The organism is Agrobacterium sp. 22-214-1, assembly GCF_053522465.1.
Window position 1 is genome coordinate 703,707 of the sequence record NZ_JBNWCK010000001.1, and the last position, 449,038, is coordinate 1,152,744.

Below are 449,038 nucleotides of genomic sequence, written 5' to 3' on the forward strand. Positions count from 1 at the left end.
GGCTTGCCGTCGCGTACCTGGACGATGTGCTCCACTGCCCCCTCGCCCACGCCCTTGATGGCGGCGAGCGAATAATAGATGCGGTTCTCGCCCGTCTCGAATTGCCGGAACGAAGTCTGCACCGAAGGTGCGACGACCTCGATACCAAGGCGGCCGGCGTCCTGGCGGAAATCATTGAGCTTTTCCGTGTTCGCCATATCGAGCGTCATGGAGGCCGCCAGGAACTCCACCGGATAATGCGCCTTCATATAGGCAGTCTGGTAGGACACGATGGCGTAGGCCGCAGCGTGGCTCTTGTTGAAGCCGTAATTGGCGAATTTCGCGAGAAGGTCGAAGATGGTGTTGGCCTGCGGCTTCGAGACGCCGTTCTCGATGGCGCCATCCACGAAACGTTCGCGCTGCTTGTCCATCTCCTCCTTGATCTTCTTGCCCATGGCGCGGCGCAGAAGATCGGCTTCGCCGAGCGAATAACCGGAGAGAACCTGGGCGATCTGCATCACCTGTTCCTGATAGACGATAACGCCCTGCGTTTCCTTGAGCAGATGGTCGATGGTCGGATGGATCGATTCCAGCTCCTCCTCGCCATGTTTGCGGGCATTATAGACCGGAATGTTTTCCATCGGGCCGGGGCGATAAAGCGCCACCAGCGCGATGATGTCCTCGATGCAGTCCGGCCGCATGCCGATCAGCGCCTTGCGCATGCCGGCACTTTCCACCTGGAACACGCCGATGGTTTCGCCGCGCGAGAGCATCTCGTAGGTTTTGGCGTCATCCAGCGGGATCGCCGCAAGATCGACCTTGATGCCGCGCTTGGCAACGAAATCGACGGCGACCTTCAGCACCGTCAGCGTCTTCAGGCCGAGGAAATCGAATTTGACGAGGCCGGCGCTTTCCACCCATTTCATGTTGAACTGGGTGACCGGCATATCCGAGCGCGGATCGCGATACATCGGCACCAGCTTCGACAGCGGGCGGTCACCGATGACGATACCGGCGGCGTGGGTGGAGGCGTGGCGATAAAGTCCCTCGATCTTCTGGGCGATATCCAGGAGGCGGGCGACAACCGGCTCCTTGTCCGCCTCTTCCTGCAGGCGCGGCTCTTCTTCGATCGCTTTCGACAGGGGTGTCGGGTTGGCCGGGTTGTTGGGCACCAGCTTGCAGATCTTGTCCACCTGCCCATAGGGCATTTCCAGCACGCGGCCGACGTCGCGCAGGGCCGCGCGCGCCTGCAGCGAACCGAAGGTGATGATCTGCGCCACCTGCTCGCGGCCATATTTGGCCTGCACGTAACGGATCACCTCTTCGCGACGATCCTGACAGAAGTCGATATCGAAGTCGGGCATCGAAACGCGTTCGGGATTGAGGAAGCGTTCGAACAGCAGCGAGAAGCGCAGAGGATCTACATCGGTAATGGTGAGCGCATAAGCGACAAGCGAGCCTGCACCCGAACCGCGGCCCGGCCCGACCGGAATATCGTGCTGCTTGGCCCATTTGATGAAGTCGGCAACGATCAGGAAGTAACCGGGGAACTTCATGCGCGAGATGACGCCGAGTTCGAAATCCAGCCGGTCGCGATAGTCCTGCTCCGTATAACCGGGCGCCATACCGAGCGCGGCGAGCCGCTGGTCCAGCCCCTCCACCGCCTGGCGGCGCAGTTCCTCCGTTTCGGCGCGCTCGGCTGCTTCCGGATCGTCGCTGGCGCCGGTGAAACGCGGCAGGATCGGCCCGCGCTTCTTCAGCACATAGGAGCAGCGCAACGCGATCTCGACGGTGTTTTCCAGCGCCTCGGGAAGATCGGCAAACAGCGCCGTCATTTCCTGTCGACTTTTGAGGTAATGATCGGGCGTGAGCCGGAACCGGCTGTCATCGGAGACGATGGCGTTATGCGCGACCGCCATCAGCGCATCATGCGCCTCGTAATCGGCCTTGGAAGGGAAAAACGCTTCGTTGGTGGCAACCAGCGGAATATCATGGTCGTAAGCGAGGCCAATCATGCGGCGCTCATGGGAACGGTCATAACCGGACTGGCGCTGCAATTCGATATAAAGCCGGTCACCGAAGAGTGACTTCAGTGTCAGCAGCCGTTCCTTCGCCTGGGCGGTGTGGCCGTCCTTCAAGGCCATATCCACCGGACCGCCGGAAGCGCCTGTCAGCGCGATCAGGCCGGCATTGGAAGCTTCCTCCAGCCATGCACGGGTAATATGCACCGAATGGCCGCTGCCCTCGCCTTCCAGATAGGCGCGGCTGACGATATCCACCAGTCGCTCGTAACCTTCGGCATTGGCCGCCAGCAGAACGATGGCGGGAAGTTTCTGAAGGTGGCTGTTATGGTTGCGGCGGTCCTCCGCCGCATCCTGCATGTCGATCGACAGCTGGCAGCCGATGATGGGCTGCAAACCTTCATCGCGCGCCTTTTCGGAAAATTCCAGCGCGACAAAGAGGTTGTTGGTATCGGTAATGGCAATGGCCGGCTGACCGTCGGCGACGGCCTTGGACATGATTTTCTTGAGGGGCAAGGCCCCCTCAAGCAGGGAATAGGCGGAATGAACCCGCAAATGGACGAAACCGGGAGTTTTCAGCGTCTCGCCAGAGGTCTCTCCACGCACAACCGCATCGCCCATATCATCATCCTGTCATTCTGAATCGAGGGGGCGATTTTCCGATTTCCGGCGCTCAAAGTCCACCGCTTTGCGGCGTCCATACAGGTTTCTGCGCCGGCGTGCCCTTCACAGGGCGGTGAGGATCACCGAAAAGCTGGCTACGAAGACAGCGATGGAGGCGAAAGCGGCAACGTCACGGATGAAATCAGTCATTGGTCTCTCCTTACTCGTTATGTTCCAACTTTGTTCTCATTTTGTTCGATTGTCAACAGGGTTTTGCTGATATTCCCCTTGCTAATGCCGCAGAATCGCCTTCGGTTCCCGCATGGGGAACAGCAAGCCACTGACTCCAAAACGAAAAAACCCGGAGGTAAAAACACCCCCGGGGTTCGGAAAAAACTCAAATTTGGAGAACAGGCGTTCTCTGAAGAGCACCGGACGGACCGCCTTGCCAGCTTGGCGCAATCCGTCCCGGGGCCGTCATTCACCTCAATTTGGATCATTTCGAGTGCTATGGAAAGATTGACGCACGAGAGACGCGCCTCGCGCATCAGCTCAGAAATCGACGATCTTGCCGTCGGCCAGCGTCACGCGCCGGTCCATGCGGGCGGCGAGTTCATGGTTGTGGGTGGCGATCAGCGCCGCGAGGCCGGATTGGCGTACCAACGCCTCCAGCGCGTCGAATACATAATGCGCTGTTTCCGGATCGAGATTACCGGTCGGCTCATCGGCGAGCAGCAGTAGCGGCGCGTTGGCAACGGCGCGGGCGATGGCGACACGCTGCTGTTCACCGCCGGAGAGTTCCGCCGGGCGGTGCTCACCGCGATGCCCCACCCGCATATAGTCGAGCAGCGCACTGGCGCGCTTGTGGGCTTCGGCCTGTGTCAGACCGGCGATGAGCTGCGGCATCATCACATTTTCCACCGCCGAGAATTCCGGCAGGAGGTGATGGAACTGGTAGACAAAACCGATATCGCTGCGGCGGATCGCGGTTCGCGTTTCATCCGGCAGGTCATTGCAGGGTGCACCGTTGATATAGACCTCGCCGGCATCTGGATGTTCGAGAAGTCCCGCCAGATGCAGCAGCGTGGATTTGCCGGTTCCCGAAGGGGCGACCAGCGCCACCATCTCGCCGCTCTTCAATTCGAAATCAGCCTTGCGCAGAATGGAAAGCGACGTCTCGCCCTGACCATAGGTTCTCTCGACGCCAGTAAGCCGCAGCACTGTTTTTTTTGCCATATTGCGAAGCGGTCCTTATTCGTAACGCAGGGCCTGCACCGGATCGAGCTTGGAAGCCCGCCATGCTGGAAAGATCGTTGCCAGGAAAGAGAGCGTCAGTGCCATGATGACAACGGAAATGGTCTCGCTGATATCCATTTCGGCCGGAAGCTGGCTCAGGAAATAAAGCTGCGGGTCAAACAGCACCGTGCCGGATATCCACGAGAAGAACTGCCGGATGGATTCCACATTGAGGCAGACGATGACGCCGAGCGCCACACCGGCAAAGGTGCCGACCATGCCAATGGCTGCCCCGGTCATGAAGAAGATGCGCATCACGGAGCCGGAGCTTGCGCCCATGGTGCGCAGAATGGCGATGTCGCTGCCCTTGTCCTTCACCAGCATGATGAGGCCGGAAATGATGTTCAGCGCCGCCACCAGAACGATGAGGGTGAGGATCATGAACATCACGTTTCTTTCCACCTGCAGGGCGGAGAAGAAGGTCTGGTTCCGCTGTCTCCAGTCGGTGATATAGATCTGCCGTTCGGCGGCCTGTTCTACCAGCGGGCGGATACCATCGACATCGTCGGGGCGGCTGACATAAAGCTCGATGGATTGCACGAGGCCTTCGGCATTGAAATAAAGCTGGGCTTCGGACAGGGGCATATAGATCATCGAGGCGTCATATTCCGACATGCCGATCTCGAAGACGCCGGATATCTTGTAGGATTTGACGCGCGGATTGACGCCCATCGGCGTCACGTCGCCTTCCGGGGAAATGAGGGTAATGTCGTCACCGGCCGTTACGCCGAGCTGGGCGGCGAGCCTTGAGCCGACAAGAACGCCATCTCCGGCCATGAAGCCAACCAGATCGCCGGTCTTGATGTTGGTGGCGACTTCCTTGACCTTGTCGATATCCTCCTGGCGCACGCCGCGCACCAGCGCACCGGAACCCGCGCCGCCGCGGCCGGAGGCGAGCGTCTGGCCTTCCACCAGCGGAAGGGCCATGGTGACGCCGGGAACGGCAGCGAACTTCTTCGCCAGCTCATCATAATTATTGAAGGGCTGGTCGATCGGCTGCACGATCATATGGCCGTTGATGCCGAGAATGCGCGAAATGAGCTCGGTGCGGAACCCGTTCATCACCGCCATGACGATGATGAGCGTCGCCACGCCCAGCATGATGCCGACGAAGGAAAAACCGGCTATGACGGAAATGAACGCTTCCTTGCGCCGCGACCGCAGATAACGCCAGGCCACCATGCGTTCAAAAGCGGAAAACGGCCGGGCGGTTTTTGCCCCGGCGGAAGCAGCCGCACCCTTGTCAGCCTCGGCTTGTGCCATGTCGTCTCCCTGATCTCAAACTGCAAGGCCGGTCTTTTCCGAAAACCGGCCCATATTTCTGCGGCATCTGCGTTACGAAACCGGAGCGGACTTCGGGTGAAGCCGCTCCGTCTTCCACTCGTGCTTAGCCGAGCACCCTGTTCATCGCCGCCTCGATCGTCACGGTCTCCCGCTCGCCGGTCTTGCGATCCTTCACTTCGACTTCGCCATTCGCGACCGAACGCGGGCCGACGATGATCTGCAGCGGCACGCCGATCAGGTCGGCGGTGGCGAATTTCTGGCCTGCACGGTCGTCCGTGTCGTCGTAAAGAACATCCTTGCCGGCGTTGGAGAGCGAGTAATACAGCTTTTCGCAAGCCGCATCGCAGGCAGCATCGCCAGCCTTCATGTTGATGATCACGACATCGAAGGGAGCGACCGAGGCCGGCCAGATGATTCCGTTCTCATCATGCGATGCTTCAATGATGGCGGGAACAAGGCGTGTCGGCCCGATACCATAGGAACCCATGTGGACAGGGTGTTCCTTGCCATCCTTACCCTGCACTTTCGCGCCCATCGGCTCGGAATATTTGGTGCCGAAATAGAAGATGTGGCCGACTTCAATGCCGCGCGCGGAAAGGCGCTCGCCATCGGGAATGGCATTGTAAGCGGCTTCGTCATGCATTTCGGACGTGGCGGCATAATCGGCCGTCCACTCGTCGAACACGCCCTGCAGGGCTGCGACATCGTCGAAATCGGTGTTTTCGGCGGGAATGGCGCGGTCGAGGAAGCTCTTGTGGCAGAAGACTTCGGATTCGCCTGTATCGGCCAGAATGATGAATTCATGGCTGTGATTGCCGCCGATCGGGCCGGTATCGGCGCGCATCGGAATGGCGCGCAGGCCAAGGCGCTCGAAGGTGCGCAGGTAAGCCACGAACATCTTGTTATAGGAATGGATCGCGTCTTCCTTGGTCAAATCGAAGGAATAGGCATCCTTCATCAGGAACTCGCGCGAGCGCATGGTGCCGAAACGCGGACGCACCTCGTCGCGGAACTTGAGCTGAATATGGTAGAGGTTCAGCGGCAGGTTCTTGTAGGACTTCACATAGGAACGGAAGATGTCGGTGATCATCTCCTCATTGGTGGGGCCGTAGAGCATCTGACGGTCCTGACGGTCCTTGATGCGCAGCATTTCCTTGCCGTAGTCATCGTAACGACCGCTTTCCTGCCAGAGCTCGGCCGATTGCAGCGTCGGCATCAGAAGCTCTATGGCGCCGGAGCGATCCTGCTCCTGGCGGATGATCCGGTTGACCTTGTCCAGCACGCGCTTGCCGAGCGGCAGCCAGGAATAGATGCCAGCCGACTGCTGCCGGATCATGCCGGCGCGCAGCATGAGGCGGTGGGAGACGATCTCCGCTTCCTTGGGGTTTTCCTTCAGGATGGGCATGAAATAACGGCTGAGACGCATGACGGCTTCCATTGATGCGGACGACAGCGCGCAAAGGCGCGGGAATCGCCCCGAATAGAGGGATATTGGCGCCGGATATAGCCGTTTCCGGCCGAGATGAAAACCCGCCATGAAAAGAGCGTTAAAGGCGATTTTGCGGTATTTTCGCGATAGCTAATTCGCGTCAAAACGCTTTGATCGGAATATTATTCTTGATCCGGTGCGACAAATTGCACCACGGAGAATTTTTTGCCGACTGTAACAAATATGCAAAAAATGAGATGACAAGCATGGGGGTTTGAGCTAGCTTTAGCTTACAAAAGAGGCAGGAAGTTTAAATTCTTGTCATTTTCGCGGTCAGTCTTGGGAGGATCAGATCTTAGGCGCGCTCGTTCGCAGCCCCGGCAACGGTTACAGATCACGCGAAACCTGGAAAACAAGGCTGAAAGGCCTTGTTTTTTTTTGCTTCTACACAAAAAACCCCGCCCCCCGCGATATTCCGGTAAAATTATGGCGGTGAATCAGGCACTGAGCACGTTCTTGCTGTGTGCACGACAGATATGACATCCATATGACAGAATCCCGGCCATATCAGCCGGAAACTGCCGCGACCATGGGCTCACCGCCAGTCTGAGTGAACAGATGCGCGCGAAACGCGATCACCTGCGCAGCTTTCAATCGAAAACGGGAATAATTCTCGGCAGGTCATCGAGGCTGACGCCGAACCACCAGGTTCCGCCGTACCACAGCCCACAGATCAGGGCCGAGATTACGGTCGTCCACAAAACGATCCGCCCACCCTTGAACCTTGATGGCGCACTGGCGACAGTGCCCAGCGCCACATCGCCCTCCTCATCCTGAGTGCGCAGGCCAATCGGCAGCACGATGAAAAGCACCGTCCACCAGACGATGAAATAAACGGCGAAGGTCGAAAGAAGCGGCATGTGATCCTCCTGCACAATTGGCTTCTTGTAACGCATTCATCCGCAGATCGGAATCACTTCTCCGCAAGAAACCCTAAAAGAAAAACAGAAGGGCCGCGCTTTGCGGCACGGCCCTGGAATCATCGGGAAAAAGGCAGACGCCCCGGCCGATTGCCGGGAAGCTCCCGGCTCAGACCTTGGTTACAAAAACCGTCACGATCGGCTTCTTGCCCCAGCTCTGGTTCGCGGCGGCGCGCACGGCGCGGCGCACCGCTTCACGCAGCAGATCCAGATCCTTGCGGCGGGCACGCGGAATGCTTTCGACGGCGCCGAGCACGGCGTCATAAAGCGTGTCTTCCATCGCCTCATCCTCGTCGTCGAATTCCGGCAGACCGAAGGGCACTACATCGGGATCGCCGAGGAAATCGTAACGGCTATCCAGCACGACATTGACGGCCACATGGCCGGCGAAGGACAGCTTGCGGCGGTTACTGATGCCCATCTCGTCCATGTCACCGACGAGGTTGCCATCCTTGAAGACGCGGCCATGTGGCACGTCGTCGATGACTTCCGCCGGACCCGGCGCAAGGCGCAGAACATTGCCGTTGCGCACCTTCGGCACCTGCGAGATGCCGGCCTGTTCGGCCAGTTCCTTCTGCGCCACCAGATGCGCCGCCTCGCCATGGACGGGCACGACGATCTGCGGCTTCGTCCATTCGTACATCTTCAGAAGTTCGTTGCGGCGCGGATGGCCCGAGACATGCACCAGCGCCTCATTGTCGGTGACGATATGGACGCCCTGCTCGATGAGGCCGTTCTTGATATCGATGATCGCCTTCTCATTGCCGGGAATGGCGCGCGAGGAAAACACAACGGTATCGCCGGAAGCCAGCGCCACATTGCGCATCTCGTCACGCGAAAGCTTGGCGAGTGCGGCGCGCGGCTCGCCCTGCGAACCGGTCAGGATCAGCACCACCCGGTCGCGCGGAATATAGCCATATTCGTCTTCGGCGAGGAACGGCTTGATGCCTTCCATGATGCCGAGATCCTGCGAGACGTTGACGACGCGCTTCAGCGACGAGCCAAGCAGCAGCACCTCGCGACCGGCGGCTTCCGCGGCCTGCGCAATCGAGCGGATGCGACCGACATTGGAGGAGAAGGTGGTGACGGCCACACGACCCTCGGCATTTTCGATGATCTGCCGCAGGCCTTCGGAAACCTCGTGTTCGGAGGGCGATACGCCATCGCGCACCGAATTGGTGCTGTCGCACATCAGCGCCAGTACGCCCTCTTCGCCGATGGCGCGGAAGCGGGCCTCATCCGTCAACGGACCGAGCGACGGGGCTTCATCGATTTTCCAGTCACCGGTGTGGATGACATTGCCGAGCGGCGTGCGGATGACCAGCGACATCGGCTCCGGAATGGAGTGGTTGACGCCGACAGCCTCGATTTCGAACGGACCGACATTGATGCGGTCGCCCGCCTTGAAGATCGTCACCGGAATTTCGGCACGCGTGCCCTCATAGGCGCGCTTGGCTTCCAGCATGCCGGCGGTGAAGGGCGAGGCATAGACCGGCACGTTGAGGCCGGGCCAGAGATCGTTCAGCGCGCCGTAATGATCCTCATGGGCGTGGGTGATGATGATGCCCTTGAGGTTCTTTTTCTGCTCGGCGATATAGCTGATGTCAGGCAGCACCAGATCGACGCCCGGCAGGTCCGGGCCGGCGAAGGTCACGCCGCAATCCACCATGATCCATTGGCGCTTGCTTTCCGGCCCATAGCCGTAAAGCGCCAGATTCATGCCGATTTCACCCACGCCGCCAAGCGGCACAAAGACCAGTTCGTCCTGTTTAGCCATTGTTTTTCTTATCCATTCACGAAAGCACGCAGGCGACGGCAATTGGCCGTGCCCGCCGCGCTCTTAAGCATCGGACCTGTTGAACCATCTGATCGACCGGGCCGATGCGGAACCGGTTTGTCACCCTGCTTTTCATGAGCCGCAGGAAAGCTCCAACCCGTCGAAAGCGGTTCGGCGCGGGCCTTCGGGTCGCGCCGTTCACCTCATCCAAAAAACACGTCGCCGGCGGCAATCGAGCGCCTTGCGCCCTCATCCTCATCCAGCAGCAGATAACCATTATCATCAATCCCGACGAAACGCCCGCCAATCGAACGGTCCGGGAAGTTGACGGTGATATGTTCGCCGATACCGCAGGCGGCGGCACGCCAGCCAGCCATGATGCCGGCGACGCCCCTGCCCTCGTCCCAATCCCCCAGCACCTCCGCCGTCTCACGGAAAAGATGGGCGAACAATTCGTCGGGCGAGCAGGACGCACCATGTTCGGAGAGCATGGTGACGGGGTAAAGCGGATTTTCCGGCTTATGGGCGATATTGATGCCGATGCCGATGACGATGGCGCGTCGGCCATCCGGCAGAAGCTCCGCCTCCATCAGAATGCCGCAGGTCTTGCGGCGGCCGATCAGAACGTCGTTCGGCCATTTGATTTCGAGCGGCTCACCGCCCGTCGGCAGCACCGCGCGGATGGCGCGATAAACAGCCAGCGCGAAGGCAAGCGGCAGGGACCCTATGCGGTCCATCGGAGCTGGATCGATCAGAAGAAGCGAGGCGTAGAGATTGCCGGGTTCGGAGACCCATGGACGGCCGCGACGGCCGCGTCCGCCAGTCTGGCGGATGGCGGTGATCCACAGATTGCCGCCATCGCCCGCCCTTGCCTGGGCGAAACATTCCAGATTGGTCGATGGCGTTTCCGCCATCGCCTCGTGCCGGAAGTCATCGATGGACATCCGGCCCGTATGCTTGTGCGTGCTGCTCAAAAGAAGGTCTTCGCCGCAACTGTCACCGCGTTGCCGAGTGCACCGCCGAAGACGATGAAGGCGACAACGAAGAGGCCGGAAAGCGCGTAAACGACCTTGAGTTCGCCGGCTGGACGCTCGAATTTGTCCTTGGCTTCATCGAACCACATGACCTTGACGACGCGGATATAATAATAGGCGCCGACAACCGAGCCGATCACACCGATGATGGCGAGCGGATAGAGCTTCGCCTCGATGGCTGCGAGGAAGACATAATACTTGCCGAAGAAGCCGGCGAGCGGCGGAATGCCGGCAAGCGAGAACATCAGGATCGTCAGCACAACCGCCATGAAGGGGTTGGAGGACGAAAGACCGGCCAGATCCTCGACAGTCTCGACATTGCCGATTTCCTTGCGGCGCATGGAGAGAATGCAGGCGAAGGTGCCGAGCGTCATGACCATGTAAACGGTCATGTAGAGAATGACGCCAGCCACACCGGCTTCGGTGCCCGCAGCGAGACCGACCAGCGCATAACCCATGTGACCGATGGAGGAATAAGCCATCAGGCGCTTGATGTTCTTCTGGCCGATTGCGGCAAAGGAGCCGAGCAGCATGGAGGCGATGGAGATGAACACGACGATCTGCTGCCAGTCGGCGAAGACCGGCTGGAACGCCTCGATGACGATGCGAACGAGGATCGCCATGGCGCCGATCTTCGGCGCAGCCGACAGGAACGCCGTTACCGGGGTCGGCGCGCCTTCATAAACGTCCGGCGTCCACATGTGGAACGGCACGGCCGAAATCTTGAAGGCGAGACCGGCGAGAACGAAGACCAGGCCGAAGACCAGACCGAGCGAACGGGTTTCCGAGGCCAGAACCTGGGCGATTTCGGTAAAGCCGGTATTGCCGGTGAAACCGTAGACCAGCGACATGCCGTAAAGCAGCATGCCGGAAGACAGCGCGCCGAGCACGAAATACTTCAGGCCCGCTTCCGTGGAGCGCAGGCTTTCACGGTTGATGGCGCAGACGACGTAGAGCGCCAGCGACTGCAGTTCCAGCGCCATGTAGAGCGAGATCAGGTTGTTGGCCGAGATCATCAGCAGGATGCCGAGGGTCGCAAGAACCAGCAGCACCGGATATTCGAAACGGCCGATGGGTTCGAAACGGCCCTGACCGACGGCGAGGATCATGGCGGTGATGGAGCCGATAAGCGCCAGCACCTTCATGAAGTTACCGAAGGCATCGGCGATGTAGACACCGCCGAAAGCCACGCCCGATGCAGGGGCAAAGATGATCCAGAGACCGACGACGAGCAGGAGGGCAACGGCAAGGCCGGTGACCGTCGTTGTCGACTTGTCGCCCGAGAAGACGCCAATCATGAGCAGCGCCAGCGCGCCGACCGCAAGGATCAGCTCGGGCGTCGCAATGTGCAGACTGGCAAAAAGGATTTCAGCGGTCATGTCCAACGGGTCCTGTCGTCAATTCATAGAGAGCGCAACATTTTGCGCCGCCTGCAATGCAGCCGTATAGTTGTTTACCAGAAGATCGACCGATGCGGCTGTCGCATCGAACACCGGCGCCGGATAGACGCCGAAGAAGATCGTCAGCACGACCAGCGGATAAAGGATGACCTTTTCGCGGGTCGACAGATCGAGCATCGACTTCAGGCTTTCCTTCTCCAGCGCACCGAAGATCACGCGGCGGTAAAGCCACAGCGCGTAAGCGGCCGAGAGGATGACGCCGGTTGCCGCAAACAGCGCGACCAGCGTGTTGGCGCGGAAGACGCCGATCAGCGTCAGGAATTCACCGACAAAGCCTGACGTGCCGGGCAGACCGACATTGGCCATGGTGAAGATCATGAAGGCCACGGCATATTTCGGCATGTTGTTCACGAGGCCGCCATAGGCCGCGATTTCGCGGGTATGGAGACGGTCGTAGACAACGCCGACGCAGAGGAAGAGCGCGCCCGAGACGATACCATGCGACAGCATCTGGAAGATTGCGCCCTGCACGCCCTGAACGTTGGCGGCGAAGATACCCATGGTCACGTAACCCATGTGGGCGACGGAGGAATAGGCGATCAGCTTCTTGATGTCGTCCTGCATCATCGCGACCAGCGAGGTGTAGATGATGGCGAGAACCGACAGCGTGAAGACGAAGGGGGCGAAATAGTCAGACGCCAAGGGGAACATCGACAGCGAGAAGCGGATGAAACCGTAACCGCCAAGCTTCAGCATCACGCCGGCAAGGATGACGGAACCTGCGGTCGGCGCCTGAACGTGGGCATCCGGCAGCCAGGTGTGCACCGGCCACATCGGCATCTTGACCGAGAAGGCGGCGAAACAGGCAAGCCACAGCCAAGTCTGCATGCCAGCCGGGAAGCCGTATTTCAAGAGTTCCGTCATATCCGTCGTGCCGGCCTGCCAGTACATCGCCATGATGGCGAGCATGGTCAGAACCGAGCCGAGCAGCGTGTAGAGGAAGAACTTGTAGGAGGCGTAAACGCGATCCTTGCCGCCCCACACACCGATGATGATGAACATCGGGATCAGCGTCGCTTCGAAGAAGACGTAGAAGAGAACCGTATCCAGCGCCACGAAGACGCCGATCATGACGACTTCCAGCAGCAGGAAGGCGATCATGTATTCCTTTATGCGCTTCTCGACCGAATCCCAGCTTGCCAGCACGCAGAAAGGCATGAGGAAAGTGGTGAGGATGACGAACAGCATGGAAATGCCGTCGACGCCGAGATGATAGGCGGCGATGTTGCCGAACCACTGATGCTTCTCGACCATCTGGAAGCCGGGGTTCGAATTGTCGAAACCGATCCAGATGAACAGCGACACGATGAAGGTGAAGACCGTCGTCAGCAGCGAGACATTGAGAATGTTGCGGCGACCATAGGGGCCGTTCTCATTCGTCAGAAGCAGGAGCACCACGCCGACGAGCGGCAGAAAGGTGACCGTTGAAAGAATGGGCCAATCGGTCATCAGAGGGCACTCCCGAGCATCATCCAGGTGACAAGCGCCGCGATGCCGATCAGCATCGCAAAGGCATAATGATAGAGGTAACCGGATTGCAGGCGGACCATGCGGTTGGTCACGTCAACCACACGCGCTGCAATGCCGTTCGGTCCATAGTGGTCGATGACGGCAACGTCGCCCTTCTTCCACAGGAAGCGACCGAGCGCCTTGGCGGAACGAACGAAGAGGAAGTCATAGAGTTCGTCGAAATACCACTTGTTGAGAAGGAACTGGTAGAGCCCACGATGGGTCTCGGCCAGACGCTTCGGCGTCTCCGGTGACTTGATGTACATGTACCATGCGGTCACGAAACCAAGGGCCATCGCGAAGAACGGGCTCCACTTCACCCACAGCGGAACGTGGTGGAACTCTTCGAGGATTTCATTTTCCGGGAGCGTAAAGAGAGCGCCCTTCCAGAACTCGGCATATTCGTGGCCGAAGAAATAACCTTCGAAGGCAACACCGGCGAAGATCGCGCCGACGGTGAGGATGAAGAGCGGGATCAGCATGACCATCGGCGATTCATGCACATGGTGCATGACGTCGGCAGATGCGCGCGGCTTGCCGAAGAAGGTCATGAAGGCCAGACGCCAGGAGTAGAAGCTGGTGAACAGCGCGGCGATGACCAGCAGCGTGAAGGCGAAACCGGATAGAACCGAATGCGAGGCATAAGCGGATTCGATGATGACGTCCTTGGAGAAGAAGCCGGCAAAACCGATCATCGTTCCCGGGATACCAACGCCGGTCAGCGCCAACGTGCCGACAGTCATGGTCCAGAAGGTGATGGGGATATGCTTGCGCAGACCGCCCATATACCGCATGTCCTGCTCGCCATCCACGGCATGGATAACCGAGCCGGCGCACAGGAACAGCAGGGCCTTGAAGAAGGCGTGCGTGAAGAGGTGGAACACGGCAGCGCCATAAGCGCCGACGCCGAGCGCCACAAACATGTAACCGAGCTGCGAGCAGGTCGAATAGGCAATAACGCGCTTGATGTCATTCTGTACAAGGCCAACGGTTGCCGCAAAGAAGGCGGTGATCGCGCCGATCAGCGTTACGACGGTCAAGGCATCATGCGACAGTTCGAACAGCGGCGACATGCGGGCGACGAGGAACACGCCGGCGGTGACCATGGTTGCGGCATGAATGAGGGCAGACACCGGGGTCGGGCCTTCCATCGCGTCAGGCAGCCAGGTGTGCAGCAGGAACTGCGCCGACTTACCCATGGCGCCCATGAAGAGCAGCAGGCAGACGCCCGTCATCGCATTCGCCTTGTCCAGGTGCATGCCGAACAGGTTGATGACCGTATCCGTCGAAGCAGCACCCTCAGCCGGCAGATAGGTCGCAGCCGCAGCAAAGATCGTTTCGAAATTGATCGAGCCGAACAGCACGAACACGCCGCCAATGCCGAGAATGAAGCCGAAGTCACCGACGCGGTTGACGATGAAGGCCTTCATCGCAGCGGCAGAAGCGGACGGCTTCTTGAACCAGAAACCGATCAGCAGATAGGACGCCAGACCCACGCCTTCCCAGCCGAAGAACATCTGCAGCAGGTTGTCGGAGGTCACCAGCATCAGCATGGCGAAGGTGAAGAGCGACAGATAGGCGAAGAAACGCGGACGATGCGGATCGTGGTGCATGTATCCGATCGAATAGAGATGCACCAGCGTCGAAACCGTGTTGACCACAACGAACATGACGGCCGTCAACGTATCGATGCGGAAGGCCCATTCGACGTCGATGCCGCCGGACTGGATCCAGCGCAGCACGGTGACCTTGATCACCTCGCCCGGCTCGCCATGGGCGAGCGCGACGGTGAAGAACACGATCCAGGACAGGAGGGCGACCACGATCATCAGACCGGTGGTGACATATTCCGAAGCCTTGGCGCCGATGGAGCGGCCGAACAGGCCGGCGATCAGGAAGCCGATCAGGGGAAGAAAGACGATAGCCTTGTAGATCATAGCCTTATCAGCCCTTCATCATATTGACGTCTTCGACGGCGATCGATCCGCGGTTGCGGTAGAAGACAACGAGTATTGCAAGACCGATGGCCGCTTCGGCGGCTGCGACAGTCAGAATGAACAATGCGAAGACCTGGCCGACGATATCGTTCAGGAACGACGAAAACGCCACCATGTTGAGGTTGACCGCCAGCAGGATAAGCTCGATCGACATCAGGATGACGATGACGTTCTTCCGGTTGAGGAAGATGCCGAACACGCCGATCGTAAAGAGGATGGCGCTGACCGTCAGGTAGTGGGAAAGACCGATTTCCATATTCTGTTTCCTTGGATCCGTTCGCCTTCAGATGCCCTGGCCCGGCTTGACCTTGACCGTGGTAACGGCGGTCTTCGGGTTGCGGCCGACCTGCGTGGAGATATCCTGCCGCTTGATGTCGGTGCGATGACGCAGGGTCAGCACGATGGCGCCGATCATGGCCACCAGCAGCACGAGACCGGCCAGCTGGAAGAAGTAGATGTAATTGGTATAGAGCACATCGCCGAGTGCGGCCGTGTTGGTGCGTTCGGTCGCCGGCGGGATCGGCATGGTGATGGACTTTGCCGCAATCGGGTTCAGCATGCTGCCGCCGACCACGACGATCAGTTCCGCCGCCAGAATGACGCCGATCAGCGCGCCAACAGGGGCATATTGCAGCACACCGGAGCGCAGCTCGGCGAAATCCACATCCAGCATCATGACGACGAAAAGGAACAGCACCGCCACTGCGCCGACATAAACCACCAGCAGGATCATGGCGAGGAACTCGGCCCCCGTCAGCAGGAACAGCGCGGCTGCGTTGAAGAAGGTCAAAATCAGGAAGAGCACCGAATGAACAGGGTTCTTCGATGCAATGACCATGAACGCAGACGCCACGGCGACGAAAGCGAATATATAAAAGAATACAGCGTGCAGACCCATCTTGGTGCCTTCTTGTCCTCATCGGGAGAAGATGGCTCGAAAGCCCCTCACCCGTTTCGTCCCCGCCGGCGAAAACCGCGCAGGCATTTTACTTTTTCATCACTTTCCGGGGTCTCCCCCGGAAAGACGGTTGCACCTTAACGGTAAGGTGCATCCAGTGCGAGGTTGCGCGCGATTTCACGCTCCCAGCGGTCGCCATTGTCGAGAAGCTTCTGCTTGTCGAAATAAAGCTCCTCGCGGGTTTCCGTCGCGAATTCGAAGTTCGGGCCCTCGACGATGGCATCGACCGGGCAGGCTTCCTGGCAGAAACCGCAATAAATGCACTTCACCATGTCGATGTCGTAACGCACCGTGCGGCGGGTGCCATCATTGCGGCGCGGGCCGGCCTCGATGGTGATCGCCTGAGCGGGACAGATCGCCTCGCACAGCTTGCAGGCGATGCAGCGTTCTTCACCGTTCGGATAACGGCGCAGCGCGTGCTCGCCACGGAAGCGCGGAGAGACCGGACCCTTTTCGAAAGGATAGTTCACCGTTGCCTTCTGTTTGAAGAAGTGGCGCATCGTGAGCAGGATCGCGCCCACGAACTCCTTGAGGAACAGTGAATTGACGGCTTGGGAAAGGCTTGCCATCTCAGTCTCCAGATTTCTGAGCGAGGAGTACGGACATCAACCGGCCCACCCCGTCAGCTTCAATACAAATGCAACAATAACGACCATGGCGAGCGACAGCGGCAGGAACACCTTCCAGCCGAGACGCATGAGCTGGTCATAACGGTAACGCGGAACGAAAGCCTTGGTCAGCGCGATCATGAAGAAGACCATGCAGCCCTTCAACGCGAACCAGACAATGCCCGGAACCCAGTTGAGGAACCACACATCCACGATCGGCAGCCAGCCGCCCATGAACAGGATCGTCGTCAGGCAGCAGATCAGGACGATCGCAGCATATTCGCCGAGCATGAACATCATGTAAGGCGTGGAGCCATATTCGACCATGTGACCGGCGACCAGTTCCGATTCCGCTTCCGGAAGATCGAAGGGGGGACGGTTGGTTTCGGCAAGGCCCGAAATGAAGAACACGATGAACATCGGGAACAGCGACAGCCAGTGCCAGTCAAGGAACGAGGCCGGCAGGCCGAGCATGGTGCCGAGGCCGGTCTTCTGGGCCAGAACGATGTCCGTCAGGTTCAACGAACCGACGCAGAGCAGAACGGTGACGATGACGAGACCGATCGACACTTCGTAGGACACCATCTGCGCGGCAGAACGCAGCGCGCCGAGGAACGGGTACTTCGAGTTCGAAGCCCAGCCGCCCATGATGATGCCGTACACTTCAAGCGAGGAAATCGCGAAGATGTAGAGAATTCCGACATTGATATTGGCGACAACCCAGCCTTCGTTGAAGGGAATGACGGCATAGGTGGCGAGCGCCAGCGTCACCGCAACCAGCGGCGCCAGAAGGAAAACGGCCTTGTTAGCGCCGGCCGGAATGACAGGCTCCTTCAGAATGAACTTCAAAAGGTCGGCGAAGGACTGGAAGAGACCGAAGGGACCAACGACGTTCGGACCACGGCGCAGCTGCACAGCCGCCCAGACCTTGCGGTCGGCAAGCAGCAGGAACGCGATGGACACCAGAAGGCAAACGAGAAGCAGCAGGGACTGGCCGACCATGATCAGCGCGGGCCAGACGTAGCTCCAGAAAAACTGTTCCATAAATCCCCTACCCTTACTCTGCCGCAGCCTGGAAATTGTTGCGGGCCAATGCGGAGCACTCGGCCATGACGGCGGATGCGCGCGCAATCGGGTTCGTCAAATAAAAGTCTTTTACCGGCGAGGCAAACGCCGACTTATTGAGCGAGCCGGTCTTGCCAGCCAGCGCTTCGATATCTTTGCCGTTGCCGGCGACGATCTCGTCGGTTTCCGCCAGATGCGGATGCGCGACATAGAGCTGGCCGCGGAGCGCCGACAGCGAATCGAACGGCAGCTTCTTGCCGAGCACGTCGGACAGCGCACGCAGGATCGCCCAATCTTCGCGGGCTTCGCCCGGTGCGAAACCGGCGCGGTTGCCCACCTGCACGCGGCCTTCGGTGTTGACCCAGATACCGGATTTTTCGGTATAGGCCGCACCCGGAAGGATGACGTCGGCGTTCATCGCACCCTGATCGCCATGGCTGCCGATATAGACGGTGAACTTGGCGCCCTTGTTCGACAGATCGAGTTCATCGGCGCCGAGCAGGAAGAGAACATCCATGGAGGCGACCATGTCGGCTGCGGCAACACCGCCCTCACCCGGCACGAAGCCGATATCGAGACCGCCAACGCGGGCAGCTGCAGTGTGCAGAACGGAGAAACCGTTCCACTCTTCGGTGACAGCGCCGACCGAGGTGGCGAGCTTGGCAGCAGCCGCAAGAACAGCAGCGCCATCAGCGCGGGACAAAGCGCCCTGACCGATGATGATCAGCGGGTTCTTGGCGGACTTCAGCTTCTCAATGAAGCTGTGCGAGCCGTTGGCCAGATCGGACAGCGTTTCAGCGCCGGAACCGAGATATTCGTAATTGTAGCGAAGCTCGCCGGCTTCACCGATCACACCGATCGGGAAACCGCCGCGACGCCAGCGCTTGCGGATGCGGGCGTTGAGCACGGCCGCTTCGTAACGCGGGTTCGCGCCGACGATCAGCAGCGCGTCCGCCTGTTCGATGCCTTCAATGGTGGAGTTGAACAGGTAGCTGGCGCGACCCAAAGACGGATCAAGCGCTGCGCCATCCTGACGGCAATCGACATTGGCCGAGCCGAGCGAAGCGAGAAGCGACTTCAGCGCGAACATTTCTTCGACGGACGACAGATCGCCAGCGATTGCACCGATCTTGTTGCCAGACGTCGCGGCAACAGCCTGCTTGATCGCGCCGAAGGCTTCGCCCCAGGTTGCGGGCTGAAGGCGACCATCCTTGCGGACGTAAGGCCGGTCGAGGCGCTGCGTCTTCAGGCCGTCCCAGATGAAGCGGCTCTTATCAGAAATCCATTCTTCGTTGATGGCCTCGTTGACACGCGGCATGACGCGCATCACTTCGCGGCCGCGAGTATCGACGCGGATGGCCGAACCGAGCGCGTCCATCACGTCGATGGTTTCGGTCTTGTTCAGTTCCCACGGACGGGCGGTGAAGGCGAAGGGCTTGGAGGTGAGCGCACCGACTGGGCAAAGGTCAACAACGTTGCCCTGAAGCTCCGAGGTCATGGCCTGCTCGAGATAGGTGGTGATTTCGGCATCTTCACCGCGGCCGATGAGGCCCAGTTCGGCAATGCCGGCCACTTCCGTGGTGAAACGGACGCAGCGCGTGCAGTGGATGCAACGGTTCATGACCGTCTTGACGAGCGGTCCGATATATTTGTCTTCAACCGCGCGCTTGTTCTCCGCGTAACGCGAACCGGCGATACCGAAGGCCATGGCCTGGTCCTGCAGGTCGCATTCACCGCCCTGGTCGCAGATCGGGCAATCGAGCGGGTGGTTGATGAGCAGGAACTCCATCACACCTTCGCGGGCCTTCTTGACCATCGGCGTGTTGGTGAAAACTTCAGGCAATTCGCCGTTCGGGCCGCCGCGAACGTCGCGCACGCCCATGGCACAGGAAGCGGCCGGCTTTGGCGGTCCGCCCTTTACCTCGATGAGACACATGCGGCAGTTACCCGCGACCGACAAGCGCTCATGAAAACAAAAGCGCGGAACTTCGGCGCCAGCCTCCTCGCACGCCTGCAACAGCGTGAAATGATCTGGAACCTCGATCTCTTTACCGTCAACCTTGAGCTTTGCCATGGTTCTACTTACGTCCTGTTGCCTGTTCGTCCCATGTCTCACACGGTCCGCAACAAATCCTTAATCACGCCCGGCACTCTTAATCGTCTGCCAGGCGCTTCATGGTGTCGCGAGGCCGGAAATTCCGGCTCCGCTCGAAGCCTCAACGCTTATTCAGCGGCTTCCAGAACAGCGCCATCATCCATGGCCCTGTAGGTATATTGGTCGATGCGCTTTTCGATTTCCGGACGGAAATTGCGGATCAGCGCCTGTACCGGCCATGCGGCGGCGTCGCCGAGTGCGCAGATAGTGTGGCCTTCGATCTGCTTCGTCACTTCGAAGAGCATGTCGATTTCGCGCTTCTGGGCGTTACCCTTGACCATGCGTTCCAGCACGCGCCACATCCAGCCCGTGCCTTCGCGGCACGGCGTGCACTGGCCGCAGCTTTCGTGCTTGAAGAAGGCCGCGATGCGGGCAATCGCCTTGATGACGTCGGTGGACTTGTCCATGACGATCATGCCGCCGGTGCCGAAGGAAGACTTCACTTCGCGCATGCCGTCGAAATCCATGATGGCGTCCTTCATGTCCTCACCGCGCACGATGGGGCAGGATGCGCCGCCGGGAATGACGCCGAGCAGATTGTCCCAGCCGCCGCGAATGCCACCGCAATGGTGTTCGATCAGCTCGCGGAAGGACAGACCCAGCGCGTCTTCGAAGGTGCACGGACGCTCGACATGGCCGGAGACCATGAACAGCTTGGTGCCGACATTGTTCGGACGGCCGATGGACGAGAACCAGGCCGCACCGCGACGCAGGATGGTCGGCGCAACGGCGATGGATTCGACGTTGTTGACAGTCGTCGGGCAACCATAAAGACCCATATTGGCCGGGAACGGGGGCTTAAGGCGCGGCTGGCCCTTCTTGCCTTCAAGGCTTTCGAGCAGAGCCGTCTCTTCGCCGCAGATATAGGCACCCGCGCCGTGATGGACGTAGATGTCGAAATCCCAGCCGTTCTTGTTGTTCTTGCCGAGCAGGCCGGCATCGTAGCACTCGTCGATGGCCGCCTGAAGCGCTTCACGCTCGCGCATATATTCGCCGCGCACGTAGATATAGGCGGTATGCGCGCCCATGGCGAAACCGGCGATCACGCAGCCTTCAATCAGCGTATGCGGATCGTTGCGCAGGATTTCGCGGTCCTTGCAGGTGCCGGGTTCGGATTCGTCGGCGTTAACGACGAGATAATGCGGACGGCCGTCATTTTCCTTCGGCATGAAGGACCATTTGAGACCTGTCGGGAAGCCAGCGCCGCCGCGACCGCGAAGGCCGGAAGCCTTCATCTCGTTGATGATCCAGTCACGGCCCTTTTCGATGATCTGTTTGGTGCCATCCCAGTGGCCGCGCGCTCTCACGCCCTTCAGGGACTTGTCCTTGAGGCCGTAGAGATTGGTAAAGATGCGATCCTGATCTTTTAACATGCTTCACCTCTTACCGCGGCTTCTTGCCGAAGACCCTGATATACTCGGCTTCGCCACCCTTGGCGAGCGCCTCGGCCTGCTTGATCCACTCGTCACGTTCGATGCGGCCCTTGAAATTCAGATAACCGTCGACCCAGTCGCATTCGGCCTTTTTCCAGCCGGCGATCTGCGCATAGGTGAAGATGCCGAGCTCGTGCAGGGTGCCTTCGATCTTCGGACCAACGCCGGAAATGAGCTTCAGGTCGTCGGGCGTTGCGGGCTTTTCGATACCGGCCGGACGATCCTTCGAATCAAGCGACGGCTTCGCGGAGCCCGAAGCTTCCTTTTCAGCGGTCTTCACATTGGCTTCGGCAGCCTTCGGCGCGGTCGCCGGCGTCTTCAGCTTCGGATCGGTTTCCGGCGCGTCCGTCTTCGGCTTGGCGGCGTTGGAAGGCGGAACCGGTGCGGCGTCCGCAGCCACTTCAGCCGGCTTGTCGAGGTTGGAACGATCCGGCTTGATCTCTTCCGTCAGCGTCGTCAATCCACCGACTGGAACCGACTGGTGACGGTCGATCTGCGGGCCGGTCTTGACGGTGTCGCCCTTGCCTGCCTCGAACGTATCGATGATCTCTTCCAGACGCTCGGGCGTCAGGTCCTCATAGGCATCCTTGAAGATGATGACCATCGGCGCGTTGACGCAGGCGCCCTGACATTCCACCTCTTCCCAGGAGAGCGTGCCGCTCTCATTGGTGTGCAGCGGATCGTGGTGGATCTTCTTGCGGCAGACATCCATCAGCGCTTCCGAGCCGCGCAGCATGCAGGGCGTGGTGCCGCAGACCTGAACGTGGGCGCGCGTGCCGACCGGCTTCAGCTGGAACTGGGTATAGAAGGTCGCCACTTCCATGACGCGGATATAGGCCATATCCAGCATGTCGGCGATCTTTTCGATGGCGGCGCGGGTAACCCAGCCGTCCTGCTCCTGCGCACGCATGAGCAGCGGGATGACCGCCGATTGCTGGCGTCCCTCGGGATATTTCTTGATCGTCTTTTCAGCCCATGCGGTATTCTCCGCATTGAAGGCAAATGCCACGGGCTGGAACTGATCTTCGGCTAGTCGACGAACGGACATACTTCCTCACGCCTTTTCAGTTTAACGTCTCACACCGCGATCTCGCCACCGTGACGAATTCGCAGGCATAAGCCGCCTTGTCTTTCTGCATGAACACGATGAACTTGCTGCCATTGGGAACCGAGGCCTTGATCTCGTATCCCGACGACAGAAGCTGCTTGATGGTCGAAGAGCCGCCGCTCGACAGCGATATGCCGCCCTCGTCCGTCGCCGTCTGGGCGAGAGCGGGGGCAGACATCGCAGCGAGAAAAGCCGGTATGGCCAGCGGCAGACGCATCAGCGGTCGACCTCCCCGAACACGATGTCGAGGGAGCCGAGCACGGCTGTAACGTCAGCAAGCTGATGGCCCTTGCACAGGAAATCCATGGCCTGCAGGTGTGCGTAGCCCGGCGCGCGGATCTTGCAGCGATAGGGCTTGTTCGAACCGTCCGCGACCACATAGACGCCGAATTCGCCCTTCGGCGCTTCGACGGCGGCGTAAACTTCGCCGGCCGGAACGTGGTAACCTTCGGTGTAAAGCTTGAAGTGGTGGATCAAAGCTTCCATCGACCGCTTCATCTCGCCGCGCTTGGGCGGAACCACCTTGCCGTCCAGCGAGGAGACCGGGCCGATGCGGTGCTTGCCGGACAGAAGATCGACGCACTGCTTCATGATCTTCACGGATTCGCGCATTTCCTGCATGCGGATCAGGTAACGATCGTAGCAGTCGCCGTTCTTGCCGACGGGAATGTCGAATTCGAGATCGGAATAGCACTCATAGGGCTGCGCGCGGCGCAAATCCCAGGCAGCGCCCGAGCCGCGCACCATTACGCCGGTGAAACCCCAGGCGAAGGCGTCTTCAAGCGAGACGACGCCGATATCGACGTTACGCTGCTTGTAGATGCGGTTGTCGGTCAGCAGGCCCTCGATATTGTCGAGAACGGTCAGGAACGGGTCGCACCACTTGCCGATATCGTCCACCAGCTCAGGCGGCAGGTCCTGATGCACGCCGCCCGGACGAACGTAAGCCGAGTGCATACGGGCGCCGCAGGCGCGCTCATAGAACACCATCAGCTTTTCGCGCTCTTCGAAGCCCCAGACCGGCGGCGTCATCGCGCCGACGTCCATGGCCTGTGTCGTCACGTTCATGATGTGCGACAGGATGCGGCCGATTTCCGAATAGAGAACGCGGATCAGCTGGCCGCGCATCGGGATTTCGAGACCGAGCAGCTTTTCGACGGCGAGCGCGAAAGCGTGTTCCTGGTTCATCGGCGCGACGTAGTCGAGACGGTCGAAATAGGGAACGGCCTGCAGGTAGGTCTTGGTCTCGATCAGCTTTTCGGTGCCGCGATGCAGAAGACCGATATGCGGATCGACGCGCTCGACGATTTCGCCGTCCAGTTCCAGAACCAGACGCAGCACACCGTGCGCGGACGGGTGTTCCGGACCGAAGTTGATCGTGAAATTGCGGACGTTATGCTCAGTCATTCTAGTGCTCCGCCGAGGTGATCATGGCGATGAATTCGGGGCCGGTCATGTTCTGCGTGGTTTCCGCGAAGGAATAGCTCGAAGGCTTCTCATCCGTGAAGATTTGCGACGCAAACCTGAAGCTGGAAGGGTTGTCGAAAGCCTGCAGCGAAACGGCGACATGCTTGCCGTCCTTCGAGCGCCACATCAGCGTGCTGCCGCAATTCTTGCAGAAGCAGCGCTCACCCCATTCCGACGAGGAATAGACGCCGAGACTATCTTCGTTTTCGACGGAGATATCAGCGCATTCGACAGCCATAAACGCACCGCCGGACCAGCGGCGGCACATGGAGCAATGGCAAACGCCGAATTCGCGGGCACCGATGACGGCATTGAGGCCGACGGCGCCGCAAAGACATTGCGCATGCTCTGTCGCGGGGGCTTGGCTCATTGCTTGGCCTTTTCGTCACCCGGGAGAACATATTCGGTTCCTTCCCAGGGGGAAAGGAAGTCGAAATTACGGAATTCCTGCTTCAGTTCGACTGGTTCATAAAGAACCCGTTTCAGCACGTCATCGTAACGCACTTCCACAAAGCCGGTAACCGGAAAATCCTTGCGCAGCGGATGGCCTTCAAAACCGTAATCCGTGAGGATGCGGCGGAGATCCTTATGGCCTTCGAACGGAATGCCATACATGTCCCAGGCTTCGCGCTCGAACCATTCCGCGCCCATGTAAACGGAGGTCGAAGACGGCACGCCCTCGTCTTCCGCCACCTGCAGCTTGACGCGCACGCGCAGGTTCTGGCGCGGCGACAGCAGGTGATAGACAACATCGAAACGCTTTTCGCGCTGCGGCCAGTCGACACCGCAAATATCGATGATGTTGACGAAACCGCACTGCACGTCGTCACGCAGGAAGGTCAAAAGCGCGATCACGCTTTCAGGCGTCGTGTTCAGCGTCAGCTCGCCATAGGCGATATCAGCCGACACCACGAGGGAACCGCGCGCTTCCTTAACGTAAGCAGCAAGATCGTTGAGAGCTTCGCTCATTCTTAATCCGTCCTTTGCCCTTAGCGCTCGATCGTACCGGTACGACGAATCTTCTTCTGCAGCAGAAGCACGCCGTAAAGCAGCGCCTCCGCCGTGGGGGGACAGCCCGGGACGTAGATATCCACCGGCACGACGCGGTCGCAGCCGCGCACCACGGCGTAGGAATAGTGGTAATAACCACCGCCATTGGCGCAGGAGCCCATGGAGATGACGTAACGCGGCTCAGGCATCTGGTCATAGACCTTGCGCAGAGCGGGCGCCATCTTGTTGGTCAGCGTCCCGGCGACGATCATCACGTCCGACTGGCGCGGCGAGGCGCGCGGGGCGACACCGAAGCGCTCCATGTCATAACGCGGACCGGAAGCCTGCATCAGGCCTTCGACGGCGCAGCAGGCGAGACCGAACTGCATCCACATCAGGGAGCCGGTGCGCGCCCAGGTGATCAGCTCGTCGGTCGAGGTGACGAGAAAACCCTTGTCGGCCAGCTCGTCATTGATTTCCGTGAAGTAGGCGTCGTTGCTGCCAACCGGCTTGCCGGTCGAGGGATCGATGATCCCCTTCGGCTGCGGCGCAACGAGCGTGGTGTTGTTCTGGCTCATGCCCATTCCAGCGCTCCCTTCTTCCACTCATAGATAAAGCCGATGGTGAGAACGATGAGGAACACCATCATCGACCAGAAACCGAACCAGCCCATCTCGCCGAAAGACACCGCCCATGGGAACAGGAAGGCGACTTCCAGGTCGAAGATGATGAACAGGATCGACACGAGATAAAAGCGGATATCGAATTTCATGCGGGCATCGTCGAAGGCATTGAAACCGCACTCGAAAGCAGAAAGCTTTTCCGGGTCCGGCGCCTTGTAGGCGACAGCAAACGGCGCAATGAGAAGCGCCAGGCCGATGACGAGAGCGATACCGATGAAGATTGCGATCGGAATGTAGGAACTGAGGAGTTCAGTCATGGTCTCTTCCCTGCCCGGCCGGGTGCCGGACCTGCCTTTGTGACCCGAAGTCTCAAAGAGCGCACAAATATGTTGCAACGCCAAAGTCGTTAGCGCAGCCGCGCTCTCTCTGCAAGAGTTTAGGCACCATTTCAAGACACCTGCCGCATTGATTGGCAACAATATTGCCGGAATTGACGCAAATTTGGGCCACAATTCCGGCCTAAGCCCCTCAAATACAATAATAATCGATTGAACGACGCAACCGCAAAAAAGTCACACGAATTTTACGTCCGGATGGCGGTGAAGTGACGATATTCGGGAATCGAAACTTGACTAAAAAATGCAGGAAAAATCGCGTTTAAAAAGCCCGGAATCAGGCGCTGGAATCGTCAATAGACGAGCGCGCAAATCGCGCGTCGATCTGTTGTTTGAGGAGACATTTCAGGAGAAAGAAATGGCGCGAGTGACGGGGCTCGAACCCGCGACCTCCGGCGTGACAGGCCGGCACTCTAACCGACTGAGCTACACCCGCGCACCACAGACATTCATCTGCGTTTTCCGAGGGACAGGATGGCGCGAGTGACGGGGCTCGAACCCGCGACCTCCGGCGTGACAGGCCGGCACTCTAACCGACTGAGCTACACCCGCATCTCCTGACGACAGGAGCCAGTCCCGTCGCTCGAACCAGCCTCGGCTGTTCGATGAGCGGCTAACTACGGCGTTCGTGCGGGGGTGTCAAGCAGGTTTCACGACAAAAGAATAAGCTTCTTCATTTTGATCGGGAAAAACCGGAAGGCCTCGGAACGCGATTGCGGCAAACGCCCTGTTTTGCGGGCTTTTCCCAACGAAAACAAAAAACTTGTCCACAGCCGCAGGCTTCCCTAACGGGATTTCCACACGGCCATCAAGGCGTCTTCGGGTCCTGTTTCCGGCAAAAAGCCCGCAGTTCCCGGCTTTTTGCCCCCGCACCCCGGCGACGGAAAATTCTCTCGGCAAAAAAAACAAAAAAACTTCACAAAAGCCCTTGCGGTTTTTTTCCGATCCGAATACATCACGGCCACCGACGCGGCGGACACGATCCGAGACACGCGAAGGGCGATTAGCTCAGTTGGTAGAGCGCCTCGTTTACACCGAGGATGTCGGGAGTTCGAGTCTCTCATCGCCCACCATTTTCCCAGAAGATTTAAATATCACCCTTAAAACCGAGATCCGTCGTGTTTGCTTTCGCCATGCGATAAGCCCTCGAGTATTTGGATTATAGCCCCCTGCCCTTACTGCGGTCGGTGAAGCGTCGTCATGATTCCCAACCGCTGGAATCGCTTTTCTCCAGTTGCGCCATGCCAAATCGGCACTGCTGTTCCATATTCCGACAGCTTCACCGCCCCCTGTGTCACCCCGCAACATACCGGAAAATAAGGAAGATTCAGACTTTCTAAAGAGATTTCAGGCATTGTTTGCGCACCGTTTCATGATGAACGGTTGAACTGATGGATGAAACCATGTCGATCGACGCGTTTGTAACACTCGCGCTTATTGCGCTGCCTGTTTATATTTTTTTCCGCTGGGTCCAGCAGGACTCGGAAAAACAAGATACTCCCAAAAGCAAGAATTCCCTGGGGCGGTGATCCGTTACGATCGATCCGCAGCATTTTCCCGGATGGCCTCCGGACGAAACCCTCCACAATCCGATATCGAAGCGGCAATGCCGATTTTAACGGCTTGCATCGTCAGGCATCGTGTAAGCTCGGAGAACCCGGCCCAAGAAGCCCTCGCCGTACAAAAAAGCCGGGCATAGCCCGGCTTTTCTCATTTGCGGCGCCAATCGGCCCGATCAGTTGATCGCCTTCATATTGACGGTGAAGAACAGCGTTTCGCCGGAAGAATCGTCCACGCCGTCATTGTCGGTCACGGCATAGGCCGTTCCCGCCTTGTCGAAGGTGAAGCCTTCCAGCTTGTCGACGACATACCCGTTGGTCTGGGCCTTGAGATCGGGCAGGAAGTCATGGGCTTCCTGCTTGGCCACCAGCGGCAGTTCGCCGCCGATCTTGCCAGGCTTCAGGTCCGCGATCGCAACACGGTAGAGCTTCTTGATCTTGGCCTTGTCGCCGATCTGGTTGTCGCGCTCGACGATATAGACATAGTCGCCCTGCGCAGCGATTTCGGAGAGGCCGACCCAGCCTGCCTCGGTCTTGTCGAGCGGGTAACGGACGGCGCCCCATTCCCTGGACTTCGGATTGTAGGAGACGAGCTTGACGAAGCCCTTCTCGTCCGTGCCCCATTCACGCTGCACGGCCATCCACAGCGTCGCGTCGTCGCCCTTGCCGATCATCGTCACGCCTTCGAAACCGAAGCGGGTGTCGCCGGCGAGAAGTTCCTTCGGCAATGCGATCTCCGCCTTGATCTCGCCCTTGGCGTTGACGTTATAGAGCGCGTGCGGAACGAGCTTGGCGCTGTCGCCTTCAGAGGCCAGCCAGAAACCGCCCTTGCCGTCCAGCGTGATGCCTTCGATGTCGAGCTTCTGGGCGGCGATGCCGTCACGCTTGACGCGCAGGACGCTGGTGATGGTGGCGGGCTTTTTCGTCGCATCGATGGTGAAGATCGACGGCTGGTTGCCATAGACCGAGTCGGAGACGGCATAGAGAATGCCGGGCTTTTCGGCATCGCCGACCAGACCCGAGAGAGCACCCCAGCCGATCGGTGCGCCATCGACGGTGGCGGAAACGAGCTGCGGATAGGCTGCTTCACCTTCACCACGTTCATAGAGCATGACATGCGAACGCACGCCGCCGTCTTCGATCAGATCGACCTCATTGGCCGTGGCAAGGAGGTTGCGCGACGGGATAGCGACAGCGCCTTCCGGCGAAACGCCCGAAGGCAGGAGCTGCGTCAGTTCCGGCTCCTTGCCGGTGTCCTTGTAGACAGCGACGACAGAGGCGCGCTCGGACAGCACGAAGAAATATTTCTGGTCGCCGAAGGTCGCCGCTTCCAGGCCTTCCGGCTCGATGCCCTTGGCCTTGGAGCGCTTTTCCGGATAGTGGCCGATGGCCGCAACCGCGTGTTCGAGCGAGGAGCCGGATTCATAGACGAGCTTGCCGGTCTTGTCGAAGATGGTGAAGCCGCGCGAACCGCCCTGCCAGTCGCCTTCATTGGCGATGACGATGCGGTCATTGTCCAGCCACTTCACGGCGTCCGGCTCGCGCTTGCGGCCTTCCTGCTTGTCGGTGAACTTCAGCTGGCCGTCGGTCTTCGTATCGATGCCTTCAAGATCGACCTTGCCGGCGGAGAAATGCGTCTTCACCGTGCCGGTCTTGCCGTCGAGAATGACGATATGATTGTTTTCCTGAAGCGTCAGCGCGATCTCGCCATTGGCGTTGATCGACACGAATTCCGGCTCCGGATCCTCGGGGGAAATTTCGGCAAGGCCGGTGAGTTCGATCTTCTTCAGCGTCGCGCAATCGGCAACGCCGTCTTTCAGGTCGACAGTCACCAGATAACCGGCTGGCATCTGCGGCAGCGCGCCTTCGTTCACCTCTTCATCGCGCTCGTTTTCGATGGCGATGGCGGCGAAAGTCCTGTCCGGGGAAACGGCGACGGAATCGGGCTGGCCGCCGAGATCGCAGCTTGCTTCGATCTTTTTGGTAGCAATATCGACCGTCACCAGCTTGCCGGATGGCTTGGCGCGATTTTCCGACGTATTGACGCCGGCCAGCACCTTGAGACCGGCAACGGCAACGGAGGTCGGCTCGCCTTCGAGCAGCAGCGCGCCGCCGGCCTTGGGAGCCTTGGCGTCGGTGATGTCGATGAAACCGATGCCGCCAAGCGGGCTGTCCGAATAGATCAGCGTCTTGCCGTCTTCGCTGGCGGTAATGATTTCAGCCGAGGTGACGGACTTGGCGTCCTTGTCCGCGGGAAGGTTTTTCGCCACCGGGAAAGATGCGATGCGGTTGAAAACCGGCTCGGCAGCGGCCGGGATGGCTGCGGACGTAAGCAGCGCAGCGGTCAAAGCCATTTGAGAAAATCGGAACGCCATTTTAATCCCCCTTGGGTCCAGAAATACCCCAAGGCTTCTGCGTTACAGACATGACAGTGGCATGACACTTCCTGACCGCTGAATCAAAAAGCCCGGCCTAGAAGGCCGGGCTTTCGTGTTTATGCCCACATTCCGCGTAGAAAAACGCCGTGTGTCCGGATGGAAGCTACACAGGCGCTTCCCTGCTTTCATTCACATCTTGACCGGGAGAACCCGGCCTGTCCGAAAAGAGCTTTTCGAAACACCGCCCACTTTTGGCGGCGATGTGACGGCGTCAGGGCGTCAAAACATGTTTCCTCGTGAACCTGAAAAGCCGCCCGCCCGCCGCCGGGCGTTGCGGCTTTCCGGAAACCTTACGAGTTGACGGCGTCCTTCAGGCCCTTGCCTGCGGAAAACTTCGGTACGTTGCGAGCCGGGATATCGACTTCAGCACCCGTGGAAGGGTTACGGCCCTTGGAGGCTTCACGACGGCTGACGGAGAAGCTGCCGAAGCCGGCCAGGCGAATGTCGCCACCGTTCTTCAGTTCGCCCTGTACAGTTTCGAATACAGCATCAACAGCGGAAGCAGCATCTGCCTTCGTGAGACCAGCCTTTTCGGCAACAGCAGAGACGAGCTCGTTCTTGTTCATGTTTCCACCCCTTTCAATGGTTTGAAACGACTCAAATTAAGCCGGCGCAGAATACGTTCGCATCCGCGCGCAGCAACCCAAAAGCGCTGGAATCGCCTGAAAAACAAGGGGTCTGCGTTTTTTTTCACAAAAAAGGCCGACATTTCTGCCGGCCTTCCACATATTCGTGCCAAATTCGCATCACTTGTGCGCAGCTTTACGCCACATGCGCCTTCAGACACCTAACACATTGAATTTATGCAGCACCCGTCGCGAAAGGCGATTCCCGCCCCTCGCGGCGATGCATTATCAATGCGCGATGGTCTGGCTGCCGTCGTCGACACCTTCGACGGTTGCGATCACCGGCGTCTCGATGCTGCCGTCCCACTCGATGGGTTCCGGCTGGCGGATGAGGGCGTGCTTGATAACCTCGCCCATGCGCGACACCGGAATGATTTCCATCTCGTTCTTCACGTTATCAGGAATTTCCGCCAGATCCTTGGCGTTTTCTTCCGGGATCAGCACCTTCTTGATGCCGCCGCGCAGAGCCGCAAGCAGCTTTTCCTTCAGGCCGCCGATCGGCAGCACGCGACCGCGAAGCGTGATCTCGCCGGTCATCGCCACATCCTTCGAGACCGGAATGCCGGTCATGATGGAGACGATGGCGGTCGCCATAGCAACGCCGGCGGACGGTCCGTCCTTCGGGGTCGCCCCTTCCGGAACGTGAACGTGGATATCGCTCTTGTCGAAGCGCGGCGGTTCGATGCCGAAGTCCACGGCGCGCGAACGGACATAGGATGCCGCCGCCGAAATGGATTCCTTCATCACTTCCTTGAGGTTGCCGGTGACCGTCATGCGGCCCTTGCCCGGCATCATCACGCCTTCGATGGTGAGCAGCTCACCGCCGACCTCCGTCCAGGCCAGACCGGTGACGACACCGACCTGATCCTCGCGCTCGGCCTCGCCATGGCGGAACCGCGGAACGCCCAGATAATCCGGAACATTGGCACCGGTGACTTCCACGGACTTGACCTTGCCCTTGATGATCTCGGTGACAGCCTTGCGCGCCAGCTTCATCAGCTCGCGTTCGAAGCTGCGCACGCCCGCCTCGCGGGTGTACTGCTGGATGACGACCATCAGGGCATCATCGGTGACCGAGAACTCTTCCGGACGCAAGGCATGTTCCTTGATCGCCTTGGGCAGCAGGTGACGCTTTGCGATTTCGCGCTTTTCGTCTTCCGTGTAACCGGCGATGCGGATCACTTCCATACGGTCCATCAGCGGGCCGGGAATGTTCAGCGTGTTGGCCGTGGTCACGAACATCACGTCGGACAGGTCGTATTCCACTTCCAGGTAGTGGTCCATGAAGGTGGAGTTCTGTTCCGGATCGAGAACCTCCAGCAGTGCCGACGACGGATCGCCACGGAAGTCCATGCCCATCTTGTCGATTTCGTCGAGCAGGAAGAGCGGGTTCGCCTTCTTGGCCTTCTTCATCGACTGAACGATCTTACCGGGCATGGAACCAATATAGGTGCGGCGGTGACCGCGGATTTCCGCTTCGTCACGAACGCCACCCAGCGCCATGCGCACATATTCACGTCCGGTCGCCTTGGCGATCGACTTGGCAAGCGAGGTCTTGCCGACGCCGGGAGGACCGACGAGGCACAGGATAGGACCGCGGATTTTCGAAGCGCGGGCCTGTACGGCCAGATATTCGACAATACGTTCCTTGACCTTGTCCAAACCGAAGTGATCCTGATCGAGGATCGTCTCGGCCGCATTGAGGTCGGTCTTGATCTTCGACTTCTTGCCCCAGGGCAGACCCAGCAGCCAGTCCAGATAGTTGCGCACGACGGTCGCTTCCGCGGACATCGGGCTCATCTGGCGCAGCTTCTTCATTTCCGCTTCGGCCTTTTCCTTGGCCTCCTTGGAAAGCTTGGTCTTGGCGATGCGCTCTTCCAGCTCGGCCATCTCGTCACGGCCATCCTCGCCGTCGCCGAGTTCCTTCTGGATCGCCTTCATCTGTTCGTTCAGGTAATATTCGCGCTGGGTCTTCTCCATCTGGCGCTTGACGCGCGAGCGGATGCGCTTTTCGACCTGAAGCACGGAAATTTCGCCTTCCATGAAGCCAAGCGCCTTTTCAAGCCGCTGCTTCACGCTGACGGTTTCGAGCATTTCCTGCTTTTCGGTGATCTTGATCGACAGGTGCGAAGCGACCGTATCGGCGAGCTTCGAATAATCGTCGATCTGGCCGGCTGCGCCGACAACCTCGGGCGAAATCTTCTTGTTGAGCTTCACATAGCTCTCGAATTCAGACACGACCGAACGCGACAGCGCCTCGATCTCGACCGGATCTTCAGCAGGCTCCTGCAACGGCGTCGCGGTGGCTTCATAGAAGTCTTCACGGCCGGTGTAGCTGTCGATCTGGGCGCGGCCCTTGCCCTCTACCAGCACCTTCACGGTGCCGTCGGGAAGCTTCAGGAGCTGCAGGACATTGGCGACCGTGCCGACCTTGTGGATGGCCTCCGGGGCCGGATCGTCATCGCTGGCGTTGATCTGGGTGACAAGCATGATCTGCTTGTCCGAACCCATGACTTCCTCGAGCGCACGGATGGATTTTTCCCGCCCGACGAACAGGGGAACGATCATATGCGGGAAAACGACAATGTCGCGCAGGGGAAGTACCGGATAGGTACCGCCAGATGCCGCAGACGTGATGTTCGTCATATCATTTCCTTTCCATGGTCCCTTTCGGGACACCTTGCCGGACAGCTTGGGGCATCCGGCACATTCATTTCTCGAGACTGAAAGTGGAGTTTCGAAACACCGATTTCAAGTCGTCGGAGCAGACGGCCTTACGCAACGGCAGGACCGTGAAATTCAACAAAACTCAGCGCTGGCTCATACTACCGACATTTCCGGTTATCCTCGAGGGCTCAGGAACCGGGTCGCCGACGAAATTCACATTTCCGTCATATCGCGCTGCAAATCAGTTGTAAGACTTTATCAGCAAAGCGCAATCCGCTCCAAACGCAAAATCGGGCTTCCCCAAGTTAGGCGCAAGTTTCGCAAGGCCCATCTAATAGAAAAGGCCCGCACGGATGCGAGCCTCTGATTTCATCAAACATCGCGGCAGCCAATTACGCCGAGACGTTGGTCTTTTCTTCCTGACGGTCCGCATAGATGTAGAGCGGACGCGCGACACCGCTGACGACGTCGTTGGAAATGACCACTTCGCGTACCCCTTCCAGCGTCGGCAGTTCGAACATGGTATCCAGCAGGATCTTTTCCATGATCGAGCGCAGGCCGCGGGCACCGGTCTTGCGGGTGATCGCCTTGCGGGCGATTTCGCGCAGCGCGTCCTCGTGGAAGGTCAGCTCCACGTCTTCCATCTCGAACAGGCGCTGGTACTGCTTGACCAGGGCGTTCTTCGGCTCGGACAGGATCTGGATCAGGGCATCTTCATCCAGGTCTTCCAGCGTTGCGAGAACGGGCAGACGGCCGATGAACTCCGGAATGAGGCCGAACTTCACCAGATCTTCCGGCTCCAGTTCGCGCAGCACTTCGCCCACACGGCGATCGTCTTCCGCCTTGACGGTCGCACCGAAGCCGATCGAGGTCTTTTCGCCGCGGGCCGAGATGATCTTGTCGAGGCCGGCAAATGCGCCGCCGCAGATGAACAGGATGTTGGTCGTATCCACCTGCAGGAACTCCTGCTGCGGATGCTTGCGGCCGCCCTGCGGCGGAACGGAAGCGACCGTGCCTTCCATGATCTTCAGAAGCGCCTGCTGGACGCCCTCGCCCGACACGTCGCGCGTGATGGACGGGTTGTCCGACTTGCGGGAAATCTTGTCGACTTCGTCGATATAGACGATGCCGCGCTGAGCGCGCTCGACATTGTAATCCGCAGCCTGCAACAGCTTCAGGATGATGTTTTCCACGTCCTCGCCGACATAACCGGCTTCGGTCAGCGTCGTTGCATCCGCCATGGTGAAGGGCACGTCGATGATACGGGCGAGCGTCTGGGCAAGATAGGTCTTGCCGCAACCCGTCGGACCGACGAGCATGATGTTCGACTTCGCCAGCTCGACATCGCCATTCTTGGAGGCGTGCGCGAGGCGCTTGTAATGGTTGTGAACGGCCACGGACAGGATTTTCTTCGCCTGCTTCTGGCCGATGACATATTCGTCGAGGATTTTGATGATGTCCTGCGGGGTGGGCACACCCTCGCGCGACTTCACCATCGACGTCTTGTTCTCCTCGCGGATGATGTCCATGCACAATTCGACGCATTCATCGCAGATGAATACCGTCGGTCCGGCAATGAGTTTCCGGACTTCGTGCTGGCTCTTGCCGCAGAATGAACAATAGAGTGTATTCTTAGAGTCGCCGCCGTTGCTGCCGCTGACTTTGCTCATATCTCTTTCCTTCCAGCACGCCGCAGGTCCGCCAAACGGATCGCGGTCAACTTACCGCCCGCCGATACGGCCAGCCCTTGGGTGCATTGCCGTATCCGCCTCGTTTCCCGGGGTACTAGCCGTATCAGATACAGGAGCTGACACCCGGCTGCAACGAATTCCCCATCAAACCAAAGGCCACGTCATAAAAATTCAACATAGCCTTTATATATACTAATATCGCTTTCTGTTGCGGTTGAAAGCCCCGAAATTACTTTTGCGGGTTCAAACAAACGTCAAAAAGCGGCGCGCCTCAATTCGCGGCGGCGCCTTCGATTTCCTGGCGCGAGGTCAGGATCTTGTCGATCACGCCCCAGTCCTTCGCCTCGTCTGCATCCATGAAGTGGTCGCGATCGAGGGTTTTTTCAACCTCTTCGAGCGTGCGGCCAGTATGCTTCACGTAGACTTCATTGAGGCGGCGCTTCATCTTGATGATGTCGCGGGCATGGCGCTCGATATCCGATGCCTGGCCCTGGAAACCGCCGGACGGCTGGTGAACCATGATGCGGGCGTTCGGGGTGGCGAAACGCATTCCCTTTTCACCGGCAGCCAGAAGCAGCGAGCCCATGGACGCGGCCTGGCCGACGCAGAGCGTGGAAACCGCAGGGCGGATGAACTGCATCGTATCGTAGATCGCCATGCCGGCGGTCACGACGCCACCTGGCGAATTGATGTAGAGCGCGATTTCCTTCTTCGGGTTTTCAGCCTCGAGGAAAAGCAGCTGCGCGCAGACGAGCGAAGCCATCTGGTCTTCCACCGGGCCGGTGAGGAAAATGATGCGTTCCTTGAGAAGACGGGAAAATATGTCGTAGGAGCGTTCGCCGCGATTGGTCTGCTCAACGACCATCGGCACCAGAGCCATGGCGGTATCAACTGGATTTTTCATGTCCGTCCTTTGTCAAACTCTGCCCTTCGCGGAAAGCCGCTCCGGAATCACTTCTAACCTTCATACTCCCTACATAGAGTGTCCCTGCCCCGTACTTCAAGACACGAAGCCGCATATCCTTAACGGCTCAACAGCGTTTGCAGGCCTTTCGGGCCGAGGTTGACAGGGCTTTCGGACCGGGCGGCGTCAGCCGGGCCTCTTTCCCCCGCTGCCACCATTTTTTTACTATGGCAGGCGACGAAGGCAAAAATCGCCCGCCATGCACAGATATAACTTCTCACCGGCAAGAACTCGTTAGTATTTGCTGCCGATACTGGCCAGCGAATTTCCGGTTCCCGTTGGGGAATGGGCCCATCCGGGCGAAATGGCAGCTCAACAATTCCAGCGGGCATAACGCACCTCGTGCGAGAGAGCCCGCTTTTACCGCATTATGGCGCAGATAGGATTTTGCAATGCTGGATGCAAAGACGAGCACGCTACTGTGGGCGGCGGAGACGCTCACCCTTGCCGTGCTTTTGGGAACGCTGTGGCTGCACCGCCCTTCCCGCCGGCATAATCTCTATTTCGCGGCCGGTTTCCTCACAACGGGCATCGGCACGGTAATGGTGGCGCTTCGCGGGGATATTTCCAGTTTTCTGTCCATTCAGGTCGGCAATACGCTCGCACTTTCCGCCTTCGGCTTCTGGCTTGCAGGCCTGCTGTGCTTCGAACAGCGGAAAATCGGCGGCTGGGTCGCCATTCCGGCTCTGCTGTGGATCGCCGGAATGTTCCTGCCGCCCGTGCGTGAAAACATGGTGGCCCGCATCCTGCTTTATCATGCCAGTGCGGCCACCGGTTACTTCATGCTCGCCGGCGTCCTTCTGGCCAGCAAGGCGCGCGCCTCACGCAGCCGCCGGGTTCTGGCCGCGATCCTGGTCCTGCAGGCTTTTGCGGGAGCGTTCGTCGCATCCATCGTTATTCCGGCCAATGCCGCGGCCCCCAACGCCATTCCGCTGACATCGGCGCTTGCCTTTTCCGGCATGCTCGGCTTCACGGCCATTATCATGATCAGCGCCAAGATCATCATGGAAGACACAGAGATCCGTCTCCACCGGCTGGCCATGACCGATCATCTGACCGGCGTTCTCAACCGTCGCGGTCTGCTGGAGGAGTTCGAGCGTATCAAGAAAAGGTCGCCGGCCTCCAGCCGTTACGTGGCGCTGGTGCTGTTCGATATCGATCATTTCAAGAAGATCAACGACAGATACGGCCACCAGTCCGGCGATGCGGTGCTCGTTCATTTCTGTAATATCGCGCAGCGCGCAATCGGCGATCGCGGCCTTTTCGTCAGAATGGGAGGCGAGGAATTCGCGCTGGTTGCCGAAGTGGAAAGCCCTTCCAGCACGGCGACGCTTGCGGAAGCGATCCGCAGCAATCTGCGCCTTTCGAAGATCAGTTCGCGCGGTGAAGCCATCGAGGTGACCACCAGCGTCGGCATATCGGAAGCCATGATCAAGGATGCCGACCTCAACACGATGATGACGGAAGCCGACCGTGCGCTCTATGCCGCCAAGAAGGCCGGGCGCAACCGGACCGTCATCCATGTCAATTCAGCCAATGTCGTCGTGCCCGCCTCGGACCGCGACGAAAATCCGATGGACAACAATGCCGACCGCCAGGTCGCGGCGCTGAACCGGATATCCGCCATCGCCAGCCGATGACGATGTAACCACCCAGTGACAGGCATAGAGATATCCGGAAGGGATTTCCCTCCCTTCCCAAAGCGCCGCGCGCGGAATAGACCATGGGCATGACAGCGACATTTCCGTTTCTCAAAATCGATCCCGCCACCCGCCGCGTTTCCCTTGATGCCCGCGACCCGGCTTTCTACAACGATCCGAACCCGGTCTATGCGGCCCTTCACGCTGAATGTCCTACCTTCTACTGGGAAGAGCAGCGGCAGTGGTTTTTCACCGGATACGACCATGTGAGCGCGCTTTTGCGCGACCGCCGCTTCGGACGGCAGATCCTGCATGTGGCAAGCCGCGAAGAGATCGGCCTGGCGGAGCCGCTCGAACATGTGAAGCATTTCGACGCCGCCGAGCAGCATTCGCTGCTGGAACTGGAACCGCCGGAGCACACGCGCCTGCGCACGCTCATCAACCGCGCCTTCGTGTCGCGGCATGTCGACAAGATGAAGCCGGAAATCGAGGAACTCGCCAACCGTCTGATCGACGCTTTCGAAAGCAAGGGCGAAACGGAACTGCTCTCCTCCTATGCCGATGTAATTCCGGTGACGATGATCGCCCGCATGATCGGCATTCCCGAGGAGATGGGGCCGCAGCTTCTGAAATGGTCGCATGCCTATGTCGGCATGTATATGTTCAAGCGCACGCCGGAAGACGAGCTGCTGGCCGACAGGGCCGCGCATGAGTTTTCAGACTATGTGCGCAGCGTGATCGCCGAGCGGCGGGCGGAACCGAAGGACGATCTGCTGAGCCACATGATCCACACGGAACACAAGGGCCAGTACCTCACCGACGACGAGCTGGTCTCCACCACCATCGTGCTGCTGAATGCCGGGCACGAGGCGACCGTGCACCAGATCGGCAATTCCGTGCGCATCATTCTGGAAAGCGGCATCTCCCCCGAGACGCTGTTTAACGACGAGGCGACCACAGAACGGACGGTGGAAGAAACCCTGCGCATCTGCGCACCGGTTCATATTTTCCAGCGCTGGGTTCTGGAGCCGGTCGAAATCGACGGCGTCGCGTTCAAGCGCGGCGACAAGGTCAGCCTCATCCTGGCAGCCGCCAATCTCGATCCGGCAAAATTTTCCGATCCGCTGACCTTCCAGCCCGACCGCAACGAGGGCGCCAACGTCTCCTTCGGCGCCGGCATTCATTTCTGCATCGGCGCGCCGCTTGCACGGCTGGAGCTCAATCTTGCCCTGCCCCTGCTTTTCAAACGCCTGCCGGGTCTGAAGATCGCCGAGCCGCCCAGGGTCAAGGATGTCTATCATTTTCATGGTCTGGAGCGGCTCGATCTGGCATGGTGAAGTAGTTTTTTTATCATCCCCGATGCGCTATGGTATTTTCGTCCAATAGTGATGAGGCAAATGCCTTGGCAACCAAGTCGAAGAAAAAAACGGATATGACGCCACCCCCCTCGGTCGTTTTTACCGAACTGGAGGCGCATCTTGAGAGACTATCGCGTCAATTGGATGCGGTGGGTATTTCGGAGAGTAAATCGGGCTCTGTTCCACACGAAAAACGCCGACGCGTTCCGGGCCGTTTTAAGGGCGTGCTCGTGGTCGGACCTGAGTTCTTCGAACCGCTGACGGAAGACGAACTTAAAGAGTTCACGACCGAATGAAATATCTACTGGATACCCATGCACTGCTTTGGTGGCTGAATGACCATGACCGGCTTTCGCCGGATGCGCGCGAAATCATCAGCGACCCCAATAATGACCTCTATGTGAGCGCGGCTTCAGCATGGGAAATTGCCACGAAATTCGCACGAGGCCGTTTGCCCGGTGCGTCGCTCATACTTCCCGATTTTGCGGGTGTAATTGAACAGGAAGGCTTTCTCGAACTTCCCATCAACAGCGCTCATATGGTTCGAAGCGCCATGCTGCCGGGCGAACACCGCGATCCGTTCGATCGAATTCTTGCGGCTCAATCTATTTTGGAAAACATGGCATTGATATCTATCGACGAGAAAATTCCGTCGCTTGGCGTCATGACACGCTGGTAACGCGCCATCAGAGCCGGATGACATAATCCTTCCGCGTTGTCTCCACGACTTCCCACGTGCCCGTAAAGCCCGGACGCAGGATAACGCGGTCGCCCGGTCTCAGATCGCGCGGAGCACCGCCATCTTCGGTCAGGATGGAATGGCCTTCGAGAATGTTGAAATATTCCCACTCGTCATAGACCACCCGCCATTTGCCGGGCGTGGACTGCCAGATACCGGCATAGATGCCGCCGGGCGCTTCCTCGAGATTCCATGTAGTGAATTTGGGATCGCCGGAAATCAGTCTTTCCGGCGCTGGCGCACCGTATTCCAGCTCGGCGACATCATCGAAGGACAGAAAATTCGTCATGACGTCCCCTGTCCGTCAAATATGGTTGGCCATATAGCTTTGCTCAATTGTGAGCGCTTCGTCAAATAGTCTTGGGTGTGCCGGTTGGGCGCTGCCGCCGGGGAAACGAGGCGCCTACTCCATCTTCGTCCAGCCGAAAACCAGCCAAGTGTATTTCGACTTCTTGTCGGGTTCGGCGGTGTACGTCATCTGTATATCGCCGTCCTTCGCGTAAATATCGAGCCGGGGCGCGGTATCCAGCTTCAGCCACAGCGAACTCTTGTCAAAGGACCAGGTGCCGCACCAGACGCATGAACCTGAGGGATCGCCGGGTTGATGGAAATTGTAACGACCGTCCGCCGTGATCTCCAGATAATCAAACGCGGAATAAAATGTCGTCACCGTCTCCTGGAACAGTGTCGCATCCGCTTCCTGCTGGGCGGTGGGCTCAGTCTTCATGTCGCGCGGCGGGCGGCTGGTCGCGCCGGTGAGCTTCCATTTTCCGACAAAATCCTGCTGCGTCGGGAAATATTCCGCCTCGGCCTTTGCCGGCGAAACCGAAGCTACGACCGGTATATCAGCCGTACCCGCGACCCCGATTGCAAGGAGAAGGGTGACAATACGGAGCATTTTCATATGGCGTATCTTTCGCGATGGGACTGCAGGGGCCTGTTCTAGGCGGATTCGGCGCTTTGAGTAAGATGGTCGCGGATGAAGGGAAGCAGCGCACCATTCAACCTGGCACCGAAGTTCAACCTGGCACCGAGGTTTTCTCCACAGACCGGTGGAAACTGGCAGCGTACGGGCTCAGTTTCCCGCTGATTTCGCGAGCGCGATGAACAGCAGGATCACCGCAACAAACTCGATGGGAAGTCGCCAGCGGCTCAATCGGACCCATCTGGCCGCAGCATTGGAAGTAGCCGTTGCGTCACCGGCCAATCCCGTCTCAAACCGAAGCGCCATTGGGATGAAATATGCAAAGGACCAGATCCGCGCTACAAGATGCGCGGCGAGTGCGGACCATATCCAGACGCGAATTGCCGGGTGAGCCCATGTCAGCCAGACTGCGAGGAGCAAGGCCACCTCAAACAGCCCGTGAGCGGGACCCCAGAAAAGCTTTCGGTCGATCCCGCCCCGTTCCGGTTGGATCAGCATCGGCTGCGAAGGCCACACCTTATCGACAAGAAGCGTCTCGTAGATGCCCCCACCCAGCCCGACGCTCCCAAGAACACCGGCGACGACAATCGCGTAGAAAACCAGCGGCTCGAACATCTTTCACCTCTTCCAGAAAACGCCGTGACGTCTGCGAGAGCATGTTCGGCCAGCACGCATTTTCCACTTTTCGGCCCTCACAGGCGTAAGCGGCACATTTAACGCTAGCGAAATCACATCCGGCCGATTATCTTGATGACTATTATTTCTTAATTATTGAGATATTCAAATGTCAAGAGATATCCTGGATCGCCGGTTGACCGACGTACTTCGCCAGGCCAGCGCGCAATCATTGCTCATCAGCCAGTCCATCGCGGCAAAGGCTCGGATGAACACCACCGATCTGGAGTGCCTGGACATCCTTCAGATGCAGGGCCAGGCAAGCGCGGGTGAACTTGCAAGATCGACCGGCCTGACGACCGGAGCGGTGACGGCGCTACTCGACCGGCTGGAGAAGGCCGGCTTCATAAGACGTTTGCCCGACCCTGCGGATCGCCGGCGCGTGCTGGCAGCCCCTCACCCTGAAAAAATGCGGGAATTGTTTCAGATGTATGCGCCCCTTCAGGCAAAAATGGAGACGCTCTATGGGGAATATGATGAAGAGCAATTGCAGCTCATCATTGGCTTCATGGAAAAATCATGTGCCATTTCGAAGGACTTCATTGGCACTTTGCAGAAGAAATAAGCTGAATGCAGCCGAGCGAGTGGACCTCGCCGCAACACGCAAATCCGCTGCCGCCGAAAACACATTGTTCCATGGTTTTCCGGCGGCCGCTCAATCACACTTAAATATCACTGGGGGTCACGCGGGCACCAAACTCGCGTGAGCCACGACATCAGACCTTGGCGAACGATTGCTCGAGATCGGCGATGATGTCCTTGACGTCCTCGATGCCGACCGACAGGCGAACCACATCCGGCCCGGCGCCGGCGGCCGTCTGCTGTTCCGGCGTCAGCTGCGCATGGGTGGTGGAGGCCGGGTGGATGACGAGAGAGCGCGTGTCGCCGATATTGGCGAGATGGGAGAAGAGCTGCAGCCCTTCCACCAGCGCCTTGCCGGCCGCATAACCGCCCCTAACGCCGAAGGTGAAGACGGAGCCCGCCCCCTTTGGCGAATAATGCTGCTGGATAGCGTGGTTATCGCTGTCTTCCAGCCCCGCATAATGCACCCAGCCAACCTTGGGATGCGCCTTCAGCCATTTCGCGACGGCGAGCGCATTGTCGGAATGGCGCTGAACGCGCAGCGGCAGCGTCTCGATGCCGGTCAGGATGAGGAATGCGTTGAAGGGTGAGATCGCCGGGCCGAGGTCACGCAAGCCCAGCACACGGCAGGCGATGGCGAAGGCGAAATTGCCGAAGGTCTGGTGCAGCACGACGCCGGAATATTCCGGCCGGGGCTGTGACAGCGCCGGATATCGGTCCGTCGCGGACCAGTCGAAGGTTCCGCCGTCCACGATGATGCCGCCCATGGAGTTGCCGTGGCCTCCGAGGAATTTCGTCAGCGAATGCAGCACGATATCCGCGCCATGTTCCAGCGGCCGCAACAGATAGGGGCTCGCCATGGTATTGTCGACGATCAGCGGCAGGCCATGCCGGTGGGCGACATCGGCGATTGCGGCGATATCCACGAAAGTACCGCCCGGATTGGCAAGGCTTTCGATGAAGACGGCGCGCGTGCGCTCATCGATCTGCGCCTCGAAGCTGGCCGGATCGGTGGCGTCGGCCCAGCGGACCTGCCAGTCGAAGCCCTTGAAGGCATGGCCGAACTGGTTGATCGAGCCGCCATAGAGCTGGCGGGCGGCGACGAAATTGTCGCCGGATTGCAGTAGCGTATGGAAGACCAGCAATTGCGCGGCATGGCCGGACGCGACGGCAAGTGCGGCCGTGCCGCCCTCAAGTGCTGCCACGCGCTCTTCCAGAACCGCCTGGGTGGGGTTCATGATGCGCGTATAGATATTGCCGAACTCTTTCAATCCGAACAGGGCGGCGGCGTGATCGGCGTCGCGGAAAGCATAGGCCGTGGTCTGATAGATGGGTGTGGCACGCGCGCCGGTGGTCGGATCGGGTTGCGCGCCCGCATGAACGGCCAGCGTCGAAAACCCGGGATTGCTGCTCGGCATGATATTTCCTCCAATTGGAATTTCGGAGGGATCATAATGCCTTGCCGCCAAATGGTAAGTCCGATCCGTACCAACTATCGCACAATATTGAGACGCGGATACTCAATTGCAGGACAACGGTCCATTACGACTTCCATACCGTAGGCTTCCGCCTTGGCGGCGGCATTGTCATCGCGAACGGAAAGCTGGCCCCAGATTACCGATGGCCGCTCCGGCAGCAATATCGCCTCCTCGACGATTGCCGACAAATATTCCGGCGCCCGGAAAACGTCGATCATGTCCACCGGCTCGGGAATATCGGCGAGTTTGGCATAGACCTTCTGCCCCAATATCTCCTTGCCTGCCTGACCGGGATTGACCGGAAACACACGATACCCCCTGGACAGCAGGAAGCGCATCACGCCGTGGCTCGGCCTGTCCGGGTTGGGCGAAGCACCGAGCAGGGCGATGGTTTTGACATCGGTCAGAATTTTTCTGAGGTAGTCGGGCTCGTAACTATCATGCTGCATGTCAACTTATCCCTTCTGGAGCGTCGCATGGTTTGAAGAATACCAATGCAGGTGCGCCATTCGAAAGCGCCGCGAGCATAGCGTCTCCTGCATAATTCCACCGACACATTCCTGACGCTACCGGTTGCGTCCGCCCTTCCATCTAGGAAGGTTCTTCGCTCTCTTGAACCCCTGCCCGGCTGAAAATTGCAGCTACGGCAGACACCTCGCCGCGCAGTGGCACGTTTTCGCCGGCGCAAAATGATTTCACCAAACGCCGGAATGCCGGTTGTACTGACTATTTTTGTCCAGTTTTCAAAATGACGCGAATTGCCGCAAATAAGGGCTCAAACAACATTAGCGTGCAATTCATGCGCTCTTCGTCTCCTGTTTGTTTTCATTCCGTTCACAGGAAAATTAGAGGAATCTAATTTTCAGAAAGTTATTCTGTAAATCAATCTACATACAAATCTGCAACGTTACAGTCGCCAATTCGTGAAAGGTATGAAATTTCTTTTCACGCACGCCCTCGCCGGATTGATACACCTTGCGCCCGAAGCGCCATGGCGCACTGGACGCTAATATTTGACAAATTTGGTAGTATTTTTAGCGAAAATTCGTCGCGAGGCGAAACCATAAGCTGTGCGCCGGACGCTCATGCGTCCATCTGACGGATGAAATCATGAGCAGAACGCCATATCGCCCCGGCGCAAAATCATTCCCCGGCGCCATGACATGCACAAAGCATAAATTTTACGCGCGTTGCAGTATCCGCTGCGATCACAGGCCGTTTGCGGGCGGTTCCACGGGCGCAAAACGCGTGCTTGAACAATCGGGAAAGGCTTACCGCCCTCGCCGAAAATCGATTCCGGTTTTCAAGCCGATGCTGTAGGTTGCCCAAAGTAGCCCGCGAGCGAGTCTCTATTGTGACATTTGACATTCTTCTTCTGGTGCTCCTGGGGGCGATGCTGCATGCCGGATGGAATGCGCTGGTCAAGGCCGGATCCGACAAATCGCTGGATGCCTCGCTGATCGCGGCGGGCGCGGCGGCCTGTTCGCTGCCGTTTCTGCCTTTCCTGCCATTTCCAGCTCCGGTCGCCATTCCTTTCCTGATCGCTTCGGCCGTTCTGCAATTCGCCTATTTCCGGCTTGTCGCCGCCGCCTATACGATCGGCGACATCGGCCTTGTCTACCCCGTCATGCGCGGCGTGGCGCCCCTGATCGTCGCGGCGACGAGCAGCCTGTTCCTGAGCGAGATTTTAAGCCTGCTGGCCCTTGCCGGCATCGCCGTCATCTCCGGCGGCATCCTGACGCTCGCTTTCGAGGCGCGGCGCGGTGGCGGAAAGGCGATCATGGTCGCCCTGCTCAACGCCTTCGTGATCGCATCCTACACCTTCGTCGATGGTGTCGGCGCAAGGCTTTCCGGCAACGCCATCTCCTATACGCTGTGGATGTCGCTTCTGCCGCCCGTGCTGCTTTTCGGCTTCGCCTTCTACCAGCGCGGCGTGGGCCCGGTCGCGGACCATGTCCGGCGCAACTGGTGGCGCGGCCTGATCGGCGGCGGCGGCTCCATTCTCTCCTACGGGCTGGCGCTCTACGCCATGACCAAGGCGCCCGTCGCCGTCGTCGCGGCGCTTCGGGAAACCTCCATTCTCTTTGCGCTGGTGATCTCCGTGGTGATTCTGAAGGAACGCGCCAGCATCTGGCGTTATCTTGCCGGAGGCATCATTGCAGCGGGCGTTCTGGTGATGCGACTGGGGTAAAACGGGACTGTTCGATGAGGTAAAATAATACCCCATTATCAAGCCATTGTTTTTGCTATCTTATTTTTACGAACTCCAGAATCTGTCATATTGACGCTTTCGCCCGCGCACCGTATAAGCGCGCCAGATCACATTCCAAATGGAATAAGGTCATTTGCGGTTGCCTTTGACGGCAACCAAACCAAGCAACAAGAAACGCCCGTATGCTCTTATTTAAAAGAGGATGGCGGGTCCACGTTAGAAAGTGAAATCCATGTCTACTTTCGTTCAGAAGCCTGCTGAGGTGGAGAAGAAGTGGGTCATCATCGACGCCGAAGGCCTCGTTGTTGGTCGCCTCGCCACCATCGTTGCAACCCGCCTGCGCGGCAAGCACAAGGCTACCTACACCCCCCACGTTGATGATGGCGACAACGTCATCGTTATCAACGCGGAAAAGGTTGCCTTCACCGGCAACAAGTACTCCGACAAGAAGTACTACTGGCACACCGGTCACCCGGGTGGCATCAAGGAGCGTACGGCTCGCCAGATCATCGAAGGCCGCTTCCCGGAGCGCGTCGTTGAAAAGGCCATCGAGCGCATGATCCCGCGCGGCCCGCTCGGCCGTCGCCAGATGAAGAACCTGCGCGTTTACGCCGGCTCGAACCATCCGCACGAAGCACAGCAGCCCACCGTTCTCGACGTGGCCGCGCTTAACAAGAAGAACGTAAGGAGCGCCTGATAATGGCCGATCTTTCCTCTCTGAAAGACCTCGCCCCGGCATCGGAAGCTTCGGCTCCCGTGCATGTCCGCAAGGTTGACACTCTCGGCCGCTCCTACGCGACCGGCAAGCGCAAGAACGCCGTAGCCCGCGTATGGGTGAAGGCCGGTTCTGGCAAGATCATCATCAACGGCCGCGATTTCACCACGTATTTCGCACGTCCGGTTCTGCAGATGATCCTTCAGCAGCCGATCGTCGCCGCTGCCCGCACGGGTCAGTTCGACATCATCGCCACCGTTGCCGGTGGTGGTCTGTCCGGTCAGGCCGGCGCCGTTCGTCACGGTCTGTCCAAGGCCCTCACCTACTTCGAACCGGGCCTGCGCTCCGTTCTGAAGAAGGGTGGCTTCCTGACCCGCGACAGCCGCGTTGTCGAGCGTAAGAAGTACGGTAAGGCCAAGGCCCGCCGTTCGTTCCAGTTCTCGAAGCGCTAATCGCTTCCACGAACGGTTCGTTCAGAACTTCGAAAGGCGGGGCTTCGGCTCCGCCTTTTTTCATGGTTTCCTCCCTTGTTTTTTCAGCAGGAAGACAGCAACCTCGGCGCAAATCGCAATGGGGTGATCAATGCCGTCCAAAACCATCGACCATGCCTTCACCGCAACGACCCTGACATCGGCCGCCACCGACCCGACCCATGCGGGCGTCCTCTCCTTCATGCGGCGCAAATATACCAAGAACCTCAAGGGTGTATCCACGGCCATCTGGGGCATTCCCTTCGACGCGGCCACCTCCAACCGGCCGGGCGCCCGTTTCGGGCCGCAGGCGATCCGCCGCGCCTCGGCGATCTTCGACAACGATCCGCAATATCCCTTCGCGCGCGATCTCTTCGCCCATATGCCGACCATCGACTATGGTGACTGTCTGCTCGACTACGGCAATCACTGGAAAACGCCTGATACGATCGAAAAGGAAGCGCGACGGATCATTTCCAAGACCGATTACCTGCTGACGCTTGGCGGCGATCACTTCATTACCTGGCCGCTCCTAAAGGCGCATGTGGCCAAGCATGGGCCTCTGGCGCTGGTGCAGTTCGATGCGCATCAGGACACCTGGTTCGATGATGGCAAGCGCATCGACCACGGCTCCTTCGTGGCCCGCGCCGTGCGCGATGGCCTGATCGACCCCGACCGGTCCATCCAGATCGGCATCCGCACCCATGCGCCTGACGATTTCGGCATCCGCATTCTCCACGGTTACGAGGTGGAGGAAATGCGGGCGAGCGATATCGCCTCGCTGATCGTCAAGCACACGGCCGGCATGCCCACCTATCTGACCTTCGATATCGATTGCCTCGATCCCGCCTTTGCGCCGGGAACCGGAACGCCGGTGGCCGGCGGGCCGACCAGCGCTAAAATTCTCTCCGTTCTGCGCGGGCTTGGCCAACTCGATATTCGCGGCTCGGACGTGGTGGAGGTGGCACCCGCATACGACCATGCTGACATTACCGCCATTGCCGGAGCCACCGTTGCAATGTATATGCTTGGCCTGCGCGCCGAACGGCTGGCCAAGGCCGGCTGATAAAGAAACCGGCGCTTGCCAAACTGATTCCGATTACCCTCGCAACCCTTTGAAAAGTCAGGACAAGGACATGACAGCGAAGATCTTCATCGATGGCGAACACGGCACCACGGGTCTGCAGATCCGCACGCGCCTTGCCGGTCGCCGCGATATTGAGCTGCTGTCCATACCCGAAGCCGAGCGCCGCAATGCGGCGATGCGCGAGGATATGCTCAACAATGCCGACATTTCGATCCTCTGCCTGCCTGATGATGCTTCTCGGGAAGCGGTCTCGATGGTGGCCGGCAATAACAATGTCCGCATCATCGATACCTCGACCGCCTATCGCGTCCATCAGGACTGGGCCTATGGCTTTGCCGAAATGGATAAGGAACAGGGCGAGAAGGTTCGTTCCGCCCGTCTCGTCGCCAATCCGGGCTGCTACCCGACGGGCGCGATCGCCCTTCTGCGCCCGCTGCGCGCCGCAGGCCTCCTGCCCGACGGTTATCCGGTCAGCGTCAATGCGGTTTCCGGTTATACCGGCGGCGGCAAGCAGATGATCGCTCAGATGGAAGACCAGAGCCGCGATGACGCGATCAGCGCCAATAATTTCCTGTATGGCCTGACGCTCAAGCACAAGCACGTGCCGGAAATGACCATTCATGGCCAGCTCGACCGCGCACCGCTGTTTTCACCCTCCGTCGGGCGTTTCCCGCAGGGCATGATCGTGCAGGTTCCGCTTTTTGCCGCCGACCTGAAGGAAGGCGCGACCGTCGAAACGATCCATGCGGCGCTGACCGCCCACTATGCGGGACAGGACATCGTCAATGTGGTGCCGCTTGCCGAAAGCAAGGGGCTCGCGCGCATCGACGCCGAGGAACTGGCAGGCAAGGACACGATGAAACTGTTCGTCTTCGGTACACCGGGCGGCGAACACATCAACCTCGTCGCGCTGCTCGACAATCTCGGTAAGGGCGCATCCGGTGCTGCCGTGCAGAACATGGAGCTGATGCTCTCCGCATGAGAGTTATCTCATGACCACCACCCCATCTTTTCCGGCCTCGTGGAATATCGAGGCCGCGAAACAGATTGCCGATACGCCGGCCGGGGTGGTTTACGAGCTTACGCGCGGCGACGGTTCCCTCGCCATCGCCAAGGTTCTGAAACAGAAAGTGCTGGAAGACAGTCTTCGCGGCGCGGATTTCATCGCATGGCGCGCCGGCATCGGCTGCGTGGAGCTGCTCGACCGCTCCGACGATATTCTGCTGATGGAACATGCCGGTACGGAGACCCTGCGCGACGTGCTGTTTCGCGACGGCAACGACGATGCCACCACGGAAATCGCCGCCGATGTCCTGCTCAAATATCATCAGCCATCGCAGCAACCGCCGCCTTCAAGCCTGCTGACGCTGCCGCTCTATTTCGAGAGCCTGTTCCGCAAGGCCGAACAGGACCGTACCGACGGCGTGGACAGCCCCTATATCGAGGCGGCCACGCTGGCGCTGGCACTGATCGACCGGCAGCGGGATGTGAAGCCGCTGCACGGCGATCTGCATCATGAGAACATCATGCGCAGTGAACGCGGCTGGATCATCATCGATCCGGCCGGCCTGATCGGCGATGCGGCGCTCGATGTCGCCAACATGTTCTCCAATCCGCTCGACCGTTTCGACCTTACCCGCAGCGAGGCGCGCATCGCCTCCATGGCGGCGATCTTTGCGAAGGCGCTGCAACGGGACGAACGGCTATTGCTGCAATATGCCTTTGCCTATGGCTGCCTTTCTGCCGCGTGGCACGAAGAGGACGGCAATGCGGAGGAACGCGACAACGAAGTTGCCGTCGCGGCCACCATCAAAACGGTGCTCGGGCAGTTCTAAACCGCCTCAGTCCCTGACTTCGACCGCAACGGGCGCCGGATATTCGCCGATGAAACCGCGCCAGTGGGCGACGGCGAAACCGAGCACGATCAGCGCCATGCCCTGATGGGCGAGCGCGACATGAATATCCACATGCATGAGCAGTGTTGTGATGCCGAGCGCCGCCTGAATGGAGACGAGCACGAAGAACAGCACCGCGCGGCGGGCGTGTGGCGTATTGGGCAAGGCGCGGGCCATAGACACCATATGCCACAGCGTGGCGGCAAACAGCGTGTAGGCGCCGAGACGGTGGACGAATTGCACCGTCTTGGGGTTCTCGAAGAGGTTGATCCACCAGGGCTGTTGCAGGAAGAGATCGCCAGGCACCAGCGAGCCATCCATCAGCGGCCAGGTATTATAGGAAAGGCCGGCATTCAGCCCCGCCACCAATGCGCCGAGATAGATCTGGAAGAGACAGAGCACCGTCAGCAGCGCGGCAAAGCCCCTGCCCGTCTTTTCGTCGGCGGCCTCAGGCGAATGATGCGACAGCCCGCGCAAAATCCACATGCAGCCCGCAAAGATGAGGCAGGCGATGGTCAGATGCGTGGCAAGGCGATATTGCGAGACATCCGTGCGGTTGACGAGGCCGGAAGAGACCATCCACCAGCCGATGAAGCCCTGAAAGCCACCAAGCGCCAGAAGGCCGACTAGCGGCAAGCGCAGGCGCTTTTCGACGCGGCCGGTGAGCCAGAAGAAGGCGAGCGGCAAAGCGAAGATCAGGCCAATGGCGCGGGCAAGCAGGCGATGCGCCCATTCCCACCAGAAAATCGTCTTGAACTCGTCGAGCGACATGCCCTTGTTGATTTCCTGATATTGGGGAATGCGCTTGTAAAGCTGGAACTCCTCTTCCCATTCGGCAACGGAAAGCGGCGGAATGGCGCCGTGGATCGGCTTCCATTCGGTAATCGACAGGCCGGATTCGGTAAGCCGCGTGGCGCCGCCGACGAGGACCAGACAGAAGAGCGTGAAGAGCACGACGCGCAGCCAGATGCGCAGCAGGCGGCGGTCTTTCTCCTGTTTCTGCAGGGCAGCCTCCACCACCATTTCCGCAGAACCATTTGCCATCGTCATGCCGCTCGAACGCATCTTTCAGGTCTCCCTCATACAGTCATGTTGATTAGCCCCAACCCGCACCACAAAACAAGGCCTCAGGGTTTGCGGCATGCGGTCGCGGCGCTATAGTCCCGCGCAGATACTCAATGACGGAAGACTTCATGCACCCTCGCCTCAGATCGCTTATCGGCACCATCGTCATCATCTGCCTCGTCGTCGTTTACGCCGTGGTGGCGACGGCCATCGCATCGGCGGCGCTGGCGCAATCGCCCTGGTGGGTGCATCTCGCTTATTTCGTCCTGACCGGAATCCTGTGGGTTCTGCCGGCGATGCTGATCATCAAATGGATGGCCGGACCCAAAAAGCAGGGTTAAGCGCCGACCATTGCATGACACCCTGAGGTCGCAATTTTATAAACCGATTGTTTGCCGCTCAGCGATATAGTCCGACCGAAACAACCGGAGAGAGTGGATGGCGGCTGAGGGGCCGGTCTTTATCAGTGATGAGCAAGCGCCGACCGCCGTGCAAAACGAGCGGCGGGGTGCTGATCGTCTGTTGATCGATCTGGTCGATGACGCCTCCACCATCCGTGCCGACTGGGAGCGGCTGGAAAACGACCCGCTCAACTCACTGCATCAGGGTTTCGGCTGGTGCTCCATCTGGGCGCAGACGCAGGATAGCGCGCTCCTGACGCTTCGTGGCCGGCAGGGCGGCAAGACGATCTTTCTGCTGCCGCTCGAAATCGTACTGGAAGGCGGCATCCGCAAAGCGCGTTTTCCCGGCGGCCGTTTCAACAATATCAATACGGGGCTTTTCGACCCCTCCTTTGCCGAACAGGCCGGACAGGAAATCGCAGCGGCGATTGCCCGCGAAGCGCGGAAACTGCTGCATGGTCGAGCCGATATTCTGGCGTTGCAGAACATACCGCTGACGTGGCGCGACAGGACCAATCCCCTCTCGCATCTGGCTTCCGTCGAAAACCAGAATCCGGCCTTTCAGCTTCCCCTGTTCGAAAGTTTCGAGGCCACGCTTCGGCAGGTCAATGCCAAGAGGCGACGGAAGAAATTCCGCATCCAGAGTCGAAGGGCCGAGGAAATGGGCGGTTACAGCCATGTGATCGCACGGTCGCCACAGGAAAAATGCGAATTGTTGCAGGCATTTTTCCGCCAGAAAGCAGCCCGTTTCGCCTCGCAGGGCATTCCGGATGTGTTTCGGGATCAATCGGTGCGGGATTTCTTCTACGATCTAGCCAATTTTCCCGAGACGGGCACGGATAGTCTGCTGGAACTGCATGCCATTCGCCTGCATGGCGAAAGCGAGGGCGTCATCGCCGCGATAGCCGGCCTTTCGCGCAAGCAGGATCACATCATCTGCCAGTTCGGTTCGATCGATGAATCCGTTTCGGAACTCAGCCCCGGTGAATTGCTGTTCTGGCTGATGATCGAAAGGGCATGTCGCGAAAAGGCGGCGATCTTCGATTTCGGCGTCGGCGACCAGCTCTATAAACGCAGTTGGTGCCCGCTTTTCACCGTGCAGCACGATATATTCCTGCCGGTGACGTTGAAGGGTCGTGTTGCGGCCTCGGCCTATGTCGCCATCGCCCGGACGAAAAGCCTGATCAAATCCAATCCGGCGCTTTATGCGCTGATTCAGCGTTTTCGCGCCGGACGCTCGAAGATGGACACCGCCACCGACTGAGCAGGGTTTTGCCTCGCCTCAGGCCGCGCTCAGATGGTCCGGCTTGCGCATGCCGGTCATCGGCAATGCCTGTTCATAGCCCTCAGCAACCAGTTCACCGAGCGTCTTTTCCAACAATTCGCTATCCTTGCCGGGAACCGAGACAATGATTTCCGCCGCCAGGTTGCGCAGCATTTTCCCGAGGCTCGAAATCTGCACCGCGCCGCATTCGACGAGGACGGTATCATAAGCGTCGGAGAGCGCGCCGAGGATCATCGTCAGACGGTCTATCGCGCGCATGGCCTCGCGCGGCTGCGCATTGCCGCGCGGCACGATATGGGCGTCGGACAGGCGGTCGCCGTGAATGGTTTCACCGAAGGCGGCCGCGCCCGCCAGAAGATCCATGACACCGGGAAGCCCGGCTTCCGGCGCCATCAACCGCGTCGGACAGGCTGACGCCGTCATGTCGACGAGAACGACCGAACGGCCCATTTCGGACAAAGCGCGCGCCAGCATGACGGACGTGGTCGAGCCGCTATCACCAGCCGGAGACACGATTGCGGCGACCGGTTTGGCAAGGCGGGTGGCCAGGAAACCTGCGACCGCGTCGATGGAGAAATCGTCATCGGTGTCGACTTCCTCCTCCATTGCCTCCTCTTTCGCAGCCGCGACATCCTCCACCGGCAAGGCCGGCATGGCAGCAGCAGCGGCGACGGCCGGTAGATGCCGTTCTTCCTCTTCGGCAACGGGCTGGTATGCCGCAACCGGCATGGCCCGCGCAGCAGGCTGCATGGTTTCATGGCGCGCGGCTACAGGCTGTTCCGGCGCATCCGTGGTCTTGTCCGGATCGGCTGGAGCACGCGAAGGAGAAGGCGGATCGGAGAGCGGCGGAACCTGATTCCTGCCCATCGGCTTCAAAGCCCGGCCGGTGAAAAGCTCCACCAGCATGACGACGATGCAGGACAGCAGAAACGCCGCCAGCGTCACGACGATGGTGATGGCGCCCGTCTTCGGGAAATAGGGTTCGCGCGGCTCCACCGCCGTCGAGATGACGCGTGCATCGGCTGGCGTGGAATCCACCGAGCCGGCGCGCGACGTCGCTTCGCGATAGCGGGCAAGATAGGTTTCCAGAAGCTGCCTTTGCGCTGAGGCTTCCCGCTCCAGATCGTTGAGGCCGACCTGCTGTTCGCCCGCACGCACGCTTTCCGATTTCAGCATGTTCAGCTGCTGGACCAGCTGCCGTTCCCGCAGGCGCGAAACATTGGCCTCGTTTTCGAGACTTGCCAGCACCTTGCGGGTCTCTTCCTGAATCTGCCGCTGGATACCGTCGAGCTGGTTGCGCAGCGCGCGGATGCGTGGATGGCCTTCCAGCAGCGAGGACGAGAGATCGGAAATCTGGCTGCGGATCGTCGTTTCGTTTTCCTTCAGCCTCTGGATCGTCGGGGAACCGACGACATCGGGAAAAGTATCGAGCGGACGCCCGCTTGCAAGCGCGCTGCGCACGCCTTCCGCCCTCGCCTCCGCATTGGCGCGCTCTCCGCGGATACGGCCGAGTTCGGTGGAGATATCGCTGAGCTGGCGGGTGGCGAGCGTTTCGCCCTGCCCCGCCGAGAGAAGATCGGAGGAGGCGCGGTAATCCGCGACCTTTCTGTCGGCCTCGCGCACCTTCTCGCGCAGATTGGCGATTTCCGGCTCCAGCCAGCGCGCCGCTTCCGTGCTTGTATCCAGCTTCGCGCCGCTTTGCAGTGCGATATAGGCCTTCATCATCTCATTGGGGATGGCGGCGGCAAGCTTGGGGTCCTGCGAGGAAAATTCGACCGTGATGACGCGCGAGCTTTCGACCTGATAGACCTGCAGCTTTTCCCGGAAGGCCTTCAGCACCCGCTCTTCGGGCAGCACCTGAAGCGGGTCCTTCTTGACACCGACGGCGACCAGGAGCTGCGAGATGAGCGAAGGGTGGGCCTCCGGATCGAACTCATCCAGCTCGTAAAGCTTCATGTCTTTGGCGACCTGCTTGATGAGGTCGACCGATTGCAGGATCTGCACCTGGCTGGAAACGGTCAATTCATCGAGAACGGGTTCGGCCGGCGCATTGGACTGCTGCGAGGCGCCGAAGGAGGCCGCACGGGATTCGATCAGCACGCGCGCCTCGCCCTTGTAGGCGGGCGACATCATGCTTGAGATCACGAAGGCGGCGCCCCCGGCCAGAAGCGTGATCGCCGCAATCCGGCCCTTGCGCTGCCATATGGCCGCGACAAGCTGCGCAAGATCGATATCCACATCCCTGTCGTCAATGCGATCGCCGTTCATGCGGGCTCCGTAACCGAGACAAACCTCGGGCGCTCAAATATAGATGGTCAATTTTCGCGAAGTTTAAGTCTTGCCGGTAACACAACAGTTAATCCCGGCGAATCCGACGAAATAAAGCCGATATTACCACCGCTCGCGCCGGTCGTTTACCGCACATTAACCCTAACAGAACGATAAGAATGATCAAAGTTCGACTCGGAGCCAGATGAGATGCCGCTCGCCGGATCACGACATGTCACCGCACTGACGCTCGCCGTTCTGACGGCCCTTTCCGGCTGCGCGGCATATCAACCCGCTCCGAGGTCCTTCAACGAGGCCGCCCTGCAGCCCTATCATGTCGATAGCGGCGACAGGCTGCGCATCAACGTGTTCGAGCAGACCGGGCTGACCAATACCTATACGGTCGATCAGGCCGGTTATGTCGCCTTCCCGCTCGTCGGCCAGGTTCCGGCACGCGGCAAGACCCTGCCGCAGCTCGAAGCCGCCATCGCCGCCAAACTGCGCCAGGGTTATCTTCGCGATCCGGACGTGACGATCGAGATCGACCGTTATCGCCCGGTCTTCATCATGGGCGAAGTCGGCCGTCCCGGCCAATATTCCTATGTGCCGGGCATGACCGTGCAAAACGCCATCGCTATTGCCGGCGGCTTCACCCCGCGCGCCAATCAGGCCGATGTCGACATTACCCGCAAGATCAATGCCGAGGTGATGACCGGCCGGATCGGTATCACCGCGCCCATTCTGGCCGGCGATACCGTCTATGTGCGTGAACGCTTCTTCTGAAAACGGAGTGGCGAACGTGTCGGATGACGGCCCTCCCCTGCGCATCATTCACTGCTTCCGCTCCCCGGTGGGCGGTGTTTTCCGCCATGTGCGCGACCTCATTGAGGAACATGTCAAGCAGGGCCACAAGGTCGGCATCGTCTGCGACAGCTCCACCGGCGGCGCGCATGAAGAGCGGCTTTTCGCGCAGATCACCCCGATGCTGGAGCTTGGCCTCACCCGCCTGCCCATCCGGCGGTCCATCAGCCCCGGCGACCTCATGGCGCTGTGGAAATCCTACAAACACATCAAAAGTTTGCGGCCGGACATTCTGCACGGACACAGCGCCAAGGGTGGCGCTCTTGCCCGGCTGATCGGCTCACTCCTGCGGGCGAACAGGTATCGCGTAGCCCGCCTCTATTCACCGCATGGCGGCAGCCTGCATTACGCCAGAAGCAGCCTCAAAGGGCAGCTTTTCCTGCGGCTGGAGCGGTTTCAGGAGCATTTCACCGATGCGCTTTGTTTCGTCTGCAATTTCGAGCAGGCGACTTATGAAGCCAAGGTCGGCAAACCGCGCACCCGAACCGCGATGATCTATAACGGCGTGCAGGAAAGCGAGTTCGAAACCGTACCCGCCCGCGAAGATGCGGCCCGTTTTCTCTATATCGGCATGTTGCGCGACCTCAAGGGACCGGATGTCTTCATCAGGGCATTTGCAAAAATGGAACGCAGCATCGGCCAACCGATGACCGGCGTGATCGTCGGCGACGGACCGGACAGGGACAAATATGCGGCGATGATCGACAAGGCCGGGCTTTCCCGACGGATTTCCATGCATGCGGCCATGCCCGCCAGGCAGGCGTTCGAACTGGCAACGACAGTGGTGGTGCCGTCGCGCGCCGAAGCCATGCCCTATATCGTGCTCGAAGCGCTTGCGGCGGGAAAAACGGTCATTGCCTCGCATGTCGGCGGCATTCCCGAAGTCCTTGGAGAAGACAGCGAGGCGCTCGTAGCGGCTGGCGACGCCGATGCGCTGGCACGGATCATGGTCAAGGATGCCGAGGATGCCGGCTGGGCGCAGCGGATCATGCCTCGCCCGGACAGCTTCAAGGCGAAATTTTCAACCCCGGTCATGGCGGATGAGATGATGAAACTCTATCGCGACCTGTTATCGACCCAATAGCCATTTCAAAAACACGATTTTTAATTGTATATTCCGACCGTCCTGTAGAAACTCATCATAAACGTTTCTTAGCATGTTTCGGCTAGTTTCCTGCTCGTAGAGCGCGCGTGTCCGTTCGGATGCACGAAGGGCGCTCTACCACTTTGAGGTTGCGCATCGTTCCGGTCGAAAATCCAATGCGATTTTAAGGCCGATGCGCTGGAGGGTGCGGACCAAGGCAATGACCAAGACTGACAAGGACAGGCTGCAATTCGATCTGGCGTCATTGCGCAAGAAACTCTCCGACCATGAACCCGGCGGGGCTTCGGCATCCGAAACCGTCGTTCTCAATCCGCTCGCACGGCAGATCGCCAACCAGCTTCGCGCCGGCAACCATTCGCCCAACATGGTGATCGGGCAATTGCGGCTTCTCGAATTCACGATGCTCGTCGTCATCGCCGCCATCGTCAACGGCATTGCAGCCGATCGCGGTCTCGAAACCTTTCTGTCGGTTTTCGGCGGCGGCGTATTGGGGGCGGCGCTCTGCGTTTTTCTGTTACAGGCCGGTGACTGCTATCAGCTTCCGACACTGCGCACGCCGCTGAAGATGTTCGCGCGCATTCAGGGTGCCGTCTGTCTCTCCTTCGTGGGAATTGCCTGTTTCCTTCTCCTCTTCTTTCCCGATGCGCTGCATTCCTGGCAGGCCTTCGGCATCTGGTATGCAACGGGTGCGGTGGCGATCTTCGCCGGGCGGCTGATCCTCGGCTTCGCCATTCGCCACTGGGGCCGCAACGGCGTCATGGAACGCCGTGCCGTCATCGTCGGCGGCGGCGATACCGCCAAGGACCTTATCCGTTCGCTGGAGCAGCAGTCCGATAACGATATCCGCATCTGCGGTATCTTCGATGACCGGAAAAGCGCCCGTTCTCCCGAGGTTGTCGCCGGCTATCCCAAGCTCGGCACCTTCGCGGAGCTGGTGGAATTTGCCCGGCTGACGAAGCTGGACATGCTGATCATCGCCCTGCCGCTCAGCGCAGAGGCGCGCATTCTCCAGCTTCTGCGCAAGCTGTGGGTGCTGCCGGTCGATATCCGCATTGCGGCGCATGCCAATAAATTGCGTTTCCGCCCCCGCGCCTATTCCCATGTCGGCAAGGTGCCGATGCTCGATGTGTTCGACAAGCCGATCCGCGACTGGGATTCGGTGGCGAAACGGGTGTTCGACATCACCTTCAGCCTCATCGGTATCGCCCTTTTATGGCCGGTGATGATGGGCGCGGGAATTGCCGTGAAAACAACCTCGAAAGGCCCGGTCCTTTTCAAGCAGAAGCGCCACGGCTTCAACAATGAGACGATCAACGTCTGGAAGTTCCGGTCCATGTATACGGAACTCAGCGATCCGACCGCGAAAAAGGCCGTGACGAAGAACGACCCGCGCGTCACGCCCGTCGGCCGCTTCCTGCGCAAATCCTCGATGGACGAGCTGCCGCAGCTTTTCAACGTTCTTTACGGCGATCTTTCGCTCGTCGGGCCGCGCCCGCATGCCGTTCATGCCCAGACGGGCGACCTGAAATATACCGAGGTGGTGGAGCACTATTTCGCGCGCCACAAGGTCAAGCCCGGTGTTACCGGCTGGGCGCAGATCAACGGCTGGCGCGGCGAGATCGACCATGGCGACAAGATCAAGTTCCGCACCGAATACGATCTCTATTACATCGAGAACTGGTCGCTGTTCCTCGATCTGAAGATCCTGTTCCTCACGCCGATACGGCTGCTGAAATCGGAAAACGCCTATTGACCCACACCGGCTACCAGCACGCACCGGATTTCGACGCGCCGCTGGCCGCCATGCGGCTCGTCGGTTCGTTCTTCATCGCATTCGGCGTGTTCCTTTCCGGTTTCGTCATTTCCGAGCCGGCGCCCTATGAGCTGATGATGGTGGGACAGGTGGCCCTGTGGTTCCTGCTCGGCCTTCGCCTTTCGCGCACCGTCGTCCTGCTTCTGTGCCTGCTACTTGCCTTCAATGTCGGCGGTTATCTTTCGCTCACCACCATGGCCGATCTGGACGAGGGGCCGCTTTATCTCGCCGTCTCGACCTTTCTGGCGCTGACCTCGGTTTTTTATGCGGCGATCATAGAGGACAAATACCAGCGGCTGCTTTTGATTTTCCGGGCCTGGCTTGCGGCGGCGCTCATCACAGCCCTGCTCGGTATCATCGGATATTTCCACGCCATTCCGGGTTTCGAGGTCTTCACCCTTTACGACCGCGCCAAGGGCGCCTTTCAGGACCCGAACGTTTTCGGTCCCTTTCTGGTGACCCCCTCGCTTTACCTCATTTACGGCCTTCTCACCGGCAAGGCAATGCATGCGCCCTGGCGGATCGCCGGGCTGCTCATCCTGTCGCTTGCTGTGTTCCTGTCGTTCTCGCGCGCGGCCTGGGGCCTGTTTCTGTTCGCCACCATCCTCCTCGTCTTCGTGATGCTGCTGAAGGAGCGCACGGCCGCGTTTCGCCTGAAGATCCTCGTGCTGTTTCTCATCGCCGCCGGGCTGATGGTCGCGGCGGTCATCATCGCGTTGCAGTTCAAGCAGGTGGCGGATCTGTTCTCCAGCCGCGCTTCGGCGGTACAATCTTATGACGGCGGCCATCTCGGGCGTTTTGCCCGCCACTATCTCGGTTTTCTGCTCGCCATGGAACACCCGCTCGGCATTGGCCCCATGGTGTTCGACAATATCTTTCCCGCCGCCGAACATAATATCTGGCTGAAGAGCCTGACGACGCATGGCTGGTTCGGTTTCGTGATCTATCTGGTGTTGATCTGCTGGACCATCGCCGCGGGTTTCAGGCATCTGCTGCGGCCACGGCCCTGGCAGCCGTTCCTCATCATTTCCTGGGTAACTTTCGTCGGGCATGTGATGATCGGCGCCGTCATCGATACCGACCACTGGCGACACTTCTTCCTGCTGCTCGGCATATTGTGGGGATGCATGGCGCTTGAAAAACGCGAAAGCCTGCGCCGCCGCACGCGTGCCGCCTAAAACACTTGCCCTTACGGAACCTTGCGCCATTTCATGCGTTTAGCCCCGGATTCTGATTGTCAAACGGGGAGACATCTTAATGACGCAGACCAATAATCTCTATCTCATCATCGGCGCGCTCATCGTGGTCATCGCAGGCCTCGGCATCTATGTCTGGCACGAGGAAAGCAAGCCGAAGGGGATCGAGATGAATATCGGCCCGAACGGCGTCTCCGTTCAGGAGAACTGATCCGCAAGCGTCGCGCAAAGTCCGGCCATTAAGACCGGGTGCATCCCAAGCCGAATACGGCCGGGATTCGCCCGGTCTTCTTATGAGAGGAGACGAAAGGCGGGATCGATGCCCGCGGAGCCGGTTCGGTACGAATGATGCGTATCGCCCGATCAAGGAAACAGCTAGCGCAATGGTCTCCTCCATCGACCTGTCCACACGCCTCACCGCCACCAGACTGGCCCTCAAGGCCATCAAGGAGCAGGAAGACAGTTCCGCCGCCACATCCTCCTCCTCGACGCGGACATCTCTCCTCGATTCCTACGGGCTAGACACCTCCTCCTCGTCGTCTTCCACCAACACGCGGCTCACGCAGCTTCTGGCGCAATATGCCCAGACCTCGAACGAGGATACGCAGACCGACGACACGGACACCCAGCTTTCTTCCGGCGATATTACCAGGGCCGATTTCATGAAGGAGCTGAAGGAGACGCTGGAAGAACTGGCCGCGGATCCGGACAAGGCTTCGCAGGCCAAGGCCATGCTCGAGGCTTTGACGGCCGGCACGCTGACCGTCTCCGATCCCGCCGAGGGTGCGCAAATCAAGGCCTGGGATGTGGCCTCCGATACAGAAACCACCTCCAGACCGGCCTCGGACATCGCCATGACGGGATGGAGCGACTTTCTGAAAGACCATCTCAAGCGCGACGGCTCGGCCTATGCGAGAAGCGAGACCGGCGCCTATGTCGATACCGTTTCCGGCGACAACGCGTTTTTCGGCAGTGTCGGCAGCCGCTATTATTATCTCACCTGGCCGCAGGCGAAAAACGGCACTTTGACCGTATAAGCCGAATTCCCCGATGCCTGAACGGATGGCTGCGACATGGAACCTGCCGCAGCCTCGCTTTCATCGTCTGCTCAGACGGCAGGCGCTGCAGCCGGTTCGGCTCCGCCGGAAAGCGCCTTCTGCAACTGCGCTTCCTGCGCCGGCGACAGCGACGTCTTGATGACCCGCCCGCGCAGGCCTTCGAATTCCGCCAGCACCTTTTCCGGCTGTACCTTGCGGATCAGCACGAACAGCGCAGAAGAACCGTTGGGAATGGTTTCGCCGAGTGATTTGATGAAATCGTCATCGATACCGAAATCCGTCAGCGAACCCGCAAGAGCGCCCGTACCGGCACCGATGGCGCCGCCGATGGCAAATCCCGCCAGTGGATTGAGGAACAGCAGGCCGACGAGGCCGCCCCAGAGACCGCCGGACAGGAAACCGGAGCTTGCGCCGATCGCCGTCAGATTGACGCTCTGTTTCAGATGCACCTTGCCATCTTCATCGCGAACGACAACCACGGCATCTTCCAGATCGACCAGATATTCCTTTTTCAGGCCTGCAAGCTTCAGAAGCACCCTGTCGGCCACTTCCGTTCCGTCAAAACCAACAACGACGAGTTCGGACATAGTTCGTCTCCCTGAGTTTCAATTCCGCTGCGATTGAACGCCGAAGCGGGCGGCTTGTTCCGGCAATGATGGAAAGAGGATGTGTCATGCGTTTGACGGCCGCCCATCCGGGCTGCTTAGTCCCCTTCTGCACCATCCACACCCTTTGCTCCTTTTTTTATGAAAAGACCATTTTCCGCTTGCGCCCTAACAGGCTTATATATAAACGGCTTTCAGGTTCGGAGCGTAGCGCAGCCCGGTAGCGCACTTGACTGGGGGTCAAGGGGTCGTGGGTTCGAATCCCGCCGCTCCGACCATTAAAATCAGATAGATAGCCAGTTCCCCCAGAGCTGGCTATATTTGTTTCAGCTATCTGGTAACCCGCGCCATGCGCGAATTTAAAAGCCCGGATTGGGCTATACGTTTGTCCAGGCCTGAGAATGAGGTGTGCCGAGATGGCCAAAAAAACGAAAATAGAACACTCAGAATTCTCGGGCGAGTTTGAAGACGACGGTATCACGGTTCTGGTTGATATCTACCGGCCCGCTGGCACACAGCAGGATTGGACGCTCGAGGTCATCAGCGAGCATGACGATGTCACCACCTGGGACGAACCCTTCGCGACCGACAAAGACGCCTGGGAAGAATTCCTGGCCACGTGTGAGAAAGACGGGATTCGCAGCTTTCTGGATGGCGAAGATCCGTCGGTCCACTAACGTTCAATTCCGCAGTGCCGGACTGTAAAGGGCGACGCCCATTGCGTTGTTGACTCTCTGCTAAAATTAGAACATTTAGTGAACAAAAGAGAGGTCATCCACTATGTCCGACGCTGAAAAAATCACCCCCATACGGCCCGACGACATAGCCGGATATATCATCCAGTGTCATGACGGCGATGCGAAGGCGGCTGTCGAAGCCCTTCTCGGCGAAATCGAGCATCTGCAGGAACAGCTTTCCCTGGCGGTCGCCATTATGGGAAAGGGATATACGCGCGGATGGACGCCGCTGGACGGGATTGGGCGCTGATAAGCCCTGTCATTGCACCGGACCGGAGAAGCCGATAACTTCCCGCAGATAGCGAACCTTCACTGCCAATCGTCGCGAGGTGTTGAATGGATATCGATGAAGAAAAAATCGATGACACGGTGCTTGCACTGCTATGGCTGACCCTTCACAACGACTACTACGCTTGGAAGGGGCATGACTGGGATGTGCTGGAGCGTTTGCACCAGAAGGGCATGATCGATAACCCTGTCAATAAATCGAAGTCGCTGGGGCTGACGCATGAAGGGCGTCAGCGTTCGGAAGCGTTGTTTCGGCAACTCTTTACGCGACAGTGATCGGGTTAAGCCGCCGTCACGCAGTATCGCCTGACAGATTGGAATGGCCGCAACTTTTCTGAGGCGATGCCGAGTTCACCCGGCATCGTGGTACGTGATTTACCCGATCATGAATCGCATACTATTGAGAGTTGGGACTGGCACAGCAATCAGCCCTTGTCCGCCAGCTGACCGATTTCGCGGTCGATCAGGTAAAGCGCATTGGGGCCGTCGCCGATCAACTCGATCTTGCCGAGTATGGTGCGGCAAAGGCTGTCTTCCTCATGCTGCTCATCCACGAACCATTGCAGGAATGAGGTGGTGGCGTGGTCTTTTTCCGCGCGGGCAAGATCGACTGCCGCGTTGATGGCGGCGGTGACGCGGGATTCGTGCTCCGTCACGATGGTGAACAGGCCCTTGATGTCGTTTGCCGTGACCTGCGGCGCCGGCAATTCGGAAAAGGTGACGCGTGCGCCGAGATCGTTCAGAAAGCCGAAGATGCGGTGCATGTGCTCCAGCTCTTCCGCTGCGTGGCCGAGCAGGAATTTATAGCAACCGTCGAGATTGCGTTCCGCCGCCCATGCGGCCGCCTGAAGATAGGCGTGGTGGGCGCGCAGCTCGCCATTGAGGAGATCGTTCAACGTCGTTTCGATCACTTTGTTTGCCATGGTTTCATCCTTGGTTTCGGGTTGAAGAAGCGGGTTTGCGGTGCAGATTGGTGCGGCGTGAAAGGCGGGGCGTTATTGTGCGGGCGTCACCTGCCCCAGCGCCGCCTCCAGCCTTTCGCTCTTCATGACGAGCTTGGGCCGCAGCTTCTCGGCCTTTTGTCTGACGGCTTCGAGATTGACGGGCTTGCCGACCTGAATGATGCCGATCATCGCCATCATCAGATGCGGCGGGCAATAATAGAGATAGACACCCTCCTTCTCGACAGTGACGGTGAAGGCCTCATCGAGCTTGCTTTTCCAGGGGCTAACGCCTTCCGGAACCGCATAGGACTGCACATAGTGGCTGGAATTTTGCGGCACGAAGGTAATGGTGTCGCCCGGCTCCGCCTTCACATAGGAAGGCTCGAACACCATGCCGCCATCCTTGCCGTAATTAAGCATCAGGATCTTGTGTTCTGCGGAAAGGGATGGCGTGGCGGGAAGGATTACAGCAAAAGCGGTGGCGAACGTCATCAAAAATCGTTTCATGCAATTATTCCTTCAAGGGTTTTGAAATGTTCGAGCGGCGGGTCGCCCGCCGGCTGGATGACGGGATTGCCGCGCCGGTCGCGCAACACCTCCACGGCAACGCCATAGGTGTCGGAAATGAGCTTCGGCGTGACGATATCGCCCGGTGCGCCGGTCGCCTTCAACGCGCCATCCGAAATCACCAGCAGGTTGTCGGCATATTGGCAGGCGAGGTTGAGATCATGCAGCACAACAAGCGTCACCCGGCCATTGGTGCGGGTTTCCTGCCGCACCAGATCGAGAAGCGCCACCTGATGCTTGAGGTCCAGCGCGCTGACCGGCTCATCGAGCAGCATCGCCTGCGGCTCACGCATCAGAACCTGCGCGAAAAGCGCCATCTGCCGTTGCCCGCCGCTGAGCGAGGCGATCTCCCTGCCCGCCAGATGGGCTATTCCGGCCTGATGCAGGCGTGTCATGGCCAGATCGAGCGTTTCGTCGTCAATATGAAGCGAAAGCCGGCAGAAGCGGCCGAGCGCCACCACCTCCAGCACGCTGAGCGCTATATCGGCGGCCGTATCCTGCGGCATATAGGCGAAACGATCCCGCCAGTCCATGCTGTGCCGCCCTGCCCTTTCCCCGGCCCGAAGGCGACGCTCGCCGAGGCTGATCGCGCCGGCGGCGAGCGGCAGGTCACCGAAGATCGCTCTGAGAAGCGTCGTCTTGCCTGTGCCGTTGGGGCCGATGACGGCATGGATGCGCCCGGGCTCCAGACGTGCCGAGAGGTCTCTCACAATAGCCTGCCCACCACGTTCGACGGAAATATTATCCAGAACCATCATCGGCCACGCCTCTTCGGAGCGAAAATCAGCCACAGGAGAAACGGCACGCCGACAATGGCGGTGACGATGCCGACCGGGAACAGAGCGCCGGGAATGATCGATTTGGAGAGGATCGAGGCTGCCGAAAGCATCAGCGCGCCGCTCAGCACCGACATCGGCAAAAAGAAGCGCTGATCCTCGCCCACCGTCATACGGGCGATATGCGGTGCGACCAGCCCGATGAAACCGATGACCCCGACAAAACTCGTGGCCGTCGCTGTCATGATGGCGACGATGATGAGAACCTTCATGCGCAGCCGGCGGACATTGATGCCGAGGCTGGCTGCCCGCATTTCTCCCATCCTCAGCGCCGTCAGTTTCCAGCAATCCGCCATCAGCAGGGCGCAGCAGAAGGCGGTGACCGCGGCCGTCAAACCAAGTGTTGGCCAGGTCGCCTTGGTCAGGCTGCCGAACAACCAGAAAAGAATCTGCTGCGACAGTTCCGGCGAGGACAGGAACTGGATGAGCGACAGCAGCGACTGAAACAGGAAAAGAAGCGCGATGCCGCCGAGAATGATGGTTTCGGCCGTCATCTGCCGCATGGAGGCCAGCATGAAAAGGAAAAGCGCAGCGAGCATGGAAAAGACGAAAGCGCCGAGTGGAACGGCAATCATGGCATCCAGCCCGAGACCGCCGAGCGCAAGCACCAGCGCGGCGCCAAAGCCCGCCGCAGCCGCCATGCCGAGCGTATAGGGGCTTGCCATGGGATTATTAAGCAAGGTCTGCATCTGCGCGCCGCCGGCGCCGAGCGCCGCTCCGACGGCGAGCGCCATCAGCGCCATGGGCAGGCGAAGGCCGCGCACGATGGAATCGGTCATCGCCGCCCGTTCGCCAAGGCCAGTCAGCGACTTCACCACTTCGGCGGGCGACAGCAGCGAGGGACCGGTGGCGATATCGAGAACGAGGCTTACCGCCATCAGCACGAAAAAGACCAAGACGACGCGCCAGCGACGACGTTCACGCAGCCGGTGCGCACCGATGGCTTCGGCATTGCGGGCGGCAATTGTCATGGAAAACCTGTTTGAAAAAGACGCTGAAAAGCGGACGCCGTGCAGTGGCGTCCGCAGAATTTAACCTTCAGCGGCAAGCAAATGTGCTTTTCCGCCGCCGGCCACAGAACCATCAATCCTTGACGGCGATGGCAAAGGTGCCTTCAGGCGTGACCGGCAGGTACTTCCTGTAATAGCCGAGATAGTTCGCGATCGGATCGACATCCTTGAACTGCTCGGGATAAAGCTGCTTGGCGATATATTGCACCATGGCGAAATCGGAGAGCGTGCGCGACGCGCCCTGATAGACACCGAACAGCTGCCCGTTCTTGATGGCCGGCAATTCACTCCAGCCCTGACGTGTTTCAAAGGCCTTGAGCTTTTCGCGGGCATCCGCGGCCTTCACCGCCTGCCCCATCGGCAGCGCCGCGGGGTTCTTGTTGTTTTCACGGCCGGAAATGAAGATGGCGTCGGGCTTCGAAGCCAGAACCTGCTCGGGATTGATCGGTCCCCACCACTCGACGAAAGGTGCTGCGATATTGTCGCCGCCAGCGGCGGTGGACATGGCGCCCCACATGTTCTTGCCATAGGTGAAGGAATATTCGGCCGGTCCCTTATTGCCGAATTCGACATAGACCTTCGGTTTCGGCTGACCGGATTTCGCTACCCGTTCGCCGACGTCCTTCAGCGAACCGGCGTAGAATTCCGCAATTTCCTTGCCGCGCTGCTGCTGGCCGGTGAGTTCGCCAAAAAGCCGGGTGGAGGCGACGTGGCGCTCGACTGTCTGGGCGTTATAGTCGACGACAACGACGGGAATGCCCTCTTCTTCCAGACGGTCGGCATCGAGACCGAGCGCCTTGTATTGCCAATCCGCCAGGATCACCAGATCGGGATTGAGGCTCAGAACTTTTTCGACCGAGAAGGTCTGGGCTTCGACTTCGCCGACATCGGCAATATCCGCAAGCGAGGCGCGGTGAGCGAGATGCATTTTCCAGTTGGCGGGAACCCAGCCTTCCCACGCTTCGCGGGAAATGCCGACGACGGAATCATAGGCCTTTTCGCCACCCACCGCCATGTAGTCCTCGAAATAGAAACCGAGAACGACGCGTTTTGCAGGAAGATCAACCTTCACCTCGCGTCCGATGACGTCGGTGATGGTCTTCTCTGCGGCGGTAGCGGAAGGTGCGATAAAGAAAACGGATAAGAACGATGCGGCAAGGCCGCCGATAAATGTTTTGCGGGTCATGATGCGATCCAGAAGTTGAAACAATGCCGCTGTATAAAAGGTGACACTGCGAGTCAACTTAAATTACAAAATCACATAAGTTGCTAATATAAAAATGAAAATTGTCATTTCCGGTAAAATTCACACCGGGAAATATCCCGCTGGACGGCGGCGATAGATGATGCGCCGCCGCGCCCTCAACCGGCCAAGATCTCTGGGTTGCGCCCGTCCCGATAACCTCCGTCATCGAGACAGGACGCAAGATCCCATTCAGCTTATGAAAGTGCTGTCCTGCGGGAAATGCGCTCGAGCCGACTTCAGAACTCGTTGGAGGCGATGGCGAAATCGTCGACGACGGGCATCTTTTCCGCGTTCTCCCAGGTTCGGTCCATGGCGTAGGTTTCCGAGAGATAGGGAATGCCGATATGGCCGAAGCGGAAGGAAAGCTGGCTTTCCGCCTGTTCCTCATCAAGCTTTGCCACGCGGCTGAGATAGAGCGCGGTGGCGAGGCCTGTCCTGTCCGCACCGGCCTTGCAATGAATGAGAATGGGCTTCGGCGCATCGCGCATGATGGCGACCAGCTCGTTGACCCTGTTCATGTCGAGCTCCTGACTTGCCGACATGCCGAAATCGATGTGATTAAGTCCCAGCTCGCGGGCGGTTTCGACCTCATCGCGATACCAAGCCTTGGATTCGTTCGCGCCGCGCAGATTGATGACCGTCCTGATACCGTGGTCTTTGGTATAGCGGACGAGCTGCTCATTGCTCGGCTGGTTGGAGCGATAAAGCTGCCCCGCGACAACCTCGTGAAAATTGCCCAGGAGCTGAATGGCGTAGAGATAACCGCCTGCGGCAAGCACAGCAATACCCATGCCCCAAAAGGAGCACTTCCAGAATCTTCGCATAATAAAACGGTTCCCTCATTCGACGAGAGAACCGATACAGGCGGATTCTGACAGTAAGCTGAAAGTTATGCGACAGTATTGTAAGAGTAGAAAATTTGCGCTTGATCAACGCACGAAAACGTAAACCGCATAGACCGCGATGAGCGCGGCGGCGGCGGCCGCGGTGATGGCGCCGAGGCGTTTTTCGATGAAATGACGCACCGATTCCCCGTATTTCTGCAGCAATCCGGCAAGGATGAAAAAGCGTGCGCCGCGCGTGACGACCGCCGAAAGAATGAACAGGCCAAGGCTGATATTGGCCGCGCCGGAAAGGATCGTCACGACCTTGATCGGCGGCAGATGCGCGAGCCCCGATGTTACCAGCAGGAGAACGATGGTTTCGTAATCCACGGAGTTCTTCAGATGCTCGAAGCTGTCGAGCTTGCCGTAAAATTCGAGAATGGGTCGGGCGATGCTTTCAAAGGCATAATGACCGAGGAACCAGCCGGCGATGCCGCCGAGAACAGAGGCGACAGTTGCCACGAGCGCATAAAACATCGCCTTTTTCGGCCTGGCCAGCACCATGGGCAAGAAAAGCACATCGGCAGGCACGACGAAGATGGAGCTTTCCACGAAAGCCACGATTGCCAGCCACCACACGGCGGTTTTGCGCGCGGCAAGCGCCATCGTCCAGGCATAGATGTTTTTCAGCATGTCGTGTCCCCGGGGAAGAGTGTTGCGGAGTGAAGGCAGGCGGGAGCCAAGGCATATCGGCGGTGATTCATGCGGTTGCCGGCGAGCCGGAGAGACCGGCCCCGAATGAGGATTAGAGACAACGCAAGAGAATGGCAAATGTTGGAAAATTTATTTTTGCATCGCAAAAAATCATAAAGACGAGCATTTCCCGCCCATACCGAGAGCTGGTTGCTGCGATGCGAAATTTCACCCTGTGGTAGATGAGCTCGCCTTTTTGCTGTAGAATGAAGGTGGACGGAAGAGGAGGAAGTTATCATGGAATATGTAAGCTTCGTTACATCGATCAATCCGGTCATACTTGTCATTCTGCTGGTGGTTCTTCTTGCAGGGGCTTACAGCAGCTGGGTTTCGCACTGAGCAGGAAGGAACCACTCGACCAAATGTGAAAGGCTCCGTTTCTATCAATGATAGGCATTGGGCCGGATGAATGTTATCAAGCCCGGAGTTAAAACAACTCCCGGGAAGCCGCATGACGAACGAATTCGCATTCACTGATACGTCTGAAAAGCTCAGCACGACGCTTGAGAAGCTGATAGGAAAGCTGCAGGGTCAGACGATCACGTTGCGCGAGTTGATGGAAGCGATCGGCGAACAGGGCCTGTTGCTTATCTGCGCAATCGCCTCCCTGCCCTTTCTCATCCCAGTTTCCATTCCCGGCGTCAGCACGGTCTTTGGTGCGGCGATCATCCTTGTCAGCCTGGCAATCACCCTCAACCGCCTGCCATGGCTGCCGGCAAAAATCCTCGACCGGCAGATGGAGACGGAAAAGCTCGTTCCAGCCCTTCAAAAAGGCGTCGCCATCGTCTCCAAGCTCGACGGTTTCATTCGCCCGCGCATTCCCGCGCTGACGACCGGCATCATTGCCAACCGCATAAACGGGCTTGCGCTGATGACGGCGGGCGTATTGCTGATGATGCCGCTCGGCTTCATTCCCTTCTCCAACACCCTTCCGGGTGTCGCGATCCTGCTTTTTTCGGCCGGGATGATTCAGCGAGATGGTGTCACCGTGCTCGGGGGCTACCTGTTTCTGGGGCTGACGGCGATTTATTTCGCAGCGCTCGCCTATGCGGCCTTCTGGGCTGGCCAGGGCATCAGCAGTTCCATCGGCGCATAAGACCTATTGCCGGTCGCCATTGCGGGTCTCGCGGCGGTTCTGCCGCGATGCCCACCAGACCGCCAGCCTTCGCCGCTGGCGGCGAACCGCCGGCAGATCGTGGGAAAGCACGACGAGACCGAGCGGAATCATCCAGAAGCCGAGAACGGGCAGGAAACCCAGCGTTCCGCCCACCACCAGCGCCGAGCCCGTCGCAATCCTGCCGACGCGCGAACGCGGCATGGCAAGGCTCCATTTTCCGACATGGAGGCGGTGCGTTCTGTGGTCGATACCGAATTTCATTTCCATCCTGCCCTTTTGCATTTGGCCTGTGGATAATTTTTTCACCGGCGATAAGCCCGGAAAATCGGGACTCTGGAGGGATAAAACAAGAGGAATGCGTTTTTTTTGAAAAAACCGCTTGGCAAATCGGAAAAGCATTTGTATTACCCCGCTCACACCGCGCCAAGCAGCGCACGTTCCCTGGTAGCTCAGCGGTAGAGCATTCGACTGTTAATCGACAGGTCGCCGGTTCGAATCCGGCCCGGGGAGCCATTTCTCTCAAAAACATGTTTTGAAGAGCGAAGTGCAGCTGCAATTCGCCCCATTCTTCTCGGGGGTTGTCGTGACTTCCCCATCATCCGGCCGTCACACGATCAGCTCTTCTTGACCGCCCGCTTCGTCGCCTTCGTGGCGTTGGTCAGCGCCGGAGGATCGCTTGCCGGAAAACTCTCCTCAAGGCTCTCGGTGAGATCGTCTTCCTTGTTCTTGTCCGTAGATTTCCGCTCTTTCTCAAGCGATTTTACCGCGGGCGATTTGGCCTTTGCCGGAGTTGCCTTTTTCGCGGGCGTCTTCTTCGCAGGCGCCTTTTCGGCAGCAGACTTCTTCACGCCATTTCCGCTTTTGGACTTTGCCGCTTCCGCATCTGCGGAAAGCTCCCGTTCCGCCTCGATCCAGTGTCTTTCATGATGCCCGTCGGGTCTTCCTTCCCTCTCCCATATTGCGCGCGCTTTTTCACGGATTGCGGCTTCGCGGTCATGGCTCATAACGGACCTCCCTGTTTACGTTGCACCGGTTTTGATTGTGCCATTGAAAAAACAAAAAAAGCCAGAGTTAGTTCCGCCTCGACCTGCGACGAATGAGCATTTCCGCGAGAAAGGGAACCGTCATCGTCCGCCGATCGTTTGGCCTGCAGAAACCAGCAGGAGATCGCTTCATGACCACCCCGCAGAAGCCGAAAACCAAACCGCTTGATATTGAGGACGATGATGTCGCGCGTTTCGAAACAGACAGCGAGCTGAAAGCCAAAGATGGCGAGATTTACCCGGACGAGAGCATGAGCCTGCGTGCGCGCCGGCAGGCTGCAAGGCAGCACGAGGACGCTTTCATCGTCGCAACAGACCTTGAGGACGACGACCAGCGTGACGCAGCACCTGGCACTAGAGAGCAACCCTAGGCCCAAAAATGGAAAAGGCGGGTCAAAGCCCGCCTTTATCAAAAAATGCCGTCAAAAATGTCAGAGGATTTATCGGCGGACCGAAACGATGGCCTTGCGGTTGAAGTTCGACACCTGCACCCGGCCGGACTGATTGCCGCCGAGGATCTGGGCGGTCTTGCCGCTCATGCTCTTCAAAATGCCGGCGTGGTAACCGCGGCCGTTGCGAATGACGACGACATCGCCGGGCTTTGCCTGACTGACGGGCACGGCATAACCGAAGGATGTCCAGGACTTCGCAAATCCATAGGATTTGGGAGATTGCCGGCCGGCCTTGCTGGCGACCGCATGCAGGAAAAGGCCGCACCATGGGGTGCTGCGGGGATTTGCGCCAAGAATGTTCTTGAGGCTCTTGTTGTTCTTGGACTCATGCAGTCCGGTGTATTTTTCTGCCTGGTTCAGCATGCCGGCAGAGGCCGATGCAGCAACTGTAAAAGACAAGGCAACCGATAGAATTAACGCGGATACTCTCAAACGTCTCGCCCTTATGTTAGAGGGCGTCCGTGTATTGTGACAATTTAGCGACAATTTGACGAGAAATGGGCAGAAATCAGACGCCTATTCATGCGCGCTGATCTGTCATTGCTTCAAAACAGGCTGCCCTGCGCCTCATCGGCGCGGCTGCGGCCGGCATTTTCAAGATCCAGCATACGCAATTTGGTGGTGGTTCCGCCCGGTGCGGAGAAGCCGCCAAGCCTGCCGCCGGCAGCAAGAACCCGGTGACAGGGAATGATCAGCGGCACCGGATTTTTCGCCATGGCCTGGCCGACATCGCGGGCCTTTTCCATGCCAAGACCAAGCGTTTTTACGATGCCACCATAGGTCGTCGTGTCGCCCCAGCCGATCTGCCGCGCAACGGCGTAAACATCGAGGAAAAAACGCTCCTGCCCGGCGAGATCGAGTTCGACGGCGGTAAAATCAATCTCCTCGCCGCCGAAATAACGGGTGATCATTGCAATCACCTCACGCGTGCGTGTTTCGGGAACGGCGATTGAGGCGGATAGCAGGCGCTTCTGGAGAAGTTTTTCGGTCTCGCCGGCATCAGAACCGGGCAATTGCAGACGCACAATGCCCCGCCCCGCCCATGCAAGGCCGCAATGGCCAAGGGCTGTGGGAAAAACAATATAGCCGTAATGGTTGCTCATTGCCGTCGCTCATCCGCTTTTTCGCATGCACGATGCCATATCCCGCATTCGAAACAACCCGTTTCCTGCTACTCAACAAACAAGGCCACCCGTTTTTGGCGGGTGGCCTTATACGCATCAGTTCCGAAAATCCGTTCAGGACGCGATTTTGCCCGGCTCTTCCACAAGGCACTGCGCCTGCCGGCTGGCAGCAACGAAGGCCGTGCGGGCAATTTCCCCCGCCACGTCGCCCATCAGCGAGGCGCGGCACAGGCGCAGCGCCTGTTCATGCACCTTGTCGCCACGCTCAGGCCATTCGTGCTGGAGAAAATCGAAGGCTTCGTAAACGCCATTGAAAATCCTGGGAGCACCGTTTTCGAGGGAGATGGTAACGGGCTTTTCCCACTTAACGTCATTCAGCAACATTGATTGCACTTCCATGCTCTATTAACCCGCGACAAACGCCGGCTCCTCCAGTTGGTTCCCTTTATCAGCGGTTTCAAGGGCGAAAAAATAACCCTCGAAAAACCATGTGCCTCCATCTTTCCATTCTAGCCGATTTGCGGAACAAAGCGTTTCAACACTCGTTCAAGCGGAAGTGAACCGGGTCTTTTCATGCCGACAACAGCCTCCCCCGCCATCGTCTGGTTCCGCAAGGACCTGCGCCTTTCGGACAATCTCGCCCTGCTTGCCGCCGTGGAACATGGCGGCCCCGTCATCCCCGTCTATATCAGGGAAAAATCCTGCGGCCCGCTCGGCGGCGCACAGGAATGGTGGCTTCATCATTCCCTCACGTCCCTCGCCGCCGCACTGGAGAAAATCGGCAGTCGCCTCGTGCTTCTCAGCGGCGACGCCGGCGAGACATTGCGCCATCTGATGTCCGAAACGGGTGCCGAGACGGTGTTCTGGAACCGCCGATACGATCCCGCCGGCATGGCGACGGACAAGGCGCTGAAACAGACGCTTCGGGATGACGGCCTGACGGTCCGCAGCTTTTCCGGCCATCTGCTGCATGAGCCATCGAGGCTGCAGACGAAATCCGGCGGTCCCTACCGGGTCTATACGCCCTTCTGGCGGGCGCTGGAGGGCGGCGAGGAGCCGCATGCGCCGGCGGATGCGCCGAAGCGTCTGAAGGCGCCGAAGACGTGGCCGAAATCGGAAAAGCCTGGCGAGTGGAAACTGTTACCCACGAAGCCCGACTGGGCGAAACACTTCAGCGACATCTGGTCTCCCGGCGAAGGCGGGGCGCGGGAGAAACTCGACGATTTCATCGATGGCGCTTTGAAGGGTTATGAAGAAGGCCGCGATTTTCCGGCAAAGCACGCAACCTCTTTGCTTTCGCCGCATCTGGCGTCCGGCGAAATATCGCCTTCTACCGTCTGGCACGCGACGAAGGGGCTTTCCCGCCACATCGCCTCCAACGATATCAGCCGTTTTCGCAAGGAAATCGCCTGGCGGGAATTCTGCTATCACCTGCTGTTTCATTTTCCCGAACTCGATGAAAAGAACTGGAACGACAGTTTCGACGCCTTCCGCTGGCGAGACGATGAAAAATCCTTCACGGCGTGGACCCGCGGGATGACGGGATATCCGATCGTCGATGCCGGCATGCGGCAATTGTGGAAACACGGCACCATGCACAATCGGGTGCGCATGATCGTGGCCTCCTTCCTCATCAAACATCTGCTGATCGACTGGCGGACGGGCGAGAAATGGTTCCGCGACACGCTTGTCGATGCGGACCCGGCCTCCAACGCCGCCAACTGGCAATGGGTGGCGGGTTCGGGCGCGGACGCCTCGCCGTTTTTCCGCATCTTCAACCCCATCCTGCAGGGCGAGAAATTCGACGGCGATGGCGATTATGTGCGCCGTTTCGTACCGGAGCTTGAAAAGCTCGACCGGAAATACATCCACAAGCCGTTCGAAGCGCCGAAAGAGGTTCTTAAAAAGGCGGACATCGAGCTTGGAAAAACCTATCCCCAGCCGATTGTCGACCACGCCAAAGCGCGCGAAAGAGCGCTTGCGGCCTATGCCGAGGTGAAGAAGAACACATAAAATTGGGTATCGGCAAAATTTTGCGTGGCTAAGCCAAAGCCGGGAAGATAATTTCTTGCGTTGAAGCGGTTGTAACGGGACATAACGGCACCTAATTTCCGCTCAGACAAGAAGGCTCAATCATGACCATTCATCCCTCTGCGCTCAGTGCTATCGGCAACACGCCGCTCATCCGTCTGAAAGCCGCCTCTGAAGCGACGGGGTGTGAAATCCTCGGCAAGGCGGAATTCCTCAATCCCGGTCAGTCGGTGAAGGATCGCGCCGCGCTCTACATTATCCGCGATGCCGAGCGGCGCGGTCAGCTGCGGCCGGGCGGCACCATCGTGGAAGGTACTGCGGGCAATACCGGCATTGGTCTGTCGCTGGTCGCCAATGCGCTGGGCTATAAGACGGTCATCGTCATTCCCGAGACGCAGAGCCAGGAAAAGAAGGACGCGCTGAAGCTTCTCGGCGCCAAGCTGGTCGAAGTTCCGGCCGCCCCCTACTCCAACCCGAACAATTACGTGAAGGTTTCCGGCCGGCTGGCAAAACAGCTTGCCGCGACCGATGAAAACGGTGCGATCTGGGCCAACCAGTTCGACAACATCGCCAACCGTCAGGCCCATATCGAAACGACTGCCCCCGAAATCTGGGACCAGACGGACGGCAAGGTGGACGGCTTCATATGTTCGGTCGGTTCCGGCGGAACGCTTGCGGGCGTCGCCGATGGCCTGCGCGATTTCAACCCCGACATCAAGATCGGCCTTGCCGATCCCGAGGGTGCGGCTCTCTATGAATTTTACAAGCACGGTGTCCTGAAGTCGGAAGGTTCCTCCATTACCGAGGGCATCGGACAGGGGCGCATCACCGCCAATCTGGAAGGTTTTACGCCTGACTTCTCCTACCGCATTTCGGATGCGGAAGCGCTGCCGGTTCTGTTCGATCTGGTGACGAAGGAAGGGCTTTGCCTCGGCGGCTCCTCCGGCATCAACATCGCCGGCGCAATCCGCCTTGCCCGCGAGCTTGGTCCGGGGCATACAATCGTGACGATACTGTGCGACTACGGCAATCGTTATCAGTCGAAGCTTTTCAATCCGGATTTCCTGCGTTCCAAGGGACTGCCGATTCCGCAGTGGCTGGCGACGAAAAGCGAGATTGCGGTTCCGTACGAAACCGTTTGAGGACATGCCGAAATGCCTGTGAATGCCCTGTTCCGTGACGATTTTTATCTTTCCACCGCAGAAGCGATCGTCACGGCGGTGCATGAGGATGGCGGCATAGAGCTGGACCAGACATGCTTTTACGCCACCTCCGGCGGACAGCCGGGCGATAGCGGTTTTCTCGAGCGGGCCGATGGTTCGCGCATCGAACTCGGCATCACCAAAAACGGTGCCGACAAGAGCGTGATCGTCCATATGCCGCTCGGAGGCCAGCCTTCCCCTGATATCGGCGAAAAACTGACCCTGCATGTGGACTGGCCGCGCCGTTACAAGCTGATGCGGATGCACACCGCCTGCCATCTGCTCTCCGTCGTCTGCCAGTGGCCGATCACCGGAGCCGCCGTCGGCGAGGATGAATCGCGTGTCGATTTCGACATGTCGGAAACCATCGACAAGGACGAGGTGACGGCAAAGCTGATGGAACTGGTGAAAGCCAACCATCCCGTCTTCCTGCAATGGATCACCGACGAGGAATTGCAGGCCAATCCGGGCATCGTCAAATCCAAGAATGTGCGGCCACCGATGGGCCTCGGCCGCGTCAGCCTCGTCTGCATCGGCGAAAATTCCAGCATCGACAGCCAGCCCTGCGGCGGCACCCATGTTTCCGAAACGCAGGAAGTGGGCGATATTCACATTGCGAAGATAGAAAAGAAGGGCAAGGAGAACAGGCGGTTCCGCATTCGTTTCGGCGCGCCTGAAGCTGTTGCCTGAGATTGGGAGAAACATCGTGAGCACGGATAAGAGCCGTTTCGTCGTTTCGGCGGACTGGGTGGAAAAGCAGCTCGGCACGGCCGGGTTTCGTCTCGTTGATGCCTCCTGGTATCTGCCGGCGCACAAGCGCAACGGTGCGGAAGAATATGCGGCCGGCCATCTGCCCGGCGCCGTGTTCTTCGATCAGGACAAGATCGCCGATCATACCACCGGCCTGCCGCATTCCCTGCCCTCGCCGGAATTCTTTGCGGAACAGGCTGGCGCGCTTGGCCTCAGCGACACCGATACGATCGTGGTCTATGACGGCCCCGGTTTCTTTTCCGCGCCGCGCGTGTGGTGGATGCTGCGGGTTATGGGCGTGCGCAAGGCCTATGTGCTGGATGGCGGCCTCGATGGCTGGAAACGCGAAGGCCGGCCGCTCGAAACCGGCACGCCGGAAATCGAACCCGCAACCTTTACGCCTGATTTCAACGAGAAACGCGTGACCTCGCTTGGCGCCATGCGCGGCATCGTCGACAGCGGCGAAAAACAGATTGCCGATGCCCGTGGCGCCGGACGCTTTACCGGCGACGAGGCCGAGCCGCGTGCCGGCATGCGCTCCGGCCATATGCCCGGCGCGCGCAGCCTGCCTGCGACAGCCTTTTCCGAAAACGGCCACTTCAAGGACCTCACCGCCATCCGCAAAATGGTGACCGATGCCGGTATCGACCTTTCGAAGCCCGTCGTCACCAGTTGCGGCTCGGGCGTCACCGCCGCCGTCATTACGCTGGCGCTGGAATCGCTCGGTCACAAGGATAATTCGCTTTACGACGGCTCATGGTCGGAATGGGGCGGATTGCAGGATACGCCGGTGGTTACCGGTCCGGCGGATGCAATCCCAACATTGTCGCACGGACCGCTGAAGGCGCATGTGACGCAGCTGGAAATGACGGCTCCGCCGAAGGTCAGCCTGCCGATCCCCGTGAACATCCAGACGGCGCTGATGCGGGTCAACAATATTCCCCTGCATTTCTACCGCTATCTTTACTGGCGGGTGGGGAAACGCTGGCACTGGCAGAAGCGCATGCGCATGAGCGATGCGGAGCTTTCCGCCATTCTGCGCGATCTGAAAAACAGCGTTACGGTTCTTTATATGAATGGTGCGCCCGCCGGTTTCTTCGAACTGAACAAGGCGAGCGACGAGGTAACCGAGCTGTCCTATTTCGGGCTGCTCGAAGAAGCGATCGGCGCAGGCGTCGGCAAGTGGTTCCTGTTACAGGCGCTTTACGCCGCCTGGCAGGACAATCCGCAACGGGTGACGGTGACCACTAACACGCTCGACCATCCGCGCGCGCTGCAGCTTTACCAGATGATGGGCTTTTCGCCCGTCGGTACCTATGAGGCCTGGGTGGAGCCGCTTGCCGATACCGAGCTTCTGGAGATATCGCTGCGCAACTGAGTAGCGCCATTGAGAGCAACGCGTGCCATTCTCCGATAAGGAGTGTCTGGTCCCCACTCCCTCATTCCTGTGCTCGTCACAGGAATCCAGTCAGCCCAAGTCCTTGGGCTGAAAAGGACTCTCGCCGATATTTTCGAAGCTCTTTTCGGAAAAATCCTCGTCCGTCCCGGTCGAGCCGCCTTGCTTGCCGAACATGCGATGAAAGGTGCGGGTCTTGAAGGCCCATTGGTGCAGCTCTTCGCCGTTCACACCCAGCGGGTTCTGCAGGCTCTGGTCTGGGCCCGCGCCGTATCCGTCAAGCGAGATGGCGAAATTGCGAACGACAACCTTTGGCACGGCACTCTCCTCCCATATCGGAAAGCCAGATTGCCAGCGTTCTGCAATCCGGCCTCAGATTTCCCGTTCCAGATTTGCGGCGGCCGTCGGGATTTGCCCGCCGGCAGCACCCTTGTCTTCCGTGACGGTGTTCAGCAGATGATCGGCAATCAGTTCCGCCTGGAACTTGCCGAGTTCATAGCAATAGGTGATCTCGCGCTTTTCCGCCGACCAGTAGACGTCGGGACGGCCGCAGGACTTGGCCGTCAGCTTGACGTCCTCCTTCAAGCCATAGCCGCTAAAACTGCGGCTGATGAGATCGAGAACCTTCGATTCCTTGATCATGATGGCGTAGGGCTCAAGCTCCGGGTCGCGCGGCGGCACGTAGCTGACGGAAAATCTGGAAGGCGTCTGGCTGCGGTGGGGGCTCAGAAAATTCTCCCAGGCCGAAGCGACGCCCGGATAGGCGGCGGCGCATTTGTCGAATTCGGCATTGTTGAGCCCCATCATGGCGGCCAGATCGCCATAACCGTCCTTGTCACGGCCGACCATCAGGCAGGCCATGTTGCGATCGCGGCTTCTGTCGGGCACCAGCGCGGAGAAGACCGGGGCTTCATGCTCAGGCAAGGTCTCCGCCTCACGCGCCAGATACCAGCTGTCGGTGGCATTGACGAGCGCGGTGTCGAGCCATTCCTCGTTGGCCTGGAGGATGAGCGTGCCAGCCAGTTGATCGGCCGGCGCCTGCACACTTGCCGTTTCCGCCGTTCCGAAATCCGAGATCAGCATGCGCGCGCCCTCGTGATAAAGCGAGAAGATCGCATTGCCGATGACGAAATTGACCGCCTGCTGAAGCTGCTCGTCGGACAGGCCATCGAGACCGGAGGCGACCTGCGCCTCGGCCTCAAGCGGAGCCGTCAACGAAACGAAAGCCAGCGGAACGGCGGCCAGAAAACGACGGAACATAAAATCAGACCTTCCGGGAACGAGGAGCGCCACTGATTCCCGAAGCTAACGAGTCACGCAATGGGCTGGTTGCATCGCCTGTCAAGAATCGGGTGGATAGTGATCCGTTTCGGGACCATAGCTGCAAAGAAGCAACGCCGATCCCAACCAAGGAGGTCTCCGCCATGACCGATCTCGTTTTCACTGCAATGCCGGCTAAGGAGGCCGAAGCCTACCGGTCTGGAGCCGCTGATGCCTATGGCAATCCGCCGGAGAAAGCCGTTTCTCCCGGCGGCATGCCCTGCCGCCACTGCCTTTCCCAGATCGGGGAAGGCGAAGGGATGCTGATCCTCGCCTACCGACCCTTTCCCTCGCTCCAGCCCTATGCGGAAACGGGCCCGGTGTTTCTGCATGCCGACGCCTGTGAGCGCTACCCGCAGACGCGGGCCATTCCGCCGATGCTGGACAGCCCCGATTATATCGTGCGCGGTTATGGAGCCGATGACCGCATCGTTTACGGCACCGGCGCGGTGACGGCGACAGGCGAGATCGTTTCGCGCGCGCGGCACCTTCTGGAGCGCGCGGATGTCGCTTATGTGCATGTGCGCTCCGCCCGCAACAATTGCTATCAGTGCCGTATCGACACAGCATAATCGGCAATTACATGCAATTTTAAGAGAAGAACTAAACGGCTCTCAAGTTTTCCGCGCCATGATGCAGGTATCGGAAACAATTGATTTGAGCAGCGAAATGACAAACAACCTCAATATGGCGACACGGACCGCGCCCCGCAGCAAGACCAGAATTTTTGCGACCGTGCATTATTTCAGCCAGTCGACCAGAGGGCGTGTGGTCGATCTTTCCGCCACCGGAATGGCGCTCGAGCTGGACGGGCCTTTCGCCGCGGCCAAGGGCAGCCGGGTCAAGGTGCAGAGTGAGGATCTCGGCTTCATCGAAGGCGTCGTGCAATGGCAGCACATGAACCGCCTCGGCCTGCAGCTCAAGCTTTCCACCAACACGCTGGCGCAGCTCTCCTCCTATTTCCGCTTCTTCCACGAAGAAGTGAAACCGACCCTCGCCCGCTGATCCTGAGCACGGCAATGCACAGAACGGAGGATGCGCATTCTCCGGTGCGGCGACACCTGCGCCGCACTCTCGCGATAAAAAATTTATCAAACGGTTGAAAACCGGCCCATCTGTCACGGGCCTGTCATTTTGGTGATGGACTCCTCTGCGATTGCTTCTACCCTGTCATTTTTCAAGACAGAGCAAGCTTCATCCGAAGGAGTTCCCATGTCGTCGCTTCTCGCTCTCCACCCCATTACCCGGCGTTCGCTTCTGGGCGGCATAGCAGCCTCCTCGGCGCTGGTGATGCTGCACCCTTTTGCTGCGCGTGCGGCGGCCAACCAGGCGCATCTGCGCATCATGGAAACGACCGATATCCATGTTCACGTCTTTCCCTATGATTATTACGCCGACAAGCCGAATGACACGATGGGACTGGCGCGCACCGCCTCGATCATAGACACCATCCGCGCCGAAGCCGGAAACTCGATGCTGGTGGACAATGGCGACTTCCTGCAGGGCAACCCGCTCGGCGACTATATCGCCTATGAGCGCGGCATGAAGGCCGGCGACAAACACCCCGTGATCAATGCCATGAATGTGCTGGGTTACGATTGCGGCACGCTCGGCAACCACGAATTCAATTACGGTCTCGACTATATGTCGAACACGCTGGCAGGCGCCGGTTTCCCTTACGTCTGCGCCAACCTCACGAAGGGCCAGCTTGCTTCCGATCCTAAGAACGACGAGCTGTTCTTCAAGCCCTATGTCATTCTGGAAAAGCAGATCCGCGACGGCGGCGGCGTGACGAGCCCGGTCAAGGTCGGCATCATCGGCTTCGTGCCGCCGCAGATCATGATGTGGGATTCCAAGAACCTCGAGGGCAAGGCGCAGACGCGTGATATCGTCGAGGCGGCAAAAGCCTGGGTTCCGGTCATGAAGGAGGAAGGTGCGGATATCGTCATCGCCCTTTCCCATTCCGGTATCGACGGCAAGGGCCAGACCGAGCGCATGGAAAACGCCTCGCTTTATCTGGCAGGTGTCGAAGGCATCGACGCGATCTTCACCGGGCACCAGCATCTGGTCTTCCCCGGTCCGAAGACCTGGGACGGCATCGAGGGTGCGGATGCCGTCAAGGGCACGCTGATGGGCAAGCCGGCGGTAATGGCCGGTTTCTGGGGCTCGCATATGGGCCTCATCGACCTGCTGCTCGAAAAGGACGGCAAGAGCTGGAAGATCGTCGACTTCACCTCCGAAGCCCGGCCGATCTACCACCGCGACGAAAACCGCAAGGTCGTCGCCGATTTCACGGACAAGGCGGAAGTCCTCGCCGCCGCCAAGGCCGATCACGAGGCGGCCCTTGCCTATGTGCGCCGTCCCGTCGGCAAGACCTCCGCACCGCTCTATTCCTATTTCGCGCTGGTGGCCGACGACCCTTCCGTGCAGATCGTCTCCAATGCCCAGACCTGGTACATCAAGGACATGCTGAAGGAAGGGCAATATAAGGATCTGCCCGTGCTTTCGGCGGCAGCCCCCTTCAAGTCCGGCGGTCGCGGCGGTGCGGATTATTATACCGATGTTCCCGCCGGTGACATCGCCATCAAGAACGTCGCCGATCTTTACCTCTACCCCAACACGGTGCAGGCGGTGCTGATCAACGGTGCGCAGGTGAAGAACTGGCTGGAAATGTCGGCCGGCATGTTCAATACGGTCGAGGCCGGCGCAAAGGATGCGCCGCTGCTGAATGCGGACTTCCCGTCCTATAATTTCGATGTCATCGACGGCGTGACCTATCAGATCGACATTTCCAAACCGGCGAAATTCGACAAGGACGGCAAGGCGGTCAACCCGGACAGCAACCGCATCGTCAACCTGCAATTTGAAGGCAAGCCGATCGATCCCGAGCAGAAATTCGTGGTGGCGACCAATAATTATCGGGCCAGCGGCGGCGGCAAATTCCCCGATATCGCCGGCGACAAGGTGATCTTCGTGGCCCCCGATACCAACCGTGACGTGATCGTGCGCTATATCATCGATCAGGGCACCATCAACCCGTCTGCGGATGCCAACTGGTCCTTCGCGCCGGTGGCCGATACCACGGCGATCTTCGAGACCGGCCCCAAGGGCCGCCACTATGCGGCCGATATAAAGGGCGCAAAGATCGAGGATGCCGGCGACGGCGCGGAAGGTTTCGCGAAGTTCCGTCTGGTTCTTTAACGGTAGAGGCCCTCCCGGCGACTTGTCGTCGGGAGGGCATTTCCCTATTCGCGCCCACTGAGCGTTCGCAGCAGAAGCGGCAGTTCCAATGGCGGTTTCTGCTCGATGCGCCGATAATCGCTGCCGTCACGGTTACGGCGGATAAGCCTTAGGCCGACCATGTCGCGCCTCAGCATGGCCGCATCCCCGAACAGGTGCAGACTATCCAGAAAGCTGCTGAATTCGCGCTCGGAAAAGCTCCGCCCGGCGGGAATTTTCGCCCATAGGTACCAGAGGCACAGTTCCTGCTGCGAGCGGCGCGCCGGCCATTGCATCAGCCGGCCGGCGGCGTCGAAGACGCGAACGGTCTTCAGCACCCTGCCCTCATTGATGGCCGGCAGCATCTCTGGCCGGGATGGTCCGCTGTCATCGGATGGCTCGCGCGAGGCTCGCAAATGCTGGAAATTTCGGAACCCGGCAGCCCGGCTCAGAAGATTGAGCATCTCCACGTGGCTTGGCTTTCGGTCCAGCCTGCCGATCTGTTCGCGGACAGATTTGGCGAAAGTCGAGAGGTCGGCGATATCAATGGAAAGGATCGAACGTGGCATGACTTACCCTCAAGTGCCATTCCGAAAAGGTGTCGCTGATCGCCGGCTTCCGACATGGCACGGGATAAGTGCTGTCAAACTTTAAAAATGCAGGTTTAGCTTCCCTTGCGGGACGGCGATGCCTCGGTGAACTGCTGACCGTGGTTTAGGTATAGGCAGGCGACCCGCCCACGTCAATTGGCCTTGCTGGCGTAGCGCCGAGGTTGCCGCGCGTTTCTTCTCCCCACCGGGGAGAAGGTGGCCCGCTCGGTCCAGATATAATTAGACAATGTCACTCAGCGGCGACAGAAATGCTCCTCTGCTTGTGCGCCGCAAGCATCCCGTTGAAATCCTTATGGTTCGGGCAGGCAGAGAGGCGTTGCTGAAATGCTTCGGCAAGCCATTGGCCGGCCGGACCGGCGGGCGAATCGATCCGCCGCAGCGCAAAGAGCGGATATTCGCCCTGTTCATAGGCCTCGAGTTCAAGCGCCTTGAGGCTGCCATTGGTGATGTCGTTACGAACGATCGATGCGGGCAGACCGCCCCAACCCAGACCGCCCTTGATGAGCTGGTATTTTGTGGCGATATCGCTGACCCGCCATGTCTTGTAGGAAAGGACATTGAAATCGCGGCCCTTGGTCAGGCCGGATGCATCGGTGACGACAAGCTGAACCTCCTCGCGCACATCGGCAAGCCCCAGCGGCCGCTCGATCTGCGCCAGCGGGTGATCCGACGCGACGACCGGCAACATGAAGGAATGGCCAACCTTTTCGACGACGAGTTCATCGTCCTGGCGCAGCATCGCCCCGCCAATGCCGATACCTGCCTTGCGGGAGAGCACCATCTCCATGACCATGCCCAGCTCGCCGACATTGAGGCTTAGGGTGACGGTTGGGAATTGCTGGCGAAAATCCCGCAACACGGCCACCATGGCCTCCGCCGGCACCATGGTGCTGATGGCGACCGAGAGTTCCGCCTCAAGCCCCTGCTTCAGCCCCTTGGCGCGGGCGCGCATCTCCTGCAGGCCGGCGACGATGCGCCTTGCATCCTCCAGCATGGCGCGGCCTTCATCCGTCAGCTTCGGCTGGCGCACGCCGCTGCGCTCGAACAGCGTCACTTCAAGCTGCGCCTCGAGATTGGCGATGGTGTAGCTGACCACCGACTGGGCACGATTGAGCGCCCGTGACGCGGCGGAAAAACTGCCGGTCTCGGCAACCGTCAAAAACACCTGCAATTGATCGAGTGTTGGGTTCGCGTCCATGTCCCATCCATTTCATCGATAGATTGCTTCCACATTATCACAGTTTTCTTGATGGCAGTAATTTTTCATATAGAGCGCAAAGGAAGGGCATCGTGCTCTCCCGCCCTCCCAAGGCGCCCGTCAATTCATCGCATATACAAGGAAAGACCATGTCCAACATTCTTCTCATCACCTCCAGCCCGCGTGGCGACGAATCGGTTTCGAACAAGTTTGCCGGTGAACTCGCAAGCAAGCTGAAGGCCAAGTCGGCTTCCAACACCCTTGTCCACCGCGATCTCGCTGCTGACCCGATCCCGCATCTCGACACCGTCAAGACCGCCGCCATCCGCAAGGCGCCCGACCAGCGCACCGCCGAAGAAGCGGTTGCCGCCGATTATTCCGACAAGCTGGTGACCGAGCTTCTGGCCGCCGACACCGTCGTCATCGGCACCGGCCTCATCAATTTCAACATTTATTCCGGCCTGAAGTCGTGGATCGACAATGTCGCCCGCGCCGGCCAGACCTTCAAATACACCGAAACCGGCCCGGTCGGCCTCGCCACCGGCAAGAAGGTCTATATCGTTCTGGCCGCTGCCGGCGTTTACTCCGAAGGCCCGGCCGTATCGATGAACCATGCCGTTCCTTACCTGAAGACCGTTCTCGGCTTCATGGGCATGACGGATGTGGAAGTCATCTATGTCGAAGGCCTGGCATTCGGTCCGGAAGCCGTCGAAAAGGCTGTGGCCGCCGCTGAAGCCAAGGTTGCCGAGCTGGCGCGGGCCGCCTGAGGCACATCGAATGTCGGGCTGATGCCGGCCAGGATTGCCGGTATCAGCCGACCCACATTCCGTAACGGCCGTGGACCTAGTCCCGGCCGTTATTTTTTGCCGCATAGAGCCGCGCATCGGCCTCCGACAAGAGCGCACGGAAAAGCTGTCCATCCTCGAAAGCGGTGGCGACGCCGATACTGACGGTCAGCGGCGAACCGTCCGGCCGCTGCAGGTCCGCAAGGATCGCGGCCCGGAGACTGTCCGAAAATGCCAGCGCCGTTTCATGCGTCATCGCCGGCAGGAGCGCCACGAATTCCTCACCGCCGAAGCGGTAGAGATGTCCCAGCGGCTGCACGGCGCGTTTCAGGACGGCGGCGAATTCCCGCAAGATATCATCGCCCTGCAGGTGCCCGAACGTATCGTTGACGGTCTTGAAATGATCGATATCGACAATCAGCACGCTGACCGGCCGCTTTTTCTCCAGGCACTCCACGACAACGGAGGGCGCATCGAGTTCCATGCGGGCGCGGTCCGATACGCCGGTCAGCATATCGCGTCCGGAACGGGACAGAAGCTCCTCGTAACGTTCCCTGAAAGTGAGATCGTTGAAGACATCGGCAACGCTGCGGCGTGTCAGAAAGCGGCCCTTGGCCGATGTCAGCCAGAGATAGGTGGCAAACAACAGCGAATAGATGCCGACTGCCACCATCTTCGCCTTCCAGCCATCGTAAAAGACATCGAGAGGTGCGTTGAACAACAATCGCAGCGCCCCATAAAAACCCGCCTGATCGAAACTCAGGATAACGACGCCGCAGATCGCGAAGCGTAGCACGATATGGCGCTGCAGATAACGCCCCAGCTTTTCGTAAAACAGGATGATGGCGATGGCGTCGATATAAAGCAGGCTGGTTCCCCATACCATCAGCACGCCCATCTCATCCAGAAATGCGGTGCTGATCGATTGCCCGGGAACGATCGCCACCGTCTGATGGAAACGGATGATCTGCGCCATGGCGACGGTCACTATATTGCCGAGAAACAGGCCGTAGATCGGCTGTCGAACGACCGCCGCGTCCTCCCGCATATAGAGCATGAGGATCATCATCAGCTTGCCGGCAAAAAGAATCGATGAGCCGGGCGACGCCACACCGAAAGGCAGCTGCACGTAAAAGACGGCCGCCAGATAGGTCTCCAGGAAATGCATGACGCCCAGCGCGGTGAGAAAAACACCGATGCCGAGAATATGCCGGTAATGAAGGAATGCCGTCATTACCGAAAAATAGACGATGGCCTCCGTCAGAAAGAGGGCCAGATTTGCCCATTGCATCGGCACATGCCCTATCGATCCACATCGCGCGGGTTGATTGGCGCGACTCCATGCCCTCTAGAGACGATAGGCCGAAGCAAACAACGGAATCTTAATATCCGCGGCAAGAATGCGTCATCATTTTCCTGGGAAAAGCGAAGCGCCGTTCTGGTCGATGATGAGCTTTGCCTTGCGGATCGTGAACTCAACCGCATCGTCCATGCTGGTGAAGACGTCGGCGCGCACGAATTCATGCACCAGCACTTCATCGCCGGCCTTTTTCTCAATGCGCCCCGCCAGGCGGAACTGGCCGCCTTCCTTGATCGGCGTCGCATAGATCAGATAGTCGCCATGCGCATGCGGCTCCGCCTGGGCCGTCTTCTGCGGCGCGTCGGAGGACGGCTGGCCGGAGCCGAAGGCCGAGAGGATTTTGGAAAAAAACGATGCCATGGCTTTCACTCCCTCAATCTGTGTCAGTTTTGAAGGGCGGAGGCGATCCGCCCTTCCCTGCCTTTCGCTCCCCGATCAGATGATCAGGTTCGACAGGATGTCGTTTTCGGTGATGTCCTCATAACCGAGACCGGCCGCTTCGAAGCGCTCCAGCAGGCCGGCGAAATTCTCCTTCGCGCTGGTTTCGATGCCGATCAGGATCGAACCGAAATTGCGGGCCGATTTCTTCAGATATTCGAAACGGGCGATATCGTCGTCCGGACCGAGCAGGTTGAGGAAATCGCGCAAGGCGCCGGGGCGCTGCGGCAGGCGCAGAATGAAGTATTTCTTCACGCCCGTATAACGCATGGCGCGTTCCTTCACATCCGGAAGGCGCTCGAAATCGAAATTGCCGCCGGAAACCACGGCGATGACCGTCTTGCCTTCCAGCCTCTCGCGGCCGAGCTTCTCCAGCGCGGCAATCGCCAGCGCGCCAGCCGGCTCCAGCACCACGCCTTCGAGGTTCAGCATCTCGATGATCGTCACGCAGATGGCGTTTTCCGGGATGAGCATGACCTGCTCGGCCGGGAAATCCTTCAGGGCCTTGAAATTCAGGTCGCCAATGCGGGCGACGGCGGCGCCGTCGACGAAATTGTCGACCTTGGTGAGCGTCACCGGTTCGCCGCGTTCAAGGCTTTTCTTCAGGCTCGGCGCCCCTTCCGGCTCGCAGAACACGAAGTTCTCCTTGCGGACCGTGCCGGCGAGAAAACCCGAAAGACCGGCAGAAAGACCGCCGCCGCCGACGGGCATGACGACGATATCCGGCTTCGTGCCTTCCGGAAGCTGATCCATGATCTCGGCGGCGACCGTCGCCTGGCCTTCGATGATGTCCTCATGGTCGAAGGGCGGCACCATGTAGCCGTCATTGTCCTCAACATATTTGCGGGCGGCGGCGTAACACTGGTCGAATATATCGCCCACCAGACGGATGCTGATGAATTCGCCGCCGAAGATGCGAGTCTTTTCGATCTTCTGCTGCGGTGTCGTCACCGGCATGAAAACAACGCCGTGAACACCGAAATGACGGCAGGCGAAAGCAAAGCCCTGCGCATGGTTGCCGGCCGAAGCGCAGACGAAAACCTTGTTCTTGCCGGCCTTGGCGACCGCCTTGCGCAGGAAGTTGAATGCGCCTCTAATCTTGTAGGAACGAACCGGGGACAGATCCTCACGCTTCAGCCAAATCGACGCGCCATACCGACGGCTGAGATGTTCATTCAACTGCAACGGCGTTTCCGGGAATATTTCCCGCACTTCTCGCCGCGCTGCTTCCACAAGCTGCTTGTCCACGATAGTCAATCCATTGAAATTCATAATGGCACCCGCTATGCCATAGGAAGACGTCCGAGACAAAGACTCATTTCAGCGCGGCAACAAACTCCGGGTTTCATTTCTTGAACAGCAACCTTCTGCGCTCGGTCATATATGTGGCGTCCATCTTCGGGCTTTACATGGCGACGGCCATGTTCCTGCCGGCGCTCACCGATCTTTATTACGGCAATGACGACTGGATGGTGTTTGCGCTGTCAGGTTTCATGTGCGGGGGCTTTGCGCTTGCCTGCGCGCTGGCGACGCGCGGCCCGATTGCTGCCTTCAACAAACGTTTCGGCTTTCTGCTCGTCAACCTGCTCTGGCTGGTGTTTTCCATTGTCGGCGCGGTTCCGCTTTACCTGTCCGAACTCAACCTGACGCTCGGCCAAGCCCTGTTCGAATCCGTTTCCGCGATTACGACGACGGGGTCTACAGCCATTGCCGGTCTCGACAACGCGCCGCAGGGCATCCTTCTGTGGCGTTCGCTGCTGTGCTGGCTTGGCGGTATCGGTATCGTGGCGCTCGGCCTCTTCATCCTGCCGCTGCTGCGCGTCGGCGGCATGACCTTCTTCCGCATGGAATCTTCCGATACCGGCAACGACCGGCCTTTCGCGCGGCTGGCGAGCTTCACCCGGGCTTTCGTGGCCATTTACATCATCATGACGCTTGCCTGTACGATCGCTTACGATTTTGCCGGCATGTCGCATTTCGATGCGCTGAACCATGCCATGTCGACGGTCGCGACCGGCGGTTTTTCCACCCATGACGCGTCTTTCGCCTATTTCGACAATACGGCGCTCTTGTGGATCGCCACCATCTTCCTGATCTTCGGCAGCCTGCCCTTCTCGGTCATGATCCTGCTGGCCGTACGGCGGCGGCTGGAGACGCTGCGCGACCCGCAGATCGCCGTCTTCCTCGGTTATCTCTGTGCGATCTCGATTGCGGTCGGCGTCTACCATCATTTCAGGAACGGCGTGCCGCTGGATGACGCGCTCAGCCATTCCTTCTTCAATATGACCTCGATCCTTTCGACCGGCGGCTTTGCCAGCGACGATTATACGCTCTGGGGGCCTTTCGTCGTCGTCGTCGCCTTTTTCGCAACCTTCATGGGCGGCTGTTCCGGCTCGACGGCGGGCGGTATCAAGGCCTATCGTTTTCTCATCATGTTCAACGTGGTGCGCGCCGGGCTGAAGAAGCTGATCTATCCGAACGCGGTCTATTCGGTGCGTTACGGCCAGCAGGTGGTCGATCCCGATACGATCCGGACGATCTTCCTGTTCGTCAGCTGCTTCATCGCGCTGTGGATCGCCGGCAGCCTTGCCATGAGCCTGATGGGTTACGATTTCCTGACCGCCACCTCGGCCGTTGCAACCTCGCTCGCCAATGTCGGACCCGGCATCGGCCCGATCATCGGCCCGGCGGGCAATTTCTCCACCATCAGCGATCCCGCGCTTTATCTCCTCTCGGTCCTGATGCTGCTCGGACGTCTGGAAATCCTGACGGTTCTGGTGCTGCTGATGCCGATCTTCTGGCGCAGCTGATGTCGTGGCAGACTTGTTGAGCGCCAGCGAATAAAGCGCTTGACCTTCCCACGTTGGAATAGTCCAGGCTCCTCCTGTTAGAATTCCAAACCATGGAGAACCGCCTATGTGCACCGCTCACCAGCATCACGCCGAAACCACCACGGCACCGGTCGATGCAGACCTTTCTTTTCACGTTGAAGACATGACCTGCGGTCACTGCGCCGGAGTGATCAAGGGCGCGATCGAAAAGACCGTTCCCGGCGCTGCCGTGCATGCCGATCCGGCAAGCCGCACGGTTGTGGTTGGCGGCGTCTCCGATGCAGCACGTATTGCCGAAATCATCACCGCTGCAGGCTATACGCCGGAAGCGCGCGCCTGATCCGAAGAGATACCGGCGGCGCTTCATCCCTGCAGCCGCCGGATCGCCCCATCTGCCCCGCTTCACGCTGAATTATGTGACGGTTATGGACGGCATCCGTCCCTCTTTCCTCCCCGATGGCGAACGCCCTATCCCTTTCAATCAGGGATGACGGAGGAGATTTTTCCAATTTAATGAAGCGAATCATCCACATGCCGTCACACCGGCCTTGTGAACCTGTCTGTTCCCCTCCTCCGTCATTTCGACCTTGAGCCGGAACCAGCCGACGTGCGTATGTACGGCGGGAAGATTCCTTTCAGCCCAAGGACTTGGGCTGGCTGGATTCCGGCTCAGGGCCGGAATGACGGAGGAGAGGTTTAAAGGCCTCATCACAAAAAAGACCCGGCTCTTGCGAACCGGGTCCCTCTCAATCAGCACCATCGCACCAACTTACTTCGTCGCCAGATCCTTGGTCATGACAAAATAGTTCAGCGGATGCGGCTTGTAGTTTTCGAGCTTTGCCGAATAGGCATCGAACACGGTCTCATGGATGAGGAAGACGGAGACGGCTTCGTCATAAATCTTCTTCGCCGCTTCGCCGTAAATGGCGTAACGCTTGGTGGGTTCGCCCGCCGAATAGGCGGATTTGATCAGCTTGTCCGTCTCCGCATTGCAATAATGCGAGATATTGTAGCTGCCGCCGCAGGTGTAGTCGGCATTCAGGAAACCGGCCGGTTCGGCGACATCGGTGGCGTAACCGCGAGACAGCAGCGCCATGTCGAAGTTGCCGGCCAGCATATCGGGCTCGATGGCGCTGTAATCGGCAACGCGGACATCGACCTTGATGCCGATTTCCTGCAACTGCGCCTGGATGATCGCTGCGACGTCCTTGAGTTCGGTCTTTGCGGTATAGGCAAGGAGCGTCACCTTCAGGCTGCCGGGTGCAACGCCGGCCTCTTTCAGAAGGTCCTTGGCTTTTTCCACGTCATAAGCGGGTTTGGTTTCCTTTGCAGCCCATGGCTCGCCGGCCGCAAAAGGCATGGTCGCGCCCTTGACCACGCCTTCATAGATACTCTCGGCGATACCACCCGTATCGATGGCGGCCTGGATCGCCTGGCGCACCTTGATATTGTTGAAAGGCGGCTTTGAATTGTTCAGCAGCAACTCGGTGATACGCGGCGACGGGATTGGCGCGACCTTGACGCCATCGGTGGATTCGATGGTCTTGACCGTCCATGGCGGCACGAGCCGCGAAACCTGCGCTTCCCCGGTTCGAACCTGGGTGGCGCGTGTGTCGGCATCGGGCACGAAATTGACACGGCCGCCGGAAAGTTTCGGCATGCCGCCCCAATAGTCGTGATTGGCCGTCAGAACCATATGCTGGCTGGGATCGACCTCGGTGATCTTGAAAGGCCCGGTGCAGGTTCCGATCGGATCGACCTTGCCGTCCTTATAGGCGGATGGAGCGAGAATGGAGGTGGCGGGGCTTGCCATCTGCGCCGGCAGCAGCACAGAGGGTTCGATCGTCGTGATCTTCACCACATCATCGCCGCCGGCTTCGACGGCGGCAATCAGCTTCGGAGAGAAGGCACGGGCGGGCACGGGTGCTTTTAAGAGATTGCTCAGTGCATTGACCGCGGCCTTGGCATCGAGCGGTTCGCCGTTCTGGAACTTGACGCCCTTGCGCAGCTTGAATTCCCACACCTTGGGATCAGTCTGCTGCCAGGACTCGGCGAGGCTTGGCTCCAGCTTCATGTCATAACCGACACGCACCAGGCTTTCGAAACAACCCGCACGCGAACCGAGATAGGCATCGTCGGAAGCCATCTGCCAGCCGGTCTTCACACCGAAATTATCGTCATAGGTAATCGTGGCGGCCTTTGCCGCATGCGTTCCAAACGAAACCACAATGGCGCATGACGCCAAAAGTGCGTGCTTCATCATAGAATATTCCCCTTTTATTTTTGATGACAACGCTCACAATTCGTATATTTTCACGAAATTTCACTCAATCACTACAAAGGCAATAAGAATACCCTATGGATATCTCTCGATTATCCATTCGAATATTATTTATTTTACGTTTTGTACTCGGAATTTTATTCCGATATTAATCCACAAACACACAATTCATCTGTTTTTACGGCAACAGAAAACTGTAACTGCGTTGTCCGTCAGCCCCATTCCCGCCAGCGATGGCAGCGCGCGAAATGCTCGCCGGAAACGCCTTCCAGAACGGGTTCCACCTCGCCGCATATCTCGGTCGCATATTTGCAGCGGGTGTGGAATTTGCAGCCGTTCGGAGGATTGAGAGGGCTCGGCAGATCGCCGTCCAGAAGCATCTCCGGTGCATATAACCCCGTCTCGTCCAGCATCGACGATGCTATGAGAGCCTTGGTATAGGGGTGCTTCGGCGCCCGGAAAAGTTCCTCCCGGTCGGCGATTTCAACGACGCGTCCGAGATACATCACGGCGATGCGATCACAGAGATAACGCACCACGCGCAGATCGTGGGAAATCATCAGAACCGTCAAACCGTGACGGCGCTTCATGTCCATCAGAAGGTTCAGGATTTGCGTGCGCATCGAGGCGTCGAGCGCCGATGTCGGTTCGTCGCAGACAAGGAAGCTCGGATTGAGAAGCAGCGCGCGGCCGATGACGACGCGCTGCAACTGGCCGCCGGAACACTGGCTCGGATACCGATCGTAAAAAGAGCCGTCGAGGCCGACCTCTTCCAGCATCCGGAAAACCCGGGCCGTGCGCTCCTCGCGCGTGCCGATGCCATGCTGGGCAAGCGGCGCTTCCATGCTCTGGCCGATACGCATGCGCGGATCGAGCGCGGAATAAGGGTCCTGAAACACCAGTTGCACGACCCGGCGCATGCGCCGAAGCGCCTCGCCCTGCATGTGCAGCATATCGTTCTGCCCGATGCTGACCTCGCCTTTCGTTGCATGGGTCAGCCGCGTAATCAGCCCGGCAACCGTGCTTTTGCCGCATCCGGATTCACCGACGAGACCAAGCACTTCCCCCTCGCCGATCGTGAGGGAAACATCGTCGACGGATTTCACCACACGGTGACCGAAGCCCGATATGGGATAATATTTGCAAAGGTTCTTCGCGACCACGAAGGGCCGCTTGCCGTTTTCCGCCGATGGCGGGGTCTGTGTCGTCGCTGTCGCTAGCATCGTCGCCCTCCCTCAGCAGACCGTGTGACCGGCATGATCGTGACCGGCATGATCGTGGTTGGCATCGTCGTGGCCGACCGCCCAGCACCGCGCCTTGCGCCCTTCGGGCAAGGCATTCAGATCCGGTTCCGAGGCCATGCAGCGGCCGCTCATGCCTGCCGAATTGGCAAGCGCGCAGCGCGGATGAAACCGGCAGCCGCAGGACATGTCATGGGCCTGCGCACTGGAGCCGGGGATCGTCAGCAACTGCCCCTCGCTGTCGGTGGTCAACAGCGAACAGCTGATGAGCGCCTTGGTATAGGGGTGCTGCGGCGCCTTGAGGATCGCCTGGGTCGGCCCCTCTTCGACGATGCGGCCGGCATACATGACCGCGATCCGGTCCGCAAAAGCGGCAACGACCGAGAGATCGTGGGTGATGAGAAGCGTGGCAAGCCGGCGCTTGCGGCGTTCGTCGTCGAGCAGGCGCAGGATTTGTGCCTGAACCGTGACATCAAGCGCCGTCGTTGGTTCATCGGCGATCAGAAGCTGCGGATTGCCGGAGAGTGCGGCCGCAATCATCACACGTTGCGCCATGCCGCCGGAAAGCTCGTGGGCGAAGCACTGCGCCCGCGCCGACGGATCGGGAATGCCGACATCCGACAAGAGACCGACGACCCGGTTAAGTGCGGCGTGCCGGCTCATTTTACGGTGAATCCAGAGCGGCTCCGCCACCTGCGTCCTCACCCGGCTGGTCGGGTCGAGCATGGCCTGCGGCTGCTGGAACAGCATGCTGATATCGGCGCCGCGCAGCGCATCGAGTTCGGAAGATGAAAGAGCGAGAATGTCGCGCCCGGCAAAGGAAATACGGCCGGAATTGATTTCCGCGCCCTGCGGCAAAAGCCGCATCAGCGACAGCGCCGTCATGCTCTTGCCCGACCCGGATTCGCCGACGAGAGCGACGACTTCTCCGGCGTTGACGGAAAGCGTCAGGCCCGAAATAACAAACTTGCGGCCATTTTGCGCCGGCACGGAAACGTGCAGGTCCTCTATCTCCAGAAGCGGTGCGCATTCAGGGGACATGGCCGTATTGGCAAGCGTTTGTCCTTCGATATTCATAAGAGTTCCCCTTATTTTTATTGAATCGGAGGCATTGCGTATTCTTCATGCGGCTTCAGACGATATTACTCTCCTTCCGGTTCCGTTGCGTCATCTATGTTTGACAATCGTCAAATCGACCATTGCCCGTTGGCAGGCGTCAATGACCGTTGGTTTTTTTCGTTTCCAGGTTCAGGCCATGGCCGATCCACGTCACACTTAGCGCCGCCAGGAAAATCGCCAGGCCCGGTGCGATGACGAGAACGGGCATCCGTTCCGCGTAAGCCTGCGCATCGGCCAGCATCAGCGCCCAGTCGGCGGCCGGCGGCTGTACGCCGAGGCCCAGAAACGACAATCCGCCCACCGTGATCAGCTTGTGGCCAAAGCGCAGGAACGCCACGGCCGCAATGGGCCAGATCGTGTTGGGAATGATATGCCGAAAGATGATGAAGCGCCGTGTGCAGCCGAGCACCTCTGCCGCGCGGATATATTCGCGGGAATTGATCGAGAGCGTCAGTCCCCGCGCCAGCCGCGCAAAAGGTGTCCAGCCGACGATGGTCAGCGACGCGATCAGCGTTCCGTATCCCGGACCGAAAATGGCGACGAGGAAAATCGCGATCACCACATCCGGTATGGCGATGAGCAGGTCCACGATGCGCATCAGCACTTCGTCGAGGATGCCCCGGCTGCGGCCGCTGATGATGCCGATGAAGGTTCCGATCACGACCGACAGAATGACGGTGATGGCGGCAATCGTGACCGTGAAGCGGCCGCCGATCAACAGCCGGCTCAAGACATCGCGCCCGAGATGGTCCGTCCCAAGCCAATAGGCGGCGCTCGGCGCATTCAGCCTGAGCCGAAGGCTCTGCTTTGCCGGATCATAGGGCGAAATCCACGGCGCGATCACCAGCAGCAGGATGATGACGAGAAAAATCGCCGATCCCGCATAGAAGGTCCAGTGCCGGCGGCGGATGAAATCCGTGAACCGGGCGAGGTTCGAAGGGCGCTTGGGCGTGGTCATCGGCATGGCGGCGGCAGACGCGCTCGGGAAGTGGCTAATGGTCATGGTGAGCTCGCATTGCTGGATTGATCAGGACATAAAAGCTGTCGGCCAGGGTATTGATCAGGATGGAGAGCGCCACGATGCAGATGAAACCGCCCTGCAGCATCGGAATGTCGCGATTGACCACGGCGTCGTAGAGAAGCCGGCCCATGCCGGGAATGGCGAAGATCACTTCCACGACCACCGATCCGCCAAGCAGACCGGCAAGCCACAGGGCGAAGAAGGTGACCACCGGCAGCGAGCCGTTGCGGATGCCGTGGCGCATGACCGTACCATGCATGCCGAGACCGCGGCTGCGGGCCGCCGTGATATAGGGCGCGCGCAGAACCTCGGCCATTGCGGCGCGCGTCACCTGGGTGAAATAGGCAAGCGGCCGCAGCGTCAGGGTCAGTGCGGGAAGCACCAGCGAACGCCAGCTATCCCATCCGGCCGAGGGCAACCAGCCGAGATAGAGCGCAAAGACCAGCGCCGACATCGGCGCAAACCAGTATTCGGGCGTTGCAACGAAGGTCTGGATCATCAGCGTCGCGAAATTGTCCAGCCGACCGCCGGGACGCATCGCCGCCAGGGTGCCGAGCGGCAGGGCGACGGCCACCGCGACCGCCAGCGCCGTCAGCGCCAGCGTCACCGACACCCAGAGCGACCGCAAAAGCTCGGCGGCGACCGGCTGACTGCTGGTGAAGGAAAATCCGAGGTCGCCCCGCAGCGCGCCCGACAACCAAGCGAAATATTGCACATAGAGCGGGCGGTCCAGCCCGAGGCTGACCCTGAGCGCCTCGACCGCGTGAGGATCGAGCGCCGTATCGCGCATGCGCGACATGAGAATGGTGCGGGCCGGATCGCCGCCCGCCATATAGGGCAAAAGAAACGCGATGACGGACACGATCGCCAGCATCAGGCACAGAATAAGGAAGCGCTGTATTATCTGTATCCACATGGCTTGGTCTCCTTCACCACAATTGGCGTCTGCACTGCAATCCGCGCCCGTTTCCCAAAGGAAAACGGCCGCTTATTTCACCGGGCGCTGTAGATCCATCACCGGACCGGAGGTGCCCTTCAACATTCCGGTGCGCTTGGGCACGATGGCCACGGTCGTAAAATCGATATCCTCGGCATGGGCGAGATCATGGATGATCGGGCAATCCGGCTCACCGTTGTCAGGGCAATAGGTTGCGAGGTTTCGCAGCGTATCGGCCATCTCGCGAAGCGTATGCATCTTCGCTTCCAGATCGACGACATGTTCCATGACGATGCGTTTGACATCGCAGGAGGCGCCGCCCGGATCGCGCCAGAGCGTCATGAGCTGCCTGATCTTTTCGATGGAAAAGCCGAGATCGCGTCCGCGCCGGATGAAACGCAGCGTTTCCAGATCATTGGCCGTATAGACCCTGTATCCGGACTCCGTGCGGTTTGCCGATTTGATCAGGCCGATTGTCTCGTAATGCCTGATCATCTTCGCAGAAACACCGGATGCGGTGGCGGCTGTGCCAATATTCATCGATCCTGCTCCTATCTTTCCGGGGTGAAAAACACGTCTGCATGAATGTCGGCGGTGCGCATGCCGCGCGCCAGAAGCTGCGGCACCGTCGCCTCGATCATGGCCGGCGGGCCTGCAATATAGGCTTTCCAGCCATCGAGATCGTCGAAATCATCCGCCACGGCCGCACCGACATAACCGCACCGGATATCGGCATGTTCCTCATGCGAGAGAACCGGAACGAAACTCAGATTGCCATGCCGCGCGGCAAGGTCTCCGAAGCGGTCGAGCATATAGAGATCACGCTCGGCGCGCGCGCCGAAATAGACATGAACCGGTCGTTCGCGGCCCGTTGCGAGCGCCGCCTCGACAACCGCCTTGACGGGAGCGAGCCCCGAACCGCCGGCAATGCCGAGGATCGGCCCGCAATGTTTTTCCCGCAGGAACGAAGAGCCGAAAGGCCCGACTATCGTGACGGGGTCACCCGCGCTAGCGAGCGAGAAGATGCGGCTGCTCGTCATGCCGCCGGGAACATGCCGGATGTGGAATTCAATCAGCTCCTCATCCACCCTGCTGGCAATGGAATAATCACGCGGCGAACAGTCGGGATAAAGCAGACGCACATATTGTCCGGGCTTGAAGGTAAACTGCCTGCGATCGTCGAGCCGGATGCGGATGAGCTTGATATCGTGCGTCACATCCAGCGCCTCCGCAACCACGCCCTCAAAGCGGCCGGTCGGAATATCGGCGATCTCATCCTCCCCGTCGAGCCAGCTGATCGTCATTTCGCTCAACGGCACGGCCCGGCAGGCGAGCGTCAGGCCCTCGGCTTTCTCCTCTTCGGTCAAGGAGAAGGGCGTATGCTTGAGAAGATCGATTTCGCCGGAAATGAGATGCGACTTGCAGGCGCCGCAGCGGCCCATGCGACAGCCATGCGGATAGGTGACCCCTGCCGCCAGTGCGGCCTGGAGCACGGTCTCACCCTGCGCCGCCATGATGCTGCGTCCGATCTGCGGCAGATAGATTGTGTTGCCAGGCGTCATCATGTCCGCCTCCTATTCGGCCGCTGCGAGCTGCATGCCGGACGATCTGTCCACCAGCGGCGCGCGGAAGCTTTTCAGGCGCAGCGCATTCGTCAAGACGAAGACGCTGGAAAGCGCCATGGCTCCGGCGGCAAGGACAGGCGACAGCAGAACGCCGTTGACAGGATACAATATTCCGGCCGCCACGGGAACGAGAGCGGCATTGTAAGCGAAGGCCCAGAACAGGTTCTGGCCGATATTGCGGATCGTGGCCTTGGAGAGCGCGATGGCATTGGCAACGCCGCGCAAATCACCGGACATCAACACCACATCGGCGCTTTCAATGGCGACATCCGTGCCCGTGCCGATGGCAAGGCCGACATCGGCGGCGGCCAGCGCCGGCGCATCGTTGATGCCATCGCCGACAAAGGCGACACGTCGCCCGCCGGCGGCAAGCCTCTTGACGGCCTCCACCTTGCCGTCGGGCAGCACTTCCGCCACCACTTCATCGATACCGAGCCGACGGGCGATGGCTTCAGCGGTGCGGCGATTGTCACCCGTGATCATCGTGACTTTCAGACCCAGTGCATGCAGCGCCGCAATCGCCTCCGGGGTCGTCTGCTTGACCGGATCGGCAACCGCGATGATCACGGCCAGCCTGCCATCGACGGCGGCATAGAGCGGCGACTGCCCTTCCCTGCCCAGCCGCTCGGCATCGTCTGCGAACATCGCGACATCGTAACCGAGTTTGGTCATGAACCGGTCCGCGCCCGCTTCCACCCGGCGACCGTCGACCATGGCTGCAACACCAAAACCGGGGGTCGCCTCGAAGCCTTCCGCATCGGCAAGCGTCAGGCCGCCATGTTTCGCAGCCTCGACGATCGCTTCGGCAATCGGATGTTCGGAATGGTTCTCCAGCGAGGCGACGAGGCGCAACACCTCATCCGCATCGAATCCCTCTGTTGTGGTAAAATGCACCAGTTTCGGTTTGCCGAGCGTCAGGGTGCCGGTCTTGTCGACGGCGATCACATCGGCATCGCGGAGCGTCTGGAGCGCATCGCCACGGCGGAACAGCACGCCCATTTCGGCGGCGCGGCCGGTGCCGACCATGATCGAGGTCGGCGTGGCAAGGCCCATGGCGCAGGGACAGGCGATGATGAGCACCGCAACCGCATTGACCAGCGCAAAGGTCAGAGCCGGATCAGGCCCGAAAACGAACCAGACGATGAAGGTGACGAGCGCCGCCAGCATCACCGCCGGCACGAACCAGTTGGTCACCTTGTCCACCAGCGCCTGAATGGGCAGCTTGTCGGCCTGCGCCTCCTCGACCATGCGGATGATCTGGGCGATCAGCGTATCGGCGCCGACCTTGGTGGCGCGGAACGTGAAAGAACCGTTGCGGTTGACCGTGCCGCCGACGACTTCGGAACCCGCCGCCTTGGTGACCGGCACCGGTTCGCCTGTGATCATCGATTCATCGACATAGGAAGAGCCACTGAGGACCAGCCCGTCGACCGGTACTTTCTCGCCGGGGCGAACGACGATCACATCGCCGGTGCGCACATCCTGCAACGGCACATCGATGGTTTCGCCATCGCGCAGCACGCGGGCGGACTTGGCCTGCAGGCCGACCAGCCTCTTTATCGCCTCGCTGGTGCGGCCTTTGGCGCGCGCTTCCAGAAAACGTCCGAGAAGGATGAGCGTGACGATGACCGCCGCCGCCTCGTAATAGACATTGGCCGTGCCGCTCGGCAGGATTTTGGGCATGAAGGTTGCGACAACCGAAAATCCCCAGGCGGCGGCGGTGCCCAGCACGACGAGCGAATTCATGTCCGGCGCCAACCGCAGAAGTGCGGGTATGCCCTTTTTGAAGAAACGCAGGCCAGGCCCGAACAGAACCAGCGTCGTCAGCGCAAATTGCAGATACCAGCTTTCCTGCATGCCGACCGTTTCCATCACGAAATCATGGATGGCGGGCACCAGATGCGACCCCATTTCCAGCACGAAAACCGGTAGCGTCAGAACAACGGCGACGGCGAGGCTGATTTTGAGGCTGCGCAGTTCCGCCTCGCGCTTGTCCTGCTCTCCATCTCTGGCTTTGTCGGCGACAACCTCGTTCGCCTTATAGCCCGCCCGCTGGATGGCGTCCGCCAGATTGGCCGCAGAGGCGGCGTTGCCGGCGACGCGGACGGTGGCGCGCTCCGTCGCCAGATTGACGCTTGCACCGGAAACACCGGAAACGGCCTTCAACGCCTTTTCGACACGTCCGACGCAGGAGGCGCAGGTCATGCCCTCAATATCAAGTTCGATGGTTTTCTCTTCGACGCTGTAACCGGCCTGCCGCACTGCCTCGATAACGGCCGGCACATCCGGCGGCCCGGAAAAGGAAATGTCGGCACGTTCCGTTGCCAGATTGACCGAAGCTTTCAGAACGCCCGGCACCTTGGCAATCGCCTTTTCAACGCGGCCGACACAGGAGGCGCATGTCATGCCATCGATCGCAATCTGATGGCTCGCCCGGATCTCCATTTGTGACATGCGTATGACCCCTCTTTTCTTGTGTTAAAAAAAAGATAGGGCTTCCCATCGTGGCAAGGTCAATAGGTTCTTTTTGATGATTTTCAAGTGACCATGCCGTGCACGTGAACGGGTGTTTTACGCCAGCTCACACACGATTAAGTAAGGGGAAAAAAGTGGTGCGGACGGCGGGACTTGAACCCGCAAGACCAATGGTCGGCAGATTTTAAGTCTGCTGCGTCTACCGATTTCGCCACGTCCGCATTGCCGCGCCGCGTACCGTTTCGGCAGGGGCGCTGCAAAAAATCGTCATGCTTCTGGCGCCCGGCCTGGGGCCGGTCCCAAACACGACTGAGCCTCATCTACACAGGCCGAACCGTTTCGGTCAACGGGGCCTCGGAGCATTTCCAGGAAAAGTGGAACCCGGTTTTCCGTCCGGAAATGCGGCAAACAAAGAGCTGGAACGTTTTTCCGATTCGAAGAAAAGCGAGAACGCTTTAGCCACACCAGGACTGATTTTTTGCCGATGCCGGATGCGCGAGCCCTTCCCGCACGAGTTGATCGGCGAAGGATACGCCCGAACGCGAAAGCCGTTTGCGGTCCGTGGCTTGCCCGCCCGCAGCAGCGGAGGACGCCACATCGAAGGCGCCGGCATTCAGCATATCGCGAAGCCTGACCTTCGCAACGAAGCCGCGCTGGCGCTCTTCCATGCAGCGCGCCCGGTCGATCTGCGGCACTTCTATGCCGGCAAGCTGCATTTTCACGCCCTTCATCCAGAAGGTGTTGCCATCGGCCACGCAATTGTTGAGGCCGGAACGACCGCAAAAGGCAAATGTACCGCTTTTTTCACCGAGCGAGATTTTTTCGACCGAAGGGCGCGTTTCCGGCAGGATAGCGGCAACCTGGCTCGGCTGCGAGACGGACGGCATGGCGATCGGGCGCGGCGGCACCGGGCCGTTGCCGGGCAGAGCCGGCGATGCGGGGCGAATGGATGCCACTTTTTCCGGCGTGACGGAATCGCGTTTGGCCGCCGTCGCGACTTTCGAAGAACTCGTGGCCGGAGATGTCGCCTTTGCAACATGCCGCTGCGGCAAAAGACTGTCGCGATGTTCGTAAGCCTGAATGCCGCCGGCAACGACGCCCAGCATCAGCACCCAGGGCCAAACGCTGCCGCCACCCGATTTCTTCGCCGTGCGGCGTCGTGCTGTCGATTTTCGATTGCTCACGATCGGACTCCTTTTTACGGAGCCGCATTATCGGCCAAAGGAGTTTCCGAAAGGTTGGCATTGCCGGGCGTTTTCGTTTTTCAGAGAATCGGGAAAACGCCTAACCCCTTGTTTTCTCGATTTCCCGAATGGAAAGCACGCAAATGAGCTGTGGATAAACCCTCAGCGAACCTGATCGAGAAGGCGCTTGCATTCGAGAAGATCGAACAGGGCTTCCTGCAAAAGCGCCTGATCATCCTTGCCGATGCTCGACTTGCCGACCGATATTTCCGCATCGCCGCCGCCACCGCCGAAGCCGAAAAAACGGCCGCTTGGCTTGGCCTTCGGTCGACCGACGACCTCGTCCCCATCGGTATCGACGACACGCGGTTCGGCGACTTCCTTTTCACCGCTCGCCGCCATGATGGCTTCCATGGTCGCAAGATCACCGGAGGCGATTGCCGCCACAAAGCGGTTGCCATTGGCTTTCAGTAGCTTCTGTACGCCCTTGATGGTGTAGCCATGGTCATAAAGAAGGTGACGAATGCCCTTCAGGAGATCGATATCGTCAGGACGGTAATAACGGCGGCCCCCGCCCCGTTTCATCGGCTTGATCTGCGGAAAGCGTGTTTCCCAGAAACGCAGCACATGCTGCGGCAGGTTCAACTCATCCGCCACTTCACTGATCGTCCGAAACGCGTCGGGGCTTTTATCCAAATTTCCACTCCCATCCGAACCGGAGCGCCATGCATCCGGCCGGACACTGAACGAGAACGCTTTTCACCCGCCGGTCAAACACCACGCAAAGTCGGTTACGACCCCGCGCCGACGCCGTCGCGGCGAGATACAAATCACTAAAATGATTATGATGTGAGTCGACTGGATTTCAACGGCTTGCACGTTGAAATTCAAGTATGTTCACAAGAAGAATGGGGAAAAAGGCTTGCGATACGGCAAAAAAGGCGTGTCGCTCCGACCTTGAGTGAGGGATTATGCCCCCGCCTTCTGGCCCTTCTGCTTGGCCTTGCGGGCCGTATGGGCCTTCAGAATGCGCTGCTTCAGCACGTTCGAGGCCTTGAAGGTCATGACGCGGCGCGGCGAAATCGGAACTTCCTCACCCGTCTTCGGGTTGCGGCCGATGCGCTCGTTCTTTTCCCTGATCTGGAAAGTTGCGAAGGAAGAGAGCTTGACGACTTCGCCGCGGGTGATCGCGTTGCATATTTCGTCGATGATCGTTTCGACCAGCTCGGCGGATTCGGTGCGGGACAGCCCGACTTTACGAAACACAGATTCTGCAAGATCTGCGCGTGTCACTGTCTTCCCGGCCATTTTTCCCCACAAACCGTGTCTGAACTCTTCTCTAGGAGCCGCCGAGATTATTTCCCTTGTGGCGACCGGTCAAGGGATTGTTCCAGATTCATTTGAGGCTTTCGGCAATCAGTGCAAGGGCTTAGAGCGACTGATACGGTTTTGACACAGCCTCGGGCCGCTCCGGCGCTTCCAATCGGGGCGAGAGCGCGAAAATCACAACCGATTTCGCGCCATCGCCCCGGCAAACGCGGAAATCAGGCCTTTACCAGCGCAGCAGCACCGCGCCCCAGGTGAAGCCGCCGCCCATGGCCTCCAGCATGACCAGATCGCCCTTCTTGATGCGTCCGTCACCGGCGGCAACGGCGAGCGCCAGCGGAATGGAGGCGGCCGAGGTATTGCCGTGCTGATCGACGGTGATCACGACCTTTTCCGGGTCGATGTTGAGCTTCTTTGCCGAACCGTCGATGATGCGCTTGTTGGCCTGGTGCGGAACCAGCCAGTCGAGATCGTCGGACGTCGTGCCAGTCGCCTCGAAGGCCTGTTCGATGACGTCGGTGATCATGCCGACGGCGTGTTTGAACACTTCCCGGCCTTCCATGCGCAGATGGCCGACCGTGCCTGTGGTGGAAGGTCCGCCATCGACATAGAGCTTTTCCTTGTGCGAGCCGTCGGAGCGAAGCTGCGCCGTCAGGATGCCGCGATCGGCGGAGGTGCCCTCGCCTTCGCCGGCCTCCAGAACAAGCGCGCCGGCGCCGTCGCCGAAGAGAACGCAGGTGGTGCGGTCCTTCCAGTCGAGGATGCGCGAGAAGGTCTCGGAACCGATCACCAGAACGCGCTTGGCCATGCCGCCGCGAATATAGAGATCGGCGGTCGATACGGCATAAACGAAACCGGAGCAGACGGCCTGCATATCGAAGGCGAAACCATGGGTCATGCCAAGACGGTTCTGGATATTCACCGCCGTTGCCGGAAAGGTGTTATCCGGGGTCGAAGTGGCCAGAATGATGAGGTCGATATCGTCGGGCGTCAGGCCGGCATTATCGAGCGCGGCGCGCGCCGCCGCTTCGCCGAGAGACGCGGTGGTTTCACCTTCGCCGGCGATATAGCGCTGCTTGATGCCCGTGCGCTGCACGATCCATTCGTCGGAAGTCTCGACGACCCCTTCGATTTCGCTGTTGGTCATGACACGCTTCGGAAGCGCTGCCCCGAAACCACGGACTATAGAGCGGATCATTCCCTTATTCCTCGTCAGCCACGAGAGCTTCGGGCGCCGGGGGCGGAAGCCGTCTTGCGTGGTAAATCTTCAGATCATTTTCAATCTTGGCCGTCAGGCCGTTGTGGACCATGTCGTAGCCGACATCGACGGCGGAGGCAAAACCGATGGCATCCGTGCCGCCATGGCTCTTGATGACAATGCCGTTCAGGCCGAGAAACACGCCGCCATTGACCTTGCGCGGGTCCATCTTTTCCCTGAGTACGTCGAAGGCGCTTTTCGCCAGAATATAACCGATCTTGGCGAAGAAGCTGCGGGAGATCGCCTCACGCAGCAGCGTGGTGATCTGGCGGGCGGTGCCTTCGGCGGCTTTGAGTGCGATGTTGCCGGTGAAACCTTCGGTCACCACCACATCCACCGTGCCCTTGCCGATATCGTCGCCTTCGACGAAACCGCGATAATCGATGGTGGCGAGATCGGCTTCGCGGATCAGACGTCCGGCCTCACGCACCTCTTCCTGACCCTTGACCTCCTCGACGCCGACATTGAGCAGTCCGACGGTCGGACGGTCGATATCGAAGAGCGCGCGCGCCATGGCGCCGCCCATCAGGGCGAAATCCAGAAGCTGCTGGGAATCGGCGCCGATGGTCGCGCCGATGTCGAGCACGATGCTTTCGCCCTTCAGCGTCGGCCAGATGCCGGCGATTGCCGGGCGTTCCACCCGCGCCATGGTGCGCAAACAGAATTTCGCCATGGCCATCAGCGCGCCGGTATTGCCGGCGGAAACGGCGACATCCGCCTCCCCGAGTTTCACGGCCTCGATGGCGCGCCACATGCTGGAGACGTAGCGGCCACGACGCAGCGCCTGGCTCGGCTTCTCGTCCATGCTGACCGAGACTTCACAATCGTGAAAGACCGACTTTTCCCGAAGTGCGGGATATTGTGCCAGAATGGGGTCGCATTTGCTCTTCTGCCCGTAGAGCAGAAAAGTTACATCGTTGTGCCGTTCAAGCGCCTTGGCGGCACCGGGTATGGCAACATCTGGGCCGAAATCGCCACCCATGACGTCAATTGCAATTCTGATCACTCGTCCCTTATCCTTCTTCCCGCCAATCAGCGGTTTTGCGCGAAAATACCTTTTCCGGCCTTCGTTACAATAAAATTATTTCAGCCCAACGGGGCCATTCAGTCTTTTTTCCAATCTTTGAGCACGGCAAAGGGCGACGGGCGCTTTTCTTCTTCAGGCTCTTTTTCGGCCGCTTCGGCAAATTCCGCATCCGCTTTGCGCGGATAGGGATCGATCGCGAGTGCCGCAAATTCGGCAACCACCGCGCCGACGTCGATGCTGTCGCCGGTGAACTGGTCGGGAATATCCGGACCGTCGGGGTCGAGCACGATCTCGCCTTCCTCATTGGTCACCATCCGCGCCAGTTTCGAACCTTCCGGAACGAAAATCTGCTCGACGGTCTCATCGATCTTGCTCGAGACCGGCTCCAGCGTGACGACGCAGGATTGCGTTACCGCCGCATGCACTTCGCCCTTGATCTTGACGCCATCCTTCTTCCAGCGGGAAACTTGCAGCTCCGCCTTCAGATATTCGACGGAAACCACATTCCAGAATTTCGCCAGCGCCTTAAGTTCCTCAGCACTGGCTTCGAGACCAATCCTGACCGGATTGGCGGAAATATGGCCTACCTTTACGGGATAGGAAAAAGGCAGGTCGTCATTTGCAGGGTGTCGCGCGTTCATCGTGAACCTCATCGTCCAGGCAAGGGCAGCGTCAGGCTTCCGGTTGCTATTGTGTCTTCGGACTGGGCGGCAAGTTGCGTGGATGTGTCCATCATCCAGCCTGCCAGCCCCTCCATATCGGGCGCCTTCTCATCTACCTGCGGATATATATTGCGCCGGAGCGCCGCGGCAAGGGCGACGCGGTCGGAAGCATCCAGCGCCGCCGCATAGGATTCCAGCCGCCCATAGAACATGCCGGCGAATTTCTTCATGCGCTTCGGCACGCCCTGATCGCCGATTCCCAGTTCGCGAATGGAATGATCGAGGTCCTGAAAAAAGGCGTCGACGATCTCCTGGGCGATCTCCTGACCGCTGACATCGGAGGATTTGGTGCGGCGGAAATAGAGAATCATGATGATCGACAGCATCTCGAAGCGGCCCATGACCGTATCGGGAACACCGAGATCGAGATAGAAAGCGGGCGTGCGGGCAGCGGCCGTCAAAGTCGCATATTGCCGGTCGACAATGGCGCGATTGTTGTTTTTCTTCTTGAACAGCCCGAATATCATCGTTTTTTTTCCGAACGGGACGGGTGAATTCGCTTACCGCCCATCGCACTTGTTGCATGATCGTCAAAGCTGGTTTACCGAAGCATCCACGAATTGCAATGCTGTCGCGGTCACGTTCGTCTTTCGCCTGAAACAGTCGAAGAGAACCGGAGGAGTTCCAAAAGACCGGGAAAGCATTGAATTTGGGGAGTGACCGGGATTTTCCGTCCCCGGATTGACACAATCATGTGCACAGACACTGTGCACCACGCAATGCCGGAAGGTGCCATTCATGATCGCAGTCGGGGAAAAGCAGTTGAGCAAGCAGAAATCCGCAAGTCACGGCAATGTTCTGAGCAAGACCGCCATCGCAATCGTGCTCGCATCCGGCCTGCTTTCCGCCTGCAGCAGCACGACCGATGTGTTCCATAACGGCTACGTCATGGACGAGCAGTCGCTCCAGCTGATCCCGGAAGGTTCGAGCCGCGAGCAGGTTCTGCTGACCATGGGCACGCCCTCCACCACCGCGACCTTCGGCAACGAGGTTTTCTATTACATCTCGCAGAAGCGCGTGCGCCGCGCGGCCTTCATGAAGCCGGCGCTGGTCGAGCAGAACATTCTCGCGATCTATTTCAACAAGGACGGCGTGATCGAGCGCAAGGCCAACTATACGCTGCAGGACGGCAAGGTCTTCGACACGATTTCGCGCACCACGCCGACGGGCGGCAAGGACCTCACCTTCCTGCAGCAGCTGCTTTCCGGCGGCACCTCGGGCGCCAATATCGCCAAGAGCATTCTCGGTCAGGGCAACAACACCCCCTGATCGGAAGAAGAAACGGAAAATTCAAAGGCCCGGGGATCGCTCCCCGGGCCTTTTTCATTTGTCGGAACCTAAGCCCTCAGTGGGCGAGAACCGCAAGCAGTAGCAGCGCCACGATATTGGTGATCTTGATCGCCGGGTTGACGGCGGGACCGGCGGTATCCTTGTAGGGATCGCCGACCGTATCGCCCGTCACCGACGCTTTGTGGGCGTCCGAACCCTTGACGTGGCGCACGCCGTCCTTGTCGATGAAACCGTCTTCGAAGCTCTTCTTGGCATTGTCCCATGCGCCGCCACCGGAGGTCATGGAAATCGCCACGAAGAGGCCGTTGATGATGACGCCAAGCAGCGATGCGCCAAGTGCCGCGAAGGCCGACGCCTTGGAGCCGGAAATGGCCAGCACGCCGAAATAAACGACGAGCGGCGCCAGAACCGGCAGGAGCGACGGGATGACCATTTCCTTGATCGCCGCCCGTGTCAGCAGGTCCACGGCCTTGCCATAATCAGGCTTTTCCGTTCCGGCCATGATGCCGGGCTTTTCGCGGAACTGGCGGCGCACTTCCTCGACGATCGAGCTTGCCGCCTTGCCCACCGCCGTCATGGCGATACCACCGAAGAGATAGGGGATAAGGCCGCCGAACAGCAGGCCGGCAACCACGTAAGGATTGGCGAGGCTGAAGGAAATCTCGCCCATATCCTTGAAGTAGGGATAGGTATCGCCATTGGCGGCGAAATAGGAGAGATCATTGGCATAGGCGGCGAATAGCACCAGTGCGCCGAGACCGGCAGAGCCGATGGCATAACCCTTGGTGACGGCCTTGGTGGTGTTGCCGACGGCATCCAGCGCGTCGGTCGCCTTGCGCACGTCAGGATCGAGACCGGCCATTTCGGCGATACCGCCGGCATTGTCCGTGACCGGGCCGAAGGCGTCGAGCGCCACGATCATGCCCGCCAGACCCAGCATGGCGGTAACCGCGATGCCAGTGCCGAACAGCCCGCCGAGCTGGTAGGTGCCGATGATGCCGCCGACGATGACGATGGCCGGCAGCGCCGTCGATTCGAGCGAGACCGCAAGGCCCTGGATGACGTTGGTGCCATGACCCGTGACCGAGGCCTGGGCGATGGAGTTGACCGGCCGCTTGTTGGTGCCGGTATAATATTCGGTGATGACGACGATCAGCGCCGTCACGACAAGACCGACCAATCCGCAGAAGAAGAGGTTGGTGCCGGTGATTTCCATGCCGGCTACCGTGCCTACCGTGCCCCAGCCGACCGTCGCATGAGTGGCGACTGCAAGACCGGCAACCGAGAAGACACCGGTGGCGATGAGGCCCTTGTAGAGCGCCCCCATGATGGAATTGTTGGTGCCGAGCTTCACGAAGAAGGTGCCGGCAATCGAGGTCAGAATGCAGGCGCCGCAGATCGCCAGCGGATAGACCATGGCGCTTTCCAGTATCGGCGTTCCGGCAAAGAATATCGCGGCGAGAACCATGGTCGCGACGACAGAGACGGCATAGGTCTCGAAGAGGTCAGCCGCCATGCCGGCGCAGTCGCCGACATTGTCGCCGACATTGTCGGCAATGGTTGCGGGGTTGCGCGGGTCGTCCTCGGGAATGCCGGCCTCGACCTTGCCCACGAGATCGCCGCCGACATCCGCACCCTTGGTGAAGATGCCGCCGCCTAGACGGGCGAAGATGGAAATCAGCGATGCGCCGAAGCCGAGCGACACCAGCGCATCGATCACCTCACGCGAGCCGGCCGGATGGCCCATCACCGAGGTGAGGATGAAATAATAGATGGAGACGCCGAGCAGCGCGAGACCCGCCACCAGCATGCCGGTGATGGCGCCCGACTTGAAGGCGATATCGAGACCGGCGGAAAGGCTGTGCGAGGCGGCCTGCGCGGTGCGCAGATTGGCGCGCACGGAGACATGCATGCCGACAAAGCCGGCGACGCCGGACAGCACCGCGCCGACGAGGAAGCCGATGGCTGCCATGGATGACAGAAGATACCAGGCCAGAATGGCGACGATCAGTCCGACGATGGCGATGGTGAGATATTGACGGGTGAGATAAGCCTGCGCACCTTCACGGATAAAACCTGCTATTTCACGCATACGCTCGTTGCCCTGATCGGCATCGAGAACGCTCTTGGTGGCCCATACCGCGTAAACGACGGACAGGACACCGCATAAAATTACTATGGGTATTACGGTCATGCGCACTTACCTCCCAAAAGGCCGGGTCTCACTCCCTCCCCGGCGTGGCGAAACCTTGTGCAGGGAGATGCGGACGGCCTGTCCCAAATCCCGTCTTGGGCATTTGTTCCCCTCCCAAGGAAAAATGTCCTCGGAGCGGAGATTGCGTTGGCGCGAGGTGCCGCGTCAAGCCCACAAATTTGCCTGAAACTTGAAAGGAGTAGAGTGCGGCGCGCGACTCAGGCTGCTTTTTTGCGGCTTGTCAGGACGAGCGACAGGACAAGCAGGAGGCAAAGCCCGGCAACCGGCCAGATGACGAGGTTCATCACCGACCAGCCCCAGGCCGTAAATACCTTGCCGGAAGAGAAGGATGACAGCGCCACGGTGCCAAACAGCACGATATCGTGGAAACCCTGCACCTTGTCCGCCTCATGCGGGCGGTAACTGGAGGTGATGATGGCGGTTGCGCCGATGAAGCCGAAATTCCAGCCGAGGCCGAGCAGGATGAGCGCCGCCCAGAAATTCCACAGCTCTATGCCCATATGGGCAACGATGGCACAAGCCATCAGCACAATAAGGCCCGCCGCAACGATTTTTTCCGCACCGAATCGGGAAATCAGCATGCCGGTGAAGAAGCTCGGGCCGAACATGGCGAGCACGTGCCACTGGATGCCGAGCGTGGCGAGTTCGGTGGGGAAACCGCAGCCGACGACCATGGCGAGCGGTGCGCCGGTCATCATGAAGGTCATCAGGGCATAGGAACCGATGCCGCAGATCATGCCGGCGACGAAACGCTGCGTGCGGACGATTTCCGACAGCGGCCTTACCGATTCGACATGGGCGGCGGCCGCCTTGGGATCGGGCAATTTCAGAAACGCCAGAATGGCGATGGAAACGAGGCCGAGCGGAACGAGCGCCAGAAAAGCGCCGGCAAAGGTGACCGGCGCAAGCAAGTCCTTGCCGAAGATGGCGAGTTGCGGCCCGACGATGGCGGAAATGATGCCGCCCGCCAGAATCCAGGAGATCGCCTTCGGCTTGTAAAAGGATGGAGAGGCGTCGGCCGCGGCAAAACGGATTTTTTGCGTAAAGCCGCCGGAAATGCCGATCAGCAGCAGGCCGACGGCAAATAGCCAAAAATCCGAACGGAAGAGCGCCACGGCGGCAATGCCGCCGCCAATGGAGCACATCAGCGCGCCGACCATGAAGCCTGCCTTGCGGCCGAGGAAGCGGGATGCGGCCGCCACGCAGATCGCGCCGAGCGCAACGCCGATATTGAAGCCGGTGAGAGGCGCGGTCGCCAGCGACTTATCCGCGCCGAGCAGCTGATAGCCGGCAAGCGCGCCGACCGAAAAGCTTAAGGGCGCAGCCGATCCCATGATCGCCTGCGCGATGGTGAGGAGGAAGACGTTGCGCTTCGCCTCGTCCAGTTGAACTTCAAGTCCGGGGACGGAAACCGCGCTCATCTCTTCCTCATCTTTTTATTTCAGCGTTTCGCCTCGCCGCGCACCTGCTTGGCAATGCGGTCAAGCACCGCATTCACCAGCTTCGGCTCATCGTGCTCAAAGAAAGCACGGGCGATTTCAACATATTCCGTGACGATGACGGCGACCGGCACGTCCTTGCGCTCGAGAATCTCGAAAGTGCCGGCACGCAGGATGGCGCGCACGGTGGCATCGAGACGCGACAGCGGCCAGTCTTCCAGAAGGGCGGAGCGCACCAGCGGGTCGATCTTCGTCTGATCGCGGACGACGCCGGAGACGATGGAACGGAACCATGAAGGATCGGCCTTCAGATAGGTATCGCCGTCGACTTCCTGCCCGAGACGGTGCGCCTCGTATTCGGCCACGACTTCCATGACGCCGGTTCCGCCGACATCCATCTGGTAAAGCGCCTGCACGGCCGCAAGGCGGGCCGCGCCGCGTTGGTTGGCGGGCTTTACCGAAGGCTGGCGCGGTTCGCCGCCATTTTCAACATTCGACATGCGTTCAGCCACCCAGTTTTTTCTTCAGCTCGATCATCGTCAGCGCCGCACGCGCCGCGAAACCGCCCTTGTCCTTGTCGGAACGACGCACGCGCGCCCATGCCTGCTCGTCATTCTCGACGGTGAGGATGCCGTTGCCGATCGGCAGCGATTCGCTGACGGCGAGATCCATCAGGGCGCGGGAAGATTCATTGGAGACGATGTCGAAGTGGTAGGTCTCACCGCGAATGACCATGCCGAGCGCAACGAAACCGTCATATTCCGTGCCGTCATTGTCAGCACCGTCAAGCGCCATGGCGATGGCGGCGGGGATTTCCAGCGCGCCGGGAACGGTGATGACGTCATAGGTGGCGCCGGCTTCATCGAGCGCGAATTTCGCGCCTTCGAGAAGGGCATCCGCCATATCGTCGTAAAAACGTGCTTCCACGATAAGAAGATGGGGTTTGGACATGATATTTTCCTGAAAAGCTTGATGCCGGATCATACCGGCTTTTGCGGCGGTCAAACCACGGCTGGCCGTTTTTGGCAAGTAATTTCATGTATCAGCGGCGCAAGGGGCCGCGTCGGCAAGGCATTTGGCCGGGTTTCACGCCTTCCGGCGAGGCTCCGCGACAATCAGGTTTTCTGGAAGGCTAGATGGACGCCAAGCCCCATCAACACCGTCCCGGCAGCGCGCCGGGCGAGCACCTGCACCGCGCCGGAACGCTTCAAACGCCCAACCATGGCGCCCGCGAGAAGCACCCCGACAAGATCGGCCGAGGAAAAAATGAAATTGACGGCAATGCCGAGGATCAGCAATTGCAGCCAGACCGGAAAGGCTGCCGCCGGATCGACGAATTGCGGCAGGAAGGCCAGAAAGAACAGCGCCGTCTTCGGATTGAGCACATCGACGATGATGCTGTCGACAAAGGCGCGGCGGGCCGATTTCGGCTCGATGGCCAGATTGACCGCCTCGCCTTCAAGCTTGCTGCGCAGCATCGAGAAACCGAGCCAGACGAGATAAAGCGCGCCGCAGAGCTTCACGGCGAGATAAAGCCACGGAACGGCCTGAAACAGCACCGAAAGCCCTGCCGCAGAGGCAAAAATGTGGAAATAGCAGCCGACATGGATTCCAAGCACCGCCATCAGCCCGGCAAACCGTCCGCGCGCCATGGTCTGCGCCGCCGCGTAAAGCATGGCCGGACCGGGGATATAGGCGAATAAGGCGGTGGTTATGAAAAAGGCTGTCAGTAGTTCGAAAGACGGCATGATGTATTTCCCCTACCCCGTTTGGGCCTAAAGACGTCTTTATAACGTTCGCGCGTCAATCGGAAGCAGAGTCTCGGACAAGAATTGATCTGTCACAATGTCGGACAACCAGAAAGCCCTTCCGTCATTCCGGCCTTGAGCCGGAATCCAGTCGACGTGCGTCTGCGCGGCGGAAAAACTCTTTTCAGCCCAAAGACTTGGGCTGGCTGGATTCCGGCTCAAGGCCGGAATGACGAGAGGGAGAGGTATCAGCGATAATAAACCACCGAGCCAGCACTCCAGCTCATGCCGAGGGAAATTCCGCAAGCCTTGCGGCATAACGCGCCATGGTATCGACTTCGAAATTCACGAAATCGCCCGGCTGGCGTTCGCCCCAGGTGGTGACGGTCAGCGTATGGCGGATCAACAGCACGTCGAAATCCGTGCCTTCGACGGCGTTGACGGTCAGCGAGGTGCCGTCGAGCGCCACGGAACCCTTGGGCGCCACGAATTTCGCCAGATGCTCCGGCGCGCGCAGACGGATGCGCATCGCCTCGCCTTCCGATTCCACCGAAAGGATTTCCGCCCTGCCATCGACATGGCCAGAGACGATGTGGCCGCCAAGCTCATCGCCGATCTTGAGCGCCCGCTCCAGATTGACGTGGGTACCCTTTTGCCAGCCGGCAATCGTCGTCAGGCGCAGCGCCTCTTCCCATGCCTCGACCTCGTACCAGCGCTCATTGCTGCCGTCTTCCGGCAGTCTCGTCACCGTCAGGCAGACGCCGCCATGGGAGATGGACGCGCCCATATCGATGGTCTTGGGATCGTAATTGGTCGCCACCCGCAGACGCACGCCTTCGGCCAGAGCTTCCAGCTCGGAAACGGTTCCGACGTCGGTGACAATTCCGGTAAACATCAAATCGGCCTTTCATAATCGAAGCAGCGATCCGGCCCATAAGCGGTTTCGCTGAGCAGAGCGTAGTCGCCCGGAATATCGGCACGTTTGAGCGGCGTTTCAATGCCGCCCTCACCGATCACCACCGGGCTTTCGAACAGCATGATACGGTCCACCAGCCCCGCTTCAAGGAATGATTTTGCGGCAAAGGCGCCGCCTTCGACCAGAAGTTCCGACATGCCGCTTTCGGCGAGGATGTGGAGGAGGTTTTCAAGCGTTGGGGCTTCGAGGATCTGGACGCCGGCGTCGGTGAGAAGTTGACGCTTTGACTCGCGGCCACCCCCCTCTGCGCTGCCGGGCATCTCCCCCTCAAGGGGGGAGATCGATGGGGCGCTGCCTTGCCCGACCTTGAAGGTTGACGAATGAGAGGTGGAGTCGAAATTTGAGCGAGCGGCCAGCCCCTTGCCGATCTCCCCCCGTGAGGGGGAGATGCCCGGCAGGGCAGAGGGGGGTAACGCCGCAACGACCACCGGCACCTCCCGCGCAGTCCTCACCAGCTTAGACGTCAAAGGCAATTCTAACTGCCGGTCCAGCACGATCCGCACCGGGGAACGCTGCTCCATGCCGGCAATACGCACCGTCAGTTCCGGATCGTCGGCAATCGCCGTGCCAATTCCCACAAGGATACAATCGCAACGCGCCCGGAGTTCATGCACGGCATGGCGCGCCTCGGGACCGGTAATCGCCACCTGCCCCTCGCCTTTCCTGCCGATCATGCCATCGGCGGAAACGGCAAGCTTCAGAATCACATGCGGGCGTTTTTTCACCTGACGCGTGAGGTAACCGGCCAGCGCTCTCTTACCCTCATCCCGCAACAGGCCGGTTTCCACGACAATGCCCGCGTCCCGTAAAATCGCATAACCACGGCCGGAAACACGCTCGTCCGGATCATCCACCGCCACCACGACGCGGGCGACGCCGTATTCCACCAGGGCATTGGCGCAGGGCGGGGTCTTGCCCCAATGGGAACAGGGTTCGAGCGTCACATAGGCGGTCGCGCCGCGTGCCGCCTCGCCGGCGATTTCCAGCGCCTGACGTTCGGCATGGGGGCGACCGCCGATGGCAGTCACCGCTTCGGCGATGATTTTCCCGTCCTTGACGAGAACACAGCCGACGGAGGGATTGGTAAGCGTCTGACCTTGATGGCGGAGAGAAACCTCGATTGCCCGGGCCATGAATCTTTCGTCATCGGCGCGGGTGGTCACGGCTAGACTCCGGCGTCCGTATCGCGGGCGATCTTGGCGTTGATTTCGGCAATCACGTTCTCGAAATCCTCGGCATGGCTGAAATCGCGATAGACCGAGGCGTAACGCACGAAGGCCACGTCATCGAGGCTCTTCAGCGCCTCTAGAACCTGCAGGCCGATTTCTTCCGAGGGAATTTCCGTCTCGCCGGAACTTTCCAGGCGGCGAACGATGCCGGAGACGGCACGCTCGATCCGGTCGCGATCGACCGGGCGCTTGCGCAGCGCGATCTCGAAGGACCGCACCAGCTTTTCCCGGTCGAAGGGCAGCTTGCGGCCGCTTTTCTTGATGACCATCAGCTCGCGCAGTTGCACGCGCTCATAGGTCGTGAAGCGGCCGCCGCAATCGGGGCAGATGCGCCGCCGGCGGATGGAGGTATTGTCCTCCGCCGGACGCGAGTCCTTGACCTGCGTGTCTTCAGAACCGCAAAAAGGGCAGCGCATCTTCGTCCTTTCTCTTACATGTACGGATACATGGGGAAACGGTCCGTCAGGCCGACGACCTTTTCACGCACCGCAGCCTCGACGGCGGCGTTGCCCTCATCCGAATTGGCAACCTTCAGACCATCGAGAACCTCGACGATCAGCTTGCCGATTTCGCGGAATTCCGCTTCCTTGAAACCGCGCGTCGTGCCGGCCGGCGTGCCGAGACGGACACCGGAGGTGACGAAGGGCTTTTCCGGATCGAAAGGAATGCCGTTCTTGTTGCAGGTGATGTAGGCGCGGCCAAGTGCGGCTTCCGCGCGCTTGCCGGTGGCGTTCTTCTTGCGAAGATCGACCAGCATCAGGTGGTTATCGGTGCCGCCGGAGACGACATCCAGACCGCCTTCGACCAGCGTTTCGGCCAGCGCCTTGGCGTTCTTGACGACCTGTGCGGCATAGTCCTTGAACTCGGGCTTCAGCGCTTCACCGAAGGCAACGGCCTTGGCGGCGATGACGTGCATCAGCGGGCCGCCCTGCAGACCGGGGAAGACGGCCGAGTTGAACTTCTTGGCCAGATCCTCGTCATTGGTGAGGATCATGCCCCCGCGCGGACCGCGCAGCGATTTGTGCGTGGTGGTGGTGGCGACATGGCAGTGCGGGAACGGCGACGGATGCTGGCCACCGGCAACGAGACCGGCGATGTGGGCCATGTCAACCATCAGATAGGCGCCGACTTCATCGGCGATCTCGCGGAAGCGCTTCCAGTCCCAGACACGCGAATAGGCGGTGCCGCCGGCGAGAATGAGCTTCGGCTTGTGTTCCTTGGCCTTGCGCTCCACCTCGTCCATGTCGAGCAGGTTGTCGCCTTCACGCACGCCGTAGGAAACGACGTTGAACCACTTGCCGGACATGTTGACCGGCGAACCGTGCGTCAGATGGCCTCCCGAGTTCAAGTCGAGACCCATGAAGGTATCGCCCGGCTGGAGCAGCGCGAGGAACACGGCCTGATTCATCTGCGAACCGGAGTTCGGCTGAACGTTGGCGAAGTTGACGCCGAACAGCTTCTTGGCGCGTTCGATGGCGAGTTCTTCAGCGATGTCGACGAACTGGCAGCCGCCGTAATAACGCTTGCCCGGATAACCTTCCGCATATTTGTTGGTCATGATCGAACCCTGCGCTTCGAGCACGGCGCGGGAAACGATGTTTTCCGAGGCGATCAGTTCGATCTCGTGGCGCTGGCGACCCAGTTCCTTCTCGATCGCGCCGAAAATTTCCGGATCGACATCGGCAAGCGGACGGGAGAAGAAAGCATCTGTGTTCGACATGGTGAAGGCTCCTGAAACAGTAATGCGATGGCGTCTTAGCGCCCTGCCCCGACAAGAGCAATACGGGCAGCGAGATTTGCCCGTCAAACTGCGACGTTGCGACAAAAAACGACAGAGGTTTTCAGAAAATCGCCAAAAAAAAAGCCGCACCCGAAGGTGCGGCTCATGGTGATTGAATGAAATGGATGCCGGATCAGTTGCGCGGCAACAGATCGTCATCCACCGGGCCGGCGGGCTGTTCCATGCCGCTCGTGGTGTTGAGCGCCAGTTCGGCATTGCCGTCCTTTTCATAGATGTCGTCGCGGAACTGCACCACGCCGTCCTTCGCCGACCACGCGGTGATGTAGACGAAATAGACCGGGATTTCCTGCGCCAGCTTGATCGGCGTGTTGACGCGGGTGGCGATGACGCGCTCCATTTCCTGACGCGACCAGCCGGGCGTGTCGCGCAACAGCCAGCTCGTCAGGTCGCGCACGTTCTGCACGCGCACGCAGCCGGAGGATTCGAAACGCATCAGCTTGTTGAACAGGCCCTGCTGCGGCGTGTCGTGCATATATTCGTTGTTCGGATTGTGGAAGTTGATCTTCGTGGACGACATGGCATTGATCTTGCCCGGGTCCTGACGGAACATCAGGTTCGGAGCCTTCGGCGCGAACCAGTCGACTGCGGTTGGCGAAACTTCCTGCCCCTTGCCGTCGATGAGGCGGATATTGTTCCGCTCCAGATAGGTCGGATCCTTCTGCATCAGCGGCACGATGTCCTTTTCGACGATCGAACGCGGCGCGGTCCAGTAAGGGTTGAGGATGACCTCGTAGATCTTGGAGTTGATGACGTGGGTCGGGCGGCTGGCGCGGCCGACGACAGCCGTGTTGCGCAGCACGACGCGTTCATTTTCAACGGCTTCGATGGCGGCGGCAGGGATATTCACCATCAGGTGACGCTGGCCGAGATCGCCGGACATGGACTGGATGCGAACGAGGTTGGTCTGCAGCTGCGCCAGACGGATCTGAGCCGAAACATTGAGCGCCTTCGTGGTGTATTCGCCGCTGACGCCATCTGCCGGAAGGCCATGACGGGCCTGGAAACGCTTCAGCGCGCCATCGACGTAACTATCGAAGGCGCTGGAAATGCCGGCTTCGCGCGGCAGGTCGCCGGATACCATCAGTCGCTGGCGCAGCGCCTGTACGGAAGGATCGGAGACGCCGATCTGGAGACGCTGCTGGGACGCGGGCACTTCCGGCCAGCCGCCATTCTGCACGATCTGCTGATATTGCATGATCGCCTGCTGCATGTAGACCGGCGCTTCGCGTCCGAGAACCGGATTGTTGGAAACGACGCCCACGGCCGAACGCGACGTATTGGCGTCGAACTGGTCATCCCAGTTACCGCGGCGCGAAGAGCCCATGAGATCGTTGAGCGCGTTCTGCGCAAAGGCCGGCGCGGCAAGCGCGGCAGCGCCAACGGAAACGGCCGAACGCAGAAGCGCGCGGCGCGATACGGAATCGGAAACGGATTTCTTTGTCATTCTACCTACCAGCCACTCTCTTCGGCATTCTCAACAATGCCTAAATCAATATGATTAACAAACACGTACAACGTGTCTGCCGGCTGGTAATACTCAATACCCATCCATTAGGCGCCATTGTCTGGCAGAACGGTCGGGACTTGCCGCGACAGCAGGAGAAACAGCCGGCTCCTTCACCCTTGCCGGTCCCATATCAATATGGCCGATTCGTGTCACGGGCCTCACCTCACGAAGCTTTGTTCGCCTGAGAAACAGGGCGAAGGCTCGAAGAAGGGCTGGGCTTGACACGCAAAAACGCCCAACGCGGAATCCGCAAGCCGGGAGCAAAAGGATGCTCCCGGCTTAAACAGTGAAACCGTCGCGATATTACAGGCGGTAAGCGATCGAGTCGTTCCAGAAGCGATCGAGGCGCTGCAGCAGCTTGTTCATTTCGGAGAACTCGCCGGTGCCGATGCCGCCGACCTTTTCGATCGAGCCGACGTGGCGTTCATAAAGGCGGGCAACCGTTTCGGCGATTTCCTGGCCCTTTTCCGTCAGGCTGATGCGGACCGAGCGACGGTCGACACGCGAGCGCTGGTGGTTGATGAGACCGAGATCGACCAGCTTCTTGACGTTATAAGAGACGTTCGAGCCGAGGTAATAACCGCGGGAACGAAGCTCGCCGGCCGTCAGTTCGGAATTGCCGATGTTGAACAGCAGCAGGGCCTGAACGGCGTTGACGTCATCACGACCCTGACGGTCGAACTCATCCTTGATGACATCGAGGAGGCGGCGGTGGAGACGTTCCACCAGGTGCAGCGACTCCATGTAGAGCGAGCGGATGGTATCTTCATGTGCATCGGCAACAACGGCCTGGGGCTTAACTTTGCTATTGATCATGACTGCCTCACTGTTTTGTTTGGCGGTGTGTTTGTTTGTCTCCCGCCTTGAGTGAGAACCTAATCAATGCGCATAAAATTCTACTTAAAAGCTACGATTAACAAATGGTTACCTGCATTTTCCCCGGAGGGCCCAACTTGTGGCGAAGCGGAAATGGTCCAAGGTCATGCATTATAAATCAATGACTTAGCCATTAAATGCGGCCCAAAATCAGGCCGAATTGCTTTATTCTTATGGTAAATCAATTCTTGCGCGTTCTTCATTCTGGCGCTGATCCAGCCAGAAAGCGACCAGGAATAGTATATAAATGGTTGCCACAAGGCCGTGCATGACGGGTACGAGCGTGTTGGCGCCGAAGATATGCGGCCACACCTTATACATGGCGATCTGCGCACCCGCGCCCATGACCCACATGACCGCGCCCCAGGAGGCCCCGAGCCAGAGACCGAGTGCCGCGACAGGGAAAATAACGGCCAGCGCGCTGCCGGCCACGCGCCAGGGCAGGTTCAGCATATCGAACCTTCCGTGACCTCCAAGCGAATAGCCCGTCAGCATCGCCCAATATTGCAAGCCGAACCAGAAACAGGAAACCGCGACCAGCCTCATGAAGACCAGAAAGAGGATTTCCGTAAGCGGGCGTTTCGGCAGAGGTTGAGAATCAGGTTCCATGGCCGGAAGATACGGTCTCGACGAACGGGCGACCAGCCCATATTGAATCCCGCCGCCTGCCTTGTCAAAGCATCATCGTCATCGCAGGACGCCGATGAGGGAAGATTGTCGCATTCGCATGGGCCAAGCTTCATGCTATGCAGCTTTCCAAATTTGATCGAAGGACATTCTTACATGCAGGACAAAACGCATCTGGTCGACGAGATCACCGGCCATCGCCGCATGCGGCGCAATCGCAAGGCGGATTGGACGCGCCGTCTGGTGCAGGAAAGCCGCCTCACCGTCGACGATCTCATCTGGCCGGTCTTCATCGTGCCGGGCAGCAATATTCTCGATCCCATTCCGGCGATGCCCGGCGTCAACCGGATGAGCGTCGACAAACTGGTCGAAGCCGCAAAAGAAGCTGCCGATCTCGGCATTCCGGCAATCGCGACCTTCCCGAACATCGAAATGGAACTGCGCGACGAGACCGGTTCCAACGCGCTCGAGGCGAATAATCTCATCAATCAGGCAACCATCGCCGTCAAAAAAGCCGTTCCCAATATCGGCATGATCACCGATGTCGCGCTCGATCCCTTCACCAGCCACGGCCATGACGGCATTCTGCGCGGCGACGAGATCGTCAATGACGAGACGGTGGAACAGGTCGTCAAGGCGGCGATCCTTCAGGCGGAAGCCGGATCGGACATTATTTCTCCATCGGAGATGATGGATGGCCGTATCGGCGCCATCCGTCGCGGTCTCGATGCCGCCGGGCACCAGAATGTCGGCATCATGTCCTATGCGACGAAATTCGCTTCGGGATACTACGGTCCCTATCGCGAGGCCATCTCCACGGCCGGCCTGCTGAAGGGCGACAAGAACAGCTATTACATCAGCCCTGCCAACGGCATGGAGGCGATCCGCGATGCCGCCCTCGACGTGGAGGAAGGTGCCGATATGCTGATGGTCAAGCCCGGCCTGCCCTATCTCGACATCTGCTGGCGGCTGAAGGAAAATTTCGGCCTGCCGACCTTCGCCTATCAGGTCTCCGGCGAATATACCCAGATCAAGGCTGCCGCCATGAATGGCTGGATCGACGGCGAGCGCGTGATGATGGAAACGCTTCTCTGTTTCAAGCGTGCCGGTTGCGATGGCGTTCTGACCTATTTCGCCATCGAGGCCGCACGCAAACTCGCAAAGGGCTGAAGCCCGCACTTATTGTATTCGGTCGTTTTCTTCCCATATTGTCAGCTGACACGGCACTCATGCCGCGCTGTCATACCCTCTCAGGAGAAAACGACCGATGAGCCTCGACCAGAACCCCACTTATGCCGCACCGGATGACTGGCGCGCCTATAGCGGCGTCCTGAGCCGGCGGGTCTTCGCATTCCTGATCGATTATGCGATCGTTCTCCTGCTGTGCATCCCGGCCGCGGTCATCGTCTTCTTCCTTGGCGTGATTACCCTCGGCCTTGGCTTCTTCCTCTATCCGGCGCTGTTCGTCATCGTTGCGGTGCTTTATTTCGGCATGACGCTCGGCGGCCCCTCGCAGGCCACCCCCGGCATGCGGGCGATGGGGATAGCCATGGCGCGGATGGACGGACGGCGAATCGATTTCCTGCTGTCGACCGTTCACATCGTGCTTTTCTGGGTCATCAACTCGGTTTTGACGCCGCTTATCCTGCTTGCAGGCCTGTTTACCGAGCGCTCGCGCCTCGTTCACGACTTCCTGCTCGGCACCGTCATCGTCAGAACGCGCTGATATTGCGGAAAGCCACGCAAACGTGGCTTTCAAACCCCGCAAATGCCGCATCTCGCAGTTGACGTTTTCCGGCATTTTGCCATTCTGTGACATTATGCATGTCGCTTGAAGCGCCGCCGCCGACCCCGTGAAATCGCGGCGCGCTTTCATAACAGACGCAGGAGGCGATCACGGTTCGATGAACACGCAGGCGACGCCCTCTCCCCAATTCTATCTTACGGCGCCGGCCACCTGCCCCTATCTGCCGAACCAGATGGAGCGGAAGGTCTTCACCCATCTGGTCGGCCCGCGCGCTTCGGAAATGAACGATCTTCTGACCCAGGGCGGTTTCAGGCGCTCGCAGAACATCGCCTATCGCCCAGCCTGCGAAAACTGCCGCGCCTGCGTCTCCGTGCGTATCCTGACCGAACAGTTCCAGCCGACGAAATCGATGCGGCGTGTTCTGGCCGCCAACAGGGATGTCGTCGCCACCGTTCACGCCGCGGAGCCCTCCACCGAACAATTCGCCCTGTTTCGCCGCTATCTCGACCACCGCCACCAGTCGGGCGGCATGTCCGACATGTCGGCGCTGGACTATGCGATCATGGTGGAAGACACGCATGTGAACACCCGCATCATCGAATATCGCGTGCGCGAACCCGGCTCCGGCATCGATTCCAGCAAGCGCGGCGAACTTCTGGCCGTGGCGCTCAGCGACGTGATGAGCGACGGTCTCTCGATGGTCTATTCCTTCTTCAATCCCGATCTCGAAAAACGCTCGCTCGGCACCTTCATGATCATCGATCACATTACCCGCACCCGCGCGCTTGGCCTGCCGCATGTCTATCTCGGCTACTGGGTCGATGGTTCGGAAAAGATGGGTTACAAGACCCGCTACCATCCGCAGGAACATCTGACGTCGCGCGGGTGGGAGGTTTATACGCCGGAAGAAAAGTAACGGTTGGGCCAACCGTCAAAATCGCATGCTAAACTCCAATCAAACTTGGAGTATTTCAGATGAAATCAACCATTTGCGAGATCGGTGAAGAGGCAGGCGTTGTAATCCCGAAGGATATGCTTGAACGGCTTGGCTGGAAGATTGGCGACGTTCTCAGCTTAGGAACTGACGGCACCGTACTTGAATTGCGAACTGCTGAGAGCCCGAACGAAGAAGCAACAGGTGACTTTGATCGTCAGCTGGAACATGCACGGCAAGCGATGCGCAAGTACCACGTTGCTTTAAAAGCGCTCGCGAAGTCATAAGCACTCGATGGTTTGATTGCCCAACACATGAGATTGAAAACGTCCCGGGACAGCCCCGGGACGACATTCAAATATCAGCCGCCAAATTTCCCGCTACGCGGAAAGCCCTTCGGCACGGTGCGGCCCGCCGTTGCGCGGTCGGCCAGCCATTCGCGCAGTTCTTCACCCACCTTGTTGAAGAGACGCCCGGCCGTGTCGGACCATGATAAGCCTTCGGCAAGCGCGAAACATTTCACGTCGACGACGCCGCCATCCTTGTAGCGCTGCAGGCGCACGCCCTTGCCGCGCGACATTTCCGGCACCTGCGCCAGCGGGAAGGCGAGCAGCTTGCGGTTCTCGCCCACGACAGCGATATGATCGCCCGTGACCGGCACGGCGAGCTTTGCTTCATCCGGCATCGAGACATTCATGATCTGCTTGCCCTTGCGGGTATTCGCGACCATTTCGCTCTCGGGCACGATGAAACCGTTGCCGGCGGTGGAGACGAGCAGCAGCTTGCGCGACGGATCGTGCACGAAGGCGGTCAGGATGTCCTGATCGTTCTCCATATCGACCATGATGCGGATCGGCTCGCCATGGCCACGACCGCCCGGCAGCTTGTCAGCGCCGAGCGTATAGGCCTTGCCGCCCGTCGTCAGCAGCAGCAGCTTGTCGGTCGTCTGCGCCGGGAAAGCGAGTTTCGGGCCGTCGCCTTCCTTGAAGGTGAGCGACGAGGTATCGGACATGTGCCCCTTCAGCGCCCGGATCCAGCCCTTCTGCGAGATGACGATGGTGACCGGTTCCTTTTCGATCATCGCCTGCTGGATGGCCTCGATATCGGCGTCCGGCGCATCCGCGAACTGCGTGCGGCGGCGGCCGATCTCGGTTGCCTTGGCGTATTTCTTTTTGACCTCGCCGATTTCCCAGGCGACGGTCTGCCATTGCTTGTCATCGGAAGCGAGCAGCCCCTCGATTTCAGCCTTCTCGTTGCTGAGTTCGTCGAATTCCTTGCGGATTTCGAATTCTTCGAGCTTGCGCAGGTTGCGCAGCCGCATGTTAAGGATGGCTTCGGCCTGATTGTCGGTGAGCGACCACTTGGCCATCATCACCTGTTTCGGCTCATCCTCTTCGCGGATGATGCGGATGACCTCATCGAGATTGAGATAGGCAACGAGCAGGCCGCCCAGAATTTCCAGCCTGCGGTCGATGGCCGCCAGACGGTGGCGGGAACGGCGGACCAGCACGTCCTTGCGGTGCGCCAGCCACTCGCTCAGCACCTCGTTCAGAGCCATCACCTTCGGCACCTTGCCGAGCGACAGCACGTTCATGTTGAGCGGCAGGCGGCTTTCGAGGTCGGACAGGCGGAACAGCGATTCCATCAGCAGCGTCGCATCGACGGTACGGCTCTTCGGCACCAGCACGATGCGCACATCTTCGGCCGATTCGTCGCGAATATCCTCGAGAAGCGGCAGCTTGCGGGCAATCAGCAGCTCGGCGATCTTCTCGATCAGGCGCGATTTCTGCACCTGGAAAGGAATTTCGGTGATGACGATCTGGTAACCGCCGCGGCCGAGATCTTCCGTTTCCCATTTGGCGCGCACGCGGAAACCGCCGCGGCCGGTCTTATAGGCATCGAGAATATTCTCGCGGCTTTCGACGATCACGCCACCGGTCGGCAGGTCGGGGCCGGGAATGAATTCCACCAGCTTTTCAACCGTCGCATCGGGATGTTTGATGAGATGAAGCGCCGCGTCGCAAAGTTCATGGGCGTTGTGCGGCGGGATCGAGGTCGCCATGCCCACCGCGATGCCGGAGGCCCCGTTGGCGAGCAGATTGGGGAATGCGCCCGGCAGGACGACGGGTTCCTCGTCTTCCTCGTTATAGGTGGCGCGGAAATCCACCGCATCCTCGCCGATGCCCTCGAGCAGCAGCGCCGCAACCTCGGTCATGCGCGCTTCGGTGTAACGATAGGCGGCGGCGCCGTCGCCATCGATATTGCCGAAATTGCCCTGCCCGTCCACGATCGGATAACGCTGCGAGAAATCCTGTGCGAGACGCACCAGCGCGTCATAGACAGACTGGTCGCCATGCGGGTGGAATTTACCGATCACGTCACCGACGATACGGGCGCATTTCTTGAAGGCCGAGTTGGGGCGAATGCCCATTTCACTCATGGCGTGAATGATGCGGCGGTGAACCGGCTTCAGGCCGTCGCGCACATCCGGCAGCGCACGATGCATGATCGTGGACAAGGCGTAAGCGAGGTAGCGCTCTTCAAGCGCCGCCTTCAAATCGACCGGATGAATGTTATCGTCTCCGCCGGACGGAGGTACAAGATTTTTTCCCATGGTGCTTGACTAGCGGAAATGCCGATTCCCGGCAAGAAATTCGGGGGTCGCGCCTGTGGATGAACGCAACCCTTTCATGCGATTTTTTGTTAACCGCGTTGCAAATGCCGCAATGCCGCCGTCATGGGAATCGATCTAAATCCTATAGACCTTTGAATAATCGCGAATATAAGTATCAGCATTCGAATTCGAACACGGTACACAGCCGTACGTTGAGGGAAGAAACATCATGAGACTGAAATCCACCCGGCAGGTTCTTTTCGCGAGCGCCGCGCTTCTTACGCTTTCGGCGCCGGCTTTCGCGCTGGATGGCGGGGATGTGCTGAAGAAGATCAATGCGGCCTATGCCGCGCAGGGCGGCGAGATCGTCGCCGGTTCCGTCGCCGTCAACGGCTCGACGGTGACCCTCAACAGCGTGACCTTCAACGCGGTCGCCGATCCGGCCAAGAAGATCCCGGTCGGCAATGTGACGCTCGAAGGCGTCGAGGAAAACAACGGCGGCTACAAGATCAAGAACGCCCGCTTCGACAATATCGACTACAAGCAGGAAAATGTAGAGATCAAGGCAAGCGACATTTACATGTCCGGTCTCGTCATTCCCGCAGACTCCACCACCGGCACCGTCGATGCGCTGATGTTCTACGACGAAGCACATAGCGGTCCGGTTTCCGTTTCCATCGACGGCAAGCCGGCTTTCTCGCTTGAGGAAACCAGCGCGACGATGTCGGTCAGCGATGACAAGAACTCTATCGGCTTCGAACTCGACGCTTCCGGTTTCAAGGCCGATCTCAGCGAAGTGACCGATCCTGCGACCAAGGACGCGATTGAAAAGCTGAAACTGCAGGCGCTCTCCGGCGACATGACCATGAGCGGCAGCTGGGAAGTGGCCTCCGGTACTATCGATGTTGAAGAATACGCCATCGACCTCGATGATGTCGGCCGCCTGAACATGTCGTTCGGTTTCTCCGGCTACACGCTCGCCTTCATCAAGTCGATGCAGGAGACGGTGAAGGCGCAGGCCGCCAATCCGAACAAGGAACAGGCGGACCAGGCAGCAAGTCTCGCCATGCTCGGCCTGATGCAGCAGCTCTCCTTCATCAACGCTGAAATCAGCTTCGAAGACGCCAGCATCACCAAGCGCGCCATCGACTATGCGGCAAGCCAGCAGGGCATGACGGGCGATCAGCTTGCCCAGACCATCAAGGGCATGGCCCCGATCATGATGGCCTCGCTCAACGTTCCGGAATTGCAGAACATGGTGTCGGCGGCCGTCAACGCCTATGTCGACAATCCGAAGAACTTCTCGATCACGGCGGAGCCGGAAAAGCCGGTTCCGTTCCCGATGATCATGGGCGCTGCCATGGGCGCGCCGAACACCCTGCCGAAAATGCTCGGCGTAACGGTGACGGCAAACGAATAGAACCAAAAAGCCCCGGTCATGCCGGGGCTTTTCTTTTGCACTCAGTGCAGCGACGCGGCAGCGCCATCCTGTTTATCGTGCAGGGCGAAGCGGTCGATCATGTGAGCGCTCGCCTCGTTGACGCCGATCACCTCGACCCGCCTGCCGGCCTTGCGGAATTTCAGCACCACCTTGTCCAGCGCACCGACCGCGGAAATGTCCCACAGATGCGCCTGCGTGACATCGATTGTCACCGCCTCAACCTCCTCGGCGAAATCGAAGGCGGCAATGAAGCTTTCCGTCGAGGCAAAGAAAATCTGGCCATCGACACGATAGATCCGCTCCCGGCCATCGGCCGAAAGCTCCGGCCGGACATGGAAAAGCTTTGAAACCTTGCCTGCGAAAAACACGCCGGAGAGAAGGACGCCGGCCAACACGCCCTTTGCAAGATCATGGGTCGCAAGCACCGTGCCGACCGTCACCAGCATGACGATGCTGGAGGATGGCGGGTTGCGGCGCAGATCGAGGATGGAGCGCCACGAGAATGTGCCGATGGAGACCATAATCATCACCGCGACCAGCGCGGCCATGGGAATGATGCGTACGAGATCATCCAGCACCAGTATGAGGAACAGCAGGAAGGCGCCCGCGACGAAAGTGGACAAGCGGCCGCGACCGCCGGAGCTGACATTGATGACGGACTGGCCGATCATGGCGCAGCCGCCCATGCCGCCGATGAGGGCGGAGGCGATGTTGCTCGTCCCCTGCCCGATGCATTCCCGGCTCTTGTTGCTGCCCGTATCCGTCATGTCGTCGACGATCTGCGCGGTCAGCAGCGATTCCAAAAGACCGACGGCGGCGAGCGCCACGGAATAGGGAAAGATGATCTGCAGCGTCTCGAAGGTCAGCGGCACCTGCGGCAGGGCGAATATCGGCAGCGTCGAGGGCAACTCACCGAGATCGCCGACCGTGCGGATATCCATGCCGGAGAAGACGGCGACACAGGTGAGAGTGATGATGGCGACCAGCGGCGACGGCACTATTTTGGTGACCAGCGGGAAGAGATAGATGATCGCAAGACCGGCCACGATCATGACGTAGGTTTCGACCGGCACGCCGATCAGTTCGGGCAATTGCGCCATGAAAATCAGGATCGCCAGCGCATTGACGAAGCCGGTCATGACCGAACGCGAGACGAAGCGCATCACCCGGCCGAGTTTTACAAGGCCCGCCAGAATTTGCAGCACGCCCATGAGAATGGTGGCGGCGAAGAGATATTGCAGCCCGTGTTCCTTGACGAGCGTGACCATCAGGACGGCGGTGGCGGCGGTTGCCGCCGAGATCATGCCCGGTCTGCCACCGGTGAAGGCGGAGACGCAGGCAATCGCAAAGGAGGCGAACAATCCCACCTTCGGATCGACCCCGGCGATGACGGAAAAGCCGATGGCTTCGGGAATGAGGGCGAGTGCCACGACGATGCCGGAAAGGAGATCGCCGCGAATATTGGAAAACCACTGACGTCTGTAAGTCTGAAATCTGTTCATTTGATTTTTTCGCAAAGAATGACGCACCGGCCGGAGCCATGTCCGGTAGATTGAAATGAAATGTCGGTGCTTTGCGTTGTCTGGCGGATCGGCGGCCAGAAGAGCCACCCGGAATTTCACCGGGTCCGTGGTGAGTAATTCACCTATAAACAGCAAAAAAGCGGGCGGCAAGTTGCGCACCCGCTTTCGATGTCTGCGATCGTACGCTTCAGGCCGCTTCGCGCCCGCCATACTCCCGCATTTCTGCATCGCCCAGACGGAACTGATGGACCAGTTGCTTGAGACGCGCCGTCTCGCCCGCCAGCATGGCGCTGGCGGCATTGTTCTCCTCAACCATGGCGGCGTTCTGCTGCGTGCCCTGATCGAGATGATTGATTGCGGTGTTGATCTCGGAGAGCCCCAGCGATTGCTCTTTCGTCGCGGCGGCGATGGCTTCGATATGGTCGTTGATCGTCTTCACAGAGCCACCAATGCGCGACAGGGCCGCGCCGGTTTCCCGCACGAAGCGCGCGCCGTCCTTCACCTCTGTACCGGAGGCATGGATAAGCACCTTGATTTCGGCGGCGGCCTTCGCGGAGCGCTGCGCCAGTTCCCTGACCTCCTGCGCGACGACGGCGAAACCGCGCCCCGCCTCGCCTGCGCGCGCCGCCTCCACGCCGGCATTGAGTGCAAGAAGGTTGGTCTGGAAGGCAATCTCGTCGATGACGCCGATGATATTGCCGATCCGGCCTGACGATTGCTCGATCTTCTCCATCGCCATGATCGTATCGACAACGAGGTCGGCCGTGCGGCTGGCGTCCTCGTCGGTCGAATGGGCGACCGCGCGGGCTTCCACCGCACGTTCCGCCGAAATGCGGATATTCGCCGTCAATTCATCCAGCGCGGCGGCGGTTTCCTCCAGCGAGGCGGCCTGCTGCTCGGTGCGGCGGGCGAGATCGGCGGCACTCTGGCTGATTTCCTGACTGCCGCCATCGATGGCCACGCTCGACTGCACGACGCCGGACATGGCGGCATCGAGCTGGCGGATCGTCCGGTTGAGATCGTGACGCAGGGCTTCGAAATCCGGGGCGAAAGGCTCATGGAGTTCAAAGGAGAGGTCGCCGGCGGCAAGGCGATGCAGCGCCGCCGCAAGTCCGGTCGTCGCCTGCATCAGCCGCGTCTTCGCCTCGGCCTCCGCCTCGCGCTGGAATCGCGCTTTTTCCTCTTCGGCCTGCCGGCGGGCGACAAGGGCTTCGGTCTCCAGCTCTATCTTGGCGATAGCCGCCTGCCGGAAAACCTCAAGCGCCTGCGCCATGGCGCCAAACTCGTCACTGCGGCGAAGGCCGGGGACGTCGAACTCCGTCTCACCTCCAGCCAGACGACGCATCGCACCGGTAATGGCGGTGGCTGGGCGGGTTATCGAACGGCCGATGAGATAAACTCCGGCAAAAAGGCTGATAACGGCGAGCGCGATAAGCGCGACGACGATGGAAACGGTTGTTTCCGCCGCAGTCTGATTTTTCAGCGCGCTGGTTTCCCGCTCCTGGCGATAGGCCGTGGAAATATCCGCGACGACGGGCAGCAGCGCATTATAGGCAGTGGCGACGGTTTCGCGCGCCTTCTCCTCCTCCAGCACGGCCTGAGCATAAAAGCGGAAGGAGGCGGTATATATTTCCAGTGCATCCATGATGCGCTGGCGCTCCGCGCCCGGCCGGTATTCCAGCTTCACCAGCGCCTTGAAGGTTTCCACCTCGTCGGCATGTTTGCCCGTATAGGCTTCATCGCGCCGCAAAATGAAATCCTTTTCATGCCGGCGCATCATCAGCATGCTGGCACGGATTTCGGCATTGGCGACGGCATCGATGAGCTTTTCGATGGAATGCACGCCGTTGCGCATGGCGCCCTCAAGGCCCTCGGCAGGCGTGAGGCCCAGTTCCGCGTTCTTGGCGACCAGCGCCTTCATGCGGTCGGAATAGGTCGAAGCACCCTGCGCGAGCGTTTCGAGCCGCATCCGGGTCTGCGGTGTAGCCTCGTCTGCAAGATGGTTCAAAGATTGCCGAACCTGGCCCATCGTCTGGTCAAACCGCGCAACGGATTTCATATCGCGGGTCAGCAGAAAATCTCTCTGGTGAAGACGGCTTTCATGCAAGCCGTCCTCTAGCGCCGCCAGCACCCCGTCCCGCTCGATCAGCGTCTCTTCGGCGACGCGATAACGCGCCTCCATCTGTCTTTGCCAGAGCAGCATGCCCGCGATGACGGCGATCCCGCACAGCGCAGCCAGTGCGAGCATGGATACGCGATGCGCAATTTTAAACGTCGAGATCAGCGAAAACATTCAACCCTCGTTTGCAGATTTCACGATGGGATGAATGATTGAGAAGGTTTAAGAACTCCTCTACCGGATTTGTCAGTTTAATTAAGGTTTTATGACAAGACCGCTAGAGCTTCAGCCGCTCGCGAAAGAAGACGAGCGCTACGGCTACACCGGTCGCCACACCCACGATCACATCGACAAAACGGACAAAACCGGCAGCCTGCGGCCCCATCAAGAGCACCAGCATGGCTGAAGCGCCAGCCTGTATCGGCACGACCGGCGGCAGGCCGAACATGGACGCAAGAATCATGGCGATGAAGGTCGCCGAGGCCAACCGGATTTCAGCGAAGTCATGCGGGACAAGGAGCGCAATCTCTCCGACGAGAATGCCGACGGTGACACCAACCATCAGGCCTAGGCCCTGACGAACGTGGCTTGGAATTCCCGGAGCAAGGCAGATAAGCGCGCTGATTGCGGCAAAGACGGGTTGCGGGTGACCCAGCCACCGGTGCGCGACCCAGAACGCAAAAGCGGCCGCAAGTGCGGCCGCCAATGCACGGGTGAAGGCTGCGCGAACCCGGTCGAGCAGCGTCTTCACCATATCAGTCCTTCTTGGACGGAACGACGCGCAGCGCCAGCTCACGAAGCTGGGTCGGCGTTGCCGGCGACGGCGCGTTCATCAGGAGGTCCTGCGCCTGCTGGTTCATCGGGAACAGCGTGATTTCGCGCAGGTTCTTCGCGCCGACCAGCAGCATGACGACGCGGTCGATGCCGAATGCGCAGCCGCCATGCGGCGGCGCACCATACTGGAAGGCGCGGTAGAGACCGCCGAAGCGCTCTTCCACATCGCTCTGCGACAGGCCAACCTTTTCGAAGGCCTTGACCATCAGCTCAGGCGACTGGTTACGGATCGAGCCGGAGGCGATTTCGAAGCCGTTGCAGACCGCGTCATACTGGAACGCCTTGATGGAGAGCGGATCCTGCCCTTCCAGCGCTTCCAGACCGCCCTGCGGCATGGAGAAGGGGTTGTGGGCGAAATCGATCTTCTTTTCTTCCTCGTTGTATTCGAAGAAGGGGAAATCGACGATCCAGCACATTTCGAAGCGGTCACGATCGATCAGGTTCAGTTCGTCGGCAGCGCGGGTGCGCGCTTCACCGGCAAACTTGTAGAACTTGGCCGGATCGCCGGCGACGAAGAAGCAGGCATCACCCGCCTCAAGGCCGAGCTGCGTGCGCAGCGCCTCAGTGCGTTCTTCGCCGATGTTCTTGGCGAGCGGACCGGAACCGCCGACCTTGCCGTCCTCTTCCTTCCAGAAGATGTAGCCGAGGCCGGGCTGGCCCTGAGACTGTGCCCATGCGTTCATGCGGTCGCAGAAAGCGCGCGAGCCGCCGGTCTTGGCCGGAATGGCCCAGACCTGCACCTTCGGGTTGGAGGCGATCATGTTGGCGAAGACCTTAAAGCCCGAACCGTCGAAATGTTCGGTCACGGCTTCCATGACGATCGGGTTGCGCAGGTCCGGCTTGTCGGAACCATATTTGCGGATCGCCTCGTCATAGGGAATGCGCGGCCACTCTTTGGTAACCGGCTTGCCTTCGGCGAATTTCTCGAACACGGCCGTCATCATCGGCTCCATCGTGGTCCAGACATCTTCCTGGGTCACGAAGCTCATTTCGACGTCGAGCTGGTAGAATTCGCCCGGCAGGCGGTCGGCGCGCGGGTCTTCATCGCGGAAGCACGGCGCGATCTGGAAATAACGGTCGAAACCGGCGACCATCAGAAGCTGCTTGTACTGCTGCGGCGCCTGCGGCAGGGCGAAGAACTTGCCTTCATGGATACGCGAAGGCACCAGGAAGTCGCGCGCGCCTTCCGGCGAGGAAGCGGTGAGGATCGGCGTCGTATATTCGGCAAAACCGGCATCGGCCATGCCGGTGCGCATGGCGGAGATGATCTGCGTACGCTTGACGATGTTCTTGTGCAGCGTCTCGCGGCGAAGATCGAGGAAGCGGTATTTCAGGCGAACGTCTTCAGGATAATCAGGCTCGCCGAAGACCGGCAGCGGCAATTCCTTGGCAACACCGAGAACCTCGATTTCCTGCGCATAAAGCTCGATCTCGCCGGTGGCCATGCCCTTGTTGACGGTGTCTTCCGAGCGGGCCTTGACGAGGCCGTCGATGCGGATGACCCATTCGCCGCGCACGGTTTCGGCAACCTTGAAGGCCGGGCTGTCCGGATCGGCCACCACCTGGGTGATGCCGTAATGGTCGCGAAGGTCGATGAAGAGAACGCCGCCATGATCTCGCACGCGATGAACCCAACCGGAAAGGCGAACGGTTTCGCCGACGTCGGACTTGCGGAGAGCGGCACAGGTGTGGCTGCGGTAACGATGCATTTTTTTATCCTGGAACGTGTCGTGGGCCCGATGGAGGCCAGATGGGCGGCACTGTCGAAATTTGCCGGAAAAGCGCATGGCCAGCCTGATTTGTCAAGGCAAAGCACAACAATGTCGCCTTCAGCCTGTCCTTTCCCCTGCCTTCGCTTTAGATAGGGCTAATCCAGCCCGCCAAACCGAGTCGGCCCGCAATGAGCCAGATCAGACCTCTTATCCCGCTTCTCGTCACCGCCGGTATCCTGATCGGCGGCAACGGCCTGCAGGGAACCTATATAGCGCTGCGCGGTCTCTCCGAAGGGTTTTCCGCCAGCACCATCGGCCTTATCAGCGCCGCCTACAGCTTCGGTTTCGCGCTTGGCTGCATTTCGGTGACGCGACTTCTGCGCAAGATCGGCCATATCCGCACCTTCGCCACCATGGCGGCCGTCGCATCCGCCGCAGCGATCGCCATGCCGCTCCTCATCCATCCCCTGTTCTGGATGCTGATGCGCTTCGTCACCGGCATTGCCGTCGCCTGTCTTTTCGCGGCCATCGAAAGCTGGATCAACGCGCAGGTCACCAATTCCAATCGGGCGCGCACGCTCTCCATCTATCGTTTCGTCGATCTCGGCTCCGTCACGCTTGCGCAATATATCATTCCCGTTGCCGGCATCGACGGACCGGTGGTGTTTTCGCTGATCGCCATGGCGCTGACGCTGTCACTGGTGCCGATCTCGCTTGCCGACAAATCCAACCCTGCGCCGCCGAAACAGATACCCTTCAATCTCTTCGCCGTCTGGCGCATCTCGCCGCTTGCCGTGGTCGGCTGCGTGGCCGTCGGTCTCAGCATGGCGGCATTTCGCAATATCGGCCCGATCTATGCCGAACAGATCGGCCTTTCCGTCACCGCCATCGCCACCTTCATGAGCGCCGGCATCATCGGCGGCGTGGTGCTGCAATATCCGCTCGGCGTCTATTCAGACCGTTATGACCGGCGCATCATCATTCTCGCCACCACGGCGGGCTCGGTCGTCGTCGGCCTGTTTCTCGCCTTCTTCGCCGGCACCGATGAGTGGAGCAACATCATCGGCGTCTTCATCTTCGGTGCCTTCGCCCTGCCGCTCTATTCGCTGAGTTCCGCCCATGGCAACGACCACGCCAGGGAAGGCGAACACGCGATGATGTCGGCCGGACTGCTGTTCTTCTGGTCGGTGGGCGCAACCGTCGGGCCGCTGCTCGCCTCCGTGCTGATCGACCAATTCGGCCCGAAGGCACTGTTCAGCTATACGGCCGCGATCCAGATCGTTTTCATCGCCTATACCATCTACCGGCTGCAGGTGCGCGAAGGTGTGCCCGTGGAGGAGCGGAACTGGCGGTTCAGCTCGCTTTTGCGCACCTCAGCCTATTTCCAGAAGCTCGCCGCGGCTCCGCCACCCAAAAAGGATGAAGCGGAGCCCCATCCGCCCGAGAAAAACGATCCTTGAGCCTTCAAAAGCGGGCTTTGTATTGACATGCGCCCGGCAAAGGGAAAGTAAGACGGATAATTTTCACGATTGGCCAATAACAATGATTGAAACGACTGCCGCCCTCGCCGAAGCCTGCACGGAACTGGCGAAATCGGAATTCATCACCATCGACACCGAATTTCTGCGGGAAACGACCTTCTGGCCGGAACTCTGCCTCGTGCAGATGGCAAGCCCGACGCTCGAAGTGCTGGTCGATCCGCTGGCGAAGGGTCTCGATCTGACCCCTCTTTTCGAACTGATGGCCAATCCCGATGTCGTGAAGGTTTTCCACGCGGCGCGACAGGATATCGAGATCATCTACCATCTCGGCGGGCTTATTCCGCACCCGATCTTCGACACGCAGGTCGCCGCCATGGTCTGCGGTTTCGGCGATTCGATCTCCTACGACCAGCTGGTGCAGAAGATCAAAAACGTCCAGATCGACAAATCCTCGCGTTTCACCGACTGGAGCCGCCGTCCGCTGACCGAAAAGCAGCTGGATTACGCGCTGGCTGACGTGACCCATCTGCGCGATGTCTATCTCTCGCTGAAAGCCCAGCTCGAGCGCGAAGGCCGCTCGCTGTGGCTGACCGAAGAGATGGATATTCTCGAGTCTCGCGACACCTATGACATGCATCCCGACGATGCCTGGCTGCGGCTGAAGTCGCGCCTGCGCAAACCGACGGAACTTGCGATCCTCAAATTCATCGCCGCCTGGCGCGAGCGTGAGGCGCGCTCCCGCAACGTGCCGCGCTCGCGCGTCCTGAAGGACGATGCGATCTTCGAAATCGCCCAGCAGCAGCCGAAGGACGCCGAGGCGCTGTCGCGGCTTCGTACCATTCCCAAGGGCTGGGAGCGCTCCGCCTCCGGCACCGCCATCGTCGAAACGGTGAATGCGGCGCTGGCGCTGCCGAAAGAGGAAATGCCGAAGGCGCCGCGTCACAGCCACGCACCGGAAGGCTCCGGCGCTGCCGTGGAACTTCTGAAAGTTCTGCTGAAGTTGACGGCGGACAAGCACGGCGTCGCCGCCAAGGTCATCGCCAATAGCGACGATCTGGACAAGATCGCCGCCGAGGGCGAAAAGGCAACCGTGGCGGCGCTGACCGGCTGGCGGCGGGAGCTCTTCGGCGATGTGGCGCTGAAACTCATCAATGGCGAAGTCGCTCTGCGTTTCGCCGGCAAGAAGGTCGAGGCGGTGGAGGTTGCCGCAAGCGAGCCGTAACGGCTCGCCGCTCTCCACCCCAACGGTGACGTCGTCGACCGCTATAATCGCGACCCGAAAGGCATGGGCTGCGGCTTGAGCGGCTGAGGGAGAACATTCCCTTCGACGTTGACGGCCGCACCTGCGCCGCCATCACCTTCGCCCGCAAGGGAGACACCCTGTGCGACCGGGCCTGGATCGACGGCAATTGGCTGCGTTTTTCCGCCTTCCCCGTCAAATGGTCGAACCGCTCGCCGGAAGACCGGCCGCAATCCCCGCTTGAAACCGTCTATTACAGAACATCCTATCAGGCGTATAACGGCGGCAACGCCGATTTTGCGGCAACGGCGCAACAGCCTTACCAATCCTTCATGCAACCTTACCGATTGCTCACTTTTTGCGGCGCTTTTTCCACATTAATGTCGCATATGACCTGAACAGAAGCTTCGCCCGAAGGGAGCGGCCTGCCCTTCTTTCCCGAGACCAAAGCCTTCCCTTCCCGAGACCCAAGAACCGACATGAGAAAATTGCTGCCCATTCTGGATTACGTGGTGCTCTTCGTTGCCGTGGCCGGCAGCGGCGTGGCCTACGCCTTTCTGGAATATGGCGGCGGTGCATTGATCGGCGCGACCTATGCGCTGTTTGCCTGCGCACCCATCCTCGCCTTCGAGCGCGGTTACATCATGCCCGGCCTGTCGCGGCAGGTGAGCGCCCTGCCGACACCGGCCTATATCGCCGTCGGCCTCGTCATCTACGCCATCCTCGTCTTTTGCGGCTTCGGGCTTGGCGGCACGATCCTGTGGTTGAGCGGGATATTTCCCGGCACCTGGAAACGCGCCGTCCATGCCGAGGTGCAAACGCTGATCTTCACGCTGATCGTCTGCGGCATCATCGTCTTCATCATGCGGGTGCGCGAGCTTCTCGGCCGCGATATCTTCATCGACCTCATCCTGGGGCGTTATCGCCGGCCGGTCAGCGAAGACCGCGTCTTCATCTTTATCGATCTCGTCGGCTCCACCTCCTTCGCCGAAACCCATGGCGACCTGAAGGCCCAGGAATTTCTCGGCGAAATTTTTGCAAGTTATGCCGCACCGGTCAGAAAACACGGCGGCGTCATCGACGACTATATCGGCGACGCCGCCATCATCACCTGGCCCTATCACATGGCGATAAGGCGGGCGGCCTGCGTGCGCTGCGTTTTCGATATTCAGGCGGCCATCGAAACCACCCGCGACATGTGGCTTTCCCGCTTCGGCGAGGTGCCGCGCCTGCGCTTCGCCATTCATGGCGGGCCGGTCATCACCGCGGAAATCGGCGTCGACCATCACAAGATCACCTATTTCGGCGATACGGTGAACACAACCTCGCGGCTCGAATCGTTGAGCAAGATGCTCGGCCACCCGGTGCTGATTTCCGCTGACCTTGCCCATCAGCTGGTGCTTCCGAAGGGCGTGCGCAGCGAATATCTGGGCGAACATGCCGTCAAAGGCCGTGGCCAGACGCTGGGCGTCTGCACGCTCAGCCAATATCAGGCGCCCGCCGCATAAGGGCCATCGACGGCAAAAAGCCGTGCGGCCCATCTGCCGGCGATGGCCGTCATCAAAATTCATCAAAGCTTCAAACGGCAATCACCTGCCTGTCATGCGACGACCCTATCGCGTCAATCCTGTCTTCAACAGGTATTGAGAGGGGTCTCCATCATGAAGCACATTCTTTTCGCACCTTTCGCGGTTCTCGCGCTCGCCGCGGCGGCGCATGCAGCGGAAAAGGAATTTCCGGCAAAGCTCGTTTCGCACGCCATTCTGCCTGCCAACACCATGATCGCCGCACCTGCCGACGCGCCGGAGCACCTCAAGACCTCCGCCAAATTCACCACGGCCGACCGCAAGCGCGCCGAGGGCCTCGGCACCGTGCCCGGCAAGGACGGCGTGCGCCTGACCGGCCTTTCCATGCCGTTCAACGGCCAGCCGATGCAGGGCTTTTCCGGCATCCGGGCGATGCCGGACGGCAGCTTCTGGAGCCTTTCCGACAACGGTTTCGGTTCCAAGCTCAATTCCAGCGACGCCATGCTGATGCTTCACCATCTGAAGTTCGACTGGGACGCCGGCAAGGTCAACGCGCTTGAAACCGTGTTCCTCTCCGATCCCGACATGAAGGCGCCCTTCCCCATCGTTCTGGAAGGCTCGAGCAAGCGTTACCTGACGGGCGCGGATTTCGACGTCGAATCCATTCAGCCGGTCGCTGACGGTTTCTGGGTCGGCGAGGAATTCGGCCCCTACATCCTGAAATTCACCCGCGACGGCAAGCTGACCGACGTGATCTCGACCAAGGCCGGCGACATCGAAGTGAAATCTGCCGACCATCCGGCTCTTGCCCTGCCCGGCAACCCGACACAGAAAATGCCGGCTTTCAACCTGAAGCGTTCCGGCGGTTATGAGGGCATGGCGCTCTCCAAGGACGGCTCGAAGCTCTACGGCCTGCTGGAAGGCCCGCTCTACATGGCCGACGGTCAGGTGGAAAAAACCGAAGACGGCGCGACCGCGCTGCGCATCATCGAACTCGACACCGCAAAGAAGGCGTGGACCGGCCGCAGTTGGCTTTATCCGCTGGCGGAAGGCGGCGAGGCAATCGGCGACTTCAACATGCTGGATGACACCACCGCCCTCGTCATCGAGCGCGACAACGGTGCCGGGACGGCCGACAAGGCCTGCGCCGACCCCAAGGCTCCGGCTGCGGACTGCTTCGCCCGCGCTGCCAAGCTGAAGCGCATCTACAAGATCGAATTCAACGACGCCAATGTCGGCAAGGCCGCCCGCAAGATCGGCTATATCGACCTGATGAAGATTTCCGACCCGGATAACAAGAAGCGTCAGGGCGGCGGCAACGGCTATTACGACATGCCTTTCGTCACCATCGAGAATGTCGACCGCGTCGATGCCACCCATATCGTCGTCGGCAACGACAACAACCTGCCCTTTTCGGCCGGCCGTGCGCTGGACAAGGCTGACGACAACGAATTCGTTCTGCTGGACGTCAAGGACCTGCTCGAGGCGAAGTAAGACCACGGCTGCTGTCACTTGCTTTGACGGCCGCGAATGATCCGGACGGAGCGCCCGGCAGACACAGATGTCTGCATGGCGCTCCGTTCCGGTTTTCCAGAGCTAGAGCAATTCCGGTAAGCACCGGTTCACCTTCATTGCTCTAACTCTTTGTTTTTACGCATTTCCGGACACAAAACCGAGCGCACTTTCGCTGGAAATGCTTTAACCGAAACATGCTTGCGGAAAAGAAGACGTTTCATGCAGGACCATGCAGAAAGACTTTATTACGCCCTGAAGAAAAGCTGGTCGGGCGAGACGAGCGGCCTCTGGTCGCGCGAAAACCCCGCCAAGGGCCAAGGCAGCGTCACCGCGCTGGTGGTGCAGGATATTTTCGGCGGAGAGCTTGCCAAAACCGCTGTCAGCGGTACCGACCATTTTTACAATATCGTCGAAGGCACCCGCTGGGATTTCACCTTCAGCCAATTCGATATTCCGGTCGGCTATCAGGACAGGCTTGCCAGCCGCACCGAAGCCATGGCGACGATAACGCCGCTGCAATATGCCTATCTCAGCGCCTGCATCCGCAAGGCGCTCGGGCACGGCTGAGCCATTTGCAAAGCAGTGCCAGCCCATTGCCGTTTCGATCCGCGCATCGCGGCACGGTGGCCAGCCAGGGTGTTGCGTTTCAAGACCACGATGTCAATCTTTCCCGCAAAGCGGACACAATCCTTGCGATAATATCGCCCGATGGAATGGTTGCACCGACAGGAGAGATATTCGATGAGTGAGAGTTGCCCGGTCCTGACACCGGCGGAACGGCAGGTACAGGCCATAGTGGAGCGTAGGGAAGCAGCGATGATGGCTACCATTCACGCAGCGCTCGAAGGTGCCAGCAAAGAGGTCACTGAGGCATTCCGGGCCGTCGATTCAGACATGCAGCCGCCGCCCCACGACTATTTTGCCGCTGTCGCCCATCAGCAGCTCTTCCTGATGTTATGCGGAGCCGACCCGAAAACCTTCGAGGGCGGAGACCCCGAAATTGCCGGCCACATCATTCGGAACGCGCAAAACATATCCGATCACTACTGGAAGAAAACGCCTGCCGCGGCGGATGTCCCCGGCAAGTGACACATTCCGAGTGACGACAGGATTTCGCGTCACGCGGTATCGCGCGTGATCTGCGTTTTAGAAAGGAGGCCCGGCCCGGCCCCTATGGCCATTCCACGTCACAGCACCTTCATCATCGCCGGTTAAGCAGGCGCAAATCCGGAGGCTGGAATGGATTCGACCGTACAGATCAAGCGCCCGAAAATCGCAGAGACCGTCATCCATGCGACGGCGAGCATAAGAGATTCCAATATCGGCGAATGCTGCGAAATTCTGGCTGACACCTCCCTGCACAATGCCGACCTCGGCAATTACTCCTATCTTGGACCCCGTTGCATGGTGGGCGATGCAACGATCGGAAAATTCTGCGCCATCGCCGCAGAGGTCAGGATAGGCGCTCCGAACCATCCGATGGACAGGCCATCCATGCACCGTTTCAGCTATTGCCCTGAATATTATTCTGCGGATGCCGCGCGCGATGACGCCTTTTTCGACCGGCGCAGGGAGGACCGCGCCGTCATCGGTCACGATGTCTGGATCGGTCACGGGGTTATCGTCTTGCCGGGTGTCACGGTTGGAGACGGGGCAGTGCTCGCCGCCGGCGCGGTCGTCACCAAAGATGTGCCGCCCTACACCATCGTCGGCGGCGTTCCCGCGAAGATCATTCGCGAACGATTTTCGCGATCCGTCGCGGAAAAGCTCGCGTCAATCGCATGGTGGGACTGGCCATTCGAAACGATCATGGCGCGGCTTTCCGACTTTCAGTCGAGCGACATAGAAGCCTTTTGCGAGCGCTGGTCCTAGCGGACGCAAGAACCGTCCTGTCGCGAAACAGAAACGCGCCGTTCGTTACTCGAACACGAATGCCAGCCGCTTGCCCGTCAGCTTCGCCAATTGCTGCAGGCGGCCATCCAGTCGCTCGCCGGCGAAATCGCAATAATCGTGCGGCACGACAAATTCCAGATCGAGATCGGGATTGCCGGATTTGCGGAATTTGAGGTGGTCGACGACGCCCGGCATCGAAGCCGAGAAGAGATAGACGACGCGCAGCAGGCCGCCGAGCAATTTGCCAAGCTCCTGCAACCGGTCGCCCGCCATGGCGGCGAGCGGCTGTGTGGTGCCGTTATCGTTTAGACCTTCGAAGCGATAATAATTGGCGAGCGCAATATAGGCGCGGCCGGGATGGGTGATCGCCACGAAAGAAGAGTGGGCGATGATGTTGAGCGCCTGCAATCCGCGATAATCGGGATGGGCGCGCCAGCTGATATCGGCGAGAAGGCAGGCCGCCTGCCGGTAACGGCTCTCCTCTTCGGTCTCGTCAACGCCGAAGACCGGGAAGGTGCGGCCGCTCCAGTCCGCCAGTTCGCGCGCATGTTCCGGCGAGCGGGCGCGCAGAATGGCAAGTTCATCGGCGGCAACCAGCAGCGGATCGGAATCCCGCTCTTGTTCCGTCAACAGCGAATAGAGATAACCTTCGCGCACGCCCTGCGCCGAAAAGGCGATCCTGGCCGGCTTCATCATTTTCAGAACTTCGCGCATGGCGATGGCGCCGAAGGGCAGAAGCGAGCGGCGGTTCTTGGAGACCGCCTGCCAGGCCGGGTCCTTGCTATCCCGGGAGACGATGACCTCCTCGAGAAAATTCAGCATTTCCTCCAGCGGCAATTCATAGCCCTGCATCATATGCAGCGGATAGCCCGATATCTCCATATGCAGCTTGGCGATGTTTCGCCAGGTGCCACCCACCGCGTAAAAGGTGCGCCCCTCACCCGCCGCCAGAAGCTTCGCGAAGGATTTGACGTGTTTTCTGGCAATCGTCGCCGCTTTTTCCAGCGAGCCGTCCGACTGCTCCGACAGCCGCAGGCCGCCGAGCGGCAGGGTGATGCCCTCGCCGCAGCTCTTGCCCTTGATGTCGATGAGTTCGAGCGAACCGCCGCCGAGGTCACCGGCGATGCCGTCTGGATCATGGAAACCGCTGATCACGCCATAGGCGGAATAAAGCGCTTCCTTTTCGCCTGACAGCACCTCGATCTCGCAGCCGAGAATGGCTTCGGCCTCGCGGATGAAATCCGGGCCGTTTTCCGCCTCACGCGCCGCAGCCGTCGCCAGCACATAGAGCTTCTGCGCCTGTGCCTGCTCGGAAAGGACATGAAAACGCCGAAGCGCCATCAGCGCCCGGCTCACGCCTTCCTCATGCATGCGGCCCGTCAGCGCCAGTCCCTTGCCAAGGCCGCACAGGACCTTTTCATTGAACAGCACCGCAGGCGCGCGGGAAAGACCTTCATATACGACGAGACGAACGGAGTTCGAACCAATATCTATGACGGAAACGGGGGCAAGGCCGGTCAGCCGCCCCTGTGCTTCTGATCGAGTCATTCAGCCTGTTTCTTGCGGGACGAAATCAACCCGGCAATCAATTTGGGCGCACTGGATTTCAAGGCTTCACCACGTCCGGAAAGGCTGGGATTGGTCATGAAATAGTGCTGCGCGTTGAACGGTTCTTCGCCTTTACGCACCTCGATGCGCCTCGACGTTCCGTCCGCAAGTATCTCGTAGCTCTGCTGGTTGTCAATGAGATTGCCCAGCATAATCTGTGAAAGAACCTGCTCATGCACGGTGGGATTGGTGAGCGGAACCAGCGTTTCCACGCGCCGATCAAGGTTGCGCGGCATCATGTCGGCCGAGCCGATATAGACCAGCGCCTTGTCCGACGGCAGGCCGAAACCATTGCCGAAGCAGAAGATGCGGCTGTGTTCGAGGAAGCGTCCGACAATGGATTTGACGCGGATATTGTCGGACAGGCCCGGGACCTGCGGGCGCAGGCAGCAGATGCCGCGCACGACGAGATCGACCTCCACGCCCGCCGCACTGGCGCGGTAGAGCGTATCGATGATTTCAGGATCGACCAGCGAATTCATCTTCATCCAGATCGCCGCCGGCGCACCGCGCTTGGCGTGCTCGATCTCTTCATTGATGTGCTTTACGATGCGTGCGCGCAGCGTATAGGGCGAAATGGCGAGCTTCATGCCCTCTTCCGGCTCGCCGTAACCCGTGATGAAGTTAAAGATATTCGCCATGTCGTGGGCGATCTTCGGGTTGCAGGTAAAGAAGGACAGGTCGGTGTAAATCTTGGCGGTGATCGGGTGATAGTTGCCGGTGCCGAGGTGGCAATAGGTTCTGAGCTTGCCGTCCTCGCGGCGCACCACCATCGACATCTTGGCGTGGGTCTTGAGTTCGATGAAGCCGAAGACGACCTGCACGCCGGCCCGCTCCAGATCGCGCGCCCAGCGGATGTTCGCCTCTTCATCGAAACGCGCTTTAAGTTCCACCAGCGCGGTGACGGATTTACCGGCTTCCGCCGCATCGATCAGCGCGCGAACGATCGGGCTGTCATTGGAGGTGCGGTAAAGCGTCTGCTTGATGGCGAGCACTTCGGGATCGCGCGCCGCCTGCAGCAGGAACTGCACGACCACGTCGAAGCTTTCATAGGGGTGGTGAACCACCATGTCCTTTTCGCGGATGGCGGCGAGGCAATCGCCGGCATGTTCGCGCACACGCTCGGGGAAACGGGCGTTATAGGGCTCAAATTTCAGGTCGTCGCGCGGCGCGCGGACGATTTCCGAGATGGTGTTGAGCGCGAGAAGGCCGGGCAGAACGGCGACGCGATTATCCGGCACGCCAAGCTCGTGCACCACGAATTGCCTGAGCGACTGCGGCATTTCGCTGTCGGTCTCGATGCGGATGACGGAACCGCGGCGGCGGCGCTTCAGCGCGCTTTCGAAGAAACGGACCAGATCTTCCGCCTCTTCCTCCACCTCGATATCGCTGTCGCGGATGATGCGGAACGTGCCGGAACCGCGCACGGTGTAACCGGGATAGAGCCGGTGGATGAACAGGCCGACCACATCTTCAAGCGTGATGTAGCGGATGGCGTTCTTTTCGTCAGGCAGGCGCACGAAACGGTCGAGCGCGGGCGGCAGGCGCAAGAGCGCCGTCATCGGCTCGCGGCCGTTGACGCTGTCGAGCTGCAGGCCCATGGAAAAGCCCAGATTGGGAATGAAGGGGAACGGATGCGCCGGGTCGATGGAGAGCGGCGTCAGAACGGGGAACATGCGTTCCTCGAACTCCGTTTCCAGCCAGGTGCGGTCCGCATCCGAAAGTGCGGCGGGGCGCACGATGAAGATTTCTTCCTTGGCGAGATATTGTTGCAGAACGGCGAGCGAGGCCTGCTGCTCCATCTGCAGATTGTCGATTTCCTTCAGAATATCTTCGAGCTGCTCGGCCGGCGTCTTGCCGTCCGGCGTCTTGACGGTGATCTTCTGGCGCACCTGCCCTTCGAGGCCGGCAACGCGGACCATGAAGAATTCATCGAGGTTGGCGGCCGAAATGGAGAGGAAGCGCAGCCGCTCCAGCAGCGGATGATCCGTGTTCAGCGTTTCTTCGAGAACGCGGCGGTTGAACTGGAGCCAGGAGAATTCGCGGTTGATGAAACGCGCCGGGCTGTCCCACAGGCTCTCGCCTTCGGTCACCGGCTGAACCTTATTGAAGTCTTCCTGCGCGATAGCGTCCATTCCCTGTTCCATCCCCTGACCGATTTCCGTCCCGTGATCCTGCTGCATCGCGCGATCGTCCTTCTTGCCCGTATAACAGTTTGACGACGGAACTGTGACAGTCAATCGACATCCAGTCCGCTGCCCGCCGCTGCGTTGTCCATCGCATTGAGGACCTCCGCCACCAGAGGACGTGTAATTCTCGTTCCACGCGAAAGCGCCAGCCGGTCGATACGGTCCACGATCGTCTGCGCCGTATCGAGTGAACGCTCCATTCTATTGACGATGTAACCTATGAGTTTGTCATCCATGTAAAGCTGCCGGTCGGCGAAGAGTTTCACCAGCACCTGCGCCAGCAGCCCCTCGTCCGGCTCGCCGGTTTCCACCACCGTTACGGCTTTGAGGCGCGAGCGCAGATCGGGCAGCGTCACCGGCCATGCGGCCGGCCATTGGCGGCTCGTCATCAAAAGCGTGGTGCCGTGCTGGCGTACGCTGTTGATGACATGGAAGAGTTCGGTCTCGTCAAAACCGCGCCGGTCGGCGTCCTCGAAAAGAACAGGTCCCGTTTCGGCCGCACGCGCGGCATCGGAGCCCGTCTCGGGGTGAATGTCGCGCGCGTCGCTGATATTTTTCCAGATATTGGCGAGATGCGATTTTCCCGAACCCGGCGGCCCGGCCAGCACGACGATGGGCGAGCGCCAGTTCGGCCATTCATCGATGAGGCTGACGGCAGCCGCAAGCGAGGCGGAGACGAGGAGATCATCCCTGCCGGAAGCGGACTGGTGCGAAAATGCGAGCGGCAGCTGCTCGGCCTTCGACCGGGCGTTGTCGGTTTTGATTTGGTCAGTCATCGTCAGCTCTGAGAGTCAACCTTGCCGGAGGACGTTTCCCCTTCTTCCAGGGCAGGGTTTGTGTCCCAGGGAAGGTTGGCGGCATGCCCGTGGTAAAGATCGCTTTCAAGATACCGCGACAAGGCGAAGCGGACAAGCACGCCGACCGCCGCCGCCGCCGGCACCGCGACGAGAAGCCCGACGAAACCGAAAAGCGCACCGAAGGCGAAAAGGGCGAACATCAGCCAGACCGGATGCAGGCCGACGCTTTTGCCGACAAGCTTCGGCTGCAGGATGTTGCCTTCGATGAACTGGCCGGAAAAGAACACAACGAGCGTCAGAAACACATAGATGTAATCCGGCCAGAACTGCACGATGGCGACGCCGACGGCGAGGATGAGGCCGACCATGGAGCCGATATAGGGAATGAAGCTGATGAGCCCTGAGAAAAGGCCGATCAGCAGGCCGAAATTCAAACCCACCAGCGACAGGCCGACGGCGTAATAAACGCCGAGAATGATGCAGAGCGACCCCTGCCCGCGCACGAAACCGGCAATGGTCTTATCCATGTCGCGGGCGATCTGGCGGACGGTATGGACATAATCGCGCGGTATCCAGCTGTCGACCTTGTCGATCATCCGGTCCCAGTCGAGCAGCAGATAGAAGGCGACCACCGGCGTGACGACCAGCAGCGACATGACATCGACCAGCGATTTGCCGGAATTCCATATCTGCGTCAAAAGCGTGCCGATGAAACCGGCGCCTTCGGTCAAAAGCTTCGAAAAATTCTCCTTCACGGCGTCGATCTGGCTGCTGACCCAGTCCGGCAGGAGATTGGTGTCGGCGCCGGCAATCAGCTGCTGCAATGACGAGATATATTGCGGGATGCGCGTGATGAATTCCGAGGCCTGGGCGACGATCAGCGGGATGATGATGATGAGCGACAGCGCGAAGAGCAGCACGAAGGAGACGAGGATGACGACGGTGGCCATCAACCGGCTCAAGCCGCGCCGTTCCAGCCAGTCGGCAACCGGGTCGAGAAAATAGGCAAGCGCCATGCCCGCCACGAAAGGCAGGAGAATGGAGCTGAAGACCATCAGGAAAAGGACAAAGACGGCAAGCACGCCGATCCAGAAAAAAACCTGCCGGCGCAGGCTCGTACCGCTTACATGGGGTTGCATCCGTTCATCCTTTATCGCCGCACCGTCACCGCCCATGATGGAGATAGGATGCGCATATGCACATGGTCAAGACCGGCGCTTTCGCGCGTGGGCAGAAGGAGACTGCCCGCACAGCGGCAAAATCCCTCATTTCCGGCCAACCACTCGCAACGGCAGGTTGACCGACGGTAAATATTAGACAACTATCAAATATTGCCGGGCGAGCCAGCGGCGCTCCTTCATGTCCGGCGGCCGGGGGGCACGATGCAGAGCACCAGTGAAAATGGCATCGCGGAATATAATGCCGGTCTCTTCGATAATCCCGAAGTTGCCGAATGGTATGACAACCAGCAGCTTTACCCGGCCGAACGCATCATTCTCGACCAGTTCCGCCATGCCTATGCGGGCAAGCGGCTGCTTGACCTTGGCGTCGGCACCGGCCGAACGACGAAGCCGCTTCTGCCGCTGGTGGGAGACTATATCGGCATCGACCGTTCGCAGCCGATGCTTGCGCTGGCGCGGCGCAATTTTCCAGCCGCCACGTTTCTCGACATGGATGTGCGGGCAATCGGCCAGTTCGGCGCGGAGCGTTTCGATTGCGTGCTCGGCGCGCTCGCGATTCTAAGCGCCTTCGACCATGAGGACCGGCTTGCCATCATCCATGCCGTGCGAAGCATTCTCGCACCCGGCGGATATTTCATATTTTCGTTTCACAATCGCCAATGGAAACGGGCCGGCGGTATGCCGCTGCACCGCCGCTCCTGGCACCCGCGCGAGGTGGTGAATTCGCTGCATCCGCAAAGCTGGATCAACTATCTGCGACTGCAGCCTTCGACGCGGCGGACGCCGGAATATGCCATTCTCGCGGATCAGGCGCATCGCTGGAGCGGCCTGTTTTATTTCATCGACCTTGCTGCCCAGACCCGCCAGCTGGAAGCGGCGGGCTTCGAGATCGCCGCACGTTATGGCGAGAACGGACGGCCGATAGAGGAAAATTCCGATACGTCCAATGACGGCCTGCTCAATCTCGTCTGTCGCGCCGCGCCGCAGCCATCGTGAGCACCCAATCCGGCTAGCCCCGCCAAAGCCGTTAAAAACCGGAGCTTTTGCCACTCAAACCCTTGCATCAGGCCCCGTCCCGTGCGAATGGCGACGCCAAAGGAACCAGCGGAGACGAGAGCCATGAGCCAGTCGGGCAAGAACGGTCTTACCTATAGTGATGCAGGTGTGGATATCGACGCCGGCAACCTGATGGTCGAAAAGATCAAACCGGCGGTGCGTTCGACGCGGCGTCCCGGCGCGGATGGCGAAATCGGCGGCTTCGGCGGCCTGTTCGATCTGAAAGCCGCGGGCTTCACCGATCCGGTTCTGGTGGCCGCCAATGACGGCGTCGGCACCAAGCTGAAGATCGCCATCGATGCTGACTATCACGACACCGTCGGCATCGATCTGGTCGCCATGTGCGTCAACGATCTCGTCGTCCAGGGCGCAGAACCGCTGTTCTTCCTCGATTATTTCGCTACCGGCAAACTCGACCCCGACCAGGGTGCGGCGATCGTTTCCGGCATTGCCGCCGGCTGCCGCGAATCCGGCTGTGCGCTGATCGGCGGCGAAACCGCTGAAATGCCCGGCATGTATTCCGATGGCGATTACGATCTCGCGGGCTTTGCCGTGGGCGCGGCCGAACGCGGCCAGCTTCTGCCGGCCGGCGATATTGCCGAAGGCGACGTCATTCTCGGCCTCTCCTCTTCCGGCGTTCACTCCAACGGCTTTTCGCTGGTGCGCAAGATCGTGTCGATCTCCGGTCTCGACTGGAGCGCGCCTGCCCCCTTCGCGGATGGCAAGAAGCTCGGCGAAGCGCTGCTGACGCCGACCCGCATCTATGTGAAGCCGCTTTTGAAGGCGATCCGCGAGACCGGCGCGCTGAAGGCGCTGGCGCATATTACCGGCGGCGGTTTCCCGGAGAATATTCCGCGCGTTCTGCCCAAGCATCTCGCTGCCGAAATCGATCTCGACGCGATCAAGGTTCCCGCCGTCTTCTCGTGGCTGGCGAAAACCGGCGGCGTCGAAGCGAAGGAAATGCTGCGCACCTTCAATTGCGGCGTCGGCATGATCGTCGTCGTTTCGGCTGAAAATGCCGAAAAGGTCACCGAGGTTCTGACCGCCGAAGGCGAGACCGTCTTCCCGCTCGGCCGCATGGTCGCCCGCGAAGAAGGCGCGCATGGCACCATCTATAAGGGCGCTCTCGGCCTATGATGAGCGCCGCCTTCCCGTCCGGCCGCAAACGCGTCGTCGTTTTCATTTCCGGCAGCGGCTCCAACATGGTGTCGCTGGCCAAGGCCTGTCAGGCGGCGGATTTTCCGGCGGAAATCGTCTGCGTCATCTCGGACAGGGCGTCTGCGGGCGGGCTGGAAAAGGCACGGGGCATGGGCATTCCCACGCTGGTGTTCGAGCGCAAGACCTATGCCAGCAAGGCCGAGCATGAGGGCGCCATTCTGGCCGCACTTGGTGAAATCGCGCCCGATATCATTTGTCTCGCCGGTTACATGCGGCTGATATCGGGGGATTTCATTGCTCCCTATGAAGGGCGCATCATCAATATCCACCCTTCCCTGCTGCCGCTTTTCCCCGGCCTCAACACCCATCAGCGCGCCATCGACAGCGGCATGAAGATTTCCGGCTGCACTGTCCATTTCGTGACCGAAGGCATGGATGAAGGTCCGACCATCGCGCAGGGTGCGGTGCCGGTCATTTCCGGCGATACGGCCGAAACTCTGGCGGCGCGGATCCTGACAGTCGAGCACCAGCTCTACCCGCTCACCCTGAAGCGGCTTGCCGAAGGCAAGGTTCGAATGGAAGACGGCAAGGCGGTCTCCACGGATGACGAAAGTAAAACTGAGTATTCCAACCTCATCTCCGCCTCCTGATAAAGCTATAAATAAAGTACAAAAACACTCATAATGGTATTTTTCGGAAAATAAACCGATCGTTTACCATAATCATCTTTAATGCCCGCAACGGCCCTTATTTCGGGCCCTCCGGTCATTCAGGAGCGATTATGCCATTGTCGAGATTTTCCCTGCCGCTTTCGGCTGTTCTGCTGGCGGGCGCCAGCCTGCCCGTCGCGGCTGAGCAAAGCGGCATTACAGCCTCAGTGGATGCTGGCGTTCTCAATCTCCGCGCGACGGAAACCGTCCATATCGGTGGGCGCAAGCTGAGCGAACTCGAATGGGAAACCAAAAACGCCGTGGCATTGCGCGGCTCGCTCGGGCTTGAACTTGCGCCCGGCTGGCGCGTGAAGGCGGAAGGCCGCGTCGGCTTCGAGGGCGACGGCTACATGACCGACTATGACTGGGTTTGGCCTTTTTCCAGAGATAGCTCGAAGGACAATTGGAGCCACCGTTCCCAGCATGACGACACGCGGCTCGACCATTATTTTTCGGGAAGCCTCGAACTCAATCGCATGTTGCTGGACGATCCGCAGCAATATCTCAGCGCCGGTGTGGGTTTTCGTTATACGGATGTTCAATGGTCGGCTTATGGCGGCAACGCCGTTTACAGCGTTTTCTCCCCCCGCGATTTCTCCGGCAAATTCAAGGATGGCCTCAAGGGGATCACCTATCGCCAGCAAATCCCGGTTTTCTACGGCAACCTGACGGGCGGCCAGAGGTTCGGCAACTGGTCGCTCAATCTGGGGCTCGAAGGCGGCGCCATGGTCTACGGCAAGGCGACGGACGATCACTGGCTGCGCGACATGCGCTTTACCGACAAATTCGACGTCGCCGGCATGTTCGGGGTGAAGGCTGGCGTCGCCTATGACCTGACCGAGAGTGCCTCGATCTATCTCGACGGCGCATATGACTATACCAGCCTCGGGCGCGGAGACACCCACTACAGCGGCGCAGGCGCCGGAAACCTGTCTTCGGAAAAGAATGCCGGCGGCGGTGACTTGCAGTCGATTTTCGTGGGGATGGGTGTGAGAGGCAGGTTTTGATTCGGCAGTGCCATTCGTGGTAATAAGCCCAGTGACCAAGCCAACTCCTCTCCTATTCTCGTAAAAATATAGGCGAGGCTGAGCTGCAATTATATCATACTTGGAAAGGAGGTCGCCGTGCGTGTTGTGAAGACAATTCATTCCCAAGCCCGGCGAAGTCTCATCGCCCAGATAAGGAAAGAGCGGGCACAACGAAAACAAGCAACCGCGGATCAGGTCACTAAATGGAAAAATGTAGAGCGCAAGTAACCGCGTCCACTACGAAGGCCTTGACCGTCACCTTGCGAGTCCGGCGCGATTTAACATCGCCCATTGCAGCAGAATGATCGTCTTGGAATCGGTGATTTCACCCGATGCGATCATCGCGAAGGCTTCGTCCAGCCGGTAGGTCAGAACCTCCAGATCCTCGCCTTCGTCCTCCAGTCCGCCACCGCTGCCGGCCTGCACGTCAAGATCGATGCGGGCAACGAAGAGGCTGACCTTTTCCGTCAGCGTGCCGGGGCTGGCATACATATCGAAGAGATAGTCGACCTTTTCGACGGCGTAGCCGGATTCTTCCATCGCCTCACGGCGAATGGCGACGGCCGCGTCGTCGTCGTCGAGAAGCCCCGCCGGCACCTCGATCATGAAGCTTTGATCGCCGTTCACGAAGGCGGCGGGGCGGAACTGGCGCACCATCACCACGCTGTCGCGCTTCGGGTCATAAAGAAGAATGGCGGCGGCGCTGCCATGGTCGTGGACTTCCCGGACGATGCGGATGGTTTTGCCATCCGGCATGCGCTGGTCGAAAACGAGCTTCTGCATATGCACGAAGCCCTTCCAGACGGTTTCTTTTTCCACCAGCCGGATTCTGCCCGCATCCGTGTCGGCCGGAATGTTTTTCGCCTGCGTCTGTGTCACCGGATATATCCTTGCCTGTCGTGGGATTTCAGCCTGCCCGTGTTGCGGCGCAATATCAAGCCTCGCGGGTCCCGTCATCGCGGCGGAGCCACACCTTGTTGTCGTGAAAAGCCGCACCGCCATAGGGGGCGACCGCATCGGCGCCGGTCAGCACATTGATGCCTTCGCCATCCAGATGCGCCCTGTTTGGCCACAGCCCTTCGGCGATCAGCACACCCGGTCTTGCACCCTCCACGATTTTCGCATGGAGGCGCACTTCGCCGCGCGCATTGCCGATGCGGACGATGTCGCCATCGGCAATGCCGTTGCCGCTCGCATCCTCGGGACAGATCATCAATTCCGGACGGCCTTCCTTCTGCACGGAGGTCTTGGTTTCCGCGAAGGTGGAGTTCAGGAAGTTGCGCGCTGGCGATGTCGCCAGCCGGAAGGGATGGTCACCGTCCGCGGTCTCGATGACGTCGACCTGATCCGGGAATTTCGGAAATTGTGCAACAGGCCCCATCACACCGATATTTTTCGGCGGCTTGTTCGGAGACGGTCCAGTCGCCCATTCGGGGCTGAAGCGGAATTTACCATCGCCGTAACCGAATCCTTCGAGATAATGCGCCACCTCGAAGGACGGCTGCGCATCGATCCACTTCTCTTCAGCCAGCGTGTCGAAATCGCCCCAGCCGCTGACTTTGAGCATACGGTCGACATGATCGCGGGCCGAAAGGCCGAAGCCCGGCATATGGTCGACGCCGAGGCGTTTTGCCAGTTCCTCGATGACGAAGAGATTGGTACGCACCGTTTCCGGCGGCTCCACCAGTTTGGGCCCAAGCAGAATGTGGTTCTGGCCGCCGGCGCGGTAGATGTCGTCATGTTCGAGGAACATGGTGGCAGGCAGCACGATATCGGCCACATCGGCCGTCTCGGTCATGAACTGCTCATGCACGGCGACAAAAAGATCGTCGCGCAGGAAGCCCTGTTTCACCAGCCGCTGTTCGGGCGCGACATTGACGGGATTGGTGTTCTGGATGAGCAGCGCCGTCACCGGGCCGCCGTGGCGCAGCGCCTCGGCGTCCCCCGTCAGCACACGGCCGATCTGCGACTGGTCGAGCTGGCGCACCTCGGGGTCGGCGTAAGAACTGCCCATCAACTCCGCCTTGTTGAGCCGGAAGATGTCGCCATTATTGTGGAACGCGCCGCCGCCCTCATATTGCCAGGAACCGAGAACCGTGGCGATGGAAAGCGCCGCATGCATGGCGACCGCGCCGTTGCGCTGGCGGGCAAAACCATATCCGAGCCGGAAGAAGGTCTTCTTGGTGGCACCGACCAGCCTTGCGAAATCCTCGATTTCGTCGACGGAAAGGCCGGTGATTTCGGATGCCCATTGCGGCGTCTTCGTCTTCAGATGCGCCTCGAGCCCCGCCGGATCGTCGGCAAAGCGCGCCATATAATCACGGTCGGCGTAACCGTCGCGGAAGGCGATGTGCATGACGGCGCAGGCAAGTGCGGCATCCGTGCCGGGGCGGACGATGAGGCGCATATCCGCCTGCTTCATGGTCGGATTGTCGTAGATATCGACGACGACGATCTTCGCGCCGCGTTCCTTGCGGGCTTTCACCGCATGGGTCATGACATTGACCTGGGTGGCGACCGCATTGGTGCCCCAGATGACGACGACATCGGCCTTGGCGATCTCGCGCGGATCCGGGCCGCGCAGTGCGCCGGTGCCCATCACATAACCGGTCCAGGCCATGTTGGTGCAGATCGAACCGAAGAAGCCGGAATATTTCTTGGCGTGGCGCAGCCGCTCGATGGAATCCCGCTGCACCTGCCCCATGGTGCCGGCATAGAAATAGGGCCAGATGGCTTCGGCACCATGCCGCGCCTCGGCCTTGACGAAAGCGTCCGCCACCTCGTCCAGAGCCGCTTCCCAGGAAATCTCCTGCCAGTCGCCGGCGCCCTTCGCACCCCTGCGGCGCTTCGGGGTCAGAAGACGGCCGGGATGATAAATGCGTTCGGAGTAACGCGCCACCTTGGCGCAGATCACGCCGGCGGTGTAAGTATTGGCATTCGCACCGCGGACGCGGCCGATGCGGCCATCGGCATTGATGTCGACCTCGAGCGCGCAGGCGCTCGGACAGTCATGCGGGCAGACCGTGTGTCCGATACGGACTTCGGACTTCGGGGCGGCTTTTTCAGCGGAAATCGGGGTCGCAACGTTCATGTCTTTTGTATATTGCATCAACGATGCGGCAAAAAGGCCGAAGTGACGTCCATCAAGAATATTCATCCTGACCATTCATCCGGATAAACGGCAAGCGAGACACATCCATGAACTACCGCCACATCTATCACGCCGGCAATTTCGCGGATGTCCTCAAACATACCGTTCTCGCCCGCCTCGTGCGTTACCTGCAGAACAAGGACAAGGCCTTTCGCGTACTGGACACCCATGCCGGCATCGGGCTTTACGACCTGACCTCGGAAGAGGCGCAGAAGACCGGCGAATGGCAGACCGGTATCGGCAAGCTGATGGAGGCCGATCTGCCCGCCCCCATCGCCGAACTGCTTGAGCCTTATCTTGATGCCGTGAAGGAACTCAATCCGGAAGGTGGCGTGAAATTCTATCCCGGCTCACCGAAACTAGCGCGCATGCTGTTTCGCCCGCAGGACCGGCTTTCGGCCATGGAACTGCACCCGGATGACAGCCGGGCGCTTGCACGCCTGTTCGAGGGGGATTACCAGGTACGTGTCACCGAGCTGGATGGCTGGCTGTCGCTCGGCGCGCATCTGCCGCCGAAGGAAAAGCGTGGCCTGATCCTCGTCGATCCGCCTTTCGAGCTTGAGAATGAATATCAGCGTCTGGCCGATGGCTTGAACAAGGCCTATCGGCGTTTTTCCACCGGCACCTATTGCCTGTGGTATCCCTTGAAGAAAGGCGCACCGATCAAGGATTTCCACGAGCGGCTGCAATCCTTCGACATTTCGAAGATGCTGTGCGCGGAGCTTTCCGTCAGAAGCGACCGGCTGGATGGCCTGAGCGGCTCCGGCCTCATCATCGTCAATCCGCCCTATACGCTGAAGGACGAGTTGCACACGCTGCTGCCCTACCTGAAGACAGCGCTGGCCCAGGACAGGTTCGCCTCGCAGCGCGCCTTCTGGCTGCGCGGCGAGGAAAAATCGGAAGAGATTTGAGGGGCTATCTCAGCCCTTCCCGCCTCTGCGCCTGCGCAAGCTGTGACCGTTCGAAGAACAGGATCACGAACAGGGCCATGATGAAGGGAATGATGAGGTAGAACAGCCTGAAGACCAGAAGCGCCGCGATGACATCCGCCGGGTTCATGTCCGGCAGGCCGGTGACGAAAACCAGCTCCAGCACCCCCAGGCCGCCCGGCGCATGCGAGATGAGCGCCGCCGAGAAGGAAACCAGAAATATGCCGAGAATGACCATATAACCGGGATTTCCGGCTTCCGGCAGCGCGAAATAGATGATGCCCGCCGCGCCGATCAGCTCGATCGGGCCGATGACGAGTTGCTGCGCAACAAGCTTCGGCGCGGGGTACGGCAGCACGAAGGAACCGATTTTCAGGGGTTTCAGCCTGAGCAGGCTGCCAAGAATATAAAGGCCGACGAAAAGGAGCAGCAGCACGCCTGTGGTGGTGGAGGCTTCGACGGGCAGAATGCCGGTAAACCGTTCGGTGATGTCAGGCTCGTAAAGCAGCACCAGCCCGATGAGCATGATCGTGCCGATGAGGAAGGTGAAGGAGCAGAGGCCGACGAGGACGCCCACTTCCGCCACACTCAGCCCCTTGGACGTATAGGCACGATATCGCACAACGGCGCCAGAGAATACCGAGGCCCCGACATTGTGGGACAGCGCATAGGTGGTGAAAGAGGTGAGCGTGATGAAGAACCAGTTCACTTTGCGGCCAAGATGCTGCAACGCGATGCGGTCGTAACCGGCGAGCGCGGCATAGGCCAGCAATGTTGCAAGGCCCGAACACAGCCAGTCCCGCACGCGAATGGCTTTCAGACTGTCCCAGAGATCATCGAGCGACAGGCCGCGCAGTTCGTGAAAGAGCAACCATGCGGAAAAACCGATCGTCGCGAAGCCAACGACGGGCCAGATATATTTCTTGAATTTCATGCGGTCATGCCCGCCTATTTCCTCCAGCCCACCCCAGCCCTGTTCCGTCTTTGCGGAAGATTCGTTCGACTTTATTCGTTATGCGGCAAAGCTTTCAACCTTTTCGTCAAAGATTGGCGGTTTGCCCCGTTCACAAGTTGATGTAAGACCGGATCGTCGCCCGCCAGCGATGTGAGGTCGTCCATTTTCCGGAGAACGTACACGGAATGAAGCGTTATGCCGGTTTCATCGCCCTGGGCCTTCTGTCGCTCGGCGCATTGTGGTTCGCGCGGGAAAATCCGGCTCCGACCAGCCCCGCCGGCAACCGGCAGACGCAATCCCAATCGCAGGCCGCCGGCAACTCCCGGCCGGCCGCCCCAGGGCGCGACGTTTCCCGACAGGAGACGGGCAAGAACCCTGCGCCCCTCGGAAACGGGTTCGATTTTTACGTGCTGTCGCTCTCCTGGTCACCGGCATTCTGCGCGAGTTCCGAAGGCTCGGGCAACCGCCAGCAATGCGGCAGCGACAGGCGTTACGGTTTCGTGGTGCATGGGCTGTGGCCGCAGAACGAAAACGGCTATCCGGAATTCTGCCAGAGCGCCGAGCCCGACCGTGTTCCGGACGCGATCGGCCGCACCATGTTCGACATCATGCCGTCCATGGGCCTGATCGGCCACCAGTGGCGCAAGCACGGCTCCTGCTCCGGCCTGTCGCAGAGGGATTATTTCTCGGCGACACGGGCCGCCTTCGAAGCCATCCGGCTGCCGGGAAAGATCGCCTCGGGCGCCGAAGCCGCCACTCTCTCAGCCGACGCCATAGAAACCGCCTTCACCGACGCCAATCCCGGCCTGTCGAAACGCGGCATCTCCATCAGCTGCGACGGCAGGCGCCTTGAGGAAGTGCGCATCTGCCTCAACAGGGACATGACATTCCGCGACTGCCCCGAGCTTGACCGCAAGGGCTGCCGCGCCAACGCCACGGAAATCATCCCCATTCGCTAGAGCGCATCGAATGTTCCCTTTTGCGCTCTTCTACACATTTTCCAGACATAAAACCGCTATGCAGTTTTATTGACTAATCCAGTCCCCAGACGACAACCCACAGGACACGACCATGGAACTGCTCTACTCGCCCGCCTCCCCCTACTCCGCCAAGGTCCGTATGGCCGCGCGCCATCTCGGGATCGACATTACCTCCGTGCGTGTCGATACCAGTGCCGAGCCCGCAACGCTGATGGACAACAATCCGCTCGGCAAGATTCCGGTCCTGCTTCTGGATGAAGGCGGCTCGGTCTATGACAGCGTGGCGATCATGCATTATCTCGACCGTCTTTCGGGCGGCAAGCTCTACCCGAAAAAGAACGGCAAGCGCACGGATGTGGAAATTCTGGAGGCGCTGTGCGACGGCATCATGGATTGCCTGCTCGCCATCGTTTACGAGCGCCGTTTCCGCCCGGAAGACAAGATTCACCAGCCATGGATCGACAAGCAGTGGAGCAAGGTGGTCCGCGGGCTTGATTATCTCAACACCAACCTGCCGAAAACCGGCAAGAAGCTGCATGGCGGCCATTTTGCCCTTGCCGCGATGATCGGTTATCTCGACCTGCGCTTCGCCGGCGAATGGGCCGAAGGGCGCGATGCGCTGGCCGGCTGGCCGGAAACCTTCGGCAAGCGTTTCGAAGCCTATGCGGAGATGAAGGCCGCCGCCTGAGGTTAGCGAAAGAACAATGCCCGGCCTGATCGCCGGGCATTTATTTCGGCGGTATGCCGCAAAACAAAAAAGCCGGGGCGTAAACCCCGGCTTTTCTTTAACCGATCCGAAAAGGATCAGAACTTGACGCCGATACCGGCCTTGACCGAGTGATCGTCGAAACCACGCGAGAACGCGCCGGAGTCGAGACCGTAGTCCTTCTTCTGGTAGTCGCTGTAGCGATATTCCAGACGTGCGGTGATGTTATCGGTCACCATGGCTTCTACACCGGCACCGACGGTGTAACCGAGAGCGGTGGCGCTGTCCTTGGAGGTCGCATCACGTACCTTGTTGTCGGAGACAGCAAGACCAGCCGTACCGTAAAGCAGGAACGGGTTCATGTCGTAACCAACGCGGCCGCGCAGCGAGCCGTTGACGCCCTGCTTGCCTTCGATGGCGTTGCCGGCAACCGTACCGGCAGAACCGCGCTCGTCACCGAGGTTGACGTCGGCTTCCGCACCGTAAACAAGCTGGCCGTTCTGCCAGTTGTAACCGCCGTAGAGACCGCCGCCAGCGCCCTTGGCGTCACGACCGTCGTTGCTGGAGCTGAAACGGCCCCAGTCATAGTTGACCGTACCACCGAGGTAGGCGCCGGACCAATCCTTGACCGGCGCGGGCTGGTCGTAGGAAACCGGTGCCTGCGGCACTTCATTTACGGCGTCAGCGGCGTGAGCAGCCGAAAAGCCGGCGGCTGCCATGGTCGAAGCCATAAGGGTTGCTACGAAAATACGCATGCTATTCTCCTTTCAGGACCGCTCTGTACTCAAAACTATTGTTCTCAGACGCGGTGTAAACTCGTCGGGTTAATCGCCCCTCTGGAAACTGAATTTGATAGGAGAATGCGGAGATCAAAGAGCCAAAATGTGAATTGTTTGGGGCAGCGACGTGACTAGAATTAGACGTTGCCTAATTGCCACAAGGGGTTTATTAACCCTAACAGAAGCCTAACCAGCAATAGATCGCCTTTAAACTTAGTTATATTCAAATTAAACCGAAATTGCATTGCGAATAAAAAATCGCCCAATTCTTTTGGGGCCGATGGACAGCTTGCGATTTGCATTTATATCCAGCAAATAGGACGGATATGAGCAAATGCAGGTCAGCCGTGAAAGAAAATATACAAAAGACAGTCTTGATAACGGGAGCCGCCCGCCGGCTCGGGCGGGCAATCGCCACCGATCTGGCCGCCCATGGCTTCGCCATCGCCGTCCATGCCAATGCATCCATGGCCAGCGCCGAGGAATTCGCTAACGAAATGAGGCAGAAAGGTGGCAAGGCCGTTGCCGTTCAGGCGGATCTGACACAATCCGGGCCTGCTTCGGGGCTCATCGAACAGGCTGCGTCAGTGCTGGGGCCTATCGGCGTCGTTATCAATAACGCGTCGGTTTTTCTCGACGACTCGGCGGACAAGCCCGATCCGGCGATCTTCGACGCGCATTTCGCCGTGCATGTGCGGGCGCCCTCCCTCATCGCCGCCGCCTTTGTCGAGCAGCTGCCCGCCGATAAATCCGGGCTGATCGTCAATATCATCGACCAGCGCGTGCTTGCGCTCACGCCACGGTTTTATTCCTATACGCTTTCGAAATCGGCGCTCTGGACGGCCACGCGGACGATGGCGCAGAGCTTTGCGCCGCGTGTGCGGGTCAACGCCATCGGGCCGGGTCCCACCTTCAAAAGCGAAAGACAGGCGCCCGAGGACTTTCAGGCGCAGATCGACGGCCTTATATTAAAGCGTGGTCCCGCACCGGACGAGTTCGGGCGGACGATTCGCTTTCTTTTCGACACGCCGTCGGTCACCGGACAAATGATCGCGCTCGACGGCGGCCAGCATCTTGGCTGGGAAACCCCTGACGTGGCGGAGATAAATGAATGAACGGAAAGAAGCTGCCTGATGGCGGTATTCTCTTCGATGAAACCGACGACGAAGACGACGATGCAAACCTTGCCGCGACCGATGCGGCCGAGGCATCGAGCGACGTTGCCGGCATGGACTGGAATGCGGGCTGGAAGAACGAATCCGGCCTGAAGGGCATGGATCTGATCGGCGAATTCGTCAAACACCTGCCGAATGCGCCGGGCGTCTATCGCATGTTCAACGAGGCGAACGACGTTCTTTATGTCGGCAAGGCGCGCTCGCTGAAGAAGCGTGTCGGCAATTACGCGCAGGGCCGCGTGCATTCCAACCGCATTGCCCAGATGGTGCGGCTGACCGCCCATATGGAATTCGTCACCACCCGCACGGAAACCGAGGCGCTTCTTCTGGAAGCGAATCTCATCAAGCGCTTGCGGCCGCGCTTTAATGTGCTTTTGCGCGACGACAAGTCCTTTCCCTATATTCTCATTACCGCAGACAACCGCGCGCCGGCGATTTTCAAACACCGTGGAGCGCGGGCGCGCAAGGGCGATTATTTCGGCCCCTTTGCGTCGGCCGGCGCGGTCGGGCGCACGATCAATTCACTGCAACGCGCCTTTTTGATCCGCACCTGCACCGACAGCGTCTTCGAAACCCGCACGCGCCCCTGTCTTCTTTACCAGATCAAGCGCTGTTCCGGCCCCTGTACGCATGAGATCAGCGATCAGGGGTATGAAGAGCTCGTCAAGGAAGCCAAGGATTTCCTGTCCGGCAAGAGCCAGAGCGTCAAGACCGCGATTGCGCGGCAGATGAACGAGGCGGCCGAGGACCTCGATTTCGAGCGCGCCGCCGTCTATCGCGACCGGCTGGCCGCACTTTCGCATGTCCAGAGCCATCAGGGCATCAATCCCGCCGGCATCGAGGAAGCGGATGTCTTCGCCATCCACCATGAAGGCGGCATCTCCTGCATTCAGGTGTTCTTTTTCCGCACCGGCCAGAACTGGGGCAACCGCGCCTATTTCCCCAAGGCCGACCCTTCCCTGCCCGGCTCGGAAATCCTCAACGCGTTCCTGGCGCAATTTTACGACGACAAGCCGGTGCCGAAGCAAATCCTGCTTTCCGAAACGGTGGAGGAGCAGGAACTGCTGGCCGCAGCACTCGGCGAAAAGGCCGGGCACAAGGTTACCATCAGCGTGCCGCAGCGCGGCGAGAAGAAGGACATCACCGACCATGTGCTCGCCAATGCCCGCGAGGCGCATGGCCGCAAGCTGGCGGAAACCTCGTCTCAGGCGCGGCTGCTGAAAGGTTTTGCGGAAACCTTCGGTCTTTCCTATGTGCCGCGCCGGATCGAGATTTACGATAACTCCCATATCATGGGCACCAATGCAGTGGGCGGCATGGTGGTGGCGGGGCCGGAAGGTTTCGTGAAGAACCAGTACCGCAAGTTCAACATCAAATCGACCGACATCACCCCCGGTGACGACTTCGGCATGATGCGCGAGGTGATGACCCGTCGCTTCTCGCGTCTGTTGAAGGAAGAGGGAAAGCCCGACCGTGGGCCGACGCAGACACCGACGCCGGAGGAAGCCGCCGATATGCCCTTCCCCGCCTGGCCCGATGTGATCCTGATCGATGGCGGTCAGGGGCAGATGACGGCGGTACGGGCCATTCTCGACGAACTCGGCATTCGCGACTGTGTGACCGCCATCGGCGTCGCCAAGGGTGTGGACCGCGAGGCGGGCCGCGAACGCTTCTTTGCGGATGGGCGCAGCGATTTTTCGCTGCCGCCGCGCGATCCCGTGCTCTATTTCATTCAGCGTATGCGCGATGAAGCGCACCGCTTCGCCATCGGCTCGCACCGGGCGCGGCGCAAGAAGGAAATGGTGCGCAATCCGCTCGACGAAATCTCGGGAATCGGTCCGGGCCGCAAGCGCTCCCTGCTGCAGCATTTCGGCACGGCCAAGGCGGTTTCCCGCGCCGGCCTCAACGATCTGATGGCTGTCAGCGGTATTTCCGAGACGGTAGCGCGACAAATCTACAATCACTTCCACGAGAGCGGCAGCGATTGATGCCGCGCCGTCGTGGCGAACTGCTAAAAAAACATAATCACATGTTGACGCTATGCCCTGGCGGCGGCATCAAGGCAGCTAATCTTAGACTGACAGGTTTCCCATGGCTTCGCGCGCATACAGCATTCCCAACCTACTCACCTATGGCCGCATCCTCGCGGTTCCTGTCATCGTTTTGTGCTTTTACATCGAAGGGAAACTGGAAAGCTCGGATTTCGCGCGCTGGACGGCATTGTGGCTGTTCATCATCGCCTCGCTGACCGATTTCCTCGATGGTTATCTCGCGCGCATCTGGAACCAGACGTCGAATATCGGCCGCATGCTGGACCCGATCGCCGACAAGCTGCTGGTCGCCTCCGTCCTGCTTCTGATGGCTGCGGATGGCACCATTGCCGGCTGGTCGCTCTGGGCGGCCATCACCATTCTCTGCCGCGAAATTCTGGTCTCGGGCCTGCGCGAATATCTGGCGGCGCTGAAGGTCAGCGTTCCCGTCACCCGCATCGCCAAATGGAAGACCACCATCCAGATGGTCGCCATCGCCTTCCTGCTCGCGGGTCCTGCGGGCGACAAGGTGCTGCCCTACACGACCGAAATGGGCATTACCCTGCTGTGGATCGCGGCGGCGCTGACCATGTATACCGGCTATGATTACTTCAAGGCCGGCCTGAAGCACATCGTGGACGAAGACTGATGACAAGGATCGTTTATTTCGCCTGGGTTCGCGAGAAGATCGGCACGGACGAAGAAGAGCTGGACATCCCCTCCTCCGTCACCACCGCCGGCGAGCTGATCGCCTGGCTTGCGACGCGCGGTGAAAATTACGAAGCTGCCTTCGAGTTTCCCAATGTGATCCGCGTCGCCGTCAATCAGGAGCATGTCGAGCATGATGAAAGCATCGTCGGCGCGCGCGAGATCGGCATCTTCCCGCCGATGACAGGGGGATGAGCGGATGCAGCCGACGGTCCGCGTGCAGGCAGAGGATTTCGACGCTGCGGAAGAAACCCGCCGGCTGACGGAAGGTGACAGGAGCATCGGCGCGGTCGTGGCCTTCACCGGGCTCTGTCGGGATGATGGCGGCACGCTTGCGGCGCTGGAGCTTGAACACTATCCCGGCATGGCGGAGGCGGAAATAACCCGCATCGCCAAACTTGCCATGGAGCGTTTCGGCCTGCTTGGCCTCACCGCCATCCACCGCCACGGCAAGATCGCCACCGGCGAAAACATCGTCCTCGTCATCGCAGCGTCATCGCATCGACAGGCCGCCTTCGATGGCGCCAATTTCGTGATGGATTATCTCAAGACATCCGCCCCGTTCTGGAAAAAGGAACATGGCAAGGATGGCTCGGCGGGCGACTGGGTTGCGGCAAAGACAACCGATGACACGGCGAAGGACAAGTGGCGATAGAGCATTTCCAGGAAAAGTGGAGCCCGGTTTTCCGTCCGGAAATGCGACGAGACAAAGAGTTAGAGCGCTTTCGCGATTCGAAGAAACGCGAAAGCGCTCTAGGGGCCAGACTCAGGGTGCTTCCACCCTGCTGCGCATGACAATCAGCCAGCCGACCAGCATCGCCAGAACCACCGCATCGCGCCAGGCGGCCGGTCCGTAACCGACCCAGAAAGTTTCCGCAAAGCCGACGGCGGCGGCCCCAAGGCCGCAGATGAGCGGGCTGGCATAACCGCCTGCCGCCGAAATCAGCACCACCTTCAGCCCAAAGACCAGACCGGCGCCGAAATCCATGGTGCCGTAATAGAATGTGGCCAGCACGCCGGCGATGGCGGCAACGAGGCCCGCCGCACAATAGGAAACGAGAAATATCCGGCCCGCATTCACCCCGCATAAGGCGGCGGCGAAAGCATCGTCCGAGACCGCCTTCCAGCGCCTGCCGAAAGCGGAACGGCCAAGATAAAACGACCCTGCGAGAATGAGCAGGCAGAAGGCCCCCGTGTTCAGCATCTGCATCGGCGTCAGGGTCACGGCAAAGCCGCCATCGGCCCAGAAGCGCACCGGCTGAGATAGAAGCGGCGGCAGCCATAATTGCCTTGTGTCGGCGGCCAGCCTCGCGCTTTCGGTCAGCGCGATCAGCACGCCGACGGAGGCGACGGTCACGGCATTGGGAGAGGCTTTCGCCAGCGGCCGCATCACCGCCCTGCCGACAAAACCCGCCGCCCACAGCCCGCCGAACAGGCCTGCCCCTGCCCCGAGCGCCAATGTTGCAGGCAGAACCAGCCACAGCCGGTTCCAGCCGAAATCCGCAAATAACAGGCAGGTCTGGCCGGCAAAGGCGAATATGGCGCCATAGGTGACATCGGCGCGTTTGGTGACCGAAAAGGCGATGGCATAACCAAAGGCCAGAACCGCATAAAGCGAGGCGACCGGCACAGCATTCAGCAATTGTTGCAGGAAATAGGCCAAGCGCGTCCTCCCGCCATGATTATAACTGTTAAAACTCATTTTGACAGTTATAATGTGCGGTATGACCTTTCGCTGGACGCAACATCGTTTCGCAGGCGGCGCATTGGCGCTGGATGTCGCCAATAGCGTGATCCTGCGCGCGGATGCGGCAAAATCAGTCGACCGTTTCGCCGTGTCGGCGCAGATCGCAGCCTTTGCCGAAGCGGCCACAAGGCTCGGTGCGGAACGTGACAGGTTTCCCACGCTCATTGCGCCCGAGGCGGAAAAGCAGGCGGTTTTTCTCGATCTTCGCGAGGCTGTCGACGATTATTTCCGCGCCGCCATTGCCGGCGACGACGATGACGACGACAGGCTGGCCGGACTTCTCTTCGCCTGCGGCACGGCGCTGCGGACGTTTCCGCTTGCCGAAAATCTCGGCAACGCCACCGCCCATTCCGCCCTCTCGCTGCTTGCCGGTGAGACAAAGGAGCGGCTGCGGATCTGCGGCAATTGCGGCTGGCTTTTCATCGACCGCAGCAAGAACAGAAGCCGTATCTGGTGCGATATGGCGGTGTGCGGCAACCGGCAGAAAGCCAGCCGGCACTATCACCGGAAGAAGGACGTGCGATCATGAGAAGAATTGCCCTTCCCTTGCTGGCGATTGCGGGAATGCTCGCTCTTTCAGGCTGCCAGCGGGACGAACCGCGCGAAGTGGCGAAGGTTTCCGGCCGGATGTTCGTTTTCAACTATCGCGTCGCCGTCGCCACCTATCTGGTGACCCTCCAGCGCATCGCGCCCGTTCGCGATGGCAGCACGGTGGAAGCGACGTTCGAAAACCCGCGCGGCGGTCCAGACCTCACCAGTCGCGAGAAGATTTTCCCGAAAGACGAAAAGATCACGGTTCAGAGCCCACCGGTGGAATGCGTGAGGCAGGACAGGCCCTACAAGGTCACCATCCGCATAAAGGGGCCGGAAGGCGACATTCGCCAGACGATCGAAACCACGATCCGCTCCGACACCGACCAGTCGCTTCTTCCCGCCAAGCCGTTGGTGGTCGGCCCGCTTTATACGCCCAATCCGGAGGTGTTCAAACCGGATGGCACGACGGATATGCGGCCGGTTCAGGGGTGTCCGGCGTCATGAAACAAAAAAAACGGAGCCTTTCGGCTCCGTTTCTTCGAGTCTTTTCAGCAGCTTCATGCAATCGCCTGCAACAGCGATTCAAGCCGTTGAGATTTTGAATCAGCCGACGATTTCGGTTTCGGCGAACCAGTAGGCGATTTCCTGTGCGGCGGTTTCCGGAGCGTCGGAACCGTGAACGGAGTTTTCGCCGATGGAGAGCGCGAAGGTCTTGCGGATGGTGCCTTCAGCGGCCTGGGCCGGGTTGGTGGCGCCCATGATTTCGCGGTTCTTGAGGATGGCGTTTTCGCCTTCCAGAACCTGAACGATGGTCGGGCCGGAGGTCATGCCTTCAACGAGTTCGCCGAAGAAGGGGCGCTCTTTGTGAACGGCGTAGAAGCCTTCGGCTTCGCGCTTGCTCATCCAGACGCGCTTGGAGGCGACGACGCGCAGGCCGTTGTCTTCAAATACCTTGGTGATCGCGCCCGTCAGGTTACGCTTGGTTGCGTCCGGCTTGATCATCGAAAATGTGCGTTCAATCGCCATATGTCCGTTTCCTTTTCCTTCAGAGAAAGTGGGCGGTCTTTACCCGCCCAAAGGCCCGAAAACAAGGGGGATCGACGAGATTGCGACGATGATGCCAGACATTTCACGCCGCTGTCACACTGCGGCCTCTCGCATCGTAGAGATCGAGGCAGCCTTCGAACCAGTCCCGCACGGGGTCGTTATCGGCGAACAAATCCGCTCCGGTGGTGATCCGCGCCCATTGCAGCGCGCCGAACACGATGTAATCCGCAAAGAGCGGCGATGTGCCGCCGATGAAAGGCTGGAAGCTCAGCATACGCCGGATCGGCGCAAGCAATGCCGGAAAGGCTGCGATTTCCGCCTCGCGGTTCGCCACCACATCCTCGAGCGGGCGGCCGAGCGCTTTCGTGCGGCTATCGCGGAAATAACGGCGATCCGGCTCGTCCAGCATATTGTGGATATCGAGCACGGCGATGCGCACGATGGCCGGGTGAAGCACCGTCTGCGACCAGCTTTCGACGAAACGGGCCATGGCCTTGCCGCCCTCGCCGTTGAACAGCGACGGGCGCTCCGGATAAGCCTCGTCCAGGTAAAGCGCGATTTCGAAACTGTCGCTCACCAGCTCGTCGCCGTCGCGCAGGATCGGCACGGTCTTCGAAAAACCGTCCTCCACCGTCGGGATCACCGTGAAGGGTAAAGGCCGCTCCTCGAAATCCAGCCCCTTATGCGCCAGCGAAAGCACGGTTTTCCAGCAATGGGGAGAAAATGGCCGGGAAGTATCGCTTCCGCATAGCGAATAGAGCGTTCTGGAAGTCGTCATGGGCTGCCCCTCTTCTGCAACATCGATGGAGCGATATAAAAACGGTCGCCGCCCGAAATCAAATCAGGATTTGTCATATTATCGATCAAGGAACGCTTGGGGCACAACCGCCTTCCACAACGCGGAATTCATGCTTCGTGACGGCAAAATTCTTTGTGGATTTATTCTATTTTAAACCGTCGCTTGTAAGAATAACGCCGTTCAACAATCGGTTATCGCCGGTCCATTCATAATAATCCATTGCTATTGGGGCTGTCAGTGACGACATCGGCGGGCGATAAGAAACGCGAACAGGCAAGAAGCGCTCTTGTCATTACCAAGATCACGCAGTTCATCGCCAAGATGAACATTGCACCTTTGCCGCGCAATTATGAATTGATCTATGAAATATTGTCCGGACACAATCCGGCCATGGGCCGTGACATGCTCGCGCTTGGCAATGCGCCGCAGCAGCATGAAATCGACCTCATCGGCCAGCGGCACAATCTGCCCGGCTTTTCGCGCATCGAAGCCGAACAGATGGCAAGCGCGGCCTTCGATACACTGACGCAGATTTCCGCGCGGCTGGATGCAAGCCTTCAGCGCACCGAAACTTTTCTGGCCAGCCTTGAGCAGGATGAGGATGGCGAGCCGCCCGCAACGGAGCGCTTCGTGGAGTTGCTTGGCGATATCCACGAAGAACAGACGAGCCTTCGGCATTTCATCGCCATGGGACTGGTGAAAATCCGCGAGGTTGAAAGAAACCGTGGGGAGCTTCAGGCCGCCTCGCTGCGCGATGCGCTGACGGCACTGCCAAACCGGGCGGCCTTTCTCGAAAAGCTTGGCGCTCTTTTTTCAAAGGACCGGGCCGCATCCGCCACCTCGCTGGTGCTGCTGGATATCGACCATTTCCGGGAAATCAACGGCAAATATGGCTCCGCCGCCGGCAACAAGGCGCTCAGAAGGCTTGCCGCCCTGTTTCGCAAAACCATCAAGAAGGACGATTTCGTCGCCCGTATCGGTGGCGATGAGTTTGCCTTTCTGTTTGCAGGCGTGCCGCAAAACACGGCCGAGGCCATTGCTGAGCGGTTGCGGCAAAGCGTGGAGGCATTGCGCTTTGCGACCACTGGCGGCGATGGCGAACATCTGACGGTTTCTATCGGCGTCGCCGCGGTGGATGGAACCGCAACGCCCGCCGAATTTTTCAGCCATGCCGAACTCGCTCTGCTTTCGGCCCGCTGCGGCACGCGCAACTGCGTCGTCGGTTATTCGCGGGACGTGGCGCAGCATAGCCGCAGCAGCTATCTGGCGCAGCTCGGCGATTGACAGTTTAATCTCGCCCGATGTGGCGCGGGCGCTCTTGCCTTGGCCTGACAGTTCGGCCAAAACGGCGCCATGATTACGATTACCGATCTTTCCGCCCGTATCGCCGGGCGTCTGCTTCTCGACCATGCCAGCGTGACGCTTCCCGCCGGTGTGAAGGCGGGCCTTGTTGGCCGCAATGGCGCCGGCAAATCCACCCTGTTCCGGGTCATCACCGGCGATTTCTCGGCGGAAAGCGGTTCGGTGACAATCCCGAAACAGGCGCGCATCGGCCAAGTGGCGCAGGAAGCCCCAGGCACCGAAGAATCGCTGATTTCCATCGTGCTTTCGGCCGACAAGGAGCGCAGCGCGCTTCTGGCCGAGGCGGAAACCGCAACCGATCCGCACCGTATCGCGGAAATCCAGATGCGGCTTGTCGATATCGACGCCCATTCGGCGGAAGCGCGCGCCTCCAGCATTCTTGCCGGCCTCGGTTTCGATCACGAAGCGCAGCTTCGCCCGGCCTCCTCCTTCTCCGGCGGCTGGCGCATGCGCGTGGCGCTCGCCTCCGTGCTGTTTGCCGAACCCGACCTGCTTCTGCTCGATGAGCCGACCAACTATCTCGACCTCGAAGGCACGCTCTGGCTGGAGGATTATATCCGGCGTTATCCGCACACCGTCATCATCATCAGCCACGACCGCGACCTTCTCAACAATGCCGTCAACTCCATCGTGCATCTCGACCAGAAGAAGCTGACCTTTTATCGCGGCGGTTACGACCAGTTCGAGCGGCAGAAGGCCGAGGCCGACGAATTGCAGATGAAGGCGAAGGCGAAGAACGATGCAGCACGCAAGCACCTGCAAAGCTTCATCGACCGTTTCCGCGCCAAGGCCACCAAGGCGCGGCAGGCGCAGAGCCGCATCAAGGCGCTGGAGCGCATGGGCACCGTCGCCGCCGTGATCGAGGATCACGTCCAGCCGATCACCTTCCCGGAGCCGGAAAAGCAGCCCGCCTCGCCCATCGTCGCCATCAATGGCGGGGCTGTGGGTTATGAGCCGGGGAAATCGATCCTGAAGCAGCTCAATCTCAGGATCGACAATGACGACCGCATTGCGCTGCTCGGCTCCAACGGCAACGGCAAATCCACCTTCGCGAAATTCATTTCCGGCCGGCTTGCGCCGCAGGCGGGCGATCTTCGCGTCGCTCCTGGCCTGAAGATCGGTTTCTTCGCGCAGCATCAGCTCGATGACCTCGTGCCGGATGAAACGCCGGTCGAACATGTGCGCAAGCTGATGCCGCTGGCCCCGGAGGCGCAGGTGCGCTCCCGCGTGGCGCAGATGGGTCTCGCAACCGAAAAGATGGCGACGGCGGCAAAGGACCTTTCCGGTGGTGAAAAGGCCCGGCTTCTGATGGGACTTGCGGCCTTCCATGCGCCGAACCTGCTCATCCTCGACGAACCGACCAACCATCTCGATATCGACAGCCGCCGTGCGCTGATCGAGGCGCTGAACGATTACAGCGGCGCGGTCATCCTCATCTCGCACGACCGCCATCTCATCGAGGCGACAGTGGACCGGCTGTGGCTGGTGGCTGACGGCACGGTCAAGACCTTCGAAGGCGATATGGAGGAATATCGCGATCTCGTCGTTTCCTCCGGTAAGAAGAAGGAAGACAAGACCGACGCTGTGGCCGATCAGGCTTCCAAAGCCGATCAACGCAAGGCAAGCGCGGAAAGGCGCGCCCAGCTTGCGCCGCTCAAGAAAAAGATCAACGAAATCGAATCCCTGACGGCGAAGCTTGAGAAAATGATTCAGTCGCTCGACGCCGAGCTGGCGGATCCCGTCCTATACGAAAAAGCGCCCGCCAAGGCCGCACAGAAAGTGAAGGAGCGCGGCGAGGCCGCCGCGAAGCTTTCGGATGCGGAGGAGCAATGGCTGCTGCTTTCGAGCGAATATGAGGAAGCAATGGCGGGGTGATGCGCGACTGCGCTTTCGGTTAAACCGGAGATGTCCTAGGCGCATGCCCTGCGCGGTTGCAGGCGGTCGAGCGGTACGGCGGGGGAATAAAGATAACCCTGCCCGAAGCGAATGCCCATCTGCATGAGGAGCCGGCTCTGTTCCTCGGTTTCTATGCCTTCCGTCACCAGTTTTGCGCCGTAACGCTCCGCACTCTCGAAGGCGAGCGCGATGGCCTCCCTGAACCGTGACTGGTCGAGCCTTGATGTCATCCAGTGATCGATCTTGACCTCTTCGAACGGGAACCGCGCCAGCAAAGTGAGGGCGGCATAACCGGTACCGAAATCATCGAGCGCCAGCCGGACGCCTGCGGCGATCAGCGTATCGAAATTCTGCTGTACGACATCCGTGGTCGGTATCCTGCTCATCTCTGTCACTTCGATTGATAGGCGATGCGCCGGCACCGCCATTTCATGCAGCAGCGCCACGACCCGGTCTGCAAAATGCGCGCTCGCAAAGGACGAAGCGGAAATATTCACCGCCAGATGAAAATCCGCCTCGAGGCCGTGCAGGTCGCGAAGATCGCGCACGACGGCTTCGATTGTCGACCATTCGAATTCCACCAGTAGCCGATGGCGTTCGGCGATCTCCAGCACATAATAAGGCGAAAGCGCCTGCCCCCGCGCGTCGACCGCGCGCAGCAGCGCTTCTGCGCCGATCATGCGGCGATTGCGCATTTCGAATTTCGGCTGATAACAAATTGGCGGCGTGCCGGATTTGATCCAGTTGACCAGCATTTGCCGCACCGCCTCGTCCCGTGTCGCTTTCTCGGCAAAGGAGAAGGGGAAAATCTGCACCGGATGATCGCTTCCCTTCAGCGCAAGGCTGAGGTGTCTGAGGAAGGAGGCTACGTTCTGCCGGGAAAGCCGGTCCAGATTCGCCGCTCCGATTTTGAGATGCGGCACCGGCCCCGCCTCCGCCGAGCGGCAAAATGCGCTCAACCCGTCATGCAGATGCATCATGAGTTTCGCACTTTCGGACTTCTCCAGCGAAATCCCCCGCATGACGACCGCAAGTGTCGTATCGCCGAACATGAAGCTGCGGGGCGTAGTGGACCTGCATAGCAGGCCGTCTTCCCCGTCGCAGATTTCCCGCGCCAGCCTCGGCCAGAAAAGATCGCTCCAGTCCTCGCCCTCGCAGGCAGCGACATCGGCAATATTGACTATCTCGATCAGAATGAGGGCGTGCGGAACGGCCGGCTCCTGCCGCATCGTCGCTTCTATATGGTCTTTGAGGGCGCGCCGGTTGGGCAGGCCGGTCAATGCATCCGTCCGCGCCGCCACCTCGCGTTTCCTTGTCTCTTCCCGCGCCCGCGCTTCGCTGCGCAGAAGGATGAACAGGCAGAAGATCATCGGCAGGCCGACGGCGACCGCGCCCAGCGTTCGGCGGCCCACTGCACTCAAAAACAGTGCCTGGTCGACCAGCCCAAAAGCGAATGAGATCGAGATGGCAAGCAGCACGGCGATGAACCTGACCGCGAAGACGGTGAGAATATCCCGAATTCCCAGATTGGCGAGGCGGCGCTTGCGCATCCAGCCATACATGATGATGCCGCAGGCCGAAATGACGACCATGTCCTGCAGGGCCGCAAAAAACAGCACGGGACCGCCGAACACGAAACGCGCGGCCGCCACGAGGGACAGGCTGATCAGCCCGCCCTGCCAAGACCCCAGCACCCCGGCCAGAAACAGCAGGTCGGAGCGGATATAGGGTTTGGAGGGCAGCTTGATGAACTCGGACACCAGCAGCGTCAGCAGAAAGCCCGCCATTCCGAAAATGATGCCGTAATAGACTTTGTAGCGAGGATCCTCGAGCGCAATGTTTCGCCGCAGAAGGATAAGCACGGACACCATGCCAATCACGGCGGCCGCCTGAAGCAGCAGGAATGGAAGCTCGGCAGCCGACGCTGCCGCTTGTGCGGCGATCAATTCCATCATCTGCGTTCCCCGGTTATTATGTGTTCTGGCGCCGGAATTCCGGCACATGGCTCAAAAATCCCGCTTCCCGCGGGACAGAATTTATAGCGCGCCGCCAAGCCCTTAGTATCCTATGCCGACATCGCGGCTTCGATGCCGTAAAGTTCCGCCGGCCCGACAATCGTTCCCATATGCCCGGAGGCGAGCACCAGCCGGTCGCGTCCCTGACGCTTCGCCTCGTAGAGCGCCATATCGGCCCGGTTCACCATCTCATATATGATTTCCCTGCCGTCACCGGAAACGGCAACGCCGAGGCTGACCGTGACTATTTCCCGCCCGTCGGGACGGTTGAGATGGGGTATGGCCTCATCGATCACAGCCAATCTCAGTCTTTCGCCGATGGCGAGCGCGGCGGAAACAACGCAATTGTCGAGCAGAACCACAAATTCCTCGCCACCATAACGCGCGACGAAACTTCTGTCGCCATCGTCCCTGCGAAGCGCGCTACGCAGCCTGCCGGCGATCCTGCGCAGGCAGTCATCGCCGGCCACATGACCCTCCGAGTCATTGTAGTTCTTGAAATAGTCGACATCGAGAAGGATGAGCGCCCGCGGCCTGCCGCTGCCGCCCGAAGCCTCGCTCGCCGCCTCGTCAAAGCTGCGGCGATTGCGGATGCCGGTTAGCTGGTCGGTATTGGAAAGCTGCTGAAGTTCGTGATTTGCGGTTTGAATCCGCTGCACCAGGGTCTTCTCACGTAGCGACGCCAGATAGTCCCGCCTTTCCACCTGCTCGATACGGTAGGCCGCAAACAGCGAGACGGCGCTGATTCCGACGGAACACATGATCGCCGGCAGCTTGGCTACCTCGCTCGTCACCGTGACATATTCCATGCCGACGATGAAAACCGCCATGCAGCCGACCGTGCCCATAACCGCAAGCGGAAACGGTTTGCGATGTATCGTATTCATATAAAGGACGACGGTGACGATGCCCATGTAATATTCGCTCGCCGACGAGGTTTGCGCGTTGGCATAGATGAACATGATCGATGCGACGACCAACATGCAGCCCAGCCCGTGAAGGACCTCGTGCGCCACGGCATCCGCCCGCATCCTGAACGCATAATATCGTGCAGGAAAATAAAGAAACAGAAGCGGCGTGATGACAAACAGGCGGACTGTCAGATCCAGCCAGATGATCTCCGGGACCAGACCTATGTCCACAAACACGTAGAGATTGTAGAGGATGACACCGAAAATCAATCCGTATGTATTGAATTGCCGGCTGCTTTCGTTGACTTTCTGAACGAAGCCAGACAAACGGTCATCTTTAAATAAAATCACCACACACCTGCCACTCAAAATATATTAAAGTAAAATACGAAATTGACATCAATAATTACGGAACATACCTTAAAAAATTAACATTAAAACCGCCAATCAACAAAAAATATCACTTAAATATTCAAAATAGTATTTTTTATTCTCAAATACTACACAATAAAAGAATGCACATGCGAAATTTGTTATGACGTTACAGCTTGAAAAAAGACGTGCCGTATGGAAACGATCACCTTGCTCCTTTGATCGTTTCTGCTAAAAACTTGTAAAAATCACACTTTATCCCATGCAGCACTCACACGGGTTCCACTTCATGTCAGCCACCAAGCTTGCCATCGTCGGCGTCGGCAAAATCGTTCGCGACCAGCATCTTCCCGCCATTGCAGGCAATCCGGATTTTGAATTGATCTGCACCGCAAGCCGTCACGGCACCGTGGACGGCGTCGCTTCCTATGGCACCATCGAAGCCATGCTGGAAGCTGTGCCCGATATCGATGCGGTATCGCTGTGCATGCCGCCGCAATATCGTTACGAGGCGGCCTACGCGGCGCTGAATGCCGGCAAGCACGTCTTCCTCGAAAAGCCGCCGGGCGCCACCCTTTCGGAAGTGCAGGATCTCGTCCGGCTGGCGGACAAGAAGGGCCTTTCGCTGTTTGCAAGCTGGCATTCGCGTTATGCGCCGGCGGTCGAGGCTGCGAAGGCGTTCCTGGCTTCCACGAAAATCGACAGCGTGCATGTCATCTGGAAAGAGGATGTGCGCCACTGGCACCCGAACCAGGCCTGGATCTGGCAGGCGGGCGGTCTCGGCGTGTTCGACCCCGGCATCAACGCGCTTTCGATCATCACCCATATCCTGCCGCGCGCGCTGTTTCTGACCAAGGCGACGCTGGAGTTCCCGGAAAACCGCGACGCCCCGATCGCCGCCGACCTGCATTTTTCCGATGTGACGAAAACGCCGGTCCATGCCGAATTCGACTGGCGCCAGACCGGCAAGCAGAGCTGGGATATCGTTGCCGAGACGGCGGCGGGACGGATGGTGCTTTCGGAAGGCGGCGCAAAGCTCTCGATCAACGGCGAAGAAAAACTCTCCCAGCCCGAGCGGGAATATCCGGCGCTTTACGAGCGTTTCTCGGAGATCATCAAGGCTGGCCGTTCCGATGTCGATCTCGCGCCGCTGACCCACGTGGCCGATGCCTTCCTGCTCGGCCGCCACAAATTCGTGGATTCTTTCTACGACTGAGAGGCAGAAACGCCTCCTGAAGGACAATGCCTCATAGGGCGCGGCTGACGAAACGGTCGCGCCCTGATTTTTTGGCCTGATACAGCGCTTCGTCGACACTCCGCAGAAGCGTCGCGCGGTCCGCACCCGCCTGCGGGGCAAGTGCGCCACCTATGCTGAGACGGGCGCTGACCTCCTGCCCATCGACGTCGAAAGGTTTGCGAAAGGCGGCAAGCAGCTGATCCGCCTGTCCGTTCAGCACCTCCGCGGTGCCCGGCCGGGGTATGAAAATAGCGAATTCATCGCCGCCCATGCGCACCACGATATCCTCGCCGCGGACCGCATTGCGGATGCGTCCCGCAGCTTCGGTCAGAACGCGGTCACCCGCCGGATGGCCGAAAGTATCGTTGATCGTCTTGAATCCATCCAGATCGAGATAAAGGACACCGAAGGCCTCGTTTGCACGCAGGGCCGCGCCAAGCTGGTTATCGACAATCGCTTCCAGAGCCTTGCGATTATAAAAACCGGTCAACGGATCGGTCATCGCCGCATCCCGCAATTCGCGCTCCGCCAGACTCATGGTGAAATTGGCCTTCTGAAGCCGTAAAAGCGCGGCAGCCAGCAACGCAAAACGCCGTAGGCTGTCGATTTCCGTAACGGAGAATTTTCTCGGCGCCGTATCGACCAGACAGAAAGCGCCGACGATGAGGCCCGGCTCCAGCTCGATCGGCGCACCGGCATAGGAACGCAGTTCGGGCCTGCCCTTTACATAGGGCATGAAACGGAAATCCGGATGCGCGGTCAGATCGGAGATGACCACCACGTCCTGCCTGGTAATGACCCGGTTGCAGATCGAAAGATCACGCGGGCATTCCGAGAGCTCCATTCCCGCCTGTTCGGCGATGTGAAGCCAGTCCTCGTCAATGATATGGACAGCCGCCCGGGGCACACCGAAAACGCCCTGCCCCAATTGCGACAGCACCTTCAGTTCCGGCATTTCGGCATTCTTGAAAGACATGATCGACCGCACCGCGACCAGACGCTCCATTTCCCCGTCCGGCCGTGAAATCGCCTGCCCCATGCTCATGTCCTTCTGCTGTTTCGTCTGCGGCGCCCGCTTTTGACCGGATCAAACGACCCGCCCCACGAAAGCCCACGCCTGTTTCGGAGCTTTCCTTCGGGCGCATAATGCAAAAACCGGCAATTGACGCTACGTGCGAATTTTTGCCGGTCTGTTTGCGTATGGAACCAATCGTAGGGATGCCCAATCGGCGGTGCGATCAGGCCTTCTTCTGCCAGCGGCCCTCAGGCGACTGCTGCCAGTAGGTCAGGGAATGTCCCTCTGTTTTCAGCCTTTTCCAGTGATTCCGCGCCATTTCGAGCTGGTAGGCATCGTATCCGTCGAACATGAATACGATACGTTCATAAGCCTCGACCGCCGGCGGCTCGGCGCCATCGACGAGAAAGCGGACACTTGCCGCGTTGGCGTTCTCGTCGGACGCCGTCAGGAGAATCGGCTGGTTTTGCGGTGCGGGCGAAGTGTCGGTGGCGTGCGGCAGGAAACTATCTTCACGAAAGGTCCACAAATGCGTATCGAGGAAATCACGGCGCTCCTCGCCCACCGTCTGGATCGCGACTTTCCAGCCGCGTTCCAGCGATTTCTCGAGCAAAGGCGGCAAAGCATCCTCCAGCTTCGATTCCGTCAGATGGTAAAAAAGAATTTCAGTCATCCGCAGACGTGCCGCTCCGCTCGCTTCAATCTTCGTAATGGGCTCGAACGAGTTCGTTCAGCAGCCTGACGCCGTAGCCCGATCCCCATGACTGGTTGATCTCGGTCAGCGGCGACCCCATGGCGGTGCCGGCGATATCGAGATGCGCCCAGGAGGTTTCGCCCACGAAACGCTTGAGGAACTGCGCAGCGGTGACGGAACCCGCCAGACGGCCCGAGCTGTTCTTCATGTCGGCGAATTTGGAATCGATGATCTTGTCGTAATCCTTGCCGAGCGGCATGCGCCACAGTTTTTCGGCCGTCACATCGCCCGCCTGCGTGAGGCGCGCTGCAAGCTCGTCGTCATTGGAGAAAAGACCGGCCTGAAGATTGCCGAGCGCCACCGTGATCGCGCCCGTCAGCGTGGCGAGGTTCACCATGAATTTCGGGTTGAAGCGATCCTTGGTGTACCAGAGCGCATCGGCCAGAACCAGCCGGCCTTCGGCATCGGTATTGATGATCTCGATGGTCTGACCGGACATGGAGGTAACGATATCGCCCGGACGCTGGGCATTGCCGTCAGGCATGTTTTCCACAAGGCCGATGACGCCGATCACATTCGCCTTGGCCTTGCGGGCGGCGAGCGCATGCATCAGGCCGGTCACGGCGGCGGCCCCGCCCATGTCGCCCTTCATATCCTCCATATTGAGGCCGGGCTTCAGCGAAATGCCGCCGGTATCGAAAACGACGCCCTTGCCGACGAAGGCAATCGGCTCATCCTTCTTGTTGCCGCCGTTCCACTGCATCACCGCAAGTCTGGGCGGGCGCGCCGATCCCTGCGCCACACCGAGAAGCGCATTCATGCCTAGCTTCTTCAGCTCCTTCTCGCCGAGGACTTCAACCTCGACGCCGAGCTTGCGCAGCTCCTCCGCCTTCTCGGCAAATTCGACGGGACCGAGAGCGTTCGGCGGCAGGTTGACGAGATCGCGCGCCAGGGTAACACCGCCCGCAACGGCCTCGGAGACGGCAAAAGCCTTTTCCGCTTCCTGATGGGCGGCCGTGACGATGACGATCTCCACCTTCTTCGGCGTCTTCTCTTCGTCGGACTTTTTCTTGGTCTTGTAGGCATCGAAGCTATAGGCGCGCAGCAGCAGGCCAAGCGCGAAATCCGCAGCCGCCTGCGCACCGACCTCTACGCCCGGCGCATCGAGATAGATGACGACCCTGTCCGCCTTCTTGAAACTGGCGGCGGCGGTGCCGCCGGCGCGCAGCCAGTCATGGGCGACCAGTTTCGAGGGCTTACCGAGGCCGATAACGAGCAGCCTGTCGGCGGCGGAACCCTGCGGCGCGATCACGTCGAGCGTCGTCATGGATTTTGCAGAAAAGCCCGAAATCTTCGCCGCCCTTTCGATCACACCGCCCGGATCGGCCTCGGAGGCGCCGGCGACGGCCTGAGCCTCACCCGAGGCCTGCAGCACAACGGCGAGCGCGTTTTCAAGCGCGGCGGAATTGGCGAAAGAAATATCGAATTTGGCGGACATGTTTTCCTGCTCTTCTTCTACGACTTGCACGATGCGCATGATCATGGCCTTTTCGGCCCCGGGCGCAACCCCGCATTCTTTAAAGGCCTACAGTCGTTAAAGGAAAGGCATTTTTGCGGAATGCGAAATCGCGTCATGAAACCGACAGCTTGTTCCACAAAAAGACACAGGCGATGGAAAAATCATCGCGCAAAACATATTTGTGAGCACGCCGGAATAGCCAATTGCAAACGATGCGATTAGATAGGCGGAAATTCGGCGAGCGATCGCACGGAAAAACAATGTCGAACAGGGCCGTATGAAGCTTCTCGAGAACTATATCCTGCGGCGGACAACGCAGATGTTTCTGGTCGCGCTGCTGCCGGTGCTGGCCATCATCTGGACCATCCAGGTTCTCCAGAGAATCAATCTCGTCACCGATACCGGCCAGTCGATGGGTTCCTTCATGGCGCTCGCGACGATGATCCTGCCGACGCTGATCCCGGTCGTCCTGCCTTTCGCGCTGGTGATCGGCATCACTCAGATCTTCACGACGATGAACAACGATTCCGAGCTTGCCATCATCGATGCGGCGGGATCGCCCCGTTCGATCATGTATCGCCCGGTTCTCGTTCTGGCCGCCATTCTGAGCGTGTTTTCCTTCACCATCACCAATTTCATCGAGCCGCCCGCCCGCAGCTCCGCCCGGCAGATGGTGGCCGCCGCCTATGCCGACCTGCTGTCTTCGGTGATCGAGGAAAAGACGTTCCGCACCATTCAGGACGGCCTTTACGTGCAGATCGCCCAGCGGCAGGGCCGTATCCTCAAGGGCTTGTTCGTCGCCGACCGCCGCGATCCGAATTTCGATCTCATCTATTATGCCAAGGAAGGCATGATCGATGAAAGCGGCACGTCGCTGACTATGCGCGACGGCGAAGTGCAGCAGAAGACGCCGGACGGCAAGGTCTCGATCGTCAAGTTCCTGTCCTATGCCTTCGACCTTTCGACCATGTCGGAAAAGCAGGATTCCGAGCCGTCGCTCTCGCCGGGCGATGCCAGCCTCGGTTTCCTTCTTTCGCCCGACGAGAACAATGCGAGCTACAAGCGCTCGCCGGAAGCCTTCCGCAGCGAGCTGCACAAGCGCCTGTCGGACTGGATGTTCGCCTTCTCCTTCGCGCTGATTTCGCTGGTCATCGCCGCCGATGCCCGTTCTCACCGCGAAGCGCGCCTGCATCCGATGGTGGCCGCGCTGGTGACGGCCTTCATGCTGCGGTGGCTTGGCTTTTACGTCACCAATCAGATCAAGCAGAGCGCGGCCTTCATTCCGCTGGTCTATGCCGTGCCGGGCCTCAGCGGCGGGGCCGCCGCCTTCATTCTGCTGACCGGCCGCAAGCCGAAAATGCCGAAAATCATCGCCGATGCGATGGGTCGTCTGCGCCGTCTCTTCTCCAGCCGGATGGCGAAAAGCTCTGGGAGCGGCAACGCATGATTTTCAACACGCTCTCCCGGTATTTCCTGAAGCGATATCTGATCACCGCCATCTGGTTCGTGCTCGGCGTATCCTCGATCATTTACCTTGCCGACTTCAGCGAAACAGCACGGCGCATGTCCGGCCTGCCCGGCTATTCCGTTCCGGCCGCCCTTGGTCTGACGGCGCTTCGCCTGCCGCTGATCCTGCAACAGACCGTGCCCTTCATCGCGCTTTTCGTCGGCATGACGACGCTGATCTCGCTCAACCGGCGTTACGAACTGGTGGTGACGCGCGCCGCCGGCATTTCCGCCTGGCAGTTCATCCTTCCCTTCGTGCTCGGCGCGGTTTTCATCGGCATCCTGTCGGTCACCATCCTGAACCCCATCGCGGCATGGGGCCAGAACAAATCGCTGGCGATGGAAGCCGGCCTGCGCAACGAAGCGGGCGGCGGCCGCCAGCAGGAGATCATTCCGTGGATGCGCCAGGCAAGCGGCGGCCAGGATACGATCATCGGCGCCAAGAGCTTCGAGGACAATGGAACGCTGCTTCTCGACGTGGTTCTGATCGACATCGACAAGGACGGAAACATCGTCTCGCGTAAGGATGCGAAGTCGGCTAAATTGGAAGATGGTTACTGGCTTCTTAACGGCGTTTCGGAAACGCGCGCCGGGCATGTGCCAGTTCGGCAAGAAAGCACGCGGATCAGTACCAATCTGAGACGGGAATTCGTTCAGGAGCGCATGACGCAGACGGAAACCGTTGCTTTCTTTGACCTTTCTCACAAGATCGAAGTTGCAAAGTCCTTTGGACTATCTTCGAAGGCGCTTGAGACGCAGTATCATTTCCTGCTATCGACGCCCCTGCTTCTGGTCGCGATGACCTTGATCGCCGCGACCGTTTCATTAAAGTTCAGCCGCTTCGCCCAATCGCGCTCCGTGATTCTGGGTGGAATCGTTTCCGGCTTCGTGCTTTATGTAGTAACCGTGCTCGTAAGGGCATTCGGGAGTGGTGGTGTTGTCCCTCCCACCGTCGCGGTCTGGGTTCCAGTCATCGTGGCGTTGGCTTTGGGGGCAACCATTCTGCTTCATCAGGAGGACGGCTAAGTGGCGGTAATTGACCGCGGGAATATCAGGCGGCTTTGGACGGCCCTTCTGACAGGTGCCGCTGTGTGCGCGTATTTGGCATCCAGCCCGGTCGCTTTCGGCCAGGATGGTTTGCTTGCGTCGGCAAGCCAAGACGATTCGAAACTCCTGCTTACAGCAAATGAACTGACCTATAATCGCGATTCCCAGCGTGTGATCGCGAAGGGCGTGGTTCGCATGAAATATTCGGGCTACCGCATGGTGGCCCAGCAAGTGGAATATAACCAGCAGTCCGGTCGCGTGATCGCCCATGGCAACATCGAGCTGATCGAGCCGGGCGGCAACAAGATCTATGCCGACGAGATGGACGTGACCGACGATTTCGGTCAGGGCTTCGTCAATGCGCTGCGCGTCGAGACCACGGACAATACCCGTATTGCCGGTGAAAGCGCCGAGCGTCTCGAAGGCGACCTGATGGTGCTCAACAACGGTGTCTACACCGCGTGTCTGCCCTGCGCCGAACGGCCCGAAAAGGCGCCGCTGTGGCAGGTCAAGGCCGAGCGCGTCGTTCAGGACGGCAAGACCCATACGGTGCGGCTGGAAAAGGCCCGCCTGCAGCTTTTCGGCCATTCGATCGCCTATCTGCCGTTCCTTACGGTTCCGGACAATACGGTGAAGCGTAAATCCGGCTTCCTGTTCCCGCAGATGAGCATTACCGACAATCTCGGTTTCGGTATCGGTGTCCCCTATTTCCACGTGCTGTCCGACACCTCGGACGTGACCGTCACGCCGACCTATTACACGACGCAGGGTCTGCTGCTGCAGGCGGAATTGCGCCAGCGCTTCGAAACCGGCATGCACACGGTCACGATCGCGGGCATCAGCCAGCAGAAGTCCGAAACCTTCACGGCCGGCACCAGCGACGCCCTCAACGACAATCGCGGCATGATCGCAAGCAAGGGTGATTTCTCGATCAACCCGCGCTGGGCTTTCGGCTGGGATGCCATGGTGCAGACCGACAATAACTTTTCGCGCACCTATGGGCTGAAGGGTTATAAAAACGACGTTCAGACCAACCAGATCTATCTGACCGGTGCGAGTGAGCGTAACAGCTTCGAAGCCCGCGGTTATTATTTCAACGTTCAGGATACGGACAATACCGAAGCCAAGGAACGCAAACAGGCAATCGTCCACCCGGTTGTCGACTACCGTTATTTCGTGCCGGATCCGGTTTATGGCGGCGAACTTTCGCTGACCACCAACCTGACGAGCATCACGCGCCTGCGGCAGGATGCTTACGCGCTCGGCGGTTATCCGCGTTTCAGCGGGCTTGAGGGCGACTATACGCGCCTTTCCACCGAAGCCGAGTGGAAGCGCACCTTCACGATGGACAGCGGCCTGCAGATCACGCCGATCCTTGCCGCGCGCGGCGACGCGCTCTGGACGGACATGTCTCCCGCAGCCTTCACCTCGGGCGGGACCTCCTATGCCTATGAGGGCATGATGCATGACGGCGCGGCTTTCCGCGGCATGGTCACCGGCGGTCTGGAAGTGCGTTATCCATGGCTGTTCACCGCGCTCAACAGCAGCCACGTGATCGAGCCCATTGCACAGATTTTCGTGCGTCCGAACGAACAATATGCCGGCCGCCTTCCGAACGAGGATGCACAGGCCTTCGTGTTCGACGCGACCAATCTGTTCGAACGCGACAAATTCTCCGGTTTCGACCGGATCGAAGGCGGCACGCGCGCGAATATCGGCTTCCGATATAACGGTACGTTCGACAACGGCTACGGCGTTCGCGCCATTGCCGGCCAGTCCTTCCATCTGGCAGGCGACAATTCCTTCGCCTCCTACGATCTCGTCAATGCAGGCGCCAATTCGGGCCTCGAATCCGACCGTTCGGATTACGTCGCCATGGCCGCTTTCGATGCGCCGATCGGACTTTCGCTGTCGTCGAGCCTGCGTCTCGACAAGGACGATTTCGACATCAACCGTTCGGAAACCGGTATCAGCTATTCGGACCGCCGCCTTACCGGCAAGCTCAGCTATACCCAGGTCAAGGCACAGCCGAAATACGGCTATAACGAAGACCGCGATATCATCCAGGCGTCCGGTTCGCTGCGCATGGACGACAATTGGTCGCTGTTCGGTTCGATCAATTACGATCTAAACGGGAAGTTTGCCGCCGAACGCCGCATCGGCATTGCCTATCAGGATGAATGCACGATCCTGACGGTCAGCTATTCCGACGAAGGCAATATCAATTCCAGCCGCCAGGCCGCCAATGACTGGTCGATCAATGCCCGTCTGGCCTTCCGTACGCTCGGCGATGTCAGTGTCGGCTCAGCCAATGAGGACTGGAGCGACATGGATATCGGCTGGAAGCCAAACAACTACTGAGTTTAGAGGCAGGTTACGCAGCATCGTGACCTGCCTTTTTACCATTTGGCCAGTAAAGCCACGGTTTCGCCGCAACAACACGCCAATGTCGGCCGCGCATGGAACCTATCGGGTTTTCTTTCAACAAACCGACACATTGCCGTCTTGCGGATCGCGATGATATATACGTGGCAAATTCGCGGTGCGGATGCACAGTTGCAGGTCTGAAAAGCGGGAGAGTTCAATATTCCCCTCATCAGGCAGAACAGATTGGCGGAACAGGGCAACAGGCCCCTGCCCGACGAAAGGGAGAAGGATATGATGAATTTCGGAAAGACGGCTTTGCGTGGCGCTGCTTTCGCCTTTGCGATATTCGCCGTTCCCATGGCCGTTGTGCCCTATGCCGGCCAGGCCTTCGCCGATAGCACCGTCAAGATCGTCGTCAACAAGACCCCCATCACCAATGACGATATTGCCAAGCGCGTCGCCTTCCTCAAGCTGCAGCGCCAGTCCGGCAATCTCAATGAAAAGGCGCGCGAGCAGCTTGTCGACGAAGCACTGAAGCGCGAGGAAATCGGCCGCGTTAAAATGTCGGTCAGCACCGACGATGTCGATGCGGCCTTCGCACGCTTTGCCGGCAACAACAAGATGACCCCGCAGCAATTGACGAAGGTGCTTGCGCAGGCGGGTGTCGGAGCCGATCATTTCAAGGCCTTCATCGCCGTTCAGATGAGCTGGCCGCGCCTTGTCAACGCCCGTTATGGCGCACGCGGCAAGATGTCGACGCAGGATCTCGTTACCCGACTGAAGGAACGCGGCGACAAGCCCGTCACCACGGAATATTTCCTGCAGCAGGTCATCTTCGTTATCCCGGAATCGAAACGCAACGCCATTACCGGCAAGCGCAAAGCCGAGGCTGAGGCCTCGCGCAAGCGTTATCCCGGCTGCGACCAGGCCATGAGCTTCGCCGCGACCATGCGTGATGTGGCGATCAAGGACCTTGGCCGCATTCTGGCGCCGGAGCTGCCGGAAGACTGGAAGGCGCTGGTGGAGAAGACCAAGGAAGGCGGCACCACCGGCACCCGCGTCACCGAAAAGGGCATCGAATATCTGGCCATCTGCAAGCAGCGCCAGGTTTCTGACGACTATGCGGCGGAAATGGTGTTCAAGTCCGAAGACCTGATGAAGGCCAAGGACGGCGAAAACCCGAACGAAAAGAAATATATGGATGAGCTGCGCAAGAAGGCGCAGATCGTCAACACCTGATATTGATACGAGAGCCGGGTCTTTCCGTGACATATGCATCCCTGCCGCTTGCCCTGACACAGGGAGATCCAGCCGGTATCGGCCCCGACATCGCCATCACCGCCTGGGCTAAGCGCCGGGAGAACGGCGTGCCGCCCTTCATCTTCATCGGCGACCCCGATGTGGTGGCGAGCCGTGCGGCGCTGATCGGCGTGCCGGTCAATATCGAGACCTGCGAAGCGGGTGATGCCGTAGGCCTGTTCGAGCGCGCTTTCCCCATCCTCTCCCTTCCTGTCGGCTTCGAAGTGCAGGCGGGTCAGCCGCATGTCGGCGCGGCGCACGCGACGATCAAGGCCATCGAGACGGCCGTTTCGTTGACGGTCGAGGGCAAGGCTGCGGCCGTCGTCACCAATCCGATCGCGAAATCGGTGCTTTATGAGGCGGGTTTCGGCTTTCCCGGTCATACGGAATTTCTGGCCGATCTCGCCCTGCGCCAGACCGGCGAGCAAGTCCTCCCGGTCATGATGATTGCCGGCCCCAAGGTCCGTGTCGTCCCGGTGACGATCCATATCCCCGTGAAAGACGTGCCGGCCGCTCTCACCGAAGAGCTGATCGTCACGACCTGCCGGATCATCGATGCCGATCTTCGGCAGAAATTCGGCATCGAGGCGCCGCGTCTGGCGGTTGCCGGCCTCAACCCGCACGCGGGTGAAGATGGTGCACTCGGCACCGAGGATCGCGATATCGTCCACCCGGCGACCATGCGGTTGCGGAAGGACGGGATCGATGCCTTCGGCCCCCTGCCCGCCGACACCATGTTCCACGATGCCGCCCGCAAGCGTTATGACGTGGCGGTGTGCATGTATCACGATCAGGCGCTCATTCCGGCCAAGGCGCTCGGCTTTGACGATTCCGTCAACGTCACGCTCGGCCTGCCCTTCATCCGCACCTCGCCCGACCATGGCACCGCCTTCGGCATTGCCGGCCAGGGCATAGCCAATGAGGCGAGCCTTGTGGCGGCGCTGAAGATGGCGGCGGACATTTCCCTCCGCAGCCGGGCCAACGCATAATGGCGGCCATCGACGGACTGCCGCCGCTGCGCGATGTCATCCAGCGCCACGGGCTCGATGCGAAGAAATCGCTCGGCCAGAACTTCCTGTTCGACCTCAACCTCACCCAGAAGATCGCCAGAACGGCAGGGCCGCTCGAAGGCGTGACGGTGATCGAGGTCGGCCCCGGTCCCGGCGGCCTCACCCGCGCCATTCTTTCGCTCGGGGCAAAAAAGGTCATAGCCGTCGAACGCGACAGCCGCTGCCTGCCGGCGCTGGCGGAAATCGAAGCGCATTATCCCGGGCGGCTCGAAGTCATCGAGGGCGACGCCCTCAAGACCGATTTCGAGGCGCTGGTTCCCGCCGGCGAACCGGTGCGGATCATCGCCAACCTGCCCTACAATGTCGGCACGCAATTGCTGGTCAACTGGCTGCTGCCGAAACAATGGCCGCCCTTCTGGCTCTCCATGACGCTGATGTTCCAGAAGGAAGTCGGCCAGCGCATCGTGGCCGAAGAAGGCGATAACCATTATGGCCGGCTGGGCGTTCTCGCCGGCTGGCGCACGGTTTCCGAAATGGCCTTCGACGTTCCGCCACAGGCCTTCAGCCCCCCGCCGAAGGTAACCTCCACCGTCGTGCACCTGTTGCCGAAGGACAAGCCGCTGCCCTGCGATGTCACAAAGCTTGAAAAGGTGACGGAAGCCGCCTTCGGCCAGCGCCGCAAGATGCTGCGCCAGAGCGTGAAAAGCCTTGGCGGCGAAACGCTTCTGGAAAGAGCGGGGATCGATCCCACGCGGCGAGCGGAAACGCTGTCGGTGGAGGAGTTCGTCACTTTGGCGAACTGCCTGTAAATCCGTCGTGTAATGTGCCATTCCGAGCGGCGGGACACGGGTTCGTGGAGACTGCCAAGAAAGGAACAAGCGCGTGGAGAGTGCCGGTTTTCACTACAAGCTCGACATTCCCGCCGAAACGCCCGACTGCGCGGTTGTCTTGCTGCATGGATCGGGGCGAAGGGAAGACGATCTCATTTCTTTTGGCCGCGCCGTCTTTCCCAAGAGCGTTCTATATGCTCCGAGAGGCACTGTTCCCTGGGAGAATGGATTCGCGTTTTTCCGCCGAAAGCCCGACAGACAGCTTGATATTGACGACCTCAAACATCGAGCGACCAGCCTCTGCCAGTTCATCGACTTTGTGTTTCATGAGACCGGGCAGAGACCCCTTCTCGTTGGATATTCGAACGGCGCGATCATAGCGGCTGAAACCATATGCCTGAATCGGAATCTGTCGAGGGGAGCCATTCTGCTTCGCCCGCTTTCTCCAAGAACGCATCAGGCCCTCCCAAACCTCTCAGGATACCCCATACTTCTGCTCGCCGGCGCCTACGACGAACGGCGTCACCCCACCGATGCGCCGCATTTGGCCAACCAACTGGCATCGGCCGGTGCGGATGTTGTTCTGCAGACAGTTGAGACGGGCCACGGCTGGGCTGAAGACGCCGCAGACGAGTGGCTATCTCGCCAATGGGCGGCAAGTGAGCCTATGGCCCAGAGAACAGCAGCGACTCCCATCGGTTAGCCGAACGTTTTGGAACAGGGCGAGGCCGAGAACTAAACCCAGTTTTCAACTCGCAAACCGGGCATCCGGACAAACTCGCGCATATTATTGGTTACGACGATCAGCCCCTCGCTACGGGCGTGACCACCAATCTGCATATCATGAACGCCGCATGGCGTTCCAGCCTTGGCAAGTTCGGCCCTGATCTGGCCGTAATGTGCGGCGCCTTTGTCGGCGAAAGGCAGAACGTCCAAACGCGCAGTAAAATTTTCAATGGCGTTGATGTTTTCCTGGCGCCGGATGGATTTTTCAGCACCATAATAAAGCTCGCCAAGTGTAATGCTCGAAATACACAGTTGATCTGCCAGAGCGTTGAATTTCTCCCGCAGCTCCGGAGGATAAGTCCTCATCACATAGATACATATATTGGTGTCGAGCATATATGTGAGCATCAGAAGGGCTCGCGCTCATCCAATGCAGGCTCTTCGCGAACGGAAAGAAAATCATCCGTTGCACGAGGGCCAGTCAGAAAAAGGTCATCCCAGCGCTTTCCCTGCGGCACTATAACACGCGCGAGACCGATTTTCAGAACATCGACCTTATGCACGTCATCAGGAAAAGCCACGGCCTTCGGTAGCCTTACAGCTTGACTGCGATTGCTTATAAAAACCGTTGACGTAGCCATTGTCAGAGCCTCGTATATCCTGCCGGGATATACATAACATCTAACCGCTTCGATTTCAAGATTTTGGGGCCGGTAGCCAGACGCTACCTTCCATCAAAGCTTCGGCTCTTCCTCGAGCAACGCCCGTACGAAATCGAACATGCCGTGGCGGCGGTCGCGGCGGACGCGTTCGGCCTTCACGATTGCTTCGACGGCCTCGAAGGCGGCCTGCAGGTCGTCATTGAGGATGACATAGTCATAGTCGCGCCAGTGCTCGATCTCGGCACGGGAATTGAGGAGCCGGGTCTTGATGACCTCTTCGGTGTCCTCGGCGCGGCGATGCAGGCGCGATTGAAGTTCAGTCATGGTCGGCGGCAGGATGAAGATCGAAACGACATCCGCCTTCATCTTGTCCTGAAGCTGCTCGGCGCCCTGCCAGTCGATATCGAACAGCATGTCGCGGCCCGCAGCCATGGCATCTTCCACCGGTCCACGCGGGGTGCCGTAAAAATTGCCGTGAACTTCAGCCCATTCCAGCAGCGCATCGCTATCGCGCAGGCGCTCGAATTCACGCGTGGAAATGAAATGGTAGTGAATGCCGTCAATCTCGCTCTGGCGGCGCGGGCGCGTCGTGACGCTGACGGACAGGCCGATATTCTTGTCCTTGTCGAGCAGGTTGCGCGCAATCGTCGATTTGCCCGCGCCGGATGGCGAAGAAATCACCAGCATCAACCCTCTGCGGGCAATCGTGACGGGAGAATTATTCACCGGGACCATGGGTCTACTCCAGATTTTGGACCTGCTCGCGGAACTGGTCGATCACCACTTTCAGCTCTATGCCTGCTGCGGTTACCGCACTGGCGTTCGATTTGGAACAGATTGTATTCGACTCGCGGTTAAATTCCTGTGCAAGAAAATCGAGCTTGCGTCCTACCGGCCCGCCATTGGCCAAAAGCTCCCGCGACGCCTGAACATGGGCGTGCAGCCGGTCGATCTCTTCGCGCAGATCCGCCTTGGTGGCGAGCAGCGCCGCCTCGGCATGCAGCCGGTCACGGTCGAGACCATGCAAGCCGTCGCCGATGAGGGCGATCTGCTGTGCGAGCCGTGCCGCGATCTGTTCCGGCTGGCGGGAAGGATCGTTTTCAATAACGTCCGCGAGCTGCTCGATCCGGTTGACATGACCGGACAGGATCGCAAACAGCGACGCCCCTTCCCGTTCGCGCATATCCTTCAGCTTCTCGACGGCGGCAGCGAAGCCGGCAAGCACATCGCCGTTGCGCGCGGCCTGCGCCTCCGCGTCATCTTCCGCCTCGCGAAAATCGACGAGTCCGCGCAGCGTGAGCAGCGTGTCGAAGCTCAGCGGCTTGTCTTCCACGACATCGCCAAGCTCCTTCTTCAGGGCCAGAACAGCTGCCAGAGCATCGCGGTTGATCACCGCCTCCAGCCGGTTTTCCGCAATCGCCAGCGTCAGACCCGCCTGGATATTGCCGCGGGAAAGATGCTCGCCCGCGATTTCGCGCAGGGCCGTTTCCAGCGCTTCAAGACCGGTCGGCAGACGCAGGCGCACATCGAGCCCCTTACCGTTCACCGAGCGCAATTCCCACGCCCAGCGGTAACGGCCGGAGGTTCCTTCGCTGCGTGCGAAGCCGGTCATCGATTGCAATGTCATATCTGGAAGCCCCCCGTCATGCTGTGCAAAACCGGGCCCGTGCGGATCGCAGGGCCCGGTCAGGATTGTCAATTGTTGGCCGGCTTTTCCGCCTCGGCCCCACCCGGCTGGCCATCCACGACAACATCGGGATTGGCGCCGGAGGCCGCCTTTTCGGCCTCTATCTTGCGCCAGCGGCGCACATTGGCGTTATGCTCTTCAAGCGTCTTCGCAAACACATGGCCGCCGGTGCCATCGGCAACGAAATAAAGGTCATCCGTGCGCCATGGATTGGCCACGGCCTCAAGCGCCGCCCGGCCCGGATTGGCGATGGGCGACGGCGGCAGGCCCTTGATGACATAGGTGTTGAACGGCGTCTGCTTCTGCAGGTCCGACTGGTAGATCGGACGGTCCGACGGTTTGCCATCGCCACCGAACAGGCCGTAGATGATCGTCGGGTCGGATTGCAGGCGCATGCCCTTCTTCAGACGGTTGTAGAACACCGAAGCAACATGGGCGCGCTCGTCATCCTTGCCGGTTTCCTTCTCGACGATAGAGGCAAGCGTCACGAATTCCTCGACGGTCTTGATCGGCAGATCGGGATCGCGCCGTTCCCAGATCATGTCGATCAGCTTGTCCTGCGCCGCACTCATCTGGTTGATGATTTCTTCGCGCTTGGTGCCGCGCGTGAAGCGGTAGGTATCGGGGCGCAGGCTGCCTTCCGGCGGCAGGGCCGAGGGCAATTCGCCGTCCAGCACTTCGTCTGCTCCAAGGCGCGCGAACATCTGCTTCACGGTCAGGCCTTCCGGCAACGACACCGAATAAAGGATCGACTTGCCGGACTCCAGCAGCATCATGATGTCCTTCATCGATGCGCCGGCCTTGATCTCATATTCGCCGGCCTTCAGCGTCTGGTCCATTTGCAGATAGCTGCCGGTCATCAGGCGGAAGACACGGGCGTTGGAGATGACCTCGTTACGCTCGAGATTATTGGCGATCTCAATGATGCCGGCGCCGTTGCGCACCGTGAAATGCGTGTTCGTCTGGAGCGGACCGGGCTCCTGAAATGCATCGATCATGTAATAGAAAGCGGCAATGGCCAGCACACAGACGGCAACCGCGAGCGTCATCAGAAAATTCAGAAAGATCACAAGCTGGCCGTGGGCCTTGCGGGAGCGCTTGGGCGGAGCCGGCACTTTCTCCGGCCGCAGTGCTTCCGTCGGGGATTTCGGAATGATCGGGCCGCGATTGCCTTCGCCCGTGCCGTTTTGTCCGTATGGTCCCTGGCTGTTCTGGTTCGTGTCGCTCACCGTCGGTCCTTTTCAGTTCGGCGTTGTCAGCGCTTTTTGCGCAGGTAATGCGGCAAAAACAGGTTCGGAATGTCTTCCTGCACCACATAGAGATATCGTGAAGCCTTGCTATTCCGCTTCACGAACATCGTTTCGGACAAAGCCGATGGAGGAAGCAGCCTGCGGCCGGAAATTACCCCGAACCGGCAAACGCTTCCCATAAACGACTACAATATCGGCGCGAAAACCGGAATGGCCTTCGCAAGCCGCAATGCGTTCTTCAAAGGAAAGAACGTCCTTTGTCAGCACCCGGTGGGAGGGCGCCAGCGGCGGCAGAGCCGCCGCCGCAATTATGCTTCGTAACGACGCAGCACGAGGGAGGCGTTGGTGCCGCCGAAGCCGAAGGAGTTCGAGAGCGCCACGTCGACCTGCCGCTTGCGCGCCTTGTGCGGCACGAGATCGATCTTCGTCTCCACATCGGGATTGTCGAGGTTCAGTGTCGGCGGAACGATGTTATCGCGGATCGCAAGCGTCGCGAAGATTGCCTCGATAGCGCCAGCCGCACCGAGAAGATGGCCGGTGGCCGACTTGGTGGAAGACATGGAAATCTTCGAAGCCGATTCGCCGACAAGCCGCTCGACCGCGCCAAGCTCGATCGTATCGGCCATGGTCGAGGTGCCATGGGCGTTGATGTAGTCGATATCGTCAGGCGTGAGACCTGCACGCTTCAGCGCCATCGACATGCAGCGATAGGCGCCTTCACCGTCCTCGGACGGTGCGGTGATGTGATAGGCATCGCCCGAAAGGCCGTAACCGACGACTTCCGCATAAATCTTCGCACCGCGCGCCTTGGCATGTTCCAGCTCTTCCAGAACGACGATGCCCGCACCTTCGCCCATGACGAAACCATCGCGGTCGCGGTCATAGGGGCGCGAGGCCTTTTCCGGATTGTCATTGTGCTGGGTGGAGAGCGCCTTGCAGGCGGCGAAGCCGGCAAGCGCGATGCGGCAGACCGGCGATTCGGCGCCACCGGCGACCATGACGTCGGCATCGCCGAGCGCGATCAGACGGGCGGCGTCGCCAATGGCGTGTGCGCCGGTCGAGCAGGCCGTCACCACGGCATGGTTCGGTCCGCGCAGCTTGTGGCGGATGGAAACCTGGCCGGAAACGAGGTTGATCAGGCGGCCGGGAATGAAGAATGGAGAAATGCGCCGCGGGCCCTTGTCGCGCAGCGTATAGCCCGCCTCGACAATGCCCTCAAGGCCGCCGATGCCGGAGCCGATCAGAACGCCGGTCGCGATCTGGTCCTCGTCCGTTTCCGGATGCCAGTCCGCGTCGGCAAGCGCCATGTCGGCGGCAGCCATGCCGTACAGGATGAAAGGATCGATCTTGCGCTGTTCCTTGGGTTCCATCCAGTCGTCGGCATTGAAGGTGCCGTTGGAACCATCGCCCACGGGAATACGGCAGGCGATCTTTGCGGGCAAGTCCTCGACTTCGAATTCAGTCACGAGACGGGCGCCGTTCTGGCCGGCCAGCAGCCGCTCCCAGGTCACTTCCGTCCCACATCCAAGAGGAGATACCATGCCGGTACCGGTGATAACGACACGCCTCATCGCCAATGCTCCGCCCTTATCCAAATCATCGGTCTTCATGCAACGCCGGACATCAGGAGATGTTCATCGGATGCTGCAGTATTTCAAATCTCAGCATGACGGTTGTGGGCGCCGTTTCCGGGCCCGTGACCCCATGCATTGCCCGGAACACGCACCGTCAGGGGCATGTTACCGTCTGCCTATAAAACATTGGCCCGGACGAGCCGGGCCAAGGACGGGAGGATATTGCACCTCCCCCATCAAGGTCGATCAGGCCTGGGCCTTCTCGATGAACTTTACGGCGTCGCCGACGGTCAGGATCGAGTCAGCTGCGTCGTCGGGGATTTCAACGCCGAATTCTTCTTCGAAAGCCATGACCAGTTCAACGGTGTCGAGCGAATCAGCGCCCAGATCGTCAATGAAGCTGGCGCCTTCAACAACCTTGTCGGCGTCAACGCCAAGATGATCAATTACAATTTTCTTTACGCGTTCTGCGATATCGCTCATGTCGGTTTCCTCGACCTTTATTTTGAAGGGAATGCCTTGCGGCACCCTGCCCTGTTAGAAGCCCTCGTGCGCCGTTCAAATCCGGCACCGCTGGCAAACCCGTTCAACCCGGTCCAAGCTAGACATCGTCACGCAAAATCGCAACGGCTTCCTGTCTCTCCGGGACGACTGTTCACAGTCTTGGCCCGCTTAACATGGTTTCAATCGGTCGAAAAGCCTGAAAACGCGCTAAGCACAGCGTATGACAGGCAATTTCGCCGAAAACCAGTCGGCGGGGCCTTGCGGCGCCAGCTACCCAAGAAGGTGCCTAAACAGCGCCGCAATCCTTTTATGACGGTCACAAGTGCCGTCAGATCATCGCCATGCCGCCATTGACGTGCAGGGTCTGGCCGGTCATGTAGCCCGCCTCGTTGGAGGCGAGGTAAAGAACGGCCGAGGCGACCTCAGCACCGGTTCCCATGCGTTTCATGGGAATGGCGCCCATGATGGCGTCTTTCTGCTTGTCGTTCAGCTTGCCGGTCATGGCGCTTTCGATAAAGCCCGGCGCCACGCAGTTGACGGTGACGTTGCGGGTGGCGATTTCCTGGGCCAGCGACTTCGAAAAACCGATCATGCCGGCCTTGGAGGCGCAATAGTTGGCCTGGCCGGGGTTACCGGTGACGCCGACGATGGAGGTAATGTTGATGATGCGGCCGAAACGGCGGCGCATCATCGGATGCGTCAGCTCGCGCGTCAGGCGGAACATCGCCGTCAGGTTCACTTCAATGACGTTGTCCCAGTCCTCGTCGCTCATGCGCACAAAGAGGCCGTCCTTGGTGATACCGGCATTGTTGACGAGGATATCGACGCCTTCCAGCTCGGCTTCGGCCTTTTCGCCGAGCGCCTTGACCTCGGCGCGGTCGGCAAGGTTCGCCGGGAAAATCTTGACGCGTTCGCCAAGTTCCGCCGCCAGCGCTTCGAGCTTTTCAACGCGGGTGCCGTGCAGGCCAACGGTTGCGCCCTGGCTGTGCAGAAGGCGGGCGATTTCTTCGCCGATGCCGCCGGTCGCGCCGGTTACGAGAGCCTTGCGGCCTGTCAGATCAAACATGTCCTATTCCTTCTTTAGAGCTTCGGACTGAAAATGTTCAGCGCAGTTGCGCCCGATGAATGCGGCAGCCGGAGTATCCCGTCTCAGCCGATGAGGGTGGCAAGAAGCTGGTCGATATCGGCAGCACCGTTGACGGCAACGCCGTTCACCGTCTTGTCGATGCGGCGGGCAAGGCCCGTCAGCACCTTGCCGGAGCCGATCTCGTAAAGCTGCGTGACATTGTTGGCGGCGAACCATTCCACCGTCTCGCGCCAGCGCACCTGACCCGTCACCTGCTCGACCAGCAGGGCGGCGATCTCATTGGCATCGGAAACGGGGGCGGCGCGCACATTGGCGATAACCGGCACGACCGGGTTGTGCTTTTCGACGGCCGCCAGCGCCTCGCGCATGGCTTCCGCCGCCGGCGCCATCAGCGCGGAGTGGAAGGGGGCGGAAACCGGCAGCATGATGGCGCGCTTGGCGCCCTTTTCGGAAGCGATCGCCGCAGCCTTTTCGACAGCGGCCTTGCCGCCGGAGATGACGAGCTGACCGCCGCCATTGTCGTTGGCGATCTGGCAGACGCCGAGAATGGCCGCCTCTTCGCAGATTGCCGAAACGGCGTCATGCTCAAGCCCGATGATCGCCGCCATGGCGCCCTCGCCCACCGGCACGGCGGCCTGCATGGCGTTGCCGCGGATGCGCAGAAGACGGGCGGTATCGGCAACCGAGAAGGTGCCGGCGGCACAGAGCGCCGAATATTCGCCGAGCGAGTGGCCCGCGACATAAGAAACCGTATCGGACAGTTTGAAACCGCGCGCTTCGAGAACCCGCATGACCGCCATGGACACCGCCATGAGGGCCGGCTGGGCGTTGGCAGTCAGCGTCAGCGTCTCTTCCGGGCCGTTCCACATGATATCTGAAAGCTTCTGGTCGAGCGCCTCGTCGACTTCCTGAAACACGGCGCGCGCTTCCGGATAGGTATCCGCCAGCTCCTTGCCCATGCCGACGGCCTGGCTTCCCTGTCCGGGAAATGTGAATGCAATACCCATGGGATGTCGTCCTTCTTGTCTGGCCTTGCCTTTATTCTTTCGGACTTCCATTCACATTCCCGCCAGCGAAGTCAAGGCTTGAAGCCCCATGGCAGGCCCATGTCAGGGGTTTTGCCGTCCTGTTTTCCCCTTTCTTTTCATCATATTTTTTCTTGCACTGCGGCAATTCCCCATTACTTTCACACCACCTTCCAAACTATCTGGCCAAGCACCGGGACATTTCCATGAAACAGAGACTATTGGGCCGCACGGATATTTCCGTGTCTGAAATTTGCCTCGGCACGATGACGTGGGGCACGCAGAACACCGAAGCCGATGCGCATGCGCAGATGGATTACGCCGTCGAAAACGGCGTCAATTTCTTCGATACGGCAGAACTTTACCCCACCACCCCCGTTTCCGCCGAGACCCAGGGCCGAACGGAAGACTATATCGGCACATGGTTCGAAAAGACCGGCAAGCGCGATCAGGTCGTGCTCGCCACCAAGGTTGCCGGTTCGGGACGAGATTATATTCGCGGCGGCCGCGACATCGACGCCGCCGCCATCCGCGAAGCTGTGGATACCAGCCTCAAGCGCCTGAAGACGGATTACATCGACCTCTACCAGATTCACTGGCCGAACCGCGGCACCTATCATTTCCGCGGCGTCTGGAGCTTCGATGCTTCCGGTCAGGAAAAGCAGCGCACGCTCGCCGAAATCACCGAAAAGCTCGAAACGCTCGGCGAACTGGTGAAGGCCGGCAAGATCCGCGCCATCGGCCTTTCCAACGAGAGCGCCTGGGGCACCCAGAAATATATCGACATCGCCGAGGCCAACGGCCTGCCGCGCGTCGCCACGATCCAGAACGAATATAACCTGCTCTACCGCAGCTTCGATCTCGACATGGCGGAAGTCGCCCATCACGAGGATGTCGGCCTGCTCGCCTATTCGCCGCTGGCGGCAGGTCTTCTGACCGGCAAATACCAGAACGGCGCGCGCCCGGCGGGATCGCGCGGCACCATCAACAGAGACCTCGGCGGCCGCCTGCAGCCGCTCCAGGAAGCGCCGGTCAAGGCCTATCTGGAGCTTGCCGCGCAGCATGGAATCGATCCTGCAAAGCTCGCCATCGCCTTCTGCCTGACACGTCCCTTCATGGCCTCGGCCATCATCGGCGCAACGACGATGGAACAGTTGAAGGTGGATATTGCGGCTGCGGATGTGACGCTGTCGGACGAGGTACTAAAAGCGATTGCGGCGATCCATCGCCAATATCCGATGGCGATCTGACGGCTCTACGGCGCGCTTTTTCACCGCTTGCCCTTGCATTCCGGGCAAAATTGCGTATAAGCGCGCTGTTCACAACACCCGGTCCAATTGGCTGGTGGCTGAACGGAGGGCTGGTTCCGGTAACGGAACAGCAGGAACCATAAGGTTTTTCCGGCCTCCCGTGTCTCCGCTCTCGACCGTCTCGAACAACGCTTTTCTTGCTTTAAGGCCTCGTGCCTTTTCAGGAGCAGTCGTTGAGGCTTAGCGCCGTTGCCGGGTGAAGGACGAAACGCAAGAAAGGCAAAGCTTAAATGGCTCTTTACGAACACATCTTCCTTGCCCGGCAGGATATTTCTGCCCAGCAGGTCGACGCACTTGTCGAGCAGTACAAGGGCGTTATCGAATCGTTCGGCGGCAAAGTCGGACGCATCGAGAACTGGGGTCTGAAGTCCCTCACCTACCGCATCAAGAAGAACCGCAAGGCTCACTACGCTCTCATGGACATCGACGCTCCGGCGGCTGCCATCCATGAAGTTGAGCGCCAGATGCGCATCAACGAAGACGTTCTTCGCTACATGACCATCGCCGTCGAAGCCCACGAAGAAGGCCCGTCCGCGATGATGCAGAAGCGCGACCGTGACGACCGTCCGCGCCGCGATGGCGACCGTCCGGACCGTGGCCCGCGTGAAGATCGTGGCCCCCGCGCACCGCGCGAAGGTGGCTTCGGCGACCGCGAAGACCGTCCGCGCCGTCCGCGCGAAGACCGTGCATAAGAAGGAGTTTTGACCAATGGCTGACGCATCCTCTTCCCAGGCACGCCGCCCGTTCCACCGCCGTCGCAAGACGTGCCCCTTCTCCGGCGCAAACGCTCCGAAGATCGACTACAAGGACGTTCGTCTCCTGCAGCGCTACATTTCCGAGCGCGGCAAGATCGTTCCGTCCCGCATCACGGCCGTTTCCCAGAAGAAGCAGCGCGAACTCGCCCAAGCGATCAAGCGCGCCCGTTTCCTCGGCCTGCTGCCCTACGTCGTAGCGTAATACACTAAACGAAGACCCTCTGGTCCCAAACCAGAGGGTCCTCATCCTTCCGCGTTGGGCGCGGATCGATACCATAAAACCCATGTTGGGGATGAGGCTCCACGGAGCGATCCTCTAACTGCTTTCGTTTCAGCAGGACAGCGAAGTGCAAAAGTTGAACCAGACAGTGCTGATCACCGGCGTTCTCGCCGGCATATGCGCCGCGTTTTTGACGCTTGGCGCAACGGCACAGTCGTCCTTTTCCTTCCTGCTCTATGCCGGTTCCGCCATGCCGATCCTGATCGCAGGCATGGGCTGGGGCAATCGCGCCGCCATCGTCGCAATCATCACCACGGCCATCATCGGCGCACTTGTCATGTCGCCGCTGTTTGCGCTGACCATCGCGATCTTCACGCTGATCCCGGCGGGCTGGCTTTCGCATCTCGCCAATCTGGCGCGCCCGGCTTCCGAACTCGGCGGCCCGGACGATCTGCTCGCCTGGTATCCGCTCTCCGGCATCGTCCTGCACCTGTGCATTCTGGTCTCCATCGCCGTCGTCATTCTCGGCTGGATGATCGGTTACGGTCCCGATCTGGTCGCCCGCATGGTCGATATCATGATGACCTCGGTGCAGAACCGTGAGCCGCTGTTCGAACCCAATGCCGAGGCGCTCGCCCAGACGAAATCGCTGCTGGTGCTGATGCTGCCGATCGTTCAGGGCGGCCTGTGGGTCATCCTGCTGTTTGCGGCCTATTATTTCGCGACCCGGCTGGTCGGCTCCTTCGGCAAGGGCCTTCGCCCGCGTGAGGATATCGCTTCCGCGCTGCGCATGCACCGTAACGCCATCTTCATTTTTCTGGCCGGCATCGTCGCCATGTTCCTCGGCGGCGTCGCGGCCATGGTCGGCGCGGTCATTTGCGGCACCTTCGGCGCGGGCTTCCTGATGGCGGGTTACGCCTCGCTGCACAAACGCGCCCGCGGCAAGGACTGGCGTCTGCCGGTTCTCATTCTCGCTTATCTCTCGGCGGTCTTTGTCTTTCCGCTGTTCATCATTCTCGTGTTCGGCCTGAGCGACGTGCGCAGCACGATCTCTCTTACTCCGACGCGGAAAACCGACAATACGAACGAAACCAAACCATAGAAAGGATCAAGAAGATGGACGTCATTCTTCTCGAACGCATCAACAAGCTCGGCCAGATGGGCGAAACCGTAAAGGTTCGCGACGGCTACGCCCGTAACTTCCTGCTGCCGCAGGGCAAGGCGCTGCGCGCCAACGCTGCCAACAAGGCACGTTTCGAAACCGAGCGCGCAACGCTCGAAGCCCGTAACCTCGAGCGCAAGTCGGAAGCCCAGAAGGTTGCCGAGGCTCTCGAAGGCAAGTCCTTCATCGTCGTCCGTTCGGCTGGCGAAACCGGTCAGCTCTACGGCTCTGTCGCCGCTCGCGACGTCGTTGAAATCCTCGGCGCAGAAGGCTTCAACATCGGCCGTAACCAGGTTGAACTGAACACGCCGATCAAGACCATCGGCCTGCACAACGTTACCCTTCACCTGCATGCCGAAGTCGAGCTGCAGGTCGAGCTGAACGTTGCCCGTTCGGCTGAAGAAGCAGAGCGTCAGGCCAAGGGCGAAAGCCTCACCTCCGCCGACGCCATCTACGGCGTTGACGAAGACGCGCTGCGTCCGGAAGACTTCTTCGATCCGGAAGCCGATCGCGACGGCGACGACGAATAAGGTTTGGCTTAACGGTCAAAGGAAAACCCCGGATGGAGACATCCGGGGTTTTTTGGTTTTCGGTTAGGTCGAATGTGTGGAGGGATACCCCCCTCTGCCCTGCCGGGCATCTCCCCCACAAGGAGGGAGATCAGCAGGGCGATCCCACATCGCTACAGCCGCAACGTTGAGGTTGTCGAGCGCAAGCCACGATTCGATCTCCCCCCTTGTGGGGGAGATGTCCGGCAGGACAGAGGGGGGTGTCCCGCAGCAAATTCGGCGTAATACTACTTCGCCGCCGTCTCCGCCCCCTCCGGCGCCACGCTCTTGTCCACATGCACCACCACCGACATGCCGGGCGACAGATCCGCGGCGAGCGGCTGATCGGCATCGATGGCGATACGCACGCCGAGGCGCTGGGCGATCTTCACGAAATTGCCCGTCGCATTGTCCGGCTTGATGACGGCGAATTCCGAGCCGGTGGCGGGCGAGAACCGCTCCACATGGCCGGTAAGCTTGCGGCGATGCAGGGCATCCACGGCGATCGTCACCGGCTGGCCGACCTGCATGCCCGCAAGCTGGGTTTCCTTGAAATTGGCGATGACCCAGACATCATGCAGCACGACGGCCATCAGCTGCGTTCCGGCGGTGACATATTGTCCGGTGCGAACGCCGACTTCGCCGAGCCTGCCATCCACGGGCGCGTGGATTTCGGTATTGGCAAGGTCGATCCGGGCAAGCTCGACGGCCGCTTCAGCATTGGCGACGGCCGCCTGCAGCGAACTGCGGTTGACGATGATGGTTTGCAGATCCTGCCGCGAAACTTCAAGCGCCGCCTTGGCCTGCGAAAGCGACGCCCGCGCCTTTTCGAGCGCGGCATGGGCCTCTTCCTGAAGGCTGGAGGTTCCCGCACCGCTCTTGATGAGGTTATCCTGACGGTCGGATGCGAGCTGCGCCTGTTTCAGCGAGGCCTGCGCGCTGTCGACCGCCGCCTGGCTGGAAAGAATATTGGCATTGGCCGCATTTTCCTGCTGGCGGGAATTATCGAGAGCCGCCTTCTGCGTATCGAGCGTTGCTTCCGCCTGCGCCTGCTTCTGGCGGTAGATGCGGTCATCGATCTTCGCCAGCAGCGCGCCTTGGCTGACCTCCTGATAATCCTTCACCGGCACGTCCACCACATAGCCGCTCACCTGCGGGCTCATCGTCGTGACATAACCGCGCACGAAGGCGTTGTCGGTCATTTCGACGGTGGAAAGGAACGGCGGCAGCCGCCAGGCGTAAAGCACCAGCGCCACGCCGGCGAGACCGCCGAGCAGCACGAGAATGGAAACGGGGGTAAAAAACTTCTTCAGCATTTTGTCACTCTTGGAATGTTCAAGACTGTGGTGCCGGTGCGGCATCGATTTCTTCCCGGAAAAGGAAAGGACGGATGCGCAGCCATGCAAGGTGGATCAAAAGCGTGGCCAGCGCCAGCGCAGAGACGACGGAGATCAGCAGGAACGTATCATTATAGGCAAGCACATAGGCCTCCTTGCTGACCTGCTGGCCAAGCAGCGACAGCCCCTCGGCCTTCAGCAATGCCGGATCGGTGATGACATGGCTGTAAGCGCCGGAAAGCTGCGAGACGCGCTGGGCGACCACGGGATTGGTGAGCAGAATATTTTCCACGAGAATATTGGAGTGGAATTTCTCCCGCAGCGTCACGAAACTGCCGAGCAGGCCGGTCATCAGCATCGATCCGGTGATCTGGGTAAACAGGAAGATGGTGATGAAATTCACCAGATAGGGCGCACCCCGGGCCAGAGCGGCGGCAAAACCCTTGGCCATGACGGGCGGCAGGAACATGGCCGCGCCAAAGGCAATCATCATCTGGCTGAGATACATCTCACCCGGCCGCGTCAGATTGTTGGACTGGCTATCCATGAACGAACCGGCAGCGATCAGCGCCAGTGCAATCATGTGGGCGGTATCGACGTATTTCGTGAGCATCAGCCACGCACAGGCCGCACCGCCGAGAACGGTCGCCAACAGCACAAGTGCATAAAGTGTCGTCGTCTGTTCGTTCAGCAGGCCGAGTTGCTGGTAAAAGCTTACCGCCGTTGAAGATTGCTCGGAGGAAACCGCACGGTAGACGAGCAGGACCGCAATAATGTGCAGGTTGGTTTTCGAGAAAATCCAGCGCAGGTCGAGCAGCGGGTTCTTGCGCGGCAATTCGATGAAAGCCATGAGAGTCAGAAGTGTGATCGACGTCGCCAGAAGAACGCCCAGCCACCAGGTTTCGAACCACCAGTAGAACCGGCCGAGCGTGAGCATGACCGCCAGACAGCCGAGACCACCTGCAAACAGAAGATAGCTCAGAATATCCATGCGCTCGATAACTTTCGCGCGCGGCGGTGGGGTGACTTTCAGCACATAGATCATGGCGAAAGCGACCAGCGCAAAGCCCACTTCCATGGAATAGAGCGCATTCCAGCCGTCGATTTCCAGCAGGGATGGCGAGACGATGCGCGCGAGCGGCGCCGACAGCAACGTACCGGTCAGCGCTATGCTGAAACCGAGCGAGAATTTCCGCGCAGGCGGAAAGGCCTCCAGAATATAGAGAAAGCCGAGCGAAGAGATCGGTGCGGCGGCCATGCCACTGACAAAACGGATAACGATTGCCGAATGCAGGTCTGTCACGAACAGGTTGAGACAGGAAGCGACGACAAACACGATAATCGAAACTTCGGCAAAGGGCCGCAGGCCATATTGCGCCCGGACCTTGAACAGCGCGATGGAAAAGGTGGCATAGGGCGCCATATAGGCGGCGGAAAGCCACGCGACCTCGGCCACGGTGGCGGAAAACTCGCCCTGCAGCTGGTAGATATTGGCCATGACGAGGTTCATGCCCAAGCCCTGGGTAATGAAGAACGACAGGCCCGCGAAGATGAAGCACAGCCGCAGCCATAGCGGCCGCTCGACCGGCTGAGGTGCGGCGGCGGCAGGCTCTGGCCCGGTTTCACCCGCGCCCGAAGCCCTCATCGGCGTCACAACCTCTTCCGGAAGGTCGGCGGGCTTGGAGACCGCCTCAGCATTTCGGGCAGCGGCCTCATCTGCGGTTTGTGGCACAGGGGTACTCACGACTGCACCCTCCCCGCCGCCAGATTTTGCAGATTGGCCGAAAGCCGGCGCATGACATCGAGCGCCATGGCCAGTTCCTGCGAAGAAATATCGGCCGCGATCTCGGAGCGCAACGACTTCGCCATCGCCTGCACCGTCTCGGAGGTTTTCTCCCCTTCCGCCGTCATGTGGATGCGTTTGGCGCGGCGGTCGTTCTCATCGGAACGGCGTTCAATGAGGTTCTGTTTCTCCATGCCATCCAGCACCCGCACCAGCGTCGGCGTTTCGATTTCCATTTCCTCGGCAAGCTCCGTCTGCGTCAGCGGTCCACGACGCGAGAGTGCAAAGAGCGCGCGCGCCCGTGCAAGCGTCAGCCCGCTCTCCCCCACCCGCGCATCGAAAAACGCGCGCAGTTTGCGGGTGAAAGCGGAGACTTCATCCAGAAGCTGTTCCTTGTCGGTCTCGCGGGACATGTCAGCAAGCCTTATAATTAGCACACTACTTATTTTCTGCCTATTTATTCGTAAGACTGACGATTTTCAAGTTTCTTTCACGCCGGGTCTGCCATGCGATAAACTCATGGCAGCGAATCACCTTGCCGGAAGGATCCGGCGCCTTGTCCCCAACCCGCCTGTGGATTGCTGGGGACAACTGAAGAAGTGATCGAGCTTCGCAGAGCGGACGTCAGCCTGCCATAGAGTGTTGCAACATTATCATTGACTGCCATGCCCCAGGAAGCCAAACCCGAGGTTCAAGGACAAAGGCAAAGGGAGATCGCGCAAACCATGAACGACGCTGTGAGAAAGATCACCCCCGCGCAACCGGCGGAACCGCATTACCGCGAAGCGCCGAACAACATCGAGGCCGAACAGGCGCTGCTCGGCGCCATCCTCGTCAATAACGACGCCTATTACCGCGTGTCGGACTTTCTGAAGCCCGTGCATCTTTACGAACCGCTGCACCGCAAGATTTTCGAGGTGGCGGGCGATATCATCCGCATGGGCAAGACCGCCAATCCGGTAACGATCAAGACCTTCCTGCCCGCCGACGACAAGATCGGCGATCTGACGGTGGCGCAGTACCTCGCGCGCCTTGCGGCGGAAGCCGTCTCCATCATCAATGCGGAAGATTACGGTCGCGCGATCTATGATCTGGCGCTGCGCCGCGCGCTGATCCAGATCGGCGAGGATGTCGTCAACATCGCCTATGACGCGCCGCTCGACATGCCGCCGCAGGCGCAGATCGAGGACACCGAACGCCGCCTGTTCGAACTGGCGGAAACCGGCCGTTACGATGGCGGTTTCCAGTCGTTCAACGATGCGGTGGCGCTGGCGATCGACATGGCGGGCGCCGCCTTCGAACGCGACGGCAATCTCTCCGGCATCTCCACCGGCATTCATTCGCTCGACGCCCGCATGGGTGGGTTGCAGCGTTCCGACCTTATCGTGCTTGCCGGTCGTCCGGGTATGGGCAAGACCTCGCTTGCGACCAACATCGCCTATAATATCGCCGCATCTTACGAGCAGGAAGTGCAGCCGGACGGGTCGTACAAGGCGAAGAACGGCGGCGTCGTCGGCTTCTACTCGCTCGAAATGTCGTCCGAACAGCTCGCCACCCGTATCATTTCCGAGCAGACCGAAGTGTCTTCCTCGAAAATCCGCCGCGGTGACATTACCGAGGCCGATTTCGAAAAGCTCGTCGCCTGCTCCCAGATGATGCAGAAGGTGCCGCTTTACATCGACCAGACCGGTGGTATCTCGATTGCCCAGCTTTCCGCCCGCGCCCGTCGCCTGAAGCGCCAGCGCGGCCTCGATGTTCTGGTGGTCGACTACGTTCAGCTGATGACCGGCTCCGGCAAGAGCGGCGAAAACCGCGTGCAGGAAATCACCCAGATCACCACGGGTCTGAAAGCGCTCGGAAAGGAACTCAACGTTCCGATCATCGCGCTGTCGCAGCTCTCCCGTGCGGTGGAAAGCCGCGAAGACAAGCGCCCGCAGCTTTCCGACCTTCGTGAATCCGGCTCCATCGAGCAGGACGCCGACGTGGTGCTTTTCGTGTTCCGCGAGGAATATTACGTCAAGAACATGGAGCCGCGCGATATTTCCGATCCCAAATACGCCGAATGGGAAGCGCTGTTCGACAAGGTGAAAGGCACGGCCGACGTCATCATCGCCAAGCAGCGTCACGGACCGACCGGCACGGTGAAGCTCGCCTTCCAGTCCGAATTCACCCGCTTTACGGATCTGGCCGATCCGAGCTTCAGCCAGTACGAAGAACATTGAGGCGCAACCACGCCAGCCATCGATAAAAACGCCCCGTCCTGCTTCAGGATGGGGCGGAATCTTTTCAATGGCTTGGGACTGACACCTCAGAAGCCGATTCATCGATTGTACCGCTAGGCAATGCAATGACCTGATCGCCCGTGCGGATGCTGCTCTGGCGGTGGCTGATAGCGATGATGGTTATATCGCTGTCGACCCGTCTTAACTGGTCCATGATTTCCCGCTCCGTCTCCTCGTCCAGCGCCGAGCTTGCCTCATCGAGCAGCAGAATGGACGGTTCACCGTAAAGCGCACGGGCAATGGCAACCCTCTGACGCTCGCCGCCGGAAAGCTTCAGGCCCCTTTCCCCGACAATCGTATCGAACCCCTCCGGCATCGCCTCTATCCTGTCGAGTATCGCGGCGCGCTCGGCCGAGCGGCGCAGTTTTTCCTCATCCAGCACCCGCCCGAGCACGACATTGCTGCGCAGCGTATCGTTCAGCAATTGCACCTCCTGCGGAACGATGCCGGCAACGGCAAACCAGTCGTCCCGACCGATTGCGGTCAGATCGGTGCCGTCGATGGTGATACGACCCGATTGCGGCGCCATGGTTTTCTGCAGAAGCCGGAAGAGTGTCGATTTGCCGGAACCGGTCTCGCCGGTAATGAAGGTCAGACGTCCCGGCGTTGCAGTGAAAGAAACGCCTTCGACGCCGCGACCGTTCTCGTAGCGAAAACCCACATCGTCGAATTCTATCGCTTTGCCCGATAGCCGCAGCGGGTTGGCATGGGGCGGTTCCTCCTCTTCCGGTGCGTTCCACATGCGGGCACAGGGCGCGAAGTGAGCGAAGGAACGAACCGCCTCGCTGATCGATTGCCCGATCAGTTCAAAAGGCATGTTGAGCTGAAGCAGAAGCGTGTTGAAGAGAACGATATCGCCTATCGACAGGGCTCCCGCCTCGTAACGTGGCAACAGGAGATAAAAGCCGATAACCATCTGCATGGCGAGTGCGAGCGAGATGGTGAAGACGAAGCCGATCCGGCGCAGCGAATAAAGCCGCCAGTTATGATAGATCGAGCCCGCATTATCCGCAAAACGACGCTTCATCCATGCCGTGCTGCCCGTGTGCCGCAAAGGCTCGATCATGCCGATGGCGTTTCCGACAAAACCGGCATTCTCCTGCCCGGCCTCGATGGCCTTTTCCAGAAAAGGCGTGGTCAGGCGGTTCGAGGCAAGCGTGAGCGCGATGAAGGCCGCGCCGTAAACGACGACGATGGCGACCAGATCCGCACTGAGGACCGTTCCCAGCAACAGGGTGCTGAACAGGAACGTGGCGATGCCCGGCACGAAATAAATAAGGCCGATCTGCATGATCGCCGAGGCGGCCGAAGCGCCCCTGGTCTGCGCAGCCTGAATTTCCGCCGGGTTATGATCGTTGAAGAAGGACGGTTTTTTATGGACGATGCGCTCGAAGAAGCGCGTCGTCGCGACATATTCGAGCCGCTCCGAATGGATGACCGACATATATTGCGTGGAGCGCTGAATACCCGTCGCCAGTGCCGTCAGGCCCGCATAGAGCGAAAAACCGAGCATCCATTGCAGCGGCGCATCCGGCAGATCGTCGATCAGGCGGGAAAACACGTAAGGCCCGGCGGTGGCGAGAACAGACCCGAGCAGGATCGTCAGCAGCAAAAAGGTGATGGACGGCCATGACGTCTTCAGGTCTTCGGCATAGATTCGGGAAAGCGGTCCGAATGCAACTTCGCGATTGCCTGTCATCACTCTCTCCCGCCCGGCGCTGCTTGAAAGATACGGCAGGCATTGGATAACGGCTTGCAAGCGCTTGCTCAAGTCCGGACTATCGTCCTCCGTTCACATTCAATATTCCGCATGAAACGGGTCTCAGCCCTATCCCGCCCGTTCTGTTCCCAAGGGAGGAATCTTTTCAACGGCTTGACCGGATTGTCTCACAATCCGATTCCGCGCAGCAGCGCCACGGCGGCAACACCGAGCGTTGCGGCCGGCAGAAGGCTGAGGCGCAGCGCCGCAACCGCGGTGATTGCGCAGGCGATGGTTTCTGCCGGCCCACTGGCGAGCGCCGTCGGCGTCACCACGGCCATCAGGACAGCAGGCGGCACCACGCCGAGCGCCTTTTTCAGGCGCGGCGTCAGCGTAAAATGAGTGACCAGCAACAGGCCGCCAAGGCGCGTAGCGACGGTTGCCGCCATCATGGCAAGGATTGTCAGCAGCGTATTCGGGTCGAGCGTCATGCCGGCTGCTCCGCCTGTTCCTCGTGGCCGAAGGCGGCGACGGCCAGACCCGCCAGCGCGCCGGCGGCGATATACCAGGCGCCGGGAACCAGCGCGTGGGTGAGACAGGCGGCGGTGGCGCTTGCCAGAAGCACGAAACCGGTTTCCCTGCCCTTCCAGAACCCCATGAGAAGCACGATGAAGACGGCGGGAAAGGCAAAATCCAGACCGATGATCGACATGTCCCCCACCACCGAACCGAGCAGCGCGCCGGCAAGGGTTGCAAGGTTCCAGACGAGATAGATCGAGAGCGCAGCGCCGGTGAAGAAACCCGCCGTCAACCGGCCGGCGATGACACGAAATTCCGACAATGCCCAGGATTCATCCGTCAGCACCAGCATGGCGGCATATTTGCGCCAACCCCTGAAATCATCCAGCTTGCCGGCTATGGAGGCACTCATCAGCACATGGCGCAGATTGACCAGCAGCGCCGCAAAGCCGAGTGCGCTCCAGCTTGCCGGATGCGTCCATAGATCCATCGCCACGAATTGCGAACCGCCGGCAAAGACCAGCAGCGACATCAACGAGGCTTCGAGCGGCGACAGGCCCTTGCCGATGGCGACCGCACCGAAGACCACGCCAATCGGCACCATGGCGACCAGCAATGGCGCGGCCGCCCGCAATCCCGCCCTGAATTCCGCGCCTTTTCCCGATATCGACACCGCATTCTCCCTTTCGAAAGAGAGGGATTACGCTTGCGACATTGTTCGGTCTTGAACGAAAGTGATGTCAGGCGGTTTTCTGCTGAAGCGTCGCTTTTTCTTTTGCGCACTTCCGAACGGAAATGCGGGGTTTGAACTCAGGCCACTCGGAACTGCCCCGGTGTGACACCGGTGCGGGCCTTGAAATGCCGGGTGAAATGCGCCTGGTCGGCAAAACCGCACATCGCCGCCACCTCGGCTGGCATCTCGCCGGCACGCAGAAGCCGACGCGCCCTGCGGATGCGCACATCCGTCAGATAGGCGTGCGGGGTGATGTGAAACTCTTTCCTGAAAGCGCGGATAAGATGCGCGCGGCTGAGACCGGCGATGGAAGCCAGTTCCTCGAGGCCGATATCGGTCTCGTAATTGTCGGAAAGATAGTCGCGGGCGGTATAAACCGCCGTTTTCTCTCGTGTTTCGACGGGCAGGATAATGGCGCTGCCGTGCCTGCCGAACAGGGCGGCGAGAACAGAGAACATGCCCTCATCCGCCTCCAGAGCACCGGATTTCTCCTCCAGCCGCCGATGCGCCATCTGGAAAGCCGCCGCCATCTGCGGATCGCGCGGCAGGAATCTCGGAAAGGAGGGCGTGCCGTGAAAGGCTCTGCCCGTCACATCCTCGATAATATCGCGCAGTAAGCCGATATCGGGATAGATCATCCGATAGCGATAACCGCCGCCACCCGGTGCGCCATCGTGAACCTCATCCGGGTTGATGAGATAAAGATGCCCCGGCCCCGTCTGTTCGGTGGTGCCCTGAATGGTGGAAATCTGCGAACCGCTTTCGATCGCGCCGATCGAGAAGGTATCATGCGCATGCGGCGAATATTCATGGGTCAGAAAAGTCGCGCTCAGGCACTCCATGCCGCCAAAACGCCTGTCACGCCAGAAACGCGTGGTTTCCGTCGTCGCAATCGGCATGACATCTATGGCCTGTTCCTGCGAAACATTGTGCATGGAACGAGTTTAAACCAATCGGCCATTACCGTCTTGAACAAAAGTGCCCGCGCTTCATTCCCGCGCATTTCCGCAAATGTGCGGGAATGAAGCTCTAACACTTTGAATCTACGTATCGTGCTTTGCAAAAATCGATAACGATTTTTGCGCCGATGCTGTAGGGTCCGCGAGGTTCCAATCAAGCGGACGCATGACATGACAGACGACTTCGAAGACAGCTTTCCCGAAAACGAAACCGACACTTTCGAGCACGCGCCGCTGAGGCTGACCCTCGATCTCGGCGCGCTCGCCGATAATTGGCGGGACATGAAGAAGCGTTCCGGCAGGGCGCGGACGGCGGCGGTCGTCAAGGCCGATGCCTATGGTCTCGGTATCGAGGATTGCGGTGCCACCCTCTACTATACCGGCGCGCGCGATTTCTTCGTGGCGACGGTGGCCGAGGGTGCGACCCTGCGTTCCTATGCCCCGGAAGCGCGCATCTTCGTGCTTTCCGGCATCTGGCAGGGCCAGGAACGGCAGGTCTTCGACAACGATCTCGTGCCGGTTCTGGCCTCCGAGGAGCAGCTTTCCTTCTGGATGGCGACGGTTGCCGAGCGCGGCGATCACCCCTGCGCGCTGCATGTCGATACCGGCTTCAACCGCCTCGGCCTGCCCCTCGACGACGCGCTGTTTCTGGCCGACGACGTAACGCGGCCGGCGAGTTTCGATCCGGTTCTGGTGCTGTCGCATCTCGCCTGCGCCGACACGCCGTCTTCGCCAATGAACAGGGTCCAGCTCGAATCATTCCGAAAGGTTAGCGCTGCTTTCGAAGGCATCGAATCAAGTCTCTCTGCTTCCGCCGGTATTTTCCTCGGCTCGGACTATCATTTCGACCTCACCCGCCCCGGCATCGCCCTTTATGGCGGCGAAGCGGTCAACGGCATGGCGAACCCGATGCGGCCCGTCGCCACAGCCGAGGCGCGGATCATCCAGATTCGCGAAGCGGGCGAAGGCCAGACCGTGAGTTATGGCGGCACCTTTCTGCTGAAACGCGCAAGCCGCCTTGCCATCGCTTCCGTGGGTTATGCCGATGGATATCAGCGTTCGCTTTCCGGTTCCGGTATTCCGCTGCGCGAAATGGGCCATGGCGGCGCCTATGGCGTCGTCAATGGCCACAGGGTGCCGGTGGCCGGCCGCGTGACCATGGACCTCACCATTTTCGACGTGACGGATGTTCCGGCCAATGCCATCCGTCCCGGCGACTATATCGAGCTTTTCGGCCCCAACGTGCCCATCGACGAGACCGCGCGGGCGGCCGGCACCATCGGTTACGAGATGCTGACGGGGCTTGGCCTGCGTTACGAGCGGCAATATCTCATGGCCGACGACTGAGCCACGCCTTTAGCCCTTGGAAAGCTGCGGCGACCTGTGCTAGAAGAGAACAAAAGGAGATCGAAATGCCCGAAATCCATTTGAGCGAGCAAGACGAGAAGTTCATCGAAGAGCAGGTGGCGGCGGGCGTCTTTAAGGACGCGGATTCGGTCGTCTCAGCTGGTCTGCGTTTGCTGGGTAGCCGGGAAGGCAAGCTTGTAGAGCTTCAACGACTGATTCAGGAAGGGCTTGATGATGTGGAGGCTGGCCGGGTTATGGAGTTCTCCAGTGCAGATGATTTTACCGCACACATTATGAAGCTGGCGGAGGAGCAGAATGAAGCGAAGGCGTCTAGTGGTCACCGCACAGGCGCTGAACGATCTTCTGGCCGATCATAATTACATTGCCCAATTCAATCCCGTTGCTGCCAGACGCTTTCTAGACGACATCAACGGCAAAATGATCTCTCTGGCGCGATATGGGATAACGGGCGTACCTAGAAGTTTCGCCCCGAATTTGCGGGCTTTCCCTTATCGTGAGCGATGCATCTATTTCATTGTCGATGATAATAAAATGTATGTGCTGCGCGTGCTTCACGGCCACCAAGACATCTCCGCCGACCATTTCAAACAAGAAGAAAACTGACACAAGATGGCCAAAGCCAAGACCCAATTTGTGTGCCAGAACTGCGGCACGGTTCACACCCGCTGGGCGGGAAAATGCGAAGGCTGCGGCGAGTGGAATACCATCGTCGAGGAAGACCCGATGGGCGGCATCGGCTCCGGGCCGGGCAAGGTGCCGAAAAAGGGTCGGCCCGTGACGCTGACGTCGCTTTCAGGTGAAATCAAGGAGGCGCCGCGCATTCCGACCGGCATCAGTGAACTCGACCGGGCGACCGGCGGCGGTTTCGTGCGCGGTTCGGCGGTTTTGATCGGCGGCGATCCGGGCATCGGCAAATCGACGCTCCTCATGCAGGCAGCGGCGGCTCTTTCGCGGCGCGGGCATCGCATCATCTATGTCTCGGGCGAAGAGGCGGTGGCGCAGGTGCGTCTGCGCGCGCAGCGTCTCGGGGCTGCGGAAACCGATGTGCTGCTGGCGGCGGAAACCAACGTCGAAGATATTCTCGCCACGATTTCCGAAGGCAAGCGGCCCGATCTCGTCATCATCGATTCCATCCAGACGCTTTGGAGCGATACGGCCGATTCCGCCCCCGGCACGGTGACGCAGGTGCGGACCGGCGTGCAGGCGATGATCCGTTTTGCCAAGCAGACGGGCGCGACCATGGTGTTGGTGGGGCATGTCACCAAGGAAGGCCAGATTGCCGGTCCGCGCGTGGTCGAGCACATGGTCGATGCCGTGCTTTATTTCGAAGGTGACCGCGGACATCACCATCGCATTCTGCGCACCGTCAAGAATCGCTTCGGGCCGACCGATGAAATCGGTGTTTTCGAAATGTCGGATCGCGGCCTCAGGGAGGTGTCGAACCCCTCCGAACTGTTTCTCGGCGAACGCAACGAAAAGTCGCCGGGTGCTGCGGTTTTTGCCGGCATCGAGGGCACGCGGCCCGTGCTTGTCGAAGTGCAGGCGCTGGTCGCCGCCACTTCGCTGGGTACGCCGCGTCGCGCCGTGGTCGGCTGGGACAGTTCACGGCTCGCCATGATTCTGGCCGTACTGGAGGCCCATTGCGGCGTGAAGCTCGGCCAGCATGATGTCTATCTGAATGTCGCCGGCGGCTACCGTATTTCCGAACCGGCTGCCGATATGGCGATTGCCTCGGCGCTCGTTTCCTCGCTTGCCGGTCTTGCCCTGCCCGCCGATTGTGTTTATTTCGGCGAAATCAGCCTGTCGGGCGCGGTGCGACCCGTCTCGCATACGGGCCAGCGATTGAAAGAAGCTGAAAAACTCGGCTTTTCCGCCGCACTTCTGCCTTCTGCTTCGGCTGAATTGCCGAAAGGCGGCAAGGGACGCTGGACGGAAATCGAAAGCCTTCCGGACCTCGTGGCCCGCATCGCCGGCTCCGGCAACCGGTTCAAACAGGTTGAGGACGACGAATATTGATCCTTTCGCCAAGGGAAACAGTGGTGTAAGAGGATCGCAAAATTGGCAAGGCAGCGTCTGACAAGGCGTCGCACCTCCGGAGTTGGTATATGCCCATTACAATTTTCGACGGCATCGTCATCGCCGTTGTTCTTTTCTCCGCCCTTCTTGCAATGGTGCGCGGTTTTTCACGCGAGATTCTGTCGATTGCGAGCTGGGGTGGCTCGGTGGCCGCCGCCTATTATCTTTATCCGGTCCTGCTGCCCTATGCGCGCAACTATACCGATGACGACAAGATCGCCATTGCCGGTTCCGCCGGCGTGGTCTTCCTCGTCTCGCTGATCGTCATTTCCTTCATCACCTCGCGTATTGCCGATTTCATCATCGACAGCCGCATCGGCGCACTGGATCGCACGCTGGGCTTCCTGTTCGGCGCCGCGCGCGGCATTCTTTTGCTGGTCGTCGCTGTCGCCTTCTGGAACTGGCTGGTGGATGTGAAGACGCAGCCGGAATGGGTGACCCAGGCCAAGTCCAAGCCCTTCCTCGACGGGCTGGTGGGCAAGCTGGAGGCGGTTCTGCCTGACGATATCGAACCGCAGATCCGCGCCCGTATTCTCGGAAAACCGCAGGAGCCGGCGGCCACGCAGGCGCCTGCGGAAGATGTGCCGGCAACAAATCCGCCGGCAACGAATAATTGACACAGTGTCGCGCCTTGCAATGCATGCAAGGCGCGCTATTTGTGCTAAATATCAAGCACGACACAGACGGACCGACCGGGGGAAATACTCACCGGAGAGGTCTTTCTTTTTTTCTCGGTAGAGAGCAAGGGCAAGCCGGATGATTGAGCCGCTTTCGCATTCCCCGTTCCCTGGGGCCACTTTCAAGGAAGAGATCGACGGCGATACGCTGCATGAAGAATGCGGCGTGTTCGGCATTCTCGGCCATGCCGACGCCTCGGCGCTGACCGCTCTCGGCCTGCATGCGCTTCAGCATCGCGGCCAGGAAGCAGCAGGCATCGTCTCCTTCGATGGCAAGCGCTTCCATCAGGAACGCCACATGGGCCTCGTCGGCGATCATTATACCGATCCGGCAACCCTTGCCCGCCTGCCCGGCTCCATCGCGATTGGCCACACCCGTTATTCCACGACAGGCGAAGTGGCGATGCGCAACGTGCAGCCGCTGTTTGCCGAACTTGAAGAAGGCGGCATTTCCATTGCCCATAACGGCAATTTCACCAACGGCCTGACGCTTCGCCGCCAGATCATCGCCACCGGCGCCATCTGTCAGTCGACGTCGGATACCGAAGTCGTCCTTCACCTCATCGCCCGCTCGCGCCACTCCTCCACAGCCGATCGCTTCATCGATGCCATCCGCCAGATGGAAGGCGGTTATTCGATGCTGGCGATGACGCGCACCAAGCTGATTGCCGCGCGTGACCCGATCGGCATCCGCCCGCTGGTCATGGGCGAGCTGGACGGCAAGCCGATCTTCTGCTCGGAAACCTGCGCTCTCGATATCATCGGCGCGAAGTTCGTTCGCGACGTTGAAAACGGCGAAGTCATCATCTGCGAAATCCAGCCTGACGGTTCGATCACCATCGATGCGCGCAAGCCTTCGAAGCCGCAGCCGGAGCGTCTCTGCCTGTTCGAATATGTCTATTTCGCCCGCCCCGATTCCGTCGTCGGCGGCCGCAACGTCTATACGACGCGCAAGAACATGGGCATGAACCTGGCCAAGGAAGCCCCGCTGGAAGCCGATGTGGTGGTTCCGGTTCCCGATGGCGGCACACCGGCAGCACTTGGTTTTGCGCAGGAAAGCGGCATTCCCTTCGAATACGGCATCATCCGCAACCATTATGTCGGCCGCACCTTCATCGAGCCGACGCAGCAGATCCGCGCTTTCGGCGTCAAGCTCAAGCATTCGGCCAACCGGGCGATGATCGAAGGCAAGCGCGTGGTGCTGGTGGATGATTCCATCGTGCGCGGCACGACCTCGGTGAAGATCGTGCAGATGATCCGCGAGGCCGGCGCCAAGGAAGTTCATATCCGCGTCGCCAGCCCGATGATCTTCCATCCGGACTTCTACGGCATCGACACGCCGGACGCAGACAAGCTGCTCGCCAACCAATATGCCGATGTCGAGGCGATGGCGAAATATATCGGCGCCGATTCGCTGGCCTTCCTGTCCATCGACGGGCTTTACCGTGCGGTGGGCGGCGAAAACCGCAACCCGGCCCGCCCGCAGTTCACGGACCATTATTTTACCGGCGACTATCCGACCCGCCTTCTCGACCAGAATGGCGAGGCGATGGGCAGCAAGATTTCCATGCTGGCCAGCAACGGCTGATACGCCTCACACAAAGCGGCCATCCGGCTTCCGGTGGCCGCTTTTTTCTTGCCTTTTGTTCAGGCCCTCGCATGCGACGATATGATCGCTTGCGGAAAGCCAGCGGCGCTTCGTAGAAGGAAGCGCAATCAATTCGGGGGAGACAATGACTACCGATCTGAAGGGGACTATCGATCTCAAGGGCCGCATCGCTCTCGTTACCGGCGCGTCGCGCGGCATCGGCTATTTCACGGCGCTGGAGCTCGCCAGGGCCGGCGCGCATGTCATCGCCTGCGCCCGCACGGTGGGCGGCCTTGAGGAGCTGGACGACGCTATCAAAGCCGTTGGCGGCACGGCGACGCTCGTTCCCTTCGATCTCTCCGACATGAAAGCCATCGATGCGCTGGGCGCGAATATCTTCGAGCGCTGGGGCAAGCTCGATATTCTCGTCGCCAATGCCGGCGTTCTCGGCGTCATCTCGCCGGTCGGCCATATCGAAGCGAAAGTCTTCGAGAGGGTCATGAATATCAATGTCACCGCCACCTGGCGGCTGATTCGCTCGGTCGAACCGCTGCTTCTGAAATCGGATGCCGGCCGCGCGCTGATCCTGTCTTCAGGCGCCGCCCATAGCTGTCGCCCCTTCTGGGGTGTCTATTCCACCTCCAAGGCGGCTGTCGAAGCGCTGGCCCGCACCTGGGCAGCGGAAACGCAGAAGAGCGCGCTTCGCGTCAACAGCATCAATCCCGGCGCCACGCGCACGGCGATGCGTGCGCAGGCCATGCCCGGCGAAGACCCGGCCACCGTGCCGCATCCATCAGAGGTGGCCGCGGCCATTCTTCCGCTCGCCTCGCCCGATCTGACCGAAACCGGCAAACTCTTCCTCGTGCGCGAGGGAAAATTCGTGGACTACCGCCAGCCGGAGTGAATATTTTCCGCTCGGGGCGGCGATAAGGCCACCACGGTTGCTCTTGACCGGGCCGCACCGCCGCGCCATAAAGCAAGATATGAGAACGATGATCTGCACCTGCTGCTGAGATTTTTTTTGCTGGTTCGCCACCGGCCAGATCGTTTTCGTCTCCCGCAAGGTCAAGAAAGATAAACGTTCCGGCCAGGATAATATTCTGCCTTTAGGGAACTGCCGCATGTCCTTGCGCCTGAAATTTCACAATACACTCACACGCGAAAAAGCGGAATTTGCACCGATCGACGCTGACAATGTGCGCATGTATGTCTGCGGCCCGACGGTCTATGATTTTGCCCATATCGGCAATGCGCGCCCGGTCATCGTGTTCGATGTTCTCTATCGGCTGCTGCGCCACGTCTTTGGCGAAGACCACGTGACCTATGCCCGCAACATCACCGATCTCGACGACAAGATCAACGCGCGGGCGCTGCGCGACTATCCGCATCTGCCGCTGAACGACGCCATCCATGCGGTGACGAAAAAGACTGCCGATCAGTTCCATGAGGATGTGGCCACGCTCGGCTGCCTTCCGCCGACCGTCGAACCGCGCGCCACCGACTACATCGCGGAAATGATCGACCTCATCGAGAGGCTGATCGCCCGCGGCCATGCCTACACTGCCGGCGGCGAGGTGTTGTTCGACACCCGCTCGATGGCAGATTACGGCCAGCTTTCCAAGCGGCCGCTGGACGAGCAGCAGGCCGGCGCGCGCGTGGCGGTGGAAGCCCACAAGAAGACCCCCGGCGATTTCGTGCTGTGGAAACTGTCCTCGGAGAATGAGCCGGGCTGGGAAAGCCCCTGGGGCCGCGGCCGTCCGGGCTGGCACATCGAATGCTCGGCCATGGCCGGTCGCTATCTCGGTGAAGTCTTCGATATTCACGGCGGCGGGCTCGACCTCATTTTCCCGCACCACGAGAACGAAATTGCGCAATCGCGCTGCGCCAACGGCACGCATGTCATGGCCAATGTGTGGATGCATAATGGCTTCGTGCAGGTGGAAGGCCGCAAAATGTCGAAGTCCGAGGGCAACTTCGTGACGATCTACGAATTGCTGCACACGGAGAAATTCGGCGGCCGGAAATGGCCGGGCGAGGTTCTGCGCCTTGCCATGCTGATGACGCATTATCGCGAGCCGATCGATTTTTCGGTGAAGCGTCTGGAAGAAGCCGAACGCCTGCTCGCCAAATGGCCAGCGGCGGAAGCCTCCGATGCTGCACCGGATGAAACCGTGCTCGAAGCGCTTGCCGACGATCTCAACACGGTTGCCGCCGTGCAGGCGCTGCATGCGCTGGCGCATGCAGCCAATCTGGACCCATCCAGGCTGCCCGCCTTTGCGGCCAGTGCTGCCCTGCTGGGTGTCCTGCCGAAGAAGGCGGAAATGGACGAGGCCATCGTTTCGGCTGTCGATGCGCTGGTTGAGCTGCGTCTGGAAATGTTGAAGGCGAAGAACTTTGCGGAAGCGGATCGTTTGCGTGACGAGCTTTCCGAGAAGGGCATTCAGTTGAAGGATGGGAAGGACAAGGAGACCGGGGAGCGGACGACGACGTGGGAGTTGAAGCGGTAATTTACTGCTGCGGCTTGCGGCTTACCCCCCTCTGCCCTGCCGGGCATCTCCCCCACAGGTGGGGAGATCGGCTAGAAGCACACTCCCCGCTCGATCCGCAGCGTCAGAGTTAGGCGAGCGGTTACCGCGATTGATCTCCCCACCTGTGGGGGAGATGCCCGGCAGGGCAGAGGGGGGCCCGACGGTCACCACAATCCGCTTGCGGTTTTGAGTTACCTCAACCAATCTGAGTTGAGGTACTAAACAGCGAGCCAAATCATGCCGCATGCAGACGTAGATCCGATGCATCGCAAATATGCGAAGCAGATGCGTAAAGTCATGACGGATGCCGAGCTGAAGCTCTGGAATGCCATTCGCGCTCATCGCCTTGAACGACTAAGTTTTCGCAGACAAATGCCGATTGCCGGCTTTATCGTTGATTTCGCCTGTTCGGATCATCGTCTGATTGTCGAGGTCGACGGTTCTCAACACACATCTGAAGCGGCACTGCGCTACGATCAGGCAAGAACTGCGCGGCTTCAGGAAGACGGCAGGACAGTCCTCCGTTTCTGGAACGAGGATATCCTCAGAGACATCGACAATGTCTGTCTCCACATTATCCGAACGATGAAGGAGGACCGAGCATGACGACATATACCGGCGGATGCCAGTGCGGCGCGATCCGTTTTCGCGCCTCCGGTGAACTGAAAGACAGTTCCATCTGCCATTGCCGCATGTGCCAGAAGGCTTTCGGGGCCTATTACGCGCCGCTGGTTTCGGTGCGCGGCGTGCAATTCGAATGGACCCGGGGAGAGCCGAAACGCTTCCAGTCATCCAGTGTCGTCAAGCGCGGTTTCTGCCCTGAATGCGGAACCCCGCTGACCTATGAGGCGCCTGACGGTGTGGCGGTGGCGGCCGGGGCCTTTGACGATCCCGCCGCGCTGCCGCCGACCATTCAGTGGGGCGTTGAACGCAAGATCGATTTCGTCGACACGCTTCACACGCTGCCTGCCGTTGCCACCGAAGACGACCTGACGCAGGTGGACTACCTCGCCGATCTCGTTTCCTACCAGCATCCCGACCACGACACTGAAAACTGGCCACCGGAGAACAGATGATGAGCGAAGCGGGATTTTCAGGCGGCTGCCAGTGCGGCGCGGTGCGTTTCCATGCGGGCAAGCTCGGCCGGGCCTCCATCTGCCATTGCCGCATGTGCCAGAAACATTTCGGCAATTTCTTCGGCGCGCTGGTCAGCGCCGATCAGGCGCATCTGACCTGGACGCGCGGCCAGCCTGCCCTCTTCCGCTCCTCGGGAAAAATCCATCGCGGTTTCTGCAGCAAATGCGGCACGCCGCTGACCTATCATTATCCCGGCGGCGTGGAGATCGCCATCGGCGCCTTCGATGAGCCCGAGCGGATCGAGCCGCAGGTGCAGGTCAATTTCCACAAACGCATGCCGTGGATCGAACAGCTCTTCGGCAAGCCGGCCGTGGAACAGGGCGTGGACGAGGCGGAGATCACCTCCTATCAGCACCCGGATCACGACACGCAGGTCTGGCCACCGGAAGACGAGCGCGCATGAGCGGGGCCGAGGGTTTCAGCGGCGGATGCCAATGCGGCGCGGTGCGTTATCGGATAGGGGGCGGTCTTCGTTATCCGCATCTGTGCCATTGCCGCATGTGCCAGAAGGCATCGGGCAATTATTTCATGCCGCTTGCCGCAGGTACGCTTACGCAGTTTGAAATGACCCGTGGCGAAGCAGCGTGGTTCCAGTCCTCCGATCACGTGCGTCGCGGCTTCTGCGGCCGATGCGGCACGCCCCTCTTCTACGACATGCCGGGCGCAGATTTCATCAATATCACTCTCGGTTCGCTGGACGAGCCGCAGCGGGTCAAACCCGAGGCGCAGTCCAATCTCGCCGGCAAGATGCACTGGTTCGGCGCACTCGATGGCTTGCCGGTCGAGCCGGAACCTGCAACGGATAGCCCTCCCCCTCGGGTGAACAATTGCCAGCACCCGGACCATGATACGGCCGAATGGCCAGCGAAGGATGATGACCCATGACCGAAGAATTGCGCGGCTTTTATCCCGAGATAGAACCCTTCGAGACCGGCATGCTCGATGTCGGCGACGGCCACACGATCTATTGGGAAAGGGTTGGCACGCGCGGTGGAAAACCGGCGGTTTTCCTGCATGGCGGTCCGGGCGGCGGGGTGAACCCCACGCATCGCCGCGTCTTCGATCCCGCCCTTTACGACGTCATCCTGTTCGATCAGCGCGGCTGCGGCCGCTCCACGCCGCATGCGGAGCTTGAAGCCAACACCACATGGCATCTCGTTGCCGATATCGAAAGGCTGCGCGAACTCTGCGGCTTCGAAAAATGGCTGGTTTTCGGCGGCTCCTGGGGCTCGACGCTGGCGCTCGCCTATGCCGAGACCCATCCCGATCGCGTCAGCGAACTGGTTCTGCGCGGCATTTATACCGTCACCAGACCGGAGCTGGACTGGTATTACCAGTTCGGCGTTTCCGAAATGTATCCGGATCGGTGGGAAAAATTCATCGCTCCCATCCCGCAAGCCGAACGCGGCGAGATGATGCAGGCCTATAACCGCTATCTCACCGGCGCCGACGAGGCAAAGAAACTCGAATGCGCCAAGGCATGGAGTCAGTGGGAAGGGGCGACCATCTCACTCGTCAGCGATCCCGACCGGGTCGAGGATTTCGGCGAGGATAAATACGCCATCGCTTTCGCCCGCATCGAGAACCACTTCTTCGTCAATGGCGGCTGGCTGGAGGAAGGCCAATTGCTGCGCGACGCCGGCAAACTGAAAGATATCCCCGGCGTCATCGTGCATGGGCGTTATGACATGCCCTGCCCGCTGAAATATGCCTGGCAACTGGCCAAAGCCTGGCCGAAGGCGGATTTCCACATCATCGAGGCGGCCGGACACGCGATGAGCGAGCCGGGCATTCTTGATCAACTGATCCGCGCCAACGACCGTTTTGCCGGGAAATAACCAGTCCTTTCATCACCTTGCAACGGCCGGATAAGACAATGATTCACGCAGGGCTTCCGGCGTGAATCATTTCCTCCCGTAGCTGGGCAGCCCATTTCAAGGGCAGCGCGCCTTTTATTCATGCAGTTTTTCTCATGAACCCTTCACGGAAATGAATTGGCCGCCACTGTGGCGATCCGTTATAAAACGCCATCCGAACAATTGGCGGTACTCCCCATGGCACTCGACAAATCGCTCCCGGCCCAGGAGGGCGGAGACAGCGCGCGCGGTTTTGCTTTCGCGCTTTCCGCTTATCTGCTCTGGGGGTTCCTTCCCTTTTACATGAAGGCGGTTGCGCATATTTCGCCGATCGAGGTCATCGTCCATCGCGTCGTCTGGTCGGTGCCGATTGCGGCGGTCGTGCTGATTGCGCTCGGACGCACGGCGGAAATCAGAACCGCGCTCAGAACCCCCAAGATGCTGGCGATGGCGAGCCTGACGGCTATCCTCATCAGCATCAACTGGGGCGTCTATATCTGGGCGATCGGCGCAGGCCGCGCGCTCGATGCCGCGCTTGGCTATTTCATCAATCCACTGTTCAGCATTTTCCTCGGCGCGGTTCTCCTCAAGGAAAAGCTCTATCCGGCGCAGATCGCCGCCATCGGTCTTGTGGCTCTGGCGGTGGCGATCCTCACCTGGCATGCGGGCAGCCTGCCCTGGGTGTCCATCGCACTCACCGTGTCCTGGGGTTTTTACGCCTTTTTCCGCAAGACCTTGCCGATTGGCGCGACGCAGGGCTTCCTGCTGGAAGTCATGCTTCTGTCCATCCCCGCCGTACTGGTGATGATCTGGCTCGCCTTCAACGGGCAGGCGCATTTCATGGGCGGCAATTCCGCCGATACCTGGCTTCTGGCAACAAGCGGGCTCATCACGGCCGTGCCGCTCATCCTCTATGGCAATGGCGCGAAACTGCTGCGGCTGTCGACCATCGGCATCATGCAATACATCGCGCCGACGATGATCTTCCTCATCGCCATCTTCGTCTTCAAGGAGCCGTTCGACATGGTGCGCATGGCCGCCTTTGCGATGATCTGGGTGGCGCTGGCGATCTATACCGGCTCCAGCCTGCTGCGGCTCAAGCGGTAATCCGGGCTGCTTCCCTCATTCCTTTGCTCATCACGGGAATGGGGAAAAGTGGCGTCAATAATCCACCAGCAATTGCGGGTTGGCATCATAGCCGAAACGCGGTTTGACGCCGAGAAGGCCCGCCGTCTGGGCGATGATTTCGCGGGTCATGGGGGCTGCGGTGGAGGCCGCCGTGCGCCCGCCGTTCACGCCGGTTCTCGGGGCGTCGATCATCGTCAGCACAACATATTTCGGCTTGTGCATGGGAAAACCGGCCACGAAGGCGTTGAAATTGATATCCTTGGCGTAACGGCCATTGATCACCTTGTCGGCGGTTCCGGTCTTGCCGCCCACATGAAATCCCTCCACCTGCGCGCCACGGCCGGAACCCTTGATGCCGTTCCAGTTGAACAGGTAGCGCATATCGGCGCTCGTCCTGTCGTTGATGACGGTACGCGCGAGCGATGCGGCAGCTTCTTTCGAGCGCGGCAGGAAGGTCGGCGAAATCAGGTTGCCGCCATTGATCAGCGCGGCAGCGGCCACCGCCGTCTGCAACGGGGTGGTGGCGACGCCGTGGCCGAAGGAGATGGTGACGGAATTGATCTTCTTCCAGTTTCTCGGCTGGGTGGGCGTGGCAACGCCCGGCATTTCCGTGTCCATCCGGGTGAGAAGCCCGAGCTTCGTCAGGAACTGCTGATGGCCTTCGACGCCGACCCTGTCGGCCACCGCCGCCGTGCCGATATTCGATGAATATTGAAACACTTCCGGAATGGAGAGCGGCCGGTTCCGGCCCTTGAAATCCTTGATGGTGAAGCCGCCCATGCGGATCGGCCGCGACGCATCCACCACCGAACCCAGCGTGATCGCCCCGGCATCCAGCCCCATGGCGAGCGTAAAGCTCTTGAAGGTGGAGCCCATTTCGAAGGTGGCGTTGCTCATCCGGTTGAACCAGCCCTTTTCGTACTCCTTGTCTATGCTGCCATCGGCAAGGGTGCGGGAAGGCTCGTTCGGATCGTAATCCGGCACGGAGGCCATGGCCAGCACCTCGCCCGTCTCCACATCGAGGATCACAGAGCCTGCCGCCTCGGCCTGATAGGCGCTTTTCGCCTTCACGACCACTTCGCGGACGATGTTCTGTACCCTCAGATCGATGGAGAGCCGTACCGGCTCCAGCGGCGCGCCGCTGGCAAGACCCACGGCGCGCAGATCGGCCAGGCCCTGCTGGTCGAGGTAACGCTCCATGCCGGCAAGCCCCTGATTGTCGACATTGACGTGGCCGATAATGTGCGAAGCGGTGGGGCCGCCCGGATAAAACCTTCGCTTTTCCGGCCGGAAGCCTATGCCCGGTATGCCGAGATTGAGAATATCCGCCTGCTGCCGGGGCGTCAGCTGGCGTCGCAGCCATTGAAAGCCGGTATCCGAGCGCAACCGGCGGTGCGTTTCACGCCAGTCGAGATTGGGAATGACGGTCGCGAGTTTCTCCACCACCTCGTCCGGATCGACGATCCTGCGCGGATCCGCATAAAGCGAGACCATGTTGAGATCGGTCGCCAGAAGCGTGCCGTTGCGATCGACAATATCCGGCCGGGAGGCGACGGCGTTTGCGCCGGTATTGATCCATGCGGTCGCAACCGGTTCGGCAAGACCGTATTGGACGAGACGCGCGGCGACGACGGCATAGATGACAGCGAAGACGGCGATCACGATGCCGAGCCTCATGCGCGCATCGACCCTGCGGCGTGCGGCGGAACCGAGGAGCGCCTCCCTGCCCTGCGCGGAATTTCTCTTAATAATAAAATGCGCCCGGCTTTTGAGCCGCACCACAAAAGCAATCATTTCCCGATGACACCCACTCTCATGGCGGCGAAACGAATTCCGCGACAACCAACGCCTTATTGAGGCTGGCACAGGATCAGTCGCGGGGCCATGAAAAGAGAGGGCGGAGCGATGCCGCCGTTAAATCTGTATTAATATACATTTAAAATTGTAAAGAGCCGCCCGGGCGGTCGTTAACGATCGTCGCGCCGATCAGGATGAACGGACCGGGATTCAAGGCGAAAACCGCTTACACTTTTCGCCATCCCGGCCTAGAGGCGGGAAATCACCGAAGGATCGCCTTCCGGGTTCTGCTGCGCGAGCGCCCGGTCGATGATGGCGGGCACGATGTCCTTCACCTCGTCGATGACGAGCGGGTTGAGAAGATGCGCGCGGTGGATGAAACCCTGGTCGCGCATGTGCTGCACCAGTTCCAGCATCGGGTTCCAGAAACCGTTGATATTGGCGAAGACCATCGGCTTGGCATGGCGGCCGAGCTGCGCCCAGGTCATGATCTCGACGATCTCCTCCAGGGTGCCGACACCGCCCGGCAATGTCACGAAGGCATCGGAGCGCTCGAACATCATATGTTTGCGCTCATGCATGTCCTTGGTGATGACAAGCTCGTTCAATTGTCCGAGAGAATGGCGCGTCGCCTCCATATCGACCAGAAATTTCGGTATGATGCCGGTCACTTCGCCGCCATTGGAAAGAACGCCGCTGGCAACTGCGCCCATGATGCCCTTGGTGCCGCCGCCGTAGACGAGGCGAATGCCGTTTTCGGCAATGGATTTCCCAAGCGCGCGGCCCGCTTCCATATGGGCCGGATCACGTCCGGGCTGGGAGCCGCAATAAACGCAGATGGATCGAATCGCTGTATTTTTGTCCGTCATGAAGGGAAGGAACTATGTGCGATGCGGCACGTCAAGAAAATTTGGGAAATCCCTTGCAAATATGGCCTTTTGGCCACTCGCCGCTTGTCTGGCGCAAGGTAAGACGCTAGCAATCTCAACTCGTGTGAAAAGCTTGAAATACCCGGAGATTCCAGGATGAAAAACAATAAGGCCGGTTTGCTGGCGCTGATCGTGCTGGGCGTTGCGTCCCTGCTCATGATCTTTTTCGTCCTGCCGCGGATTTCAAACGACGGCAAACCGATCGGCGACGCTATCAACGAGGCCGGCAACGCCGTGAAGAACAGCGTTGAAATGGGCGCCGACAAGGCGGGCGACATTCTCTCCGACGCCGCCGAGGAAACCGCCAATATCGCCGACAAGGTCGGGCGGCTGGCGGCTTCCGCTACCCAGTCGATCAAGGATCTGACGACGCTTTTCGCCGATAGCAAGGTTCCCTCCGACGCCGATTTCGCGGCGGCGCGCAAGAAGGTCGAGACCTCGCTCAAGGAACTGACGAATATTGAAATTCCAGAGTCGCTGGATGAAACGACGTCGCGCCTCATCACCACCGCCCGCACAGCCGCCGAACGCACCACGGCGTTCCTGCGCGGCCTGCCTGACAACGCGGCGGCGGCGGCGGCACAGGTGCGTCGTCTGGCAGGCGTTTTCGCCGGCACCGACGATGGTGCGCCCGAACCGGCAAAGCCGGCCGCAGCACCAGCCGATGCGGCACAGTCTTCTTCCGGCGCACCGACTTTCGACGTGCTGCGCGTCGAGCCCGATGGTTCGGCCGTGATCGCCGGCAAGGCACAGCCCGGCGCAAAGCTCGAAATCTTGAGCAACGGCAAGGTTGTCGCCCAGACGACCATCGACGGCACCGGCGATTTCGCCGCCGTTTTCGACAATCCGCTTCCCCCGGGCGATCACGAGCTGGTGCTGCGTTCGACCGATGCCAGCGGCAAGGCGACGCAATCCGAAGAAGTGGCAACGGTTTCCGTGCCTGACGGCAAGACGGGCGAGCTTCTGGCCATGGTTTCCAAGCCCGGCAAGGCAAGCCGCGTGCTGGCCATGCCGGAGGCGGCTCCTCCGGCGCTTCAGCCGCAAGCCGCGCCGTCGCAACAGCCTGCGGCAACACCTGAGCCCAGCGCCAACACCGCTTCCGCACCGCTCGCCGGTACTGCGGCTCCGTCCGCCGCGGCTCCGCTGACATCGAGCGTTCAGGTCACTGCCGTCGAGTTCGAGGGATCGAAGATTTTCGTCGCGGGTTCCGCGCCCGCCGGTTCGACGGTGCGCGCGCTGGTCGATGACAGGGAAATCGGCAAGAGCATCACGGAAGCCTCCGGCCATTTCGTCGTCGAAGGCGATGTCGATCTTAGCGTCGGCAGCCACATCATCACCGTCGAGGAACTGAATGCCGACGGCACCGCGAAGGTGCGCGTGCGCGTTCCCTTCGAGCGTCCGCAGACCGACCAGGCAACCGTCGCCATGCAGACGCCGTCCGCTTCGTCGTCAGCGACCACGACCGCGGCGCCGGCCGAAAACCAGAGCACGGCAAGCGACCGCGCCGCTTTCGAAAAGCTGCGCACCGATGTCGCCAAGGCCTTCGGCATTCTTTCCAATCTTTACAAGGATCAGGCCACGCCGGCGCTCGATCAAGCCATTGCCGGCCGCTCCGCCGTCGTCATCGGTCTCAAGTCGCTTTCGGAATTCCGCACCGCAGCCGCGACCGAACCCGCCTTCACCGCTTTTGCGGGCGACATCACCGCCAAGGCGCGTCAGTTGCTGACATCGGTTGAAGCATGGCCGAACGATGTGGCGGCAATCGGCAAGGGTATCGCCTCGCTGGCAAGCCGCCTTGCCGAACTCCACATCACGGCACCCGCTGCTCCCGCGCCACAGGCGCCCGCCGGCCCGCAGACCTTCGAGCAGGCGCCGCTGGCCGAGAGCCAGAACAGCGTCATCATCCGCCGTGGCGATACGCTGTGGCAGATTTCCCGTCGCGTTTATGGTCAGGGCGTGCGTTACACCACGATCTACCTCGCCAACGAAGATCAGATCAAAAACCCCGATCTGATCGAGCCCGGCCAGATTTTCGGCGTGCCGAAAGAGGCGCTGCCGAATGCGGAAGAACTTCACCGCAAGCGGCTGAAGGGCGGCTCCTGAGCATTTGAAGCGTTGCGGTGAACCCGCAACGACCCTATCTGTGACACGCGCGGCGGCTTGACCAAAGCCGCCGCCCTGCTGTCGGCTTCCGGCAGTGACCGGAGCGAACGATGGCCACGAAGAAAAAAACCATTTCGGCGGATTCCAGCAATCCCACCCAGACGCTGATCAATCTCTGGCCCTATATGTGGCCGGAGGGACGGTGGGACCTGAAGATGCGGGTGATCTGGGCCACCGTGTACCTGGTCGTCGCCAAGCTGGTGCTGATCTCCGTTCCCTATTTCTTCAAATGGGCGACCGATGCGCTGAACGGCCGGCTGGACATGGCCGGGCTTGTTCCCGCCTTTCTGCTCGGCGCCGTCGCGCTGGTGATCGCCTATAATCTGACGCGGCTGATACAGGTGGGGCTCAACCAGCTGCGCGATTCGCTTTTCGCCAGCGTCGGCCAGCATGCGGTACGCCAACTCGCCTACAGGACCTTCGTGCACATGCACCGGCTTTCTTTGCGGTTCCATCTGGAGCGCAAGACCGGCGGGCTGTCGCGGGTCATCGAGCGCGGCACCAAGGGCATCGAAACCATTGTCCGCTTCACCATCCTCAACACCGCGCCGACCTTCATCGAATTCCTGCTGACGGCGATCATCTTCTGGGCCTCCTACGGTTTTTCCTATGTGCTCGTCACGGTCATCACGGTCTGGGCCTATATCTGGTTCACCGTGCGGGCCAGCAACTGGCGTATCGGCATTCGCCGGGCCATGAACGACAGCGACACCGACGCCAACACCAAGGCGATCGACTCGCTTCTGAATTTCGAAACCGTCAAATATTTCGGCAATGAGGAGATGGAGGCGCGGCGTTTCGACGTCGCCATGGAGCGTTACGAAAAATCGGCGATCTCCATCTGGACCTCGCTAGGCTGGCTGAACTTCGGCCAGGGTGTGATCTTCGGCATCGGCTCCACCGTCATGATGGTGATGTCGGCGCTTGCCGTTCAGCGCGGCGAACAGACCATCGGCGATTTCGTCTTCGTCAATGCGTTGCTGCTGCAGCTTTCGGTGCCGCTCAATTTCATCGGTTTCGTCTATCGCGAAATCCGCCAGGGCCTGACCGACATCGAACAGATGTTCGATCTTCTGGAGGTGGAGGCGGAAGTCACCGATAGGCCGGATGCAAAACCGCTCGCAGCCGGACCCGGCGCGATCTCCTTCCGCGACGTGCATTTCGCCTATGACCCCGAAAGACCGATCCTGAAGGGCGTTTCCTTCGACGTGCCGGCGGGCAAGACGGTGGCCATCGTCGGCCCTTCGGGTGCGGGGAAATCGACGATCTCGCGGCTGCTCTATCGTTTTTACGATATTCAGGAAGGCTCCGTCACCGTCGACGGGCAGGATATTCGCGATGTGACGCAGAAGAGCCTGCGCTCGGTGATCGGCATGGTGCCGCAGGATACGGTGCTTTTTAACGACACGCTCGCCTACAACATCCGTTATGGCCGTCCCTCGGCCACCGATGGGGAACTGAGGGCTGCGGCGGATGCGGCGCAGATCAGCGCCTTCATCGGCAAGCTGCCGGAAGGTTATGCCACCATGGTCGGCGAACGCGGCCTGAAGCTTTCCGGTGGGGAAAAACAGCGCGTGGCGATTGCCCGCACCATCCTCAAGGCGCCGCCGATCCTCATTCTCGACGAAGCCACCTCGGCGCTCGATACGCATACGGAACAGGAAATCCAGAGCGCGCTCGACATCGTCTCGAAGAACCGCACGACGCTGGTTATCGCCCACCGCCTTTCCACCGTCATCGGCGCGGATGAGATCATCGTATTGAAGGAAGGGCAGATCGCCGAACGCGGCACGCACAGCTCCCTGATGGGGCAGAACGGCCTCTACGCTTCGATGTGGAGCCGCCAGCGCGAGGCGATCCGCGCCGAGGAAATGCTGCGCCACGTGCGCGAAACCGACGATCTGGGTGTCATCGACCGCGGGGAACCCGCCCATTGATGGGTATAGCCGGGGTAACAGGGCCGACAGAAGAACCCCACCATTGCCGGACGGCCCTTTTGGCTGTAACCAGCTAGGCAAAATTTGTCGCATTGCCGTGTGGATCGTGTCGTATCACGACCACATATAGACGCGACAGACGGAAACCGGAGCAAGGAACCTCATGAATCTGTTCGACACCATTCGCAACACCATCGTACCGATCCACAAGGAAGGTTATGTCTTTGTGGCGGCCTTCTTCGTCGCATCGCTGGTGCTCGGCTGGATCGCCGAACCGCTGTTCTGGGTCGGTCTGGTGCTGACGGCCTGGTGCGCCTATTTCTTCCGCGATCCCGAGCGTGTCACGCCGCAGGATGACGACCTCATCATCAGCCCGGCCGATGGCAAGGTTTCCGCCGTGCAGAGCGTCGTTCCGCCGCTGGAGCTGGAACTCGGCAAGGAGCCGCTGGTGCGCATCTCGGTGTTCATGAACGTGTTCAACTGCCATGTGAACCGTTCGCCGGTACGCGGCCGCATCGTCAATGTCGCCTACCGTCCCGGCCTCTTCCTCAATGCCGAAGTGGACAAGGCTTCCGAAGACAATGAGCGCAACGGCCTCGTCATCGAGACATCGCACGGCAAGGTCGGCGTGGTGCAGATCGCCGGCATGGTTGCACGCCGCATCGTCTGCTGGGTAAAGCCGAATGAACCAGTCGATGCCGGTGAGCGTTTCGGTCTTATCCGTTTCGGTTCGCGCCTCGATATCTTCCTTCCCGCAGGTTTCGAGCCGCGTGTATCGGTCGGCCAGACGGCGATTGCCGGTGAAACCGTGCTTGCCGAATTCGGCTCCGCCAAGGGTCCGGTCGTCAGCCGCCGCGGCTGACGGAAACAGGAAGGGCATGCGCATGGAAACGCCGATCGCCGAGCCGCAACAGAACGGCAAACCAGAGGGCCGCAGCGACAGCGGCCGTGGACCGCGGCTGAGGGAAATTCCCTTTCGCCTCGTCGTTCCCAATCTCATCACCGTTCTGGCCATCTGTGCGGGCCTGAGCGGCGTGCGTCTCGCCATCGAGGGTCGCTTCGAGCTGGCCGTCGGCATGGTGCTGCTCGCCGCCTTTCTCGACGGTATAGACGGGCGCATCGCCCGCATGATGAAGGCGACATCCAAATTCGGAGAGCAGATGGATTCGCTGGCGGATATCGTCAATTTTGGTGTCGCCCCTGCGCTGGTGGTCTATGCCTACCTTCTCGACCAGGCGCGCTCCATCGGCTGGATCGCCGCCCTCATTTACGTCATTGCCGCCGGCCTGCGTCTGGCGCGTTTCAACGTCATGATCGAGCGGCCGGTGAAGGCGCCCTGGCAGAATGAGTTCTTCGTGGGCGTTCCCGCTCCGATGGGCGCCATGCTGGTGCTGCTGCCGGTTTATCTCGGTTTCCTCGGTGTCGAGCCGGACAAGCCCTTCGCCTATGTGGCCGCCGCCTATACCGTGCTGATCGGTTATCTCCTCATCAGCCGCCTGCCGGTCTGGTCGGGGAAATCGGGCACCAGCCGCATTCGCCGCGATCTGGTGCTGCCGATGATCCTCGTCGTCGTGCTCTATGTAGCGATGCTGATGAGCTTCACCTGGGAAGTTCTGGTTCTGACGGTTGCCGCCTATCTGGTCTTCATTCCCATCAGCGCCCGCCTCTGGCATCGCCGCTATGGCACGCTGACCATCGAGGAAGACGTGCATGACGACGCCAATGGCGGCAACGGCCTCGATCGCGGCATTTAAAACCGCAGGTTTATTTTTTCTCGCACAAGCCGGCGCAGGATGTGACGCAAAATGTCGCAGCCTGAAAAGCCGGCTTCGTTTTTCTTCGCCTCGAATCCGTCAAGATTAGCCGCGAAAGAAGTGGCTCACACGCATCGCAACGGCGATTGGCGTGAATTGTGGAGAGAGAGAAATGACGAACGAGACGAAGGCGCAGCCGCAGGCGAAGCCCGACCTCAACAGCCACTACCGCCCGCTCGGACTGAAGGCCGTTGCGGCCGCGGCCCTGATGCTGAAGCGCAAGCCTGCCGCCAAAACCGCCTGAAAATATTCGATTTTTTTGATTTTTCGGATTTTGCGGACTGCCCGGAAAACGGAACGTTCCCAACGGAAAATCGACAATCACGCGGCGCCTTTTCCGGGCGCCGTTTTTGTTTCAAGCACTGCCGCTAAACCGCAGAGCGTCAGTCATTCATAAAATCGGCAGCCTTCTGTAACGAAGCTGCAACGAAAGTGTAGTAAAAAGCTCGCCTTCCACAAGAAGGCTATACGAACACCGACGTATAGATTAGTGAATACAAAAGAACTTTTCTATTCCGCATTTTTTTCCACAACAATGCATAAGCCGGCTTTCGAATCCGCAGACATGCGGATGACGAATATTCGGCGTTGAGGGAAGATTGTGAAGACAGGCCAGGGGGGCTTGGGACGGCCATGCAGGATAAAATCCTTCTGATTGAAGATTCCGTTGCTCTTTCCATGCTGCTGAAGACGCGGCTTTCGGAGGAAACGGAAGCCGAGGTCGTCCATTGCGACAGCATGGCCGCGGCCGATACCCTCATGCAGGCCCATAATTTCACGCTGGCGCTGACGGGCCTTAATCTGCCCGATGCACCGAAGGGCGAAATTCTCGCACTTCTATCCGAGCGCAAGGTGCCGGCCATCGTTTTCACCGCCACGGTGGATGAGGAGGCGCGCAAGCGCTACGCCGAAAAGAAGATCATCGACTACATCGTCAAGGACGGCCATCGCACCGTCGATGCAGTAGTCAGAACGGTCCAGCGGATTTTGAGCAACAAGCTCTTCTCCGTTCTGGTCGTCGATGATGTGCGCACAGCCCGTTCCGGTCTCGTGGAAATTCTGGAGCGGCAAAATTTCAGGGTCAGCGAGGCCCATTCGGGCAAGCAGGCCCTGGAAATACTGTCGCAGGAGCCGACGATCCAGCTTGTCATTACCGATTACCATATGCCCGATATGGACGGCTATGAGCTGACGCGCCGCATCCGCGACAGCCGCTCATCCGAAGATTTGCGGGTGATCGGCATATCATCGTCCACCGACCGGTTGCTTTCGGCAAGCTTCCTGAAGGCTGGCGCCTCGGATTTCGTCTACCGCCCCTTCGTGCCGGAAGAATTGCAGTGCCGCATCGATAACAATATCGAGACGTTGAAGCAGCTCAAACGCCTGCGCGAACTGGCCGAACGCGACCATCTTACCGGCCTGCCGAACCGCCGCTCCTTCTTCGAGCGCACGCGGGCGCTGATGGATGTCATCAACGGCAACGACGAGAGCGGCGCAGTCGCCATTCTCGACATCGACCATTTCAAGAAGATCAACGACACGCTGGGCCACGATGCCGGCGACAGGGCGCTGAAAAAGCTGGCAGAACTGCTGCATGACATGTGCGGCGAGCAACGCCACATTCCCGCCCGCCTCGGCGGCGAGGAGTTTGCCGTGTTCCTGCGCGGGCTGGATGCGCGCGCCGCCTATCAGTTCTGCGAGGAGCTGCGCGGACAGGTGGAAAAGAACGGCCGGCAGCTGAGCGGCAGCAGCCTCGCCCTGACGATTTCGCTCGGCGTCGTGGAGATCGAAAAGGGTGAACCCTTCGACAACCAGCTGAATGCGGCGGACCAGCTGCTTTATCTCGCCAAGGCGAATGGCCGTAACCGCGTTTATTCCGATATCATGATCCAGGAAGGCCTGCAGAAGATCGGGCGGAACGGCTGATCCTCTCGGGTGCCGTCAAAACAATGACATCTGCCCTTCGTCCTTTACCGGCTTGATCTTCGCCAGCGGCGCGCTTTCCGGCACCGGCTCGATGAGATCCGCGCCGACATTGGCGACCTTGTTGACCTTGTCCGATACCGGGATCATCTCGAAAAAATCATCCTGAACCGGCCGCATCAGATCGGCGACCTCGCGCGGCTCCTGGGTCTTGCAATCCAGCCAGCGGCTGAAATCCTCGGGCGCGATGACAACAGGCATGCGGTCGTGAATGCGGCCAATTGCGGCATTGGCGGCGGTGGTGAGGATCGCGCCGGTGTCGACCTCCGAGCCATCGGCGGAAGACCAGGTTTCCATGAGACCGGCGAAGGCGACGATGCCGCCGCTTTTCGGGCGGATGAAATAGGGCTGCGGTTTGCCGCCCTCCTCCTTCGGCGGGCGTCGCCATTCGTAAAAACCGGTTGCCGGAACCAGCACGCGGCGATGGCGCATGGCGGCGCGGAAGGAGGCCTTGCCGATGGCGGTTTCCGACCGCGCATTGATGAGCAGCGGAAAATCCTTCGGATCCTTCACCCAGCCGGGTAGAAAACCCCAGCGGACCAGCACGGCCCGGCGATTGGGCAGGTTGCTGCCGCGCTCCTGCCGCTCCCCCTCCATCACGACCAGAATGGGCTGCGTCGGCGCGATGTTGAAACGGGCGGGAAAATCCTCAAGGCCGATCAGATCGAGATAATCGGCGATCTCTTCCGGCGTCGCCTTCAGCACGAAACGTCCGCACATGCTTTTCTCCTCAACCCCTTGGTCCGAACAGGATGATGGCGGTGCCGGCAAGGCAGACGGCGCCGCCGGCAATATCCCACCGGTCCGGCGCATGGCCTTCCACGCCCCAGAGCCAGAAGAGCGAAGCCGCAATGTAAATCCCGCCATAGGCGGCATAGGCCCTGCCCGCCGCCTCTGTCGGAACCAGCGTCAGAAGCCACGCGAAAACGGCCAGCGCCACCATGCCGGGCAGCAATATCCACCCGGTCTTGCCGAGTTTCAGCCAGGCCCAGAAGGAAAAGCAGCCTGCAATTTCGGCAAGAGCCGCCAGAACATAGATGAGATAGACCTTCATTCCACCGTCTTTAGCATGCACAATCGCGCCAGTTCCGGACTATAACCATCGGCACGGAAACCGGAATCGATTTTTCCGAGCCACGTACCACTATAGACAGGCCGGCAACGGCCGAAACAAGCGAAACCATTCATGACACTCCGTATCAAGCCCCGCCCCGCCTCCTCCGCCATTGTCAGAAACGGCGACCGGCTGCTTCTCGTGCGCCGCATCAACCCGCCTTCGAAGGACATGTTCGCCTTTCCGGGCGGTCGCGGCGAAGACGGCGAAACGCCGGCCGAGACGGCGCTGCGCGAATTGCACGAGGAAACCGGCATCGTGGCGCGCAGACCGCAGCTTTTCGCGACATACGATCTTCCCTCCCGCGACGCCGAAGGGGTGCTGACGAGCCATTATTTCCTGTCGGTCTTCACCGTGGCAACCGATGCCGATCCGCTCGTGACTGTCGGCGACGATGCGGCGGATGCGGGCTGGTACACATTGGCGGAAATCCGCCTTCTGCCGGCGCCGGAAAGCGTCGTCGAATGCGCCGAACGCCTGCTTGCATGATTGCCAGCCAGCCAGAATCGCTATTATCTAGGGCCGATCCGCCCGCCGGATGGTCACGAGCCAACAGTTCACGAGCCAATAGTTCACGAGTATGTGTGGGGCAGAATAGAATTTTGATACGGCCAACCATCTTCCTGTCTCTTTTTCTGACAATGCTTGCCACCGCCGGGCAGCAGGGCGTCGCTTATGCGCAGCCTTCAAAACCCGGTTCCGAGGTGCGTCCGGCGGAAGCCGCGCCGCCCAAACCGGCCCCTTATGACGACAAGCTGGCACGGCTGTCGGAGATACTGGGCGCGGTGCAATATCTCAGAACCCTGTGCCCTTCTTCCGGACCGGAGGACTGGCGCAGATCGATGAGCGATCTTCTGGCTGCGGACACGGCCAACGAACCTGAACGACGTCAGCGCATGACGGCTGCATTCAACCGTGGATACCGCTCCTTTGCGGCCATCCACACCAGTTGCACACGCGCCGCCATCATGGCAGAAGAGAACTACCGTAACGAAGGGGCAACACTCGCGCAGGAAATCGCGTCCCGGTTCGGAAATTAGAGGATTATTAACCTCTTTTCGCCGCAGGCCGTGCCGTTTTGATAAAAGGCTGCTAGTGTTGTTAACAGGGTGGTAAGGACTTGCCCGCCCTGTCGAGGATGAAAGATGCAGACAAGCCGTAACGAAATCGACGATATGATCGTGCATGAAAAGATGCAGGTCGCTCTGGAACACCAGAACGAGGCATGGGCTGACGGCATGGCCGACGGCATCGAGCCGGAGATCATCGCCGATGCCGCCATCGCTCTGGCCATGCGCGAAACCATCCGTATCCATGGCGAGGCCGGCGCTGAAGCAATGCTGGAATCGCTGCGCCAGCGCATGCTTCAGGGCGAATTTTCGCCGCAGCGGGTAATACAGTAAAGCCGGGGTCTATCATGTCTTGCCTGAGCAAGGGGCTTTTGCGCTCTTCCGCCCTGCTGTCCATCCTGCTTGCCCTGACCGCCGGGCCGATTGGCATGCCAGGCCGCGCCTTTGCCCTTTCCGAGCTGAAGCCGGCGCAGAACACCGAAAGCGAGCCGAAGGCTGAGAATGGCGGTGAGCCGCAGCAGGCCCAGCCTGCAGAGCCGGACGAAATCGAAGGCGATTCGGAAGGCATTCCCCTGCCCGATCCGCTGGTGGACCGTTCCGCCAATCAGGCGAACCAGCAATCCACCAAGCCCGACAACACGCCTGAAATGTCAGTCGTGATCGAGCACGACATTTCCAAGGCGCCGGAACCCGTGCGCAAGCTGCGCCAGCAGATCATCGAAGCCGCCGCCTCCGGCGATATCGAAAAGCTGCGGCCCTTCATCGCCGCCGGCCAGAAGGAATTCCGCATCGACGGCAATGACGGCGAAGACCCGATTGCGGCGCTGAAAAGCTATTCCGGCGATCCTGACGGGCTGGAAGTTCTGGCGATCATCATCGATCTGCTATCGACCGGTTATGCCCATATCGATGCCGGCACGCCTGACGAAGCCTATGTTTTCCCCTATTTCGCCGGAAAGCCGCTGAATACGCTGACTGCGCCGGAAAAGGTGGAGCTTCTGCGCATCATCACGGCGGGCGATCTGGCGGACATGCAGGAATATGGCAATTACAGCTTCTACCGGGTCGGCATTTCGCCCGATGGCAAGTGGAAGTTCTTCACCGCCGGCGATTGATCGCATCGCGGTGCTTGCCGTTCTCTGGCAAAAATCCTAACTGTGCGGAATGAGCATTCCGGCAAAGCGCATCTGCTTTTTGCCGGAGATCACAGAGTCTCGACGAACCGAACGGTGACGCCATGCCTTCCGCCCTTCTTGCCGACCGCCGCCTGATCCGGGTTTCCGGCACCGGCGCCGAGGAATTTCTGAACAACCTCATCACCGCAGATGTTGAAAACCTGCCGGAAGGCGAAGCACGGGCCGCAGCCCTTCTGACGCCGCAGGGCAAGATTCTGTTCGATTTCCTGATCTGGCGCGATGGCGGGGATTATCTGATCGAGACGGGCGCTGCCGAACAGGACGCGCTGCTGCGCCGCCTGACCATGTACAAGCTGCGTGCACCGGTCGATCTCAAAGCCGAGACGGTCGAAGGCGTGAGCGTTTTCTGGAACGAGACTGCTCCGACGGTGGGCATTCGGGATGGTCGTTTCGGCAAGGCCGGCATCGATCTCGTCAGGCTACCGGGCACATCGACCTCGGGCGAGGTTGCAGCCTATGATGCGCTCCGTGTCGAGCATGGCATTGCCGAATCCGGTCGGGATTATGCGCTACAGGATGCTTTTCCCCATGACGTGCTGATGGATGTGAATGACGGCGTTTCCTTCAGGAAGGGCTGCTTTGTCGGTCAGGAAGTCGTCTCGCGCATGAAACATCGCGGCACGGCAAGACGCCGCGTCGTCACCGTTTCGGCCGAAGGCGCGCTTCCCGCCAGTGGGACGGAGATTACCGCCGATGGAAAACCGGTCGGCACGCTCGGAACCGTTTGCGGCAACAGGGCGCTTGCCATCGTTCGGATCGACCGCATTGCCGATGCGCTCGCATCCGGCACGCCGCTTCTGGCGGAGACTGTTCCCGTGACCGTGGCCCTGCCCGCCTGGAGCGGCCTTTCCTTTCCGGCGGCCGATCCGGCAGCGCGGGCGGAGGACTGAGAGTGGCTCCTGCAAAAAGCCCGCGCGCCTGGCAGCGCATGCTGTCCGGCCGGCGGCTCGATCTGCTCGATCCTTCGCCGCTCGATGTGGAAATCGCCGATATCGCCCATGGCCTTGCCCGCGTTGCCCGCTGGAACGGCCAGACACGCGGCGACCACGCCTTTTCCGTCGCCCAGCATTGCCTCATCGTCGAAACCATCTTCTGCCGCATGTGCACAGGCGCGACGCCTGACGACATGCAGATGGCGCTTCTGCACGATGCGCCGGAATATGTCATCGGCGACATGATCTCGCCGTTCAAATCCGTGGTCGGCGGCGGTTACAAGACCGTGGAAAAAAGGCTGGAAGCGGCCGTGCATCTGCGTTTCGGCCTGCCTCCGCATGCATCGCGCGAATTGAAGGACCGCATCAAGAAGGCCGATACGATCGCCGCCTTTTTCGAGGCGACGGAGCTTGCCGGTTTTTCAACCGCGGAGGCGCAGAAGTTCTTCGGCCTGCCGCGCGGCATTACCCGTGACATGTTCGACATGACGCCCCTGCCCTCAACCGAAGCGCAAAAGCTGTTCATCGAACGTTTCGAGGCGATCGAGGCGATGCGTGCGGTCAAGACGGGGAGTGCGACATGACGGCCATTGTCGTATCGCCGCTGTCGCGGATCGCGGAGATGGCCGTCAAACACAAGGCCCGCGAAATGGTGACGCTGATCGCCAAAGAGCAGTCCTTTCACCGTCCCGCCGTCATTGCCGCAGGCCGGCATCTGACGCTCGCCATGAACGACATCGCATTCAAGGGCACCGCCGATCTCATCGCGCCTGACGATGCACATGTGCTGAAGCTGATCGATTTCGCCCGGCAATGGGACCAGTCAGCACCACTGCTCATCCATTGCTGGATGGGCGTTTCCCGCTCACCCGCAGCCGCCGTCATCGCCGCGCTCAGCCTTTATCCGGACCAGGATGAGATGGAACTTGCGCTGCGCCTGCGCGCCGTCTCACCCTATGCCACGCCCAATGCCCGTATCATCGCCATCGGCGACCGTCTGCTCGGGCGCGATGGACGGCTGGTGGCGGCGATCAAAAAAATCGGCAGGGGCGCGGATACGGATGGTAACGTGCCCTTCGTGCTGCCGCTTGGCAACTGAGGTGGTTTTGGCGGAACCCTCACGGCGTCCAGTCGTTACCAACCCTGAAGAGCAATGAAAATCACAGGATAATTCATGGAACAACAGGCAACGGATATCATCGTCGCATCGCAGGCGGCGTTGCAGCAGGCAAGCGCGCTTGCGGTGCAATATTCCTTCTCGGTCGTCGGTGCGCTTCTGCTGCTGATCATCGGCTGGCTGGCCGCAACCTTCCTGCAACGCTGGGCATTTCAGGGCCTGTCGCGCATTCGCGGCTTCGATGCGACACTCGCCGGTTTCTTCGCCGGCGCCATCCGCTATGTGGTTCTCATTCTGGTGCTGGTCATGGTGCTTGGCCAGTTCGGGGTGCAGACGGCCTCCATTCTTGCCGCCCTTGGCGCCGCCGGTCTGGCCATCGGCCTTGCGTTGCAGGGCACGCTGCAGAATATTGCCGCCGGCATCATGCTTCTGGTGCTGCGCCCCTTCCGGGTCGGCGAATACATCGAGACCAGCACGGTCAGCGGCACGGTGATCGAGATCGGGCTGTTTGCGACCGAGCTGAAGACCAGCGACGGACTTTACCGTCTCGCGCCCAACTCCACGCTCTGGAACGTGCCGATCACCAATTACAGCCGCTTTCCCTCGCGCCGCCACGAACTCAGCCTGACAGTCAAGAATGATGAGGATCTGGCGGCAGCACAGGATATGCTGATGAAAGTCGTGCGTTCGGAGAGCCGGGTTTTGCTGGACCCCGCCCCCGTCACCTTCGTCGATTCGGTCAGCGCCGACAGCGCCACCGTCAAATTGCGCTACTGGGTGCGCAGCGACACTTATTTCGCGACGACCCGCGATGTGACGAAAGCCATGAAACTTGCCTTCGACGAGCGCAAGGCGGAAGTGAGCGCCCAGCCGGCCTGAGACCTCACGTTTCCCCTTTTTTCCAAGCGCGGTGGCTGCAACAGCCACCGCGCTTTTTCGTTGCGCCACGTTGCAGCGCGCACTTGCATCCCGCGAATGCGGCCTCTATAGGTCGATACGTAATGTTATTACGTAACTATCTTTATCGATATGAGAGGGCCGAAACAATGCAGAAGACACTCACCCGCGTCACCGGCGCCGTCGCACTTGGTTCCCTGCTGCTGGCGGCGACCGCGGCAATGGCTGCCGGTGGCGACAAATCCGCTGCCCACAGCCACGACCACGGGCACGATCACGGCCACCAGATGACCGAGGCTGAAAAGCAGATCTACAAGGGTTATTTCAAGGATGCGCAGGTGAAGACGCGCACGCTTTCCGACTGGGAAGGCGACTGGCAGTCGGTCTATCCCTATCTGCTGAACGGCTCGCTGGACCCCGTCATGGCGGAAAAGGCGGCGCATGGCGACAAGACGGCGGCGGAGTACCGCGCCTATTACGAAATCGGTTACAAGACCGATGTGAACCGCATCGTCATCAAGAGCGACAGCGTAGCGTTTTATAAGGACGGCAAACCCGCTGAAGGCACCTATGTCAGCAATGGCCATGAAATCCTGACCTACAAGAAGGGCAATCGCGGTGTCCGCTACATCTTCAAGAAAACCGGCGGCGATGAGGCCGCACCGCAATTCATCCAGTTCAGCGACCACTCCATCGCCCCGGTCAAGGCGGGCCATTACCATCTCTACTGGGGCAACGACCGCAAGGCATTGCTGGACGAAGTGACCAATTGGCCGACCTACTACCCGTTCCTGATGGATGGCGGCGATATTGTGGAAGAAATGGCGGCGCATTGAGGGTATAGTTAAGATAAAAAATGACCTCCAATTCAAAAGTCATTTGCATATAGAATAATAGATTTTTGCTTCTCAGCTATGCAGGAGCAAAAATCTATAGAACTACAACTTTTCCTCCCTCGGACCTTGGCGCAGTTGAAAGCTTGATATCCTATCCCTGAGAGCTTCAACAGCCTCACCCTCCCTGCGTGCATAGTAAGGGCCAGCGTCTGGTATCATAAGCCTCGGCTCGCCTTTATTATACTCAACATAGTTATGACCTTCTTTCCGTTTTGCACGGAAGAAAAACTCTCTGTACCGTCTTGGAGTTATCCCGAAAAAGGGAGTGAAATCTACTGAAGCAAATTCGCCATAACTCCCCCGGGACGTTCCCTCAATCTTAACAGAATCTGCGTGTAAATCAGACGTTAAACTTTTGGGATACGGCTCAAGAAAAACAACTTTTGCTATTCCACTGGCAACAATATGCTTAGAACACATATGACAAGGGAATGTTGTACAAAATAATATTCCGTTTTGAACACTTATTCCTAAGCGTGCTGCATCACTTAGGGCCGACATTTCAGCATGGACAATACGGCCATACTCAAGCGCATCCATGAATTGCGATTTTTGCAGTTTCCTTTTCTGCTCATCACTAAGAGATTCACCGTCCTTCAACAGAATTGCCACGACTTCATCGAGCAGCTCTTTTTTGCGAACGTCGTTGCTATCGGTACCAAGGGTATATTCACGAGCGTCATATTTATTGTCAGACCAATAGGTTCCACCCGTAGCTTTTGGCACCTCATTCGCACCTAGTGATGCAATTTCGCCAGTTGCGCGAAAGATCGCAGCACCGACCTGTCTGGAAAGATCTAAACTTCGCAAAGCGGCCGAGTGAGCCAGATACATACCGTATTCGAGATGATTTGGGGAATAGCCGTTGTGTCCAAAGAGAAGCTCGACAAATCGACAAATTTGATCACCAACGCGAGAGCCGTCATCGGATCGGTCGTCGTTGATCACCACATCGGCGAGCTGAAATATTTTGCCAACCCGCTGACCGTTTGGCACTTCTATTTCATCCTCATCACGCACAACAAGGTGTTCTGCAAGATGGCGAAATTTATTCCCATCTCGTTTTTGATGATCGCGTGCTATCGTTTTTGAAAGATTATCAACTCGGACATCTCGAGCAGAATATACCGATATCTGTATAAATCGCGAACCGTACATTTCACGAAGCTGCTCCACCTCGTCTTCCGTTTTGAGTTGATCAATAATATATACTATCCCATTTATTCCTTCCGGTGCTTTATCTCTCTTTTCAGCTATCTGTGATATAGCTAAAACAGACAAGCTCTTCGTTCCTATATTATCACGAACGTAATTACCAAATTTTATAAAATTATCTATTCTTTCAAATTTATTTTTAAACAAAAGATCGCCACTATACCCCATCGATTCAGCGACCGCGTTAAACATTCCCGAAATTTTTATATGATGAAATTCAAACCTCTTCTTCTCAAACTCAGTTTTCAACGCACCAATCGTTGGATCCAGTTTCGTGCCAACGGGAGAAACAATTCCAATAATAATTTCCGGAAGAAAATTAACCGTTCCCTGGAACGTTTCGGTGGTCATCTCGTTCGCCATTTGTTAACGTTTCAATTACAAGATTCTTTCAAATGCGTACCGACTAGAAGTGGAGATGGCAATGCAATCTGTCGTCGAGAAAAAAGCTCATGAAAAAAATATCGAAGAAAATGAACTATTGGAACGCTTAGATTGTGTCGTGAAAAAAAGCCAAAAAGTTTATGAGGGCGCGATGGAGGATTTTAGAAATAATTTCACTCTTGGCCCAACGAAGTTTGACTTAGACGAATAAGAATACATAAAAAAGGCCCTCTGTAGGGCCTTTTTTATGCTTGGTCCCGAAACGTTAACCTTACCCTCACTGCCCCATGGTGGAGCGATGCGCCCAGCCGGTCATGCGCTTTTCAAGCCAGGCCATGATCGCATACATGACGATGCCTTCCACTGCGAGCATCAGCAGGCCGGCAAAGACGAGCGGTACGTTGAACTGGCTCTGCGCCGAACTCATCATGTTGCCGAGGCCGTAATTGGAGGCGACCGTCTCTGAAACGACCGAGCCGACGAAGGCGAGTGTGATGGCGATTTTCAGCGAGCCGAAGAAATAGGGCATGGAGCGCGGAATGCCGACCTTCAGCATGATGTCCATCTTCTTTGCGCCAAGCGCCCGCAGCACATCTTCCGTTTCCGGCTCTATGGTGGCAAGCCCGGTCGCGACGTTGACGACGATGGGGAAGAAAGAGATCAGGAAGGCGGTCAACACGGCAGGCACCGTGCCGATGCCGAACCAGATGACGAGGATTGGCACCAGCGCCACTTTCGGGATGGCGTTGAAGCCGATCATCAGCGGATAAAGCCCGGCATAGATGGTTTTGGACCAGCCGATGAACAGGCCGATGGCGAGGCCGGCGGCCACCGCAATGGCGAAACCCAGCGTCGTGGTATAAAGCGTCTGCAGCGAGTTCTTCCAGATCGGCGACCAATATTGCACGATGGCCTGTCCGACCCTTACCGGTGACGGCAGAATGGTGGGCGGCATTTTCAGCGCGTAGACCAACAGTTCCCACAACACGAAAAGCGCCAGTGTATAAAGCCAGGGGGCGGCTTTCACCCAGTTGACGCGGGCAATCAGCGGCTTGCGCGGCTCGGCCGCAACGGTGCCTTCCATGATCGCGCTCATGCCGCCACCCTCGCCTGCGCGATCTCGCCATGCAGTTCCTGCACCATGTCGTTGAAACCCTTGTCATACATGATATCGAGCTGGCGCGGGCGGGCAAACGGCACGCGATGTTCCGCCAGCACGCGGCCCGGCCTTGCGCTCATCACGAAAATCTTGTCGGCCAGAAATGTCGCCTCGCGCAGATCATGGGTCACGAGGATGATGGTGACGCGCTGCGCGGCGTGCAGGTCGCGGATGACGCACCATAATTCCTCGCGGGTGAAGGCATCGAGTGCGCCGAAAGGCTCGTCCAGCATCAGCAGTTCCGGTTCATGGATCAAGGCCCGGCAAAGATTGGCGCGCTGCTGCATGCCGCCGGAAAGCTGCCAAGGATACTTCGAACCGAACCCCTTCAGGCCGACGATTTCCAGAAGGCGCTCGGCTTTCGCGACATATTCCGCTTTATGGGCGCGCAGGCGCCGGCGATGTTTCTCGACGATCTCCAGCGGCAGCAGGATGTTCTCAAGCGTGGTGCGCCAGGGCAGCATCGTCGGGTTCTGAAACGCCATGCCGACGATGGAAACCGGCTCCGTGACCTGCCGCCCAGCAACGATGACATTGCCCTTCTGCGGAATGTGCAGTCCCGTCACCAGCTTCATCAGGGTCGACTTGCCGCAGCCGGAGGGTCCGACCACGGCCGCGAATTCGCCCTTGTCGACCGTCAGGTTCAAACCGGATACGGCCAGCGTGCCGGCGGAGCCGCCATAGCGCATGTCCACACTGTCTATTTCCACGAGATGTGACATTGCTGTTCCCGTTTTAAGTTGCTGATCGGGCGGTTGAACCCTGCAGCGTTGCGGCTTGTTTCTTCTCCCCGCCGGGGAGAAGGCGGCCCGAAGGGTCGGATGAGGGGGCAGCGCCAGCGATAGACCGAGAGCTTGCCCCCTCATCCCGCTGCCGCGGACTTCTCCCCGGCGGGGAGAAGAAGCATGCCGCACCCGCTCACTCCGCCCATTACGGAAGCATGCGTTCCTCCTTGACCGGCAGATAGGTCGCGTCGAAAACCTGCTCCGCCTTGACGTTGCCCTTCAGGCCGAGAGAAACTTTCAGCGTCTCGATGGAGGCGGAAAGCCGGGCTGGATCGACGCCGCCCATGCCGTTTTCCACCACATAGGGCGTCTTGATATTCATGCTGTTGGCCATGTTGAGGCGTTCAAGCTCGATGGCGCTGTCGAGCGTCTCGTTGCGCTTGAGCACGGCCGCCACGCCCTCTTCGGGGTTCTTGACGGAATCGGCGAAGCCCTTGGCCAGCGCTTTCAGGAAGCCCTTCACGGCATCCGGGTTTTTCTCTGCGAAATCAGTGTTTACCAGCACCGCATTGCCATAGAGATTCAAGCCGTGCTCGGCCATCAGGATGGTCGAGATATCGTCATCGGCGATGCCCTGCTTCTTGAGGTTGAGGATCACCGAAAAGGCAAAGCCGAAAACGGCGTCGACATCGCCCTTGGCGAGCATCGGTTCACGCACCGGAAAACCGATCGATTCGATCTTGATCTTGCTGTCATCGAGACCTGCGACCTGCTTGAAGGCAGGCCATTGCGCGAAAGCGCCATCCGGCGGCGGCGCGCCGAGCTTCTTGCCTTCCAGCGACTTCGGATCGCCGGTGACACCGAGCGACTTGCGGCCCACCACGGCAAAAGTCGGGCGCTCATAGACCATATAAACGGCCTTGATCTTCTGGCTAGGATCCTCGTCGAGGAACTTCATCACCGAGTTGATGTCGCCGAACCCCATCTGATAGGCGCCGGTCGCCACGCGCGGAATGGCTTCCACCGAGCCGTTGCCGCTATCGATGGTGACATCGAGGCCTTCAGCCTTGAAGTAACCCTTGTCGAGCGCCAGCAGGAAACCGGCGGCGGGGCCTTCGAACTTCCAGTCGAGCGTGAATTTCACCGGCGTTTCGGCCCGCGCCTCGACGACCGGCAGCGAAAAACCACCGGCTACACCGATGGCGGCGATGGTCAGAGCCCTGGTCAACAACCTGCGCGTTAAAATCATCTATTCCCCCTGATGGTTTTGTTGGATTGGTTGCATAAGACCCAATTCCAGCCCTCAAGGCAAGATAAAATTGCATACAAAATAGCCGTTATTTTGTATGCTTATTTTATATGCATAAACACGCACAAGACAGGCAAAAAGCCGGCATTTTGCCCATCGCGCATGCAACGAAGCGAAAGCGGGATCGTTCACGCAGAGAACACAGCGTTCTCATTTGCCGGGGTTGCGGATCAGGGGCAGCGTGCGACAAATAGGGCCACGAACAGCAGGCGAAACAGCGGGACGGCAAGATGAATTCTGCACTGGGCATACACCACATCACCATGATTACCCGGAAGGTGCAGGCGAATGTGGATTTTTACGCCGGCTTTCTGGGCTTGAGGCTGGCCAAGCGCACGGCCGGTTTCGAAGATGCCATGCAGCTGCACCTGCTTTATGGCGACGATATCGCCTCGCCCGGCTCACTTCTCACCTTTCTCGTCTGGGAAGATGGCGGCCAAGGCCGTGTCGGTTACGGCCAGACGCTTGAGATTTCCGTGGCCATCGATCCCGCCGCCATCGGCTTCTGGCTGACACGGGCGCTGAAATTCGGCATCCGGGCGGAAGGCCCCTCCGATGAGTTCGGCGCTCCGGTCATCCGGCTGAAAGATCCTGACGGCCTGATCGTCAAGCTGGTCGGCACCCACGCCTTTGCCGACGCCACACCGCATGTGACGGACGATATTTCCGCCGAGGACGCCATTCGCCGCATCTATGGCGCGACGGTGCTAAGCGAAGTGCCGGAAGAAACCGTGGCGTTTCTGGAGAAACATTTCGGTTACCGGCAGGAAAGCCAGGCAGGCGCAATTCGCAGGCTCGTTTCCGAAAGCGGCGACATTATCGATGTGCGCGACGCTACCGGCTTCTGGTCGAGCGCGCCGGGCACCGGCACCGTCGATCATATCGCCTTCCGTGCAAAAGACATGGATGAGCTGAACGCGGTTCATACGGGGCTGAAATCGCTGAATTCCAGCACCACCAACGCCCATGACCGCAAATATTTCCACTCGCTCTATGTCCGCGAACCGGGCGGCGTGCTGATCGAAATGGCAACCGACGGGCCGGGCATGACAGTGGACGAACCGTTGGAATCGCTCGGGGAAAAACTGTTCATCCCGCCGCTCTTCATGAAGGACGAGGCGGATGTGCGTGTCGCACTGCCGCAATTTGCGATGCCGGGCGAAGAGCGCATCGTCTATCGCGACCTGCCCTTCGTGCACCGTTTCTACACGCCCGAGGAGCCGGATGGCAGCACCATCATCCTGCTACACGGTTCCGGCGGCAGCGAAACCAGCCTGATGCCGCTGGCGCACCGGGCAGCGCCCCGCGCCACACTTCTCGGCATGCGCGGCCGCAGCACGGAGGAAGACATCGCCCGCTGGTTCCGCCGTAATCCCGATTTCAGCTTCGACCAGAAGGATATCGTCGCAGAAGCGGAAGCCTTCGCCGCCTTCGTGGAGGGGGCGATACGGTCCTATGGTCTCGACCGTTCGAAACTGCGGTTTATCGGCCATTCCAATGGCGCAAATTTCTACGCGGCCTTTGCCGCGCTTTATCCCGAACTTGCCGGAGACGCCCTGCTCTATCGCCCAATGCCTGTTCTGGAAACATGGCCGCAGTCCGATCTTTCCGGCCGCAATGTCCTGCTTGTGGCGGGAGAACGCGACAAATATCTCGACAAAGCGCACGAATTGCAGGGCCGGCTGGCGGCGAGCGGAGCAAGAGCCGAGATGGAAACGGTTGAGGATGGGCATGAGCTCGGTCTTGCCGATATCGAAGCGGCGCGGCGCTGGCTGGCGGATGTTTCCTGACACGGCGGGCGGGCGTGTGCCACCCCCTCGCCACCCGACCATTCATCAACCGGGCCTTGCATAAATTCACCAAAAGGGCTTTAAAAACAGCTTCGTAATTGGAGAGTCCGTTTGGAAATCCCGCTGTTTGTCCTCGCCCTCGTCGCGGCCTTCATCTACACGCTGGTCGCGAGCATCCGCAATTCAAGTCGAATCAAGTCGCTGGAACGGGAAGTTCTCAGTCTCAAGCGGCTGATGGCTGCGGGCGTGACGTCGCCTGTGGCGGCGCAGGCGGAGAGCGCGGAATCTACGGCAAAACCAGACTTCGCAGCGGAAACGGGAAGCGAAACCGCACCGGGAGCAACAGCCTTCCAAGCTGAATACGCATCCGAGCCAGAAGAAGCCGCAGCCACGGAAGAGGTCGCGCGCGAAGAAGCACAGCCCGCACCTGTCGCAACGACTGTCGAATCACCGGCAACGAAGGAAAGCTTCGAAAGCCTGCTCGGCGCACGCTGGGCCGTCTGGGCAGGCGGGCTGGCGCTGGCGCTTGGCGGTATTTTCCTCGTCAAATATTCGATCGAATCGGGGCTGCTCAGCCCGGCGGTCAGGCTGTCGCTCGCCGCCATTTTCGGCCTCGTCCTCGGACTTGCCGGCGAGGCTGTCCGCCGCAAGGCGGTGCCGGGCATCGCCGCCACCTATTCCAACGCCATGATACCGGGCGTGCTGACGGCGGCGGGCGCCTTGACGCTGTTCGGCGTCGTCTACGCCGCCTATGGCATTTACGGCTATATCGGACCCGGCATGGCTTTTGGCCTGCTTGGGCTCGTCGCCTTCGCCACCATCGGGCTTTCGCTGCTGCACGGGCAGGCGCTGGCCGGTCTCGGCCTTCTCGGTTCGATGCTGACGCCGGCGCTGATTTCCACCGAGACGCCGAATATCTGGGCGCTCTTCCTGTTCCTCACCATCTCCTGGCTGGCAACAGCGGCCGCGGCGCGCAGGCAGGGCTGGACCGTGGTTCCCTCTCTCGCCAATGCCGGCCTCGGCCTCTGGGCGCTCGGCTATATCGGATTTTCCGAAACGGTGAATGTCGAACCTGTCGTTCTTTCCCTGCTCCTCATGATTGCCGGGACGATCTGGCTTTGGCCGGGAGACACGTTTGATAAATCCAACCGCGAAATCTACGCGCTGGAAGAGGCAAAAGCCGAAACGACCGCCATGCGGCTGATACACCTTTTTGCGCGGCCGTCCCTGGCGATCAGTCTCACCGTATCGCTTGCCGCTGCGCTACCGGCAGTCGCCATCCTACTTTCCAGCGGTGGGGTGAGTGTCCATCCCGCATTCGCAATGATAGCACTCCTTGCCGCGCTCGCTGCACTCGGTGCGAGCCGCCATTTTGCCGTCTGGCCGGCAATTTTCGCGGCCCTGACCGCACAGACCGGCATCTCGCTCCTCGGGCAACGGTTTTTCGGCTTCGATCCGTTACTCGATGGAAGCGCCGTGGTTACTTTGCCACCCGTGAGTATCGGCACGAGCCCGAACGTCGCCGCGAGCCTTTCATTTGGCGCCATTCTGGTGCTGTGCGGATTTTCTTTCATCAAAAGAAAAGGTCCGGCAGACCAAAGCTTCGCGAAGTTGTGGGCGTTCCTCATCGCACTGTTCCCGGTCTGGATCGGCACGACGAGCTTTGTCCTTTTCGGCAATCTCGGCCGCGACGGGCTGCATGCCGCCTATGGCCTCGGCCTTGGACTGGTGTTGCTTGCAGGCGCCGAGTGGCTGCACCGGCAGAACGACGAGGCCTATCGCAAGCCGCTGAACATCCTCGTGCTCGGCTCCTTCGCCGCCTTCGCGCTTTGCCTGCACACGCTGACGGAGGGGCTCGCGACAACCGTGCTGCTCTCCGTCATCGGTTTCGTTTATGTGCTCGCGACACGTTACCGCAACTGGGATGTGCTGCCCTGGGTGATGGCCGTGGCGAGCGTTGCCGTTCTCGGCCGCATCGCCTGGGAACCCACTATTGTCGGGCCGCAAAATCTTGGGCTCACGCCGGTCTTCAACGCGCTTCTGCCGGGTTACGGCATTCCCGCACTGCTGGCCGTCGCCTCGGCGTGGCTGCTGCGCGACTGGCCGGGGGTCAGGGCGAAGAACTTCCTGCAGGCGATTGCCAGCGTCATGGGGCTTCTTGCTGTCGCCATCCTCATCCGCCACGCGATGAATGGCGGCACGCTGGATGACAGCGTGCCGACGCTTGGCGAACAGTCGATCTACACGCTGCTGACCATCGGCTTCTCGGGCGTGTTGATGACGCTCGATCTCAAGAGCCCCAGCCCCGTCTTCCGCTATGGCTCGATGATTGCTGGCGTGATTGCCGTCATCAACGTGCTGACGATGCATTTCTTCACGCTCAACCCCTATTTCACCGGCGAAAATACCGGCAGCATCCCGTTCCTCAACCTGCTGCTGATCGGTTACCTGTTGCCGGCGCTCGCCTATGGCGGCCTTGCCTATTATGCGCGCGGAAAACGTCCGCCGCCCTATGTCAGCATGCTAGCGGTGGCCGGTGCGGCACTCGGCTTTGCCTGGGCCACGCTTTCGGTGCGCCGTTTCTGGCAGGGCGAGAACATTGCCGACTGGAAGGGCTTTCTGCAGGGAGAGACCTATAGCTATTCGGTGGTCTGGCTGCTGATCGGCGTGTTGCTGCTCGTGCTCGGCTCGCGCTTCAATGCCCGCAGCCTGCGTCTTGCATCGGCCGCCTTCGTGCTGATCTCGGTTGCCAAGGCCTTCCTGATCGACATGAGCAACCTCGAAGGCGTGCTCAGGGCGCTGTCCTTCATCGGTCTCGGCGCGGTGCTGATCGGCATCGGCCTGTTCTACCAGAAAATCCTCACCCGGAAGCCGCAGGCATGATCGCGGCCGAGGCTTTCGCGCCCTATGCGGCGCTTGCGCAGGATTTGATACCGCACGCCGCCGATACGGGCGACGGCTCGCATGATCTTGCCCATATTCACCGCGTCTTCCGCAACGCCATGCGCATCCATGCGGGCGAAGGCGGCGATGGCACCGTGCTGGCCGCCAGCGTGCTGTTGCATGATTGCGTGGCGGTGGAGAAGAACTCGCCGCTCCGCGCGCAGGCCTCACGGCTGGCTGCGGAAAAAGCCTCGGGCATTCTCGAGTCTCTCGGCTGGCAACAGGCGGATATCGACGCCGCCGCCCATGCCATCACCACCCACAGCTTTTCGGCCAATATAGAGCCGCAGACGCTGGAGGCGAAAATCCTTCAGGATGCCGACCGGCTGGACGCCATCGGTATGGTGGGGGCGGCGCGCTGCTTTTATATTGCCGGGCGCATGGGCTCGGCGCTCTACGACCCGGTCGACCCGCTGGCGAAGGAGCGGCCGCTTGACGACCGCGCCTTTGCCATCGACCATTTCGAAACCAAGCTGTTCAAGCTGGCCGACGGCTTTCGCACCGAGACGGGCCGGCAGATGGCCAAGGCCCGCCATGAGCGGCTGAAACAGGTGCTGGACCTGTTTCTCGACGAGATTTGAGGAGACCCGAGATGCGTGTGACCGAACTCAACATCTATCCGCTGAAAAGCGCGCGCGGCATTCCCCTCTCCGAAAGCACTGTTTCGGCAGAAGGCCTGCCGGGCGACCGTCGCGCCATGCTCATCGATCCCACCGGCCATTTCATCACCCAGCGCGAATTGCCGGCCATCGCCACGGTTCTGGCCCGGCATGAGGATGGCGGCATGGCGCTTTCGCGGGAAGCGAATGGCGAGGTTCTCGCAAGGCCTTCCGGGGAGCGCATGGATGTGGCGGTGTGGAAATCGATCGTCAGCGCCAATATCGCCGATGGCGAGACCAACGACACGCTCTCGGCATGGCTGGGGCGCGAGGTGAAGCTGGTGTTCTTCGACGACGCCTCGAAACGCATTGCAAGCCTCGAATGGACCGGCAACGAAACGCCGGTCACCTTTGCGGACGGTTACCAGATTCTCGTCACCACCACCGCCTCGCTTGCCGCGCTGAACGACAATATGCGCGCCAATGGCGAGGACGCGGTCGGCATGGAGCGCTTCCGGCCCAATATCGTGCTTGATACGGACGAGCCATGGGCCGAGGACCGCTGGGCGGCTATCGAGATCGGCGGCATTCGCTTCGATCTGGTCAAACCCTGCGCCCGCTGCATCATGACCACGCAGGATCAGACGACCGGCTCCCGCGATGTGCCCTCCCCCATGAAAGCCATGGGCCGCATCCGCATGTCCGGCGACCGGCGCGTGCCCGGCCCGCTGTTCGGCTGGAACGTGACGCCGCGTGGCGAAGGCAGGCTGTCCGTCGGTGATGTGGCGAAGGTGATCGAAGAAAGGCCGGAAGGCTGGGCGATCAAGCGGCGCTAGTTGGAGACTGTAGTTTTAAGTTGATTTTCGAATAACAAAAATCAATCATGGGTTTATTTTCAGGAGATGTTCCATGGTAGATTTTTTCAATGTCATTTCAAATAATCATATATCCGTCGTAGCAACGATAGGCATATTGATGTGCGTGTCGGGTTTGCTTCTGTGCTTCTTTTCCGGCGGCAAAACACATGGGCTCCTGCTTGCTCTTGTCGGCGCCGTTTTTACCGCTCTGCCCTTCATCACCAGTATGAAGGTCAATAGGGACGGATTGGAGATTTTGACCAATAGCCAGAAGGCCAATATTGAACTGGCGACGACCGTAGCTAAGCAAACGCAAGCCATCGAGGAAGTGAAACAGGGGCTGGCGGCACTCAACACCGTGGTGCAAACATTTGCCAGCACGCCTGCTGCCGGGTCGGATAATTCCTTTACGCCAAAGATAAATTGGCTTCAAATCCAGAAGAATCTGAGCTCGTCGATAGACAAATCAGACTCGCTCCTGGGCGATATTCAGCAGCGGCAGCAGAGCGTTGAGGATATTCTCGGCAAAAACGAGGCTCTGATAGGCAAGATGCGCTGACAGCGTCTTATCAATCCCATGAATAGTGGCCGTCAAGAAAAGTCGCTAGTGGGACCGACTGACAAAAGATAATATTCATCCCATCGTAGCGGAATCCGCGGCAAGCCATGCCCCTCTTTTTTTGGGGGTGAGGCGCCGCGATGGGGGAATATTCATGTCGCAAGCCACACGCCAGACCATGCCCTGGCTGATTATCGCCGCCGGGTCGCTGATCGCGGTCATGACCTTCGGCCCCCGTTCGGCCATGGGCTTTTTCCAGTTGCCGATGCTCGCCGACACCGGCTGGGACCGCTCCACCTTCGGCCTCGCCATGGCCCTGCAGAACCTCTTCTGGGGGCTCGGCCAGCCCTTCTTCGGCGCCATCGCCGATAAATACGGCACCGGCCGCGTACTCGTGCTTTCCGGCCTGCTTTATGCCGCCGGCCTCATCTGCATGTCCTTCGGCACCTCGCCCTTCTGGCTGCATTTCGGCGGCGGCGTGCTGGTCGGGCTCGGCATTGCCGCCGGCTCCTTCAGCGTCATCCTTTCGGCCTTTGCGCGCCATGTCACGCCGCAGCAGCGTTCGCTCGCCTTCGGCATCGGCACGGCGGCGGGCTCAGCCGGCATGTTCCTGTTCGCGCCGATCAGCCAGGGCCTGATTTCCACCTATGGCTGGTCGGACAGTCTCGTCTGGCTTGCCGCGATGATGATGCTCGTGCCGCTGCTCGCCTTTCCGATGCGCGGCAATTCCTCTTCAGGCAGCCAGTCGCAGGCGCAGTTCCAGCAGACGGCGGGCGAGGCGCTGAAGGAAGCGCTCGGCCATAAAAGCTACCTGCTTTTGACCACGGGCTTTTTCGTCTGCGGTTTTCAAGTGGCCTTCATCACCGCGCATTTCCCGGCCTATCTCGGCGATATCGGCATCGAACCGCGCTACGCCGTCATCGCCATGGCGCTGATCGGCTTCTTCAACATCATCGGGTCGCTTGCCGCCGGCGTCATCGCCCAGCGTTATTCGAAGCCCTATCTGCTGGCCTATATCTATCTCGCCCGTTCGGTTGCCGTCACCGCTTTCCTGCTTCTGCCGCAATCGCCGCTTTCTGTCATCATTTTCGCCGCCGTGATGGGCATTCTCTGGCTTTCCACCGTGCCACCGACCAATGCGCTGGTGGCGATCATGTTCGGCACGCGCCATCTCGGCATGCTCGGCGGCGTCGTGTTCCTGTCGCACCAAATCGGCTCGTTCCTCGGCGTCTGGCTCGGCGGCTTCCTTTACGACAGGCTGGGTTCCTATGATCTCGTCTGGTGGCTGGGCGTCGGCATGGGGATTTTCGCGGCCATCGTGCATTGGCCCATTCAGGAGCGACCGGCTCCGCGGCCTGCAATGGCCTAGTCAGACAGCCTTATCGAGGGCGGGCGGCATCGCGCTGCCCTCCGTTGCCCTGCGCTCAAGCGCCTTCAGCGCCGCCTGCACGAAACCGTCGCGGGCGGCGTTTTCGTTGAGGCCACGCGGATCGTAGACATGCCGGTTGAGGAAATGAGCGGTGAGGCGGAAAGCCGCCGCAAGGCTGTCAGGATCGGCGGCCTTCGACTGGCCTTCGTTTAAGAAAGCCGGAAGCGACAGCATCCGCTCCGCATAGGGCGCACCTGCCGTGCGGCAAACCGCCCTGCCCGTTTTCGGCGATACATAGATGAGATCGGTGCGCAGCCCCGTCGCCGCGCATTCGGTAAGATCGAGCCCGAAACCGAGTTCGTTCAGCACCGCCAGTTCGAAGCGCACAAATAACTCCCCGGCATCGACGGGGTCATGCAGATTGTCGAGAATGATATCCAGCGCCTGATAGAGATGCGGGTGCGGATCGCGCTCCGGCAGAAGCCTGAGCAACGCGCCCATGGCCTGCACGCCATAAACGGCGGTCGCCGTTTCCATCAGTTGCGCGGCGCGCAATTGCAGCGGCTCGATGCGGAATTCACCCAGATGATCGTGAAGGCGCGCCCGCCAGATGACATCCACCCGGTTGCCCGCCTGAAGCACGGGCTGCATGCTGCGGGAACGGCCGGAACGCACCAGCCCCAGATGGCGGCCACGCGAAGGGGTCATCACCTCGGCGATGACACTGGTCTCGCCATGGCGTTTGACGCCGAGAATGATTGCCTCTTCCTGCCACTGCATGAAACGCGTCCGAATTTCGATTCAGGTCCGATCATACCCGATCTGGCGGCAAAACGTTATTCTTTTACGGCACCGTCGACCGCGCCGACGAGGTTGAGAACGAAATCGATAATTTCGTTTTCCCCGAAGGGTTTGCCGAGCAACGGCGCGTGCATGAGATCTTCCGGAAAACCCGTCGTGTCGCCATAACCGCTAACGAAACCGAAGGGAATGCCCGCATCGCGCAGCCCGCGCGCGAAATCGTAGCTCTTGCCGTCGGTGAGGCTGACATCGAGAAGCACGCAATCGGCGCCCTCCTCTTCGACAGCCTGCCTCGCCTGCGCAAGCGTGGTGGCGATGGCGACGGATTCCACCCCCATGGACTGGAGAACCGCTTCGACATCGAGCGCCACCAGATATTCATCCTCAACGATGATAACCCGTTGTGGCACCATATGTTTTCTTCTTCCCAAAAAAAGACGACCGCACGGCTCGAAGCTGCGGTCTCCGACATGATTCTCCAGTGAGATATCACGACAGGAGTCGCAAATTACGGCTCCACCGTCATTTAAAAAAGACATGTCAAAGGAAGATCAGATGAAGGGTCTTTGCCGCTTTTCATCGCTTTCCCAGCCCGCCACGTTGGTCAAGCCGGCATCGTCAAGCACCAGACAGCCCTTGTCCGTCCAGCGGATGAGACCGCGATCGACGAGCTTTCTCAAGGTCTTGTTGGTGTGAACGATGGACAGGCCAAGTGTGTCGGCAACGTGTTGCTGGGTGACCGGGATCGGTGTTTCGCCGGGGATGAGATTGACCGCTTTCGCCTTGCGATAGAGAAACGCGATCAGATAGGCGGCGCGTTCCAGCGCGGTGCGGCGGCCGATGCTGAGGAGATGGCTGTCCAGCATTCGTTCCTCGCTCGCCGCGATCCAGGTGAGGTCATAGGCAAGCGTCGGGTGATCGGTGAAGAGGTTGTTGAGGCGCGACCGCTCGAAGACGCAGAGCGTCACCGGCGACAGCGCTTCCACCGAATGCTGCATTTCCCCCATCACCGTGCCCTGCAGACCGACGAGATCGCCGGGCATGACATAGTTGAGGATTTGCCGCCGGCCGTCCTCCAGCGTCTTGTAACGGAAAGCCCAGCCCTGCAAAACGGTGTAAAGATGGGCGCTGTGCGAGCCTTCCATCAGGATGACGGAGCCGCTTTCCACCGCAAGTTCCCCCGTCTTGAAACGCGAGACGAAATCCAGTTCGGAAGAGGAAAAATCCCGGAAATGCGGCAGGTCGCGCAGGGGACATTGCTGGCACGGGGTGGTGGAAATTCCGTTCGGTTTTTTTGGCGACATGAATATCCGTCATCGAAAAAGGTTGCGCCCAATTGTTTTGGAACAACCCGCCCGAACGTATTCGGTTCCCGATGGTGGGTGAAGATATTCAGTTCGTTCTTTGTGCGTCGTTCGGTTTCCCCCACTCCCCCTCATTCCTGTGCTCGTCACAGGAATCCAGCCGACGCGCGTCTGCGCGACGGGAAGAGTCTTTCCAGCCCAAGGACTTGGGCTGGCTGGATCCCTGTGACAGGCACAGGGATGAGGGAGGATGCCTGGCAACTAGCCCCGCGGGAACTCCAGTCCCATTTCACGGAAGCGCTCGGGGTCGTCGCCCCAGTTCTCGCGCACCTTGACGAACAGGAAGAGATGCACCGGCTGTTCGAGGATTTCAGACAGCTCCTTGCGCGAGGCGGTGGAGATGGCCTTGATCGCATCGCCGTTCTTGCCCAGTGCGATCTTCTTCTGGCTATCGCGCTCGACATAGATCACCTGCTCGATGCGCACGGAGCCGTCCTTGCGTTCTTCCCACTTTTCGGTCTCGACATGCGAGGCGTAGGGAAGCTCCTGATGCAGGCGCAGGAACAGTTTTTCGCGGGTGATTTCGGCAGCGAGCTGGCGCATCGGCAGATCGGAAATCTGGTCTTCCGGATAATACCACGGGCCTTCCGGCAGCTCGGCGGCCAGATAGTTCATCAGGTCCTCGCAACCCGAACCGTTGGTCGCCGAGATCATGAAGGTGCGGTCGAAGGCGACCGTTTCATTGGCGGCGGCGGCGAGTTTCAGAAGGTCTTCGCGCTTCACCTGGTCGATCTTGTTGAGGCAGAGGATTTTCTTCTGGGGAACATCCTTCAGACCTTCGAGAATGGCCTCCGCGTCGCCTTTAAGACCACGCTCGCTGTCGATCAAAAGCAGGATGAGATCGGCATCCTTCGCACCGCCCCAGGCGGAGGTGACCATGGCGCGGTCAAGCCGGCGGCGCGGCTTGAAGATGCCGGGCGTGTCCATGAAAACGATCTGCGCATTCTTGTGAATGGCGATACCGCGCATCACGGCGCGCGTCGTCTGCACCTTGTGGCTGACAATCGAGACCTTGGCGCCCACCAGCCTGTTGACCAGCGTCGACTTGCCGGCATTGGTCGGGCCGATAAGGGCCACGAAGCCGGAACGGGTCGGAATGTTATTGTCTTCGCCTTCAATGGCGGGGTTTTCGTGATCGGTCATGATATCCATCAAGGTCAGAGGTATTCAACATGCGGCCAAAGGGTCCGCCATGCGCTCGATTTTCAGCGCCCGGTTCGCCGGGTGCTCAGTTCCGGGTGGAGGTCTTCTGCCAGACGCCTTCGCGTTCCAGCAATCTTGTTGCCGCCACCTGTTCGGCCGCGCGCTTGGAGCGCTCGACGCCGGTTTCCGGCTTCACGCCGGGAATTTCGACAGTCACCGTAAAGCGGGGATCGTGATCCGGTCCGGAACGATCGTCAACCCGGTAAGAGGGCGTGGTCGCAAATCTGGCATGTGCCCATTCCTGCAACTCGGTCTTGGCGTCGCGTCGCCCGGCATCCACGCTGGTTGCGCGACCCTGCCAGTATTTCAGAATGAACTTGCGCGACGCTTCCAGCCCGCCATCCAGGTAAATGGTGGCGATCAGGCTTTCAACGACATCGGCGCGCACGTTCAGCATCGCCTTGCCGGTCAGCTTCTTCACATCCGAGCCGGTGCGGATGAAATTATGCAGGCCCATCTCGTCGCCGATCGCGGCGCAGGATTCGGCGCTGACGAGCTGGTTCAGACGGACCGAAAGCTCGCCTTCGGTGGCGTTGCGGAAGGTGGAGAACAGCAATTCCGCGACGCAGAGGCCGAGGACACGGTCGCCCAGAAATTCCAGCCGCTCATAATTGCCGGCCGCCGCCGAGCGGGCGCTGGCATGGGTCAAGGCCCGGTCGAGCCGGGCCTTTTCCTTGAACTCATATCCGATCAACGCTTCCAGACGGGAAATCTCGTCCGCCGAAAGCGGCTTGGTCTTGCTCATTCCACAACCTTGAAGAGGCGGTCCCAACGCATGTTGGCCGGCCATTCCCAAATGCGGCTGAACGGCGTGTCATTGCCCAGCGAGAAGAAGATGACGCTGGCGCGGCCGATCAGGTTTTCTTCCGGTACGAAACCGACGTCGAAACGGCTGTCGAGCGAATTGTCGCGATTGTCGCCCATCATGAAATAATGGCCTTCCGGCACCACGAATTCGCGGGTGTTGTCGCCACGCGAATCAGGCGACTGGTCGAGCGTGTCGTAGGTGACGCCATTGTCGAGCGTTTCGCGGAAGACCGGCACATTGGCGCCCGGATCGGCGCGGTAATCGGAGGTGAAGGTGCCATCGGGCTGCTTCGGGACCGGCTGGCCGTTGATGAACAGTACGCCGTTCGTCACCTGGATGCGGTCGCCCGGCAGGCCCACCAGACGCTTGATGTAATCCACTTCAGGATTGGGCGGCAGGCGGAACACCACGACATCGCCGCGCTTGGGCTTGCTGAATTCGAGAATGCGGCCCGAAAACAGGTTCGGCGAAAAGGGCAGCGAATATTTCGAATAGCCGTAGGAGAACTTGTTGACGAAAAGATAGTCGCCAACCAGAAGCGTCGGCATCATCGAACCGGACGGGATGGTGAAGGGCTGAAACAGCACGGTGCGGATGACCATGGCCAGCAGCAGCGCCTGAATGATGACCTTGACGTTCTCCCAGAGGGCGTTCTGCTTCTTTTCAGCTTTTTCGGACACTTAAAGACCTGCCTGATTGTTTCCCGGCTTCTTCGGTTTCACGAAGGCCTCCGGGCCGTTGTTTGTCGCGCCTGCGGCGGGTGAAGCGGTTTCACGCAGCCGGCAACGCTTTCATATTTCTGCGACTTCTCTAGAACCTTTCCAGCCCGAAGGGAAGCGCTTCTGTGACACGTCCGCAAATAGGACGCCAATGCGGCCTCACCGGGTCTTACCCGTTCACGGGAAGCGCCTCGATAATCACAAATGCCTGAGCGTAAGGAAAATCGTCCGTGATCGTCAGGTGAATATTGGCGCGGTGGCCGGCGGGCAGCAGCGCCGCCAGCCTCTCCCCTGCCCCATTGGTCAAAACCATGGTCGGCTTGCCGCCCGGCAGATTGACGACGCCCATGTCCTTCCAGAAAACGCCGTTCGCAAGGCCTGTTCCCAGCGCCTTGGAACAGGCTTCCTTGGCGGCGAAACGCTTTGCATAGGAAGCGGCGCGGTTCTTGCGGCCATCGGACTTGGCGCGCTCGATATCGGTGAAACAGCGATGGGTGAAGCGCTCGCCGAAACGTTCGATCGATTTTTCAACGCGGCGGATGTCGATCAGGTCGCTACCCAATCCAATGATCATTTCAGCATCTCCAGAGAAGCATTCTTGTTGGCGGCGCGATGCGCGAGATTTTCCATCTTGCGGCGCTGGAAACCGCTGATGAGACCATAAACGGCGATATAGGCGACGACCGCGCTGATAACGGCAGGAAGCAGCGCGCCGATGGTCATGGGTTCCAGCACCGGCGTCCATATCTGCCGGAATTCGAGATGGCTGAACAGCGCCACGAAATCCACGTGCGCAGCGCTTTCCGTCTTCTGCCGGCCGAGGATGAAGTGCCCCAGCTCCCAGGTGGATGCCCAGATGAAGGGAAATGTCAGCGGATTGGCGAAGGTGGTGCCAAGCGCCGCCGCCACGAGATTGACGCGCATGAGAAAACCGAGCGCCATGGCGATGATGATATGTACGCCGAGAAACGGCGTCCACGCCACGCCGACACCGAGAGCGACACCGGCGGCAACCGAATGCGGAGAGGCGGAAAGGCGCAGAAGGCGCAGCTTCATATAGCGCAACGAACGGGAAAAACCCGTGCGCGGCCAGAAGAGGTCGCGAATCTTCTCTGAAAAACCAACGGGTTCACGGCGGCGAAACGGCATGTGGGCAGTCTATTTCATCGCCCCGGCCGCGCCAAGAGCATCATAGATGACGCAGGGATTCTTTTGCAGGTGTATTCTCCGCTTCCGTCATTCCGGCCTTGAGCCGGAACCCAGCCGATGCGCGTCTGCGCGACGAGAAGACTCTTTCCAGCCCAAGGACTTGGGCTGGCTGGATGCCGGATCAAGTCCGGCATGACGGACGCGGGATGTCGCGAATACAGTGAATATCGAGCCTTCGATATCAGTCCCAATTTAGTATCGTCTGTTGCGACAGGGGACTGAACCGGGATTTTTTGCGGCCTATTGGTCAACCAGTTTGGGACAACCGCTTGAAGCGCGCATTCACATAGTTTTGCAGGATACAGGGGCGAGCGTGCCAACAACGGCGGCGCACCCTCCGAGTCTCATACGCATGGCGATGGGCTGCCATGCGCTGAGTGCATTACCGGCGGAACAGGCCGCGGTCGATTTCGCGCTGGCGGAATTCCAGGTCGACATTCGATACCGAGCCGCTGAGATATTCGAATTCGCGTTCCTGCGTGGTCTTGCCACGAACGGCACGGGCGATCTTGCGAAGCGGAGTAAACATGATTTTCGGTCCTTTCGGTTTGGAACTGGCGTTTCTCATCGGTGTTCATCCACCGGCACGCCGCATTTCCTTCTCTTCAATTTCTGAAAAGAAAATAGTCGCAAACCGCCTCCGCCACCAGAGACAGGAAAAGGCCGCTGCCATGCACTAAACGCATAACAACGGCCTTTTAGTATTCGCGAAGGATCAAAAATGCCTCAATCGAAGGCACGCGTCACTGTCGAGACGCAATCGAGATCCTTGAGCTGCGACAGAAGCTGGTTCAGCTGCCTGAGATCCCAGACTTCGACATCCAGCGCCAGCTCGGAGAAATCCGTGCCGATGCGGACCATGTTGAGGCCGCGAATATTGACGTCGAGCGTGGCGATGGACTGCGCCACCGAAGCGAGCGTGCCCGGCTCGTTCAGCGCGTTGATCATCACCCGCGCCATGAAGCGCGACTTGTTCGCCTCATCGAGATCCCAGCGCACATCGATCCAGCGCTCCGGCTCGTCGTCGAAGCGTTGCAGCGCCGGCGCCTGAATCGGATAGATGGTGATGCCCTTGCCTTTTTCCATGATGCCGACAATGCGGTCACCCGGAACGGCGCCGGCCGCACCGAAATGCACGTCGACATTGCCGGAAAGGCCACGGATGGGCAGCGGGTCCGGTCCGTCCAGCATCTCGGCCGCGCCATCGTCTTCCAAAACGGAGCGCGACTTGCCGGGGATCTTGAAGACCATGCCGGAGGCGCTGCGCATGTTGAACCAGCCGTCGTCGCCGGTCATCTTCACCGTAACGCGCTCATCCTGATAATCCGGATAGACCGCCCGCAGCACATCGAGCGAGGAGACCTCACCGCGGCCGACGGCGGCGATGGCGTCTTCGACATCCTTCTGCGCCAGGCGATGCAGCACGGGCTTCAGCGCTTCCCGCGAGAAGGCCTTGCCAGCGCGCTCGAAGGTGCGTTCCAGAATGCGATAACCGAGGCCGGAATATTGCTTGCGGATGGCCATGCGGGTGGCGCGGCGGATGGCCGAGCGGGCTTTGCCCGTCACCACCACCTCTTCCCATGCGGCAGGCGGCACCTGCACGCCGGAGCGGATGATCTCCACCTCGTCGCCGTTGTTGAGACGGGTGACGAGCGGCATGATCCGGCCGTTGATCTTGGCGCCAACCGTGGTGTCGCCGATATTGGTGTGCACCGCATAGGCGAAATCGATGGGGGTCGCGCCGCGCGGCAGGGCAATCAGCTTGCCCTTCGGCGTAAAGCAGAACACCTGATCCTGGAAGAGCTCGAGCTTGGTGTGCTCGAGGAATTCTTCCGGGCTGTCGCCTTCGGCCAGCGATTCGATGGTGTGGCGCAGCCAGGAATAGGCGTTGCTCTCCGGCGAGAGCAGATCGCCCTCCCCGTTTTCGCCATCCTTGTAAAGCGCATGGGCGGCGATGCCGAATTCGGCGATCTCATGCATGCGCTTGGTGCGGATCTGCAGCTCGATACGCTGGCGCGATGGGCCGACGATGGTGGTGTGGATGGAGCGATAATCGTTCTGCTTCGGCGTGGAGATGTAGTCCTTGAACCGGCCCGGCACCACGCGCCAGCGGGTGTGCACGATGCCCAGCGCCCGGTAGCAGGAAGGAATGTCATCCACCAGAATGCGGAACCCGTAGACATCGGAAAGCTGCTCGAAGGAGAGCGACTTCGACTGCATCTTGCGGAACACCGAGTAGGGCTTCTTCTGACGCCCTTTGACATTGGCCCCGATGAGGCCGTTCGCCACCAGAAGCTCGCGCAGCTCGTCCTCGATCTTCTTGATCAGCCCTTCATTGCGCGTTTCCAGTTCCTGAAGGCGGTTGGTCACCGTCTCGTAGGCTTCCGGGTTGAGATAACGGAAGGACAGGTCCTCCAACTCGTCGCGCATATCCTGCATGCCCATGCGGCCGGCGAGCGGCGCATAGATTTCCATGGTTTCTTCGGAAATGCGGCTGCGCTTGTCGGCCGGCATATATTCCATGGTGCGCATATTGTGCAGACGGTCTGCGAGCTTCACCAGAAGAACGCGCACGTCGTCGGAAATCGCGAGCAGCAGCTTGCGCAGGTTTTCCGCCTGCTTGGCCTTGCGGGTAACGAGATCGAGCTTCTTGAGCTTGGTCAGCCCCTCCACCAGCCGGCCGATGTCTTCGCCGAACAACTCGTCGATTTCGGCGCGGGTGGCGGTAGTGTCCTCGATCGTATCGTGCAGCAACGCCACCGCGATGGTCGATTCGTCGAGATGCATTTCGGTGAGGATCGCGGCAACTTCCAGCGGATGCGAAATATAGGGGTCGCCATTGGCCCGCTTCTGCTGGCCGTGTTTCTGCATGGCATACACATAGGCCTTGTTCAGCAGGGCCTCATTCGCATCCGGTTTATATTTTTGAACCCGCTCGACGAGTTCGTATTGCCGCATCATGCGATATTCCACAAAAAGAAAGCGCGCCAACCTGAGGGTCGGCGCACAATGCTGCATCAATAGGGATCAGATTATGACGGCAACTATTGACAGACGGTAACCGCCGCCTGCCAAAGGCATCATAAAATCCTATCAATAGTCGTCATTTTTTTCCGGCGGCACAAGGCCTTCGATGCCGGCCAGCAGTTCTTCTTCCGACATCTGGTCGAAAGTAACGGTTTCCGGCTGGTCGTCTTCCTCGCTGTCGGCAGCGGCAGCGGCGAGCGTGACCGGATCGGGCTCGGGCTCGTCCACTTCCACATGCTTCTGCAGCGAGTGGATCAGGTCTTCCTTCAGATCGTCGGGAGACAGGGTCTCGTCGGCGATTTCGCGCAGCGCCACGACGGGGTTCTTGTCGTTGTCGCGGTCAACCGTGATGGAGGAGCCTTGAGAAATCTGGCGCGCACGGTGGCTGGCGAGAAGCACCAGCTCGAAACGGTTGTCTACTTTATCAATGCAATCTTCAACTGTGACGCGGGCCATTGCCTGTCCTTTGCGGGTCGTAATGTCGTGGATCAGAGCGCCGTGCGATGTTCGGGGTGCACAAGGGTTGCTCTAACCTATTGAATCTGCGCTTCGTGCCTTGCGAAAAACATTCAAGATTTCTCGCGACGATGCTTTCCAGCTTCCGATACAGCCATTGGCCGCGGAATTCAAGTTTTTCCTGTCTTTGGCGTCTTTTGGCACCTTATTGCCCACCTTTGGCGTCTGATGAACAAAATGTCTAGAAGAATTGTCTTGGAATAAGGGGGAAGGTAGCTTACTTAAAACGCAACGGCGATACGCAAAGCTCGTTGATACGACATGTTTTTTTGCGTTATCGACCGGATATAAAAGCCAGATAATGGCCTTTCCAAAAAAAGGAATGGGATGGAATGTTCGATCCACGGGAGAAAATTGCGCTCTTCATAGACGGAGCCAATCTTTATGCAGCATCGAAAAGCCTGGGATTCGATATCGACTACCGCAAGCTCCTGAAGGCGTTTCAAAAGCGTGGATACCTGCTGCGCGCCTATTATTACACCGCGCTCATCGAGGATCAGGAATATTCCTCGATCCGCCCGCTGATCGACTGGCTGGATTATAACGGCTACAAGGTCGTGACGAAGCCGGCGAAGGAATTCACCGACGCTCTCGGCCGCCGCAAGATCAAGGGCAACATGGATATCGAACTGGCAGTCGATGCCATGGAACAGTCCGAGACAGTCGATCATCTGGTGCTGTTCTCCGGCGACGGCGATTTCACCACGCTGGTAGACGCGCTGCAGCGCAAGGGCCGCAAGGTTTCCGTGGTTTCCACCATGGCCACGCAGCCCGCCATGATCGCCGACGACCTGCGTCGCCAGGCCGATCACTTCATCGATCTGATGACGCTGAAGGCCGAGATCGGGCGCGACCCGAACGAGCGCCCTGCCCGGCACGCCGAAAGCCCGGAAACGATCTGATCCTAGCTTTCGCATCGCTGATATTTCAGAAACGCGCCCGTCGCAAAGACGGGCGCGTTTTTGTTTGACACCCTGTCGGCAGGGCAAAAATTCCCCTTGGAATTAACAACCGTCAAATCCGGCCAGTCGAAATTATATCTTGGTTAATTTTAGACGTGTCTAAATCACGCAACGGCACCAGCGACGTGATTTGGGTGTCAAAGCAGGATGACTAAACATGCATGGCCAGACAAAAACCGACCGACAGCTCGATGAAAGACTGAATTTTCTGGGGCTCGGCCACGAGCAGCGGCAAAATCTTTCAGACATGAAGGGCGTCATCACCGGCTCTCTCGATGCATCTCTGGATCGTTTTTACGCGAAGGTTCGCTCAGTGCCGGAGACGGCGAAATTCTTTGCCAACGACGCGCATGTGCAGCACGCCAAGGGCATGCAGCTCAAACACTGGGAGAGGATCGCCTCCGGCACATTCAATGCGGATTACACCGACGCCGTAACCGCCATCGGCCGCACCCATGCGAGACTGGGGCTGGAGCCGAGATGGTACATCGGCGGTTATGCCCTGATGCTCGACGGCATCGTCAAGGCCCTGATCGAGTCCGAATTGAAGGGCTTTTTCATGGAGAAGAAGGCCAAGAAGGTGAAGGACGCCCTGTCGGCCACCATCAAGGCCGCCCTTCTCGACATGGATTATTCGATCTCCGTCTATCTCGACGTGCTGGCCGCCGAGCGGCAGAAGGTGGAAGCCGAACAGGCGCAGATGAAGAAGGAACAGGAGCACGTTCTCGCACTGCTCAACAGCGCCCTCGACAGGCTGGCCAATGGCGACCTCACCTCCAGCATCGGCGAAAAACCCGCACCGCAATTCGAAGGGCTGGTCGCCAATTTCAACGCGGCGGTGGGCAATCTCTCCGGCGCATTTGCGCAGATCGTCGAAGAGGCGAACAAGATTTCCGGCAATACGCGCGAGCTGACTTCCGCGACCGACGACATGGCCCGCCGCACGGAGCAGCAGGCCGCCGCGCTTGAGGAAACCGCCGCCGCCGTCGAGGAAATCACCACCATTTCCAAATTGTCGGCGCAGCGTTCCGAAGAGGCGAAGGCCATCGTCGAAAGCTCGGCCGTTGAAGCCGCGCGCTCGCGCGATGTGGTGACGGAAGCGGTGAAGGCGATGGGGGCCATCGAGGACTCATCGCAGAAGATCACCCAGATCATCTCCGTCATCGACGAGATTTCGTTCCAGACCAATCTTCTGGCGCTGAATGCCGGTGTGGAAGCCGCGCGCGCCGGCGAGGCCGGCAAGGGTTTCGCCGTCGTCGCCCAGGAAGTGCGTGAACTCGCGCAGCGCTCCGCCACCGCCGCGAAGGAAATAAAGACACTGATCGCCAAGTCTTCCGAAGACGTGATGCAGGGTGTTTCGCTGGTCAACAAGACGGGCGAATCCTTGAATACGATCGGCAACAAGGTGGATCATATTCAGGAACATATCGCCTCGCTGACCAAGGCGGCGCAGGAACAGTCCGTCGGCATTCAGGAAATCAATGCCGCCATCAACAGCATGGACAACCTGACCCAGAAGAATGCGGCCATGGTAGAAGAGACGAATGCGGCGACGCATAGTCTGAGCGATGTCAGCGCCAATCTGGCGGCGCTTGTCAGCCGGTTCAGCGTTTCGGCTTCGAAGGCGCATGTGGAGCGGACGTACCGGGCCGCTTGAGCAGGCGGACACCCCTACTCTCCTCATTCCTGTGCTTGTCACAGGAATCTAGTCAGCCCAAGTCCTTGGGCTGAAAAGACTCTTCTCGCCGCGCGGATGCGCGTCGACTGGATTCCTGTGCCAAGCACAGGAATGAGGGAGGCAGGTCTTAGGCGTTGCCACCCTTCAGCAACCGCGATTTCTGCCGGTTCCAGTCGCGTTCCTTCTCCGTCTCGCGCTTGTCGTGCAGCTTCTTGCCCTTGGCGAGCGCCAGTTCCAGCTTCGCGCGGCCCCTGTCGTTGAAATAAATCTTCAAGGGCACCAGCGTCATGCCTTCACGGTTGATGCCGGCGCGCAGGCGGTTGATCTCGCGCTTGCTCAGCAGCAGCTTGCGGCGGCGGCGCGGCTCGTGGTTGAAGCGGTTGGCCTGCAGATATTCCGGCAGGTGGGAATTGATGAGCCAGATTTCATCACCCTCGTCCGATGCGTAGGATTCGGCGATATTCGCCTTGCCTTCACGCAGCGACTTGACCTCGGTGCCGGTCAGCACGAGCCCTGCCTCATAGGTGTCGATGATTTCGTAGTTGAAGCGAGCCTTGCGGTTTTCCGCAACGATCTTGTTCACCACGCGCTGGCTGCCTTTGGGGGCCATGATATTTCAATCCCTTGTTTTTCTTATTGCGCCTTCGGCTTACCGCCGAGAGCGGTTTTCGAACCCCTATTTAATGTTGTCGCCGCGAAAAGAAAAGGCGCGCCGAACGGCTTCTGTTGCGAAGCGGTTCATGGCGCGCCTTAAACGCTTTCAGGCCTGTCTCAGTTCATCAGGCCGGCGTGCTTCAGCGCCGCATCGATGGCCGCTTCCGTTGCCGGTTCCAGCGTGCTCATCAAGGGCGAACGGACCCGGCGGTTGCCGCCGCGCGTCTTCGACAGCGCATATTTGGTGCCGCAGACGCCCGGCTCCATGAAGATCGCCTTGTGCAGCGGCATCAGGCGATCCTGATAATCCAGCGCCTTGGCATAATCGCCGGCGAGCATCGCCGCCTGGAACTCCGAACAGAGGCGCGGCGCGACATTGGCGGTGACGGAAATGCAGCCGACCCCGCCGTGGGCGTTGAAACCGAGCGCCGTACCATCCTCGCCCGAAAGCTGGATGAAATCCTTGCCGCAGGAAATGCGCTGCTCGGAAACGCGGTCGATCTTGCCGGTCGCATCCTTCACGCCGACGATGTTCCTGTGCGCCTTGACCAGTGCGCCCATGGTTTCCGGCGACATATCCACCACCGAGCGCGGCGGGATATTGTAGATAACGATAGGCAGCTTCACCGCTTCGGCAACGGCGGAAAAATGCGCGAACAGGCCCTTCTGGGTCGGCTTGTTGTAATAAGGAGTGACCACCAAGAGCGCATCCGCGCCGGCTTCCTGCGCATGCAGCGCAAGCTCGATCGCCTCATCGGTATTGTTGGAGCCAGCGCCCGCAATGACCGGAACCCGTTTCGCCGCTACCTCGATGCACAGCTCGACGACACGTTTGTGCTCGTCGTGGGACAGGGTTGGAGATTCCCCCGTCGTGCCCACGGGCACAAGTCCGTTGCTGCCTTCGGCGATCTGCCATTCCACATGGGCGGCAAATGCCTGTTCGTCCACGGCGCCATTGTCCGTGAACGGGGTAATGAGGGCGGGAATTGATCCCTTGAACATGCAAAGCTCCTGGCGCCGAGCCGGTTCATGCTTCGGCCGCATTCGATGGTTAAAACCGGCACACATTAGTGCCAGCCCTTGGCGCCGACAAGCGCAAAGGCAGGGTATTTTGTCCGAAATTGTCGGAAGTGTGACAGTCTCCGGGCCGCGATCGGCAAGCATAAAAAGCAGGCGCCGAAATGAGACGCCGCTCGCGGGACGGTGAATAAAAGTTGATTGAATTGCAGGGCGGCGATTAACATTTCATTAAGCCTGAAATCCCAAGATTTCCGGGTGGGACGTCAGACCGTTTTCGGCAATCCCGCTGCAATGAAATGATATTACAAGAAAATCGGCAACTCCGTTACACGATGAAGAACGGCATGAAAAAGACAGTCTGGGGATTGATGGCGGCGGGCCTTGCCGCAACCGTTTGGAACGCATTGGCCGGGCCGCTGCCGGAAGGTGCGGCGCCGCTTCCCTATGTCAAGCCGAATGCACCGACCGTTCCGGCTTTCATGCCGGCCTCGCCCGAGATCACCGGCGCCATACCGCGCCTCGACCGCCCCGACGATACAAGCCAGTTGAAGGCCGGCCTCGACGCGCTTTCCAGCCGCGATGCGGCGCGGGCGATTGCGTTGCGCAACACCATGCCGACCGGCAGTCTCGACCGCCATATCCTCACCTGGGCAATCGCCGTTTCCGGCCAGAAGGACGTCGCTTCCGCCGAAATCGCCGCAGCCCAGCGCGAGCTCTCCGGCTGGCCGGGTGCCGCCACGCTGCGCGCCAATTCCGAAAAAGCGCTTTATCGCGAAGACCCACCGGCGTCGCAGGTGCTTGCCGCCTTCGGCAATAGCCGGCCGGAGACCGCGGAAGGCAGCGTGGTGCTCGCCAAGGCGCTTGCTTCCTCCGGCAAGGGTGCGGAATCGCAGCGTCTCATTCGCCAGCTCTGGGTGAGCGAAGGCATGGACAAGGACATGGAAGACCGTGTTCTTGCCGAGTTTCCCACCTATCTGACGCCCGCCGATCATAAGGCGCGCATGGATTATCTGATGTATCGCAGCCGCATCGGCCAGGCGAAGCGTTTCGGCGATCTCGGCAAGGCGCAGTCGCTTTACAATGCCTGGGCGGCCGTGTTGCAGCGATCCACTACTGCGACTGCGCTGCTCGGCAAAGTCGACGCCTCCTGGCGCAGCGACCCCGCCTATCTTTTCGCGCGGGTGGAAAACCTGCGCAACCAGCAGAAATATTCCGAAGCCGCCGTGCTTTTGCGGCAGGCCCCGAAAGAAACGGCCAAGCTCGTCAATCCGGGCGAATGGTGGAATGAGCGGCGCATCATTGCGCGTGGCGTCGCCGATCTGGGCGATTTCGCCGAGGCCTATCGCATCGTCGCCAATCATTCGGCCACCTCTGCCGTCGATACCGCCGATGCGGAATTCCATGCCGGCTGGTATGCGCTAAGAGCGCTGCGCGATCCGGCCACGGCTTCGCGCCACTTCAACACGCTGCTTCAGACTTCGAACCGGCCGCTTTCGGCGTCGCGTGCCTATTATTGGCTCGGACGGGCGGCGGAAGCGGGCGGACCGGGGGATGCCCGCGACTTTTTCACCAAAGCCGCCGCTCATCCCGGCACGTTTTATGGCCAGCTCGCCGCCGCGCGAATCGGCGCCAAGACACTGAATGTCACCTATCCGAGCCCCAGCAGCGGCGACCGCGAACGTTTCGCCGGCCGCGAAGCCGTGCGCGCCATCGACCGACTGGAAGCAGCCGGTTACGGCTGGCGGGCCGACAGCCTTTACCGCTCGCTGGCGGAACAGCTCGACAGTCCCGGCGAGCTTGCCATTCTGGCGGCGCGGGCGGAGGGCAACGGCAATCATCAGGTTTCGCTGCAGATCGGCAAGACGGCTTTCAGCCGCGGCATCGATGCGGCCGCACTCGCCTATCCGCTCGGCGTCATTCCCGCCAGTGCCAATATTGCCGGCTCCGGCAAGGCGCTTGCCTATGCGATTGCCCGGCAGGAAAGCGCTTTCAACCCGGCCGCCGTCTCCGCCGCCAATGCGCGCGGCCTGCTGCAACTGCTGCCCGGAACCGCCAAGGGCGTGGCCGGACGCCATGGCCTGCCCTACACCCAGGCGCGGCTGACCACCGATGCGGGCTATAATGCCACGCTCGGCGCGCATTATCTCGGCGAGCAGATCGACAGTTTCGGCGGTTCCTACATCCTCACCTTCATCGCCTATAATGCCGGGCCGAAGCGCGTGCCGGAATGGATCGCCCGCTATGGCGACCCGCGCGGCAAGCCAATCGACGAGGTGGTCGACTGGATCGAGCGCATCCCCTTCCCCGAAACCCGCAATTACGTGCAGCGGGTGATGGAGAATTATCAGGTCTACAAGACGAGGCTCGGGCAACAGGCCGATATCGTTGAAGACCTGCGCCATGGGCGTGCGGGGTAAAGCCGGGTTCCTTAGCTGACGAGCGGCGCATTCAAACACCTGCCGGCGAGCGCTTCTGACCGCTGTGAAGCCTAAAGTTCCCTTGCGTCATGCTCGGGCCTGTCCCGAGCATCTGCAACGTTCAGATTTCATGCGACGTGATTGGATCACTGGGACAAGCCCAAGGATGACACCGACGGCTTGGGCAGATGAGCGACAGGTGGGCTGGTCGATGCTTCAAAGCCGACACAGTGTTCGACGACGCATAGTCCCATCTATTTTCCAAAAGAAAAACCCCGGCATTTCTGCCGGGGTTTCCATCACTGACTATGTCAGATCAGATTAGAACGTGCGCTGAAGGCGAACGAAACCGGTCCAGCTGTCGCCAGTCGGTCCATCGACGTCCTGGTAGTTGGCGGTAACCTTGGCATCCAGACCCTGGGTGATCTTGTAATCAACCGTCAGGCCAGCGCGCCATGCATCGTTGTCGCCGGTGAAGTCGCCGTCCGGAGCGATGTCGATCGTGCCGAGGTACTGAGCAGCAGGCGTGATGGTCAGCTTGTCAGTTGCCTTGATTGCGTATTCAGCAGCAACTGCCCACTCGGACTCTTCGTAGTAGTAGTTTGCGCCGGAAGCCCAAACGCCAGAGAGACCGAAGGTGCCGGGGCCGATGTCAGCATACAGGATAGCGCGGATTGCGCCGTTTTCCTGGTCCGTGTCATAGGAGCCGAGCAGGTTGGCGGTGATCGCACCGAACTTGGCGCCGATGATACCGCTGACGCCAACGTTGTTCGGGCCTTCGAAGGTGCCACCCTTGGCAACGCCGAGGTTGGACGTGCCGTCACGTACGGAGTCGAGTTCTTCAACGCTGATACCTGCGTAGAACGAACCAGCGTCGTAGGTGTAACGCAGAGCGTTGCCACGAGTGGTGTTCGAAGACAGGATATCGGTTTCGCCGGAGAGATCGTCATCCCACCAGGTGTACATGTAACCGACCTTCAGGCCGCCGAGCTCGATGAAAGCCTGGTCGACGTTGACGCCACGGTCGCTGTCGTTGTTAGCCTGACCACGCAGACCGATGTAGCCACGCAGAGCGCCGAGCTCGGTGTCGGTGCGGGTGTCGATGTTGAACTGAGCGCGCGTGAACGAGTTCCAGTCAGACGTACCGGACTGATTACGGCCGAAGTCGGTCTGGAAACGGATGTAACCGTCGAACTTCAGGCAGGTTTCGGTGCCGGGGATGTAGAAGAAGCCGGTGCCGAAAGCGTCGCAGACGCGAACATATTCCAGGGGCTCGGGCTCGGCAGCGACGATAGCGTCAGCGGCCTGTGCGCCGGATACTGCTGCGAGAGCTGCAGCGGAGCCGATGAGAAGGCTCTTGATGTTCATGGTTGACCTCCAGTCAAACGCTTAATCTTCTAAGCAGCGGGTGGGAAAGCACTTCAGAAATGCGTGCCGCTTATGGAGATGATTAGAGCCAAAACCGGTCGCACAGGCAATCGTAATCATGACAGAAGGAAGACAGTAAGGTGTCCTTAGTTTTTCATTGTTGCGAAATAGCTACAATTCTAACCGACGGGACCCCATTTGTTAAAAAATCATTAATAACTTATGCTTTTCAGTCACTTAACAAGAGGATCGAAAAATCCGCCGTGAGAAAACCCACGAGATCACCTGAATCTGGACACGATCAAGCCACCGGAAATTGTTCAAAAGACGATTGCAATGTGCAGAGGTCCCTACTTCCGCAAGAAAAAAACTGACCGAAAAGCAAAAGCACACAGCTTCGGATTCCTGAACCGACTCAAGGCTCCAGATACCGAGCGAATCAATGGGCATGCGCTAGCGATCTGTTCCGAGGATAAAGCCGCAGAAATCGGAACGCCGCCACGATCTCGCCACCCGCCGCGATGCCCGGCCAATCAAGATGCCATTCAAACAAAAAAAGCCCGGCTCGAGAGCCGGGCTTTCCATCACTGACAATGTCAGATCAGATTAGAACGTGCGCTGAAGGCGAACGAAACCAACCCAGCTGTCGCCAGCGCCGGTGTCAACACCTTCGGTGCCGTCGACGTCCTGGTAGTTAACCGAAACGAGCGTGGAGAGGCCCTGGGTGATCTTGTAGCCAACAGCTACACCAGCGCGCCATGCATCGCGGTCGCCAACGAACTGGTTGTCAGCACCGATGTCGATCGTACCGAAGTACTGGACGCCGGGGGTTATGGTCAGCTTGTCGGTTGCCTTGATTGCGTATTCAGCAGCAACGGTCCACTCAGACTCTTCGTAGTACTTGTTCGCGCCAGAAGCCCAAACGCCGGAGAGGCCAAACGTGCCCGGGCCGATGTCAGCCGTGACGATACCGCGGATTGCGCCTTCTTCTGCGTCGGTGTCGTAGCCGCCGAGCAGGTTAGCGTTTACGCCGCCGAACTTGGCGCCAACGATAGCGGAGATGCCAACGTTGTTCGGGTTTTCGAACGAACCGCCCTTTACGAAGTCTGCAGAGATGTTGGAAGAGCCACGAGCAGCGTCGAGTTCTTCAACAGCAACGCCAACGTAGAAGGAGCCAGCGTCGTAGGTGTAACGGATAGCGTTCAGACGAGTCTGGTTCGAGCTGAGGCTGTCAACTTCGCCGGAGAGACCATCATCCCACCAGTTGTAGTAGTAACCGACCTTCAGGCCACCGAGCTCGATGAAAGCCTGGTCAACAACAACGCCACGGCTGGAGTCGTTGTTAGCCTGACCGCGCAGACCGATGTAGCCACGCAGAGCGCCGAGCTCGGTGTCCGTGCGGGTGTCGATGTTGAACTGAGCGCGCGTGAACGAGTTCCAGTCAGACGTACCGGACAGGTTACGGCCGAAGTCGGTCTGGAAACGGATGTAACCGTCGAACTTCAGGCAGGTTTCGGTGCCGGGGATGTAGAAGAAGCCGGTGCCGAAAGCGTCGCAAACGCGAACGTATTCCAGGGGCTCAGGCTCAGCAGCGACGATAGCGTCGGCAGCGTGAGCGCCGGATACTGCTGCGAGAGCCGCAGCGGAGCCGATCAGAAGGCTCTTGATGTTCATGGTTGACCTCCAGTCAAAGTTTTTAAGTGGGTCTGGGTACTTTCGCTGAAGGACAGCATTCCCTGCCCCATTCCCGTGTTCTTAGAAGCCAAACGATCCACCGCCTCGCTTCTGGTGGTGAAAATACAAAAGGTTTCGCCGCTTGCAATCGCCAACATCCGATAAATAGCATTTACGTATATGCTTCATTTCGGTTTGTTGCGGAAACAACACACAGCGCGCAGCCGGGCCGCAGGCGGCTTTACCTTGCGTTAAGAAATTGCTTGAAAATCCGTTAGTTAGCGAGGTTAACAAGGTCTTTCTAAACTACCGGCTTTTTCGGCGAAACCTTGCCTCGCCGGGCAAGGATGATGGAAACTTTTGCTTCCTCACACCCCTGCACCTGACACTCCTTCGCAGCGCGCATGGAGAAACGATGGAAAAACCCATGCCGTTTGCCGCCCGATTCCCCCGCATAACGATTCGAAAGGCTCGCTTCGTGTCGGTTACGATACCGATACGCCGCCACCCGTCCGGTTCGCCGCGAGAACTGATTTGATGACGTGACGTCGCGTTTGACGATTGCCCGTTAATATCGGCAGCAGCCGATTTGTCGCGCGTGTCAATTCGAAACAGACAGAAGAACAAACGACATGAGGAGACCGTCGCCAAAGCGCTCCGGCGGTGGCTTGGTACTGGGGAACGGTGACGCTCGGATTTTCCGGTCTTGTGCCGAAGTGGCGGAGAGGATGGGATTCGAACCCACGATACGCTTTTGACGTATACTCCCTTAGCAGGGGAGCGCCTTCGACCACTCGGCCACCTCTCCGGTGCGGCCTGATTATTGCGTAAAAAAAATGATTGCAAGGCTTTTTCGCCAAGAAGCACAAAAACCTGTTGGCTGAACATCGTCCTGCGAAACTTTGTGGGCCTTTCGGGAACTTCTTGCAGGCCGGCACGTTCTGCCTTCGGTAACAAAAGAGGTGTTCTAATGGCTCAGACCAAACTGAATGTTGTCGAAGACACGATCGAAAACCAGATTGCGGAGTTGCGCTCGCAGATTTCATCCCTCTCCAAATCCGTATCCGCCCGCGCGGAAGGTGTGAGCGAGGATGCGTCCGAGTTTCTGGACGAGGCGCGAGGCCGCGTCCGCAAAGCGGCATCCAATGTCCGCGCCCAGGGCCAGAATGTCGTGGAAGCCGTCAAGGAAAATCCCGGGACGGCGACCTCCCTGCTGACGATCGTTGGCGCACTCGGTTTTGCCATCGGTTACGCGGTTGGCGCGAGCACGCAGCAGAACTCGTCGAACAGCAGCCTTTATCGCTGGCGCTGATCGCCGCATCGAATTAAAATTGAGGCAAGGCGGGTCAATCCTGCCTTGCCTTTTCGTATTTATTTGAAATGTGATGAATGGGGGCGAATATGCGGTTCAGCGACGATCTTGAAGCGGCTTTGTCGGATTTTGCGAGGGATCACGGCGTCGACAGGGATGAGGCCATCCAGCGCATCATTCGCGCCGCCCTTATCAACACCGGTTATCTCGCCTCCGGCGAAGAAGGCATTCCGCCGGAAAAACTGAACGCCAGCAACGACGACTGAATTAATAGCCAGACCGGGATGGTGCAGGCGCCGCTCCGCCCTTGTAACGGGCCGAGAGCGCACGCAGGGTACTGGCGAATTCCGTGACATCCGCACCGACGGCCACGAAGGACGCGCCGAGTTCGAGATAGCGGCGATTATAGGTTTCGTTGAAGGTGAGAATGCCGGCGGCCTTGCCCGCCTTGACGATCTTGACGATGGCCGCCTCGATCACCGCCTGCACTTCCGGCTCGTCTATCCTGCCGAGATAGCCCATATCGGCAGCCAGATCCGCCGGGCCGATAAAGACGCCGTCCACACCCTCCACCGCAAGAATATTATCGAGATCGTTGATCGCCGCGCGCGTTTCGGCCTGCACCAGCAGGCAGACGCTGTCAGAGGCGCTGTCGGCATAGTCGGTTATCGTGTTGAAGGCGGAAGCGCGGGCAACGGCAGCACCCATGCCGCGAATGCCGCGCGGCGGATAATGCATGGCGCTGACCAGATCCTTCGCCTGGTCGGCCGAATCGACCATCGGCACCAGAAGCGTGCGCCCACCCGCATCCAGAAGCTGCTTGATCATCCAGCTTTCGCCGACCGGCACGCGCACCACGGGCTCCGCAGGCGACGTGGCAAGGGCGCGCAGCTGATCGATGATGCTGCGCAGATCGTTCGGCCCATGCTCGCCGTCGATCACCAGCCAGTCGAACCCCGCCGTACCGGCGATTTCCGCCGTGATGGCCTCGCCCATATCGAGCCAGAGGCCGATCTGCGGCTTGCCGGCATGGATGGCGGTTTTGAAACGGTTTTCGGGAGCAGGCATGATGTCCTCAGGAAAGCAGTGATTTCAGATCGGCGGAAGCATCCGCCAGGATGGCGCGATCCGGCTCCGCGCCGGTATCGAGCAGTTTCTTGCCCGCGACATAGGCCTTGGCATCGTTGACGGCATCCACCGCCACGAATCGCCCGTCGCGAAAATACCAGACGGACCAGCTGCCCTCACGCGCGCCCTGCCTCCGCATCGTCTCGTCATAACCCAGGTTGAAGCCGGCGATCTGCAGCTTGGCGTCATATTGATCCGACCAGAACCATGGCTTCGGATCATAGGCGACTTCAGCCCCGGTGAGCACGGCAGCGGCCGCCTCGGCCTGATCGACAGCGTTCTGTACCGATTCGAGACGCACATGCTGGCCGCGCCAGGGCAGCAGCGCGCAATCGCCCACCGCATGAATGGCGTTGTCGGAGGTGCGGGTGTGGTCGTCCACCACGATGCCATTGCCGACATCAAGGCCTGATTCGCGAGCGAGGCGATCATTCGGCGTCACGCCGATGCCGACAATCACAAAGTCCACATTCAGCGTCGAGCCGTCGGATAGTTCGGCAGCGGCCACCCGGCCATCCATGCCGACAAGGCGCACAAGGCCGGTCTTTTCGCGAATGGAAACGCCGTGGGCCTGATGGATGCCGCGCATGATATCGGCGGTTTCCTTCGCCGCCACACGCTGGAGAATGCGGTCGGCCATTTCGATCAAAGTCACTTCGAGGCCGAGCTTGCGCGCGACGGCCGCTGCTTCGAGACCGATATAACCGCCGCCGATTACCAGCAGCCTGCGGCCCGGCTTCATCTCCTCCATAAGCCGGTCGGCATCGCGCTTGTCGCGCACGGTCAGGACGCCTTCCAGATCGCCGCCGATACTGGCGGGCAGCAGGCGGGGAGCCGCCCCGGTCGCCAGCACCAGCCTGTCATAGGAAAGCGTGCTGCCATCCTGCATGCGCAGGGATTTGGCGACGCGATCTATCTCCTCGACCCAGGTGGAAAGCCGGATATCGACATTGTTCTCCGCGTACCACTCCTCCGGCCGGAACATCAGCCGGTCGAAGCTCATCTCGCCGAGAAGGTATTTTTTGGAGAGCGGCGGCCTCTGGTAAGGATAGGCATCCTCGGAACCGACGATGGTGATGGGGCGCTCGTCCTTCAGCGCCCGAAGCTTCGACGCCAGCGCGAAAGCGGCCTGCCCCGCCCCGACGATTACCAGCCTTCCCGTCACAGTCCACTCCCAGAAGAATCACGAAGCGCCGGTCCTGCCGGGCCTCGCGAAGCGATATTGCAAGGCTCAGGCGTAACGCCAAGTACGGCCCCAGTCAACACCAGCCCCGTGCAAGCGTGGCGCAGTATCATCACAGGCTGCAACCGGATGGGACCGAACGCATTTCCATAGCGGAAACATCGGCTTCCGAAGGGAAGATTGGTCGAGATCGAGACAGAGAACAGACAATTGCGCGCATTTCCTTCATGCCCTGGCAAGGAAGCGGCGTTAAAATCGGCATCAAAAGAGGCAATCCGGGAGGTTGTCATGGCTTTGCATATGGATCCCCGTCAGAACGTCCCCCAGGACGAGATGTACGAGAAATTTCAGATCGACCGGCCCGGCAAGATCACCTTCATCGGGCATCATCTCAGCGCCAAGGACACCATGCGCTGCCTGGTGCGGACCATTTCCCTTTACGGCGCGGAACTGGATGTCAGTCCCGATCTGGAAATGCCGGCCAATTTCTATCTGGAAATTCTCGGTATCCGCGATGAGATCGGCTGCACGCTGATCCGCCGCGAAGAGGAAAAAGTGACGATCGGCTTCAATATGCTGATCGATGCGGAGTTCCTGCACCATGTGCGACGCCTGAGCTTCGAAACATCATGATGACCGCCGCAAAAGCGGAGCTCACGGAATAGGCATGCGAAGCGGCGGGACCGCCACCTCGCTGTATCTGATAGATTCGGCATCCAAATCTGCCGCCCCGTTCTTCCGGCTCACCGCATCGCAGGCAGAGATCGAGACTATCGGGGCGGCCGTCATCATATCTTCACGACCGCCGCCGTGACGTACATGAACATTATTCCCGCTCCGAGGCCGCCAAGGACTGCCGGAGACAGGGAGAGGGAGGCGAAGTTGCGGGCGTTGCTACGGACCATGTAGGCCGAGACCTCGACCATGACCTGCAGGATGGCTCCGGCCCCGATGGCGAGCGCGAAAGTCGTCCATTGCGGTGCATAAGCGAGACTGCCAAGCCACATGCCAAGCACCGCCGGGCCGCCGGCCAGAAGGGTAAGCCCGGCGAAAATCCACAATGACGGCCGTTTTTTGAGGATCGGCGCGGCGATGCCGATACCCTCGGTAATGTTGTGGATCGCAAAGCCCAGCACGAGAAACGCACCGAGCCCCGCCGAACCCGCCGCAAAGGCAGCGCCGATCGCCAGCCCTTCGCCGAAATTATGCAGGCCGATGCCAAGCGCGATGTAAGTCGCGAGCGCAAGCCCGGTCGGCGTGCCATGCCGGCGGCCAACCGCCATCAGGATCAGGAAGGCCGCAAAGGCGGCGAGTACGACCATCACCCGGCCCTGAAACAGCGCAGCCGTTTCGCCGGCGATTTCCAGCGCCTCTTCCGTCATGTCGATGAGAAGATAAAGCAGCAGGCCGATTGTCAGCGCCAGCAGGAAATTCATGCCGCTTTGGTCGACATTGCGCAAAGCGGGATAGAACATCAGGCCGATGGCGACGGGAACGACGCCGACGATGATGCCGACCAGCGCCTGGATCCAGAGTTGTCCGGATGTCGCGGTGGGCGTCGGCACCGCCACGGCGATCTCGTGGTCGAAGCTCGCGCCGGTGTTGGTGACCACGGTGACCGCGTGGGTATCGGCGAGATTCCACGGAAAATCGATGTTGAGCCAGACGGACGACCCCCTCGGAATTTCACCCGCAGGCGATTGAGTGAACGTCCAGTAGGCCGCATCCACCTGTACCTGCGCTATCGTCATCGGCTCCGAACCGCCAGCCCGGACCAGCAATTGCAGGCCCCTGTCGTTGAGGATGGTGCGCTCGAAGGTGAGGTTTTCGACGGGCGGCGCGCCGTTGTCGAGCCGCCCGAGCGGGTCGGCGGCGAAAATCCAGGCGATGGCGGCGGCCAGCGCCAGAAGCGGCAAGACGATCCAGACGAGCGTGAGGCCGGAGCGGGCGGGCGCGGATGTTTTCTTCGTTTCCATGACATTCATGACAGCGACTCCACGACATCGAACATGCCCATCCAGCCAAGTTCGGTGAACTCCGTCTGATGGGGGTGGAACATATAAAGTCCGGGCTCGTGCGCGGCGAAGCTGAACTCCAGAATGCCGCGCTCCGCCTGGCACTGGGTGATGAGGTCGACGGTCTGCAATGTCGGCGTCAGCGTCGTTCCCTGATTGAAATAATTGAAGAAATTCGCATGCAGATGGAAGGAATTGATCGGATCGAATTCCAGCACGTTGACGAGATAGATGCGCACCGGCTTCGAGCGGAGAATTCTGATCGGCTTCTTGGCGAAGGCGTGTGCGACCGTATTGACGGCGTAGAACTCGTTCTCCTCGTCGAAATTGGTGTCGAATGCGTTCGACACCATCACCATTTCCTGCCAGCCCGCATTTTCCGGCGTGCCGAGCAGGCGCGAGCGGGCGACCTCGGCGTGCTCGGGATGCCGGTCTGGATCCGGATCGATGATGAAGGCGCCATACATGCCCTTGTGCATGTGCCGGCGCAGCGGCACGTTGTGGCAATGATACAGATGGCAGCCGAAGGGCCTGGCGTCGAATTCGTAGGTGAATTCACCGCCCGGATCGACCATGCCCGGCGTGCCCGGAATGCCGTCCATCCTTGCTGAATGAATGCCGTGGAAGTGAAGGGAATGCGGGTGGGAACCGTAATTCCTGAAATTCACCCGGATACGGTCGCCTTCCCTGGCGCGCAGGGTCGGTCCCGGCACGCGGCCATTGTAAGTCCAGGCCGGAAACATGACACCGGGTGCAATCTCGATATCCTTGTCCTCGGCGGTAATCTCGAAGGTGCGAAGGGTGCGCCCGTCGGCGGTGCGCTCCACCGTGCCGGCCTCCCAATCCGTCAGCATGTCGTGGGGGTCGACACCATTGGTTTGCGGATCGACCTCGCCGACCGTCATCATCGAACCATGCGCGCCGTGGGCTTTCGCCGCGCTATCGGCCGGAGCCGAGCCCGGCGCTGTCGCCCCGTGAGCTGAATGCGCGGTCTGGCCGGAGGCGCTGGTGGCCAGAAGCGCCCCTCCTCCCGCAGCCACGAGCCCGCCGGCGAGCAACCCTCTGCGACTGACCAGTTCACCCGTCAATCGCGTCGGTGACGTCTTCTCCATTTGCGACTTTCTTTCCATTTTCATCTCTTGCGGCGGCTGTTTGTCGTGAGAACTATCGATTTCATTTGCATTTTTGCAATTAAGAATCATTTGCAATAAAAATAACTATACTCGCCAGCTTATCTATATTCTGCAATTAGGAATTAATTGCAACAAGCATTTGACGAACGGGTGCAACATTGCGGCAATCCATCGCTTTGCCGCCTGCGGAACCCAGCCTGAAAGGTCGATTTTCAACCGAGATCGTCAAAATCGGGACGTCGCGCCGTGGAGCTAGGCCCCACCGAGACAGCATTTCCAGCCGCCCGTCGCGCCGGCGGACCGGGCATGAGCGTAAATTCCGGCAGGAAGGGGTTTCCAAACCGTCGGAAATCTGACCCATTGTGGCGAATTGAGCTTTGCTCGGAACGAGACTTTCCAACTGCATATCGGATTAAACAATGTCAGCCTTTTCCCGCCTCACGCCGCTTGCCGCCTCGCTTCCCTCAACCGTTCCCTTCGTCGGCCCCGAAGCCATCGAGCGCAACCGCGGCCTGAAGGTTGAAGCGCGTATCGGCGCCAATGAGAGCGGCTTCGGCCCCGCCCCTTCCGTGCTTCTGGCCATGCGCGATGCGGCGGCGGAGACGTGGATGTACAGCGATCCGGAAAATTATGAGCTGAAGGAAGCGCTTGCCATCCACCATGGCGTTGCACGCGGCAATATCGCCATCGGCAGCGGCGTCGATGGGCTGCTGGGTGAGATCGCGCGGCTGATCGTCGAGCCGGGCACGCCTGTCGTCACCTCTTTTGGCGGCTACCCCACCTTCAATTACCATGTGAACGGTTTTGGCGGGAAACTCGTGACCACGCCCTATGTCGACGATCACGAAGACCTTGACGGGCTTCTCGATCTCGTCATCCGGGAAAATGCGCCGCTCGTTTATTTCGCCAATCCCGACAATCCGATGGGAAGCTGGTGGGAAGCGAGCGAAGTCGTCGCCTTTGCCCGCGCATTGCCGGAAACCTGCCTGCTCATTCTGGATGAGGCCTATTGCGAAACCGCGCCGGCCAGCGCCGTCCCGGCCATCGACGCGCTGATCGGCCAGCCGAACATTCTGCGCATGCGCACCTTCTCGAAAGCCTATGGGCTGGCGGGTGCGCGCGTGGGTTACGCTATCGGCACGCTCGGCAATGTCGAAGCCTTCGACAAGATCCGCAACCATTTCGGCATGGCGCGCATTTCGGTCGCCGGCGCTTTGGCGGCGCTGAAAGATCAGGCCTATCTGCATGAAGTCGTTGGTAAAATTTCTGACGCCCGTGAGCGCATTTCGGCAATCGCGCGCAATAGCGGCCTTTCCCCGCTCCCCTCCGCCACCAATTTCGTCACCATCGATTGCCATCGCGACGGGGCTTATGCCCGCGCCATCGTCGATGGGCTGATGGAACATGGCGTCTTCATCCGCATGCCGGGCGTCGCGCCGCTCAACCGCTGCATTCGCGTGAGCGTGGGGCCGGGTGACAAGCTCGATCTTTTCGAGCAGGCATTGCCGAAGGTCCTCAAGGCGATCGGGTAAGCTCCTACGTCTCCTCATTCCTGTGCTCGTCACAGGAATCCAGTCGACGCGCGTCTGCGCGGCGAGAGGACTCTTCTCAGCCCAAGGACTTGGGCTGGCTGGATCCCTGTGACAAGCACAGGGATGAGGGTGTCGGGCGAGTCGGCATATGATCCGATACCGCGCGTTGCACGCATCGATTCAACATCCTCCCGCAAGCCCATTCCCACGAATCGTTTTCCGGCGCAGAGACATCGCCGAACATAAGAAAACCGCGCCGGCCTTGTTCCTGCCGGTCGCGGTTTGATGTGTCAGCGCAAAAGCCCTTTTCAAAGCCCTCGCCGCGTTCCCCTTCGGGTTTACTTTCCTTTGCGCCGGTCATCGGGACTGGAGGGAACCGGACCGGAAATCTCAATAAAAGCTTGGGTAAATCAGTGCATCGTCATCCAGTCGCGGGCGGCGCGCAGCGCTTCGGCCAGTTCCGATTTCGTCATGTTGCGGGCGAGATCGGCGCGCAGCGAAGCGGCTCTTTCCGATCCGCGGATCGCGGCGATGTTGAGCCATTTATGGGCGGCGATCAGGTCCACCTTGCAGCCCCGGCCGGTCGCATAGACCAGGCCGAGATTGCAAAGAGTGTCGGCGCGGGTTTCGCCACCGGCAGCCATTTCGATATCGCGAATTTCAAAGCGTGCCATTGTTTTAATCCCTGTCCTTCTGCCTGTTTCATCATTCGCCTTCTTGTCGAGGCCATCGTCCGGACCTGCCGTCTTTTGCGGCTTTTTTGTCCTTTCGTCCGGCAGGTTTTTCCTGCGCTTTTGATGAGTTCACTATGCCACGGGGCCTTCAACGGTCGCTTAAAAGGCATGATTAATGCGCCGCAAACAAACTGCAAACGATTGGTAAAATTGGGTTTTCGTTAAATATCACGAGCCGCGGAAATTAAGGACTTTGCGGCGAATTTTACGAAAAGTTTAGAATTGGATTTAAACCCTTCCTTCACCACGATCAAAACAGCGATTTTCCAATTCTCCCTCTTTCGCTCCTGCCGCCGCTGTAAATGCCGCGCCGGGGCCGCAAATTTCTGTTTCCTTTTACGTGAACGTCAAATACTATCCGCCCTGCCCGTCATGAGGATGAAACGGGCACAGGATAGCGCGGTGCAAGGAGCAATCGTTGCGCCGCAGGCGGCTTGGGCCAGAGATGGCGCATTCGCACGCCAAAAGGGTTTGATCTACGCATCGCGTCTTTGGGCCGCCGGCTCGAGAAAGCCTGCGCGAATTTCGGGAGGAATTTTATGAAGCGTATAATGACGATTGCCGCCGCCCTCATGTTGAGCGGCAACCTTGCCTTCGCCGCCGAGGCAATCGAAGGTAACTGGAAGACCGCCAGTGGCGAAACCGCCGTGATCGGCCCCTGCGGCGGCGCCTTCTGCGTGACGCTGAAGACCGGCAAACACGCCGGAAAACAGATCGGCAAGCTTTCCGGCAAGGGAAACAGCTATTCGGGTGAAATCACCGATCCCGCCAATGACAAGACCTATAGCGGCTCCGGCACCGTTTCCGGCAACTCGCTGAGCATGAAGGGCTGCGTGCTGAAGGTTCTGTGCAAATCGCAGACCTGGACGCGGCTGTAATCGACAGGGCGGCGGGCGGGCTTCTGTCCTGCCGCCTGCGGTCCCGCGCCTGACGGCGCGGTGTGCTGCCAAGGATTTCACCTGAGACTGCGGACGCACGCCGCATGGAAGCCATATATCCGTTGATGTATCGCGTAGCGCCCAACACCAACGAGAGCGACGCATGCGCCCCACCCTTTCGACAATCCTGATTGCGGGCACCTCGCATGTCGGCAAAAGCACCTTTACCGGCCTGCTGAGCGAAAGGCTGCGCTGCGAGGCAATATCGACCGACAGTCTCGCCCGCCATCCGGGCAGGCCATGGCCGGGCATTCCTGCACCGGTGGAAGAATACTACGCACGGCTCTCGGCGGAAACGATCCACTGGTTCCTGAAGATACATCATCAGAACATCTGGCCGCTGATCCGCACGATGATCGACAGCAGGTCGGGCACCGGCACTCGCACGATCTTCGAGGGCGCGGCCCTGCGGCCGGAATTGATATCGCCCCTGCTTGGCGGCAGCGTCGCCGGTGTCTTTCTTCATGCCGGCAATGATTTTCTTCTCGAGAGAATGCGCTCTCACGCCCGCTATGAAGATGCAACGGCTGAGAAGCGGCGGATCATCGACGCCTTCATCGAGCGTTCGTTGCGGGAAAACACGGACATGCTGGCATCCGCGCAGGAGCACCGCGTGCCGGTTGTCGATGTGACCCAGCCTCAGGCATTCGAGACCCTGCTGACCGATCTTGCAGCACGTGCGGAAGCCCCTCTGTCCTGATCGAAAAGCGGGTGGCCCGCGAGATGCCCGGCGCCATTGCGGCATCAATCTGTCATGTCACCGCCCGTTAACATCCCTGAATGCCATATGAACCGGGGTCTCAGGGTCCGTTCAGTCCGAGTGTGGCAAAACTCTGTCCATCAACTCCAATAAGGGGAATGGACATGGCAAAGCTGATCAGCCGACTGGCAATCTTCGCGTTTCTCATGGCGATCTTCGCCATGTCCTTCGCCTCGCTCGTCGTTAATCCGAACCGCAGTTTCCAGCGGGTGAATGCGGGCGCGGCAATCGCCTGCCAGCATAGCCCCTCGCCCGCCGCCAATTGCCCCGTCGTATTGTGAGGACAGGCCGATGACGACAAGTTTTTCCAACGGCCTGTTTTCCGCGCTGCGGCTGGTGCTGATGGCCTCGATCTTTCTCGGTCCGGTCGCCGGACTTGCGGTTTACAAGGCCGATCCCCGCCCCGCCTCCAAGGGCGCCGGCTTCGTGCTTTTGATGAGCCTGCAGCGTGGCGCGCTCGGCTGAAATTTCCGCCGACCCGCTGTTATTCGAACTGCCTTTTTGCGTTTCTTTTCAGTTTCTTCGTATTTCTGTCGCTTGCCTGTCGAAATTGGCCTCTTATAATGGGCCATGACAATAGCAAAACGAACGATTCCGCCCCTCACCTTCATCAGCCCCGAGCCTTTCGCGCCGCAGTCCTTCACGGACCCGAAACAAGCTGTGGCGGCTTTGACCGCGCTTTACGAGCGCAATACGGCGTTCCTGATCAATTCCTTCACCGAGCTTGCCAAGGGCGCGCCGATTGCCGGGCGCTACCGCGCCTGCTATCCGCAGGTGAGCCTCGAGACCGCCACCTTCGGCCATGTCGATTCGCGTCTCTCCTACGGCCATGTCACCGCCCCCGGCGTTTACACGACGACCATCACCCGGCCGGAGCTTTTCCGCCATTACCTCAAGGAACAGCTGGGGCTTCTGATGAAGAACCACGGCGTTCCGGTCACTGTGTCGGAATCGGCGACGCCCATTCCGCTGCATTTCGCTTTCGGCGAAGGCGCCTATGTCGAGGCGGCGGCGGCCTCCTCGCTGTCCGACGTGCCGCTGCGCGATCTGTTCGATACGCCCGACCTCAACAATACCGACGATCTCATCGCCAATGGCGAATATGACCAGGTGCCGGGCGAACCCGCGCCGCTCGCCCCCTTTACCGCGCAGCGCATCGATTATTCTCTGGCACGCCTCAGCCACTATACGGCAACGAGCGCCAGCCACTTCCAGAACTTCGTGCTGTTTACCAACTACCAGTTCTATATCGATGAATTCGCCGCATGGGCGCGGCAGTTGATGAAGAATGGCGGCGAGGGTTACACGGCTTTCGTGGAGCCGGGCAATATCGTCACCCCTGCCGGTTGCGACAAGCCGGAAACGGATGCCGTGCTCGCGCGCCTGCCGCAGATGCCCGCCTATCACCTGAAGAAGAAGGGTCATGCCGGCATCACGCTCGTCAATATCGGCGTCGGCCCCTCCAACGCCAAGACGATCACCGACCACATCGCCGTGCTGCGTCCGCATGCCTGGCTGATGGTTGGCCACTGCGCCGGCCTGCGCAACAGCCAGCGGCTTGGCGACTATGTTCTGGCGCATGCCTATGTGCGCGAAGATCACGTGCTTGATGACGACCTGCCCGTCTGGGTGCCGATCCCGGCTCTGGCCGAAGTGCAAGTGGCGCTGGAAGGCGCCGTGGCGGAAGTTACCGGCTACGAGGGCTTCGAGCTGAAGCGCATCATGCGCACGGGCACCGTCGCCACCATCGACAACCGCAACTGGGAGCTTCGCGATCAGGCAGGCCCCGTCAAGCGCCTGTCGCAGTCTCGCGCCATAGCGCTCGACATGGAATCGGCCACCATCGCCGCCAACGGCTTCCGCTTCCGCGTGCCCTACGGCACCCTGCTCTGCGTCTCCGACAAGCCGCTGCATGGCGAACTGAAACTGCCCGGCATGGCGACGGAGTTCTACCGCACCCAGGTCGCCCAGCATCTGCAGATCGGCATCCGCGCCGTGCAGAAACTTGCTGCCATGCCGACGGAGACGCTGCATTCGCGCAAGCTTCGAAGCTTTTACGAGACGGCGTTCCAGTAAGATCGTGCATCTTCGCCCTCAAGGTGCTGATGTTGGCCCATACACCTTGAGGCGTCGAAATGCGTGTGACGATCGACCTTGATGACGAGCTGATCGCAGAGGTGATGGAAATTACTGGAGTTTCCAACGCAGAAGCAGCGGTTGAAATGGCCCTGAGAGAATTGATCCGGAGACACCGGGAGCTACGAGGCGTCGGCCGGGAAGGCAATATCAGTGGAATCCGCGATAGCTGGAGAACGGATGAGTCCTAATTGACTCACTCAATGCTCTCACTGCCATCAAAGAACATAACCTCCGTCATTCCGGCCTTGAGCCGGAATCTAGCCGGCGCGCGTCTGCGCGGCGAGAAGAGTCTTTTCAGCCCAAGGACTTGGGCTGACTGGATTCCGGCTCAAGGCCGGAATGACGGAGAGAAAACAGCACGACCACAGCAAAATATCGCATTTAGCGGACAGCAACGATTATGCCTGAGCCTATAGCGCTTCAGGCAAAAACGAGATCTTTGGAAGCGATCTATCTCTTTATTTTTACGCACCTCCAGTAAGACCGCTACGCATTTTTAATGGAGATGCTCTTGCGAAGTCGCCGGTCGCGGTCCGCTCGCGCGGATCGCGCCACATCCGTCTCAAACCACCTTCACCGTCCCCTCCACGCGGATGGGAAAATTCACCGAGCGTGCGATGAAGCATTTGTCGTGTGCATCATGGTGCAGCTCATCCGCTCTGGCCGGATCGCCTTTCGAAATGGTGATGACCGGTTTCAGCACCACTTCGCTGAATTGCCCCGCGCCATCCTTTTCCATCACCAACGTGCCTTCGGCATTGTCGACATAGTCTTCGACGATGATGCCGTTGACCGAGCAGAAATGCAGGTACCACAGCTTGTGGCAGGCCGAGAGAGAGGCGACCAGCAGGTCTTCCGGGTTCCAGCGGGAGGGATCGCCGCGGAAAGCGGGGTCTGAGGAGCCGGCGATATCGGCTTTCCCTGCGGTGGAAATCGTGTAGTCGCGTTCATAATCGCGGTAGCCGGATGTGCCCTTGCCGCGATTGCCGGTCCATTTCACCTGCACGGCGTAATGATGTTCCTGCCCTGCCATCTGATTATTCCTCCCTTGGAAACTTTTTTCGCATTCTCTAACGGAAAACCGGTGTCCACTTTTCCTAGAAATGCTCCCGCGTATCGCGCAGGTGGTCGAGCCCCTTGCGCAGCGTTTCTATAATCTGGTCCACTTCCGAGCGGCTGATCGTCAGCGCCGGTGAGGCCAGCATGCGGTCGCCGGTGGCGCGCATCACAAGGCCATCTGCCAGGCAATGGTTGCGCACCGCGGTTCCGATGTCGTCCGGCTTGGCGAAACGCCGGCGCGTCGCCTTGTCGGCCGTTATCTGCAGGCCGCCCATCAGGCCGACATTCACCGCCTCGCCGACCAGTTCATGATCCGTCAGGCTTTTCCAGCCTTCGGAGAAATAAGGGCCGATATCGTCGCGCACCCGTTCCACCAGTCCCTCTTCCTCGATGATGCGGAGGTTTTCCAGGGCGGCGGCGGCGCAGACGGGATGGCCGGAATAGGTGAAACCGTGGTTGAAGTCACCGACCTCAGACAACATCACCTCCGCCACCCGATCCGAGACGATGACGCCGCCAATCGGCAGATAACCGGAAGACAGGCCCTTGGCGACGGGCGCAAAATCCGGCTCCACGCCGAAATGCTGATAACCGAACCAGGAGCCGAGACGGCCGAAACCGCAGATCACCTCATCGGAGACGAGCAGGATGTTGCGCGCCTTGCAGATGCGGGCGATTTCCGGCCAGTAGGTTTCCGGCGGCACGATGACACCGCCCGCACCCTGAATGGGTTCGGCCACGAAAGCGGCGACATTTTCCTCACCGAGTTCATCGATCTTCGCTTCCAGTTCGCGCGCCACCTTCAGGCCGAATTCGGCCGGAGAAAGATCGCTGCCTTCGGCATACCAATAGGGCTGGCCGATATGGGCCACCCCCTCGATCGGCAGGTTTCCCTGCTCGTGCATCCATTTCATGCCGCCGAGCGAAGCGCCTGCCACCGTCGAGCCGTGATAGCCGTTGCGCCTTGCGATTACCCTGGTCTTCGTCGGATGGCCAAGCGCCTTCCAGTAGACCCGCGCCATGCGGAACCAGGTGTCGGTCGCTTCCGAGCCGGAATTGGTGAAGAAGACATGGTTCATCTTCGGCCCGGCGCGCGAGGCGATCTTCTGCGCCAGAAGCGTCGCAGGCGGCGTGGTGGTGCCGAAAAACGCGTTGTAATAGGGCAGCTCGTTCATCTGGCGCTGCACGACATCGGCGATCTCGCGGCGTCCGTAACCGATATTCACGCACCAGAGGCCGGCAAAGGCGTCGAGATATTTCTTGCCGGTGCTGTCATAGATGAACACCCCTTCGGCGCGCTCGATGATGCGGGTGCCGGCGGCGTTGAGCTTGCCCATGTCGGAAAAGGGGTGGAGGTGATGGGCGGCATCGATGGCGGCGAGATTGGACATCGGCTTGGAGACTTCATTCATGACAGATCGCACTCCCATAAAGGCAACGGCGCTCACGCCACCGCGCCCGCCGAACATGGCCGGGCGGCCTCGATTTGGCAAGGCTGGCGTTTTTTAGGGGTATAGAAGCTAGATTGCCGGTGGGATAACACTCAAGTCACATGCGGTTGCGCTATGCGAAGAACGACCGCCCCACCAGCACCTTCAATTCGCCGGCATGGACTTCGAGCGCCACATCCCGCTCCATCGGCAGCAATTCGCCATCGATGACGCAGCGCAGGTCATGGCGTTTCTTCGGAAAATGCAGCTCCACATCTGTCACGGTCATGGCGGTCACGGCGGCGTTTTCCTTCAGCCTGCCGCGCAGAATGTCGAAAGCGAGTTTCGCGACGCCGGAAGGACGCAACGGATCGGCGAGATAGAAGCCGAGATGGCCGCCCGAGACATTGTCCGCGACCATCAATGCGCTCTGGCCGAATTCATTGTTGGAGACGGAAATGGCCGAGACCTTGCGGTGCTGCGTTTTGCCGTTGACGGTATATTCCACCTCGAAGACCGGCGGATTGAGGATGACGCTGATGGCGGCGCGGATGCTCGCCTTGATCTTGCCGAGGCGGGAGGCAAAAGCGAGATTGTTGCGATAGCGCACCATGCGCGAATGCAGGCCCGCGGAAAACTGGTGGACGAAGAGGCGGCCATTGGCGCTGGCGATGTCGACACTGGCAATCTCGCCATTCGCCAGCGTTTCCAGCGCCTGGCGAATATCGAGCGGCAGCTTCAGCGAGCGGGCGAAGAGGTTCATGGTGCCGGCCGGAACGATGCCGAGCGCGATGCCGTGTTTCCAGGCGATGGCGGCTGCTGCGGAAATCGTGCCGTCACCGCCGCCGGCAATGATGCCTTCAATGCTTGGCTCATCGGCGGCGCGTTCCATTTCCTCGACGATATCCTTTCCGGAGACCAGACGGCAATCGATGGCGTGGCCGGCGCGGGTGAAGACCTCGCGGGCATGGTCGCAATAGGCCTCCATGTCGGTGGTGCGAAACGTGCCGCCGTCACGATTGAAAATTGCAATGAGCTTCATGTTTCCAACCCGATCCAGTGAGGCAGCCGCGCGTAAATGCCTGACCCTATATAGGGTTCCGAACACCATCGCGTGAAGATGCTCTTTTGCCGAGAATCGCTCTACCGCAACGCATCATTTCATGTTAGGGATCACTTAAGGTCATTTTCATGACCGCGCATCTCCAGTCAGGGCAGACCGCTCCCATACGGTCTTGCCCTTTTTTCTGTGGGCCCTTCCCGCTTTTCAGGTCACGATGAGCCAGTCGAATATTTCCGAAGCCCGCCCTGGCGCGGAGAATGAAACCGTTTACACGGCCGCCCCTGCCGTGGCCCTCTCCCCGCTTGCCATCGCGCTCATCGAACTGGCGCTTGCCGCCGGCGGCTTCGGCATCGGCACCGGCGAATTCGCCATCATGGGCCTGCTTCCCGACGTCGCCACCACCTATGGCGTCACCGTTCCGCAGGCGGGTTATGTCATCACGGCCTATGCGCTCGGCGTCGTCATCGGCGCGCCGATCATCGCGGTTCTCGCCGCGCGCATGACGCGCCGCACATTGCTTCTCGGCCTGATGGGGCTTTTTGCGGCCGGTAATATCCTGAGCGCCGTCGCACCGGATTTCCTGAGCTTTACCGTGCTGCGCTTCATCACCGGCCTGCCGCATGGTGCCTATTTCGGCGTTGCGGCGCTGGTGGCGGCCTCCATGGCGCCGATCCACAAGCGTGCCCGCGCCGTTGGCCGCGTCATGCTCGGCCTCACCATCGCCACCCTGCTCGGCACGCCGCTCGCCACCTTCTTCGGCCAGCTTCTTTCCTGGCGCGCGGCCTTCATGCTGGTCGGCGGCATCGCGCTTTTGACGGTGGCTCTGCTCTGGTTCTTCCAGCCGCGTGACAGGGTGGAGGAAGGCGCCAGCGTATGGCGTGAACTCGGCGCTTTCCGCCGCGTGCAGGTGTGGCTGACGCTCGCCATCGCCGCCGTCGGCTTCGGCGGCATGTTCTCGGTCTTCAGCTATATCGCCAAGACCACTACCGATGTGGCGATGATGCCGGTTTCCACCGTCTCCATGGTGCTGGCGCTGTTCGGCATCGGCATGAATGTCGGCAATGTGGTCGGCTCGCGGCTGGCCGATATCTCGCTCAATGGCACGATTGGCGGCATGCTAGCCTTCAACGTGCTTGTCATGACCGTGTTCGGCATGACGGCGGACAATCCTTTCATGCTCTGCCTCTGCGTCTTCCTGATCGGCTGCGGTTTCGCCGCCTGTCCTGCCGTGCAGACGCGGCTGATGGATGTGGCGCAGGATGCGCAGACGCTGGCCGCCGCCTCCAACCATTCCGCCTTCAACATCGCCAATGCCCTCGGCGCCTGGCTCGGCGGCCTCGTCATCGCCATGGGTTTCGGTTACGCCTCCACAGGTTATGTCGGCGCGGTTCTTTCCCTTCTCGGGCTTGGCGTTTTCCTTGTTTCCGTCACCGTCGAACGGCGCGAAAAGGCGGCCTGAGCCGGCCCTATCGCAGCTTACGGAAATTTCACAATCGGGCGCTTGACTCTTTTCGGTTTCAGGCGCAACACGGCCTTACGCGCATGCCTTGCGGCACGGCGCGGATTTCAACGGAGCATCATTGGATGTCTAGCGACAGTAGCAGTCGATTGCCTTTGCCGAGACCGGCGAACGTGAACTGATCCGACCGCTGTCGGCTCACCACCGCGTTCGCCGTTATCGGCGAATCGACGGAAAGGTGAGCAATCATGAACTTCCACAACCTCTCCCAGAGGGCCAGCAAGGCCGCACGTCTTCTTCGTAGCGGAAATGCCGGCTCCACCACCATTGCCGAACGCGTCGAGCACCTCAACACGCTGGATGTCGCCGGGGCCGCAACCGCCCTTCTCGCCATGCCGCAGGCAAAGGCCGTCGCCATTCTCGACCGGCCGGAACTGCATGGCGCCGCCGCCATCATCGCCCATATTCCTGTCGAACAGGCCGCCCGCTTCGTCAACCTGATGTCTGACGACCGCGTGGCCGACGTCATGGCGGAAATGGAAGAAGAGCCGCGGGCAAAGCTGTTTTCCCGGCTGGACCGGACGACGGCTCTCTCCATCAAGCATCTGATGGGTTATCCGCCGCGCACCGCTGGCTCGATCATGACCACGGAATTCGTCAGCGTGCCTGATGACTGGACGGTGGAACAGACCCTTTCGCACATCCGCGTCGTCGAGCGGTCGCGTGAAACGGTCTATGCCATCTATGTGCTGGCGCAGGACGGAACGCTCTCCACCGTCGTGACGCTGCGTCGCCTGCTGACCGGCGAAGCCGGCGCCTCCATCCTCTCCGTCGCATCGAAGGAAGGCATCGTCTGCGCCAGCCCCCTGATGTCGCAGGAGGATGTCGCCCGGCTGATCCGCAAGCACGACCTTCTGGCCCTGCCCGTCGTCGATGACCGCTCGCATATTCTCGGCATCGTCACTGTCGACGACGTGATCGACACCATGATCGCCGACACCACGGAAGACGCCCACAAGTTCGGTGGTATGGAGGCGCTCGGCAAGCCCTATATGACGATCGGCTTTCCGGACATGATCCGCAAGCGCGCCGGCTGGCTCGCAGCGCTCTTCCTCGGTGAAATGCTGACGGCCAGCGCCATGCAGCATTTCGAGGGCGAGCTGGAAAAGGCCGTGGTGCTGACGCTGTTCATTCCGCTCATCATGTCGTCGGGCGGCAACTCCGGTTCGCAGGCCACCTCGCTCATCATCCGGGCGCTGGCGCTTGGCGAGCTGAAGCTTTCCGACTGGTGGCGGGTGCTTCTGCGGGAAATCCCGACGGGCCTGACGCTCGGCTGCATTCTGGGCGCCATCGGCTTCCTGCGCCTGAGCCTCTGGCAGCAGGCCGGGTTTTACGACTATGGCGAGCACTGGCTGCTGGTCGGCGCCACCGTTTTCGCGGCCCTCGTCGGCATCGTCACCTTCGGTTCGCTCGCCGGCTCCATGCTGCCCTTCGTGCTGCAGCGCCTGCGGCTCGATCCCGCCAGCGCCTCTGCCCCCTTCGTCGCGACGCTGGTGGATGTCAGCGGGCTGATCATCTACTTCTCGGTGGCGCTGGTGATCTTGAGCGGTACGTTGCTCTAAAAGACGAAAGGCCCGCTCAGAAGAGCGGGCCTTTTCATTTGCGGTGGGGGAAAAACGAGAAGCCCCGCCCTCAGCCACCGGCGTTGATGACGCCCGTTCCCAGCAGTCCAAGCAAAATAAAGCCGATGACCACGCGGTACCAGACGAAGGGCATGTAGCTCTTGGTGGAAACCAGTTTGAGGAAGACGACGATCACGGCATAACCGACCACGAAGGCGATCAGTGTCGCGAGCCCCGTCGGACCCCAGCCGACCGGATTGTCCTCACCGATGCTCTTGAAGAGCTGGTAAAAGCCGGAGCCGAAGACGGCGGGAACGGCGAGCAGGAAAGAATAGCGCGCCGCCGCCTCGCGGGTGTAGCCTAAAAGCAGGCCGGCGCTGATGGTGCCGCCCGAGCGCGAGACGCCGGGGATGAGCGCCATGGCCTGCGCGAAACCGAACAGGATGCCATCGCGCCAGATAAGCTGGTTCAGCTTGTAACGCTTCTCACCGATTTTATCGGCAACGCCGAGAACGATGCCGAAGACGATCAGCATCACGGCGGTGATGTAAAGGTTGCGCAGCGAGTGCTCGATGGCATCTTTGAAGAACAGGCCAAGAAAGACGATCGGCACGGAACCGATGATGATGAGCCAGCCGAGCCGGGCATCGGCCTTGTTATACTCGCCGAGGCGAAAGTTCTGCCGGAGCCAGGCGATGGCAATGCGCATGATATCCGACCAGAAATAGACCAGCACGGCCGCTTCGGTGCCGATCTGGGTAATCGCGGTGAAGGCGGCTCCTGGATCCGCGCCGGAGGGCAGGAACTCCCCGGCGATCCTCAGATGCGCGCTTGAAGAAATCGGAAGAAATTCCGTAAGCCCTTGCAAAAAGCCGAGAAATGCGGCCTCCAACCAACCGATGCTCATGTGTCCTGATGTCCCTGCTGCGAATCGAGATCGCAGCATTATGCATCAATCGGGGCAAATACATGTTGCATCGCACCATGAAAAAGGCACGCGAAGGGGTGCGCTTTTACCCGTGATTTTTCAGGCGGCCTTTTCCTTCGCCTCGGGAAGGCGGGTATATTTCTCACCGTTCCTGCACACGACATGGGCGTCGCCCCAGCTTTTCAGCGCCGAAATCACCGGTATCATCGTCTCGCCAAGCGGCGTCAGCGCATAGTCCACGCGCGGCGGCACCACCGGGAAAACGGTGCGGGAAATCAGGCCCGCCTCTTCCAGTTCGCGCAGCTGCTTCGTCAGCATGCGCTGGGTGACGCTGGGAATATGGCGGCGCAGCTCGTTAAAGCGCAGCGTGCCCTCATTGATGAGGTGATAGAGGATCACGCCCTTCCATTTGCCATCGAGGAAACTCAAGGCCGATTCCACCGGGCAGCCGGGAAAGTTGCCGGTGAGCTTGGCGCGCGGTCGCGACATCACAGTATCCTTTTTGTATGTATCATCACAAAATGTGCATTCTTGCGATCGATGTTCATATGTATCAAGTAAGAGGCACGCAAACAAGCAAAGGAGACTGTTCATGCGCGCCATCGGTTACAGGACCAGCCAGCCCATCACCGTGAAAGACGCCCTCGTCGATATCGACCTGCCCCAGCCGGAAGCGAAGGGGCATGATATTCTCGTGGAAGTGAAGGCCGTTTCGGTGAACCCCGTCGATACCAAGGTGCGCCGCAACCAGTCGCCGGAAAACGGCGAACCCCGCGTGCTCGGTTTCGATGCGGCGGGCGTGGTGAAGGCCGTCGGCGACAAGGTCTCGCTGTTCAAGCCCGGCGACGAGGTGTTTTACGCCGGTGTCATCAACCGCCCCGGCTCCAACAGCGAGTTCCATCTGGTCGATGAACGCATTGTCGGCGCAAAGCCGAAGTCCCTGAATTTCGAGGAAGCCGCCGCGCTGCCGCTGACCGCCATCACCGCTTACGAGACGCTGTTCGACCGGCTGCGGGTGAAGGAGCCGGTTCCAGGCGCGGCCAACGCCATTCTGGTCATCGGCGGCGCGGGCGGCGTCGGCTCCATCGCCGTCCAGCTTCTGCGGGCGCTGACCGATCTCACCGTCATTGCCACCGCTTCACGGCCCGAGACGATTGCATGGGTGAAGGAACTCGGCGCGCATCACGTCATCGATCACAGCAAGCCGATAGCCCCGCAGGTGGAAGCGCTCGGGCTCGGTGCGCCGGGCTTTGTCTTCTCCACCACCCATAGCGACATTCATGCCGCCGACAGCGTGGCGACCATCGCGCCGCAGGGCCGCTTCGCGCTGATCGACGATCCGGCCGGCGGTTTCGACGTCATGGCCTTCAAGCGCAAATGCGTATCGATCCATTGGGAAATGATGTTCGCCCGCGCCGTTTTTCAGACGCCTGACATGATCGAGCAGCACAGGCTGCTCAACCACGTGGCGGAACTGGTCGATGCCGGCAAGATCAAGACGACGCTGACCGAGGTTTTCGGCACCATCAATGCCGCAAATCTCATCAAGGCGCATGCGCTGATCGAGAGCAACAGGGCCAAGGGCAAGATCGTGCTTTCGGGCTTCTGATCGCCGGCGAGGCGTCCGCATCGCGGACGCTTCTCTTCCGCTTATGGAGATGTTTGAGCCGAGCGCAAGACCGCGCGGCTATTCCTGTCAGTCGTCGTCCGGATCTTCCGGGCACGGCCAGGAGGCCGGCGCGGTGAGGCCGTTCGGCAATTTGGTCTTGGCGTCACCGCAGGCAATGTCGATCTGCTTCTGATCAAGGCCGGTAGCCATGGAAAGATCGAGTCCTTCAATCCTCGTCAGCAGCAGGAATGCGCTGGTGAAATCCACCGGACCGCCGAGCTTGGCGCCGCCGAAACGGGCGCGTGACAGATTGGTCAGGGAGAATTTCGAGCCGTTCAGCGTCGCGCCCTCGAAATCGGCGCGGCCGAGTTCGGCCTTGGTGAAATCCGTGCCGTCCAGCTTGGTGTTTTCGAATTTGGTCCGCTGCATTTCGGCATTGACGAATTTGGCGTTGGTGGCGTCGGCGGCGGAAAAATCGCTGCGATAGGCTTCTACCTTGGTCAGATTGGCGCCCTGCAGGTTCGCCTCGCCAAGGGCCGTGCGGATGAGCTTGGCCTTCTCGAGATTGGCCCCCTTCAGCGACGAACCGCGCAGGTCGGTATAGGTGAAATCCGTGCCGTAAAGCATTGCCGAATCGAGATTGCTGCCGCCCAGCATCAGCAGGCGCTTGTTGCATTCGCGCCAGTCGATACCGGCCATGGCGTCGGTACGGCAGCTTGCAGCCACCAGCGGACCGCCGCTGAAAGAAACGGCAATCATCGCAAGCGCCGCCACACCGGCAACGAACCCTGTCTTCCGCACGATATTCAGCCTTTGAAAGCCGGACATTCCTTCACTCCCTGTCGTCGGGCGACGGCACTTAGGACCATATGCACATTCAAGGCGTTACCGCATCGCTGAACCACAATCCACGGACCACGCGACCATGCAACACCCCAACATCCTATATGTAAGAAATCGAAGAGCAATCCACAAATACTGACGGGGAGACGGGCGGTGGACGCTGCCTTTCCGTCATGCCGGACTTGGGTACTGGCATCCAGTCACGGGCGTCTGCGTCGTGGGAAATGCGTCCTTCGATCAGAGGTCTGCCCGTTCCGCAAATGCCGTCACTCCCGGCCGCATGACACAATGGCTGAGAGTGATTGCGAGCGGTCTTCCCACGCTCGACGTCATCCTCGGGCCTGTCCCGAGGATCTATCCACCTATCGTAAAATCAATCCGTTGCAGATGCTCGGGACAGGCCCGAGCATGACGGAGGAGAAGGCTTCGGCCGTAATCGCCATCACATATTGGCGTAAACCGGCCCCTCGCCGCCCTGCGGCGGCACCCAGTTGATGTTCTGGTTGGGGTCCTTGATGTCGCAGGTCTTGCAGTGCACGCAGTTCTGGGCGTTGATGACGTAGACTTCCTCGCCGTCCTTCTCCACCCATTCGTAAACGCCGGCCGGACAATAACGCGTCGAAGGGCCGGCAAAGACATCGTGCTCAGACAGTTTTTGCAGCGCCATGTCCTTCACCTGAAGATGCACCGGCTGGTCTTCCTCATGGTTGGTGGAGGACAGGAACACCGACGACAGCCGGTCGAAGGTCAACACACCATCCGGTTTCGGATAGGCGATCGGCTTGTGCTTTGCGGCCGGCTCAAGGCTCTCCGCATCCGTCTTGCCATGCTTCAGCGTGCCGAAGAAGGAGAAGCCGAACAGCTGGTTCGTCCACATGTCGAGACCGCCGAGACCGACGCCGATGAGCGTGCCGAATTTCGACCACAGCGGCTTGACGTTCCTGACCCGCTTCAGATCCTTGCCGATATCGCCGTCGCGCCATTCCGCCTCGATCTCCGCCACCTCGTCATGGGCGCGGCCGGCGGAAATCGCCACGGCGATCTTCTCTGCCGCCAGCATGCCCGACAGCACCGCATTATGGCTGCCCTTGATGCGCGGCACATTGACGAAACCGGCGGAACAGCCGATCAGCGCGCCGCCGGGGAAGGTGAGCTTCGGCACCGACTGATAGCCGCCTTCGGTGATGGCGCGCGCACCATAGGAAATGCGCTTGCCGCCCTCGAAGGTCTCGCGGATGGCCGGATGCGTCTTGAAGCGCTGGAATTCCTCGAAGGGGTAAAGATAGGGGTTCTTGTAGTTGAGGTGCACCACAAAGCCGACGGCGACGAGGTTATCCTCGAGATGATAGAGGAAGGAACCGCCGCCGGTCTTGAAGCCGAGCGGCCAGCCGAAGGAATGCTGCACGAGACCCTGTCTGTGCTTTTCCGGCTTGACCTGCCAGAGTTCCTTGATGCCGATGCCGAATTTCTGCGGCTCGCGATCCCTGGACAAATCGAATTTGGAAATCAGCTGCTTGGCGAGCGAACCGCGCACGCCCTCACCGATCAGCACATATTTGCCATGCAGCTCCATGCCGCGGGTGAAGTTCGGGCCCGGCTCGCCGTTCTTTTCGATACCCATATCGCCGGTGGCGACGCCGATGACGGCACCCTCGTCGTCATAGAGCACTTCGGTTGCGGCAAAGCCCGGATAGATCTCGACGCCGAGCCCTTCCGCCTTTTCCGCCAGCCAGCGACAGACCAGCCCAAGCGAGACGATGTAATTGCCATGATTGTTCATCAGCGGCGGCATCATGAAATTCGGCAGGCGGATGGAGCCGGCCGGCCCTAAGAACATGAACTGGTCGTCCTTGACCTCGGTCTTGAAGGGATGCCCCTCCTCTTCGCGCCAGCCCGGCAGCAGCCGGTCGATGCCGATCGGATCGACCACCGCGCCGGAGAGAATATGCGCGCCGACTTCGGCACCCTTTTCGAGAACGACGACCGAAAGCTCCGGCTCCACCTGCTTCAGCCGGATCGCGGCGGCAAGGCCCGCAGGACCCGCGCCAACGATCACAACGTCGAATTCCATCGCTTCGCGTTCGGGCAGTTCCATCGCTTCCGTCATCTCATCCTCTCCGCATCGCCGGTCCCATCCGGCTGTTGTTATATCCGCTTTCCGGCATTCCCGGCGCATCGCCCGCGCCAGTCAAAAAACCATCCGCGACACCGCATCCACCAGCGCCTGTCTTCGCAAAGCAGGACGCCTTTGTCGAGCTTCTATAGCGGCAAAACATGTCGCACGCCAGTCAATTGTCAGACAACCTGATGATTGCTTTATTACTTTTACGTGAACGTAAGATGCAAAATAGAGACGACCTATTAGGGCGTCAAGAGCCGTAACGGTTTAACGGCGGCCGATATTCTGCGCCGCGCCGGAAGCGGACCTCATTACTCCCCATTGAAAGGAGCGAGGGTCTCAGTCTCCTGCAGCCCTGCTGTTGGGCTTGCGGCCGCGCGGGTTCGGTTTTGCCGGGACGGTCTTGCCATGTTCTTCCCACCAAGCGGCCAGTGCCTGCATCGTCGGACCAAGACCCCCCGCCTTTTCCGTCATCTCATATTCGACGCGCGGCGGCACCTCAGCAAAAACGGTGCGCGAGATGAGACCGTCCGCCTCCAATTCGCGAAGCTGCGCCGACAACATGTGCTGGGTAATTCCCGGGATCGCTTTTCGTAATTCACCAAAGCGGTGGACCCGATGATGAAGCAGCCACATGATTTCCAGCTTCCATTTTCCCGAGAGCATCGCGAAGGCACGGCGCATCTCGTCCTGCATCGTAAAGCCGGCTTCAGTCATTGGTATGTATTCCCATACCTAGTGTCATAAATTCATCCTACTTGCGAAAATTCATTATAGCCTACAAATACTCTACGAGCTCTTCGTAGCCGATGCAACGCGTCATCCGAAAAGCGCCAGATCAACGCTCAATTTCGCCGGGACGCCCGGCGAGAGGGATATTCCATGACTATGACTTACACCTACTGGATCAGCACAGCGCTCCTGTCGGCGCTGTATCTGTCTTCGGCGGCGCTATACCTGACCAAGAGGGGCTTCGTCGAAAAAGCCCAGGCCGATCTCGGCTATCGTGCGGCCCATCTGGTGCCGTTCATGATCGTCGTGAAGATACTCGGACCCCTTGCGATCCTGACACGCCTCTCCCTGCCGCTCAGCGATCTCGCTTATGCGGGCATTTTCTATCACTTGATCCTGTCGGGAATGGCGCATCTCGGCGTCCGCAGCGTCAAGGGTGCGATGCCCGCTGCCATTGGCCTCATTCTGCTGGCCACATCCTTCGCGACGCAGAACCACGTTCGCGATGTTCCCTCGCCTTATGCTTTTGAAGCAGCGGCTCACCAGTAAATCCTAAAAAGGAAAACCCATGAAAAGATTAGAAGGCAAGGTTGCGATCGTCACAGGGGCGGGCCGCGGGATTGGCCGCGCCACCGCCAAACTCCTCGCGACCGAAGGGGCTAAAGTCGCGGTCCTCTCGCTCACGCCCGCGAATGTCGATGCCGTCGTGGCCGATATAAAAGCGGCAGGCGGGACCGCTCTGGGCATTGCGATTGACGTCAGCGATGCCAATGCGATCAAGCCTGCGATCGACACGGTTGTCGCGGCCTGGGGCGGCATCGATATCCTCGTGAACAATGCTTTTGACCCTTCAGTGGTGCAATCCTCCGTTCTCAATCTGTCGGTGGAACGACTGCAGCGCAATTTCGATACCGGTCCGATCGCCTTCCTGCGGACGATGCAGGCCGCCTATCCTCATCTGAAAGCCCGCGGCGAAGGACGTATCATCAATTTCGGATCGATGGCCGGTGTCACGGGTCTGGTGCCATATGCACCGTACAACATGGCAAAGGAGGCCATACGTGCCCTGACACGGGTTGCAGCCCGCGAATGGGGCGCTGACAATATAACTGTTAACAACGTCCTGCCGGTTGCCGATACCTGGGGTGCGGCGGCAGCCAATATTCCTGCCCCGGCCAATGCCCTTGCCCGGCATGGCTCCCCCGAAGACGACATCGCTCCCGTGGTGCTGTTTCTTGCCAGCAAGGATGCGCAGTTCATTACGGGGTACAGCCTGACGCCAGACGGCGGCATGATCATCGATGCCGGACGCTGAGAACGGTGAGATCGCGTTGCTTCCCCTTGGGAGGCGACGCTTTCAGGTGTTTCGTTGCAGCGGCACCTCGGATGGGATCAAACCGCCCATTCCTCGTCCGTCGTGAACACGATCGTCAGCCAGCGGTCGCTCCCCTCGCCGCCCAGCGCATCGCCGATTTCGTCGCGGATCGCGTCCCATTCCTCCAGACGCCGGGGTGGCCAGTTTTTCGGGACGATGAAAAAGAGTTCGATCTGACGGCCGCGGCCGACGCGGGCGACATAGGAATAGTGGGAAGAGAAACCGAATTTCTCCACCGTCTCGGCCGCCACCCGGTCCACATGCTGCTTGAATTCCAGCGGGGTCACCAGAAGGATGTCCGCGAGCGCCTGTTTCACATTGCCGAGCGGCATGGGAATGATGACGAGGCAAACCAGCGCCAGCACGGCCGGGTCGATATAGGGTGCGAGCCATGCCTGCGCCGTTCCCGTGAGCCCGTAACCCACGGCGAAGGCGACGAAGAGCGCCATGCTCAGAAGCGCGCTCATCAGCCAGCTTTTGGCGTCCAGCGCCACGAATGCGGATTTCAGCCGGCGGTTCTGCCGTTTGACGAACCATGCCATGGCGAGCGAGACGGCGAAGCTGACGAAGGTGACGACGATGGCGTAATCGAACTCGATCGATCTGCCGCCATCCATCAGGCTGTCGACGGCATTGATGAGGGCGTAGATCGCAGCGCCCATCAGGAGCGTGCCGTTAAGCCCGAGCACCATCGGCTCCAGATGCCAGAAGCCCATGGTGAAACGCTCCACCAGCCGGCCGCCGGGTTTGGGCGCGGCGGAAGCGGCGATCAGCCGCGCGACAAGCAGCGCCAGCACCGTCATGAAAGCATCCGTCAGCGCATAGACACCATCGAAAACCACGGCGAAGGAGCCGGAGAACAGACCTGCGCCGATGCCGAAGAGCGCCAGCAGAACCGTGACGGCAATGGAGAATTTGAGCAGGGATTGTTCTGTCATGACGCGTATTTTACCTTCAAAACCGGACGCCGCCTTCCTCGAAGCGTTTTCGCTTTTCCTTGAATCGCGAAAGCGCTCTAACTCTTTGTTTTGTAGCATTTCCAGACGGAAAACCGGGGTCCACTTTTCCTGGAAATACTCTATAAACAGCACATTGAGCACTCACAAGACAGGACAAAACCCATGGATCTCGGCATTTCCGGCAAACGCGCCCTCGTTCTCGCCTCCTCTCGCGGCCTTGGGCTGGGCATTGCCACCGCGCTGGCGAAAGAAGGCGCACATGTCCTTCTTGTCGGCAGAAGCGGCGAGAAGCTGGAGGCGAATTGCAAGGCGATCAATGCGCTCGGCAAGGGCAAGGCCGACTGGGTCTGGGGCGATCTGGCCGAGGACAATTTCGTCGAAGCCATGGTTCAGGCCGTCAGGGAAAAGCTCGGCGGCATCGATATTCTCGTCAACAATACCGGCGGCCCGACGCCGGGCCTTGCGCAGGAGATGACGGCCGACAAGCTGGATACCTTCTTCCAGTCGATGGTGATGCGCGTCATCACGCTTACCAATGCGCTTTTGCCGCAGATGAAGGAACAGGGTTTCGGTCGCATCCTGACCGTCGCCTCCTCCGGCGTGTTCGAGCCGATCGCCAATCTGGCGCTGTCCAATACGCTGCGCGGCGCACTGGTCGGCTGGAGCAAGACGCTGTCCTCCGAAGTGGCCGGTTTCGGCATCACATCCAACCTGCTGCTGCCCGGCCGTATCCATACCGACCGCATCGATGAACTCGATGGCGCCAACGCCAAGCGTCTGGGCAAAAGCGTCGAGGAAATTCGCGAGGCTTCCGTCAAGAGCATTCCGGCCGGTCGTCTCGGTACGGTGGAGGAATTCGCCGCCGCCGGCGCTTTCCTCTGCTCGGTTCCGGCAAGCTATATCACCGGCACGATGCTGCGGGTGGATGGCGGCGCAGCAAAGTCGAATTAAGGCCGCGACGGCGCGCGATCAAACGGGCGCATCGTGGATGACGAAGCGGTTGCGCCCCGTATTCTTGGCCCGATAAAGCGCCGTATCCGCCCGACGCAGCGCTTCAGCCGCGCAATCGCCGGGACGGACGAAGGCAATGCCCGCCGAACAGGTGTAACGGAAATCCGGGACCTGTTCGAGCGGTGAGGCTTCCCGCAGCGACGCAAACAGGGCTTCGACGACGCTTTCGGCGTTGTGCATTCGCGCGCCGCTCAGCCCCAGCAGAAACTCCTCGCCGCCGATACGCCCGATGAGATCGTCGCGACCGGCGGCGGCGCATAGTTTTTCGGCGAAATGTTTCAGCACCCCGTCGCCCGATGCATGACCGAAGCGATCGTTGATACTCTTGAAATGATCGATATCGAGCAGCACCAGAGCCAGCGCCTGCGCCTTGTGGGGGCCGAGGCTGTGGCCCAGATTGTCCATCAGGTAACGGCGATTGCCGAGGCCCGTCAACTCGTCGCTGAGGGCGGATTTGAGCGCCCTGTCGCGCTCCTGCCTGAGGTCGCGAAGCTCTATGCCGAGTTCGGAAATATCGGTGATGACGCACAGCATCCAGCCGCCCGGCAACGTCGTTTCCGTCGTCAATACCCAGCGCCCGTCATTGAGGCTGGTTTCGATGGTGCGGAAGGGCAGCTTGCCGCGCCTCGTCCTGGCGGAGCGCAACCAGACCTCGAAGTCGGAAGTCTCGATTGCGGTGCCGGTGGAGTTGCCGTAGCCGCTGCGCATCAACTCGACCCAGCTTGGAAATTCATCCGGCGCGACATCCAGCGCCTTGCGGAAAGCCGCATTCGCAAAACACAGCCTGTCCTCGCCATCGAACAGCGCATAACCCTGCTGCGATGCCTCAAGAAGGTTCATGAGCTGACGGTTGAAAACGCCGGCATCGCCCCGAACGAGGCCGGGATGATCCGGCGATACATTGTCGAAGTTGGAACTGGTCGTCTTGCGGGACATTGAATTTTCCAGATGACAAAGCGACAGGCAAAACCGAAGGGAGCGTTGAGTTAAACCCTTATCGTCGGGCTCCGCCAGTGCAAAAAACAATGCATGCGCGCCGGCTGCCATTGCGCTGTTCCACGGCAGCGGCTTCGTACCAGCATAGCGACAAACCCCTAAGAACATTGTCAAAAAACTGCCGCGCTCTTTCACGAGTGCGGAGGCAGATCGTTTACCATCTTCCCTACCCGGCAGACGCTGCCGTCAATCTGCGAAAAACGGTGGGGGAAAAGCTTGCCATTCCATCGGGCCTGTGCAATCAACCGCCCTCCTCTGACATCGGGGTGCCAAAGGCATCCCTTATTTTCACGCCGGGCCGCCTTTCAGGCCGGGCGGGTGTTTCTATCGGCAACAAGGATATGGCGATGACGCAAAAGCGGGCTCTCGGCCTCGATTTCGGCACGACCAACACGGTCATGGCTCTTTCCGACACGGGCGGCGCCAGCCGTTCCATGCGCTTCACCAGCAGCGCGGGCACGGATGACAGCATGCGCACGGCGCTCTCCTTCATGAAGGATGCCGGCCTTGGTGCGGCCGCCCTGCATGTGGAAGCCGGCCATGCCGCCATCCGGCAATTCATCGACAATGCCGGCGACTGCCGTTTCCTGCAATCGATCAAGACATTCGCGGCCTCGCCGCTGTTTCAGGGCACGCTGATCTTCGCCAAGCGCCAGAGCTTCGAGGATCTGATGGATGTGTTCCTGCGCAAGCTGAAGGCCTATGCGGGCGAGGAATGGCCGGGGGACGTCTCCACCGTCATCGCCGGCCGGCCGGTGCGTTTCGCCGGCAGCAATCCGGATGAAACACTGGCGCTCGCCCGTTACAACGAGGCGCTCACCCGCGCCGGATTCCCGGAAATCCACTATGTCTACGAGCCGGTGGCGGCCGCCTATTATTTCGCCCAGAGCCTGAAGAAGGACGCCAATGTGCTGGTGGCGGATTTCGGCGGCGGCACGACGGACTATTCGCTGATCCGTTTCGAAACCCATGCCGGCAAGCTTTCCGCCACCCCCATCGGCCATTCCGGCGTCGGCGTGGCGGGCGATCATTTCGACTTCCGCATGATCGACAATCTGGTCTCGCCGGAAATCGGCAAGGGCAGCAAGTTCAAGAGCTTCGACAAGGTGCTGGACGTGCCCTCCGGCTATTACGTGAATTTCGGCCGCTGGAATCAGCTGTCGATCTTCAAGACCTCGAAGGAATTCACCGACCTCAAATCGCTGGTGCGCTCGGCGCTGGAGCCGGAAAAGCTCGAACTCTTCATCGATCTGGTCGAACATGACGAGGGTTACCCGCTCTATCAGGCGATATCCGCCACCAAGATGGCGCTCTCCTCGGCGGAAGAAGCGGAATTCAACTTCGCACCATTGGGCAAGGCCGGCCGCAAGATGGTGAAGCGCAGCGATTTCAACAACTGGATCGCCGAAGACCTCGCCAAGATAGAAGAAGCGCTCGACGAGGTTCTGGAAAAGACGAAAGTCGCGCCCGAAGCCATCGACAAGGTGTTCCTGACCGGCGGCACCTCCTTCGTGCCGGCGGTTCGGGAGCTTTTCACCCGCCGTTTCGACGCCGACCGCATCGAAAGCGGCGGCGAGTTGCTCTCGATTGCCCATGGTCTGGCCATGATCGGCGAAAGCGGCGATATTCAGCGCTGGACAGTGTGATTTGCGGGTTCCCCGGGCGGGGAACATGGGGTAATTTCCGCCCATGATCGCCGCTCACGACCTCTCCCCGGCCGAACTCGCCGCCCTCCTGCATTTCCATGCGGATGCGGGCGTGGACTGGCTGCTGGAAGACCAGCCGGTCGATCGTTTCGCCGAATTTGCCGCCGCCCGCCCAGCCCGATCCGCGCCTGCGCAGGAGGCCGCAGCAGCTTCACGCCGGATGGAAAGGCCGGCGGACCGCCGTGCCGATGCGCCTCAGCGGCAGGCGGCGACGCGCAACGCCCCGGCGCGCGGCGCACCGGCGGCCCCCGCCATTCAGCAGAATGTCGCCATGCCGGACGAGCAGGCCGTGGCGGCGGCGCGTTTTGCGGCCGAAAGCGCGCGGTCGCTTGCCGAGCTGAAAACCGCGCTCGACGGTTTCAGCGGCTGCAACCTCAAGAACAGCGCGCGCAATACGATCTTTACCGAAGGCGACCCCGCCTCCGCCATTATGGTCATCGGCCCGATGCCGGATGCCGATGACGACCGCGAAGGCCTGCCCTTCGCCGGCAAGACCGGGCTGTTGCTCGACCGCATGCTGGCGGCCATCGGCCTTGAACGCGGGGCCATCATGCTCGGCAATGTCGTGCCCTGGCGGCCGCCGGGCAACCGCCCGCCGACTCAGGCCGAAATGGATATCTGCCGGCCCTTCATCGAGCGTCAGATCGCCCTTGCGGAGCCGAAACACCTGTTGCTTCTCGGCAACTTTACCGCACGTTTCTTCTTTGGCGGCACTGGCACGATCCATACGCTACGCGGACAGTGGCGTGATGTCGCAGCCGGACACCTGATTCTGCCGGCTTTGGCCAGCCTGCATCCGCAGGAACTTTTGAATGCGCCGGCCAGCAAGTCATTGGCATGGCAGGATTTATTGGCTTTTCAGGCAAAGATTGCCGAAGGCTGATTGCCTTATTCTTGCTCAATGTAAATGAATTATGAAAAAAGCCATGCACAATGCGCATAACAGCGGCGCATTTGCTCAGCTTGCCGAATCCATGCTGCACTGCGATATAGGCCCCATGTCTTGGGAGGAATAGGTTTAAGGAACCAAGGCAATGACCACTCGCTTCCGTCCGGTACATTCCGGCTTTGAAACGCTCCGCCTGGCGGGCCTCGGCCCTCGCTCCAGTCAGGGCTACCATCGTTTCGGCGCAGCCGCAAACGAACAGATGACCGCACGCGCTGCCATGCAGCAGGTCCGCGTGACGCGTCCCTCGGCAGTCTTCGCGGATTTCCGCGAGCGCTGAGAAGCACTCAGGCCAGTCTAGCGCTGGTCCACAGATATGATTGCGCGCTGGCGTCTTTCTTCGGGAAGGCGCCTTTTGCTTTTGCGTGTGTTTGCGAGAGCGGGCCGCTTAGACGCGCCAAACACTCCGACGTCATCCTCGGGCCTGTCCCGAGGATCTGCAACGGATCGATTTTGGTGGCGTGTTTAGATCCTTGGGACAAGCCCAAGGATGACGCCGGGAAAATATCTGCCCTTCGTCATTAACTTCGGGGATACGATGCAATCATACCGCGGGAGTGGCAACATCCCTCACCCCTGCGGCGTCGAGGCCTTGCGGGCCGCCCGTCTTGCCAGGCCCAGCTGATGCTCGCGAAAGATGATGAAGATGCCGGCGAGGATAACGATCGCCGTGCCGATCAGCATCGTCAACGTGGGAATATCTCCGAACAGAATGTAGGAGACCGCGATGCCGAAGATGATGGAGCTGTATTCGAAGGGCGCGATGACGGAGACTTCGGCGTGCCGGTAACTCTCCGTCAGGAAGATTTGCGCAACCCCGCCGCAGATGCCGCTGGTGATCAGCAGCATGGCCTGCGTCATGCTCAGCGCACTCCAGCCGAAGGGCACGCTGACGAGCGACAGCAGGGTGGCGGTGAGCGAAAAATAGAGCACGATGGTCGGCGTCTTTTCCGTCTCCACCAGTTGCCGCACCTGGATCATCGCCAGACCGCCGAGCGCCGCACCGCACAATACGGCAATGGCCCCCAGCCCCTCACCGGCGGCAAAACCGCCCTCCCTCAGAAGCGTCATCTTCGGCCAGAGAATCACCAGCACGCCCGTCATGCCGACGAAGACCGCGCTCCAGCGATAGATGCGCACCTTTTCATGCAGGATGACGGCGGCAAAAACGACCGCGAGAAGCGGCGAGGCATAACCGATGGCGATGAATTCCGGCAGCGGCAGCATGGTCAGCCCGTAAAAGCCGCAGGCCATGGACAGGATGCCCAGAAACCCGCGCTTGAAATGGCCGAAAAGATTATTGGTGTGCAGCGCGCTGGTCAGCGCATGCAGCCACGCCAGATAGACGACAATCGGGAGAATGGCGAAAGCGGAGCGGAAGAAGGTGATCTGGCCGGCAGGCACATCGCCTGCGGCCTTGATACAGGTCTGCATGACAAGAAAAAAGCCGACCGAAATCAGCTTCAGGCTAATCCCGCGAAAGGGATTCATCGGTTCGGCGTTCATTGGCAACTACTCATATCGGCTGCGCAAACACGCCATCGGGAGATTTTTCATGCGGGGAGGACGACGCAGGGGAATTGGATTTATGCAAGGCTAGAGCATTCCTCCGGCGCTTTACAACAAAAAATGTGATTTACCCGTGAATTCCGTCGATTTGGGGAGGGATTGTTTTCGCGGCTGCGGAAATGATGCAAACCAAAAGCGACGCGCGCTAAAATTTGAAGAAAATAAAATATAATTTCAGCAATCGTTCAACATTTGCTGCCATGGTCCACAGGTCCGGCGGCGGGAGGATTGTCTGCACGGCCGGCAAAGCCTTCCATGGCGGGACAGAACGTCCTCCGACGCGCACATGAACGTGACGAATATTCTACCCATTTTACATCCGGGCCTTATGACGACATGATGCCGGGAAGACCACGCAAAGTTATTCAGGGACAGTCATGCGAACAGACACGGGCCAGATCGTTCACCTGGCAGATTACCGCCCCACCGATTTCGTTCTGGAGCGGGTGGATCTCACCTTCGAACTCGACCCCAAGAATACCAAGGTCGAAGCCCGTCTGATCTTTCACCGGCGCGAAGGTGCTGAGCGGCAGGCGCCGCTGGTTCTCGATGGCGACGAGCTGAAGCTTTCCAGCCTGCTGCTCGATCAGGTGGAACTTCCCGCCGGTCAATATGAGGCGACGCCGGAGAGCCTGACCATCCGCGACCTGCCGACGGAGGCGCCCTTCGAAATCTGCGTCACCAATTACATCAATCCGCAGGTCAATACGCAGCTGATGGGGCTTTACCGCACCAATGGCGTCTATTGCACCCAATGCGAGGCGGAAGGCTTTCGCCGTATCACCTATTTCCCCGACCGGCCGGATGTTCTGGCGCCCTATACGGTGACGATCATCGCGGCGAAGGAAGGCAATCCCCTGCTGCTCTCGAACGGCAATTTCCTCGGCGGCGGCAATTACGATGAAGGCCGTCACTTCGCGGCATGGTTCGATCCGCATCCGAAACCAAGCTACCTCTTCGCGCTTGTCGCCGGCGATCTCGGCGTGGTGGAAGATACCTTCACCACCATGTCCGGCCGCGAGGTGGCGCTGAAGATTTACGTCGAGCACGGCAAGGAGCCGCGTGCGGCCTATGCGATGGACGCGCTGAAGCGTTCGATGAAGTGGGACGAAGAGCGCTTCGGCCGCGAATACGACCTCGATATTTTCATGATCGTCGCCGTGTCGGATTTCAACATGGGCGCGATGGAGAACAAGGGTCTCAACGTCTTCAACGACAAATTCGTGCTGGCCGATCCGGAAACCGCCTCCGATGCGGATTACGCCAATATCGAGCGCATCATCGCGCATGAATATTTCCACAACTGGACCGGCAACCGCATCACCTGCCGCGACTGGTTCCAGCTGTGCCTGAAGGAAGGCCTGACGGTCTATCGCGATCAGGAATTTTCCGCCGACATGCGCTCACGGCCGGTCAAGCGCATTGCCGATGTGCGTCACCTGAAATCGGAGCAGTTTCCAGAGGATTCCGGCCCGCTGGCGCATCCGCCGCGCCCCGATACCTATCGCGAAATCAACAATTTCTACACGACGACCGTTTATGAAAAGGGCGCCGAAGTCACCCGCATGATCGCCACGATCCTCGGCGCGGATGACTTCAAGAAGGGCATGGACCTCTATTTCGAGCGCCATGACGGCGAAGCCGCAACCGTCGAGGATTTCGTCAGGAGCTTCGCGGACGCCAGCGGCCGTGACCTTTCGCAGTTTTCGCTGTGGTACACCGAAGCGGGCACGCCGCTCGTCTCCGTCTCCTCGGCTTATGATGCGGGCAAGTCCACATTCAAACTCACTCTGGAACAGACGACCGCGCCGACGCCCGGCCAACCGGTGAAGCAGCCGCGTCACATTCCGCTGTCGCTGGCGCTGATCCTCGACAATGGCCAGATCGCCGAGCCTCAGGCCGTCGAAGGCGGCGACTATCGCGACGGCGTGCTGCACCTGACGGAACGCAACCAGACTTTCTCCTTCTCCGGCATTTCCTCGCGGCCGGTGCTGTCGATCAATCGCAGCTTCTCGGCGCCGATCAATCTGGATTTCGAGCAGAGTGCGGCCGATCTGGTGCAGATCGCCCGGCATGAGACGGATATGTTCGCCCGCTTCCAGGCGCTGACCGATCTTGCCCTGCCGGCGCTGATTGCCGCCACCAGGGCTGTGCAGAATGGCAAGGACGTTCAAACGGATGCGGAGCTGACCGCAACGCTCATCGAAATCATCGGCAACGACGCACTTGAGCCCGCCTTCCGGGCGCAGGCGCTGGCCTTGCCGAGCGAAACGGATATCGCTCGCGAAATGGGCGGCGACAACGATCCGGACGCCATCCACAGGGCGCGCAACGCCACCATCAAGGCCATTGCGACGGCCGGGCTCGAAACGCTGCGGCGGCTTGCCGACAGCACGGCTGACGTCGAGGCCTATAGCCCGGATGCGGCAAGTGCGGGACGCCGTTCGCTGCGCAACGGTGCGCTGACCTTCCTCGCCTTTGCCGAGGAAACGCCGGCCCGCGCTTCGAAGGCTTATGCCGACGCCACCAACATGACCGATCTTGCGCATGCGCTCAGCGTGCTGACCCAGCGTTTCCCGGAAAGCACGGAAACAAAGGAAGCGCTTGCCGCCTTCGAAACGCGCTTTGCCGACAATGCTCTGGTGCTCGACAAGTGGTTCTCGCTGCAGGCCGCCATTCCCGGCGACGGCGCGCTCGACCGGATCAAGGCGCTGATGAAATCGAAACATTTCATCGCCACCAATCCGAACCGGGTACGCTCGCTCGTGGGCACGCTTGCCTTCGCCAACCCCACCGGCTTCCACCGTGCCGATGGCGCCGCCTACCGGTTCCTCGCCGAGCAGATCATTGCCATCGACAAGCGCAATCCGCAGCTCGCCGCCCGCATTCTCACCTCCATGCGCTCCTGGCGGTCGCTGGAGGCAAGCCGTGCCGAACACGCCAAGGCGGCGCTTTCGACCATCGCCGACGCCAAGGGGCTGTCGACGGATGTAAGCGATATCGTCGGGCGCATCCTGAAGGGCTGATTTCCCTCGCTTTTCCGGCAGTTCGAAACGGACTGCCGGAGTGCTCCGCAACCCTCATTCCTGTGCTTGTCACAGGAATCTAGCCAGCCCAAGTCCTTGGGCTGAAAGGACTCTTTTCGCCACGCAGACGCGTGTCGGCTGGATTCCTGTGACAAGCACAGGAATGAGGAAATGGGGGTGTAACGACACCAGAAGTCCTTGCATCCCGTACCGTCCCGAAAAAATACGGAGTCGGTTCAAGGGGTTAAAATTCTTTTAACTTTTGCCTCTGGACACGGCGAATCGCATTTGATTCACTAGTCATATTCGAGCGGCGGCGCTTCGAATCACTGGGGACATCTTGAAGGCGGGACAATGACGAACGTGCGGCGGGCGACTGCGGGCGATGAGCGGCCGTATGCCAAATTTTCTGATCTTGCGGCTTGGGGCGAAAGGCTTTCCAGCGACCTGATGGGTTTGATGAATGGCTCCGACCGCCCGATGCCGCAGGTCGAGACCCTGCTGAAACGTCTCATTCCCATTCTCATCCTCGCCTTTCTCGTCGTCGTCGCAGCCTCGCGCATGCTGGGCATCGTCGCCGAATATAGCCGCATGGAAGAGGCCGCCCGCCATTCCACGGCGCTGACGGCGCTGACGGCCAAAGCAGCCCTTCTCAACAACGATACCGTCTTCACCGCGCAGGATCGCGCCCGCGCCGAAGCGAACCTCGTCGCGGCGCTGCCGTCGGGCAGCCTTGCCGACGGCACCATGGTGCTTCTTTCGGGCAGCAATGGCCGCATTTTCGCCGGCGCCGGCAAGGAAGCGATGCTTTATATCGGCACGTCGCTGCCGGCTTTGCTTCCTGAAATAGCCATCGTGCAGCGTTTCCCCGGCGCGCCCGGCACCATCGAGACCAATATTGACGGCCAGCAGCATTATGCGACGATGATCCCCTTCGGCGACGATGGCGCGATGGTGATCGCGGCCCGCTCGCTGCAGCCGATCCGTTCCTTCTGGCGCAGCGAAATCGCCATGAACGTGACGCTGTTCGCCGGCATCTCCTCGATCCTGCTCGTCGTGCTCTATGCCTATTACATGCAGGTGAAGCGCGCCCGCGACGCTGACGACATCTTCGCCGAATCCAATCTGCGCGTCGAAACCGCGCTGTCTCGCGGCCGCTGCGGGTTGTGGGATTTCGATCTTTCCACGCGGCGCATGTTCTGGTCCGGTTCGCTCTACGAAATTCTCGGGCTGCCGCCCAAAGCCGCGCCGCTCTCCTTCTCCGACGCCGCCCGCATGATGCATTCCGAAGACGGCAATCTCTATGAGCTTGCCCGCGCCGTCGGCTGCGGTAACCTGCGCCAGATCGATCAGATCTTCCGCATGCGCCATTCCAAGGGCCACTATGTCTGGCTCCGCGCCCGCGCCCAGGTCATCCGCACCAATAACGGCCCGCGCGTCATCGGCATCGCCATGGATGTCACCGAGCAGCACCGCCTTGCACAACGCTACGCCGAGGCCGACCAGCGCCTTGCCGACGCCATCGAATCCACCTCGGAAGCCTTCGTGCTGTGGGACAAGAACGACCGTCTGGTGATGTGCAATACCCATTACCAGAAGGCCTATGGCCTGCCGGACAGCGTACTGGTGGCAGGCACGGAAAAAAGCACCGTCTATGCCGCAGCCGCCCGCCCCGTCGTTGAACGTCGCGTTGCCGATCCGGACCAGTCCGGCCTGTCGCGCACCACCGAAGTGCAGCTTGCCGATGACCGCTGGCTGCAGATCAACGAACGCCGCACCCGTGATGGCGGCCTCGTCTCGGTCGGCACCGATATCACCCTTCTGAAGCGCCATCAGGAACGACTGCGCGATTCCGAGCGCCGGCTGATGGCCACCATTGGCGATCTCTCCGCCTCGCAGCACAAGCTGGAGCGGCAGAAGACCGAGCTTTCCGACGCCAACGCCAATTATCTCGCCGAAAAAGAACGCGCGCAGGCCGCCAACCGGGCGAAATCCGAATTCCTTGCCAATATGAGCCATGAGCTGCGCACGCCGCTCAACGCCATCCTCGGCTTTTCCGACATCCTGCAGAACGAGATGTTTGGACCTGTCGGTTCGCCGAAATATTCCGAATATGCCCGCGATATTCACGATAGCGGCAAACACCTGCTCAACGTCATCAACGATATTCTCGATATGTCGAAGATCGAGGCGGGCCATATGCGCATCAACCGTGAGACGATCGATCTCGCGCCGCTGATCGAGGAAACCCTGCGGCTAACCGCCATTCAGGCCGAGCAGAAGAACATCACCGTGCAGCAGAAGGTCTGCGCTGGCCTCACCATGCAAGGCGACCGCCGCGCCATGAAGCAGATCATGCTCAACCTGCTCTCCAACGCCGTGAAATTCACCGGCGATGGCGGCCGCATCGCGCTGCGCACCCATGTGCATCAGGCCGCGATGATCCTCACCATCGCAGACACCGGCATCGGCATTCCCGCCCAGGCGCTCAACAAGATCGGCCAGCCTTTCGAACAGGTGCAGAGCCAATATGCCAAGAGCCAGGGCGGCTCCGGCCTCGGGCTTGCGATTTCCCGCTCGCTGGTGAAGCTGCATGGCGGCACGATGAAAATCCGCTCGTGTGAGGGTCGGGGCACGGTGGTGACGATCATCATTCCGCATGCGGCGGGGTGCTGTGGGACGGTGCATTGAGCGTTGGACGATGTTCGCGCCCAACCGACAGAGGCCTAAATTATAGGGAAATGGGCTCTTCCATCATTTACTTTTGGCCTCAAATCTTAGGAGGGCATATCGCAATATTAGCAATAGCCAGATGAAGAAAAACATCGCCGCGATCGGGGGCGCAAAGAACAACAATCGCACCGCCAATAACGATATATCCAGTGCAAAAGCAGCTGCAATGGGGACGGAGGCGTCTTCTGCGTAACACTGAATCTCATCGAGATGGATTTGGCATCCATTTGCGTATGCAATGATATCCGCCGATATATTTAAAATAAGAGGTCCAAAAAAGAACAATAATATCGCAAGCAGTATATAGAAATACACCTTCATGCTCAGCTTCTTCTTTCTATGATCAGATTCACTAATTACCGTTCTTCACCACCGCCATAAACGCTTTTCGCACCGCTTTCGCCAGCCGCTTCACCTCACCCTCGAGCGTCGAGATATCCGGGCAATCCCCCGCCCTGCACACGAGATCGATCAATCCCGCCGGCGCTTCCTTCGGATTGAACGTCCCGTCGATGCACAGCCGCACGATCTGCGATATTTCCGTATAAAGCCCCATCGCCGCCATGCAGTCATCAAAAGCCTGCGGCTCCATGACAGGCGCGGCGAGCGCCTGCAGCGCCTCGGCCGTGTTGCGTCCCGGTTCGTGAGCGACAAGCCCCTTCACCGGCCCCACCAGCGCCAGATATTGAGCGATGAATTCGAGGTCGATCAGCCCGCCATTGATGAGCTTGAAGTCCCAGTTGTTTTCCGGCGGCTTTTCCTGCTCGATCAGGCTGCGCATCTCCAGCACATCGGCCGAGACCTTGGCCACATCGCGCTTTTGCGACAGGATGGAAGCGATGATGCGGCGCGCATCCTCCATCAGCGAAGCATCGCCGCAGATCAGGCGGGCGCGCGACAGTGCCATGTGCTCCCAGGTCCAGGCTTCCTCGCGCTGGTATTTCTCGAAGGCGGAAATGCGGGTCGCCACCGGCCCCTTGTTGCCGGAGGGGCGAAGCCGCATGTCCACCTCGTAAAGCACGCCTTCCGCCGTCGGGGCCGACAGCGCGGCAATCAGCCTTTGCGTGACGCGGGTGAAATAACGCACCACATCGAGCGGCTTTGCGCCGGTCGATTCATGGGCGGCATCGTCATAATCGTAAAGCAGGATAAGATCGACATCCGAACCGGCCGTCAGCTCGAAGGAGCCGAGCTTGCCCATGCCCATGACAGCCACGCGCCCGCCGGGATAGGGCCCATGTGCCGCCTCCATCTCCGCCAGAACCGCATTCAGCGCCGCCTCGATCACCAGATCGGCAAGATGGGTGAAGGCGCGGGCGGCGACCTCGCCACGGATCGCGCCGGTCAGCAGCCGCACGCCGATGAGGAAGCGCTGTTCGGCAGCAAAGATGCGCAGCCGGTCGAGAATATCCTCATAATGCCGGGCATTGGAGAGAAAGCTTCCCATACGATGGGCGAGATAGTCGCGCGTCGGCACGTCGCTCATCAATGCCGGGTCAAGCATGCCGTCGAAGACATGCGGACGGGCGGCGATGATTTCGGCAAGGCGCGGTGCGGACGACATGATCGTCACCAGAAGGTCGAGCAGCGCCGGGTTGTTGCCGAGCAGCGAAAAGAGCTGGATGCCGGCCGGCAGGCCGGAGAGGAAATTGTCGAAGCGCAGCAACGCCTCATCGGCCCGCTTGCTTTCACCGAAGGCCCTGAGCAGGTCAGGCGTCAGCTCCGTCAGCCGTTCGCGCGCCTCCACCGATTGCGTCGCCCGGTAGCGGCCATTGTGCCAGGTGCGGATGACGCGGGAAATATCCTCCGGCCGTTCGAAGCCGAGGGCGGAGAGCGTCTTTAACGTATCGGGATCGTCCTTCTGGCCGGTGAAGACCAGATTGCCGGCCTCGCCTGACAGCTTCACCTCCTGCTCGAACAGCGCCGAATAACGCCGCTCCACCAGCCGCAGCACCTGTTCCAGCTTTTCCGAAAAGGCCCTGGTGTCCTCGAAGCCGAGCATGAAGGCGATGCGCTTCAGTTCGGCTTCGCTATCGGGTAGCACATGGGTCTGCTCGTCGCGCACCATCTGGATGCGGTGCTCCACCTCACGCAGGAACCAATAGGCCTCCGTCAGGCTGTCACGCGTTTCGGCGTCGATCCATTTCGCCTCGGTCAGCGCCGCAAGCGCCTCCTGCGTTGCGCGCACCCTGAGCGCCGGCATACGGCCGCCGGCGATAAGTTGCTGTGTCTGCGCGAAGAACTCGATCTCGCGGATGCCGCCGCGCCCGAGCTTGACATTGTGGCCCTTCACGGCAATGGCACCGTGGCCCTTATGGGCATGGATCTGCCGCTTGATGGAATGAATATCGGCAATCGCCGCATAATCGAGATATTTGCGGAAGATGAAGGGCGTCAGCTCGCGCAGGAAATTCTCACCCGCCTTGATATCGCCGGCCACCGGCCGCGCCTTGATATAGGCGGCGCGTTCCCAGTTCTGGCCCCTGCCCTCATAATAAAGCAGCGCCGCCTCCACGGGAATGGCGAGCGGCGTCGAGCCGGGATCGGGCCGCAGCCTAAGATCGGTGCGGAAAACGTAACCATCGGCCGTGCGCTCCTGCATGATGCGCACCAGACGGCGCATCATCCGGCCGAAATTCTCCGTCGCGTCATAGGGATCGTCCATGATGCCGGCTGAGGGTTCGAAGAACACCACGGCGTCGATATCGGAGGAATAGTTCAGTTCGCGCGCGCCGAGCTTGCCCATGCCGAGCACGATGAGGCCCGACCCGTCGCTCGGGGCTGCAACATTCTTCAGTTTCAGCTTGCCGCCCTCATGGGCGGCGAGCAGCAGGTGATCGATGGCGGCGGAAAGCGATGCATCCGCCATATCGCTCAGCCAGCGTGTCGTATCGCGCGCGGTGAAGATGCGCGCCAGATCGGCAAGTGCTGCGATGAAAGAGAGCCGCCGTTTGGCTACCCTCAGCCGCGACATCACCTCGTTTTCGCTCGGCACCCCGCCTTCTTCGCCCGGCTTCCAGCAATCGCGCGCCTCATGGACGAGATCCGTCAGCAGCGGCTCGAGTGGTTTCGACATCGCCAGCGACAAAAGCCCCTCATCCGCCGACGCCATGTCACGCAGATAGGGGGACAGCGTGAAGGCCGCGGCGATAAAATCCTTCAGCGGACTTTCCCCGGCAAGCAGCGCGGCCACCGCCGGCTCGCTTTTGCCGATATCCTTCAGCGTCGAAAGAACGGATTTCAGTTCCGTCTGCGTATAGGGGCGGATCACGCCCGGCAGAACCTCGCTCAGCCGCCTTTCAGCGGTTTCCCGTTTCGTCACTGTGTCTCTCCCTCTTCCGACTATCCTCTCGCCGCTCCCCGACACGCGACTTTCAGGACCGGATGCGCCGCACCCGAAACGTCCCTGCCGCCGCACCTCTTAGAATCCTCCCGGCGCATGCATGTGGCGTTGTAACAAATGCAGGCCGCTTTGCGATCATAAAACCGCCGATGGCGATGTTTTCCAAAGCGCCGTACCCCGTAATGTCTCCGCAATTGTGCCCGCGTAGCGTCAGCCTCAACGAAACCCGACTCCCCGGTTTTCCAACGCTCGGTGTTGCAACGGATATGATCATGAAACAGATTTTTACAGCGAAATTGCAAAAGAACCTGCGCGCGATGGCCCTTTGCCTGACGGCGCTGCCCGTGGCGCAGGCCGTCTGGACGCCCGTTTTTGCCGCCGACATCGGCAAATCGGACCGGGTGGCCGATCCGCAGGGCAATTTCGACAATGCCCGCTACAGCAGCTCCAGCGACTGGAAGATCACGCTCGGTGTCGGTGCCGCCTACGCCCCGAAGTATGAGGGTTCGGACAAGGTGGAAGCGGGCGCCGTGCCCCTGGTTTCCATCGAATATGGAGATACGCTGAGCATCGATTTCAGCGGCGTCACCGTCAACCTGCTGAACCACAACGGCTTCAGGCTGGGTGTGAAGGGCGGCTGGGAAGCCGGGCGCAAGGAAAAGGACGACAGGAAAAACCTGCGCGGAATGGGCGATATCAAGGCGGCCGGCGTGGTCGGCGGCGTCATTGCCTATGGCGTGGACCCCTTCGAAATCTACGCCAAGGTGGACAAGACCATCGACGGCAGCGAAGGCCTGACCGCGACAATCGGCGCCAGCGTCTCGCACAAGGTGGACCAGTTCATCCTGGGCGCCGACCTCTCCGCCACCTGGGCGGACGACAAGCACATGAAATCCTATTTCGGCGTCACCTCGGCGCAATCCGCCCGCTCGGGCCTGCGCCGCTTCGACGCGAAATCGGGCTTCAAGCGCGTCGACGCCAGCGCCTCCGTCACTTACCTCCTCACCGAGAACTGGTCGATCACCGGCGCGGGCGGCGTCGGCTTCCTGCTGGGCGATGCCAAGGACAGCCCCCTGTCGAAGAAGGATATTCAGCCGTTTGCGATGGTGGGCGTGGCTTACACGTTCTGAACCGTGAGCAGGAGGAATGCGCGGCCACGGATGCGCGCTCCGGCACGTCCCCAATGAGGAAAGGCGTCCCTGCCCTCACGCCTCCTCACCCGGTGAAGCGCCGCAAGGCGTTTCACCGGGGCCGCGATGTTTAAAGTATCCTCTCCCGGTACTCCGGCGGCGGCACCCAGCATTCTTCGCGTTTTCCGAACCAGCGGTAGCGATTGCGGGCGACAAAGCGATAAACGGGATCGCGCAGGAATGCGGGAACGATGCGCAATATGGTGATCAGCCGCCAGGGTAGGCCGAGCGCTTCATATATGCTCAGCACGGCATCGCTGTCCTGCCGCACCCTGCCACCTTCCACGACCAGCATGCTGACCGGATCTTTCGGGTCCATGCCGCAACGTCGGTAAATTTCCGCGCCGATATCGCCCTGCATGGATGCCAGGCGGAAATGTCCGGCCCTGTCATGCCGCAGCACGAATTGCGCATTCACGGAGCACAGCACACATTCCGCATCGAACAGAATGATCGGGCCGTGCCCGTCGTCGGTCAAGGGAACCGTAGCTGCCACCCGTCACACATCCTTTCGTCCATCGCACGCGATTTCCGAACAGAGCCATTGCAGTCAATCAATCGGACTATTCTTCAGATCATCTTGCAATACAATGTTGAAAAACAGTCATTTTCCGGATGGCGAAGACTTTGCGCACAAATCCCGGTGAACGGCATCGTCAGCCGCGATGCCTAAGCCTTCGAGACGGGAAACACCATCGAAACGGTCAGCCCCGGGCACGCGGCATTCGCGGCATCCGTGTCCGATAGCATCAGCGATCCGCCATGCAGCTCCATCACGGCCTCCACCAGCGACAGGCCGAGCCCGGTTCCGGGTTTCGAGCGGCTTTCATCCAGCCTGACGAAGCGTTTCAGCACCTCACCGCGTTTGTCGGCGGGAATGCCGGGGCCGTTATCGGCGACGGAGAGCACGATGGCCTCCGGCTCCCTTGCCAGACGCACAACGAGCTTTTTGTCGCCTTCGCCCTCGCAGGCATATTTCATGGCGTTGTCGATGAGGTTGGAGAGCGCCTGACCGATCAGCTCGCGGTTGCCCTTTACCGACAGGTCAGCCTCTATTTCGGCCTCCAGCACAAGCCCGGCATCCTCGGCCACCGGCTCGTAGAGTTCGGCGCTGTCGGCTGCAATCGCCGAGACGTCCACATCGGTCATTTCTGCTGCAATTGAACCTGCCTCGACGCGGGAAATCATCAGCAGCGCGTTGAAGGTGCGGATAAGCTGGTCGGATTCGGCGATGATGCCTTCAAGCGCTGCGCGCCGTTTCGTCTCGTCATTGTCGTCAAGCGCTGCGGCCGCCTTGTTGCGCAACCGCGTCAGCGGCGTCTTCAGATCATGGGCGATATTGTCGGAGACCTGCCGCAGGCCTTCATTCAGCTTTTCGATGCGGCCGAGCATGGCGTTGAGCGAGCCGGACAGGCGGTCGAATTCATCGCCGGAGCGGCCCTGCGGCAGGCGCTGCGAAAGGTCACCGGCCATGATCTTCTTGGTCGCCGCCGACATGCGGTCGATGCGTTTCAGCGCGTTGCGGCCGATGCCGAACCAGATGAGCAGCGCGCCGCCGCCCATGATGGCGAGCGCCACCATCAGCGCGTTGCGCACCAGCGCCCGGAACTTGGTAGGTTCGCCGAGGTCGCGCCCTATCAGGATGCGCAGGCCATTGTCCAGCATGAAGACATTGGCGGTGGCCAGATGCTGCACGCTGTCGCCGCTTTCGGAGTAACGCTCGTAACGGAAAGGAAAACCGGTCCAGCCTTCCTTGTCGAAAACGCCCGGCTGCACCGAAGCGACGTTACCGGCAAGGATTTCGCCATTCGGCCCGGCGATGACGTAAAGGCTCGCCCCCGGCTGGCGGGCGCGGCGTTCCATCATCCGCAGCAGCGGGTTGATGCCGCCGCGATTATAGATGCGCTGCACATCCGAGACTTCCTGCAAGACGGCATCGCGCGTCTGCTGGTTCAGCAGCCGTTCGGAAAGGGCGGTGACATAGAAGACCAGAAAGGCGGCGCAGAGCGCAAACAGCAGAATATAGAGCGCCGAAAGGCGCACCGCTGTCGACCGGAAGACTATTCTGAGGCGGGCCATTTTCGCCAATCAGCCCTCGTCCTTCATCATGTAACCGGCGCCGCGAATGGTCTTCAGCAGCGGCTTCTCGAAATCCTTCTCGATCTTCGAGCGCAGGCGGGACACATGCACGTCGATGACATTGGTCTGCGGGTCGAAATGATAGTCCCAGACGTTTTCGAGAAGCATGGTGCGGGTCACGACCTGGCCGGCATTCTTCATCAGATATTCGAGCAGGCGGAATTCGCGCGGCTGCAACAGGATTTCCTTGCCGTTGCGGCGGACATCGTGGGAGAGCCGGTCGAGTTCGAGATCGCCGACCCGGTAGATCATGTCCTGCTCGGGCTTGCCCTTGCGGCGGCCCAACACCTCGATACGGGCGAGCAGTTCGGAAAAGGCATAGGGTTTCGGCAGATAATCGTCGCCGCCGGCGCGCAGGCCGGTGACGCGGTCATCCACCTGCCCCAGCGCGGAAAGGATCAGAACCGGCGTCTCGATGCCGCGGCGGCGCAGCTCGCTGATGACGGAAAGTCCGTCGCGGCGCGGCAGCATGCGGTCGATCACCATCACGTCGTAAGCGTTCTCGCAGCCCATGAACAGGCCGCTCTCACCGTCGCTCGCATGGTCGGCGACTATCCCGGCTTCGCGGAACGCCTTGGTCATATAGGCCGCAGCCTCGAGGTCGTCTTCAATGACAAGAATCTTCATGTGCGGAACAATAGCGCCCTCGCCCTTTTCCGCACAACCGGAAACAGATGCGACAGACATTTCCTGAACCTTGTTTTCCATGAGGTTTCCTCCGAAGACCTGGTCTCTGGCACCTTTGCGCTTCAAGACGGAGCGAGCGCCCAGGGACTGGGCGAGTGCGGCTGGGTTTCTTCTCCCCGCCGGGGAGAAGGTGGCCCGAAGGGTCGGATGAGGAGGCAAGCGTGCAGTCTATCGCTACCCTTGCCCCCTCATCCCGCTGCCGCGACCTTCTCCCCCACGGGGAGAAGAAACAAGTGGCACGCGCTCGTTCCATATGTTCTGTCCCGTCCTATAGGCGAGACACATTCCTTGGCGACGCCGGCTCCCCGAAAGAACCGGCATCGCCATGCGAGTCATCAACCCTGGTCGATATCCAGAGCGATGAAGCGGCTACCATCGTCCGTCTGGATCTGGAACAGCGCCTTGGAGCGTCCGTCCTTCTTGGCCTGTTCGAGGATCTTCTCGATATCGGCGGCGGAAGCGACCTGCTGATTGTTGACCGAGGTGATCTTCTCACCCGTCTTCAGGCCACGGGCAGCGGCATCGCTGTCGGGATCGACATCGGTGATGGCAAGGCCGTTGCCGTCATCGGCGGGCGCAACCGTCAGGCCGAGGCTGGAGAGCACCTTCTCGCTGGAGGACTGGCCGCCCTTGTCGTCGTTCTGGGCAGGCGTCGCCTTGGAAGCATCGTCGCTGGCGAGATCGCCGAGCGTCACCGTGACAGGCTGCGACTTGCCGCCGCGCCACAGCGAGATTTCAACCTTGGTGTTGGGCGCCATGCCGCCGATGCGGCGCGACAGGTCGCGGGCATCCTTGACGGGCTCGCCATTGACGGCGGTGATGATGTCGCCCTGCTTGATGCCGGCCTTGTCGCCCGGCGAGCCGGCCTGCGGCGAAACGACGAGCGCGCCGCTGGCTTCGGAAAGGCCGAGCGATTCGGCGATATCTTTGCTGACGGGCTGAATCTGCACGCCGAGCCAGCCGCGTTCGACCTTGCCGTCCTTCTGCAGGTCGGCGATCACGTCCTTGGCGACCGATGCCGGAATGGCGAAGGCGATACCGACATTGCCGCCGGAAGGCGAGAAGATGGCGGTGTTGATGCCGACGACTTCGCCGTTGAGGTTGAAGGCGGGACCGCCCGAGTTACCGCGGTTCACGGCGGCGTCGATCTGCAGGTAGTCGTCATAGGGGCCGGAGCCGATATCGCGGCCGCGGGCCGAGATAATGCCGGATGTCACCGTACCGCCGAGGCCGAAGGGGTTACCGACGGCGACGACCCAGTCACCGACGCGGATCTTGCTGTCATCGGCGAACTGGACATAGGTGAACTTGCGGTTCACATCGACCTTCAGCAGTGCCAGATCGGTGCGCGGATCGCGGCCGACGAGCTTGGCGTCGAGTTCGGTCCCGTCATTCATCACGATCGTATAGGCGGAGCCGTCATCGACGACGTGGTTGTTGGTGACGATGTAACCGTCTTCGGAAATGAAGAAGCCGGAGCCCTGAGCGACGGGGCGCAGCGGACCCTTGCCGTCACGGTGGCGGTTCGGGCCACGGTCCGAGCGATCCTGATTTGGGCCGCCGAATTCCTTGAAGAAGCGCTTCAGCGGATGGTCGTCCGGCAGCTGGTCGAGGCCACGGCCGCCGAAATTGAAGGAGAAATTGCTGGAGTCATCGGAAGCGGGCTGCACGTTCGACTGCACGCGAACGGAGACGACGGCGGGCGACACCGCATCGACCACATTGGCGAAGCTCGGAACCTGCGGCGCATTCACCTCGACGGGAGCGGCAAACGAATGGAGGATCGGTGCGGCGATGCCGGTGGAAAGCATCAGCGCCGCAAGGCCGCCAACGGTCGTGGCCTTCAAAGCCGTCTTCAGCGAGGCCGTCTTCAGCGAGGAACGTCCGTTTTGCGAATGAGACATGGTGTACCTTCTTTCTTCATTCAGACTGGAGCCCGTTTGACCGGGGGAGAAGCGGTGGATGATGAAGATATAGGAGGCGACACCTTACGGCGAAGTGTCTGACGAATGAAAAATCCGTAATGTTGAAAAAGAACCGGGGAGAAAAATGAAAACCGGTTATTTTTCAATGAGATTGCGAATTCGTTCTTCTTCGTCCGCACTCAGTTTCTGCGGCTGTTCCTGGGTGGCGCGACGGCGCGAAAACACGAAGACGGCGAAAATTCCCGCAAGGGTGAGACCGATGGGCGCGCCCCACAAAAGCACGGTACGCAGGCTGAGGCGCGGTTTCAGGAGCACGAACTCGCCGTAACGCGAAACGACATAATCGATGACGGCCTTGTCACTGTCGCCCTCGACCAGCCGTTCGCGCACCAGAACGCGCAGGTCACGCGCCAGCTCGGCATTGCTGTCGTCGATAGACTGGTTCTGGCAGACCATGCAGCGGAGTTGAGACGTGAGGTTGCGGGCGCGCTGCTCCAGCACGGGGTCTTTCAGCACTTCGTCCGGATTGAACGCGAAGGCCGGAGAGGCTGCTGCGAAGATGAGGGTGAGAAGAAGAGCGAGCCTTGCCACTCTCTCCCTCATTCCTGTTCCCCGGAACAAGGCCGCACTCATTCCGCCGCCTCCGGCATTGCAGCCCGCACCGGCTTCGCCTTGCGGTTCGGCGCACCCACCCGCAACCGTCTGTCGGAGAGCGAGATGAAACCGCCCGCCATCATGAACAGGGTGCCGCCCCAGATGCACAGGATGAAGGGTTTCCACCAGATGCGCACCACCATGCCGCCATCGGCCATGGGGTCACCCAGCGAGACATAAAGCTGGCTGAGGCCGAAGGTCAGGATGCCGGCCTCCGTCGTCGGCATGCGCCGCGCGGTATAGAGCCGCTTGGACGACCAGACATCGGCCACCTCCACCCCCGCCTTGCGCACGGTGAAATGGCCGCGATCCTCGGTGAAATTCGGGCCGACGGCATGGCGGACGCCATCGAAGGTCAGGCTGTAACCGCCCGCTTCCGCCGCCATGCCCTCTTTCATTTCCAGGACCGTCTCGGTCTCGAAAGTGGTGACGATGACGATGCCGAGCACGGTGATGCCGAGCCCCATATGCGCCAGCGCCGTACCGAAGGCCGAACGCGGCAGGCCCTTTAGGCGGCGAAACGCGATACCGAAGGCGAGCTTGCCGAAATTGGCGCGATACCAGAGATCGGCGAAAGCGCCGAAGATCAGCCAGAAACCGGCAGCGATGCCGAGTGCGGCCAGCACCGGACCGCCATTTTCGATGTACCAGAGCGTCAGCCCGGCAAGGGCCGCAAGCGCTGCCGCCACATAAAGCCGCTGGAAGGCTCCGAGAAGATCGCCGCGCTTCCAGGCGAGCATCGGGCCAAACGGCGTGACGATCAGGATCGGGATCATCAGCAGGCCGAACGTAAGATTGAAAAAAGGCGCGCCGACCGAGATTTTTTCGCCCGTCAGCGTTTCCAGAATGAGCGGGTAAAGCGTACCGATCAGCACGGTCGCGGTCGAGACCGTCAGGATGAGGTTGTTGAGGACAAGCGACCCTTCGCGCGAGATCGGCGCAAACAGGCCGCCGGCCTTGAGCGACGGCGCGCGCCAGGCAAAGAGCGCGAAGGCGCCGCCGATGAAGACGGTCAGGATGCCGAGAATGAAGATGCCGCGGCTCGGATCGGTAGCGAAAGCATGCACCGAGGTGAGCACGCCGGAGCGGACGAGGAAGGTGCCGAGCAGCGAGAGCGAAAAGGTCATGATCGCCAGTAGCACGGTCCAGATCTTCAGCGCCTCGCGCTTTTCCATGACGAGCGCCGAATGCAGCAGCGCGGTGCCGGCAAGCCACGGCATGAAGGAAGCGTTTTCAACCGGGTCCCAGAACCACCAGCCGCCCCAGCCGAGTTCATAATAGGCCCAGTAGGAGCCCATGGAGATGCCGGCGGTCAGGAAGGTCCAAGCGGCGAGTGTCCATGGCCGCACCCAGCGCGCCCAGGCTGCGTCGATGCGTCCTTCCAGCAGCGCCGCAACGGCAAAGGAGAAGCAGACGGAAAAGCCGACATAACCGAGATAGAGCAGCGGCGGATGAATGGCGAGGCCGAAATCCTGAAGGATGGGGTTAAGGTCCTGCCCCTCGGCCGGCACCGGCTCCAGCCGCAGGAACGGATTGGAGGTGAGCAGGATGAACAGCAGGAAGGCGACCGAAATCCATGCCTGCACCGCAAGCACATTGGCTTTGAGCGTTTCCGGCAGGTTGCGGCCGAAGGCGGCGACGAGGGCGCTGAAAAACACGAGGATGAGCAGCCACAGCAGCATGGAGCCTTCGTGGTTGCCCCAAACGCCGGTGAGCTTGTAGATCATCGGCATCAGTGAATGGGAGTTTTCCCAGACATTGCGCACGGAAAAATCCGAGACGGCATAGGCTCGCGTCAGCGCCGCGAAGGAGAAGGCGACCAGCAGGAACATCAGGACCGAGCCGAGCGAGGCGACATCCATCAGCGCCCGGTCGTTACGGCGCGCGCCGATAACCGGCAGCGTCGAGACGATCAGCCCCACACCGAGCGCCAGAACCAGAACATAATGGCCGATCTCGTTGATCATCTGGTCGCTCCGGTCTTGTCGGAAGAAGGTGCGCTGGCCGCTGGCGTTGCGGCAGCGGGTTCTTCGCCTTCCCCCGCGTGCTGCCACAGGCCCTTGTCCTTCAGCCGGTCGGCCACTTCCTTCGGCATGTAGTTCTCGTCGTGCTTGGCCAGAACGCTGTCGGCCACGAAGCCGTGGGTCGCGGCATCGAACATGCCTTCGGTCACCACGCCCTGCCCTTCGCGGAAAAGATCGGGCAGGATGCCGGTATAGCTGACCGGCACGTTCGCTTCACCGTCGGTCACCGTGAAGCTCACCGTGCGGCCCTCGCCGCGCTTGATCGAGCCTTCCGCCACCAGCCCGCCGAGGCGGATGCGGGTGCCGGGGTTGACGGGCGTTTTCTCCAGGTCGGCCGGCATGTAGAAATAGGCAATGGACTGGCCGAAGGCGAACATGACCAGCAGCACGGCTGCAACGATGAAGCTCATGCCGCCGCCGATGATCGCCAGGCGTTTCTGTTTGCGGGTCATTGCGTCACTCCCTGCGGCGCGGCATCCTGCTGCCCGTTCATGCGGATCGGTCCGGCGGAAACGCCCAGTTCCTTGGCCAGCGCCAGAAGCTGCCTGCCCTGCTCGCCCTCCGGCGGGAAGGCCTTCAGCCCCGCCCGCAGCGCTTCTCCGGCCTTGGCTTCGTTCTTCAGCACGGAATAGGCACGGACAAGCCGCATCCACCCTTCGAAATCGGCCGGATTTTCCTTCAGCTTGGCATCGAGGCTCGCCACCATACCCTCGATCATCGCCTGTCGGTCCGTCGCTGTCATGTCTTTCGCAGCCGCCATGTCCTCAGCGGTCGGGCCGGGTGCGGCAGGGATCGCTGCGCCGCCGGTCCGGGCGATATGTTCGCGCACCAGCGGCAGCCACGGCGCGCCGGCCGGTGCATCGGCCGCCAGCGCGGTGAAGGCAGCGCGCGCTTCCTCGGCCTTGCCGGCCTGTTCCAGCGACAGCGCCAGATAAAAGCGGGCGCGCGGATTGCCGGGCTTCAGCTCTTCTGCCTCAGCAAAAGCAGCACGCGCGGCCTCGATGACGATGCCGTCATTGCCGGCCACCAGCGTTTCGCCAAGGCCCGTCAGCCGTTCCGGGCTCGGTCCCAGAATACGAAGCGCGTTGCGATAGGCAAGCTCGGCATCGCCAAGCCGTAATGTCTTGAAATAGATCGGTGCGAGAATATCCCAGCCGGCGCCGTCCTCCGGGTTCTGCGCCAGATGCCGTTCCGCCCGGGCGACCAGCAGGTTCATATCGTTGCCGGGCTTTTCAAGACGTGCCTCGAGCGGCATGTCCGGCACTTCCGGACTGCCGTTCCAGATGTAAAGACAGAGACCGAGCGCGGGCAGCAGAACCGTGATGAGGCTGGCGGCGAGATTGTGCCGGCGCGGCCGGGTTTCTTTGCCGGATTGCTCTTCCGCTTCGGCGGCGGCGAGAAGCCGGCGGCCGATTTCGGCGCGGGCATAATCCGCCTCGGTGTCGCCGATCAGGCCGGCGGCACGTTCGCGGTCCAGTTCGGCCAGCTGATCGCGATAAACAGCGACCTCACCGTCGCGGCGCGTCTGCGGCGCCTCGGTCTTCCGCATCAGCGGGTACATCAGGACGATGGCGACAGCCGCCGTCAATATCGCAACGACAATCCAGAACATACGGCTCAATTACTCGAATGCGCGGCACATGGAAACATGAAGCGCGGGGATGACGCGAATTTGAGACATCACGCCGCACCGCAGGCCATTTCCCGGCTGCACCGCCATGCCTCTTCTTGTCATCGCAAAAGGCCCATGACCTTGATTTACGTCAAACTATTTCAAGTCAGCGGCGACCAGCTTCCATCGGCATTGCGGCAGGCCGCACCGCGCGCTCTGGTTTCGCGTCCGTCGACGGTCAGGGTGTGCGAATATTGCCGGCAATTCTGATTGCCGACCTGATAGGGCGCATTGGCGACCACCTGCCCCTTGGCGTCATCGCCGGTCCACGACACAGGCGTGCCGACGGGGGCCGTTTCCAGCGCCTTGTATTCGGCCTCCAGCGCCTTGGTCTGGTCACCCCTGTCGAGCTGCACGCCGCTTCGCCCGACAATGCCGCCTTCCAGATTGGCAAGGAACGGCGTCGAAGGCTGCGATGAACGGCCGAACAGACCGCCGCCCGCCGGGCGGGTGCCCGTGGTGGTGCAGGCGCTCAGCATCGATACGCACAGGATCGAGAGAAGTGCCGGGCGTGACACCAGCGAACGCATTGTCACGGAGCGGCAGCCATCATACACGTCAACCAAACCCTGTCCTCTTCCTACCGCATTGCACCCAATATAGTGCCATTGAATTTCTTGCCTTTTTTCTTGCCTCACGCAAGCTCTTTCGAAAGGCCCGGCAAAATCAGATCGGCTTTCAGGCCGCCGATGGCGCTGCGCGACAGCGAAAACCGGCCATGGTACTCTGACACCACCTCGGAAACGATCGACAGGCCGAGGCCCGTGCCCGGCCGGCTCTCGTCCAGCCGCCGCCCGCGCTTCATCGCTTCGCTGATCTGTTCCGGCTCAAGCCCCGGCCCGTCGTCCTCCACCGTCAGCTCCACCCAGGAGCGACGGGCGATTTCCGCATCGGAGGATGGGTGCGTGCCGGTCGCAAGCGTGATGACCACGCGCGTCTGCGCAAAACGCGCGGCATTTTCGAGAAGATTGCCGACGACCTCTTCCAGATCCTGCTGCTCCATGCCGAGTACCGCGCCGGGTTGCTCGAAATTCAGCACGAACTGCTTGTCGGGGTTCAGGCGGCGCATCACGCGCACCAGCCGTTCCAGCGCCGGTTCCGCTTCCACGCGGGCAAGGATCGAGCCGCGCTGGGCGGCGATGCGGGCGCGGGAGAGATAGGATTGCACCTGCGCCTGCATGGCGTCCGCCTGCGCCCGCACCAGATCGCCATGCTGCGGCTCCAGCGTGCGGGCCTCGTTCAGAAGAACGGCGATCGGCGTCTTCAGCGAATGCGCGAGATTGCCGACCTGCATGCGGGCGCGCTCCACCAGGCGGCGATTGCTGTCGATCAGCGCATTGACCTCATTGGCAAGCGGCTGGATTTCACGCGGGAATTCGCCTTCGAGGCTTTCCGCCTCCCCGCCCCTGATCTTGCCGAGCGCCACGCGAGCCTGATCGAGCGGCCGCAGACTGTAGAGAATGGCAAGACCGTTGACGACGAGACTGCCGACACCGAAAACGGCGAGTGCCAGATAAAGGCTGTTGGAGAAATCGCGCACATCGTCTTCCACGACGTTCAGATTGCCGGAGACACGGAAACGCGCCGCGCGCCCCTCGCCATCCAGCACGACTTCCGTTTCCGCCACGCGCACCTGATTGCCGGCCTCGTCGGTGACGGCATAAAAGCGCTCATAGCGGTTGTCGAAGGGCGCATCGAGAATGCTCGGCACCGGCAAAGTGGAGACGCCGAGCGACGATGACACCAGCGGCGCGGTCTGGAAATTGCCGAGCGGCTCGACAACCCAGTACCAGCCGGTATCGGGCTGCGAAAAGCGCAGATCGCCGAGCTGCGGGCTGCCGGCCAGCGTGTTCTCGTTGGAAATCGTCACGGAATTGATGACGTTATAAAGCTGCGCCCTCAGAAGATCGGTGAAGCTGCGCTCCACCCCCTGCCGGTAAAGCGTCGAGATCACGACGGCGATCACCACCAGCGCCAGCACCGACCAGAGCGAGGCGAGCAGCAGAACGCGGGCGGTGAGGGAATTACTTCGCATCTGCCGGCGCTTGCATCCGGTAACCAAGACCACGGATCGTCTCGATCAGATCAACACCGAGCTTCTTGCGCAGACGGCCGACAAACACCTCGATGGTGTTGGAATCCCGGTCGAAATCCTGATCGTACATATGTTCGACCAGCTCCGTGCGCGAGACGACCTCACCCATGTGGTGCATCAGATAGGACAGCAGCCGGAACTCGTGCGAGGTGAGCTTCAGCGTCGTGCCGTTGACGGTGGCCTTGGAAGATTTGGTGTCGAGCCGGACCGGTCCGCACACCAGTTCGGAAGAAGCATGGCCGGCGGCGCGGCGGATGAGCGCGCGCACGCGGGCAAGCACTTCTTCGACATGGAAAGGCTTGGTGACGTAATCGTCGGCGCCGGCGTCGATGCCGGCAACCTTGTCGCTCCAGCGGTCGCGGGCGGTGAGGATGAGCACCGGCATGGCCTTGCCGGCCGCACGCCATTTTTCAACGACGGTGATGCCGTCGAGCTGCGGCAGGCCGATATCGAGAACGATGGCGTCATAGGGCTCGGTATCGCCGAGATAATGGCCTTCCTCGCCGTCGAATGCCTGATCGACGACATAACCGGCTTCTTTCAGCGCATCGGTCAGCTGACGATTGAGATTGGCATCGTCCTCAACAACGAGAATACGCATTGTCCGCCCTTTCCTGTATCCCGGCCCGCAGGCGCGTCGCCGGTCATGCTAAATGTGTCGGATTGTTTTCCGATATTTCGGCGATGCGGGCAAGCTACATCGGCACGCGCATCGTCACCTTGCGCGGGCGTTCGCCATTGCCCTGGACGAGAACGGTGACGACACAGGACTGACCGTCACCGGAAGGATAGACCGAAAGCAGCTGACCGCCGGTTTCGCGCACGACGCGGGCGACGGCTGCGCCGCAATCGCTCGCCGCCAGAATGTAATGGCCCTGCAGATCAGCCTCGGGCGCCGTGAAACCGGAAAGCCCGGCTGCAAGCGTCGCGATGATGAGAGGTGATGCCATTCTACAAACTTCCAAAAAACCGGGTGCGTCTCGAACCGTATTGTGACCGAATATGTAGCGTAAAGCGTCTGAATGGCAAATGAATGCCGCCCCCGCCGCATGGGCGCCAGGCGGGAACGGCGTCGTCGCGGGCGCTGTCAGCGAATGGCGCTGGTCGCCGAAAGACGGCCATAAAGTGCGACCAGACCACCGATTCCGCCCGCAACCGTCACCAGCCCGTCCGCAAGTTCTCCTTGCAGACCGGCGGGCAGATCAAGGCCGGCGATGCTGAAAAGCGGTGCGAAAACCGCCACCAGGGCGCCCCAGATCGTGCGCGATTGATACCATGCTTTGGTATTGTCCATAGTCTCGTCCTTTGCGTTGTTTTTCAGGCACATGTCAGATCGGGAGGGTGGCCTGCGCCACAACGCCCGAGGGCACCGCACGGCCGAGCATTCGGACACGCACGGAAATGTGATCCCGCAATGCCGGGAAATCTGTGAGTTCGTCTGCGGCGGGGTAAAACCAGAAGGGTTGCGAAACCTCCGCCACGCGCCGCACGGTCTCGCCGTCCAGCACCTCGATGCGATAAAGCTCGAAGGGCTCGTCCAGCGGGATGTCGCTCGCATCCCAGCCATCGGCCTCCACCCGGCCCCGGCGTTTCCACCTGATGAAAACGCCGTCGCCGCGCCGCTCGGCGGCAAGATGCACCGGCGCGAGCGGTGTCAGCGCCCGCAGGCCGCCCTCGAAGGCAAAAGGACCGCTCGGCGCGCCCGCCATTCCGGCGGCTTCCGCGATCCAGTTCAGGCGTCGCCCGCGCTCGCTCACGGCAAGACCGAGCGGCTGCACCGCCGCATCCAGCACCACCACCGGCGCACCTTTTGGCGCGCCTGCGGCGAGCGCGTCTTCCGTGCCGGCCAGTCCCCGCAGAAGAGAGGAGAGCCGCCAGCGCGAGGGTGCGATTTCCTCGGCCTTTGCGAAGGCGACGATCTCCCACACGCCGTTCGCCGCCTTGATGGCTAAACGGTTCTCGCCGTTCAGCACCGGAAGCTCCCCGGCCGACGATACCTCGCCGAAGGGCAGATCGACGACAACGGTGTTTTTCCGGTCGAAGCGGCCGGAAGGGCCTGATGTCAGCGGCATTGCCAGCGCGCCGATCATCGCCGGCCGGTCCAGCAGCACGCGCTGCCGGTAACCTTCCCTGCCCGGCGACGCGGAAATGATGATTGGCCGCCAGGGCTTTGCAAGCGCCGCAATCCGCGCCGAATCCTCCGGCGCGGTGCCGTCATGGTAGGGCAGATCGAGAAACAGCACTTCCGGCGCGAAACCTTCGGCTCCGCTTGCGCCGCTGCTGCGCCGTTCCTCCGCGCCGCCGGCAAAGACCGGAAAGGCCGCGGAAAAGGCCCGCGCCTCCACCTGCCGCACCGCGCCGTCCTCGATCCGGCTGACCAGAAACCGCCCTGCCGGCACCTGCGGAAAAGCCCCTTCCGGCAGGCGGATACAATCACCCGGTTCAAGCGCGATATAGCAAGGCGGCAGAGCAAAGCGCAGGCTGCGCCGCGCCTGCCGGTTGTCGCGCAACAGCGCCTCGACGGCGGCTTCCGCCGTTTCCGCAGGCAGAGCAGCGTTAAGATCGAGCCGCATCACCCGGCTGCCGGCATTGTCGATGCGGCGGGACCTTGCGCTTGCCTGCTCGTAATCCAGCGCCGGGTTGAAAGAGGTCAGCACGGCTTCAGCCGCGAAATCGCTGTCATGGCCGCGAATTTCCGACCAAAGCGGCTCGTCCTCCAGATCGGCCAGCACGGCAACATCCCGCACCGGCAAGACCGCCGTGTTGCGGGAGCGGAAGCGCAGGGTTCCGCCATCTTCCGCCACATCCACCTGAAACGCCGCCATCAGCGGCTCCAAGAGGTTGCGGGCCGAGGTCACGTCTCCCTGCACATAACCTCCCAGATCGCCGCTGACGGCGGAAACGTCGAAGTCGGAAAAGCCGTGATCGGTGAGGATGGCGGCGATGGCATCGGCGAGCGTTGCCGTGCCCAGCCTCCCGTTCAGCCAGTGGCCGGTGCGCCAGTTGCCGCCATCGCTCCATGCCGCGCCATTCTGCGGAAAGGCAGGGAAAGGCCGCGCATCCCAGGTCCACAGATAGACCCGGTTTGCATCGACCATCGCCGCATCGCCCTTTCCCCAATGGTCGAGATGCGCCTCCAGAAACCGTCGCTGCTGGCTGTCGGCGCGGTTGCGGCGGGAAAAATAGGGAAAGGCGTTTTCCGCCGATTTCGGATCGGGAAAGACATTGGGGCGGGTCGCGCTCTTGTCCACCGCCGGGCAGCCGAGTTCGGTGAACCAGATGGGCTTCGAGCGCGGCGCCCATGCCGTGGGCGCGGTTTTCTCCACACCCCGCACCCGGTCGTAGTGGAGGTTTCCCCACCAGTTCCGTAAATCCTTGTAACGGAACACCCACGGCTTGCCCTTCAGCCCGTCGGTAATCGGCGTGCGCCGCCGCGCGGCGCGGTCCGCATCGCTGGCATAATACCAGTCGAAACCCTCTCCCGCCGTAATAGTGCGGCGGAAGGCGCTCACATCATCCGGGCAGGTCATGCCGTCCGGATTGCCGTTTGCGGCATCCCCGTCACGCCAGTCGGAAAGCGGCATGTAATTGTCGATGCCGATGGCGTCAATATTCGGGCTCGCCCAGAGCGGATCGAGATGGAAGAACACGTCGCCCGAACCGTCCGCCGGCTGGTGGCCGAAATATTCGCTCCAGTCCGCCGCATAGGTAAGCTTCACCGCCGGCCCCAATATCGCCCGCACATCGCCCGCCAGCCGCAGCAATTCCCCGACAAAGGGAAAGGCGTCGTTCTGGTCCCTGAGCGAGGTCAGCCCGCGCAGCTCCGAGCCGATCAGGAAAGCATCCACTCCCCCCGCCTGGGCCGCCAGCGCCGCATAGTGCAGCACCATGCGACGATAGCCTTCGTCACGGTTGCAGAAGGCGGAAACCTGCGCCCTTGCGCCCGCGCTGCGATCCGCAGAACCGGCCCTGCCGGGTGCGGGAAAGCAGGTGATGCGCCCGCGCCAGGCATAGGCGTCCTGTTCGCTTTTGCCGTAGGGGTCCGGCAGACCATTGCCGATGGGAACATCCATCATCACGAAGGGGTAAAGGCACACCCGAAGGCCGCGCGCCCTGAGATCGGCTATCGCCTGCAACACACTTTCGTCGTTCGGCGTGCCGCCATAGGCCGGGCCGCCGTCATGATGGCTGACAGGATGCGCCTCATCGCGTGACATGCCGGCGACGGACCATGGCATGGTTTCCCCATCCCGGCCGGCACTTCCACGCCCGGCAGAATGCGGCATTCCCCCGCCCGCATATCCGTGCCGAACCAGCTCACCACCAGCGCCACGCTCTCAAGATTGGGGCACAGATCCAGCAACTCGTCGATCGCGGCACCCCAGTCGGTCGAAGCGGTCAGGCCGTTGCGGTTCATGATGCGGCTTTGGCCGATCCCCGTCCTTTCGGAAACCTGCGCAGTGGCGTAACCGTGCTCGGTGGCGCCCGGAATGACGGTGATGGCGCGGATGGATTTTTCCAGCCGGCCGACCGACCGCACCGCTTCGAACTGCATGAGCGGAATGCGGTTGCCGAACCCGTCGAGCGGCAGGCGTTCGAACACCACATAGGCCAGTCCGCGAAAGGCCGGCGCATTGCCCGCCCCCTGCTTCGCCTCGATCAGCGGGTCGGGCAATTGCGTCTCGCTGCCGGGATAAAAGCGCATCTCCACGGCATTCAGGTCCAGTTCCCGCCCATCGGCCCAGACGCGCCGCACCCTTGCCGCTTCGCCTTCGCAAAGACCGATGGCGATGTTGGCAAAATACCGAAAGGTTTCGACCTTCGGGCCGCGATTGCCCTTGCCGCCACGCCGCTCCACCTCCACGCTTTCTTCGAAACGCGACGCCCAGATCAGCGTGCCGCCGATCCGTGCTGTGCCATAGAGCCGGTTGATCGCCGCTCCCTCATCCGCGCCGGGAATGCGCGCGGTCGAGAGCCGCGCGCCCGTTACCGTCCGCCCGTTCGAAAGCAGCGTGCGGTCGATGGCATTGCCCGCCAGCGCCCCAGCCGCCCGGCCGATCACCGCGCCCAAAGGACCGAAAATGCCGCCGAGTGCCGCGCCCGCCGCCTGAAAAACGATTGTCGCCATGCTTGCCTCGAAAAATCAGGGATCGGGAAAACGGAAGACGCCGGCGATGCGCCGCCGCCAGCCGGGCACCAGCGCCGAACGCACCACCGCCGCCTGTTCATAGGCGTGGATGAAATGCTGCGGATCGGCGAGAATGCCCAGATGCTTTGCCGCCGCATCGGCCCGCCAGCGGAACAGCAGCAGGTCTCCCGACCTTGCCTCTTCCAGGCTCGCCACCGCCGGAAAATGGCGTTTTGCGGCCGCCATCAGCCGGTCCTCGCCGCCGCGTTCGGCCCAATCGGGCGCATAGGGCGGCGGCAATTCCGGTTCGTGGCCGTAAAGGTCGCGCCAGATGCCGCGAATGAGGCCGAGGCAATCGCAGCCGACACCCTGCAACGAGGCCTGATGCCGATAGGGCGTGCCGATCCAGCCTTCGGCGAGCGCCAGCACTCTTTCGCCGGGATCGCTCATGAAAACAGCGCCCCGCCGTCATGGCTCTCGCCGCCCGCCGCGTAGGAATAGGCGAAATCCGCCCCCGGCAGATGCGGAAAGCCCCGAAAATTCAGATGATTGGCGAATTTCGTGCGGCAGGTGGAAAAACTCTTGTCGCAGCCGGCGGTGACGGAAAACGCATCTCCCGGCAAAGGCGGCTGTTCCGGCGGCAGCCAGAAGGACAGAAGAACGCCACCGTCCCGCCGCTCCTGCCCGTCGAGATCGAACCCCTTGCCGGCGAGCGGGCCGGTCAGAAAACGCAGCTTCCCCCGGCTGAAAAAACCATCAGCAAAGGCATCGAGCCCGGAGACGAGCAGGCCGCCCGAGGCATCCACCGCCGCCACGCTGCCATGCCCGGTAAAGCGGGCCGGATCGACACCGCAACGCCTGTCGCCAAGGGCGGCGTCGCAGCGCCGCCCATAGACCCTGCCCTGCGGCTGGCCGAGGCGATGGGCAAGACTGCGCAGCTCGGCGCGAAACGCCCCGCCGGCCCGCGTCACCTCACCAATCTCGCGCCTGTTCAGCAGCACATGCTGGTCGGGCGCCTGCCAGTTGACGAGGAAAAGCTCCACCCTCGCCCCATCGAAACGCCCGGCGGCCAGATCGCCCTCCGCAATCGTCTCGCTCGAAAAACCGCCCGCCACCTCCCCGGCGCCGGCACCCAGTCCCGTTTCGCCGTCGGTATCGCTCGCAGCGAAACCGCTGGCGGCAAGGTAGGACAGACCACCGAGTGATATCGCCTCGTCGTGATCGGTAAAACCGACCACCGCACCGTCCTTCAGTGTCACCTTCCAGCAATGGCATGTGGTCGTCGCATCTTGCCCGAGATGCCTGGCAAGGGCGGCGGGAATGGTTTTCATGGCAGGATTTCCATCAGTGGAATGGAGGGAATACGGCCCGCCTCGAAAGCGGTCAGGTTCACGTCGATACGGTCGATCCCGAAGCGGACCGGCACGTCGAATTCGAAACCGGCGCGGATCGCGGCGCCGGCGGGCGGCACCCGCCCCGCACGGAACACGATCATACCGGTTACATGATCGACCGCCACATCAGCCGCTTCGACCTTCACCCCCTCGACCGAAACCATGACCGAGCCTTCGACCGGTTTCTCGATCCGCCGCACGAAGGAGCCGCCGGCATCGGCATAGGTCTTCCGCAACTGAAAACCCGCTGTCACGCCGTCGCCGGTGCCGATCCTCTGATCGGTCGCGGCGGGCGTCTCTCCCGGCGGGCAGGATTTGAAATCCACCGGGTCGCGAAAACGAAAGCCGTAAAGCTCGCCGCGCCGCGCCTCGAAAAAGGCGAGCACCTCATAAAGATCGGCGACGGAGCGGATACCGGATCCGGCGTCATAGCTGCGTCTGGCGTTCCTCCAGCGCTGATTGCGGCTTTCGCGGCCATTGGACAGGTTGACGATATCCGTCCGCCTCACCGGCCCGCCGCTCACCCCGAGTGCGAGCCGCAGCGGAAACCGCACTTCATGAAATGCCGCCATGTCGTTGTTCCTGGATTCTTTTCGATGGTCTTGAAAAGCGGGAGGACGCGCATGCGTCACAATCCGCGCTGGCCGCGCCCGACGCTGCGCGCCAGCATGGCCGCGATCTGGCCTTCGCTTTTCCGAAAGCTCGCAGCATCCGTCGCCGTCACGTTAAAAACGATCTGCGCCCCGCCGCCGCCGGACGGCGCGGCAACGCCGAGAGCGCCATCCGAACCGCGCTTCAGCGGCAGGATCGCTTCCGCCCCCGCCTCGCCCATCAGGCCAAGCCCGCCGCCCATTGGAAAAAAGGCGGGGCTGGAAACGACGCCGCCATCGGCAAAGGGCGTGATGCTGCGTCCCGGCACACCGCCATCGGCAAAAGCGAACAGCGAACCGCCGCCGTTCAACAGCCCGCTGACAGCATTATCGATCATGCCCTCCAGCGGTTTCAGACCGGCCGAAAGCGCGATGCCGGACAGCCGCTGCCCCAACCCGCGCAACACATCGTCCAGCCCTTTGCCGCCCGCCGTCGCCGCCTGCAGGGCCGAGGTCAGGGCCGCGCCGAACCGCTCGGACCGGCGTTCTAGATCGCCCATCACCTCGGACAGCGCCTCCGCCTCTTCCCGGTTCTCCGCCATCGATCCTTCGCCCGCCATCGCGCTTGCCTTTCTGATTCAACTGGGGAATGCATGGTGCTGAAACAGCTCTCAAAAACCGCTGCTCCAACCCACACTCTTTTAAAACCCAACTTCTTGGGTTATGGTTCTCATGGTTACGGTTCTCCGCCAGCATGGCATGCGTTTTGTCATCTACACGGCCGATCACGAGCCGCCGCATGCCCATGTCTATGGAGAGGGTGGCCCGTATCGACATCGTCAGCCTCGTCGTTCTCACACAGGGCGGCATGTCGGACCGGGATGTGCGGCGCGCCGTCGCCGTCATCGAGGAAAACCGGAAGCTGTTTATGGAAACCTGGAGACGATATCATGGTTGAGGTCAGCGATGCCGAACTCGCCGCCGCCAAGGAACGCTGGCAAAAAGAGCGCGCCGAGCGCCCCATTCCGGTTTCCGTACGTTTCGAAACGGCCTCGGCCCGTGTCATCGTCGATTTCGCCAACGGCGCCTGCTTCATGTTTCCCGCGCGGGCGCTCGAAGGCTTGCAGGACGCGACCGCCGAACAGCTTTCCGATGTCGAGCTGCTTGGCGAGACGGGTCTGCATTGGGAAACGCTCGATGTCGACTATACGATCAGCGGCCTGATGAACGGTATTTTCGGCAGCCGCACATTCATGGAAACGCAGCGCAAGGGCGGGCAATCCCGCTCTCCTGCCAAGGCGGCAGCCAGTCGGGTGAACGGTGCCAAGGGCGGCCGTCCACGAAAAATGCCCTGACGCCGTCACCCATCCGGAAAACGCCGCATCATCGCCTCCATCGCCTGACGGTCGGGGCCGAGGAGAACGGCGTTGCCGCCCGTCATCGCGAAGAATTCCCGTGGGGTCAGCCGCCAGAAGGTTTCTGAGGAGAGCCGCAGCAGGCAGAAGCCGGCATGGATCGCCGCCTCCCAGGGGAACGGGCGCGGCGTCGCTCCGCCTGCTGCGGCGCTCAAGGGTCCGCCGGCGTCTCGCCTTTCAGGCCGCCGAAGGTGGCGGTCAGAAGATCGGCGACGATGGCGGCATGGCCGGCAATGCCGCCTTCCACCGTGGCAGCGGCCACATCCTCGTCGGAAAAGACATTGCCCGCGCCGCGCAGGCCCGCGCCGATCACCCTTACCATGTCGACCGCCTTCATGCGGCCGCTCGCGAAACGTTCGGCAAGCGCGGTGAGGTCGTCGGCTGCGAAGGCGGTTTCGAGTTCGGCCAAGGCCCCGAGCGTCAGGCAGAGAACGCGCCTTTCGCCGTCGATCAGCGCCTCGATCTCGCCGCGATGGCGGTTCGCCCGCCCGTAACGCAGACGCTCAGCCATCACAGCGCTCCGAATGTGAGAAGACCGGCCGATTCCAGCGCGATCTCGAATTGCACCTCGCCATCGTGACGGCCGGAATACTCGAGCGCCACGATCTGGAACGGCCCGGTAACGATGCCAAAACCGGGAATGACGATCTGCCAGCCGGGAATGCTGCCCGCAAAAAATGCGCCGCGCACCAGCGCATCGCTCGCCTGATCCTTGAAGATGCCGGAGGCCGTGAGCGATGCCCGCTGCACACCGGCGCCGGCAAGAAGCTCCCGCCAGCGCCCCGCACTTTCGGCATCCGTCACATCGACGGCCTGCGCATTGAAGGCCAGCCGCTTTGTCCTCAGCCCCGCGACGGTTGCGTAGGAACCGGCATTGTCGATCTTCAGCAGCAGGTCCTTGCCCTTCTGCGCCACCATGTTGTTTCCTTTCGTCTCGATTGCTGTTGCGGGGTCGCGGCGGGCCTGCTACCAAAAGCATTCCTGCACCTCGCACCCCGCGATCTCACCATGTCCGACGCTGCCCCCCTGACGTCTCGCGCGCGCCTTATCGGCGTGCTTGCGGTCGGGCAGATCGTGAGCTGGGGTAGCGGTTTCGATATGCTGGCCGTCCTCGGGCCACGGATCGGCAAGGAACTGGCCATCACCAACGGCGTGGTTTTCGCCGGCCTCACGATCATGATGACCATCAGCGCCCTGTGCGGCCCGCTGCTTGGAAGAATGCTGATGCGCCACGGCGCGGCGCCGGTGCTGGCGGCCGGTTCGGTATTCTTCGCGGCCGGCTTTGCCATGCTCGCCTTTGCGGGCGGGGCGATGAGCTATCTCTTCGGCTGGGCCGTGATGGGTTTTGCCGCCACCTGCGGCCTGACGACGGCGGCCCATGCGGCCGTGGTGGAACGTGTGGGCGCGGAAAGCGGCCGGCTGCTGACGCTGCTGATGCTGTTCACCGGGCTTTCCGCGGCGGTTTTCCTGCCGGTCACGACGCTTGCCGATCAGCATCTCGGCTGGCGCGGCACGCTTGCCGCCTATGCCTGTCTGCAAATCTTCATCCTGCTGCCCCTCTATCTTTTCGTGCTTCCCGGCCGTCCGGCCCGAAAAGAGGCAAAGCCGAAAGAAGAGACGGCGATGTCGCCCTCACCGGTCGATACGCGGCGCGCCTTCGTGCTGCTGGCCGCGATGACGACGATCAGCGCGTTCACGACCTTCGGCCTGTCACCGCTCCTGCCACTGCTTCTGGTTCAGGCCGGCGCGACGCAATCGCTTGCGGTGCAACTGGCATCGGCACGCAGCGTCCTTGCGATTACGGCACGCGGGCTGGATTTCCTGCTCGGGAAGCACGGAAATCCCTTCCTCACTGCCATGATCGGCTTCTGTCTGCTGCTCTTTTCCCTGCTGCTGTTGCTCGCCTTTGCCCCGGCCATGCCCGCCTTCATCGGCTTCATCGTTTTCTTCGGCTTTGGCGCCGGCGTGCTCACCGTCAGCCGGGCCGTGTTGCCGCTGGCTGTGTTCTCGCCGGAAGAATATGGGCTTCAGGCCGCGCGCATTTCCCTGCCGCAGAACCTCGCCATTGCCGTGGCGCCGGTCATCTTCACCCTGGCGCTCGATCGCGGCGGCGTATCCGCCATGCTCACCATCGCCTCCGTGCTGATCGGCATTTCGTTTCTGCTGCTGATCGTTCTGTGGAAAACCGTGCGCAGGCAGGGTTCCTGAAACGGCGCTACTCCGTCACCGCCCTGAAACGCATTTCCGCGATGAAATTCCGTGTCTTCGCCTCGCGCCGCGAGCGGCTGGAAAGAAGATGCAGATTGACGAGAGAGACGCCGGCAATCGGCAGCGCCGCATCATCGAGCAGGATCTTCACCCGGTCGACGATTTCGCCGGCGCCCCTGCGGCCATTGGCGTCGCTCCATATCTGCAGCGACAGGAAATGCTCCTCGGCTCTTTCCGTCGCCGTCGAATAATCCCGGCTTTCGAGATCATCGATAACGATGCACGGCAGAACCGGGCGCGGCAGAAGCCGGTCGATGATGCCGCCGGGGATAAGCGCTGTCAGCGCCGCATCGCTGCCGAGCCTTGCGAAAATTGCCTGCAGAAGCAGGTTTGCGGCGCTCATCGACTTTCCTCCTCGCAGCGGCAGACAATGAAGCGACGCGTCTCATCCGGGTCCATCACCGCCCGGATCGCCAGAATGCGGCGGCCCTTGCGAAAGCGCATGCCGGCGGCGATGTCGCCGCGGTAAGCCAGCCAGACGCGATGGGTGATCGTCACGCCCTCGGCCGAGGCGCGTTCATGCGACGCCTCCGAAATGGGTTCGATCGCAGCCCAGAGCGACCGCAGGAAATTCCAGCTTTCGGCAGCACCGCCCTGCCCGTCCGGCGTTTCGGTCCGCACGTCCAGTTCCAGCCGCGCCGTCAACCTGCCGGGATCGAGAAAAACAAGGTTCATGTCTCAAAGCCCCAGACGGCAGAAGGGCGCCACCAGCCGCTCGTAACCGGCGGGAATGGCGGCGGGCTGGTTTTCCGGGGCGACCGCGCCGCGAAAGGCGAACATCTGCGCCACATGCATCAGCATGGCGCGTTTCAGCGTGTCGGGCGCATCCGTTCCCGCTTCGCCGTAGCCGGCAATGAAATCGATCTCGATGCCGTTCATCGCCCGTCCAGGGGCCGGCGGATCACGCAGCCACAGCCTTGCCGGCCGCGCCGCGCCATCGAGCAATTTTTCCCCGGCGGTGATGTCCGTCGAGCGACCCTCACCGTCAAAAACCAGTATAGTTTCGATGGCTTGCACCGGTGTCCTGCCAATCGGAATCACGCCGCTCTCAGGCCACCGGTCGAGATAAAGCCGCCAGGTCTGGCGGATGAGGCAAAGCCCGGTCGTGCGTTCCAGATGCTCGCGGGCGGTGCGGATGAGCGCGGCAAGAAGCGCATCCTCGTCGCCGCTGTCGAGACGCAGATGCGCCTTCACCTCGGCAAGCGTCAGCGGCTCCGCCTGCGGCGGATGAATGAGGGCATAGGTCATGGGGTCTCCGGAAGGAAGGTAATCGCATTAGCGAGCGGGCGCCGCTTGTTTCTTCTCCCCGAGGGGGAGAAGTCCGCGGCAGCGGGATAAGGGGGCAAGGGTAGATGTGTTCGGAGAGCTTGCCCCCTCATCTGCCCCTTCGGGCCATCTTCTCCCCGACGGGGAGAAGAAAGGGCCGCAAGGTCTACGGTCAATTCACCCCGAATTTCACCAGCTTGATCGCCTCGAAATTCTGCACGCCGCCGCCCACGCGTTTGGTGGTGTAGAACAGCACATAGGGTTTGGCCGAATAGGGATCGCGCAGGATGCGCACCCCGGTACGGTCGACGACGAGGTAGCCGGCGCGGAAATCACCAAAGGCGATGGCGAAGCTGTTGGCCGCCACATTCGGCATGTCCTCCGCCTCCGTCACCGGAAAGCCCATCAGCGAGGCCGGCTGGCCGGCGGCGGCGGGCGGGTGCCAGAGATAGGCGCCGCTGGTATCCTTGAAGCGTCGCAGCGCCCCTTGCGTCTTGCGATTCATCAGGAAGGTTCCGTTCTGGCGATGGCCGGCCTTCAGCGCATAAACGGCATCGAGCAACACATCCATCGGCCCGGCCGAGGCGAAACCGGCTGAAACGCCGGTCGCGACATAACCGATATTGCCCCAGCTCCAGCCATCATTGGCAACGGCGGCATAGGAGAGGAAACCCCTGGGCTTGTTGACGCCATCGCCGGCGATGAAGGCGGCGGCCTCCTGTTCGGCGAAAGCGATATCCACTTCGGAAGCGATCCAGGCTTCGATATCGACTGCCGCATCATCCAGCAGGCCCTGTGTCGCCGCCGGCATGGCGTAAAGCTCCATGGTCGGGAAGGAAAGCTCGGCAAGCTGCGGCGTTGCCGTTTGCGGACGCGCCGCCGTCTCGGAGACCCAGCCGGTCGTCATGCCGCCGGGCGAGAAGGGCTTCTTCAGCACGGCGGCGGAAACCTGCCGCACGGTCGCCAGCGCACGGATCGGCGAAATCGCCGTCATGCGCCGGCCGATCTCTCCATCCGTCTCGTTCGGTAGCAGAAAACCGCCATCGGCCCCGGTCGAACCGGCAAAGGCCTTGGCCTCCAGATCGCGCAGCGCGCCCTCCTCGCCGCGACGGATATAGGCCTCGAAAGCGGCCTTGTGCTCTTCGGTATCGTGGGAAAGCGCATCCTTGCGGCCAAGCGCGGGACGCGCTTTCTTGAGCGCCAGATCGTCCATGATCCGGCGGTTGTCGTCGAGCGCCCTGTCGATGCGGTCGAGCTTGTCGCGGGTCACGACATCAGAGCCCATCTTGCGCTCGATATCGGCAAGCCGCTGGTCGTTGGTCTCGCGAAAGGCGTCGAAGGCCTCCATGAACTCATCGAAGGCGGCCGTCATCGTATCGGGCACGGCCTTCACCTGCGGCGCGACGGTCATCGGGGCCGGTTTCGTCATCTGGTCTGTCATGTCGTTTCCTTGTTGGTGATTGTCCGGAAGTCAGCGTTTGGGTGTCGTGTCGAACAGCGCGCGGGCGGCGCGGCGCATGGTGCGCACCAGCTCGGTCTCGCGGTCGCGGAAGAAGCGGGCATGCTTGACGTCGGAAACGCGCGCCGAGGGCAGCATCGGGAAGGTCACGACCGAGATTTCCCACAGATCGGCCTCCAGGATGCGGCGGACGCCGTGGCTCGCCGCCTTGCCGGAACGGACGGTGCGAAAGCCGATGGACAGCCCGTCCAGCGCCCCGGTCTTCATCAGCGAATGCACCTCGCGGGAGCGGGCGACGCCGGGGGCGAGAACGCCCTCGACATAAAGGCCGCGCTCGTCCTCGCGGATGGTGCGCCAGGCGCCGATGGGCTCGGCCGGATCGTGCTGGTAGAGCATGCGGATGCCGGCTGCGCCCCGCTCCTCGATGGAGCGGCGGAAAGCGCCGCGCTCGATGACATCCTGACCGAGATCGACCTCGCCGAAAACGCTGGCATAACCGGAAAAGGTGCCGTCGCTGGCAATGCCGCGCAGTTCCAGATTGGCGAATTTGCGCGTGGCGGGGCGCAGCCCGCGATAAACGTGCATGGAAAACTCCTGCGATGTGAAGGAAGTGTCAGGCGCGCGGGCGCGCACCGTAACGGTCGGCGATGCGCACCAGCACGCCCAACCCCCACCACGCGCCCATGCTGGCGGCGGCGGAACCCGCCACCATGATTTCCCGGCCCGAAAGCGCGCCGGCGATATCGAGCTGCTGTACGATCCACAGGCCGATAGGCCCGCCGAAGATCATGCCGCAGGAAACGCCGGTGATGAAACGGCTCGCGGCCTCGCGTTTGCTTTTCGGCAGGAGATAAACGAGCGATACACCCGCGCCCGCCACGGCGCCGGTGATGCGGGCGGCCCAGATGCCGGCCTCATTGGCGAATTCAGACATGGGTAATCATTCCGTTCTAGGATGTGGTTATCGGGCGGACGCGCCGCGTCGCACGCAGGCGCTTTTTGCGCGCCTGCGCCGGTGATTTTGCGAATCTTCGGAATCGCTTGGACGGAAGACCTCACAGGGAGATTCCGCTTCTTCAGAAAATGATTGAACGGGAAACCGGGGTTTCGATCCCGCCGGGGCGGCGATCAATAACCGACGGCTTCGCGCTTTTCCTCGTCGCTCAGGAACGAGGCCGCGCCGATGCGTGCCCAGAGCGCATCCCGCTCGCCGGCAAGCCCGGCAATCCGGTCGAGATCGGGTTCGAGCCTCAGCCCAGAGCCGAAGACCGGAGAAAGCCAGCCGCAGAGCCTCGTCGCCGTGCGATAAACAAGCGGCAGGACGGTCAGGCGATAAAAGGCGCGGTTCGCCTCCTGGTAGTTAGCATAGGTATTGTCGCCGGGAATGCCGATCAGCATCGGCGGCACCCCGAGCGAAAGCGCGATATCGCGCGCCGCCCCATTGCGGGCCTCGAGAAAATCCATGTCGCGCGGCGAAAGACCCATGGCCTTCCAGTCCAGCCCGCCTTCCAGAAGCAGCGGCCGGCCGGCATTCATCGCCCCCTGATAGCCTTCCTCCAGTTCGCGCTTCAGCCGCTCATATTGTTCGGTGGAGAGATTGCCGCCCTCCTTCGGCTGGTAGACCAGCGCGCCGGAGGGCCGGGCGGAATTGTCGAGCAGGCGCTTGTTCCACTGGCTGGCGGCATTGTGCAGATCGAGCGCGGCCCCTGCGGAGGCGAGCGGCGCAAAACCCGCCCGGTCGTCCAGCGGATGGAAAAGTTTCAAATGTAGCAGCCCCAGCCCGTCGCGCTCGGCGGCGATGCGCCGGGAGGCGCGGCCCTCAGCACGGTAATCATAGGCCACCGGCCAGCCATCCGGCCCTTCGACGATGCTGACCCGGTCGGGCCGCAGAAGATGCAGCTCGCGCAGCCGCCCGCCCACCATCAGCGGCTCGATATAGGCATTTCCGGCGAGCATGAGGTGACCATAAAGCGCCTCGAAAAAATCCGGCCCGCCCATATGGGCGCCCGGTTTTAAAAGCAGCGCCAGGAGCGGGTGATCGGCGAGTTCCTCTTCGCCATCATAAAGCAGCCAGCTGACGGAAGCCGAGGTCTCCGCCACCATGCGGGCGGCCCGGTGCGCCACCGGGTTCTTCATGAAGCCCTCACGGGCAAGTGCGGCATAGGACCGGCCCGACCAGAAAGCCTGTCCGCCCTGCACGGCAACCGCCATGAAGCCATCGGCCATTTTCCGGCTTTCAGGCACGGCTCTGCCATCCGCCGGGCGCAGCCACGGCAGGGAAAAGGGAAATCGCATGGAGTTGTCCTTGTTTTGATGGCGCGCGGCGTCGAGTCCTGCGGCGTCACCCGCGTGGGGTTTTCACCGACAGGGTAGACGCTGAAATTTCTGACGACGTCCTGAAAGCTCTCTTTCGTCATGCTCGGGCCTGTCCCGAGCATCTGCGACGTCTCGATTTTATTGGACGTGATCAGATCCTTGGACAAGCCCAAGGATGACGTCGCGCGTGAGGCACCCTGTCCGCACAGCGGCAATATCTCGCGCCAACTTCGGCGAAACCGGACGTTTACCGGATCGGCGCTTTCACCGCCGTATCGCTGTCGAAATCGGCGGCAACGCGGGTTTCGCGCAGCGGCTTTACCGTGCGGGTCGAGAGGTCATAAGCGGGATCGGCCTTGTAAGCGGCGAGCGCCGCCTCGTTTTCGAACTCGCCATAGACGATGAAATCGACCGAATTGCCCCATTGGTCCTTCTTCACGTTCTCGCCGATTTCCAGCTTCAGCGAATGCGGTATCGCGGTGAGGCCGGAAAGCCCCCTGCGCACGGCGTCGCGGTTTTCCTCGGGAACGGTGAAAAAGACGATATGGCGGATCACGGTGTCACCTGTCATGCAGAATTCGGAGGCAGCCTTTTCGGCACCGGGTAACGGGTTATCATCTGGCCCGCCCGGGTTCAATCCGCGCGGCGACAAGCGCGTGATGAAATGCGCGCCCGTAACCGCCCACCAGCCGCGCTCTGTCGCTGCCGTTGATGATGGCGCGGGCGCCGTCCCAATCCTCACGCCTGTCGCTGAAGAAATCGGAGAGCCTGCGGCCGGTAAAACCACCGCCCGCCATGCCGTGGATCAGGATCGCGGTGGCCACCTCCGCTTCCATGGCCCGTTCCGGCCGTTCCAGGAGATCGACGCCGGTCAGCGCCGACATGGCCTCGTAATTGCGCCGATGCGTCAGTTGCACGAAACCGCGCCCCAGCCAGCTCTTACCCTCCGTGTCCGGCCGCCAATAGGGCTTGCGCACCATGGGCAGCCTGCCCGCCGCAAAGGCGCGGTCGAGCCTTGCCATCGCCTCGGCATCGCTTGCCGCCAATGTCTCGCGCACCGGCTGCATGGTCGCCGCCGTCTCGTGAAAGGCCGTCGCCAGCATATAGGCGAGCCAGCGCGGATCGCCGCCCGGCATCGCCTTTTCGAACCCTGCCAGCATCGTTTTCGTGCCGGCAAGCTGGACCGCGCGCAGGCGACCGCCGAAAATGGAAATCCGCGCCGACGCGAAGAATCGCGCCTCGTCATAGGCCATGATGGCTCCTGAAAATGATGGGCGATATGACGCCGGTTTTTCCACATGCAGGCCGCCGGAACTAAATCGATTTGAAAAAACCTTAATCGATTTTAATCCGCGCCCCGGGGTTTTGGGGTAAAAAATTCCTTGAATTCCGGAACCTTAGCGCGCTAACTCCATTCACCGCGCAATCCTGCAGCGTTAACCATTCAAGGAGGAATGCCACCATGACAGCGACAATCCCCCAGACCGTTTATGACCGTCTCGAAAACGAGTGGCGCCAGATGCGTGAAACCGGCTCCCAGCCGAAACCGGCGCAATCCCCGAAGAAATAATATCCGTCAGACGCCCGAAAATGGGCGTTGACGGTGCCTCACTTTTCTTCTCCCCGGCGGGGAGAAGAAACCGGGGGCATCCGCTCGACGGGTAATTGGCTCTCATTCGCGGGAGCCAATAATCAGCCACCTCACATCCCCCGCACTTTCGGTTCACTCACCACCATCGTCGTCAGCGCTGTTATCGCCCAGACGAGCGCATCCAGCCTGTCCGGCGAACGCCCGGAGGATAGGCCGTCAGGTCCGAAATCCGTCATCTGGTCTTCCAGCTTTTCAAGCCGCGCGGCGTGGCGCACCCTGCCCTGTTCGTAGAGTGCGGCAACCGGCTCGGCGCGGGTGAATTTGCCGCGGCTTGCCCGCACCAGTGTCAGCGGCAGGTTGGCGTCGATGCTCTGCAGCATGGCGCGCACCATCTCTCCGCCCTGATTGACCTCGGCCACCACCCGGTCAGCCTCGTGGCGGCGAAAGGCGGCGACCACGGCGCGTGCCCAGCCGGCCGGCGTTTCGCCTTCCACCGAGCAATCCGCCAGCACGTTAAGACGGCCGGACATGCCGAGCCCCGCCACGACAATGCCGCAGCAGGAATGTTCACCAACGCCGGCGGGCGGGTCTACCGCCACCACGATCCGCGTGAGCGGCTCATGCGCCGCTTCGACGATCGCTTCCAGATCGGCGCGTTTCCACAGCGCGCCCTCGCGCTCGTCGATCAATTCACCGCCGATTTCCTGACGCCCCAGCCGCGTGCCGCCGTAACGGTCCTGCATGGCTTTGAGAAAACCGGGCGAAAGATTGCGCGCATTCATGGCCGTCGGCATCCGCGCTACCCGTGTCATGGGATCGGCGAGAAGCGCCTTCAGCAGAGGAATGGGCCGTGGCGTGGTGGTCACCAGTTGCCGGGGCATTTCACCCAGACGCAGGCCGAATTGCAGCATGTCCCAGGTTTCCTGCGGATATTTCCATTTGCCCAGCTCATCCGCCCAGGCCATGTGGAATTGCGGGCCGCGCAGGCTTTCCGGGTCTTCCGAGGAAAACACCTGCGCCATCGCGCCATTCGGCCAGAGGAGCCGCCGACGCGACACCTCGAAGGCGGGACGATGGCGGCGGGCGATGCGGCAGATGCCGGAAATGCCGTCGATCATCACCTCGCGGGCGTCGCCCAGCGTTTCTGCCACGAGCGCGATGCGCAAATCCGACTGCTTGCCGGCGGACGCGACACGATGCACCCATTCCGCCCCGGCGCGCGTCTTGCCGGAACCGCGCCCGCCGATCAGAAGCCATGTCCGCCAGTCGCCCTCCGGCGGCTGCTGCGGCAGGTTGCCGATGAAACGCCAGTCACGCAGGAGGTTGAAGACCTGCGCCGGCAGATGGGGTCCGGTCGACATATCCGTCATGTGTCGGCTTCTGCGGATGGGCTGCGGGCGGGATCGGCCGCCATCTTCGCGCGGCATTTCTGTTCAGCCAGTTCATCGATGCGGTTGAGGAAATGCGCCACCGCCGCTTCGTAATCCCCCGCCTCGGTTTCGTCTTCGCTGAAAAGAGCTTCCCTTTCTTCCGCCAGCACCCGTTGCAGGGCGTCGATCCGCTCCAGCGTGCGGACGATCAGCGAAAGCTGGTCCGTCGCAGCCTTCACATCGGCGCGCGCCAGCTTGCCCGAAGCGTCCTCCGCCGTCGCCAGAAAGGCCGCTTCGCTCGCCTGGCGGAGATTGCGGTACAGGCAGAACTGCTCGCGCATCTCCTCCGTCAGCTCGTTCAGCAATTGCCGCAGGCTGCCGTTGCGCGCCGCATCTTCGGCGGCCAGCCTGTCGGCCCGCGACTTCGTCTCCGGCGCGGCTTCAAGCGCGTCCTCACCCGCATAGGCGGGCGTTTCCGGCCAGACGCCGTAGAGCGCCGGATCGCAATTGTGAGACATTGTCATGGGATTGGCCTGCGAGAGAAAGAACAAATAAAGAGGAGCGTGGGAACAAGGCACATCTGCATGCACCTCACTCACCCTCATTCCTGTTCCCCGGAACAAGCCCGAGGATGTCACAGGAATCCAGTCGGCGCGCGTCTGCGCGACGGAGGGACTTTCTTTCAGCCCAAGGACTTGGGCTGGCTGGATTCCTGTGACAAGCACAGGAATGAGGTGGTGAAGAAAGCGCAACGGGCAATCCAAAGGAGAACCCATTGCCGTTCAGCCGCAAATCTCCGACTGTAGCCAAACACTATCAAACCACCGTCACGCTGTAAAGGATTATTTTCCTATAATCGTGATTTTTATCCTGACCGCAGAAATTTGCACCCTCGTCCGTCACATATTACACTCAGCGCCAAGCGGTGAGTACAAGGGGCGAGTCAAGTTGGTGAAACAATGGGTTGAGCGGTTGTTTGCAGGTCTTTCGGCAACCGGCATCGTCTTCGGCACTATCCTGTTCTGCGCTTCGCTCACACCCTCGCTCCTGCCTCGCACCTGGCTGATGCAGGGGGTGCTGTGCGGCTTTTCCTTCGCCATCGGTTATCTGATCGGTGTCGCTTTGCACGCCATCTGGGCCTATCTGGAGCTGCCCGAACCCTCGCGCCACAATGCGCGCGGCATTCGTTTTCTTATTGCGCTCGCCGCCGCCATCACGGCCATCGCGTTTTTATGGCAGGCGAAGGACTGGCAGAATTCCATCCGCGTTTTGATGGAGCTCGATCCGCTGCCCAGCGCCCACCCCACCAAGACCGGCGGCCTTGCGGTGCTGGTCGCTGCCATCCTCATCGGCGCCGGCCGGCTGTTTCAGCTTATCCGCCGGTTCTTTGCCGCGCGCAGCCGTCATTTCCTGCCGCGCCGCCTTGCCAATGTGCTCGGTATCGCGGTGGCGATCATCCTCTCATGGATGCTGCTCAATGGGCTGATCTTCGATATCGGTCTCAGATTTGCCGATTCCTCGCTGAAACAGGTGGATGCGCTGATCGAACCGGATGTGCCGCGCCCGTCAGACGCGCTCAAGACCGGCAGCAGCGCCTCGCTGATGACATGGGAATCGCTCGGACGACGCGGGCGTGAATTCGTCGCCGAAGGTCCTGACGGCGCAGACATATCCGCCTTCACCTATCGCCCGGCAAAGGAGCCGCTCAGGGTCTATGCGGGCCTCAACTCGGCGTCAACGCCGGAAGAAAGAGCGGCCTTGGCGCTGGAGGAGCTGAAACGGGTCGGCGGTTTCGAGCGCAAGGTGCTTCTGGTGGTCATTCCCACCGGCACCGGCTGGATCGACCCGGAAGCGCTCGATACGGTCGAATATCTGCATGACGGCGATATCGCCAGCGTCGCCGTGCAATATTCCTATCTCTCGAGCTGGATCGCGCTGCTGACGGAGCCGGATTACGGTGTCGAGACGGCACGCGCTTTGTTCGAGGCCGTCTATGGCTACTGGACCACGCTGCCGAAGGAAACGCGGCCGAAGCTTTACCTGCATGGCCTCAGCCTCGGTTCGCTCAACTCGCAGAAATCCTCGGATCTCTACGATGTGCTCTCCGATCCGTTCCAGGGCGCGCTGTGGAGCGGCCCGCCCTTTTCCAGCCCGACATGGCGCATGGCCACCAATGGCCGGGTGAAGGGCACGCCGGAATGGCTGCCGCGCTTCCGCGATTCCTCCGTCATCCGCTTCGCCAACCAATATACCACCGCGCATATGCCCGATGCGGAATGGGGGCCGATGCGGATCGTCTATCTGCAATATGCCAGCGACCCGATCACCTTCTTCGAGGCAGCCTCGCTTTACCGGCGGCCGCAATGGATGGCGCATCACGGGCCTGACGTTTCCACATCCTTCCGCTGGTTCCCGGTCGTCACCCTGCTGCAGCTCGGCCTCGATGTCGCCGCCGCCACCACCGCGCCCATCGGTTATGGCCATGTCTATGCGCCGGAACATTATATCGATGCATGGACGGAAGTGACCGCGCCAAGCGGCTGGAACCCCGAGGAGATCCAGCGGCTGAAGATGTTCTTCAAGGCCCGCCGCGGCTCCACCGATCCGGCGTGAGCGCGGCGAGCTCACTTTGAGCCTCAGCCCTTCAGCCGGTCCAGATTGTCGGCGATATAGGTCTCCAGTGAACGCGGCGCATGGCCGGTCAGCGTCTCGACATCGCCGGTCACCAGTGCTGTCCAGCCTTCGCGCACGGGATAAAAGATCGAGGCGAGGAACGAGGCGTAGTCCTGCGGCACGCCCGCACCGGTGAGGATGCCGATGAAGACCTCATCCGAAACGGCAGTGTAAGAAACCGGCTTGCCGATCGCCTGCGATATCAGCGCGGCCGCTTCGCCGTAACCTAGGGCTTTCGGACCCGTCAGGTTGAAAGCCTTGCCGTTAAAGGCGTCAGAAGTCAGGGCTGCGGCAGCGCTGTCGGCGATGTCGCGCACGTCGATGAAGCTCGACTTGCCCTCGCCGGCCGGCACGGCGATCTGGCCGTGGTCGATGCCCGCCTTCCAGTAGCTGTGGAAATTATCGGCAAACCAGTTGGGGCGCAGGATGACGTAAGGCGTGCCCGAAGCGATGATCTTCAGCTCGATCTGGCGATAGGGAATGGAATCATCGGCATCGACGCCGAGGACGCTCAGGAACACGATCTTCACCTTGCGGCGCGAGGCCTCCTCGACCACAGGCGTCAGCGCGTCGATGGCATCCAGACGCCCGCCCGCGAGGATAAGGAACAGACGGTCAACACCGTCGAAGGCATCCGCATAAGTCGATGCGTCGGTATAATCGAAACGCACGCCTTCCGCGCCGCCTGCAGCCTTGCCGCTACGCGAGGCGGCCTTCACGCTTTCGCCCTTCGAAAGGAGCGTTTTCACCAGCGGCGTGCCGATGGTGCCGGTGGAACCGATTACGAGTATCTTGCCTGTCATCTCAAATCTCCGTAGTATCTAATGGAAACCATGTTTCAAAAACACAGGTACTGCGTTTGCGAAATCATGAAAAGAGAGCACTTTTCGGTTATCTGGTTTCCTTTCGGAAACCGGCATGGCCCTGAAACGACGGAACAAACCCATGGAACGTATCTATGACGTCTATGAAGACCGCTGCCCCACCCGCATGGTGCTGGACAGGATTGCCGACAAATGGGCGCTGCTGATCCTCGACCGGCTGCGGGTGGAAGCGGTGCGCTTCAACCTGCTGCGGCGGGAGATCAAGGGCATTTCGCAGAAGGTCCTGTCGCAGACGCTGAAGAAGCTCGAGCGCGACGGGCTGATTTCGAGGCAGGTGTTCCCAACCGTGCCGGTGACGGTCGAATATTCGCTGACGCCGCTGGGGCGGACGCTGACCGACACGGTGGCGGCGCTTGCCCATTGGGCGGAGGGGAATATCGACGCGGTGATGGCGGCGCAGAGGGCTTATGATGAGCGGGCGGTGGTTTAGAGGGTCTTCGCGCCCGCGTAGCGACGGAAACATGGGAGCGGCAAGCTCCTTTGCTGCTTCGTTTTGCAGACCATCGCTTCCGTCATACCGGACTTGATCCGGTATCCAGCCAGCCCAAGTCCATGGGCTGAAAAGACTCTGTTCGCCGCGCAGACGCGCGTCGGCTGGATGCCGGATCAAGTCCGGCATGACGGAAGTGGGTTTCGCGTATCTTCCACTCCCTAAAACGCTCCTACCGCGAAATCCGCGTCGACAGAATGATCGACGACAGCGTGCGCTCCACGCCGTCAAGCGCGCCGATGCGGTCGATCAACCGGTCAAGATCAAGGATCGAAGGTGCGGCCAGAATGGCGATGAGGTCGAAGGTGCCGCTCACCGAATGCAGCGTCGTCACCTCCTTGATGGCGGCGAGCGCCGCCGTCACACCGGGCAGCGCCTTCGGCCCGATGGTGATCAGCACATGGGCGCGCACCAGCCCGGAAAGATAACTTTCCGAAAGCCTGAGGCCATAACCCGCGATCACGCCGTCCGCTTCCAGCCGCTCGATTCGGGCCTGCACCGTGGTGCGCGAAAGGCCGAGCTTGCGCGCCAGCTCCGCCACCGGCATGCGGGCATTTTCGGAAAGCAGGGCGAGCAGCGCCCGGTCCTTGTCGGCAATCGTCATAGTGACCAATCCTATCGTCTTATTGCCTAATATTAACCCGCTATCCGCACATAGTGAAGCTGCGAATCGTCAATAAAAACTGGCATTCTGTTGTCGAAGCGCATCTGCGCTGACACATTTGCATTCACTGCGGGGAACAAAAACATGAAAAACATTGTCGTCATCGGCGCGGGTAATATCGGTTCGGCCATCGCCTGGATGCTGGCCGCATCAGGCGATTATCGCATCACCGTCGCCGACCGTTCGGCCGATCAGCTGGCCAATGTGCCGGCGCATGAACGGGTCGATACCGAAATCGTCGACATCACCGATCGTCCCGCTCTGGAAGCACTGCTGAAAGGCAAATTCGCCGTGCTTTCCGCCGCCCCCTTCCACCTGACGGCGGGCATTGCCGAAGCGGCCGTTACCGTCGGCACGCATTATCTCGATCTCACCGAAGACGTCGAATCCACCCGCAAGGTCAAGGCCTTGGCAGAAACGGCCGGGACGGCGCTCATTCCGCAATGCGGCCTTGCCCCCGGCTTCATCTCCATCGTCGCCGCCGATCTGGCCGCCAAGTTCGACAAGCTGGACAGTGTGCGCATGCGCGTCGGCGCTCTGCCGCAATATCCGTCCAATGCGCTCAACTACAACCTCACCTGGAGCACGGACGGGCTGATCAACGAATATATCGAGCCCTGCGAAGCGATCGTCGAAGGCCGCCTTACCGCCGTTCCGGCTCTGGAAGAGCGCGAGGAATTTTCGCTCGACGGCGTTACCTATGAGGCCTTCAACACGTCAGGCGGTCTCGGCACTTTGTGCGCCACGCTGGAAGGCAAGGTGCGGACGATGAATTACCGCACCATCCGTTATCCCGGCCATGTGGCGATCATGAAGGCGCTTCTGAACGACCTCAACCTGCGCAATCGCCGCGATGTGCTGAAAGACCTGTTCGAAAACGCCCTGCCCGGCACCATGCAGGATGTGGTCATCGTCTTCGTCACCGTCTGCGGCACCCGCAACGGCCGTTTCCTGCAGGAAACCTATGCCAACAAGGTCTATGCCGGCCCGGTTTCCGGCCGGATGATGAGCGCCATCCAGATCACCACCGCCGCCGGCATCTGCACGGTTCTCGATCTGCTCGCCGAAGGCGCCCTGCCGCAGAAGGGCTTCGTGCGGCAGGAGGAAGTGGCCCTGCCGAAATTCCTCGAAAACCGGTTTGGCCACTATTATGGCGCGCATGAGCCGCTGGCCCGGGTTGGGTGAAAAAGAGAAAACGGGTGAGAGAACATCTCCTCCCATTCCTCCGTCATACCGGCCCTGAGCCGGTATCCAGCCAGCCCAAGTCCTTGGGCTGAAAAGACTCCTCTCGCCGCGCAGACGCGCGGCGGCTGGATGCCGGATCAAGTCCGGCATGACGGCGAGGATTGACGAACCCGTTACGTCCCGCAAAAGGTCCTGAACACCCGTTCATGGCTCATCGGCGGCTGCATATAGACGAAATTGTCCGGCCGTTCATCGAAGGGCGTTGCAATCGCCGTCAGCATGGCGTGGAAGGGCTCGAAATCCCCCTCTTCCACCGCTGCTTCGATCAGTTCCTCGATGCGGTGGTTGCGCGGGATGATGGCCGGATTGACGGAGAGCATCGCCGCTGATCGTTCGGAATCGGAAATCGCCTCGCGACCGGCTCTTTCCCGCCAGCGCGCCAGAAATTCGTCCGCCCCCGCAATATCGATGAACATGCCGCGAAACGGTTCGGCATCGCCATTGGCCGCATGGGAAAGACGCCGGAAGGTCAGCGTATAATCCGCTTCCGATGCCTGCATCAGCGCCAGCAGCGCCTGCACCAGATCGATGTCGCCCTCTTCCTCCAGCGTCAGGCCAAGCTTTTTGCGCATGCCGGCAAGCCAGCGTTTGGGAAAGGCAGCGGCGAAATCGGCGAGAACGGCATTGGCAAGTTCGGCGGCTTTTTCCACCTGCGGATCGAGCAGCGGCAACAGGCATTCCGCCAGCCTTGCAATGTTCCATTGCGCGATGCCCGGCTGGTTGTTGAAGGCATAACGGCCCTGTGCATCGATGGAGGAAAAGACCTTGTTCGGATGATATTCGTCAAGGAAGGCGCAGGGGCCGAAATCGATGGTTTCGCCGGAGACCGCCATATTGTCGGTATTCATCACGCCATGGATGAAGCCCACCATCATCCAGCGGGCGATGAGGTCGCATTGCCTCTCGGCGATGCCGCGCAGCAAGGCGAGGTAAGGATTATCAGCGCCTTTCGCCTCGGGATAATGACGGTCGATCACATAGTCAGCGAGGTTCCTGATCGCCTCGTCATCCTCGCGCGCCGCGAAGAACTGGAACGTGCCGACCCGAATATGGCTTGCTGCAACGCGGGTGAAGACGCCGCCCGGCAGGCCGACTTCGCGCTGCACCCTTTCGCCGGAAAGGACAGCCGCCAGCGCCCGCGTGGCGGGAATGCCGAGTGCAAACATCGCCTCCGACACGATATATTCGCGCAGCACCGGGCCAAGGGCCGCGCGCCCGTCGCCCCGGCGCGAAAACGGCGTCGGGCCGGAGCCCTTCAGCTGGATATCGCGGCGCTTGCCGTTCCTGTCGATCACCTCACCCAGCAGAATGGCGCGGCCATCGCCCAGTTGCGGCACGAAACCGCCGAACTGGTGGCCGGCATAGGCCATGGCCAGCGGCTCTGCCCCCTGCGGCACGACATTGCCGGAAAAGATCGCCGCCAGCCTTTCATCGTCAAGGCCGGCCACATCGAGGAGGAGTTCATCAGCCAGCCCACGATTGAAGGCGATGAGCCGCGGCGCCTTCACCGGCGTCGGCAGCACGGCGGCGCTGAACCGTTCCGGCAGGCGGGCATAAGAATTGTCGAATTTCATCACGGGTAAACTCCCTGCTTTGCCCCTATATGGGGCCGGAAGGCGGCGGATGCGAGCGATAAATGCCCAACCTGCGCGATCGCCTCATTCAATTTTGCGCAATGAACTTTCCCGCGCCATCATCGTTCCTATGCTTGACCCGCAGAATGCCGAAGGAAAGGAAAAGCAATGACCGTCGTTGAAGCCGTAGCCGAGCCGGAAAGCGCCATCCGCACCATTCATACCGATCTGCCCGTCAACGCCACCTTCCATGTCTGGCTGAAGGCGAAGAAAGACGCCGAGCCCGGTGCCGTCTCCTTTTCCAATCAGAACGGAAAATTCGCCGAGGTTTCAAGCGTCAACACGGAAGAGTTCGGTTTTCGAATCTATCAGGTTTTCGGCGGCGGCCATGTGGAGCTGAGTTACGACACGGTCACGACCGCCGTTTCCGTCATCTACTGGTTCACCGCGTCGGATGTGCTCGAAACCGGCATCACCGTCGTCCATACCAAGCCGGACAATGCCGCACCGGAGCTTCCCGGCAGCTATCACTTCCGCCCGCCTTTCGGCTGGATGAACGACCCGAACGGTTTCGGTCGTTTCGAGGGGCGGCCGCATCTGTTCTATCAGCATTATTCGCACGGGCTGCGCTGGAACACCATGCATTGGGGCCATGCCGTCTCGTCGGATTATCTGCGCTGGCGACACCTGCCGATCTTCCTTTTCCCTTCCGAGGATTTGACGACACGGCCGGACAAGCGCGGCGGCGCCTATTCCGGCTCCACCATCCCGCTGGTGGAAGGCACGGGCATCCGCGTCTTCTTCACCGAGCAGGTGCAGGACCGCATTCCCGAACAGCAGATACAACTCACTGCCACCTCTTCCGATCTCATCATGGCCGGACAGGCCGAGGTCATTCTGGGCCACCGCCCGGACGGACAGGGGCTGACGCCGGATTTCCGCGATCCTTACGTCTTTCGCGGCCCTGACGGCCTTTGGAAAATGGTGCTCGGCAGCCAGAGCGATGGCGGCGGTGTGATCCTGCTTTACGAGACGTTGGACCCCACCGCCGCATCTGGCTGGACCTATGTGGGCAAGCTGTGGGTGGAAACGCGTTATAAAACCACGGCCATCGAATGCCCCTGCCTGCTGCCGCTCGATGGACCCGCCAATGCCCGTTCCACCCGCTGGGTGCTGGTCTATGGGCTGATGCATTCGGAGGACCCGGAGACCGGCCGCAAGAACCTCACCATGGCCGATGTCGGCTGGTTCGACGGCAAGGTCTTCACCAAGGAATCCGGGCAGGAGCTGGATTTCGGCACCGATAATTACGCCTTCCAGGCCTTTCTGGATGGCGACAGCATCATCGGCATGGGCTGGCTGGCCAATTGGGCGGATGCCAATCCGGAGATCGATTTCCCCACCTCCATGACGCTGCCGCGCCGAATTCACTATGTAAACGGCGAGCTTCTGACCCCACCCATCGGTGCGGCGGAAAGCCTGCGCAGCCATATTCTCGACCGCACGCGGCTGGCCGCCGGCGAACGCGTTACCTTCATCAACGGGGCGGTGGAAATATTGTTCGAGCTTGCCGCACCCGGCGCGCCCTTCGAACTGGTGCTCGATCACCCGGCGGTCAGGCTGGGCGTCGTTTCCGATGAAACGGGCCTGTGGATCCGCCACGAGGACGGGCGTGACGGCCCCTCGCCGCATTATATCGCCAAGGGAGCGAAGGCATCCCGCATCCGCATCTTTCTCGATTACGGCTCCATCGAAGTCTTCGCCAATCGCGGCCGATATGTGGGCACCAAGCGCCTCGAAGGTTTCGAACCGGTACGCTCGGCGCTGCTGAAGGCCGCCCCCGGCGCGGTGGTACATGCCACCAGCTGGGCGCTGAAACCGTGAGGAACCTTTTGGCGGATCGGGCGGTTGATAGACCGAAACCGCCCATTCCACGGATAAGGAGAAACGGCATGACCAAAATCCGCGACACCAGCGATCCGATCCTGTTTCCGACCGAAGCCAATGAAAACAAGGCCGAGAAAAAACGCGCCGGCAAGGGCATCGTCGTCATCATCGGCGCAATCGCGATCATGGCCTTCGTTGTCTATCTGGCGGCGATCACCATCGCCACCACTCAGTCCTGACGGCGGCGGAAGAGCCGCCTTTCGCTTTGTCGCATTTCCGGACGGAAAACCGGGTTCCACTTTTCCTGGAAATGCTCTAGTGCCTTTCGCCCCGCAACCCGCTGGCGGTCATGATCGCCAGCAGCGATACGACCACACCCAGCCCATAGAGATAAACCATCGGCATCGTTACATCCGCCCGCTCGATCTGCCCCACCAGATCGGTCGCAGCGGCGACGGTGCCGCTGGCGCCCGCACCGGCGGCGGCGCCCAGCGTCGCGACCGTCGGCAGCAGCGCACCCGTCATCTTGCGCTCCTCTTCCGGTGCGGCCTCCATGGCGGCCTGGCTGATGCCGGCCCATGACATGCCGAAGGCGGAGCCGATCAGAATTTGCCCGACGAGCATTTCTCCCCAGTTGCCGGTCGCAAGCCCGAGCCCCAGCAGCGCGCAGCCCGGCACCATCTGGTAAGGGCCGTAATGCAGGCAAATCTCCCGGAGGCGGGCAGAACGCAGACTACCGATCAGCATCGCCACGAAGCTCCAGGCAAGCGGCATCGTCACCACGATGAAACCGGCAAAGGTCGGTTCATGCCGCCAGAGATTGATGGCGACATAAGCAAGATAGACGCTGCCCAGCGCATGGGCATAGGACATCAGGAACAGCACCCAGAAACCGCTGCCGAGCACCGTCTTCAGCCGAAAGGAATCCTTCGGGAAAAGACCGATTGAAGGCCGGATGCCCGCACGCAGCGAGGCCCACAGCAGCGCCGCGCCCACCAGCAGGGAAAGAGCGCGCAGGCTCGCATCGTCGAAGGCGGAAGGCGCGGAAAATGCCAATGCGCCGACAAGGCAAAGAGCCAACGGCACCAGCGGTTTACGCGTCGCCGCCACCGGCCGCTCGGCGGAGACGGCAATGGTGGTGTAGGCCAGAAGCAGCAGGATCAGCGGCGCCGACAGCAGGAAAGTGGCGCGCCAGGAGATATGTTCGGTGGCGAAACCGCCGCTCAGCGGGCCGATGAAGGAGGCGACCGCCCAGATCGCCGCCTCGATGGCGAAGACCTTCGGCAGCAGGCCGGAGCGGAAACCGGCGGGAATGAGGCTGTAGCACACGGCGACGATCAGCCCGTCCGCCAGTCCCTGCAGGGCACGTCCGACGACCACCCACAAAAAGTCACCGGCGATTGCCGAGAGGACCGAACCGAAAGAAAAAATCAGGCAGCAGAGAAGCAAAACGACGCGTGCGCCAAAACGCTCGCGAAACAGGACGGCGGTGACGCCGCCCGCGACGGAACCGACGAAATAGAGACTATAGGCCCAGCTATAGAAGGCAGCGCCGCCGATTTCGTTGACGGCCACGGGCAAGGCTGTCACCACCGCGAACTGGTTGAAAGCGTGCAGGCCGATACCGGAGGAAATGACGGTCAGAAGCGAGAGATTCGCCCCGCTCAACAATTCGCTCCAGCCGTTTTTCTCCGTCATTTCCATACTCGACAAAGCCGTATCCTTTCCATTTTTTCGGGTACGGCGGGCAAACTAGAACCTCAAGCGCCATTGAGGTCAAGACGGCTTTTTCACGCAATCCGGCCCGACGGAATTCAGCGGCGGAATTCAGCGGCAGCAGGAACCCTTAGCGCCTCCGGGCCGTTTGTGAAATGAACGGACAGAAAGGACACCGTCATGGACCGCAAGAAAATCCTGCCCCGCAACGAAGACGCCATGGATGAGGACCTGCTCGATCTTGATATCGACGCCCTTCCCGCCAAGGGAGAAATTCCGCAATCCATCGAACAGGAAATCGAGGAAGAAGAGGCAGAGAGCGAGGACGATCCCTATCAGGAAAGCGACGAGGCCCTGCCCGACGATGCCGAAGAACGGGTGATCGACCGCAACCCTTCGCGGGAGGGCGGGGTTTTCGACGAGGTTTAGGGATTTCGTCCTGAACCGACTCAGACGGGATCGATCATGCTGATGACACGACCGGCGATTTCGTCGATCGTCGCATCGTCAAGGGTTTCGATATATTTCGCTTTTTTCTGGGCGACACGGGCAACAATGTCCATGCTTCTCACCTGATTGCATAGCGCGACACCCGTTGTCCTGTGGCCCGATATGTTCACGGCAAGCCCTGCCCTGCGTGTGAATACTCCACCCGTCGTCACGGGAACGACAAGGCACAGTCCAACCGCGTTGATTTCTCTGGGCGTGATGACGATACAACGATGCTCGTCCCTGATTTCGCTGCCGATGACAGGATTGAGGTCGACCAGATAAACGTCGCCACGTTTTGGAACCTGGCTGCGGACCATCAAAGGGCTTCTTTACCAATTGGCGGCGCTTCGTCCCATTCCCGCGCGCTGGCATTGAGGGCGGCGACTTCATCCGCACCCTCCAGCAGTTCTGCAAGCGTGAAGCGCTTCTTTTCCTGCCGAACCGGGCTGGCGACCAGCGCGCCGTTGTCGACCTCAAGTGTCAGTTGTTCACCGATTTCCAGCCCCAGCATCTTCAAAAGAGCGGGCGGGATGGTCATCACCGCCGCACCGCCCTGACGTCTTATTCTCGTCGTTACGGTCATCCGTCTACGCTCCATTTTGTGCAACATATGTAGCACATTTTTGGACCTGTGCAAACGGAAGCCGTCTCTCAACCCGCCCGTTCTGGCGAATAACCGGCGTCGCGGATCGCCGCTTCAGCAGTTGCGGCATCGCCCGTCACGGTCAGCCTGTGGGCATCGAGGTCGATGCTGACGGATGCGCCGGGAAGCGCCTCCGTCAGAGCGCCGCGCAGCGTCTTTTCGCAATGGCCGCAGGTCATGTCCGGAATGAGGAAAGTGGTTGCACTCATGGTTTTCTCCTTCTGGCCGGTCGTAATATTGTCGCGCCGGCTGTCATTAAAGGTCAGTGGGTTCTCGTGGGCCGGGCGTCGGTCTTATCGGCGCCCGCGAGATCGTCGAGGATGGGGCAGTCGGGCCGGTGGTCGCCGCCGCAGCAATGGGCGAGATGGGAGAGCGTCTTCACCATGCTCTTCATCTCGGCGATCTTCTGCTCGAGATCGGCGATATGGACGAGCGCGATTTCCTTGACCGCCGAACTTTCGCGGGTCTTGTCCTGCCAGAGTTTCAGCAGCGTCTCGGTTTCTTCCAGCGAGAAACCGAGCGTGCGCGCCCGCTTGATGAAGCGCAGATTGTGCACGTCCTGCTCGCCATAGACCCGGTAATTATTGCCGGTGCGGGCGGCCGGCGTGATGAGGCCGATCTGCTCGTAATAGCGGATCATCTTGGCGGAAACACCCGATGCTTCCGATGCCTGGCCGATATTCATGACGTCACCTCCCGATGGGCCACCTTCGCCCGTTTCAACCGCAGCGCATTGGCGAGAACGAAGACGCTGGAGAGCGCCATGGCGCCCGCGCCGATCATCGGCGACAGCGTGATGCCGAAGGCCGGATAAAGCACGCCCGCTGCAACCGGTATCAGCGCCACATTATAACCAAAGGCCCAGAACAGGTTTTCCTTGATGTTGCGAATGGTCGCCCGGCTCATCTCGATGGCGTTGACTGCGCCCAGAAGATCGCCGCCGACCAGCACCACATCGGCGCTTTCGATGGCGACATCCGTGCCGGTGCCGACGGCGATGCCGATATCGGCTTCGGCAAGCGCCGGCGCATCGTTGATGCCGTCCCCCACGAAGGCCAGCACCTTGCCGCCTGCGCGCATCTCGTGGATCGCCTTCACCTTGCCCTCGGGCAGCACTTCGGCCACCACGCGGGAAATGCCGACCTGCCGGGCGATTGCATTCGCCGTGCGTTCATTGTCGCCCGTCACCATCGCCACTTCGATGCCCATCGCCTGCAGCGCCCTGATGGCGGTGACACTCGAGGGTTTCAGCGGATCGGCAACCGCAATCGCGGCCGCCAGCCTGCCGTCGATGGCGGCATAAAGCGGCGTCTTGCCCTCGTCACCCAGCCTTGCGGCAGCCTCAGCGAAGATATCCACGGAATGGCCGAGTTTGGCCATGAACCGATCCGCGCCGACTTCGACCCTGCGGCCATTGACGGTGGCGGCGATGCCATAACCCGTCACGCTTTCGAAGTTTTCGACGGTCGCAGGTTCGAGTCCTGCAGTGGTCGCCACCTTCTTTTCTTCCGCAGCCCGGACGATGGCTTCGGCAATCGGATGTTCCGAACGGCCTTCGACGGCGGCGACGAGCGCCAGCACTTCGTCATCGGCAAACCCTTCCGCAACCACCAGATCGGTCAGTTCCGGGCGGCCCTTGGTGACAGTGCCCGTCTTGTCGACCACGACGATCTGCGCCGAGCGCAGTTCCTGCAGCGCCTGTCCCTTGCGGAACAGCACACCCAGCTCCGCCGCCCGGCCGGTGCCGACCATGATCGAGGTGGGCGTGGCGAGACCCATGGCGCAGGGGCACGCAATGATGAGCACCGCCACGGCATTGACCAGCGCGAAAGTATAGGCAGGCTCGGGGCCGAAGATCGCCCAGACGATAAAGGTCAGGACAGCGATTGCTATGACAACGGGCACGAACAGCGCGGTGACGCGGTCCACCAGCAGCTGGATCGGCAGTTTGGAGCCTTGCGCCTCCTCCACCATGCGGATGATCTGCGACAGCATGGTATCCGCGCCGACCTTGGTTGCCTTGAACTTGAAGGCGCCTGTCTTGTTGATGGTGCCACCGACAACCGCTGCGCCGACCTTCTTTTCCACCGGCACGGGTTCGCCCGATATCATGGATTCATCGACATAGGAGGAGCCTTCGACGACTTCGCCATCCACCGCCAGCCTTTCGCCGGGACGGATGACGACGATATCGCCGGCCACGAGGTCTTCGGGGGAAATATCGATGGTAGCGCCGTCGCGCTCCACCCGGGCGGTCTTTGCCTGCAGACTCATCAGCTTACGGATGGCGTCTCCCGTCCGGCCGCTGGCGCGGGCTTCGAGAAGCCGCCCGGTCAGGATCAGCGTGACGATGACGGTTGCGGCTTCATAATAGACGAACTGCGCCTCTTCCGGCAGCAGGTCGGGCGCGAAAGTCGCCACCACCGAATAGAGATAGGCCGCCGTGACGCCCAGCGCCACCAGCGAGTTCATTTCCGGCGCGCCGCGCAGCAGGGCCGGAAAACCGGTCTTGAGGAAACGCAGGCCCGGTCCGAAAATCACCGCCGTCGCCAGCGCGAAATAGATATAATAGAGGTTCTGCGTGTCGATGATGCCCATCAGCCAGTGATGCATCGGCTCATAGAGATGCCCACCCATTTCCAGCACGAAAAGCGGCGCGGTCAGGATCGCGGCAATCGTCAGGTCGCGTTTCAGCGCACCCTCTTCGCCGGCATGCTGCATATGGTCGTGGCCGCCGGTCTCGCCCGCCGCCATCTGGCCGTGGCCCTGATGATGTCCGTGGTGCTGGCCGTGACCGTTGTGGGCGGAATGGTCGTGCGGCGGCGTCTTCAGCGCAAAACCGGCAAGCTTTGCCGTTTCCACAAGCGCATCCCGTTCGCGCCGGCCGCCAATCGTTTCCACGGAGGCCTTGCCGGAGGCAGCATCGACCTTGACGGCGATTGTGGTGGCGACCGCTTCCAGAACGGCCTTCAGCCGCTCGGCCTCAGCCTCTCCCCGCAGGCCTTCCACCGCAAATTCGTGACGCTCCGGCGCGATATCGTAACCGACCTTCTTGATGGCGGCGCCAAGCGTTCTGGCCGAAAAACCCTCGGCCGGCTCGACGGTGAGCTTCTTCGTGGCGAAGTTCACGGAACTCGACATGACACCCGGCACCTTGGCCGCGGCCGTTTCCACCCGCCGCACGCAGGAAGCGCAGGTCATGCCTTCCACGGGAATGGAAACCGGTTCATGTCGATGAGCGTGTTTGACTGTCTCGTTCATGGGAAATCCCCTTTCGAGACCCTATGTAGAGATTCCCATGATGGGAAGGTCAAGGGAAGCGGAAACTTTTTGTTGAACACACAATCGTGAGTGCAGCCCCCCGCTGCAAAAAAGGGCGTTCGCCGCGATCATTCGATCTGTGGACCCGATACCGGGCGGGCCTGCCAGGCGCGTTCAGAGGGCTACGCGTCTTGCCAGATAAACCGTGGCGCCGCCGCATTCGGGATCGTTGACGATATGATCGAGAAGCCGGAAACCGTGCGCGGCGAGCAGGCTTTCATATTCATCGCGTGCGAGGCTCGCATGATAAAGCGGCCGGCCCTGAAAGGTGCCGATCGCTTCCCCGTGATCCGGTCCGGCCGTAAACATCAACGCCGCGCCGTCATTGGCATGCTGGTGGAAAATGCCGAACATGCGGCGCTGATCCTCCACCGTCAGATGGAAAAAACTGTGCCACGCGATCAACCCGTCGAAGCGGCGGCCAAGGGCCAGCTTTCGCATATCCGCAACCGCCCAGAGGTTCCCGGGAAATCTCTTCCGGCAAAGCTCGACCAGCGGCAGGGACGCATCGATGCCCGTGACGTCATAACCGCTGGCGATGAAGTAGCCGGCGATCGGCTCACCGGAACCGCAGCCAATATCGAGAATGGACGCGCCCTTCGGCAAAAGCGAGATGAACCTGTCGAGCCAGGGTTTTTCGGCAAGGGAGCGTCCACGCTGCCTGTCGAAATCGACCCCGTGTTCATTGTAGATCGTGATGACGTCACGAGAGGCGTCCGGCATATGCTTTTCCTTTTCGGGCAAAGGTCATGCCGACTGCGCACTTACCGGTGCACAGCCAGCCGGGGAATATCGCGCAGGAAGGCATCGCGCACGGCGGGGCCGAGCGGCTCGTCGGACGGTTTGTCGGAAACGCGCAGTCTCGCAAAGACGATGTGCTGGCCTTCGCGCTCCGCCCAGCCGACGAACCAGCCGAAGGGGCGGTTGCGGTCGGGATTGCCCTTTTCGTCGCGCATGTAGCCGGTGCCGGTCTTGCCATGCACCGCCCAGCTTTCCGGCGCATCGAAGACCGGCACGATTGCCCTGGTCTTGGCCTGCGCATCGCGCGAGACGGGGAGATTGCCGGCCAGAAGGCGGCGGAGAAAGCCGACCTGTTCCACCGGCGAGACCGTCAGCGACGATCCGAGCCAGGAATGGGTCAGGCCGTTATTCTTGCCCGGCTCGCCGAAAACATCGGCATTGCCGTAACCGAGGCGCTTCACATAGGCGGCGAATTTTTCCGGGCCGAGGCGGCGGGTGATTTCACGCGAATACCACAGCACAGAATCCTGTTCCCATATCGAGGGATCGACCGTCTTGCGGTCGGAGGCGCGCGCCTCCGTGCCGGGTTTCCAGTCCCAGGCGGGCGTCTTTTCATCCTGAAGAATGCCGGCGTCGTAACCGATCAGCGCCAGCGGCACCTTGAAGGTGGAGGCCGGCGCCACGCGCTGGTCGCAGGCGCCCTGCTGGTTGATGATGGCGCCGGTCTCGATGGAGGTGACCAGCGTGCATTCGAAGGCCTGGGGCTGTTGCTGGGCATCAGCGGAAAACGGCAGGAGCCCCGGAAGGGCGAGGCATGAAAGAACGATGGCGGGCAGCCGATAGCGCATGCGTTTTGATGTCCCTCGTCCGCTTTTGCGGATCATTTGCCGGAATGGCCGGAAGCTGTCTTTGATTTCAGACAAGTCGTAACCCGAAACCGTGACACGCTTTCGGGCGACACTGCCTTAAGGGAACGATGGGGCAGGAATAGGACCAAAACGAAAATAGACGTTTTCCGTCACGTCCGTTCCTTTTCGCCCGCCCTCTCGCCGACCGTCTCACCCACTGTCAGGGGCCAGTCGACCACATAATCCTCGAAGTCGTCAACATCCACATCGGCCTCGCTGACGGTGCGGCCGCGGGCGGAAATGCCGGCCTGATGCACCGTTTCCGTATCGCCGGAAACGAGATAGTGCCACCAGTAGAGATCCTTGCCGTCGCGCACCAGCGCATAGGCGCAGGTGGGCGGCAGCCAGCCGATCTCATGCACCTTCTTCAGGTCGAGCTGGATACAGTCCGGCACGGTGGCGCGGCGGTTTTCGTAATCGGAGCATCGACAGCTCTCGCCGTCGAGCAGCACACAGCGAACCGAGGTGAACACCACTTCGCCGGTGTCCCAGTCCTCCAGCTTGTTCAGACAGCACAGGCCGCAGCCGTCGCACAGGCTTTCCCATTCCTCGCCGGTCATCTCGGTCAGCGATTTGGTTTTCCAGAACGGCGCGTCATTCATCGTTAACATTTCCGTTTCATTTTGATCTCTTGGACGGGAGTGTTTAACCGGTCCCTAATCCTTTATATCGTATCGCCAAGGGCTGGTTTGTACGATATTTTAGCATATTGGCAGGCGGCAGAGGGGTCATTGGCCCGCGAAAGGCCGCCGCGTCAAGCACTTCCGACATAACCATGCCACGGTTTTGCGTCGGGAATGGGTTGAAGCGTAGAATATCAGGCAGACATATCGATGGCAGCGTTGCGTTGAACAGGAAAACATCGCCAGGTGCAGGAAGAAAAAGACGATAAAAAAGGCCGTAAAAAACGGCACATCCTGCTCCGGATCGATAGCTTCATCGACTCCGGCCTGTGGACGGCTGCGGCAAGGCTGGTGGATTTCTGGGAAGACGTCACCATCGCCTCCCGCAAGCTGCATGTACGCGGCTGGAAGAAGCTGCTCGTCAACCTCACCTGCGACGCGCTGACCTTCGGAACGGCAGGGTCCGTCGTGCTTCTGGCGCTCGCCATGCCCGCTTTCGAGGAAACCAAGAAGGACTGGCGCTATCGCGGCGATTTCGCCGTCACCTTCCTCGATCGTTACGGCAATACCATCGGCCATCGCGGCATCATTCATGAGGATTCCGTTCCGATCGACCAGATGCCGGATCATTTCATCAAGGCGGTGCTGGCGACCGAGGACCGGCGTTTCTTCGACCATTTCGGCATCGATTTCATCGGCCTTGCCCGCGCCATGAGCGAAAACGCCCGCGCCGGCGGCGTGGTGCAGGGCGGCTCGACGCTGACGCAGCAGCTCGCCAAGAACCTGTTCCTCACCAATGAGCGCTCGCTGGAGCGCAAGATCAAGGAAGCCTTCCTCGCGCTGTGGCTCGAGACCAACATGTCGAAGAAGGAAATCCTCAGCCTTTATCTCGACCGCGCCTATATGGGCGGCGGCACCTTCGGGGCGGCGGCGGCGGCGCAATTTTATTTCGGCAAGAACCTGACCGACGTGACATTGGCCGAATCCGCCATTCTGGCCGGTCTGTTCAAGGCGCCGGCCAAATATGCGCCGCATGTCAACCTGCCCGCGGCGCGTGCGCGCGCCAACACCGTGCTCTCCAACCTGGTGCAGAGCGGGTTGATGACCGAGGGTCAGGTCATCGGCGCGCGGCGCAACCCGGCCACCGTCATCGACCGCGCCGATGTGAAGGCGCCGGATTATTTCCTCGACTGGGCTTTCGACGAAGTGCAGCGGCTGGCCGCCGAGGGCAAGTTCAAGGACCACACCGTCGTCGTGCGCACCACCATCGATACCGGCCTGCAGCAGGCGGCTGAACAGGCGATGGAAATGGGCCTGCGCGAATATGGCGAAGGTTATCGCGTCAAGCAGGGCGCGATGGTGATGATCGAGAACGGCGGCGGCGTGCGCGCCATGGTCGGCGGGCGCGACTATGGCGAAAGCCAGTTCAACCGCGCCACGGCGGCGCTGCGCCAGCCGGGCTCCTCCTTCAAGGTCTATACCTACTCGGCCGCCATGGAAAAGGGCATGAAGCCTGAGACGCTGATCTCCGACGCGCCGGTGACCTGGCGCGGCTGGTCGCCGCAGAATTACGGCCGCTCCTATGCCGGCAAGGTGACGCTGCAGATGGCGCTCGCCAAATCCTACAACACGGTGCCCGTGCGTCTTGCCAAGGACGTACTCGGCACGCAGGTCATCGTCGATACCGCCAAGGCCATGGGTGTCGCCACGCCGCTGCGCAGCGACAAGACCATTCCGCTCGGCACATCGGAAGTGACGGTTCTCGATCAGGCCACCGCCTATGCCGTTTTCCCGGCCGACGGTATGCAGTCGCGCCGCCACGGCATCGAGCAGGTGCTGGATTACGAGGGCAATGTTCTCTACGATTTCAGCCACAACGAAGCGCCCGCCAAACGGGTGCTTTCCGAAGACGCCAATTCGAAGATGAACCAGATGCTGGTGACCATCCCGGTCATGGGCACGGCCCGGCGCGGCGCGCTGGACAACGGCATCGTTTCCGGCGGCAAGACCGGCACCTCGCAGGCCTATCGCGATGCCTGGTATGTGGGTTTCACCGGCAATTACACAACGGCCGTCTGGTTCGGGAACGACGATTTCACGCCGATGAACAACATGACCGGCGGCGCGCTTCCGGCCATGGCCTTCAAGCGGCTGATGGACTACGCCCATCAGGGCATGGAACTGCGCCCCATTCCCGGCATCCAGAACCCGCTGCCGACAGGCGCACGCCCGCAGCCTTCGGCGGAGGTGGCGGCCGCTGCCACCAGCACCCCCGCTTTGCCGGCACTCACCCGCCCGCGCTCGCTCTCGGCCGAGGCAACGCGTGTGATCCGCTCCATCGCCAAGAAGATGAAGGACGCTTCGGCCTTGAGTGTGACGACGCAGAAGGTGGCGGATGCGTCGTTGCGCGAGGGCGCGGAGGATGCGGCGCGGCGGTGAGGTGTGGCGCATTGCCTGAAGATTCTGTCGGAGTGCGCGACTTACCCCCCTCTGCCCTGCCGGGCATCTCCCCCACAAGGAGGGAGATCGGCAAGACGCTTTACAACCACTTCAATCTCAAACGTTGAGATGGGCGAGACATAGCCTCGGGTCGATCTCCCCCCTTGTGGGGGAGATGTCCGGCAGGACAGAGGGGGGTAAGCGTCACGCTCCCCGTCTCTACAATCGGAAAACCGCGATCCAGCCTGGCGCAAGATGCTTCACGGCATCGGGATCAACACCCCCCTCGCCGTCTCCACCACATGCGACGTCAACACCCCCAGCCGCTCCGCCGCGAGCCGGTTGACCTGCCAGTAAAGCGGAATATCGAGCGGCGTGCCGGGAACGACCTCCACCAGCCTGCCCGTCTTGAGGTGATCCCCCACAAGCTGTACCGGGTTGAGCCCCCAGCCCATGCCGGAAAGGCTCGCCTTCACGAAACCGTCCGTCGAGGGCAGCCAGTGGGTGGGATAGGCGATATCCTCGCCCAGCACCTTCCTGACCCAGCTCGCCTGCAGCCTGTCCTTCTGGTTGAAGGTGAGCCCCGGCGCGCGGGCAAGGGCGGCGGGCGTGACGCCTCCGGCGAAATGGCGGGCCATGAAATCCGGGCTGGCGGTGGCGTGATAGCGCAGCACGCCGAGGGCCAGGACCCGGCAGCCCTGCACCGCCTTGGCATGGGCGGTGACGGCGGCAAGCACCCTGCCGCCGCGCAGCCATTCCACCGTGTGGTCCTGATCGTCCACCGCAATATTGACGAGATAATCGCTGCCGCCGGTGAATTTCGAAACCGCATCCAGAAACCATGTGCCGAGGCTGTCGGCATTGGTGGCGATGTTGAGCGTCACGCGCTCCTGTGCTGCGCCCGCTTCCGCCAGCGCCGGAAGCTGGCGGAACAATTCGCTTTCCAGCATGCCGACATGATCCATGTGACGGCACAGCCATTCGCCCTTTTCCGTCGCCACGCACGGGTTGCCGCGCACGATCAGCACCACGCCCAGCCGCTCCTCCAGTTGCTTGATGCGCTGGGAGACGGCCGACGGCGTGACGCACAGCACCTGCGCCGCCTTTTCGAAACTGCCGGTTTGAGCAACGAGCGCCACGGCCCGCATGGAGGGATAATCGAGCATTACGGCACCTCATGCAGGGTTAGGAGATGGCGTGAGGGCCCTGGAAGCCATAGGCGACGGCCTCTCCTTCCCTCATTCCTGTGCTTGTCACAGGAATCCAGTCGACGCACGTCTGTGCGGCGGAAGAGTCTTTTCAGCCCAAGGACTTGGGCTGACTGGATTCCTGTGACGAGCACAGGAATGAGGGTGGAGAGATGGCACCATCGCGGAAAATCGCGAGGTTGAAGAGAGAAGTGCAACATTAGCTCAGCTTATCTGGATTGAGTTTATTTAACTGGATTAAACTATCTGACGGAAATATCCAAGCACTCGGTCCGGAAGCAACGCCTTCGGGCATTCCACAGGGACAGAGGCAGGGGCCGCGACGCGCATGGACATCCAGATCTTCTTCACCGGCCTGACGATGGGCCTCAGCCTCATCGTCGCCATCGGCGCGCAGAACGCCTTCGTTCTGAAGCAGGGGCTGGCGCGCTCGCATGTGTTTGCCGTCTGCGCCACCTGCGCCATTGCCGATGCGTTGTTGATTACCGTCGGGGTTTTCGGTTTTCAGCGGATCAGCGCCATCATGCCGGCGCTCGATCCCATCATGCGTTATGCGGGGGCCGCCTTCCTCATCTGGTATGGCGCCAAAAGCCTGCATTCGGCGCTGCGCTCCTCCGAGGCGCTTTCGGTGGCGGAGCGGCAGGAGGCGAGCCTGTGGCAGACGCTGGCCATCTGCCTTGCGCTGACCTTTCTCAATCCGCATGTCTATCTGGATACCGTCGTGCTGCTCGGCACCATTTCCACGCAGTTTCCCGGCTTCGAAAAAACCTTCGCGGCGGGCGCGGCCACCGGTTCGCTGGTGTTCTTCTTTTCGCTGGGTTACGGCGCGCGCTGGCTGCGGCCGATCTTCGAAAAACCCTCCGCCTGGCGCATCCTCGAAGGCGTCATCGCCGTCACCATGTGGGCCATCGCCTTCAAGCTCGTCATGGGCGCCTAAAGCGGCGGCGTATCCCCCTCTCCGATATCCCAATAGAGCCCGGCCATAAGGGTAAGCGCCTCGCGGGCGATCTCCTTCGGCAGATGTTCGTTCGGCGCATGCTGCGAGCAGCCGGGATAGGAATGCGGCACCCAGATGGTGCGCAGTTTGAGGATATCGGCAAAGATATCGTTGGGCAACGAACCGCCGAGATTGGGCAGAAGCGCCGGTTTTCTGCCCGTTGTGCGGGCAATGGAGCGCAGCGTGAAATCCACCCATGGATCCTGCGGATCGAGCCGGGTGGCGCGGAAAATCTCGTCGCCGGCAGGCGCGATTTCCACCATGGCGAAACCCTGCCGGTCGAGGTGACGCCGCACGGCGGGCAGAACCGCTTGCGGATCGATACCGACGACGAAGCGCAGTTGCAGCCGCGCCCATGCCCGTGGCGGAATGGCGTTGACCGGCGCACGCGGATTGCCGGTCTCGAAAGCCAGCACTTCCAGTGCACACCAGCCGAAAACCCGCTCGGCGGTGGAAAGGCCGGGCTCGCCCCAGTCCGGATCGATCTTCGGGCCGTCCGGCCCGCCATCGATTTCACAATCGGCAAGGGCCTCACGCACCGCTTTCGGCAATTCCTCCGGCACCAGTTCCGGCACGCGGATCTGGCCGGTCGGGCCGACGAGACTTGCGACGGCATGGGCCAGCTGCACGCCGGGATTGGAGAGCGCGCCGCCCCAATTGCCGGAATGATGGCCGCCCTCACGCGCCTCGATCACCAGATCGAAGGTGATGCCGCCGCGCGCGCCGAGAAAAACCGTCGGCCGTTCCGCATTCAGGCGCGGGCCGTCGGAGGCGACCAGAAGATCGGCCTTCAACCGCTCGCCATGGTTCCGGCAAATCTCCCTCAGGCCGGGGGAGCCCCTCTCCTCGCCCATCTCGATCAGATATTTGGCGTTGAAACCAAGCCTGCCGCGTGTCTCGAGCACGGCCTTCAACGCCGCCATATTGACCGAATGCTGCCCCTTGTTATCGGCGGTGCCGCGCCCATACCACCTGCCATTGCGCTCAGACATCACAAAGGGCGAAAGCCCCTCGGCCCAGCCCTCGTCCTGACCGCGCACCACATCCCCGTGGCCATATCCCAGCACGGTCGGCAGCGTGTCGCCTTCGAAACGCTCGGCGATCAGAAACGGCAAATCCGCCGTCGGGTCACGCAGGATGGTGCAGGAGAAACCCATGGCGGCGAAAGCGGGCAGCATTTCCTGTTCCAGATAAAGCGTCAGCTCCTCGCCCTGCTCCTCATTCTGGCTTTCGGTCCGTCGCAAAACGCGTCGCGACAAATCCCGCTCGAAGCTGCCATCGTCGAAACAGGCGGCGGCACGGTCGATTGCGGATTGTCGCGACATGATGGAATATCCCCGGTTGTGATCATTTTCACGGAGAGTAAACAAGCCGCGCCATTTTCCAAACAGGGAATCAGTGATAGTCCTCGACCTGTTCATAAACGGGAAAACAGCGTGTTCCGAGTTCCATTCCTTGTCGGCATCGCCCTTCTGATCGCCTTTGGCGGCGGTATTGCCGCGACGCTGGCAGCCCTTGAGGCGACATCCGGCTTTGGATCGATCCGCATCGGCTCCTGGGATGCCTTTCCCGAAGCGCAGACGATCGAGGCCGATCCTTACGCCAAATCGCACCGCGCCGACGCCGGCAAGCTCCTTTACGGAACCGCGGAAGGGCTGGCTTTTACCGCCTCCGTCGACAGCGATGGGCAACGCCTGAGCGGCGAATGCCGCTACCGGCTGGCCGGCGCCGTGCCGCCTGCACGGTTCTGGACGATCTACACCGCCGACCAGCAGGGCAATGTGCTGGCGGAAGATGCGGGGCGGCCCTTCGCGCTGAATTCCCGTACGCTTTTGCGCAGCGCCGATGGCGGCATCGACATCACCATCGCCGCTGACGCCCAGACCTATAATTGGCTGTCGGTGCCGCAGGGCCAGACCTTCAGGCTGGTCATGACCCTGCTCGACACGCCCGTCGCGGGCAGTTCCGGCCTGATCGATATCTCCATGCCGCAAATCCGCAAGCTGGGGTGTGGCAATGCTTAGGGTCCTGCTCGCCATCCTCACCGGTCTCGTCGGCGCAGCCGTGCTGCATGTCATCATTCTTCTGGCGATACCGCATTTCAGCAATCGCGACGCCTATACGCGCGCGGTGGCGGAAGGAAAGCCGCATCAGTTTCATCTGCTCGAAGAGACGACGGAGAAAAAGACGCTTGGCAGCGGCGATCCCTTCATGCGGGTCGCGGTCTGCACCTTCGATATCGAGGACAAGCCGGTCAGGCTCACCGCCATCGGGGCCGTGCCCTTCTGGTCGGTCGCGGTTTACGACAAGGCCTCGAATGAGGTGTTCAGCATGAATGACCGCACGTCCGCCGGCGGGGTGATGGATATTCTGGTGGCGGATGCGGTGCAGATCGCCGCCATCCGCAAGGCGCAGCCACCCGCGCTTTCGCAGGCCATTCTGGCGGAATCGGATCAGACGGAAGGATATGTTGTGTTGCGGACCATGGTGCCGCAGCCGAGTTTCGGCGAAGAGGCGGAACGGTTCCTGAACGAGGCGAAATGCCAGCCGACGGCGTGGAAATAACGTCGGTTATTCTCTGTAGTCAGGATTTGAGGGCGGTTTCCGCTGCGGATTTGCCCTTGCGCGCGACTTTTCCGGTCGGCTCGGCATCGCGTTTTTCATAGCGCACGCCAGTAAACAGCACGACTTTCGCCGGGCCGATCACCGTTGCCACCGCGCCGGCGGGGCGCAGGCTTCGTCGGGCGTCGCCGATTGGAATAATCTCTGCCATGCTCATCTCCTCTTCGGGACATGATTGTCAATGTTGCCCATGGGAACCGCGCAAGCCTCGTCTTGCGTCGGGAATTTCATCACCATCACATTGCGCATAGGCCAGTCCACAGACTGGTTTTCGCACGATCCAAAAATCCAAAGCGATTCTTATAAGGGGATCGTGCGCAGATTCAGGCTTCGCATGCCATTTTTGCATTTATTCCGTCGATAAGAATAACATGGAATCCTAATACTGCCCATGAAATTACAAACAGACAGAGGTTAATGATCCGTTAACCCTAATTGCCGGACCCCAACTTATTCCGGCCGGAGCCGCACCCCTTGAAAACAAAGGCGATGCGGTAAAGTTCCACGGCATTTCGTCCGTCATCAAGGTTTTAAAATTTCCTTGTTGATAGAGGCGGATTCTCTCTTGCCACCCCCCATAGTTAACAGGACGTCAACGCATTTGCTCTAATTTGAGCCGATATTGTGTTTGCGTTTGTTGGGTAGTGCGTTGACCGACCGGTTTCGAGAACTTGAGAGGCCAAGAGCCGTGAGGAAGAAAGATGTGGTGCTGATGGCCACCGTGACGAATTTCGAGAATGTCTCCCATCCGTCAAAAACGGACCTTCGGCAGTTCGCCGAACTTTTCATGCCGCTTTTCAACGCCTCCACCGACGAAGCCAAGCGGGAGGCCATTGCCGCGCTCTCCCAGCATCCGAGCGTGCCTTCGGCTGTCGCCTTCTTCATCGCCTGCCAGCCGATTTCGCTTGCGGCGCCCTTCCTCATTTCCTCCAAATGCCTCGATGACGATACGCTGATCACCATTGCCCGCACGCAAGGGGCGGCGCATGCGCGCGCCATCGTGCGCCGCGAGGACCTCTCCCCCACCGTCATCGATGCGCTTGTCGGGCTGCGTCACGCCGAAGATCTGAAGCGGCCGGATGGAGAGACGCCGGCTGCCGAACCGCAGGCGGCGGAAAGCCCTGAAGAGCCGAAAGCGGAAGTAAAGACGGACAACATCGCCGCCGCTTCCGCACTCGAAGAGGAAATGCGCCAGCGGATCAAGCAGATGGCGCATCACCTCAACCGCCCGGAAAGCGACGTTCTCGGCCTTCGCCGGTTGAGCGAGGTGCAGGAAGCGCTGCTGGTGCGTTTCGCCCGCGAGCGCAATGCCCGGCAATTCGCCGTGGCGCTGGCGGATTCTCTCTCCTCCAGCTACTGGCTGTCGGAGCGCATCATGCTCGATATATCAGGCGCACAGCTGGCAACGACGCTGACCGGCCTTGGCATGGAATTTTCCGAGGCGGCTTTCGTGCTGCAATGCTTCTATCCGCATCTTTCCGCCGCCGAAGGCGATATGAGCCGTGCCGAAGCCCTGCTCGACCGTCTCGACATCGTGGAATGCGAAGAGCGGCTGGAGAGCTGGCGGCGGGCCGACAGCTATACGCATGGCCGCGAACGGCCGGGCCACAGCGCACCGGCTGCGCAGAGAACCGGGACGCAAGGGTAAGCGCGGCCTGGTTTTGCGTCTTTTGCGACGCGAGGCCCTTCGCTGACCGAAAGCCGGGGTCTGCTTTTCCTGCCTCTAGGCCTTGGGCTGGTCCACCAGCGTCAGCAGAGTTCCAATCTCGTCGGTTTCGATCTCCACCACCCAAAGGTCGCTGTCGAAACGCCGTTCCCTTTCCAGAAGAGCGGCACTTTCCTCGCCATCCGCACCCGCAAGACGCGTTTCGAAACGGCGCTCGGCACGGATTTCCTCATCATCGGCGAAACTTTGCGGCGCGGGCCCATAGAGGTTCTCGCGGCCATCGCGCAGACGCTGGCGAACAAAGATCGCCCCCGCCTCCTCTGCCCCCTTCTTTTCGACGGCGGCAAATCCGCCGGCGGCGAAGACGCGGCGGATGAGGGCTGAGACGAACATTTCGGATTTGAGACGCATGGGGGTGCTTTCGATTTTTTTGCGCTGCTTGAGGTGCGTGGGGCTTTACCCCCCTCTGCCCTGCCGGGCATCTCCCCCACAAGGGGGAGATCGGCAAGAGGCCCTTTTACTGCTTCATTCTCAAACCTTGAGATGGGCGAACGCTTTCCGCAGACGATCTCCCTCCTTGTGGGGGAGATGCCCGGCAGGGCAGAGGGGGGTAAAGCCCCACGCACCCTCGGCTGCTGTCAAAACCTCAAAGCGCCCCGATCGACTTCAGCTTCTTAAGCACAGCCTCGCTCGGCTCACCGGTTTCCGGCAGGCGATAGTGTTTCTCAAAGGCGCGGATGGCGTTGCGGGTCTGCTGGCCGGCCACGCCGTCCACCTTCACGTCGGCATAGGCGATGTTGATCAGCCCCTGCTGGATCTTGGCGATCAGATCGCGGCTTGCCGGTTTGGCCGCGCTGTTGAGAGAGGCCGGTTCGGCCTTCGGGCGCGGTGCTTCCGCCTTGCGGATGGCGGCAGCCACGGGGTCGATCTCGACGCCGCCGCTGGTATCGGCAGGCCGGTCCCTGGGGATCGCGGCAACCGTCGCGCCGTCTATCCGCAGCGCCGCCAGCACGCGGGTCGTCGGCTCGCCGGTCTGTTCCATGCCGAGCGTTTCTTCGAAGAACATGATGGCGGCGGCGGTGCGTGGGCCCATGCGGCCATCCGCCTCGCCTTCGTAAAGCCCGCGTTTCTTCAGTTCGGCCTGAATATCGGCGACGATCTGCTGCGGCTTCTGGTTTTCGGCGACAGGCTGGGCCGGCGTTTCAGCCGCCGGCTGCTGCGCGTTTTGCGGCTCCGCCGGTCGTTCTATGCGGAAGGTGGTGACATTGCCCTGCGTGCCGAGCGGCTCGGCCGGGCGATAACCGGCAATGCCGTTCGGGTTTTCCGCATCGCGCGTGCGCAGGAAGGGCGAAGGGTGCACGCCCGGCTGATACCAGAGCGCATTGGCGGCGACAAAACCGAAGACGACCGCGAAGGCGCCGCAGCTGCCGACCAGTTTCGGATGGCGCAGGATTTCGCGCCCGATGGCCGAAACCACCAAGGAAACAATCCCGGCGCCAATCTGGGCCGTTGTTTTCTTAGGCGATTTTCGCTTTCGCGGGGCCATCGTCACCATCCTTTTTCATCATTGCGGCCATATCGCCGAGCTGCCGGATGCGCGGCGGAAATTCCACCATGCTTTCGGCTTCGGCGCTTTCGCCGCCACCCGCCATGCCGGAACCGTCGGCAGGCAGGGTGATCGTTACGACCGTTCCCTCGCCGGGCCTGCTGGCGATGGCGAAAGTGCCGCCATGCAGTGCCACAAGCCCCTTGACCAAGGACAATCCCAGACCCGTGCCCTCATAGCGACGGGTATATTCATTCTGAACCTGCATGAAAGGCTGGCCCAGGAGCTCGATCTTGTCGGAAGCGATGCCGATGCCGGTATCGCTCACCGTCAGCTTCAGCATCGCACCCTCACGCGCGGCGTCGATCGACACCACACCACCGGCATCGGTGAATTTTATGGCGTTGCCGGCAAGATTGATCAGAACCTGCCGGATCGCGCGCTGATCGGCCGAGATTTCGCCGATACCGCGCTGGATGCGGCTGGTCAAAGTCAGGCCTTTTTCCTTCGCCTGCAGGCCGAGCATGGCCTCGCAGGACGAGATTGTCTCGGCAATGGGGAAGCTTTCCATCAGCAGCTCGTAACGGCCGGCCTCCAGCTTGCTCATGTCAAGCATGGTGTTCACGACAGAGAGAAGATGGGCGCCGGACTGGCGGATCAGGCCGACATATTCCCGCTGGCGGTCGTTCTCCAGCCGGCCGAAATATTCGCCGGCGAGAATATCGGAAAATCCGAGGACGGCGTTGAGCGGCGTGCGCAGCTCGTGGCTGACGGCGGCAAGAAAGCGCGATTTCGCATCATTGGCCGATTCCGCCTCGGCCGCCTTGCGGGCGACATCGCGGCGCAGGCGTTCCATCTCGGTGACATCGGAAAGCTGGGCGACGATGCGGCGCAGCCGGCCACTGGCGCTGCGGATCGCCGTCATCTCGATACGCGCATGCATGAACTGCGCCTGACGCGACTTTGCGCCGGTCTCGAAGCGGAGTTCGGCGGTTGCCCGGTCCTCGCCCTGCCGCAGCAGGTCGAAAGCCTGCATCAGTTCGATACGGTCCGAGACATAGACATATTCAACGAGGGAATGACCCTTGCTGGCCTGCAGATCGGCGGGGAAGGTCGCAAAATCGCGGCCGGAGACGTGTTCGACGAAGCCGGTTTCACCGATCATGAGCACGAGGCCCGGCACCTGCGAAGCGGCGATCAGGTCGTTATCTCCAGACGCGGCGGAAAAGGAGGAGGCACCGCGCGCGGGACGCGAAAAGGCAATCAGCAATGCTGCGGCGGCCAGAAACAGCGCCAGCACCAGGGCAGCGCCGATGGGCAGCGCAATGGCGGGGCTGAAAACGAGGCTGAAGAGGGCTGGTACCACCAGAAGTCCGACGGCGCTGAAGGCGATCAGCCGGCGCAGGCGCGCAACGGTTCCGGCGCGCCTTTCGGCGTCCTCTTCCATGCGCGCAAGCCATCTGCCTGCGGCATGGTCGACCAATGCGACCGCTTTTTCTCTCATATTACGCAATACCAACACCGAATCCCTGAGGCGGTTCTAACGGCTCCGACAATAGAAGGCGGCGGCTTAAGGAATGGATAAAAAGAATGGCCTCAAAGGCCCGTCAAATGCCTCGCAGTCCCATTACGGGGCATTTCTTCGAAGCTTTGCCAATCATGGTTAATGACGGGTAAGCGACGGATTTCGCTTCATTTTTGCCATCGCGTTAACTTTTGTGGCAAAGCTTTCCGCCGCTTTGCCCCGGAACGCGCGGCCTCTGTCGCAATTATGCTTAACATGGACTGTTAAAATGCGAATGAATTGATGGCAGGCGTCCCGATACGAGGAGAATAGATACAATTTGAATTAAATTGCGCCGCTTTTTGCAATCGGCTGTTCGCCGGTCGCGTGTAGCTTCTTCACAAGCCCGAAAAACGGGACAAAGGCCGATGACCCGAAACCGGGCGGGGCTTTAGAAAACAAAGATCATCTGGCAGGGTAGTCTGACAATGTGGTTTCTGATCAAGGGAACATTCTGGTTTTCGCTGGTGCTGGTGGCGCTGTCCTATTTCGGCAGCAGCAACGATCCGGCCAAGGAACCTTCGGCCTTCGATATTCCCAGCGCCGTTTCGGCCGCCGGTGAAGCCTATCGTTATGTCAGCGCCATCTGCATCGAAAAGCCCGATGTCTGCGTCAAGGGCGCCGAAACCTTCCATGCGCTCGGCGAGCGGGCAAAGGAAGGCGCAAAGGTGGCCTATGAACTGCTGGACAAGCAGCTTGCTTCCGGTGACAAGTCCGCCCCCGCCGCTGAACTCGCGGCCGAGACCGAAAAACTGGCCGAAGCCCCGGTCGTCAGCGTCGAATTTCCGAAGGATGCCGACATGCTGAAGACCGGCACCGTCATTCCCCTGCCGCAGAAGCGCCCGGCCCCCTGATACTGTTGCCCTGATCCTTGCCGGCCACCGCGCCGCACCCTTTTTGCAGCCGAAAATATCCGGCTGCCGATTGCCTGCCTGACTTGCCCACGGAAACCTGTTTTCCGTGGGCTTTTTCATGGCCCATGGTTCAAAACCGGCCGCACTTCGCCTATATCCTAACAAAGACCTGCAATAATGGATGATACGGCGCGCAAATGGCCTCTCTCGAAACGATCCTTGACGACTTCGCCTTCCTCGATGACTGGGAGGATCGTTATCGTTATGTCATCGAACTCGGCAAGGCGCTTCCCGATCTGCCGGAAGACAAGCGCACGGCCGAGAACAAGGTGCATGGCTGCGCAAGCCAGGTCTGGCTCGTCAGCCACAGTAATGGTGCGGAAGACCCTCTCCTGACCTTCGAAGGCGATTCGGATGCGCATATAGTGCGCGGCCTCGTCGCCATCGTGCTCGCTGTCTATTCCGGCAAGAGAGCCTCCGAAATCGCCGGTCTCGACGCCATCGAGGTATTCGACAGGATCGGGCTGGTGGAGCATCTGTCGTCGCAGCGCGCCAACGGCCTGCGCTCCATGATCAAGCGCATCCGCGAGGAAGCCCGGCTGCTGGCCGCCTGACCTTCACCTCGTCATCGGTGGGCGATAATCCGCATCGCCCCAATGGTGTTCCTTCCTGCCGGCGCGGGCCGCAGGCGGCGCATAATGGCGGGCAAGCGCCAGCAGTGCTGCGCGCAGTAGCAGTTTTGCCGACCGCGCCGGCCATTGCCTTTCCCGCTCCACCGTCTCCAGCCCCTTTTCGAAGCAGCAGATATCGATGGCGACGCCCGACAGTTCGGGCCCCATCGCATCGGCCGCGCGGGAAAACCGCGTTCTTGCGGCCATTGCCGCCTCGGTGAGATCGAGCGCGCCTCCCGCCTCGCCTTTTGTGCGGTTCGCTATTCTCGGCTCCCATGTCGCCGTAACCTTCGGGTTGAGATGGCCGCGATGAAAATCGGCGGCGAGACGTTCGCCCGCCTCCAGAGCATCCGCCGGGAAAAACGCCGCACCATCCCGTTCCTTCAGCCTCGCAAGGCTGGTCAGGGGAGAGGTGTTAAGATTGCGCCGGGCCTGCTGCTTCGCATCGCCGACATCCACAATAACCGTCTGCATATGCCGGTGCTGCTCCTGAAAAACCTCGTCCCGGTCTTTTGCCATTGCGCGTTTCAGGCAGGAGGCGAGCGGCGGTGCGGCGGAAAGGGTGTTGTCCCGCTGCTCGACCAGCCCGGAGGAAATGGCAAACCGCACCGTCGCTGCCGGAAACCGCAGCGCCGTGTGGCCAGCCCGCGCCCGGCGCAGGACGATATCGCCGCCCTCCTGCGACATCTCGGCCGCGCCCGCGGCGATGCAACGCAGCAGCCGCAGGAGATGAGGGTTCGGGGAGGCAACGGGGGTGCTTTTTTCCTTACTCATCCCGGGCGCCTTTCATTGCGTTGAAGATACTGCCGGTGAGCCGCTCCAGCACGGCGACGAACTCATCGAATGCCGGTTCGTCACGCCGGTCCTCCACCACCTGGCAGGCATGGCCCACCGTCGTCCTGTCCCGGCCGAAACACGGCCCGATATCCGACATGGGAATGCCCAGCTGCACATGGCAAACATACATGGCGATCTGGCGGATGTGGCATTCCGTGCGCCGGCTGTCGCGGCGCACCAGCGTTCGGTCGCCCGTCAATTGCACCATCTCGCCGGTGAGCTGCCGTACCAGACGGCAGAGACGGGAAATCTCATCCCGCCCGGCCGCAGACGGCCAATGACGAAAGGCACGATCACCGACCCGCACGCAAGGCCGCGCGGCGGCAGGCAGAAACACAGTATCCGACGGCATATGCAACTCCTCTACGAATAGGAATTAATTCATACACCTGAGAGCAAGCATGGGGAAGCGCAAATTTGGCGTGGAGGATTATGCGATTGATACGGCTTTATTTTTGCAGAGTTGATGTGTGCGATAAAGGATTTTTTTCCTCAATCGAAATTTTGCGCGACATAAAGTCGGTCGAGGGAACGGCTCCCGGGTCTGGTGCGATGCAGTTCTCGATCGCGAAAGACCCCTCTCACGGCGCAGACGCGCCGTAGCTGGATGCCGGATATGGTCCGGCAGGACGGAGGTGAGGTCTTCGAACCCCAGAAACGAAATCGGCCGGTCAAAGGACCGGCCGTATTGCCTTGCGACTTCCGGCTATCTGTCAGGACAGCAGCCGGACCGTCTTTAAAATCAACGGCTGGCCTTGCGGCGCTGACCGAGACCCATTTCCTTGGCGAGCCGCGAGCGGGCTTCGGCATAGGCGGGCGCAACCATCGGATAGTCGACCGGCAGGTCCCATTTTTCGCGATATTCTTCCGGCGTCATGCTGTGATGCGTCGTGAGATGCCGCTTGAGCGACTTGAACGAGCCGCCACATTCCAAACAGACGATGTGGTCATCCTGAACCGACTTGCGGACGGAGACGGCAGGCTTCTGCTTTTCGACATTGACCGCCACCGATGCCGGTGCCGATGTTCCGCTGAGTGCCGTGTGAACATCCGAAATAAGGCCGGGAAGCTCAGTTACCGGAACGACGTGGTTGCTAACATAGGCAGCCACAATATCCGCAGTCAGTTCGACCAGCAGATCCTGGGCGTTACCGTATGCAGTTTCCGTCATTTAAGTATCTCCTGTTTATTGATCCCCTGACGCGGGCGAACGCCGCATCGAGCGATGTGAAGTTACCCGGTGCCCCACCTTCGCCTTGTTGAAACCAACATGAAACCTACCCCTAGATTTCGAGCGAAAACCGGAAACGAATTGGTCCGAGATTCAACTTATGGCCCGCGACATGGGCAGCAATGGTCCGATGGGCCATAGATTAGACATTAATAAAATGCCTATGCCGACTATGAAGAGGCTAGATGCAAATCGCGATTAGCAACTTTACACTTAATTTGGATAACAGCAAAACAGCAAAAGTCAAATTCCTATTGTGAATTTTTCAGTTCAAAACAGTCTAATCGGAATACAAAAAATTACGGGTAATAAAATACTATGCCAAGTAGTAATTGAAAATGAATACCCCCAATTATTAGGGGGATTTTCAACTTCAAATTTTCTTGATGTCATCAACTACCGATTTAACGGCAAGCGGATAACCTGCCTTGTGAGCGGCCATGGCAAGAAGATGTGCCGAGACCGGCGCGGTAAGGACAAAGAAGAAGAAACCGGCGAGCGCCCGCGCCAGCGTCGATATTTCCATGGAATGGATGCCGACAGCCAGAAGCAGCAGGCCGGACCCCACCGTTCCCGCCTTGGAAGCCGCATGCATGCGGGTGTAGACATCCGGTAGCCGATTGAGCCCGATTGCCGCGATCAGCGAGAAAATGGCGCCTGAGACCAACAGCGCCGCAACCAGAATAGCCACGATCCAAGCCATCATCGCCTACCCTTTCCTTTTCTGTTGGCGACACCTTTTTCCATATTTTTTTCAATGGCTTCAGATGCCCTTTCACCATCGAGAACCGCCGTCGGCCTGCGCCGGCCGTCCGGGCCGCGCGACAGCACGAAGCGGGCGAAGGCAACCGTTGCCAGAAAACCGACCAGCCCGAGCGCAATGGCAATATCGACGTAAAGATTGAAGCCGGTGCGGATGGCGATGACTGCGATAAAGCCGATGGCGATGCCCACCAGCATGTCGAGCGCAACGATACGGTCCGGCAAGGTGGGGCCGACGACGACACGATATACTGTCAGCAAAAAGGCGGCCGACAGAACAACCGATGCAAGTATAGTTGCAAATGAAACTATTTGTTCCGGCGTCATATCTGAAACGCCTCCATGATCTTTCTTTCAAAGCCGTTGCGGATGTCGTTTTTCGTGGCCTCGATATCGCTGCAATCGATCGCGTGCACGTAAAGCGTTTTCCTGTCCGCCGAAACATCGACCGAGAGCGTGCCTGGCGTGAGCGTGATGAGATTGGCAAGCAGCGTGATCTCGAAATCCGTCGTCACCGTCAGCGGATAGGCGAAAATGCCGGGCTGCACGTCGAGCTTCGGCCGGGTCACCAGCACGGCGACCTTCCATGCGGAAAGCGCCAGCTCCTTGAAGAACAGCAGCACCAGCGACAGCACGCGGACAAGCCTGAGCCAGTGGTTACGCCCGCCGGGAAGCTGGTGGCGGATGATGCCGAGCGCCAGCGTCGAAACGACAAGGGCGAAAATGATGTTCGCGAGCGTGACGCTGCCCGTCACGGCGAGCCATACGGCAACGAAAAGCAATTGTACGAGATAGAGGCTCATGGTTTGCCCCCTTCGGTAAAGACCGACTGGATATAGGCCTGCGGATTGCCGAGGCCTGCGGCCGCCTGCTGGCTGAGATTGAGCAGGCTTTCCGGAAACAAGCCGAAGAATACCACCAGCAACGTCAGCCCAACCAGCGGCGCGAAAGACGGCGCTGCCGAGGGCGACGCCTGCGGCACGGAAGGCTGACCGGTGGATGCCGCAACGGGACGCCAGAAACACAAAAGGAAGATCCGCCCGAAAGCGATGGTGGCGATGAAGCCGGAGGCGAGAATGGCGCCGGCCAGCCACCAGGCGCCGATATCGATCGCCGACTTGACCAGAACCGCCTTCGGCCAGAAGCCGGAAAAGGGCGGCAGGCCGGAGCCGGCGAAAAACAGCGCCAGCGCCAGCGCCGAAAACCACGGAGCCTGCTGGTAAAGGCCTCTGAGTGAGGTGAGGCTGAAACCGCCGCCGAGGCGGGCCGCATGGCCGGCGGCGAGATAAAGCGCCGTCATCAGCACCATGGAATGCAGCGCGTAAAAAATGGCGCCAGTGACACCCGACGGCGTGCCGATGGCGATGCCGGCCATCATGTAGCCGATGCCCGATATGACGATATAGCCGAGCATGCGGCGGATATCGTTCTGGGCGAGCGCGCCCATGGCCCCGAGCACCATGGTCAACGCCGCCGAGATGGCGATGACGATGCTGAGTTCTTCCCGCTCGACCGGAAACAGCATAACCATGACGCGCAGCAGCGAATAGATACCGACCTTGGTGAGCAAGCCGCCGAACAGGGCGGAAACGACGATGCGCGGCGTGTGATAGGAAGCGGGCAGCCAGAAGTTCACCGGGAAGGCGGCGGCTTTCATGGCGAAGGCGAGCGCGAACAGGCTCGCAAGCGTCATCAGCGGTGCCGAGCCGCGCAGCCCGGTCGCCTTCTGGGCGATATCGGCCATGTTGAGCGTGCCGAAGATGGCGTAGAGATAACCGACCGTTATCAGGAACAGCGTCGTGCCGATGAGGTTCAGAATGGCGTATTTCAGCGCGCCGTCGATCTGCTCGCGCGTCGAGCCGAGCACGATCAGGCCGAAGGACGAGATCAGCAGCACCTCGAACCAGACATAGAGGTTGAAGATGTCGCCGGTCAGGAAAGCGCCGGTGACACCGGCCATCAAGAGCATCAGGAAGGGATAAAAACCGTATCGCCTGCCGCTGGCGTCGATATCCGCGCCGGCATGGATGGCGCCCGCAAGTGCGACGATGGCGGCGGCGAGCGACAGCAGCGCACCCGTCAGATCGGCGGTAAAGGCAATGCCGAAGGGCGGCAGCCAGCGGCCCATGACCATGGTGAACGGGCCATCAGTGGCGACCTTCCACAAAAGCGCGGCATCGAGCAGCACCAGCATGAACAGCGCCGCGATGGCGACGGTCGCGTGGTGGCGGATGGCGTGGCGCATCATCATCAGCACCGCGCCTGCGCCAATGCAGAGCGCGATGGGGAGAATGATCAGCCAGTCGGTGAGCGGCACGGGCGTCGTGACGAGCGCTGCGGAAAGATCGGTGACTGCGGATGTGGTGGAGGATGCCATGTGTCTCAGCCTCGCCGCTCAATAACCGAGCGGCGGCAAGGGCTCGCCTGCGGGTTCTGCGGTGCGCATTTCGTCCGTGTCGTCGGTCTGCAGTTCCTGAAACGCACGCCAGGTCAGCACCAGAAGGAAACAGAAGAAGGAAAAGGAAATGACGATTGCCGTGAGGATGAGCGCCTGCGGCAGCGGATTGGCCGCACCCGCGGGCAGCGTATCCATGCCGGGCCGAATGATCGGCGGCACTTCGCGCGTCAGCCTGCCCGCCGTGAACAGCAGAAGGTTCACCGCATTGCCGAGAATGGCGATGCCGAGCAGCATGCGGATGCTGTGGCGCGACAGCATGAGATAGATCGCCACCGAAAAGAAGATGCCGACGAGAATGGAGAAGACCGCTTCCATCAGTCGCTTTCCCTTTCTTCCAGCGCCAGCGCAATGGAGGTGATGGCGCCGACCACGACGAGATAGACACCGATATCGAAGGACATGACGGTGGAGAGCGGTATTTCGACACCGAACAGGTTCGGATAGACCCACAGCCCGGTCATGAAGGGCACGCCGGCGGCGATGGAAACGAGGCCGGAAAGCATGGACAGCAGCAGCCCCGCCCCCGCAATCGACAGCGGATGAAACATGATTGCGCGCCTGACTGCGGTGACGCCATAAGCGATGCCATAGATCGCCAGCGCCGAGACCGCGATCAGGCCGCCGATGAAACCGCCGCCGGGCTCATTATGGCCGCGCAGCAGCACGAAGATGGAAAACAGCACCATGAGGCTGGTAACGACAGGGGCGACGGTGCGCAGAATGAGCGTGTTCATGCCCGCGCTCCTTTCTTCTTCGCGGTCTTGGCCGATCCCTTGACGGCAGCAGCCGGACGGATGCGGATCAGCGCGAGAATGGCGAGACCCGTTATCATTACCACCGCGATTTCACCGAGCGTATCCGTGCCGCGGAAGTCGACGATGATGACGTTGACCACATTGGCGCCGTGGGCGATGACCTTGGAATAGGTGTTGTAGAAATCCGTCAGGCGGTTGTCGAAGCTCGCCTCGGTCGCGCGCATCAGGAACAGGGCAAAGCCGGTTCCGCAGGCGATGGCGATGGTGCTGTCCAGCAGCTTCTGGCCAAGGCCGCGATGGTCTGACGGCGACAGGCGAAGCCGCGTCATCACCAGCGTCAGGATGACCACCGACAGCGTCTCGACCATGAATTGCGTGAAGGACAGATCGGGCGCGCCGAAGAGCAGGAAGATGACCGCCACCGCAAAGCCCTGAATGCCGAGCGCGATGATGGCGGTGAGCCGGCTCGACGCCGTCAGCACTGCGATGAGCCCCGCCACGGCAATGGCAATGAAGGTCAACTCATGAACCGGCATATCGCGCGGCCAGGACGGCATGGACGGCAATTCGCCATAAAGGAACAGCGGCACCAGCAGCACGGCTGCGATGACGGCGAAGGTGGCGGTGACGTAAAATTCCAGCCTGCCCGGCTGAATGAGCCGGGTGATGTGGAACGAGACTTTCACCAGCATTTCGATGAAGACGTCAAAGCCCCTGTCCGGCCCCGCCCCCAGCGCCTTGAAGGTGCGGTCGATCAGTCCACGGACGGCGGAAAGCTGCGTGTAAAGGACGATGCCGAGCGCGATGGTGAGCAGCGACAGGCCGAGCGGCACGCCGATATGCGGAATGAGCGAGATTTCCACCGGGCGCGCCTCACCGGCAATGGCGCTCGCCATCGGGGTGGAGATGTAGAAATGCGCGATGCCGGAAAAGAGCGCAATCGTCAGCCCCTTCAGCGCCAGAAGCGCCGGGCCGAGCCAGAGCAGCAGCGGGCCTTCATGCGCGTGTTTCGGGGTCTTCACCGGCTTGCCGAGGAAGGGTTTCAGCGCAACCGCAAAGGCGACGGCGAACATCAGCCCGTTGCCGAGGATGGCGATGCCGGTGAACAGCACGGCGCGCGGATTGCCATGCGCCAGCGCGTAATAAATCTCTTCCTTGGCGAGAAAACCGAAGAAAGGCGGCAGGCCGGCCATGGAAATCGCAGCCGCCAGCGCCGCCGCGAAGGTGATCGGCATGGCTTTTCTGAGGCCGCCGAGCTTCGTCACGTCGCGGGTGCCGGTCTCATGGTCGATGTTGCCGGCGACCATGAACAGCGCGCCCTTGAACAGCGAATGCGCCACCAGATAAAGCACCGCCGCCTCGATGGCATGGTCGGAGCCGAAACCCGTCAGCATGACCAGCAGGCCGAGCGACGACACCGTCGTATAGGCGAGCATCAGCTTGAGATCGGTCTGGCGCAGGGCCAGCAGCGCGCCGGTGAGCATGGTCAGCCCACCGAAGAAGGGCAGCAGGATCTGCCAGGCGGCGGTATCGCCGAGAACCGGGTTGAGCCGCATCAGCAGATAGACGCCGGCCTTCACCATGGTTGCCGAATGCAGATAGGCCGATACCGGCGTTGGCGCTTCCATGGCGTTGGGCAGCCAGAAATGGAACGGAAACTGCGCCGATTTGGTGAAGGCGCCGCCGAGAACCAGAAGCAGCGCGGCCAGATAAAACGGGCTGTCGCGCAAGACATCGCCGCCGCGCACCAGCATCGACAGTTGCGTCACGCCGCTGATATCCCAGATGAAAATCAGCCCGGCGAGCAGCAGCAAACCGCCGCCGCCCGTCACCACCAGCGCCTGCAACGCGGCGCGGCGCGAGGCGGCGCGCTCATGGTCGAAGCCGATCAGCAGGAAGGAGGTGATGGAGGTGAGTTCCCAGAAGACGAACAGCATCAGCAGGCTGTCGGAAACCACGACGCCCAGCATCGCGCCCATGAAGAGCAGCAGGAAGGACAGGAACCGGCCCTGTTGCGGATGGCCTTTCATATAACCGCCCGCATAAAGCACGATCAGCAGGCCGATGCCGGTGATCAGCAGCGCAAAGGTCAGCGACAGGCCGTCGATGAACCAGGAGAAGCTGAGATTGAAGCTCGGCACCCAGGCATAACCGCCGGTCACCACCCCGCCTGCCGCGATATCTGGCAGCATCAATGCAAAATGCGCAAAAGCGAGAGCAGGCGCAATCGCCAGGACCCACGCCGCATTGTGACCGAACCTTTTAACCAGGACGGGTGCGGCAAGCGCTGCCAGAAACGGCAGAAACAGCGACAGGAATGTCAGCGGCGTGACATCGGATGTCATTCACATCTCCCGGGATGTCCCCCATCCCTGCGCGCCAATAATGGCGTTCTTCTTCAAATCGTTTTTTCAGTTAGAGCGCATTTCCGGGCGGAAAACCGGGCTCCACTTTTCCTGGAAATGCTCTAAGGCATAGACAAAGCCATCTCAACCCAAATCGGTACTCCCGGCCCATAACGAACGCGTTATGACGCCCATCCCCTTTCAATCCGCCTCCGCGATGACTATTTGAGGCGGGAACAGAAAGGATCATTCCATGAGCGATCTGACATCCCCAAAAATCGAAAAAAGCGATGCCGAATGGCGTGAGCAGCTGACGCCGGAACAATATCGCATCCTGCGCGAACACGGCACCGAGCGCGCCTTCACCGGGCCCTATTGGGATACATTCCAGAAAGGCCTCTATCGTTGTGCGGCCTGCGACGAGCCGCTGTTCCTCTCCGATACGAAATTCGATGCCGGCTGCGGATGGCCGAGCTATTTCGAGCCGGTAAAGCCGGGCGCCGTGACGGAACATCGCGACGCCAGCTACGGCATGGTGCGCACGGAAATCCGCTGCGCCAATTGCGGCGGCCATCTCGGCCACGTCTTCCCGGACGGCCCGAAGCCCACCGGCCTGCGTTATTGCATCAACGGCCATTCGATGGTGTTCGAGCCGGTTTGATTGGGCAATGGGTAACGCCTATACGGCATGCGACGTCGGTTTGCGGACGTCCACCCCAAGCACTCAGCGTCATCCTCGGGCTTGTCCCGAGGATCTGCAACCGATTGATTTAATTCGGCGTGGTTAGATCCTTGGGACAAGCCCAAGGATGACGGAGGAGAGGTTGGACGTCCCGCGCCGGGGCCACTTTCTCTAGGCAACCCGCCCGGGAACTAGTTCAGCTTCAGCTCCATACACGTCAAATCCAGCCAGCGGCCGAACTTGGTGCCGACTTCCGAAAACCGGCCGACAACCCTGAAGCCGAGGCTTTCATGCAGGCGGATGGAGGCGGTGTTTTCCGCCTCGATGGCGGCGATCAGCACATGCACGTCGTTGCCGGAGGCATGATCGATCAACGCCTGCATCAGCTTCTTGCCGATGCCGTGGCCGCGCGCATCCTTATGCACATAGACCGAATGTTCGCGGGTGTGGCGATAACCGTCGAAAGCGCGCCAGTCGCCGTAGGAAGCATAACCTGCGACCTTGCCTTCAAGGATTGCGACGATGACCGGAAAGCCGCGTGACTTGCGGGCGGCGAACCATTCCCTGCGGTTTTCCAGATCGACCAGCACGTCGTTCCAGATCGCGGTCGTATTCAGCACCGCATCATTGTAAATCTCCATGATGCCGGAGAGATCGTCCACGGTCGCGTCGCGCAGTTGCACGCTCATTGTCGTTCACCTTTTTTCCTGCTTGCAGCGGCGGTATTTTCGGCCGCCATCTGCACGAGGATTAGGCGATGATGCGAATGGCTGTCCAGTACCCATCCCGCCATCGGGCGCATTCTTCAGGATGCCAGCGGCACGAGGCTGAAGGAGGTGACCACGGCGAAATAATGAACGGCGGCGGCGGCGACCACGAAAGCGTGCCAGATGGCATTCTGGAAGCGCAGTTTTTCCCAGACATGGAAGATGACGCCGAGCGAATAGATGACGCCGCCGGCGACGATCAGCCAGAGCGTGACGGGTGCCAGATGCGACGACAGCGGCCCGACCACCATCACGCCGCTCCAGCCCATGGCGAGATAAAGGCCGATGGCGACCCGGTCGTAACGGCCGGGAAACAGGCATTTGAGCAGGATGCCGCACAGCGCCGCGAGCCAGATCAGCCCCAGCATGACGGCGATCAGCGGATCGTGGATGCCGCGCATCAGAAAGGGGGTATAGGTGGCGGCGATGAGGATGAAGATCGCCGAATGATCCAGCCGGCGCAGGAACCATTTCACCCTGGAGTGCGGCCAGATATTATAGGTGAAGGACACGGAGAGACAGGCGACGAGGCCGAGACCGTAAATCCATGCGGCGGCGATCGCGCTGAGCGTCCCCCAGGCGGTCGCGTAGAAAATCAGCGCCGTGGCGCCGATAAGCGCAAACACGATGCCGACACCATGGACGATGCCATCGGCGACAATCTCGTGAAAATCATACTGGCGCCCGAACCGCCATAAATCGCTCATAGTCCAATCCCGTCTGCGTGCTGTCCTCAAAGCATGGAGACAATATTAGACAGGAACAAGACAGCGCCCGGTTAACGGCAATCAAATTGCGTTCGAGGCTGTTGCGAAAGGAGAGGTGCAGGTTGCCCTGCGGCCAGAGCAATTGCCTGTGGAGCGAGCGGTAGACGCTTGTTTCTTCTCCCCGCCGGGGAGAAGTCCGCGGCAGCGGGATAGGGGGCAAGGGTGGATATGTTCGGAGAGCTTACCCCCTCATCCGGCCCTTCGGGCCACCTTCTCCCCGGCGGGGAGAAGAAACCCAGTCACGCTTTCCCCTGCCCTCACAACGCCGCAGCGCATTCCTGGCAAAACGGCGTATAGGGCACCGCCTTCAGCCGATCCTCCGAAATCCGCTTGCCGCATTTGACGCAGGTGCCGAAGGTGCCGCTGGCGATACGGTCGAGGGCCGCGTCGATGGCGCGCAGCTCGTCCTGACCCACCTGCCCCAGCTCGTCCAGCACTTCGTCATTGCTGCGTTCGGTGGCGCGATCCTCGTCATCGGGATTGCGAGGCTCTTCGAAATCGGCTTCGATTTTGTGCAGGCGACGATAAAGCTCGCGCTGGCGGTCGCGCAGGATTTTCTCGTAACTTTCGACATTCATGTTTTTTCCTCCAGCCAATCTTCTTGTATCGTCGCATTCCCAGACGGAAAACCGGATTCCACTTTTCCTTGGAATGCTTGGGGGCGGAAAACCCGCCCGCAACGCTAAAACGTCAGGCTTTTATCGGTCCACCAGCACCGAGCATTTGGCGTGGCGCACCACGCGGTCGGCGGTGGCGCCGATGAAATAATTGCTGAAATCCGGCGTGTGCGACGCGATGATGATGAGGTCGGCCTTGTGTTCCTCGGCGGCGGCGATGATTTCACGCGCGGGCGCGCCGCTTCTGATTTCCTGGCTGCCCTTGAAACCGGCTCTGGTCTTAATGTCCGAAAGCTTGGTCTTGGCGTCCTTGATGGCGTTTTCGATCAGGTCGACAGGCAGGTCGATCGCCATATAGCCCGGCAGTTCCTCGACAACATTGATGAGAACGATCTCGCCATCAGGATCCAGAAGCGCCTTGGCCTTTTCGAGAATCTTTTCCCCCTTGTCGGTGGCGCTGAGGTCTACCGGTACGATGATCTTCTTGTACATGGCTGTCTCCTTTGGCTTGATCCGCCGTTTAGCGTGTCGGGCTAGGCTTATATTTCCCCTTCGGCAGGGCCTTCACCTTGATCGAAGTCAAAGCCGGAGCCGGGCCGGAACGGGGCATTGTCAACGAATAGTGGACGGTCAATCGCCAGACGACGATCTTTGCTGAACGACGAAACCAGCCCATATTCGCCTTCGACAAACGCCGCAAAGCGGCGTCGGCCGATGGTTTCGGCGACCGATCCGCCCCAGGGCGCTTCGGATTCAATATGGAGATCATGATGAGTGAAATCAAACAATTCGCCCTGACGCGGCCGGCCTATGTCGGCCAGGCGCATCTCGTCGTTCACGATCTGCCGCGCGTTTCGGATTTCTACCGGAAGATCATCGGTCTTTCCGTTCTTGAAAAGAACCCGAGCGGCGAAGTGCTTGGTGTCGGCGACCAGCCGTTGCTCACACTTTCCACCTCCGGTACGGCGGAACGCGCGCCGCGCAACGCCGCAGGCCTGTTCCACACCGCCTTCCTGATGCCGAGCCGGAACGATCTGGCCCATTGGCTGGCGCATGCCGCCCATAACAATGTCCAGTTTCAGGGCGCGTCCGACCATCTGGTCAGCGAGGCGATCTATCTTGCCGACCCGGAAGGCAACGGCATCGAAGTCTATCGCGACCGTTCGCCGGACGAATGGACCTACCAGCAGGACGGCACGGTGGAGATGGCCACCCTCGGCCTCAACCTTCAGGCGCTTTACGACAGCGCGCCGAAGACGGCCTTTACCGGGGCGGCGGAAGGAACAGCCATCGGCCATATCCACCTGCAGGTCGGCAACATTCCGCAGGCGGATGAATTTTATCAGGATGTGCTGGGGCTGAAGATCATGGCGCGTTATCCCGGCGCGAGCTTCTTCGGTTCCGGGGCCTATCACCACCACGTCGCCGCCAATATCTGGAACAGCCGGGGTGCTGCGGCCCGCAAGGACAATATGACCGGCCTTTCCGGCTATTCGCTGACCTTCAACGAGCCGGCCGCGCTTGAGACGGCGATTGCCGCCCTCGACCGGCTGGAAATCGCCACAGAGCGGCAAAGTGACGGCATTGTCCTCAAAGATCCGTGGGGCGTCGGCCTAAAGCTTTCCGCCTAAACGCAAAAAAGGGGCGGCGGAAATTTTCGCCGCCCCGGAACCGCCACATTTTTCGAACGTTTGTCACCTTATTGGGGGACCGTTCGATGAATGAAAATGCCAGGCCGGACAAGACCGGCAGCTTGGTCAACACCGCGGCAACCGCTGCGGCAACAAGAGCGGACCCGCTGGAAGTGCCAGCTTCCGGCTCACGGCGTGACGATGCGCGCAGCCAGCAGCCGCTTGGCCGCGAAGCGCTGGATGTGGTCGTCGCCTGGTCGGTGATCGGCATCTTCCTTATCATGCTCATGGCGGTCATCCACGAATTGTCGCTCATCCTCATTCCGGTGGTGATGGCCATCGTGGTGGGCATGATCCTCGGCATCGCCGCCGAAAAGCTCGGTTCCTACGGCATTCCCGGCTTCGGCGTCGCGCTTATTCTGTCGAGCCTCGTGGCGGCGGTGATGTTCTTCGTGGTCAATTCGCTGACCGAGCCGCTCTCGCTTCTCGCTTCGGAAGGGCCGGCGCTGGTGGAGCGCAGCATCGACCGTTTCCTGCCCTATCTGCAAAGTCTCAGATGGCTGAATATTTCGGCGGCGAGCTTCAGTCTGGGCTCGATGTCGATGGAATCTTTGATTTCGCGCAGCGGCGAAATCATCTCGCTGCTCGGCGCCAACATCACGCCCGCCGTCATTCAGGGCCTGATCTTTCTCGCCGCGCTGCTGATGTTTCTCTATAGCCGGCTGCGGCTGCGCAAGGCGATCATCATGGCCTTTCCGGCCCGCCACCAGCGGCTGCGCACCATCCGCATCATCGGTTCGGTGGAAGAGGTGCTCGGCACCTATTTCGCCACGGCGGCGCTGATCTATGCGGGGCTTGGCGTGACGATGGTGGTCATCGCCTATTTCGGCGGACTGGCCATGCCGCTTCTGTGGGGGCTGTTCGCCTTCCTCTCCAGCTTCGTGCCGTTTCTCGGCATCACCGCCATGACGATTTCGCTGACGGTGGCGGGCATCATCACCCATGACAACATCATTCTGGCGCTTCTGCCGGCGGCGATCTTCTTCACCATTCACCTGTTGATGGAAAACCTCGCCTTTCCGGCGGTGGTGGGCCGCAACATGGAGATAAACCCCTTCCTCGTCTTCGTGATGATCATCTTCTGGACGTGGATGTGGGGGGCGGCCGGGGCCATGCTGGCGCTGCCGCTGTCGCTGATCGTCATGACGGTTACGCGGGAACTTTTCCCCTCACGCCGGGTGGTGCCAAACCTGCCGGATTAAGCACGGCTTCAATGGCAAGGCAGAGGGGGTAAACCCCACGCGCCGACCGTCAATCGACAACCTCCTGAAAACCAGCAGCCAGGCCGCTCAGGAAGCGAGCGGTATGCCCTGGCGGTTCGCCATCCGGCGCTCGTGCTCGATCAGCCATTTCTTGCGCCACAGCCCGCCGCCATAGCCGGTCAGGCTGCCATCCGCGCCCAGTACACGGTGGCACGGCACGACGATGGCGATCTGGTTCGCGCCATTGGCGCGGGCCACCGCACGCACGGCGGATGACCTGTCCATTGCGGTTGCGAGCGAGGAATAGCTGACGATCTCACCCGCAGGTATTTCCCGCAGGTTGCGCCAGACATCGCGCTCGAAGGGCGTGCCGTGGCCGGCAAGACGCGTTTCGAAGGCGGCCGAATGCCCGGCGAAATAGGCCTTGAGTTCCGCTTCGATCTGGCCGGTCACGGCCGTCCGGCCAAGCACCATATCCGCGCCGGTGCGCGTCTTCAGCCGCCTGAGCTCGGCTGGAAGCGCCGGCCGGTCGGCGAATTCGAGGAGATGCAGGGCATGATCGTCGGCGACGGCGAGCATCGGGCCGATCGGCGTATCGATCCAGTCGCCCTTCAAAAACCCCTTGCCCTTCATGGCGGCGGGCGAAGAGCCGAAGAACTGGTTGATGGCGGAGCGGAAACCGCTGCCGGATTCGTAACCGGCATCGATCTGCGCGCCGATCACCGCTTCGCCGGAAGCGATGCTTTCCGCAGCGCCGCCCACCCGCCGCAATCTGGCGATTTCCAGAAAACTCATGCCGAAACGGCGCTTGAAGGTGCGGCGCACGGTGGAAGGATCATGGCCGAGCGCCACCACATCCTCCTCGCGCCAGCGCCGCGCCGGTTCGTTTTCCAGCGCCGTCAGCAGCGACGTCACGGTCTCATCGGCGGAGCCATAGGACAGCATCGGCTTGCAGCGCTTGCAGGGGCGGAAACCGGCTTCCAGACATTCGGCGATGGTCTCGCGGAACCGGCAGTTTTCGATCTTGGGCTTGCGCGCCGTGCAGGTGAAGCGGCAGAAAATCTTCGTCGACGTCACACACACATAGGCCACGCCCTCATAGGCGGGGTCCTTGTTCACAAGGGCGAAATAGAGCGTTTCGGTGTCGGGGCGTTTGAACAGCATCATGGGGAGGATGCTAGCGCAAATTTAAGCGGCACGCCGCCGAAAAACGGGCATGGATGTAGGGGATGTTGTCGGCTCGTGTCCGCGCCGTTTCGCGGCCAAGCCGGTGCGGCATATTTCTTCTCCCCGCCGGGGAGAAGGTGGCGCGCAGCGCCGGATGAGGGGGCGACGGTGGAGAGATGCGGAAAGCTTGCCCCCTCATCTGCCCTTCGGGCATCTTCTCCCCGGCGGGGAGAAGAAACGGGCGGCGACCTTGCGAATCAATTCCCCGGCGGTGCGAAGGACGGATCATCCAGCCTTGTGAAAATCACGCCGCGCGCCTTCAACGCCAGAAGGCCCTTTACCACGCCCTCGCCCGCTTCATGGGTGGGCTGGTTGATATGGGAGATGATGACATCGCCATCCCTGGCGGAAGCGATGTGTTTCGCCGTCGCGGCCGCCCCCAGCAGCGAGCCTCCATCGCCATTGACGGAATAACCGGCCACCCGCATGCCCAGCCGGTTGATGGTGGCCATGGACGAGCCTGTGTATTTGGCCGTCGCACCCCGGAACCATTGCGGCTGGAGGCCGGTGGCGGCGGCGATGGCCTGACGGCCGCCCTCCACCTCCTGCTCGACCGCCGCTTCCGAACCGGCGGCGGCGATGCCGTAGATGGAAACCGGCTTATCCACCGCCGGCACATGGTTTTCGCCATGGTTTTCGATCTCGAACAGATCCGGATGCGCCATGAGCACGGCGAGCGCTTCGCCATTGTGCTTCAGCCAGCGGGCGGTGACGAAGATCGTTGCCGGAATGCGCTCCTTCACCAGCGTATCGAGAATGCGGTGATCGGTCTTGCCCATGCAGGCATCCAGCGTCATCGCCACCCGCACCTTGCCGTCATGCTGCGGCGACATTTTCAGCGTCGGCTCGACAAGGCCGGTCCCCGCGAAGGCGGCGGAAGAGGCACAGAAAAACAGGGTGGCGGTGAAGAGGCGACGCAGCATTTTATGTTCCGGAGTGTGAGAGGTGGCAATCCGCCCGCAAAGCGCCCGAATTAAGGCGCGGTTTCCAGCCCTGACAGCGCTTCCAGCGCCTCTTCCACCCGCTGGCGTTCGGCGCTGGTGAGCGGCAGGATCGGCCGGGGCGGTTCGCTGACCGTCAGCGACAGGATGTTGGCGGCGGCATAAACCACGCGGATACTGCCGAATTCCTTGAACAGCGCCCAGAGCGGCTGGAAGGCCGCATCGATCCTCTTTGCCTCTTCCGCATTCTTGGCCTGAGCCGCCCGCATCAATTGCAGGGCCGGAACCGGCAGCAGGCCGGCAACCACGCTGTACCAGGTGTCGCCGCCGGCAAGCGTGGCGTCGGCGCAGCCCCAGTCGCCGCTATAACCGATGGCGAAATCTTGCCCCAGCTTGGGCCTCAGCCGCGCAAGCTCACCGGCGTAGTCGGAATCGGCCGGCAGCGGCATCTTGATGGCGCGGATATTCGGGATATAGGCAAGCCGCACCAGAAGCTCGTCGCTGAAGGCAAAGCGGGTCGTGGTGGGATTGTTGTAGATGGCGAGCGGCAGGCCCGTTGCGCCGGCCACGGCGGCGAAATGGTGATAGGCCTCTTCCTGCGTCAGCGGCGTATAGGAAACGGGCGCGAGCAGCAATGCATCCGCACCGGCCGCTTCCGCATCCTTCGCCAGCGCCACGGCCTCATCGGTGCGCAAGGCGCCGACGCCTGCCATCAATATGCGCTTGCCCTTGAGGATGGCGGCGGCGGCCTCGATGGCGCGACGCCGCTCCTCGCGCGTGAGATACATGTAGATGCCGGTGCTGCCGAGAATGCCGACGGAATCGACCGCCGCCGCATCCAGCCGCTCGATCAGGGCGCAGAAGGCCTCGGCATCGACCCGCCCGGCCTCATCGGCCGGCGTGATCGGAAAAGCAGAAAGCCCCTTGAATCGTCTCGCCATGTTTATGTCCCTCACTTCGATCGGAAGTTAGGGTTACAGAGCCGTTGACGACGCGGCAACAAAGCGGCGGCCAAACGCCGGCCTGAAATCGAAAAATTCCGTGCTCAGTCATAAAGATACAACTTCTTCCACTGCTCTTCGGGAATTTTATCGCCCACACGGTAGTCGAAGGACTGGATGCTGAGACTGTCGCTCTTGAGCTGGCACTTGTATTTGAGCTTGTACCATTCGCCCGCGCTCCTGAAGACTGCGCCCGGCGCCTTGATGGAGTTCTTGCCCACTTCCGGATCGCCGAAAGTATAAGCGATGACCTTGTCCGGCCGCATGCCCTTCTGCTCGGTCGCTATCCTTTCCATCGCCTCGATATCGCAGCGCTGTTCCAGCCGCTCTTCGGGGGCAAGCGCGTTCAACTGCCGCATGACGCTGGCATCGATCGCGAAAGCGGGGGTGAAGGTCTGCAAGCCAAGGAAAAAGGCAGAAAGGGCAGCGGGAAGAAGCTTTCGCATGGGATCCTGTCAGTTTTTTCGTTTGTTCTTGTGATGGGCGGCAGGCCGGACGGCCTGCATCCATCATCGCTGATTTGCCGGATATTGCCAAAATGTGATCGAAAGCTGACGAAATTGTGCCCAAGCCGCATTCCGCCTGTGGAGATTTGAAACTTGATCGGCCGCAAGGCCCGCTCTACATCTTGGTGCCGCCCAAGAATTCATCATACGAAAGCGAGTTTCCCTTGCCGATTTTCAAGAACCTGCCCGCCGCCCCGACCGCCGAAAAAAGGCCCGTTCAGGATACGCATCACGGCATTACCCGCACCGACGATTATGCATGGTTCCGGGCCGATAACTGGCAGGCCATGTTCAAGGACCCTACCCTGCTCGACCCGTCGATCCGTGCCCATCTGGAAGCGGAAAACGCCTATATGGAAGCGGCCATGGGTGACACCAGGGCGCTTCAGGAAAAGCTGTTCGAGGAAATGAAGGGCCGCATCAAGCAGGATGATTCCTCCGTGCCGGTCAATGACGGGCCTTATGCCTATGGCACGCTGTTCGTGACCGGCGGGGAACAGCCGCATTATTTCCGCACCCCGCGCGGCGGCGGCGAAAAACATGTGCTGCTGAACGGTGACAAGGAGGCCGAAGGCAAGGATTATTTCCGTCTTGCCGGTCTCGACCAGTCCTCCGATCACAGTCACGGCATCTGGGGTTATGACGACAAGGGCTCGGAATATTTCACCCTGCGCATCCGCAACCTCGAAACCGGCGAAGATCTTGCCGACGTCGTGGAAAACACCGGTGGCGGCGGGGCCTGGGCGCCTGATGGCAAGAGCTTCTTTTATACGCTGCAGGATGAGAACCACCGCCCCTCCAAGGTCTTCCACCATATCATCGGCCAGCCGCAATCGGCGGACCGTCTGGTCTATGAGGAAAAGGATCCCGGTTTCTTCATGGGCGTCGGCGCGTCGGTTCTCGACGATTTCATCTTCATCGATATTCACGACCATGAGACCAGCGAATATCGCCTTCTCTCCACCAGCGACCTGACCGCCGAACCTGCCGTGGTGGCAGAGCGCGAGGAAGGCATCGAATATTCGATGTGCGAAGGCGGCGACGTCTTCTTCATCCTGACCAATGACGGCGACGCCAAGGATTTCCGCATCGTGGAAGCGCCGGTCACCGCACCCGGCAAGGAAAACTGGAAAGAAGTCGTGCCGCATGAGCCGGGCCGCCTTATTCTCTCCGTCGATGCCTATGCCCGCCACCTCATCTGGCTGGAACGCCGCGACGGCCTGCCGCGCATCGTCATCCGCGACCGCCGCACGGGCGAGGAACATTCCATCGCCTTTGCCGAAGAGGCCTATTCGCTTGGCCTGCATGGCGCGGCGGAATATGACACTGACGTCATCCGCTTCTCCTATTCCTCGATGACGACGCCGAGCCAGCTGTTCGATTACGACATGGTGACGCGCGAGCGCACGCTGCTGAAGACGCAGGAAGTGCCCTCCGGCCACAATCCGGACGATTACATCACCCGCCGCATCATGGCGCCTGCGCATGATGGCGAGCTGGTGCCGGTCTCCCTGCTCTATCGCAAGGATGTGGCGCTTGACGGTTCCGCACCCTGCCTGCTTTATGGATACGGCGCTTACGGCATTACCATTCCCGCCTCCTTCTCCACCACCACGCTGTCGCTCGCCGACCGTGGTTTCATCTATGCCATCGCCCATATTCGCGGCGGCAAGGACAAGGGTTTCGAATGGTACGAGACCGGCAAGATGGAAGCCAAGCAGAACACCTTCAAGGATTTCATCGCCGCAGCCGATCATCTGGTGCAGGAAGGTTTCACCTCCTATGAGGGCATCATCGCGGAAGGCGGCTCGGCCGGCGGCATGTTGATGGGGGCTGTCGCCAATATGGCGCCGGAGAAATTCGCCGGCATCATCGCCGCCGTTCCCTTCGTGGACGTGCTCACCACCATGCTCGATGACACTTTGCCGCTCACCCCGCCGGAATGGCCGGAATGGGGCAATCCGCTGGAATCGGCAGAGGAATATGGCTGGATCGCCGCCTACAGCCCCTATGACAATGTGGGTGCGAAGCCTTACCCGCCTATCCTGGCGCTTTCCGGCCTCACCGATCCGCGCGTGACCTATTGGGAGCCGACCAAATGGGTGGCGAAGCTGCGTGAGAAGACCACGGGGGAAGCGCCCATCCTGCTGAAAACCAACATGGCGGCCGGCCATGGCGGCAAGTCGGGCCGTTTCCAGCGGCTGGAGGAAATCGCCTTCGAATATGCCTTCGCGCTGAAGGTGGCCGGCAAGGACGCCGCATGACACGCTGATGGCGGAACGGGCGGCGGAGAGCCGTCGCTCGCTCCGAAAACAGTATAAAAATACCCTTCGAAAACCCGTTTCTGAATATTTTTTCCACAAAATCGCGCCGGTATTTTTTCTTTAAATACCACTTAACGACATAACGGATTTTTATTTCAAACTACTGAAACTCAAAATACACCTCAGTAAATTACAAATATATTTTCAGTATTACGCCAGACCGAAAAATGTTCCGGGAATCGAACGCATGGCTGCGATGCGCCATTTCGCGTTGCAATATCACTTTTTGGCCGTATTATGCCGGTCGTTGACATATTCATGCGCCTTTTCGCCGCATCTCCTGCGGCAATGCCGCAGCGTGTTCTGCGGATATTCTTCTTGCCGTATTTTTTCGGCTTTTCCACGCGCCATGTCAGTTCGCCCTTGGCAATCCGGGCTTTGCAGTGCTCCCACTTTGCCAATTGAAAACACTGCATCAGACTTGGGGGTCTTACACATGAAGAAACTCCTCGCCTCGACCATTCTCGTAACGGGCTTTATCATCGCTGCCGGTGCAGCAAATTCCGCCAATGCCGCCGAAGAGTGCGGCAGCATTTCCATCGCCGAAATGAACTGGGCATCCGCCGGTGTCGCGGCTTACGTCGACAAGTTCATCATGGAAAACGGCTATGACTGCACGGTCAATGTCGTCAGCGGCGATACCATGCCGACCTTCGCCTCCATGAACGAAAAAGGCCAGCCGGATATGGCGCCCGAATTGTGGGTGAACGCCGTGCGCGAGCCGCTCGATGCCGCCGTCAAGGAAGGCCGCATGATCGAGGCATCGAAAATTCTTTCCGAGGGCGGTATCGAAGGCTGGTGGATCCCGAAATTCATCGCCGACGCCCACCCCGATATCAAGACAGTCGAAGATGCGCTGAAACATCCCGAACTTTTCCCCGCCCCGGAAGACGCCAGCAAGGGCGCCGTGCATAATTGCCCCTCCGGCTGGAACTGCCAGGTGACCACCGCCAATCTCTACAAGGCGCGCGAGGGCGACAAGAAAGGCTTCACGCTGGTCGACACCGGCTCGGCCGCAGGCCTCGACGGCTCCATCGCCAATGCGTTTGAAAAGAAGCAGGGCTGGCTCGGTTATTACTGGTCGCCCACGGCCATTCTCGGCAAATACGAGATGGTGAAGCTGGATGACGGCGTCGAACTCGACCGCGCCCACTTCGACGACTGCACGGCGAAGGTCGATTGCGCAGCGCCGAAGGTCAATGCCTACCCGGTGGCCGATGTCTATACCGTCATCACCAAGGACTTCGAAAGCAAGGCCGGCGTGACGCTGGACTACATCAAGGCCCGCAACTGGGACAACAAGACCGTCGCCGAAATCCTCGCCTGGATGGATGAGAACCAGGGCACCAACGAGGATGGTGCGGAATATTTCCTCGAGAACCACGAGGACATCTGGACGAAGTGGGTTCCGGCCGAGGTGGTGGAGAAGATCAAGGCTTCGATGTGATTGGTTGATGGGGGGGAAGCTTCGGTTTTTATCCGTGGCTTTACCCCCCCTCTGTCCTGCCGGACATCTCCCCCACAAGGAGGGAGATCGGCTGGGCGCACCCTTCTCACAAATCCGCAACGTGTTTGACGGGCGAGACCTTGCCGCAGGTCGATCTCCCCCCTTGTGGGGGAGATGTCCGGCAGGACAGAGGGGGGTATCCCAGCCTCCGTCGCCCGCCGCACCATCCCCCAACCCAAAGGGAAAACAACAATAATGGCCCTCTGCACTTACCTGCCGGACATGCTCTGCAAGTTCCCGGCCATCGACAATTCCACGATGCGTGTGGCACGCAAGACCATCGATGACGGTTTTCGCGACATCGTGCGCAACTACGGCGATGCGATCGACGTGATCGTGCATCCGCTGCAGCTCTTCCTCAATTCCTCGGAGCGGCTGTTTATCCAGACACCGTGGATCATCACGCTCCTCATCATTCTCGCCATCGTGCATCTGGCCGGTCGCAGCTTCAGGATTACCGGCGGCACGGCGCTCGCCCTGCTGATGATCGGCGCGGTCGGCCTCTGGCGGGACGCCATGACGACGCTGTCCATCGTCGCCATCGCCACCCTGATCGCCATCGTCATCGGCCTGCCGCTCGGCATCCTGATGGGTCGTTCCGAACGCCTGCAACGCCTCATCAATCCAGTGCTTGACGTGATGCAGACCCTGCCGAGTTTCGTTTATCTCATCCCCGTGGTGGTGATTTTCGGCATCGGCAAGGTTCCGGGCCTGATCGCAGTGGTGATCTATGCCATTCCGCCCGTCATCCGCCTGACCAGTCTCGGCATTCGCCTCGTTGATCGCGAAGTGCTGGAAGCGGCCGATGCCTTCGGCTCCTCCAATGGCCAGAAGCTGTTCAACGTGCAACTGCCGCTGGCGTTGCCCACCATCATGACCGGTATCAACCAGACCATCATGATGGCGCTCGCCATGGTCGTTGTCGCCTCCATGGTCGGTGTCGGCGGGCTCGGCAAGAACGTGCTGCAGGCCATCAACAACCAGTTCTTCACGGTGGGCTTCCTGAACGGTTTCGCTCTGGTCGCCATCGCCATCATGTTCGACCGGGCGAGCCAGGCTTTCGGCAAGCGCCTGCAGAAATACCGCGAGGTCTCCCATGGCTAAAAGCATCGAAATCCGCAACCTTTACAAGATCTTCGGCAAGCATCCCGAGAAGTACCTCGAAGCGGTACGGTCCGGCATGGACAAGACCGAACTGAACGACAGGCACAACCACGTGCTTGGCCTCAACAACATCAACATCACCATGCCGGGCGGCAAGATCACCGTCGTCATGGGCCTTTCCGGCTCCGGCAAGTCGACGCTGATCCGCCACATCAACCGGCTGATCGACCCGACCGCCGGCGAGGTTCTTTATGACGGCGAGGACATCTGCGGCATGAGCGCCTCGGCGCTCAGGCAATTCCGCCGCCACAAGACGGCGATGGTGTTCCAGAAATTCGGCCTGCTGCCGCATCGCACCGTGCTGGAAAACAGCGTCTACGGGCTCGATATCCAGGGTGTGCCGCGCAGCAAGAGCGAAGAAAAGGGCCGTTACTGGCTGGAACGCGTCGGCCTTGCCGGTTACGAGGATTATTATCCGAACCAGCTTTCCGGCGGCATGCAGCAGCGTGTCGGCCTTGCCCGCGCTCTTGCCAATGACGCCGATATTCTCCTGATGGACGAGGCCTATTCGGCGCTCGATCCGCTGATCCGCGTCGACATGCAGACCATGCTGCTCGATCTGCAGCAGGAGCTGAAGAAGACCGTGGTGTTCATCACCCACGATCTGGACGAGGCGCTCAGGCTCGGTGACCATATCGCCATTCTCAAAGACGGCGAAGTGGTGCAGCAGGGCGATGGCCAGAGCATCATTCTCTCCCCTGCGGATGGTTACGTCACCGACTTCGTGCGCGACGTCAATCGCGGCCGCGTGCTGCAGGCGACCACGGTGATGGAGCCGCTGGAAAGCCGCCCCGAGGGCATGCCCGTGCCGGAAAACGCGACTCTGGAAACGATTGCCCGCGACATGTCGGAGGCCAACGAGACCACCGCCCATGTGGTGGACGAGGACGGCAAGCCGGTCGGCAGCATCGGCCTCGATACGCTGGTGGCTGCGATGGTGACGCCCGCACCGCAGGAGGTTGAGGCGGAGGCGGAGGAGGAAGCGGAGGAGGTGCGGGAGCCTGTTGCTCCGGCGGAGAAGGAAACGGCGTGATCTGCCTGTTTACGCTCTGAAACTCTCCCGTCATCCTTGGGCCTGTCCCGAGGATCTAAACACGTCAATACAATCGAAACGTTGCAGATCCTCGGGACAGGCCCGAGGATGACGTCGGCATATCTGGCGAGATCGACCTTTTATCTGACCACGAACACCTTGCTGGCGTCCGGAGGGTGGGCTCATTCACCAATCCACGCTCCCCGCCGCTTTATGCAAAAACGAAGCACTACTTCGCCGGCTGTCAACCCTCGGCGGTCGCTGCAGCGCAGCAAGCGCAAGTTTCGGACAAGTCGCCGCCGTTAACCATTCGTTAACTTTTGAACGCGGAATCACCGACATGCAGATCGAAAGCAATATTGGCGGATATAACTATCAGGGTCGCATCCGCGACATTGAAAAAGCTGGCAGCGCTCAAAGCGCGCCGGAGGAGCAGGCGGTAAAACGCGGCCCCGGCAATCCCACCGTTTCCAGCACCATTCTTTCCCAGTCGCTGGCCAATGTTCTGTGGGCCGTCGGCAATGGCAGCGCGCCCGCTTATCAGGATACGGCTGCGGCTTCCCCCGAGGACAAGGCGGAAGCCGAGGTGGAATGGGTGCGCAGCGCCTATTCGGAATATACCGAATAGGCGATTCCAATCAGGCCCTTGCTGGGCTCACTTCCACCGTCACATGCGAGAGTTCATGTATGGCGGCAAGTTTCTGCTTATAAAAAGCCGGCGCTTTCGGCGCCTGCGAATGGATCGCCACGATGGCGGCGTGATGCCCCGGCCCGACCTGCCAGACATGCAGGTCGGTGATGCGATCCTCTTCCGTCTCCACGCTTTCACGGATTTCCTGCGGCAAATCCTCCGTCGGCGGCAGCGCGTCGAGCAGGGTCGTCGCCGTAGAGCGGATCAGCCCCCATGACCAGCGGGCGATGACCAGACCGCCAACGATACCCATCAACGGATCGAGGAACGACCAGCCGTTCCACTTGCCAAGCAGCAGCGCGACGATGGCGAGAACCGAAGTCAGCGCATCCGCCAGCACATGCAGATAGGCCGCGCGCAGATTATTGTCCCGGCCGCCCTTTGCGCCGTGGTCCGCATGGTGACCGGCATGGGAGCCGTGATCGTGATGGGCGTGGCTGCCATGGCCATGATGGGCATGCGAGCCGTGGCCATGTCCATGATCGTGGTGATGGTCATCCTTCAAAAGCACGGCGCTGAGAAGATTGACGGCGAGGCCGATGATGGCGACGAGGATCGCCTGGTTGAAATCGATTTCTACGGGATTGATGAGGCGCATCGCGCTTTCGACGGCAATCAGCAACGCCACCACCGCCAGCACGATGGCGCTGGCAAAACCCGCCAGATCGCCGAACTTGCCGGTGCCGAAGGTGAAGCGCGGATTTCGCGCCTCGCGGCGGGCATAAAGATAGGCGAGCGCCGAAATCAGCATCGCGCCGGCATGGGTGGACATGTGCCAGCCATCCGCCGTCAGCGCCATGGAGCCATACCAGTGGCCGGCAACGATTTCCGCCACCATCATGGCCGCGGTCAGCGCAATGACCATCCAGACGCGCCTTTCATTGCGCTCATGGTTCTGGCCAAGGAAAACATGGTCGTGACCGGCTGCTGCACGGTGTTCGGATGTCGTCGTCATGTCGCTAATCCTGTTCGATTTTACCGTATGTAGGTCTTCAGCACCTGGGCCAGCTCTTCCGCCGCCCGCGCCCGCTCGTCTTCATTTTCGGCATGCACCACATGCTCGTGCAGATGCTCCTGCATCACCTCCCCGGTCAGGCCGGAAAGCGCGCCGCGCACCGAAGCGAGCAATTGCAGCACCTCGCCGCAGGGCTTGGCATCATCCAGTGCACGCTCCACCGCCTCCATCTGCCCTTTCAGGCGGCGGATGCGGGCGAGAAGCTTTTCCTTGTTGCGGATCGTATGGGACATGGGCACCTCATATACTATAGGGGGGTATACTATATGCGCGAGTTTTTCCCTTCAAGCCCCGTGCGACGCAATCCTCGCGAATGTTTCGGCCGTTAAAAATACCCCATGAAACCTAGGGGACTCAGTCATGACGACTATTGCAGCAACCATCAGCAGCTATCATCCCACTCCGATCCGGAGCCTTGAGCCGGCAAAGGGCAAGGAAACCCACTCCACCACCGAAGCCCTGCTGGAACTGACGCGCGCCGCGCATCGCACCATTTCAAACGTCGAAAGCATCGCCACGGCCGTCGCGCCTGCCGCCGCCAGCGTTTCCACCGGCCTTGCCGCAGCGCTCTGGAACCTCGACAGCGGCGCTTCCATGACGACCGCACCCGCTCTGGACATGGGCGACATGGCCGCTTCGGCACAGCCGGAAACCGCATCCAGCATCGAGAACGATGTCCTCAAGGCGCTCGCCCAGGCGCTCGGTGTGGATGAAGCCGCCTGAGACCCATTGAACGGCAGGCTGAAAAGCCATATCTCTAGAGACTAGAGCATCGCACCCGGAACGGTGGAGCCAACCGTTCCGCCGTCGCTGCACCCGAGATATGGAGAAAAAGATGCTGTCCATCGGTGAACTGTCCAAACGCACCGGCGTCAAGGTGCCGACTATTCGTTATTACGAGCAGATGGGCCTCATCCGCGAAGCCGACCGTTCCGACGGCAACCAGCGCCGTTACGAAAAGACCGACCTCGAAAGGCTGGCCTTCATCCGCCATGCGCGCGATCTCGGGCTGAACATCGACGCCATCCGCGAACTGATCGCGCTTAGCCAGCACAGACAGATGCCCTGCGAAGGCGCGGACCGCATCGCCGCCGAACACCTCGCCCATGTGCGCGAGAAGATCGCCAGCCTGAAGAAGCTGGAGCACGAGCTGGAGCGCATCGTCTCCCATTGCCACGGCCATTCGATCGAGGATTGCTACGTCATCCGCGCGCTTTCCAATCACGGCATGTGCGAGGGTGAACATTGATCGGAAAATCGGGCTTGACAGATTGCGGATTCGGGCGCATTGCATGTCCCATGATCAACGAACGCGCACCCATCTCCTGCTCGTACTTTTGGGCCTACCTCTAAGGGCGGCTCGACAGATCATATTGTCAACAAGCCGCCGTCAGGCGGCTTTGTTGTTTCTCAAGCGTCCTGACGGCACCGATAAGACCAAAGGACCGAAACAATGACCGAAGATAGCTCCCTTACACTGGAAAGACCGCCCGTCGTCATCATTCGCGGCGCACGCAAGACGGATTTGCCCGAACTCAACGAGATGATCACCCTGCTTGCCTCCTACCACGGCGATGCGGCGGCGATCACGCCGGCGAAACTGGAACGCGACCTGTTCGGCCCGCTGCCCTGGGTGCATGGCCTCGTGGCCGAAGCCGATGGCGCGCTGATCGGTTACGCCCTGCTTCTGCCGCTCTACAGGGCGCAGGAAGGCCGGCGCGGGCTTGAACTGCATCATCTCTTCGTGCGCGACGGGCATCGCGGCCATGGCACCGGCCAGCATCTGGTTTCCCGCGCCCGCGATATCGCCAAGCGTCTCGGCTGCGACTATCTTTCCGTCAGCGCCACGACCGGCAATGTCGCGGCGCATCGTTTCTACGAAAACATGGATTTCGCGCCCCGCCCGGTTACCGGCATGCGCTACATGCAGTCCATCGCCTGATTAAAAACCACGGAGACGGCCATGACACGGATCGCCATTGCGCTGGCGCAGGATTTTGCGGACTGGGAACCGGCGCTGCTTGCTGCCGCAGCGCGCAGCTATCTCGGCGTCGAGATCATCTATGCCACGCCCGATGGCCGGCCGGTAACGTCGATGGGCGGACTGAATGTGACGCCTGACACATCCTATGACGCGCTTGATCCCGCTGGTATCGATGCGCTTGTCATTCCCGGCGGCTTGAGCTGGGAAAAGGGAACGGCTGTCGATCTTGGCGGGCTGGTGCACCGGTTTCGCGACAGGAACCGGCTGGTAGCCGGCATCTGCGCGGCGGCGAGTGCGCTCGGCGGCACGGGCGTTCTGAACAACGTCGCCCATACCGGCAATTCGCTGGCGTCCCACAAGGCCTATGCCGTCTATAGCGGCGAGTCGCTCTACCGCGACCAGCCGAAAGCGGTCAGCGATCGCGGCATCGTCACCGCCGCCGGCAGCGCGCCGGTCAGTTTCGCTGTGGAAATTCTGAAACACCTCGGCCTCTTTGGTCCGGAAGCCGAGGCGGAACTTCAGGTTTTTGCGGCGGAGCATCGGTGAGGCGGACGCTGATAGTGTGGGCCACGTAAGCCCGCCCGCCCTCATTCCTGTGCTTGTCACAGGAATCTAGCCAGCCCAAGTCCTTGGGCTGAAACGACTCCATTCGTCACGCAGACGCGCGTCGGCTGGATTCCTGTGACAAGCACAGGAATGAGGTAGTGCAAAATACAAGCGTCCGGGCACCCTCACTCATCACCCCCGATCCAGCACCCGGCATACGCGCGCCGCGGGCTCCTCGCCCTTCCCGGCAATCGCACGGCGAATATCGCGGCTGTTCAGATGCAGGCTGCGGCCGGCGGGTAGATTTGCACGTTTGATCTTGGCAAGTGCCGCCGCCACAAAGGCGGCCTCATGGTCGTGGAAAAAGGCAAGAGCCGCCTCGCGTTCGGGATTCGGCCCCAGCACTGCCTTAAAGGCAAGGCGGTGCACGGCGCAGAAAGCGCCGTGACCGGGAACGGCAAAACGCAGCGCATCGAGTTCCTCACTCCATTCCGCTGCGTCCTGCATAGTCTCAGGCCGACTGGAAGCGCTTCAGGAAAAACGCGCTCAATATTCCGAGCAAAGCCCAGAAAACGAAGCTGGTCACGGTGGCGGCGACGATGAACTGACGCTCCAGCGGCAGCGGCGCCAGCGCATGTTCGCCTTCCGGCGGCAAGGGTGCGCCGACCACATGCGGTGCGACGATCAGCACCAGCGCCAATACGATGGCCCAGGGTTCGCGGCGGAATGCGATCAGTGCAATGCCGCCCGCGGTTGCGGCAACCGTCGCAAGCCACCAGATCTGCCGTGCCTCGAGCGCGGCAGCCGGGCTGCCCGGCAGTTCCGGCGGCAGGCCGATCATCGGAGCCAGCATGACGGCGGCAAAACCGGCAACGCCCCAAAGAAGGCCTTCGCGCCAGCCGCCATTCGTGCCACGCAGCGAAATGAGGCCGGTCAGCACCAGCGCATAACCGATGGCGGTCAGCACATTGGCGGCGACGGTATAGGCGGTGCGCTCGAAGCCATCGGCCGGAGCCCAGGCCTCGTCATTGTGCTCATGGGCGGGAACGGCAGCACCGGGCGCCGTCGCATCATGGCTGTGGGGCGCTTCGCCGGCGCTTTCATAGGTTTCCGCCTGAAGGATGAGCGGCGTCGTGCCAAAAGCCTGCATGGCCGAGACGGCGAAACCGCCAAGAATGCCGACGAGAACGGCGGTAAAGACGATATTGCGAAAAGACGACATGCCGTTCCCCTCAATGGCAGGGGAAGGCATTGGCATGACGCGTGTCATGCGCTGCGTTATGAACGGCCTCCACATGGGAAAAGCCGACAAAACCGACAACGAACAGGCCAAGCACGATCGCCGTCAGCGATTGCGCGAAGCTGGTTGTTTTTGCGGAAACGGCGGCGTTGGCCGTATTCTGGTTGATGGACATGGTGACCCCTCTCCGGCGCGACCCCGCGCCTTTGGACGCGGCCGGACGGCGAATGGCCGTCGAGCCGCTACGATACACTTCACCACGGGGATACGAGACTGACACAGGGAGGCGTCGATCCCACCACCCTGAAATTCCGCTCTTCCGGACACCCCGCCGGCATGGATATTTCCGCGATGGCAGGTCTCCTGGCTTACGGGTCAAAACCTGAAACACCTTCCCGGCGTCACCCTCTCTGGAAACCTTCGGTTCCCAGCGAGATGGCTTGCCAGTGGCATTTCGTTTCAGGCTCTCCGCTCACAGTTGCGGGGGCAGCCACGAATGAGGATTTCTCCCTATCGTGTTCCCTTTTCACCTTCCGGAACGCCCGGAAGGAACCATCACAGGATCGTTATCCGATGGGCGGGGTCGGGAGTCAATGGGCGTGCACACCCTCGGGGCACCCTATCGCGACGGTATGGCCTTCAGATAGGCGGCAATCGCATCGCGGTCTTCAGGCGTCAGATGCGCCATGTTCTGCTGCACCTTGACCATGGAGCCGCCGACGCTGTCGAATTCCGGGGTGAAGCCGTTTTCCAGATAGCTGGCAATATCGGCCTCGGCCCAGCTGCCGATGCTTTGCGAGCCGGGGGTAATGTCGGGAATGCGGCCCTCGCCTTCCGGGTTGGGACCGCCGGCCAGCCACTTGTCTTTTACGAAACCGCCAAGCGCATTGCGCGGCGTGTGGCATTCGCCGCAATGGCCCGGCCCTTCCACCAGATATTGGCCGCGCAGCAATTCGGCATTGGCATTGGCAAGCTCCACGCGGGGCCGCGCCGAGGGGTCGAAATAAAGGAATTTCCAGCCGCCCAGCGCCATGCGCAGATTGAAGGGGAACGGCAACTCGTGATCCGGCGCATCGTTCTGGCTGGCCGGCAGGGCTTTCAGATAACCGAAGAGATCGTTGATGTCCTTCTGCGTCATGCGGGCATAGGAGGCATAGGGAAAGGACGGGTAGAGATGTTCGCCGTTCCTGCCCACACCGCGCGTCATCGCATCGCCGAATTCAGCCAGCGTCCAGCCGCCGATGCCATGCTGCGGATCGGAGGAAATATTGGGGACATGGAAGGTGCCGAAGGGGCTTTTCAGCGCCTGCCCGCCCGAAAGCGTCAACAGCGCCTCACCTTTCGCATCGGGTGCGGCATGGCAGCTTGCGCAGCCGCCCGCCCAGAACAGCGTTTCGCCATTGGCCAGATCCGGTTCGCCCAGGCTGACCCAGTGGCTGGGCGCCTGCCGCTGAGGCGCCGTAACCCAGGCGAATATGCCGTAGCCCGCAATGGCCGCGACGACGGCCCCGCCCGCGAGTTTCGTCCAGATGGAGGACATGCCCCTCTCCCCATTCTCACCTGACCCGGTCAGATGTCTTTCGTGCCTGAGAAAACGCCGCCGGGAAGCGGCGTTTCCAAAGTGCTGCGATTATTTCTTCAGACGGTAGGTCTGGTGGCAGGTGCCGCAATCGGCGCCGAGCGTCTTCATGGCGGTGGCGACGCCCGCCTGATCGGTGGGGAGATTGGCGAGAACCATGTCCGCATCCGTGCCGAGCTTGGCGGCCTTGGCCTTGAAGTCGTCGAAATTTTCCCAGATGGCGGGGGCAGCGGCGCTGCCGGTCTCGGTGCCGGCGGGGAACTGGTCCGGGAAAGCCTTCGCGTTGGTGCCGATGGTGGTTACGGCAGTCTTGACGGTATCGGCGTCGAAGGGCTTTTCGCCCTTGGAGATGGCGGCGAGCGAACCCATCGCCCCACCGATCTGCTTCATCATGCCTTCACGTTTTTCGACTTCGCCGGCAGCGTAGACCGCTCCGGCGCAAAGACAGCCGAACAGCATGGCCGCGGTGATGGTTTTCAGTTTCATGCAACTCTCCTTGATTCCGGCCGGGACACCGGGCGCTATATGGAACGGCGCGAGGATGCCCTTTCCGGATGGCGAAAAGAAGTCACATTGCGGTGAATTCCATCGTGAAAACAGAAGCCTAAGACAGGGCCTCCCACAGTGTCAGGAGCGCTGCGGCAATCAGCATGAAACCGGCGGCGCGGCCGATGAAGATCGTGGCGGCGGGCGAAGAAACCAGCCATGCCCGACTTTTATCCGCCGTCAGCGCCAGCGCGCCGTAAACCGTGAACTGCGTGACCGCCACCATCGCGCCCATCACCAGCCCCTGCATCCAGATCGGACCATAGGCCGGTTTGAGGAATTGCGGATAGATTGCCATCATGAACAGATAGGCCTTCGGATTGGAAAGGCAGGTCAACACCGCCCGCCAGAAGGCTTTTCTGACAGAAGCGCTCGCCTGCGCCTCGTCGCCGTTCACGACAATCGCGCTGCGCATCAGGCCGATGCCGATCCAGATCATATAGGCGGCGCCGAAAACCAGAAGCGGCAGGAACAGCGACGGCATCCAGGCGGCCAACATGCCGACGCCCAGGGCGCCGTAAAGCGAATGCACGATGCCGCCGGCGCTCATGCCGCTTGCAGCGGAAAGGCCGGTTCTCTTGCCGCCCGTCAGCGCGCTTGCCAGCACGAACAGCATATCCATGCCCGGCAGGATGATGATGCCGAACAGGACCAGAAAGAAAAGCCAGAGATTTTCGGCGTAACTCATGTCAGTATCTCCCAAAACGGTTCACGACACATTCGGGAAATCCCATGTTTCTCAATGTGTTTCTCCGTTTATAGGAAAAGCCAACTGACAGCGTTGTGTCAGTTGCGTGGGGAAATCCACCGGGAAAACGGCAATGCGCAAGGCGTCGAGACTGTTCGAGATCATCCAGATCCTGCGGGTGGCGCGCAGGCCTGTCACCGCGCAGACGATTGCCGAGGTGCTGGAGGTGACGGTGCGCTCGGTCTATCGCGACATAGCAGCGCTTCAGACCATGCGCGTGCCTATCGAAGGGGAACGCGGCGTGGGTTACATCCTGCGTCCCGGCTTCAACCTGCCGCCGCTGATGTTTTCCATCGAAGAGACGGAGGCGATCGTGCTGGCGCTCGCCATGGTCGCCCGCACCGGCGATAGCGAGTTGCGGCAGGCGGCAAGGCAGGTCAGCGACAAGATCGCCGCCTCCCTGCCCGAACCCCTGTCGAAAACCCTCTCTGCCAATGCCCTGCATGCCTGGGGCAGCATCGCGCCCTCCCCCGCCGGCGTCGATCTTGCAACGGTCAGGCGGGCGGTGCGCGACGAGGAGAAGCTGGAGATCACCTATCGCGATGAAGCCGGCGCGCAAACGCAGCGGCGGGTTCGGCCGATTGCGGTGATCTATTATTCGGAGACGGTGAATATCGTCGCCTGGTGCGAATTGCGGCAGGCGATTCGCAATTTCCGCTCGGACCGGGTGCTGAGCTGCGAAACGACCGGCAGCTTCTTCAAGCTGGAAGGCGAAAAGCTGCGGCAATTGTGGATGAGCGGCTGGCAGAGCAACCAGCCGCCAATCCCCGACTCACAGCCGTAAAAGGCGATTCTCCTCGCGCTCGAAACCGCGAATAACGATCCGGTCGGCAAAGACATCGGCAATCGCGAAGGTGTTCTGGTCGGGCGTATCGACCATGCCCTTGAAGTTCACGAAATGGGTATTGCCCAGCACACCGTAATTGCCCTCGTGATTATGGCCATTGAACCACGCGACGACCGAGGGGTGGGAGCCGAGGAGCTCAAGGATACGCGGCGCGTCCCACATGTTGTGGGCGTTTTCCGGGTAAACAGGATAGTGGCAGAGAACGATCACTTTTTCGCCTGCCGCATCCGCCTTTTGCAGAACGGCCCGCAGCCATTCGAACTGCTCGTCGCTGAGCGAGGCGTTCCAGTCCTGCGCATTGATTGCACCCGCATCCGCCAGGCGCTTCAACCGATCTGCGGCAAGCACCCGACGCGGATCGCCGGGCGGCGGGGCGAAAAGGCTGACCTCGTTGCCATCAAGCACGACGAAACGGACGTCACCGATGGAAAAATCATACCAGGGGGCGGACATGCCGAGGCGGGCGTGGATAACCGGCAAATGCTCGGCGGCGACGGCGAAATCGTGATTGCCCGGCAGCAGCACCGAGCGGTGGCGAAGCCCGTCATAAACGGCAAGGATCGCATCGAAGTTTTCGAAGCCGCGGTCGATGATATCGCCGAGCGTCACGACGAAGGCCAGCTCCTCGCGGTTGAAGGCATCGACAGCGTCTGCGAGCTTTTTCGGGCTCTCGGCGTAATGACGGCCCATCTCGGGGCGCGGATCGGCATCGGCATATTGGGGATCGGCGACAATGCCGAAGGAGAAGAGAGGCGTGGTTTTTTCAGTCATGATGCGCCGCGATAAACCCCACGGATGACAGGCTTGTGACAATAAAATCCGACAGGCCGCATCGCCATATCACAAATGCAAAACACCCGGCTTGAAGCCGGGCGTCTCAAGTACGTGGATATTTCCTCTGTCGTCATGCTCGGGCCTGTCCCGAGCATCTGCCACGTCGCGTTTTGAGACACGGAGCAGATCCCCGGCACAAGGCCGAGGATGACGTCGCGCGGGAGGAGGCTGCTTCGATCAGCAACCACGCGTTCCGCAAGCCTTACTTGGCGGCGGCTTCGTAACGCTCCAGGACGTAATCCCAGTTGATGAGGTTGTCGACGAAGGCTTCGAGGTACTTCGGACGCAGGTTACGATAGTCGATGTAGTAGGAATGTTCCCAGACATCGACGCCGAGGATGGGATCGGCACCGTGAACCAGCGGGTTTTCGCCGTTCGGGGTCTTGGAGATTTCGAGCTTGCCGTTCTTGACGGAAACCCATGCCCAGCCGGAGCCGAACTGCGTGGTGCCGGCAGCGATGAAATCGGCCTTGAACTTGTCGTAACCGCCAAGATCGGAGGCAAATGCCTGTTCGAGCTTGCCCGGCAGCTTGTTGCCGCCGCCGTCCTTCTTCAGCCACTTCCAGAAATGGACGTGGTTGTAATGCTGGGCAGCATTGTTGAAGAGACCGGCATTGGTGCCAAAGGACTTCTTCACGACTTCTTCGAGCGACAGGTCGGAAAGACCTGCTTCGGCCGCCAGCTTGTTGCCGTTGTCGACATATGCCTTGTGGTGCTTGTCGTGATGGAACTCGAGCGTCTCGCGCGACATGTAGGGTGCAAGCGCGTCGTAGTCGTAGGGGAGTTCGGGAAGTTCGAAGGCCATGGTTTTTACTCCTTTTTGCAGCGGGTTACCGCTCCTAGAAACCGTGTGAGCGGACCATAGGAGCGAACCTCTGTTTGGGCAACCTGCGAAATATCAAAATGTTCCGACAAAAGAGAAAATTCCTCTCCGTGCGGCCGCCACCACATTTGTTTCACAACCCTGGCGTACCGTTTTCCACCCTATCGGTTCGCTTTTGCCGAGATTGCAGGAAGGAAATTCCATGACCCGCCCGATCCCCCGCACCATCCTCCTCCTTGCGGCCTTCTCGTCGCTTACTCTCCCCGCCGCCGCATCGTCGGATGACGCCTGGAAGGAGTTCGTGGCGGATGTGCAGACGGCCTGCCTTGCCGGCGCCAAAGACATGATCGAGGACGCGAAGGCGGTGGTCGATCCCGTCGGCAGCGAGAATTACGGCCTCGCCATTCTCACCGGCAAGGCCAAACTCACCGGGAAGAGTGGGGGCGCGGATGCGACCGTCAGCCATATCTGCGTCTATGACAAGAAGACCAAGGCCGTGGAGCTGGGCAGCGAGCTTGCCGGCGATACGCTGAAGGTGGAAATTCCCGGCTCCACCAAGCCCTGATCGTTCAAAAGCGCGGCGTGGTGTCGCCCTCGCCCAGCGCACGCTGCATCAGCACCGTATCAAGCCATTGGCCATGTTTCCAGCCGATGGATTTGAAGGTGCCGACATGTTCGAAACCGGCGGCGCGGTGCACGCCGATCGAGGCGGCGTTGGCCGAATCGCCGATGACGGCGATCATCTGCCGGAAGCCGCCTGCCGTCGCCGCCTCGATCAACGCATCGAGCAGCTTGCGGCCGATGCCCATGCCCTTCATGGCCGGATCGATATAAACGGAATTCTCCACCGCCGCACCATAGGCCGGGCGCGGGCGATAGGCGCCGGCATAGGCATATCCGGCTATCTTTCCATCGCATTCGGCGACGAGATAGGGGTAATTGCCCTCCACCAGAAGGCGGCGGCGCTCGAGCATCGTCTCCGCGCTCGGCGGATCGATCTCGAAGCTCGCGCGGCCGTGCAGCACGGCGTCCCGGTAGATTTCGGCAATGGCTGGAATATCCGCCTCTTCGCAGGGGCGGATCGTAAGGCTGGAAACGGTGGAAAGGGTCATTCTCTTGTCCTGCGGATCATTCACGCCGTCATTGTGCATTGCGGCGCAGCCAAAATAAAGATTATCTGTCTTATACAAACGATAAGGTTTTCTTTGATGATGGACCTCGACCTGCGGCAGCTGCGCAGCTTCATGGATGTGGCCGATCTCGGCAGTTTTTCCGCCGCCGCCGACAAGGCGGGGCTGACGCAGCCAGCCATCAGCCTGCATATAAGGCTGCTTGAAAAACAGCTCGGCGTGCGGTTGATCGAAAGGGTCGGCAGGCGCGCGCAGCCGACGGCGGCGGGGCGCGATTTTCTCATCCATGCAAGGCGGATTGCGGAAGAAGTGGCGCATGCCATCGATACCGTAGCGCCGCATCGCAGCGGGGTGACGGGACGCCTTCGCATCGGCACCGGCGCCACCGCCTGCATCTATCTGCTGCCGCCGGTGCTGGGCAAAATCCGGCAGGCCATGCCCGGCATCGAGATCGTCGTGCAGACCGGCAATACCCACGATATCCTCCGGCTTCTGGAGGCCAATACCATCGATGCGGCGGTGGTGGCCCTGCCCGCCAGCGGCCGCAGCCTCGATATCAGCGATATCCATCTCGACGAGCTGGTCGCGGTTTTCCCGCAAGGCTCCATCTCTGACGCAACGGCGCTCAACGCCGAGACGCTTTCGGCGCGGCCGCTGCTGCTTTACGAGGGCGGCAATACGCGCCGGCTGGTGGATCAATGGTTTTCGGCAAGCGGCCGCACCGTGCAGCCCGCCATGGAACTGGGCAGTGTCGAGGCGATCAAGAAGCTCGCAGGTGCGGGCCTTGGCCTTGCCATCGTGCCGCGCATGGCGATGGAGTATGAAGGCGCGGCATCCGGGCTCGAATGGCGCTCGCTCGAACCGCCGCTGGAGCGCCGGATCGCGCTGGCGATGCGGCGCGACAAACATATGACCGCGCCGCTGCGGGCGCTTGCCGCTGCGCTGCCGGATGTGCGGAAACGGTGAGGCCCGCGCCAGCTTCAGGTGCGGGCCTCGACCCCGGATCTAGTCCGGGGTGACGAAGTGCGGATGCTAGTTCCTCACCATATCCAACCCTGGATTTATCTTCGAAACTCCGTTTTAAACATCCGCGCCGAGACGCGCCCAGTCCATGTAGAGATCGAGCGCCTTGCGGGCGACGGGGCCTGCCTGCAATTCGCGATCATCGAGCTTCACGACGGGCGAAACCTTGGAATAATTGCCGGAGCAGAAGATTTCATCGGCCTCGCGGAAATCCTCGACCGAAAGCGTCGCTTCGCGCACGTCGAAACCGGCCTGGCGCAGAAGGCCGATCACGCGCGAACGGGTGATGCCGGCAAGGAAAGTGCGGTTCGGAACCGGGGTAAGGACAACGCCGTCCTTGACCATGAAGATGTTGGCGGAGGCGGATTCGGCGACATTGCCGTTCATGTCGCGCATCAGGGCATTGTCGAAACCGCGCGAGCGTGCTTCCAGAATGGCGCGGCCGCTATTGGGATAGAGGCTGCCGGCCTTGGCATCGGTCATGGCGGTTTCCGGCGAAGGGCGGCGCAGCGGCGAAACGGTGAGCGTCAGCGGCTTGCCGGCATCCATCGGCGCTTCGAAAAGGCAAAGCGCAAACCGGGTGGAGCCGGCATCGGGCGCCACGACGCTGCCGGGCATGCCATGTTCGGCCCAGTACATCGGCTTGATGTAGATCGCCATCTTGCCGTCGAATTTCTTGACGCCTTCCAGCGCCAGGGACTCGATCTCCTCGGCCGTCATGGTTGGCTTCATGCCCATATTGACGGCGGAGCGATTGACGCGCTGGCAGTGCAGATCGAGATCGGGCGCGACGCCATCGAACCAGCGTGCGCCGTCAAACACCGTCGACGCCAGCCACATGGCATGCGAGGTCGGGCCGATGAGCGGCGGATTGCCGGGCAGCCATTGACCGTCAACATAGGTCCAGGTGGTTGATCGGGGTGCGGTATCGACGCTCATGGTGGTCTCCTGTCTCAAGCGTTTTCGTTCGGTAAAAACGCTCCGTCTTTTTTGTTCTGATGCATTGCCGGATGAAGAGCGCTGCGCGCGCTCAACGGGGCATGTTCTGGAAATCGGCGGGAGTGAATGCCTCTCCCCGGACGAGGTCAAGTTTTAATTGCAGCGATTTCTGATTTTGATGGAAAATAACAAAGCGATGGCCCCGTGAGCACGTTTTATGAGGCGAAACAAAAGGTTGATGAATAGATTCATCACAATAATTCATGCGTCGGATGATGGCGGCGCGATTTGCCCCATGCGATGCTGGCGATCTGACGGCATTTTGCAGGAGGAAAATCATGGCATGGTCCGCCCACCAATATCTGAAATTCGAAGACGAGCGGACGCGTCCCGCGCGTGATCTTCTGGCGCAGGTGCCGCTGGAGCGGGTGCTGAATGGCTATGACCTCGGCTGCGGCCCCGGCAATTCCACCGAGCTTCTGACCGACCGTTACGGCGTCAATGTCATTACCGGCATCGACAGCGATGACGACATGCTGGAAAAGGCGGCGGACCGGCTGCCGACCACGCGCTTCGGCAAGGCCGATCTTTCCCAGTGGAAGCCGGCGCAGAAGGCAGACCTGCTTTACGCCAATGCCGTGTTCCAATGGGTGCCGGATCATCTCACCGTTCTTTCGCAACTGATGGACCAGCTGGAAAGCGGCGGCGTTCTGGCCGTGCAGATGCCCGACAATCTGCAGGAGCCGACACATCGCGCCATGGAGGAGACCGGAGCGAACGGTTCCTGGAAGGACACGTTTGCAGATGGCAGGCTGCGCCGCAAACCCCTGCCCGCGCCTTCGGATTATTTCGATGCGCTGACGCCGAAATCCGCGCGGGTGGATGTGTGGCACACCATCTATAATCATCCGATGAAGGATGCGGAAAGCATCGTCGAATGGGTCAAGGGTACAGGCCTGCGCCCCTATCTCACCGCCGCCGGTGAGGAAAACCGCGAAGCCTTCCTCGCCGACTATACGCGGCGCATCACGGCGGCCTATCCGCCGATGGCGGACGGCCGCCTGCTTCTGCGCTTTCCCCGCCTTTTTGTGGTGGCGGTGAAGAAGTAGCTTCAGTCCGCGAAAGCATAGACCCTGAGGCGGTGGTTGTCGGGGTCGGCGGCGGTAAAGGTGTAGCCGAATTCCATGCCTGCCGGCTGCTGCAGCATGTCGATGCCCTTCGCCTTCCAATCCGCAAAAATCTCGTCCACCCGCGCATCGTTTTCAACGCGGAAGGCAAGCTCGCCGCCGCCGCCCGTGACGGATGCTTTCGGCTCCACGGTGTGCCGCGACCAGAGGCCGAGCTTCATGCCGTTCTGAAGCACGAAAAGCGAGAATGTCGGCGAGGCTTCGACCGGCTCCGCACCCAGCAGGGCCTTGTAAAATTCGGTGCTGGCCGGCGGGTTGTCGACGTAAAGGATGGTGAAATCGGGGTGGGTCATGGCTGTTCTCCTGTGTTGCGGATGAACGGTTTCTAGACCCCGCTGCTGTCAGTTTTTGTCAGCATGATGCCGCCGCCGCTGTTTTTCCCTTTCGCGCCATTCTTTCAGCAGCGCCTGGCGTCGGCGCGGATAACGGCTGTCGAGAGGGCGGAAATCTTCGATGCGGTCGGCCCGGAAACTGCGGTAGTCCTGCCGTGTCTCGCACCAGCCCAGCACCACCCGCACCAGATCGAAAAAGGCGAGCGCGAAGGGCCAGATCACCCGTTCCGTCACCTCTCCCTTTTCATCGCGATAGGTGATGACGACCCGGCTTTCCTTACGGATCGTATCGCGAATGGCGGCCAGATCGACATGGATGGCGGCAAGGCCCTGCCCCGGACCGACAAGCAGGGTGGAATGTTCGAGTTCCTCGCGCAGGGCATCGGGAAGCACGGCGCCGATCTTGACGAGCGCGGCGCGGGCGGCCTCCGCCAATCCCGCATCGGCGCGGCCAGCCACCCAGCGCGAGCCGAGAACCAGCGCCTCGATTTCCTGCTGCGAAAACATCAGCGGCGGCAACAGGAAACCGGGGCGCAGCACATAACCCACGCCCGCCTCGCCTTCGATATCAGCGCCCTGCGCCTGAAGCGTCGCTATGTCGCGGTAGAGCGTGCGCAGGCTGACGCCGGTTTGCGCGGCAAGCGCCGCGCCGCTGACCGGCATGCGGTGGGAGCGCAGTATCTGCAACAGATCGAGAAGCCGTTGTGAGCGTGACACGCGATATTCCCTTCCGCCCCATAGCCAGACCGTGGCGTTGACGATCCCGGCGATAGACGCGTAGCGCCGCCAGCCGCCGGGTGCAACCATGCAAAAAAGGGTGGACAAGGCCGCGTCGCCAGCATGTAGATAGGGTCAGGCTCTTTCACGCCCCTCCCATCCGCCACAGGCATTTCGAGTTTCCGCCATGATCGTTCGTCCAAAACCGAACCTGCTGCAGCTTTTCCTCATCGTGCGCGGCTCCATCATCGTCCGCATCTTTCCGCAGGTGCTTGCGGTTTTCCTGCTGTCGACGCTGGTTGTCTGGGCGCACAAGGACCGGCCGGATCTGGTGCAGGCGTTAAACGGCGCGCCTTTTTCGCTGCTCGGCATCGCGCTTTCGGTGTTTCTCGGTTTTCGCGCCAATGCCTGTTACGACCGCTGGTGGGAAGCCCGCAAGCAATGGGGTGCGCTGATTACCGTCGCCCGCGCGCTTTCACGCCAGAGCCTCATGCTCGACAGCCGGCAGGATGTCGCCGATCCCGTTACCCGCCGGCGGATTACCGATCTTGCCATCGCCTTCTGCCACGCGCTGGTTTCGCATCTGCGCCCCGGCGATGCAACCGCCACTGCGGCCAGCCTCGTTCCGGATGATCTCAGGGATATTTACGACCGCAGCCGCAACCGGCCGGACATGCTGCTGCGCGAAATATCCGGCGCCGTCGTCTCCGCCCATGGCAAGGGGCAGATCAGCGATATCCAGCTACAGATGCTGGATGCCACCGTGCAGCAGATGGGGGCCGCGCAGGCTTCGTGCGAGCGCATCCGCCAGACACCGGTTCCCTTCGGTTATTCGCTGCTGCTTCACCGCACCGCGCATCTGTTCTGCCTGCTGCTGCCGTTCGGTTTCACGGATCTGCTCGGCTGGGCCACGCCGTTTACCGCCACGCTCATCGCCTATACGTTCTTCGGTCTCGATGCGCTGTCCGACGAGCTGGAGGACCCCTTCGGCACCGGCCTCAATGCGCTGCCGATCAATTCGCTCGCCACCACCATCGAGATCAATCTGCGCGAGGCGATGGGCGAGACCGATCTGCCGGCCGATCCGCGCCCGGTGGATTACGTGCTGATGTGATATCGTCCCGCCGGGTTGAAACCGATCGCGCGGACACCAGTTAATGAAAGACGGCTTCCTACGCCCGGCATCCCGCGCCGGCCATGTTTTCAGCAAACAGGAGAGACATCCCATGTATGACGTCAGCGCGAATGGCGCGAATATTCCCGCCCTCGGTTTCGGCACCTTCCGCATTCCGGAAGACGATGTCAGGCGCATTCTGCCGGAAGCGCTGAAACTCGGCTTCCGCCATGTCGATACCGCGCAGGTCTACAAGAACGAAGGCGCCGTCGGCGAGGTCATCGCTCAGTCAGGCATTTCCCGCCACGATATCTTCCTGACCACCAAGGTCTGGGTGGATCGCTTCCGCCACGACGATTTTCTCGCTTCCGTCGATGAAAGCCTTGCGAAGCTGAAGACCGATTATGTCGATCTGTTGCTGCTGCACTGGCCGAAGAGCGATGTGCCGCTTGCCGAGCGCATCGGCGCGTTGAACGCGGTGCGCAAGGCCGGCAAGGCGCGCAATATCGGCATTTCCAACTTCAATGTGGCGCTGACCGAAGAGGCGGTGAATCTGTCCGACACGCCGCTTGCCACCAACCAGATTGAATATCACCCCTATCTCGACCAGACGAAGGTGATTTCGGCCGCGCGCAAGCACGGGATGTCGGTGACGGCCTATTATCTGATGGCCGATGGCAAGGTGCCGAACGATCCCGTGCTGAAGGATATCGGCGCAAAACACGGCAAGACCGCCGCGCAGGTGACCCTGCGCTGGGCGGTGCAGCAGCCGGATATCGTGGCGCTTTCCAAGACGGCGACGGAAAGCCGTCTCAAGGAGAATTTCGATGTTTTCGATTTTGCGCTGACGGAAGAGGAAATGCGGGCGATCCACGCGCTGGCCAAACCGAATGGCCGCATCGTCAATCCCGGCCACCTCGCGCCCGATTGGGACGACTGAGGCGACGGAGCCGTCTCACCGCTCGGTCAGGGCCAGCTTCGCGCCCAGCGCCACGAAAGCGGCCGCGAAGCTGCGCCGCAGCCAGGCGAGGACCGCCGGGCGCGACACCACCTGCCGCCGGACCGAGGCGGCGAAACAGCCATAAAGCGCAAAGACCAGAAACGTCATGGCCATGAAGATCAGCCCGAGATCGATCATGCGCCATGTCGGCAAAGCCTCATCCGCTGCGATGAACTGCGGCAGGAAGGCGAAAAAGAAGATCGACAGTTTCGGGTTCAGCAAATTGATGAGGATCGCCTCTCCGATGATACGGGCGGCCTTCCGGGGCTCCCTCGTATCGTCGATCTTCAGCGCACCGTCCTCCCGCAGCGTGTTCCACGCCATGTAGAGGAGATAGGCGACCCCCAGATACTTTACCGCACCGAAGGCGAGCGCGCTGGTGTGCAGGATGGCGGCAAGGCCGGTGATGGCAGCGAGCAGATGCGGCACGATGCCAAGCGTACAGCCGAAGGCCGCAACGACGCTCGTCCTTGCCCCCTGCGAAAGACCGGCGGCGAGCGTATAGACCACGCCGGTTCCGGGAGAGGCGGCGACGATAAAGGATGTGATGAGGAATTCGGGTGTCATGGTGCGGGTGTGTCCTCTTGGGGTGGAGGACAGGAGCATGAGGGTGCGTGGGGTGGGGTGTCTTGGATGAAATTGCGGCACAGACGCTCGTCGGCGCGCGCCGAAGTGGTGGGTTACGGTATCGGCCAGCCCACTCCGTCCTCATTCCTGTGCTTGTCACAGGAATCCAGTCGACGCGCGTCTGCGCGGCGGGAGGACTCTTTTCAGCCCAAGGACTTGGGCTGGCTGGATTCCTGTGACAGGCACAGGAATGAGGGCGGAGAAAGAATCTACGAAAGCGCCGCCCGGTAAACCGCCGGCGTAACCCCGAATTGCCGCACGAAGAACCGGTTCAGATGGCTCTGGTCGGCAAAACCGGCGGCAAAGGCCGCCTCGGCGGGCGGCGTGCCTCTGGCCAGTGCATGGCGTGCCACATGGACACGCCGCTGGAGAAGATAGCTGTGCGGCGTGAGCCCGGTGGCCCTGGCGAAAGCGCGCAGGAAGCGGAACTGGCTCATGCCGGCCTCTGCGGCGAGATCGGCAAGGCGGAACGGCCGGAAGGGCTCGTCGTCGATGCGGCTTTTCGCCCGCTTTATATTCTCGGGTGCGGCGATTTCGCCCGGCTTCGCCGCCGTCTCCATCGCCCCCGCCAGAAGCGTCAGCAGGGTCTCGTCGCCACGAAGGGTTTCGCCCGGCCGTTCCCTTGCCGTCATGGCTGCAAAGACAGCGTTGAACCGCTTTGCCAGCGGCCTGATATCGACGGGATAGGCGAATTCGAACGCGCCGCGATCCGTCTCGCCGATATCGGCAATGGCGTCGCGGACGATATCGATGTCGAGATAGAGCATCCGCCAGGCGCGGCCGCCCTCCCCGAGCGGAATACCGTCATGCACCTCGCCCGGATTGACGGTGATGAGATGGCCGGCGCCCGCTTCCACCATGCCGCGGCCGGAGAGCGATTTCTGCGCGCCGCGTTCGATGAGACCGATACCGAACTGATCGTGCATGTGGCGCGGAAAGGAACGGTCGCTATCCGCCGCCACGGCGACGACACCGGGCAGAATGGTTTTCGGCATCAGGAACCGGCCTTGGGCCATGAAAGCGCGCGCTCCGCAGATTAGAGCGCGACGCTATCACAGGATGGCCCCATGTGACAGACGCGGCCGTTTACGGATGCATATGGTTGATCATGGCGAAGACCTGATCGAAATTACCGTTCTGCGCGGCGAAACGCAGCGGCTTGCAGCGTTCCACCACCACTTCCTTCTCGTCCGGACGATTTTCAAGAATATCCATCACCTCGGAAATGAAGGCGTCGAGCGGCATGGCCCTTTCGTCGCTCGCCTGCCCCTCGCCCATCAGCGTCGTCTGCACATAGGGCGGCACGATTTCGATGACCTCCACCGGCGTTTCCTTCAGCTGCTCGCGCAGCGCGACCGAATAGGCATGGATGGCCGATTTGGTGGCGCTGTAGGTGGGGGTCAGCACCATGGGCACGAAGGCGAGGCCGGAAGAAACCGTCAGCACGGTGGCTGCGGGTTGCTTGAGGAAATGCGGCAAAAGCGCCGCCGTCAGGCGAATGGGTGCGAGAAGATTGGTGGCGATGGTTTCTTCCGCCGTGTCGAGATAATCCGGTGCCGCGGCGATGTCTTCCGGCCGCATGATGCCGGCATTGTTGATGACGGCGTTGAGAGTCGGATGGGCCTTTACCAGAGCTTCGGCAAACGCGCGGATGCCTGCGGCGTCCGTCGCGTCCATCACCATCGAGGCCATGCCGGGATTGGCGGCCGTCACCTCGTCGAGCACGGCCTTGCGGCGGCCAGAAATGATGACCCGGTTGCCGGCCTTGTGAAACGCATCCGCCAGCGCCCGGCCGATGCCGGAACCGCCGCCGGTGATGAGAATGGTGTTATCAGCGATTTTCATTGGAGCATCCTTTGCTTGTTGGCTGAAAGGAAGTTAGCTATGATACTCTCCAATCGAAAGTAGGCACCCAAAAGATTTATACTTACCCAAAGGAGAGTGTAAGATGAAACGGCACGCCGCCGCCGACCCCGCCATCGAAAGCCGGCGCAAGGTTCCGCCGCCCACGGATACCGATCCGGCAATAGAGGCGCTGGTTCAGGACATCATCGCGAAAGTGGCGGACAAATGGACGATGCTCATTCTGGAAGTGCTTGAAGAGCACGGCACGCTGCGCTTCACGCAGATCGGCAGGCTGGTGGGCAATATAAGCCAGAAGATGCTGACGAAAACGCTGCGGCAGATGGAAAGCGACGGGCTGGTGCGCCGCACCGTGCATCCCGTCATCCCGCCGCATGTGGATTACGGCCTGACGAACCTCGGCCGCACGCTGGGCAGCGCCTTTTGCGGCGTGTGGATATGGGCGGAAACGCACCATGCCGAAATAGAAGAGGCGCGGCGCCTGTTCAATGAACAGCCGCCGCGCCCCGCTATGGAGTAGTTTCGCCTCAGGCGAACTGGCTGAGGCCCGGAACCGAGGCGATCACCTGATCGACAACCTCATCGCCCGCATGCTGGCGGGCAACGGAGATGGTTTCCTTGGCGAGCGTGGAAATCTCGCTCATGCCGAGGCCCTGGCTCATCAGCTGCTGGCCCAGCCCCATGATGCCGCCGCCGCCGAGCGCGCTCATCAGGCCGCCGAGCAGACCGCCGCCGCCGGCACCTTCGCCATTATACTGCGCCACCAGTTCGCTGGCGCCGGGAATGGCTTCGATCATGCGGGCGATCGGGCCGTCTTCCGCCTCACGCTGAAGAAAACCGAGAATCATGCCAATGGCCTTTTCGGCCAGTTCGGGGCTGATTCCCGCCTTCTCGGCGATCTGGCTCACGACTTCGTTCATTCTTGCCTCCTGTTGAAAAACGACGCCAACATCGAATAACTGACGTTAACGTCAACGTAAAACAATATCATGCCGCATTCAAGCGGCCAGGGTCAGGTGCGGCAACTTTCATCAAGCGGTTTTTCTTCATCGCCATCAAGCAGTTGTTGCGCCTTGAAACTGTCCTTATAAGATCATCACAACCAAACTATGAAAAGGCCGCTTTCGCGAGGAACGGTCATCGCATGCCAGCTACGCTTTTAATTCGGACATGACTTTTGCAAAATCCACCGCGATTTTAAGGGTCATGCACCAGCCGCAGGAGAAAATGGTCGATGTTGCAGGACGGACAGCTCTATATCGGGACCAGCCGCAATCCGGACGACAGCCTGAACAAGGGCGAATATCTGGAACTGAAATTCGGCAACCGCCACGGCCTCATCACCGGCGCGACGGGAACGGGCAAGACGGTGACGTTGCAGGTGCTGGCCGAAGGTTTTTCCAAGGCCGGCGTGCCGGTTTTCTGCGCCGATATCAAGGGCGACCTTTCCGGCATCGCCGCGCAGGGCGAAGCCAAGGACTGGGTGCAGAAGCGCGCCGAACAGATCGGCTTCACCGATTTTGCCTATGGCAAATCGCCGGTGATCTTCTGGGATCTCTACGGTGAAAAAGGCCATCGCGTCCGCGCCACCATCGCCGAAATGGGGCCGTTGCTGCTTGCCCGGCTGATGGATGCCTCGGAAGCGCAGGAAGGCGTGCTCAACATCGCCTTCAAGATCGCCGATCAGGGCGGGCTGCCGCTGCTCGATCTCAAGGACCTGCAATCGCTCCTGAACTATATGGGAGAAAACGCAACCGAGCTTTCCAACCAGTTCGGCCTGATTTCCAAGGCCTCGGTCGGTTCGCTGCAGCGCGGGCTGCTGGTTCTCGAACAGCAGGGTGCGGCGAATTTCTTCGGCGAACCGGCGCTGAAGATCGCCGACATCATGCGTGTGGGCACGGATGGGGTTGGCACGATTTCGGTTCTCGCCGCCGACCGGCTGATGATGAACCCGCGCCTTTACGCCACCTTCCTGCTCTGGATGCTTTCGGAACTGTTCGAAGAGCTGCCGGAAGTGGGCGATCCGGAAAAGCCACGTCTGGTGTTCTTCTTCGACGAGGCGCATCTGCTCTTCAACGACGCGCCGCGGGTGCTGGTGGAACGCGTGGAACAGGTGGTGCGGCTCATCCGCTCCAAGGGCGTGGGCGTCTATTTCGTGACACAGAACCCGCTCGACGTGCCGGAAACCGTTCTCGCCCAGCTCGGCAACCGCGTGCAGCACGCGCTTCGCGCCTATACGCCGCGCGAGCAGAAGGCGGTGCGCACCGCGGCCGACACTTTCCGCCAGAACCCGGCCTTCAACACTGCCGACACCATCACCACGCTCGGCACCGGTGAGGCGCTGATTTCCACCCTGCACGACAAGGGCGCTCCCTCCATCGTCGAGCGCACGCTGGTACGCCCGCCATCGGGCCGTGTCGGGCCGCTGACCGATGCGGAACGCAAGTCCCTGATCGATGTGAGCCCCGTCGCCGGGCAATATGACAAGGATATCGACCGGGAATCGGCCTTCGAAATCCTCGCCGCCCGCGCCCAGAAGGCTGCCGATGCAGAAGCCGCCAGACGTGCGGAAGAAGAAAACGCCTCCAGCCAGTCCGAAAGCGCTTCCGGCCGCTGGCGCCTGCCCGGCTTCGGCGATGAAGAACCCGCACCGGCCTCCACCGGCTCGCGCAATGGCGGCGCACGCAAGACCGGATACCAGCGCGAAACGGTGATCGAGGCGGCAATGAAAAGCGCTGCCCGCTCGGTTGCCACCTCGGTCGGCCGCGCCATCGTGCGCGGGATTCTGGGTAGTTTGAAGCGATAAAAACGGATACGCCGCCCGCCCTCGATGGGGCGGGCGCCGCGTGATTGGCGGGACGTTACTTCTGGCGATAGAAGATCATGCCACCGTGATAAAGCACATCGCCGACGAATTCGCCGTCGGCGGTGAAGCCGGTATCGTCCCAATAGTCGATATGGTTTCCCTTCACCTCATACCGTCCCCGATAGGCGCTTTTGCGGTTGCCCCGCGCCTCGTCATACCGGCCATTGGGCAGAAGTTCCTGGCGAATGTGGCCATCGCCGGTGACCCACATGCCGATATAGGGGTGGTTCCGGGTTTGAGACGTTTCGGTCATATTCACGTCCATGGCGTTGCTCGCTTTGCTGGAACCCGTATCGGCGGAAGCCGTTGCGAGCAGAAGCGCAACGGATGTCGAAACAATATTCATCGCCTTTGCCCTCCCGATGCGGCGTTGGCGCGGCGTTCCTCGAACAGCTCGGCAAGCGTGCGGGATGCGGCGATGGCTTTGGGAAAACCTGCGGGAACGGTGATCAGATAGACCATTTCCTTCAGCTCTTCGTCGGTTGCGCCCACATTGAGCGCATAACCGGCATGGACCTTCATCAGATCACGCTCGCCAAGGGCCGCCATGACCGCAACGGCGGCAAGCTGGCGGGTCCGGTTGTCCAGACCCGGCCGGGACCATACCTCCCCCAGGGCGTAGCCTTCGGTCGCATCGGCAAGGAAAGGAAACTCCTGCCGCAGACGTTCCAGATTGGACTGGGGCTGGCCATTGTTGAGGCTGCGGACGACTTCATCGCCACGCTTCAGCCTGTCATCCAGTCGTTGCGGATTGGCGATGGCGGCACTTGCCGCAAGCATGGCAATCGCAAGCACCGTCGGAAAAATCGCTTTCATCTCGCTCTCCTCAGGCGGCGGTGGGTCGGACGACGATCTCATTGACGTCCACATCGTCGGGCTGCTCGATGGCGTAACGCACCGCGCGACCGATGGCGTCGGGCTTCAGGGCGATGGCCCGATAGGTCTGCATCAGTTCCGCAGCGGCGGGATCGGTGATGGTGTGGGCAAGTTCGCTTTCCACCACGCCGGGATGAATGCAGGTGACACGCAGGTCACGGTTTTCCTGCCGCAGCCCGTCCGAAATCGCCCGCACCGCAAATTTCGTCGCGCAATAGACGGCAGCCGTGGGCGAAACGGCGAGCGCACCGATGGAGGCGATGTTGATGATGTGGCCGGAAGCGCGGGCCGTCATCTCGGGCAGAACGGCGGCGACGCCATAAAGCACGCCCTTGATGTTGACGTCGATCATGCGGTCCCACTCGTCGACCTTCAGGGACGACATCAGCGACAGCGGCATGATGCCGGCATTGTTGACGATGACGTCGACCTGCCCGAACGCCTTGCGACCGGCCTCCGCAAAGGCCTCGACGCTCTTTCTGTCCGTTACGTTCAGCGGCTGGATGACGACCTCGGCGCCCTTCCCGCGCAATTCTTCGGCAAGCGCCTGCAAGCGGTCCATGCGGCGCGCGCCCAGCACCAGCTTTGCCCCGGCGGCGGCCAGTTCCCTTGCGATACCCTCACCGATCCCGCTCGATGCACCTGTGATGAGAACGACTTTGTTCAATGTCATGGCTTTCTCCTTGGTGTTACGGCCGGCTTTTTCTGGAAGCGGCCATTGCAGACAAGATAAAGCTTGGGCATTGTCGTGATAACCGCCTCAATCATAACCTCAATGGGTAGAATTTCTAACCAATGAACATCGATCTCAACGCGCTTTCGACATTCTGCATGGTTGCCGATGAACGCAACTTCCGCGCCGTTGCAGACAGGCTCGGCGTAACCCGCTCCGCCGTCAGCCAGACCATCCGCAAGCTTGAAGAAACGATGGGAATAGCGCTGGTGCAGCGCACGACGCGCAGCGTCAGCCTGACGGAAGCGGGACAGCAGCTTTATGCGGATGTCTCGCCATCCATCGGCAATCTCGTTGAGGCTGCCAATGCCGCGTCGTCCCTGGGCGGCGCCGTGCGCGGGCAGTTGCGGCTTGCGGTGTCCTCGATAGCCGAGCGCTTTTTATCCGGGCCATTGCTTGCACGCTTTGCGGAAATACATCCCGAAGTGCAGCTCGATATCGTCGTGACGGACGAGGAATTCGATATCGTCGCCGAGCACTACGATGCCGGCGTGCGTCTTGGAGAGCTGATCGCGCAGGACATGATTGCGGTTCCAGTTTCCGCTCCGCAGCGGCAGCTCGCCGTCTGCTCGCCGCACTATCGGGACCGCTTCGGCCTGCCGGCGCAGCCCCGCGAATTGATAGGGCACAGGTGTATCGGCTGGCGACCCCGTCCGGGTGTGGCGCCATACAGGTGGGAATTTGCGGAAAACGGCCGCGAAATCGCGGTGGCGGTGGAGCCGGCCTTCACCACCAACGACATGCAGCTGATGATCAAGCTGGCCTGCGCCGGTGCGGGCATCACATTCGGCATGGAAGAAACGTTCCGCCCCTATCTGGAGAGCGGGCAGCTGGTTTCCATGCTGGAAGACCACTCCCCGAGCTTTGCGGGATTTTATCTCTATTATCCCAGCCGCCGCAATCTTGCGCCGAAGCTGCGCGCCTTCATCGATCACGTCCGCCTGTCGAGAGAGCGGTAGTCTGCCGGAGCGAGCCCCGGCAGATTGTTAGAAAACAGGGCTATTTCCTCTGCGAAACCAGCGAGAAATAAGCGCCCTGCGGATCGACGCAGTTGACGATCCAGCTTTCGCCGGGAACCTCCATCGGACCGTTGACGACCTTGCCGCCACCGGTGCTGACGCGGGTGATGGCGTCATCGATACCGTCCACATTGAAGTAATAACCCCAGTGACAGACGGGGACCTGCGGCATGCGTTTCATCATGCCGCCGACGGCCTTGCCCCTGTAGGCGAAGATGCGGTACGGGCCCATGTCGCCCATGTCGAAATCATGGTCCTTGGTCCAGCCGAAAACATCGCCATAAAAGGCCATGGCCTCATCGACATTATCGGTGAAGAGCTCGTGCCAGCCGACATGGCCCTGCTTTTCCTGCATATCCTCGGGGAAACCGCCGGTTTCCATCGGCAGCGGCGTCATGATGCAGAGCACCGCACCGAAGGGATCGGCGACCACGGCGAAGCGGCCGATTTCGGGAATATCCTGCGGCGGACGTCTGACCGCGCCGCCCTTTTCAGCGAATTGTTTCGCCGTGGCGTCCACATCGTCGACATCGACATAGGCGGTCCAGTTCGGGGGAATGCCCTGGCTCTTGTGCTCGTCGGTCAGCTCCATGACGCCGCCCATGCCCTTGCCATCGGCCTCCAGCACCAGATAGGGCATTTCCGGCGAGCCGAAATCCTTGGTCTGCCAGCCGACGACATGACCATAAAAGCGGGCTGCCGCTTCCATGTCGGGCGTCATCAACTCGACCCAGATGAATTTTCCATGTGTATCGGACATTGTCGTCTCCTATGGAGGGTTTGGCGGGTATGTTTCGGCGAGCGCCCGCCGCAGGATGCGGCGGCGCCGGTGGTTGTCGGGTGAATTTTCGCAGGGCCTCAGGCCTTGCGGCGGAATTCCGATGTCATGAAGGTCTTGAATGTGCCGTCCGGCTGCCTGACGCTGCCGGAGAAGCTGCGGTGATTGTCGTCATGCAGCACCAGCACGTCGTGATAGGTATCGGTGCGGCCGGAACCGTCGAAGGCCGGGCCTTCCGCTTCCAGCGTCAGGGTCTTGCCGTCCTCTTCCAGCCAGCCCTTGTAGACCCAGAGATTGGTCATCATCGACCCTACCCAGGTACCGACGAAATTGCCCTTGGCCGGGTCGAAGCCGACCGTGATCACGGCCGTCATCTGGTCGCCATCGGGCATCCTGCCACTGCCTTCACCGATGACCCACAATCCGCCGATGGAGCGAACCGTCTCGGTAAAACGCTGGTTCGGATCATCAGGATCATATCCGTCATGGCCGGCGACCATCACCCAGTCACCAACGAGCCTCGACAGGAATTCATGCTCCTTCTGTGGCTTGACGCTTGGCATTTCCATTGTCGTCTCCTCCTCGTCCTTGTATTTTCAGTGGCAGCAGGCTGCCGCCTTCGGCGCGTCCTCATACTGGTCGTGGCGGCGCACCCAATCCATTACCTCCTCTTCGTTACGGCCTTTTGGCACCAGATCGAGCAGCATCAGCGTGCCGAGCGTCTGCTCCGCGCCGCGGGCGTAAGTGGAGTAGGTGTGGTAGATCTTGCCGTCATCGCCCTTGGCGAAAACGCTGATGCCGTGCAGGTCCTTCAGGTCGCCATAGGGCGCCATGTCACGGTAATTATAGGTGATTTCGCCTTTGGCCATGTCCTCGTCGCGGAACGAGGCCTGATAATCGTAGTTGAAATCGCTGCCTTCGGCCGAAACCCACGGGAATTTCCAGCCCATGCGGTTCCTGTAGCTTTCGATCTTCTCAAGCGGCGCGCGCGACACGGCAACGAAACCCGCATCGCCATGCTTGAGGTGGATCAGAGCGCCATCGACATGATCGGCGAAGAAGGAGCAACCGACGCAGCCCTCCTCCCAGTCCGGCGCCAGCATGAAGTGATAGACGATGAGCTGGCTGCAGGTGCCGAACAGTTCCTTCAGCGATTTGGGGCCGGAAGGGGCATCGAAGATATAATCCTTCGTCACCTCTTCCCAGGGCAACGCACGCCGGGCCTCGTTCAGCCTGTCGCGGGCGCGGGTCATTTCCTTTTCCTTCACCAGCAGATCGCGGCGGGCCGCAAGCCACTCCTCTTTCGAAACGACGGGATGAGACATGATCTTTCCTCCTTGGATCCGTCTTTCACCACGGCACCGCCCCGCTTTTAGCGGTGGGCACCAGCTATTTCTGTGCTGAAAGTCAATAAACAGTCTGCGGGGGCATCAAGTTCCGCTTGACTAATTAGGTTGATATCAACATATTTATCCCATGTCAAACGCCAGCGTGATTCCTTTTTCGACAACTCTTTTCGTGCGGGATGCCTGTCTCTGCCTGCATGCGCAGCGCGCCGCACGGGCATTGGCGCGGTTGTTCGACAATGCGCTGAAGCCGGTCGGCATCACCAATGGACAATTTTCGCTGCTGATGTCGCTCAACCGACCCGAGCCGCCGCCGATGGGGCCGGTCGCCAATCTTCTGGCCATGGACCGCACGACGCTGACGGCGGCGCTGAAGCCGCTGGAGCGGCGCGGGCTGGTCAGCATCGAGCAGGACCCGAAGGACAAGCGCGGCAAGCGGCTGCGGCTGACGGCGGACGGCATGGCCGTGCTCGCCGCCGCCTTCCCCATCTGGGAACAGACCCATGCCGAAATCGAAGCCCGCATCGGCAGCGGCGATCCCGACCGGCTGCGCCGTGACCTTATCGACCTCGGCTGACAGGATTGACGGCATGGCGCCACTTTTGTCGGCGACAATGTCATCCGGCCGTCGTGCCGGGGAGCGACACTACGAAGAAAGCGCAATCAAGGAGGAATGATCATGCGTGCAATCGTTTTTGTAAAAGCCACCAAAAGCAGCGAAGATGGCGTCATGCCCACGACCGAACTGATCGAGGCGATGGGAAAATTCAACGAGGAACTGGTCAATGCCGGCATCATGCAATCCGGTGACGGCCTGCATCCCTCCTCCAAAGGCAAGAGGGTTGTGTTCGACGGTGACAGCCGCACGGTGATCGACGGCCCCTTCCCGCACACCAACGAGCTGGTCGCCGGCTTCTGGATCTGGACTGTGAAGGACATGGACGAGGCCGTGGCCTGGGTGAAACGCTGCCCGAACCCGATGCTGGAGCGCAGCGAAATCGAAATTCGCCCGATGTTCGAAATGGAGGATTTCGGCGATGCGGTGACGCCGGAAATCGCCGCGCATGTGGAAGAACTGCGCGCGCGCGTCGCGAAGCAATAAAGGCCGCTCAGGCGAGCGCCGGATTAAAACGGGAGAGTGCGGGCTTGCCGCATTCTCCCCCACCGCCTGCCATTGCAAAAGCCGTTGCCTCGAACAACCGCCGCTGTTAATGGTGAAGCGGTTCAACCCGTTTCAAGAAAGGAGGCTTCGCATGGATATTTCCTGCTTCTGGCGTAATCGTCAGCTCTGCCACCTTTTTGCCCTGCAGACACGTTTGCAGGGCTGACCGGAACAACCAACACTCTGGTTTGCCCAAAAGGCCGCGCAGAATGCAGCTTGTCTGCCGTTGCGCATGTTTTCACGACGGATCACCCCGAACCGAAACCCGTACTGCCTGCGGCAGACCACGGTTCGTCACGGGTCCGTCTTGCCAGAGACGACTTCATGACCATCATCACGCTTCGAAACCTCGGAATCATTCTGGGCAAGCCGCTTTTTTCAAATCTCAGCCTCACGGTGAATGCGGGAGACCGCATCGGCATCGTCGCCGCCAATGGCTGCGGCAAATCCACCCTGCTCAACTGCCTTGCAGGTGACATGGAGCCCAGTAGCGGCGACATTACCCGGCTGCGCGGACTGACGCAGTCCATCGTCCACCAGCATCTGCCCACCCCGCTGATGGAATGGACGATGCGGGACGCCGTGCTTTCCGCCCTGCCGGCGGATACGATCGACAGCGAGAGCTGGCGTGCCGACATTATTTTCGACGCCATGCTGGTGCCGGAGCCATTCCGCGAGCGCCGCCTGAAAGAATTGAGCGGCGGCTGGCAGAGGCTTGCGATGCTGGCGCGGGCGTGGATCACCGAGCCGGATGTGCTGCTGCTCGACGAGCCGACGAACCATCTCGACCTCGAAAAGATCAATGTGCTGGAAAACTGGCTCGGTGAATTGCCGCGCGATACGGCTGTCATCATCGTCAGCCATGACCGCGCCTTTCTCGACAATGTTACCAGGAGCACGCTGTTCCTGCGGCCGGAAAATTCGGCGCTGTTCCGGTTGCCCTATGGCCACGCACGGGCGGTGCTGGAAGAAGAGGATGCCGCCGATGAGCGGCGTTTCCAGCGCGACATGAAAACCGCCCAGCAATTGCGCCGGCAGGCCGCCAAGCTCAACAATATCGGCATCAATTCCGGCAGCGATCTTCTGACCGTCAAGACCAAGCAATTGCGTGAGCGTGCGGAAAAGATCGAGGAAAAGGCGCGGCCAGCCCATATCGAGCGATCCGCCGGCAAGATCCAGCTCGCCAATCGCGGCACCCATGCCAGGGTTCTGGTCACTCTGGAAGACGCGCCGGTCTCGACCCCGGACGGAACGGTGCTGTTTCGCACCGGCCGGCAATTTGTCCGTCAGGGGGACCGCATCGTCATTCTCGGCCGCAACGGCGTCGGCAAGACACGGCTGATGTCGCTGCTGCAGGCGGCTGTATCGGGTGCAGGCCAGATACAGGACGGCATCAAGGCCACGCCCTCGCTGGTGGCCGGATATGTCGACCAATCGCTCGCCGAGATCGATGACGACAGCACGCCCGTTTCACTGCTATCCCGCCGCTTCGATATTGGCGACCAGCGCATCCATGGCCTGCTCGCGGGCGCCGGGATCGACATGGAAATGCAGAAGCGCCGCATCGCCGCCCTTTCCGGCGGGCAGAAGGCCCGGCTTGCCATGCTGGCGCTGCGGCTGGCGGAGCCGAATTTCTACCTGCTGGACGAGCCCACCAACCATCTGGACATTGAGGGGCAGGAAGCGCTGGAGGCGGAAATCATCAGCCGCGAGGCCAGCTGTGTGTTCGTCTCGCATGACAGGAGTTTCGTGCGGGCTGTCGGAACCCGCTTCTGGCTGATCGACAAGCGCAGGCTGGTGGAAGTCGACGATCCCGAAGGGTTTTTCGCCTCGGCCTGATGGTCTTGAGAAGCAAACGCCCGTCAGCCCAAAAGGCTGGCGAGGCGTGGATCGCCGGCGAAATCCAAAACCGCAAAACCCGTTCTGCGCATCGGAAATTCGCAGAGCGCCTGCACCCCCGTTTTCGACAGGTGGATACGCCAGCTCATCCGTTCCACCGGTGTCTTCGCGGCAAAAGCCTTCGGCGACAGAACCGCGATGTTGAGGCCGCCGACGGGGTCGCGTACCGAGCGATAGAGGATAGCCTCGATCTTCGCCAGACGCGCCTGATCGGCCAGCGCCTGGCATGGTTCGTAATTCTGCAGATCGGTCCACAGGTGAGTATCCCGGCTCAGTTCCGGTTTCGTCAGGTTGAGCGCCGCATCGGTGGCGATACGGGCGGCGAAGGCGGAATAGTCGGCGGGATTGGCGGGCAGCGGCGTTCCCGGCGATTCGGCATAGAACAGCAGCCGGTAAAAGGCCATTTCGGCGAGCGCCGTCTCCACCTTCTGGGCGGCGTAATAAACGCCTTCGGTATAGCCCGCGCGGCGGAAGCGCGAACCATGCGGATAGGCGGCTCCATACCGGAAGGGTGTGGCGAGAAGATAATCGAAACCGGCGCATTCCGGCGGAAACGGCCGCTTGCTCGTCTCCAGAATATCTTCCAGCAGCGATTGCTCCTCCACCGTATCCACCAGTTTCATGGTGGAGACCTGATGCTGCGCTTCCACCAGCCGCCAGTATTTTCCCGATACGGCGCGTTTTTCAGACAGGAGCGCGGCGGGCGTCCAGATAGGAGAGGACATCGATCAATCCGGTAATGGTGGTCAGTTTGTCGGCAGGCACGGCGTTCAGCGCAACATTGTGATTGCGCAGCCAGTTTTTCGCCACGGCCTCATCGCCGCCGGCAATCGCATCCAGCGAGCGGAAAACCCGGATCAGCAGCACCGCAAGCTCGAAGGATTTGGCGCCCGGCTCCAGCAGGAAATCGAGCCGTTTCATGCGGGACACGGTGGGGGCGGAAACGCCGAGAATATCGGCCGTGCGCGCGGCATTAAGGCCCAGCCGCTCGGCGGCGGCGATAACTGCCTTGGTGACGACCCTGCCCTGCGAGGCGGGATCCATGGCGCTCTTGGCGTGAATATTCATGGCGCATATCCTTTCCTTGGAAAGAATATAGCATTTTTCTTTCTGAAAACAAGAAGGCCGGGATGAACCCGGCCTCATTGTTCAGATAACTTACTCACGCGAATTGGATCAGGCCACCGAGACCGGCACTTCCGTGGAGGTGCGCATGGCGTGGCTGTACGGGCAGACGATGTGAGCGGCGGCAACCAGCTTTTCGGCGACTTCGCGCTCGATGCCCGGAATATTAGCCTTCAGCGACACTTCGATGCCGAAGCCGCCGCCGTCTTCGCGCGGGCCGATGCCGACGGTTGCCGTCACAGTCGTGTCTTCAGGAATCTTTACCTTTTCCTTGCCGGCGACAAATTTCAGCGCGCCCAGGAAGCAGGCGGAATAACCGGCTGCGAAAAGCTGCTCCGGATTGGTGCCACGGGCGCCATCGCCGCCCAGTTCCTTCGGAACGGTCAGCGTCACGTCGAGAACGCCGTCTTCCGACTTGGCGTTGCCTGCGCGGCCACCGGTGGCAGATGCTTTGGTCGTGTAGAGAATGGGCATGACATTTACTCCTTCGGGTTGGTGTTGAGCTCTTATAGCGAACAATTGAATTGTGCGCAATATAATTTTGCACATTGAATACGAAATCGTTTTTTGCGATAATTTTCACGAAATTTCGCCGCGCATCCATGCGGCAGGAACCGAAAGCGGGGGCTGATTGTTCCCTTCCCGGTTGATTTTGGAGCAGGAAAATGGACGCAGAGGGCGACGAGAAGAAGATGGAAAGCCTGTTGAGGCTGGACCAGCAGATATGTTTTGCCCTTTACGGCGCGGCACACGCCTTCACGCGCGCCTATAAGCCGCTGCTCGACCCGATCGGGCTGACCTATCCGCAATATCTGGTGATGATGGCGCTATGGGAAAAAGAGACATCCACCGTCAAGGCGCTCGGCGAAATGCTGGGCCTCGATTCGGGCACGCTGTCGCCGCTGCTGAAAAGGCTCGAACATGCGGGCCTGATTACCCGCAAGCGCGGCACGGTGGATGAGCGGCAGGTGCTGGTGGCCCTGACGCCGAAGGGCGCAAACCTCAAAAAAGAGGGCGTGAAGATCATGGCTGCGATCGGCAGCGCCACCGGCTGCGGGCTGGAAGAGCTGGTGCAGATTCGTGACCGGGTGAATGCGCTGAAGGACAGTCTCAGCCGGCCCTAACCCTCCGGCAAGTCACAAGGGCTGATAATCTCTCTTCCGTCATGCTCGGGCCTGTCCCGAGCATCTGCAACGTATTGATTTAGTGTGACGTGATTAGATCCTCGGGACGAGCCCGAGGATGACGTCGAGTATGGGGACAGGTTTTTCTTAAATTAAAGGCGGCACAGGGCCGCCTTTTTATGCGAAGGAGGCTCGGCTTACTGCCAGACCACCACACGCGCCTTCTGCGGCACGCGGTCGTAAAGATCGATGACGTCCTGGTTCATCAGGCGCACGCAGCCGGAAGAGACGGCCTTGCCGATGGAGTTCCATTCCGGCGAACCGTGCAGACGGTAGAGCGTGTCCTTGCCGTTCTGGAAGATATAAAGGGCGCGTGCGCCGAGCGGGTTCTTCAGGCCCGGCGGCATGCCGCCGTTCTTGGAGGAATATTTGACCAGTTCCGGCTGGCGAGCGACCATTTCGTCCGGCGGGGTCCATTTCGGCCACTTCTGACGCCACTGGATGACGCCCTCGCCCGACCAGGCGAAACCTTCGCGGCCGATGCCGACGCCATAACGCATGGCGCTGCCGCCCTGCTCCACCACATAAAGGAAGCGCGAGCGCGTATCGACAACCACGGTGCCGGGGCGTTCGCCGGTCGGGTCGACAACCCGCTGGCGGTAATAACGGCGGTCGATTTTCTGATAGGGGACGGCGGGAATGACGTAACCGCCATCCTCAACCGAGCCGTACATGACGGCCAGTTCCGCATCGCTGACGCCCGGCGAAAACATCTGCCGGAAATCGCTGCCGATGGCGCTTGCCTGCTGGCGAATGGCTTCCCCCGTGCCCGACGAAGCGCAGCCTGCGAGAAGCGAAGCGGAGGAGATGCCGAGAAGGGAAAGGAAGGTGCGTCTGGAAAGATCTGTGTCGGTGCTTGTCATAAGGCCGGTTTGTCCCACATTTCGAACGGCTATATCGCCGTTGTACGTCATTTGTTCCGTGTCATGCGTATTGCGAAAATAGTTAACCGACCGCTAAAAGCCAGTCACAAGGCGCTGGCGGAATGGGTCCAATATCTCTTTCTTTTAGAACGTGTTCAGATAACCACAATCTGCGCCCCTTGCGGCACACGCTCGTAGAGATCGATCACATCCTGATTGAGCATGCGCACGCAGCCGGAGGACGTCGCCTTGCCGACGGATTGCCAGTCCGGCGTGCCATGCACGCGGTAAAGCGTGTCCTTGCCATCCTTGAAGATATAAAGCGCACGCGCGCCGAGCGGGTTGTTGAGACCGGGCGTCATGCCGCCATTGGCGGCGGAGATGGAGGCGAGTTCCGGCTGGCGCTTGACCATTTCATCGGGCGGCGTCCAGCGCGGCCATTTCGCCTTCCACTGGATCTTGCCGCGGCCCGACCAGGCATAACCGTCGCGCCCCAGCCCAACGCCGTAACGGATCGCCTTGCCGCCGGACTGCACGAGATAAAGAAAATGCTGTCTGGTATCGACGATAATGGTGCCGGGGGCTTCCGCCGTCTGGTAGCTCACTTCCTGCCTGAGATAACGCGGATCGATGCGGCCATAGGGAATGGCCGGCAACGAACGGTCCTCATCGCGGATCGGGCCATACATGACCCGGTGCAGCGGATTGGAGACAGGCAGGCCATAGGCCATCGTCTGGCCCTGCGGCTGCGGCGCGTTATAACCCTGCACCTGCGGCGCCTGCAGCCCCTGCCCGCGCACCGGCGGACCGTATTCCTGATGGAAGCGGGTTCTGAACAGATCCGGCGGGCGCGTCGAAAGCTGGCCCGGCTGCGGCGGCAGTTCCGGCTGGCGATTGGAGCTGACGGAGTTGAAATTGAATACCGGCGCCGTTTCCCTGACGAAAACATCCGGGTCCATCCGGGTCGTATCCGTCACGAAAAGGCAGCCGCTCATGAGAGGCAGCAGGGCAAGCCCGACCAGAGAGGCCGCCCGGCGACCGTTTTTCAAAAGGAGTGCTATCATCTGAACCGCTTCATGGAATCCAATCTGCCGGCATGATGAACCGTGCGGCTGGCGCGAAGCTGGCGTCGGTTTTTCAAAAAAAAATCGAAAACCCGCATTTTGCTCTTGAAGCTCTAGTTGCTAGAGGTGCCAGATTGGCTGTCGACTGGAATTCAGGAGCGGAAACCATGAATATTTCGACAGGCATAAACATCAAGGGCAAAGACGGCGAGGAACTGACCTTCTCCGTTGGCGGCATGGATTGCGGCAGCTGCGCGGCGAAAATCGAAACCGCGCTTTCCCGCCTGCCGGGCGTTGCCGACGTCAAGGTTTCCGTTGCACGCGAAAGGCTGAACCTTTCGCTGGCCGAAAGCAAAACCTCGGTCGAAAAAATCGAAGACACGCTGCGCAAGCTCGGATTCAAACCCGCTTTGCTGCCACAGGAAAAAGTCTCCCGCGCAAAAGTCGAAGCGGATCATCACGGCCACGGTCATGATGACCACGATCATTCGTCCTGCGGCGGCCACCATGCCGATACCGAAGCGAGCGCCGACAGCAGCAATGCGCTGACCTTTTCGGTCGGCGGCATGGATTGCGGCAGCTGCGCCGCCAAGATCGAGACCGCGCTTTCCCGCTTGCCCGGCGTTGCCGACGTGAAGGTTTCCGTTGCGCGCGAAAGGCTGAACCTTTCGCTTGCCGAGAGCAAAACCCCGGTCGAAAAAATCGAGGACACGCTGCGCAAGCTCGGATTCAAGCCGGCCCTGCTGCCGCAGGAAAAGACCGCGCGAGAAAAAGCCGCAGATCACAATCACGACCATGACCACGGGTCATGCGGCGGCCATCACCACGACCACGATCATTCAGATCATGACCATTCGGGGCATGACCATACCGCGCACGATCACGCGTCCTGCGGCGGGCATGATCATGACCACTCCAAGCATGACCATTCTGGTCACGATCATTCCGGCCACGACCATGCGGGCCATTCGCATGGCTCCGCTCCGGCGGCTGCAGCCCAGAGCGCGGAAGTGGGACACGCCCATGGCGCGGATGAAAAAGGCGCGTGGTGGCGCACCGCAAAGGCGCGCAACACCTTCACCGGCACCGTTCTCGTCGCCATCGCCTATGCAGCGGAACTGAGCTTCCCGGCATGGGGCGGTTACGCCTTCATCATCGCCACGCTGGTCACGCTCTTCCCCATCGCGAAGAACGCCTTCAACGCCGCCCGTTTCGGCGCGGTCTTCACCATCGAGATGCTGATGACGATTGCCGCCATCGGCGCGATCATCATCGGCGAGGCGGAAGAGGCGGCCATCGTCGTGCTGCTCTTCTCCGTCGGCGAATTGCTGGAAGGTTTCGCCGCCGCCCGCGCCCGCTCGGGCATCAAGGCGCTCGGTTCGCTGCTGCCGAAAACGGCGCTGGTGGAGGAAAACGGCGCGCTTCGGCAGGTCGCGGCCGATCAGGTGCGCATCGGCCAGGTGGTCGTGGCGCGTCCCGGTGACCGTATCGCCGCCGATGGCGTTGTCATGGAAGGCCAGTCCAGCGTCGACGAATCGCCGATGACCGGCGAGAGCATTCCCGTCGCCAAGGAAAAGGGCGCGCGCGTCTTTGCCGGCTCGATCAACCATGACGGCTCGCTGCGCATCCGCGTCGACCGCGCGCCGGAAGACAACACCATTGCCCGCATCATCACGCTCGTCGAGGAAGCGCAGGATGCGCGTGCGCCGACCGAGCGCTTCATCCAGAGCTTCTCGCGTTATTACATGCCGCTGATCGTGGCGATCTCGGTGCTGACCATCATCGTGCCGCCGCTTGTCGGCCTCGGCGACTGGGATACCTGGATTTATCGCGGTCTCGCTTTGCTGCTGATCGGTTGCCCCTGCGCGCTGGTCATCTCGGTTCCCGCGGCCATCGCCTCCAGCCTTTCGGCAGCGGCACGCCACGGCATGCTGGTGAAGGGCGGCGCGGTCATCGAAATGCTGGCGCGCACCGAAACCGTCGCCTTCGACAAGACCGGCACGCTGACGCTCGGCGAACCTGTCGTGACCGACGTGGTGGCGCTGGACGGCAACGAGGCCGAGCTGATTGCGCAAGCCGCAACCATCGAGCACGAATCGAGCCATCCGCTCGCCCGCGCCATCGTCAATCATGCCGAAAAGCTGGGCGTGAAGCCCCTGCCCGGCTCCAACATCAAGGCGATTTCCGGTCGCGGCATGCAGGGCAATGTCGGCGGGAAAGACCTGTTCATCGGCGCACCGCGCTTTGCAACGGAAGTCGGCACTCTCTCGAAGGAACTGGCCGATCGCATTTCCGCACTGGAAAGCGAAGGCAAGACGGTGGCTGTCGTGATAGTCGGCGGGGCGGCAAGCGGCCTCTTCGCCATGCGCGATGAGCCGCGCAAGGATGCGGCGGAAGGCGTGAAAGCCCTGAAGGAAATGGGCATTTCCTCGCTGATGCTGTCGGGCGACAATGCCCGCACGGCGCGTGCCATCGGCAACAAGCTGGGCCTTGAGGCGCGCGGTGAACTCTTGCCGCAGAACAAGGTCGAGGAAATCCGCAAGCTTGCCGAAAAGAAGACCGTGGTGATGGTGGGCGACGGCATCAACGATGCGCCGGCCCTTGCGGCGGCCAGCGTCGGCGTCGCCATCGGTTCCGGAACAGACGTGGCGATGGAAGCGGCGGATGCGGCGCTGATGCGCAACAATGTCGGCGACGCCGCCCGCCTGATCGGCCTGTCGCGCGCCACCATGCTGAATATCCGCCAGAACGTGACCATCGCGCTCGGCCTGAAGGCGGTGTTTCTGGTGACGACCGTGACCGGCGTTTCGGGCCTGTGGCTCGCCGTTTTCGCCGATACCGGCGCGACGGTTCTGGTCACCGCCAACGCCATGCGGCTGCTCGGCTATTTCAACCGCAACAAGGGTTGACATTCCATTCGCGTGCAAGACGGCCGGGTCTCGTCAATCAAGGCCCGGCCGTCTCATTTACGGCATATTGACAAACTAATTGCGTCCAATAAATACCGCGTACCGCCGTTTCCACGCGCGTGACAATCGATTCCACGCGCAGGAGCGCTGAACTTGGCAAAGCATGGCTATAACCGCATCGCGTACCGCGCGATCAAGATCGGTGGAAACATCGCCAAGGTCATCTTTTCCATCGATTTGTTCATCCGGCCCGGCAGAAGAAAAACGCTTCCGCAATATCAGCCAGCCAGACGCAGCCCGAAATCGGAAAAGGCCATTCCCCGCATCATCTGGCAGACGAATTACTCCAACCGGGTAACGACGCCAATCTATGCGAATTTCCTGTTCAACCGGTGGCTGACGCCGGAATTCGAATATCGCTACCATGATGACGAGGCGTGCCAGACCTATATCGACCGGCATTTTCCCGGACGTTACGCCGACGCCTTCCGTCGCCTGCAGGTGGGCGCCGCCAAGGCGGATTTCTGGCGTATTCTGGTGCTGCTGCAGGAAGGCGGCATCTATCTCGATATCGATTCCAATTTTGCGGCCCGCCCCGAGGATGTGATCGGCCCGCAGGAAGAGGCCGTTTTCATCGCCATGAAAAGCGGCGAGATCACGAATTACTTCATGGCCTCCAGGCCCGGCCACCCGGCGCTCAGGCTGATGGCCGACCGTATTTCCCAGAATATCGAAGACGGAACGCTCGCCAGCGTCTACGACATGACCGGCCCGACAGTGGTGCATGCCGTCGTCAAGGAACTGGGGCTTCCGGTCCGCAATTACCGCGAAATGTGCACCCAGGGTCAGTTCACCAACAAGCGCGCCCAATATGCCGACAAAAAAGACGGCGCATGGTGGGCGGAGCAGGCCAAGACGTCCATCGTCAAGAACTAGGGCATCTCCGGTAAACGTGCGAAGCGGTTTACCGGACGTGCTCCTGAACCTCAGACGTTCCTGGACAGCGGCACAGTTCGCATTTCAGACGAAGGCGTTGAAAAGGCGGATGCTCTCCTCCACCGCATGCGGCACCACGCCAATATGGGTGCCGGGCAACAGCTTCTTGTCGACCTTGAAGCCGGATGTCAGGGCGCGATCCACGAAAAGCTGGTGATCGGCATCGAAAGGCCGTTCCTCCGTGCCGCGCAGAAGCAGTGCCGGACATTTGAGGCTGGGTCCGAAACAGACGGAGGAACGCATGATGAATTCGCGCTCGTCGGTCTCGTCGAAACAGATCTCGTCGCTATAGCGATTGAAATAACGCCAGGAATTGACGCCGGCGGAGATGGGTGCTGCGGCGCGAAACCTGCGGCTCATGGCGGCCAGAAGCGTCAGCGTGCCGCCATTGGAATGGCCAGCGATGAAGAAGCGGTTTCTGTCGATGCCGGGAAGGTTTTCCAGATAGGTGGCCGCCGCCAGCGCATCCGCCGTTTCGTCGTAGAAACCGGAATAATTGCCGCTCTGGCCGTTTTCACCACGGAAGGACGGTAGAAGCACGACATAGCCCGCTTCCCAATAGGGCTTCATCAGCGCCCAATGGCCGTCTCCGGTGGCATTGCCGCCATGAAGAAAAAGCACGGCGGGCTTCAGCGTTTTTGACGGCTGGTAATGGGAGAGCCAGGCGACAAGTTCGATGGAGCCATCCGGCCCGCCGGGATAGGTGACACGTTCCGCCCCGGGCGGCGTGCCGAGCGCCGAGGATTTTTCCGGCGCAGCCATTTTTCGCAAGAGATGGGTGTGGAACCGTTTGCGCGCCTCCGCATAATCCTGCCGCTCCAGCGGCAGCACCTCGGGCGCGGCAACGCCCGCTTTCGCACGCAGCGGCAAAAATGCAGCCGCTGACAGCCCCATGGCGCCGACCAGAAGGCTTCGCCGGGTCAGGCTCGGCAAGATGGTGCCGCTCTCTTCCTGTCCGAAGGCTGAGGAAAGAAAGCGTTTGTCTGCCATATGGTCACCTGAAGGGATGGTTGTAACAGCAGTTCAACACTGCGGCGGGAGGCTGTCCAATCACGGATTCGCGAATGACAACAATGTATTCGCAGCCATCATGGCAATTTCTGGACAGCGTCTTCCCCGTTCCCGTGCCTGCCACGGAGGATGACGGGGCGGCCAAGGCGCGCCCTACCCCTCCACGCCATCGATCATCGCCACCAGCGTCGAGAGCCTGTCCGCCTCCGCCGGCAGCTTGTCGGCGCGCAGCCGCGCAATGCGCGGAAACCGCATGGCGACGCCGGATTTGTGGCGGGTGGAGCGGTTGATGCCCTCGAAGGCCACCTCCAGCACGAAGCCGAAATCCGGTGTGGCGCGCACCGCCCGCACCGGGCCGAAACGCTCGACCGTGTTGTCGCGCACGAATTTGTCCAGCACCTCCAGCTCCGCATCGGTGAAGCCGAAATAGGCCTTTCCGACGGGCACGAGCTGTTCGCCATCCTCGCCTTCCGCCCAGACGCCGAAGGTGAAATCGGAATAATAGCTCGACCTTTTGCCGTGGCCGCGCTGCGCATACATCATCACGGCGTCGATATTATAGGGATCGCGTTTCCACTTGAACCACGGCCCCTTGGCGCGGCCGGCCTGATAGGCGCTGTCGCGGCGCTTGATCATCACGCCCTCGATCACCGGATCGGGCGGGGCGGCGCGCAGCGTGTCGAGTTCCTGCCAGCTGGAAAAGCCGATCAGCGGCGAGAGGTCGAAACGATCATGCGGCGCGTGCTCGATGATATTCGACAGGCGGCCGCGGCGCTCCATGTAGCTTTCGGCGCGAATATCGCTCTCGCCCTCGAACAGCAGGTCATAGGCGCGGATGAAGGCTGGATAATCATCCAGCATCTTCGCTGTGACCGACTTGCGGTTCAGCCGCTGCTGCAGGTCGGAAAAGGTGCGGGTGAGATTGTTGGAGCGCGCTGTGCCGCCGATCAGCAACTCGCCGTCCATCACGCCTTCGAAATCTATCGCCTCCAGAACATCGGGAAAGGCGCCGGAAATATCGTCGCCGGAGCGGGAATAGAGTTTTCGCGTGGCGCCGGCGCGGGACAATTGCACGCGAATGCCGTCCCATTTCCATTCGGCGGCGTAATCGGCAGGGTCCAGCGCATCGAGATCGCCGTCGGCCACCGGCGTCGCCAGCATCACCGAATGGAAGATGGCGGGTGTGGCCAGTACCGGCCGCCCGGACTTCCCCTCAAGCCATGCGAAAAGCGGCGTATAGGGCGGCGTCAGCCCGTGCCAGAGGGTCTCGATTTCGGTGATGTCTTTCCCGGCAAAATCGGCCAGCGCCTGCCGGGCCAGCCGCGCCGAAACGCCGATGCGCAGGCTGCCGGTGGCGAGTTTGAGGAAAGCGAAACGCGAGGATGTATCGAGCCGGTCGAGCAGATCGCGCACCGCGCTGCGCACCTCCGTGCGGCCGAGCGAATTCATCAGGGTGACGACGTCGCCGAGGCGCGGGTCCTGCGCCTCGGAATCATCCGCTCCGCCGATATTGCCCCAGACCAGCGATATGGTCTCGGCAAGATCGCCGACATAATCATAGGAATAGCGAAACAGCACCTCGTCCATCCGCTCCAGCACCAGCTCGCGCAGCAGGGCGGGTTTGACGCTTTTGAGGTCCAGCGTGCCGGCAATCGCCGCCAGCCCGTAACCCCGGTCGGGATCGGGCGTATCGCGGAAATAATCGGTCAGCAGCTTCAGCTTGCCGTTGCGCGAGGGAGTGAGAACGAGCCGGTCGAGCAGCGTGGCGAAGGCTTTCATCTCAATCCCCCTCATCCTCGTAACCGACAAGATGCAGCGGTTTGGCGGCAATGCCCTGCAATTCGCACCAGCGCACCAGCGCCTCCTCACGGCCATGGGTGACCCAGACGGCCTGCGGGGAAATTTCCTTGATCGTCTCCAGAAGTTCCGGCCAGTCGCAATGGTCGGAGATCACCAGCGGCAGTTCCACACCGCCCTGTTTGGCGCGTTGCCGCACCATCATCCAGCCGGAGGCGAAAGCGATGAGCGGTTCGTTGAAGCGCCGCGCCCAACGTTCCTGAAAAGCCGATGGCGGACCGACGACAATCGCGCCCTTGAAGGCGGAAGGATCGCTTTTTTCGAGCGTTGCGGGGCGCAGATCGCCGAGATCGATGCCCTGCGAGACGTAATAATCGCAAAGCCGCGCCAGCGCGCCGTGAATATAGATGGGATCGGAATAACCGTTGTCCCGCAAAAGCCGGATGACGCGCTGTGCCTTGCCGAGCGAATAGGCCCCGACAAGATGGGTTCGTTCGGGAAACTGTTTTATGGAGGTGAGCAGCTTGCCGATTTCCACGCGCGGCAGCGGATGGTGAAACACCGGCAGGCCGAAGGTGGCCTCGGTGATGAAGACATCACAGGGAACGGTCTCGAAGTGCGCGCAGGTGGGGTCGACGCCGCGCTTGTAATCGCCGGATGCGACGATGCGCAGGCCGTTCATTTCCACCGAGATTTGCGCCGAACCCAGCACATGGCCGGCGGGATGGAAACCGGCGGTGACGCCGTTCACCTCCACCGTCTCGCCGAATGCCACCGCCTGCTCGCTGCCGCAGAAATCCTCACCATAACGGATACGCATGATATCCAGCGTCTGGCGCGTGGCCAGCACCGCGCCATGGCCGGCGCGGGCGTGATCGGAATGGCCATGGGTGATGAGCGCCCGCGCCACCGGGCGCACGGGATCGATATAAAAATCGCCCGCCGGGCAATAAAGGCCCTTGGGCGTGGAATTCAGGAGCTGTTCCGGCTTCATATTCATTGAGATAGGGCCGCCCGCGCGAATGTAAAGTGCTGCGAGAATAACGCGGAACGGGCGTTAAATTTCCAGCGTCGGTGTTTTTGTTTTACGGGACCATGGTGGTGAGACACATTGCACGGCCCCTCCTTTCCCTCATTCCTGTGCTCGTCACAGGAATCCAGCCAACGCGCGTCCGCGCGGTGGGGAGAGTTCTTTCAGCCCAAGGACTTGGGCTGGCTGGATCCCTGTGACAAGCACAGGGATGAGGGTATCGTGAGCAACGTGCAAGGTGCGTCAATCCCATCGCACCGTCTTAGGTGACAGCTCTTACTCCCCCGCCCCTTCGGCCGGCTTCGCCTGCACCGCCGCCGGCAGTCGCACCGGTTTCAGCATCAGCGCCGCCGCAAGGCCGATGGCGGCGGTTGCGGCCGCGGCGAAGAAGAGCGGCGTAAACGCATCCGAATAGAGCGAGGCGACGGCGGCCTGCGAGGCGGCCGGGAGTTCGGAGAGCATTTTCGGCGTCAGTTCCTCGATCTTGCCGACGCCGGGAATATCGACCGCCACGCCCTTGAGGCTCGACGATACGATGGCGCCATAGACCGAAATGGCAATGGCAGCGCCACCCATGCGGGTCAGCGTCACCGCGCCGCTCGCCGCACCGATATCCGCCTTGGGCGCGGAATTCTGCACGCCGATGATCGGCGCCTGCTGGCCGAGGCCGACAGCAAAGCCTTGTGCCAACATGAGGACCGCAATCACCCAAAGCGGCGTTCCGGCATGCATCTGCGTGAACAGCAGCATGGCGATGAGGTTGATGGAGAGACCCGCCACCGAGAAGGGCTTGTAGACGCCGGTGATCGAAATCAGCCGTCCCGCCGAAAGCGAGCCCATGACGATGCCGCCGGTGACGGCGATGAAGAACAGGCCGGCATGGGAGGGTGAAAGCCCGGTCGTGGTCTGCAGGAACAGGGCATAATAATTGACCATGCCGATACCGATGCCGCCGCTGGTCAGCGACACGATCATCAACAGCGGAAAGGTGCTGTCCTTGAAGAGACGCAGCGGCACGACCGGTTCCGGTGCGCGGCGTTCCACCTGCACCCAGAGAAAGGCGGCGATGACGGCGAAAGCGATGATGCCGAGGCTGGGGCCCGCGATCAGCGAGCCGAACAATTCGCTGCTGTCTGCCCAGAAGACCACGCTGGCAATGGTGGCCGCCAAGAGCACCGCGCCGAGATAATCGATCTTCGGCTGGCGGGCCGGCCGACGGTACGGCAGCATCAGCGCCAGCCCTGCAATGACGATAATGCCAAGCGGCAGGTTGATGAGGAAGATCGACCGCCAGCCGAAGAGATCACTCATCGTGCCGCCGAGGATCGGGCCGACGCTGCCCGACGCCATGATGGTGAGGCTGGAATAGCTCTGATAACGGGCGCGTTCGCGCGGTTCGAACAGATCCGCATTGACGGAAAAGATCGACACCATGATTCCGCCGCCGCCAAGGCCTTGCAGAACGCGGGCCGCAATCAGCGAATCCATCGACCATGCCAGACCGCAGGCGAGCGAACCGAGCGTGAAGATGACGACCGCCGCGATCATCACATATTTACGGCCGAACAGATCGCCGAGCTTGCCGTAAACAGGCATGACGGCGCTGGTCGCCAGAAGATAGGCCGAACCGATCCAGCCGAAACGCTCCAGCGCGCCGAACTCGCCGACGATGGTGGGAAGTGCTGTCGATACGATCTGGTTATCGAGGGTCGCCATGAACATGGCCAGCATCAGAAACAGAAAGACGATGAGCCTGCGCCGATGATCCGACACAAGCGGCGCCACGGGGGCGGTGGACATATCCATGAAAAATCTCGTTGGCTTCCGGCAGTTTTGCTGCGACAATTTGTGTGCTATCAGCATATATATGTCAATGGCAAGTTTTTGACATCTGTGTTAATGGCGCTAAATGTGATCGGAAAAAAGCACCGAAAGGGACGATGAAGCGTGGCGACTGAGGAAAACTGGAACGAGGATCTGCCCGAGGACATCAAGCGGATCGGCAATACGATGACGCGCATGCGCATCATGATCGGCCGCCGCATCATCGGCCGCATGGCGCTTGCCAAGCTCGCTCCGGGTCTCGAACTCTCCCATATCGACGTTCTCGATATTCTGCGCCGGGCGGAAGGCGATGTTACCGTGGGTGCGATTGCCGAGGGCATGCGCATCGACCCCTCGCGCGGCAGCCGGGTGGTGGCGGACATGGTGGGGCGCGGCCTGCTGAAACGCGGCGTTTCCCAGGAGGACGGCCGCCGCAGCATTGTCGAGATCACGCCACTCGGCACCAGTCTTTTGCAGGAAATGCGCCGGACCAAGATGAGCGTCATCGAGGACGTGATGGATGGATGGCCAGCGGAGGATGTGGAGACATTCGCCCGCCTGTTCGAACGCTTTATCGACCGTTTCGAATATCGTCTGTCGCCGGATACGGACTTCTTCACGGATCAGAAAAAATCATAGCTGCCCCGGCGATCTGCAACTTCACTTTAAAACGACGAAACCGTAACGTGCCGCGCATCGAACTGGTCAAGGGGTAATTTCGATGTTGACGATCTACGGTGTCTACCGTTCCCGTGCCACGCGCACGCTGTGGCTTGCGGGTGAACTGGGCATAGAATTCAAGCATGTGCCCGTGATACAGGCCCGCCGCCTTGCCGATCCGCTGGCTGCGGATGCGCCGCTCAACACGCTGTCTCCCGCATTTCTCGCCGTCAACCCGATGGGCACCATTCCCTGCATCGAGGATGACGGCATGGTGCTTTACGAATCCATGGCCATCAATCTCTACCTTGCCCGCAAATATGGCGGGCCGCTCGCCCCGATCGACCTGAAGGAAGATGCGGCGATGCTGCAATGGTCTTTCTTCGCTGCCACTGAAATCGAGACCAATTCGCTGAAGATTTCCTCCGCCATCGCCGAAGGCCTTTCGGAAAGCGATAGCGGCAAGGCCGTGATCGATGTCGCCGCCCGCCTGCTGAAGCGCCCCTTCCGGGTGCTGGAGCAGCATCTTTCCAGCCACGACTATCTGGTGGGCGACCGTTTCACCGTCGCCGATCTCAACGCGGCGGAAATCGTTCGTTACGCGCAGGGCCACAAGCCGCTGTTCGATGCCCATCCGGCGCTGAAAGCCTGGCTGGATCGTTGCCAAGCCCGCACAGCGTTCAAAACCATGTGGGACAGCAGGGCCGCCGAGGCGGCCTGAGCGGGAGAGCACTCCGCGCTCCTTCTTTCTCCACCCTCATTCCTGTGCTTGTCACAGGAATCCAGCCGACGCGCGTCTGCGCGGCGGGGAGAGTTCTTTCAGCCCAAGGACTTGGGCTGGCTGGATCCCTGTGACAAGCACAGGGATGAGAGAGCAGCACAAGACCGAGTTGGAGCCTCTCAGCCCCTCTCGCCCGCCAGCGCCCGCTGCACCGCCGGGCGGTCGTTCATGCGGCGGAAGTGGTCGTGCACCTTCGGGAAACGGGCAATATCCACCCCATCGCTTTCCAGCCAGCCGGACATGACGAAAAGATAGGGATCGGCAACCGAATAGGCGGTGCCAAGAACCCATGGGCCGTGCAGCATGCCGTGCTCGATCAGTTCGAAGCACTCGCCCATGGTCTGCGGCACTTTCGCCTTCATATCCGCAAGCGAACTCTCCTCATTCGCCCAGCGGCTGCCGCGCCGGCCATGCGCGTGGGCGACATGCACGGTGGAGGAAATGAAGGCGTTGAAGGACTGCATCAGCGCGAATTCGAACGGATCGTCGAGTGGCGCGAGCTTCTTTTCAGGCGCCATCTGCGCGATGAAGGCGAGGATGGCGGGCGTCTCCGTCAGCACGCCGCTTGCCGTGGCCAGTGCGGGCACGCGGCCCTTGGGATTGATCTTTAAAAATGCCTCGGAGCGTTGCTCGCCCTCCGCGAAATTGACGCGGTGGGCCTTGTAAGGCAGGCCGGATTCCTCAAGCACGATATGGCTGGCGCGAGAGCAGGAACCGGGGGAGAAAAACAGTGTGAACATGGATATGCGACCTCCAAAGCAATGAAGCGCCCGTTTCTTCCTCATGCGGACGCCGCCCCTCGGCGGCCATGGGATGGCCGTCACATGCAGGGCACGTCATCATCGTGCCCGCAACCGGCCGCGTCAAAGGTTATTTAAAGCCCGACGACTCTGACATCGCCGACATGGATGCCGTTCCAGTTGCGCATCTGCCGGTTCGCCATGCCGCTCAAAGCCTGTCGCTCGGCGCTGCCTTCATCGAAATAGCGGGCCAGCAGTGCCGAAACCATGGCTTCCGCCGCACGCGTCGTGCCGTCTTCGCATTTCACCGCCATGGCAATGCCCTTTTCCGGCAGGGCGGCGACGAAGACGCCTTCCGCGCCGGTCTTTGCGAAGATTTTTCCTGGTGCGATCTGCATCAGTTTCGTGCAGGCGCGGCCGGTGCCCGCCACGTAAAAGGGCTCCGCCATGCAGGCCTCGACGAGACGGCGCGAGGCTTTCGCACGGCCCGTTTCCAGCCCCCTGCCCGTCGCCATTTTCGCGAAACCATGCGCCAGCCCTCTGAGCGGAACGGCATAGGTGGGGATGGAGCAGCCATCCACGCCGCAATTGTCCTGACCGAGAGCAGCACCCGTCAGGCTTGCCATCGTGGCGCGGATTTCCCGCTGCAGCGGATGATCGTAACCGACATAGCCCTCTGGGTCAGTGCCGGTGTGGCAGCAGGCGCAGATGAAACCGGAATGTTTGCCGGAGCAATTATTGTGAAGCGCCGTCGGCTTTTCCAGCGTGCGGGCCTGATGGATGATGGTTTTCTGGTCGGAAGACCAGTGCGCGCCGCATTCCAGCGTATCGGCATCCCTGCCCGCTTTCGCTAGCATCGAAGCGGCGAGCTCGACATGCGCGTCCTCGCCGGAATGGGAGGAACAGGCAAGCGCCAGTTCGCGGTTGCCGAATTGATAGGCATCCGCAGCACCGCTTTCCACCAGCGGCAGCGCCTGCATGGCCTTGCAGGCGGAACGCGGGAAGATGCCGCGCTCGATATCGCCAGCCGAAAACAGCACACCGCCATCGCCATCCACCACCGCGGCAAGGCCCTGATGGCGGCTTTCCACGAGGTTGCCGCGGGTGACTTCGACGGTAACGGAATTGTTCATGTTCGCAGCCTCAAAAAATTCTGATTTCATGTGGTTGATACCGCAATTGATTTTTCGATGCACGGGGCTATCAGTGAAATTTGCAAAACGTCTGCTGCTGGCGATTGCCGTTATCTATCTGCTTCCCGCACTGGCATCGGCCGGGCTGTGGGCCATGCGGGACCATCCGCAGGGCTGGCGCGATGCCCGCTGGTCTTCGTCCGGCGTCCTTCCCCAGGCGGACGCCGATGAACAGGCTGCGGTCTATGTGTTTTCCGCCATGACGGGCGGCTTCAAGGGCTCTGTCGCCAGTCATGCCTGGATCGTGCTGAAAAAGCCGGGCGCGAAAGCCTATGACCGCTATGACAAGGTGGGTTGGGGCACGCCGATCCGCCGCAATGGTTATGCGGCGGATGCCTTCTGGTATTCCAACACACCGCGCCAGGTGGTGGCCATTCATGGCGCAGAGGCGGAAAAGCTGATCCCGAAGATCGAGCAGGCTATTTCCGATTACCCCTATGGCCGGCCGGGCGGCTATCGCATCTATCCCGGCCCCAACTCCAACACCTTCGTCGCCCATGTGCTGCGCAGCGTGCCGGAACTCGGCGTCGTGCTGCCGCCGGATGCCGTGGGCCGCGATTATCTGCCGGACGGCGCGTTTTACCACATCGCCGACGACTGGAAGGATGCAAGCGTTTCGCTCGGCGGCCTGTTCGGCATTTCGGCCGGTGCGCGCAGCGGTTTCGAGATCAATTTTCTCGGTCTTGTCGCCGGCATCGATTTCAGCCGGCCCGGCGTGAAGATACCGGGGCTCGGTTATTTCGGCGTGGCCGGCATCCGCGCGTAAGCGGTTACGTTTCGCTGGCCTGAGCGGCGCGCCGGGCGCGGATGCTCTGGGCGATGAAGACCCGCGACAGGCCATGATAAAGCGGCTCGCGGGAGAAAAGCCGCGATGTCAGATATCCGAGCATCGATGCGGCCATGATGGGCATGACGCCTTCATGATTGCCGGTCATTTCAAGGATGATGACAAAGGCTGTCATCGGCGCCTGCACCACGCCCGCAAAATAACCCGCCATGCCGACGATGGCGCCAAGGCCAATGCTGGTGCCGAGCAAGGTGGCCATGGTGCTGCCGAAGCCCGCGCCCACCGACAGCGACGGCGCGAAGATGCCGCCGGGAATGCCCGACATCATGGCAAGGAACGTCACCGCCAGTTTTTCGATGAAGAAGAATGCCGGCGCGGCCTCGCCCTCGATTGCCGCGCGCGCCTGTTCGTAACCGGTTCCGAAGGTCGCGCCGCCCGTTGCGATGCCGAGGACGGCGGAGGCCAGGCCGCAGGCGGCGGCGACCGCCAGCATCCGCTTCAGCGGCATGGCCTGCGCGAAGCGCCGGATGCGGGCGGAAAGACGCAAAGCGCCTGCGCTGAACAGCGCACCGAACGCGCCGCCGCCAATGCCACAGACCAGAACCAGCAGCCAGTCCATGGTCGTTTTCGCCATCACCGAACTGGTGCCGAAATAGGTATAGCTGCCGACCAGCGCCAGCGAGGCGAGGCCCGACAGGATGACGGCGGTGAGAACGAGACCATTGGCGCGGGATTCGTAGGCCTTGCTCATTTCCTCAATAGCGAAGACGATGCCCGCCAGCGGCGTGTTGAAGGCCGCCGCGATGCCCGCCGCCGAGCCAGCGAGAATGAGACCCTTCGCCTGCGCCATGCCGCCCCAGCGGGCGGCCTGCAGCATGATCGAAGCGCCAACCTGAACGGTGGGGCCCTCACGGCCGATGGAGGCACCAGACAAAAGCCCGGCGA

At 60.4% G+C, this 449,038-nt stretch carries 448 protein-coding genes, 8 tRNA genes, 4 pseudogenes, 1 riboswitch and 1 other annotated feature (2 of these 462 only partly in view); of the genes and pseudogenes, 190 read left to right on the forward strand and 270 right to left on the reverse strand.

The window, feature by feature from the left end; translation table 11 throughout:
• From dnaE to ACQZ5G_RS03690, 25 genes are all read right to left on the reverse strand, one after another.
• Window positions 1-2,621, reverse strand: the 5' portion of a protein-coding gene (gene dnaE / locus ACQZ5G_RS03570) for a DNA polymerase III subunit alpha (protein WP_448736996.1). Its footprint begins 880 nt before the window's first position; the window shows 2,621 of its 3,501 coding nt (coding positions 1-2,621); its start codon is at window positions 2,619-2,621; its stop codon lies beyond the left edge, outside the window.
• A 534-nt stretch (window positions 2,622-3,155) separates the two neighbouring features.
• Window positions 3,156-3,839, reverse strand: a complete 684-nt coding sequence (locus tag ACQZ5G_RS03575; RefSeq protein WP_003521506.1) for an ABC transporter ATP-binding protein — start codon at window positions 3,837-3,839, stop codon at window positions 3,156-3,158.
• Between the two features lie 15 nt (window positions 3,840-3,854).
• Window positions 3,855-5,162 (reverse strand): lipoprotein-releasing ABC transporter permease subunit, encoded by a 1,308-nt coding sequence (locus ACQZ5G_RS03580; protein ID WP_448736997.1) that lies wholly within the window; start codon window positions 5,160-5,162, stop codon window positions 3,855-3,857.
• 124 nt (window positions 5,163-5,286) lie between these two features.
• The gene (gene proS / locus ACQZ5G_RS03585; RefSeq protein WP_003521508.1) at window positions 5,287-6,609 is read right to left on the reverse strand and encodes a proline--tRNA ligase; all 1,323 of its coding nucleotides are present in this window, start codon (window positions 6,607-6,609) and stop codon (window positions 5,287-5,289) included.
• 653 nt (window positions 6,610-7,262) lie between these two features.
• Window positions 7,263-7,568 carry a DUF1467 family protein gene (locus ACQZ5G_RS03590; RefSeq protein WP_174056673.1) on the reverse strand — a complete coding sequence of 102 codons (306 nt, stop codon included), beginning with the start codon at window positions 7,566-7,568 and terminating at the stop codon, window positions 7,263-7,265.
• 133 nt (window positions 7,569-7,701) lie between these two features.
• A complete protein-coding gene (locus ACQZ5G_RS03595) occupies window positions 7,702-9,369 on the reverse strand; it encodes a ribonuclease J (protein WP_003521510.1) in 1,668 nt (555 codons plus the stop codon).
• A 203-nt stretch (window positions 9,370-9,572) separates the two neighbouring features.
• Window positions 9,573-10,313, reverse strand: coding sequence for a biotin--[acetyl-CoA-carboxylase] ligase (locus ACQZ5G_RS03600; protein WP_035262833.1), 741 nt, complete (start codon window positions 10,311-10,313; stop codon window positions 9,573-9,575).
• A gap of 26 nt (window positions 10,314-10,339) precedes the next feature.
• Window positions 10,340-11,782 (reverse strand): NADH-quinone oxidoreductase subunit NuoN, encoded by a 1,443-nt coding sequence (gene nuoN / locus ACQZ5G_RS03605; protein ID WP_003521512.1) that lies wholly within the window; start codon window positions 11,780-11,782, stop codon window positions 10,340-10,342.
• 18 nt (window positions 11,783-11,800) lie between these two features.
• Window positions 11,801-13,312: an NADH-quinone oxidoreductase subunit M gene (locus ACQZ5G_RS03610; protein WP_448736998.1), complete on the reverse strand. Its 1,512-nt coding sequence runs from the start codon at window positions 13,310-13,312 to the stop codon at window positions 11,801-11,803.
• Entirely contained in the window at window positions 13,312-15,309 is a 1,998-nt protein-coding gene (gene nuoL, locus ACQZ5G_RS03615; protein WP_448736999.1) for an NADH-quinone oxidoreductase subunit L, read from the reverse strand. Before nuoL ends, ACQZ5G_RS03610 begins: the two co-directional genes overlap by 1 nt.
• A 7-nt stretch (window positions 15,310-15,316) precedes the next feature.
• On the reverse strand, window positions 15,317-15,625 hold the full coding sequence (gene nuoK / locus ACQZ5G_RS03620) for an NADH-quinone oxidoreductase subunit NuoK (RefSeq protein WP_138795558.1): 309 nt from the start codon (window positions 15,623-15,625) through the stop codon (window positions 15,317-15,319).
• 27 nt (window positions 15,626-15,652) lie between these two features.
• Entirely contained in the window at window positions 15,653-16,267 is a 615-nt protein-coding gene (locus tag ACQZ5G_RS03625) for an NADH-quinone oxidoreductase subunit J (RefSeq protein ID WP_448737000.1), read from the reverse strand.
• A gap of 137 nt (window positions 16,268-16,404) precedes the next feature.
• Entirely contained in the window at window positions 16,405-16,896 is a 492-nt protein-coding gene (gene nuoI / locus ACQZ5G_RS03630) for an NADH-quinone oxidoreductase subunit NuoI (protein ID WP_003496449.1), read from the reverse strand.
• Between the two features lie 36 nt (window positions 16,897-16,932).
• Window positions 16,933-17,979, reverse strand: a complete 1,047-nt coding sequence (gene nuoH / locus ACQZ5G_RS03635) for an NADH-quinone oxidoreductase subunit NuoH (protein WP_003521518.1) — start codon at window positions 17,977-17,979, stop codon at window positions 16,933-16,935.
• A 13-nt stretch (window positions 17,980-17,992) separates the two neighbouring features.
• Window positions 17,993-20,074, reverse strand: coding sequence for an NADH-quinone oxidoreductase subunit NuoG (nuoG, locus tag ACQZ5G_RS03640; RefSeq protein ID WP_448737001.1), 2,082 nt, complete (start codon window positions 20,072-20,074; stop codon window positions 17,993-17,995).
• 149 nt (window positions 20,075-20,223) lie between these two features.
• On the reverse strand, window positions 20,224-21,528 hold the full coding sequence (nuoF, locus tag ACQZ5G_RS03645) for an NADH-quinone oxidoreductase subunit NuoF (protein WP_020012329.1): 1,305 nt from the start codon (window positions 21,526-21,528) through the stop codon (window positions 20,224-20,226).
• 10 nt (window positions 21,529-21,538) lie between these two features.
• Window positions 21,539-22,636: an NADH-quinone oxidoreductase subunit E gene (locus tag ACQZ5G_RS03650; RefSeq protein ID WP_174024963.1), complete on the reverse strand. Its 1,098-nt coding sequence runs from the start codon at window positions 22,634-22,636 to the stop codon at window positions 21,539-21,541.
• A 16-nt stretch (window positions 22,637-22,652) separates the two neighbouring features.
• Window positions 22,653-22,913: a hypothetical protein gene (locus tag ACQZ5G_RS03655; RefSeq protein ID WP_003521522.1), complete on the reverse strand. Its 261-nt coding sequence runs from the start codon at window positions 22,911-22,913 to the stop codon at window positions 22,653-22,655.
• Window positions 22,913-24,103: an NADH-quinone oxidoreductase subunit D gene (locus tag ACQZ5G_RS03660; protein WP_003496461.1), complete on the reverse strand. Its 1,191-nt coding sequence runs from the start codon at window positions 24,101-24,103 to the stop codon at window positions 22,913-22,915. The genes ACQZ5G_RS03655 and ACQZ5G_RS03660 overlap by 1 nt, the downstream gene beginning before the upstream one ends.
• A gap of 1 nt (window position 24,104) precedes the next feature.
• The gene (locus tag ACQZ5G_RS03665; protein WP_080817176.1) at window positions 24,105-24,533 is read right to left on the reverse strand and encodes a GFA family protein; all 429 of its coding nucleotides are present in this window, start codon (window positions 24,531-24,533) and stop codon (window positions 24,105-24,107) included.
• Entirely contained in the window at window positions 24,530-25,132 is a 603-nt protein-coding gene (locus tag ACQZ5G_RS03670) for an NADH-quinone oxidoreductase subunit C (protein WP_003496465.1), read from the reverse strand. Before ACQZ5G_RS03670 ends, ACQZ5G_RS03665 begins: the two co-directional genes overlap by 4 nt.
• Window positions 25,133-25,152: 20 nt before the next feature.
• On the reverse strand, window positions 25,153-25,737 hold the full coding sequence (locus ACQZ5G_RS03675; protein ID WP_003521524.1) for a NuoB/complex I 20 kDa subunit family protein: 585 nt from the start codon (window positions 25,735-25,737) through the stop codon (window positions 25,153-25,155).
• Complete coding sequence (locus tag ACQZ5G_RS03680; protein ID WP_035259670.1) at window positions 25,728-26,093, reverse strand: NADH-quinone oxidoreductase subunit A; 366 nt, start codon at window positions 26,091-26,093, stop codon at window positions 25,728-25,730. Before ACQZ5G_RS03680 ends, ACQZ5G_RS03675 begins: the two co-directional genes overlap by 10 nt.
• A 437-nt stretch (window positions 26,094-26,530) precedes the next feature.
• A tRNA-Asp gene (locus tag ACQZ5G_RS03685) sits at window positions 26,531-26,607 on the reverse strand.
• Window positions 26,608-26,646: 39 nt separating this feature from the next.
• Window positions 26,647-26,723 (reverse strand) — tRNA-Asp (locus ACQZ5G_RS03690).
• Between the two features lie 445 nt (window positions 26,724-27,168).
• Here ACQZ5G_RS03690 and ACQZ5G_RS03695 point away from each other — a divergent pair.
• Both ACQZ5G_RS03695 and ACQZ5G_RS03700 read left to right on the forward strand, forming a co-directional pair.
• A tRNA-Val gene (locus tag ACQZ5G_RS03695) sits at window positions 27,169-27,244 on the forward strand.
• A gap of 318 nt (window positions 27,245-27,562) precedes the next feature.
• Window positions 27,563-27,700, forward strand: coding sequence for a hypothetical protein (locus ACQZ5G_RS03700; protein ID WP_003521525.1), 138 nt, complete (start codon window positions 27,563-27,565; stop codon window positions 27,698-27,700).
• A gap of 206 nt (window positions 27,701-27,906) precedes the next feature.
• On the opposite strand, the gene ACQZ5G_RS03705 is transcribed toward ACQZ5G_RS03700, so the two are convergent.
• The 5 genes from ACQZ5G_RS03705 to clpP all read right to left on the reverse strand — a co-directional run bounded on the left by ACQZ5G_RS03705 (window position 27,907) and on the right by clpP (window position 36,056).
• Window positions 27,907-30,105: an esterase-like activity of phytase family protein gene (locus tag ACQZ5G_RS03705; RefSeq protein ID WP_448737002.1), complete on the reverse strand. Its 2,199-nt coding sequence runs from the start codon at window positions 30,103-30,105 to the stop codon at window positions 27,907-27,909.
• Window positions 30,106-30,458: 353 nt separating this feature from the next.
• Window positions 30,459-30,734 carry a DNA-binding protein HupB gene (gene hupB, locus ACQZ5G_RS03710; RefSeq protein ID WP_006312721.1) on the reverse strand — a complete coding sequence of 92 codons (276 nt, stop codon included), beginning with the start codon at window positions 30,732-30,734 and terminating at the stop codon, window positions 30,459-30,461.
• Window positions 30,735-31,022: 288 nt separating this feature from the next.
• Complete coding sequence (gene lon / locus ACQZ5G_RS03715) at window positions 31,023-33,440, reverse strand: endopeptidase La (protein ID WP_448737003.1); 2,418 nt, start codon at window positions 33,438-33,440, stop codon at window positions 31,023-31,025.
• 413 nt (window positions 33,441-33,853) lie between these two features.
• The gene (gene clpX, locus ACQZ5G_RS03720) at window positions 33,854-35,131 is read right to left on the reverse strand and encodes an ATP-dependent Clp protease ATP-binding subunit ClpX (RefSeq protein ID WP_003521528.1); all 1,278 of its coding nucleotides are present in this window, start codon (window positions 35,129-35,131) and stop codon (window positions 33,854-33,856) included.
• A gap of 292 nt (window positions 35,132-35,423) precedes the next feature.
• Window positions 35,424-36,056 (reverse strand): ATP-dependent Clp endopeptidase proteolytic subunit ClpP, encoded by a 633-nt coding sequence (gene clpP, locus ACQZ5G_RS03725; RefSeq protein ID WP_003521529.1) that lies wholly within the window; start codon window positions 36,054-36,056, stop codon window positions 35,424-35,426.
• Between the two features lie 452 nt (window positions 36,057-36,508).
• Here clpP and ACQZ5G_RS03730 point away from each other — a divergent pair, with 452 nt between their 5' ends.
• From ACQZ5G_RS03730 to ACQZ5G_RS03745, 4 genes are all read left to right on the forward strand, one after another.
• The gene (locus tag ACQZ5G_RS03730; protein ID WP_196377713.1) at window positions 36,509-37,756 is read left to right on the forward strand and encodes a GGDEF domain-containing protein; all 1,248 of its coding nucleotides are present in this window, start codon (window positions 36,509-36,511) and stop codon (window positions 37,754-37,756) included.
• Window positions 37,757-37,839: 83 nt separating this feature from the next.
• Entirely contained in the window at window positions 37,840-39,093 is a 1,254-nt protein-coding gene (locus ACQZ5G_RS03735) for a cytochrome P450 (protein ID WP_448737004.1), read from the forward strand.
• 65 nt (window positions 39,094-39,158) lie between these two features.
• On the forward strand, window positions 39,159-39,410 hold the full coding sequence (locus ACQZ5G_RS03740) for a hypothetical protein (RefSeq protein WP_448737005.1): 252 nt from the start codon (window positions 39,159-39,161) through the stop codon (window positions 39,408-39,410).
• Window positions 39,407-39,793, forward strand: coding sequence for a type II toxin-antitoxin system VapC family toxin (locus ACQZ5G_RS03745; protein WP_059752628.1), 387 nt, complete (start codon window positions 39,407-39,409; stop codon window positions 39,791-39,793). Before ACQZ5G_RS03740 ends, ACQZ5G_RS03745 begins: the two co-directional genes overlap by 4 nt.
• Window positions 39,794-39,800: 7 nt before the next feature.
• Here the strand turns inward: ACQZ5G_RS03745 and ACQZ5G_RS03750 are convergent, their stop codons facing one another.
• The 3 genes from ACQZ5G_RS03750 to ACQZ5G_RS03760 all read right to left on the reverse strand — a co-directional run bounded on the left by ACQZ5G_RS03750 (window position 39,801) and on the right by ACQZ5G_RS03760 (window position 41,393).
• A complete protein-coding gene (locus tag ACQZ5G_RS03750; protein WP_448731852.1) occupies window positions 39,801-40,142 on the reverse strand; it encodes a cupin domain-containing protein in 342 nt (113 codons plus the stop codon).
• 114 nt (window positions 40,143-40,256) lie between these two features.
• On the reverse strand, window positions 40,257-40,757 hold the full coding sequence (locus ACQZ5G_RS03755; RefSeq protein ID WP_448737006.1) for a hypothetical protein: 501 nt from the start codon (window positions 40,755-40,757) through the stop codon (window positions 40,257-40,259).
• A 171-nt stretch (window positions 40,758-40,928) separates the two neighbouring features.
• Complete coding sequence (locus ACQZ5G_RS03760; protein WP_448737007.1) at window positions 40,929-41,393, reverse strand: hypothetical protein; 465 nt, start codon at window positions 41,391-41,393, stop codon at window positions 40,929-40,931.
• 196 nt (window positions 41,394-41,589) lie between these two features.
• On the opposite strand from ACQZ5G_RS03760, the gene ACQZ5G_RS03765 reads away from it, so the two are divergent.
• A complete protein-coding gene (locus ACQZ5G_RS03765) occupies window positions 41,590-42,018 on the forward strand; it encodes a MarR family winged helix-turn-helix transcriptional regulator (RefSeq protein ID WP_448742659.1) in 429 nt (142 codons plus the stop codon).
• A 151-nt stretch (window positions 42,019-42,169) separates the two neighbouring features.
• Here ACQZ5G_RS03765 and ACQZ5G_RS03770 read toward each other — a convergent pair whose 3' ends face one another.
• The gene (locus ACQZ5G_RS03770; protein WP_448737009.1) at window positions 42,170-43,453 is read right to left on the reverse strand and encodes an O-acetylhomoserine aminocarboxypropyltransferase; all 1,284 of its coding nucleotides are present in this window, start codon (window positions 43,451-43,453) and stop codon (window positions 42,170-42,172) included.
• 74 nt (window positions 43,454-43,527) lie between these two features.
• A complete protein-coding gene (locus ACQZ5G_RS03775) occupies window positions 43,528-43,962 on the reverse strand; it encodes a CoA-binding protein (RefSeq protein ID WP_020810502.1) in 435 nt (144 codons plus the stop codon).
• A gap of 905 nt (window positions 43,963-44,867) precedes the next feature.
• Here ACQZ5G_RS03775 and ACQZ5G_RS03780 point away from each other — a divergent pair.
• The 6 genes from ACQZ5G_RS03780 (at window position 44,868) to ACQZ5G_RS03805 (ending at window position 49,832) form a co-directional block, all read left to right on the forward strand.
• Window positions 44,868-45,704, forward strand: coding sequence for an EamA family transporter (locus ACQZ5G_RS03780; protein ID WP_448737010.1), 837 nt, complete (start codon window positions 44,868-44,870; stop codon window positions 45,702-45,704).
• A 253-nt stretch (window positions 45,705-45,957) separates the two neighbouring features.
• On the forward strand, window positions 45,958-46,422 hold the full coding sequence (gene rplM, locus ACQZ5G_RS03785; protein ID WP_003502335.1) for a 50S ribosomal protein L13: 465 nt from the start codon (window positions 45,958-45,960) through the stop codon (window positions 46,420-46,422).
• A gap of 2 nt (window positions 46,423-46,424) precedes the next feature.
• Window positions 46,425-46,892: a 30S ribosomal protein S9 gene (gene rpsI, locus ACQZ5G_RS03790; protein WP_003521540.1), complete on the forward strand. Its 468-nt coding sequence runs from the start codon at window positions 46,425-46,427 to the stop codon at window positions 46,890-46,892.
• A 130-nt stretch (window positions 46,893-47,022) separates the two neighbouring features.
• The gene (speB, locus tag ACQZ5G_RS03795; RefSeq protein WP_448737011.1) at window positions 47,023-47,976 is read left to right on the forward strand and encodes an agmatinase; all 954 of its coding nucleotides are present in this window, start codon (window positions 47,023-47,025) and stop codon (window positions 47,974-47,976) included.
• Window positions 47,977-48,046: 70 nt separating this feature from the next.
• Entirely contained in the window at window positions 48,047-48,979 is a 933-nt protein-coding gene (argC, locus tag ACQZ5G_RS03800; RefSeq protein ID WP_035217708.1) for an N-acetyl-gamma-glutamyl-phosphate reductase, read from the forward strand.
• Between the two features lie 10 nt (window positions 48,980-48,989).
• On the forward strand, window positions 48,990-49,832 hold the full coding sequence (locus ACQZ5G_RS03805) for an aminoglycoside phosphotransferase family protein (protein ID WP_448737012.1): 843 nt from the start codon (window positions 48,990-48,992) through the stop codon (window positions 49,830-49,832).
• A 6-nt stretch (window positions 49,833-49,838) separates the two neighbouring features.
• On the opposite strand, the gene ACQZ5G_RS03810 is transcribed toward ACQZ5G_RS03805, so the two are convergent.
• The gene (locus ACQZ5G_RS03810; protein WP_448737078.1) at window positions 49,839-50,942 is read right to left on the reverse strand and encodes a COX15/CtaA family protein; all 1,104 of its coding nucleotides are present in this window, start codon (window positions 50,940-50,942) and stop codon (window positions 49,839-49,841) included.
• 143 nt (window positions 50,943-51,085) lie between these two features.
• Here ACQZ5G_RS03810 and ACQZ5G_RS03815 point away from each other — a divergent pair, with 143 nt between their 5' ends.
• Window positions 51,086-51,298: a DUF2842 domain-containing protein gene (locus tag ACQZ5G_RS03815; RefSeq protein WP_020811154.1), complete on the forward strand. Its 213-nt coding sequence runs from the start codon at window positions 51,086-51,088 to the stop codon at window positions 51,296-51,298.
• A 97-nt stretch (window positions 51,299-51,395) separates the two neighbouring features.
• Window positions 51,396-52,622 (forward strand): polysaccharide biosynthesis GNAT family N-acetyltransferase UppA, encoded by a 1,227-nt coding sequence (gene uppA, locus ACQZ5G_RS03820; protein ID WP_020811153.1) that lies wholly within the window; start codon window positions 51,396-51,398, stop codon window positions 52,620-52,622.
• Window positions 52,623-52,640: 18 nt separating this feature from the next.
• Here uppA and uppB read toward each other — a convergent pair whose 3' ends face one another.
• The gene (gene uppB / locus ACQZ5G_RS03825) at window positions 52,641-54,911 is read right to left on the reverse strand and encodes a polysaccharide biosynthesis protein UppB (RefSeq protein ID WP_448737013.1); all 2,271 of its coding nucleotides are present in this window, start codon (window positions 54,909-54,911) and stop codon (window positions 52,641-52,643) included.
• A 210-nt stretch (window positions 54,912-55,121) separates the two neighbouring features.
• Here uppB and uppC point away from each other — a divergent pair, with 210 nt between their 5' ends.
• The 6 genes from uppC to ACQZ5G_RS03855 all read left to right on the forward strand — a co-directional run bounded on the left by uppC (window position 55,122) and on the right by ACQZ5G_RS03855 (window position 60,923).
• Window positions 55,122-55,694 carry a polysaccharide export protein UppC gene (gene uppC, locus ACQZ5G_RS03830; protein WP_003521548.1) on the forward strand — a complete coding sequence of 191 codons (573 nt, stop codon included), beginning with the start codon at window positions 55,122-55,124 and terminating at the stop codon, window positions 55,692-55,694.
• A 16-nt stretch (window positions 55,695-55,710) separates the two neighbouring features.
• Window positions 55,711-56,856, forward strand: a complete 1,146-nt coding sequence (gene uppD, locus ACQZ5G_RS03835) for a polysaccharide biosynthesis type 4 glycosyltransferase UppD (protein ID WP_448737014.1) — start codon at window positions 55,711-55,713, stop codon at window positions 56,854-56,856.
• 220 nt (window positions 56,857-57,076) lie between these two features.
• Complete coding sequence (gene uppE, locus ACQZ5G_RS03840; protein ID WP_448737015.1) at window positions 57,077-58,630, forward strand: polysaccharide biosynthesis glycosyltransferase UppE; 1,554 nt, start codon at window positions 57,077-57,079, stop codon at window positions 58,628-58,630.
• Window positions 58,627-59,868, forward strand: a complete 1,242-nt coding sequence (uppF, locus tag ACQZ5G_RS03845; RefSeq protein WP_448737016.1) for a polysaccharide biosynthesis O-antigen ligase family protein UppF — start codon at window positions 58,627-58,629, stop codon at window positions 59,866-59,868. Before uppE ends, uppF begins: the two co-directional genes overlap by 4 nt.
• Before the next feature lie 79 nt (window positions 59,869-59,947).
• A complete protein-coding gene (locus ACQZ5G_RS03850; RefSeq protein WP_003521552.1) occupies window positions 59,948-60,097 on the forward strand; it encodes a hypothetical protein in 150 nt (49 codons plus the stop codon).
• Between the two features lie 172 nt (window positions 60,098-60,269).
• On the forward strand, window positions 60,270-60,923 hold the full coding sequence (locus tag ACQZ5G_RS03855; RefSeq protein ID WP_448737017.1) for a hypothetical protein: 654 nt from the start codon (window positions 60,270-60,272) through the stop codon (window positions 60,921-60,923).
• 71 nt (window positions 60,924-60,994) lie between these two features.
• Here ACQZ5G_RS03855 and ACQZ5G_RS03860 read toward each other — a convergent pair whose 3' ends face one another.
• Entirely contained in the window at window positions 60,995-61,531 is a 537-nt protein-coding gene (locus ACQZ5G_RS03860) for a DUF1269 domain-containing protein (RefSeq protein ID WP_003521556.1), read from the reverse strand.
• 219 nt (window positions 61,532-61,750) lie between these two features.
• Between ACQZ5G_RS03860 and ACQZ5G_RS03865 the strand changes: the two genes are divergently transcribed.
• From ACQZ5G_RS03865 to ACQZ5G_RS03880, 4 genes are all read left to right on the forward strand, one after another.
• Window positions 61,751-61,827: transfer RNA gene (locus ACQZ5G_RS03865), tRNA-Pro, on the forward strand.
• A gap of 138 nt (window positions 61,828-61,965) precedes the next feature.
• The gene (locus tag ACQZ5G_RS03870; protein WP_020811146.1) at window positions 61,966-62,226 is read left to right on the forward strand and encodes a hypothetical protein; all 261 of its coding nucleotides are present in this window, start codon (window positions 61,966-61,968) and stop codon (window positions 62,224-62,226) included.
• A 103-nt stretch (window positions 62,227-62,329) separates the two neighbouring features.
• Window positions 62,330-62,536: a hypothetical protein gene (locus ACQZ5G_RS03875; protein ID WP_448737018.1), complete on the forward strand. Its 207-nt coding sequence runs from the start codon at window positions 62,330-62,332 to the stop codon at window positions 62,534-62,536.
• Window positions 62,537-62,622: 86 nt separating this feature from the next.
• Window positions 62,623-62,850, forward strand: coding sequence for a DUF6429 family protein (locus ACQZ5G_RS03880; protein WP_125145983.1), 228 nt, complete (start codon window positions 62,623-62,625; stop codon window positions 62,848-62,850).
• 149 nt (window positions 62,851-62,999) lie between these two features.
• Here the strand turns inward: ACQZ5G_RS03880 and ACQZ5G_RS03885 are convergent, their stop codons facing one another.
• From ACQZ5G_RS03885 to ACQZ5G_RS03915, 7 genes are all read right to left on the reverse strand, one after another.
• A complete protein-coding gene (locus ACQZ5G_RS03885) occupies window positions 63,000-63,497 on the reverse strand; it encodes a ferritin (protein WP_271045062.1) in 498 nt (165 codons plus the stop codon).
• Window positions 63,498-63,569: 72 nt separating this feature from the next.
• Window positions 63,570-64,025, reverse strand: coding sequence for a pseudoazurin (locus tag ACQZ5G_RS03890; protein ID WP_448737019.1), 456 nt, complete (start codon window positions 64,023-64,025; stop codon window positions 63,570-63,572).
• Window positions 64,022-64,843 (reverse strand): ABC transporter ATP-binding protein, encoded by an 822-nt coding sequence (locus ACQZ5G_RS03895; RefSeq protein ID WP_448737020.1) that lies wholly within the window; start codon window positions 64,841-64,843, stop codon window positions 64,022-64,024. Before ACQZ5G_RS03895 ends, ACQZ5G_RS03890 begins: the two co-directional genes overlap by 4 nt.
• The gene (locus tag ACQZ5G_RS03900; RefSeq protein ID WP_059752584.1) at window positions 64,840-65,892 is read right to left on the reverse strand and encodes a FecCD family ABC transporter permease; all 1,053 of its coding nucleotides are present in this window, start codon (window positions 65,890-65,892) and stop codon (window positions 64,840-64,842) included. The genes ACQZ5G_RS03895 and ACQZ5G_RS03900 overlap by 4 nt, the downstream gene beginning before the upstream one ends.
• 112 nt (window positions 65,893-66,004) lie before the next feature.
• Window positions 66,005-67,117 carry an ABC transporter substrate-binding protein gene (locus ACQZ5G_RS03905; protein WP_448737021.1) on the reverse strand — a complete coding sequence of 371 codons (1,113 nt, stop codon included), beginning with the start codon at window positions 67,115-67,117 and terminating at the stop codon, window positions 66,005-66,007.
• A gap of 296 nt (window positions 67,118-67,413) precedes the next feature.
• Window positions 67,414-67,968, reverse strand: coding sequence for a dual specificity protein phosphatase family protein (locus tag ACQZ5G_RS03910; protein WP_003521565.1), 555 nt, complete (start codon window positions 67,966-67,968; stop codon window positions 67,414-67,416).
• A gap of 138 nt (window positions 67,969-68,106) precedes the next feature.
• Entirely contained in the window at window positions 68,107-68,694 is a 588-nt protein-coding gene (locus ACQZ5G_RS03915) for a YqaA family protein (RefSeq protein WP_059752579.1), read from the reverse strand.
• Window positions 68,695-69,205: 511 nt separating this feature from the next.
• On the opposite strand from ACQZ5G_RS03915, the gene ACQZ5G_RS03920 reads away from it, so the two are divergent.
• The gene (locus ACQZ5G_RS03920) at window positions 69,206-69,850 is read left to right on the forward strand and encodes an exopolysaccharide biosynthesis protein (protein ID WP_448737022.1); all 645 of its coding nucleotides are present in this window, start codon (window positions 69,206-69,208) and stop codon (window positions 69,848-69,850) included.
• Between the two features lie 3 nt (window positions 69,851-69,853).
• On the opposite strand, the gene ACQZ5G_RS03925 is transcribed toward ACQZ5G_RS03920, so the two are convergent.
• Complete coding sequence (locus ACQZ5G_RS03925; RefSeq protein ID WP_448737079.1) at window positions 69,854-70,132, reverse strand: hypothetical protein; 279 nt, start codon at window positions 70,130-70,132, stop codon at window positions 69,854-69,856.
• Between the two features lie 177 nt (window positions 70,133-70,309).
• Between ACQZ5G_RS03925 and ACQZ5G_RS03930 the strand changes: the two genes are divergently transcribed.
• Window positions 70,310-70,384 (forward strand) — tRNA-Asn (locus ACQZ5G_RS03930).
• Between the two features lie 101 nt (window positions 70,385-70,485).
• Here the strand turns inward: ACQZ5G_RS03930 and ACQZ5G_RS03935 are convergent.
• Window positions 70,486-70,875, reverse strand: coding sequence for a DUF2934 domain-containing protein (locus ACQZ5G_RS03935; protein WP_137003339.1), 390 nt, complete (start codon window positions 70,873-70,875; stop codon window positions 70,486-70,488).
• 170 nt (window positions 70,876-71,045) lie between these two features.
• Between ACQZ5G_RS03935 and ACQZ5G_RS03940 the strand changes: the two genes are divergently transcribed.
• Window positions 71,046-71,285: a hypothetical protein gene (locus ACQZ5G_RS03940; protein ID WP_080817212.1), complete on the forward strand. Its 240-nt coding sequence runs from the start codon at window positions 71,046-71,048 to the stop codon at window positions 71,283-71,285.
• 69 nt (window positions 71,286-71,354) lie between these two features.
• Here ACQZ5G_RS03940 and ACQZ5G_RS03945 read toward each other — a convergent pair whose 3' ends face one another.
• From ACQZ5G_RS03945 to ACQZ5G_RS03955, 3 genes are all read right to left on the reverse strand, one after another.
• Complete coding sequence (locus ACQZ5G_RS03945; protein WP_003521571.1) at window positions 71,355-71,798, reverse strand: TIGR02594 family protein; 444 nt, start codon at window positions 71,796-71,798, stop codon at window positions 71,355-71,357.
• A gap of 113 nt (window positions 71,799-71,911) precedes the next feature.
• The gene (locus ACQZ5G_RS03950) at window positions 71,912-72,469 is read right to left on the reverse strand and encodes a methylated-DNA--[protein]-cysteine S-methyltransferase (protein WP_448737023.1); all 558 of its coding nucleotides are present in this window, start codon (window positions 72,467-72,469) and stop codon (window positions 71,912-71,914) included.
• Window positions 72,470-72,604: 135 nt separating this feature from the next.
• Window positions 72,605-72,874, reverse strand: a complete 270-nt coding sequence (locus tag ACQZ5G_RS03955) for a DUF982 domain-containing protein (RefSeq protein WP_003521573.1) — start codon at window positions 72,872-72,874, stop codon at window positions 72,605-72,607.
• Between the two features lie 189 nt (window positions 72,875-73,063).
• Here ACQZ5G_RS03955 and ACQZ5G_RS03960 point away from each other — a divergent pair, with 189 nt between their 5' ends.
• The 4 genes from ACQZ5G_RS03960 to sseA all read left to right on the forward strand — a co-directional run bounded on the left by ACQZ5G_RS03960 (window position 73,064) and on the right by sseA (window position 77,851).
• The gene (locus ACQZ5G_RS03960; protein ID WP_448737024.1) at window positions 73,064-74,503 is read left to right on the forward strand and encodes a cryptochrome/photolyase family protein; all 1,440 of its coding nucleotides are present in this window, start codon (window positions 73,064-73,066) and stop codon (window positions 74,501-74,503) included.
• A gap of 122 nt (window positions 74,504-74,625) precedes the next feature.
• A complete protein-coding gene (locus ACQZ5G_RS03965; RefSeq protein ID WP_035217756.1) occupies window positions 74,626-75,663 on the forward strand; it encodes a cysteine synthase A in 1,038 nt (345 codons plus the stop codon).
• Between the two features lie 12 nt (window positions 75,664-75,675).
• Window positions 75,676-76,413, forward strand: coding sequence for an alanyl-tRNA editing protein (locus ACQZ5G_RS03970; protein ID WP_448737025.1), 738 nt, complete (start codon window positions 75,676-75,678; stop codon window positions 76,411-76,413).
• A 16-nt stretch (window positions 76,414-76,429) separates the two neighbouring features.
• Window positions 76,430-77,851 (forward strand): 3-mercaptopyruvate sulfurtransferase, encoded by a 1,422-nt coding sequence (sseA, locus tag ACQZ5G_RS03975; protein WP_448737026.1) that lies wholly within the window; start codon window positions 76,430-76,432, stop codon window positions 77,849-77,851.
• Window positions 77,852-77,974: 123 nt separating this feature from the next.
• Here sseA and ACQZ5G_RS03980 read toward each other — a convergent pair.
• Window positions 77,975-78,187: pseudogene (locus ACQZ5G_RS03980) on the reverse strand (DNA-binding protein); the annotation flags it as partial.
• 54 nt (window positions 78,188-78,241) lie between these two features.
• Window positions 78,242-79,129, reverse strand: coding sequence for a DUF4344 domain-containing metallopeptidase (locus ACQZ5G_RS03985; RefSeq protein WP_448737027.1), 888 nt, complete (start codon window positions 79,127-79,129; stop codon window positions 78,242-78,244).
• A 164-nt stretch (window positions 79,130-79,293) separates the two neighbouring features.
• On the opposite strand from ACQZ5G_RS03985, the gene ACQZ5G_RS03990 reads away from it, so the two are divergent.
• The 3 genes from ACQZ5G_RS03990 to ACQZ5G_RS04000 all read left to right on the forward strand — a co-directional run bounded on the left by ACQZ5G_RS03990 (window position 79,294) and on the right by ACQZ5G_RS04000 (window position 82,390).
• The gene (locus tag ACQZ5G_RS03990) at window positions 79,294-79,761 is read left to right on the forward strand and encodes a DUF1203 domain-containing protein (protein WP_448737028.1); all 468 of its coding nucleotides are present in this window, start codon (window positions 79,294-79,296) and stop codon (window positions 79,759-79,761) included.
• Window positions 79,762-79,858: 97 nt separating this feature from the next.
• The gene (locus ACQZ5G_RS03995; protein WP_003502271.1) at window positions 79,859-80,194 is read left to right on the forward strand and encodes a PilZ domain-containing protein; all 336 of its coding nucleotides are present in this window, start codon (window positions 79,859-79,861) and stop codon (window positions 80,192-80,194) included.
• A 207-nt stretch (window positions 80,195-80,401) separates the two neighbouring features.
• Complete coding sequence (locus ACQZ5G_RS04000; RefSeq protein WP_059752563.1) at window positions 80,402-82,390, forward strand: bifunctional 2',3'-cyclic-nucleotide 2'-phosphodiesterase/3'-nucleotidase; 1,989 nt, start codon at window positions 80,402-80,404, stop codon at window positions 82,388-82,390.
• 44 nt (window positions 82,391-82,434) lie between these two features.
• Here ACQZ5G_RS04000 and ACQZ5G_RS04005 read toward each other — a convergent pair whose 3' ends face one another.
• A complete protein-coding gene (locus ACQZ5G_RS04005) occupies window positions 82,435-82,977 on the reverse strand; it encodes a DUF2087 domain-containing protein (RefSeq protein WP_448737029.1) in 543 nt (180 codons plus the stop codon).
• A gap of 271 nt (window positions 82,978-83,248) precedes the next feature.
• Window positions 83,249-84,217 (reverse strand): LysR family transcriptional regulator, encoded by a 969-nt coding sequence (locus ACQZ5G_RS04010; RefSeq protein WP_448737030.1) that lies wholly within the window; start codon window positions 84,215-84,217, stop codon window positions 83,249-83,251.
• A 149-nt stretch (window positions 84,218-84,366) separates the two neighbouring features.
• Between ACQZ5G_RS04010 and ACQZ5G_RS04015 the strand changes: the two genes are divergently transcribed.
• On the forward strand, window positions 84,367-84,984 hold the full coding sequence (locus ACQZ5G_RS04015; RefSeq protein WP_448737031.1) for an FMN-dependent NADH-azoreductase: 618 nt from the start codon (window positions 84,367-84,369) through the stop codon (window positions 84,982-84,984).
• Window positions 84,985-85,060: 76 nt separating this feature from the next.
• Here ACQZ5G_RS04015 and ACQZ5G_RS04020 read toward each other — a convergent pair whose 3' ends face one another.
• The 3 genes from ACQZ5G_RS04020 to ilvA form a co-directional block, all read right to left on the reverse strand.
• Window positions 85,061-86,293, reverse strand: a complete 1,233-nt coding sequence (locus ACQZ5G_RS04020) for a diguanylate cyclase (RefSeq protein ID WP_448737032.1) — start codon at window positions 86,291-86,293, stop codon at window positions 85,061-85,063.
• Between the two features lie 117 nt (window positions 86,294-86,410).
• A complete protein-coding gene (locus tag ACQZ5G_RS04025; protein ID WP_020811123.1) occupies window positions 86,411-86,722 on the reverse strand; it encodes an HlyU family transcriptional regulator in 312 nt (103 codons plus the stop codon).
• Between the two features lie 75 nt (window positions 86,723-86,797).
• Window positions 86,798-88,072: a threonine ammonia-lyase gene (ilvA, locus tag ACQZ5G_RS04030; protein WP_020811122.1), complete on the reverse strand. Its 1,275-nt coding sequence runs from the start codon at window positions 88,070-88,072 to the stop codon at window positions 86,798-86,800.
• Between the two features lie 80 nt (window positions 88,073-88,152).
• On the opposite strand from ilvA, the gene ACQZ5G_RS04035 reads away from it, so the two are divergent.
• Both ACQZ5G_RS04035 and ACQZ5G_RS04040 read left to right on the forward strand, forming a co-directional pair.
• Entirely contained in the window at window positions 88,153-89,610 is a 1,458-nt protein-coding gene (locus ACQZ5G_RS04035; protein ID WP_020811121.1) for a TrkH family potassium uptake protein, read from the forward strand.
• A 106-nt stretch (window positions 89,611-89,716) separates the two neighbouring features.
• Window positions 89,717-89,971, forward strand: coding sequence for a heavy-metal-associated domain-containing protein (locus ACQZ5G_RS04040; protein ID WP_003521591.1), 255 nt, complete (start codon window positions 89,717-89,719; stop codon window positions 89,969-89,971).
• 429 nt (window positions 89,972-90,400) lie between these two features.
• Here ACQZ5G_RS04040 and ACQZ5G_RS04045 read toward each other — a convergent pair whose 3' ends face one another.
• From ACQZ5G_RS04045 to ACQZ5G_RS04120, 16 genes are all read right to left on the reverse strand, one after another.
• Window positions 90,401-91,894, reverse strand: coding sequence for an ABC transporter substrate-binding protein (locus tag ACQZ5G_RS04045; protein ID WP_448737033.1), 1,494 nt, complete (start codon window positions 91,892-91,894; stop codon window positions 90,401-90,403).
• Window positions 91,895-92,124: 230 nt separating this feature from the next.
• Entirely contained in the window at window positions 92,125-93,135 is a 1,011-nt protein-coding gene (locus ACQZ5G_RS04050) for an ABC transporter ATP-binding protein (RefSeq protein ID WP_003520823.1), read from the reverse strand.
• Window positions 93,136-93,147: 12 nt separating this feature from the next.
• Window positions 93,148-94,230, reverse strand: coding sequence for an ABC transporter ATP-binding protein (locus ACQZ5G_RS04055; RefSeq protein WP_448737034.1), 1,083 nt, complete (start codon window positions 94,228-94,230; stop codon window positions 93,148-93,150).
• Window positions 94,231-94,369: 139 nt separating this feature from the next.
• Window positions 94,370-95,275: an ABC transporter permease gene (locus ACQZ5G_RS04060; protein WP_020810437.1), complete on the reverse strand. Its 906-nt coding sequence runs from the start codon at window positions 95,273-95,275 to the stop codon at window positions 94,370-94,372.
• Window positions 95,265-96,209 (reverse strand): ABC transporter permease, encoded by a 945-nt coding sequence (locus ACQZ5G_RS04065; protein WP_020810438.1) that lies wholly within the window; start codon window positions 96,207-96,209, stop codon window positions 95,265-95,267. Before ACQZ5G_RS04065 ends, ACQZ5G_RS04060 begins: the two co-directional genes overlap by 11 nt.
• Before the next feature lie 72 nt (window positions 96,210-96,281).
• The gene (cueR, locus tag ACQZ5G_RS04070; protein ID WP_003520818.1) at window positions 96,282-96,770 is read right to left on the reverse strand and encodes a Cu(I)-responsive transcriptional regulator; all 489 of its coding nucleotides are present in this window, start codon (window positions 96,768-96,770) and stop codon (window positions 96,282-96,284) included.
• An 11-nt stretch (window positions 96,771-96,781) separates the two neighbouring features.
• Window positions 96,782-97,792, reverse strand: a complete 1,011-nt coding sequence (locus ACQZ5G_RS04075) for a 2Fe-2S iron-sulfur cluster-binding protein (RefSeq protein ID WP_448737080.1) — start codon at window positions 97,790-97,792, stop codon at window positions 96,782-96,784.
• Window positions 97,793-97,804: 12 nt separating this feature from the next.
• Complete coding sequence (locus ACQZ5G_RS04080) at window positions 97,805-100,309, reverse strand: heavy metal translocating P-type ATPase (RefSeq protein ID WP_448737035.1); 2,505 nt, start codon at window positions 100,307-100,309, stop codon at window positions 97,805-97,807.
• Between the two features lie 156 nt (window positions 100,310-100,465).
• A tRNA-Leu gene (locus tag ACQZ5G_RS04085) sits at window positions 100,466-100,551 on the reverse strand.
• A gap of 234 nt (window positions 100,552-100,785) precedes the next feature.
• Window positions 100,786-101,514: a nuclease gene (locus ACQZ5G_RS04090; protein ID WP_448737036.1), complete on the reverse strand. Its 729-nt coding sequence runs from the start codon at window positions 101,512-101,514 to the stop codon at window positions 100,786-100,788.
• Between the two features lie 162 nt (window positions 101,515-101,676).
• Complete coding sequence (locus ACQZ5G_RS04095; protein WP_003520813.1) at window positions 101,677-102,210, reverse strand: MerR family transcriptional regulator; 534 nt, start codon at window positions 102,208-102,210, stop codon at window positions 101,677-101,679.
• Window positions 102,211-102,483: 273 nt separating this feature from the next.
• Complete coding sequence (locus tag ACQZ5G_RS04100; RefSeq protein ID WP_003502236.1) at window positions 102,484-102,822, reverse strand: integration host factor subunit alpha; 339 nt, start codon at window positions 102,820-102,822, stop codon at window positions 102,484-102,486.
• A 244-nt stretch (window positions 102,823-103,066) separates the two neighbouring features.
• A complete protein-coding gene (locus ACQZ5G_RS04105; protein ID WP_059752548.1) occupies window positions 103,067-104,038 on the reverse strand; it encodes a beta-ketoacyl-ACP synthase III in 972 nt (323 codons plus the stop codon).
• A gap of 4 nt (window positions 104,039-104,042) precedes the next feature.
• The gene (plsX, locus tag ACQZ5G_RS04110) at window positions 104,043-105,104 is read right to left on the reverse strand and encodes a phosphate acyltransferase PlsX (protein ID WP_035261625.1); all 1,062 of its coding nucleotides are present in this window, start codon (window positions 105,102-105,104) and stop codon (window positions 104,043-104,045) included.
• Window positions 105,105-105,202: 98 nt separating this feature from the next.
• A complete protein-coding gene (locus tag ACQZ5G_RS04115) occupies window positions 105,203-105,766 on the reverse strand; it encodes a YceD family protein (protein WP_003520810.1) in 564 nt (187 codons plus the stop codon).
• An 8-nt stretch (window positions 105,767-105,774) separates the two neighbouring features.
• Window positions 105,775-106,314, reverse strand: a complete 540-nt coding sequence (locus tag ACQZ5G_RS04120; protein ID WP_448737037.1) for a ubiquinol-cytochrome C chaperone family protein — start codon at window positions 106,312-106,314, stop codon at window positions 105,775-105,777.
• 271 nt (window positions 106,315-106,585) lie between these two features.
• Here ACQZ5G_RS04120 and ACQZ5G_RS04125 point away from each other — a divergent pair, with 271 nt between their 5' ends.
• Window positions 106,586-107,116, forward strand: a complete 531-nt coding sequence (locus tag ACQZ5G_RS04125; RefSeq protein ID WP_003520808.1) for an outer membrane protein assembly factor BamE — start codon at window positions 106,586-106,588, stop codon at window positions 107,114-107,116.
• A 76-nt stretch (window positions 107,117-107,192) separates the two neighbouring features.
• Here the strand turns inward: ACQZ5G_RS04125 and ACQZ5G_RS04130 are convergent, their stop codons facing one another.
• The 12 genes from ACQZ5G_RS04130 to ACQZ5G_RS04185 form a co-directional block, all read right to left on the reverse strand.
• Entirely contained in the window at window positions 107,193-109,331 is a 2,139-nt protein-coding gene (locus ACQZ5G_RS04130; protein ID WP_127757565.1) for a sodium-translocating pyrophosphatase, read from the reverse strand.
• Window positions 109,332-109,549: 218 nt separating this feature from the next.
• On the reverse strand, window positions 109,550-110,773 hold the full coding sequence (locus ACQZ5G_RS04135; RefSeq protein WP_448737038.1) for an MFS transporter: 1,224 nt from the start codon (window positions 110,771-110,773) through the stop codon (window positions 109,550-109,552).
• A gap of 20 nt (window positions 110,774-110,793) precedes the next feature.
• On the reverse strand, window positions 110,794-111,291 hold the full coding sequence (nusB, locus tag ACQZ5G_RS04140; RefSeq protein ID WP_004441180.1) for a transcription antitermination factor NusB: 498 nt from the start codon (window positions 111,289-111,291) through the stop codon (window positions 110,794-110,796).
• Window positions 111,292-111,295: 4 nt separating this feature from the next.
• Window positions 111,296-111,775: a 6,7-dimethyl-8-ribityllumazine synthase gene (locus ACQZ5G_RS04145; RefSeq protein ID WP_003520804.1), complete on the reverse strand. Its 480-nt coding sequence runs from the start codon at window positions 111,773-111,775 to the stop codon at window positions 111,296-111,298.
• 131 nt (window positions 111,776-111,906) lie between these two features.
• The gene (locus ACQZ5G_RS04150; protein ID WP_448737039.1) at window positions 111,907-112,539 is read right to left on the reverse strand and encodes a LysE family translocator; all 633 of its coding nucleotides are present in this window, start codon (window positions 112,537-112,539) and stop codon (window positions 111,907-111,909) included.
• 283 nt (window positions 112,540-112,822) lie between these two features.
• The gene (locus ACQZ5G_RS04155; protein WP_448737040.1) at window positions 112,823-113,434 is read right to left on the reverse strand and encodes a riboflavin synthase; all 612 of its coding nucleotides are present in this window, start codon (window positions 113,432-113,434) and stop codon (window positions 112,823-112,825) included.
• Window positions 113,434-114,678, reverse strand: coding sequence for a bifunctional diaminohydroxyphosphoribosylaminopyrimidine deaminase/5-amino-6-(5-phosphoribosylamino)uracil reductase RibD (ribD, locus tag ACQZ5G_RS04160; protein WP_448737041.1), 1,245 nt, complete (start codon window positions 114,676-114,678; stop codon window positions 113,434-113,436). The genes ACQZ5G_RS04155 and ribD overlap by 1 nt, the downstream gene beginning before the upstream one ends.
• 2 nt (window positions 114,679-114,680) lie before the next feature.
• On the reverse strand, window positions 114,681-115,160 hold the full coding sequence (gene nrdR / locus ACQZ5G_RS04165; protein ID WP_003496675.1) for a transcriptional regulator NrdR: 480 nt from the start codon (window positions 115,158-115,160) through the stop codon (window positions 114,681-114,683).
• A 14-nt stretch (window positions 115,161-115,174) separates the two neighbouring features.
• Window positions 115,175-116,464 (reverse strand): serine hydroxymethyltransferase, encoded by a 1,290-nt coding sequence (gene glyA / locus ACQZ5G_RS04170; RefSeq protein ID WP_020809946.1) that lies wholly within the window; start codon window positions 116,462-116,464, stop codon window positions 115,175-115,177.
• 193 nt (window positions 116,465-116,657) lie between these two features.
• Window positions 116,658-117,989: a L,D-transpeptidase family protein gene (locus tag ACQZ5G_RS04175; RefSeq protein WP_003520799.1), complete on the reverse strand. Its 1,332-nt coding sequence runs from the start codon at window positions 117,987-117,989 to the stop codon at window positions 116,658-116,660.
• A gap of 366 nt (window positions 117,990-118,355) precedes the next feature.
• Window positions 118,356-118,865, reverse strand: coding sequence for a transcriptional regulator LdtR (gene ldtR, locus ACQZ5G_RS04180; protein ID WP_026363448.1), 510 nt, complete (start codon window positions 118,863-118,865; stop codon window positions 118,356-118,358).
• Window positions 118,866-119,099: 234 nt separating this feature from the next.
• Window positions 119,100-119,537 (reverse strand): DUF6163 family protein, encoded by a 438-nt coding sequence (locus ACQZ5G_RS04185; RefSeq protein WP_003496683.1) that lies wholly within the window; start codon window positions 119,535-119,537, stop codon window positions 119,100-119,102.
• A gap of 174 nt (window positions 119,538-119,711) precedes the next feature.
• Here ACQZ5G_RS04185 and hemB point away from each other — a divergent pair, with 174 nt between their 5' ends.
• From hemB to ACQZ5G_RS04205, 4 genes are all read left to right on the forward strand, one after another.
• Window positions 119,712-120,725, forward strand: a complete 1,014-nt coding sequence (gene hemB, locus ACQZ5G_RS04190) for a porphobilinogen synthase (RefSeq protein WP_137452083.1) — start codon at window positions 119,712-119,714, stop codon at window positions 120,723-120,725.
• A gap of 97 nt (window positions 120,726-120,822) precedes the next feature.
• Window positions 120,823-121,281, forward strand: coding sequence for an RDD family protein (locus tag ACQZ5G_RS04195; protein ID WP_035217820.1), 459 nt, complete (start codon window positions 120,823-120,825; stop codon window positions 121,279-121,281).
• Between the two features lie 178 nt (window positions 121,282-121,459).
• On the forward strand, window positions 121,460-122,218 hold the full coding sequence (locus ACQZ5G_RS04200) for an arginyltransferase (RefSeq protein WP_448737042.1): 759 nt from the start codon (window positions 121,460-121,462) through the stop codon (window positions 122,216-122,218).
• A 59-nt stretch (window positions 122,219-122,277) separates the two neighbouring features.
• Window positions 122,278-122,523 (forward strand): AbrB/MazE/SpoVT family DNA-binding domain-containing protein, encoded by a 246-nt coding sequence (locus ACQZ5G_RS04205; RefSeq protein WP_080817244.1) that lies wholly within the window; start codon window positions 122,278-122,280, stop codon window positions 122,521-122,523.
• A 74-nt stretch (window positions 122,524-122,597) separates the two neighbouring features.
• Here the strand turns inward: ACQZ5G_RS04205 and parC are convergent, their stop codons facing one another.
• Window positions 122,598-124,850: a DNA topoisomerase IV subunit A gene (gene parC, locus ACQZ5G_RS04210; RefSeq protein ID WP_448737043.1), complete on the reverse strand. Its 2,253-nt coding sequence runs from the start codon at window positions 124,848-124,850 to the stop codon at window positions 122,598-122,600.
• 229 nt (window positions 124,851-125,079) lie between these two features.
• Between parC and ACQZ5G_RS04215 the strand changes: the two genes are divergently transcribed.
• Entirely contained in the window at window positions 125,080-126,270 is a 1,191-nt protein-coding gene (locus ACQZ5G_RS04215; RefSeq protein WP_448737044.1) for a hypothetical protein, read from the forward strand.
• A gap of 41 nt (window positions 126,271-126,311) precedes the next feature.
• Here ACQZ5G_RS04215 and ACQZ5G_RS04220 read toward each other — a convergent pair whose 3' ends face one another.
• From ACQZ5G_RS04220 to aspS, 4 genes are all read right to left on the reverse strand, one after another.
• Window positions 126,312-127,793 (reverse strand): SulP family inorganic anion transporter, encoded by a 1,482-nt coding sequence (locus ACQZ5G_RS04220; protein ID WP_448737045.1) that lies wholly within the window; start codon window positions 127,791-127,793, stop codon window positions 126,312-126,314.
• 74 nt (window positions 127,794-127,867) lie between these two features.
• Window positions 127,868-127,923 (reverse strand) — a sequence feature (sul1 is cis-regulatory element that is thought to sense ions involved in sulfur or methionine metabolism; They are found in Alphaproteobacteria).
• Between the two features lie 78 nt (window positions 127,924-128,001).
• Window positions 128,002-130,107, reverse strand: coding sequence for a methyl-accepting chemotaxis protein (locus ACQZ5G_RS04225; protein WP_448742660.1), 2,106 nt, complete (start codon window positions 130,105-130,107; stop codon window positions 128,002-128,004).
• Between the two features lie 103 nt (window positions 130,108-130,210).
• Window positions 130,211-130,687, reverse strand: a complete 477-nt coding sequence (locus ACQZ5G_RS04230) for an FUSC family protein (protein ID WP_003520788.1) — start codon at window positions 130,685-130,687, stop codon at window positions 130,211-130,213.
• A 1-nt stretch (window position 130,688) separates the two neighbouring features.
• Window positions 130,689-132,476 (reverse strand): aspartate--tRNA ligase, encoded by a 1,788-nt coding sequence (gene aspS / locus ACQZ5G_RS04235; protein ID WP_003520787.1) that lies wholly within the window; start codon window positions 132,474-132,476, stop codon window positions 130,689-130,691.
• 191 nt (window positions 132,477-132,667) lie between these two features.
• On the opposite strand from aspS, the gene ACQZ5G_RS04240 reads away from it, so the two are divergent.
• The 8 genes and pseudogenes from ACQZ5G_RS04240 to ACQZ5G_RS04275 all read left to right on the forward strand — a co-directional run bounded on the left by ACQZ5G_RS04240 (window position 132,668) and on the right by ACQZ5G_RS04275 (window position 140,113).
• Window positions 132,668-133,939, forward strand: coding sequence for an MFS transporter (locus ACQZ5G_RS04240; protein ID WP_174039042.1), 1,272 nt, complete (start codon window positions 132,668-132,670; stop codon window positions 133,937-133,939).
• An 82-nt stretch (window positions 133,940-134,021) separates the two neighbouring features.
• A complete protein-coding gene (rnd, locus tag ACQZ5G_RS04245) occupies window positions 134,022-135,182 on the forward strand; it encodes a ribonuclease D (protein ID WP_003520785.1) in 1,161 nt (386 codons plus the stop codon).
• Between the two features lie 30 nt (window positions 135,183-135,212).
• Window positions 135,213-135,469: pseudogene (locus tag ACQZ5G_RS04250) on the forward strand (hypothetical protein); the annotation flags it as partial.
• 210 nt (window positions 135,470-135,679) lie between these two features.
• The gene (locus ACQZ5G_RS04255; protein ID WP_174056621.1) at window positions 135,680-136,708 is read left to right on the forward strand and encodes an adenylate/guanylate cyclase domain-containing protein; all 1,029 of its coding nucleotides are present in this window, start codon (window positions 135,680-135,682) and stop codon (window positions 136,706-136,708) included.
• A gap of 153 nt (window positions 136,709-136,861) precedes the next feature.
• The gene (locus ACQZ5G_RS04260; RefSeq protein ID WP_448737584.1) at window positions 136,862-138,220 is read left to right on the forward strand and encodes an esterase-like activity of phytase family protein; all 1,359 of its coding nucleotides are present in this window, start codon (window positions 136,862-136,864) and stop codon (window positions 138,218-138,220) included.
• A 240-nt stretch (window positions 138,221-138,460) separates the two neighbouring features.
• On the forward strand, window positions 138,461-138,808 hold the full coding sequence (locus tag ACQZ5G_RS04265; protein ID WP_020808978.1) for a YunG family protein: 348 nt from the start codon (window positions 138,461-138,463) through the stop codon (window positions 138,806-138,808).
• A 174-nt stretch (window positions 138,809-138,982) separates the two neighbouring features.
• Window positions 138,983-139,330: a hypothetical protein gene (locus ACQZ5G_RS04270; protein ID WP_448737583.1), complete on the forward strand. Its 348-nt coding sequence runs from the start codon at window positions 138,983-138,985 to the stop codon at window positions 139,328-139,330.
• A gap of 150 nt (window positions 139,331-139,480) precedes the next feature.
• Window positions 139,481-140,113: a DapH/DapD/GlmU-related protein gene (locus tag ACQZ5G_RS04275; protein ID WP_448737582.1), complete on the forward strand. Its 633-nt coding sequence runs from the start codon at window positions 139,481-139,483 to the stop codon at window positions 140,111-140,113.
• Between the two features lie 45 nt (window positions 140,114-140,158).
• Here the strand turns inward: ACQZ5G_RS04275 and ppx are convergent, their stop codons facing one another.
• From ppx to ACQZ5G_RS04295, 4 genes are read right to left on the reverse strand one after another with little or no spacing between them, the layout of a single operon-like run.
• Window positions 140,159-141,682: an exopolyphosphatase gene (gene ppx, locus ACQZ5G_RS04280; protein ID WP_448737581.1), complete on the reverse strand. Its 1,524-nt coding sequence runs from the start codon at window positions 141,680-141,682 to the stop codon at window positions 140,159-140,161.
• A complete protein-coding gene (locus tag ACQZ5G_RS04285) occupies window positions 141,679-143,982 on the reverse strand; it encodes an RNA degradosome polyphosphate kinase (protein ID WP_448737580.1) in 2,304 nt (767 codons plus the stop codon). Before ACQZ5G_RS04285 ends, ppx begins: the two co-directional genes overlap by 4 nt.
• Window positions 143,979-144,707 (reverse strand): DnaA regulatory inactivator HdaA, encoded by a 729-nt coding sequence (hdaA, locus tag ACQZ5G_RS04290; RefSeq protein ID WP_448737579.1) that lies wholly within the window; start codon window positions 144,705-144,707, stop codon window positions 143,979-143,981. The genes ACQZ5G_RS04285 and hdaA overlap by 4 nt, the downstream gene beginning before the upstream one ends.
• Before the next feature lie 2 nt (window positions 144,708-144,709).
• Window positions 144,710-145,867, reverse strand: coding sequence for an AI-2E family transporter (locus ACQZ5G_RS04295; RefSeq protein ID WP_003520774.1), 1,158 nt, complete (start codon window positions 145,865-145,867; stop codon window positions 144,710-144,712).
• A 243-nt stretch (window positions 145,868-146,110) separates the two neighbouring features.
• On the opposite strand from ACQZ5G_RS04295, the gene ACQZ5G_RS04300 reads away from it, so the two are divergent.
• From ACQZ5G_RS04300 to ACQZ5G_RS04315, 4 genes are all read left to right on the forward strand, one after another.
• Window positions 146,111-146,905: a class I SAM-dependent DNA methyltransferase gene (locus tag ACQZ5G_RS04300; protein WP_020811533.1), complete on the forward strand. Its 795-nt coding sequence runs from the start codon at window positions 146,111-146,113 to the stop codon at window positions 146,903-146,905.
• A gap of 123 nt (window positions 146,906-147,028) precedes the next feature.
• Complete coding sequence (gene purM / locus ACQZ5G_RS04305; RefSeq protein ID WP_448737578.1) at window positions 147,029-148,102, forward strand: phosphoribosylformylglycinamidine cyclo-ligase; 1,074 nt, start codon at window positions 147,029-147,031, stop codon at window positions 148,100-148,102.
• Window positions 148,099-148,773, forward strand: coding sequence for a phosphoribosylglycinamide formyltransferase (gene purN / locus ACQZ5G_RS04310; protein ID WP_448737577.1), 675 nt, complete (start codon window positions 148,099-148,101; stop codon window positions 148,771-148,773). The genes purM and purN overlap by 4 nt, the downstream gene beginning before the upstream one ends.
• Before the next feature lie 131 nt (window positions 148,774-148,904).
• The gene (locus ACQZ5G_RS04315; protein WP_448737576.1) at window positions 148,905-149,840 is read left to right on the forward strand and encodes an omptin family outer membrane protease; all 936 of its coding nucleotides are present in this window, start codon (window positions 148,905-148,907) and stop codon (window positions 149,838-149,840) included.
• Window positions 149,841-150,116: 276 nt separating this feature from the next.
• Here the strand turns inward: ACQZ5G_RS04315 and ACQZ5G_RS04320 are convergent, their stop codons facing one another.
• Window positions 150,117-150,740 (reverse strand): NUDIX domain-containing protein, encoded by a 624-nt coding sequence (locus tag ACQZ5G_RS04320; RefSeq protein WP_448737575.1) that lies wholly within the window; start codon window positions 150,738-150,740, stop codon window positions 150,117-150,119.
• Window positions 150,741-150,795: 55 nt separating this feature from the next.
• On the reverse strand, window positions 150,796-153,018 hold the full coding sequence (locus ACQZ5G_RS04325; RefSeq protein ID WP_448737574.1) for a molybdopterin-containing oxidoreductase family protein: 2,223 nt from the start codon (window positions 153,016-153,018) through the stop codon (window positions 150,796-150,798).
• Window positions 153,019-153,059: 41 nt separating this feature from the next.
• On the opposite strand from ACQZ5G_RS04325, the gene ACQZ5G_RS04330 reads away from it, so the two are divergent.
• On the forward strand, window positions 153,060-153,923 hold the full coding sequence (locus ACQZ5G_RS04330) for a 23S rRNA (adenine(2030)-N(6))-methyltransferase RlmJ (protein WP_448737573.1): 864 nt from the start codon (window positions 153,060-153,062) through the stop codon (window positions 153,921-153,923).
• 4 nt (window positions 153,924-153,927) lie between these two features.
• Here the strand turns inward: ACQZ5G_RS04330 and ACQZ5G_RS04335 are convergent, their stop codons facing one another.
• Entirely contained in the window at window positions 153,928-154,875 is a 948-nt protein-coding gene (locus ACQZ5G_RS04335) for a lysylphosphatidylglycerol synthase domain-containing protein (RefSeq protein WP_003520764.1), read from the reverse strand.
• Between the two features lie 206 nt (window positions 154,876-155,081).
• Between ACQZ5G_RS04335 and ACQZ5G_RS04340 the strand changes: the two genes are divergently transcribed.
• Window positions 155,082-155,855, forward strand: coding sequence for a ribonuclease T2 family protein (locus ACQZ5G_RS04340; RefSeq protein WP_448737572.1), 774 nt, complete (start codon window positions 155,082-155,084; stop codon window positions 155,853-155,855).
• Between the two features lie 112 nt (window positions 155,856-155,967).
• Window positions 155,968-156,564, forward strand: a complete 597-nt coding sequence (locus ACQZ5G_RS04345; protein WP_059752466.1) for a glutathione S-transferase — start codon at window positions 155,968-155,970, stop codon at window positions 156,562-156,564.
• A gap of 116 nt (window positions 156,565-156,680) precedes the next feature.
• Here the strand turns inward: ACQZ5G_RS04345 and ACQZ5G_RS04350 are convergent, their stop codons facing one another.
• Window positions 156,681-157,337 (reverse strand): outer membrane protein, encoded by a 657-nt coding sequence (locus ACQZ5G_RS04350; protein WP_448731783.1) that lies wholly within the window; start codon window positions 157,335-157,337, stop codon window positions 156,681-156,683.
• A gap of 350 nt (window positions 157,338-157,687) precedes the next feature.
• Here ACQZ5G_RS04350 and ACQZ5G_RS04355 point away from each other — a divergent pair, with 350 nt between their 5' ends.
• From ACQZ5G_RS04355 to ACQZ5G_RS04375, 5 genes are all read left to right on the forward strand, one after another.
• Window positions 157,688-158,476 carry an SDR family oxidoreductase gene (locus ACQZ5G_RS04355; protein WP_448737571.1) on the forward strand — a complete coding sequence of 263 codons (789 nt, stop codon included), beginning with the start codon at window positions 157,688-157,690 and terminating at the stop codon, window positions 158,474-158,476.
• The gene (gene uvrC / locus ACQZ5G_RS04360; RefSeq protein WP_448737570.1) at window positions 158,473-160,524 is read left to right on the forward strand and encodes an excinuclease ABC subunit UvrC; all 2,052 of its coding nucleotides are present in this window, start codon (window positions 158,473-158,475) and stop codon (window positions 160,522-160,524) included. Before ACQZ5G_RS04355 ends, uvrC begins: the two co-directional genes overlap by 4 nt.
• A 103-nt stretch (window positions 160,525-160,627) precedes the next feature.
• A complete protein-coding gene (pgsA, locus tag ACQZ5G_RS04365; RefSeq protein ID WP_003520759.1) occupies window positions 160,628-161,215 on the forward strand; it encodes a CDP-diacylglycerol--glycerol-3-phosphate 3-phosphatidyltransferase in 588 nt (195 codons plus the stop codon).
• Window positions 161,215-161,469, forward strand: a complete 255-nt coding sequence (moaD, locus tag ACQZ5G_RS04370; RefSeq protein WP_065654069.1) for a molybdopterin converting factor subunit 1 — start codon at window positions 161,215-161,217, stop codon at window positions 161,467-161,469. Before pgsA ends, moaD begins: the two co-directional genes overlap by 1 nt.
• 4 nt (window positions 161,470-161,473) lie before the next feature.
• Window positions 161,474-161,929 (forward strand): molybdenum cofactor biosynthesis protein MoaE, encoded by a 456-nt coding sequence (locus ACQZ5G_RS04375; protein WP_059752456.1) that lies wholly within the window; start codon window positions 161,474-161,476, stop codon window positions 161,927-161,929.
• A gap of 111 nt (window positions 161,930-162,040) precedes the next feature.
• On the opposite strand, the gene ACQZ5G_RS04380 is transcribed toward ACQZ5G_RS04375, so the two are convergent.
• The gene (locus ACQZ5G_RS04380; RefSeq protein ID WP_448737569.1) at window positions 162,041-162,937 is read right to left on the reverse strand and encodes a branched-chain amino acid ABC transporter permease; all 897 of its coding nucleotides are present in this window, start codon (window positions 162,935-162,937) and stop codon (window positions 162,041-162,043) included.
• Window positions 162,938-162,989: 52 nt separating this feature from the next.
• Between ACQZ5G_RS04380 and ACQZ5G_RS04385 the strand changes: the two genes are divergently transcribed.
• Window positions 162,990-163,550 (forward strand): CGNR zinc finger domain-containing protein, encoded by a 561-nt coding sequence (locus ACQZ5G_RS04385; RefSeq protein WP_448737568.1) that lies wholly within the window; start codon window positions 162,990-162,992, stop codon window positions 163,548-163,550.
• Window positions 163,547-164,059, forward strand: coding sequence for a hypothetical protein (locus ACQZ5G_RS04390; protein WP_448737567.1), 513 nt, complete (start codon window positions 163,547-163,549; stop codon window positions 164,057-164,059). The genes ACQZ5G_RS04385 and ACQZ5G_RS04390 overlap by 4 nt, the downstream gene beginning before the upstream one ends.
• A gap of 99 nt (window positions 164,060-164,158) precedes the next feature.
• Here the strand turns inward: ACQZ5G_RS04390 and ndk are convergent, their stop codons facing one another.
• The gene (gene ndk / locus ACQZ5G_RS04395) at window positions 164,159-164,581 is read right to left on the reverse strand and encodes a nucleoside-diphosphate kinase (protein WP_003496769.1); all 423 of its coding nucleotides are present in this window, start codon (window positions 164,579-164,581) and stop codon (window positions 164,159-164,161) included.
• 103 nt (window positions 164,582-164,684) lie between these two features.
• Window positions 164,685-165,380 carry a glutathione S-transferase family protein gene (locus ACQZ5G_RS04400; RefSeq protein ID WP_020813408.1) on the reverse strand — a complete coding sequence of 232 codons (696 nt, stop codon included), beginning with the start codon at window positions 165,378-165,380 and terminating at the stop codon, window positions 164,685-164,687.
• Between the two features lie 258 nt (window positions 165,381-165,638).
• On the opposite strand from ACQZ5G_RS04400, the gene ACQZ5G_RS04405 reads away from it, so the two are divergent.
• Both ACQZ5G_RS04405 and ACQZ5G_RS04410 read left to right on the forward strand, forming a co-directional pair.
• Window positions 165,639-166,685 (forward strand): GGDEF domain-containing protein, encoded by a 1,047-nt coding sequence (locus ACQZ5G_RS04405; RefSeq protein ID WP_448737566.1) that lies wholly within the window; start codon window positions 165,639-165,641, stop codon window positions 166,683-166,685.
• Between the two features lie 69 nt (window positions 166,686-166,754).
• Window positions 166,755-168,638: an ABC-F family ATP-binding cassette domain-containing protein gene (locus ACQZ5G_RS04410; protein WP_003520751.1), complete on the forward strand. Its 1,884-nt coding sequence runs from the start codon at window positions 166,755-166,757 to the stop codon at window positions 168,636-168,638.
• A gap of 35 nt (window positions 168,639-168,673) precedes the next feature.
• Here the strand turns inward: ACQZ5G_RS04410 and ACQZ5G_RS04415 are convergent, their stop codons facing one another.
• Together ACQZ5G_RS04415 and ACQZ5G_RS04420 are read right to left on the reverse strand one after the other, a co-directional pair.
• Window positions 168,674-170,614 (reverse strand): EAL domain-containing protein, encoded by a 1,941-nt coding sequence (locus ACQZ5G_RS04415; protein WP_003520749.1) that lies wholly within the window; start codon window positions 170,612-170,614, stop codon window positions 168,674-168,676.
• A gap of 110 nt (window positions 170,615-170,724) precedes the next feature.
• Window positions 170,725-171,912, reverse strand: coding sequence for a diguanylate cyclase (locus tag ACQZ5G_RS04420; RefSeq protein ID WP_448737565.1), 1,188 nt, complete (start codon window positions 171,910-171,912; stop codon window positions 170,725-170,727).
• Window positions 171,913-172,246: 334 nt separating this feature from the next.
• Between ACQZ5G_RS04420 and ACQZ5G_RS04425 the strand changes: the two genes are divergently transcribed.
• A complete protein-coding gene (locus tag ACQZ5G_RS04425; RefSeq protein WP_142779000.1) occupies window positions 172,247-173,173 on the forward strand; it encodes a Gfo/Idh/MocA family protein in 927 nt (308 codons plus the stop codon).
• A 31-nt stretch (window positions 173,174-173,204) separates the two neighbouring features.
• Here the strand turns inward: ACQZ5G_RS04425 and ACQZ5G_RS04430 are convergent, their stop codons facing one another.
• From ACQZ5G_RS04430 to ACQZ5G_RS04440, 3 genes are all read right to left on the reverse strand, one after another.
• The gene (locus tag ACQZ5G_RS04430; RefSeq protein ID WP_448737610.1) at window positions 173,205-174,233 is read right to left on the reverse strand and encodes a sensor domain-containing diguanylate cyclase; all 1,029 of its coding nucleotides are present in this window, start codon (window positions 174,231-174,233) and stop codon (window positions 173,205-173,207) included.
• A gap of 199 nt (window positions 174,234-174,432) precedes the next feature.
• Window positions 174,433-174,882, reverse strand: coding sequence for a DNA polymerase III subunit chi (locus tag ACQZ5G_RS04435; protein ID WP_448737564.1), 450 nt, complete (start codon window positions 174,880-174,882; stop codon window positions 174,433-174,435).
• Between the two features lie 25 nt (window positions 174,883-174,907).
• Complete coding sequence (locus ACQZ5G_RS04440) at window positions 174,908-176,401, reverse strand: leucyl aminopeptidase (protein WP_059753150.1); 1,494 nt, start codon at window positions 176,399-176,401, stop codon at window positions 174,908-174,910.
• A gap of 298 nt (window positions 176,402-176,699) precedes the next feature.
• On the opposite strand from ACQZ5G_RS04440, the gene ACQZ5G_RS04445 reads away from it, so the two are divergent.
• From ACQZ5G_RS04445 to ACQZ5G_RS04475, 7 genes are all read left to right on the forward strand, one after another.
• Window positions 176,700-177,869, forward strand: a complete 1,170-nt coding sequence (locus tag ACQZ5G_RS04445) for an LptF/LptG family permease (protein WP_448737563.1) — start codon at window positions 176,700-176,702, stop codon at window positions 177,867-177,869.
• Window positions 177,866-178,954, forward strand: coding sequence for an LPS export ABC transporter permease LptG (gene lptG / locus ACQZ5G_RS04450; protein WP_035263022.1), 1,089 nt, complete (start codon window positions 177,866-177,868; stop codon window positions 178,952-178,954). Before ACQZ5G_RS04445 ends, lptG begins: the two co-directional genes overlap by 4 nt.
• Window positions 178,955-181,336, forward strand: a complete 2,382-nt coding sequence (locus ACQZ5G_RS04455) for an LPS-assembly protein LptD (RefSeq protein ID WP_003520740.1) — start codon at window positions 178,955-178,957, stop codon at window positions 181,334-181,336.
• Window positions 181,337-181,633: 297 nt separating this feature from the next.
• Complete coding sequence (locus tag ACQZ5G_RS04460; RefSeq protein ID WP_448737562.1) at window positions 181,634-182,581, forward strand: SurA N-terminal domain-containing protein; 948 nt, start codon at window positions 181,634-181,636, stop codon at window positions 182,579-182,581.
• Between the two features lie 26 nt (window positions 182,582-182,607).
• Window positions 182,608-183,630 carry a 4-hydroxythreonine-4-phosphate dehydrogenase PdxA gene (gene pdxA, locus ACQZ5G_RS04465; protein ID WP_448737561.1) on the forward strand — a complete coding sequence of 341 codons (1,023 nt, stop codon included), beginning with the start codon at window positions 182,608-182,610 and terminating at the stop codon, window positions 183,628-183,630.
• Complete coding sequence (rsmA, locus tag ACQZ5G_RS04470; protein ID WP_448737560.1) at window positions 183,630-184,460, forward strand: 16S rRNA (adenine(1518)-N(6)/adenine(1519)-N(6))-dimethyltransferase RsmA; 831 nt, start codon at window positions 183,630-183,632, stop codon at window positions 184,458-184,460. The genes pdxA and rsmA overlap by 1 nt, the downstream gene beginning before the upstream one ends.
• Before the next feature lie 73 nt (window positions 184,461-184,533).
• Entirely contained in the window at window positions 184,534-185,184 is a 651-nt protein-coding gene (locus ACQZ5G_RS04475; protein WP_448737559.1) for an alpha/beta hydrolase, read from the forward strand.
• A gap of 32 nt (window positions 185,185-185,216) precedes the next feature.
• On the opposite strand, the gene vapC is transcribed toward ACQZ5G_RS04475, so the two are convergent.
• The 9 genes from vapC to fabD all read right to left on the reverse strand — a co-directional run bounded on the left by vapC (window position 185,217) and on the right by fabD (window position 192,978).
• Entirely contained in the window at window positions 185,217-185,615 is a 399-nt protein-coding gene (vapC, locus tag ACQZ5G_RS04480; protein ID WP_003520736.1) for a type II toxin-antitoxin system tRNA(fMet)-specific endonuclease VapC, read from the reverse strand.
• Window positions 185,615-185,848, reverse strand: coding sequence for a type II toxin-antitoxin system VapB family antitoxin (gene vapB / locus ACQZ5G_RS04485; RefSeq protein ID WP_031233980.1), 234 nt, complete (start codon window positions 185,846-185,848; stop codon window positions 185,615-185,617). The genes vapC and vapB overlap by 1 nt, the downstream gene beginning before the upstream one ends.
• 93 nt (window positions 185,849-185,941) lie before the next feature.
• On the reverse strand, window positions 185,942-186,604 hold the full coding sequence (gene gmk, locus ACQZ5G_RS04490) for a guanylate kinase (protein ID WP_080817281.1): 663 nt from the start codon (window positions 186,602-186,604) through the stop codon (window positions 185,942-185,944).
• Between the two features lie 4 nt (window positions 186,605-186,608).
• A complete protein-coding gene (locus ACQZ5G_RS04495) occupies window positions 186,609-187,496 on the reverse strand; it encodes a YicC/YloC family endoribonuclease (protein WP_448737558.1) in 888 nt (295 codons plus the stop codon).
• Between the two features lie 68 nt (window positions 187,497-187,564).
• On the reverse strand, window positions 187,565-188,785 hold the full coding sequence (gene mltG / locus ACQZ5G_RS04500; protein WP_448737557.1) for an endolytic transglycosylase MltG: 1,221 nt from the start codon (window positions 188,783-188,785) through the stop codon (window positions 187,565-187,567).
• Between the two features lie 329 nt (window positions 188,786-189,114).
• On the reverse strand, window positions 189,115-190,377 hold the full coding sequence (fabF, locus tag ACQZ5G_RS04505) for a beta-ketoacyl-ACP synthase II (protein ID WP_003520727.1): 1,263 nt from the start codon (window positions 190,375-190,377) through the stop codon (window positions 189,115-189,117).
• A 249-nt stretch (window positions 190,378-190,626) separates the two neighbouring features.
• Window positions 190,627-190,863, reverse strand: coding sequence for an acyl carrier protein (locus ACQZ5G_RS04510; protein ID WP_003502080.1), 237 nt, complete (start codon window positions 190,861-190,863; stop codon window positions 190,627-190,629).
• Between the two features lie 349 nt (window positions 190,864-191,212).
• Window positions 191,213-191,950 carry a 3-oxoacyl-[acyl-carrier-protein] reductase gene (fabG, locus tag ACQZ5G_RS04515; RefSeq protein ID WP_003520726.1) on the reverse strand — a complete coding sequence of 246 codons (738 nt, stop codon included), beginning with the start codon at window positions 191,948-191,950 and terminating at the stop codon, window positions 191,213-191,215.
• Between the two features lie 83 nt (window positions 191,951-192,033).
• Complete coding sequence (fabD, locus tag ACQZ5G_RS04520) at window positions 192,034-192,978, reverse strand: ACP S-malonyltransferase (protein WP_003520725.1); 945 nt, start codon at window positions 192,976-192,978, stop codon at window positions 192,034-192,036.
• A 224-nt stretch (window positions 192,979-193,202) separates the two neighbouring features.
• On the opposite strand from fabD, the gene ACQZ5G_RS04525 reads away from it, so the two are divergent.
• The 5 genes from ACQZ5G_RS04525 to rplI all read left to right on the forward strand — a co-directional run bounded on the left by ACQZ5G_RS04525 (window position 193,203) and on the right by rplI (window position 196,973).
• Window positions 193,203-194,246 carry an aldo/keto reductase gene (locus ACQZ5G_RS04525; RefSeq protein WP_448737556.1) on the forward strand — a complete coding sequence of 348 codons (1,044 nt, stop codon included), beginning with the start codon at window positions 193,203-193,205 and terminating at the stop codon, window positions 194,244-194,246.
• A 290-nt stretch (window positions 194,247-194,536) separates the two neighbouring features.
• The gene (gene rpsF, locus ACQZ5G_RS04530; RefSeq protein WP_003520723.1) at window positions 194,537-194,998 is read left to right on the forward strand and encodes a 30S ribosomal protein S6; all 462 of its coding nucleotides are present in this window, start codon (window positions 194,537-194,539) and stop codon (window positions 194,996-194,998) included.
• Between the two features lie 16 nt (window positions 194,999-195,014).
• A complete protein-coding gene (rpsR, locus tag ACQZ5G_RS04535; protein ID WP_003502063.1) occupies window positions 195,015-195,263 on the forward strand; it encodes a 30S ribosomal protein S18 in 249 nt (82 codons plus the stop codon).
• A 145-nt stretch (window positions 195,264-195,408) separates the two neighbouring features.
• Window positions 195,409-196,383, forward strand: coding sequence for a DUF2232 domain-containing protein (locus tag ACQZ5G_RS04540; protein ID WP_080852341.1), 975 nt, complete (start codon window positions 195,409-195,411; stop codon window positions 196,381-196,383).
• Window positions 196,384-196,397: 14 nt separating this feature from the next.
• A complete protein-coding gene (rplI, locus tag ACQZ5G_RS04545; RefSeq protein WP_003520720.1) occupies window positions 196,398-196,973 on the forward strand; it encodes a 50S ribosomal protein L9 in 576 nt (191 codons plus the stop codon).
• 266 nt (window positions 196,974-197,239) lie between these two features.
• Here rplI and ACQZ5G_RS04550 read toward each other — a convergent pair whose 3' ends face one another.
• The 3 genes from ACQZ5G_RS04550 to ACQZ5G_RS04560 are packed head-to-tail and all read right to left on the reverse strand — an operon-like array spanning window position 197,240 to window position 200,524.
• Window positions 197,240-198,307 carry an HlyD family secretion protein gene (locus ACQZ5G_RS04550; RefSeq protein ID WP_448737555.1) on the reverse strand — a complete coding sequence of 356 codons (1,068 nt, stop codon included), beginning with the start codon at window positions 198,305-198,307 and terminating at the stop codon, window positions 197,240-197,242.
• A 19-nt stretch (window positions 198,308-198,326) separates the two neighbouring features.
• Window positions 198,327-200,072, reverse strand: a complete 1,746-nt coding sequence (locus tag ACQZ5G_RS04555) for an MFS transporter (RefSeq protein ID WP_448737554.1) — start codon at window positions 200,070-200,072, stop codon at window positions 198,327-198,329.
• Entirely contained in the window at window positions 200,069-200,524 is a 456-nt protein-coding gene (locus ACQZ5G_RS04560; protein ID WP_080852347.1) for a MarR family winged helix-turn-helix transcriptional regulator, read from the reverse strand. Before ACQZ5G_RS04560 ends, ACQZ5G_RS04555 begins: the two co-directional genes overlap by 4 nt.
• A gap of 312 nt (window positions 200,525-200,836) precedes the next feature.
• Between ACQZ5G_RS04560 and ACQZ5G_RS04565 the strand changes: the two genes are divergently transcribed.
• Entirely contained in the window at window positions 200,837-202,333 is a 1,497-nt protein-coding gene (locus ACQZ5G_RS04565) for a replicative DNA helicase (RefSeq protein WP_003520716.1), read from the forward strand.
• A gap of 64 nt (window positions 202,334-202,397) precedes the next feature.
• On the opposite strand, the gene ACQZ5G_RS04570 is transcribed toward ACQZ5G_RS04565, so the two are convergent.
• The 4 genes from ACQZ5G_RS04570 to ACQZ5G_RS04585 all read right to left on the reverse strand — a co-directional run bounded on the left by ACQZ5G_RS04570 (window position 202,398) and on the right by ACQZ5G_RS04585 (window position 206,279).
• Complete coding sequence (locus ACQZ5G_RS04570; protein ID WP_448737553.1) at window positions 202,398-204,092, reverse strand: ABC transporter ATP-binding protein; 1,695 nt, start codon at window positions 204,090-204,092, stop codon at window positions 202,398-202,400.
• Between the two features lie 188 nt (window positions 204,093-204,280).
• Entirely contained in the window at window positions 204,281-204,583 is a 303-nt protein-coding gene (locus ACQZ5G_RS04575; protein ID WP_077987773.1) for an AzlD family protein, read from the reverse strand.
• Window positions 204,580-205,284: an AzlC family ABC transporter permease gene (locus ACQZ5G_RS04580; protein ID WP_448737552.1), complete on the reverse strand. Its 705-nt coding sequence runs from the start codon at window positions 205,282-205,284 to the stop codon at window positions 204,580-204,582. Before ACQZ5G_RS04580 ends, ACQZ5G_RS04575 begins: the two co-directional genes overlap by 4 nt.
• Before the next feature lie 137 nt (window positions 205,285-205,421).
• Entirely contained in the window at window positions 205,422-206,279 is an 858-nt protein-coding gene (locus tag ACQZ5G_RS04585; RefSeq protein ID WP_161987832.1) for an AraC family transcriptional regulator, read from the reverse strand.
• Window positions 206,280-206,474: 195 nt separating this feature from the next.
• Here ACQZ5G_RS04585 and alr point away from each other — a divergent pair, with 195 nt between their 5' ends.
• The 14 genes from alr (at window position 206,475) to rarD (ending at window position 218,640) form a co-directional block, all read left to right on the forward strand.
• On the forward strand, window positions 206,475-207,650 hold the full coding sequence (gene alr / locus ACQZ5G_RS04590; RefSeq protein ID WP_448737551.1) for an alanine racemase: 1,176 nt from the start codon (window positions 206,475-206,477) through the stop codon (window positions 207,648-207,650).
• A 65-nt stretch (window positions 207,651-207,715) separates the two neighbouring features.
• Window positions 207,716-208,027, forward strand: coding sequence for a type II toxin-antitoxin system ParD family antitoxin (locus tag ACQZ5G_RS04595; protein WP_020810635.1), 312 nt, complete (start codon window positions 207,716-207,718; stop codon window positions 208,025-208,027).
• On the forward strand, window positions 207,984-208,274 hold the full coding sequence (locus ACQZ5G_RS04600; RefSeq protein ID WP_142169811.1) for a type II toxin-antitoxin system RelE/ParE family toxin: 291 nt from the start codon (window positions 207,984-207,986) through the stop codon (window positions 208,272-208,274). The genes ACQZ5G_RS04595 and ACQZ5G_RS04600 overlap by 44 nt, the downstream gene beginning before the upstream one ends.
• A gap of 6 nt (window positions 208,275-208,280) precedes the next feature.
• A complete protein-coding gene (gene radA / locus ACQZ5G_RS04605) occupies window positions 208,281-209,687 on the forward strand; it encodes a DNA repair protein RadA (RefSeq protein WP_448737550.1) in 1,407 nt (468 codons plus the stop codon).
• Between the two features lie 89 nt (window positions 209,688-209,776).
• Complete coding sequence (locus ACQZ5G_RS04610; protein WP_035261832.1) at window positions 209,777-210,364, forward strand: CvpA family protein; 588 nt, start codon at window positions 209,777-209,779, stop codon at window positions 210,362-210,364.
• Between the two features lie 139 nt (window positions 210,365-210,503).
• On the forward strand, window positions 210,504-212,012 hold the full coding sequence (gene purF, locus ACQZ5G_RS04615; RefSeq protein WP_003520704.1) for an amidophosphoribosyltransferase: 1,509 nt from the start codon (window positions 210,504-210,506) through the stop codon (window positions 212,010-212,012).
• Window positions 212,013-212,157: 145 nt separating this feature from the next.
• Window positions 212,158-212,916: an SDR family NAD(P)-dependent oxidoreductase gene (locus ACQZ5G_RS04620; RefSeq protein ID WP_448737549.1), complete on the forward strand. Its 759-nt coding sequence runs from the start codon at window positions 212,158-212,160 to the stop codon at window positions 212,914-212,916.
• A 217-nt stretch (window positions 212,917-213,133) separates the two neighbouring features.
• Window positions 213,134-214,519: a cysteine--tRNA ligase gene (gene cysS / locus ACQZ5G_RS04625; RefSeq protein ID WP_448737548.1), complete on the forward strand. Its 1,386-nt coding sequence runs from the start codon at window positions 213,134-213,136 to the stop codon at window positions 214,517-214,519.
• Window positions 214,520-214,777: 258 nt separating this feature from the next.
• On the forward strand, window positions 214,778-215,146 hold the full coding sequence (locus ACQZ5G_RS04630) for an endonuclease domain-containing protein (RefSeq protein ID WP_448737547.1): 369 nt from the start codon (window positions 214,778-214,780) through the stop codon (window positions 215,144-215,146).
• Window positions 215,143-215,616, forward strand: coding sequence for a GFA family protein (locus tag ACQZ5G_RS04635; protein ID WP_059752388.1), 474 nt, complete (start codon window positions 215,143-215,145; stop codon window positions 215,614-215,616). Before ACQZ5G_RS04630 ends, ACQZ5G_RS04635 begins: the two co-directional genes overlap by 4 nt.
• On the forward strand, window positions 215,616-216,080 hold the full coding sequence (locus ACQZ5G_RS04640; RefSeq protein WP_448737609.1) for a GFA family protein: 465 nt from the start codon (window positions 215,616-215,618) through the stop codon (window positions 216,078-216,080). Before ACQZ5G_RS04635 ends, ACQZ5G_RS04640 begins: the two co-directional genes overlap by 1 nt.
• Window positions 216,077-216,562, forward strand: coding sequence for a GFA family protein (locus ACQZ5G_RS04645; RefSeq protein WP_448737546.1), 486 nt, complete (start codon window positions 216,077-216,079; stop codon window positions 216,560-216,562). Before ACQZ5G_RS04640 ends, ACQZ5G_RS04645 begins: the two co-directional genes overlap by 4 nt.
• Window positions 216,559-217,515, forward strand: coding sequence for a prolyl aminopeptidase (pip, locus tag ACQZ5G_RS04650; RefSeq protein ID WP_448737545.1), 957 nt, complete (start codon window positions 216,559-216,561; stop codon window positions 217,513-217,515). Before ACQZ5G_RS04645 ends, pip begins: the two co-directional genes overlap by 4 nt.
• A gap of 216 nt (window positions 217,516-217,731) precedes the next feature.
• Window positions 217,732-218,640: an EamA family transporter RarD gene (gene rarD / locus ACQZ5G_RS04655; protein WP_035237103.1), complete on the forward strand. Its 909-nt coding sequence runs from the start codon at window positions 217,732-217,734 to the stop codon at window positions 218,638-218,640.
• Between the two features lie 54 nt (window positions 218,641-218,694).
• Here the strand turns inward: rarD and ACQZ5G_RS04660 are convergent, their stop codons facing one another.
• Together ACQZ5G_RS04660 and ACQZ5G_RS04665 are read right to left on the reverse strand one after the other, a co-directional pair.
• The gene (locus ACQZ5G_RS04660) at window positions 218,695-220,455 is read right to left on the reverse strand and encodes a peptidoglycan D,D-transpeptidase FtsI family protein (protein WP_448737544.1); all 1,761 of its coding nucleotides are present in this window, start codon (window positions 220,453-220,455) and stop codon (window positions 218,695-218,697) included.
• A gap of 251 nt (window positions 220,456-220,706) precedes the next feature.
• Window positions 220,707-221,327 (reverse strand): LOG family protein, encoded by a 621-nt coding sequence (locus ACQZ5G_RS04665; protein ID WP_448737543.1) that lies wholly within the window; start codon window positions 221,325-221,327, stop codon window positions 220,707-220,709.
• A 156-nt stretch (window positions 221,328-221,483) separates the two neighbouring features.
• On the opposite strand from ACQZ5G_RS04665, the gene ACQZ5G_RS04670 reads away from it, so the two are divergent.
• The 6 genes from ACQZ5G_RS04670 (at window position 221,484) to ACQZ5G_RS04695 (ending at window position 229,227) form a co-directional block, all read left to right on the forward strand.
• On the forward strand, window positions 221,484-223,490 hold the full coding sequence (locus tag ACQZ5G_RS04670; RefSeq protein WP_448737542.1) for a LysM peptidoglycan-binding domain-containing protein: 2,007 nt from the start codon (window positions 221,484-221,486) through the stop codon (window positions 223,488-223,490).
• A 110-nt stretch (window positions 223,491-223,600) separates the two neighbouring features.
• Window positions 223,601-225,487 carry an ABCB family ABC transporter ATP-binding protein/permease gene (locus tag ACQZ5G_RS04675; RefSeq protein WP_448737541.1) on the forward strand — a complete coding sequence of 629 codons (1,887 nt, stop codon included), beginning with the start codon at window positions 223,601-223,603 and terminating at the stop codon, window positions 225,485-225,487.
• A 163-nt stretch (window positions 225,488-225,650) separates the two neighbouring features.
• Entirely contained in the window at window positions 225,651-226,349 is a 699-nt protein-coding gene (locus ACQZ5G_RS04680) for a phosphatidylserine decarboxylase (RefSeq protein ID WP_003520681.1), read from the forward strand.
• A gap of 22 nt (window positions 226,350-226,371) precedes the next feature.
• Complete coding sequence (pssA, locus tag ACQZ5G_RS04685) at window positions 226,372-227,241, forward strand: CDP-diacylglycerol--serine O-phosphatidyltransferase (protein WP_035237101.1); 870 nt, start codon at window positions 226,372-226,374, stop codon at window positions 227,239-227,241.
• Between the two features lie 172 nt (window positions 227,242-227,413).
• Window positions 227,414-227,545 (forward strand): hypothetical protein, encoded by a 132-nt coding sequence (locus ACQZ5G_RS04690; RefSeq protein ID WP_003496883.1) that lies wholly within the window; start codon window positions 227,414-227,416, stop codon window positions 227,543-227,545.
• Window positions 227,546-227,934: 389 nt separating this feature from the next.
• The gene (locus tag ACQZ5G_RS04695; protein ID WP_003520678.1) at window positions 227,935-229,227 is read left to right on the forward strand and encodes a GGDEF domain-containing response regulator; all 1,293 of its coding nucleotides are present in this window, start codon (window positions 227,935-227,937) and stop codon (window positions 229,225-229,227) included.
• Window positions 229,228-229,242: 15 nt separating this feature from the next.
• Here the strand turns inward: ACQZ5G_RS04695 and ACQZ5G_RS04700 are convergent, their stop codons facing one another.
• Both ACQZ5G_RS04700 and ACQZ5G_RS04705 read right to left on the reverse strand, forming a co-directional pair.
• On the reverse strand, window positions 229,243-230,004 hold the full coding sequence (locus tag ACQZ5G_RS04700; protein ID WP_080817304.1) for an SOS response-associated peptidase: 762 nt from the start codon (window positions 230,002-230,004) through the stop codon (window positions 229,243-229,245).
• 10 nt (window positions 230,005-230,014) lie between these two features.
• Window positions 230,015-230,338: a YnfA family protein gene (locus ACQZ5G_RS04705; RefSeq protein WP_065654115.1), complete on the reverse strand. Its 324-nt coding sequence runs from the start codon at window positions 230,336-230,338 to the stop codon at window positions 230,015-230,017.
• A gap of 132 nt (window positions 230,339-230,470) precedes the next feature.
• Here ACQZ5G_RS04705 and ACQZ5G_RS04710 point away from each other — a divergent pair, with 132 nt between their 5' ends.
• From ACQZ5G_RS04710 to ACQZ5G_RS04750, 9 genes are all read left to right on the forward strand, one after another.
• Entirely contained in the window at window positions 230,471-230,887 is a 417-nt protein-coding gene (locus ACQZ5G_RS04710; RefSeq protein WP_448737540.1) for an NUDIX hydrolase, read from the forward strand.
• 113 nt (window positions 230,888-231,000) lie between these two features.
• Window positions 231,001-231,438, forward strand: a complete 438-nt coding sequence (locus ACQZ5G_RS04715; RefSeq protein ID WP_059752361.1) for a TIGR02301 family protein — start codon at window positions 231,001-231,003, stop codon at window positions 231,436-231,438.
• Window positions 231,439-231,543: 105 nt separating this feature from the next.
• Window positions 231,544-231,801, forward strand: a complete 258-nt coding sequence (locus ACQZ5G_RS04720) for a hypothetical protein (protein ID WP_003501987.1) — start codon at window positions 231,544-231,546, stop codon at window positions 231,799-231,801.
• 14 nt (window positions 231,802-231,815) lie between these two features.
• Window positions 231,816-232,583 carry a hypothetical protein gene (locus ACQZ5G_RS04725; RefSeq protein ID WP_127757630.1) on the forward strand — a complete coding sequence of 256 codons (768 nt, stop codon included), beginning with the start codon at window positions 231,816-231,818 and terminating at the stop codon, window positions 232,581-232,583.
• Between the two features lie 122 nt (window positions 232,584-232,705).
• Window positions 232,706-233,554 carry a CAF17-like 4Fe-4S cluster assembly/insertion protein YgfZ gene (gene ygfZ, locus ACQZ5G_RS04730; protein ID WP_448737539.1) on the forward strand — a complete coding sequence of 283 codons (849 nt, stop codon included), beginning with the start codon at window positions 232,706-232,708 and terminating at the stop codon, window positions 233,552-233,554.
• Window positions 233,555-233,556: 2 nt separating this feature from the next.
• On the forward strand, window positions 233,557-234,180 hold the full coding sequence (locus ACQZ5G_RS04735; RefSeq protein ID WP_448737538.1) for a YfbR-like 5'-deoxynucleotidase: 624 nt from the start codon (window positions 233,557-233,559) through the stop codon (window positions 234,178-234,180).
• On the forward strand, window positions 234,177-234,695 hold the full coding sequence (locus tag ACQZ5G_RS04740) for a tyrosine phosphatase family protein (RefSeq protein WP_035260753.1): 519 nt from the start codon (window positions 234,177-234,179) through the stop codon (window positions 234,693-234,695). The genes ACQZ5G_RS04735 and ACQZ5G_RS04740 overlap by 4 nt, the downstream gene beginning before the upstream one ends.
• A gap of 75 nt (window positions 234,696-234,770) precedes the next feature.
• Entirely contained in the window at window positions 234,771-235,592 is an 822-nt protein-coding gene (locus ACQZ5G_RS04745) for a mechanosensitive ion channel family protein (RefSeq protein WP_078054114.1), read from the forward strand.
• A gap of 167 nt (window positions 235,593-235,759) precedes the next feature.
• Entirely contained in the window at window positions 235,760-236,446 is a 687-nt protein-coding gene (locus ACQZ5G_RS04750; RefSeq protein WP_448737537.1) for a metal-binding protein ZinT, read from the forward strand.
• 102 nt (window positions 236,447-236,548) lie between these two features.
• Here the strand turns inward: ACQZ5G_RS04750 and ACQZ5G_RS04755 are convergent, their stop codons facing one another.
• On the reverse strand, window positions 236,549-238,072 hold the full coding sequence (locus ACQZ5G_RS04755; protein ID WP_448737536.1) for an anti-phage dCTP deaminase: 1,524 nt from the start codon (window positions 238,070-238,072) through the stop codon (window positions 236,549-236,551).
• Between the two features lie 73 nt (window positions 238,073-238,145).
• Between ACQZ5G_RS04755 and ACQZ5G_RS04760 the strand changes: the two genes are divergently transcribed.
• The gene (locus ACQZ5G_RS04760; protein ID WP_448737535.1) at window positions 238,146-238,316 is read left to right on the forward strand and encodes a hypothetical protein; all 171 of its coding nucleotides are present in this window, start codon (window positions 238,146-238,148) and stop codon (window positions 238,314-238,316) included.
• A 66-nt stretch (window positions 238,317-238,382) separates the two neighbouring features.
• On the opposite strand, the gene ACQZ5G_RS04765 is transcribed toward ACQZ5G_RS04760, so the two are convergent.
• From ACQZ5G_RS04765 to ACQZ5G_RS04775, 3 genes are all read right to left on the reverse strand, one after another.
• Window positions 238,383-239,201: an ABC transporter permease gene (locus ACQZ5G_RS04765; protein WP_003520664.1), complete on the reverse strand. Its 819-nt coding sequence runs from the start codon at window positions 239,199-239,201 to the stop codon at window positions 238,383-238,385.
• Window positions 239,198-239,986, reverse strand: a complete 789-nt coding sequence (locus ACQZ5G_RS04770; RefSeq protein ID WP_003520663.1) for an ABC transporter ATP-binding protein — start codon at window positions 239,984-239,986, stop codon at window positions 239,198-239,200. Before ACQZ5G_RS04770 ends, ACQZ5G_RS04765 begins: the two co-directional genes overlap by 4 nt.
• 208 nt (window positions 239,987-240,194) lie before the next feature.
• Window positions 240,195-241,238: an ABC transporter substrate-binding protein gene (locus ACQZ5G_RS04775; protein ID WP_448737534.1), complete on the reverse strand. Its 1,044-nt coding sequence runs from the start codon at window positions 241,236-241,238 to the stop codon at window positions 240,195-240,197.
• Between the two features lie 290 nt (window positions 241,239-241,528).
• On the opposite strand from ACQZ5G_RS04775, the gene ACQZ5G_RS04780 reads away from it, so the two are divergent.
• The 6 genes from ACQZ5G_RS04780 (at window position 241,529) to ACQZ5G_RS04805 (ending at window position 249,415) form a co-directional block, all read left to right on the forward strand.
• A complete protein-coding gene (locus ACQZ5G_RS04780; RefSeq protein ID WP_003521140.1) occupies window positions 241,529-243,088 on the forward strand; it encodes a VOC family protein in 1,560 nt (519 codons plus the stop codon).
• A 111-nt stretch (window positions 243,089-243,199) separates the two neighbouring features.
• Complete coding sequence (locus ACQZ5G_RS04785; protein WP_448737533.1) at window positions 243,200-245,971, forward strand: DUF2339 domain-containing protein; 2,772 nt, start codon at window positions 243,200-243,202, stop codon at window positions 245,969-245,971.
• Window positions 245,968-246,612, forward strand: coding sequence for an HD domain-containing protein (locus ACQZ5G_RS04790; protein ID WP_080856174.1), 645 nt, complete (start codon window positions 245,968-245,970; stop codon window positions 246,610-246,612). Before ACQZ5G_RS04785 ends, ACQZ5G_RS04790 begins: the two co-directional genes overlap by 4 nt.
• An 11-nt stretch (window positions 246,613-246,623) precedes the next feature.
• The gene (locus tag ACQZ5G_RS04795; RefSeq protein WP_448737532.1) at window positions 246,624-247,466 is read left to right on the forward strand and encodes an MOSC domain-containing protein; all 843 of its coding nucleotides are present in this window, start codon (window positions 246,624-246,626) and stop codon (window positions 247,464-247,466) included.
• Between the two features lie 73 nt (window positions 247,467-247,539).
• Complete coding sequence (locus ACQZ5G_RS04800) at window positions 247,540-248,046, forward strand: hypothetical protein (RefSeq protein ID WP_035260323.1); 507 nt, start codon at window positions 247,540-247,542, stop codon at window positions 248,044-248,046.
• Between the two features lie 154 nt (window positions 248,047-248,200).
• Complete coding sequence (locus ACQZ5G_RS04805) at window positions 248,201-249,415, forward strand: MFS transporter (protein WP_162934057.1); 1,215 nt, start codon at window positions 248,201-248,203, stop codon at window positions 249,413-249,415.
• Here ACQZ5G_RS04805 and recO read toward each other — a convergent pair whose 3' ends face one another.
• The 11 genes from recO to rpoZ all read right to left on the reverse strand — a co-directional run bounded on the left by recO (window position 249,416) and on the right by rpoZ (window position 259,002).
• Complete coding sequence (recO, locus tag ACQZ5G_RS04810; protein WP_448737531.1) at window positions 249,416-250,195, reverse strand: DNA repair protein RecO; 780 nt, start codon at window positions 250,193-250,195, stop codon at window positions 249,416-249,418.
• 56 nt (window positions 250,196-250,251) lie between these two features.
• Window positions 250,252-250,629, reverse strand: coding sequence for a response regulator (locus tag ACQZ5G_RS04815; protein ID WP_448737530.1), 378 nt, complete (start codon window positions 250,627-250,629; stop codon window positions 250,252-250,254).
• Between the two features lie 138 nt (window positions 250,630-250,767).
• Window positions 250,768-251,520 carry a Crp/Fnr family transcriptional regulator gene (locus ACQZ5G_RS04820; RefSeq protein WP_035262671.1) on the reverse strand — a complete coding sequence of 251 codons (753 nt, stop codon included), beginning with the start codon at window positions 251,518-251,520 and terminating at the stop codon, window positions 250,768-250,770.
• Between the two features lie 261 nt (window positions 251,521-251,781).
• Window positions 251,782-252,732: a GTPase Era gene (gene era / locus ACQZ5G_RS04825; protein ID WP_448737529.1), complete on the reverse strand. Its 951-nt coding sequence runs from the start codon at window positions 252,730-252,732 to the stop codon at window positions 251,782-251,784.
• A 76-nt stretch (window positions 252,733-252,808) separates the two neighbouring features.
• Entirely contained in the window at window positions 252,809-253,528 is a 720-nt protein-coding gene (gene rnc, locus ACQZ5G_RS04830; RefSeq protein WP_035218055.1) for a ribonuclease III, read from the reverse strand.
• The gene (gene lepB, locus ACQZ5G_RS04835) at window positions 253,525-254,271 is read right to left on the reverse strand and encodes a signal peptidase I (protein ID WP_003496938.1); all 747 of its coding nucleotides are present in this window, start codon (window positions 254,269-254,271) and stop codon (window positions 253,525-253,527) included. Before lepB ends, rnc begins: the two co-directional genes overlap by 4 nt.
• A 208-nt stretch (window positions 254,272-254,479) precedes the next feature.
• Window positions 254,480-254,884, reverse strand: coding sequence for a holo-ACP synthase (acpS, locus tag ACQZ5G_RS04840; RefSeq protein WP_003521129.1), 405 nt, complete (start codon window positions 254,882-254,884; stop codon window positions 254,480-254,482).
• A complete protein-coding gene (locus tag ACQZ5G_RS04845) occupies window positions 254,881-255,459 on the reverse strand; it encodes a DUF2062 domain-containing protein (RefSeq protein WP_425647590.1) in 579 nt (192 codons plus the stop codon). The genes acpS and ACQZ5G_RS04845 overlap by 4 nt, the downstream gene beginning before the upstream one ends.
• A gap of 442 nt (window positions 255,460-255,901) precedes the next feature.
• Window positions 255,902-256,048 carry a hypothetical protein gene (locus ACQZ5G_RS04850; RefSeq protein ID WP_003496944.1) on the reverse strand — a complete coding sequence of 49 codons (147 nt, stop codon included), beginning with the start codon at window positions 256,046-256,048 and terminating at the stop codon, window positions 255,902-255,904.
• 197 nt (window positions 256,049-256,245) lie between these two features.
• Window positions 256,246-258,480: a RelA/SpoT family protein gene (locus tag ACQZ5G_RS04855; protein WP_003521127.1), complete on the reverse strand. Its 2,235-nt coding sequence runs from the start codon at window positions 258,478-258,480 to the stop codon at window positions 256,246-256,248.
• 132 nt (window positions 258,481-258,612) lie between these two features.
• A complete protein-coding gene (gene rpoZ / locus ACQZ5G_RS04860) occupies window positions 258,613-259,002 on the reverse strand; it encodes a DNA-directed RNA polymerase subunit omega (protein WP_003521126.1) in 390 nt (129 codons plus the stop codon).
• Between the two features lie 392 nt (window positions 259,003-259,394).
• Between rpoZ and ACQZ5G_RS04865 the strand changes: the two genes are divergently transcribed.
• Together ACQZ5G_RS04865 and ACQZ5G_RS04870 are read left to right on the forward strand one after the other, a co-directional pair.
• Window positions 259,395-259,964 (forward strand): LabA-like NYN domain-containing protein, encoded by a 570-nt coding sequence (locus ACQZ5G_RS04865; protein ID WP_003521125.1) that lies wholly within the window; start codon window positions 259,395-259,397, stop codon window positions 259,962-259,964.
• Window positions 259,965-260,181: 217 nt separating this feature from the next.
• Window positions 260,182-261,681: a methyl-accepting chemotaxis protein gene (locus ACQZ5G_RS04870; RefSeq protein ID WP_448737528.1), complete on the forward strand. Its 1,500-nt coding sequence runs from the start codon at window positions 260,182-260,184 to the stop codon at window positions 261,679-261,681.
• Between the two features lie 148 nt (window positions 261,682-261,829).
• Here the strand turns inward: ACQZ5G_RS04870 and smpB are convergent, their stop codons facing one another.
• A complete protein-coding gene (gene smpB, locus ACQZ5G_RS04875; protein WP_003524122.1) occupies window positions 261,830-262,312 on the reverse strand; it encodes an SsrA-binding protein SmpB in 483 nt (160 codons plus the stop codon).
• A gap of 161 nt (window positions 262,313-262,473) precedes the next feature.
• Entirely contained in the window at window positions 262,474-263,358 is an 885-nt protein-coding gene (gene dapA / locus ACQZ5G_RS04880; RefSeq protein ID WP_003524121.1) for a 4-hydroxy-tetrahydrodipicolinate synthase, read from the reverse strand.
• 362 nt (window positions 263,359-263,720) lie between these two features.
• On the opposite strand from dapA, the gene ACQZ5G_RS04885 reads away from it, so the two are divergent.
• Window positions 263,721-265,793 (forward strand): lytic transglycosylase domain-containing protein, encoded by a 2,073-nt coding sequence (locus ACQZ5G_RS04885; protein WP_448737527.1) that lies wholly within the window; start codon window positions 263,721-263,723, stop codon window positions 265,791-265,793.
• Window positions 265,794-266,114: 321 nt separating this feature from the next.
• On the opposite strand, the gene ACQZ5G_RS04890 is transcribed toward ACQZ5G_RS04885, so the two are convergent.
• From ACQZ5G_RS04890 to ACQZ5G_RS04900, 3 genes are all read right to left on the reverse strand, one after another.
• Window positions 266,115-267,161 (reverse strand): porin, encoded by a 1,047-nt coding sequence (locus tag ACQZ5G_RS04890; protein ID WP_127758300.1) that lies wholly within the window; start codon window positions 267,159-267,161, stop codon window positions 266,115-266,117.
• A gap of 606 nt (window positions 267,162-267,767) precedes the next feature.
• Window positions 267,768-268,835, reverse strand: a complete 1,068-nt coding sequence (locus ACQZ5G_RS04895) for a porin (protein WP_304982391.1) — start codon at window positions 268,833-268,835, stop codon at window positions 267,768-267,770.
• 717 nt (window positions 268,836-269,552) lie between these two features.
• Window positions 269,553-269,643 (reverse strand) — tRNA-Ser (locus ACQZ5G_RS04900).
• Between the two features lie 162 nt (window positions 269,644-269,805).
• On the opposite strand from ACQZ5G_RS04900, the gene ACQZ5G_RS04905 reads away from it, so the two are divergent.
• On the forward strand, window positions 269,806-270,147 hold the full coding sequence (locus ACQZ5G_RS04905; RefSeq protein ID WP_448737526.1) for a hypothetical protein: 342 nt from the start codon (window positions 269,806-269,808) through the stop codon (window positions 270,145-270,147).
• A gap of 89 nt (window positions 270,148-270,236) precedes the next feature.
• Window positions 270,237-270,413, forward strand: a complete 177-nt coding sequence (locus tag ACQZ5G_RS04910; protein ID WP_003524115.1) for a hypothetical protein — start codon at window positions 270,237-270,239, stop codon at window positions 270,411-270,413.
• A gap of 1 nt (window position 270,414) precedes the next feature.
• Here the strand turns inward: ACQZ5G_RS04910 and ACQZ5G_RS04915 are convergent, their stop codons facing one another.
• Both ACQZ5G_RS04915 and ACQZ5G_RS04920 read right to left on the reverse strand, forming a co-directional pair.
• The gene (locus ACQZ5G_RS04915) at window positions 270,415-271,215 is read right to left on the reverse strand and encodes an aldolase/citrate lyase family protein (protein WP_448737525.1); all 801 of its coding nucleotides are present in this window, start codon (window positions 271,213-271,215) and stop codon (window positions 270,415-270,417) included.
• A 7-nt stretch (window positions 271,216-271,222) separates the two neighbouring features.
• The gene (locus tag ACQZ5G_RS04920; protein WP_448737524.1) at window positions 271,223-272,440 is read right to left on the reverse strand and encodes an NAD(P)/FAD-dependent oxidoreductase; all 1,218 of its coding nucleotides are present in this window, start codon (window positions 272,438-272,440) and stop codon (window positions 271,223-271,225) included.
• Between the two features lie 306 nt (window positions 272,441-272,746).
• On the opposite strand from ACQZ5G_RS04920, the gene ACQZ5G_RS04925 reads away from it, so the two are divergent.
• Window positions 272,747-273,091, forward strand: a complete 345-nt coding sequence (locus ACQZ5G_RS04925; RefSeq protein WP_020809517.1) for a hypothetical protein — start codon at window positions 272,747-272,749, stop codon at window positions 273,089-273,091.
• 155 nt (window positions 273,092-273,246) lie between these two features.
• Here ACQZ5G_RS04925 and ACQZ5G_RS04930 read toward each other — a convergent pair whose 3' ends face one another.
• Together ACQZ5G_RS04930 and ACQZ5G_RS04935 are read right to left on the reverse strand one after the other, a co-directional pair.
• Entirely contained in the window at window positions 273,247-274,443 is a 1,197-nt protein-coding gene (locus ACQZ5G_RS04930; protein WP_448737523.1) for a ZIP family metal transporter, read from the reverse strand.
• Complete coding sequence (locus ACQZ5G_RS04935) at window positions 274,440-275,585, reverse strand: multicopper oxidase domain-containing protein (RefSeq protein ID WP_448737522.1); 1,146 nt, start codon at window positions 275,583-275,585, stop codon at window positions 274,440-274,442. Before ACQZ5G_RS04935 ends, ACQZ5G_RS04930 begins: the two co-directional genes overlap by 4 nt.
• Window positions 275,586-276,025: 440 nt before the next feature.
• On the opposite strand from ACQZ5G_RS04935, the gene ACQZ5G_RS04940 reads away from it, so the two are divergent.
• On the forward strand, window positions 276,026-277,138 hold the full coding sequence (locus ACQZ5G_RS04940; protein ID WP_448737521.1) for a pyridoxal phosphate-dependent aminotransferase: 1,113 nt from the start codon (window positions 276,026-276,028) through the stop codon (window positions 277,136-277,138).
• Between the two features lie 410 nt (window positions 277,139-277,548).
• On the opposite strand, the gene ACQZ5G_RS04945 is transcribed toward ACQZ5G_RS04940, so the two are convergent.
• Complete coding sequence (locus ACQZ5G_RS04945; RefSeq protein WP_003524109.1) at window positions 277,549-277,812, reverse strand: SEL1-like repeat protein; 264 nt, start codon at window positions 277,810-277,812, stop codon at window positions 277,549-277,551.
• A gap of 599 nt (window positions 277,813-278,411) precedes the next feature.
• Between ACQZ5G_RS04945 and ACQZ5G_RS04950 the strand changes: the two genes are divergently transcribed.
• The 6 genes from ACQZ5G_RS04950 to ACQZ5G_RS04975 all read left to right on the forward strand — a co-directional run bounded on the left by ACQZ5G_RS04950 (window position 278,412) and on the right by ACQZ5G_RS04975 (window position 281,897).
• Window positions 278,412-278,750, forward strand: a complete 339-nt coding sequence (locus ACQZ5G_RS04950; protein WP_003524108.1) for a DUF2147 domain-containing protein — start codon at window positions 278,412-278,414, stop codon at window positions 278,748-278,750.
• 163 nt (window positions 278,751-278,913) lie between these two features.
• A complete protein-coding gene (locus ACQZ5G_RS04955; RefSeq protein WP_448737520.1) occupies window positions 278,914-279,510 on the forward strand; it encodes a hypothetical protein in 597 nt (198 codons plus the stop codon).
• A gap of 158 nt (window positions 279,511-279,668) precedes the next feature.
• Window positions 279,669-279,851 (forward strand): hypothetical protein, encoded by a 183-nt coding sequence (locus ACQZ5G_RS04960; protein WP_020809511.1) that lies wholly within the window; start codon window positions 279,669-279,671, stop codon window positions 279,849-279,851.
• 10 nt (window positions 279,852-279,861) lie between these two features.
• Complete coding sequence (locus ACQZ5G_RS04965; RefSeq protein WP_003509979.1) at window positions 279,862-280,035, forward strand: hypothetical protein; 174 nt, start codon at window positions 279,862-279,864, stop codon at window positions 280,033-280,035.
• A gap of 105 nt (window positions 280,036-280,140) precedes the next feature.
• Window positions 280,141-281,646, forward strand: coding sequence for an AMP nucleosidase (gene amn, locus ACQZ5G_RS04970; protein ID WP_448737519.1), 1,506 nt, complete (start codon window positions 280,141-280,143; stop codon window positions 281,644-281,646).
• Window positions 281,647-281,705: 59 nt separating this feature from the next.
• Window positions 281,706-281,897 carry a type II toxin-antitoxin system VapB family antitoxin gene (locus ACQZ5G_RS04975; RefSeq protein ID WP_448737518.1) on the forward strand — a complete coding sequence of 64 codons (192 nt, stop codon included), beginning with the start codon at window positions 281,706-281,708 and terminating at the stop codon, window positions 281,895-281,897.
• A 374-nt stretch (window positions 281,898-282,271) separates the two neighbouring features.
• Here ACQZ5G_RS04975 and ACQZ5G_RS04980 read toward each other — a convergent pair whose 3' ends face one another.
• The 3 genes from ACQZ5G_RS04980 to ACQZ5G_RS04990 form a co-directional block, all read right to left on the reverse strand.
• A complete protein-coding gene (locus ACQZ5G_RS04980; protein ID WP_080809823.1) occupies window positions 282,272-282,742 on the reverse strand; it encodes an OsmC family protein in 471 nt (156 codons plus the stop codon).
• Window positions 282,743-282,806: 64 nt separating this feature from the next.
• Window positions 282,807-284,180, reverse strand: a complete 1,374-nt coding sequence (locus ACQZ5G_RS04985) for an aspartate aminotransferase family protein (RefSeq protein WP_448737517.1) — start codon at window positions 284,178-284,180, stop codon at window positions 282,807-282,809.
• A 151-nt stretch (window positions 284,181-284,331) separates the two neighbouring features.
• Window positions 284,332-285,240, reverse strand: coding sequence for a diacylglycerol/lipid kinase family protein (locus ACQZ5G_RS04990; RefSeq protein ID WP_448737516.1), 909 nt, complete (start codon window positions 285,238-285,240; stop codon window positions 284,332-284,334).
• A 235-nt stretch (window positions 285,241-285,475) separates the two neighbouring features.
• On the opposite strand from ACQZ5G_RS04990, the gene ACQZ5G_RS04995 reads away from it, so the two are divergent.
• Complete coding sequence (locus ACQZ5G_RS04995) at window positions 285,476-286,720, forward strand: MFS transporter (RefSeq protein WP_051671853.1); 1,245 nt, start codon at window positions 285,476-285,478, stop codon at window positions 286,718-286,720.
• A gap of 248 nt (window positions 286,721-286,968) precedes the next feature.
• The gene (gene mgtE / locus ACQZ5G_RS05000; RefSeq protein ID WP_448737515.1) at window positions 286,969-288,342 is read left to right on the forward strand and encodes a magnesium transporter; all 1,374 of its coding nucleotides are present in this window, start codon (window positions 286,969-286,971) and stop codon (window positions 288,340-288,342) included.
• A gap of 70 nt (window positions 288,343-288,412) precedes the next feature.
• Here the strand turns inward: mgtE and ACQZ5G_RS05005 are convergent, their stop codons facing one another.
• The gene (locus ACQZ5G_RS05005) at window positions 288,413-289,249 is read right to left on the reverse strand and encodes an undecaprenyl-diphosphate phosphatase (RefSeq protein ID WP_003524095.1); all 837 of its coding nucleotides are present in this window, start codon (window positions 289,247-289,249) and stop codon (window positions 288,413-288,415) included.
• Between the two features lie 120 nt (window positions 289,250-289,369).
• A complete protein-coding gene (locus tag ACQZ5G_RS05010; RefSeq protein ID WP_003524094.1) occupies window positions 289,370-289,759 on the reverse strand; it encodes a winged helix-turn-helix transcriptional regulator in 390 nt (129 codons plus the stop codon).
• A gap of 103 nt (window positions 289,760-289,862) precedes the next feature.
• Between ACQZ5G_RS05010 and ACQZ5G_RS05015 the strand changes: the two genes are divergently transcribed.
• A complete protein-coding gene (locus ACQZ5G_RS05015; RefSeq protein ID WP_448737514.1) occupies window positions 289,863-290,879 on the forward strand; it encodes a zinc-binding alcohol dehydrogenase family protein in 1,017 nt (338 codons plus the stop codon).
• 87 nt (window positions 290,880-290,966) lie between these two features.
• On the opposite strand, the gene ACQZ5G_RS05020 is transcribed toward ACQZ5G_RS05015, so the two are convergent.
• The 3 genes from ACQZ5G_RS05020 to ACQZ5G_RS05030 all read right to left on the reverse strand — a co-directional run bounded on the left by ACQZ5G_RS05020 (window position 290,967) and on the right by ACQZ5G_RS05030 (window position 294,558).
• The gene (locus ACQZ5G_RS05020) at window positions 290,967-291,707 is read right to left on the reverse strand and encodes a pentapeptide repeat-containing protein (protein ID WP_020808663.1); all 741 of its coding nucleotides are present in this window, start codon (window positions 291,705-291,707) and stop codon (window positions 290,967-290,969) included.
• Window positions 291,708-292,164: 457 nt separating this feature from the next.
• Window positions 292,165-293,829 (reverse strand): electron transfer flavoprotein-ubiquinone oxidoreductase, encoded by a 1,665-nt coding sequence (locus ACQZ5G_RS05025; RefSeq protein ID WP_448737513.1) that lies wholly within the window; start codon window positions 293,827-293,829, stop codon window positions 292,165-292,167.
• 351 nt (window positions 293,830-294,180) lie between these two features.
• The gene (locus ACQZ5G_RS05030; RefSeq protein WP_448737512.1) at window positions 294,181-294,558 is read right to left on the reverse strand and encodes a winged helix-turn-helix transcriptional regulator; all 378 of its coding nucleotides are present in this window, start codon (window positions 294,556-294,558) and stop codon (window positions 294,181-294,183) included.
• A gap of 165 nt (window positions 294,559-294,723) precedes the next feature.
• Here ACQZ5G_RS05030 and ACQZ5G_RS05035 point away from each other — a divergent pair, with 165 nt between their 5' ends.
• A complete protein-coding gene (locus ACQZ5G_RS05035; protein WP_035240151.1) occupies window positions 294,724-295,122 on the forward strand; it encodes a DoxX family protein in 399 nt (132 codons plus the stop codon).
• Window positions 295,123-295,141: 19 nt separating this feature from the next.
• Window positions 295,142-295,888: an SDR family NAD(P)-dependent oxidoreductase gene (locus ACQZ5G_RS05040; RefSeq protein ID WP_448737511.1), complete on the forward strand. Its 747-nt coding sequence runs from the start codon at window positions 295,142-295,144 to the stop codon at window positions 295,886-295,888.
• A 77-nt stretch (window positions 295,889-295,965) separates the two neighbouring features.
• Here the strand turns inward: ACQZ5G_RS05040 and ACQZ5G_RS05045 are convergent, their stop codons facing one another.
• A complete protein-coding gene (locus ACQZ5G_RS05045) occupies window positions 295,966-296,886 on the reverse strand; it encodes a cation diffusion facilitator family transporter (protein WP_003524087.1) in 921 nt (306 codons plus the stop codon).
• Between the two features lie 183 nt (window positions 296,887-297,069).
• Here ACQZ5G_RS05045 and ACQZ5G_RS05050 point away from each other — a divergent pair, with 183 nt between their 5' ends.
• Window positions 297,070-297,858, forward strand: coding sequence for an SDR family oxidoreductase (locus tag ACQZ5G_RS05050; RefSeq protein WP_304982376.1), 789 nt, complete (start codon window positions 297,070-297,072; stop codon window positions 297,856-297,858).
• Window positions 297,859-297,876: 18 nt separating this feature from the next.
• On the opposite strand, the gene ACQZ5G_RS05055 is transcribed toward ACQZ5G_RS05050, so the two are convergent.
• The gene (locus ACQZ5G_RS05055) at window positions 297,877-298,854 is read right to left on the reverse strand and encodes a diguanylate cyclase domain-containing protein (RefSeq protein ID WP_448737510.1); all 978 of its coding nucleotides are present in this window, start codon (window positions 298,852-298,854) and stop codon (window positions 297,877-297,879) included.
• Window positions 298,855-299,261: 407 nt separating this feature from the next.
• On the opposite strand from ACQZ5G_RS05055, the gene ACQZ5G_RS05060 reads away from it, so the two are divergent.
• The 3 genes from ACQZ5G_RS05060 (at window position 299,262) to ACQZ5G_RS05070 (ending at window position 301,846) form a co-directional block, all read left to right on the forward strand.
• Window positions 299,262-300,560 carry an Hsp70 family protein gene (locus tag ACQZ5G_RS05060; protein ID WP_080818772.1) on the forward strand — a complete coding sequence of 433 codons (1,299 nt, stop codon included), beginning with the start codon at window positions 299,262-299,264 and terminating at the stop codon, window positions 300,558-300,560.
• Between the two features lie 43 nt (window positions 300,561-300,603).
• Window positions 300,604-301,503 (forward strand): uracil-DNA glycosylase, encoded by a 900-nt coding sequence (locus ACQZ5G_RS05065; protein ID WP_448737509.1) that lies wholly within the window; start codon window positions 300,604-300,606, stop codon window positions 301,501-301,503.
• Window positions 301,504-301,654: 151 nt separating this feature from the next.
• Window positions 301,655-301,846: a hypothetical protein gene (locus ACQZ5G_RS05070; protein ID WP_003509784.1), complete on the forward strand. Its 192-nt coding sequence runs from the start codon at window positions 301,655-301,657 to the stop codon at window positions 301,844-301,846.
• Between the two features lie 290 nt (window positions 301,847-302,136).
• Here the strand turns inward: ACQZ5G_RS05070 and ACQZ5G_RS05075 are convergent, their stop codons facing one another.
• A complete protein-coding gene (locus ACQZ5G_RS05075) occupies window positions 302,137-303,072 on the reverse strand; it encodes a DMT family transporter (protein WP_003521252.1) in 936 nt (311 codons plus the stop codon).
• A 440-nt stretch (window positions 303,073-303,512) separates the two neighbouring features.
• Here ACQZ5G_RS05075 and pepN point away from each other — a divergent pair, with 440 nt between their 5' ends.
• Window positions 303,513-306,161: an aminopeptidase N gene (gene pepN / locus ACQZ5G_RS05080; protein WP_448737508.1), complete on the forward strand. Its 2,649-nt coding sequence runs from the start codon at window positions 303,513-303,515 to the stop codon at window positions 306,159-306,161.
• 354 nt (window positions 306,162-306,515) lie between these two features.
• Window positions 306,516-308,852, forward strand: coding sequence for a PAS domain-containing sensor histidine kinase (locus tag ACQZ5G_RS05085; RefSeq protein WP_448737507.1), 2,337 nt, complete (start codon window positions 306,516-306,518; stop codon window positions 308,850-308,852).
• A gap of 394 nt (window positions 308,853-309,246) precedes the next feature.
• On the opposite strand, the gene ACQZ5G_RS05090 is transcribed toward ACQZ5G_RS05085, so the two are convergent.
• Entirely contained in the window at window positions 309,247-312,216 is a 2,970-nt protein-coding gene (locus ACQZ5G_RS05090) for a bifunctional [glutamine synthetase] adenylyltransferase/[glutamine synthetase]-adenylyl-L-tyrosine phosphorylase (protein WP_448737506.1), read from the reverse strand.
• A gap of 287 nt (window positions 312,217-312,503) precedes the next feature.
• On the opposite strand from ACQZ5G_RS05090, the gene ACQZ5G_RS05095 reads away from it, so the two are divergent.
• Complete coding sequence (locus tag ACQZ5G_RS05095; RefSeq protein WP_003521245.1) at window positions 312,504-313,367, forward strand: MipA/OmpV family protein; 864 nt, start codon at window positions 312,504-312,506, stop codon at window positions 313,365-313,367.
• 130 nt (window positions 313,368-313,497) lie between these two features.
• On the opposite strand, the gene ACQZ5G_RS05100 is transcribed toward ACQZ5G_RS05095, so the two are convergent.
• From ACQZ5G_RS05100 to ACQZ5G_RS05185, 18 genes and pseudogenes are all read right to left on the reverse strand, one after another.
• A complete protein-coding gene (locus tag ACQZ5G_RS05100) occupies window positions 313,498-313,923 on the reverse strand; it encodes a thiol-disulfide oxidoreductase DCC family protein (protein WP_003521243.1) in 426 nt (141 codons plus the stop codon).
• 173 nt (window positions 313,924-314,096) lie between these two features.
• Entirely contained in the window at window positions 314,097-315,506 is a 1,410-nt protein-coding gene (locus ACQZ5G_RS05105) for a sensor histidine kinase (protein ID WP_448737608.1), read from the reverse strand.
• Window positions 315,507-315,515: 9 nt separating this feature from the next.
• On the reverse strand, window positions 315,516-316,274 hold the full coding sequence (locus tag ACQZ5G_RS05110; RefSeq protein WP_031233368.1) for a response regulator transcription factor: 759 nt from the start codon (window positions 316,272-316,274) through the stop codon (window positions 315,516-315,518).
• A gap of 314 nt (window positions 316,275-316,588) precedes the next feature.
• Window positions 316,589-318,157, reverse strand: a complete 1,569-nt coding sequence (locus tag ACQZ5G_RS05115) for a Do family serine endopeptidase (protein ID WP_020808643.1) — start codon at window positions 318,155-318,157, stop codon at window positions 316,589-316,591.
• A 156-nt stretch (window positions 318,158-318,313) separates the two neighbouring features.
• A complete protein-coding gene (locus tag ACQZ5G_RS05120) occupies window positions 318,314-318,781 on the reverse strand; it encodes a cytochrome c-type biogenesis protein (protein ID WP_269830692.1) in 468 nt (155 codons plus the stop codon).
• A 26-nt stretch (window positions 318,782-318,807) separates the two neighbouring features.
• Window positions 318,808-320,799: a heme lyase CcmF/NrfE family subunit gene (locus ACQZ5G_RS05125; protein ID WP_020808641.1), complete on the reverse strand. Its 1,992-nt coding sequence runs from the start codon at window positions 320,797-320,799 to the stop codon at window positions 318,808-318,810.
• Window positions 320,796-321,308, reverse strand: coding sequence for a cytochrome c maturation protein CcmE (ccmE, locus tag ACQZ5G_RS05130; protein ID WP_448737505.1), 513 nt, complete (start codon window positions 321,306-321,308; stop codon window positions 320,796-320,798). The genes ACQZ5G_RS05125 and ccmE overlap by 4 nt, the downstream gene beginning before the upstream one ends.
• Window positions 321,305-322,468 (reverse strand): c-type cytochrome biogenesis protein CcmI, encoded by a 1,164-nt coding sequence (gene ccmI, locus ACQZ5G_RS05135; RefSeq protein WP_448737607.1) that lies wholly within the window; start codon window positions 322,466-322,468, stop codon window positions 321,305-321,307. Before ccmI ends, ccmE begins: the two co-directional genes overlap by 4 nt.
• Window positions 322,469-322,629: 161 nt before the next feature.
• Window positions 322,630-323,058: a hypothetical protein gene (locus ACQZ5G_RS05140; RefSeq protein WP_080818775.1), complete on the reverse strand. Its 429-nt coding sequence runs from the start codon at window positions 323,056-323,058 to the stop codon at window positions 322,630-322,632.
• Between the two features lie 104 nt (window positions 323,059-323,162).
• Window positions 323,163-324,563 carry a sensor histidine kinase gene (locus tag ACQZ5G_RS05145; RefSeq protein ID WP_003521230.1) on the reverse strand — a complete coding sequence of 467 codons (1,401 nt, stop codon included), beginning with the start codon at window positions 324,561-324,563 and terminating at the stop codon, window positions 323,163-323,165.
• Window positions 324,553-325,224, reverse strand: a complete 672-nt coding sequence (locus tag ACQZ5G_RS05150; protein WP_003509815.1) for a response regulator transcription factor — start codon at window positions 325,222-325,224, stop codon at window positions 324,553-324,555. Before ACQZ5G_RS05150 ends, ACQZ5G_RS05145 begins: the two co-directional genes overlap by 11 nt.
• Before the next feature lie 94 nt (window positions 325,225-325,318).
• Window positions 325,319-325,573, reverse strand: a complete 255-nt coding sequence (locus ACQZ5G_RS05155) for a hypothetical protein (RefSeq protein ID WP_003497070.1) — start codon at window positions 325,571-325,573, stop codon at window positions 325,319-325,321.
• Between the two features lie 137 nt (window positions 325,574-325,710).
• Window positions 325,711-325,917: a hypothetical protein gene (locus ACQZ5G_RS05160; protein WP_448737504.1), complete on the reverse strand. Its 207-nt coding sequence runs from the start codon at window positions 325,915-325,917 to the stop codon at window positions 325,711-325,713.
• 34 nt (window positions 325,918-325,951) lie between these two features.
• Window positions 325,952-329,751, reverse strand: a pseudogene (locus tag ACQZ5G_RS05165) (baseplate multidomain protein megatron).
• A 15-nt stretch (window positions 329,752-329,766) separates the two neighbouring features.
• On the reverse strand, window positions 329,767-330,201 hold the full coding sequence (locus tag ACQZ5G_RS05170; RefSeq protein ID WP_448737502.1) for a C40 family peptidase: 435 nt from the start codon (window positions 330,199-330,201) through the stop codon (window positions 329,767-329,769).
• Window positions 330,198-331,082 carry a DUF2163 domain-containing protein gene (locus tag ACQZ5G_RS05175; RefSeq protein WP_448737501.1) on the reverse strand — a complete coding sequence of 295 codons (885 nt, stop codon included), beginning with the start codon at window positions 331,080-331,082 and terminating at the stop codon, window positions 330,198-330,200. Before ACQZ5G_RS05175 ends, ACQZ5G_RS05170 begins: the two co-directional genes overlap by 4 nt.
• Window positions 331,079-331,717 (reverse strand): TIGR02217 family protein, encoded by a 639-nt coding sequence (locus tag ACQZ5G_RS05180; RefSeq protein ID WP_279658443.1) that lies wholly within the window; start codon window positions 331,715-331,717, stop codon window positions 331,079-331,081. Before ACQZ5G_RS05180 ends, ACQZ5G_RS05175 begins: the two co-directional genes overlap by 4 nt.
• Before the next feature lie 56 nt (window positions 331,718-331,773).
• A complete protein-coding gene (locus ACQZ5G_RS05185) occupies window positions 331,774-332,355 on the reverse strand; it encodes a phage tail tape measure protein (protein WP_448737500.1) in 582 nt (193 codons plus the stop codon).
• Window positions 332,356-332,534: 179 nt separating this feature from the next.
• On the opposite strand from ACQZ5G_RS05185, the gene ACQZ5G_RS05190 reads away from it, so the two are divergent.
• Window positions 332,535-332,693: a hypothetical protein gene (locus ACQZ5G_RS05190; protein ID WP_448737499.1), complete on the forward strand. Its 159-nt coding sequence runs from the start codon at window positions 332,535-332,537 to the stop codon at window positions 332,691-332,693.
• A complete protein-coding gene (locus tag ACQZ5G_RS05195) occupies window positions 332,686-333,090 on the forward strand; it encodes a DUF2442 domain-containing protein (protein ID WP_448737498.1) in 405 nt (134 codons plus the stop codon). The genes ACQZ5G_RS05190 and ACQZ5G_RS05195 overlap by 8 nt, the downstream gene beginning before the upstream one ends.
• Before the next feature lie 5 nt (window positions 333,091-333,095).
• Here ACQZ5G_RS05195 and ACQZ5G_RS05200 read toward each other — a convergent pair whose 3' ends face one another.
• The 3 genes from ACQZ5G_RS05200 to ACQZ5G_RS05210 are packed head-to-tail and all read right to left on the reverse strand — an operon-like array spanning window position 333,096 to window position 334,068.
• Window positions 333,096-333,305, reverse strand: a complete 210-nt coding sequence (locus ACQZ5G_RS05200) for a rcc01693 family protein (protein ID WP_448737497.1) — start codon at window positions 333,303-333,305, stop codon at window positions 333,096-333,098.
• Window positions 333,302-333,661, reverse strand: coding sequence for a gene transfer agent family protein (locus ACQZ5G_RS05205; protein ID WP_003521220.1), 360 nt, complete (start codon window positions 333,659-333,661; stop codon window positions 333,302-333,304). Before ACQZ5G_RS05205 ends, ACQZ5G_RS05200 begins: the two co-directional genes overlap by 4 nt.
• Window positions 333,661-334,068 carry a phage major tail protein, TP901-1 family gene (locus ACQZ5G_RS05210; RefSeq protein WP_003521219.1) on the reverse strand — a complete coding sequence of 136 codons (408 nt, stop codon included), beginning with the start codon at window positions 334,066-334,068 and terminating at the stop codon, window positions 333,661-333,663. The genes ACQZ5G_RS05205 and ACQZ5G_RS05210 overlap by 1 nt, the downstream gene beginning before the upstream one ends.
• Before the next feature lie 90 nt (window positions 334,069-334,158).
• Here ACQZ5G_RS05210 and ACQZ5G_RS05215 point away from each other — a divergent pair, with 90 nt between their 5' ends.
• Window positions 334,159-335,358, forward strand: coding sequence for an MFS transporter (locus tag ACQZ5G_RS05215; protein ID WP_448737496.1), 1,200 nt, complete (start codon window positions 334,159-334,161; stop codon window positions 335,356-335,358).
• Window positions 335,359-335,365: 7 nt separating this feature from the next.
• Here the strand turns inward: ACQZ5G_RS05215 and ACQZ5G_RS05220 are convergent, their stop codons facing one another.
• From ACQZ5G_RS05220 to ACQZ5G_RS05270, 11 genes are all read right to left on the reverse strand, one after another.
• A complete protein-coding gene (locus ACQZ5G_RS05220) occupies window positions 335,366-335,761 on the reverse strand; it encodes a DUF3168 domain-containing protein (protein WP_448737495.1) in 396 nt (131 codons plus the stop codon).
• Window positions 335,758-336,093: a phage head closure protein gene (locus tag ACQZ5G_RS05225; protein WP_338810174.1), complete on the reverse strand. Its 336-nt coding sequence runs from the start codon at window positions 336,091-336,093 to the stop codon at window positions 335,758-335,760. Before ACQZ5G_RS05225 ends, ACQZ5G_RS05220 begins: the two co-directional genes overlap by 4 nt.
• Window positions 336,094-336,096: 3 nt before the next feature.
• Window positions 336,097-336,666 carry a head-tail connector protein gene (locus ACQZ5G_RS05230; protein WP_448737494.1) on the reverse strand — a complete coding sequence of 190 codons (570 nt, stop codon included), beginning with the start codon at window positions 336,664-336,666 and terminating at the stop codon, window positions 336,097-336,099.
• Window positions 336,667-336,856: 190 nt separating this feature from the next.
• A complete protein-coding gene (locus tag ACQZ5G_RS05235) occupies window positions 336,857-338,125 on the reverse strand; it encodes a phage major capsid protein (protein ID WP_448737493.1) in 1,269 nt (422 codons plus the stop codon).
• Window positions 338,126-338,155: 30 nt separating this feature from the next.
• The gene (locus tag ACQZ5G_RS05240) at window positions 338,156-338,728 is read right to left on the reverse strand and encodes an HK97 family phage prohead protease (RefSeq protein WP_448737492.1); all 573 of its coding nucleotides are present in this window, start codon (window positions 338,726-338,728) and stop codon (window positions 338,156-338,158) included.
• A gap of 28 nt (window positions 338,729-338,756) precedes the next feature.
• The gene (locus ACQZ5G_RS05245; protein ID WP_020808622.1) at window positions 338,757-339,077 is read right to left on the reverse strand and encodes a DUF6107 family protein; all 321 of its coding nucleotides are present in this window, start codon (window positions 339,075-339,077) and stop codon (window positions 338,757-338,759) included.
• Window positions 339,078-339,271: 194 nt separating this feature from the next.
• Complete coding sequence (locus tag ACQZ5G_RS05250; RefSeq protein WP_448737491.1) at window positions 339,272-340,438, reverse strand: phage portal protein; 1,167 nt, start codon at window positions 340,436-340,438, stop codon at window positions 339,272-339,274.
• 268 nt (window positions 340,439-340,706) lie between these two features.
• Window positions 340,707-341,015, reverse strand: a complete 309-nt coding sequence (locus ACQZ5G_RS05255) for a Dabb family protein (protein WP_003522330.1) — start codon at window positions 341,013-341,015, stop codon at window positions 340,707-340,709.
• A gap of 58 nt (window positions 341,016-341,073) precedes the next feature.
• A complete protein-coding gene (locus ACQZ5G_RS05260; protein ID WP_065654192.1) occupies window positions 341,074-341,712 on the reverse strand; it encodes a hypothetical protein in 639 nt (212 codons plus the stop codon).
• Between the two features lie 448 nt (window positions 341,713-342,160).
• Window positions 342,161-343,420 (reverse strand): DNA-packaging protein, encoded by a 1,260-nt coding sequence (locus tag ACQZ5G_RS05265; protein ID WP_448737490.1) that lies wholly within the window; start codon window positions 343,418-343,420, stop codon window positions 342,161-342,163.
• Window positions 343,417-343,944: a hypothetical protein gene (locus tag ACQZ5G_RS05270; protein WP_003522327.1), complete on the reverse strand. Its 528-nt coding sequence runs from the start codon at window positions 343,942-343,944 to the stop codon at window positions 343,417-343,419. Before ACQZ5G_RS05270 ends, ACQZ5G_RS05265 begins: the two co-directional genes overlap by 4 nt.
• Before the next feature lie 448 nt (window positions 343,945-344,392).
• Here ACQZ5G_RS05270 and ACQZ5G_RS05275 point away from each other — a divergent pair, with 448 nt between their 5' ends.
• Window positions 344,393-346,033 (forward strand): alpha/beta hydrolase, encoded by a 1,641-nt coding sequence (locus ACQZ5G_RS05275; RefSeq protein ID WP_003522326.1) that lies wholly within the window; start codon window positions 344,393-344,395, stop codon window positions 346,031-346,033.
• Window positions 346,034-346,056: 23 nt separating this feature from the next.
• On the opposite strand, the gene ACQZ5G_RS05280 is transcribed toward ACQZ5G_RS05275, so the two are convergent.
• Entirely contained in the window at window positions 346,057-346,896 is an 840-nt protein-coding gene (locus ACQZ5G_RS05280; protein ID WP_003522325.1) for an SDR family oxidoreductase, read from the reverse strand.
• A gap of 142 nt (window positions 346,897-347,038) precedes the next feature.
• Between ACQZ5G_RS05280 and ACQZ5G_RS05285 the strand changes: the two genes are divergently transcribed.
• Window positions 347,039-347,407: a winged helix-turn-helix transcriptional regulator gene (locus ACQZ5G_RS05285; RefSeq protein WP_003509204.1), complete on the forward strand. Its 369-nt coding sequence runs from the start codon at window positions 347,039-347,041 to the stop codon at window positions 347,405-347,407.
• Window positions 347,408-347,639: 232 nt separating this feature from the next.
• On the opposite strand, the gene ACQZ5G_RS05290 is transcribed toward ACQZ5G_RS05285, so the two are convergent.
• The gene (locus ACQZ5G_RS05290; protein ID WP_003522324.1) at window positions 347,640-348,071 is read right to left on the reverse strand and encodes an Lrp/AsnC family transcriptional regulator; all 432 of its coding nucleotides are present in this window, start codon (window positions 348,069-348,071) and stop codon (window positions 347,640-347,642) included.
• 144 nt (window positions 348,072-348,215) lie between these two features.
• On the opposite strand from ACQZ5G_RS05290, the gene ACQZ5G_RS05295 reads away from it, so the two are divergent.
• Window positions 348,216-349,316 (forward strand): saccharopine dehydrogenase family protein, encoded by a 1,101-nt coding sequence (locus ACQZ5G_RS05295; protein WP_003522323.1) that lies wholly within the window; start codon window positions 348,216-348,218, stop codon window positions 349,314-349,316.
• A gap of 173 nt (window positions 349,317-349,489) precedes the next feature.
• Here the strand turns inward: ACQZ5G_RS05295 and ACQZ5G_RS05300 are convergent, their stop codons facing one another.
• Window positions 349,490-350,950 carry a protein adenylyltransferase SelO gene (locus tag ACQZ5G_RS05300; protein ID WP_003522322.1) on the reverse strand — a complete coding sequence of 487 codons (1,461 nt, stop codon included), beginning with the start codon at window positions 350,948-350,950 and terminating at the stop codon, window positions 349,490-349,492.
• Window positions 350,951-351,118: 168 nt separating this feature from the next.
• Here ACQZ5G_RS05300 and ACQZ5G_RS05305 point away from each other — a divergent pair, with 168 nt between their 5' ends.
• Complete coding sequence (locus tag ACQZ5G_RS05305; protein ID WP_448737489.1) at window positions 351,119-352,834, forward strand: glycoside hydrolase family 32 protein; 1,716 nt, start codon at window positions 351,119-351,121, stop codon at window positions 352,832-352,834.
• A 68-nt stretch (window positions 352,835-352,902) separates the two neighbouring features.
• A complete protein-coding gene (locus ACQZ5G_RS05310; protein ID WP_078051557.1) occupies window positions 352,903-353,076 on the forward strand; it encodes a hypothetical protein in 174 nt (57 codons plus the stop codon).
• A 76-nt stretch (window positions 353,077-353,152) separates the two neighbouring features.
• Here ACQZ5G_RS05310 and ACQZ5G_RS05315 read toward each other — a convergent pair whose 3' ends face one another.
• On the reverse strand, window positions 353,153-354,541 hold the full coding sequence (locus ACQZ5G_RS05315) for an MFS transporter (protein WP_448737606.1): 1,389 nt from the start codon (window positions 354,539-354,541) through the stop codon (window positions 353,153-353,155).
• 192 nt (window positions 354,542-354,733) lie between these two features.
• Here ACQZ5G_RS05315 and ACQZ5G_RS05320 point away from each other — a divergent pair, with 192 nt between their 5' ends.
• Window positions 354,734-354,982 carry a hypothetical protein gene (locus ACQZ5G_RS05320; RefSeq protein ID WP_448737488.1) on the forward strand — a complete coding sequence of 83 codons (249 nt, stop codon included), beginning with the start codon at window positions 354,734-354,736 and terminating at the stop codon, window positions 354,980-354,982.
• A 20-nt stretch (window positions 354,983-355,002) separates the two neighbouring features.
• Here the strand turns inward: ACQZ5G_RS05320 and mazF are convergent, their stop codons facing one another.
• The 5 genes from mazF to ACQZ5G_RS05345 all read right to left on the reverse strand — a co-directional run bounded on the left by mazF (window position 355,003) and on the right by ACQZ5G_RS05345 (window position 357,134).
• Window positions 355,003-355,362 carry a type II toxin-antitoxin system toxin MazF gene (mazF, locus tag ACQZ5G_RS05325; protein ID WP_125144642.1) on the reverse strand — a complete coding sequence of 120 codons (360 nt, stop codon included), beginning with the start codon at window positions 355,360-355,362 and terminating at the stop codon, window positions 355,003-355,005.
• Window positions 355,362-355,628: a type II toxin-antitoxin system antitoxin MazE gene (gene mazE / locus ACQZ5G_RS05330; RefSeq protein WP_448737487.1), complete on the reverse strand. Its 267-nt coding sequence runs from the start codon at window positions 355,626-355,628 to the stop codon at window positions 355,362-355,364. The genes mazF and mazE overlap by 1 nt, the downstream gene beginning before the upstream one ends.
• Window positions 355,629-355,696: 68 nt before the next feature.
• Complete coding sequence (locus tag ACQZ5G_RS05335) at window positions 355,697-355,897, reverse strand: heavy-metal-associated domain-containing protein (RefSeq protein WP_137452188.1); 201 nt, start codon at window positions 355,895-355,897, stop codon at window positions 355,697-355,699.
• A gap of 53 nt (window positions 355,898-355,950) precedes the next feature.
• On the reverse strand, window positions 355,951-356,373 hold the full coding sequence (gene cueR / locus ACQZ5G_RS05340) for a Cu(I)-responsive transcriptional regulator (protein WP_279658462.1): 423 nt from the start codon (window positions 356,371-356,373) through the stop codon (window positions 355,951-355,953).
• The gene (locus ACQZ5G_RS05345; RefSeq protein ID WP_448737611.1) at window positions 356,370-357,134 is read right to left on the reverse strand and encodes an HAD-IC family P-type ATPase; all 765 of its coding nucleotides are present in this window, start codon (window positions 357,132-357,134) and stop codon (window positions 356,370-356,372) included. The genes cueR (ACQZ5G_RS05340) and ACQZ5G_RS05345 overlap by 4 nt, the downstream gene beginning before the upstream one ends.
• Between ACQZ5G_RS05345 and ACQZ5G_RS05350 the strand changes: the two genes are divergently transcribed.
• A tRNA-Arg gene (locus ACQZ5G_RS05350) sits at window positions 357,098-357,184 on the forward strand. The genes ACQZ5G_RS05345 and ACQZ5G_RS05350 overlap by 37 nt on opposite strands.
• Window positions 357,185-357,473: 289 nt before the next feature.
• Here the strand turns inward: ACQZ5G_RS05350 and ACQZ5G_RS05355 are convergent.
• The 4 genes and pseudogenes from ACQZ5G_RS05355 to ACQZ5G_RS05370 form a co-directional block, all read right to left on the reverse strand.
• Window positions 357,474-358,949: pseudogene (locus ACQZ5G_RS05355) on the reverse strand (heavy metal translocating P-type ATPase); the annotation flags it as partial.
• Window positions 358,950-359,123: 174 nt separating this feature from the next.
• Complete coding sequence (locus tag ACQZ5G_RS05360) at window positions 359,124-359,732, reverse strand: class I SAM-dependent DNA methyltransferase (RefSeq protein ID WP_448737486.1); 609 nt, start codon at window positions 359,730-359,732, stop codon at window positions 359,124-359,126.
• A 41-nt stretch (window positions 359,733-359,773) separates the two neighbouring features.
• Entirely contained in the window at window positions 359,774-360,598 is an 825-nt protein-coding gene (gene blaOXA / locus ACQZ5G_RS05365; protein ID WP_448737485.1) for a class D beta-lactamase, read from the reverse strand.
• 170 nt (window positions 360,599-360,768) lie between these two features.
• On the reverse strand, window positions 360,769-361,260 hold the full coding sequence (locus tag ACQZ5G_RS05370; RefSeq protein WP_003522310.1) for a YcgN family cysteine cluster protein: 492 nt from the start codon (window positions 361,258-361,260) through the stop codon (window positions 360,769-360,771).
• Window positions 361,261-361,527: 267 nt separating this feature from the next.
• Here ACQZ5G_RS05370 and ACQZ5G_RS05375 point away from each other — a divergent pair, with 267 nt between their 5' ends.
• The gene (locus ACQZ5G_RS05375) at window positions 361,528-363,720 is read left to right on the forward strand and encodes a transglycosylase domain-containing protein (protein ID WP_080817389.1); all 2,193 of its coding nucleotides are present in this window, start codon (window positions 361,528-361,530) and stop codon (window positions 363,718-363,720) included.
• A gap of 260 nt (window positions 363,721-363,980) precedes the next feature.
• Here the strand turns inward: ACQZ5G_RS05375 and ACQZ5G_RS05380 are convergent, their stop codons facing one another.
• Window positions 363,981-364,886, reverse strand: a complete 906-nt coding sequence (locus ACQZ5G_RS05380; RefSeq protein ID WP_003522308.1) for a LysR family transcriptional regulator ArgP — start codon at window positions 364,884-364,886, stop codon at window positions 363,981-363,983.
• Window positions 364,887-365,256: 370 nt separating this feature from the next.
• On the opposite strand from ACQZ5G_RS05380, the gene ACQZ5G_RS05385 reads away from it, so the two are divergent.
• Entirely contained in the window at window positions 365,257-365,865 is a 609-nt protein-coding gene (locus ACQZ5G_RS05385; RefSeq protein WP_059753851.1) for a LysE/ArgO family amino acid transporter, read from the forward strand.
• On the opposite strand, the gene ACQZ5G_RS05390 is transcribed toward ACQZ5G_RS05385, so the two are convergent.
• Window positions 365,862-367,250 (reverse strand): M20 family metallopeptidase, encoded by a 1,389-nt coding sequence (locus ACQZ5G_RS05390; protein ID WP_448737484.1) that lies wholly within the window; start codon window positions 367,248-367,250, stop codon window positions 365,862-365,864. The genes ACQZ5G_RS05385 and ACQZ5G_RS05390 overlap by 4 nt on opposite strands.
• Window positions 367,251-367,361: 111 nt before the next feature.
• On the opposite strand from ACQZ5G_RS05390, the gene ACQZ5G_RS05395 reads away from it, so the two are divergent.
• Together ACQZ5G_RS05395 and ACQZ5G_RS05400 are read left to right on the forward strand one after the other, a co-directional pair.
• Entirely contained in the window at window positions 367,362-367,949 is a 588-nt protein-coding gene (locus ACQZ5G_RS05395) for a DUF1214 domain-containing protein (RefSeq protein WP_003522305.1), read from the forward strand.
• Window positions 367,942-368,490: a DUF1254 domain-containing protein gene (locus tag ACQZ5G_RS05400; RefSeq protein WP_035261158.1), complete on the forward strand. Its 549-nt coding sequence runs from the start codon at window positions 367,942-367,944 to the stop codon at window positions 368,488-368,490. Before ACQZ5G_RS05395 ends, ACQZ5G_RS05400 begins: the two co-directional genes overlap by 8 nt.
• Window positions 368,491-368,509: 19 nt before the next feature.
• Here ACQZ5G_RS05400 and ACQZ5G_RS05405 read toward each other — a convergent pair whose 3' ends face one another.
• A complete protein-coding gene (locus ACQZ5G_RS05405) occupies window positions 368,510-368,698 on the reverse strand; it encodes a hypothetical protein (protein ID WP_448737483.1) in 189 nt (62 codons plus the stop codon).
• Window positions 368,699-369,259: 561 nt separating this feature from the next.
• Here ACQZ5G_RS05405 and ACQZ5G_RS05410 point away from each other — a divergent pair.
• Window positions 369,260-370,195 carry a DUF2336 domain-containing protein gene (locus ACQZ5G_RS05410; protein ID WP_448737605.1) on the forward strand — a complete coding sequence of 312 codons (936 nt, stop codon included), beginning with the start codon at window positions 369,260-369,262 and terminating at the stop codon, window positions 370,193-370,195.
• A gap of 75 nt (window positions 370,196-370,270) precedes the next feature.
• On the opposite strand, the gene ACQZ5G_RS05415 is transcribed toward ACQZ5G_RS05410, so the two are convergent.
• From ACQZ5G_RS05415 to ACQZ5G_RS05425, 3 genes are all read right to left on the reverse strand, one after another.
• Window positions 370,271-370,624, reverse strand: coding sequence for a DUF1491 family protein (locus ACQZ5G_RS05415; RefSeq protein ID WP_003509247.1), 354 nt, complete (start codon window positions 370,622-370,624; stop codon window positions 370,271-370,273).
• A gap of 235 nt (window positions 370,625-370,859) precedes the next feature.
• A complete protein-coding gene (locus ACQZ5G_RS05420; protein ID WP_448737482.1) occupies window positions 370,860-371,759 on the reverse strand; it encodes a peptidoglycan-binding domain-containing protein in 900 nt (299 codons plus the stop codon).
• Window positions 371,731-373,263, reverse strand: coding sequence for a sensor histidine kinase (locus tag ACQZ5G_RS05425; protein WP_448737481.1), 1,533 nt, complete (start codon window positions 373,261-373,263; stop codon window positions 371,731-371,733). The genes ACQZ5G_RS05420 and ACQZ5G_RS05425 overlap by 29 nt, the downstream gene beginning before the upstream one ends.
• Window positions 373,264-373,751: 488 nt before the next feature.
• Between ACQZ5G_RS05425 and ACQZ5G_RS05430 the strand changes: the two genes are divergently transcribed.
• On the forward strand, window positions 373,752-374,177 hold the full coding sequence (locus ACQZ5G_RS05430; protein ID WP_448737480.1) for a DUF5330 domain-containing protein: 426 nt from the start codon (window positions 373,752-373,754) through the stop codon (window positions 374,175-374,177).
• 197 nt (window positions 374,178-374,374) lie between these two features.
• Complete coding sequence (locus ACQZ5G_RS05435) at window positions 374,375-374,791, forward strand: SufE family protein (RefSeq protein WP_003522298.1); 417 nt, start codon at window positions 374,375-374,377, stop codon at window positions 374,789-374,791.
• Between the two features lie 3 nt (window positions 374,792-374,794).
• On the opposite strand, the gene ACQZ5G_RS05440 is transcribed toward ACQZ5G_RS05435, so the two are convergent.
• The 10 genes from ACQZ5G_RS05440 to ACQZ5G_RS05485 all read right to left on the reverse strand — a co-directional run bounded on the left by ACQZ5G_RS05440 (window position 374,795) and on the right by ACQZ5G_RS05485 (window position 383,236).
• Complete coding sequence (locus ACQZ5G_RS05440) at window positions 374,795-375,622, reverse strand: DUF6456 domain-containing protein (RefSeq protein ID WP_448737479.1); 828 nt, start codon at window positions 375,620-375,622, stop codon at window positions 374,795-374,797.
• On the reverse strand, window positions 375,615-376,037 hold the full coding sequence (locus ACQZ5G_RS05445) for a helix-turn-helix domain-containing protein (RefSeq protein WP_448737478.1): 423 nt from the start codon (window positions 376,035-376,037) through the stop codon (window positions 375,615-375,617). The genes ACQZ5G_RS05440 and ACQZ5G_RS05445 overlap by 8 nt, the downstream gene beginning before the upstream one ends.
• 390 nt (window positions 376,038-376,427) lie before the next feature.
• A complete protein-coding gene (ros, locus tag ACQZ5G_RS05450) occupies window positions 376,428-376,856 on the reverse strand; it encodes a MucR family transcriptional regulator Ros (protein WP_003509257.1) in 429 nt (142 codons plus the stop codon).
• 433 nt (window positions 376,857-377,289) lie between these two features.
• The gene (gene mnhG, locus ACQZ5G_RS05455) at window positions 377,290-377,622 is read right to left on the reverse strand and encodes a monovalent cation/H(+) antiporter subunit G (protein WP_003522295.1); all 333 of its coding nucleotides are present in this window, start codon (window positions 377,620-377,622) and stop codon (window positions 377,290-377,292) included.
• Window positions 377,619-378,005 (reverse strand): cation:proton antiporter, encoded by a 387-nt coding sequence (locus ACQZ5G_RS05460; protein WP_080852480.1) that lies wholly within the window; start codon window positions 378,003-378,005, stop codon window positions 377,619-377,621. The genes mnhG and ACQZ5G_RS05460 overlap by 4 nt, the downstream gene beginning before the upstream one ends.
• Entirely contained in the window at window positions 378,002-378,481 is a 480-nt protein-coding gene (locus ACQZ5G_RS05465; RefSeq protein WP_003522293.1) for a Na+/H+ antiporter subunit E, read from the reverse strand. The genes ACQZ5G_RS05460 and ACQZ5G_RS05465 overlap by 4 nt, the downstream gene beginning before the upstream one ends.
• On the reverse strand, window positions 378,478-380,055 hold the full coding sequence (locus tag ACQZ5G_RS05470) for a Na+/H+ antiporter subunit D (protein ID WP_448737477.1): 1,578 nt from the start codon (window positions 380,053-380,055) through the stop codon (window positions 378,478-378,480). The genes ACQZ5G_RS05465 and ACQZ5G_RS05470 overlap by 4 nt, the downstream gene beginning before the upstream one ends.
• A gap of 18 nt (window positions 380,056-380,073) precedes the next feature.
• Window positions 380,074-380,451, reverse strand: coding sequence for a Na+/H+ antiporter subunit C (locus tag ACQZ5G_RS05475; RefSeq protein ID WP_448737476.1), 378 nt, complete (start codon window positions 380,449-380,451; stop codon window positions 380,074-380,076).
• A complete protein-coding gene (locus ACQZ5G_RS05480; protein ID WP_127758187.1) occupies window positions 380,451-380,870 on the reverse strand; it encodes a Na+/H+ antiporter subunit B in 420 nt (139 codons plus the stop codon). The genes ACQZ5G_RS05475 and ACQZ5G_RS05480 overlap by 1 nt, the downstream gene beginning before the upstream one ends.
• Window positions 380,867-383,236, reverse strand: a complete 2,370-nt coding sequence (locus tag ACQZ5G_RS05485; RefSeq protein WP_448737475.1) for a putative monovalent cation/H+ antiporter subunit A — start codon at window positions 383,234-383,236, stop codon at window positions 380,867-380,869. Before ACQZ5G_RS05485 ends, ACQZ5G_RS05480 begins: the two co-directional genes overlap by 4 nt.
• A 253-nt stretch (window positions 383,237-383,489) precedes the next feature.
• Between ACQZ5G_RS05485 and msrB the strand changes: the two genes are divergently transcribed.
• Window positions 383,490-383,897 (forward strand): peptide-methionine (R)-S-oxide reductase MsrB, encoded by a 408-nt coding sequence (msrB, locus tag ACQZ5G_RS05490; protein ID WP_174056496.1) that lies wholly within the window; start codon window positions 383,490-383,492, stop codon window positions 383,895-383,897.
• Window positions 383,898-384,109: 212 nt separating this feature from the next.
• Here msrB and ACQZ5G_RS05495 read toward each other — a convergent pair whose 3' ends face one another.
• The 5 genes from ACQZ5G_RS05495 to ACQZ5G_RS05515 all read right to left on the reverse strand — a co-directional run bounded on the left by ACQZ5G_RS05495 (window position 384,110) and on the right by ACQZ5G_RS05515 (window position 386,857).
• The gene (locus tag ACQZ5G_RS05495) at window positions 384,110-384,607 is read right to left on the reverse strand and encodes an N-acetyltransferase family protein (protein WP_448737474.1); all 498 of its coding nucleotides are present in this window, start codon (window positions 384,605-384,607) and stop codon (window positions 384,110-384,112) included.
• A 116-nt stretch (window positions 384,608-384,723) separates the two neighbouring features.
• On the reverse strand, window positions 384,724-385,392 hold the full coding sequence (trhA, locus tag ACQZ5G_RS05500) for a PAQR family membrane homeostasis protein TrhA (RefSeq protein WP_003522286.1): 669 nt from the start codon (window positions 385,390-385,392) through the stop codon (window positions 384,724-384,726).
• Window positions 385,393-385,709: 317 nt separating this feature from the next.
• Complete coding sequence (locus tag ACQZ5G_RS05505) at window positions 385,710-386,030, reverse strand: TraR/DksA family transcriptional regulator (RefSeq protein WP_035260908.1); 321 nt, start codon at window positions 386,028-386,030, stop codon at window positions 385,710-385,712.
• 120 nt (window positions 386,031-386,150) lie between these two features.
• Window positions 386,151-386,561, reverse strand: a complete 411-nt coding sequence (locus ACQZ5G_RS05510) for a universal stress protein (protein ID WP_003522284.1) — start codon at window positions 386,559-386,561, stop codon at window positions 386,151-386,153.
• Window positions 386,562-386,608: 47 nt separating this feature from the next.
• Window positions 386,609-386,857, reverse strand: coding sequence for a hypothetical protein (locus ACQZ5G_RS05515; protein WP_003522283.1), 249 nt, complete (start codon window positions 386,855-386,857; stop codon window positions 386,609-386,611).
• Between ACQZ5G_RS05515 and ACQZ5G_RS05520 the strand changes: the two genes are divergently transcribed.
• Together ACQZ5G_RS05520 and ACQZ5G_RS05525 are read left to right on the forward strand one after the other, a co-directional pair.
• The gene (locus ACQZ5G_RS05520) at window positions 386,840-387,700 is read left to right on the forward strand and encodes a VOC family protein (RefSeq protein WP_448737473.1); all 861 of its coding nucleotides are present in this window, start codon (window positions 386,840-386,842) and stop codon (window positions 387,698-387,700) included. The genes ACQZ5G_RS05515 and ACQZ5G_RS05520 overlap by 18 nt on opposite strands.
• Before the next feature lie 86 nt (window positions 387,701-387,786).
• Window positions 387,787-388,962 (forward strand): AI-2E family transporter, encoded by a 1,176-nt coding sequence (locus ACQZ5G_RS05525; protein WP_448737472.1) that lies wholly within the window; start codon window positions 387,787-387,789, stop codon window positions 388,960-388,962.
• Between the two features lie 87 nt (window positions 388,963-389,049).
• On the opposite strand, the gene ACQZ5G_RS05530 is transcribed toward ACQZ5G_RS05525, so the two are convergent.
• The 4 genes from ACQZ5G_RS05530 to ACQZ5G_RS05545 form a co-directional block, all read right to left on the reverse strand.
• Window positions 389,050-390,129 (reverse strand): bifunctional transcriptional activator/DNA repair enzyme AdaA, encoded by a 1,080-nt coding sequence (locus tag ACQZ5G_RS05530; RefSeq protein WP_448737471.1) that lies wholly within the window; start codon window positions 390,127-390,129, stop codon window positions 389,050-389,052.
• Window positions 390,130-390,386: 257 nt separating this feature from the next.
• Window positions 390,387-391,112: a polysaccharide deacetylase family protein gene (locus ACQZ5G_RS05535; RefSeq protein WP_448737470.1), complete on the reverse strand. Its 726-nt coding sequence runs from the start codon at window positions 391,110-391,112 to the stop codon at window positions 390,387-390,389.
• Window positions 391,113-391,162: 50 nt separating this feature from the next.
• Entirely contained in the window at window positions 391,163-392,071 is a 909-nt protein-coding gene (locus tag ACQZ5G_RS05540; protein WP_448737469.1) for a dihydrodipicolinate synthase family protein, read from the reverse strand.
• 104 nt (window positions 392,072-392,175) lie between these two features.
• Window positions 392,176-392,577, reverse strand: a complete 402-nt coding sequence (locus ACQZ5G_RS05545; RefSeq protein ID WP_059753914.1) for a DUF930 domain-containing protein — start codon at window positions 392,575-392,577, stop codon at window positions 392,176-392,178.
• A gap of 224 nt (window positions 392,578-392,801) precedes the next feature.
• Between ACQZ5G_RS05545 and ACQZ5G_RS05550 the strand changes: the two genes are divergently transcribed.
• On the forward strand, window positions 392,802-394,901 hold the full coding sequence (locus ACQZ5G_RS05550) for a S9 family peptidase (protein ID WP_448737468.1): 2,100 nt from the start codon (window positions 392,802-392,804) through the stop codon (window positions 394,899-394,901).
• A 279-nt stretch (window positions 394,902-395,180) separates the two neighbouring features.
• Here the strand turns inward: ACQZ5G_RS05550 and ACQZ5G_RS05555 are convergent, their stop codons facing one another.
• The gene (locus ACQZ5G_RS05555) at window positions 395,181-395,399 is read right to left on the reverse strand and encodes a hypothetical protein (RefSeq protein ID WP_448737467.1); all 219 of its coding nucleotides are present in this window, start codon (window positions 395,397-395,399) and stop codon (window positions 395,181-395,183) included.
• On the opposite strand from ACQZ5G_RS05555, the gene ACQZ5G_RS05560 reads away from it, so the two are divergent.
• The 4 genes from ACQZ5G_RS05560 to ACQZ5G_RS05575 all read left to right on the forward strand — a co-directional run bounded on the left by ACQZ5G_RS05560 (window position 395,398) and on the right by ACQZ5G_RS05575 (window position 399,293).
• Window positions 395,398-396,408: an ABC transporter substrate-binding protein gene (locus tag ACQZ5G_RS05560; protein WP_448737466.1), complete on the forward strand. Its 1,011-nt coding sequence runs from the start codon at window positions 395,398-395,400 to the stop codon at window positions 396,406-396,408. The two genes, ACQZ5G_RS05555 and ACQZ5G_RS05560, sit on opposite strands and share 2 nt — an antisense overlap.
• 255 nt (window positions 396,409-396,663) lie before the next feature.
• Window positions 396,664-397,572 (forward strand): ABC transporter permease, encoded by a 909-nt coding sequence (locus tag ACQZ5G_RS05565; protein WP_059753922.1) that lies wholly within the window; start codon window positions 396,664-396,666, stop codon window positions 397,570-397,572.
• Complete coding sequence (locus ACQZ5G_RS05570) at window positions 397,565-398,665, forward strand: quaternary amine ABC transporter ATP-binding protein (protein ID WP_448737465.1); 1,101 nt, start codon at window positions 397,565-397,567, stop codon at window positions 398,663-398,665. Before ACQZ5G_RS05565 ends, ACQZ5G_RS05570 begins: the two co-directional genes overlap by 8 nt.
• A gap of 340 nt (window positions 398,666-399,005) precedes the next feature.
• Window positions 399,006-399,293, forward strand: a complete 288-nt coding sequence (locus tag ACQZ5G_RS05575) for a hypothetical protein (RefSeq protein WP_003522271.1) — start codon at window positions 399,006-399,008, stop codon at window positions 399,291-399,293.
• 10 nt (window positions 399,294-399,303) lie between these two features.
• Here ACQZ5G_RS05575 and dmeF read toward each other — a convergent pair whose 3' ends face one another.
• Both dmeF and dmeR read right to left on the reverse strand, forming a co-directional pair.
• The gene (dmeF, locus tag ACQZ5G_RS05580; RefSeq protein WP_448737464.1) at window positions 399,304-400,311 is read right to left on the reverse strand and encodes a CDF family Co(II)/Ni(II) efflux transporter DmeF; all 1,008 of its coding nucleotides are present in this window, start codon (window positions 400,309-400,311) and stop codon (window positions 399,304-399,306) included.
• A 20-nt stretch (window positions 400,312-400,331) separates the two neighbouring features.
• The gene (dmeR, locus tag ACQZ5G_RS05585) at window positions 400,332-400,604 is read right to left on the reverse strand and encodes a Ni(II)/Co(II)-sensing transcriptional repressor DmeR (protein ID WP_003509296.1); all 273 of its coding nucleotides are present in this window, start codon (window positions 400,602-400,604) and stop codon (window positions 400,332-400,334) included.
• Window positions 400,605-400,731: 127 nt separating this feature from the next.
• Between dmeR and ACQZ5G_RS05590 the strand changes: the two genes are divergently transcribed.
• From ACQZ5G_RS05590 to ACQZ5G_RS05605, 4 genes are all read left to right on the forward strand, one after another.
• The gene (locus tag ACQZ5G_RS05590) at window positions 400,732-401,094 is read left to right on the forward strand and encodes a hypothetical protein (RefSeq protein WP_448737463.1); all 363 of its coding nucleotides are present in this window, start codon (window positions 400,732-400,734) and stop codon (window positions 401,092-401,094) included.
• A 112-nt stretch (window positions 401,095-401,206) separates the two neighbouring features.
• A complete protein-coding gene (locus ACQZ5G_RS05595; RefSeq protein WP_003522268.1) occupies window positions 401,207-401,620 on the forward strand; it encodes a MerR family transcriptional regulator in 414 nt (137 codons plus the stop codon).
• A gap of 204 nt (window positions 401,621-401,824) precedes the next feature.
• Window positions 401,825-402,313 carry a GNAT family N-acetyltransferase gene (locus tag ACQZ5G_RS05600; RefSeq protein ID WP_003509304.1) on the forward strand — a complete coding sequence of 163 codons (489 nt, stop codon included), beginning with the start codon at window positions 401,825-401,827 and terminating at the stop codon, window positions 402,311-402,313.
• Between the two features lie 21 nt (window positions 402,314-402,334).
• Window positions 402,335-402,901 (forward strand): type 1 glutamine amidotransferase family protein, encoded by a 567-nt coding sequence (locus ACQZ5G_RS05605; RefSeq protein WP_448737462.1) that lies wholly within the window; start codon window positions 402,335-402,337, stop codon window positions 402,899-402,901.
• Between the two features lie 192 nt (window positions 402,902-403,093).
• Here ACQZ5G_RS05605 and ACQZ5G_RS05610 read toward each other — a convergent pair whose 3' ends face one another.
• The 6 genes from ACQZ5G_RS05610 to ACQZ5G_RS05635 all read right to left on the reverse strand — a co-directional run bounded on the left by ACQZ5G_RS05610 (window position 403,094) and on the right by ACQZ5G_RS05635 (window position 406,954).
• Complete coding sequence (locus ACQZ5G_RS05610; protein WP_448737461.1) at window positions 403,094-403,408, reverse strand: hypothetical protein; 315 nt, start codon at window positions 403,406-403,408, stop codon at window positions 403,094-403,096.
• A gap of 4 nt (window positions 403,409-403,412) precedes the next feature.
• A complete protein-coding gene (locus tag ACQZ5G_RS05615) occupies window positions 403,413-404,123 on the reverse strand; it encodes a CbtA family protein (RefSeq protein WP_448737460.1) in 711 nt (236 codons plus the stop codon).
• A gap of 10 nt (window positions 404,124-404,133) precedes the next feature.
• A complete protein-coding gene (locus tag ACQZ5G_RS05620; RefSeq protein ID WP_003522264.1) occupies window positions 404,134-404,316 on the reverse strand; it encodes a CbtB domain-containing protein in 183 nt (60 codons plus the stop codon).
• 161 nt (window positions 404,317-404,477) lie between these two features.
• A riboswitch (cobalamin riboswitch) is annotated at window positions 404,478-404,713 on the reverse strand.
• A 47-nt stretch (window positions 404,714-404,760) separates the two neighbouring features.
• The gene (locus ACQZ5G_RS05625; protein WP_020810770.1) at window positions 404,761-405,681 is read right to left on the reverse strand and encodes a c-type cytochrome; all 921 of its coding nucleotides are present in this window, start codon (window positions 405,679-405,681) and stop codon (window positions 404,761-404,763) included.
• Window positions 405,682-405,771: 90 nt separating this feature from the next.
• Complete coding sequence (locus tag ACQZ5G_RS05630) at window positions 405,772-406,206, reverse strand: c-type cytochrome (protein WP_003522262.1); 435 nt, start codon at window positions 406,204-406,206, stop codon at window positions 405,772-405,774.
• A gap of 118 nt (window positions 406,207-406,324) precedes the next feature.
• Window positions 406,325-406,954: a LysE family translocator gene (locus ACQZ5G_RS05635; protein WP_003522261.1), complete on the reverse strand. Its 630-nt coding sequence runs from the start codon at window positions 406,952-406,954 to the stop codon at window positions 406,325-406,327.
• A 133-nt stretch (window positions 406,955-407,087) separates the two neighbouring features.
• On the opposite strand from ACQZ5G_RS05635, the gene ACQZ5G_RS05640 reads away from it, so the two are divergent.
• A complete protein-coding gene (locus tag ACQZ5G_RS05640) occupies window positions 407,088-407,798 on the forward strand; it encodes a helix-turn-helix transcriptional regulator (RefSeq protein ID WP_448737459.1) in 711 nt (236 codons plus the stop codon).
• Here the strand turns inward: ACQZ5G_RS05640 and ACQZ5G_RS05645 are convergent.
• Both ACQZ5G_RS05645 and ACQZ5G_RS05650 read right to left on the reverse strand, forming a co-directional pair.
• Entirely contained in the window at window positions 407,787-408,632 is an 846-nt protein-coding gene (locus ACQZ5G_RS05645; RefSeq protein ID WP_448737458.1) for a metallophosphoesterase, read from the reverse strand. The two genes, ACQZ5G_RS05640 and ACQZ5G_RS05645, sit on opposite strands and share 12 nt — an antisense overlap.
• Before the next feature lie 265 nt (window positions 408,633-408,897).
• Window positions 408,898-409,500, reverse strand: a complete 603-nt coding sequence (locus tag ACQZ5G_RS05650; protein ID WP_448737457.1) for a superoxide dismutase — start codon at window positions 409,498-409,500, stop codon at window positions 408,898-408,900.
• Between the two features lie 220 nt (window positions 409,501-409,720).
• Between ACQZ5G_RS05650 and ACQZ5G_RS05655 the strand changes: the two genes are divergently transcribed.
• Entirely contained in the window at window positions 409,721-410,083 is a 363-nt protein-coding gene (locus tag ACQZ5G_RS05655) for a hypothetical protein (protein WP_174022228.1), read from the forward strand.
• A gap of 4 nt (window positions 410,084-410,087) precedes the next feature.
• Here ACQZ5G_RS05655 and ACQZ5G_RS05660 read toward each other — a convergent pair whose 3' ends face one another.
• Window positions 410,088-410,630, reverse strand: coding sequence for a GNAT family N-acetyltransferase (locus tag ACQZ5G_RS05660; RefSeq protein ID WP_035239208.1), 543 nt, complete (start codon window positions 410,628-410,630; stop codon window positions 410,088-410,090).
• A 96-nt stretch (window positions 410,631-410,726) separates the two neighbouring features.
• Here ACQZ5G_RS05660 and ACQZ5G_RS05665 point away from each other — a divergent pair, with 96 nt between their 5' ends.
• On the forward strand, window positions 410,727-411,614 hold the full coding sequence (locus tag ACQZ5G_RS05665) for a LysR family transcriptional regulator (protein ID WP_448737456.1): 888 nt from the start codon (window positions 410,727-410,729) through the stop codon (window positions 411,612-411,614).
• A 114-nt stretch (window positions 411,615-411,728) separates the two neighbouring features.
• On the opposite strand, the gene ACQZ5G_RS05670 is transcribed toward ACQZ5G_RS05665, so the two are convergent.
• Window positions 411,729-412,610: a branched-chain amino acid aminotransferase gene (locus ACQZ5G_RS05670; RefSeq protein WP_059753963.1), complete on the reverse strand. Its 882-nt coding sequence runs from the start codon at window positions 412,608-412,610 to the stop codon at window positions 411,729-411,731.
• Between the two features lie 338 nt (window positions 412,611-412,948).
• Here ACQZ5G_RS05670 and tam point away from each other — a divergent pair, with 338 nt between their 5' ends.
• Window positions 412,949-413,719: a trans-aconitate 2-methyltransferase gene (gene tam / locus ACQZ5G_RS05675; RefSeq protein ID WP_020813098.1), complete on the forward strand. Its 771-nt coding sequence runs from the start codon at window positions 412,949-412,951 to the stop codon at window positions 413,717-413,719.
• A 2-nt stretch (window positions 413,720-413,721) separates the two neighbouring features.
• On the opposite strand, the gene ACQZ5G_RS05680 is transcribed toward tam, so the two are convergent.
• Together ACQZ5G_RS05680 and ACQZ5G_RS05685 are read right to left on the reverse strand one after the other, a co-directional pair.
• On the reverse strand, window positions 413,722-414,090 hold the full coding sequence (locus ACQZ5G_RS05680) for a VOC family protein (protein ID WP_448737455.1): 369 nt from the start codon (window positions 414,088-414,090) through the stop codon (window positions 413,722-413,724).
• A gap of 48 nt (window positions 414,091-414,138) precedes the next feature.
• Window positions 414,139-414,846, reverse strand: a complete 708-nt coding sequence (locus tag ACQZ5G_RS05685) for a helix-turn-helix transcriptional regulator (protein WP_448737604.1) — start codon at window positions 414,844-414,846, stop codon at window positions 414,139-414,141.
• 187 nt (window positions 414,847-415,033) lie between these two features.
• On the opposite strand from ACQZ5G_RS05685, the gene ACQZ5G_RS05690 reads away from it, so the two are divergent.
• Together ACQZ5G_RS05690 and ACQZ5G_RS05695 are read left to right on the forward strand one after the other, a co-directional pair.
• Window positions 415,034-415,960 (forward strand): bestrophin family protein, encoded by a 927-nt coding sequence (locus ACQZ5G_RS05690; protein ID WP_003522250.1) that lies wholly within the window; start codon window positions 415,034-415,036, stop codon window positions 415,958-415,960.
• Between the two features lie 112 nt (window positions 415,961-416,072).
• Entirely contained in the window at window positions 416,073-416,900 is an 828-nt protein-coding gene (locus tag ACQZ5G_RS05695; protein WP_448737454.1) for an aldo/keto reductase, read from the forward strand.
• Window positions 416,901-416,915: 15 nt separating this feature from the next.
• Here the strand turns inward: ACQZ5G_RS05695 and ACQZ5G_RS05700 are convergent, their stop codons facing one another.
• From ACQZ5G_RS05700 to ACQZ5G_RS05710, 3 genes are all read right to left on the reverse strand, one after another.
• Window positions 416,916-417,527 carry a LysE family translocator gene (locus ACQZ5G_RS05700; RefSeq protein ID WP_448737453.1) on the reverse strand — a complete coding sequence of 204 codons (612 nt, stop codon included), beginning with the start codon at window positions 417,525-417,527 and terminating at the stop codon, window positions 416,916-416,918.
• 269 nt (window positions 417,528-417,796) lie between these two features.
• Window positions 417,797-418,603 (reverse strand): AraC family transcriptional regulator, encoded by an 807-nt coding sequence (locus ACQZ5G_RS05705; protein WP_448737452.1) that lies wholly within the window; start codon window positions 418,601-418,603, stop codon window positions 417,797-417,799.
• Between the two features lie 70 nt (window positions 418,604-418,673).
• Complete coding sequence (locus ACQZ5G_RS05710) at window positions 418,674-419,432, reverse strand: SDR family oxidoreductase (protein WP_448737451.1); 759 nt, start codon at window positions 419,430-419,432, stop codon at window positions 418,674-418,676.
• Window positions 419,433-419,535: 103 nt separating this feature from the next.
• Here ACQZ5G_RS05710 and ACQZ5G_RS05715 point away from each other — a divergent pair, with 103 nt between their 5' ends.
• Complete coding sequence (locus ACQZ5G_RS05715) at window positions 419,536-419,970, forward strand: winged helix-turn-helix transcriptional regulator (protein WP_448737450.1); 435 nt, start codon at window positions 419,536-419,538, stop codon at window positions 419,968-419,970.
• Between the two features lie 7 nt (window positions 419,971-419,977).
• On the opposite strand, the gene ACQZ5G_RS05720 is transcribed toward ACQZ5G_RS05715, so the two are convergent.
• Window positions 419,978-420,370 (reverse strand): DUF937 domain-containing protein, encoded by a 393-nt coding sequence (locus ACQZ5G_RS05720; protein ID WP_003522244.1) that lies wholly within the window; start codon window positions 420,368-420,370, stop codon window positions 419,978-419,980.
• Window positions 420,371-420,684: 314 nt separating this feature from the next.
• Here ACQZ5G_RS05720 and ACQZ5G_RS05725 point away from each other — a divergent pair, with 314 nt between their 5' ends.
• The gene (locus ACQZ5G_RS05725) at window positions 420,685-422,256 is read left to right on the forward strand and encodes a helicase HerA-like C-terminal domain-containing protein (protein ID WP_448737449.1); all 1,572 of its coding nucleotides are present in this window, start codon (window positions 420,685-420,687) and stop codon (window positions 422,254-422,256) included.
• 55 nt (window positions 422,257-422,311) lie between these two features.
• On the opposite strand, the gene ACQZ5G_RS05730 is transcribed toward ACQZ5G_RS05725, so the two are convergent.
• Genes ACQZ5G_RS05730 through ACQZ5G_RS05740 form a run of 3 tightly spaced genes read right to left on the reverse strand, consistent with a single transcriptional unit; the run spans window position 422,312 to window position 423,865 of the window.
• Window positions 422,312-422,662, reverse strand: a complete 351-nt coding sequence (locus tag ACQZ5G_RS05730; protein WP_448737448.1) for an Atu4866 domain-containing protein — start codon at window positions 422,660-422,662, stop codon at window positions 422,312-422,314.
• Window positions 422,659-423,132, reverse strand: coding sequence for a carboxymuconolactone decarboxylase family protein (locus ACQZ5G_RS05735; protein ID WP_448737447.1), 474 nt, complete (start codon window positions 423,130-423,132; stop codon window positions 422,659-422,661). Before ACQZ5G_RS05735 ends, ACQZ5G_RS05730 begins: the two co-directional genes overlap by 4 nt.
• A 10-nt stretch (window positions 423,133-423,142) precedes the next feature.
• Entirely contained in the window at window positions 423,143-423,865 is a 723-nt protein-coding gene (locus ACQZ5G_RS05740; protein WP_448737446.1) for an SDR family oxidoreductase, read from the reverse strand.
• Window positions 423,866-423,987: 122 nt separating this feature from the next.
• On the opposite strand from ACQZ5G_RS05740, the gene ACQZ5G_RS05745 reads away from it, so the two are divergent.
• A complete protein-coding gene (locus ACQZ5G_RS05745) occupies window positions 423,988-424,884 on the forward strand; it encodes a LysR family transcriptional regulator (protein ID WP_448737445.1) in 897 nt (298 codons plus the stop codon).
• A gap of 40 nt (window positions 424,885-424,924) precedes the next feature.
• On the opposite strand, the gene ACQZ5G_RS05750 is transcribed toward ACQZ5G_RS05745, so the two are convergent.
• From ACQZ5G_RS05750 to ACQZ5G_RS05760, 3 genes are all read right to left on the reverse strand, one after another.
• The gene (locus ACQZ5G_RS05750) at window positions 424,925-425,704 is read right to left on the reverse strand and encodes a VOC family protein (RefSeq protein ID WP_448737444.1); all 780 of its coding nucleotides are present in this window, start codon (window positions 425,702-425,704) and stop codon (window positions 424,925-424,927) included.
• Between the two features lie 98 nt (window positions 425,705-425,802).
• Entirely contained in the window at window positions 425,803-426,291 is a 489-nt protein-coding gene (locus ACQZ5G_RS05755) for a DUF1579 domain-containing protein (protein ID WP_448737443.1), read from the reverse strand.
• 27 nt (window positions 426,292-426,318) lie between these two features.
• Window positions 426,319-427,047, reverse strand: coding sequence for a DUF899 domain-containing protein (locus ACQZ5G_RS05760; RefSeq protein WP_448737442.1), 729 nt, complete (start codon window positions 427,045-427,047; stop codon window positions 426,319-426,321).
• Window positions 427,048-427,198: 151 nt separating this feature from the next.
• Here ACQZ5G_RS05760 and ACQZ5G_RS05765 point away from each other — a divergent pair, with 151 nt between their 5' ends.
• The 3 genes from ACQZ5G_RS05765 to ACQZ5G_RS05775 all read left to right on the forward strand — a co-directional run bounded on the left by ACQZ5G_RS05765 (window position 427,199) and on the right by ACQZ5G_RS05775 (window position 430,069).
• Window positions 427,199-427,645 carry a MarR family winged helix-turn-helix transcriptional regulator gene (locus ACQZ5G_RS05765; RefSeq protein WP_003522235.1) on the forward strand — a complete coding sequence of 149 codons (447 nt, stop codon included), beginning with the start codon at window positions 427,199-427,201 and terminating at the stop codon, window positions 427,643-427,645.
• A gap of 102 nt (window positions 427,646-427,747) precedes the next feature.
• Window positions 427,748-428,170 carry a YciI family protein gene (locus tag ACQZ5G_RS05770; RefSeq protein ID WP_003522234.1) on the forward strand — a complete coding sequence of 141 codons (423 nt, stop codon included), beginning with the start codon at window positions 427,748-427,750 and terminating at the stop codon, window positions 428,168-428,170.
• A 384-nt stretch (window positions 428,171-428,554) separates the two neighbouring features.
• Window positions 428,555-430,069: an ABC-F family ATP-binding cassette domain-containing protein gene (locus ACQZ5G_RS05775; RefSeq protein ID WP_448737441.1), complete on the forward strand. Its 1,515-nt coding sequence runs from the start codon at window positions 428,555-428,557 to the stop codon at window positions 430,067-430,069.
• Between the two features lie 23 nt (window positions 430,070-430,092).
• Here ACQZ5G_RS05775 and ACQZ5G_RS05780 read toward each other — a convergent pair whose 3' ends face one another.
• From ACQZ5G_RS05780 to ACQZ5G_RS05790, 3 genes are all read right to left on the reverse strand, one after another.
• A complete protein-coding gene (locus tag ACQZ5G_RS05780; protein WP_448737440.1) occupies window positions 430,093-430,854 on the reverse strand; it encodes an RES family NAD+ phosphorylase in 762 nt (253 codons plus the stop codon).
• Window positions 430,814-431,197 (reverse strand): MbcA/ParS/Xre antitoxin family protein, encoded by a 384-nt coding sequence (locus ACQZ5G_RS05785; protein ID WP_020813119.1) that lies wholly within the window; start codon window positions 431,195-431,197, stop codon window positions 430,814-430,816. The genes ACQZ5G_RS05780 and ACQZ5G_RS05785 overlap by 41 nt, the downstream gene beginning before the upstream one ends.
• 108 nt (window positions 431,198-431,305) lie before the next feature.
• Entirely contained in the window at window positions 431,306-431,728 is a 423-nt protein-coding gene (locus tag ACQZ5G_RS05790) for an organic hydroperoxide resistance protein (protein ID WP_137068441.1), read from the reverse strand.
• Between the two features lie 191 nt (window positions 431,729-431,919).
• Here ACQZ5G_RS05790 and ACQZ5G_RS05795 point away from each other — a divergent pair, with 191 nt between their 5' ends.
• Window positions 431,920-432,378 carry a MarR family winged helix-turn-helix transcriptional regulator gene (locus ACQZ5G_RS05795; protein WP_020009598.1) on the forward strand — a complete coding sequence of 153 codons (459 nt, stop codon included), beginning with the start codon at window positions 431,920-431,922 and terminating at the stop codon, window positions 432,376-432,378.
• A 197-nt stretch (window positions 432,379-432,575) separates the two neighbouring features.
• Here the strand turns inward: ACQZ5G_RS05795 and ACQZ5G_RS05800 are convergent, their stop codons facing one another.
• Complete coding sequence (locus tag ACQZ5G_RS05800; protein ID WP_020812491.1) at window positions 432,576-433,301, reverse strand: L,D-transpeptidase; 726 nt, start codon at window positions 433,299-433,301, stop codon at window positions 432,576-432,578.
• Between the two features lie 155 nt (window positions 433,302-433,456).
• Entirely contained in the window at window positions 433,457-434,365 is a 909-nt protein-coding gene (locus tag ACQZ5G_RS05805; protein ID WP_448737439.1) for a L,D-transpeptidase, read from the reverse strand.
• Between the two features lie 167 nt (window positions 434,366-434,532).
• Between ACQZ5G_RS05805 and ACQZ5G_RS05810 the strand changes: the two genes are divergently transcribed.
• Window positions 434,533-437,274 carry a heavy metal translocating P-type ATPase gene (locus ACQZ5G_RS05810; RefSeq protein WP_448737438.1) on the forward strand — a complete coding sequence of 914 codons (2,742 nt, stop codon included), beginning with the start codon at window positions 434,533-434,535 and terminating at the stop codon, window positions 437,272-437,274.
• Between the two features lie 153 nt (window positions 437,275-437,427).
• The gene (locus tag ACQZ5G_RS05815; RefSeq protein WP_020812494.1) at window positions 437,428-438,210 is read left to right on the forward strand and encodes a glycosyltransferase family 32 protein; all 783 of its coding nucleotides are present in this window, start codon (window positions 437,428-437,430) and stop codon (window positions 438,208-438,210) included.
• Between the two features lie 84 nt (window positions 438,211-438,294).
• Here ACQZ5G_RS05815 and ACQZ5G_RS05820 read toward each other — a convergent pair whose 3' ends face one another.
• The 4 genes from ACQZ5G_RS05820 to ACQZ5G_RS05835 form a co-directional block, all read right to left on the reverse strand.
• Window positions 438,295-439,260, reverse strand: a complete 966-nt coding sequence (locus ACQZ5G_RS05820) for an alpha/beta hydrolase family protein (RefSeq protein WP_448737437.1) — start codon at window positions 439,258-439,260, stop codon at window positions 438,295-438,297.
• Window positions 439,261-439,434: 174 nt separating this feature from the next.
• Complete coding sequence (locus ACQZ5G_RS05825; protein WP_448737436.1) at window positions 439,435-441,060, reverse strand: cisplatin damage response ATP-dependent DNA ligase; 1,626 nt, start codon at window positions 441,058-441,060, stop codon at window positions 439,435-439,437.
• Between the two features lies 1 nt (window position 441,061).
• Window positions 441,062-442,078, reverse strand: coding sequence for a ligase-associated DNA damage response exonuclease (locus tag ACQZ5G_RS05830; protein ID WP_448737435.1), 1,017 nt, complete (start codon window positions 442,076-442,078; stop codon window positions 441,062-441,064).
• 306 nt (window positions 442,079-442,384) lie between these two features.
• Entirely contained in the window at window positions 442,385-443,914 is a 1,530-nt protein-coding gene (locus tag ACQZ5G_RS05835) for an MDR family MFS transporter (RefSeq protein WP_269828009.1), read from the reverse strand.
• 141 nt (window positions 443,915-444,055) lie between these two features.
• Here ACQZ5G_RS05835 and ACQZ5G_RS05840 point away from each other — a divergent pair, with 141 nt between their 5' ends.
• A complete protein-coding gene (locus ACQZ5G_RS05840) occupies window positions 444,056-444,571 on the forward strand; it encodes a MarR family winged helix-turn-helix transcriptional regulator (RefSeq protein ID WP_003522221.1) in 516 nt (171 codons plus the stop codon).
• A gap of 82 nt (window positions 444,572-444,653) precedes the next feature.
• Window positions 444,654-445,313, forward strand: coding sequence for a glutathione S-transferase family protein (locus ACQZ5G_RS05845; RefSeq protein ID WP_059754022.1), 660 nt, complete (start codon window positions 444,654-444,656; stop codon window positions 445,311-445,313).
• 179 nt (window positions 445,314-445,492) lie between these two features.
• Here ACQZ5G_RS05845 and ACQZ5G_RS05850 read toward each other — a convergent pair whose 3' ends face one another.
• Both ACQZ5G_RS05850 and ACQZ5G_RS05855 read right to left on the reverse strand, forming a co-directional pair.
• Window positions 445,493-446,113: a glutathione S-transferase family protein gene (locus ACQZ5G_RS05850; protein WP_003522219.1), complete on the reverse strand. Its 621-nt coding sequence runs from the start codon at window positions 446,111-446,113 to the stop codon at window positions 445,493-445,495.
• A gap of 134 nt (window positions 446,114-446,247) precedes the next feature.
• Window positions 446,248-447,246 (reverse strand): asparaginase, encoded by a 999-nt coding sequence (locus ACQZ5G_RS05855; RefSeq protein ID WP_448737434.1) that lies wholly within the window; start codon window positions 447,244-447,246, stop codon window positions 446,248-446,250.
• A 73-nt stretch (window positions 447,247-447,319) separates the two neighbouring features.
• On the opposite strand from ACQZ5G_RS05855, the gene ACQZ5G_RS05860 reads away from it, so the two are divergent.
• Window positions 447,320-448,072: a DUF3750 domain-containing protein gene (locus ACQZ5G_RS05860; protein WP_269828012.1), complete on the forward strand. Its 753-nt coding sequence runs from the start codon at window positions 447,320-447,322 to the stop codon at window positions 448,070-448,072.
• Between the two features lie 4 nt (window positions 448,073-448,076).
• Here the strand turns inward: ACQZ5G_RS05860 and ACQZ5G_RS05865 are convergent, their stop codons facing one another.
• A protein-coding gene (locus ACQZ5G_RS05865; protein WP_448737433.1) for a chloride channel protein crosses the window boundary here: on the reverse strand, window positions 448,077-449,038 show its 3' portion. The gene runs 382 nt beyond the window's last position; 962 of the gene's 1,344 nt are visible here — the last part of the coding sequence; its start codon lies beyond the right edge, outside the window; the stop codon is at window positions 448,077-448,079.

Coding starts and splice junctions, on each gene's coding strand:
- ACQZ5G_RS03575 (WP_003521506.1), bottom strand. CDS start 3,839: ATGGCAAAAAAAACAGTGCTGCGGCTTACTGGCGTCGAGAGAACCTAT.
- ACQZ5G_RS03580 (WP_448736997.1), bottom strand. CDS start 5,162: ATGGCACAAGCCGAGGCTGACAAGGGTGCGGCTGCTTCCGCCGGGGCA.
- proS (WP_003521508.1), bottom strand. CDS start 6,609: ATGCGTCTCAGCCGTTATTTCATGCCCATCCTGAAGGAAAACCCCAAG.
- ACQZ5G_RS03590 (WP_174056673.1), bottom strand. CDS start 7,568: ATGCGTTACAAGAAGCCAATTGTGCAGGAGGATCACATGCCGCTTCTT.
- ACQZ5G_RS03595 (WP_003521510.1), bottom strand. CDS start 9,369: ATGGCTAAACAGGACGAACTGGTCTTTGTGCCGCTTGGCGGCGTGGGT.
- ACQZ5G_RS03600 (WP_035262833.1), bottom strand. CDS start 10,313: ATGTCCATCGATGACTTCCGGCACGAGGCGATGGCGGAAACGCCATCG.
- nuoN (WP_003521512.1), bottom strand. CDS start 11,782: ATGACCGCTGAAATCCTTTTTGCCAGTCTGCACATTGCGACGCCCGAG.
- ACQZ5G_RS03610 (WP_448736998.1), bottom strand. CDS start 13,312: ATGACCGATTGGCCCATTCTTTCAACGGTCACCTTTCTGCCGCTCGTC.
- nuoL (WP_448736999.1), bottom strand. CDS start 15,309: ATGATCTACAAGGCTATCGTCTTTCTTCCCCTGATCGGCTTCCTGATC.
- nuoK (WP_138795558.1), bottom strand. CDS start 15,625: ATGGAAATCGGTCTTTCCCACTACCTGACGGTCAGCGCCATCCTCTTT.
- ACQZ5G_RS03625 (WP_448737000.1), bottom strand. CDS start 16,267: ATGGGTCTGCACGCTGTATTCTTTTATATATTCGCTTTCGTCGCCGTG.
- nuoI (WP_003496449.1), bottom strand. CDS start 16,896: ATGGCAAGCCTTTCCCAAGCCGTCAATTCACTGTTCCTCAAGGAGTTC.
- nuoH (WP_003521518.1), bottom strand. CDS start 17,979: ATGGAACAGTTTTTCTGGAGCTACGTCTGGCCCGCGCTGATCATGGTC.
- nuoG (WP_448737001.1), bottom strand. CDS start 20,074: ATGGCAAAGCTCAAGGTTGACGGTAAAGAGATCGAGGTTCCAGATCAT.
- nuoF (WP_020012329.1), bottom strand. CDS start 21,528: ATGTTAAAAGATCAGGATCGCATCTTTACCAATCTCTACGGCCTCAAG.
- ACQZ5G_RS03650 (WP_174024963.1), bottom strand. CDS start 22,636: ATGTCCGTTCGTCGACTAGCCGAAGATCAGTTCCAGCCCGTGGCATTT.
- ACQZ5G_RS03655 (WP_003521522.1), bottom strand. CDS start 22,913: ATGCGTCTGCCGCTGGCCATACCGGCTTTTCTCGCTGCGATGTCTGCC.
- ACQZ5G_RS03660 (WP_003496461.1), bottom strand. CDS start 24,103: ATGACTGAGCATAACGTCCGCAATTTCACGATCAACTTCGGTCCGGAA.
- ACQZ5G_RS03665 (WP_080817176.1), bottom strand. CDS start 24,533: ATGAGCCAAGCCCCCGCGACAGAGCATGCGCAATGTCTTTGCGGCGCC.
- ACQZ5G_RS03670 (WP_003496465.1), bottom strand. CDS start 25,132: ATGAGCGAAGCTCTCAACGATCTTGCTGCTTACGTTAAGGAAGCGCGC.
- ACQZ5G_RS03675 (WP_003521524.1), bottom strand. CDS start 25,737: ATGGGCATGAGCCAGAACAACACCACGCTCGTTGCGCCGCAGCCGAAG.
- ACQZ5G_RS03680 (WP_035259670.1), bottom strand. CDS start 26,093: ATGACTGAACTCCTCAGTTCCTACATTCCGATCGCAATCTTCATCGGT.
- ACQZ5G_RS03700 (WP_003521525.1), top strand. CDS start 27,563: ATGGATGAAACCATGTCGATCGACGCGTTTGTAACACTCGCGCTTATT.
- ACQZ5G_RS03705 (WP_448737002.1), bottom strand. CDS start 30,105: ATGGCGTTCCGATTTTCTCAAATGGCTTTGACCGCTGCGCTGCTTACG.
- hupB (WP_006312721.1), bottom strand. CDS start 30,734: ATGAACAAGAACGAGCTCGTCTCTGCTGTTGCCGAAAAGGCTGGTCTC.
- lon (WP_448737003.1), bottom strand. CDS start 33,440: ATGACGAACATCACGTCTGCGGCATCTGGCGGTACCTATCCGGTACTT.
- clpX (WP_003521528.1), bottom strand. CDS start 35,131: ATGAGCAAAGTCAGCGGCAGCAACGGCGGCGACTCTAAGAATACACTC.
- clpP (WP_003521529.1), bottom strand. CDS start 36,056: ATGAAAAATCCAGTTGATACCGCCATGGCTCTGGTGCCGATGGTCGTT.
- ACQZ5G_RS03730 (WP_196377713.1), top strand. CDS start 36,509: ATGCTGGATGCAAAGACGAGCACGCTACTGTGGGCGGCGGAGACGCTC.
- ACQZ5G_RS03735 (WP_448737004.1), top strand. CDS start 37,840: ATGGGCATGACAGCGACATTTCCGTTTCTCAAAATCGATCCCGCCACC.
- ACQZ5G_RS03745 (WP_059752628.1), top strand. CDS start 39,407: ATGAAATATCTACTGGATACCCATGCACTGCTTTGGTGGCTGAATGAC.
- ACQZ5G_RS03750 (WP_448731852.1), bottom strand. CDS start 40,142: ATGACGAATTTTCTGTCCTTCGATGATGTCGCCGAGCTGGAATACGGT.
- ACQZ5G_RS03755 (WP_448737006.1), bottom strand. CDS start 40,757: ATGAAAATGCTCCGTATTGTCACCCTTCTCCTTGCAATCGGGGTCGCG.
- ACQZ5G_RS03760 (WP_448737007.1), bottom strand. CDS start 41,393: ATGTTCGAGCCGCTGGTTTTCTACGCGATTGTCGTCGCCGGTGTTCTT.
- ACQZ5G_RS03770 (WP_448737009.1), bottom strand. CDS start 43,453: ATGCCGAGCAGCAATCCCGGGTTTTCGACGCTGGCCGTTCATGCGGGC.
- ACQZ5G_RS03775 (WP_020810502.1), bottom strand. CDS start 43,962: ATGCAGCATGATAGTTACGAGCCCGACTACCTCAGAAAAATTCTGACC.
- rplM (WP_003502335.1), top strand. CDS start 45,958: ATGTCTACTTTCGTTCAGAAGCCTGCTGAGGTGGAGAAGAAGTGGGTC.
- rpsI (WP_003521540.1), top strand. CDS start 46,425: ATGGCCGATCTTTCCTCTCTGAAAGACCTCGCCCCGGCATCGGAAGCT.
- speB (WP_448737011.1), top strand. CDS start 47,023: ATGCCGTCCAAAACCATCGACCATGCCTTCACCGCAACGACCCTGACA.
- argC (WP_035217708.1), top strand. CDS start 48,047: ATGACAGCGAAGATCTTCATCGATGGCGAACACGGCACCACGGGTCTG.
- ACQZ5G_RS03805 (WP_448737012.1), top strand. CDS start 48,990: ATGACCACCACCCCATCTTTTCCGGCCTCGTGGAATATCGAGGCCGCG.
- ACQZ5G_RS03810 (WP_448737078.1), bottom strand. CDS start 50,942: ATGACGATGGCAAATGGTTCTGCGGAAATGGTGGTGGAGGCTGCCCTG.
- ACQZ5G_RS03815 (WP_020811154.1), top strand. CDS start 51,086: ATGCACCCTCGCCTCAGATCGCTTATCGGCACCATCGTCATCATCTGC.
- uppA (WP_020811153.1), top strand. CDS start 51,396: ATGGCGGCTGAGGGGCCGGTCTTTATCAGTGATGAGCAAGCGCCGACC.
- uppB (WP_448737013.1), bottom strand. CDS start 54,911: ATGAACGGCGATCGCATTGACGACAGGGATGTGGATATCGATCTTGCG.
- uppC (WP_003521548.1), top strand. CDS start 55,122: ATGCCGCTCGCCGGATCACGACATGTCACCGCACTGACGCTCGCCGTT.
- uppE (WP_448737015.1), top strand. CDS start 57,077: ATGACCAAGACTGACAAGGACAGGCTGCAATTCGATCTGGCGTCATTG.
- ACQZ5G_RS03850 (WP_003521552.1), top strand. CDS start 59,948: ATGACGCAGACCAATAATCTCTATCTCATCATCGGCGCGCTCATCGTG.
- ACQZ5G_RS03855 (WP_448737017.1), top strand. CDS start 60,270: ATGGTCTCCTCCATCGACCTGTCCACACGCCTCACCGCCACCAGACTG.
- ACQZ5G_RS03860 (WP_003521556.1), bottom strand. CDS start 61,531: ATGTCCGAACTCGTCGTTGTTGGTTTTGACGGAACGGAAGTGGCCGAC.
- ACQZ5G_RS03870 (WP_020811146.1), top strand. CDS start 61,966: ATGGCCAAAAAAACGAAAATAGAACACTCAGAATTCTCGGGCGAGTTT.
- ACQZ5G_RS03875 (WP_448737018.1), top strand. CDS start 62,330: ATGTCCGACGCTGAAAAAATCACCCCCATACGGCCCGACGACATAGCC.
- ACQZ5G_RS03880 (WP_125145983.1), top strand. CDS start 62,623: ATGGATATCGATGAAGAAAAAATCGATGACACGGTGCTTGCACTGCTA.
- ACQZ5G_RS03885 (WP_271045062.1), bottom strand. CDS start 63,497: ATGGCAAACAAAGTGATCGAAACGACGTTGAACGATCTCCTCAATGGC.
- ACQZ5G_RS03890 (WP_448737019.1), bottom strand. CDS start 64,025: ATGAAACGATTTTTGATGACGTTCGCCACCGCTTTTGCTGTAATCCTT.
- ACQZ5G_RS03895 (WP_448737020.1), bottom strand. CDS start 64,843: ATGATGGTTCTGGATAATATTTCCGTCGAACGTGGTGGGCAGGCTATT.
- ACQZ5G_RS03900 (WP_059752584.1), bottom strand. CDS start 65,892: ATGACAATTGCCGCCCGCAATGCCGAAGCCATCGGTGCGCACCGGCTG.
- ACQZ5G_RS03905 (WP_448737021.1), bottom strand. CDS start 67,117: ATGACCCGCAAAACATTTATCGGCGGCCTTGCCGCATCGTTCTTATCC.
- ACQZ5G_RS03910 (WP_003521565.1), bottom strand. CDS start 67,968: ATGGGTATTGCTGTGCTTGCCGCAGGCGGTTATCTCTACGCCATTCAG.
- ACQZ5G_RS03915 (WP_059752579.1), bottom strand. CDS start 68,694: ATGCTGAAAAACATCTATGCCTGGACGATGGCGCTTGCCGCGCGCAAA.
- ACQZ5G_RS03920 (WP_448737022.1), top strand. CDS start 69,206: ATGACGAACGAATTCGCATTCACTGATACGTCTGAAAAGCTCAGCACG.
- ACQZ5G_RS03925 (WP_448737079.1), bottom strand. CDS start 70,132: ATGAAATTCGGTATCGACCACAGAACGCACCGCCTCCATGTCGGAAAA.
- ACQZ5G_RS03935 (WP_137003339.1), bottom strand. CDS start 70,875: ATGAGCCATGACCGCGAAGCCGCAATCCGTGAAAAAGCGCGCGCAATA.
- ACQZ5G_RS03940 (WP_080817212.1), top strand. CDS start 71,046: ATGACCACCCCGCAGAAGCCGAAAACCAAACCGCTTGATATTGAGGAC.
- ACQZ5G_RS03950 (WP_448737023.1), bottom strand. CDS start 72,469: ATGAGCAACCATTACGGCTATATTGTTTTTCCCACAGCCCTTGGCCAT.
- ACQZ5G_RS03955 (WP_003521573.1), bottom strand. CDS start 72,874: ATGTTGCTGAATGACGTTAAGTGGGAAAAGCCCGTTACCATCTCCCTC.
- ACQZ5G_RS03960 (WP_448737024.1), top strand. CDS start 73,064: ATGCCGACAACAGCCTCCCCCGCCATCGTCTGGTTCCGCAAGGACCTG.
- ACQZ5G_RS03965 (WP_035217756.1), top strand. CDS start 74,626: ATGACCATTCATCCCTCTGCGCTCAGTGCTATCGGCAACACGCCGCTC.
- ACQZ5G_RS03970 (WP_448737025.1), top strand. CDS start 75,676: ATGCCTGTGAATGCCCTGTTCCGTGACGATTTTTATCTTTCCACCGCA.
- ACQZ5G_RS03985 (WP_448737027.1), bottom strand. CDS start 79,129: ATGTTCCGTCGTTTTCTGGCCGCCGTTCCGCTGGCTTTCGTTTCGTTG.
- ACQZ5G_RS03990 (WP_448737028.1), top strand. CDS start 79,294: ATGACCGATCTCGTTTTCACTGCAATGCCGGCTAAGGAGGCCGAAGCC.
- ACQZ5G_RS03995 (WP_003502271.1), top strand. CDS start 79,859: ATGACAAACAACCTCAATATGGCGACACGGACCGCGCCCCGCAGCAAG.
- ACQZ5G_RS04000 (WP_059752563.1), top strand. CDS start 80,402: ATGTCGTCGCTTCTCGCTCTCCACCCCATTACCCGGCGTTCGCTTCTG.
- ACQZ5G_RS04005 (WP_448737029.1), bottom strand. CDS start 82,977: ATGCCACGTTCGATCCTTTCCATTGATATCGCCGACCTCTCGACTTTC.
- ACQZ5G_RS04010 (WP_448737030.1), bottom strand. CDS start 84,217: ATGGACGCGAACCCAACACTCGATCAATTGCAGGTGTTTTTGACGGTT.
- ACQZ5G_RS04015 (WP_448737031.1), top strand. CDS start 84,367: ATGTCCAACATTCTTCTCATCACCTCCAGCCCGCGTGGCGACGAATCG.
- ACQZ5G_RS04020 (WP_448737032.1), bottom strand. CDS start 86,293: ATGCAATGGGCAAATCTGGCCCTCTTTCTGACGGAGGCCATCGTCTAT.
- ACQZ5G_RS04025 (WP_020811123.1), bottom strand. CDS start 86,722: ATGGCATCGTTTTTTTCCAAAATCCTCTCGGCCTTCGGCTCCGGCCAG.
- ilvA (WP_020811122.1), bottom strand. CDS start 88,072: ATGAATTTCAATGGATTGACTATCGTGGACAAGCAGCTTGTGGAAGCA.
- ACQZ5G_RS04040 (WP_003521591.1), top strand. CDS start 89,717: ATGTGCACCGCTCACCAGCATCACGCCGAAACCACCACGGCACCGGTC.
- ACQZ5G_RS04045 (WP_448737033.1), bottom strand. CDS start 91,894: ATGATGAAGCACGCACTTTTGGCGTCATGCGCCATTGTGGTTTCGTTT.
- ACQZ5G_RS04050 (WP_003520823.1), bottom strand. CDS start 93,135: ATGCTAGCGACAGCGACGACACAGACCCCGCCATCGGCGGAAAACGGC.
- ACQZ5G_RS04055 (WP_448737034.1), bottom strand. CDS start 94,230: ATGAATATCGAAGGACAAACGCTTGCCAATACGGCCATGTCCCCTGAA.
- ACQZ5G_RS04060 (WP_020810437.1), bottom strand. CDS start 95,275: ATGACCATTAGCCACTTCCCGAGCGCGTCTGCCGCCGCCATGCCGATG.
- ACQZ5G_RS04065 (WP_020810438.1), bottom strand. CDS start 96,209: ATGTGGATACAGATAATACAGCGCTTCCTTATTCTGTGCCTGATGCTG.
- cueR (WP_003520818.1), bottom strand. CDS start 96,770: ATGAATATTGGCACAGCCGCCACCGCATCCGGTGTTTCTGCGAAGATG.
- ACQZ5G_RS04075 (WP_448737080.1), bottom strand. CDS start 97,792: ATGACGCCTGGCAACACAATCTATCTGCCGCAGATCGGACGCAGCATC.
- ACQZ5G_RS04080 (WP_448737035.1), bottom strand. CDS start 100,309: ATGTCACAAATGGAGATCCGGGCGAGCCATCAGATTGCGATCGATGGC.
- ACQZ5G_RS04100 (WP_003502236.1), bottom strand. CDS start 102,822: ATGGCCGGGAAGACAGTGACACGCGCAGATCTTGCAGAATCTGTGTTT.
- ACQZ5G_RS04105 (WP_059752548.1), bottom strand. CDS start 104,038: ATGATCCGCTCTATAGTCCGTGGTTTCGGGGCAGCGCTTCCGAAGCGT.
- ACQZ5G_RS04115 (WP_003520810.1), bottom strand. CDS start 105,766: ATGAACGCGCGACACCCTGCAAATGACGACCTGCCTTTTTCCTATCCC.
- ACQZ5G_RS04120 (WP_448737037.1), bottom strand. CDS start 106,314: ATGATATTCGGGCTGTTCAAGAAGAAAAACAACAATCGCGCCATTGTC.
- ACQZ5G_RS04125 (WP_003520808.1), top strand. CDS start 106,586: ATGATCGCAGTCGGGGAAAAGCAGTTGAGCAAGCAGAAATCCGCAAGT.
- ACQZ5G_RS04130 (WP_127757565.1), bottom strand. CDS start 109,331: ATGACCGTAATACCCATAGTAATTTTATGCGGTGTCCTGTCCGTCGTT.
- ACQZ5G_RS04135 (WP_448737038.1), bottom strand. CDS start 110,773: ATGAGCGCGGTTTCCGTCCCCGGACTTGAAGTTCAACTGGACGAGGCG.
- nusB (WP_004441180.1), bottom strand. CDS start 111,291: ATGTCGAATGTTGAAAATGGCGGCGAACCGCGCCAGCCTTCGGTAAAG.
- ACQZ5G_RS04145 (WP_003520804.1), bottom strand. CDS start 111,775: ATGATCCGGCATCAAGCTTTTCAGGAAAATATCATGTCCAAACCCCAT.
- ACQZ5G_RS04150 (WP_448737039.1), bottom strand. CDS start 112,539: ATGCCGTCTTTCGAACTACTGACAGCCTTTTTCATAACCACCGCCTTA.
- ACQZ5G_RS04155 (WP_448737040.1), bottom strand. CDS start 113,434: ATGTTTACCGGAATTGTCACCGACGTCGGAACCGTTTCCGAGCTGGAA.
- nrdR (WP_003496675.1), bottom strand. CDS start 115,160: ATGCGCTGCCCTTTTTGCGGTTCTGAAGACACGCAGGTCAAGGACTCG.
- glyA (WP_020809946.1), bottom strand. CDS start 116,464: ATGTCGAACACAGATGCTTTCTTCTCCCGTCCGCTTGCCGATGTCGAT.
- ACQZ5G_RS04175 (WP_003520799.1), bottom strand. CDS start 117,989: ATGACAAAGAAATCCGTTTCCGATTCCGTATCGCGCCGCGCGCTTCTG.
- ACQZ5G_RS04185 (WP_003496683.1), bottom strand. CDS start 119,537: ATGGAACCTGATTCTCAACCTCTGCCGAAACGCCCGCTTACGGAAATC.
- hemB (WP_137452083.1), top strand. CDS start 119,712: ATGCAGGACAAAACGCATCTGGTCGACGAGATCACCGGCCATCGCCGC.
- ACQZ5G_RS04195 (WP_035217820.1), top strand. CDS start 120,823: ATGAGCCTCGACCAGAACCCCACTTATGCCGCACCGGATGACTGGCGC.
- ACQZ5G_RS04200 (WP_448737042.1), top strand. CDS start 121,460: ATGAACACGCAGGCGACGCCCTCTCCCCAATTCTATCTTACGGCGCCG.
- ACQZ5G_RS04205 (WP_080817244.1), top strand. CDS start 122,278: ATGAAATCAACCATTTGCGAGATCGGTGAAGAGGCAGGCGTTGTAATC.
- parC (WP_448737043.1), bottom strand. CDS start 124,850: ATGGGAAAAAATCTTGTACCTCCGTCCGGCGGAGACGATAACATTCAT.
- ACQZ5G_RS04215 (WP_448737044.1), top strand. CDS start 125,080: ATGAGACTGAAATCCACCCGGCAGGTTCTTTTCGCGAGCGCCGCGCTT.
- ACQZ5G_RS04220 (WP_448737045.1), bottom strand. CDS start 127,793: ATGAACAGATTTCAGACTTACAGACGTCAGTGGTTTTCCAATATTCGC.
- ACQZ5G_RS04225 (WP_448742660.1), bottom strand. CDS start 130,107: ATGTTTTCGCTGATCTCGACGTTTAAAATTGCGCATCGCGTATCCATG.
- ACQZ5G_RS04230 (WP_003520788.1), bottom strand. CDS start 130,687: ATGGTGAAGACGCTGCTCGACCGGGTTCGCGCAGCCTTCACCCGTGCA.
- aspS (WP_003520787.1), bottom strand. CDS start 132,476: ATGCATCGTTACCGCAGCCACACCTGTGCCGCTCTCCGCAAGTCCGAC.
- ACQZ5G_RS04240 (WP_174039042.1), top strand. CDS start 132,668: ATGAGCCAGATCAGACCTCTTATCCCGCTTCTCGTCACCGCCGGTATC.
- rnd (WP_003520785.1), top strand. CDS start 134,022: ATGATTGAAACGACTGCCGCCCTCGCCGAAGCCTGCACGGAACTGGCG.
- ACQZ5G_RS04255 (WP_174056621.1), top strand. CDS start 135,680: ATGAGAAAATTGCTGCCCATTCTGGATTACGTGGTGCTCTTCGTTGCC.
- ACQZ5G_RS04260 (WP_448737584.1), top strand. CDS start 136,862: ATGAAGCACATTCTTTTCGCACCTTTCGCGGTTCTCGCGCTCGCCGCG.
- ACQZ5G_RS04265 (WP_020808978.1), top strand. CDS start 138,461: ATGCAGGACCATGCAGAAAGACTTTATTACGCCCTGAAGAAAAGCTGG.
- ACQZ5G_RS04270 (WP_448737583.1), top strand. CDS start 138,983: ATGAGTGAGAGTTGCCCGGTCCTGACACCGGCGGAACGGCAGGTACAG.
- ACQZ5G_RS04275 (WP_448737582.1), top strand. CDS start 139,481: ATGGATTCGACCGTACAGATCAAGCGCCCGAAAATCGCAGAGACCGTC.
- ppx (WP_448737581.1), bottom strand. CDS start 141,682: ATGACTCGATCAGAAGCACAGGGGCGGCTGACCGGCCTTGCCCCCGTT.
- hdaA (WP_448737579.1), bottom strand. CDS start 144,707: ATGACTGACCAAATCAAAACCGACAACGCCCGGTCGAAGGCCGAGCAG.
- ACQZ5G_RS04295 (WP_003520774.1), bottom strand. CDS start 145,867: ATGCAACCCCATGTAAGCGGTACGAGCCTGCGCCGGCAGGTTTTTTTC.
- ACQZ5G_RS04300 (WP_020811533.1), top strand. CDS start 146,111: ATGCAGAGCACCAGTGAAAATGGCATCGCGGAATATAATGCCGGTCTC.
- purM (WP_448737578.1), top strand. CDS start 147,029: ATGAGCCAGTCGGGCAAGAACGGTCTTACCTATAGTGATGCAGGTGTG.
- purN (WP_448737577.1), top strand. CDS start 148,099: ATGATGAGCGCCGCCTTCCCGTCCGGCCGCAAACGCGTCGTCGTTTTC.
- ACQZ5G_RS04315 (WP_448737576.1), top strand. CDS start 148,905: ATGCCATTGTCGAGATTTTCCCTGCCGCTTTCGGCTGTTCTGCTGGCG.
- ACQZ5G_RS04325 (WP_448737574.1), bottom strand. CDS start 153,018: ATGAATATTCTTGATGGACGTCACTTCGGCCTTTTTGCCGCATCGTTG.
- ACQZ5G_RS04330 (WP_448737573.1), top strand. CDS start 153,060: ATGAACTACCGCCACATCTATCACGCCGGCAATTTCGCGGATGTCCTC.
- ACQZ5G_RS04335 (WP_003520764.1), bottom strand. CDS start 154,875: ATGAAATTCAAGAAATATATCTGGCCCGTCGTTGGCTTCGCGACGATC.
- ACQZ5G_RS04340 (WP_448737572.1), top strand. CDS start 155,082: ATGAAGCGTTATGCCGGTTTCATCGCCCTGGGCCTTCTGTCGCTCGGC.
- ACQZ5G_RS04345 (WP_059752466.1), top strand. CDS start 155,968: ATGGAACTGCTCTACTCGCCCGCCTCCCCCTACTCCGCCAAGGTCCGT.
- ACQZ5G_RS04350 (WP_448731783.1), bottom strand. CDS start 157,337: ATGCGTATTTTCGTAGCAACCCTTATGGCTTCGACCATGGCAGCCGCC.
- ACQZ5G_RS04355 (WP_448737571.1), top strand. CDS start 157,688: ATGAGCAAATGCAGGTCAGCCGTGAAAGAAAATATACAAAAGACAGTC.
- uvrC (WP_448737570.1), top strand. CDS start 158,473: ATGAACGGAAAGAAGCTGCCTGATGGCGGTATTCTCTTCGATGAAACC.
- pgsA (WP_003520759.1), top strand. CDS start 160,628: ATGGCTTCGCGCGCATACAGCATTCCCAACCTACTCACCTATGGCCGC.
- moaD (WP_065654069.1), top strand. CDS start 161,215: ATGACAAGGATCGTTTATTTCGCCTGGGTTCGCGAGAAGATCGGCACG.
- ACQZ5G_RS04375 (WP_059752456.1), top strand. CDS start 161,474: ATGCAGCCGACGGTCCGCGTGCAGGCAGAGGATTTCGACGCTGCGGAA.
- ACQZ5G_RS04385 (WP_448737568.1), top strand. CDS start 162,990: ATGTGCGGTATGACCTTTCGCTGGACGCAACATCGTTTCGCAGGCGGC.
- ACQZ5G_RS04390 (WP_448737567.1), top strand. CDS start 163,547: ATGAGAAGAATTGCCCTTCCCTTGCTGGCGATTGCGGGAATGCTCGCT.
- ndk (WP_003496769.1), bottom strand. CDS start 164,581: ATGGCGATTGAACGCACATTTTCGATGATCAAGCCGGACGCAACCAAG.
- ACQZ5G_RS04400 (WP_020813408.1), bottom strand. CDS start 165,380: ATGACGACTTCCAGAACGCTCTATTCGCTATGCGGAAGCGATACTTCC.
- ACQZ5G_RS04410 (WP_003520751.1), top strand. CDS start 166,755: ATGATTACGATTACCGATCTTTCCGCCCGTATCGCCGGGCGTCTGCTT.
- ACQZ5G_RS04415 (WP_003520749.1), bottom strand. CDS start 170,614: ATGATGGAATTGATCGCCGCACAAGCGGCAGCGTCGGCTGCCGAGCTT.
- ACQZ5G_RS04425 (WP_142779000.1), top strand. CDS start 172,247: ATGTCAGCCACCAAGCTTGCCATCGTCGGCGTCGGCAAAATCGTTCGC.
- ACQZ5G_RS04430 (WP_448737610.1), bottom strand. CDS start 174,233: ATGGGGCAGGCGATTTCACGGCCGGACGGGGAAATGGAGCGTCTGGTC.
- ACQZ5G_RS04435 (WP_448737564.1), bottom strand. CDS start 174,882: ATGACTGAAATTCTTTTTTACCATCTGACGGAATCGAAGCTGGAGGAT.
- ACQZ5G_RS04440 (WP_059753150.1), bottom strand. CDS start 176,401: ATGTCCGCCAAATTCGATATTTCTTTCGCCAATTCCGCCGCGCTTGAA.
- ACQZ5G_RS04445 (WP_448737563.1), top strand. CDS start 176,700: ATGAAGCTTCTCGAGAACTATATCCTGCGGCGGACAACGCAGATGTTT.
- lptG (WP_035263022.1), top strand. CDS start 177,866: ATGATTTTCAACACGCTCTCCCGGTATTTCCTGAAGCGATATCTGATC.
- ACQZ5G_RS04460 (WP_448737562.1), top strand. CDS start 181,634: ATGATGAATTTCGGAAAGACGGCTTTGCGTGGCGCTGCTTTCGCCTTT.
- rsmA (WP_448737560.1), top strand. CDS start 183,630: ATGGCGGCCATCGACGGACTGCCGCCGCTGCGCGATGTCATCCAGCGC.
- vapC (WP_003520736.1), bottom strand. CDS start 185,615: ATGCTCACATATATGCTCGACACCAATATATGTATCTATGTGATGAGG.
- vapB (WP_031233980.1), bottom strand. CDS start 185,848: ATGGCTACGTCAACGGTTTTTATAAGCAATCGCAGTCAAGCTGTAAGG.
- gmk (WP_080817281.1), bottom strand. CDS start 186,604: ATGGTCCCGGTGAATAATTCTCCCGTCACGATTGCCCGCAGAGGGTTG.
- ACQZ5G_RS04495 (WP_448737558.1), bottom strand. CDS start 187,496: ATGACATTGCAATCGATGACCGGCTTCGCACGCAGCGAAGGAACCTCC.
- fabF (WP_003520727.1), bottom strand. CDS start 190,377: ATGAGGCGTGTCGTTATCACCGGTACCGGCATGGTATCTCCTCTTGGA.
- ACQZ5G_RS04510 (WP_003502080.1), bottom strand. CDS start 190,863: ATGAGCGATATCGCAGAACGCGTAAAGAAAATTGTAATTGATCATCTT.
- fabG (WP_003520726.1), bottom strand. CDS start 191,950: ATGTTTGATCTGACAGGCCGCAAGGCTCTCGTAACCGGCGCGACCGGC.
- fabD (WP_003520725.1), bottom strand. CDS start 192,978: ATGGGTATTGCATTCACATTTCCCGGACAGGGAAGCCAGGCCGTCGGC.
- ACQZ5G_RS04525 (WP_448737556.1), top strand. CDS start 193,203: ATGAAACAGAGACTATTGGGCCGCACGGATATTTCCGTGTCTGAAATT.
- rpsF (WP_003520723.1), top strand. CDS start 194,537: ATGGCTCTTTACGAACACATCTTCCTTGCCCGGCAGGATATTTCTGCC.
- rpsR (WP_003502063.1), top strand. CDS start 195,015: ATGGCTGACGCATCCTCTTCCCAGGCACGCCGCCCGTTCCACCGCCGT.
- rplI (WP_003520720.1), top strand. CDS start 196,398: ATGGACGTCATTCTTCTCGAACGCATCAACAAGCTCGGCCAGATGGGC.
- ACQZ5G_RS04550 (WP_448737555.1), bottom strand. CDS start 198,307: ATGCTGAAGAAGTTTTTTACCCCCGTTTCCATTCTCGTGCTGCTCGGC.
- ACQZ5G_RS04560 (WP_080852347.1), bottom strand. CDS start 200,524: ATGTCCCGCGAGACCGACAAGGAACAGCTTCTGGATGAAGTCTCCGCT.
- ACQZ5G_RS04565 (WP_003520716.1), top strand. CDS start 200,837: ATGAACGACGCTGTGAGAAAGATCACCCCCGCGCAACCGGCGGAACCG.
- ACQZ5G_RS04570 (WP_448737553.1), bottom strand. CDS start 204,092: ATGACAGGCAATCGCGAAGTTGCATTCGGACCGCTTTCCCGAATCTAT.
- ACQZ5G_RS04575 (WP_077987773.1), bottom strand. CDS start 204,583: ATGACGCTCGACCCGAATACGCTGCTGACAATCCTTGCCATGATGGCG.
- ACQZ5G_RS04585 (WP_161987832.1), bottom strand. CDS start 206,279: ATGCACAATGTTTCGCAGGAACAGGCCATAGATGTCATGCCGATTGCG.
- alr (WP_448737551.1), top strand. CDS start 206,475: ATGACAGACGACTTCGAAGACAGCTTTCCCGAAAACGAAACCGACACT.
- ACQZ5G_RS04595 (WP_020810635.1), top strand. CDS start 207,716: ATGCCCGAAATCCATTTGAGCGAGCAAGACGAGAAGTTCATCGAAGAG.
- radA (WP_448737550.1), top strand. CDS start 208,281: ATGGCCAAAGCCAAGACCCAATTTGTGTGCCAGAACTGCGGCACGGTT.
- ACQZ5G_RS04610 (WP_035261832.1), top strand. CDS start 209,777: ATGCCCATTACAATTTTCGACGGCATCGTCATCGCCGTTGTTCTTTTC.
- purF (WP_003520704.1), top strand. CDS start 210,504: ATGATTGAGCCGCTTTCGCATTCCCCGTTCCCTGGGGCCACTTTCAAG.
- ACQZ5G_RS04620 (WP_448737549.1), top strand. CDS start 212,158: ATGACTACCGATCTGAAGGGGACTATCGATCTCAAGGGCCGCATCGCT.
- cysS (WP_448737548.1), top strand. CDS start 213,134: ATGTCCTTGCGCCTGAAATTTCACAATACACTCACACGCGAAAAAGCG.
- ACQZ5G_RS04630 (WP_448737547.1), top strand. CDS start 214,778: ATGCCGCATGCAGACGTAGATCCGATGCATCGCAAATATGCGAAGCAG.
- ACQZ5G_RS04635 (WP_059752388.1), top strand. CDS start 215,143: ATGACGACATATACCGGCGGATGCCAGTGCGGCGCGATCCGTTTTCGC.
- ACQZ5G_RS04640 (WP_448737609.1), top strand. CDS start 215,616: ATGAGCGAAGCGGGATTTTCAGGCGGCTGCCAGTGCGGCGCGGTGCGT.
- ACQZ5G_RS04645 (WP_448737546.1), top strand. CDS start 216,077: ATGAGCGGGGCCGAGGGTTTCAGCGGCGGATGCCAATGCGGCGCGGTG.
- pip (WP_448737545.1), top strand. CDS start 216,559: ATGACCGAAGAATTGCGCGGCTTTTATCCCGAGATAGAACCCTTCGAG.
- rarD (WP_035237103.1), top strand. CDS start 217,732: ATGGCACTCGACAAATCGCTCCCGGCCCAGGAGGGCGGAGACAGCGCG.
- ACQZ5G_RS04660 (WP_448737544.1), bottom strand. CDS start 220,455: ATGATTGCTTTTGTGGTGCGGCTCAAAAGCCGGGCGCATTTTATTATT.
- ACQZ5G_RS04665 (WP_448737543.1), bottom strand. CDS start 221,327: ATGACGGACAAAAATACAGCGATTCGATCCATCTGCGTTTATTGCGGC.
- ACQZ5G_RS04670 (WP_448737542.1), top strand. CDS start 221,484: ATGAAAAACAATAAGGCCGGTTTGCTGGCGCTGATCGTGCTGGGCGTT.
- ACQZ5G_RS04675 (WP_448737541.1), top strand. CDS start 223,601: ATGGCCACGAAGAAAAAAACCATTTCGGCGGATTCCAGCAATCCCACC.
- ACQZ5G_RS04680 (WP_003520681.1), top strand. CDS start 225,651: ATGAATCTGTTCGACACCATTCGCAACACCATCGTACCGATCCACAAG.
- pssA (WP_035237101.1), top strand. CDS start 226,372: ATGGAAACGCCGATCGCCGAGCCGCAACAGAACGGCAAACCAGAGGGC.
- ACQZ5G_RS04690 (WP_003496883.1), top strand. CDS start 227,414: ATGACGAACGAGACGAAGGCGCAGCCGCAGGCGAAGCCCGACCTCAAC.
- ACQZ5G_RS04695 (WP_003520678.1), top strand. CDS start 227,935: ATGCAGGATAAAATCCTTCTGATTGAAGATTCCGTTGCTCTTTCCATG.
- ACQZ5G_RS04700 (WP_080817304.1), bottom strand. CDS start 230,004: ATGTGCGGACGTTTCGTGCTGAAGGCGACGCCGGAAGAGATCGCCGAT.
- ACQZ5G_RS04705 (WP_065654115.1), bottom strand. CDS start 230,338: ATGAAGGTCTATCTCATCTATGTTCTGGCGGCTCTTGCCGAAATTGCA.
- ACQZ5G_RS04710 (WP_448737540.1), top strand. CDS start 230,471: ATGACACTCCGTATCAAGCCCCGCCCCGCCTCCTCCGCCATTGTCAGA.
- ACQZ5G_RS04720 (WP_003501987.1), top strand. CDS start 231,544: ATGCAGACAAGCCGTAACGAAATCGACGATATGATCGTGCATGAAAAG.
- ACQZ5G_RS04725 (WP_127757630.1), top strand. CDS start 231,816: ATGTCTTGCCTGAGCAAGGGGCTTTTGCGCTCTTCCGCCCTGCTGTCC.
- ygfZ (WP_448737539.1), top strand. CDS start 232,706: ATGCCTTCCGCCCTTCTTGCCGACCGCCGCCTGATCCGGGTTTCCGGC.
- ACQZ5G_RS04740 (WP_035260753.1), top strand. CDS start 234,177: ATGACGGCCATTGTCGTATCGCCGCTGTCGCGGATCGCGGAGATGGCC.
- ACQZ5G_RS04745 (WP_078054114.1), top strand. CDS start 234,771: ATGGAACAACAGGCAACGGATATCATCGTCGCATCGCAGGCGGCGTTG.
- ACQZ5G_RS04750 (WP_448737537.1), top strand. CDS start 235,760: ATGCAGAAGACACTCACCCGCGTCACCGGCGCCGTCGCACTTGGTTCC.
- ACQZ5G_RS04755 (WP_448737536.1), bottom strand. CDS start 238,072: ATGACCACCGAAACGTTCCAGGGAACGGTTAATTTTCTTCCGGAAATT.
- ACQZ5G_RS04760 (WP_448737535.1), top strand. CDS start 238,146: ATGCAATCTGTCGTCGAGAAAAAAGCTCATGAAAAAAATATCGAAGAA.
- ACQZ5G_RS04765 (WP_003520664.1), bottom strand. CDS start 239,201: ATGAGCGCGATCATGGAAGGCACCGTTGCGGCCGAGCCGCGCAAGCCG.
- ACQZ5G_RS04770 (WP_003520663.1), bottom strand. CDS start 239,986: ATGTCACATCTCGTGGAAATAGACAGTGTGGACATGCGCTATGGCGGC.
- ACQZ5G_RS04775 (WP_448737534.1), bottom strand. CDS start 241,238: ATGATTTTAACGCGCAGGTTGTTGACCAGGGCTCTGACCATCGCCGCC.
- ACQZ5G_RS04780 (WP_003521140.1), top strand. CDS start 241,529: ATGAATTCTGCACTGGGCATACACCACATCACCATGATTACCCGGAAG.
- ACQZ5G_RS04790 (WP_080856174.1), top strand. CDS start 245,968: ATGATCGCGGCCGAGGCTTTCGCGCCCTATGCGGCGCTTGCGCAGGAT.
- ACQZ5G_RS04795 (WP_448737532.1), top strand. CDS start 246,624: ATGCGTGTGACCGAACTCAACATCTATCCGCTGAAAAGCGCGCGCGGC.
- ACQZ5G_RS04800 (WP_035260323.1), top strand. CDS start 247,540: ATGGTAGATTTTTTCAATGTCATTTCAAATAATCATATATCCGTCGTA.
- ACQZ5G_RS04805 (WP_162934057.1), top strand. CDS start 248,201: ATGTCGCAAGCCACACGCCAGACCATGCCCTGGCTGATTATCGCCGCC.
- recO (WP_448737531.1), bottom strand. CDS start 250,195: ATGCAGTGGCAGGAAGAGGCAATCATTCTCGGCGTCAAACGCCATGGC.
- ACQZ5G_RS04815 (WP_448737530.1), bottom strand. CDS start 250,629: ATGGTGCCACAACGGGTTATCATCGTTGAGGATGAATATCTGGTGGCG.
- ACQZ5G_RS04820 (WP_035262671.1), bottom strand. CDS start 251,520: ATGTCGCCAAAAAAACCGAACGGAATTTCCACCACCCCGTGCCAGCAA.
- era (WP_448737529.1), bottom strand. CDS start 252,732: ATGGATATCATGACCGATCACGAAAACCCCGCCATTGAAGGCGAAGAC.
- rnc (WP_035218055.1), bottom strand. CDS start 253,528: ATGAGCAAGACCAAGCCGCTTTCGGCGGACGAGATTTCCCGTCTGGAA.
- acpS (WP_003521129.1), bottom strand. CDS start 254,884: ATGATCATTGGATTGGGTAGCGACCTGATCGACATCCGCCGCGTTGAA.
- ACQZ5G_RS04845 (WP_425647590.1), bottom strand. CDS start 255,459: ATGCCGTTTCGCCGCCGTGAACCCGTTGGTTTTTCAGAGAAGATTCGC.
- ACQZ5G_RS04850 (WP_003496944.1), bottom strand. CDS start 256,048: ATGTTTACTCCGCTTCGCAAGATCGCCCGTGCCGTTCGTGGCAAGACC.
- ACQZ5G_RS04855 (WP_003521127.1), bottom strand. CDS start 258,480: ATGATGCGGCAATACGAACTCGTCGAGCGGGTTCAAAAATATAAACCG.
- rpoZ (WP_003521126.1), bottom strand. CDS start 259,002: ATGGCCCGCGTCACAGTTGAAGATTGCATTGATAAAGTAGACAACCGT.
- ACQZ5G_RS04865 (WP_003521125.1), top strand. CDS start 259,395: ATGTTCGATCCACGGGAGAAAATTGCGCTCTTCATAGACGGAGCCAAT.
- ACQZ5G_RS04870 (WP_448737528.1), top strand. CDS start 260,182: ATGCATGGCCAGACAAAAACCGACCGACAGCTCGATGAAAGACTGAAT.
- smpB (WP_003524122.1), bottom strand. CDS start 262,312: ATGGCCCCCAAAGGCAGCCAGCGCGTGGTGAACAAGATCGTTGCGGAA.
- dapA (WP_003524121.1), bottom strand. CDS start 263,358: ATGTTCAAGGGATCAATTCCCGCCCTCATTACCCCGTTCACGGACAAT.
- ACQZ5G_RS04885 (WP_448737527.1), top strand. CDS start 263,721: ATGAAAAAGACAGTCTGGGGATTGATGGCGGCGGGCCTTGCCGCAACC.
- ACQZ5G_RS04890 (WP_127758300.1), bottom strand. CDS start 267,161: ATGAACATCAAGAGCCTTCTCATCGGCTCCGCTGCAGCTCTCGCAGCA.
- ACQZ5G_RS04895 (WP_304982391.1), bottom strand. CDS start 268,835: ATGAACATCAAGAGCCTTCTGATCGGCTCCGCTGCGGCTCTCGCAGCA.
- ACQZ5G_RS04905 (WP_448737526.1), top strand. CDS start 269,806: ATGGCTCAGACCAAACTGAATGTTGTCGAAGACACGATCGAAAACCAG.
- ACQZ5G_RS04910 (WP_003524115.1), top strand. CDS start 270,237: ATGCGGTTCAGCGACGATCTTGAAGCGGCTTTGTCGGATTTTGCGAGG.
- ACQZ5G_RS04915 (WP_448737525.1), bottom strand. CDS start 271,215: ATGCCTGCTCCCGAAAACCGTTTCAAAACCGCCATCCATGCCGGCAAG.
- ACQZ5G_RS04925 (WP_020809517.1), top strand. CDS start 272,747: ATGGCTTTGCATATGGATCCCCGTCAGAACGTCCCCCAGGACGAGATG.
- ACQZ5G_RS04930 (WP_448737523.1), bottom strand. CDS start 274,443: ATGAATGTCATGGAAACGAAGAAAACATCCGCGCCCGCCCGCTCCGGC.
- ACQZ5G_RS04935 (WP_448737522.1), bottom strand. CDS start 275,585: ATGGAGAAGACGTCACCGACGCGATTGACGGGTGAACTGGTCAGTCGC.
- ACQZ5G_RS04940 (WP_448737521.1), top strand. CDS start 276,026: ATGTCAGCCTTTTCCCGCCTCACGCCGCTTGCCGCCTCGCTTCCCTCA.
- ACQZ5G_RS04945 (WP_003524109.1), bottom strand. CDS start 277,812: ATGGCACGCTTTGAAATTCGCGATATCGAAATGGCTGCCGGTGGCGAA.
- ACQZ5G_RS04950 (WP_003524108.1), top strand. CDS start 278,412: ATGAAGCGTATAATGACGATTGCCGCCGCCCTCATGTTGAGCGGCAAC.
- ACQZ5G_RS04955 (WP_448737520.1), top strand. CDS start 278,914: ATGCGCCCCACCCTTTCGACAATCCTGATTGCGGGCACCTCGCATGTC.
- ACQZ5G_RS04960 (WP_020809511.1), top strand. CDS start 279,669: ATGGACATGGCAAAGCTGATCAGCCGACTGGCAATCTTCGCGTTTCTC.
- ACQZ5G_RS04965 (WP_003509979.1), top strand. CDS start 279,862: ATGACGACAAGTTTTTCCAACGGCCTGTTTTCCGCGCTGCGGCTGGTG.
- amn (WP_448737519.1), top strand. CDS start 280,141: ATGACAATAGCAAAACGAACGATTCCGCCCCTCACCTTCATCAGCCCC.
- ACQZ5G_RS04975 (WP_448737518.1), top strand. CDS start 281,706: ATGCGTGTGACGATCGACCTTGATGACGAGCTGATCGCAGAGGTGATG.
- ACQZ5G_RS04980 (WP_080809823.1), bottom strand. CDS start 282,742: ATGGCAGGGCAGGAACATCATTACGCCGTGCAGGTGAAATGGACCGGC.
- ACQZ5G_RS04985 (WP_448737517.1), bottom strand. CDS start 284,180: ATGAATGAAGTCTCCAAGCCGATGTCCAATCTCGCCGCCATCGATGCC.
- ACQZ5G_RS04990 (WP_448737516.1), bottom strand. CDS start 285,240: ATGAAGCTCATTGCAATTTTCAATCGTGACGGCGGCACGTTTCGCACC.
- ACQZ5G_RS04995 (WP_051671853.1), top strand. CDS start 285,476: ATGAGCCAGTCGAATATTTCCGAAGCCCGCCCTGGCGCGGAGAATGAA.
- mgtE (WP_448737515.1), top strand. CDS start 286,969: ATGAACTTCCACAACCTCTCCCAGAGGGCCAGCAAGGCCGCACGTCTT.
- ACQZ5G_RS05005 (WP_003524095.1), bottom strand. CDS start 289,249: ATGAGCATCGGTTGGTTGGAGGCCGCATTTCTCGGCTTTTTGCAAGGG.
- ACQZ5G_RS05010 (WP_003524094.1), bottom strand. CDS start 289,759: ATGTCGCGACCGCGCGCCAAGCTCACCGGCAACTTTCCCGGCTGCCCG.
- ACQZ5G_RS05015 (WP_448737514.1), top strand. CDS start 289,863: ATGCGCGCCATCGGTTACAGGACCAGCCAGCCCATCACCGTGAAAGAC.
- ACQZ5G_RS05020 (WP_020808663.1), bottom strand. CDS start 291,707: ATGTCCGGCTTTCAAAGGCTGAATATCGTGCGGAAGACAGGGTTCGTT.
- ACQZ5G_RS05025 (WP_448737513.1), bottom strand. CDS start 293,829: ATGACGGAAGCGATGGAACTGCCCGAACGCGAAGCGATGGAATTCGAC.
- ACQZ5G_RS05030 (WP_448737512.1), bottom strand. CDS start 294,558: ATGACTGAAGCCGGCTTTACGATGCAGGACGAGATGCGCCGTGCCTTC.
- ACQZ5G_RS05035 (WP_035240151.1), top strand. CDS start 294,724: ATGACTATGACTTACACCTACTGGATCAGCACAGCGCTCCTGTCGGCG.
- ACQZ5G_RS05040 (WP_448737511.1), top strand. CDS start 295,142: ATGAAAAGATTAGAAGGCAAGGTTGCGATCGTCACAGGGGCGGGCCGC.
- ACQZ5G_RS05045 (WP_003524087.1), bottom strand. CDS start 296,886: ATGACAGAACAATCCCTGCTCAAATTCTCCATTGCCGTCACGGTTCTG.
- ACQZ5G_RS05050 (WP_304982376.1), top strand. CDS start 297,070: ATGGATCTCGGCATTTCCGGCAAACGCGCCCTCGTTCTCGCCTCCTCT.
- ACQZ5G_RS05055 (WP_448737510.1), bottom strand. CDS start 298,854: ATGTCCCGCAAGACGACCAGTTCCAACTTCGACAATGTATCGCCGGAT.
- ACQZ5G_RS05060 (WP_080818772.1), top strand. CDS start 299,262: ATGACGCAAAAGCGGGCTCTCGGCCTCGATTTCGGCACGACCAACACG.
- ACQZ5G_RS05065 (WP_448737509.1), top strand. CDS start 300,604: ATGATCGCCGCTCACGACCTCTCCCCGGCCGAACTCGCCGCCCTCCTG.
- ACQZ5G_RS05070 (WP_003509784.1), top strand. CDS start 301,655: ATGACCACTCGCTTCCGTCCGGTACATTCCGGCTTTGAAACGCTCCGC.
- ACQZ5G_RS05075 (WP_003521252.1), bottom strand. CDS start 303,072: ATGAACGCCGAACCGATGAATCCCTTTCGCGGGATTAGCCTGAAGCTG.
- pepN (WP_448737508.1), top strand. CDS start 303,513: ATGCGAACAGACACGGGCCAGATCGTTCACCTGGCAGATTACCGCCCC.
- ACQZ5G_RS05085 (WP_448737507.1), top strand. CDS start 306,516: ATGACGAACGTGCGGCGGGCGACTGCGGGCGATGAGCGGCCGTATGCC.
- ACQZ5G_RS05095 (WP_003521245.1), top strand. CDS start 312,504: ATGATCATGAAACAGATTTTTACAGCGAAATTGCAAAAGAACCTGCGC.
- ACQZ5G_RS05105 (WP_448737608.1), bottom strand. CDS start 315,506: ATGGCCCGCCTCAGAATAGTCTTCCGGTCGACAGCGGTGCGCCTTTCG.
- ACQZ5G_RS05110 (WP_031233368.1), bottom strand. CDS start 316,274: ATGGAAAACAAGGTTCAGGAAATGTCTGTCGCATCTGTTTCCGGTTGT.
- ACQZ5G_RS05115 (WP_020808643.1), bottom strand. CDS start 318,157: ATGTCTCATTCGCAAAACGGACGTTCCTCGCTGAAGACGGCCTCGCTG.
- ACQZ5G_RS05120 (WP_269830692.1), bottom strand. CDS start 318,781: ATGAGGGAGAGAGTGGCAAGGCTCGCTCTTCTTCTCACCCTCATCTTC.
- ACQZ5G_RS05125 (WP_020808641.1), bottom strand. CDS start 320,799: ATGATCAACGAGATCGGCCATTATGTTCTGGTTCTGGCGCTCGGTGTG.
- ccmE (WP_448737505.1), bottom strand. CDS start 321,308: ATGACCCGCAAACAGAAACGCCTGGCGATCATCGGCGGCGGCATGAGC.
- ccmI (WP_448737607.1), bottom strand. CDS start 322,468: ATGTTCTGGATTGTCGTTGCGATATTGACGGCGGCTGTCGCCATCGTC.
- ACQZ5G_RS05140 (WP_080818775.1), bottom strand. CDS start 323,058: ATGCGTTCGCTGGTGTCACGCCCGGCACTTCTCTCGATCCTGTGCGTA.
- ACQZ5G_RS05145 (WP_003521230.1), bottom strand. CDS start 324,563: ATGCGAAGTAATTCCCTCACCGCCCGCGTTCTGCTGCTCGCCTCGCTC.
- ACQZ5G_RS05150 (WP_003509815.1), bottom strand. CDS start 325,224: ATGCGTATTCTCGTTGTTGAGGACGATGCCAATCTCAATCGTCAGCTG.
- ACQZ5G_RS05155 (WP_003497070.1), bottom strand. CDS start 325,573: ATGGCATCACCTCTCATCATCGCGACGCTTGCAGCCGGGCTTTCCGGT.
- ACQZ5G_RS05160 (WP_448737504.1), bottom strand. CDS start 325,917: ATGGACAATACCAAAGCATGGTATCAATCGCGCACGATCTGGGGCGCC.
- ACQZ5G_RS05170 (WP_448737502.1), bottom strand. CDS start 330,201: ATGAGCGATCCCGGCGAAAGAGTGCTGGCGCTCGCCGAAGGCTGGATC.
- ACQZ5G_RS05175 (WP_448737501.1), bottom strand. CDS start 331,082: ATGAAAACCATTCCCGCCGCCCTTGCCAGGCATCTCGGGCAAGATGCG.
- ACQZ5G_RS05180 (WP_279658443.1), bottom strand. CDS start 331,717: ATGGCGGCATTTCATGAAGTGCGGTTTCCGCTGCGGCTCGCACTCGGG.
- ACQZ5G_RS05185 (WP_448737500.1), bottom strand. CDS start 332,355: ATGGCGGGCGAAGGATCGATGGCGGAGAACCGGGAAGAGGCGGAGGCG.
- ACQZ5G_RS05190 (WP_448737499.1), top strand. CDS start 332,535: ATGCCCATGTCTATGGAGAGGGTGGCCCGTATCGACATCGTCAGCCTC.
- ACQZ5G_RS05195 (WP_448737498.1), top strand. CDS start 332,686: ATGGTTGAGGTCAGCGATGCCGAACTCGCCGCCGCCAAGGAACGCTGG.
- ACQZ5G_RS05205 (WP_003521220.1), bottom strand. CDS start 333,661: ATGGCTGAGCGTCTGCGTTACGGGCGGGCGAACCGCCATCGCGGCGAG.
- ACQZ5G_RS05210 (WP_003521219.1), bottom strand. CDS start 334,068: ATGGTGGCGCAGAAGGGCAAGGACCTGCTGCTGAAGATCGACAATGCC.
- ACQZ5G_RS05215 (WP_448737496.1), top strand. CDS start 334,159: ATGTCCGACGCTGCCCCCCTGACGTCTCGCGCGCGCCTTATCGGCGTG.
- ACQZ5G_RS05220 (WP_448737495.1), bottom strand. CDS start 335,761: ATGAGCGCCGCAAACCTGCTTCTGCAGGCAATTTTCGCAAGGCTCGGC.
- ACQZ5G_RS05225 (WP_338810174.1), bottom strand. CDS start 336,093: ATGAACCTTGTTTTTCTCGATCCCGGCAGGTTGACGGCGCGGCTGGAA.
- ACQZ5G_RS05230 (WP_448737494.1), bottom strand. CDS start 336,666: ATGACCTATGCCCTCATTCATCCGCCGCAGGCGGAGCCGCTGACGCTT.
- ACQZ5G_RS05235 (WP_448737493.1), bottom strand. CDS start 338,125: ATGACAGACCAGATGACGAAACCGGCCCCGATGACCGTCGCGCCGCAG.
- ACQZ5G_RS05240 (WP_448737492.1), bottom strand. CDS start 338,728: ATGCACGTTTATCGCGGGCTGCGCCCCGCCACGCGCAAATTCGCCAAT.
- ACQZ5G_RS05245 (WP_020808622.1), bottom strand. CDS start 339,077: ATGTCTGAATTCGCCAATGAGGCCGGCATCTGGGCCGCCCGCATCACC.
- ACQZ5G_RS05250 (WP_448737491.1), bottom strand. CDS start 340,438: ATGCGATTTCCCTTTTCCCTGCCGTGGCTGCGCCCGGCGGATGGCAGA.
- ACQZ5G_RS05260 (WP_065654192.1), bottom strand. CDS start 341,712: ATGGCCTATGACGAGGCGCGATTCTTCGCGTCGGCGCGGATTTCCATT.
- ACQZ5G_RS05265 (WP_448737490.1), bottom strand. CDS start 343,420: ATGACGGATATGTCGACCGGACCCCATCTGCCGGCGCAGGTCTTCAAC.
- ACQZ5G_RS05270 (WP_003522327.1), bottom strand. CDS start 343,944: ATGACAATGTCTCACAATTGCGATCCGGCGCTCTACGGCGTCTGGCCG.
- ACQZ5G_RS05280 (WP_003522325.1), bottom strand. CDS start 346,896: ATGACAGGCAAGATACTCGTAATCGGTTCCACCGGCACCATCGGCACG.
- ACQZ5G_RS05285 (WP_003509204.1), top strand. CDS start 347,039: ATGGAACGTATCTATGACGTCTATGAAGACCGCTGCCCCACCCGCATG.
- ACQZ5G_RS05290 (WP_003522324.1), bottom strand. CDS start 348,071: ATGACGATTGCCGACAAGGACCGGGCGCTGCTCGCCCTGCTTTCCGAA.
- ACQZ5G_RS05295 (WP_003522323.1), top strand. CDS start 348,216: ATGAAAAACATTGTCGTCATCGGCGCGGGTAATATCGGTTCGGCCATC.
- ACQZ5G_RS05300 (WP_003522322.1), bottom strand. CDS start 350,950: ATGAAATTCGACAATTCTTATGCCCGCCTGCCGGAACGGTTCAGCGCC.
- ACQZ5G_RS05305 (WP_448737489.1), top strand. CDS start 351,119: ATGACCGTCGTTGAAGCCGTAGCCGAGCCGGAAAGCGCCATCCGCACC.
- ACQZ5G_RS05310 (WP_078051557.1), top strand. CDS start 352,903: ATGACCAAAATCCGCGACACCAGCGATCCGATCCTGTTTCCGACCGAA.
- ACQZ5G_RS05315 (WP_448737606.1), bottom strand. CDS start 354,541: ATGGAAATGACGGAGAAAAACGGCTGGAGCGAATTGTTGAGCGGGGCG.
- ACQZ5G_RS05320 (WP_448737488.1), top strand. CDS start 354,734: ATGGACCGCAAGAAAATCCTGCCCCGCAACGAAGACGCCATGGATGAG.
- mazF (WP_125144642.1), bottom strand. CDS start 355,362: ATGGTCCGCAGCCAGGTTCCAAAACGTGGCGACGTTTATCTGGTCGAC.
- mazE (WP_448737487.1), bottom strand. CDS start 355,628: ATGACCGTAACGACGAGAATAAGACGTCAGGGCGGTGCGGCGGTGATG.
- ACQZ5G_RS05335 (WP_137452188.1), bottom strand. CDS start 355,897: ATGAGTGCAACCACTTTCCTCATTCCGGACATGACCTGCGGCCATTGC.
- cueR (WP_279658462.1), bottom strand. CDS start 356,373: ATGAATATCGGCCAGGCATCGGAAGCATCGGGTGTTTCCGCCAAGATG.
- ACQZ5G_RS05360 (WP_448737486.1), bottom strand. CDS start 359,732: ATGCCGGACGCCTCTCGTGACGTCATCACGATCTACAATGAACACGGG.
- blaOXA (WP_448737485.1), bottom strand. CDS start 360,598: ATGCGCTATCGGCTGCCCGCCATCGTTCTTTCATGCCTCGCCCTTCCG.
- ACQZ5G_RS05370 (WP_003522310.1), bottom strand. CDS start 361,260: ATGAATGACGCGCCGTTCTGGAAAACCAAATCGCTGACCGAGATGACC.
- ACQZ5G_RS05380 (WP_003522308.1), bottom strand. CDS start 364,886: ATGCTCGATTATCCCTCCATGCGGGCCGTGGCGCTCGTTGCTCAAACC.
- ACQZ5G_RS05385 (WP_059753851.1), top strand. CDS start 365,257: ATGGACATCCAGATCTTCTTCACCGGCCTGACGATGGGCCTCAGCCTC.
- ACQZ5G_RS05390 (WP_448737484.1), bottom strand. CDS start 367,250: ATGTCGCGACAATCCGCAATCGACCGTGCCGCCGCCTGTTTCGACGAT.
- ACQZ5G_RS05400 (WP_035261158.1), top strand. CDS start 367,942: ATGCTTAGGGTCCTGCTCGCCATCCTCACCGGTCTCGTCGGCGCAGCC.
- ACQZ5G_RS05405 (WP_448737483.1), bottom strand. CDS start 368,698: ATGGCAGAGATTATTCCAATCGGCGACGCCCGACGAAGCCTGCGCCCC.
- ACQZ5G_RS05410 (WP_448737605.1), top strand. CDS start 369,260: ATGGCCACCGTGACGAATTTCGAGAATGTCTCCCATCCGTCAAAAACG.
- ACQZ5G_RS05415 (WP_003509247.1), bottom strand. CDS start 370,624: ATGCGTCTCAAATCCGAAATGTTCGTCTCAGCCCTCATCCGCCGCGTC.
- ACQZ5G_RS05420 (WP_448737482.1), bottom strand. CDS start 371,759: ATGGCCCCGCGAAAGCGAAAATCGCCTAAGAAAACAACGGCCCAGATT.
- ACQZ5G_RS05425 (WP_448737481.1), bottom strand. CDS start 373,263: ATGAGAGAAAAAGCGGTCGCATTGGTCGACCATGCCGCAGGCAGATGG.
- ACQZ5G_RS05430 (WP_448737480.1), top strand. CDS start 373,752: ATGTGGTTTCTGATCAAGGGAACATTCTGGTTTTCGCTGGTGCTGGTG.
- ACQZ5G_RS05435 (WP_003522298.1), top strand. CDS start 374,375: ATGGCCTCTCTCGAAACGATCCTTGACGACTTCGCCTTCCTCGATGAC.
- ACQZ5G_RS05440 (WP_448737479.1), bottom strand. CDS start 375,622: ATGAGTAAGGAAAAAAGCACCCCCGTTGCCTCCCCGAACCCTCATCTC.
- ACQZ5G_RS05445 (WP_448737478.1), bottom strand. CDS start 376,037: ATGCCGTCGGATACTGTGTTTCTGCCTGCCGCCGCGCGGCCTTGCGTG.
- ros (WP_003509257.1), bottom strand. CDS start 376,856: ATGACGGAAACTGCATACGGTAACGCCCAGGATCTGCTGGTCGAACTG.
- mnhG (WP_003522295.1), bottom strand. CDS start 377,622: ATGATGGCTTGGATCGTGGCTATTCTGGTTGCGGCGCTGTTGGTCTCA.
- ACQZ5G_RS05460 (WP_080852480.1), bottom strand. CDS start 378,005: ATGACGCCGGAACAAATAGTTTCATTTGCAACTATACTTGCATCGGTT.
- ACQZ5G_RS05465 (WP_003522293.1), bottom strand. CDS start 378,481: ATGAGCCTCTATCTCGTACAATTGCTTTTCGTTGCCGTATGGCTCGCC.
- ACQZ5G_RS05470 (WP_448737477.1), bottom strand. CDS start 380,055: ATGGCATCCTCCACCACATCCGCAGTCACCGATCTTTCCGCAGCGCTC.
- ACQZ5G_RS05475 (WP_448737476.1), bottom strand. CDS start 380,451: ATGGAAGCGGTCTTCTCCATTCTCGTCGGCATCTTCTTTTCGGTGGCG.
- ACQZ5G_RS05480 (WP_127758187.1), bottom strand. CDS start 380,870: ATGAACACGCTCATTCTGCGCACCGTCGCCCCTGTCGTTACCAGCCTC.
- ACQZ5G_RS05485 (WP_448737475.1), bottom strand. CDS start 383,236: ATGACATCCGATGTCACGCCGCTGACATTCCTGTCGCTGTTTCTGCCG.
- msrB (WP_174056496.1), top strand. CDS start 383,490: ATGAGCGATCTGACATCCCCAAAAATCGAAAAAAGCGATGCCGAATGG.
- ACQZ5G_RS05495 (WP_448737474.1), bottom strand. CDS start 384,607: ATGAGCGTGCAACTGCGCGACGCGACCGTGGACGATCTCTCCGGCATC.
- trhA (WP_003522286.1), bottom strand. CDS start 385,392: ATGAGCGATTTATGGCGGTTCGGGCGCCAGTATGATTTTCACGAGATT.
- ACQZ5G_RS05505 (WP_035260908.1), bottom strand. CDS start 386,030: ATGAATGTCGAAAGTTACGAGAAAATCCTGCGCGACCGCCAGCGCGAG.
- ACQZ5G_RS05510 (WP_003522284.1), bottom strand. CDS start 386,561: ATGTACAAGAAGATCATCGTACCGGTAGACCTCAGCGCCACCGACAAG.
- ACQZ5G_RS05520 (WP_448737473.1), top strand. CDS start 386,840: ATGAGTGAAATCAAACAATTCGCCCTGACGCGGCCGGCCTATGTCGGC.
- ACQZ5G_RS05525 (WP_448737472.1), top strand. CDS start 387,787: ATGAATGAAAATGCCAGGCCGGACAAGACCGGCAGCTTGGTCAACACC.
- ACQZ5G_RS05530 (WP_448737471.1), bottom strand. CDS start 390,129: ATGATGCTGTTCAAACGCCCCGACACCGAAACGCTCTATTTCGCCCTT.
- ACQZ5G_RS05535 (WP_448737470.1), bottom strand. CDS start 391,112: ATGCTGCGTCGCCTCTTCACCGCCACCCTGTTTTTCTGTGCCTCTTCC.
- ACQZ5G_RS05540 (WP_448737469.1), bottom strand. CDS start 392,071: ATGGCGAGACGATTCAAGGGGCTTTCTGCTTTTCCGATCACGCCGGCC.
- ACQZ5G_RS05545 (WP_059753914.1), bottom strand. CDS start 392,577: ATGCGAAAGCTTCTTCCCGCTGCCCTTTCTGCCTTTTTCCTTGGCTTG.
- ACQZ5G_RS05560 (WP_448737466.1), top strand. CDS start 395,398: ATGAAGAAACTCCTCGCCTCGACCATTCTCGTAACGGGCTTTATCATC.
- ACQZ5G_RS05555 (WP_448737467.1), bottom strand. CDS start 395,399: ATGTGTAAGACCCCCAAGTCTGATGCAGTGTTTTCAATTGGCAAAGTG.
- ACQZ5G_RS05565 (WP_059753922.1), top strand. CDS start 396,664: ATGGCCCTCTGCACTTACCTGCCGGACATGCTCTGCAAGTTCCCGGCC.
- ACQZ5G_RS05570 (WP_448737465.1), top strand. CDS start 397,565: ATGGCTAAAAGCATCGAAATCCGCAACCTTTACAAGATCTTCGGCAAG.
- ACQZ5G_RS05575 (WP_003522271.1), top strand. CDS start 399,006: ATGCAGATCGAAAGCAATATTGGCGGATATAACTATCAGGGTCGCATC.
- dmeF (WP_448737464.1), bottom strand. CDS start 400,311: ATGACGACGACATCCGAACACCGTGCAGCAGCCGGTCACGACCATGTT.
- dmeR (WP_003509296.1), bottom strand. CDS start 400,604: ATGTCCCATACGATCCGCAACAAGGAAAAGCTTCTCGCCCGCATCCGC.
- ACQZ5G_RS05590 (WP_448737463.1), top strand. CDS start 400,732: ATGACGACTATTGCAGCAACCATCAGCAGCTATCATCCCACTCCGATC.
- ACQZ5G_RS05595 (WP_003522268.1), top strand. CDS start 401,207: ATGCTGTCCATCGGTGAACTGTCCAAACGCACCGGCGTCAAGGTGCCG.
- ACQZ5G_RS05600 (WP_003509304.1), top strand. CDS start 401,825: ATGACCGAAGATAGCTCCCTTACACTGGAAAGACCGCCCGTCGTCATC.
- ACQZ5G_RS05605 (WP_448737462.1), top strand. CDS start 402,335: ATGACACGGATCGCCATTGCGCTGGCGCAGGATTTTGCGGACTGGGAA.
- ACQZ5G_RS05610 (WP_448737461.1), bottom strand. CDS start 403,408: ATGCAGGACGCAGCGGAATGGAGTGAGGAACTCGATGCGCTGCGTTTT.
- ACQZ5G_RS05615 (WP_448737460.1), bottom strand. CDS start 404,123: ATGTCGTCTTTTCGCAATATCGTCTTTACCGCCGTTCTCGTCGGCATT.
- ACQZ5G_RS05620 (WP_003522264.1), bottom strand. CDS start 404,316: ATGTCCATCAACCAGAATACGGCCAACGCCGCCGTTTCCGCAAAAACA.
- ACQZ5G_RS05625 (WP_020810770.1), bottom strand. CDS start 405,681: ATGTCCTCCATCTGGACGAAACTCGCGGGCGGGGCCGTCGTCGCGGCC.
- ACQZ5G_RS05630 (WP_003522262.1), bottom strand. CDS start 406,206: ATGAAACTGAAAACCATCACCGCGGCCATGCTGTTCGGCTGTCTTTGC.
- ACQZ5G_RS05635 (WP_003522261.1), bottom strand. CDS start 406,954: ATGAGTTACGCCGAAAATCTCTGGCTTTTCTTTCTGGTCCTGTTCGGC.
- ACQZ5G_RS05640 (WP_448737459.1), top strand. CDS start 407,088: ATGCGCAAGGCGTCGAGACTGTTCGAGATCATCCAGATCCTGCGGGTG.
- ACQZ5G_RS05645 (WP_448737458.1), bottom strand. CDS start 408,632: ATGACTGAAAAAACCACGCCTCTCTTCTCCTTCGGCATTGTCGCCGAT.
- ACQZ5G_RS05650 (WP_448737457.1), bottom strand. CDS start 409,500: ATGGCCTTCGAACTTCCCGAACTCCCCTACGACTACGACGCGCTTGCA.
- ACQZ5G_RS05655 (WP_174022228.1), top strand. CDS start 409,721: ATGACCCGCCCGATCCCCCGCACCATCCTCCTCCTTGCGGCCTTCTCG.
- ACQZ5G_RS05660 (WP_035239208.1), bottom strand. CDS start 410,630: ATGACCCTTTCCACCGTTTCCAGCCTTACGATCCGCCCCTGCGAAGAG.
- ACQZ5G_RS05665 (WP_448737456.1), top strand. CDS start 410,727: ATGATGGACCTCGACCTGCGGCAGCTGCGCAGCTTCATGGATGTGGCC.
- ACQZ5G_RS05670 (WP_059753963.1), bottom strand. CDS start 412,610: ATGAGCGTCGATACCGCACCCCGATCAACCACCTGGACCTATGTTGAC.
- tam (WP_020813098.1), top strand. CDS start 412,949: ATGGCATGGTCCGCCCACCAATATCTGAAATTCGAAGACGAGCGGACG.
- ACQZ5G_RS05680 (WP_448737455.1), bottom strand. CDS start 414,090: ATGACCCACCCCGATTTCACCATCCTTTACGTCGACAACCCGCCGGCC.
- ACQZ5G_RS05690 (WP_003522250.1), top strand. CDS start 415,034: ATGATCGTTCGTCCAAAACCGAACCTGCTGCAGCTTTTCCTCATCGTG.
- ACQZ5G_RS05695 (WP_448737454.1), top strand. CDS start 416,073: ATGTATGACGTCAGCGCGAATGGCGCGAATATTCCCGCCCTCGGTTTC.
- ACQZ5G_RS05700 (WP_448737453.1), bottom strand. CDS start 417,527: ATGACACCCGAATTCCTCATCACATCCTTTATCGTCGCCGCCTCTCCC.
- ACQZ5G_RS05705 (WP_448737452.1), bottom strand. CDS start 418,603: ATGGCCCAAGGCCGGTTCCTGATGCCGAAAACCATTCTGCCCGGTGTC.
- ACQZ5G_RS05710 (WP_448737451.1), bottom strand. CDS start 419,432: ATGAAAATCGCTGATAACACCATTCTCATCACCGGCGGCGGTTCCGGC.
- ACQZ5G_RS05715 (WP_448737450.1), top strand. CDS start 419,536: ATGAAACGGCACGCCGCCGCCGACCCCGCCATCGAAAGCCGGCGCAAG.
- ACQZ5G_RS05720 (WP_003522244.1), bottom strand. CDS start 420,370: ATGAACGAAGTCGTGAGCCAGATCGCCGAGAAGGCGGGAATCAGCCCC.
- ACQZ5G_RS05725 (WP_448737449.1), top strand. CDS start 420,685: ATGTTGCAGGACGGACAGCTCTATATCGGGACCAGCCGCAATCCGGAC.
- ACQZ5G_RS05730 (WP_448737448.1), bottom strand. CDS start 422,662: ATGAATATTGTTTCGACATCCGTTGCGCTTCTGCTCGCAACGGCTTCC.
- ACQZ5G_RS05735 (WP_448737447.1), bottom strand. CDS start 423,132: ATGAAAGCGATTTTTCCGACGGTGCTTGCGATTGCCATGCTTGCGGCA.
- ACQZ5G_RS05740 (WP_448737446.1), bottom strand. CDS start 423,865: ATGACATTGAACAAAGTCGTTCTCATCACAGGTGCATCGAGCGGGATC.
- ACQZ5G_RS05745 (WP_448737445.1), top strand. CDS start 423,988: ATGAACATCGATCTCAACGCGCTTTCGACATTCTGCATGGTTGCCGAT.
- ACQZ5G_RS05750 (WP_448737444.1), bottom strand. CDS start 425,704: ATGTCCGATACACATGGAAAATTCATCTGGGTCGAGTTGATGACGCCC.
- ACQZ5G_RS05755 (WP_448737443.1), bottom strand. CDS start 426,291: ATGGAAATGCCAAGCGTCAAGCCACAGAAGGAGCATGAATTCCTGTCG.
- ACQZ5G_RS05760 (WP_448737442.1), bottom strand. CDS start 427,047: ATGTCTCATCCCGTCGTTTCGAAAGAGGAGTGGCTTGCGGCCCGCCGC.
- ACQZ5G_RS05765 (WP_003522235.1), top strand. CDS start 427,199: ATGTCAAACGCCAGCGTGATTCCTTTTTCGACAACTCTTTTCGTGCGG.
- ACQZ5G_RS05770 (WP_003522234.1), top strand. CDS start 427,748: ATGCGTGCAATCGTTTTTGTAAAAGCCACCAAAAGCAGCGAAGATGGC.
- ACQZ5G_RS05775 (WP_448737441.1), top strand. CDS start 428,555: ATGACCATCATCACGCTTCGAAACCTCGGAATCATTCTGGGCAAGCCG.
- ACQZ5G_RS05780 (WP_448737440.1), bottom strand. CDS start 430,854: ATGTCCTCTCCTATCTGGACGCCCGCCGCGCTCCTGTCTGAAAAACGC.
- ACQZ5G_RS05785 (WP_020813119.1), bottom strand. CDS start 431,197: ATGAATATTCACGCCAAGAGCGCCATGGATCCCGCCTCGCAGGGCAGG.
- ACQZ5G_RS05790 (WP_137068441.1), bottom strand. CDS start 431,728: ATGCCCATTCTCTACACGACCAAAGCATCTGCCACCGGTGGCCGCGCA.
- ACQZ5G_RS05795 (WP_020009598.1), top strand. CDS start 431,920: ATGGACGCAGAGGGCGACGAGAAGAAGATGGAAAGCCTGTTGAGGCTG.
- ACQZ5G_RS05800 (WP_020812491.1), bottom strand. CDS start 433,301: ATGACAAGCACCGACACAGATCTTTCCAGACGCACCTTCCTTTCCCTT.
- ACQZ5G_RS05805 (WP_448737439.1), bottom strand. CDS start 434,365: ATGATAGCACTCCTTTTGAAAAACGGTCGCCGGGCGGCCTCTCTGGTC.
- ACQZ5G_RS05810 (WP_448737438.1), top strand. CDS start 434,533: ATGAATATTTCGACAGGCATAAACATCAAGGGCAAAGACGGCGAGGAA.
- ACQZ5G_RS05820 (WP_448737437.1), bottom strand. CDS start 439,260: ATGGCAGACAAACGCTTTCTTTCCTCAGCCTTCGGACAGGAAGAGAGC.
- ACQZ5G_RS05825 (WP_448737436.1), bottom strand. CDS start 441,060: ATGAAAGCCTTCGCCACGCTGCTCGACCGGCTCGTTCTCACTCCCTCG.
- ACQZ5G_RS05830 (WP_448737435.1), bottom strand. CDS start 442,078: ATGAATATGAAGCCGGAACAGCTCCTGAATTCCACGCCCAAGGGCCTT.
- ACQZ5G_RS05835 (WP_269828009.1), bottom strand. CDS start 443,914: ATGGATATGTCCACCGCCCCCGTGGCGCCGCTTGTGTCGGATCATCGG.
- ACQZ5G_RS05845 (WP_059754022.1), top strand. CDS start 444,654: ATGTTGACGATCTACGGTGTCTACCGTTCCCGTGCCACGCGCACGCTG.
- ACQZ5G_RS05850 (WP_003522219.1), bottom strand. CDS start 446,113: ATGTTCACACTGTTTTTCTCCCCCGGTTCCTGCTCTCGCGCCAGCCAT.
- ACQZ5G_RS05855 (WP_448737434.1), bottom strand. CDS start 447,246: ATGAACAATTCCGTTACCGTCGAAGTCACCCGCGGCAACCTCGTGGAA.